The organism is Streptomyces sp. NPDC087428, assembly GCF_044744085.1.
Lineage (GTDB): Bacteria > Actinomycetota > Actinomycetes > Streptomycetales > Streptomycetaceae > Streptomyces.
In genome coordinates, this window is sequence record NZ_JBIUXR010000007.1 from 1 (window position 1) to 444,934 (window position 444,934).

General features: G+C 70.8%; 405 protein-coding genes, 1 tRNA gene, 5 pseudogenes and 1 riboswitch. Of the genes and pseudogenes, 212 read left to right on the forward strand and 199 right to left on the reverse strand.

The window, feature by feature from the left end; genetic code table 11:
- Nucleotides 1-180: 180 nt before the first annotated feature.
- Complete coding sequence (locus ACIO3R_RS15945) at nucleotides 181-738, forward strand: GNAT family N-acetyltransferase (RefSeq protein WP_402106071.1); 558 nt, start codon at nucleotides 181-183, stop codon at nucleotides 736-738.
- A 28-nt stretch (nucleotides 739-766) separates the two neighbouring features.
- On the opposite strand, the gene ACIO3R_RS15950 is transcribed toward ACIO3R_RS15945, so the two are convergent.
- The 7 genes from ACIO3R_RS15950 to ACIO3R_RS15980 all read right to left on the reverse strand — a co-directional run bounded on the left by ACIO3R_RS15950 (nucleotide 767) and on the right by ACIO3R_RS15980 (nucleotide 9,040).
- Nucleotides 767-2,329, reverse strand: a complete 1,563-nt coding sequence (locus ACIO3R_RS15950) for a type VI secretion protein (RefSeq protein WP_402106073.1) — start codon at nucleotides 2,327-2,329, stop codon at nucleotides 767-769.
- A 1-nt stretch (nucleotide 2,330) separates the two neighbouring features.
- A complete protein-coding gene (locus tag ACIO3R_RS15955) occupies nucleotides 2,331-3,749 on the reverse strand; it encodes an ATP-binding protein (RefSeq protein WP_402106075.1) in 1,419 nt (472 codons plus the stop codon).
- Nucleotides 3,750-3,800: 51 nt separating this feature from the next.
- Nucleotides 3,801-5,351 carry an SCO6880 family protein gene (locus ACIO3R_RS15960; RefSeq protein WP_306088729.1) on the reverse strand — a complete coding sequence of 517 codons (1,551 nt, stop codon included), beginning with the start codon at nucleotides 5,349-5,351 and terminating at the stop codon, nucleotides 3,801-3,803.
- Entirely contained in the window at nucleotides 5,348-6,715 is a 1,368-nt protein-coding gene (locus ACIO3R_RS15965; RefSeq protein ID WP_402106079.1) for a hypothetical protein, read from the reverse strand. Before ACIO3R_RS15965 ends, ACIO3R_RS15960 begins: the two co-directional genes overlap by 4 nt.
- Nucleotides 6,705-7,580, reverse strand: a complete 876-nt coding sequence (locus ACIO3R_RS15970; protein WP_402106082.1) for a hypothetical protein — start codon at nucleotides 7,578-7,580, stop codon at nucleotides 6,705-6,707. Before ACIO3R_RS15970 ends, ACIO3R_RS15965 begins: the two co-directional genes overlap by 11 nt.
- Nucleotides 7,581-7,762: 182 nt before the next feature.
- Nucleotides 7,763-8,071, reverse strand: a complete 309-nt coding sequence (locus tag ACIO3R_RS15975; RefSeq protein WP_024493027.1) for a hypothetical protein — start codon at nucleotides 8,069-8,071, stop codon at nucleotides 7,763-7,765.
- 315 nt (nucleotides 8,072-8,386) lie between these two features.
- Entirely contained in the window at nucleotides 8,387-9,040 is a 654-nt protein-coding gene (locus ACIO3R_RS15980; protein WP_385036328.1) for a DUF402 domain-containing protein, read from the reverse strand.
- Between the two features lie 310 nt (nucleotides 9,041-9,350).
- Here ACIO3R_RS15980 and ACIO3R_RS15985 point away from each other — a divergent pair, with 310 nt between their 5' ends.
- The gene (locus ACIO3R_RS15985) at nucleotides 9,351-12,500 is read left to right on the forward strand and encodes a glycoside hydrolase family 2 TIM barrel-domain containing protein (RefSeq protein WP_402106084.1); all 3,150 of its coding nucleotides are present in this window, start codon (nucleotides 9,351-9,353) and stop codon (nucleotides 12,498-12,500) included.
- A 58-nt stretch (nucleotides 12,501-12,558) separates the two neighbouring features.
- Here the strand turns inward: ACIO3R_RS15985 and ACIO3R_RS15990 are convergent, their stop codons facing one another.
- Nucleotides 12,559-13,083 carry a hypothetical protein gene (locus tag ACIO3R_RS15990; RefSeq protein ID WP_385035632.1) on the reverse strand — a complete coding sequence of 175 codons (525 nt, stop codon included), beginning with the start codon at nucleotides 13,081-13,083 and terminating at the stop codon, nucleotides 12,559-12,561.
- A gap of 376 nt (nucleotides 13,084-13,459) precedes the next feature.
- Between ACIO3R_RS15990 and ACIO3R_RS15995 the strand changes: the two genes are divergently transcribed.
- Nucleotides 13,460-14,632, forward strand: coding sequence for a hypothetical protein (locus tag ACIO3R_RS15995; protein WP_402106086.1), 1,173 nt, complete (start codon nucleotides 13,460-13,462; stop codon nucleotides 14,630-14,632).
- Between the two features lie 17 nt (nucleotides 14,633-14,649).
- On the opposite strand, the gene ACIO3R_RS16000 is transcribed toward ACIO3R_RS15995, so the two are convergent.
- On the reverse strand, nucleotides 14,650-15,195 hold the full coding sequence (locus ACIO3R_RS16000; protein WP_402106089.1) for a kinase: 546 nt from the start codon (nucleotides 15,193-15,195) through the stop codon (nucleotides 14,650-14,652).
- Between the two features lie 60 nt (nucleotides 15,196-15,255).
- A complete protein-coding gene (locus tag ACIO3R_RS16005; protein ID WP_402106093.1) occupies nucleotides 15,256-16,449 on the reverse strand; it encodes a low temperature requirement protein A in 1,194 nt (397 codons plus the stop codon).
- A 338-nt stretch (nucleotides 16,450-16,787) separates the two neighbouring features.
- On the opposite strand from ACIO3R_RS16005, the gene ACIO3R_RS16010 reads away from it, so the two are divergent.
- From ACIO3R_RS16010 to ACIO3R_RS16030, 5 genes are all read left to right on the forward strand, one after another.
- The gene (locus ACIO3R_RS16010) at nucleotides 16,788-17,207 is read left to right on the forward strand and encodes a hypothetical protein (RefSeq protein ID WP_402106094.1); all 420 of its coding nucleotides are present in this window, start codon (nucleotides 16,788-16,790) and stop codon (nucleotides 17,205-17,207) included.
- The gene (locus ACIO3R_RS16015; protein WP_385035622.1) at nucleotides 17,204-19,012 is read left to right on the forward strand and encodes an alpha/beta hydrolase; all 1,809 of its coding nucleotides are present in this window, start codon (nucleotides 17,204-17,206) and stop codon (nucleotides 19,010-19,012) included. Before ACIO3R_RS16010 ends, ACIO3R_RS16015 begins: the two co-directional genes overlap by 4 nt.
- Nucleotides 19,012-19,566 (forward strand): hypothetical protein, encoded by a 555-nt coding sequence (locus ACIO3R_RS16020; protein ID WP_385035620.1) that lies wholly within the window; start codon nucleotides 19,012-19,014, stop codon nucleotides 19,564-19,566. The genes ACIO3R_RS16015 and ACIO3R_RS16020 overlap by 1 nt, the downstream gene beginning before the upstream one ends.
- Before the next feature lie 96 nt (nucleotides 19,567-19,662).
- Nucleotides 19,663-20,655 carry a bifunctional lytic transglycosylase/C40 family peptidase gene (locus ACIO3R_RS16025; protein WP_363026782.1) on the forward strand — a complete coding sequence of 331 codons (993 nt, stop codon included), beginning with the start codon at nucleotides 19,663-19,665 and terminating at the stop codon, nucleotides 20,653-20,655.
- A 269-nt stretch (nucleotides 20,656-20,924) separates the two neighbouring features.
- Nucleotides 20,925-21,659 carry a phosphatase PAP2 family protein gene (locus tag ACIO3R_RS16030; RefSeq protein ID WP_363026781.1) on the forward strand — a complete coding sequence of 245 codons (735 nt, stop codon included), beginning with the start codon at nucleotides 20,925-20,927 and terminating at the stop codon, nucleotides 21,657-21,659.
- A 311-nt stretch (nucleotides 21,660-21,970) separates the two neighbouring features.
- Here the strand turns inward: ACIO3R_RS16030 and ACIO3R_RS16035 are convergent, their stop codons facing one another.
- Nucleotides 21,971-23,575: an FAD-binding protein gene (locus ACIO3R_RS16035; RefSeq protein ID WP_402106098.1), complete on the reverse strand. Its 1,605-nt coding sequence runs from the start codon at nucleotides 23,573-23,575 to the stop codon at nucleotides 21,971-21,973.
- Nucleotides 23,576-23,626: 51 nt separating this feature from the next.
- Nucleotides 23,627-23,812: a hypothetical protein gene (locus ACIO3R_RS16040; protein ID WP_363026777.1), complete on the reverse strand. Its 186-nt coding sequence runs from the start codon at nucleotides 23,810-23,812 to the stop codon at nucleotides 23,627-23,629.
- Nucleotides 23,813-23,945: 133 nt separating this feature from the next.
- Between ACIO3R_RS16040 and ACIO3R_RS16045 the strand changes: the two genes are divergently transcribed.
- Together ACIO3R_RS16045 and ACIO3R_RS16050 are read left to right on the forward strand one after the other, a co-directional pair.
- A complete protein-coding gene (locus ACIO3R_RS16045; RefSeq protein WP_402106102.1) occupies nucleotides 23,946-24,872 on the forward strand; it encodes a hypothetical protein in 927 nt (308 codons plus the stop codon).
- 156 nt (nucleotides 24,873-25,028) lie between these two features.
- Complete coding sequence (locus ACIO3R_RS16050; protein WP_123527661.1) at nucleotides 25,029-25,223, forward strand: hypothetical protein; 195 nt, start codon at nucleotides 25,029-25,031, stop codon at nucleotides 25,221-25,223.
- Nucleotides 25,224-25,298: 75 nt separating this feature from the next.
- On the opposite strand, the gene ACIO3R_RS16055 is transcribed toward ACIO3R_RS16050, so the two are convergent.
- Nucleotides 25,299-25,694, reverse strand: a complete 396-nt coding sequence (locus ACIO3R_RS16055; protein ID WP_385035611.1) for a metal-sensitive transcriptional regulator — start codon at nucleotides 25,692-25,694, stop codon at nucleotides 25,299-25,301.
- Nucleotides 25,695-25,894: 200 nt separating this feature from the next.
- On the opposite strand from ACIO3R_RS16055, the gene ACIO3R_RS16060 reads away from it, so the two are divergent.
- Nucleotides 25,895-26,515, forward strand: coding sequence for a DUF47 domain-containing protein (locus ACIO3R_RS16060; protein ID WP_024493297.1), 621 nt, complete (start codon nucleotides 25,895-25,897; stop codon nucleotides 26,513-26,515).
- Between the two features lie 5 nt (nucleotides 26,516-26,520).
- Nucleotides 26,521-27,519 carry an inorganic phosphate transporter gene (locus ACIO3R_RS16065; RefSeq protein ID WP_363026771.1) on the forward strand — a complete coding sequence of 333 codons (999 nt, stop codon included), beginning with the start codon at nucleotides 26,521-26,523 and terminating at the stop codon, nucleotides 27,517-27,519.
- 129 nt (nucleotides 27,520-27,648) lie between these two features.
- Here ACIO3R_RS16065 and pstB read toward each other — a convergent pair whose 3' ends face one another.
- The 12 genes from pstB to ACIO3R_RS16125 form a co-directional block, all read right to left on the reverse strand.
- Nucleotides 27,649-28,425, reverse strand: a complete 777-nt coding sequence (pstB, locus tag ACIO3R_RS16070) for a phosphate ABC transporter ATP-binding protein PstB (RefSeq protein ID WP_385035609.1) — start codon at nucleotides 28,423-28,425, stop codon at nucleotides 27,649-27,651.
- Between the two features lie 59 nt (nucleotides 28,426-28,484).
- Nucleotides 28,485-29,561: a phosphate ABC transporter permease PstA gene (pstA, locus tag ACIO3R_RS16075; protein WP_385035607.1), complete on the reverse strand. Its 1,077-nt coding sequence runs from the start codon at nucleotides 29,559-29,561 to the stop codon at nucleotides 28,485-28,487.
- The gene (pstC, locus tag ACIO3R_RS16080) at nucleotides 29,558-30,550 is read right to left on the reverse strand and encodes a phosphate ABC transporter permease subunit PstC (protein WP_385035605.1); all 993 of its coding nucleotides are present in this window, start codon (nucleotides 30,548-30,550) and stop codon (nucleotides 29,558-29,560) included. Before pstC ends, pstA begins: the two co-directional genes overlap by 4 nt.
- 156 nt (nucleotides 30,551-30,706) lie before the next feature.
- Nucleotides 30,707-31,843, reverse strand: a complete 1,137-nt coding sequence (gene pstS, locus ACIO3R_RS16085) for a phosphate ABC transporter substrate-binding protein PstS (RefSeq protein WP_385035603.1) — start codon at nucleotides 31,841-31,843, stop codon at nucleotides 30,707-30,709.
- A 318-nt stretch (nucleotides 31,844-32,161) separates the two neighbouring features.
- Nucleotides 32,162-32,593 (reverse strand): NUDIX hydrolase, encoded by a 432-nt coding sequence (locus ACIO3R_RS16090; protein WP_385350201.1) that lies wholly within the window; start codon nucleotides 32,591-32,593, stop codon nucleotides 32,162-32,164.
- Nucleotides 32,590-33,576, reverse strand: coding sequence for a CHAD domain-containing protein (locus tag ACIO3R_RS16095; RefSeq protein ID WP_402106108.1), 987 nt, complete (start codon nucleotides 33,574-33,576; stop codon nucleotides 32,590-32,592). Before ACIO3R_RS16095 ends, ACIO3R_RS16090 begins: the two co-directional genes overlap by 4 nt.
- The gene (locus ACIO3R_RS16100) at nucleotides 33,563-35,818 is read right to left on the reverse strand and encodes an RNA degradosome polyphosphate kinase (RefSeq protein WP_385350207.1); all 2,256 of its coding nucleotides are present in this window, start codon (nucleotides 35,816-35,818) and stop codon (nucleotides 33,563-33,565) included. Before ACIO3R_RS16100 ends, ACIO3R_RS16095 begins: the two co-directional genes overlap by 14 nt.
- A 245-nt stretch (nucleotides 35,819-36,063) precedes the next feature.
- Nucleotides 36,064-37,032, reverse strand: a complete 969-nt coding sequence (locus tag ACIO3R_RS16105) for a hypothetical protein (protein WP_402106111.1) — start codon at nucleotides 37,030-37,032, stop codon at nucleotides 36,064-36,066.
- A complete protein-coding gene (locus ACIO3R_RS16110) occupies nucleotides 37,029-37,934 on the reverse strand; it encodes an ABC transporter ATP-binding protein (RefSeq protein WP_402106113.1) in 906 nt (301 codons plus the stop codon). Before ACIO3R_RS16110 ends, ACIO3R_RS16105 begins: the two co-directional genes overlap by 4 nt.
- Nucleotides 37,931-38,341 carry a GntR family transcriptional regulator gene (locus ACIO3R_RS16115; RefSeq protein ID WP_385035591.1) on the reverse strand — a complete coding sequence of 137 codons (411 nt, stop codon included), beginning with the start codon at nucleotides 38,339-38,341 and terminating at the stop codon, nucleotides 37,931-37,933. Before ACIO3R_RS16115 ends, ACIO3R_RS16110 begins: the two co-directional genes overlap by 4 nt.
- 91 nt (nucleotides 38,342-38,432) lie before the next feature.
- Nucleotides 38,433-39,371 (reverse strand): mycothiol synthase, encoded by a 939-nt coding sequence (mshD, locus tag ACIO3R_RS16120; protein WP_402106117.1) that lies wholly within the window; start codon nucleotides 39,369-39,371, stop codon nucleotides 38,433-38,435.
- Between the two features lie 79 nt (nucleotides 39,372-39,450).
- Nucleotides 39,451-40,530 carry a YhcG family protein gene (locus tag ACIO3R_RS16125; protein ID WP_402106120.1) on the reverse strand — a complete coding sequence of 360 codons (1,080 nt, stop codon included), beginning with the start codon at nucleotides 40,528-40,530 and terminating at the stop codon, nucleotides 39,451-39,453.
- Between the two features lie 210 nt (nucleotides 40,531-40,740).
- Between ACIO3R_RS16125 and ACIO3R_RS16130 the strand changes: the two genes are divergently transcribed.
- A complete protein-coding gene (locus ACIO3R_RS16130) occupies nucleotides 40,741-42,621 on the forward strand; it encodes a bifunctional metallophosphatase/5'-nucleotidase (RefSeq protein WP_402106122.1) in 1,881 nt (626 codons plus the stop codon).
- A gap of 449 nt (nucleotides 42,622-43,070) precedes the next feature.
- Here the strand turns inward: ACIO3R_RS16130 and ACIO3R_RS16135 are convergent, their stop codons facing one another.
- Entirely contained in the window at nucleotides 43,071-43,355 is a 285-nt protein-coding gene (locus ACIO3R_RS16135; RefSeq protein WP_385029903.1) for an AbrB/MazE/SpoVT family DNA-binding domain-containing protein, read from the reverse strand.
- Between the two features lie 254 nt (nucleotides 43,356-43,609).
- Here ACIO3R_RS16135 and ACIO3R_RS16140 point away from each other — a divergent pair, with 254 nt between their 5' ends.
- Nucleotides 43,610-44,503, forward strand: coding sequence for a phosphatidylinositol-specific phospholipase C (locus ACIO3R_RS16140; RefSeq protein WP_402106126.1), 894 nt, complete (start codon nucleotides 43,610-43,612; stop codon nucleotides 44,501-44,503).
- Between the two features lie 14 nt (nucleotides 44,504-44,517).
- Here ACIO3R_RS16140 and ACIO3R_RS16145 read toward each other — a convergent pair whose 3' ends face one another.
- Nucleotides 44,518-45,603, reverse strand: a complete 1,086-nt coding sequence (locus tag ACIO3R_RS16145) for a cell wall protein (RefSeq protein ID WP_402106128.1) — start codon at nucleotides 45,601-45,603, stop codon at nucleotides 44,518-44,520.
- 229 nt (nucleotides 45,604-45,832) lie between these two features.
- Nucleotides 45,833-46,294, reverse strand: coding sequence for an ATP-binding protein (locus ACIO3R_RS16150; protein WP_402106131.1), 462 nt, complete (start codon nucleotides 46,292-46,294; stop codon nucleotides 45,833-45,835).
- Nucleotides 46,295-46,532: 238 nt separating this feature from the next.
- On the opposite strand from ACIO3R_RS16150, the gene ACIO3R_RS16155 reads away from it, so the two are divergent.
- The 6 genes and pseudogenes from ACIO3R_RS16155 to ACIO3R_RS16180 all read left to right on the forward strand — a co-directional run bounded on the left by ACIO3R_RS16155 (nucleotide 46,533) and on the right by ACIO3R_RS16180 (nucleotide 50,565).
- Nucleotides 46,533-47,384 carry a helix-turn-helix domain-containing protein gene (locus ACIO3R_RS16155; protein WP_385029891.1) on the forward strand — a complete coding sequence of 284 codons (852 nt, stop codon included), beginning with the start codon at nucleotides 46,533-46,535 and terminating at the stop codon, nucleotides 47,382-47,384.
- A 13-nt stretch (nucleotides 47,385-47,397) separates the two neighbouring features.
- Nucleotides 47,398-47,592, forward strand: coding sequence for a DUF397 domain-containing protein (locus ACIO3R_RS16160; RefSeq protein WP_306088653.1), 195 nt, complete (start codon nucleotides 47,398-47,400; stop codon nucleotides 47,590-47,592).
- Nucleotides 47,593-48,502: 910 nt separating this feature from the next.
- A complete protein-coding gene (locus ACIO3R_RS16165) occupies nucleotides 48,503-48,880 on the forward strand; it encodes a nuclear transport factor 2 family protein (RefSeq protein WP_385029888.1) in 378 nt (125 codons plus the stop codon).
- Nucleotides 48,877-49,347 (forward strand): annotated as a pseudogene (locus ACIO3R_RS16170) (hypothetical protein). The gene ACIO3R_RS16165 and the pseudogene ACIO3R_RS16170 overlap by 4 nt, the downstream one beginning before the upstream one ends.
- A gap of 196 nt (nucleotides 49,348-49,543) precedes the next feature.
- Nucleotides 49,544-49,990 (forward strand): helix-turn-helix domain-containing protein, encoded by a 447-nt coding sequence (locus ACIO3R_RS16175; RefSeq protein ID WP_402106136.1) that lies wholly within the window; start codon nucleotides 49,544-49,546, stop codon nucleotides 49,988-49,990.
- Nucleotides 49,991-50,031: 41 nt separating this feature from the next.
- Nucleotides 50,032-50,565: a putative toxin-antitoxin system toxin component, PIN family gene (locus ACIO3R_RS16180; RefSeq protein ID WP_385029882.1), complete on the forward strand. Its 534-nt coding sequence runs from the start codon at nucleotides 50,032-50,034 to the stop codon at nucleotides 50,563-50,565.
- 10 nt (nucleotides 50,566-50,575) lie between these two features.
- Here ACIO3R_RS16180 and ACIO3R_RS16185 read toward each other — a convergent pair whose 3' ends face one another.
- The 5 genes from ACIO3R_RS16185 to ACIO3R_RS16205 form a co-directional block, all read right to left on the reverse strand.
- Entirely contained in the window at nucleotides 50,576-52,018 is a 1,443-nt protein-coding gene (locus ACIO3R_RS16185; RefSeq protein ID WP_385350236.1) for a sensor histidine kinase, read from the reverse strand.
- Nucleotides 52,015-52,743, reverse strand: coding sequence for a response regulator transcription factor (locus ACIO3R_RS16190; RefSeq protein WP_385029876.1), 729 nt, complete (start codon nucleotides 52,741-52,743; stop codon nucleotides 52,015-52,017). The genes ACIO3R_RS16185 and ACIO3R_RS16190 overlap by 4 nt, the downstream gene beginning before the upstream one ends.
- Before the next feature lie 89 nt (nucleotides 52,744-52,832).
- On the reverse strand, nucleotides 52,833-53,927 hold the full coding sequence (locus ACIO3R_RS16195; RefSeq protein ID WP_385029873.1) for a S1C family serine protease: 1,095 nt from the start codon (nucleotides 53,925-53,927) through the stop codon (nucleotides 52,833-52,835).
- A 122-nt stretch (nucleotides 53,928-54,049) separates the two neighbouring features.
- Nucleotides 54,050-55,099 (reverse strand): LacI family DNA-binding transcriptional regulator, encoded by a 1,050-nt coding sequence (locus tag ACIO3R_RS16200; protein ID WP_385029870.1) that lies wholly within the window; start codon nucleotides 55,097-55,099, stop codon nucleotides 54,050-54,052.
- Between the two features lie 24 nt (nucleotides 55,100-55,123).
- Nucleotides 55,124-55,927: a response regulator transcription factor gene (locus ACIO3R_RS16205; protein WP_363026725.1), complete on the reverse strand. Its 804-nt coding sequence runs from the start codon at nucleotides 55,925-55,927 to the stop codon at nucleotides 55,124-55,126.
- Between the two features lie 301 nt (nucleotides 55,928-56,228).
- Between ACIO3R_RS16205 and ACIO3R_RS16210 the strand changes: the two genes are divergently transcribed.
- The 8 genes from ACIO3R_RS16210 (at nucleotide 56,229) to ACIO3R_RS16245 (ending at nucleotide 62,136) form a co-directional block, all read left to right on the forward strand.
- Nucleotides 56,229-57,125, forward strand: a complete 897-nt coding sequence (locus tag ACIO3R_RS16210; protein ID WP_402106141.1) for an alpha/beta hydrolase family protein — start codon at nucleotides 56,229-56,231, stop codon at nucleotides 57,123-57,125.
- Nucleotides 57,126-57,186: 61 nt separating this feature from the next.
- Nucleotides 57,187-57,441 carry a MoaD/ThiS family protein gene (locus tag ACIO3R_RS16215; protein ID WP_385029864.1) on the forward strand — a complete coding sequence of 85 codons (255 nt, stop codon included), beginning with the start codon at nucleotides 57,187-57,189 and terminating at the stop codon, nucleotides 57,439-57,441.
- Between the two features lie 10 nt (nucleotides 57,442-57,451).
- The gene (locus ACIO3R_RS16220) at nucleotides 57,452-59,026 is read left to right on the forward strand and encodes a hypothetical protein (protein ID WP_402106143.1); all 1,575 of its coding nucleotides are present in this window, start codon (nucleotides 57,452-57,454) and stop codon (nucleotides 59,024-59,026) included.
- Nucleotides 59,027-59,233: 207 nt separating this feature from the next.
- On the forward strand, nucleotides 59,234-59,923 hold the full coding sequence (locus ACIO3R_RS16225) for a DUF2993 domain-containing protein (protein WP_402106146.1): 690 nt from the start codon (nucleotides 59,234-59,236) through the stop codon (nucleotides 59,921-59,923).
- Between the two features lie 217 nt (nucleotides 59,924-60,140).
- A complete protein-coding gene (locus ACIO3R_RS16230) occupies nucleotides 60,141-60,248 on the forward strand; it encodes a putative leader peptide (RefSeq protein WP_353962123.1) in 108 nt (35 codons plus the stop codon).
- Between the two features lie 153 nt (nucleotides 60,249-60,401).
- Nucleotides 60,402-61,247 carry a sulfurtransferase gene (locus ACIO3R_RS16235; protein WP_385029855.1) on the forward strand — a complete coding sequence of 282 codons (846 nt, stop codon included), beginning with the start codon at nucleotides 60,402-60,404 and terminating at the stop codon, nucleotides 61,245-61,247.
- Between the two features lie 112 nt (nucleotides 61,248-61,359).
- Nucleotides 61,360-61,647: a DUF1416 domain-containing protein gene (locus tag ACIO3R_RS16240; protein WP_018490348.1), complete on the forward strand. Its 288-nt coding sequence runs from the start codon at nucleotides 61,360-61,362 to the stop codon at nucleotides 61,645-61,647.
- Nucleotides 61,648-61,836: 189 nt separating this feature from the next.
- The gene (locus ACIO3R_RS16245) at nucleotides 61,837-62,136 is read left to right on the forward strand and encodes a DUF3099 domain-containing protein (RefSeq protein ID WP_385029852.1); all 300 of its coding nucleotides are present in this window, start codon (nucleotides 61,837-61,839) and stop codon (nucleotides 62,134-62,136) included.
- Nucleotides 62,137-62,163: 27 nt separating this feature from the next.
- Here the strand turns inward: ACIO3R_RS16245 and ACIO3R_RS16250 are convergent, their stop codons facing one another.
- Nucleotides 62,164-62,526, reverse strand: a complete 363-nt coding sequence (locus ACIO3R_RS16250) for a DsrE family protein (protein WP_385029849.1) — start codon at nucleotides 62,524-62,526, stop codon at nucleotides 62,164-62,166.
- A 316-nt stretch (nucleotides 62,527-62,842) separates the two neighbouring features.
- Here ACIO3R_RS16250 and ACIO3R_RS16255 point away from each other — a divergent pair, with 316 nt between their 5' ends.
- The 3 genes from ACIO3R_RS16255 (at nucleotide 62,843) to ACIO3R_RS16265 (ending at nucleotide 64,948) form a co-directional block, all read left to right on the forward strand.
- Nucleotides 62,843-63,415 (forward strand): FABP family protein, encoded by a 573-nt coding sequence (locus ACIO3R_RS16255; RefSeq protein WP_385029845.1) that lies wholly within the window; start codon nucleotides 62,843-62,845, stop codon nucleotides 63,413-63,415.
- A gap of 76 nt (nucleotides 63,416-63,491) precedes the next feature.
- Nucleotides 63,492-63,935 (forward strand): Fur family transcriptional regulator, encoded by a 444-nt coding sequence (locus ACIO3R_RS16260; RefSeq protein WP_385029842.1) that lies wholly within the window; start codon nucleotides 63,492-63,494, stop codon nucleotides 63,933-63,935.
- A gap of 44 nt (nucleotides 63,936-63,979) precedes the next feature.
- The gene (locus tag ACIO3R_RS16265; protein WP_363026709.1) at nucleotides 63,980-64,948 is read left to right on the forward strand and encodes a glycine cleavage T C-terminal barrel domain-containing protein; all 969 of its coding nucleotides are present in this window, start codon (nucleotides 63,980-63,982) and stop codon (nucleotides 64,946-64,948) included.
- A gap of 30 nt (nucleotides 64,949-64,978) precedes the next feature.
- On the opposite strand, the gene dtd is transcribed toward ACIO3R_RS16265, so the two are convergent.
- Complete coding sequence (gene dtd / locus ACIO3R_RS16270) at nucleotides 64,979-65,428, reverse strand: D-aminoacyl-tRNA deacylase (protein WP_402106151.1); 450 nt, start codon at nucleotides 65,426-65,428, stop codon at nucleotides 64,979-64,981.
- 116 nt (nucleotides 65,429-65,544) lie between these two features.
- On the opposite strand from dtd, the gene ACIO3R_RS16275 reads away from it, so the two are divergent.
- The 5 genes from ACIO3R_RS16275 to ACIO3R_RS16295 all read left to right on the forward strand — a co-directional run bounded on the left by ACIO3R_RS16275 (nucleotide 65,545) and on the right by ACIO3R_RS16295 (nucleotide 70,194).
- Complete coding sequence (locus tag ACIO3R_RS16275; RefSeq protein WP_385029836.1) at nucleotides 65,545-66,168, forward strand: ABC transporter substrate-binding protein; 624 nt, start codon at nucleotides 65,545-65,547, stop codon at nucleotides 66,166-66,168.
- 46 nt (nucleotides 66,169-66,214) lie between these two features.
- Entirely contained in the window at nucleotides 66,215-67,210 is a 996-nt protein-coding gene (locus ACIO3R_RS16280; RefSeq protein WP_402106153.1) for an asparaginase, read from the forward strand.
- An 82-nt stretch (nucleotides 67,211-67,292) separates the two neighbouring features.
- A complete protein-coding gene (locus ACIO3R_RS16285; protein WP_402106155.1) occupies nucleotides 67,293-68,546 on the forward strand; it encodes a GNAT family N-acetyltransferase in 1,254 nt (417 codons plus the stop codon).
- A 121-nt stretch (nucleotides 68,547-68,667) separates the two neighbouring features.
- On the forward strand, nucleotides 68,668-69,435 hold the full coding sequence (locus tag ACIO3R_RS16290; RefSeq protein ID WP_385029827.1) for a TetR/AcrR family transcriptional regulator: 768 nt from the start codon (nucleotides 68,668-68,670) through the stop codon (nucleotides 69,433-69,435).
- A gap of 90 nt (nucleotides 69,436-69,525) precedes the next feature.
- Entirely contained in the window at nucleotides 69,526-70,194 is a 669-nt protein-coding gene (locus ACIO3R_RS16295; protein ID WP_402106158.1) for a TetR family transcriptional regulator, read from the forward strand.
- 41 nt (nucleotides 70,195-70,235) lie between these two features.
- Here the strand turns inward: ACIO3R_RS16295 and ACIO3R_RS16300 are convergent, their stop codons facing one another.
- The 4 genes from ACIO3R_RS16300 to ACIO3R_RS16315 all read right to left on the reverse strand — a co-directional run bounded on the left by ACIO3R_RS16300 (nucleotide 70,236) and on the right by ACIO3R_RS16315 (nucleotide 73,646).
- Nucleotides 70,236-70,697: a DUF2199 domain-containing protein gene (locus tag ACIO3R_RS16300; RefSeq protein WP_402106598.1), complete on the reverse strand. Its 462-nt coding sequence runs from the start codon at nucleotides 70,695-70,697 to the stop codon at nucleotides 70,236-70,238.
- Between the two features lie 165 nt (nucleotides 70,698-70,862).
- A complete protein-coding gene (locus ACIO3R_RS16305) occupies nucleotides 70,863-71,399 on the reverse strand; it encodes a pyridoxamine 5'-phosphate oxidase family protein (RefSeq protein WP_402106161.1) in 537 nt (178 codons plus the stop codon).
- A gap of 76 nt (nucleotides 71,400-71,475) precedes the next feature.
- Entirely contained in the window at nucleotides 71,476-73,005 is a 1,530-nt protein-coding gene (locus ACIO3R_RS16310) for an MFS transporter (protein ID WP_402106162.1), read from the reverse strand.
- Between the two features lie 152 nt (nucleotides 73,006-73,157).
- Nucleotides 73,158-73,646 carry a MarR family winged helix-turn-helix transcriptional regulator gene (locus tag ACIO3R_RS16315; protein WP_385350274.1) on the reverse strand — a complete coding sequence of 163 codons (489 nt, stop codon included), beginning with the start codon at nucleotides 73,644-73,646 and terminating at the stop codon, nucleotides 73,158-73,160.
- A 197-nt stretch (nucleotides 73,647-73,843) separates the two neighbouring features.
- On the opposite strand from ACIO3R_RS16315, the gene ACIO3R_RS16320 reads away from it, so the two are divergent.
- Both ACIO3R_RS16320 and ACIO3R_RS16325 read left to right on the forward strand, forming a co-directional pair.
- Nucleotides 73,844-74,971, forward strand: a complete 1,128-nt coding sequence (locus tag ACIO3R_RS16320; protein WP_402106165.1) for a DUF4037 domain-containing protein — start codon at nucleotides 73,844-73,846, stop codon at nucleotides 74,969-74,971.
- Nucleotides 74,972-75,325: 354 nt separating this feature from the next.
- Nucleotides 75,326-76,285, forward strand: coding sequence for a nitronate monooxygenase (locus tag ACIO3R_RS16325; RefSeq protein ID WP_385029804.1), 960 nt, complete (start codon nucleotides 75,326-75,328; stop codon nucleotides 76,283-76,285).
- 45 nt (nucleotides 76,286-76,330) lie between these two features.
- Here ACIO3R_RS16325 and ACIO3R_RS16330 read toward each other — a convergent pair whose 3' ends face one another.
- On the reverse strand, nucleotides 76,331-76,816 hold the full coding sequence (locus ACIO3R_RS16330; protein WP_385029801.1) for a winged helix-turn-helix transcriptional regulator: 486 nt from the start codon (nucleotides 76,814-76,816) through the stop codon (nucleotides 76,331-76,333).
- A 90-nt stretch (nucleotides 76,817-76,906) separates the two neighbouring features.
- Between ACIO3R_RS16330 and ACIO3R_RS16335 the strand changes: the two genes are divergently transcribed.
- From ACIO3R_RS16335 to ACIO3R_RS16350, 4 genes are all read left to right on the forward strand, one after another.
- The gene (locus ACIO3R_RS16335; protein ID WP_385029798.1) at nucleotides 76,907-78,097 is read left to right on the forward strand and encodes an MFS transporter; all 1,191 of its coding nucleotides are present in this window, start codon (nucleotides 76,907-76,909) and stop codon (nucleotides 78,095-78,097) included.
- A 218-nt stretch (nucleotides 78,098-78,315) separates the two neighbouring features.
- Nucleotides 78,316-79,074, forward strand: a complete 759-nt coding sequence (locus ACIO3R_RS16340; protein WP_402106169.1) for a GntR family transcriptional regulator — start codon at nucleotides 78,316-78,318, stop codon at nucleotides 79,072-79,074.
- Nucleotides 79,075-79,110: 36 nt separating this feature from the next.
- A complete protein-coding gene (locus ACIO3R_RS16345) occupies nucleotides 79,111-80,412 on the forward strand; it encodes an MFS transporter (RefSeq protein WP_385029792.1) in 1,302 nt (433 codons plus the stop codon).
- A gap of 19 nt (nucleotides 80,413-80,431) precedes the next feature.
- The gene (locus ACIO3R_RS16350) at nucleotides 80,432-80,908 is read left to right on the forward strand and encodes a hypothetical protein (protein ID WP_385029789.1); all 477 of its coding nucleotides are present in this window, start codon (nucleotides 80,432-80,434) and stop codon (nucleotides 80,906-80,908) included.
- A 600-nt stretch (nucleotides 80,909-81,508) separates the two neighbouring features.
- Here ACIO3R_RS16350 and ACIO3R_RS16355 read toward each other — a convergent pair.
- The gene (locus tag ACIO3R_RS16355; RefSeq protein WP_385029786.1) at nucleotides 81,509-81,943 is read right to left on the reverse strand and encodes a MarR family winged helix-turn-helix transcriptional regulator; all 435 of its coding nucleotides are present in this window, start codon (nucleotides 81,941-81,943) and stop codon (nucleotides 81,509-81,511) included.
- 107 nt (nucleotides 81,944-82,050) lie between these two features.
- Between ACIO3R_RS16355 and ACIO3R_RS16360 the strand changes: the two genes are divergently transcribed.
- A complete protein-coding gene (locus ACIO3R_RS16360) occupies nucleotides 82,051-82,965 on the forward strand; it encodes an alpha/beta hydrolase (RefSeq protein WP_402106173.1) in 915 nt (304 codons plus the stop codon).
- A 228-nt stretch (nucleotides 82,966-83,193) separates the two neighbouring features.
- The gene (locus ACIO3R_RS16365; RefSeq protein ID WP_402106176.1) at nucleotides 83,194-83,565 is read left to right on the forward strand and encodes a VOC family protein; all 372 of its coding nucleotides are present in this window, start codon (nucleotides 83,194-83,196) and stop codon (nucleotides 83,563-83,565) included.
- A gap of 189 nt (nucleotides 83,566-83,754) precedes the next feature.
- Here the strand turns inward: ACIO3R_RS16365 and ACIO3R_RS16370 are convergent, their stop codons facing one another.
- Both ACIO3R_RS16370 and ACIO3R_RS16375 read right to left on the reverse strand, forming a co-directional pair.
- Nucleotides 83,755-84,480: an SMI1/KNR4 family protein gene (locus ACIO3R_RS16370; RefSeq protein WP_402106178.1), complete on the reverse strand. Its 726-nt coding sequence runs from the start codon at nucleotides 84,478-84,480 to the stop codon at nucleotides 83,755-83,757.
- A 252-nt stretch (nucleotides 84,481-84,732) separates the two neighbouring features.
- Nucleotides 84,733-85,236, reverse strand: coding sequence for an NUDIX domain-containing protein (locus ACIO3R_RS16375; RefSeq protein ID WP_402106181.1), 504 nt, complete (start codon nucleotides 85,234-85,236; stop codon nucleotides 84,733-84,735).
- A 221-nt stretch (nucleotides 85,237-85,457) separates the two neighbouring features.
- Here ACIO3R_RS16375 and ACIO3R_RS16380 point away from each other — a divergent pair, with 221 nt between their 5' ends.
- The 3 genes from ACIO3R_RS16380 to ACIO3R_RS16390 all read left to right on the forward strand — a co-directional run bounded on the left by ACIO3R_RS16380 (nucleotide 85,458) and on the right by ACIO3R_RS16390 (nucleotide 87,020).
- The gene (locus ACIO3R_RS16380; RefSeq protein WP_402106183.1) at nucleotides 85,458-85,913 is read left to right on the forward strand and encodes a helix-turn-helix domain-containing protein; all 456 of its coding nucleotides are present in this window, start codon (nucleotides 85,458-85,460) and stop codon (nucleotides 85,911-85,913) included.
- A 27-nt stretch (nucleotides 85,914-85,940) separates the two neighbouring features.
- Entirely contained in the window at nucleotides 85,941-86,570 is a 630-nt protein-coding gene (locus ACIO3R_RS16385) for a hypothetical protein (protein WP_402106185.1), read from the forward strand.
- A 114-nt stretch (nucleotides 86,571-86,684) separates the two neighbouring features.
- The gene (locus ACIO3R_RS16390; protein ID WP_363026661.1) at nucleotides 86,685-87,020 is read left to right on the forward strand and encodes a DUF2516 family protein; all 336 of its coding nucleotides are present in this window, start codon (nucleotides 86,685-86,687) and stop codon (nucleotides 87,018-87,020) included.
- Here ACIO3R_RS16390 and ACIO3R_RS16395 read toward each other — a convergent pair.
- From ACIO3R_RS16395 to ACIO3R_RS16405, 3 genes are all read right to left on the reverse strand, one after another.
- A complete protein-coding gene (locus ACIO3R_RS16395) occupies nucleotides 87,002-88,345 on the reverse strand; it encodes a PP2C family protein-serine/threonine phosphatase (RefSeq protein WP_385029767.1) in 1,344 nt (447 codons plus the stop codon). The genes ACIO3R_RS16390 and ACIO3R_RS16395 overlap by 19 nt on opposite strands.
- Before the next feature lie 454 nt (nucleotides 88,346-88,799).
- Nucleotides 88,800-89,861, reverse strand: a complete 1,062-nt coding sequence (locus tag ACIO3R_RS16400; protein WP_385029764.1) for a C40 family peptidase — start codon at nucleotides 89,859-89,861, stop codon at nucleotides 88,800-88,802.
- Nucleotides 89,862-90,102: 241 nt separating this feature from the next.
- Entirely contained in the window at nucleotides 90,103-90,879 is a 777-nt protein-coding gene (locus ACIO3R_RS16405) for a class I SAM-dependent methyltransferase (protein ID WP_402106189.1), read from the reverse strand.
- A 272-nt stretch (nucleotides 90,880-91,151) separates the two neighbouring features.
- Here ACIO3R_RS16405 and mshA point away from each other — a divergent pair, with 272 nt between their 5' ends.
- The 3 genes from mshA to ACIO3R_RS16420 all read left to right on the forward strand — a co-directional run bounded on the left by mshA (nucleotide 91,152) and on the right by ACIO3R_RS16420 (nucleotide 95,133).
- Nucleotides 91,152-92,516 (forward strand): D-inositol-3-phosphate glycosyltransferase, encoded by a 1,365-nt coding sequence (gene mshA, locus ACIO3R_RS16410; protein ID WP_385029758.1) that lies wholly within the window; start codon nucleotides 91,152-91,154, stop codon nucleotides 92,514-92,516.
- Between the two features lie 137 nt (nucleotides 92,517-92,653).
- On the forward strand, nucleotides 92,654-93,226 hold the full coding sequence (locus tag ACIO3R_RS16415) for a YbjN domain-containing protein (protein ID WP_402106191.1): 573 nt from the start codon (nucleotides 92,654-92,656) through the stop codon (nucleotides 93,224-93,226).
- A 182-nt stretch (nucleotides 93,227-93,408) separates the two neighbouring features.
- Nucleotides 93,409-95,133 carry a glycosyl hydrolase family 28-related protein gene (locus ACIO3R_RS16420; RefSeq protein WP_402106194.1) on the forward strand — a complete coding sequence of 575 codons (1,725 nt, stop codon included), beginning with the start codon at nucleotides 93,409-93,411 and terminating at the stop codon, nucleotides 95,131-95,133.
- A 33-nt stretch (nucleotides 95,134-95,166) separates the two neighbouring features.
- Here ACIO3R_RS16420 and ACIO3R_RS16425 read toward each other — a convergent pair whose 3' ends face one another.
- Nucleotides 95,167-96,183 (reverse strand): phosphotransferase family protein, encoded by a 1,017-nt coding sequence (locus ACIO3R_RS16425; RefSeq protein WP_402106197.1) that lies wholly within the window; start codon nucleotides 96,181-96,183, stop codon nucleotides 95,167-95,169.
- Nucleotides 96,184-96,429: 246 nt separating this feature from the next.
- Here ACIO3R_RS16425 and ACIO3R_RS16430 point away from each other — a divergent pair, with 246 nt between their 5' ends.
- The gene (locus tag ACIO3R_RS16430) at nucleotides 96,430-97,212 is read left to right on the forward strand and encodes a hypothetical protein (RefSeq protein WP_402106199.1); all 783 of its coding nucleotides are present in this window, start codon (nucleotides 96,430-96,432) and stop codon (nucleotides 97,210-97,212) included.
- A gap of 41 nt (nucleotides 97,213-97,253) precedes the next feature.
- Here ACIO3R_RS16430 and ACIO3R_RS16435 read toward each other — a convergent pair whose 3' ends face one another.
- The 4 genes from ACIO3R_RS16435 to ACIO3R_RS16450 form a co-directional block, all read right to left on the reverse strand.
- Nucleotides 97,254-97,496, reverse strand: a complete 243-nt coding sequence (locus ACIO3R_RS16435) for a hypothetical protein (protein WP_385029744.1) — start codon at nucleotides 97,494-97,496, stop codon at nucleotides 97,254-97,256.
- Entirely contained in the window at nucleotides 97,493-97,741 is a 249-nt protein-coding gene (locus ACIO3R_RS16440; RefSeq protein ID WP_362959612.1) for a hypothetical protein, read from the reverse strand. Before ACIO3R_RS16440 ends, ACIO3R_RS16435 begins: the two co-directional genes overlap by 4 nt.
- Nucleotides 97,742-97,798: 57 nt before the next feature.
- The gene (locus ACIO3R_RS16445) at nucleotides 97,799-98,608 is read right to left on the reverse strand and encodes a hypothetical protein (RefSeq protein ID WP_402106201.1); all 810 of its coding nucleotides are present in this window, start codon (nucleotides 98,606-98,608) and stop codon (nucleotides 97,799-97,801) included.
- A gap of 121 nt (nucleotides 98,609-98,729) precedes the next feature.
- Complete coding sequence (locus ACIO3R_RS16450; RefSeq protein WP_363026646.1) at nucleotides 98,730-99,491, reverse strand: phosphoglyceromutase; 762 nt, start codon at nucleotides 99,489-99,491, stop codon at nucleotides 98,730-98,732.
- A gap of 223 nt (nucleotides 99,492-99,714) precedes the next feature.
- Between ACIO3R_RS16450 and ACIO3R_RS16455 the strand changes: the two genes are divergently transcribed.
- A complete protein-coding gene (locus ACIO3R_RS16455) occupies nucleotides 99,715-101,073 on the forward strand; it encodes an MDR family MFS transporter (protein WP_402106204.1) in 1,359 nt (452 codons plus the stop codon).
- Nucleotides 101,074-101,149: 76 nt separating this feature from the next.
- Here ACIO3R_RS16455 and ACIO3R_RS16460 read toward each other — a convergent pair whose 3' ends face one another.
- Entirely contained in the window at nucleotides 101,150-101,299 is a 150-nt protein-coding gene (locus ACIO3R_RS16460; protein ID WP_385350339.1) for a hypothetical protein, read from the reverse strand.
- Nucleotides 101,300-101,548: 249 nt separating this feature from the next.
- Nucleotides 101,549-102,226, reverse strand: a complete 678-nt coding sequence (gene phoU, locus ACIO3R_RS16465) for a phosphate signaling complex protein PhoU (protein ID WP_311304103.1) — start codon at nucleotides 102,224-102,226, stop codon at nucleotides 101,549-101,551.
- Between the two features lie 198 nt (nucleotides 102,227-102,424).
- Here phoU and ACIO3R_RS16470 point away from each other — a divergent pair, with 198 nt between their 5' ends.
- Complete coding sequence (locus ACIO3R_RS16470) at nucleotides 102,425-103,699, forward strand: sensor histidine kinase (protein WP_385029732.1); 1,275 nt, start codon at nucleotides 102,425-102,427, stop codon at nucleotides 103,697-103,699.
- A complete protein-coding gene (locus ACIO3R_RS16475; RefSeq protein ID WP_123524569.1) occupies nucleotides 103,696-104,376 on the forward strand; it encodes a response regulator transcription factor in 681 nt (226 codons plus the stop codon). The genes ACIO3R_RS16470 and ACIO3R_RS16475 overlap by 4 nt, the downstream gene beginning before the upstream one ends.
- Nucleotides 104,377-104,499: 123 nt before the next feature.
- On the opposite strand, the gene ACIO3R_RS16480 is transcribed toward ACIO3R_RS16475, so the two are convergent.
- The gene (locus ACIO3R_RS16480) at nucleotides 104,500-105,195 is read right to left on the reverse strand and encodes a DUF461 domain-containing protein (RefSeq protein ID WP_402106208.1); all 696 of its coding nucleotides are present in this window, start codon (nucleotides 105,193-105,195) and stop codon (nucleotides 104,500-104,502) included.
- A gap of 657 nt (nucleotides 105,196-105,852) precedes the next feature.
- Here ACIO3R_RS16480 and ACIO3R_RS16485 point away from each other — a divergent pair.
- The 10 genes from ACIO3R_RS16485 to ACIO3R_RS16530 all read left to right on the forward strand — a co-directional run bounded on the left by ACIO3R_RS16485 (nucleotide 105,853) and on the right by ACIO3R_RS16530 (nucleotide 117,962).
- Nucleotides 105,853-106,335 (forward strand): CarD family transcriptional regulator, encoded by a 483-nt coding sequence (locus ACIO3R_RS16485; protein ID WP_006380568.1) that lies wholly within the window; start codon nucleotides 105,853-105,855, stop codon nucleotides 106,333-106,335.
- Between the two features lie 543 nt (nucleotides 106,336-106,878).
- Nucleotides 106,879-107,625, forward strand: a complete 747-nt coding sequence (ispD, locus tag ACIO3R_RS16490) for a 2-C-methyl-D-erythritol 4-phosphate cytidylyltransferase (protein WP_402106210.1) — start codon at nucleotides 106,879-106,881, stop codon at nucleotides 107,623-107,625.
- Nucleotides 107,615-108,154 carry a 2-C-methyl-D-erythritol 2,4-cyclodiphosphate synthase gene (gene ispF, locus ACIO3R_RS16495; protein ID WP_402106212.1) on the forward strand — a complete coding sequence of 180 codons (540 nt, stop codon included), beginning with the start codon at nucleotides 107,615-107,617 and terminating at the stop codon, nucleotides 108,152-108,154. Before ispD ends, ispF begins: the two co-directional genes overlap by 11 nt.
- Before the next feature lie 120 nt (nucleotides 108,155-108,274).
- The gene (locus ACIO3R_RS16500; protein WP_402106215.1) at nucleotides 108,275-108,847 is read left to right on the forward strand and encodes a GNAT family N-acetyltransferase; all 573 of its coding nucleotides are present in this window, start codon (nucleotides 108,275-108,277) and stop codon (nucleotides 108,845-108,847) included.
- 90 nt (nucleotides 108,848-108,937) lie between these two features.
- Nucleotides 108,938-110,461, forward strand: coding sequence for an ABC transporter substrate-binding protein (locus ACIO3R_RS16505; protein ID WP_402106219.1), 1,524 nt, complete (start codon nucleotides 108,938-108,940; stop codon nucleotides 110,459-110,461).
- A 4-nt stretch (nucleotides 110,462-110,465) separates the two neighbouring features.
- Nucleotides 110,466-112,190, forward strand: a complete 1,725-nt coding sequence (locus ACIO3R_RS16510; RefSeq protein WP_402106222.1) for an ABC transporter permease subunit — start codon at nucleotides 110,466-110,468, stop codon at nucleotides 112,188-112,190.
- Entirely contained in the window at nucleotides 112,187-113,521 is a 1,335-nt protein-coding gene (locus tag ACIO3R_RS16515) for an MFS transporter (RefSeq protein WP_402106225.1), read from the forward strand. The genes ACIO3R_RS16510 and ACIO3R_RS16515 overlap by 4 nt, the downstream gene beginning before the upstream one ends.
- Before the next feature lie 64 nt (nucleotides 113,522-113,585).
- Nucleotides 113,586-114,989 (forward strand): cysteine--tRNA ligase, encoded by a 1,404-nt coding sequence (gene cysS / locus ACIO3R_RS16520; protein ID WP_385039790.1) that lies wholly within the window; start codon nucleotides 113,586-113,588, stop codon nucleotides 114,987-114,989.
- An 87-nt stretch (nucleotides 114,990-115,076) separates the two neighbouring features.
- Entirely contained in the window at nucleotides 115,077-116,033 is a 957-nt protein-coding gene (rlmB, locus tag ACIO3R_RS16525; protein WP_363026621.1) for a 23S rRNA (guanosine(2251)-2'-O)-methyltransferase RlmB, read from the forward strand.
- 231 nt (nucleotides 116,034-116,264) lie between these two features.
- Nucleotides 116,265-117,962, forward strand: a complete 1,698-nt coding sequence (locus tag ACIO3R_RS16530; protein ID WP_385039787.1) for a DoxX family membrane protein — start codon at nucleotides 116,265-116,267, stop codon at nucleotides 117,960-117,962.
- A gap of 141 nt (nucleotides 117,963-118,103) precedes the next feature.
- Here the strand turns inward: ACIO3R_RS16530 and ACIO3R_RS16535 are convergent, their stop codons facing one another.
- The 4 genes from ACIO3R_RS16535 to ACIO3R_RS16550 form a co-directional block, all read right to left on the reverse strand.
- The gene (locus tag ACIO3R_RS16535) at nucleotides 118,104-118,814 is read right to left on the reverse strand and encodes an NDP-sugar synthase (RefSeq protein ID WP_385039866.1); all 711 of its coding nucleotides are present in this window, start codon (nucleotides 118,812-118,814) and stop codon (nucleotides 118,104-118,106) included.
- A 35-nt stretch (nucleotides 118,815-118,849) separates the two neighbouring features.
- A complete protein-coding gene (locus ACIO3R_RS16540; protein WP_363026617.1) occupies nucleotides 118,850-119,263 on the reverse strand; it encodes a hypothetical protein in 414 nt (137 codons plus the stop codon).
- A 214-nt stretch (nucleotides 119,264-119,477) separates the two neighbouring features.
- Nucleotides 119,478-120,614 carry an ABC transporter ATP-binding protein gene (locus ACIO3R_RS16545; protein WP_385039863.1) on the reverse strand — a complete coding sequence of 379 codons (1,137 nt, stop codon included), beginning with the start codon at nucleotides 120,612-120,614 and terminating at the stop codon, nucleotides 119,478-119,480.
- Between the two features lie 187 nt (nucleotides 120,615-120,801).
- Nucleotides 120,802-121,539 (reverse strand): SDR family oxidoreductase, encoded by a 738-nt coding sequence (locus ACIO3R_RS16550; RefSeq protein WP_402106231.1) that lies wholly within the window; start codon nucleotides 121,537-121,539, stop codon nucleotides 120,802-120,804.
- A gap of 156 nt (nucleotides 121,540-121,695) precedes the next feature.
- On the opposite strand from ACIO3R_RS16550, the gene ACIO3R_RS16555 reads away from it, so the two are divergent.
- The gene (locus tag ACIO3R_RS16555) at nucleotides 121,696-122,280 is read left to right on the forward strand and encodes a TetR/AcrR family transcriptional regulator (RefSeq protein WP_402106234.1); all 585 of its coding nucleotides are present in this window, start codon (nucleotides 121,696-121,698) and stop codon (nucleotides 122,278-122,280) included.
- A gap of 71 nt (nucleotides 122,281-122,351) precedes the next feature.
- A tRNA-Thr gene (locus tag ACIO3R_RS16560) sits at nucleotides 122,352-122,425 on the forward strand.
- A gap of 910 nt (nucleotides 122,426-123,335) precedes the next feature.
- On the opposite strand, the gene ACIO3R_RS16565 is transcribed toward ACIO3R_RS16560, so the two are convergent.
- From ACIO3R_RS16565 to ACIO3R_RS16580, 4 genes are all read right to left on the reverse strand, one after another.
- A complete protein-coding gene (locus ACIO3R_RS16565; RefSeq protein ID WP_385039854.1) occupies nucleotides 123,336-123,725 on the reverse strand; it encodes an XRE family transcriptional regulator in 390 nt (129 codons plus the stop codon).
- Between the two features lie 489 nt (nucleotides 123,726-124,214).
- Nucleotides 124,215-124,898 carry an RES domain-containing protein gene (locus ACIO3R_RS16570; protein WP_402106237.1) on the reverse strand — a complete coding sequence of 228 codons (684 nt, stop codon included), beginning with the start codon at nucleotides 124,896-124,898 and terminating at the stop codon, nucleotides 124,215-124,217.
- Between the two features lie 259 nt (nucleotides 124,899-125,157).
- A complete protein-coding gene (locus ACIO3R_RS16575) occupies nucleotides 125,158-127,455 on the reverse strand; it encodes a WD40 repeat domain-containing protein (protein WP_402106239.1) in 2,298 nt (765 codons plus the stop codon).
- A complete protein-coding gene (locus tag ACIO3R_RS16580; RefSeq protein WP_402106242.1) occupies nucleotides 127,448-129,478 on the reverse strand; it encodes an AAA family ATPase in 2,031 nt (676 codons plus the stop codon). Before ACIO3R_RS16580 ends, ACIO3R_RS16575 begins: the two co-directional genes overlap by 8 nt.
- A 162-nt stretch (nucleotides 129,479-129,640) precedes the next feature.
- On the opposite strand from ACIO3R_RS16580, the gene ACIO3R_RS16585 reads away from it, so the two are divergent.
- Nucleotides 129,641-131,074 carry an esterase/lipase family protein gene (locus tag ACIO3R_RS16585; protein WP_402106245.1) on the forward strand — a complete coding sequence of 478 codons (1,434 nt, stop codon included), beginning with the start codon at nucleotides 129,641-129,643 and terminating at the stop codon, nucleotides 131,072-131,074.
- A gap of 362 nt (nucleotides 131,075-131,436) precedes the next feature.
- Here the strand turns inward: ACIO3R_RS16585 and ACIO3R_RS16590 are convergent, their stop codons facing one another.
- From ACIO3R_RS16590 to ACIO3R_RS16605, 4 genes are all read right to left on the reverse strand, one after another.
- Nucleotides 131,437-132,639, reverse strand: coding sequence for an ABC transporter permease (locus tag ACIO3R_RS16590; RefSeq protein ID WP_402106247.1), 1,203 nt, complete (start codon nucleotides 132,637-132,639; stop codon nucleotides 131,437-131,439).
- Between the two features lie 77 nt (nucleotides 132,640-132,716).
- On the reverse strand, nucleotides 132,717-133,484 hold the full coding sequence (locus tag ACIO3R_RS16595; protein ID WP_402106250.1) for an ABC transporter ATP-binding protein: 768 nt from the start codon (nucleotides 133,482-133,484) through the stop codon (nucleotides 132,717-132,719).
- Nucleotides 133,481-134,938: a peptidoglycan-binding protein gene (locus ACIO3R_RS16600; protein WP_402106252.1), complete on the reverse strand. Its 1,458-nt coding sequence runs from the start codon at nucleotides 134,936-134,938 to the stop codon at nucleotides 133,481-133,483. The genes ACIO3R_RS16595 and ACIO3R_RS16600 overlap by 4 nt, the downstream gene beginning before the upstream one ends.
- Entirely contained in the window at nucleotides 134,935-135,843 is a 909-nt protein-coding gene (locus tag ACIO3R_RS16605) for a hypothetical protein (RefSeq protein ID WP_402106255.1), read from the reverse strand. The genes ACIO3R_RS16600 and ACIO3R_RS16605 overlap by 4 nt, the downstream gene beginning before the upstream one ends.
- Before the next feature lie 245 nt (nucleotides 135,844-136,088).
- Here ACIO3R_RS16605 and ACIO3R_RS16610 point away from each other — a divergent pair, with 245 nt between their 5' ends.
- From ACIO3R_RS16610 to ACIO3R_RS16620, 3 genes are read left to right on the forward strand one after another with little or no spacing between them, the layout of a single operon-like run.
- Nucleotides 136,089-136,781: a response regulator transcription factor gene (locus ACIO3R_RS16610; RefSeq protein WP_402106258.1), complete on the forward strand. Its 693-nt coding sequence runs from the start codon at nucleotides 136,089-136,091 to the stop codon at nucleotides 136,779-136,781.
- 38 nt (nucleotides 136,782-136,819) lie between these two features.
- The gene (locus ACIO3R_RS16615) at nucleotides 136,820-138,271 is read left to right on the forward strand and encodes a sensor histidine kinase (protein WP_402106601.1); all 1,452 of its coding nucleotides are present in this window, start codon (nucleotides 136,820-136,822) and stop codon (nucleotides 138,269-138,271) included.
- The gene (locus ACIO3R_RS16620; RefSeq protein ID WP_385037984.1) at nucleotides 138,268-138,846 is read left to right on the forward strand and encodes a hypothetical protein; all 579 of its coding nucleotides are present in this window, start codon (nucleotides 138,268-138,270) and stop codon (nucleotides 138,844-138,846) included. Before ACIO3R_RS16615 ends, ACIO3R_RS16620 begins: the two co-directional genes overlap by 4 nt.
- Before the next feature lie 194 nt (nucleotides 138,847-139,040).
- Here the strand turns inward: ACIO3R_RS16620 and ACIO3R_RS16625 are convergent, their stop codons facing one another.
- The 5 genes from ACIO3R_RS16625 to ACIO3R_RS16645 form a co-directional block, all read right to left on the reverse strand.
- Nucleotides 139,041-139,853, reverse strand: a complete 813-nt coding sequence (locus ACIO3R_RS16625) for an LLM class F420-dependent oxidoreductase (protein ID WP_385037987.1) — start codon at nucleotides 139,851-139,853, stop codon at nucleotides 139,041-139,043.
- Nucleotide 139,854: 1 nt separating this feature from the next.
- Nucleotides 139,855-140,925 (reverse strand): methyltransferase, encoded by a 1,071-nt coding sequence (locus ACIO3R_RS16630; RefSeq protein ID WP_385037990.1) that lies wholly within the window; start codon nucleotides 140,923-140,925, stop codon nucleotides 139,855-139,857.
- 43 nt (nucleotides 140,926-140,968) lie between these two features.
- Nucleotides 140,969-141,379, reverse strand: a complete 411-nt coding sequence (locus ACIO3R_RS16635; protein ID WP_385037993.1) for an antibiotic biosynthesis monooxygenase family protein — start codon at nucleotides 141,377-141,379, stop codon at nucleotides 140,969-140,971.
- 194 nt (nucleotides 141,380-141,573) lie between these two features.
- A complete protein-coding gene (locus ACIO3R_RS16640) occupies nucleotides 141,574-142,755 on the reverse strand; it encodes an acyltransferase family protein (RefSeq protein WP_402106263.1) in 1,182 nt (393 codons plus the stop codon).
- Between the two features lie 8 nt (nucleotides 142,756-142,763).
- Nucleotides 142,764-143,219, reverse strand: a complete 456-nt coding sequence (locus tag ACIO3R_RS16645; protein WP_402106265.1) for a nuclear transport factor 2 family protein — start codon at nucleotides 143,217-143,219, stop codon at nucleotides 142,764-142,766.
- Between the two features lie 99 nt (nucleotides 143,220-143,318).
- Between ACIO3R_RS16645 and ACIO3R_RS16650 the strand changes: the two genes are divergently transcribed.
- A complete protein-coding gene (locus ACIO3R_RS16650) occupies nucleotides 143,319-144,314 on the forward strand; it encodes an aldo/keto reductase (protein ID WP_402106267.1) in 996 nt (331 codons plus the stop codon).
- A 58-nt stretch (nucleotides 144,315-144,372) separates the two neighbouring features.
- Here the strand turns inward: ACIO3R_RS16650 and ACIO3R_RS16655 are convergent, their stop codons facing one another.
- A complete protein-coding gene (locus ACIO3R_RS16655; protein WP_385038005.1) occupies nucleotides 144,373-144,816 on the reverse strand; it encodes a MerR family transcriptional regulator in 444 nt (147 codons plus the stop codon).
- A gap of 84 nt (nucleotides 144,817-144,900) precedes the next feature.
- On the opposite strand from ACIO3R_RS16655, the gene ACIO3R_RS16660 reads away from it, so the two are divergent.
- Nucleotides 144,901-146,331 (forward strand): DHA2 family efflux MFS transporter permease subunit, encoded by a 1,431-nt coding sequence (locus ACIO3R_RS16660; protein WP_385038008.1) that lies wholly within the window; start codon nucleotides 144,901-144,903, stop codon nucleotides 146,329-146,331.
- Nucleotides 146,332-146,436: 105 nt separating this feature from the next.
- Here ACIO3R_RS16660 and ACIO3R_RS16665 read toward each other — a convergent pair whose 3' ends face one another.
- The 4 genes from ACIO3R_RS16665 to ACIO3R_RS16680 all read right to left on the reverse strand — a co-directional run bounded on the left by ACIO3R_RS16665 (nucleotide 146,437) and on the right by ACIO3R_RS16680 (nucleotide 151,260).
- Nucleotides 146,437-147,165 carry a phosphopantetheine-binding protein gene (locus ACIO3R_RS16665; protein WP_385038011.1) on the reverse strand — a complete coding sequence of 243 codons (729 nt, stop codon included), beginning with the start codon at nucleotides 147,163-147,165 and terminating at the stop codon, nucleotides 146,437-146,439.
- On the reverse strand, nucleotides 147,162-148,385 hold the full coding sequence (locus tag ACIO3R_RS16670; RefSeq protein ID WP_402106272.1) for a ketosynthase chain-length factor: 1,224 nt from the start codon (nucleotides 148,383-148,385) through the stop codon (nucleotides 147,162-147,164). The genes ACIO3R_RS16665 and ACIO3R_RS16670 overlap by 4 nt, the downstream gene beginning before the upstream one ends.
- Nucleotides 148,382-149,650, reverse strand: a complete 1,269-nt coding sequence (locus ACIO3R_RS16675) for a beta-ketoacyl-[acyl-carrier-protein] synthase family protein (protein WP_385038016.1) — start codon at nucleotides 149,648-149,650, stop codon at nucleotides 148,382-148,384. Before ACIO3R_RS16675 ends, ACIO3R_RS16670 begins: the two co-directional genes overlap by 4 nt.
- 305 nt (nucleotides 149,651-149,955) lie before the next feature.
- The gene (locus ACIO3R_RS16680; RefSeq protein WP_385041041.1) at nucleotides 149,956-151,260 is read right to left on the reverse strand and encodes an amidohydrolase family protein; all 1,305 of its coding nucleotides are present in this window, start codon (nucleotides 151,258-151,260) and stop codon (nucleotides 149,956-149,958) included.
- Between the two features lie 282 nt (nucleotides 151,261-151,542).
- Between ACIO3R_RS16680 and ACIO3R_RS16685 the strand changes: the two genes are divergently transcribed.
- The 5 genes from ACIO3R_RS16685 (at nucleotide 151,543) to ACIO3R_RS16705 (ending at nucleotide 156,460) form a co-directional block, all read left to right on the forward strand.
- Nucleotides 151,543-152,583 (forward strand): methyltransferase, encoded by a 1,041-nt coding sequence (locus ACIO3R_RS16685; protein ID WP_402106274.1) that lies wholly within the window; start codon nucleotides 151,543-151,545, stop codon nucleotides 152,581-152,583.
- A 16-nt stretch (nucleotides 152,584-152,599) separates the two neighbouring features.
- Complete coding sequence (locus tag ACIO3R_RS16690) at nucleotides 152,600-154,264, forward strand: cytochrome P450 (protein ID WP_385041035.1); 1,665 nt, start codon at nucleotides 152,600-152,602, stop codon at nucleotides 154,262-154,264.
- Nucleotides 154,258-154,578 (forward strand): hypothetical protein, encoded by a 321-nt coding sequence (locus ACIO3R_RS16695; protein WP_385041033.1) that lies wholly within the window; start codon nucleotides 154,258-154,260, stop codon nucleotides 154,576-154,578. Before ACIO3R_RS16690 ends, ACIO3R_RS16695 begins: the two co-directional genes overlap by 7 nt.
- 139 nt (nucleotides 154,579-154,717) lie before the next feature.
- Nucleotides 154,718-156,043 carry an alpha/beta hydrolase gene (locus tag ACIO3R_RS16700; RefSeq protein ID WP_385041031.1) on the forward strand — a complete coding sequence of 442 codons (1,326 nt, stop codon included), beginning with the start codon at nucleotides 154,718-154,720 and terminating at the stop codon, nucleotides 156,041-156,043.
- Nucleotides 156,044-156,109: 66 nt separating this feature from the next.
- On the forward strand, nucleotides 156,110-156,460 hold the full coding sequence (locus tag ACIO3R_RS16705) for a DoxX family protein (protein ID WP_385041028.1): 351 nt from the start codon (nucleotides 156,110-156,112) through the stop codon (nucleotides 156,458-156,460).
- 70 nt (nucleotides 156,461-156,530) lie between these two features.
- Here the strand turns inward: ACIO3R_RS16705 and ACIO3R_RS16710 are convergent, their stop codons facing one another.
- A complete protein-coding gene (locus ACIO3R_RS16710) occupies nucleotides 156,531-157,586 on the reverse strand; it encodes an aldo/keto reductase (protein WP_385041025.1) in 1,056 nt (351 codons plus the stop codon).
- Nucleotides 157,587-157,936: 350 nt separating this feature from the next.
- Here ACIO3R_RS16710 and ACIO3R_RS16715 point away from each other — a divergent pair, with 350 nt between their 5' ends.
- From ACIO3R_RS16715 to metK, 3 genes are read left to right on the forward strand one after another with little or no spacing between them, the layout of a single operon-like run.
- The gene (locus tag ACIO3R_RS16715) at nucleotides 157,937-159,490 is read left to right on the forward strand and encodes an acyl-CoA carboxylase subunit beta (protein WP_385350410.1); all 1,554 of its coding nucleotides are present in this window, start codon (nucleotides 157,937-157,939) and stop codon (nucleotides 159,488-159,490) included.
- 34 nt (nucleotides 159,491-159,524) lie between these two features.
- Nucleotides 159,525-159,749, forward strand: coding sequence for an acyl-CoA carboxylase epsilon subunit (locus ACIO3R_RS16720; protein ID WP_385042001.1), 225 nt, complete (start codon nucleotides 159,525-159,527; stop codon nucleotides 159,747-159,749).
- A gap of 35 nt (nucleotides 159,750-159,784) precedes the next feature.
- Nucleotides 159,785-160,993: a methionine adenosyltransferase gene (gene metK / locus ACIO3R_RS16725; protein ID WP_402106281.1), complete on the forward strand. Its 1,209-nt coding sequence runs from the start codon at nucleotides 159,785-159,787 to the stop codon at nucleotides 160,991-160,993.
- Nucleotides 160,994-161,136: 143 nt separating this feature from the next.
- On the opposite strand, the gene ACIO3R_RS16730 is transcribed toward metK, so the two are convergent.
- Nucleotides 161,137-161,862 (reverse strand): BTAD domain-containing putative transcriptional regulator, encoded by a 726-nt coding sequence (locus ACIO3R_RS16730; RefSeq protein ID WP_385029235.1) that lies wholly within the window; start codon nucleotides 161,860-161,862, stop codon nucleotides 161,137-161,139.
- A 565-nt stretch (nucleotides 161,863-162,427) separates the two neighbouring features.
- Nucleotides 162,428-162,838, reverse strand: coding sequence for a lipocalin-like domain-containing protein (locus ACIO3R_RS16735; protein ID WP_402106284.1), 411 nt, complete (start codon nucleotides 162,836-162,838; stop codon nucleotides 162,428-162,430).
- Nucleotides 162,839-163,096: 258 nt separating this feature from the next.
- Between ACIO3R_RS16735 and ACIO3R_RS16740 the strand changes: the two genes are divergently transcribed.
- The 3 genes from ACIO3R_RS16740 (at nucleotide 163,097) to ACIO3R_RS16750 (ending at nucleotide 165,823) form a co-directional block, all read left to right on the forward strand.
- On the forward strand, nucleotides 163,097-163,981 hold the full coding sequence (locus tag ACIO3R_RS16740) for an NAD(P)H-binding protein (RefSeq protein WP_402106287.1): 885 nt from the start codon (nucleotides 163,097-163,099) through the stop codon (nucleotides 163,979-163,981).
- Between the two features lie 268 nt (nucleotides 163,982-164,249).
- A complete protein-coding gene (locus ACIO3R_RS16745) occupies nucleotides 164,250-165,071 on the forward strand; it encodes an aromatase/cyclase (protein WP_385029226.1) in 822 nt (273 codons plus the stop codon).
- Complete coding sequence (locus tag ACIO3R_RS16750; protein ID WP_402106289.1) at nucleotides 165,068-165,823, forward strand: cyclase family protein; 756 nt, start codon at nucleotides 165,068-165,070, stop codon at nucleotides 165,821-165,823. Before ACIO3R_RS16745 ends, ACIO3R_RS16750 begins: the two co-directional genes overlap by 4 nt.
- Before the next feature lie 415 nt (nucleotides 165,824-166,238).
- Here ACIO3R_RS16750 and ACIO3R_RS16755 read toward each other — a convergent pair whose 3' ends face one another.
- Both ACIO3R_RS16755 and ACIO3R_RS16760 read right to left on the reverse strand, forming a co-directional pair.
- Nucleotides 166,239-167,198 (reverse strand): zinc-binding alcohol dehydrogenase family protein, encoded by a 960-nt coding sequence (locus ACIO3R_RS16755; RefSeq protein WP_385346663.1) that lies wholly within the window; start codon nucleotides 167,196-167,198, stop codon nucleotides 166,239-166,241.
- 288 nt (nucleotides 167,199-167,486) lie between these two features.
- Complete coding sequence (locus ACIO3R_RS16760; protein ID WP_402106291.1) at nucleotides 167,487-168,494, reverse strand: DUF3533 domain-containing protein; 1,008 nt, start codon at nucleotides 168,492-168,494, stop codon at nucleotides 167,487-167,489.
- 286 nt (nucleotides 168,495-168,780) lie between these two features.
- Between ACIO3R_RS16760 and ACIO3R_RS16765 the strand changes: the two genes are divergently transcribed.
- Both ACIO3R_RS16765 and ACIO3R_RS16770 read left to right on the forward strand, forming a co-directional pair.
- Nucleotides 168,781-169,443 (forward strand): histone deacetylase, encoded by a 663-nt coding sequence (locus ACIO3R_RS16765; RefSeq protein WP_402106293.1) that lies wholly within the window; start codon nucleotides 168,781-168,783, stop codon nucleotides 169,441-169,443.
- Between the two features lie 331 nt (nucleotides 169,444-169,774).
- Complete coding sequence (locus ACIO3R_RS16770) at nucleotides 169,775-170,602, forward strand: arylamine N-acetyltransferase (RefSeq protein ID WP_402106295.1); 828 nt, start codon at nucleotides 169,775-169,777, stop codon at nucleotides 170,600-170,602.
- An 8-nt stretch (nucleotides 170,603-170,610) separates the two neighbouring features.
- On the opposite strand, the gene ACIO3R_RS16775 is transcribed toward ACIO3R_RS16770, so the two are convergent.
- On the reverse strand, nucleotides 170,611-172,011 hold the full coding sequence (locus ACIO3R_RS16775; RefSeq protein WP_385029209.1) for an NAD(P)/FAD-dependent oxidoreductase: 1,401 nt from the start codon (nucleotides 172,009-172,011) through the stop codon (nucleotides 170,611-170,613).
- Between the two features lie 70 nt (nucleotides 172,012-172,081).
- Complete coding sequence (locus ACIO3R_RS16780) at nucleotides 172,082-172,798, reverse strand: rhomboid-like protein (protein WP_402106298.1); 717 nt, start codon at nucleotides 172,796-172,798, stop codon at nucleotides 172,082-172,084.
- Nucleotides 172,799-172,831: 33 nt separating this feature from the next.
- Here ACIO3R_RS16780 and ACIO3R_RS16785 point away from each other — a divergent pair, with 33 nt between their 5' ends.
- Both ACIO3R_RS16785 and ACIO3R_RS16790 read left to right on the forward strand, forming a co-directional pair.
- The gene (locus ACIO3R_RS16785) at nucleotides 172,832-173,746 is read left to right on the forward strand and encodes an aminoglycoside phosphotransferase family protein (RefSeq protein WP_402106300.1); all 915 of its coding nucleotides are present in this window, start codon (nucleotides 172,832-172,834) and stop codon (nucleotides 173,744-173,746) included.
- Between the two features lie 31 nt (nucleotides 173,747-173,777).
- On the forward strand, nucleotides 173,778-174,260 hold the full coding sequence (locus ACIO3R_RS16790) for a GNAT family N-acetyltransferase (protein WP_385029201.1): 483 nt from the start codon (nucleotides 173,778-173,780) through the stop codon (nucleotides 174,258-174,260).
- A gap of 124 nt (nucleotides 174,261-174,384) precedes the next feature.
- Here the strand turns inward: ACIO3R_RS16790 and ACIO3R_RS16795 are convergent, their stop codons facing one another.
- Complete coding sequence (locus tag ACIO3R_RS16795) at nucleotides 174,385-175,587, reverse strand: NAD(P)-binding protein (RefSeq protein WP_402106302.1); 1,203 nt, start codon at nucleotides 175,585-175,587, stop codon at nucleotides 174,385-174,387.
- A 109-nt stretch (nucleotides 175,588-175,696) separates the two neighbouring features.
- Between ACIO3R_RS16795 and ACIO3R_RS16800 the strand changes: the two genes are divergently transcribed.
- The gene (locus ACIO3R_RS16800; RefSeq protein ID WP_385029195.1) at nucleotides 175,697-176,404 is read left to right on the forward strand and encodes a pentapeptide repeat-containing protein; all 708 of its coding nucleotides are present in this window, start codon (nucleotides 175,697-175,699) and stop codon (nucleotides 176,402-176,404) included.
- Between the two features lie 28 nt (nucleotides 176,405-176,432).
- On the opposite strand, the gene ACIO3R_RS16805 is transcribed toward ACIO3R_RS16800, so the two are convergent.
- A complete protein-coding gene (locus tag ACIO3R_RS16805) occupies nucleotides 176,433-176,930 on the reverse strand; it encodes a hypothetical protein (RefSeq protein ID WP_363030049.1) in 498 nt (165 codons plus the stop codon).
- 418 nt (nucleotides 176,931-177,348) lie between these two features.
- On the opposite strand from ACIO3R_RS16805, the gene ACIO3R_RS16810 reads away from it, so the two are divergent.
- From ACIO3R_RS16810 to ACIO3R_RS16820, 3 genes are all read left to right on the forward strand, one after another.
- Entirely contained in the window at nucleotides 177,349-179,364 is a 2,016-nt protein-coding gene (locus tag ACIO3R_RS16810; RefSeq protein WP_385029192.1) for a PrsW family glutamic-type intramembrane protease, read from the forward strand.
- Nucleotides 179,365-179,411: 47 nt separating this feature from the next.
- Nucleotides 179,412-179,747, forward strand: a complete 336-nt coding sequence (locus ACIO3R_RS16815) for a hypothetical protein (RefSeq protein WP_385029189.1) — start codon at nucleotides 179,412-179,414, stop codon at nucleotides 179,745-179,747.
- A 514-nt stretch (nucleotides 179,748-180,261) separates the two neighbouring features.
- Nucleotides 180,262-181,701 carry a M1 family metallopeptidase gene (locus ACIO3R_RS16820; RefSeq protein WP_385029186.1) on the forward strand — a complete coding sequence of 480 codons (1,440 nt, stop codon included), beginning with the start codon at nucleotides 180,262-180,264 and terminating at the stop codon, nucleotides 181,699-181,701.
- Nucleotides 181,702-181,728: 27 nt separating this feature from the next.
- On the opposite strand, the gene ACIO3R_RS16825 is transcribed toward ACIO3R_RS16820, so the two are convergent.
- Nucleotides 181,729-183,312, reverse strand: a complete 1,584-nt coding sequence (locus ACIO3R_RS16825) for a M4 family metallopeptidase (RefSeq protein WP_402106305.1) — start codon at nucleotides 183,310-183,312, stop codon at nucleotides 181,729-181,731.
- Nucleotides 183,313-183,598: 286 nt separating this feature from the next.
- The gene (locus tag ACIO3R_RS16830; RefSeq protein WP_123460746.1) at nucleotides 183,599-184,174 is read right to left on the reverse strand and encodes a TerD family protein; all 576 of its coding nucleotides are present in this window, start codon (nucleotides 184,172-184,174) and stop codon (nucleotides 183,599-183,601) included.
- 203 nt (nucleotides 184,175-184,377) lie between these two features.
- Here ACIO3R_RS16830 and arfB point away from each other — a divergent pair, with 203 nt between their 5' ends.
- A complete protein-coding gene (gene arfB, locus ACIO3R_RS16835) occupies nucleotides 184,378-184,812 on the forward strand; it encodes an alternative ribosome rescue aminoacyl-tRNA hydrolase ArfB (RefSeq protein WP_145764821.1) in 435 nt (144 codons plus the stop codon).
- A 105-nt stretch (nucleotides 184,813-184,917) separates the two neighbouring features.
- On the opposite strand, the gene ACIO3R_RS16840 is transcribed toward arfB, so the two are convergent.
- Nucleotides 184,918-185,424, reverse strand: a complete 507-nt coding sequence (locus ACIO3R_RS16840; RefSeq protein WP_363030063.1) for a flavin reductase family protein — start codon at nucleotides 185,422-185,424, stop codon at nucleotides 184,918-184,920.
- Between the two features lie 330 nt (nucleotides 185,425-185,754).
- Here ACIO3R_RS16840 and cdgB point away from each other — a divergent pair, with 330 nt between their 5' ends.
- Nucleotides 185,755-187,404: a diguanylate cyclase CdgB gene (gene cdgB, locus ACIO3R_RS16845; RefSeq protein WP_385029180.1), complete on the forward strand. Its 1,650-nt coding sequence runs from the start codon at nucleotides 185,755-185,757 to the stop codon at nucleotides 187,402-187,404.
- 152 nt (nucleotides 187,405-187,556) lie between these two features.
- The gene (locus tag ACIO3R_RS16850; RefSeq protein WP_402106309.1) at nucleotides 187,557-188,558 is read left to right on the forward strand and encodes a CBM35 domain-containing protein; all 1,002 of its coding nucleotides are present in this window, start codon (nucleotides 187,557-187,559) and stop codon (nucleotides 188,556-188,558) included.
- A 173-nt stretch (nucleotides 188,559-188,731) separates the two neighbouring features.
- Here ACIO3R_RS16850 and ACIO3R_RS16855 read toward each other — a convergent pair whose 3' ends face one another.
- The 5 genes from ACIO3R_RS16855 to ACIO3R_RS16875 all read right to left on the reverse strand — a co-directional run bounded on the left by ACIO3R_RS16855 (nucleotide 188,732) and on the right by ACIO3R_RS16875 (nucleotide 193,878).
- Nucleotides 188,732-189,583, reverse strand: a complete 852-nt coding sequence (locus ACIO3R_RS16855) for a ketose-bisphosphate aldolase (protein ID WP_402106312.1) — start codon at nucleotides 189,581-189,583, stop codon at nucleotides 188,732-188,734.
- 61 nt (nucleotides 189,584-189,644) lie between these two features.
- On the reverse strand, nucleotides 189,645-190,586 hold the full coding sequence (locus ACIO3R_RS16860; protein ID WP_402106603.1) for a 1-phosphofructokinase family hexose kinase: 942 nt from the start codon (nucleotides 190,584-190,586) through the stop codon (nucleotides 189,645-189,647).
- Between the two features lie 167 nt (nucleotides 190,587-190,753).
- Nucleotides 190,754-191,914: an N-acetylglucosamine-6-phosphate deacetylase gene (gene nagA / locus ACIO3R_RS16865; protein WP_385029171.1), complete on the reverse strand. Its 1,161-nt coding sequence runs from the start codon at nucleotides 191,912-191,914 to the stop codon at nucleotides 190,754-190,756.
- A complete protein-coding gene (locus ACIO3R_RS16870; RefSeq protein ID WP_385346914.1) occupies nucleotides 191,914-192,807 on the reverse strand; it encodes an ROK family protein in 894 nt (297 codons plus the stop codon). The genes nagA and ACIO3R_RS16870 overlap by 1 nt, the downstream gene beginning before the upstream one ends.
- A 162-nt stretch (nucleotides 192,808-192,969) precedes the next feature.
- A complete protein-coding gene (locus ACIO3R_RS16875) occupies nucleotides 192,970-193,878 on the reverse strand; it encodes an SIS domain-containing protein (protein ID WP_385029168.1) in 909 nt (302 codons plus the stop codon).
- 344 nt (nucleotides 193,879-194,222) lie between these two features.
- On the opposite strand from ACIO3R_RS16875, the gene ACIO3R_RS16880 reads away from it, so the two are divergent.
- The 3 genes from ACIO3R_RS16880 to otsB all read left to right on the forward strand — a co-directional run bounded on the left by ACIO3R_RS16880 (nucleotide 194,223) and on the right by otsB (nucleotide 196,686).
- On the forward strand, nucleotides 194,223-195,440 hold the full coding sequence (locus ACIO3R_RS16880; protein ID WP_402106316.1) for an extracellular solute-binding protein: 1,218 nt from the start codon (nucleotides 194,223-194,225) through the stop codon (nucleotides 195,438-195,440).
- 32 nt (nucleotides 195,441-195,472) lie between these two features.
- Nucleotides 195,473-195,745 (forward strand): DUF3263 domain-containing protein, encoded by a 273-nt coding sequence (locus ACIO3R_RS16885; RefSeq protein ID WP_402106319.1) that lies wholly within the window; start codon nucleotides 195,473-195,475, stop codon nucleotides 195,743-195,745.
- Nucleotides 195,746-195,828: 83 nt separating this feature from the next.
- A complete protein-coding gene (gene otsB / locus ACIO3R_RS16890; RefSeq protein ID WP_385029159.1) occupies nucleotides 195,829-196,686 on the forward strand; it encodes a trehalose-phosphatase in 858 nt (285 codons plus the stop codon).
- Here otsB and ACIO3R_RS16895 read toward each other — a convergent pair.
- Nucleotides 196,663-198,057, reverse strand: coding sequence for a trehalose-6-phosphate synthase (locus ACIO3R_RS16895; RefSeq protein WP_385029156.1), 1,395 nt, complete (start codon nucleotides 198,055-198,057; stop codon nucleotides 196,663-196,665). The two genes, otsB and ACIO3R_RS16895, sit on opposite strands and share 24 nt — an antisense overlap.
- Before the next feature lie 57 nt (nucleotides 198,058-198,114).
- Nucleotides 198,115-199,065, reverse strand: coding sequence for a glucosyl-3-phosphoglycerate synthase (locus ACIO3R_RS16900; protein ID WP_385029283.1), 951 nt, complete (start codon nucleotides 199,063-199,065; stop codon nucleotides 198,115-198,117).
- Nucleotides 199,066-199,218: 153 nt separating this feature from the next.
- Nucleotides 199,219-199,345, forward strand: a riboswitch (SAM riboswitch).
- 17 nt (nucleotides 199,346-199,362) lie between these two features.
- Between ACIO3R_RS16900 and thrC the strand changes: the two genes are divergently transcribed.
- The 4 genes from thrC (at nucleotide 199,363) to groL (ending at nucleotide 203,547) form a co-directional block, all read left to right on the forward strand.
- Nucleotides 199,363-200,658 (forward strand): threonine synthase, encoded by a 1,296-nt coding sequence (thrC, locus tag ACIO3R_RS16905; protein ID WP_363030088.1) that lies wholly within the window; start codon nucleotides 199,363-199,365, stop codon nucleotides 200,656-200,658.
- A 32-nt stretch (nucleotides 200,659-200,690) separates the two neighbouring features.
- Complete coding sequence (locus ACIO3R_RS16910; protein WP_362965434.1) at nucleotides 200,691-200,969, forward strand: MoaD/ThiS family protein; 279 nt, start codon at nucleotides 200,691-200,693, stop codon at nucleotides 200,967-200,969.
- A 432-nt stretch (nucleotides 200,970-201,401) separates the two neighbouring features.
- Nucleotides 201,402-201,608, forward strand: a complete 207-nt coding sequence (locus ACIO3R_RS16915) for a cold-shock protein (protein ID WP_003967346.1) — start codon at nucleotides 201,402-201,404, stop codon at nucleotides 201,606-201,608.
- Between the two features lie 316 nt (nucleotides 201,609-201,924).
- On the forward strand, nucleotides 201,925-203,547 hold the full coding sequence (groL, locus tag ACIO3R_RS16920; protein WP_385040723.1) for a chaperonin GroEL: 1,623 nt from the start codon (nucleotides 201,925-201,927) through the stop codon (nucleotides 203,545-203,547).
- Nucleotides 203,548-203,658: 111 nt separating this feature from the next.
- On the opposite strand, the gene ACIO3R_RS16925 is transcribed toward groL, so the two are convergent.
- From ACIO3R_RS16925 to ACIO3R_RS16940, 4 genes are all read right to left on the reverse strand, one after another.
- Nucleotides 203,659-204,741: a CU044_5270 family protein gene (locus ACIO3R_RS16925; RefSeq protein ID WP_402106323.1), complete on the reverse strand. Its 1,083-nt coding sequence runs from the start codon at nucleotides 204,739-204,741 to the stop codon at nucleotides 203,659-203,661.
- The gene (locus ACIO3R_RS16930; protein WP_402106326.1) at nucleotides 204,738-205,475 is read right to left on the reverse strand and encodes an RNA polymerase sigma factor; all 738 of its coding nucleotides are present in this window, start codon (nucleotides 205,473-205,475) and stop codon (nucleotides 204,738-204,740) included. Before ACIO3R_RS16930 ends, ACIO3R_RS16925 begins: the two co-directional genes overlap by 4 nt.
- Nucleotides 205,476-205,624: 149 nt before the next feature.
- Complete coding sequence (locus tag ACIO3R_RS16935; protein ID WP_402106328.1) at nucleotides 205,625-206,404, reverse strand: sulfite exporter TauE/SafE family protein; 780 nt, start codon at nucleotides 206,402-206,404, stop codon at nucleotides 205,625-205,627.
- Between the two features lie 53 nt (nucleotides 206,405-206,457).
- Nucleotides 206,458-207,231, reverse strand: coding sequence for a GntR family transcriptional regulator (locus ACIO3R_RS16940; RefSeq protein ID WP_402106330.1), 774 nt, complete (start codon nucleotides 207,229-207,231; stop codon nucleotides 206,458-206,460).
- Between the two features lie 605 nt (nucleotides 207,232-207,836).
- Here ACIO3R_RS16940 and ACIO3R_RS16945 point away from each other — a divergent pair.
- Nucleotides 207,837-209,846: a glycosyl hydrolase family 28-related protein gene (locus tag ACIO3R_RS16945; protein WP_402106332.1), complete on the forward strand. Its 2,010-nt coding sequence runs from the start codon at nucleotides 207,837-207,839 to the stop codon at nucleotides 209,844-209,846.
- Nucleotides 209,847-209,953: 107 nt separating this feature from the next.
- On the opposite strand, the gene ACIO3R_RS16950 is transcribed toward ACIO3R_RS16945, so the two are convergent.
- The 3 genes from ACIO3R_RS16950 to ACIO3R_RS16960 all read right to left on the reverse strand — a co-directional run bounded on the left by ACIO3R_RS16950 (nucleotide 209,954) and on the right by ACIO3R_RS16960 (nucleotide 212,530).
- Nucleotides 209,954-210,514, reverse strand: coding sequence for a DinB family protein (locus tag ACIO3R_RS16950; protein WP_385037424.1), 561 nt, complete (start codon nucleotides 210,512-210,514; stop codon nucleotides 209,954-209,956).
- Nucleotides 210,515-210,600: 86 nt separating this feature from the next.
- The gene (locus ACIO3R_RS16955) at nucleotides 210,601-211,422 is read right to left on the reverse strand and encodes a hypothetical protein (protein WP_402106607.1); all 822 of its coding nucleotides are present in this window, start codon (nucleotides 211,420-211,422) and stop codon (nucleotides 210,601-210,603) included.
- Nucleotides 211,423-211,816: 394 nt separating this feature from the next.
- Nucleotides 211,817-212,530, reverse strand: a complete 714-nt coding sequence (locus ACIO3R_RS16960) for a TetR/AcrR family transcriptional regulator (RefSeq protein WP_402106335.1) — start codon at nucleotides 212,528-212,530, stop codon at nucleotides 211,817-211,819.
- Between the two features lie 176 nt (nucleotides 212,531-212,706).
- On the opposite strand from ACIO3R_RS16960, the gene ACIO3R_RS16965 reads away from it, so the two are divergent.
- Both ACIO3R_RS16965 and ACIO3R_RS16970 read left to right on the forward strand, forming a co-directional pair.
- The gene (locus ACIO3R_RS16965) at nucleotides 212,707-214,182 is read left to right on the forward strand and encodes an MFS transporter (RefSeq protein WP_402106338.1); all 1,476 of its coding nucleotides are present in this window, start codon (nucleotides 212,707-212,709) and stop codon (nucleotides 214,180-214,182) included.
- Nucleotides 214,183-214,339: 157 nt separating this feature from the next.
- Nucleotides 214,340-214,834: a hypothetical protein gene (locus tag ACIO3R_RS16970; protein ID WP_402106341.1), complete on the forward strand. Its 495-nt coding sequence runs from the start codon at nucleotides 214,340-214,342 to the stop codon at nucleotides 214,832-214,834.
- A 181-nt stretch (nucleotides 214,835-215,015) separates the two neighbouring features.
- On the opposite strand, the gene ACIO3R_RS16975 is transcribed toward ACIO3R_RS16970, so the two are convergent.
- The gene (locus ACIO3R_RS16975; protein WP_402106343.1) at nucleotides 215,016-215,999 is read right to left on the reverse strand and encodes a helix-turn-helix domain-containing protein; all 984 of its coding nucleotides are present in this window, start codon (nucleotides 215,997-215,999) and stop codon (nucleotides 215,016-215,018) included.
- A 409-nt stretch (nucleotides 216,000-216,408) separates the two neighbouring features.
- On the opposite strand from ACIO3R_RS16975, the gene ACIO3R_RS16980 reads away from it, so the two are divergent.
- From ACIO3R_RS16980 to ACIO3R_RS17005, 6 genes and pseudogenes are all read left to right on the forward strand, one after another.
- The gene (locus ACIO3R_RS16980) at nucleotides 216,409-216,762 is read left to right on the forward strand and encodes a beta/gamma crystallin domain-containing protein (RefSeq protein WP_385037436.1); all 354 of its coding nucleotides are present in this window, start codon (nucleotides 216,409-216,411) and stop codon (nucleotides 216,760-216,762) included.
- 712 nt (nucleotides 216,763-217,474) lie between these two features.
- Nucleotides 217,475-217,717: a hypothetical protein gene (locus ACIO3R_RS16985; protein WP_385037439.1), complete on the forward strand. Its 243-nt coding sequence runs from the start codon at nucleotides 217,475-217,477 to the stop codon at nucleotides 217,715-217,717.
- Nucleotides 217,707-217,949, forward strand: a complete 243-nt coding sequence (locus tag ACIO3R_RS16990; protein WP_385037442.1) for a hypothetical protein — start codon at nucleotides 217,707-217,709, stop codon at nucleotides 217,947-217,949. The genes ACIO3R_RS16985 and ACIO3R_RS16990 overlap by 11 nt, the downstream gene beginning before the upstream one ends.
- Nucleotides 217,950-218,003: 54 nt before the next feature.
- Nucleotides 218,004-218,819, forward strand: a complete 816-nt coding sequence (locus ACIO3R_RS16995) for an inositol monophosphatase family protein (RefSeq protein WP_402106348.1) — start codon at nucleotides 218,004-218,006, stop codon at nucleotides 218,817-218,819.
- A gap of 220 nt (nucleotides 218,820-219,039) precedes the next feature.
- Nucleotides 219,040-219,921, forward strand: a complete 882-nt coding sequence (locus tag ACIO3R_RS17000) for an EamA family transporter (RefSeq protein ID WP_402106349.1) — start codon at nucleotides 219,040-219,042, stop codon at nucleotides 219,919-219,921.
- A 146-nt stretch (nucleotides 219,922-220,067) separates the two neighbouring features.
- Nucleotides 220,068-220,217 (forward strand): annotated as a pseudogene (locus tag ACIO3R_RS17005) (Uma2 family endonuclease); the annotation flags it as partial.
- Between the two features lie 72 nt (nucleotides 220,218-220,289).
- Here the strand turns inward: ACIO3R_RS17005 and ACIO3R_RS17010 are convergent.
- The 3 genes from ACIO3R_RS17010 to ACIO3R_RS17020 all read right to left on the reverse strand — a co-directional run bounded on the left by ACIO3R_RS17010 (nucleotide 220,290) and on the right by ACIO3R_RS17020 (nucleotide 223,842).
- Nucleotides 220,290-221,825, reverse strand: coding sequence for a PTS transporter subunit EIIC (locus tag ACIO3R_RS17010; protein WP_402106352.1), 1,536 nt, complete (start codon nucleotides 221,823-221,825; stop codon nucleotides 220,290-220,292).
- 41 nt (nucleotides 221,826-221,866) lie between these two features.
- Nucleotides 221,867-222,832 (reverse strand): N-acetylmuramic acid 6-phosphate etherase, encoded by a 966-nt coding sequence (murQ, locus tag ACIO3R_RS17015; protein ID WP_385037454.1) that lies wholly within the window; start codon nucleotides 222,830-222,832, stop codon nucleotides 221,867-221,869.
- Nucleotides 222,833-222,924: 92 nt separating this feature from the next.
- Nucleotides 222,925-223,842: a MurR/RpiR family transcriptional regulator gene (locus tag ACIO3R_RS17020; protein WP_073732940.1), complete on the reverse strand. Its 918-nt coding sequence runs from the start codon at nucleotides 223,840-223,842 to the stop codon at nucleotides 222,925-222,927.
- Between the two features lie 100 nt (nucleotides 223,843-223,942).
- Between ACIO3R_RS17020 and ACIO3R_RS17025 the strand changes: the two genes are divergently transcribed.
- Nucleotides 223,943-224,311: a hypothetical protein gene (locus ACIO3R_RS17025; protein ID WP_385037458.1), complete on the forward strand. Its 369-nt coding sequence runs from the start codon at nucleotides 223,943-223,945 to the stop codon at nucleotides 224,309-224,311.
- The gene (locus ACIO3R_RS17030; protein ID WP_402106356.1) at nucleotides 224,308-224,580 is read left to right on the forward strand and encodes a DUF4031 domain-containing protein; all 273 of its coding nucleotides are present in this window, start codon (nucleotides 224,308-224,310) and stop codon (nucleotides 224,578-224,580) included. Before ACIO3R_RS17025 ends, ACIO3R_RS17030 begins: the two co-directional genes overlap by 4 nt.
- A gap of 6 nt (nucleotides 224,581-224,586) precedes the next feature.
- On the opposite strand, the gene ACIO3R_RS17035 is transcribed toward ACIO3R_RS17030, so the two are convergent.
- Both ACIO3R_RS17035 and ACIO3R_RS17040 read right to left on the reverse strand, forming a co-directional pair.
- Complete coding sequence (locus ACIO3R_RS17035; RefSeq protein ID WP_402106610.1) at nucleotides 224,587-225,825, reverse strand: Cmx/CmrA family chloramphenicol efflux MFS transporter; 1,239 nt, start codon at nucleotides 225,823-225,825, stop codon at nucleotides 224,587-224,589.
- Nucleotides 225,826-225,951: 126 nt separating this feature from the next.
- Nucleotides 225,952-226,626, reverse strand: a complete 675-nt coding sequence (locus ACIO3R_RS17040; protein WP_402106357.1) for a hypothetical protein — start codon at nucleotides 226,624-226,626, stop codon at nucleotides 225,952-225,954.
- A gap of 116 nt (nucleotides 226,627-226,742) precedes the next feature.
- On the opposite strand from ACIO3R_RS17040, the gene ACIO3R_RS17045 reads away from it, so the two are divergent.
- The 4 genes from ACIO3R_RS17045 (at nucleotide 226,743) to ACIO3R_RS17060 (ending at nucleotide 229,857) form a co-directional block, all read left to right on the forward strand.
- The gene (locus ACIO3R_RS17045) at nucleotides 226,743-227,396 is read left to right on the forward strand and encodes a maleylpyruvate isomerase family mycothiol-dependent enzyme (RefSeq protein ID WP_402106360.1); all 654 of its coding nucleotides are present in this window, start codon (nucleotides 226,743-226,745) and stop codon (nucleotides 227,394-227,396) included.
- 162 nt (nucleotides 227,397-227,558) lie between these two features.
- Nucleotides 227,559-228,308 (forward strand): LamB/YcsF family protein, encoded by a 750-nt coding sequence (locus ACIO3R_RS17050; RefSeq protein WP_402106613.1) that lies wholly within the window; start codon nucleotides 227,559-227,561, stop codon nucleotides 228,306-228,308.
- Complete coding sequence (gene pxpB / locus ACIO3R_RS17055; RefSeq protein ID WP_402106362.1) at nucleotides 228,305-228,985, forward strand: 5-oxoprolinase subunit PxpB; 681 nt, start codon at nucleotides 228,305-228,307, stop codon at nucleotides 228,983-228,985. Before ACIO3R_RS17050 ends, pxpB begins: the two co-directional genes overlap by 4 nt.
- Nucleotides 228,982-229,857: a biotin-dependent carboxyltransferase family protein gene (locus ACIO3R_RS17060; protein WP_402106364.1), complete on the forward strand. Its 876-nt coding sequence runs from the start codon at nucleotides 228,982-228,984 to the stop codon at nucleotides 229,855-229,857. Before pxpB ends, ACIO3R_RS17060 begins: the two co-directional genes overlap by 4 nt.
- 215 nt (nucleotides 229,858-230,072) lie before the next feature.
- Here ACIO3R_RS17060 and ACIO3R_RS17065 read toward each other — a convergent pair whose 3' ends face one another.
- Entirely contained in the window at nucleotides 230,073-232,352 is a 2,280-nt protein-coding gene (locus ACIO3R_RS17065) for a heavy metal translocating P-type ATPase (RefSeq protein WP_402106366.1), read from the reverse strand.
- A gap of 247 nt (nucleotides 232,353-232,599) precedes the next feature.
- Here ACIO3R_RS17065 and ACIO3R_RS17070 point away from each other — a divergent pair, with 247 nt between their 5' ends.
- On the forward strand, nucleotides 232,600-233,289 hold the full coding sequence (locus ACIO3R_RS17070) for a copper homeostasis protein CutC (RefSeq protein WP_402106368.1): 690 nt from the start codon (nucleotides 232,600-232,602) through the stop codon (nucleotides 233,287-233,289).
- A gap of 170 nt (nucleotides 233,290-233,459) precedes the next feature.
- On the opposite strand, the gene ACIO3R_RS17075 is transcribed toward ACIO3R_RS17070, so the two are convergent.
- Complete coding sequence (locus ACIO3R_RS17075; RefSeq protein WP_402106371.1) at nucleotides 233,460-235,541, reverse strand: HelD family protein; 2,082 nt, start codon at nucleotides 235,539-235,541, stop codon at nucleotides 233,460-233,462.
- Between the two features lie 382 nt (nucleotides 235,542-235,923).
- Here ACIO3R_RS17075 and ACIO3R_RS17080 point away from each other — a divergent pair, with 382 nt between their 5' ends.
- Nucleotides 235,924-236,112 carry a hypothetical protein gene (locus ACIO3R_RS17080; protein ID WP_402106373.1) on the forward strand — a complete coding sequence of 63 codons (189 nt, stop codon included), beginning with the start codon at nucleotides 235,924-235,926 and terminating at the stop codon, nucleotides 236,110-236,112.
- Nucleotides 236,113-236,124: 12 nt separating this feature from the next.
- On the opposite strand, the gene ACIO3R_RS17085 is transcribed toward ACIO3R_RS17080, so the two are convergent.
- Nucleotides 236,125-237,768 carry a DNA repair helicase XPB gene (locus ACIO3R_RS17085; protein WP_402106375.1) on the reverse strand — a complete coding sequence of 548 codons (1,644 nt, stop codon included), beginning with the start codon at nucleotides 237,766-237,768 and terminating at the stop codon, nucleotides 236,125-236,127.
- A 564-nt stretch (nucleotides 237,769-238,332) separates the two neighbouring features.
- A complete protein-coding gene (locus ACIO3R_RS17090) occupies nucleotides 238,333-240,783 on the reverse strand; it encodes a helicase-associated domain-containing protein (RefSeq protein ID WP_385040688.1) in 2,451 nt (816 codons plus the stop codon).
- Nucleotides 240,784-240,858: 75 nt separating this feature from the next.
- Here ACIO3R_RS17090 and ACIO3R_RS17095 point away from each other — a divergent pair, with 75 nt between their 5' ends.
- Nucleotides 240,859-241,929, forward strand: a complete 1,071-nt coding sequence (locus tag ACIO3R_RS17095) for a hypothetical protein (RefSeq protein ID WP_385040685.1) — start codon at nucleotides 240,859-240,861, stop codon at nucleotides 241,927-241,929.
- A gap of 268 nt (nucleotides 241,930-242,197) precedes the next feature.
- Here the strand turns inward: ACIO3R_RS17095 and ACIO3R_RS17100 are convergent, their stop codons facing one another.
- Genes ACIO3R_RS17100 through ACIO3R_RS17115 form a run of 4 tightly spaced genes read right to left on the reverse strand, consistent with a single transcriptional unit; the run spans nucleotide 242,198 to nucleotide 246,131 of the window.
- Nucleotides 242,198-243,175 carry an ABC transporter substrate-binding protein gene (locus tag ACIO3R_RS17100; RefSeq protein ID WP_402106378.1) on the reverse strand — a complete coding sequence of 326 codons (978 nt, stop codon included), beginning with the start codon at nucleotides 243,173-243,175 and terminating at the stop codon, nucleotides 242,198-242,200.
- Between the two features lie 36 nt (nucleotides 243,176-243,211).
- Nucleotides 243,212-244,057 (reverse strand): ABC transporter ATP-binding protein, encoded by an 846-nt coding sequence (locus ACIO3R_RS17105; protein ID WP_402106381.1) that lies wholly within the window; start codon nucleotides 244,055-244,057, stop codon nucleotides 243,212-243,214.
- Nucleotides 244,054-245,124, reverse strand: a complete 1,071-nt coding sequence (locus tag ACIO3R_RS17110) for a FecCD family ABC transporter permease (RefSeq protein WP_402106385.1) — start codon at nucleotides 245,122-245,124, stop codon at nucleotides 244,054-244,056. The genes ACIO3R_RS17105 and ACIO3R_RS17110 overlap by 4 nt, the downstream gene beginning before the upstream one ends.
- Nucleotides 245,121-246,131, reverse strand: coding sequence for a FecCD family ABC transporter permease (locus tag ACIO3R_RS17115; protein ID WP_385040673.1), 1,011 nt, complete (start codon nucleotides 246,129-246,131; stop codon nucleotides 245,121-245,123). Before ACIO3R_RS17115 ends, ACIO3R_RS17110 begins: the two co-directional genes overlap by 4 nt.
- 113 nt (nucleotides 246,132-246,244) lie before the next feature.
- On the opposite strand from ACIO3R_RS17115, the gene ACIO3R_RS17120 reads away from it, so the two are divergent.
- On the forward strand, nucleotides 246,245-246,859 hold the full coding sequence (locus tag ACIO3R_RS17120; protein ID WP_385346722.1) for an HAD family hydrolase: 615 nt from the start codon (nucleotides 246,245-246,247) through the stop codon (nucleotides 246,857-246,859).
- 9 nt (nucleotides 246,860-246,868) lie between these two features.
- On the opposite strand, the gene ACIO3R_RS17125 is transcribed toward ACIO3R_RS17120, so the two are convergent.
- A complete protein-coding gene (locus ACIO3R_RS17125) occupies nucleotides 246,869-247,093 on the reverse strand; it encodes a hypothetical protein (RefSeq protein ID WP_402106389.1) in 225 nt (74 codons plus the stop codon).
- Between the two features lie 161 nt (nucleotides 247,094-247,254).
- Here ACIO3R_RS17125 and ACIO3R_RS17130 point away from each other — a divergent pair, with 161 nt between their 5' ends.
- Nucleotides 247,255-247,638 (forward strand): cold-shock protein, encoded by a 384-nt coding sequence (locus ACIO3R_RS17130; protein WP_123460814.1) that lies wholly within the window; start codon nucleotides 247,255-247,257, stop codon nucleotides 247,636-247,638.
- A 67-nt stretch (nucleotides 247,639-247,705) separates the two neighbouring features.
- Here the strand turns inward: ACIO3R_RS17130 and rph are convergent, their stop codons facing one another.
- The 5 genes from rph to ACIO3R_RS17155 form a co-directional block, all read right to left on the reverse strand.
- Nucleotides 247,706-250,342, reverse strand: a complete 2,637-nt coding sequence (gene rph / locus ACIO3R_RS17135; protein ID WP_402106394.1) for a rifamycin-inactivating phosphotransferase — start codon at nucleotides 250,340-250,342, stop codon at nucleotides 247,706-247,708.
- 184 nt (nucleotides 250,343-250,526) lie between these two features.
- Complete coding sequence (locus ACIO3R_RS17140; protein ID WP_402106396.1) at nucleotides 250,527-251,384, reverse strand: 1,4-dihydroxy-6-naphthoate synthase; 858 nt, start codon at nucleotides 251,382-251,384, stop codon at nucleotides 250,527-250,529.
- Nucleotides 251,365-252,072, reverse strand: coding sequence for a futalosine hydrolase (locus ACIO3R_RS17145; protein WP_402106397.1), 708 nt, complete (start codon nucleotides 252,070-252,072; stop codon nucleotides 251,365-251,367). The genes ACIO3R_RS17140 and ACIO3R_RS17145 overlap by 20 nt, the downstream gene beginning before the upstream one ends.
- A 39-nt stretch (nucleotides 252,073-252,111) precedes the next feature.
- Complete coding sequence (locus tag ACIO3R_RS17150; RefSeq protein ID WP_385036228.1) at nucleotides 252,112-252,594, reverse strand: DUF2771 domain-containing protein; 483 nt, start codon at nucleotides 252,592-252,594, stop codon at nucleotides 252,112-252,114.
- Nucleotides 252,595-252,621: 27 nt separating this feature from the next.
- Complete coding sequence (locus ACIO3R_RS17155) at nucleotides 252,622-254,076, reverse strand: MFS transporter (protein ID WP_402106398.1); 1,455 nt, start codon at nucleotides 254,074-254,076, stop codon at nucleotides 252,622-252,624.
- 420 nt (nucleotides 254,077-254,496) lie between these two features.
- On the opposite strand from ACIO3R_RS17155, the gene ACIO3R_RS17160 reads away from it, so the two are divergent.
- From ACIO3R_RS17160 to ACIO3R_RS17170, 3 genes are all read left to right on the forward strand, one after another.
- A complete protein-coding gene (locus tag ACIO3R_RS17160; RefSeq protein ID WP_385036226.1) occupies nucleotides 254,497-255,423 on the forward strand; it encodes a DUF3027 domain-containing protein in 927 nt (308 codons plus the stop codon).
- 279 nt (nucleotides 255,424-255,702) lie between these two features.
- Complete coding sequence (locus ACIO3R_RS17165) at nucleotides 255,703-258,909, forward strand: sacsin N-terminal ATP-binding-like domain-containing protein (protein ID WP_402106616.1); 3,207 nt, start codon at nucleotides 255,703-255,705, stop codon at nucleotides 258,907-258,909.
- A gap of 243 nt (nucleotides 258,910-259,152) precedes the next feature.
- Nucleotides 259,153-260,097 carry a hypothetical protein gene (locus ACIO3R_RS17170; RefSeq protein ID WP_402106400.1) on the forward strand — a complete coding sequence of 315 codons (945 nt, stop codon included), beginning with the start codon at nucleotides 259,153-259,155 and terminating at the stop codon, nucleotides 260,095-260,097.
- A gap of 43 nt (nucleotides 260,098-260,140) precedes the next feature.
- Here the strand turns inward: ACIO3R_RS17170 and ACIO3R_RS17175 are convergent, their stop codons facing one another.
- Complete coding sequence (locus ACIO3R_RS17175) at nucleotides 260,141-262,624, reverse strand: HAD-IC family P-type ATPase (RefSeq protein ID WP_402106403.1); 2,484 nt, start codon at nucleotides 262,622-262,624, stop codon at nucleotides 260,141-260,143.
- 158 nt (nucleotides 262,625-262,782) lie between these two features.
- A complete protein-coding gene (locus ACIO3R_RS17180; protein ID WP_402106405.1) occupies nucleotides 262,783-263,079 on the reverse strand; it encodes a DUF2530 domain-containing protein in 297 nt (98 codons plus the stop codon).
- A 197-nt stretch (nucleotides 263,080-263,276) separates the two neighbouring features.
- Here ACIO3R_RS17180 and ACIO3R_RS17185 point away from each other — a divergent pair, with 197 nt between their 5' ends.
- A complete protein-coding gene (locus ACIO3R_RS17185; protein WP_385036222.1) occupies nucleotides 263,277-264,731 on the forward strand; it encodes an NCS2 family permease in 1,455 nt (484 codons plus the stop codon).
- 28 nt (nucleotides 264,732-264,759) lie between these two features.
- On the opposite strand, the gene ACIO3R_RS17190 is transcribed toward ACIO3R_RS17185, so the two are convergent.
- A complete protein-coding gene (locus ACIO3R_RS17190; RefSeq protein WP_385036221.1) occupies nucleotides 264,760-264,972 on the reverse strand; it encodes a hypothetical protein in 213 nt (70 codons plus the stop codon).
- Nucleotides 264,973-265,117: 145 nt separating this feature from the next.
- Here ACIO3R_RS17190 and ACIO3R_RS17195 point away from each other — a divergent pair, with 145 nt between their 5' ends.
- Both ACIO3R_RS17195 and ACIO3R_RS17200 read left to right on the forward strand, forming a co-directional pair.
- A complete protein-coding gene (locus tag ACIO3R_RS17195; protein WP_219573152.1) occupies nucleotides 265,118-265,558 on the forward strand; it encodes a MarR family winged helix-turn-helix transcriptional regulator in 441 nt (146 codons plus the stop codon).
- 95 nt (nucleotides 265,559-265,653) lie between these two features.
- On the forward strand, nucleotides 265,654-266,988 hold the full coding sequence (locus ACIO3R_RS17200) for an MFS transporter (protein ID WP_385036220.1): 1,335 nt from the start codon (nucleotides 265,654-265,656) through the stop codon (nucleotides 266,986-266,988).
- Between the two features lie 237 nt (nucleotides 266,989-267,225).
- On the opposite strand, the gene ACIO3R_RS17205 is transcribed toward ACIO3R_RS17200, so the two are convergent.
- Together ACIO3R_RS17205 and pip are read right to left on the reverse strand one after the other, a co-directional pair.
- Nucleotides 267,226-268,221: an aldo/keto reductase gene (locus tag ACIO3R_RS17205; protein ID WP_385036219.1), complete on the reverse strand. Its 996-nt coding sequence runs from the start codon at nucleotides 268,219-268,221 to the stop codon at nucleotides 267,226-267,228.
- Nucleotides 268,222-268,309: 88 nt separating this feature from the next.
- A complete protein-coding gene (gene pip, locus ACIO3R_RS17210; protein WP_402106409.1) occupies nucleotides 268,310-269,287 on the reverse strand; it encodes a prolyl aminopeptidase in 978 nt (325 codons plus the stop codon).
- 426 nt (nucleotides 269,288-269,713) lie between these two features.
- Here pip and ACIO3R_RS17215 point away from each other — a divergent pair, with 426 nt between their 5' ends.
- The gene (locus ACIO3R_RS17215) at nucleotides 269,714-270,205 is read left to right on the forward strand and encodes a hypothetical protein (RefSeq protein WP_385036217.1); all 492 of its coding nucleotides are present in this window, start codon (nucleotides 269,714-269,716) and stop codon (nucleotides 270,203-270,205) included.
- Nucleotides 270,206-270,252: 47 nt separating this feature from the next.
- Here the strand turns inward: ACIO3R_RS17215 and ACIO3R_RS17220 are convergent, their stop codons facing one another.
- A complete protein-coding gene (locus ACIO3R_RS17220) occupies nucleotides 270,253-271,200 on the reverse strand; it encodes an aldo/keto reductase (RefSeq protein WP_402106412.1) in 948 nt (315 codons plus the stop codon).
- Nucleotides 271,201-271,287: 87 nt separating this feature from the next.
- On the opposite strand from ACIO3R_RS17220, the gene ACIO3R_RS17225 reads away from it, so the two are divergent.
- Nucleotides 271,288-271,965, forward strand: a complete 678-nt coding sequence (locus ACIO3R_RS17225) for a TetR/AcrR family transcriptional regulator (RefSeq protein ID WP_402106414.1) — start codon at nucleotides 271,288-271,290, stop codon at nucleotides 271,963-271,965.
- A 97-nt stretch (nucleotides 271,966-272,062) separates the two neighbouring features.
- A pseudogene (locus tag ACIO3R_RS17230) lies at nucleotides 272,063-272,194 on the forward strand (DUF4157 domain-containing protein); the annotation flags it as partial.
- Between the two features lie 71 nt (nucleotides 272,195-272,265).
- On the opposite strand, the gene ACIO3R_RS17235 reads toward ACIO3R_RS17230, so the two are convergent.
- The 3 genes from ACIO3R_RS17235 to ACIO3R_RS17245 all read right to left on the reverse strand — a co-directional run bounded on the left by ACIO3R_RS17235 (nucleotide 272,266) and on the right by ACIO3R_RS17245 (nucleotide 275,641).
- Complete coding sequence (locus ACIO3R_RS17235; RefSeq protein WP_402106417.1) at nucleotides 272,266-273,411, reverse strand: methyltransferase domain-containing protein; 1,146 nt, start codon at nucleotides 273,409-273,411, stop codon at nucleotides 272,266-272,268.
- Nucleotides 273,412-273,431: 20 nt separating this feature from the next.
- On the reverse strand, nucleotides 273,432-274,298 hold the full coding sequence (locus tag ACIO3R_RS17240; RefSeq protein WP_402106419.1) for a radical SAM protein: 867 nt from the start codon (nucleotides 274,296-274,298) through the stop codon (nucleotides 273,432-273,434).
- Between the two features lie 1,088 nt (nucleotides 274,299-275,386).
- Complete coding sequence (locus tag ACIO3R_RS17245) at nucleotides 275,387-275,641, reverse strand: hypothetical protein (RefSeq protein WP_401289638.1); 255 nt, start codon at nucleotides 275,639-275,641, stop codon at nucleotides 275,387-275,389.
- A 114-nt stretch (nucleotides 275,642-275,755) separates the two neighbouring features.
- On the opposite strand from ACIO3R_RS17245, the gene ACIO3R_RS17250 reads away from it, so the two are divergent.
- Both ACIO3R_RS17250 and ACIO3R_RS17255 read left to right on the forward strand, forming a co-directional pair.
- Nucleotides 275,756-277,102 carry a tetratricopeptide repeat protein gene (locus ACIO3R_RS17250; RefSeq protein WP_402106423.1) on the forward strand — a complete coding sequence of 449 codons (1,347 nt, stop codon included), beginning with the start codon at nucleotides 275,756-275,758 and terminating at the stop codon, nucleotides 277,100-277,102.
- A 433-nt stretch (nucleotides 277,103-277,535) separates the two neighbouring features.
- Complete coding sequence (locus ACIO3R_RS17255; RefSeq protein ID WP_402106425.1) at nucleotides 277,536-277,967, forward strand: hypothetical protein; 432 nt, start codon at nucleotides 277,536-277,538, stop codon at nucleotides 277,965-277,967.
- A gap of 163 nt (nucleotides 277,968-278,130) precedes the next feature.
- On the opposite strand, the gene ACIO3R_RS17260 is transcribed toward ACIO3R_RS17255, so the two are convergent.
- Nucleotides 278,131-278,721 (reverse strand): TetR/AcrR family transcriptional regulator, encoded by a 591-nt coding sequence (locus ACIO3R_RS17260; RefSeq protein WP_402106428.1) that lies wholly within the window; start codon nucleotides 278,719-278,721, stop codon nucleotides 278,131-278,133.
- 116 nt (nucleotides 278,722-278,837) lie between these two features.
- Here ACIO3R_RS17260 and ACIO3R_RS17265 point away from each other — a divergent pair, with 116 nt between their 5' ends.
- Complete coding sequence (locus ACIO3R_RS17265) at nucleotides 278,838-279,962, forward strand: ABC transporter permease (protein ID WP_402106430.1); 1,125 nt, start codon at nucleotides 278,838-278,840, stop codon at nucleotides 279,960-279,962.
- Entirely contained in the window at nucleotides 279,959-280,642 is a 684-nt protein-coding gene (locus ACIO3R_RS17270; RefSeq protein WP_385040247.1) for an ABC transporter ATP-binding protein, read from the forward strand. Before ACIO3R_RS17265 ends, ACIO3R_RS17270 begins: the two co-directional genes overlap by 4 nt.
- Nucleotides 280,643-280,725: 83 nt before the next feature.
- Here the strand turns inward: ACIO3R_RS17270 and ACIO3R_RS17275 are convergent, their stop codons facing one another.
- The gene (locus ACIO3R_RS17275) at nucleotides 280,726-281,715 is read right to left on the reverse strand and encodes a helix-turn-helix transcriptional regulator (protein WP_402106433.1); all 990 of its coding nucleotides are present in this window, start codon (nucleotides 281,713-281,715) and stop codon (nucleotides 280,726-280,728) included.
- A 152-nt stretch (nucleotides 281,716-281,867) separates the two neighbouring features.
- Between ACIO3R_RS17275 and ACIO3R_RS17280 the strand changes: the two genes are divergently transcribed.
- The 3 genes from ACIO3R_RS17280 (at nucleotide 281,868) to ACIO3R_RS17290 (ending at nucleotide 284,339) form a co-directional block, all read left to right on the forward strand.
- Nucleotides 281,868-282,278 (forward strand): VOC family protein, encoded by a 411-nt coding sequence (locus tag ACIO3R_RS17280; RefSeq protein ID WP_402106435.1) that lies wholly within the window; start codon nucleotides 281,868-281,870, stop codon nucleotides 282,276-282,278.
- A gap of 731 nt (nucleotides 282,279-283,009) precedes the next feature.
- Nucleotides 283,010-283,666 carry a TetR/AcrR family transcriptional regulator gene (locus tag ACIO3R_RS17285; RefSeq protein WP_385040241.1) on the forward strand — a complete coding sequence of 219 codons (657 nt, stop codon included), beginning with the start codon at nucleotides 283,010-283,012 and terminating at the stop codon, nucleotides 283,664-283,666.
- Between the two features lie 43 nt (nucleotides 283,667-283,709).
- Entirely contained in the window at nucleotides 283,710-284,339 is a 630-nt protein-coding gene (locus ACIO3R_RS17290) for a helix-turn-helix domain-containing protein (protein WP_385040239.1), read from the forward strand.
- Here ACIO3R_RS17290 and ACIO3R_RS17295 read toward each other — a convergent pair.
- Complete coding sequence (locus ACIO3R_RS17295) at nucleotides 284,275-285,033, reverse strand: GDSL-type esterase/lipase family protein (RefSeq protein WP_402106437.1); 759 nt, start codon at nucleotides 285,031-285,033, stop codon at nucleotides 284,275-284,277. The two genes, ACIO3R_RS17290 and ACIO3R_RS17295, sit on opposite strands and share 65 nt — an antisense overlap.
- A gap of 58 nt (nucleotides 285,034-285,091) precedes the next feature.
- Here ACIO3R_RS17295 and ACIO3R_RS17300 point away from each other — a divergent pair, with 58 nt between their 5' ends.
- Together ACIO3R_RS17300 and ACIO3R_RS17305 are read left to right on the forward strand one after the other, a co-directional pair.
- The gene (locus tag ACIO3R_RS17300) at nucleotides 285,092-286,078 is read left to right on the forward strand and encodes a WD40 repeat domain-containing protein (protein WP_385040234.1); all 987 of its coding nucleotides are present in this window, start codon (nucleotides 285,092-285,094) and stop codon (nucleotides 286,076-286,078) included.
- A 68-nt stretch (nucleotides 286,079-286,146) separates the two neighbouring features.
- Nucleotides 286,147-286,662 (forward strand): GNAT family N-acetyltransferase, encoded by a 516-nt coding sequence (locus ACIO3R_RS17305; RefSeq protein ID WP_402106439.1) that lies wholly within the window; start codon nucleotides 286,147-286,149, stop codon nucleotides 286,660-286,662.
- A 10-nt stretch (nucleotides 286,663-286,672) separates the two neighbouring features.
- Here ACIO3R_RS17305 and ACIO3R_RS17310 read toward each other — a convergent pair whose 3' ends face one another.
- From ACIO3R_RS17310 to ACIO3R_RS17350, 9 genes and pseudogenes are all read right to left on the reverse strand, one after another.
- Nucleotides 286,673-287,182, reverse strand: coding sequence for a DinB family protein (locus tag ACIO3R_RS17310; protein ID WP_402106442.1), 510 nt, complete (start codon nucleotides 287,180-287,182; stop codon nucleotides 286,673-286,675).
- A gap of 167 nt (nucleotides 287,183-287,349) precedes the next feature.
- A pseudogene (locus ACIO3R_RS17315) lies at nucleotides 287,350-287,985 on the reverse strand (Uma2 family endonuclease); the annotation flags it as partial.
- Between the two features lie 159 nt (nucleotides 287,986-288,144).
- Nucleotides 288,145-289,263, reverse strand: a complete 1,119-nt coding sequence (gene serC / locus ACIO3R_RS17320) for a phosphoserine transaminase (RefSeq protein WP_363027937.1) — start codon at nucleotides 289,261-289,263, stop codon at nucleotides 288,145-288,147.
- Nucleotides 289,264-289,369: 106 nt separating this feature from the next.
- Nucleotides 289,370-290,578 (reverse strand): cytochrome P450, encoded by a 1,209-nt coding sequence (locus ACIO3R_RS17325; RefSeq protein ID WP_402106445.1) that lies wholly within the window; start codon nucleotides 290,576-290,578, stop codon nucleotides 289,370-289,372.
- Complete coding sequence (locus tag ACIO3R_RS17330) at nucleotides 290,575-291,840, reverse strand: cytochrome P450 (RefSeq protein ID WP_385041753.1); 1,266 nt, start codon at nucleotides 291,838-291,840, stop codon at nucleotides 290,575-290,577. Before ACIO3R_RS17330 ends, ACIO3R_RS17325 begins: the two co-directional genes overlap by 4 nt.
- Nucleotides 291,837-292,487 (reverse strand): ATP/GTP-binding protein, encoded by a 651-nt coding sequence (locus tag ACIO3R_RS17335; RefSeq protein ID WP_363027941.1) that lies wholly within the window; start codon nucleotides 292,485-292,487, stop codon nucleotides 291,837-291,839. Before ACIO3R_RS17335 ends, ACIO3R_RS17330 begins: the two co-directional genes overlap by 4 nt.
- The gene (locus ACIO3R_RS17340; protein WP_385041755.1) at nucleotides 292,468-292,833 is read right to left on the reverse strand and encodes a DUF742 domain-containing protein; all 366 of its coding nucleotides are present in this window, start codon (nucleotides 292,831-292,833) and stop codon (nucleotides 292,468-292,470) included. Before ACIO3R_RS17340 ends, ACIO3R_RS17335 begins: the two co-directional genes overlap by 20 nt.
- Entirely contained in the window at nucleotides 292,830-293,267 is a 438-nt protein-coding gene (locus tag ACIO3R_RS17345; RefSeq protein WP_207319687.1) for a roadblock/LC7 domain-containing protein, read from the reverse strand. Before ACIO3R_RS17345 ends, ACIO3R_RS17340 begins: the two co-directional genes overlap by 4 nt.
- Nucleotides 293,264-294,820 carry a sensor histidine kinase gene (locus ACIO3R_RS17350; RefSeq protein WP_402106448.1) on the reverse strand — a complete coding sequence of 519 codons (1,557 nt, stop codon included), beginning with the start codon at nucleotides 294,818-294,820 and terminating at the stop codon, nucleotides 293,264-293,266. The genes ACIO3R_RS17345 and ACIO3R_RS17350 overlap by 4 nt, the downstream gene beginning before the upstream one ends.
- A 266-nt stretch (nucleotides 294,821-295,086) precedes the next feature.
- Here ACIO3R_RS17350 and ACIO3R_RS17355 point away from each other — a divergent pair, with 266 nt between their 5' ends.
- Complete coding sequence (locus ACIO3R_RS17355; RefSeq protein WP_402106450.1) at nucleotides 295,087-297,948, forward strand: FAD-binding and (Fe-S)-binding domain-containing protein; 2,862 nt, start codon at nucleotides 295,087-295,089, stop codon at nucleotides 297,946-297,948.
- Here the strand turns inward: ACIO3R_RS17355 and ACIO3R_RS17360 are convergent.
- The 3 genes from ACIO3R_RS17360 to ACIO3R_RS17370 all read right to left on the reverse strand — a co-directional run bounded on the left by ACIO3R_RS17360 (nucleotide 297,945) and on the right by ACIO3R_RS17370 (nucleotide 299,734).
- Entirely contained in the window at nucleotides 297,945-298,349 is a 405-nt protein-coding gene (locus ACIO3R_RS17360) for a type II toxin-antitoxin system VapC family toxin (RefSeq protein WP_402106453.1), read from the reverse strand. The two genes, ACIO3R_RS17355 and ACIO3R_RS17360, sit on opposite strands and share 4 nt — an antisense overlap.
- A complete protein-coding gene (locus ACIO3R_RS17365; protein WP_362955933.1) occupies nucleotides 298,346-298,627 on the reverse strand; it encodes a prevent-host-death family protein in 282 nt (93 codons plus the stop codon). Before ACIO3R_RS17365 ends, ACIO3R_RS17360 begins: the two co-directional genes overlap by 4 nt.
- A gap of 138 nt (nucleotides 298,628-298,765) precedes the next feature.
- Nucleotides 298,766-299,734 (reverse strand): LysR family transcriptional regulator, encoded by a 969-nt coding sequence (locus tag ACIO3R_RS17370; RefSeq protein WP_402106456.1) that lies wholly within the window; start codon nucleotides 299,732-299,734, stop codon nucleotides 298,766-298,768.
- Nucleotides 299,735-299,904: 170 nt separating this feature from the next.
- Between ACIO3R_RS17370 and ACIO3R_RS17375 the strand changes: the two genes are divergently transcribed.
- A complete protein-coding gene (locus ACIO3R_RS17375) occupies nucleotides 299,905-300,867 on the forward strand; it encodes a DMT family transporter (protein WP_385029301.1) in 963 nt (320 codons plus the stop codon).
- A 25-nt stretch (nucleotides 300,868-300,892) separates the two neighbouring features.
- On the opposite strand, the gene ACIO3R_RS17380 is transcribed toward ACIO3R_RS17375, so the two are convergent.
- The gene (locus tag ACIO3R_RS17380; protein ID WP_402106459.1) at nucleotides 300,893-301,798 is read right to left on the reverse strand and encodes an alpha/beta fold hydrolase; all 906 of its coding nucleotides are present in this window, start codon (nucleotides 301,796-301,798) and stop codon (nucleotides 300,893-300,895) included.
- Nucleotides 301,799-302,123: 325 nt separating this feature from the next.
- On the opposite strand from ACIO3R_RS17380, the gene ACIO3R_RS17385 reads away from it, so the two are divergent.
- Nucleotides 302,124-303,278, forward strand: a complete 1,155-nt coding sequence (locus ACIO3R_RS17385) for a DUF3103 family protein (protein WP_402106461.1) — start codon at nucleotides 302,124-302,126, stop codon at nucleotides 303,276-303,278.
- 360 nt (nucleotides 303,279-303,638) lie between these two features.
- Nucleotides 303,639-304,136: a phospholipase gene (locus tag ACIO3R_RS17390; RefSeq protein ID WP_385029310.1), complete on the forward strand. Its 498-nt coding sequence runs from the start codon at nucleotides 303,639-303,641 to the stop codon at nucleotides 304,134-304,136.
- Nucleotides 304,137-304,232: 96 nt separating this feature from the next.
- Here the strand turns inward: ACIO3R_RS17390 and ACIO3R_RS17395 are convergent, their stop codons facing one another.
- On the reverse strand, nucleotides 304,233-305,186 hold the full coding sequence (locus tag ACIO3R_RS17395; protein ID WP_402106463.1) for an alpha/beta fold hydrolase: 954 nt from the start codon (nucleotides 305,184-305,186) through the stop codon (nucleotides 304,233-304,235).
- 376 nt (nucleotides 305,187-305,562) lie between these two features.
- Between ACIO3R_RS17395 and ACIO3R_RS17400 the strand changes: the two genes are divergently transcribed.
- The 6 genes from ACIO3R_RS17400 to ACIO3R_RS17425 all read left to right on the forward strand — a co-directional run bounded on the left by ACIO3R_RS17400 (nucleotide 305,563) and on the right by ACIO3R_RS17425 (nucleotide 314,646).
- Nucleotides 305,563-306,363 carry a TIGR03084 family metal-binding protein gene (locus ACIO3R_RS17400; RefSeq protein ID WP_402106466.1) on the forward strand — a complete coding sequence of 267 codons (801 nt, stop codon included), beginning with the start codon at nucleotides 305,563-305,565 and terminating at the stop codon, nucleotides 306,361-306,363.
- Nucleotides 306,364-306,470: 107 nt separating this feature from the next.
- Nucleotides 306,471-308,186 carry an acyclic terpene utilization AtuA family protein gene (locus tag ACIO3R_RS17405; protein ID WP_402106618.1) on the forward strand — a complete coding sequence of 572 codons (1,716 nt, stop codon included), beginning with the start codon at nucleotides 306,471-306,473 and terminating at the stop codon, nucleotides 308,184-308,186.
- Nucleotides 308,183-309,781 carry an acyl-CoA carboxylase subunit beta gene (locus ACIO3R_RS17410; protein WP_402106468.1) on the forward strand — a complete coding sequence of 533 codons (1,599 nt, stop codon included), beginning with the start codon at nucleotides 308,183-308,185 and terminating at the stop codon, nucleotides 309,779-309,781. Before ACIO3R_RS17405 ends, ACIO3R_RS17410 begins: the two co-directional genes overlap by 4 nt.
- Nucleotides 309,782-309,789: 8 nt before the next feature.
- Nucleotides 309,790-311,745 carry an acetyl/propionyl/methylcrotonyl-CoA carboxylase subunit alpha gene (locus ACIO3R_RS17415; RefSeq protein ID WP_402106471.1) on the forward strand — a complete coding sequence of 652 codons (1,956 nt, stop codon included), beginning with the start codon at nucleotides 309,790-309,792 and terminating at the stop codon, nucleotides 311,743-311,745.
- On the forward strand, nucleotides 311,742-312,902 hold the full coding sequence (locus tag ACIO3R_RS17420; protein ID WP_402106472.1) for an acyl-CoA dehydrogenase family protein: 1,161 nt from the start codon (nucleotides 311,742-311,744) through the stop codon (nucleotides 312,900-312,902). The genes ACIO3R_RS17415 and ACIO3R_RS17420 overlap by 4 nt, the downstream gene beginning before the upstream one ends.
- A gap of 148 nt (nucleotides 312,903-313,050) precedes the next feature.
- Nucleotides 313,051-314,646: a 4-coumarate--CoA ligase family protein gene (locus ACIO3R_RS17425; protein ID WP_402106474.1), complete on the forward strand. Its 1,596-nt coding sequence runs from the start codon at nucleotides 313,051-313,053 to the stop codon at nucleotides 314,644-314,646.
- Nucleotides 314,647-314,706: 60 nt separating this feature from the next.
- On the opposite strand, the gene ACIO3R_RS17430 is transcribed toward ACIO3R_RS17425, so the two are convergent.
- From ACIO3R_RS17430 to ACIO3R_RS17440, 3 genes are read right to left on the reverse strand one after another with little or no spacing between them, the layout of a single operon-like run.
- A complete protein-coding gene (locus tag ACIO3R_RS17430) occupies nucleotides 314,707-316,107 on the reverse strand; it encodes a caspase domain-containing protein (protein WP_402106475.1) in 1,401 nt (466 codons plus the stop codon).
- A 47-nt stretch (nucleotides 316,108-316,154) separates the two neighbouring features.
- The gene (locus ACIO3R_RS17435; RefSeq protein WP_402106477.1) at nucleotides 316,155-317,546 is read right to left on the reverse strand and encodes a caspase family protein; all 1,392 of its coding nucleotides are present in this window, start codon (nucleotides 317,544-317,546) and stop codon (nucleotides 316,155-316,157) included.
- Nucleotides 317,547-317,550: 4 nt separating this feature from the next.
- Nucleotides 317,551-317,931, reverse strand: coding sequence for a hypothetical protein (locus ACIO3R_RS17440; RefSeq protein ID WP_402106479.1), 381 nt, complete (start codon nucleotides 317,929-317,931; stop codon nucleotides 317,551-317,553).
- 332 nt (nucleotides 317,932-318,263) lie between these two features.
- Here ACIO3R_RS17440 and ACIO3R_RS17445 point away from each other — a divergent pair, with 332 nt between their 5' ends.
- The 4 genes from ACIO3R_RS17445 (at nucleotide 318,264) to ACIO3R_RS17460 (ending at nucleotide 320,637) form a co-directional block, all read left to right on the forward strand.
- Nucleotides 318,264-319,001 carry an enoyl-CoA hydratase family protein gene (locus ACIO3R_RS17445; protein WP_402106482.1) on the forward strand — a complete coding sequence of 246 codons (738 nt, stop codon included), beginning with the start codon at nucleotides 318,264-318,266 and terminating at the stop codon, nucleotides 318,999-319,001.
- Nucleotides 318,989-319,570: a TetR/AcrR family transcriptional regulator gene (locus ACIO3R_RS17450; protein WP_385029334.1), complete on the forward strand. Its 582-nt coding sequence runs from the start codon at nucleotides 318,989-318,991 to the stop codon at nucleotides 319,568-319,570. The genes ACIO3R_RS17445 and ACIO3R_RS17450 overlap by 13 nt, the downstream gene beginning before the upstream one ends.
- A gap of 114 nt (nucleotides 319,571-319,684) precedes the next feature.
- Entirely contained in the window at nucleotides 319,685-320,041 is a 357-nt protein-coding gene (locus ACIO3R_RS17455; RefSeq protein ID WP_385029336.1) for a DoxX family protein, read from the forward strand.
- A gap of 53 nt (nucleotides 320,042-320,094) precedes the next feature.
- A complete protein-coding gene (locus ACIO3R_RS17460; protein ID WP_385346774.1) occupies nucleotides 320,095-320,637 on the forward strand; it encodes a GNAT family N-acetyltransferase in 543 nt (180 codons plus the stop codon).
- Nucleotides 320,638-320,654: 17 nt separating this feature from the next.
- Here the strand turns inward: ACIO3R_RS17460 and ACIO3R_RS17465 are convergent, their stop codons facing one another.
- Nucleotides 320,655-321,932, reverse strand: coding sequence for an ATP/GTP-binding protein (locus tag ACIO3R_RS17465; RefSeq protein WP_402106485.1), 1,278 nt, complete (start codon nucleotides 321,930-321,932; stop codon nucleotides 320,655-320,657).
- A 51-nt stretch (nucleotides 321,933-321,983) separates the two neighbouring features.
- Nucleotides 321,984-322,910, reverse strand: a complete 927-nt coding sequence (locus tag ACIO3R_RS17470; protein WP_402106487.1) for a MarR family transcriptional regulator — start codon at nucleotides 322,908-322,910, stop codon at nucleotides 321,984-321,986.
- Nucleotides 322,911-323,400: 490 nt separating this feature from the next.
- Here ACIO3R_RS17470 and ACIO3R_RS17475 point away from each other — a divergent pair, with 490 nt between their 5' ends.
- Nucleotides 323,401-324,186 (forward strand): Scr1 family TA system antitoxin-like transcriptional regulator, encoded by a 786-nt coding sequence (locus ACIO3R_RS17475; protein WP_385029435.1) that lies wholly within the window; start codon nucleotides 323,401-323,403, stop codon nucleotides 324,184-324,186.
- Nucleotides 324,183-324,482: a DUF397 domain-containing protein gene (locus ACIO3R_RS17480; protein ID WP_385029347.1), complete on the forward strand. Its 300-nt coding sequence runs from the start codon at nucleotides 324,183-324,185 to the stop codon at nucleotides 324,480-324,482. Before ACIO3R_RS17475 ends, ACIO3R_RS17480 begins: the two co-directional genes overlap by 4 nt.
- 48 nt (nucleotides 324,483-324,530) lie before the next feature.
- On the opposite strand, the gene ACIO3R_RS17485 is transcribed toward ACIO3R_RS17480, so the two are convergent.
- From ACIO3R_RS17485 to ACIO3R_RS17500, 4 genes are read right to left on the reverse strand one after another with little or no spacing between them, the layout of a single operon-like run.
- Nucleotides 324,531-328,406, reverse strand: coding sequence for an NACHT and WD repeat domain-containing protein (locus tag ACIO3R_RS17485; protein WP_402106490.1), 3,876 nt, complete (start codon nucleotides 328,404-328,406; stop codon nucleotides 324,531-324,533).
- On the reverse strand, nucleotides 328,403-328,834 hold the full coding sequence (locus ACIO3R_RS17490; protein WP_402106493.1) for a hypothetical protein: 432 nt from the start codon (nucleotides 328,832-328,834) through the stop codon (nucleotides 328,403-328,405). The genes ACIO3R_RS17485 and ACIO3R_RS17490 overlap by 4 nt, the downstream gene beginning before the upstream one ends.
- Before the next feature lie 16 nt (nucleotides 328,835-328,850).
- Nucleotides 328,851-331,064, reverse strand: a complete 2,214-nt coding sequence (locus ACIO3R_RS17495) for a PQQ-binding-like beta-propeller repeat protein (protein WP_402106496.1) — start codon at nucleotides 331,062-331,064, stop codon at nucleotides 328,851-328,853.
- Between the two features lie 10 nt (nucleotides 331,065-331,074).
- On the reverse strand, nucleotides 331,075-331,671 hold the full coding sequence (locus tag ACIO3R_RS17500; protein WP_402106498.1) for a toll/interleukin-1 receptor domain-containing protein: 597 nt from the start codon (nucleotides 331,669-331,671) through the stop codon (nucleotides 331,075-331,077).
- A 123-nt stretch (nucleotides 331,672-331,794) separates the two neighbouring features.
- On the opposite strand from ACIO3R_RS17500, the gene ACIO3R_RS17505 reads away from it, so the two are divergent.
- Together ACIO3R_RS17505 and ACIO3R_RS17510 are read left to right on the forward strand one after the other, a co-directional pair.
- On the forward strand, nucleotides 331,795-332,982 hold the full coding sequence (locus ACIO3R_RS17505; RefSeq protein ID WP_402106501.1) for a helix-turn-helix domain-containing protein: 1,188 nt from the start codon (nucleotides 331,795-331,797) through the stop codon (nucleotides 332,980-332,982).
- 171 nt (nucleotides 332,983-333,153) lie between these two features.
- The gene (locus tag ACIO3R_RS17510) at nucleotides 333,154-333,564 is read left to right on the forward strand and encodes a VOC family protein (RefSeq protein WP_402106503.1); all 411 of its coding nucleotides are present in this window, start codon (nucleotides 333,154-333,156) and stop codon (nucleotides 333,562-333,564) included.
- Nucleotides 333,565-333,669: 105 nt separating this feature from the next.
- Here the strand turns inward: ACIO3R_RS17510 and ACIO3R_RS17515 are convergent, their stop codons facing one another.
- The 3 genes from ACIO3R_RS17515 to ACIO3R_RS17525 all read right to left on the reverse strand — a co-directional run bounded on the left by ACIO3R_RS17515 (nucleotide 333,670) and on the right by ACIO3R_RS17525 (nucleotide 336,825).
- Complete coding sequence (locus tag ACIO3R_RS17515) at nucleotides 333,670-334,392, reverse strand: sulfite exporter TauE/SafE family protein (protein WP_402106506.1); 723 nt, start codon at nucleotides 334,390-334,392, stop codon at nucleotides 333,670-333,672.
- Between the two features lie 341 nt (nucleotides 334,393-334,733).
- Nucleotides 334,734-335,381 carry a hypothetical protein gene (locus ACIO3R_RS17520; RefSeq protein WP_385029392.1) on the reverse strand — a complete coding sequence of 216 codons (648 nt, stop codon included), beginning with the start codon at nucleotides 335,379-335,381 and terminating at the stop codon, nucleotides 334,734-334,736.
- A gap of 334 nt (nucleotides 335,382-335,715) precedes the next feature.
- Complete coding sequence (locus ACIO3R_RS17525) at nucleotides 335,716-336,825, reverse strand: citrate synthase 2 (RefSeq protein ID WP_385029395.1); 1,110 nt, start codon at nucleotides 336,823-336,825, stop codon at nucleotides 335,716-335,718.
- Between the two features lie 225 nt (nucleotides 336,826-337,050).
- On the opposite strand from ACIO3R_RS17525, the gene pdxH reads away from it, so the two are divergent.
- Nucleotides 337,051-337,707, forward strand: coding sequence for a pyridoxamine 5'-phosphate oxidase (pdxH, locus tag ACIO3R_RS17530; protein ID WP_402106621.1), 657 nt, complete (start codon nucleotides 337,051-337,053; stop codon nucleotides 337,705-337,707).
- Between the two features lie 385 nt (nucleotides 337,708-338,092).
- On the forward strand, nucleotides 338,093-339,535 hold the full coding sequence (locus tag ACIO3R_RS17535) for a PAS domain-containing protein (protein ID WP_402106508.1): 1,443 nt from the start codon (nucleotides 338,093-338,095) through the stop codon (nucleotides 339,533-339,535).
- A 51-nt stretch (nucleotides 339,536-339,586) separates the two neighbouring features.
- Here the strand turns inward: ACIO3R_RS17535 and ACIO3R_RS17540 are convergent, their stop codons facing one another.
- On the reverse strand, nucleotides 339,587-340,342 hold the full coding sequence (locus ACIO3R_RS17540; RefSeq protein ID WP_385029401.1) for an SIS domain-containing protein: 756 nt from the start codon (nucleotides 340,340-340,342) through the stop codon (nucleotides 339,587-339,589).
- Between the two features lie 207 nt (nucleotides 340,343-340,549).
- Here ACIO3R_RS17540 and ACIO3R_RS17545 point away from each other — a divergent pair, with 207 nt between their 5' ends.
- Both ACIO3R_RS17545 and ACIO3R_RS17550 read left to right on the forward strand, forming a co-directional pair.
- The gene (locus ACIO3R_RS17545) at nucleotides 340,550-341,242 is read left to right on the forward strand and encodes a metal-dependent transcriptional regulator (protein ID WP_123524341.1); all 693 of its coding nucleotides are present in this window, start codon (nucleotides 340,550-340,552) and stop codon (nucleotides 341,240-341,242) included.
- A gap of 605 nt (nucleotides 341,243-341,847) precedes the next feature.
- Nucleotides 341,848-342,741 carry an alpha/beta fold hydrolase gene (locus ACIO3R_RS17550; protein WP_385029404.1) on the forward strand — a complete coding sequence of 298 codons (894 nt, stop codon included), beginning with the start codon at nucleotides 341,848-341,850 and terminating at the stop codon, nucleotides 342,739-342,741.
- Nucleotides 342,742-342,775: 34 nt separating this feature from the next.
- On the opposite strand, the gene ACIO3R_RS17555 is transcribed toward ACIO3R_RS17550, so the two are convergent.
- The 3 genes from ACIO3R_RS17555 to ACIO3R_RS17565 are packed head-to-tail and all read right to left on the reverse strand — an operon-like array spanning nucleotide 342,776 to nucleotide 345,978.
- On the reverse strand, nucleotides 342,776-344,425 hold the full coding sequence (locus ACIO3R_RS17555) for a transporter (protein WP_402106511.1): 1,650 nt from the start codon (nucleotides 344,423-344,425) through the stop codon (nucleotides 342,776-342,778).
- Nucleotides 344,422-345,252: an ABC transporter ATP-binding protein gene (locus ACIO3R_RS17560; protein WP_402106514.1), complete on the reverse strand. Its 831-nt coding sequence runs from the start codon at nucleotides 345,250-345,252 to the stop codon at nucleotides 344,422-344,424. Before ACIO3R_RS17560 ends, ACIO3R_RS17555 begins: the two co-directional genes overlap by 4 nt.
- Before the next feature lie 39 nt (nucleotides 345,253-345,291).
- Complete coding sequence (locus tag ACIO3R_RS17565) at nucleotides 345,292-345,978, reverse strand: bifunctional DNA primase/polymerase (RefSeq protein ID WP_385029441.1); 687 nt, start codon at nucleotides 345,976-345,978, stop codon at nucleotides 345,292-345,294.
- Nucleotides 345,979-346,272: 294 nt separating this feature from the next.
- On the opposite strand from ACIO3R_RS17565, the gene ACIO3R_RS17570 reads away from it, so the two are divergent.
- Both ACIO3R_RS17570 and ACIO3R_RS17575 read left to right on the forward strand, forming a co-directional pair.
- A complete protein-coding gene (locus tag ACIO3R_RS17570; protein ID WP_385029413.1) occupies nucleotides 346,273-347,655 on the forward strand; it encodes a transcriptional regulator in 1,383 nt (460 codons plus the stop codon).
- Between the two features lie 266 nt (nucleotides 347,656-347,921).
- The gene (locus ACIO3R_RS17575; RefSeq protein WP_402106624.1) at nucleotides 347,922-349,427 is read left to right on the forward strand and encodes a hypothetical protein; all 1,506 of its coding nucleotides are present in this window, start codon (nucleotides 347,922-347,924) and stop codon (nucleotides 349,425-349,427) included.
- 43 nt (nucleotides 349,428-349,470) lie between these two features.
- Here the strand turns inward: ACIO3R_RS17575 and ACIO3R_RS17580 are convergent, their stop codons facing one another.
- Nucleotides 349,471-350,751 (reverse strand): ABC transporter substrate-binding protein, encoded by a 1,281-nt coding sequence (locus ACIO3R_RS17580; RefSeq protein WP_385029416.1) that lies wholly within the window; start codon nucleotides 350,749-350,751, stop codon nucleotides 349,471-349,473.
- Nucleotides 350,752-350,925: 174 nt separating this feature from the next.
- Between ACIO3R_RS17580 and ACIO3R_RS17585 the strand changes: the two genes are divergently transcribed.
- Together ACIO3R_RS17585 and purU are read left to right on the forward strand one after the other, a co-directional pair.
- Entirely contained in the window at nucleotides 350,926-351,372 is a 447-nt protein-coding gene (locus ACIO3R_RS17585) for a hypothetical protein (protein ID WP_024494606.1), read from the forward strand.
- A gap of 28 nt (nucleotides 351,373-351,400) precedes the next feature.
- Nucleotides 351,401-352,303 (forward strand): formyltetrahydrofolate deformylase, encoded by a 903-nt coding sequence (gene purU / locus ACIO3R_RS17590; RefSeq protein WP_385029419.1) that lies wholly within the window; start codon nucleotides 351,401-351,403, stop codon nucleotides 352,301-352,303.
- A gap of 25 nt (nucleotides 352,304-352,328) precedes the next feature.
- On the opposite strand, the gene ACIO3R_RS17595 is transcribed toward purU, so the two are convergent.
- On the reverse strand, nucleotides 352,329-353,672 hold the full coding sequence (locus ACIO3R_RS17595) for a zf-HC2 domain-containing protein (RefSeq protein ID WP_385029422.1): 1,344 nt from the start codon (nucleotides 353,670-353,672) through the stop codon (nucleotides 352,329-352,331).
- Nucleotides 353,669-354,262 (reverse strand): RNA polymerase sigma factor, encoded by a 594-nt coding sequence (locus tag ACIO3R_RS17600; RefSeq protein WP_385029425.1) that lies wholly within the window; start codon nucleotides 354,260-354,262, stop codon nucleotides 353,669-353,671. The genes ACIO3R_RS17595 and ACIO3R_RS17600 overlap by 4 nt, the downstream gene beginning before the upstream one ends.
- A gap of 387 nt (nucleotides 354,263-354,649) precedes the next feature.
- Between ACIO3R_RS17600 and ACIO3R_RS17605 the strand changes: the two genes are divergently transcribed.
- Entirely contained in the window at nucleotides 354,650-355,018 is a 369-nt protein-coding gene (locus ACIO3R_RS17605; protein ID WP_363024469.1) for an STAS domain-containing protein, read from the forward strand.
- A gap of 73 nt (nucleotides 355,019-355,091) precedes the next feature.
- Nucleotides 355,092-355,613 carry an EF-hand domain-containing protein gene (locus ACIO3R_RS17610; RefSeq protein ID WP_385346801.1) on the forward strand — a complete coding sequence of 174 codons (522 nt, stop codon included), beginning with the start codon at nucleotides 355,092-355,094 and terminating at the stop codon, nucleotides 355,611-355,613.
- A 521-nt stretch (nucleotides 355,614-356,134) separates the two neighbouring features.
- On the opposite strand, the gene ACIO3R_RS17615 is transcribed toward ACIO3R_RS17610, so the two are convergent.
- The gene (locus ACIO3R_RS17615; RefSeq protein WP_402106518.1) at nucleotides 356,135-357,676 is read right to left on the reverse strand and encodes a class I adenylate-forming enzyme family protein; all 1,542 of its coding nucleotides are present in this window, start codon (nucleotides 357,674-357,676) and stop codon (nucleotides 356,135-356,137) included.
- A gap of 144 nt (nucleotides 357,677-357,820) precedes the next feature.
- On the opposite strand from ACIO3R_RS17615, the gene ACIO3R_RS17620 reads away from it, so the two are divergent.
- The 4 genes from ACIO3R_RS17620 (at nucleotide 357,821) to ACIO3R_RS17635 (ending at nucleotide 362,196) form a co-directional block, all read left to right on the forward strand.
- Complete coding sequence (locus ACIO3R_RS17620) at nucleotides 357,821-359,014, forward strand: amidohydrolase family protein (protein ID WP_385041079.1); 1,194 nt, start codon at nucleotides 357,821-357,823, stop codon at nucleotides 359,012-359,014.
- A 7-nt stretch (nucleotides 359,015-359,021) separates the two neighbouring features.
- Nucleotides 359,022-360,179, forward strand: a complete 1,158-nt coding sequence (locus ACIO3R_RS17625; RefSeq protein ID WP_385346805.1) for an acyl-CoA dehydrogenase — start codon at nucleotides 359,022-359,024, stop codon at nucleotides 360,177-360,179.
- A gap of 7 nt (nucleotides 360,180-360,186) precedes the next feature.
- Complete coding sequence (locus tag ACIO3R_RS17630) at nucleotides 360,187-361,134, forward strand: acyl-CoA dehydrogenase family protein (RefSeq protein WP_402106522.1); 948 nt, start codon at nucleotides 360,187-360,189, stop codon at nucleotides 361,132-361,134.
- Nucleotides 361,135-361,629: 495 nt separating this feature from the next.
- Nucleotides 361,630-362,196: an ATP-binding protein gene (locus ACIO3R_RS17635; protein WP_385346809.1), complete on the forward strand. Its 567-nt coding sequence runs from the start codon at nucleotides 361,630-361,632 to the stop codon at nucleotides 362,194-362,196.
- Between the two features lie 96 nt (nucleotides 362,197-362,292).
- On the opposite strand, the gene ACIO3R_RS17640 is transcribed toward ACIO3R_RS17635, so the two are convergent.
- The gene (locus ACIO3R_RS17640) at nucleotides 362,293-363,219 is read right to left on the reverse strand and encodes a cyclase family protein (RefSeq protein WP_385346811.1); all 927 of its coding nucleotides are present in this window, start codon (nucleotides 363,217-363,219) and stop codon (nucleotides 362,293-362,295) included.
- A gap of 83 nt (nucleotides 363,220-363,302) precedes the next feature.
- On the opposite strand from ACIO3R_RS17640, the gene ACIO3R_RS17645 reads away from it, so the two are divergent.
- Together ACIO3R_RS17645 and ACIO3R_RS17650 are read left to right on the forward strand one after the other, a co-directional pair.
- Entirely contained in the window at nucleotides 363,303-364,229 is a 927-nt protein-coding gene (locus tag ACIO3R_RS17645; protein ID WP_385041065.1) for an SDR family oxidoreductase, read from the forward strand.
- Between the two features lie 444 nt (nucleotides 364,230-364,673).
- Nucleotides 364,674-365,723, forward strand: coding sequence for a Zn-dependent alcohol dehydrogenase (locus ACIO3R_RS17650; RefSeq protein ID WP_363024215.1), 1,050 nt, complete (start codon nucleotides 364,674-364,676; stop codon nucleotides 365,721-365,723).
- Between the two features lie 15 nt (nucleotides 365,724-365,738).
- On the opposite strand, the gene ACIO3R_RS17655 is transcribed toward ACIO3R_RS17650, so the two are convergent.
- Nucleotides 365,739-366,731, reverse strand: coding sequence for a GlxA family transcriptional regulator (locus ACIO3R_RS17655; protein WP_385346813.1), 993 nt, complete (start codon nucleotides 366,729-366,731; stop codon nucleotides 365,739-365,741).
- A 114-nt stretch (nucleotides 366,732-366,845) separates the two neighbouring features.
- Here ACIO3R_RS17655 and ACIO3R_RS17660 point away from each other — a divergent pair, with 114 nt between their 5' ends.
- The 3 genes from ACIO3R_RS17660 to ACIO3R_RS17670 all read left to right on the forward strand — a co-directional run bounded on the left by ACIO3R_RS17660 (nucleotide 366,846) and on the right by ACIO3R_RS17670 (nucleotide 369,954).
- On the forward strand, nucleotides 366,846-368,123 hold the full coding sequence (locus ACIO3R_RS17660; protein ID WP_402106524.1) for an MFS transporter: 1,278 nt from the start codon (nucleotides 366,846-366,848) through the stop codon (nucleotides 368,121-368,123).
- 2 nt (nucleotides 368,124-368,125) lie between these two features.
- Entirely contained in the window at nucleotides 368,126-368,542 is a 417-nt protein-coding gene (locus ACIO3R_RS17665) for a DUF2809 domain-containing protein (RefSeq protein ID WP_402106526.1), read from the forward strand.
- A gap of 83 nt (nucleotides 368,543-368,625) precedes the next feature.
- A complete protein-coding gene (locus ACIO3R_RS17670) occupies nucleotides 368,626-369,954 on the forward strand; it encodes an MFS transporter (protein WP_402106529.1) in 1,329 nt (442 codons plus the stop codon).
- 10 nt (nucleotides 369,955-369,964) lie between these two features.
- Here the strand turns inward: ACIO3R_RS17670 and ACIO3R_RS17675 are convergent, their stop codons facing one another.
- Nucleotides 369,965-370,597, reverse strand: a complete 633-nt coding sequence (locus ACIO3R_RS17675) for a flavin reductase family protein (protein ID WP_402106531.1) — start codon at nucleotides 370,595-370,597, stop codon at nucleotides 369,965-369,967.
- A gap of 241 nt (nucleotides 370,598-370,838) precedes the next feature.
- Between ACIO3R_RS17675 and ACIO3R_RS17680 the strand changes: the two genes are divergently transcribed.
- Entirely contained in the window at nucleotides 370,839-371,402 is a 564-nt protein-coding gene (locus ACIO3R_RS17680) for a Uma2 family endonuclease (protein ID WP_385031156.1), read from the forward strand.
- A gap of 38 nt (nucleotides 371,403-371,440) precedes the next feature.
- On the opposite strand, the gene ACIO3R_RS17685 is transcribed toward ACIO3R_RS17680, so the two are convergent.
- From ACIO3R_RS17685 to ACIO3R_RS17695, 3 genes are all read right to left on the reverse strand, one after another.
- Nucleotides 371,441-372,280, reverse strand: coding sequence for an enoyl-CoA hydratase/isomerase family protein (locus ACIO3R_RS17685; protein ID WP_402106533.1), 840 nt, complete (start codon nucleotides 372,278-372,280; stop codon nucleotides 371,441-371,443).
- A 55-nt stretch (nucleotides 372,281-372,335) separates the two neighbouring features.
- Nucleotides 372,336-374,564 (reverse strand): acetate--CoA ligase family protein, encoded by a 2,229-nt coding sequence (locus ACIO3R_RS17690; protein WP_385031149.1) that lies wholly within the window; start codon nucleotides 374,562-374,564, stop codon nucleotides 372,336-372,338.
- 274 nt (nucleotides 374,565-374,838) lie between these two features.
- Complete coding sequence (locus tag ACIO3R_RS17695) at nucleotides 374,839-376,026, reverse strand: flavin-containing monooxygenase (RefSeq protein WP_402106536.1); 1,188 nt, start codon at nucleotides 376,024-376,026, stop codon at nucleotides 374,839-374,841.
- A 173-nt stretch (nucleotides 376,027-376,199) separates the two neighbouring features.
- Between ACIO3R_RS17695 and ACIO3R_RS17700 the strand changes: the two genes are divergently transcribed.
- A complete protein-coding gene (locus tag ACIO3R_RS17700; protein WP_402106539.1) occupies nucleotides 376,200-376,652 on the forward strand; it encodes a DoxX family protein in 453 nt (150 codons plus the stop codon).
- 101 nt (nucleotides 376,653-376,753) lie between these two features.
- Entirely contained in the window at nucleotides 376,754-377,140 is a 387-nt protein-coding gene (locus tag ACIO3R_RS17705; protein WP_385031181.1) for a Zn-ribbon domain-containing OB-fold protein, read from the forward strand.
- Between the two features lie 63 nt (nucleotides 377,141-377,203).
- On the opposite strand, the gene ACIO3R_RS17710 is transcribed toward ACIO3R_RS17705, so the two are convergent.
- A complete protein-coding gene (locus ACIO3R_RS17710; protein ID WP_385031140.1) occupies nucleotides 377,204-377,653 on the reverse strand; it encodes a DUF5707 domain-containing protein in 450 nt (149 codons plus the stop codon).
- Nucleotides 377,654-377,957: 304 nt separating this feature from the next.
- Between ACIO3R_RS17710 and ACIO3R_RS17715 the strand changes: the two genes are divergently transcribed.
- From ACIO3R_RS17715 to ACIO3R_RS17730, 4 genes are all read left to right on the forward strand, one after another.
- Nucleotides 377,958-380,339 (forward strand): histidine kinase, encoded by a 2,382-nt coding sequence (locus ACIO3R_RS17715; protein ID WP_385031137.1) that lies wholly within the window; start codon nucleotides 377,958-377,960, stop codon nucleotides 380,337-380,339.
- Nucleotides 380,336-381,016, forward strand: coding sequence for a response regulator (locus ACIO3R_RS17720; protein ID WP_385031134.1), 681 nt, complete (start codon nucleotides 380,336-380,338; stop codon nucleotides 381,014-381,016). Before ACIO3R_RS17715 ends, ACIO3R_RS17720 begins: the two co-directional genes overlap by 4 nt.
- Nucleotides 381,017-381,047: 31 nt before the next feature.
- Nucleotides 381,048-381,368, forward strand: a complete 321-nt coding sequence (locus tag ACIO3R_RS17725; RefSeq protein WP_402106543.1) for an SCO4225 family membrane protein — start codon at nucleotides 381,048-381,050, stop codon at nucleotides 381,366-381,368.
- Nucleotides 381,369-381,480: 112 nt separating this feature from the next.
- Nucleotides 381,481-382,263: a thioesterase family protein gene (locus tag ACIO3R_RS17730; RefSeq protein WP_402106545.1), complete on the forward strand. Its 783-nt coding sequence runs from the start codon at nucleotides 381,481-381,483 to the stop codon at nucleotides 382,261-382,263.
- A gap of 20 nt (nucleotides 382,264-382,283) precedes the next feature.
- Here ACIO3R_RS17730 and ACIO3R_RS17735 read toward each other — a convergent pair whose 3' ends face one another.
- Both ACIO3R_RS17735 and ACIO3R_RS17740 read right to left on the reverse strand, forming a co-directional pair.
- Nucleotides 382,284-382,874, reverse strand: coding sequence for a DUF1707 domain-containing protein (locus tag ACIO3R_RS17735; RefSeq protein WP_385031125.1), 591 nt, complete (start codon nucleotides 382,872-382,874; stop codon nucleotides 382,284-382,286).
- Between the two features lie 55 nt (nucleotides 382,875-382,929).
- Entirely contained in the window at nucleotides 382,930-383,334 is a 405-nt protein-coding gene (locus tag ACIO3R_RS17740; RefSeq protein ID WP_385031122.1) for a hypothetical protein, read from the reverse strand.
- A gap of 123 nt (nucleotides 383,335-383,457) precedes the next feature.
- Between ACIO3R_RS17740 and ACIO3R_RS17745 the strand changes: the two genes are divergently transcribed.
- The 4 genes from ACIO3R_RS17745 (at nucleotide 383,458) to ACIO3R_RS17760 (ending at nucleotide 385,822) form a co-directional block, all read left to right on the forward strand.
- The gene (locus tag ACIO3R_RS17745; RefSeq protein WP_402106547.1) at nucleotides 383,458-384,234 is read left to right on the forward strand and encodes a Scr1 family TA system antitoxin-like transcriptional regulator; all 777 of its coding nucleotides are present in this window, start codon (nucleotides 383,458-383,460) and stop codon (nucleotides 384,232-384,234) included.
- On the forward strand, nucleotides 384,231-384,482 hold the full coding sequence (locus ACIO3R_RS17750; protein ID WP_402106549.1) for a DUF397 domain-containing protein: 252 nt from the start codon (nucleotides 384,231-384,233) through the stop codon (nucleotides 384,480-384,482). Before ACIO3R_RS17745 ends, ACIO3R_RS17750 begins: the two co-directional genes overlap by 4 nt.
- A gap of 73 nt (nucleotides 384,483-384,555) precedes the next feature.
- On the forward strand, nucleotides 384,556-385,323 hold the full coding sequence (locus ACIO3R_RS17755; RefSeq protein ID WP_402106551.1) for a GNAT family N-acetyltransferase: 768 nt from the start codon (nucleotides 384,556-384,558) through the stop codon (nucleotides 385,321-385,323).
- A gap of 16 nt (nucleotides 385,324-385,339) precedes the next feature.
- Nucleotides 385,340-385,822, forward strand: coding sequence for a GNAT family N-acetyltransferase (locus ACIO3R_RS17760; protein WP_402106552.1), 483 nt, complete (start codon nucleotides 385,340-385,342; stop codon nucleotides 385,820-385,822).
- Nucleotides 385,823-385,856: 34 nt separating this feature from the next.
- Here ACIO3R_RS17760 and ACIO3R_RS17765 read toward each other — a convergent pair whose 3' ends face one another.
- Nucleotides 385,857-386,438 (reverse strand): hypothetical protein, encoded by a 582-nt coding sequence (locus ACIO3R_RS17765; RefSeq protein ID WP_385031092.1) that lies wholly within the window; start codon nucleotides 386,436-386,438, stop codon nucleotides 385,857-385,859.
- Between the two features lie 9 nt (nucleotides 386,439-386,447).
- Nucleotides 386,448-387,359, reverse strand: a complete 912-nt coding sequence (gene htpX, locus ACIO3R_RS17770; RefSeq protein WP_385031089.1) for a zinc metalloprotease HtpX — start codon at nucleotides 387,357-387,359, stop codon at nucleotides 386,448-386,450.
- 305 nt (nucleotides 387,360-387,664) lie between these two features.
- Here htpX and ACIO3R_RS17775 point away from each other — a divergent pair, with 305 nt between their 5' ends.
- Together ACIO3R_RS17775 and ACIO3R_RS17780 are read left to right on the forward strand one after the other, a co-directional pair.
- Nucleotides 387,665-388,891, forward strand: a complete 1,227-nt coding sequence (locus ACIO3R_RS17775) for a cytochrome P450 (RefSeq protein ID WP_402106555.1) — start codon at nucleotides 387,665-387,667, stop codon at nucleotides 388,889-388,891.
- Between the two features lie 35 nt (nucleotides 388,892-388,926).
- Nucleotides 388,927-389,115 carry a ferredoxin gene (locus ACIO3R_RS17780; protein WP_123462335.1) on the forward strand — a complete coding sequence of 63 codons (189 nt, stop codon included), beginning with the start codon at nucleotides 388,927-388,929 and terminating at the stop codon, nucleotides 389,113-389,115.
- 62 nt (nucleotides 389,116-389,177) lie between these two features.
- Here the strand turns inward: ACIO3R_RS17780 and ACIO3R_RS17785 are convergent, their stop codons facing one another.
- Together ACIO3R_RS17785 and ACIO3R_RS17790 are read right to left on the reverse strand one after the other, a co-directional pair.
- On the reverse strand, nucleotides 389,178-389,894 hold the full coding sequence (locus ACIO3R_RS17785; protein ID WP_402106558.1) for a pyridoxal 5'-phosphate synthase: 717 nt from the start codon (nucleotides 389,892-389,894) through the stop codon (nucleotides 389,178-389,180).
- Nucleotides 389,895-390,003: 109 nt separating this feature from the next.
- Nucleotides 390,004-391,173, reverse strand: a complete 1,170-nt coding sequence (locus ACIO3R_RS17790; RefSeq protein WP_385346855.1) for a thiolase C-terminal domain-containing protein — start codon at nucleotides 391,171-391,173, stop codon at nucleotides 390,004-390,006.
- 164 nt (nucleotides 391,174-391,337) lie between these two features.
- Here ACIO3R_RS17790 and ACIO3R_RS17795 point away from each other — a divergent pair, with 164 nt between their 5' ends.
- Both ACIO3R_RS17795 and ACIO3R_RS17800 read left to right on the forward strand, forming a co-directional pair.
- On the forward strand, nucleotides 391,338-392,588 hold the full coding sequence (locus ACIO3R_RS17795) for an acyl-CoA dehydrogenase family protein (protein WP_402106561.1): 1,251 nt from the start codon (nucleotides 391,338-391,340) through the stop codon (nucleotides 392,586-392,588).
- Nucleotides 392,588-393,145, forward strand: a complete 558-nt coding sequence (locus ACIO3R_RS17800; protein ID WP_385031073.1) for a nitroreductase family deazaflavin-dependent oxidoreductase — start codon at nucleotides 392,588-392,590, stop codon at nucleotides 393,143-393,145. Before ACIO3R_RS17795 ends, ACIO3R_RS17800 begins: the two co-directional genes overlap by 1 nt.
- Nucleotides 393,146-393,278: 133 nt before the next feature.
- Here ACIO3R_RS17800 and ACIO3R_RS17805 read toward each other — a convergent pair whose 3' ends face one another.
- The gene (locus ACIO3R_RS17805; protein WP_363024278.1) at nucleotides 393,279-393,926 is read right to left on the reverse strand and encodes a TetR family transcriptional regulator; all 648 of its coding nucleotides are present in this window, start codon (nucleotides 393,924-393,926) and stop codon (nucleotides 393,279-393,281) included.
- 322 nt (nucleotides 393,927-394,248) lie between these two features.
- On the opposite strand from ACIO3R_RS17805, the gene ACIO3R_RS17810 reads away from it, so the two are divergent.
- Both ACIO3R_RS17810 and ACIO3R_RS17815 read left to right on the forward strand, forming a co-directional pair.
- A complete protein-coding gene (locus tag ACIO3R_RS17810) occupies nucleotides 394,249-395,049 on the forward strand; it encodes a VOC family protein (RefSeq protein ID WP_385031068.1) in 801 nt (266 codons plus the stop codon).
- A gap of 179 nt (nucleotides 395,050-395,228) precedes the next feature.
- A complete protein-coding gene (locus ACIO3R_RS17815) occupies nucleotides 395,229-397,652 on the forward strand; it encodes a PQQ-binding-like beta-propeller repeat protein (protein WP_385346861.1) in 2,424 nt (807 codons plus the stop codon).
- A 43-nt stretch (nucleotides 397,653-397,695) separates the two neighbouring features.
- Here ACIO3R_RS17815 and ACIO3R_RS17820 read toward each other — a convergent pair whose 3' ends face one another.
- Nucleotides 397,696-398,304 (reverse strand): hypothetical protein, encoded by a 609-nt coding sequence (locus ACIO3R_RS17820; RefSeq protein WP_385031062.1) that lies wholly within the window; start codon nucleotides 398,302-398,304, stop codon nucleotides 397,696-397,698.
- 253 nt (nucleotides 398,305-398,557) lie between these two features.
- On the opposite strand from ACIO3R_RS17820, the gene ACIO3R_RS17825 reads away from it, so the two are divergent.
- Complete coding sequence (locus ACIO3R_RS17825) at nucleotides 398,558-399,103, forward strand: hypothetical protein (RefSeq protein ID WP_402106565.1); 546 nt, start codon at nucleotides 398,558-398,560, stop codon at nucleotides 399,101-399,103.
- Nucleotides 399,104-399,139: 36 nt separating this feature from the next.
- On the opposite strand, the gene ACIO3R_RS17830 is transcribed toward ACIO3R_RS17825, so the two are convergent.
- The 3 genes from ACIO3R_RS17830 to ACIO3R_RS17840 are packed head-to-tail and all read right to left on the reverse strand — an operon-like array spanning nucleotide 399,140 to nucleotide 401,523.
- A complete protein-coding gene (locus tag ACIO3R_RS17830; RefSeq protein ID WP_402106568.1) occupies nucleotides 399,140-399,922 on the reverse strand; it encodes an enoyl-CoA hydratase/isomerase family protein in 783 nt (260 codons plus the stop codon).
- Nucleotides 399,923-399,928: 6 nt separating this feature from the next.
- A complete protein-coding gene (locus tag ACIO3R_RS17835; protein ID WP_402106570.1) occupies nucleotides 399,929-400,369 on the reverse strand; it encodes a Zn-ribbon domain-containing OB-fold protein in 441 nt (146 codons plus the stop codon).
- Nucleotides 400,370-400,374: 5 nt separating this feature from the next.
- Nucleotides 400,375-401,523: a lipid-transfer protein gene (locus ACIO3R_RS17840; protein ID WP_402106629.1), complete on the reverse strand. Its 1,149-nt coding sequence runs from the start codon at nucleotides 401,521-401,523 to the stop codon at nucleotides 400,375-400,377.
- 115 nt (nucleotides 401,524-401,638) lie between these two features.
- Between ACIO3R_RS17840 and ACIO3R_RS17845 the strand changes: the two genes are divergently transcribed.
- Nucleotides 401,639-403,204, forward strand: coding sequence for a FadD3 family acyl-CoA ligase (locus tag ACIO3R_RS17845; protein ID WP_402106572.1), 1,566 nt, complete (start codon nucleotides 401,639-401,641; stop codon nucleotides 403,202-403,204).
- Between the two features lie 242 nt (nucleotides 403,205-403,446).
- On the opposite strand, the gene ACIO3R_RS17850 is transcribed toward ACIO3R_RS17845, so the two are convergent.
- On the reverse strand, nucleotides 403,447-403,659 hold the full coding sequence (locus ACIO3R_RS17850; RefSeq protein WP_123524285.1) for a hypothetical protein: 213 nt from the start codon (nucleotides 403,657-403,659) through the stop codon (nucleotides 403,447-403,449).
- Nucleotides 403,660-403,875: 216 nt separating this feature from the next.
- Nucleotides 403,876-406,830 (reverse strand): BTAD domain-containing putative transcriptional regulator, encoded by a 2,955-nt coding sequence (locus tag ACIO3R_RS17855; protein WP_385031045.1) that lies wholly within the window; start codon nucleotides 406,828-406,830, stop codon nucleotides 403,876-403,878.
- A 237-nt stretch (nucleotides 406,831-407,067) separates the two neighbouring features.
- Between ACIO3R_RS17855 and ACIO3R_RS17860 the strand changes: the two genes are divergently transcribed.
- Entirely contained in the window at nucleotides 407,068-408,300 is a 1,233-nt protein-coding gene (locus ACIO3R_RS17860) for an amidohydrolase family protein (protein ID WP_402106574.1), read from the forward strand.
- Nucleotides 408,301-408,357: 57 nt separating this feature from the next.
- On the opposite strand, the gene ACIO3R_RS17865 is transcribed toward ACIO3R_RS17860, so the two are convergent.
- Nucleotides 408,358-409,185 (reverse strand): MerR family transcriptional regulator, encoded by an 828-nt coding sequence (locus ACIO3R_RS17865; protein ID WP_385031039.1) that lies wholly within the window; start codon nucleotides 409,183-409,185, stop codon nucleotides 408,358-408,360.
- Nucleotides 409,186-409,298: 113 nt separating this feature from the next.
- On the opposite strand from ACIO3R_RS17865, the gene ACIO3R_RS17870 reads away from it, so the two are divergent.
- Complete coding sequence (locus ACIO3R_RS17870) at nucleotides 409,299-409,949, forward strand: RNA polymerase sigma factor (RefSeq protein WP_385031036.1); 651 nt, start codon at nucleotides 409,299-409,301, stop codon at nucleotides 409,947-409,949.
- On the forward strand, nucleotides 409,946-410,968 hold the full coding sequence (locus tag ACIO3R_RS17875) for a CU044_5270 family protein (RefSeq protein ID WP_385031033.1): 1,023 nt from the start codon (nucleotides 409,946-409,948) through the stop codon (nucleotides 410,966-410,968). The genes ACIO3R_RS17870 and ACIO3R_RS17875 overlap by 4 nt, the downstream gene beginning before the upstream one ends.
- A gap of 139 nt (nucleotides 410,969-411,107) precedes the next feature.
- Here ACIO3R_RS17875 and ACIO3R_RS17880 read toward each other — a convergent pair whose 3' ends face one another.
- Nucleotides 411,108-411,311, reverse strand: coding sequence for a cold-shock protein (locus ACIO3R_RS17880; protein WP_003967102.1), 204 nt, complete (start codon nucleotides 411,309-411,311; stop codon nucleotides 411,108-411,110).
- A gap of 353 nt (nucleotides 411,312-411,664) precedes the next feature.
- Here ACIO3R_RS17880 and ACIO3R_RS17885 point away from each other — a divergent pair, with 353 nt between their 5' ends.
- The 4 genes from ACIO3R_RS17885 to ACIO3R_RS17900 all read left to right on the forward strand — a co-directional run bounded on the left by ACIO3R_RS17885 (nucleotide 411,665) and on the right by ACIO3R_RS17900 (nucleotide 416,540).
- On the forward strand, nucleotides 411,665-412,543 hold the full coding sequence (locus ACIO3R_RS17885; protein ID WP_306088148.1) for a menaquinone biosynthetic enzyme MqnA/MqnD family protein: 879 nt from the start codon (nucleotides 411,665-411,667) through the stop codon (nucleotides 412,541-412,543).
- A 351-nt stretch (nucleotides 412,544-412,894) separates the two neighbouring features.
- Nucleotides 412,895-414,607 carry a serine/threonine-protein kinase gene (locus tag ACIO3R_RS17890; RefSeq protein ID WP_402106577.1) on the forward strand — a complete coding sequence of 571 codons (1,713 nt, stop codon included), beginning with the start codon at nucleotides 412,895-412,897 and terminating at the stop codon, nucleotides 414,605-414,607.
- A gap of 72 nt (nucleotides 414,608-414,679) precedes the next feature.
- Nucleotides 414,680-415,879 carry a cyclic dehypoxanthinyl futalosine synthase gene (mqnC, locus tag ACIO3R_RS17895; RefSeq protein WP_385041817.1) on the forward strand — a complete coding sequence of 400 codons (1,200 nt, stop codon included), beginning with the start codon at nucleotides 414,680-414,682 and terminating at the stop codon, nucleotides 415,877-415,879.
- 7 nt (nucleotides 415,880-415,886) lie between these two features.
- The gene (locus ACIO3R_RS17900; protein ID WP_402106579.1) at nucleotides 415,887-416,540 is read left to right on the forward strand and encodes an imidazolonepropionase-like domain-containing protein; all 654 of its coding nucleotides are present in this window, start codon (nucleotides 415,887-415,889) and stop codon (nucleotides 416,538-416,540) included.
- 53 nt (nucleotides 416,541-416,593) lie between these two features.
- Here ACIO3R_RS17900 and ACIO3R_RS17905 read toward each other — a convergent pair whose 3' ends face one another.
- The 4 genes from ACIO3R_RS17905 to ACIO3R_RS17920 all read right to left on the reverse strand — a co-directional run bounded on the left by ACIO3R_RS17905 (nucleotide 416,594) and on the right by ACIO3R_RS17920 (nucleotide 419,836).
- Entirely contained in the window at nucleotides 416,594-417,241 is a 648-nt protein-coding gene (locus ACIO3R_RS17905) for a DUF3152 domain-containing protein (RefSeq protein WP_402106582.1), read from the reverse strand.
- A gap of 180 nt (nucleotides 417,242-417,421) precedes the next feature.
- Complete coding sequence (locus tag ACIO3R_RS17910; protein ID WP_402106585.1) at nucleotides 417,422-418,354, reverse strand: DUF3152 domain-containing protein; 933 nt, start codon at nucleotides 418,352-418,354, stop codon at nucleotides 417,422-417,424.
- Entirely contained in the window at nucleotides 418,344-419,309 is a 966-nt protein-coding gene (locus tag ACIO3R_RS17915; RefSeq protein WP_402106631.1) for a hypothetical protein, read from the reverse strand. The genes ACIO3R_RS17910 and ACIO3R_RS17915 overlap by 11 nt, the downstream gene beginning before the upstream one ends.
- 17 nt (nucleotides 419,310-419,326) lie before the next feature.
- A complete protein-coding gene (locus ACIO3R_RS17920) occupies nucleotides 419,327-419,836 on the reverse strand; it encodes a SigE family RNA polymerase sigma factor (RefSeq protein WP_385035767.1) in 510 nt (169 codons plus the stop codon).
- A 154-nt stretch (nucleotides 419,837-419,990) separates the two neighbouring features.
- Here ACIO3R_RS17920 and ACIO3R_RS17925 point away from each other — a divergent pair, with 154 nt between their 5' ends.
- Nucleotides 419,991-420,683, forward strand: coding sequence for a demethylmenaquinone methyltransferase (locus ACIO3R_RS17925; protein ID WP_306088139.1), 693 nt, complete (start codon nucleotides 419,991-419,993; stop codon nucleotides 420,681-420,683).
- Nucleotides 420,684-420,707: 24 nt separating this feature from the next.
- On the opposite strand, the gene ACIO3R_RS17930 is transcribed toward ACIO3R_RS17925, so the two are convergent.
- Nucleotides 420,708-421,232, reverse strand: coding sequence for a GNAT family N-acetyltransferase (locus ACIO3R_RS17930; protein ID WP_385346897.1), 525 nt, complete (start codon nucleotides 421,230-421,232; stop codon nucleotides 420,708-420,710).
- Nucleotides 421,233-421,329: 97 nt separating this feature from the next.
- Here ACIO3R_RS17930 and ACIO3R_RS17935 point away from each other — a divergent pair, with 97 nt between their 5' ends.
- Nucleotides 421,330-422,613, forward strand: coding sequence for a geranylgeranyl reductase family protein (locus ACIO3R_RS17935; RefSeq protein ID WP_362962108.1), 1,284 nt, complete (start codon nucleotides 421,330-421,332; stop codon nucleotides 422,611-422,613).
- 126 nt (nucleotides 422,614-422,739) lie between these two features.
- Here ACIO3R_RS17935 and ACIO3R_RS17940 read toward each other — a convergent pair whose 3' ends face one another.
- Nucleotides 422,740-425,253: an ATP-dependent Clp protease ATP-binding subunit gene (locus ACIO3R_RS17940; protein WP_385035769.1), complete on the reverse strand. Its 2,514-nt coding sequence runs from the start codon at nucleotides 425,251-425,253 to the stop codon at nucleotides 422,740-422,742.
- A gap of 238 nt (nucleotides 425,254-425,491) precedes the next feature.
- On the opposite strand from ACIO3R_RS17940, the gene ACIO3R_RS17945 reads away from it, so the two are divergent.
- The gene (locus tag ACIO3R_RS17945) at nucleotides 425,492-426,937 is read left to right on the forward strand and encodes an LLM class flavin-dependent oxidoreductase (RefSeq protein ID WP_402106589.1); all 1,446 of its coding nucleotides are present in this window, start codon (nucleotides 425,492-425,494) and stop codon (nucleotides 426,935-426,937) included.
- A 148-nt stretch (nucleotides 426,938-427,085) separates the two neighbouring features.
- Here ACIO3R_RS17945 and ACIO3R_RS17950 read toward each other — a convergent pair whose 3' ends face one another.
- Nucleotides 427,086-429,956 carry an FG-GAP-like repeat-containing protein gene (locus ACIO3R_RS17950; protein ID WP_385035771.1) on the reverse strand — a complete coding sequence of 957 codons (2,871 nt, stop codon included), beginning with the start codon at nucleotides 429,954-429,956 and terminating at the stop codon, nucleotides 427,086-427,088.
- 546 nt (nucleotides 429,957-430,502) lie between these two features.
- On the opposite strand from ACIO3R_RS17950, the gene ACIO3R_RS17955 reads away from it, so the two are divergent.
- Nucleotides 430,503-436,802 (forward strand): RHS repeat domain-containing protein, encoded by a 6,300-nt coding sequence (locus tag ACIO3R_RS17955; RefSeq protein WP_402106592.1) that lies wholly within the window; start codon nucleotides 430,503-430,505, stop codon nucleotides 436,800-436,802.
- Nucleotides 436,803-437,216: 414 nt separating this feature from the next.
- On the opposite strand, the gene ACIO3R_RS17960 is transcribed toward ACIO3R_RS17955, so the two are convergent.
- Nucleotides 437,217-437,978, reverse strand: a complete 762-nt coding sequence (locus tag ACIO3R_RS17960; RefSeq protein WP_402106594.1) for a transposase — start codon at nucleotides 437,976-437,978, stop codon at nucleotides 437,217-437,219.
- A 50-nt stretch (nucleotides 437,979-438,028) separates the two neighbouring features.
- On the opposite strand from ACIO3R_RS17960, the gene ACIO3R_RS17965 reads away from it, so the two are divergent.
- The 6 genes and pseudogenes from ACIO3R_RS17965 to ACIO3R_RS17990 all read left to right on the forward strand — a co-directional run bounded on the left by ACIO3R_RS17965 (nucleotide 438,029) and on the right by ACIO3R_RS17990 (nucleotide 443,716).
- Complete coding sequence (locus tag ACIO3R_RS17965) at nucleotides 438,029-439,090, forward strand: RHS repeat-associated core domain-containing protein (RefSeq protein WP_385346904.1); 1,062 nt, start codon at nucleotides 438,029-438,031, stop codon at nucleotides 439,088-439,090.
- A 21-nt stretch (nucleotides 439,091-439,111) separates the two neighbouring features.
- Nucleotides 439,112-439,747, forward strand: coding sequence for a hypothetical protein (locus tag ACIO3R_RS17970; RefSeq protein WP_385035775.1), 636 nt, complete (start codon nucleotides 439,112-439,114; stop codon nucleotides 439,745-439,747).
- Between the two features lie 847 nt (nucleotides 439,748-440,594).
- The gene (locus ACIO3R_RS17975) at nucleotides 440,595-441,194 is read left to right on the forward strand and encodes a hypothetical protein (RefSeq protein WP_385035776.1); all 600 of its coding nucleotides are present in this window, start codon (nucleotides 440,595-440,597) and stop codon (nucleotides 441,192-441,194) included.
- A gap of 200 nt (nucleotides 441,195-441,394) precedes the next feature.
- Nucleotides 441,395-441,721: pseudogene (locus ACIO3R_RS17980) on the forward strand (hydroxymethylbilane synthase); the annotation flags it as partial.
- 484 nt (nucleotides 441,722-442,205) lie between these two features.
- Nucleotides 442,206-442,631, forward strand: a complete 426-nt coding sequence (locus ACIO3R_RS17985; RefSeq protein ID WP_385035777.1) for a hypothetical protein — start codon at nucleotides 442,206-442,208, stop codon at nucleotides 442,629-442,631.
- Between the two features lie 218 nt (nucleotides 442,632-442,849).
- Nucleotides 442,850-443,716: a hypothetical protein gene (locus ACIO3R_RS17990; RefSeq protein ID WP_385035778.1), complete on the forward strand. Its 867-nt coding sequence runs from the start codon at nucleotides 442,850-442,852 to the stop codon at nucleotides 443,714-443,716.
- A 403-nt stretch (nucleotides 443,717-444,119) separates the two neighbouring features.
- On the opposite strand, the gene ACIO3R_RS17995 is transcribed toward ACIO3R_RS17990, so the two are convergent.
- Nucleotides 444,120-444,536 (reverse strand): spore-associated protein A, encoded by a 417-nt coding sequence (locus tag ACIO3R_RS17995; RefSeq protein WP_385035779.1) that lies wholly within the window; start codon nucleotides 444,534-444,536, stop codon nucleotides 444,120-444,122.
- Nucleotides 444,537-444,934: the final 398 nt, after the last annotated feature.

Below are 444,934 nucleotides of genomic sequence, written 5' to 3' on the forward strand. Positions count from 1 at the left end.
GACCCTGTGGGAGAGTAGGACGCCGCCGAACTCCTTTTATAGTTAAGCCCCGTGCCCTTGTGGCACGGGGCTTTTCTGCGTTCCCGACCAGAAAGACGGACTGCGGGATGCGCGCTGCGGACTGCGGGACGCCGCCGGAATCTGTTTGCACGGTGCGGGGCGGCGGGTCAGGATCGGTGCATGGACTACGTGATACGCCCGGTGCGTGCCGGGGAATGGCAGCTGGTGAAGGGACTCCGGCTGGCCGCGTTGCAGGATCCGGTGGCGCCGGTGGCGTTCCTGGAGACGTACGAGGACGCCGTGGAGCGGTCCGACGACTTCTGGCGGGAGTGGACTGCCGCTGCGTCCGAGGCGGGGGACGGCGAGGTGCGACAGTTCGTCGCGGAGGCGCCGGACGGAAGCTGGGCCGGCTCGGTGACCGTGCTGATCGAGCGGCCGGACGGGGAGAACGTGTTCGGTACGGCGGCCGATGTCCACCAGGCGCATGTGGTGGGGGTGTTCGTACGCCCCGAGGCGCGGGGCGGGGGCGTGGCCGCGGAACTGTTCCGGGCCGGCCTGGATTGGGCGTGGTCGCTGGGCGAGCCGCGGATCGAGCGCGTACGGCTGTATGTGCACGAGAACAACCCGCGGGCCTCGGCGTTCTACCGCCGGATCGGGTTCGTGCCCACCGGGGAGACCGTGCCGATGCAGGGGGACCCCACGGCCCGTGAACTGGAGTACGCGGTGGCCCGGCCGTAACCGTCCTGGTGCGGGCGCTGGCGGGGGCTCAGGGGATGCTCGGCGTGCGGAGCTGCTGGGTCCAGCGGGCGCGGCCCTGTTCGGGCGAGCGGAGCAGGGCGACGGTGGGCAGGCCCTGGTTCATGCCGGTCGCCAGCAGCTCCGGCAGCCGGGGCAGGGGCGCCACGGCTGCGACGTCGTCGAGGACCAGCGTCATTGGTGGGTCGAGCCGACCGTCGGATGACCGTGCGGCCATGCGGCGGCCGTGCTCGACCACGTCTGAGGCGAGCGCCGTGAGCAGCGGCATGGCTCCGGGGCCCGAGCGGGGGTTCTCGATGGGTTCACCCACCACATAGAGGGTGCCCCCCTCGTCCGCGAAGGAATCCAGCGCGAGCGCATCCGCCCGATTGGGGGTGCAGGCGTCGCGGATGTGGACCGCGGAGAGTGCGCCGAACGCCCGAACGGTGAGTTCCTGGGCCATCTCGCGGCGTTCGGGGTGAGCGGTGAGCGCGGACTCCAGCAGCCCGGCGAGTCCGGACGCGGCCTTGGGGTGGGTACGGAGCAGCCGCACCGGTTCGTGGGCGGTGCCGCCCTGTGCCCAGCGGTGTACCTGGCGGAAGGGGCGGCCGTCGATGGCGGCGGCGTGCAGCCAGCACTGGAGGAGCGTTTCGGCGGTGTCGGCCGTCGCCGCGTCTGTACGGGCCTGCGGCCGGACCGGGGCGAGGAGGGCCGCGGCGCGCGCGGCAGCCCGCTCCGGTAGCTCGCAGCCGGCGGTGGGGGCCCAGTGGAGCCGGGCCGGGGTGTCGCAGAGGTGGCCGGGATCGTAGATGAGGACCGGGCCCAGCTTGGCGCGGGCGTCCTTGGTCTCGGCCCAGACGCTGGGGTCGGAGGTGACGACGAGCACGCGTCCGTCGGCTTCGCTGATGGCCTGGACGACGGTGGGCCGGCGAGTGGCGGCGGGTCCGTAGACGACGAGGGGCGCGCGGGGGGAGGGCACGGCGAGCGGCGGTGCGGTCGCGAGGAGTTCGGCGGTGTCTGCGGTGGTGGCGGTGGTGGCAGTGGTGTCGGCCAGCGGTGTGGCCTGTGGCTGTTGCTGCGGCGGTGGTGCGGTGAGGAGGGCCGTGGGCTCCTGGGCCGGGACCTCGTGCGCGTACTCCTGCCGCTTCCTCAGGTCGGGCCGCTGCGGGGTGTGTTCCTGCTGGGGGTGCTCCAGTTGGTCCAGCCGTTGGGCGCGTTGCCGTGACCGTACGCCGCGCCAGCGCGCGACCACGCCCATGACGAAGATGGTCAGCACCACCAGCACCATCAGTTCGCCGATGAACAGGCCCCAGAACAGGCCGTACCCGGAGAACTCCCCCGCGGGTGTGGCCGGCCAGGCGGCCGGCAGGTCGTGCGGGGCCTCCACCAGCCGGCGCATCGCCAGCGGGGTCTCGGCGAGGGTGACGCCGTGCGGCCAGGCGCCGTGCGCGAGGAGTCCGGACAGGCCGGTGGCCGTCCAGGCCAGCAGGGTCAGCCCGAGCAAAAAGGCCAGCAGGCCGATCAGCAGCCCGTCGGGGATACCGCCGCCGCCTTCCTCGTTGCCACCGGGCCGTGCCTCGCCGCGCCGTGCCATGTCATGCCACCGTTGACTCGGACGACTCGTTGAGCCGCTGCTGGTTCTCGATCCGGGCCGCGCGCTGTTCCGCCTCCAGTTCGGCGGCCCGTACGTCCTCCGGGAGCAGGTCGACGACGGAGGACTCGGTCATCGCGCGGTCGGTGAAGACGAGGGGGCGTTCGGCCTCGGTGATCAGGTGTTTGACGACCTGGACATTGCCGTTGACGTCCCAGACGGCGATGCCAGGGGTGAGCGTGGGGATGATCTCGACCGCCCATCGGGGCAGCCCGAGCACCCGGCCGGTCGCTCTGGCCTCGTCGGCCTTCTGGGCGTAGATCGTGCGGGTCGACGCCATCTTGAGGATGGCCGCCGCTTCCCGTGCCGCGGCTCCGTCGACCACGTCGCTGAGGTGGTGGACGACGGCGACGAAGGACAGTCCGAGCCGTCGGCCGAACTTCAGGAGGCGTTGGAAGAGCTGCGCCACGAAGGGGGAGTTGATGATGTGCCAGGCCTCCTCCACCAGGAAGATGCGTTTCTTCCGGTCGGGCCTGATCCAGGTGTGCTCCAGCCAGACACCCACGATCGCCATCAGGATCGGCATGGCGATCGAGTTGCGGTCGATGTGGGAGAGGTCGAAGACGATCAGCGGGGCGTCCAGGTCGATGTCGGCGGACGTCGGCCCGTCGAACATGCCGCGCAGGTCGCCGTCGACGAGCCGGTCCAGGACGAGGGCGACGTCCAGGCCCCAGGCCCGTACGTCGTCTATGTCGACGTTCATCGCCGCGGCGGACTCGGGCTCCGGGTGGCGCAGCTGGTCGACGATGTCCATCAGGACGGGCTGGCGGTCGGCCTTCGTCTCGTTCACGAAGGCGTGCGCGACCTTGAGCGCGAAGCCGGACCGCTCGTCGAGGCCGTGGCCCATGGCGACTTCGATGATCGTGCGGAGCAGGGCGAGCTGTCCGGTGGTGGTGATCGCGGGATCGAGCGGGTTGAGTCGGATGCCGCCGTTGAGCGCGGAGGTGGGGTCGAGGCGGATGGGGGTCAGGCCCAGCTCCTGGGCGATGAGGTTCCATTCGCCGACGCCGTCCTCGCCCTGGGCGTCCAGGACGACGACCTGTCGGTCGCGGAAGCGGAGCTGGCGGAGCACGTACGTCTTCTCCAGCGCGGACTTGCCGTTCCCGGACTCGCCGAGCACCAGCCAGTGCGGGGCGGGGAGCTGCTGTCCGTACAGCTGGAAGGGGTCGTAGATGTAGCCCTTGCCGGAGTACACCTCGCGGCCGATGATCACGCCGGAGTCGCCGAGGCCGGGGGCCGCGGTGGGCAGGTAGACCGCCTGGGCCTGTCCGGTCGAGGTGCGGACGGGCAGCCGGGTCGTCTCCACCTTCCCGAAGAGGAAGGCGGTAAAGGCGTCCGACATCGCGGACAGCGGATCTCGCATGGCGTGACCGACCTCCCTCTCGTCTCTCTCGGTTCTCTCGGTCGTGTGCGGCTAGCGGCGGATGCCGGTGGCGAACGGCAGGGTGTTGACGAACGCGCGGTGGTGCTCGCGGTCGCACCACTCCAGCTTCAGGTACGACTTGCCGGCCGAGGCCCGGATCGTCCGCTTGTCACGGGCGAGGGACTCGGGCGAACGCGACGACACGGTGATGTACCCCACCAGGTTCACCCCGGCCGCGCCGCTCGCGAGATCTTCACCCCGCTGGTCGAGCCTGCCGTGGGCGGCGATGTCGCGGGGGTCGACGGTGCGGTTCATCTTGGCCTGGCGGCTGGCCTCGGCCTCGTCGTTGGTCTTCTCGGTGAGCATCCGCTCGATGGCGATCTCGGTGGGTTCGAGGTCCATGCAGACCGCGACCGTACGGATCACATCGGGGGTGTGGACGAGGAGCGGGGCCAGGAAGTTGACGCCGACGGGTGTCATCGGCCACTCCTTCACCCAGGCCGTGGAGTGGCACCAGGGCGCGCGGGTGGACGACTCACGGGTCTTGGCCTGGAGGAACGTCGGCTCGACCGCGTCCAGTTCGGCCGGCCAGGCGTTGCGCTTCGTCATGGCCTGGATGTGGTCGATGGGGTGGTCGGGGTCGTACATCGAGTGGACGAGGGAGGCCAGGCGGCTCTGGCCGAGCGGCTGGCGTACCCGGATGTCGGCCTCGGCGAGGCGGGCGCAGATGTCGGTGAGCTCGCGCGCCATGACGACGGCGAGTCCGGCGTCCCGGTCGAGCTTGCGGCCGCCGTGCGGACGGGCGGCGCGGGCCATGGCGTTGGCCTCTGCGGCGAGCTCGCGGTCGAACTCCATGCAGGCGACGAGGTAGGCGCGGTGCTGCTCGCTGGAGGTGGAAACCATGGACTGGAGCTGGTCGTAGGACTCCTGGAGCCAGCCGGGGGAGGCCTTGTCGCCGCGCTGGGCGACGTCCTTGGCGTGTGCGTCGGGGTCGGCGGGGAGGGTGCGGGCCAGCATCTGGATGCGGGTCACGAACCCGTCGCCGTTGGCGACGTGCTTGAGCAGCGTGCCGAACCGGTCGACGAGTGCTTCCTGGTCCTCGCTGTCGCGCAGCCCGACGCCGGGGCCCTCGATCTCGATCGCGGCGGTGACGGTGCGCCGGTCGGCGTGCAGGAGTACGGCGATCTCGTCCGGTCCGAAGGGTGCGGCCAGCCAGTTGATCCGGCCGATGCCGGGGGGCGGGCCGATCTCGACCTCACGCCCGTCGGCGCTCACGCCGGCCTCCATGGCGGCGGACTTGTACGCGGTGCCGCGGCGCAGGGAGCGCTTGTAGCTGCGGTTGATCTCGAACCACTTGTAGAAGGTCCGGTGCTTGTACGGGACGTAGACGATCGCCAGGGCGAGCAGCGGGAAGCCGGTGAGCAGCACGATCCGCATGGAGAGGACCGGGACGAGCAGCCCGCTCATCATGCCGAGGAACGCCCCGCCGATGATCAGGGCGATCTCGCCGGTCTCGCGGTTCTTGCCGACCATCGCGTTGGGCCTGGCCCGGCCGATGAGATACGTACGGCGGGGCGCGATCGGATGGGACTGCGTGCTCAACGCCCGCCACCTCCTGTGCTGTTGTTACCTGAACCGCCTGATCCGCGGCGTGGGCCGCGGCTGCTGTGGGGGGTGCCGGAGGTGGGACCCGATCCGCTGCGGGGCGGAGGTGCGGCGGAGGGGACAGATCCGCCGCCGACTCCGCTCCCGGAATTGCGGGAGCTGTGGGCGGCGACTCCGCCGCTGACCGGATTGGCGGGGCGTCCGCCGCCGCTGTTGTTGCCTCCGCCGCTGTCCTGGCCGCCGCCGCCGCGGCTGCTGTGGGTCTTGATGCCCTGGGAGACGAGTGCCGCGGGCGAGCTGATCATCGCGGCGGCCTGGGAGCCGTCGGTGGCCTGCTTGCGGTTGGTGCGGGCGCCCTGGATCTCGTCGCCGAAACCGGGGACGAAGCGGTAGATCATGCCGGAGGCGAAGATCGCGAGCAGGATGATGGCCAGCCCGGAGACGACGGCGGAGAACGCGTTGGGCCCGTCGTCCGACGACAGTGCGCCGGCCAGGCCGAGCACGATGACGATGACCGGTTTCACCATGATCACCGCGATCATGATGCCTGCCCAGCGGCGTACGTGTCCCCACATGTTCTTGTCGACGAGTCCCGCGTACACGGCGGTTCCGAGCAGGGCGCCGACGTAGAGCAGGGCGGCCCGGATCACGAGCTCCAGCCAGAGGATGCCCGCGGCGAGGATCGACACCAGCGAGACGACGATCAGCATGATCGGCCCGCCGCCGATGTCGGAGTCCTTCTTGAGGGCCTTGGCGAACGACCCGAAGAAGACGTCCGTCTGCCCGCCGGAGGACGAGGCGATGACCTCGGTGACGGCGTCGGTCGCGGAGACGATCGTGTACAGGATCAGCGGTGTGAACGCGGAGGCGAGGACGGTCAGCCACAGGAAGCCGATGGCCTCGGAGATGGCGGTGGTGAGCGGCACACCCCGGATCGCGCGCTTGGCGACGGCGAGCAGCCACAGGATGAGCGTGAGCACGGTGGAGGCGGCGAAGACGATCGCGTACTGCTGGAGGAAGCGGGTGTTCGTGAAGTCGACGTTGGCGGTGCTTTTGACGGCGTCGCTGAGCTTGCCGACGATCCAGGCGGCGGCGTCGGCGCAGCCGCGGCCCAGGGAGGTGAGAGGGTCCAGGGCGGGGTCGGTGCTTTTGGGTGCGTTGGACTTGCTGGTGCCTGCGCCGCCTTCGCAGTAGTCCTTGGCGGGGCCGCGGATCAGGTCACAGGCGTTACTGCCCTTGCTGGGCGTTGGGCTCGGCGAGGGTGCTGCGAATACGCGACTGGCCAGCAGCACCAGAGAGACCTGCGCAGTGCCCACAAGGGCTGTCAACGAGAGGGCGCGCCTCTGTCGTTTACCGGGCATACGTGAACCCTCCGAACTGTTCCACGGCATCGGCCATCTCTCCGGCGGGGGAGGCAGCCTGGTCACGGCCGACCGGAGCGGGGCCGTCCTTCTGCGTGAAGTCGGTGACCTTCCAGTCGCCGTCGATCCACGTGAGATCGAAGGTGTTGGTGAACCAGCTCTCGGAAACCGGGTTCTTTGAGCCCTCGCCGGCCAGACCGAACAATGCTGAGTACCAGACAGAGACGCTGGCGGCGTCGCCGTTGAACTTCACTACCTTGGTTCCGACAGGATTGGAACGTGAGATGAAGGTCTGCCCGGCAGGGGCGGTGCCGTCGGCGTTCAGGCCGATGTTCGCCAGGAAAGCTTCGCCGGAGTACACCTTGTCGAGGGCGTCTTGGCGGGCGGTAGCCACTGCCGGCGCGTATACAGCGGTTGCGATCGCACGTCGACGGTCTTTGTCGAACATCTCCGCGGACCCGAGCGCCACGGAATAGTTCGCCGCCGCGCTCTGCGCCCCCTGCTCGTCATGCGCGAACCCCGAGGGAATCGAGCCGTTCTTCCCCGTCACCGGCTTCGTCCCCGTAGCCGCGGTAGGCGCTGAGCCGGCCTTCTTGCCCTCGCTTCCCGGTGTGCCGTCGCCGCCGCCCCCGTCGCCGCCACCGCCCATGTTCGCGAAGGCGATAGCGGCCAATAGCAGGACCACCACGCCGATGACCGTGAGGAGGGAGCGGGATGTGCGGGCCGGGCGGCGGGGGCCGTAGCCGTCGCCTCCTTGGCCGTCGGGTAGGCGGGTACGGGTCTGGCGCGTACCGCCGAGGGTGCTGTAGCCGTCGTGCGAACGGCCGGAGTCGTTGCCGTAGCCGTCGTCGTCGCCGGGACTCATGCCGCGTACGCCCCCTCAACCGTTGCCTGAACCGCGTCGTGGTACGACGGTAGCCGTGCTGGTTCCCGCGCGGGCGCGGTGTGGTGACTCGACATCAGGGAGACGCAACCTCTGCCGGTGGGCACGACGGACGGATGGTGGGGACGGGGCGGGAGTGCCCCCGGACGCGGGCTGACGGCTGGTTAGACGGCCATCCCGTAGACGATGGTGAACAGGGTTCCCAGCGATCCGATGATGAACACACCGGTCAGCCCGGCAACGATCAGCCCCTTGCCCTGCTCCGCGCTGAACGTGTCGCGCAGCGCCGTCGCGCCGATCCGCTGTTTCGCCGCTCCCCAGATCGCGATGCCGAGGCAGAGAAGGATGGCGATCGCCATCACGACCTCGATCATTACGCGGGCCTCGTTGCCCAAGGTCCCGAACGGGCCCCAGTTCGGGGCGATTCCGCCGATGATGGTGGTGATGTCGCCCTTTTCAGCTGCCAGGATCATGTAAGTCACCGCCCCTGTTGGGTAGTTCGGTGCCCGTACCGCTCGGCACGAGTCACCCTCTATCTTCGCTGATGAAACTGCCTTCGCACGACGACTTGGCGGCTCTCTTTACCCGGATCTCGCACATTTGACCGGTCTGACCGCCCTGACCTGCGGATCGAATCGGTGTGTGAGTGAATTACGTATCGTTACTCTGTGTATCACGGAGCGTGACGTCGGGCAATGATTGCCATCACGCCACCTTGGCCGATCCCTGTGTCGAGGCCGGAACCGCACCCATCGGGGCAGAGGTGGCGAGGTGGGGGTGCGCATCGTTCAGAGGAGCGAGCGGCGGGGGTTGGGCGGTCGAGGGGGTGTCGTCCAGGCCGATGGTGGCCGGAAATCGCACCAGGAGCCGTCGAAGGGAAACGTTCCGGCCTCGGCGAGCCGTGCCACCGTGTCGCCCTCGGTCCGGATGGCGGCGGCTTCTTCGGCCGTCCAGTACGCGGGGTGGCCGGTCTTCTCGGCGAAGGACTGCTCGTCCTTCCAGCGCCAGGTGCGGTCCGGCGCCACGTTGAGGTCGAGTTCGTGGTCGGCGATGTCGATGTCGTCACCGTGGTGGACCCGGCGTTCCAGATTGACGTACCAGCCGCGGAACTTCTGTCTGCGCCCGAAGAGCCACAGGACGGAGTGGGCCGCGCCGGCCGGCTGGTAGAAGAGGGCGTTGCCCATCGGCCACCGGTCGGGGGCCACGGGGTAGCCCTCGGCGGGGCGGTCGTGCGGGGCGATGTCCCGCAGGTGGGTGGCGCCGCGCGGGAGGACGGTCCGCCACATCGGGGTGCCGGTCTCCATCCACACCAGCTGGCCCGCGGTCGTGCGTTCGACGAGGCGCACGGGTACGGAGGCGCTCAGGTGGCCGCCTATGAAGAAGTTCCAGTGCAGGATCTGCCCCGGCTTGTCGCTCGCGTCCTCGCCCGTGCCCGCGTCCATGCCGATGATCATGCCCGCGGCGGGGTGTCGGGACACGTGGCCGGCGGTATCCGTCGGGAGCCGGCCGCGCTCCGCCCCCGGCTGGCGCCCGCCCGCGCTGCCGCACCGCCGCCGCGGGGCGCGCGGAACCCGGCCGGCGCATACTTCCGGCCACCTTCGGCGGTACCGCTTCGCTCTTTGATGTGGTCAGGCCTCTGATGCCCGGGTGGCCTCGGCCGCGACGTCGTGGTGATCCCGCGCGGAGTCTTGCGTGTTGAGTGATTCCGTCTGATGGTGATGGTTCTTGTTGTCTTCCGTTCGGAGTCGCTTCATGAGCGCATACCGTCCGAGCCGTCGTTCCGTCCTTTCGACCGGTGCGGCCCTCGCGGGCTGGGCCGTCTTCTCAGCCCAGAGACAGGCCTTCGCCGCGGACGGTCCCGCCCCCGAGTGGTTCCAGGTCGGCAGAGAGGCGGCGCGGTCCCGGCTGGTGCCGTACGCGAGCGGCTCGGAGGCACTGCGCGGAGACATGGACAAGTCGCCCTACTTCCGTTCCCTGAACGGGACCTGGCGCTTCACGTGGTCCAGGAACCCCGACGCCCGGCCGACCGGTTTCGAGGCCCCCGGCTACGACGACGGCGGCTGGGACCGGATCCCCGTACCGTCGAACTGGGAGATCGAGGGCTACCCGGAACCGATCTATCTCAACATCCGCTACCCGTGGATCGGCTACGAGACCCCCGAGCCGCCCGCGGTTCCGCACGACTTCAACCCGGTCGGCTCCTACCGCCGCACCTTCACCGTGCCGCGCGACTGGTCGGGCCGGCGCACCCTGATCTCCTTCCAGGGCGTGAAGTCGGCGTTCTTCCTCTGGGTCAACGGCGAGCGGGTCGGCTACAGCGAGGACAGCTACACCCCCGCCGAGTTCGACATCACCGATCACGTACGGCCGGGCGACAACACCCTGGCCGTCGAGGTCTACCGCTGGTCCGACGGCAGCTGGCTGGAGGACCAGGACATGATCGACCTGTCCGGGATCTTCCGGGACGTCTATCTGTACGCGGTCGCGCCGGTCCACGTGCAGGACCTGTTCGTGCGGACCGCGCTGGACGACGCGTACCGCGACGCGGTCCTCACGGTCACCACGACCGTGCGCAACCGGGGCGGCGCCGCCGCGGGCCGCCACCGGGTCGAGGCGGTGCTGTACGACGGCCGGGGGCGCCGGGTCGGCCGTCCCCTCACCGGAGACGTCGACCCGAAGGGCTCGGGCGACGCCGAGGTGACGCTGACGGCGGACGTCGCAGCGCCCGCGCTCTGGTCGGCCGAGGACCCGAACCTCTACACCGTGGTCCTCACGCTCACCGACGGCTCGGGGCGGACGGTCGACGTCCAGCGGACGCGTACCGGCTTCCGCGAGGTCGAGTACGGGCCCGGGAAGTTCACCGTGAACGGCAAGCCCGTCATGTTCCGCGGCACCAACCGCCACGAGTCCGACCCCGACCACGGCCAGGCGATCCGCGAGCCGCGGATGCTCCAGGACATCCTGCTGATGAAGCAGCACAACATCAACGCCGTGCGCACCTCGCACTACCCGAACAGTCCGCGCTGGCTGGAGCTGTGCGACGAGTACGGCCTGTACGTCGTCGACGAGACGAACCTGGAGACGCACGGGGTGCGCGACACCGTGCCGGCCTCCCTGCCGGAGTGGACCGACGCCTGTGTCGACCGGATCCGCTCCATGGTCGAGCGCGACAAGAACCACCCGAGCGTCGTGGTCTGGTCGCTGGGCAACGAGGCCGGTGGGGGCTCCAACTTCCGGGCGATGGCCGACTGGGTGCACGCCAGGGACGCCTCCAGGCCCGTGCACTACGAGGGCATGAACGAGGTCGCCGACCTGCACAGCGAGATGTACACCAAGCCGGCGGACGTGGAGGCGTACGGCAGGTCGGGCAAGGAGACGCCCTTCATGCTCTGCGAGTACGCGCACGCCATGGGCAACAGCAGCGGCAACCTGAAGGAGTACTGGGACATCTTCGACCGCTACCCGAATCTGCACGGCGCGTTCGTGTGGGACTGGGTGGACCAGGCGATCCGGCTCCCGGTGCCGGGCGACGCGAGGCACACGTACCTGTCGTACGGCGGGGACTGGCACGACGGATATCCCACCGACGCCAACTTCTGCTGCAACGGCCTGGTCGCGGCCGACCGCACGCCGCACCCCGGTCTGCTGGAGCTCAAGAAGGTCTACCAGCCGGTCGCCGTCGACGCCGCGGACCTCGCGGCCGGGACGGTCACGGTGCGGAACAAGCACCTGTTCAGCGGCCTGGACGCGTACGAGCTGCGCTGGGACGTGACCTGCGACGGCCGCAGCGTCCAGCACGGCAGGCTCGCGGCGCCGAAGGTGGCCCCGGGCGGCGAGGGGACCGTGCGCATCCCCTACCGGAAGCCGCGGCAGCCCGAGCCGGGTGCCGAGTACTGGCTGAACGTCTCCTTCGTACTGAAGACGAAGGCCAGTTGGGCGGATGCCGGGCACACCGTGGCCGCCGAACAGCTCGGCCTCGACTGGCACACCCCGGCCCCCGCCGACCCGGCCCCCGGCACACTGCCCGCCCTCGACCTCGACGAGACCGACGCGCGGGTGCGGATCAGCGGGCGCGACATGGACGTGGTCCTGGACAAGTCCACCGGCACGCTGGCGTCGTACCGGGTGAAGGGGCGGCTGCTGCTGGCCGGCGGTCCGGTGCCGAACTTCTGGCGCGGACCCACCGACAACGACATCGGCCGCGGCGCCCAGAACTCCCTGCGTACCTGGCGGGACGCCGGCACCGACCGCGAGGTCACCTCCGTCACGACCGGCCGCCCCTCGCCCGGAGTGGTCACCGTCGAGGTGGAGTGCACCCTGCCCACCGCTCCCACGCCCTCCACCTGGACCACGGTGTTCACCGTGCGCGGGGACGGCGAGATCCGGGTCCGGCACACCCTGGAGGCTGCCGACGGGCTGCCCGATCTGCCCATGGTGGGCGCGCTGCTGACGGTCCCGAAGGGCTTCGAGCAGATCGACTGGTACGGGCGCGGCCCGCAGGAGAACTACTGGGACCGGCACACCGGCGCGTTCGTGGGCCGCTACCGCTCCACGGTCGACCAGCAGGTCGCGCCGTACGTCAGGCCCGAGCAGACCGGCAACATGACCGACGTGCGCCATCTGTCGGTCACGGACCGGTCGGGGACCGGACTTCTGGTGCGGGCCGATCCGGACGAGGGCGGACCCATGCTGGAGACGAGCGTGCTGCACCACTCGCCGTTCGACCTGGACGGGCCCAAGCACCCCCACGAGGTGAAGCGGCGCGACGAGACGATCCTGGGCGTCAACCACCGGCAGATGGGGGTCGGCGGCAACGACTCCTGGGGAGCTCCGCCGCTCGCGGAGTACCTGCTGCACGCGGGGCGCACCTACACGTACGCCTACCGGCTGCGGTCCGCGTAGCCCAGCCGGTGCCCGAGCCCGCGGGGGGCGTACCGACCCCGCGGGCCGGGCACAGCCCTCAGGCGATCGCCCCGCCCGTGCCGGTCGCTCCGCCGATGTAGTCGGTCATGCCCGCCCCGTCGTACACCGTGATGTCCACGTACGCGCCTTCGGGGATGTCGAAGTCCCAGACGCCGCGGTCCACCACGGCCGAGGTCCCCGGAGCCGAGTGCGTGCCGAGGTTGTGCGTACTGCCCTTGTACGAGTACTGGACGTGTACGTAGAACGTGTCGCCGTCGTTCCTGGTGTCGTAGACGTAGAGCTTCTCGTCGTTCGGATGGAACTCCACCTTGCCGATGAACCAATCGCCCGCGGAGAGTTCCATCTTGACGGCGTAACCTCCGGGATCGCGCTGGAAGTACGTACCGTCGAACGGGTCGCTGAGCGTGCCGCCGCTGCACGGGCATTTACCCGTGTCGCGGTAGTACGTCTTGACCGTCGGGTTCGGGCTGTAGGCCTGAGCCGGAGCGGCCGTTGCGGCCAACGCCCCTGCCAGCAGGGCCATTCCGGTGAACAGCCCGGCAACGCGTTGTTTGTTCCTCATCTCGTTTCTTCCCCCGTTCGGACGGGCGCCGTTCGGCGTCCGTCGGTCAACTCTTGCCACTGTGGCAGAGAGGGAAGAGACGGGATAGCCCACGAATGGGTAGAAGAATGAGCCGAGTTGAGGAAGAGGAACGTCCGGGTCGGATATTCCGTAAGGATGTGCGATTCAATCGAGGAAGGGGCCGGGAAAGCTTCGGGAAGGATTCGTGAATTCCCCTTCTCCTGGGCCGGATCCCGACCGGTGGCCGCCGCCCCGGCTGTGGCCGGCCGCCCGGCCGTTGACCGTCTTCGCGTCTCATTAGGGTGGTCGGGTGCGGGATTTCGTCCGGGTGCGGCCCTGCCCGTGACCTCGACGGCCGAACCGCGTTAGGAGAGATGTGCCCAAGACTGTCATCTCGCAAGAGACCGCCGCCTCGCCGTCCGTGAAGCCCGTCCCGCAGCCCTTCCTGCTGACCACACGTCAAGGGGAGGCGGCCCGCGCGCTCCTCTCGTACGTGGCAGAACTGCCGCTCGGGTCCGTCGACGCGCAGTTCCTCGCCGTCGTCGTGGCCATCCGCGCCGCGCGGGGCGGCGTGGGCAACCTCACCGGTACCGACCTGCGCTCGCTGAGGCTGGAGGACCCGCGCCGGGCCGTGGCCGATCTGGAGGCCGTCGGATGGCAGGTGCCCGGTCCGCTGGTCGACGGGGACCAGGACGTCCCGGTGGGGATCAGGGTGCCGGACATGAGCAGTGAGACGGACCACCCGCTGCCCCTGGGCAAGGGAACGCGGTCGCGGGTGTCGGGCTGGGCCATGCGCGCGCGGATCGCGAAACCGGTCAAGAAGACGTCACCGGCCACCCGGCTGGCCGCCCTGTTCCTGGCGGCCCAGAGCACCTCCGAGCTCCACGGCCGGATCCCCGACCGGCTGCCGGAGGCCTGCCGCGCCGCCGTGCCCGAACTCGCCGTCAAGGGCTTCCTCGCCGATCTCTCCGGCGACACGTACCGGCTCGACCCGGCGGTGCGCCACCTCGCGGGCCGGTTCCGTACCCCCGCCGAGATCGCGGAGGAGGCGCGCGTCGAAGCGAGCCGGACGCACTCCGCCCCCGAACCGGAGCGGATCGGCCCGGCCGAGTGGGACGCGTGGAAGTCCGGCGCCAGTCCTGCTCTGCGGCGGCACGTCGAGGCGGTCGAGCACTGCTCGCTGTGCCGGTTCTCCACCGGGCGGGTCGCGAAGGCGTTCATGTACCCCCCCGCCGACGTCCCCGCCCCCCGGTCCGTGCTCACCGCCTACGACGCCTGGGAGGACGGGCATCCCGACCGCGGTCCGCAGGCCGCGGGCTTCGCGGCGGCGTTCCGCGCCGAACACGGTCACGGCCCCTCCTACGGCCAGCTGTGCAAGGGCCTCGGCTGGAAGCTGCCGCGGTCGCTGCGCGGCTTCGTCGTGCACCGGATCGTCGCCGAGGACTGGCTGACCGACACCTCACCGGTGCCGTGGACCCTGCGTCCGGGGAGGGTCGCCCAGGCCCATGGCATCGCCCTGCCGGGGCAGGCGGCCCGCAGCGCCCGCTGACCGCGCCGCGGGGCCGGTCAGCGATCGAGCGGGGGAAGGCCGGCCAGGCCGGTCTCGGTCATGATGCGGGCCGTCGTGGCGGTCAGGCCGCTGTCCGGACCGATCACGGATTCCGTGCCGCCGGGGAGCAGGTCGCGGGGCCGGTACCAGTCGCGCAGCTCCGCCTCCCCGTACTCGTCCGCCTGCGGCTTCGTGGCGTGCCGCCGCAGTGTCTCGTCGAAGTCGATGTCCAGGTAGTAGCAGTGGGTGCGGCCGCGGTGGTCCTCGCACAGCCGCATGAGCATCGGTCCGTAGTGGTCGGCGTACAGGATGCCTTCGAGGACCACGTGGTACCCGGCGTCGAGCGAGTAGCGGACGACGGCGTCGATCAGGCCGATGTTCGCGGCGCCGGGGCGGTCGCGCTCGCGCAGGACCGTCCGGCGCAGGTTGTCCTGGCCGGCCAGTGCCAGACCGCGGCCGAACCGCTCCCGGAGGCCGGACGCGATGCTCGACTTGCCCGAGGCGGAGTTGCCCCGCAGCAGAACGAGCCGGGTCTCGGCGGTTCCCACCTTCACCCGGGCCACGCTACCGCCGGGCGCGGGAGCCGGGTGCGGGGGCGGTGCGATGGCGGGGGCGAGGGGGCATCAGACGGTTGACGACGCCCTCGTGGCACCGCGTGCGGAGAGGGTCAGCTTCGCGGCGATGAGGAGCGCGGCGAGGATGCCCGTGACGAGGACGGGCGAGGGTGTGAACGTTGCGGCGAGAACGGCGGCGACCGCGACCGGGTGCACGAGGTCGGCTGCTCCGCGCCCCACCGGGGTGGAGCGGTGCAGCAGCCACACGAGGGCGATGAAGACCGCGACCGGAACGGTGTAGGCCGCTGCCGCCGCGTGGTCGGAGAGGTGGCCGTGTCCCGCGGTGTGCGCCACGTTGAGCGCGAGGCCGGCGCCGACGGCGGCCGCGGAGGCGAAGACGAAGTAGTGCCCGTAGCCCCAGAGGAGCGCGACGCGGAGGGTGGTGAGCCGCCGGGGCGCGCTCTGCGCGAAGTACAGCCACCACAGGGCGAAGACGGTCAGGATTCCCCCGACGACGAGCGCCGCGAGGTCACCGAGAGCCGCGTGGGTGTCGAGGGAGGCGCGTACGGCACCGGTGGCGGCGGTGATCGACTCGCCGAGCACGATCAGCGTGAACAGGCCGTACCGCTCCGCGATGTGATGCGGGTGCCAGGTGGTGACGGCCGCCCGTTCGGCCAGGACGGGGACGGCGATCTCGGCGAGCACGAGGACCGCGAAGGTCGCGAGTCCACTTCCTTCGGGCAACGCGAGACGGACGACCCAGCCGGCCTGCACCACGAGGATCCCCACGGCGTAGCGCAGGCAGCTGCGGCGCCGTTCGGGATCGGCGCGGGCGGCGCGCAGCCACTGGGCGGCCATGGCGAGCCGCATGATGACGTAGCCCCAGGTGATGACCGTGAAGTCCTCGTGCCGAACCGCCTCGGTCGCGCCGGCGGCCAGGACGAGCGCGCCGGTGATCTGTACGAGGGTGAGCAGCCGGTAGGGCACGTCGTCGGTGTCGTACGCGGAGGCGAACCAGGTGAAGTTCATCCAGGCCCACCAGATCGCGAAGAACACCATCGCGTAGCCGAGCACCCCGTGGCCGATGCGCCCCTCGGCGAGTTCGTGCTCGAACGCGGTCGCCGCCTGTGCCACGGCGCTGACGAAGCAGAGGTCGAAGAAGAGTTCCAGCATGGTCGCGGTGCGGTGCTGCTCGTCGGCCAAGCGGGCGACCATCGGCCGGTGCCACGCGGACTCGTTGCGGGCGGGCTGTGAATGGCTCATGGGCGCGCATTCTTCCTGCCGGGCGGGCCGGGGCGCGGTTGATCGCGCCGGGTGGTGAAGGAGGCGCCGTTGCGGCCGCCCCGGCGATCCGGCGATCCGGCGCCCCGGCGATCCGGCGCGAGGTGCGGGGGTCCGGTTCTGGAGGACGGCACCGCGCCGGAGGAGCGTGCGGCGCGTAGGGAGAGGCGCCCCGGTCCACCGTTCGGGTGATCCGGTGGCGGTGGCGCTCCGTTGGGGGGCCAGGCGAGCAGGGGGGCTGCCCGCCTCGTGACGCAGGGAGTGCGGCGTGTCGTGGCTGCCCGGTTTGGCACAGTGCCGCTCCACGATCAAGGAGCGGGGTGAGCGGTGTGGCCGTTGTGGGGCAGCCCGGGGGGCGGCAGAGGCTGAGCGACCTGGGGGCCGGTGGTGGTGGTGGTGGTGGCGGTGGCGGTGGCGGGGACGAGCTGAGGCACAGCGACGGGGTGTGGGTGCGGGCCGCCGGTGGCGCGGAGGGGATGGCCGTGCACCTCGGGCCGGTGAGGACGGAGCTGGAGGTGGCGCACGAGGGCCTGCTCGCCGGCACTGCGGGGCTGAGTGCGCTTGCGGAGCTGGGGGCCGTACGGGAGTCGTGGGAGCGGCGCTTCGAGTCCGCGCGCCGGGAGTGCGGGTCCCTGGCCGGGAGCCTGCGGACCGTCGCACGTACCCAGGGCGAGACGGACGAGACCGTGAAGTCGTCCTTCACCGCCGTGGCGAGCCGCACGCACGGAGTCGAGCGTTGACGCCGCAGGCCGCCCCGCTGACCTGGGGCCAGTTACGGGACCTGAAGTGCGCCGAGCTGGAGGGCGCGGCCGACGGATGGGGGAAGGCGAGCAACCGCGCCGACGCCGGACGTGACCGGATCGAGAAGCAGCTGCTGAACGGCTTGCGCGAGACCCAGCAGGGCGCGGCCGCGGACGCGGCGGTGGGCAGGCTGCGGCAACTGGGCCGGAACCTGCAGTACGTGTACACGGAATGCGGCCTGGTCCGTACGGCCCTGAACAGCCTCGCCCACGAGATGAGGGCCCAGCAACGGGTGTTGCGGGACGCGTTGGACGATGCGGAGGCGCTGAGGTTCACCGTGCACGCGGACGGCTCGGTGACCTACCCGGCGGCCGGAGAAGGCCTGATCGACGGGAAGCCGTTGGCGGGCGGCACGGCGTCGGTGGGGGCGGCGCCGGGACTGCTGCCGCCGTCGGGGCTGGTGGCCCCGAACCCGAACGCGGCCAAGGCGCAGGACATCGCGGACCGGGTGACGAAGGCCGTACGGACGGCGGCCGAGATCGACTGGCGGTTCGCCGGAATCCTGCGAGAGCTGAAGGCCGAGGAGGGCCTGAAGGTCCCGGACCGGACGTGGACGGACGCGGCGCGCGACGCCGCATCGGTACGGGACGCGGCGCGCGGCTACCTGAAGGCGGGCATCCCGCTCGACGCGAGTCCGGCGGCGCGCCGGGCGTGGTGGGCGGGCCTGACGGACGAACAGCGCGAGGAGTACCTCGCGGTGTACCCGGACCAGATCGGCAACCTGGACGGCATCCCGGCCCTGGTCCGCGACGCGGCGAACCGCGACAACCTCCAACTGCTGATCGGCAAGCTGGAGGGGCGGGGCGATGCGGGGGCGGAGACGCAGTTGGCGGGGCTGCGGGAGATCGATCGGCAACTACGAGCAGGCCGTAAGCCTGGAGAGCCGCCCATGTACTTGCTTGGCATCGGAGATGAGGGGAATGGTCGCGCGATTGTTTCGTTCGGAAATCCAGACGCGTCTAGGAATATTGCTGCGTACGTTCCAGGTTTGAACACTTCCCTCGACAAGGAGTTTGCAGATAGTGATCTGAAGCGGGCGCGTGATACGGCGATCGGTGCACGGTATTACGATCCATCGAGTGCGGCAATTGTGTGGCTTGGTTACGACGCGCCGCAGTCACCAGATGGGATTAATAGTCTCGATGTAATGGGCGACGAGCGGGCCGAAAGAGGCGGCGCCGCTTTCGATCGCTTCATGGCTGGTGTTTCTGTCACGAATGAGAACCAGGATCCTCACGTGACGGCGATTGGTCACTCTTACGGTTCGCGAACAGTTGGCGCGGCGACACAGTATGAGGGAGGTATTCCAGGAGTGGATGACATTGTTCTGGTTGGAAGCCCGGGGGTGGGCGTTGACCGCGCTGAGGACCTTGGAGTGGGCAAGGATCATGTATTCGTCGGTGCGGCAGAGAATGACATCGTGACCAAACTTCCATCGAAGAAGCAGGTCGCCCTCGGTGCCGTTGGCTGGGCTGCCGCTGGCCCTGTTGGCGCGCATCTTCTCGGAGAGGTAGCGGATCAGGGAGATGATGATCTTTGGTTCGGTAGAGACCCGGCAAGTAGGGCTTTCGGTGCTCGACGTTTCCAAGTGGACGACGGGCCCAAGTTGGTAAGTGCCGAAGGTCTTTCAATTGATGCGCACTCTCGCTATTTCGATCCAAATAGAGATGCGGTGTCCGCGAACAATATTGCCCTTGTGGCAGCAGGGCGGCCGGACAAGTTGAAGACCGAGGAGTATCGGTGATGCGTGGTGCCGTCGGTTTGGTTATGGTGCTGGCTTCGTGTGCGTTGATCTCTTCTTGTGTGAGTGATGTTCGAAAGAATGGCGACGAGGGGGGCAGCATGGATATGCAAGAAGCAGCCGAGCGCGCTGACGGGCTGCTTGATGACGTCCTGAAAGAGGTTCGTCCAGAAGTCCAGTGGATGCATGGTCCGACCACCACGGGGAGTTGTGATGTGACCCGCAGAAGGGTGATCATGACCACTATCTCTACTGAGCGTCGCGGAAGCTTCTTGGGTCTGGTTGATCGGTTCTGGAGGAAGAGTGACTACAGGATCAAGGCCGTCAATAATGATGTTGATGTGCCAGCAATTTTTGCGCAAACGAGGGATGGTTTCGGGGTTAGCTTGATCGTTGGGGGCAAGGGGCAGATCTTTTTCGAGGTCGACAGCCCGTGTGTCCGAGAATCGGAGGTTGCTGAGCCCACGACTGAGCCGAACGGGCCGAGCTACGCGGATGCTGAGGTCATCCCTCGCCCCAACGTCCACTCGGACTTCTGGTCCGCCGGAGCGTCCTGATGGGCCATCAGTGACCCCGATGACTCGTACACACCGTCGAAAACGCCCATGAACCCGTCCCCGATGGGGGATGGTTGAGGGGTGCGGAAATTCTGGATGGTGGGTGGGATCGGTGTCGGGGCCGCCATGTGCTTCGTGGCGTTGCTCGTCGTCGGTACGTACTCCGCCGCGGCCGGCCTCGGGGGCGGCGGCGGTGGGGCTGTTGGGCTGGCCAAGGGGGCCGTGCCGGCCAAGTACCAGCCGCTGGTGGAGAAGTGGGGCAACCTCTGTCCGGCCATCAACCCCGCCCTCCTGGCCGCCCAGCTGTACCAGGAGAGCGGCTGGGACCCGGGCGCCGAGAGTCCGGCCGCCGCGCAGGGCATCGCGCAGTTCATCCCCGGGACCTGGGCCGGGCACGGGATCGACGGGAACAACGACGGCACCCGGGACGTCTGGGATCCCGCCGACGCGATTCCCTCCGCCGCGTCGTACGACTGTGAACTGGCCGGGTACGTGAAGAAGGTGCCGGGGGACGCGACGGACAACATGCTGGCCGCCTACAACGCCGGCGCGTACCGGGTGATCAAGTCGGGCGGGGTCCCGCGCATCGCGGAGACGGAGAACTACGTCAAGATCATCCGCTCCCTGGAGAAGAGCTTCGCCAAGCCCGTGGGCCGGGTGCAGCCCTCGCAGCAGGCCGCGGGCGCGATCTACTTCGCGCAGAAGAAGCTCGGCACGAAGTACCTGTGGGGCGGCAACGGCACGGCTGAGCAGGGCGGGCGGTTCGACTGTTCGGGGCTGACGCAGGCCGCGTACCGGACGGTGGACATCGAGCTGCCGCGGGTGGCGAACGACCAGTACAACGCCGGGCCGCACCCCTCGCGCGACGAGCTGCTCCCCGGCGACCTGGTGTTCTTCTCCGACGACCTGAACAACTCACGGGCCATTCACCACGTCGGCCTGTACGTCGGCGGCGGATACATGATCAACGCTCCGTACACTGGTGCCGTCATCAGGTTCGACAAGATCGACTCGCCCGACTACTTCGGTGCGACACGCGTCACCAAGGACGGTGCCGCAGCTCTTCCGACCACGCAGCCGGCGGCCTGACCGATGGACGTCGGTGGCCGGAACTCTCTGTGAAGCCTGGGCCCTGAGCTGCGACGATGAGTCACTCTTCGATAACGTCATGGTGATCATTCGGTGGAGAGTGGAACGTACGCACGGAACGCGTCGTTCTCTGGTTGGACCGGGGCCGCAGCCACTGACCGAGCGTCGTCCCACGTACGTGATCGAAGCGAACACGGGGGTTCGTCAAAGCGGTGCACATGGGTGTGTGCCGCAGTACCAACAGCAGACAAGGCAAGGGGCCGCGGCAGATGGCTGGACTCGCACTGGATGGGTCGAACCCCGACGTCAGCCTGCTCTACGACATCAACGGGCTCGCCAAGTCCGCTCCCACCTGGTTCGACCGGGTCATGGAGTTCATCGGCGAGTACGGGATCATGCTCGGCATGGTCCTGGTGGTCCTGTGGTGCTGGTGGAGTGTCCGCAGGCGCGGCACCCTCGAGGATTCGGTGACGGCTGTCTCCGGCATCGTCTGGGCGCCGCTCGCCGCGGGGATCGCACTGCTCATCAACATCCCGATCCGCGGATTCGTTGAACGGCCGCGGCCGTTCAAGGACCACCAGGGGCTTGACGTCCTGGTGGACGGGAAGAACGACTTCTCCTTCGTGAGCGACCACGCCACGATGGCGATGGCCCTCGGCGTCGGACTCTTCGTGGCGAACCGCAAGTTCGGTATCGCGGCGATCGGGCTCGCGCTGCTGGAGGGGTTCTGCCGGATCTACATGGGCGTTCACTACCCGACCGACGTCATCGGCGGTTTCGCCCTCGGCACGGCTGCCGCGCTGCTTCTCGCGCCGCTCGCGATGATGCTGCTCACGCCCCTGGTGGGCGCCGTCTCGCGGTCTCCCCGGCTGGGCCGGCTCGTACGGTCACGCCGGCCGCTGTCGACGGCAGGGGCGGGAAGCGGGGGCGAGGCCCTCGGGATTCCCGAGCCGCGGCCCGGATCGGGCGGCAGCGGTGACGGCGAGAAAGGTCTCGCGGCGTAAGGGCGCGGACGCTTGACGACGACGCAGGTGCCTGACGGCTCAGCCCCCTGATGGCTCAGGTGCTTGACGGCTCAGCCCCCTGATGGCTCAGGTGCTTGACGGCTCAGCCCCCTGATGGCTCAGCCCCCTGATGGCTCAGCCCCCTGATGGCTCAGCCCCCCGACGGCTCAGCTGCCCGAAGCCGCTGGGCCGCTGGGCTGCTTGGCCGCCGGCGGTGTTCCTCAGCCGCCGCTTCCCCCCCCCACCAGTTCACCGCGAAAGCGGTCCGGTGCCGGGAGAAGCGGCGGCTGTTCGGGTTGGCCGCCCCGTACTCAGAGCGACTGCGGGAACGTGAAGAGGCCGTCCGGGTCGTACGCCTTCTTCACGTCGCCGAGACGGGCGGCCGCCGTGCCGTAGTAGGCGTTCCGCCAGTTCGTCAGCGCCGGGTCCACGTAGTTCTGGTACGCCGCTCCGGAGGCGTGACGGCGTAGCGCGGAATGGGTGTCTTTCAGCCACTTCTGTTGTGCGCCGCCCGAGGTGCCGGGGCGCCAGGCGCCGATGTACTGGGCGAGCATCCGCGAGCGCCGGTGGACGAACGCCGTGGCCTGCGGGGCGACCCGGTTGATGGCCCCGCCCAGCGCGGTGAGCGCGATCGAACCCCCGCCGCCCTGGTCCGCGTCGAGCCGGGTGAAGGCCTCCGTCCGGTCCAGGAGGGCCTGGACGCCGGCCGGGGACAGCGAGTGGTCGAAGAAGTCGGAGGCGGCCGCGTACGTCTCGCGCTGGAGGGTGCCCCGCGAGGTGCGGCCGGGTGTGGTGCCCGGCAGGTGGCACTGGGCGTCGGTGATGCCCGAGCAGCCGGCGTACACGAGCATCGCCTCCTGGTAGCTGCGGCGGCGCAGGGAGACGGAGGAGGCGGGGGCGCCGATCCGGTCGGCGAGGCGGTCGACGGCGTTCTGCAGGTCGCCGTACGTGCCGAGGCTGAACGCCGCGACGGACACCGTCGGGTTGCCGCCGCCGGGGCCCGCCGCGAGGTGGGCGGAGGACCAGATCTCGTCCGGCTGGTCCGGGCCCCACTGCTGCCAGGCGGTGACGACGGAGCGGGCCCGCGACCAGGGCCAGGACATGTACGCGGTGACGGTCTGCGGGGCGGGGCGGGTGCGGAAGCGGAGTTCGGTGACGACGCCGAAGTTGCCGTTGCCGGCGCCGCGCAGTGCCCAGAAGAGGTCCGCGTGGTGGGTGGCGTCGGCGGTGAGGGTCTTGCCGTCGGCGGTGACGATCGTCGCGGCGGTGAGGCTGTCGCAGGTCAGGCCGTAGGCGCGGGCTGCGACGCCGTGGCCGCCGCCGAGGGTGAGGCCGGAGATGGCGACCGTGGGGCAGGAGCCGCCGGGGATGGTCACGCCGTGCGCGGCGAGGCCCTGGTAGACGTCGAGGAGGCGGGCTCCCGCGCCGATCGTGCCGTTCCCGTCGACGCGGGAGAGTGACGAGACGTCAACGACGAGCCTGCCGTTGCCGCTCGACCAGCCGCCGTAGGAGTGGCCGCCGCTGCGGATGGCGACGGGTGTGGAGCTGCGCCGGGCGAAGGCCAGGCACTCGCGGATGTCGGCCTCGTGCCTGACGTAGGCGACGGCGGCCGGCTTCTGGTTGTCGTACCGGGTGTTGTAGAGCTGACGGGCGGTCCGGTAGGCCGCGTCGCCTGGGCGTACGAGGGATCCGTCGAGGCTCTTGGCCAGCGCGGACCAGTCGGCCGGGCCGGAGGGCGCGGTCGTCGACGGGGCCGCGGACGTGCCGGTGGCCGTCGGTGTGGCGGACGGCCTGGCCGGGGTCGAGCCGCCGGTGGGGGTGCTGGATCCGGTGTCGTCGCAGGCGGTGGCAGTGGTTCCGGTGAGTACGGCTGCGGCGCCCGCGGTCAGGACGGTGCGTCGGTTCGGCAGGGTCATCGGACCTCCGGGGTGGGGGACGGGTCCTCGTGGGGCATGGGGGCGGTCCGGTCAGGGGGCCGCGCGGTGCGCGTCGGCGTCGGCGCGGGCCCGGTCGCGGGATCTGCGGGCCGGTCCGGACCAGCCGCAGCCGCACCGGGCGGTGCAGAACGAGCCGCGTTCGACGGTGGTGGGTTCGTGGGCGGACCGGGCCGGTGGGACGGCCGGCGGAACCTCGGCGGTGTGTTGGTCATACACGCGTCCACGGTACTGGGCGGGGCCGTCCGGCGGTGAGGGGTGGGAGAGCGGCGTTACGGGGGACAGGGGCCGTCGTTATCCGGAACGGGTGGGGGGCTCGGGCAAGCGGTACGGCGTTGGGGGTTGGCAGGCGATGGTGGTGCGGCAGCACAGATCCGGAGGCGGGGCGCGCGCTGTGTGTGCCCTCGCCGCGATGGGCGTGATGGCGGCGGCCGCCGGTTGCTCGGGCGGTGGCGGGGGCCGGGCCGCGGCCGACGACCGGGCCGGTGCCGGGGCCGTCGAGGCGGTGCGCCGGGCGGCGGTGGTGCTCAGCGGGACGGGGCCCGGCAGCGCGTCGCCCACGGGGAACCCGGGCGCGGAGAACCGGTCCGGGGCCGGAACCGCCAAGGTGAGTACGTCGATGGAGACGGCGGCGGGCGGCACCCGGGTGACGATCAGGGGCAAGGGGACGTACGACTTCCGTACCCGGTCCGGCCGGCTCAGGGTCGTACTGCCGCAGGACGCCGCGGGTGAGGAGGAGCACCTGCCCATCACGGAACTGCTGGCCCCCGGCGCGCTCTACATGATGAACCGCGGCGCCGGGGTGCCGAAGGACAAGTGGGTCAGGATCGACACGGAGGCACTGGCGGACGGCAACCTGGTGACCGGTGGGGCGACCGATCCGATGGCGGCGGCGGAGCTGCTGCGCGGGACGCGTGCGGTGACGTACGTGGGCGAGACCGATCTGGCCGGGGTGACGGTGCGGCACTACCGGGGCACCACGGACATCGCGCGGGCCGCGCGGCAGGCCTCGGCCCCCTCGCGGGGTGCGCTGACGGCGGCGGCCGAGGGGTTCCGCACCCACACGGTGCCGTTCGACGCCTATCTGGACGAGCAGGGGCGGCTGCGCAAGGTGCGCCACCGGTTCACCTTCGCCAACGAGGGGCCCGCGGTGGAGGTGGTGTCGACGACGCTGCTGTACGGGTTCGGGGTGGCGGTCTCCGCACCGATCCCGGCCGAGCGCGACATCTACACCGGTGCGATCGAGACCGGTGAGATCGAGCGGGGGCGGCAGCCGTGACCGCCCCGGTCGCCCCCGGTCCCCGCGAGCCCGAGGTGGTACGAGTGGCTGGTCCTAGGCATCTGGCCGAGGCGAAATGGTCCGTCCGTGCCATGCGCGGCGTGTGGTGCGCTCCCTACCCTAGGAAGTCGGCGACGGCAGTGAGAGGTGAGTGACGTGGTGACGCTCAGCGCACGGACCGTATCGGACCATGTGGCACTCGCCGAGATCGAGCTGTGCGGGGAGCTGATGATCGCGGCGTCGGCGGCGATCGGGGAACGCCTCAGCGCGGACCGCATCGACGAGGTGCTCGACGTCAAGGTGATCACCGAACGCACCACCGTCCCCCGGCAGGGAGAGCACCGGGGGTGACGGGGGCGGGGTGACGGGCGCGACAGGCCCGGCGCCGCGGCAGCGCGTGCCCGTGTCCCGGGTACGCGGCGGCTCTCAGGTACGCAGCAGCCGGGCGATGGCCTTCGTGGCCTCCTCGACCTTCGCGTCGATCTCCTCGCCGCCCTTGACCGCCGCATCGGCCACGCAGTGGCGCAGGTGCTCCTCCAGCAACTGGAGTGCGAAGGACTGGAGCGCCTTGGTGGACGCCGACACCTGGGTGAGTATGTCGATGCAGTAGACGTCCTCGTCGACCATGCGCTGCAGGCCGCGGATCTGGCCCTCGATGCGCCGCAGGCGCTTGAGGTGCTCCGCCTTCTGGTGGTGGTATCCGTGTATGCCCCGGTCGTGATCGGTGACGATCGCGTCCGCGGGAGCCGTGGCGTCCGCCGGGGTCGTGACGACCGCAGCGTCCGGCGACTGGGCCGCCCCGGTGGCCTCGGTGGTGCTCATTACTGCCTCCCGTTTTCCCTTTACCCTGCCGTTTATATACCCCTGGTGGGTATATCCTAACGAATTCAGCTGAAACGTGACCGGGGCCCCGTGCTGATCACTGTGCCTGATGCGCGACACTGAAGAATGCCGGTTAGCCGTGGCCGGATGATGCGCCTAGCATCAGCCTGACCGAATCCAAAGCACCCCGAGGACCCCACGTGCGCTTTCGTCTGACCCCCAGGGAGACGAGCTTCTACGACATGTTCTCCGCGTCTGCGGACAACATCGTCACGGGCTCGAAACTCCTGATGGAACTGCTCGGGGCGGATTCTGCCTCCCGAGTCGAGATCGCGGAGCGTATGCGGGCAGCGGAGCACGCGGGGGACGATGCCACCCACGCGATCTTCCACCAGCTGAACTCCTCCTTCATTACGCCGTTCGACCGCGAGGACATTTACAATCTCGCGTCGTCGCTCGACGACATCATGGACTTCATGGAGGAGGCAGTCGACCTCGTCGTGCTGTACCAGGTCGATGAGCTCCCCAAGGGTGTCGAGCAGCAGGTCGAGGTTCTGGCACGGGCGGCGGAACTGACCGCCGCGGCCATGCCGAACCTGCGGACCATGGACAACCTCACCGAGTACTGGATCGAGGTCAACCGCCTGGAGAACCAGGCCGACCAGATCCACCGCAAGCTGCTCGCCCAGCTCTTCAACGGCAAGTACGACGCCATGGAGGTGCTGAAGCTGAAGCAGATCGTGGATGTGCTGGAAGAGGCTGCCGACGCGTTCGAGCACGTCGCCAACACGGTGGAGACCATCGCGGTCAAGGAGTCCTGAACCACGTGGACACCTTTGTACTGATCGTGACCATCGGCGTCGCGCTCGGTTTCACGTATACGAACGGCTTCCACGACTCGGCGAACGCCATCGCCACGTCGGTCTCCACCCGGGCGCTCACCCCGCGTGCGGCACTGGCCATGGCGGCGGTGATGAACCTCGCCGGCGCGTTCCTCGGCAGCGGGGTCGCCAAGACCGTCAGCGAGGGCCTGATCGCGACTCCCGTGGGCGACAAGGGGATGGGCATCCTCTTCGCCGCGCTGGTCGGCGCGATCATCTGGAACCTGGTCACCTGGTACTTCGGCCTGCCGTCGTCGTCCTCCCATGCCCTGTTCGGCGGCATGGTCGGTGCCGCGCTCGCGGGCGGGACGCTGGTGCACTGGAGCGGGGTGCTCGACAAGGTCGTCATCCCGATGTTCATCTCGCCGGTGATCGGCCTGGTGGTGGGCTATCTGGTGATGGTCGCCATCATGTGGATGTTCCGGAAGTCCAACCCGCACAAGGCCAAGCGCGGTTTCCGGATCGCGCAGACGGTCTCGGCCGCGGGCATGGCGCTCGGTCACGGTCTCCAGGACGCGCAGAAGACGATGGGCATCGTGGTGATGGCCCTGGTCATCTCCGGCCACGAGACGTACAGCGACCCGATCCCGGTCTGGGTGAAGCTCGTCTGCGCGCTGATGCTGTCGCTGGGTACGTACGCGGGTGGCTGGCGCATCATGCGGACGCTCGGCCGCAAGATCATCGAGCTGGACCCGCCGCAGGGTTTCGCCGCGGAGACGACGGGGGCGTCGATCATGTTCGGCTCGGCGTTCCTGTTCCACGCGCCGATCTCGACGACGCACGTCATCACCTCGGCGATCATGGGTGTGGGCGCCACGAAGCGGGTGAACGCGGTGCGGTGGGGTGTCGCGAAGAACATCATCCTGGGGTGGTTCATCACCATGCCGGCAGCGGCGCTGGTCGCCGCTGCGAGCTACGGGATCGTCGTGCTGCTGTTCGGCTGACGCCGGCCCGGTCACCAGGGGCTTGATGTGGGTCCGCCCCGCTCTCTTGTGGAGAGCGGGGCGGACCCTTCGCCTTGCGGTGGCACCGCCATGCAGCACCTCAAGGCCGTCTGGGGGAGGGGTTCCGGCTCAGCCGAAGCGGCCGGAGATGTAGTCCTCCGTGGCCTGGACCGACGGGTTGGAGAAGATGCGTTCCGTCTCGTCTATCTCCACGAGCTTGCCGGGCATGCCGACCGCCGCGAGGTTGAAGAACGCCGTGCGGTCGGAGACGCGGGCCGCCTGCTGCATGTTGTGCGTCACGATGACGATCGTGAAGCGTTCCTTCAGCTCGCCGATCAGGTCCTCGATGGCGAGGGTGGAGATCGGGTCGAGGGCGGAGCACGGCTCGTCCATCAGCAGCACGTCCGGCTCGACCGCGATGGCGCGGGCGATGCACAGCCGCTGCTGCTGGCCGCCGGAGAGGCCGGAGCCGGGCTTGTTCAGCCGGTCCTTGACCTCGTTCCAGAGGTTCGCGCCGCGCAGCGACTTCTCCACGATGTCGTTCAGGGCGCTCTTGCGGTAGTTGCCGTTCAGCCGCAGGCCGGCCGCGACGTTGTCGAAGATCGACATGGTCGGGAACGGGTTCGGGCGCTGGAAGACCATGCCGACCGTGCGGCGCACGGTGACCGGGTCGACGCCGGAGCCGTACAGGTCCTCGTCGTCCAGCAGCACCTTGCCCTCGACGCGGCCGCCGGGGGTGACCTCGTGCATCCGGTTCAGGGTGCGCAGGAAGGTGGACTTGCCGCAGCCGGACGGGCCGATGAAGGCGGTCACGGAGCGGGGTTCCACGGTCATGGAGATGTCGTCGATCGCCTTGTGGGCGCCGTAGTAGGCCGACAGGCCGCTGATGTCTATGCGCTTGGCCATCTGAATCACTGCTTTCTCTTGGCCGCCTCAGCGGCCGGCCACGCGGCGGAGCCGCATATTCAGTGCTGTGGGGCCTTCCAGCGGGCGATGCCGCGGGCCACCAGATTGAGGATCATGACGAAGGCGATCAGGACCAGGGCGGCGGCCCAGGCGCGGTCGTAGGACGCGGTCTCGCCGATCTTGTACTGCTCGTAGATGTAGAACGGCAGTGAGGACTGGGCGCCTTCGAAGGGGTTCGGGTTGATCAGCTGACTGCCGAAGACCAGCAGGATGATCGGTGCGGTCTCTCCGGCGATGCGCGCGATGGCGAGCATGACGCCGGTGGCGATGCCGCCGATCGCGGTCGGCAGGACCACCTTCAGGATGGTCCGCCACTTCGGGATGCCGAGGGCGAGGGAGGCCTCGCGGAGCTCGTTCGGTACGAGCTTCAGCATCTCCTCGGTGGAGCGGACCACGACCGGGATCATCAGGATCGTCAGGGCCAGCGCGCCCATCAGGCCGGAGGGTTCGAGACCCGCGATCAGCATGATCGAGAGGATGAACAGGCCGGCCACGATGGACGGGATGCCGGTCATCACGTCGACGAAGAAGGTGACGGCCTTGGCGAGCGAGCCCTTGCCGTACTCCACCAGGTAGACCGCGGTGAGCAGGCCGAGCGGGGCGGAGATCACCGTGGCGATGCCGACCTGTTCCAGCGTGCCGATCAGCGCGTGGTAGACACCGCCGCTGTCCTCGGACCCCAGGACACCGGCCATCGAGTGCGTCAGGAAGTAGAGGTCCAGGCGGCCCGAGCCGCGGCTGACGGTCGTCCACAGGAGCGAGGCCAGCGGGACGATCGCGATCAGGAAGCACACCCACACCAGGCTGGTGGCGAGGCGGTCCTTGGCCTGCCGGCGGTTCTCCACGACGCTGGTCGCGACGTACGAGATCACCAGGAAGAGCAGGGCGGAGACCAGGCCCCACTGGACCCGGCTGTGCCAGCCGGCGGCCGCACCGGTGCCGACGCCGAGGGCGATCGACAGGGCGGCGAAGCCGAGCGGGGCCAGGCGGGGGAGCGTCCGGCTGCTGAGGCTGTTGCCCGGTGCGGGCGGTATCGGGGCCCGGCGGTCCTGGACGCTGGTGGATGAGTGGCTCATGCGTTGGCCCCCGAGTACTCCTTGCGGCGGGCGATGATGAGCCGCGCGGCGCCGTTGACCAGCAGGGTGAGGACGAAGAGGACCAGGCCGGAGGCGATCAGGGCGTCACGCCCGAACGCGTCGGCCTCGCCGAACTTCGCGGCGATGTTCTGGGCGAACGTCCCGCCGCCCGGGTTGAGCACGTGCAGCGAGATGAGGAAGCTCGGCGACAGGACCGTGGCGACGGCCATCGTCTCGCCGAGCGCGCGTCCCAGGCCGAGCATCGAGGCGGAGATCACACCGGAGCGCCCGAACGGCAGCACCGAGAGGCGGATGACCTCCCAGCGGGTGGCGCCGAGCGCGAGCGCGGCTTCCTCGTTCATCTTCGGGACCTGGAGGAAGACCTCGCGGCTGACGCTGGTCACGATCGGCAGGATCATGATCGCGAGCAGGATGCCGACGGTGAAGAGGGAGCGGGCGACGCCGACCTCGGTCTTCTCGAAGATGTACGTCCAGCCGAAGAACTGGTCGAGCCAGAGGTTGAGGCCTTCGAGGTACGGCACGAGGACGAGCGCGCCCCAGATGCCGTAGACGATGCTGGGCACCGCGGCGAGGAGATCGACGACGTACGCGATCGGGGCGGCCAGTCGGCGCGGTGCGTAGTGCGAGATGAAGAGGGCGATGCCGACAGCGATCGGAACCGCGATGACCATCGCGATGATCGAGCTGACGACGGTCCCGAAGAGCAGGACCGCGATGCCGAAGACAGGGGGGCTGCCCGCCGGGTTCCAGTCGAAGGTGGTGAAGAAGTTGCCTTCGTCCTTCGAGAGGGCGATGCCGGCGCGGTAGCTGAGGAACACGGCGATCGACGCCATGAGCACGAGCAGCAGGATGCCGGAGCCCTGGGACAGGCCCAGAAATATCTTGTCGCCGAGGCGACCGGTCGGCCTGGGGCGGGTGCGCCCGCCCGGCCGGGCCGGTGGTGTCTCTGTCTGTGTGGTGGAAGCCATGGTCTTTCCGGTCTGTGTGGGGGAGCGGAGGGCTCCCCTGGCGGCGGTGCACCGGATGGGGGTGGTGGGGGCCGGCCGGTCCGGAGGGGTGTACCGGACCGGCCCGCCTGTTGCGTCTGCGTGCGTTACCGCGGTGGTGCCTGTGGTGCGGTTCGGTTACGAGAGGGAGGCGACCGTCTCGCGGACCTTGGTGTTGATCGCCTCGGGGATCGGGGCGTAGCCGGCCTCGGTGAGGAGCTGCTGGCCCTCGGTGGAGGCGGTGTAGCCCAGGAAGGACTTCACGGTGCCGAGGGTGTCGGCCTTGTTGCCGGTGTCGCAGACGACCTCGTACGTCACCAGGACCAGCGGGTAGGCGCCCTCGGCCTTGGTGGTGTAGTCGAGGTCGAGCGCCAGGTCCTTGCCGGTGCCCTTGACCTTGGCGGCGGCGATGGCCTTGGAGGCGTTCTCCGAGGAGGCCTTGACCGGGGCTGCGCCGCCGGTGTTGATGTCGACGGTGGTGATCTTCTGCGACGAGGCGTAGGAGAGCTCGAAGTAGCCGATCGAACCGTCGACCGCCTTCACCTGGGAGGCGACGCCGGAGGAGCCGGACGCGGCCTGGCCACCGGGGGCCGGCCACTTCTTCTCGGCCTCGTACTTCCAGTCGCTCGGGGCGGTGGCGGCGAGGTACTTGCCCAGGTTCTGGGTGGTGCCGGAGTCCTCGGAGCGGTGGAAGGGCTGGATCGGCTTGTCCGGGAGCTTGGCGCCGGGGTTGAGCTTGGTGATCGCCTCGTCGTTCCACTTCTTGATCTTGGTGTCGAAGATCTTGGCGAGCGTCGGGGCGTCCAGCGTCAGGCTGTCGACGCCGTCGAGGTGGAAGCCGACCGCGATCGGGCCGCCGACCATCGGGAGGTTGATGCCCTGGCCGGTCTTGCAGATCTTCTTCGAGTCGGCGACCTCTTCGGGCTTCAGCGCCGAGTCGGAGCCGGCGAAGCCGACGGTGCCCTGGTTGAAGGCGACGATGCCCTCGCCGGACGAGGAGGAGTTGTAGTTGATCTCCACGCCGGAACAGGCGGCCATGTAGTCCTTGACCCACAGGTCCATGGCGTTCTTCTGGGCGCTGGAGCCGGAGGCGCGCAGCTGGCCCTTGGCGCCGTCGCACTTGACGTTCGAGGCGGCCTTGGTCTTGCCGCCGCTCCCGCCGGTGTCGCCGCCGCTGTTGTTGTCCGAACCGCACGCCGTGAGGACCAGGGCGCCGGAGACGGCGAGGGCACCGAGCGCGGTGGCACGAAGCCGGTTCTTGCGCTGAAGCTTCACTTTCGGGTGTTCCTTCCAGGAGCCGCCGAGGTTGTTTTCGTTCTACGACGGCGTGCGAGGTGATGGGTGGTACGGATGTTCTGCGCGGTGCGGGAAGTTTTTTTGGGTGGTGCGGTGGTTCGCCGCGCACCGTGTACTGCCGAAATTAGGCAGAAGAGGTGAAGCGGTTTGCGGGGGTGAGTGAACGGAAGGTGAACCGTGTCGGGCGGCCTGGTTCCGGGGCGCGGATCGGGTTCCGGGCAGCGGTTTTCCCGGCCCGGGACCGGACGGGGGTCGCGGCATCGGAACGCCGGCCGGACCGGAGCGGGCCGGGAGGGGCTACGGCTGCGGCAGCGCCGGGCGGGCCGTGTCCAGCAGGGCGCGGTCGCGCGGGTGGGTCAGGCGGGCGCGGGCGGCCTCCGGCGGGAGCCACACCACCTCGTCCACCTCGCGGTTCGGGACGAAGGCGCCCGCCGTGGCCTCGGCGGACCAGTACGTGACCTCCTTCGGGCGTCCGTTCGCCAGGTACCGGACCATGGGGAGCACGGCGCCCGGCACGCAGTGGTGGCCCGTCTCCTCCAGGACCTCGCGCAGAGCCGCGTCCCGCGGGGACTCGCCGCGTTTCAGCTTGCCCTTGGGGAACGACCAGTCGTCGTAACGCGGCCGGTGCACCAGGCAGATCTCCACGCCGGCGGCGCCGCCCGCGCCGGGCGCGCCGTGCGGCGGGCGGCGCCAGAGCACGCACCCCGCCGCCCGCACCGTGGTGCTCATCGCGCGGTCACGGCCGCCGCGTACGGCCAGGTCTCCCGGAACACCGCGCGCGCCGCCCCCACCTCGTGGCGCTGGTCGGCGTGGAGCACCCCCAGGGCGTACGCGGTCGCCGGTGCGATCCGCGGTGTGCGGGCCGCGGACGCCGCGGCGGCGGCGGCCTCCGACGCGTCCCGGTGCAGGTCGAGCGCGTGAACCGGGCCGGCCAGGACCGGGTCGGGGGCGCCGCGCACCACCTCGTGGGCGTACCGGTGCAGCCGCAGCAGCAGCCGGGTCTGGTGCCAGGGCGCGTCCTGCGCCTCGTTGTACGGCTCGGCCGTCCCGTCAGCGGAGAGGGCCGCCACCGCGCCGAGCAGCCGCTGTTCGGCCCGGTCCGCGGGCTCGCCCAGCAGTTCGGCGGCGGGTTCGGTGGCCACCGGGGCGAGCGGGACCTCTGAGGCGAGCAGCGCGACCGCGTCGGCCACCGCGTGGAAGCGGGAGGAGCCGAGCGCCTGGAGCGCCGCGGAGTGGGCGCGGGTCCGGGCGAGGGTCAGCTGGCGTTCCAGCAGTGCGCCGGCGCGCGCCGCGCCGACGCCGAGACCGGCGCGGTCCTTGGCGGCGCTGTCACCGGAAGAGGAGCGGGCCGCGGGCAGCGGTGTCCCCGAGAGCCCGTGCAGCGCGTCCAGGAGCCGGATCAGCCGGTCCGCGTAGGCGTGCTCGCGGGCGAGCGTGCCGGAAAGCCAGGCCAGTTCGGTGCGCAGTTGTTCGGCCCAGAGCGGGTCGAGCGCGCTCCGGAAGGTGTGCAGGGTGCCGCTGATCCGGCGGGACGAGCGCCGGAGTGCTCCGGCGGCCTGTTCGGCGGCCTGCGGACCGGCGTCCGTGGGGGCACTGTTCTCGCGGTGCAGGCGCAGGCTCCGCAGGAAGTCCGCCGCCTGTGCCCGGAGGTACGGTGCGAGCACCGCCCCCGCGGTCACGTCCGTCTGGGTCTGGTGGTCAGGGCGTCGCACGCCGGCGCCTCCGCGCGTCAATGAGCATTTCCTGTACGTGCCGCAGCGGCCGGCCCTCCGCGTCCGTGGCGTGCCGGGTCCAGTTCCCGTCGGGGCCCAGGTGCCAGGAGGAGGTGGTGTCGGCCATGCCCGTCTCCAGGAGGCGGCTGAGCGCGGCCCGGTGGGCGGGGTCGGTGACCCTGACCAGGGCCTCGATGCGGCGGTCGAGGTTGCGGTGCATCATGTCAGCGCTGCCGAACCAGACCTCTGGCTCGCCGCCGTTGCCGAACGAGAACACCCGGGAGTGTTCGAGGAAGCGGCCGAGTACGGAGCGGACCCGGATGTTCTCGGAGAGGCCGGTGACGCCGGGGCGGATCGCGCAGATGCCGCGCACCCAGATGTCGACCGGGACACCCGCCTGCGCGGCCCGGTAGCAGGCGTCGATGATCGCTTCGTCGACCATCGAGTTGACCTTGATGCGCACGTAGGCGGTGCGGCCGGCCCGCTGGTGCGCGATCTCCTTGTTTATCCGGGCGATCAGACCGTCCCGCAGCGACTTCGGGGCGACCAGCAGACGGCGGTAGGTCTCGCGGCGCGAGTAGCCGGAGAGCCGGTTGAAGAGGTCGGAGAGGTCCGCGCCGACCTGCGGGTCGGCGGTGAGCAGGCCGAGGTCCTCGTACAGCCGGGCCGTCTTGGGGTGGTAGTTGCCGGTGCCGACGTGCGAGTAGCGGCGCAGGGTGTCGCTCTCCTGGCGGACGACGAGCGAGAGCTTGCAGTGCGTCTTCAGGCCGACGAGCCCGTAGACGACGTGGCAGCCCGCCTCCTCCAGCTTGCGCGCCCACTTGATGTTGGCCTGTTCGTCGAAGCGGGCCTTGATCTCGACGAGTACGAGGACCTGCTTGCCGGACTCGGCGGCGTCGATGAGGGCGTCCACTATCGGGGAGTCGCCCGAGGTCCGGTACAGGGTCTGCTTGATGGCGAGGACGTCCGGGTCGCCCGCAGCCTGTTCCAGGAAGGCCTGGACGGAGGTGGAGAAGGAGTCGTAGGGGTGGTGCAGCAGCACGTCGCGTTCGCGCAGGGCGGCGAAGATGTCGGGCGCGGAGGCGGACTCGACCTCGGCGAGGTCGCGGTGGGTGCCGGCGATGAACTTGGGGAACTTCAGCTCCGGCCGGTCCAGCGACGCTATGCCGAACAGCCCGGTGAGATCGAGCGGTCCGGGCAGCGGGTAGACCTCGGCGTCGGACACCTTCAGCTCGCGGACCAGCAGGTCCAGCACGTACGGGTCGATGGACTCCTCGACCTCCAGGCGGACCGGCGGCCCGAAGCGGCGCCGCATCAGCTCCTTCTCCAGGGCCTGGAGGAGATTCTCGGCGTCGTCCTCCTCGACCTCCAGGTCCTCGTTCCTGGTGACCCGGAACATGTGGTGCGCGAGGACCTCCATGCCCGGGAAGAGCTCCTCCAGGTGGGCGGCGATGATGTCCTCGATGGGGACGTAGCGCTGCGGGGAGGCCTCCAGGAAGCGGGTCAGCAGCGGCGGGACCTTGACCCGGGCGAAGTGGCGGTGGCCGCTGACCGGGTTGCGCACGACGACGGCGAGGTTGAGCGAGAGGCCGGAGATGTAAGGGAAGGGGTGCGCCGGGTCGACGGCCAGCGGGGTCAGTACGGGGAAGACGCGCTGGCGGAAGAAGGTGAACAGGCGGGCCTGCTCCTTCTCGGTCAGCTCGGGCCAGCGGATCAGCTGGATGCCCTCGTCGGACAGGGCGGGGGCGACGTCCTGCTGGTAGCAGGCGGCGTGCCGGGCCATGAGTTCGCGCGAGCGGGTCCAGATCAGGTCGAGGACCTCGCGGGGCTGGAGTCCGGAGGCGGAACGGGTGGCGACACCGGTCGCGATCCGGCGTTTCAGGCCCGCCACCCGGACCATGAAGAACTCGTCCAGGTTCGAGGCGAAGATGGCGAGGAAATTAGCCCGTTCGAGGAGGGGGGTCGAGGGGTCCTCCGCCAGTTCCAGAACACGTTCGTTGAACGCGAGCCAACTGCGTTCCCGGTCCAGGAACCGGCCCTGCGGCAGCTCGTCCCCGTCGACATCGGGCTCGTACGCGTCGGCGTCGGCGTCGATGTCGGGGTCCAGATCGGCCGCCGTGGACAGGGCGGCGCTGCCGGAGGACGGGGCGGAGACGGCGTGCGGCCGGTGTGCGGCGAGGGAACCGACGGACGGCTGAGCGGCGGGCTGGACCGGGACCTCGGAGCTGGGCTGCTGGCTCATGGACCCATTCTTCCGCGCGGAGCGCTCCGGGGGCGCGTCGGAGGGGTGCGAGATCGCGGAGATCGCACGCTCGGCGCGTTCTCTGCCGGGAGTTCTCCCGTTGCGGGGGGACGGCACAGCTGGCTGCATTGTGTGAGGGTCCCAAGGGCGTCTGAATGCCCGGTAACGGCGACATGACATGCAGGAAGCGGTGTGGACGTGTCCGGGGGCGGCTGCGGCCCCCGGACACGGCTTCCGGTGGCTCCTCAGCCGTGGCTGCGGCGCAGCACCCGGAAGGCGAGGGCGACGGCGACGGCGGTGAGGACGAGGACGATGCCCGTCCCGACCAGCTGGAGGGGCCAGAAGTGCGAGGCGGGGTGGTAGTCGACGTAGGTGCCGGTGACGTGGTGGTCCGCCAGGCAGCGGTCCGTGTCGGCTACGGGGCCCGGGTCGCAGATGTCACGGGGCAGCCGCTGTTCCCCTGCCACCAGGCCCGCCCCGACCCACAGGGAGTCCCGGGGCTGGCCACCCGTGGCGTTCAGCGGCGTGACCACGGTACTGACCGCCCACAGGCTGTCGCGTACGGCGCCGAGCGTGAGCGCCACCGCCCCGTAGGCCAGGGCTGTGATGCCCATGGCGAGGAGCGTGCGGCGCACCAGCAGCGCGGCGAGCGCGCCGAGGGCGATGGCGAGCAGGGCCGAGGCCGTGGGCAGTGTGCCCGTCGCGGCGTACGCGCTCGTGTCGTACCAGGCTTCGCGGTCGGTGTCGGGGGACGTCCGGCCCCAGGCGTAGACGGCCGAGAGCACCGGCACCGCCACCACCGTGATCGCCGCCGGAACGGCGAGCTTGGCGAGGAGCCAGCGGGTGGGGGAGACGGACTGGGACCAGGCCAGCCGGTAGGTGCCGCTCTCCAGCTCCCGGCCGATCATCGGACCGGCGACGAACAGGCCGATGGCCGCGGGCAGGATCATCATGGCGATACCCGCGTAGCGCAGCACGTCCCTGAGCCACGCCTGGTGGTTGAGCATGTCCTGGAATGCCGTGACGCAGCGTGGGGAGGTGTCCATGAACGAGCACCCGGTGTCCGCGTACGTGTCCGCCGTGCCGGAGTTCCACCACATGGATGCGGTCACCAGGACGATCCCCGCGAGCGCGAGCGCCCCCGTGATCCACAGGACGCGGCGGTGCTGGAGTACGACGACGCGGGCCGGGCCGCGCAGGGCGAGGGCGCTCATGCCGCGTTCACCGACTCACGGGTCAGGGCGTCCGCGCTCGGCGTGAGCAGCGCGGGTGCGCCGGGGGAGCGGAGGTGGGCGAGCAGCAGCTCCTCCAGGGACGGTTCCGCGGTCTCCCAGTCGGTGCCCACCGGGCCCTCCTTACGGACGAGTGCGGTCAGCAGCCGTCCCGTGGTGCGGGACTCGACGACGGTGTGCGGGGCGAGGTCCCGTACCGGGCCGGTGAGCAGGGTGTGCGCGGTGAGCAGGTCGTCCGTCTCGCCGCCGAGGCGGATGCGGCCGCCGTCGACGAGCAGGAGGTAGTCGCAGGCGCCCTCCAGCTCGGCGAGGATGTGCGAGGACATCACGATGGTGGTGGAGCGCTCGGCGGCCTCGGCCATCAGGGCGCCCATCAGCTGGTGCCGGCCGAGCGGGTCGAGGTCGGCCATCGGCTCGTCCAGCAGCAGCAGTTCGGGCCGCTTGCCGAGGGCGAGGGCCAGTGCGAGCCGGGTGCGCTGCCCGCCGGACAGGGTGCGGACCCTGGCGTCCCGGGGGAGCGGCTCGACGATGCGCTCCGCGGCGTCCTGGTCCCAGGTGTCGGGGTTCAGCTCGGCGCCCGCCCAGAGGGTCTCGGTGACCGTCAACTGCGGGTACAGCGGCTTGTCCTGGGCCACGAAGGCCATGCGGCGGCGGGCGTCGCCGGGCGCCGAGCCCAGCACCCGTACCGTCCCCTCGGCCGGCCGGAGGAATCCCGCGGCCAGGCTCAGGAGCGTCGACTTCCCCGCCCCGTTGGGCCCGACGAGGGCGCACACGCGCCCGGCGGGCAGCCGGAACGAGCAGTCGCGCAGCGCCCAGCCCCCGCCCCTGCCCCTGCCCCGATACCTCATGCCGAGGCCCTCGGCCTCGATCGCAGCGCCTGTCATCCGGCCTGGTCCCCCTCGAAGGTCTTGGTCAGTACAGCGGTGAAGAGCGCGCTCACGTCGTCCCTGTCCAGGCCGGCCGCGCGGGCGCGGGCGGCCCAGTCGGCGAGTTCGGCGCGCAGCGGGGCGTCGTCGGCCGCCGCCGCGCCGCCCAGCGTCCGGGTGACGAAGGTGCCGAGACCGCGCCGGGCCTCGACGAGGCCTTCGCGCTCCAGCTCCCGGTAGGCCTTGAGCACGGTGTTCGGGTTGATGGCGGTGGCCTCCACGACCTCGCGTGCGGTGGGCAGCCGGTCGCCGGGCTCCAGCAGGTTCAGCCGCAGGGCCTGTTTGGTCTGCTGGACGATCTGGAGGTACGTGGCGACGCCGCTGCGCCGGTCGATGCGGAACTCGACCGCTGCGGACTGTGCCATGTTCACCCCTTTCACTAATTGAGTAGTGAAAGGGTGGCGTAAGGAAGGGGCGGCGTCAAGAGGCGCCGCCCCTGAAGTGGTTGAGGGAAGCTCAGGACTCCGTGCGGTACATCAGGTCCACCTCGTGCGTGGTGAAGCCCATCCGCTCGTAGACCGCCACGGCCGCGGTGTTGTCCGCGTCGACGTAGAGCATCGCGGTCGGCAGCCCCTCGGCGGCGAGGTGGCGCAGTCCGATCGCGGTGAGCGCCTTGCCCAGGCCGCCGCCCTGCGCGTCGGGCCGGACGCCGACCACGTACACCTCGCCGAGCTGCTCCTCGGCGTGCACCTTCGTCCAGTGGAAGCCGACCAGCTCGGCGGCGCCGTCATCGGTGGTGCGCTCGGCGAGGAAGAAGCCCTTCGGGTCGAACCAGGGCTCGGCCTTGCGGTCGTCGAGGTCGCGCTGCGTCAGCGAGCCCTGCTCGGGGTGGTGGGCGAAGGCGGCGCGGTTCACGGCCAGCCAGGCGGCGTCGTCCTGGCCGGGGACGAACTCCCGGACGGTGACACCCGGCGGCAGCACCGGCTCCGCGATGTTCAACGGGCTCAACGGCCGCCGCAACTGGCGCAGTTCGCGGAAGAGCGAGAGGCCGAGCACCTGCGCGAGATGGCGCGCCGCGGACCTGCCGCCGTGCGCCCACACCCGCAGCCGCTTACCGGTGGCGGCCAGCAGCGCCGCCCCGAGCGCCCGCCCGTGCCCGTGCCCGCGGTGCGAGGGGTGCACGACCAGCTCGGCGGCCGGCGCCTCCACCGGGTCGGTGTCCTCCAGCTGCGCGTACCCGACCAGCACGCCCCCGGCGGTCAGCAGGAAATGCCGCACGCCTTCCCGGTGCCCGCCCCGGAGCTGAAGCCGCCCCTGCTCGGACACGGCCTGCCTGCCGTCGGACCCGGCCGCCTCGGCGAGGAGCCCGGAGACGGCCTCCGCCTGCTCGGGGGAGAGGGCGTCGAGCGTCTGGATCTCGCGTCCGGGGGCGGGGAGGGGTACATCAGTCGTCATGCCTACGAGCCTACGGGGGCGGGGGTGCGGAACGGCGGGTGGCGCCGGGCCCGGACCCCGGACCGCCCGGAAGCCCGGCTCAGCCTGCGTCCGGCGGGGTGTGCAGCACCTTGTCCGCGATGCGGGAGAGGTCCTCGGCGCTGGGGAGCAGGGCGCGGACCCCGTCGGGCAGCGCCGCGTACGTACTGACGGCCAGGGGCTGGTTGTGTCCCCGCAGCGCGTACTCGACCATCGCCCGGTCGCGGCTCTCGGCGATGAGGATGCCGAGGGTGGGCCCGTCGTGCTCCTTGTCGCGGACCAGGTCGTCGACGACCGAGACGTAGAAGCCGAGCTGCCCGAAGTGTCCGGGACTGGCCTTGCGGGTCTTGAGCTCCAGCACGACGTAGCAGTGCAGCTTGCAGTGGTAGAAGAGCAGATCGATGCGGTATTCGCTGTCGCCGACCACGACGGGGTACTGGCGGCCGACGAAGGCGAAGCCGACGCCCAGTTCGGTCAGGAAGCGGACCAGGTTGGTGACGAGGGCGTCCTCCAGGTCCCGTTCGGCGGGCCGCCCCTCCAGCTCGGTGAAGTCGAGGCGGTACGGGTCCTTGAAGATCTGCCGCACCGCGTCGGAACCGGCGGGGAGCGTGACGTCGAAGTTGTTGGCCGCGGCACCTTCGGCGAGGTGCAGTTGGTTGTGGATCATCGAGCCCAGGTGGTCGCGGGACCAGCCGTGATGAACGGCGTGCTGGGCGTAGAAGTCCCGCTCGAAGCGGGTCTTGCACTTGTCCATGAGGAGCTGGAGGTGCCCCCACGGCATTTGCGCAGCAGCTTGCTGCGCAAACCGCTCATCCCAGATCCGGGCCAGCTGCTGCATGTACTGAAGGTTGCGGGTACTGAACCCCCGCTGGTTCGGGAACTCCGTCCGCAGCTCGGTGGCGATCCGGTCGACGACCTTCGTGCCCCACTTCTCTCCGCGCTGCCGCTCCAGGATCGTCCGTCCGATCGCCCAGTACATCTGGAGCATTTCGGTGTTGACCTTGAGCTGTGCGCGCACATGTGCGCCCCGCACGATCGCCTTCAGGTCGTCGATCATCTCGTGGAAGCCCGGCGGCAGTCCTGACCCTTCTGATCCCTGCTGAGCAGGGACGACGGTCTTCGGTGTGGTGTTGCTGTCCATGGGGTACACATTTGCGGCCTTGATGCGGGCGGTGACGTTTCTGCTTGCATATGTACGCCATATGGGTGAACGACCCTGTTCCGCTCAGTCGGCAACCAGTTCGTAACCCCGCACATCTGTCGCGCTACGCGCGTTGACTCTAGGCTGCGGCTCGCAGGCTCCAGACTCGTCACCACTCTCAAACCTCCCGCTGAACTCACAAGGGGACCGATGTCAGCGACACCGCAGAAGAACCGTGCGTCCCGGCGGGTGCTCGCCGCCGCGGCCGGTCTTGCCACCGTCGGAGCGCTCGTCGCGGCCATGCCGGCCGGGGCGCAGGAGCGCGGCCACGGACCCGGCAAGGACCACGGGCACCACAAGCCGGCCCGGACCGTTGATGTGCAACTGCTGTCCTTCAACGACCTGCACGGCAACCTGGAGCCGCCGGCCGGCTCGGCCGGTACGGTCAACGAGACGCAGGCCGACGGCACGACCAAGGCCGTTCCGGCCGGGGGCGTCGAGTACCTCGCCTCCTCGCTGCGCACCGCGCGCAAGGGCCACCCGTACTCGATCACCGCGGCCGGTGGCGACATGGTCGGCGCGAGCCCGCTGCTGTCGGGGCTCTTCCACGACGAGCCGACCATCGAGGCGCTCAACAAGATCGACCTCGATGTGACGAGCGTCGGCAACCACGAGTTCGACGAGGGCGCGACCGAGCTGGCCCGCCTCCAGAACGGCGGCTGCCACCCGGTCGAGGGGTGCTACGAGAAGGGCAAGAAGTTCAAGGGCGCCGACTTCCCTTACCTCGCCGCCAATGTGACGAGTGAGAAGACCGGCAAGCCGATCCTCAAGCCGTACACGGTGTGGAAGAAGAACGGCGTCAAGATCGGCTTCATCGGGGTGACCCTGGAGGGCACGCCGAACATCGTGACCGCCAACGGCGTCAAGGGCCTGAAGTTCCACGACGAGATCGAGACGGTCAACAAGTACGCCAAGGAGCTGGACCGGCAGGGCGTCAAGTCCATCGTCGCCCTGATCCACGAGGGGGGCGCCCCCGCCTCGTCGTCGTACAACTACGACTGCGACAGCCCGGCTGCCGGTGACGGCATCTCCGGGCCGATCACGGACATCGCCAAGGGCATCTCGCCGAAGGTCGACGCGCTGGTGACGGGCCACACCCACCAGGCGTACGTGTGCACCATCCCGGACCCGGCGGGCAACCCGCGCCTGGTCACCTCGGCCTCGTCGTTCGGCAAGCTGTACACGGACACGACGCTGACCTACGACCGCCGCACCAACGACATCGTGCGCACCGCGGTGAAGGCGCCGAAGGCCAAGGGGTCGAAGCACCACCCGCAGCCCAAGCCCGCGAACCCGGTCTCGGCGAACCACATCGTCGACAGGAACCAGGCCCCGGCCAACGACCTGACGGCCCTCATCGCGCGCTGGAACACCCTCGCGGCGCCGATCGCGAACCGGCCGCAGGGCTACATCTCGGCCGACATCAACGGCCGCGGCTCCACGGCCCCGGAGAAGCCGCTCGGCAACCTGATCGCGGACGCGCAGCTGGAGGGCCTCGCGCCGGCGGACAAGGGCGGGGCGGTCGTCGCCTTCATGAACCCGGGCGGCATCCGATCCGACCTGGTGTACAAGGCGTCGGGCAGTGAGGGCGACGGCGTGGTGACGTACGGCGAGTCGTTCACCGTGCAGCCGTTCACCAACATGATGAACGTCCTCGACCTGACCGGCGCGCAGCTCGTCAGCGCGCTCCAGCAGCAGGTCAGCGGTGCGAACCAGGCCAGCCCGAAGATCCTTCAGGTGTCGAAGGGCCTCACGTACACGCTGGACATGACGAAGTCGGGCGCCGACCGGGTGGTCGCCGGAACGATCAAGCTGAACGGCGAGGCGATCGACCCCGCCAAGACGTACCGCGTCGCGATGAACGAGTTCCTGGCGGGCGGCGGCGACGGCTTCGCGGCGCTCGGTGAGGGCACCAACAAGCTGGTCGGCGCCTCCGACCTGGACCTGTTCAACGAGTACCTGGCCGCGCACTCCACGGCCGCCGCGCCGCTGGCACCGCCGGCGACGGACCGGATCACGGTCGTTCAGTAGCACCGGCTACGAGGGATTGCCCCTGCGGCCGAGCGCATACCCGCTCGGCCGCAGGGACCGAGTTCGAAAACCGACGGCCCGCCACGGGAAGTGGCGGGCCGTCGGCCTATCAGGCCGGTCCGGGGACGAAGATCTCGTGTCCCCCGACTCGGCGCCACAGGACATGCGTCTCACCTGGACGGAGCTCGTCTCCGTACTGCCAGGTGGCACGGCCGTCGGGCGCCCATGTCATCTCCATGACGGGGCGTGCGCCCTGTCGCACGGAGATGCCCTGAACCGGCTTGACCCGGAGCCCGGGTCGGAACTGCCCTCGCTCCACATCCGGGACGAACTTCTTCCGGATGACGTCTTCGAAGCGCCTTCGCTCTTCAGGCTTCAGAGACTTGAAATCGCGCTTGAAGTGGGCAGTCGTCTCAAAAGTCGGCAATCGGGCCTCCCGGTGTCAGACGTCATTCCTCGTCGAGGTGCGCGAACATGCTGTCCGCGTCCTCATGGACGGCAGTGCGCCCGGCCGCGATGTCCTCGCTGGCCCTGCGCTCGCCGTCCTGCCACTCCGGAGTCCAGAACCAGGCCTGGTCGGAGCGGATCTTGGTGAGCCCGTGCACCGTGACTTCACCGGCGCTGGTGATCTCGAACTCAAGCTCGTCACCCTGATCCACCCCGAGGGCGGTGCGAATCGCCTTGGGCAGGGTGACCTGCCCGTTCGTGCGCAGTGTGGCTGTGGCTGTAGTCAAAGTGATGACCTCCTACCTCTGTCGCCATCCCCGCCAATCTATCACGCAGAATAAAAAATTCGAACTCTGCGAAATTCGCAATATGACAAAATCTCTTCGGGTGACCGGATGGACCGGCCCGGACGTCGTCCCGCGGACCTCCCGGTGACCCGGTCCGGGCTGGTGGGATCGCGGCCACTGTCATCTGTTCTCCATGACGTGCACCGGTCATAATCTGACGGCTGACCCCACACGGCACACGGAGGCCCTCCCGCATGAGCCCGTACACCGCCACCCGCCGGAACTTCCTGGCCGGCGCCCTGGCCGTATCCGCCACCGCCCTCCTGGGCGCGGCCCCCGCCCATGCCTCGGCCCGCAAGGCGCTCACCACCCAGGACTGGATGAGCGGCATCGCGGACGCCACCGCGTTGCAGCGGCTCACCATCCCGGGCTCGCACGACTCCGGTGCCCGCTACGGCGGACCCTGGACCGAGTGCCAGAACACCACGATCGCGGAGCAGCTGAACAGCGGGCTGCGCTTCCTCGACGTGCGGTGCCGGATCACCGGCGGCTCCTTCGCGATCCATCACGGGGCGTCGTACCAGAACCTGATGTTCGGCGATGTCCTGGGCGCCTGCTGGGACTTCCTGGCCGCACACCCCACCGAGACCGTGCTGATGCGGGTCAAGCAGGAGTACTCGGAGGAGAGCGACGCGGCGTTCCGGGCGGTCTTCGACGACTACCTCGACGTCAGGGGCTGGCGGCCGCTGTTCCGCATCGATCCGGCACTGCCCTCGCTGGGCGGCGCGCGCGGCAAGGTCGTGCTGCTTGCCGACAATGGTGGTCTGCCCGGGGTGCGGTACGCCGATCCGGGGCTCTTCGACATCCAGGACGACTACATGGCCGAGCCGTTCGCCAAGTATCCCAAGATCGAGGCCCAGTTCCGCAAGGCGGCCGAGCAGCCGGGCAAGCTCTTCATGAACTACGTCTCGACGGCCGCCCTGCTGCCGCCCCGTGGGAACGCGGACCGGCTCAACCCGCAGGTCCAGTCGTTCCTCGACGGCTCGGGGACGGCCGGCTGGACCGGTCTCGGCATCGTCCCGCTGGACTTCCCGGCGACCCGGTCCGGACTGGTGGAGTCGCTGATCCGGCACAATCCGGGGGCCTGAGACGCCGTTCCGGGTCACGACGGGGAGCCGGTGGCCCGTGCGGCCCGTTTGACGGCGTAGGCGCACAGCCGGGTTCCGTAGAGGTCCAGGGCGTCGTCGGGATCGTCGTCGTAGTGGGTGGCCACTTCGTACCACCGGTCCCAGGCGTAGAGCCGGGCGTGGCGGCGGTCGGTGTCCGTGCGGGCCGGTTCGTCGGTCCGGCGGCTGTTCAGCCACCGCCGCCACTCCTGGTGGGTGGCGGGGTCGGCTGAGGGCTCGCCTTCCGGTGCGGCGGGCCGGTCGCGGGCGAGAGCGGCGGCGATGTACGCGGCCGAGCGTGCGGGGCGCCATCCGACGGCCATTCCGATGAGTTCGGCGGCGATGTCGTGGGCCTCCAGGCCCCGGTCGATCAGCGGGCGCAGCGCGAAGGCCAGACGGCGCAGCCCCTCCGGCTGGGCCCAGCCGACGAGCGGCCGGACCTGCCGGGCGATGCGGACGTCCCGGGCGACCTGCCACGGGCTCCGGACCGGCGAACTTCCACTGCCCCTGGCCCTGTTGCGCGCGGTGGCCCTCGCGCGTCGCGCGCACGTGCGCGAGGTGTAGTTGAAGCCCCCGTCCAGATCAGCAGTCGGTACGTCGTGGTGCCGCCCAGGAGAATGGGGTGCAGCCTGTGCACAACCGCGCCTGCGAGCCCGCCCGTTGCCCACAGGGTGTGGAAGCGGGCGGACGACGGTCTTCGCCGCGAGCGCCCGTCCCTTGTCCGTCACTCCGGCGATCCGCGCCCGGTACCCGGCACCGTTGAGCCGGTGCCCCATCGCCTCGTCATACGCGGCCGGGACCGTCGCCGCGTAGATCGTCGCGGTCGCCGTGTACGGGCGGCCCGGGAGCCGAAGGTTCTTCTTCGTGCCGTGCCGGTGCCAGGCCAGCGCGCCCAGCTCCCGCAGCACCCGGACGTGACGTTTCACGGTGGCCGTTGACACTCCGCACCGGGCGGCTGTGCCTTCGAGGTCGTACAGGACGAGACCCTGCCGGTAGTCCATCCTGGCCGCCAGGTCCCGGGCCACGGTCAGCGTCGTCTGTGTCGCGCGCGGGTGCAGACGGGCGCCGACCAGCCACGTCACGGCAGGCAGCCACGCCCGGGGCTGGGCTTGCCGGGCGAGCGTCGAATCGACCTCTTGCATGGCGCGGGGAACGGGGGCCCATGCCGGAGCCGGAACCGGGCATGGCGAAGGAGCGCGGCGCGAAGCCGCGCCGTTGGTGGGGCGCATGACGGTCCGTCGGGGTAGGTGCAGACCGGGGGCGGCGGGCCGGATGACCTGCCGCCCCCGCTTGTGTGGTGTGCCGGGACGGTTACGCCCGTCCGTCGTCCGTGTCGGGCCGCCCGAGCGTGAACCAGACGACCTTGCGGCCGGGGTGCTGCTCGCCTGCGGTGTTCGCTCCCCAGGCGAGGGCGAGGCTCTCCACGATCATGAGCCCCCGCCCGCGCTCCTGTTCGGGTCCCACGCACAGTGCGCGCAGGAGTGGCGGAGCGGCGGGACCGTCGTCCGTGACGGCGACGGTGACCCGCTTGCGGTTGACCGCGACGTGGACGCGGATCAGGGGCGTCCGGGTGTGGCGGTGGGCGTTGGTGACCACCTCGGTGACGCAGATCTGCGCGTCCTCGACCAGGTCGTGGTGTCTGCTGAGGCTCAGCAGAGAGGTGACGAAGTCACGCGCGAGTTTGGCCGCGCCGGCGGTGTTCGGCAGGGTGAGCCGGTAGGTCTCGCCGCCGAGCGGATTGCGGGGCCGGGGAGTTGCAGTGGCCTGGCTCATGTCGTTCTCCCAACGCGCTGCGGTCTGAACGGGTGTGTCGCTCGTTGAACGGTGGCAGTCGCCGTACGGGGCAACGCAGCTCTGTACGACCGCTCTTCGGCTTTTCCTGCGTGCCGACCGGTGCAGGTACTACCGTAGTGATGTGTATCAAGTGTTGTGGATCTATTCATAACTAGAGCGAGAAATAGACCCCTTCGAGGGATGCGGACACACTGGGATTCGACAAGAGGAGAGGCTGATGCCACCGAGGAAGCCCCCTACCGCGCGGCAGTGCCGGCTGGGTGCGGAACTGCGCAGGATGCGTGAGCGGGCCGGCTTGCTGCCGACCGAAGCCGCCGCCCTGCTGGGTACGGACCGCACCACGATCAGCAACACCGAGTCGGGGAGGTTCGGGGTCAGCGGCACGCGCGTGCGCACCTGGGCCGCCGCCTACGCCTGCCCCGACGCCGCCTATGTGGAAGCGCTGGTCGGTATGGCCGAGGAGCGGATAAAGGGGTGGTGGGAGGACTACCGCGGTGAACTCTCGGTGAGCGCGCTCGACCTGGCGGAACTGGAGCACCACGCGGCGGGGTTCCGGTCCGTGCAGATCATGCATATGCCCGGGTTGCTCCAGACGGAGGACTACGCACGTGCCGTCTACGCGGAAGCGCTGCCCGCGCCGACCCCGGCCGGTCTGCGGCGGAGGCTGTCGCACCGGCTCAGGCGGCGGGACGTTCTGGACCGCCCGGACCCGCCCATGTGTGTCTTCCTGATCCATGAGGCGGCCCTGCGGATGCGGTACGGAGGGCGGAAGGTCGCGGCCGGTCAGCTCGACCACCTGTTGAAGGAGTCGGAGCGGGACAACGTCACGGTGCGAGTGATCCCGTTCTCGGCGGGCGGCTTCCCGAACTCCGGCAGTTCCACTCACTATGTCTACGGTCCGGTCGCGCAGCTCGACACGGTGCAGACGGACACGCCGACTGGTTCCGGCTTCGTGGATGCCGAGGCGCGTCTTCTGACCTTCCGTGCGGTGCTTGACCGGACGGAAGGCCGATCGCTCGATCCGCAGAGTTCAAGAGACTTCATCAAGGAAGTCTCAGAGCAAGTATGAAGGCGTGAGAAGCATGGATATTCAGTGGCGAAAGTCGTCCAAGTCCGCCGATGCCGAAGGCGACAACTGCCTGGAACTCGCCGAGAGCGGAGGGGAGATCCTCATGCGGGAAAGTGACAACCCGGACGTGATCGTCCGGACGACCCGCGTGAAGCTCCAGGCGTTCCTGAGTGGCGCGAAGGCCGGCGAGTTCGATGATCTTGTGTAGCTGACCGCGTCTCGGGTGGTCCCACACCGGCGCAGGGTGGGGGACCACCCGTTCTGCTGCCTTCTGCGTGTGGCGGGTTGTTCGTCTCACTCGTTAGAAGTCAAACGCTTGATACGGATCTGCATCACGCGCTAGCTTCGTGACGTGGCGCCGCGGGCTGACCCGGTGGCGATCAACACCCCTGGCCTCTGCGCGGTTTGGGGGTTCCGACGGGCCTCCTTGCCCGCCGCTCGTCACGCCGGTTGCGGGCAAGGAGGTCCCTCAGGTGAGCCTCAGGAGGCGACGTGGTGAGTAATCCCGAACCCGCGGCCCCCGTCGCACAAGCGTTCTGGTGCGAGCGGGTCACGTTCCGGACGATAGAGGCGGACGAGATCGCCGAGGTCCGCCGCTCTTCCACCCCGAGGCCGACGGACGCGATCCGGCAGATCCGGGTGGACGTGCGTTCGCTCGCACCCGAACTCCCGCCCCTGGAGCGGCACCGGGCTCTGAGCTGGGTCGACGGCGGAGGCTGTATCGGCGCTCTCGGGTCCCTGCACCGGGGTGAGCCCTGCGGGTTCTCGCTCAGCTATCGCGGTACGTGGATCGAGTGGACCGTGCGTCCCCACGCGGTCCTCCACGTCGGCGGCAGGACGCGGCTCCCCGTTCTACGTGACTCGCCTCGGGTTTTCACGGGGTGGGCTTGTCCGATGCTCGATCAAGCGTCGACTTCACCCCGCCGCGCGAGCAGAACCTGACCGTTGCCGGCCTCGGCCATGCTGCTTGATCTGGTGCGGCAGTTCGGTGTGCCGAGCCCGCGCTCCGTCGAAGCCACCGCCGCGCCGGCCGGCGCTGTGACCGGGATGGTTCACCGTGGCCAGGAGACGGCTCGCGGGGCGAGCGCGGTCCGCAAGACGACTGGTATTACTGATGCATGCAGGAAGAAGCCGCGCGCTCGGCGATCGACACGTTCATCTCCGCGTTCAACGCCTCGGACGACAGCTATGTGACGGAGCTGCTCTCCCAGGCCCTGACCTCGGACGTGGTCTTCTGGGGGCCGTTGGGCCGCAGTGAGGGGATCGTGGCGGTCGAGCGGTTCGTGCTGGACATCCGGCGCCACCCTGCGGGGACCGGCACGATGGTGCGCTGTTCGGCGGTGGACATGCCGGACGAGTGGGCCCGGTACCAGTGGGTCTTCACGACGCCGGACGGAGGCCCCCGCCTGGCGGGAACGGACGTCGTCCATCTGCGGCGGAGCCTCATCGACCAGATCATCGTCTTCGCGGGGGAGATCGAGCCGCCCGCCTCCTGAGTCATTTTCCTCACGCCGCGCACGCCGGCCTCCCGGTGTCCGAGGGACCGCACCTGGCCCTGTGGCACGCCGCGACGCTTCTGCGCGAGCACCGGGTGACGGTCTCCTCGCCGCCTTGGCGGTCGCCGGCCTGTCTGGCATCGAGGCGCTGGTCCTGCACAACGCCATCGGCACGGCACCGACATCGGCACTGTTAAATGCGGACCCGCCGGTGGTCCGCGTAGCAATGGGGCACCGCCCGGCACCAATTGTGCGAGCGCGGCCTGCTGAACGGGGCAGGGGATCTCACGGAGTCGGGCACGACCCTGCGTGGCGAGACCGAGGCGCTCACCGACCGCCTCGACGCCGCCCCGTACGACCACCTTGGCCCGGTCGCCACCGCACGTCTCACCGGACTGGCCGGCGGCTTCTCCGGAACCCTCAGGGCGGCGGGCTTCTTCTCAGCGGTGCGCTTCGGCAAGGACTGAGAGCCGGGACCGGGGCCCTGTGCCCTCGTAGTGGCTGCACGGTCAGGTGGCGTGCAGTGCGACGCAGAGCATGGGAAACCGTGAGGATCTGCTGGCATGGGCCAGACGCTTCGTGGATCGGCTGGAGGGCGGCACAGCCGGTTGCGTTTCTTTCGAATTGTGCCATGCTGGGCTTATCCTCGAAGGAGAAGAAGCCATGCACGGCACCGCTGAAGACCGAACTCTGCTACCTGAGCACCGCGCGGAGATCGCGGAGCTCTGCGCCTTCCTGGATCAGACCCCGCAGGCGGTGGAACCCGCTCTGCTACGGGGTCCGGACGGTTCTACCCGGGCGCTGCCACCCGAGGTCTACGAGGCGCTGATGGTGGTCGTCCGCGCATTGTCGGAGGGCAAGGCGGTCACGGTCGCCCCGGTGAACACGACGCTGACCACACAGGAAGCCGCAGACCTGCTGGGTGTCAGCCGACCGACGTTCGTCAAGATCCTTGATGAGGCCGAGGTGCCCTATTCCCGCCCGGGACGTCATCGCAGAGTGCTGCTGGCCGACGTGCTCGAGTACAAGGAGAAGCGCCGCACCCGAAGGAGCCGGGGACTCGACGAACTGGTCGAGCTGACCGAGGACTCCGGCCTCTACGACAGCTGAACCGTTATGACGTCCGAGTTACCTGGAGCGATGTGCAGCGCGTGGTTCTGGACACCTGCGTCCTCTTTCCCAACTACCTCAGGGACACCCTGCTGAGGCTGGCGGAGGCGGAGCTGTACGAGCCGCTGTGGTCGGCTGACATCCTGGAGGAACTGAGGCGGAATATCGCCGAGAAGGTATCCGCAGGGAGGGCCAAGGGGCTGGTCGAGACGATGGCAGGGGCTTTTCCCGACAGTCTCGTCACGGGCTACGCGAAGCTCGTATCAGCGATGACGAACGATCCGAAGGACCGGCATGTGCTGGCGGCGGCAGTCCGGGGACAGGCGCACGCGGTAGTCACGCTGAACGTGCGGGATTTTCCGGCGGGCACGGCGGAGCCGTACGAGATCGAGGTGCTCAGGCCGGACGACTTTCTGCTGGACCTGCTCGACCTCACTCCGGTGGACGTGTTCGCGGTACTGCGGACTCAGGCGGAGAGCTACCGGCGCGATCCGCGTGATGTGCATGGACTGCTCGACCGACTGGCTGCCGGAGGGGCTCCGCAGTTCGCGGCGGAGTTCCGGCGCCGCCTCTGAGCACCCGCCCTCACCCCGCCGGCGCGTCCGGCGGTGGCTGCGGTGCCCCCGGCAGGCGGATCGTGGCCACCGTGCCGTCGCCGTCGTCCGCCGGGAGCAGGGCGATCTCGCCGCCCGCCTGGTGGACCGTGCGCGCGACGATCGACAGGCCCAGGCCGGAGCCGGGGAGCTGGCGGGCGGACGGGGAGCGCCAGAAGCGTTCGAAGACGTGGGGGAGTTCGTCCTCGGGGATACCCGGGCCGTGGTCGCGGACCGTGAGTTCTCCCCGGTGCAGGACCACGTCGATCGTGCCGCCGGACGGGCTGAACTTCACGGCGTTGTCCAGGACGTTGACGACCGCCCGTTCCAGCGCGGCCGGTTCGGCGCGTACGTACCAGGGGGCCAGTTCCGCCGTGATGGTCAGCTCGGGGCCGCGCAGCCGGGCCCGTTGCAGGGCGGTGCGGGCGATGTCGTGCAGGGCGACCACCTGGAGCGGGCCGGGCTGGGCGGCGTCCGGGCGGGCCAGTTCCTGGAGGTCGCCGATGAGCGAGGCCAGCTCGGTCATCTGGGCCTTGACCGAGGACATCAGCGCCTTGCGGTCGTCCGGCGGGATCGCCCGGCCCGTCTCGTCGCTGCGGGCGAGCAGCTCCACGTTGGTGCGGAGGGAGGTGAGGGGGGTGCGCAGTTCGTGGCCCGCGTCCGCGATCAGCTGGGCCTGGCGGTCGCGGGAGGTGGCGAGGGAGGCCGTCATCGAGTTGAAGGAGCGGGAGAGCCGGGCGATCTCGTCCTCGCCCTCGACCGGGATGCGGACGGTGAGGTCCTCGGTGCGGGCGACGTGCTCGACCGCCTCGGTCAGTTCGTCGACCGGGCGCAGTCCGGACCGGGCGACCCAGAGGCCTGCCGCGCCCGCGCCGACGACGCCGATGCCGGAGACGAGGAGGAGGACCCAGGCCAGGGTGGAGAGGGGTTTGTCGATCTCGCTCAGCGGGCGGGCGACGGACACGCCGAGGGTGAGGTCGGCGGGCGGCAGACCGGGCCCGCGCGACACCGTCACCGGCACCGCGTAGGTGAAGACGCGCATCTTCACCCCGACGGCATCGGTCTCGGAGTGAAGTGTCCCGCTCCGCCGGCCGTCGACGACCGCGAGGTCGGCCGCGGTCACCGGGAGCGCGGCCGAGTCCGGGGCGGTGCAGGCCGTCCCCTGGGCGTCGATGAGCTGGACGGTGAAGCCGGTGTAGGGCTGGGGCTGCAGCTTGCTGGCGCGGGTGCAGTACTGGTAGAGGCCCTTCAGATATTCGTTGTCGACCTTCGTGGAACGCAGCGTCGTGTCCCGCTGCTGCTCCAGCTGCGCCTTCGTCACGAACCAGCAGGCCGCCGCGACCGCCGCCACCGCCACGGCCACCGCCACGGTGACCAGCAGCGCGAGCCGGGAGCGGAGCGGCAGGGCGCGGAAGCGGTGCAGGGGCCCGGTCACCCCTCGCCCCCGCCCGGCCGCAGCGCGTATCCCACACCCCGCACCGTGTGGACGAGGCGCGGTTCGCCGCCCGCCTCGGTCTTGCGGCGCAGGTACATCACGTACACGTCCAGGGAGTTGGAGCTCGGTTCGAAGTCGAAGCCCCAGACCGCCTTGAGGATCTGCTCGCGGGTCAGCACCTGGCGCGGGTGCGCGAGGAACATCTCCAGCAGGGTGAACTCGGTGCGGGTCAGCTCGACGCGGCGGGTGCCGCGGCTGACCTCGCGGGTGGAGAGGTCCATCCGGAGGTCGGCGAAGGCCAGCACGTTGTTGTCGGGGAGCTCGCCCGCCGCGGCCGCGTACGAGCTGCGGCGCAGCAGGGCCCTGATCCGGGCGAACAGCTCGTCCAGCTCGAAGGGCTTGACCAGGTAGTCGTCGGCGCCCGCGTCGAGCCCGGTGACGCGGTCGCCGACGGTGTCGCGGGCGGTGAGCATCAGGATGGGCGTGGTGGTGCCCGTGGCGCGGATGCGGCGGGCGGCGGTCAGCCCGTCCATCCGCGGCATCTGGATGTCGAGGACGATGAGGTCGGGGGCGTACGACTCCGCCTTGGTGAGGGCGTCGAGACCGTCGACGGCGACCTCGGTGCCGTAGCCCTCGAACGCGAGACTGCGTTGCAGGGCCTCGCGCACGGCGGGCTCGTCGTCGACGATCAGGATGCGCTGCGGATCGTCTTCGGCGGGGCTCATCGCTGCTTCGTCCTCTTCTCGGTCCGTACGGGCTGCGGCGCTGCCCTCCAGTTTCTCAGCCTCGCACGGTCCGGGTGCGGTGGCGCGGATCAGGAGCTGTCGCCGGCCCGCAGGGTGTCCAGGTCGGCCTTGAGGGTGTTGACCGGGATGGCGAAGCCGAGGCCGACGCTGCCCGCGGAGCTGCCCGAGCTTTCGGACGAACTCGCCGAGTACATCGCGGAGTTGATGCCGATGATCTCGCCGTTCATGTTGATCAGCGCACCACCGGAGTTGCCCGGGTTGAGCGAGGCGTCGGTCTGGAGTGCCTTGTACGTGGTGGTGGAGTCGCCGGTGTCGCCGTTGAACTGCTTCCCGCCGAACTCGAACGGCCACTGCTGTCCGCCGCCCTGGCCGCCCTCGCTCTGACCCTGTCCCTGGCTCTGGCTCTGGCCGCTGTCGCCCTCCTTGGCGACCGTGACGTCCCGGTCGAGAGCGGACACGATGCCGCTGGTGACCGTGCCGGTCAGGCCCTCGGGCGAGCCGATCGCGACGACCTGGTCGCCGACGGCGACCTTGGAGGAGTCGCCGAGCGTGGCCGTCTTCAGCCCGCTCGCACCCTGGAGCTTGATCAGCGCGAGGTCCTTGTCGGGGTCGGTGCCGACGACGTCGGCGGTGTACGTCTTGCCGGTGCTGAGCGTCACCTTGACGGTGGAGGAGCCCGCGACGACGTGGTTGTTGGTGACGATCTCGCCGTCGGACGTGATGATCACGCCGGAGCCGGTGGACTGGCCCGCGGACGAGGTCGCGCTGATCTCGACGATCGTCGGCGACAGCGCCGCGGCCACACCGGAGACGGTGCCCTTGCTGCTCTGCGAGACGGTGGTGCCCGGGATGACGCCGCTGCCGGTGCTGTTGGTGCCGTGGTCGGTGAGCTGCCCGATCACGGTGGCGGTGCCGCCGCCGACGATCGCCGCCGCGATGGCCACCGCCGCGAGGAGTGCGACCGGGCGGCGGACCCGGCGCCGGGAGGCGGGCGGCTCCGGCGCGGGCTGCGGCAGTCCGGGGGCGGGCCACACGGGGTCACCGCCGCCCGATCCCGCCGGCTGCGCGGGCTGGTATGACGGCGGCGGCGGGTAGGCCGCGTCGCCGTTGCCGTACGAGGGGTACATCGGGTACTCGCCGCTCGGGCGCTGGCTCTCAGTCATGTCTACGAGAGTGTCCAGCGAAGATGAGAGGAGCGTGAGGACGCCCTGAGAAGCCCGGCAGAACCTCGTATGCCCGATATAAGGACCTGTCGGAGCGGGTCCTTGTATCGGGCATACAGGGTTCAGGACAGGACTCGGGCCGCCGGGGGCTCGCCGCAGCCGCAGGAGCGCCGGACGACCAGCGCCGAGGGGAACTGCTTCAGCCGCTCCCGCCGCGAGCCCGACACCCGGAGCGAGTCGTCGAGCACCAGGTCCACGGCCGCCCGCGCCATCGCCGGGCGGTCCGAGAAGACCGTCGTGAGCGGCGGATCGGTCAGTCCGGCTTCCTTCACGTCGTCGAAGCCCGCCACCGCGAGCTCGCCCGGCACATCGATCCGCAGCTCGCGCGCGGCCCGCAGCACGCCGATGGCCTGGTCGTCCGTCGCACAGAAGATCGCCGGGGGACGGTCGGGCCCCGCGAGGAGCTCCAGCGCCACCCGGTAGGCGTCGTAACGGTTGTAAGGGGCCTGGAAGAGCCGGCCCTGGGTCGACCGCCCCGACTCGTGCATCGCCCGGCGCCAGCCCTCGACGTGGTCGGCGACCGGGTCGCCGACCGCCGGGGTCGACTCCACGCCGCCGAGGCACGCCACGTACTCGTTGCCGTGCTCCAGCAGGTGACGGGTGGCGAGCTGGGCGCCGCCGACATCGTCCGTGACGACCGCGACGTCGTCGATCGCCTCGGGCCGCTCGTGCAGCAGCACGACCCGGGCGTCCCACGCCTCGATCTCGGCGGCGGCCCGCTCGCTGGGGCCCTGGCTGACCAGGATCAGCCCGGAGACCCGCATGCCGAGGAAGGCCCGCAGATAGTGGACCTCGCGCTCGTCGCGGTAGTCGGAGTTGCCGACGAGCACCATTTTCCCGCGCTCGGCGGCGGCCTGTTCGACCGCGTGCGCCATCTCCGCGAAGAACGGCTGCCGCGCGTCCGGCACGATCATCCCTATGAGGTCGGTCCGCCGCGAGGCCATCGCCTGGGCGACCCGGTCGGGCCGGTAGCCCAGCTCCTTGATCGCGGCGAGCACCCGCTCGCGCGTGGCCGGGGCAACCGGCCTGGGTCCGTTGTTGATGACGTAGCTGACGACCGCGGTCGACGTCCCCGCCAGTCTCGCCACATCGTCCCGCGTCACCTTGGCCACGCGCGGCAGTCTACGCGGATGGACCTACCTCTTGGCAGGCCGGACCGGGGCTTCTTCCGAGACCTCGGTTACCTCCGGCTGCTCCGAACGGGTGAGGGTTTCCGCGGCTGCCTTCGCGGCGGCCGCCTTGGCCTCCTCGGCGGCGGCCCGCTCCACCTTCTCCGGTGCCACGAAGCGGTAGCCCACGTTGCGGACGGTGCCGATCAGCGACTCGTGCTCGGGGCCGAGCTTGGCGCGCAGCCGCCGGACGTGTACGTCGACCGTCCGCGTGCCGCCGAAGTAGTCGTAGCCCCAGACCTCCTGGAGCAGCTGGGCGCGGGTGAAGACCCGGCCCGGGTGCTGCGCCAGATACTTGATCAGTTCGAATTCCTTGAAGGTCAGGTCCAGGACCCGGCCCTTGAGCTTGGCGCTGTACGTCGCCTCGTCGACCGAGAGGTCGCCGTTGCGGATCTCCATCGGGGAGTCGTCGGAGGTGATCTGCTGCCGGCCGGTGGCCAGCCGCAGCCGCGCCTCGACCTCGGCGGGACCCGCCGTGTCCAGCAGGACGTCGTCGATCCCCCAGTCCGCGGTGACGGCCGCGAGACCGCCCTCCGTGACGACGAGGATGAGCGGACAGCCGGGTCCGGTGGACCGCAGCAGCTGACAGAGCGAGCGGACCTGAGGCAGGTCGCGCCGTCCGTCGATGAGAATGACGTCGGCACCCGGGGTGTCGACGAGAGCGGGGCCTTCGGCGGGCGCCACCCGCACGCTGTGCAGCAGGAGGCCGAGGGCGGGAAGCACCTCCGTCGACGGTTGGAGGGCATTCGTCAGGAGCAGCAGTGAACTCATCGCCGCCCACCTGCCTGGGTCGTCGGTCGATGTTGGTGCACGGTTGGCTCGCCCATTACGTCGGTCCTCCTCGTTCCCTGCGAGAGGGGCACTCCCGGGCGGGGCCCGGGGGAGTATGCGGCACTGCTTCGTACGCTTATTCGTCTGTGCCGTACGACGTTTCGTCATACGGGATTTACGGGTGTGGCCCCGCGCCCGGGGCCGCTGAGCTTGTCGAAACGTTTCCGTAACAACGCGCGGAAAGCACAAAAGGACCCGGGGGCTGCATTGCCCGGATCCTCTTCCCAGCAGAATAGCCCACATGAGTTCTGTGTCCGAGGGGCGATTTCGGAGTTCCTCTGTTCCCTTGATCACGCGCGGGCCGTCGCGGACCACATTGCGGGCCGATGACGGGGTCCGGATCGAGGCGGTGTACGACCCGTGTACGGCGGATGGCGGCGCCTGCGCGGAGACCGGTGACGCCGGTACGGCGATCGTCGTCGCGCACGGTTTCACTGGCTCGGCGGACCGCCCGGCGGTGCGGCGCGCCGTGGAGGTGTTCGCCCAGCGTGCGGCCGTGATCACGTTCTCCTTCCGGGGGCACGGCGGATCCGGTGGACGGTCCACGGTGGGGGACCGCGAGGTGCTGGATCTGGCGGCCGCGGTGGCCTGGGCGCGGTCGCTCGGGCACCGGCGCGTCGTTACGGTCGGGTTCTCCATGGGCGGTTCCGTGGTGCTCCGGCACGGGGCGCTGTATACGGATCCCGCGACGGAGGGCGAGGGTGGCCGATCCGTTCCGGTGCGCAGGGGGCGCATGGAAGCGTGTGAGGGGGCGTATGCCGATGCGGTGGTGGCCGTGAGCGCCCCGGCGCGTTGGTACTACCGGGGTACGGCCCCGATGCGTCGCCTGCACTGGGTGGTCACCCGTCCCGCCGGCCGGCTGGTCGGGCGGTACGGTTTCCGGACCCGGATCGACCGCAACGACTGGGACCCGGTCCCGCTCTCCCCGGTCGCGGCGGTCCCGCGGATCGCCCCGGCGCCGCTGCTGATCGTGCACGGCGACCAGGACCCGTACTTCCCGCTCGACCACCCGCGGATGCTCGCCGACGCGGCGGGCGGGGCCGCTGAGCTGTGGCTGGAGCGCGGCATGGGGCACGCGGAGAACGCGGCGGACGAGGCCCTGCTGACCCGCATCGCCGACTGGGCGACGGGCCGATGACGCCGTGAACGATGATGGACAGCCGATGCGTGAGCCGACGCGGGACGAGAGGAGCTCCACCATGCCTGCGGGAACGATCCGTTACTGGGCGGCGGCCAAGGCCGCTGCCGGAACGGCGGAGGAGCCGTACACCGCTGCGACGCTCAAGGAGGCGCTCGACGAGGTGCGCGACCAGCACCCCGGCGAGCTGCCCCGAGTGCTGCAGAGGTGTTCGTTCCTCATCGACGGCGACCCCGTCGGAACCCGGAGCCATGAGACCGTACGCCTTGCCGAGGGCGGCACGGTCGAGGTGCTCCCGCCGTTCGCAGGAGGGTGAACCGCAGAACATGAGCAGCAGCGATCAGCAGCATCCGTACCCGAATCAGCCGCAGCAGCCGAATCAGCCGTACGGCCAGGAGCCGCGGCCGTACGGGGATCAGGCGTACGGGGACCGGGCCCACCCGGATCCCGCGTACGGGCAGCAGCAGTCCTACGGCGGCCAGCCGCACAACGGCCAGCCGCACAACGGTCAGCCCTACGGCGGTCAGCCGTACGGCGACCCGTCCTACGGGCAGCAGGCGCCCTACGCGGGCGGCGCGGCGCCGTACGGGCAGCAGGCACCGCAGGGCACCTACGAGCCGCAGCAGGCACCGCAGGGCACCTACGAGCCGCAGCAGGCACCGCAGGGCATGTACGAGCCGCAGCAGCCGTCACAGGGCACATACGAGCCGCAGCAGCCGCCGGGTACGTACGAGCCGCAGCAGGCCGTGCACCAGCCCTACCGGGTCGCGCAGCCCACCCACCCCCAGCAGGCCGCCCAGCAGCCGCAGCAGGCTCATGAGCCGCAGCCGGCCCCTCAGCCCTTCCAGGCTCCGGCGGCCGGGGACGACTGGCCGGCCGAGGAGCAGGGCGTCGCGCAGACCTGGGAGGGCCAGACCTGGGACACCCAGTACCAGCCCACCCTCCAGCCGAGCCAGCAGCCCGTGCAGCCGGTGCGGGCCGCCGAGCCCGCCCACCAGCCGCCGACGGGCGCGTCCGGCGCGTATCCGCTGCCCCCGGAGGTCCGGGCGGCCCCGCCCGAGGCGCCCGCGCCGGTGCCCGCAGCCGCCGGAGCCGCTCAGAACGAGGACGGGTACAGCGCGCCCACCACGCTGGGCAACAGCCGCATCACGGACGCCCAGCGCGCACGCGCAGAGGGCCGTTCGCCGATCATCGCGCCCGGTATGCAGCCGGCCGCGATCACCGCGGGGCTCGGGCTGCTGCTCGCGCTCGGTGCGGCCGTCGGCTCGTACGCCCTGCTCGTCCCGCTGGTGCTCCTCCAGGCGGTGACCGCGGCCGGGTGGTTCCGGCTCAACGGCATGTGGCCGGCCCGGCAGGGCATCGCGCTCGCGTTCGCCGGTGGTCTCGTCGCCGATGTGGTGCTGCTGGCCGCGGGCCGGGAGAACGGGCCGGCCGCGATCCTCGGCACCCTCGGTGTCTGGGTGCTGCTCACCGTCGTCCTCCAGCTGCGCAGCCGGGCGGGTGCCGACGAGCGGATGCAGGGGCTGATGGCCACCGTCGCCTCTGCCGCGCTCGCGGTCCTGGCCGCCGGGCACCTCGCGGCGGTCCCGGACGCGGTGACGGTCGGCGGGGTCGCCGTCGCCCTCGCGGTCCTCGCACGGGCGCTTCCGCTGCCCGGACCGGCCTCCGTCGTGGCGGCGCTGGTCGTCGCCGCGGGCGCCGGTGCCGCGGCGGGTGCCGTGACCGATCTGGGGTCGAAGGGTGCGCTGCTCGGCCTCGCCGCCGGTGTCTGCGCGCTGATCGGGCTGCGGGTGGCCAGCTATGACTACCCGTCACGCTTCGTGCACATGACCGCCGGAGTGGCGCTGCCGCTCACCGCGGCCGCGCCCGCCGTGTACCTGATCGGCCGCGCGCTCTCGTAACCGGCACCCGAGCCCGTCACGCGAGACTCGTCACGTCTCACGTCTCACGTCTCACGCGTCATGTCTCACGCGTCACAGAGATGCCGAAGCCCCCCACCGGGAACCGATGGGGGGCTTCCGCTCGTCGCTCACCCGGGGCGTGGTGTGCGGCCGCAGTAGGCTCACGGGCGCCAGGGGTCCGAACGGACGCGGGTGGGGAGGACAGTCATGCGTGCACTGCGAATACTGCTGGTCATAGTGGTGGTTCTGGCCGGCGTGTTCATCGCCGTCGACCGCGCGGCGGTGTATTTCGCCGAGTCCGAGGTCGCGGACCGGGTGCAGGTCTCCGGGGCGGAGATCGGTTCGACGGACGTCGACATCAAGGGCTTCCCGTTCCTGACCCAGGTCGCCGGATCGGAGCTCGACGAGGTCGACGTGAAGATCACCGGCGTCGAGACCAGCGCGAACGGCCACACGCTCCGGATCAGCCGGATGAACGCAGAACTGCACCAGGTCCGGCTGACCGACGGCTTCTCCGGCGCCACCGCCGCCCGCGCGACCGGGACGGCCGTGATCTCGTACGCGGACCTCACCAAGGCGGCCAGCGCGGACGTCGCCGTCGAGTACGGCGGCAAGGGCAAGGTGAAGGTGACCGGCGCGGTCGACATCCTCGGCCGCACGATCTCGCGCAGCGTCCTGTCCACCGTCTCCCTGGTCGACGGCCACACCGTCCGGGTGCACGCCGACGAGGTGCCGGGCGAGGGAATCCCCGGGCTCGAGGGCTTGGTGCGCAAGAAGACCGACTTCGAGCGCGAGGTCGGCGGACTGCCGAACGGGCTGAAGCTGGAGAAGATCCAGCCGACCGCCGCGGGCCTGGAGATCTCGGTGACCGGCACCGACGTCTCGCTCGCCGGCTGACCCCGCCGCGGCCGACCGGAGCTGCCGCCGCCGCAGCCGGCCGCGCCACATACTGAGACGGCCGCGTCCGTTCCATAGATGCCCGACGGGCACGATGCTCCGGGGATCGGCCCGGGAGAGCACGCGACAGCCCTCCTGTCCCGCATGGTGGACGATCGTGTCTCAATAGGCGACACAACGGTGACATCTCCGCCCGTACGTCCCTACGATCGGTCCCATGCAGTGCTCTATTAGCGGTCTCCCACAGCGGGGACGGGCGGATCTCACGAAGCGGCGGGCAGTGGACCTGTGCCGCGTCGCCGCCATGCTCTGTCGCACTGTCTGAGCGGGATCCGTCGATTTCCCGCGTTCCCGGCCCTCCGACCGTTCGTCGGGGCCATCCCGATGCCTCTGTGCACGCGCCGAACCGGCTCCCGTACATCCGCATCCCGTAGCAACTCGCACCATCTCGCCGCAGACTGCCCCGGAGGAGAACACAATGAGCCGCAGTGACGTCCTGGTAGACGCCGACTGGGTCGAGGCCCACATCGACGACCCGAAGGTCGCCCTCGTCGAGGTCGACGAGGACACCTCCGCGTACGAGAAGAACCACATCAAGAACGCGATCCGGATCGACTGGACCAAGGACCTCCAGGACCCGGTCCGCCGTGACTTCATCGACCAGGCGGGCTTCGAGGAGCTGCTGTCCGGCAAGGGCATCGGCAACGACACCACGGTCGTCCTGTACGGCGGCAACAACAACTGGTTCGCGTCCTACGCGTTCTGGTACTTCAAGCTCTACGGCCACCAGGACGTGCGCCTGCTCGACGGCGGCCGCAAGAAGTGGGAGCTCGACTCCCGCGACCTGGTCGACGGCGACCAGATCCCGTCCCGCCCGGCCACCCAGTACAAGGCCAAGCCGCAGGACGAGTCGATCCGCGCCTACCGCGACGACGTCGTCGCCGCCATCGGCAACCAGAACATCGTCGACGTGCGCTCGCCCGACGAGTTCAGCGGCAAGCTGCTCGCCCCGGCCCACCTGCCGCAGGAGCAGTCGCAGCGCCCCGGCCACGTGCCGAGCTCGCGCAACATCCCGTGGTCGAAGAACGCCAACGACGACGGCACCTTCAAGTCGGACGACGAGCTCAAGGCCCTCTACGAGGACGAGCAGGTCGACCTGGCGAAGGACACCATCGCGCTCTGCCGCATCGGTGAGCGTTCGGCCCTGACCTGGTTCGTGCTGCACGAGCTGCTCGGCGTCGACAACGTCAGGAACTACGACGGCTCGTGGACCGAGTACGGCTCCCTCGTCGGCGTGCCGATCGAGCTCGGCGCCAACAAGTAGTTCCTCGCGCGACCCGGTAAGTCCCCGGAATGCAGGCGGACTTGCCGACCGGCACGACCACGACCGGCACGAACCGGACCGGCACGACCCCCGATCAGAAGGACAGAACACCATGTGTGGAGCAAAGGCCGGCGGCCCCGACGCTTCGACGATCAAGCCCGGTGAGACCACCATCCAGGGCAGCGTGACCCGCGACGGCGAGCCCGTCACCGGCTACGTCCGCCTGCTGGACTCGACCGGTGAGTTCACCGCGGAGGTCCCGACCTCGGCGACCGGGCAGTTCCGCTTCTACGCGGCCGAGGGCACCTGGACGCTGCGCGCCCTCGTCCCGGGCGGCAGCGCCGACCGCACGGTCGTGGCACAGACGGGCGGCCTCTCCGAGGTGGCCATCGCCGTCTAGGAGCTGCCACTCGCAGCCACCGGCTGCCACCGCTCCGCGGATGAGAACCGGCCGAAGGGCCGTACCCCAGGGGGTTGGACGCCCGCTGGACCGGGGTACGGCCCTTCGGGCCGTTCGGGCGTGGTCCCGTGCTGTCGCCCGTGCTTTCCAGGAGCGGCTGGGCGGGCGGATCGGGCCTACGCTGGATGCATGTACGCCCGACGTCGTCGCGCATATTTCCTGATGATGGGCGGTTGTCTCGCCCTCTTCGTCTCGGCCTGGGCCTTCGTGAGGCTCTGGTCGGTTCCGGCCGCCATCATCATGTGTGTGATCGCCATGGTCATCCCGCCCGTCGCGGCGATCGTGGCCAACCGGAAGGGCCCGGAGGACCGCTGGTGGGACGATCCGCCGCCCGGCCCCCGGGACCGGCCGGACAAAGTGAACCCCACCGGCGACCCGGAGTCCGACGCGTGGTGGGACGAACTCGACGGCAGGAAGCGCCGCCGGTGAGGGAAGGGCGCCGTGAGTGGACGAGGGTCAGTAGACGAGGGCCTGCACGCCGTCGGCCATGATCTCGCTGACGAAGACCTGCGCGCCGGCGATCCGTACGCCCTCCAGAACGTCCTGCTCGGTGATGTCGCGGCGGGCCGCGCACTGGGTGCAGAGCGTGACGAGGCCGCCCGCCTGGATCGACTCGATCAGATCCGGCAGCGGCGCCGAATGCGGCAGTTCGAATTCGGCGGCCCGCCCCGGCAGCGCGAACCAGGCGGATTCCCCGGTCAGCCAGAGCGAGACCTCCACGCCGCTGGCGACGGCGACCGCCGCCACCGTGAACGCCTGCGAGCAGCGCTCGGCGGAGTCGGCACCTGCGGTCACCTTGATCACGAGCTTCTTCGGCATGTGCCGAACTGTAATCCTCGGCCGCGGCGCCCCGCGGAGCCGGCCGCCGGGACGACCGCCCCGCGGCAAACCCCGAACCGGCGGGCCGGGCCCCCACCCATTAGGCTGGGACCCGGCCCGTACTGCTGCCATACCGCTCGTTCAAGGAGCTCCCGTGCTTGAGGCATTCTTCACCACCCTGCTGGTCCTGGTCTGTGTCGGCACCCTCGCCTTCGCCGGCCTGACCGTGAAGAAGCTCTACGAGGGTCAGCGCTGATCCCTCAGCTCCCCGCGCGCCCTCCCCGTCCCTCCGCCTCACAGATCGTCTGAGCCGCTCATGATCGAGATTCCGTCCGACCTCCACCCGGACCTCGTCCCGCTGGCCTTCCTCCTGGGCAACTGGGCGGGCGCGGGTGTGTCCGACTTCCCCGGCGCCGAGAAGTGCAACTTCGGCCAGGAGGTCTCCTTCAGCCACGACGGCCGGGACTTCCTGGAGTACGTCTCGCACTCCTGGGTGCTCGACGCCGAGGGCGAGAAGGTCCGGCCCCTGGAGTCCGAGTCCGGCTACTGGCGCATCGACAAGGACCGCAAGGTCGAGGTCGTGATGGTCCGCGACCAGGGCGTCATCGAGATCTGGTACGGCGAGCTGGCCCACCAGAAGCCGCAGATCGACCTGGTCACCGACGCGGTGGCCCGGACCGCGGCCTCCGGCCCGTACAACGGTGGCAAGCGGCTCTACGGCTATGTGAAGAGCGACCTGATGTGGGTCGGCGAGAAGTCCACGCCCGAGGTGGAGCTGCGCCCCTACATGTCCGCGCACCTGAAGAAGGTCGTCACCCCCGAAGAGGTCGCCGCGATGGCGAAGAGCCTCGGTGACCTGCCGGACGACGGGATCGCGTTCTTCAAGTAGCCGGTGAACGGTCCCCCGTAGCGCGGACTCCGCACGCCGCTGGGTACGGCGGCCGCCCCCGCCTACACTGGGGGCTGTGGTGAGCACCGACTGGAAGACCGATCTTCGGCAGCGCGGCTACCGGCTGACGCCGCAGCGGCAGCTTGTCCTGGAAGCCGTCGACGCGCTGGAACACGCGACGCCCGACGACATCCTGTCCGAGGTGCGCCGGACCGCGTCCGGGGTGAACATCTCGACGGTGTACCGGACCCTGGAGCTCCTGGAGGAGCTGGGCCTGGTCAGCCACGCCCATCTGGGCCACGGGTCCCCGACGTACCACCTGGCCGACCGGCATCACCACATCCATCTGGTCTGCCGGGACTGCACGAACGTCATCGAGGCCGACGTCGGCGTCGTCGCCGAGTTCACCGAGAAGCTGCGCGGCACCTTCGGCTTCGAGACGGACATGAAGCACTTCGCGATCTTCGGCCGCTGCGCGGACTGCGCGGCGAAGGCGGAGCGGTCCGCGAAGCCGGCCTGAGGTCACCCGGCGGCCTCCGCGGGCCGGAGTCGTACGCTGGTCGCATGAAGAGCCCCCTGCTGTCCCTGCCCGGCGCCGTCCCCGCCGAGGGCTGCGACGAAGGCGTCGCCGCGCACTACGGCGACCTGTTCCGCGAGCAGCGTGCCCTCGCCGACGGCTCCGGCCTCGTCGACCTCTCGCACCGCGGCGTCATCACCGTCACCGGGAGCGACCGGCTGGCGTGGCTGCACCTCCTGATCACCCAGCACGTCACCGACCTCGCACCGGGTCAGGCCACCGAGTCGCTGATCCTCACCGCGAACGGGCACATCGAGCACGCCATGTACCTCGTCGACGACGGCGAGACCGTGTGGATGCACGTCGAGCCGGACACCCAGGGCGAGCTGATCGCCTATCTGGAGTCGATGAAGTTCTTCTACCGGGTCGAGGTCGCCGACCGCACCGAGGACTTCGCGGTCGTGTACCTGCCGGCCGGTTCCATCGCCGCGGTGCCGGACGGGGCCGCGGTACGGGAGACGCCGTACGGCCGTGACCTGTTCCTGCCGCGCGCCGGTCTTGAGGCGTACGCGGCGGAGCACGGGCCCGCCGCCGGGGTCCTCGCCTACGAGGCGCTGCGCATCGAGGGCCACCGCCCGCGCCTCGGCTTCGAGACCGACCACCGCACCATCCCGCACGAGCTGGGCTGGATCGGCACCGCCGTCCACCTCCAGAAGGGCTGCTACCGGGGCCAGGAGACCGTGGCCCGGGTGCAGAACCTGGGCAAGCCGCCCCGCCGCCTGGTCTTCCTGCACCTGGACGGCTCCGAGGTGCTGCTGCCCGGGCACGGCACCCCGATCCGGCTCGCCGCGGACGGGGCCGAGGGCCGTCAGCTCGGCTTCATCACCAGCTCCGCCCGCCACCACGAGCTGGGGCCGATCGCCCTGGCCCTGGTGAAGCGGAACGTGGCGGTGGACGCGGAACTGCTGGCGGGGGAGAACACGGCGGCGGCCCAGGAGACGGTCGTCGAGCCGTAGCGCCTCCGCCGCCGCCCTCCGGCCGCCGGATCAGACCTCGATGACGACGGTGAACGGGCCGTGGTTCGTGAGCGAGACCCGCATGTCCGCCCCGAACCGGCCCGTCTCCACCCGCGCGCCCAGCGCCCGCAGCCGGGCGACCACCTCGTCGACCAGCGGTTCGGCGGTCTCGCCGGGCGCGGCGGCGTTCCAGGTGGGCCGGCGGCCCTTCCGGGCGTCCCCGTAGAGAGTGAACTGCGAAATCACCAGAAGCGGCGCATTCGCATCGGAGCAGGACTTCTCGCCCTCCAGGATGCGGACCGACCAGAGCTTGCGGGCGAGCTGCGCCGCCTTCTCCGGGGTGTCGTCATGGGTGACTCCGACCAGCACACACAGGCCCTCGCCGATGATTTCGCCGACCACCGCCGGGCCGCCGCCCTCGCCGTCGGCGTCGGCCACCGTGACGCTCGCGCCGTCCACCCTCTGTACCACTGCACGCATACAGACCAACCTATCTTGGGCTGAACGGGTACAGAGCATCTCCACCGGCACCCTCGGAGTGGCACCATGCTCGGAGGCGGTGCGCCGACGCACCGGTCGAGGGGATGGACACAAGCATGAGCACCCATGGAACCGGGCAGTCCCCGGGCACCGTGCCGGTCACGCGTGCCGGCGTCAACAGCAGCGCAGGTACGAGTACGAGCACCATGCGCCCACCCGTGCAGCGGACCGGGCAGGGCTCCGACGACGGTCCGGCCGCGCCCCCGCCCGAACTGGTCGCCCTGCGGCTGCCGGAGCTGCGCACACTGCGCCGTGACGCGCAGCGCGACGAGGCCGACCTCAGCTATGTGCGGCGGCTGGTCCAGGGGCGCATCGACATCCTGCGGGCCGAGCTGGCCCGGCGGCGTGACCCCGAGTCGCCGGTGGTGGACCGGCTCTCCGAGATCCTCGCCGACACCCCCTCGCTGCACCGCTCCTCCGCCCGGCACGTCACGCTGAGCACCCCGCGCAGCGACGAGTACCGGCAGCTGGCCGCCGAGACGCTCGCCGAGGTCGAGCTCTCCGACCTCGACGCCCGTACGGACGAAGAGCTGCACACCGCGATGGGACGCCTCGTCCGCTACGAGCAGCAGGTCTCCCGGCGCCGTCACCGGCTCCAGCGGACCGCGGACGGATGCAGTGCGGAGATCGCCCGCAGGTACCGTGACGGGGAAGCACAAGTAGACGACCTGCTCGCCTGAGGCAATCCCTCCGGGGGCGGGTCCCGCCCGTCCCCGGAAGGCCACCATGACCTCCAGCGCAGCCCCGTCCGCCCCGTCCGGCGCCATATCCGGTCCGGCACCCGCCCCGCCGGTGCTGGCCGAGGTCGTACGGTCCGGATTCGTCGAGGGCCACCATCGCGGCTCCCTGGTCGTCCTGGCCGCCGACGGCGGTGTCGAGCTGGCCCTCGGTGATCCGGCGGCCCCGGTCTTCCCCCGGTCGTCCAACAAACCGATGCAGGCGGCGGCCGTGCTGCGGGCCGGGCTCGACCTGTCCGGGGAGCGGCTGGCGCTGGCCGCCGCGAGCCACGCGGGGGAGGGCTTCCACCTCGATCTCGTACGCAAGATGCTCGCCGAGCACGGGCTGTCGCCCGACGACCTGCAGACCCCGCCCGACCTCCCGCTGGACCCGGCGGAGGCGGAGACGTACCTCGCCGCGGGCCACGTCCGGGAGCGGATCACGATGAACTGCTCGGGCAAGCACGCGGCGATGCTCGCGGTGTGCGTGCGCAACGGCTGGGACCCGGCCACCTATCTCGACCCGGCGCATCCGCTCCAGCGGGTGGTCCACCAGGTGGTCGAGGAGGCGGCGGGCGAACCGGTCGCCGCGGTCGGCACGGACGGCTGCGGGGCGCCGCTGATGGCGATCTCCCTGGTGGGTCTCGCACGGGCGTTCCGTACGTTCGTCACGGCGGCACCGGACACGGCGGAGCGCCGGGTGGCGGACGCGATGCGGGCCCACCCCGAGTACGTGGCGGGCACCCGCCGCCCCGACACCTGGCTGATGCGCGAGGTGCCCGGCGCGCTGTCCAAGATGGGCGCGGAGGCGGTCCAGGCGGTGGCGCTCGCGGACGGCAGGGCCCTGGCCTTCAAGATCGACGACGGCTCGGCCCGTGCGCTCGGCCCGGTCCTGGCCCGTGCGCTGGGGCTGCTCGGAGTGGACGCCCCCGTGGTGTCGCGGATCGGCCGGGCGCCGCTGCTGGGCGGCGCCGCGGAGGTGGGGGAGATCCGGGCGGCGTTCTGACCCGGCGCACGGGACCGGGCCCGGTCCCGTGCACCGGGAAAAGCGGGCGACATCCCGCACCGTCGTGTCTAGCGTGGAGCGCATGAACAGCCTTGAGGCCCGCCCTGTCACCGAGTCCGAGTTCGCCGACTGGCTGCGCGCCTTGAACACCGGCTTCCTGCGCCCGCCGACCCCCTCGGACGAGGAGGTGGCCGGACGGCTGCCGCATATGGATCTGGCCCGCGTCCAGGGGGTGTTCGACGCCGGCCGGTGCGTGGCGACGTTCCGCTCGTTCGCGCAGGAGCTGACCGTCGTCGGCGGGGCGACGGTCCCGACCGACGCGGTCACCAACGTCACGGTGACCCCCACCCACCGCCGTCGCGGGCTGCTCACCCGGCTGATGGCCAACGACCTGGCGGCGGCCAAGGAGCGCGGCGACGTGGCCGCCACCCTGATCGCCGCCGAGTACCCGATCTACGGGCGCTACGGCTTCGGTCCCGCGGCCTGGACAACGGAGTGGGAGATCGACATACCCCGGGCGGGGCTCGACCCCCGGCTGTCCGGGACGTCCGCGCTCGACGGCGGCCGGATCGACCTGGTGGACGGCGCGGAGGTGCGCAAGCTGGGCCCGGCCCTCCACGACCGGCTGCGGGCCCGGCAGCACGGGGTGGTGAGCCGCGGCGACCGCTGGTGGGACCTCACCACCGGCAACGCGCTCTTCCCGAACGACCGGTGGACCGAGCCGTTCCACGCCGTCCACCGTGACGCGGAGGGCACGGTGGACGGTCTCCTCGTCTACCGCGCCGACGACCACTGGGGCGACGCCAAGCAGCCGCTGAACCGGGCGACGGTGCGCAGCATGATCGCGACGACCCCGGCGGCGGAGCGGGCGCTGTGGCACTTCCTGTGCTCGGTCGACTGGGTCACCACGGTCCGTACCGGCAACCGCGCCCCCGACGACCTGCTCCCGCTGCTCCTCCCGGACCCGCGCGCCGCCCGGGTGGTGACGCAGGCGGACTTCCTGTGGGTGCGCGTCCTGGATGTCGTACGCGCACTGGAGGCCCGCACCTACGCGGTCCCCGGCTCCCTGGTCCTGGACATCCACGACGCCACCGGCCTCACCGCCGGCCGCTTCCACCTGGACGCCTCCCCGGCCGGCGCCACCTGCGCCCCGACGACGCGCGGCGCGGATCTCGCGCTGGACATCCGGGAGCTGGGGACGCTCTACCTGGGCGACGAGTCGGCCCTGCGGCTGGCGGCCCTGGACCGTGTCGAGGAGCTGACCCCGGGCGCGGCGGCGCTGGCGGACGTCCTGTTCCGGGCGGGGCGGCGGGCCTGGTGCCCGGACGTGTTCTGATCCCGCTGCGTGCTGAGGGGGTGTGCTGAGGGGTGCGTGCCCGGGTGCGGCGGCACCGGGTCCGCACCCTGAACAAGGGTTACGCATACCTAGGATGGCCTTCGAGGGAAGGCGGGTTCAGGTGACGGACGAGAACGGTTCGCCGGGCGGTACGGGCCTGCCGGTCAGCATCGAGGCCGCCTGGGGGCTGAGGGCGCGCCCGGTGAAGGGACCCAAGCCGGGGCTCACGCTGGAGCGCATCGTGGACGCCGCGGTGGCGGTGGCGGCGTCCGAAGGGCTCGGCGGGGTGTCCATGGGCCGGGTCGCCAAGGACCTCGGCGCCTCGACGATGTCGCTCTACCGGTACGTGGCCGCCAAGGACGAGCTCTACGTGCTCATGCAGGAGGCGGCCATGGGCCCGCCGCCCCCGCTGCCCGCCCTGGAGGAGGGGGCAGGCTGGCGGGAGGCGCTCGCGCAGTGGGCCTGGGCGCAGCGCCGCGTCTTCCACCGCAACCTGTGGATGCTCCGCATCCCGATCGCGGGCCCCCCGGCGAGCCCGCACTCCGTCGCCTGGTGGGAACAGGGCCTCCAGGCCCTCGAAGGCAGCGGTCTCGGGCCGGGCGACGCGGTTTCCGTCATCCTGCTGGTCAGTGGTTTCGTGCGGAACGAGGCGCTGCTCACGGGCGATCTGGACGCGGCCGTCGAGGCGCGCGGCGTACCGGCGCGGGAGGTGATGGAGGGCTACGCCCGCACCCTGGACCGGCTGGTCGACCCCGAGCGCCACCCCGCGCTCTCCCGGCTGATGGCGTCCGGTGTGACGCTGGGCCCGGAGGAGCCCGGCCACGAGTTCCGCTTCGGCCTCGAACGGGTGCTGGACGGCATCGAGGTGCTGGTCCGCGAGCGGGGGTAGCGCGGGCGCCCGTACGGGGCCGGCCGGTGCGCGGCGGCCGGGCGGTGGACGTCAAGTCCGGTTGAGGTCAAAGGCGTACGCTTCACGGTCATGAGCGCAGAGAAGCCCAGGTCCGGCGCGGCGGCGGCCGAGGACGCGTCCCGTGGGCCGAACGCGCCCATGAGCCTGCGCGAGCGGAAGAAGCAGCTGACGTACCAGGCCGTCTCCGACGCCGCGATCACCATGTTCCTGGAGCGCGGCTTCGACAGGGTCTCGGTGGCGGAGGTCGCGGCCGCCGCGGACATCTCCAAGCCGACGCTGTTCCGGTACTTCCCGTCCAAGGAGGACCTGGCCCTGCACCGGTTCGCCGATCACGTGGACGAGTCGGCCCGGGTGGTCGCCGCCCGCGCGGACGGCGAAACCCCGCTGGACGCGCTGCGGCGCCACTTCCTGGACGGTCTGGAGCGGCGCGACCCGGTCACCGGCCTCTGCGACGTGCCCGAGGTGCTGGCGTTCCACCGGCTGCTGTACGGCACGCCGTCCCTGGTGGCCAGGCTCTACGCGTACCAGGGCCGCTCCGAGGCCGCCCTCGCCCGCGCTCTGGGCGACCGGGTGCCCGACCGGCTGGCCGCGGGCCAGATCGTCGCGGTCCTGCGCATCCTGGCCCTGGACAACTGGCGGCGGATCAGCGAGGGGCAGAGCGCGGACCAGGTGCACGGGGACGCGGTCGAGGCGGCGGAGCTGGGGTTCGCCCAGCTCCGCTCCGGCCTGGGACGGTAGACGGGGCTGTCCGGCGGCGGGCCCGCTCGTGATCAGTACATCTAGGACCTGTCGTCCTCGGCGTGCTGCACCGCCTCGGCTATCTCCCGTACCCGGTCGAACGTGATCCCGGTCCGCTGCTCCACGGCCAGCGGATGGTCGGTGGGCTCCAGCTCGATGAGCGGGCGCCGGCCGATCGGACGGGTGTGCGCGTTCGTCCTGAGGTTGGTCGTACGGGGGGAGTAGAGCCCCAGTTCGGTGGTCAGCCAGCCGAAGTACGGCTTCTCCGACTCCCGGCCCGGGGTCTCCCACACATCGAGGGCGCGGCCGAAGTTCTCCCGGCTCAGGGACACCCAGACGCCCCAGGAGAACGGTTCCCGGCTGCCCGCCACCGGCACCTCGATGAGGCCCTTGATGAAGTAGTGCTCGTGCCTGACGATGCACTGGTCCGTCGAGAGCATGCTGTCGGGATCGCTCTCCAGGCTCGCGTCCCAGACATCGGGTGCCATGGTCGAGTACCCCATCGGGAGTTCCGTGTGGTGTCCGCCGCAGCGGGAGCAGGTGTAGCCGGGGTCGGGTGCCATGGGCGGGATCCTAGAGCCTCCCCGTCGCGTGCCGGTGCCGCACGGGCCCGTCCCGGCGGCGACGGACGGCGCACGCGAGGCCGCGGTGAGGGCCCCGCGTGCGGGTCACTCCGCCGCCGGCACGTCCAGCGCCGTCCCGTACAGCCGGGAGACGCGGAGCCGGATCACCACGCGCCGGTCGGCGACCACCCGGGCCAGGAAGGCCGCCTCCTCGGCCGGGTCCTCGAAACCGGGGGTCATGGCGAGCAGTTCGCGGCTCACCGCGTCACCGGGGACGGCGGCCGGCTCCGACACCTCGGCCGCGCCCTCCGCGACCGCGAACGAGAACACGTCAGGGCCGCCGACATGCAGTGCGGCGTGCGGATCGGCGCGCAGGTGGCGGGGCTTGAGACGGTCGGCGGTGCTGGAGACGCGTACCACGCGCTCGTCGGCGTCCCAGGTGTAGAGCACGGTCGTCAGGTGGGGGTGTCCGGTGCGCCGGACGCTCGCCAGGGCCCCGAACCGCTGCTCCCCGAGCAGCCGGGACAGTTCGGCGTCGGTGAGTACGCGCGGGGCGGGGCCGGCGCCGGGGCCGGACTGCGGCTCGTTCCCGTCGGGTGCGGTCTGCTGGGTGGGGGTGGGAGTGGGCCGCTGTTCGGTCATGGGGTCAGGTCCTCAGCTGGTCGTGGTGGACGCGTGCATGGGGCGGACGGGCCGTGGGCGGCGGGCCGCGCCCCGGTCAGGCCGCGGGAGCGGCGTCGGTGCGGTGCGCGGTCTCGGATTCGGGCCCGCGCGCTCGGTCTGCGGACGGCGAACGGGTGCCGGGCTCCGGCCGCCCGAGCACCGTGAGCGCGACGAGGAATGCGGCCGTGAGCAGTCCGCCGCCGACCGCGAACGCCAGGTGGTAGCCGCCGGTCAGCGCCTCCGCCCGGTCGCGCCCCTCGGCGAGGAGGGTGTCGGTGCGTGAGGCCGCCAGGGTGGAGAGGACGGCGACGCCGGTCGCCATGCCGATCTGCTGTGTGGTGTTGAACAGCCCCGAGGCCAGCCCGGCGTTCTCCTCGCCCGCCCCCGACATGCCGAGCGCGGTGAGCGCCGGGAGCGCGAGGCCGAAGCCCGCGGCCAGGAACATCAGCGGCAGCAGATCGGTGGCGTAGTGACCGTGGGCAGGCACCCGAGTGAGGAGGCCGAGCAGGGCGATCAGCAGGGCGAGCCCCAGAAGCAGGACGTTCCGGTCGCCGAACCGCGCACTCAGCCGGGCCGAGACGCCGAGCGACACGGCACCGATGACGGCGGCCGCGGGCAGCATCGCGAGACCGGTGGCGGCGGCGCCGTGGCCGAGCACCCGCTGGAGGTAGAGCGCGACCAGGATCTGGAACGAGAACAGCGCGGCCACCATGAGCATCTGCACCAGATTGGCGCCGGAGACGCTCCGCGACCGCAGGATGCCCAGCGGCAGCAGCGGGGCCGGTGCGGTGCCCTGCCGGACGACGAACGCGGCGAGCAGGACCAGCGAGAGTGCGCCGAGGCCGAGCGTGTGCGCCGACAGCCAGCCGTACGAACCCACTTCGACGACGGAGTAGATGCCGAGCATCAGCCCCGACGTGACCAGGACGGCGCCCAGGACGTCGGCGCCCGCGGCGAGGCCGGGCCCGCGGTCGGCGGGGAGCACGCGCACGGCGACGAGAAGGGCCGCGATCCCGATCGGCAGGTTGATGAGGAAGATCCAGTGCCAGCCGGCGGCGTCGGTGAGCACCCCGCCGAGCACCTGGCCGATCGACGCCCCCGCGGCTCCGGTGAAGCTGAACACGGCGATGGCCCTGGAGCGTTCGCGGCTCTCGGTGAACAGGGTGACGAGGATGCCCAGGCCCACCGCGGACGCCATGGCGCTGCCGGCGCCCTGGAGGAAGCGAGCGGTGATCAGCAGGCCGGGTGAGCCCGCCGCGCCCGCCAGTACCGAGGCGGCGGTGAAGACGGCGGTGCCGGCCAGGAACATCCGCTTGCGGCCGATGAGGTCGCCGAGCCGGCCGGCGAGCAGCAGCAGACCGGCGAAGGCGAGCAGGTAGGCGTTCACGACCCAGCTCAGACCGGCGGGCGAGAACCCGAGGTCGTTCTGGATGGCGGGCATGGCCACGGTCACGATCGAGCCGTCGAGCACGGTCATCAGCAGGCCGGTGGCGATCACGCCGAGCGCGAGCCGGCGCGAACGGGCAGTGGCAGGTGCCTTGGCCGGCGTCATGACAGGCGTGTGGGCAGGGAACGGAGCGGACATCTGACTCTCCTGTCGGTCGGGTCGACAAGAGAGACGCTAACAGATGGTTTTGTTGCGGACTATTTCTTTCGGTCTGTTTTCTGCGATCGGCTCTGCGATCGGCTCTGCGATCGGCTCTGTGGACGCCTCTGCGGAGGTGTCTGCGGAGGTGTCTACTTCCGGCTCTGGCGGGCCCGGCGGGCCGGTCCGGGGGTCTCGGCCGGGGTGGACAGGCGGTCGCCGGTCAGCTGCTCCAGGGCGCGCAGGAGCACCTCCCGGTCACCGCGCTCCAGGCCGGCCAGGGCGTCCGCGTGCACCCGGTCCACGATCTTCTGGCTCCGCGCGGCGACCTCGGCGCCCTTCTCGGTGACGGCGATGATCCGCGCCCGCCGGTCCCGGCTCGAAGGGCGGCGCTCCGCGAGGCCCGCGCCCTCCAGGGCGTCCACCGTCACCACCATCGTGGTCTTGTCCATGTCGCCGATCTCGGCGAGCTGGATCTGGGTGCGCTCCTCCTCCAGGGCGTGGACCAGGACGCAGTGCATCCGTGCCGTGAGCCCGATCTCGGCGAGCGCCGCCGACATCTGGGTCCTCAGGACGTGGCTGGTGTGGTCCAGGAGGTAGGAGAGGTCCGGTGCGGTGCGCGTGGGTGCCATGGCGGTCATGTCTGCCAGGGTAACCATTCGGTCTGTGGTGGATCGTCCGCAAGCGAACCGTTCCCGCGTGGTCCGGCCACCCCGGGACCGTCTCGCTCCGGCCGGCCCGGGACCGGTCCGCTCCGGCCGGCCCTGGACCGTCTCGCTCCGGCCGGGCCGGGACTATTTCGCTGGCCGATCCGATTCCGTCCCCGCACAGTGGCCGTATGACCCACGCCGAAGCCGCCTTCCTGCCCGGTCTGGAGCTCTCCCGCATCCTTTACGAGGAGGGGGTGCGGCCGGTCCTGGACGACGCCTTCCCCGGACTGCCGTACGCCGCCGCGCGGATCGGGCCGGGCTCGGAGGTGCTCGGCTTCGACACGGCCAGGTCGGCCGACCACGACTGGGGCCCGCGGCTGGACCTCTTCCTCGCCGCGGACGACGTGGCGGCACACGGCGAGGCGATCCGGCGGCTCCTGGCGGACCGGCTGCCGAAGGAGATCCGCGGCTGGCCCACCCACTTCCGCCCCGCCGATGACCCGCTCGACCCGGTCGGGCACCTGGAGAGGACCGAAGGCCCGGTCAACCACCGCGTGTCCACGTACGACCTCGGCGGCTGGCTGACCCGGGAAGCCGGCTTCGACGCGTCGACCGCGGAACCGGCCGTCCGGGACTGGCTCGCGATGCCGCAGCAGCGGCTCGCCGGGATCACCGGCGGTGCGGTGTTCCACGACGGCCCCGGCCTCCTCACCGCCGCACGGCGGCGGCTGGCCCGGTATCCCGAACAGGTCTGGCGCTACCTGCTGGCCTGCCAGTGGCAGCGGATCTCCCAGGAGGAGGCCTTCGTCGGGCGCTGCGCGGAGGTCGGGGACGAACTCGGCTCGGCCGTGGTCGCGGCCCGGCTGGTGCGCGACCTCATGCGCCTCGGCCTGCTCCTGGAGCGGCGGTACTGGCCGTACAGCAAATGGCTGGGCAGCGCGTTCGCGCAACTGGACGCGGCCGAGCGGCTGTTGCCGTCCCTGCGCGGCGCGCTGGCGGCCACGGACCTGCCGGAACGGGAACGGCACCTCTGCGCCGCTTACGAGGCGGTGGCGATCCGCCAGAACGCGAGCGGACTCGTCGACCCGGTGGACCCGTCGCCCCGCCCGTACCACGGCAGGCCGTTCCTGGTCCTGCACGCGGAGCGCTTCGCCCGCCCGCTGGCCGCCTCGCTCACGGACCCGGAGCTGCGCGGCCGGCCACTCACCGGGGCCGTGGACCAATGGGCGGACAGCACCGACCTGTTGACGGGCGCGGGCGGGGACGCGCTTCGGGCGGCGGCGGAGGCGGCGGGGGCGGCGACGGCCCGCCGGTGACGCGGAGCGGACGCCCTTCCGCGCACCCCGGGCGCCCCGAAAAGCCGTGGCTGGCCGTTGGGCCGCCCGCATAGCTTTGACGCCCGTGACCCATGATCCGAAAGCGCTGCCCGACGGGTTGGTACGTGTCCTCCGCACCCGGCCGGCCGCCGTTACCGCGACGGGCGGACGGGGATGACCGAGTGTGCTCAGGCGAAGCCGGAGACCGCCGTCGAGGAGCGCCTGTTCTCCCGTGAGTACGCGGCCGCGAACCTGAGTTCGGTTCCCGCAGCACGTGGGCAGGCTCGCCCTGATCACCCCGAGCACCCGGGTCGCCGCTTTACCGGCGCACGGGCGAGGGCGATGCTTGCGGTCATGGAACTGTCGACGGCGTTCACGGAACTGCTCGGTGTGCGGCACCCGATCGTGCTGGCGCCGATGGGCGGATCGGCCGGGGGCGCGCTGGCGGCGGCCGTCTCCCGCGGCGGCGGACTCGGCATGCTGGGCGCCGGGATGGGGGACCGGGACTGGCTGGCCCGCGAACTGCCGCTGATGGCGGGGGTGGAGGAGCCCTGGGGCGTCGGGTTCCTGAGCTGGGCGGCCGATGCCGGTGCGGTCGGGAAGGCGCTGGAGTACGGGCCCCGGGCGGTGATGCTGTCCTTCGGGGACCCGGCCCCGTTCGTCGAACGCGTCCGCGCGGCCGGTGCGGTGCTGATCATCCAGGTCACCGATCCGGAGGAGGCCCGGCAGGCCGTGGACCTGGGCGCGGACGTCATCGTGGCGCAGGGCACGGAGAGCGGCGGGCACGGTGCCCGGCACGGGCGGTCCACGCTTCCGTTCGTGCCGGTCGTGGTGGACCTCGCGGAGCCCGTACCGGTGCTGGCGGCCGGCGGGATCGCCGACGGCCGCGGCGTGGCCGCCGCCCTGGCCCTGGGCGCCGCGGGGGCGCTCATCGGCACCCGGTTCCAGGCCACGGCGGAGGCGCTCGTCGATGCCTCGGTGGCCGAGGCGCTCGTGCGGGGGCGCGGGCAGGACACGGAGCGCAGCCGCGTTCTCGACATCGTCCGGGGGTCCCGGTGGCCGGCGAAGTACACGGCCCGCACCCTCGGCCATCCCTACCTCGACCGATGGCGGGGCCGGGAGGAGGAACTCGCGGCGTCCGCCGGGGCGCGGCAGGACTATCGGGCCGATGTGGCCGGCGGCGCCGTGCCGCCCCTGCCGGTGTGGGCGGGCGAGGCCGTCGACCTCGTCACCGACCTGCCGCCCGCGGCCGGTCTGGTCGCCGCGCTGGCGGCTCAGGCCGTCGAGGCCCTGGCGCGGGCGGGGCGGCGCTGACCGGGCCTGGGCGGGTACGCGCGCGGGCCCGGGTGCCGGGCCGCGTCAGCCGGCGACCTTGCGCACGTGTGACGTCGACGCCGTGACGGGCCGGCCGCTCCGGTCGAGAACGCCGACGCGGGGCACGTCCCGACCGTCGTGGCCGATCAGGACGGAGTGGTCCTCGCCGGGAGCGAAGGCGTGCCGCTCTCCCCACTGCCTGAGCGCGACGACGGCGGTGAACAGTTCCTGGCCGGCGTCGGTGAGCCGGTAGGTGTGGCGCTTGGCCCCGGGGGGAGTGGTGGTGGCCAGGATGCCGTGCGCGGTGAGCTTCCGGAGCCGGTCGCTGAGGATGTTGCGGGCGACGCCGAGGCTGTTCCGGAAGTCGGTGAACGACGCCGCGCCGTCCATGGCGTCACGGACGATCAGCAGGCTCCACCGGTCGCCGACGAGATCGACCGTGCGCGCGACCGGGCACGTCGGATCGGTCCACTGCTGATCCGCCCACTGCTGATCGGTCCACTGCTCGTCGGTCGGCACCGCGTCCGGCATGGGGCTCCTTCCGTATGAGTTGCATATCGAAACCATTGTGCCCTAGCCTTGAACGGTTTCATATTGAAACCAATGAAGGGGTGGGCAGAGATGTCGTCGACGATCACGAGCGGTCAGCGCCTCGTCCTGGCGTCGGTGTGCGCGGTGGCGGTGTCCACGATCTACGCGATCCAGCCGGTGCTGGCGGCCGCGGGCAGCGATCTCGGCCTGGCCGGGAAGACGCTGGGGTGGCTGGTCGCCGTCGGCCAGCTCGGGTACTTCGCCGGTCTCGTCCTGCTGGTGCCCCTCGGGGACGTCCTCGACCGGCGGACGCTGATCGTCGGGCACCTGATCCTCACCGGCGCGGGCGCGGCGATCACGTCCCTCGCACCCGGTGGGCTGATCGCCGGGGCCGGTCTGGCGGTCGCGGGCCTGTTCGCGGTGGTCGTGCAGATCACCGTCGCCTACGTCGCGGCCACCTCACCGGCGGGCGAGCGCGGCCGCAACATCGGCACGGTCACCTCGGGCGTGGTGCTCGGCATCCTCGGCGTCCGGGTGCTCGCGGGCGCGCTGGGGGACAGCCTCGGCTGGCGGGCCGTCTACGCCGTACTCGCCGCGCTCTGCCTCGCTCTCGCGCTGATCGCCCGCCTGACCCTCCACCCCGACACCCGGCCCGCGCGGGCCCGTTACCGGGACGTCCTCGCCACCGGGGGACGTCTCGTCGTCACCGACCGGCTCTTCCTAGGCCGCGGGCTGATCGCGTTCTTCCTGTTCGCGTCCTTCGGCACCCTGTGGAGCGGGCTGGCCCTGCCGCTGGGGGCCGCGCCGTGGCACTTCGGCACGACGGCCGTCGGACTGTTCGGACTGGCCGGCCTCGTCGGCGCCGTGGCCGCCGCACGCGCGGGCGTCTGGGCCGACGCGGGGCGCGCCCAGGCCGTCACCGGCTGGTCGCTGGCGCTTCTGGCCGTGTCCTGGACGCTCACCGCGCGGACGGCACCGACCCTGTGGCCGCTCATCGCGGGCGTCGTCCTGCTCGACTTCGCCGTCCAGGCCGTCCACGTGAGCAATCAGCACCTCCTCACCGCCGCGCACCCCGAACACTCCAGCAGCGTCATCGGCGCCTACATGGCGTTCTACTCGCTCGGCTCCGCCCTCGGCGCCGTCACCACGGCATGGGCGTACGCCGCCGCGGGGTGGCGGGCGTCCTGCCTGCTCGGCGCCGCCTACGCGGTGGCCGCGCTGACTGTGTGGCTACGCGCACGGCGTGCGGCGGTCGCCTCGCCGGCGCGGTGCCCGGCATGACGTCCTGGCTCGGCGAGAGCGGCGCGACGAAGGTGCGGCCGAAGCCCGAGCGGCGGCGGCCGGGCGCGAACCAGGAGCACCGGCCACGATGCCGCCCTCCGCAGGCGCGCGGGTGCCGAGCGTATTTCTACTCCAGCAGCTTTCGTCCGGTCCCGTAGCTTGCCACTGCCGCCCGGAATCACCCGCTGGCGCGTATCAGACCGACCGGAGAGTCGCCCATGCCCCGAGAGGCGCCCTACCTTGCCGTGGCCGAGGTGCTGCGCGGACGGATTCTTGCGGGGGAGTGGGGTGTTGGGGAGCGTCTGCCGTCCCGGGCGCGGCTCGCGCAGGAGTACGGGGTCGGGCGCAACGTCCTGCAGAGGGCCATGGATCTCCTGATCATCGGCGGCCTCCTCGAAGGGCGCGCGGGCTCGGGGACCTACGTGCGAATGCCCCGCGAGCGTCTGCGGCTGGTCCGTTCGCGGCACCGCGAACGCCGGGGCGGCTCCACCTCCCGCTCCGCCACGAAGGAGCGAGGCAGGGCCGACGCCTGGGACTCGCACAGCCAGGTGCGGGTCCCCGCTCCTGAAGCGATCGCCGAGCGGCTCGACATCAGTTCCGGGGATCTCTGCGTCAGGACGCGGTACGAGTTCCTCGCCGGCGGGTATCCCGTCCAGCTCTCCGAGTCCTGGGAGCCGATGGCCATCACGGAGGAAACGCCCGTCGTGCTGCCCGAGACGGGCCCCCTGGCGGGGAAGGGCGTGGTCGAACGCATGCGGTCCATCGGTGTGGTCATCGAGACCGTCGTCGAGGTGCCGCGCCCCGCTCGTGCCACCCAGGCGCAGGCGAACCTGCTGGGGATCAGCGTGGGGGACCTCGTGCTCCGGATCGAGCGCACCATCTACGACACCGACGGGCGGCCGGTGGAAACCGCCGACATCGTCATTCCGGACGTGCGCCGGGAAGTGGTCTACGAGTTCGGGGCCGACCGGCCGTAGCCGCCGAGTCCCGCGCAACCGAAATAGGAGATTCCTGTGTCAACGTCTTCTCGGCCCGGACTCCTGCGTGACCCGGACTTCGGGCGCCTGTCCGCCGCCACCGCGCTCGGTCAGCTGGGTGACCGCATCATCTTCCTGGCGCTGCCGCTGGTCGCGATCACGGCGCTGAACACCGATGAGTTCCAGGTCGGACTGCTGACCGCGATGACCACGGCAGGTTCGCTCCTCATCGGACTTCCGGCCGGCGCGTGGGTGGACCGTATGCGGAAGAGATCGGTGATGATCAGCACCGATCTCCTGCGGGCACTGAACCTTCTGACGGTACCCGTCGTGTGGTGGGCGGGATCCCTGACGATCTGGTGGCTCTACGCGGTCGCGTCGGCTCACGGACTGCTGACCGTCTTCTTCGATGTCGCCCACGTCAGTTACCTGCCGCACCTGGTGGGGCGTGACCGTCTCATCGAAGGCAACTCGAAGCTCTCGGCGATACGGTCGGTGACCAGTATCAGCGGGCCGGCGATGGCAGGACCTCTGGTGGGCTGGACCGGAGCGCCTGCGGCACTTCTCGCGAGTTCGGCCGGGATGGCCGCATCGGGTCTGCTCGCGCTCGGTATCCGTACACGCGAAAGAAGGCCGGAGCCGAGTGGCGACCCCAAGATGCTTCGAGACATCAAGGAGGGTCTGAGGTTCGTCCTCGGGAGCCCCGTCCTGCGCGCCGTCATGCTGGGCGACGCGATCTTCAACCTGTTCCTGGTCATGTACCAGACCATGTTGCTGTTCTTCCTGGAGCGGGAGATCGGACTCCAGTCCTTCGGTATCGGCCTCCTTCTGTCCGGAATGGGCTGCGGTGCCCTGCTGGGCGCGCTGGTGGCCACCACGGTCTCGAAACGGTTCGGGCAGGGGACGGTCATCTGGCTCGCCCCACTGGTCACGTGCCCGCTGACCGCCCTGATGCCGCTGGCCCGGCCGGGCTGGAGCGTGTACGTGGCCGCGGTCGGCCTCGCGGCACTCTCACTGGGCGGAGTCGTCCGCGTTGTCGCTCAGTCGAGCTTCCAGCAGGCCCTCACACCGGATCGGCTTCTGGGCCGGATGAGCGCGACATCCCGTTTCGTGTCCTGGGGCGGCATTCCCCTGGGCGGGCTCCTGGGGGGAGCCTCGGGTTCCGTACTCGGGGCCACACCCACGCTGTGGATCGGCGCAACCGGTATGACGCTGAGCATTCTCCCCAATGTCCGGATCCGGGGCCGAGACGGCTGTGGTGAGGACCGTGACGACGGCCGGCGGCGGCCGTCCGGGAGCCCGCTGCGGCTCAACGACCTCCCCGGCGACGGCACGTGAAGATCGGCAGCGTGGAACGATGGCCGCCATGTCCGGTCAAGTGTGGGTGTCACTCATATCGTTGGGCGGTTTCGCACTCGGTGGCGCGCTGTCCTTCCTCGTCCAGTTCGCGACGCAGCGGTCGGCTGAGCGGACGGAACAGCGGCGGCAGCAGACCGCGTTGTCGGAGGCCCGGCGAGTGGAGCGGCTCACGCTGCTGGAGCGGTTCGTCGAAGCGGGGGCCGCGGCGGAGCGCGCGGCCTTGAGCCAGCCGGACGAGTGGGACGACACGACGCCTTGGTTCCTGGAGACCCGGGAATCCATGAACAGACTCTGGGTCGTGGAACGGCTGATCCGTATCCAGTTTCCGCTGCCCGTGCACGACGCCGCACGCGAGTACTTCCTCGACCTCAACCGCACCGTGTGGGAGGGCCTGCCCGACGGCGAGAGCGTGCGCGACTACCTGGAGGACAACAGACTGGCCTTTCTCGACGCGGCCCGAGCGGTCATGGGATAGCCGGCCAAGGTTTCGAAGGCCCTGCGCGGGGACGGCCCTCAGCGGTCCGGCCACGCGAGAAATGCGGATGCCCGTCCCGGGACGCACCAGCGGACTGCCGAGCGTGCGCATGGACCGGATGCCGTCCCCTGAGCGAAAAGGCCAGGGCCCAGTCGGGACTGCGCTATCGACTGTCCGCTCTCGTTGCTGACGCGTACGCGCGTGACGGGTGGACCGCGATCGTCCAGGACATCATCCTGCGCGCGGGCCTGTCGCGGTACGTCACCGGCCTGCGCACACATCCCGTATACGTTGTCGTTCCGGCCCCCTCCCCGACTGCTGTGCGCGGCAGGGAGGCGGGGCGCTCGAAGACCGGGTACGGGATCCGGACGGTCGAGGCCCTCGACCGGTCCTTGCGCGAGGAGACTCCGCGTATCGGACTCCGGCTGGACACCTCGGAACAGACACCGGTGCAGACCGTCGCGACGATTCTCGACAACCTCCCACGGCACGCGTCGAGACCGACCGACCGGCCGACCGTGTCAGTGAGGAGTCCTGCCGGCCCGGCCGCCGCGACGAGGCCCGAACGTGCGGCAGCGCACCACGCACCAGACAGACGAATCACTCGGGCGTAGGGCCTGACGCGGGCGAGGCGAGCATCGTCCCGAGGATGCGTTGCAGCTCGACGCGGTCCTGGGGGGTGACTCTCGCCAGCCTGCGGTCGTACTCCGCCGCGAGAGCTGCAAGTGCTCGATCGCGTGCTTGCGTGCCATCGGCGGTCAGTACGAGCCGATGGCGCCGCAGGTCCGCCTCGTCGATCTCGCGGCGGACGAAGCCCTTGGCGACGAGGTTGCGCACGTAGACCGTCACGCTCGCCCTGGGCAGCAGCAGCGCAGTCGCGATCTCGGCCGGATACGGCGATGCCTCCACCTCGGCCAGGACGAAGAACTCCTTCGTCTCCAACCCGAGCTCGGCCAGCTCCCCCGTACAGGCATCCATCACGACGCCCAGCAGCCGCTGGTTCAGCGTCCACAGCTGCGCCCCGTCGACCGACATGCGGCCCTCCATCCCAGTGGTACTGTTTCGTATTAGTTCCATATTGTATCAGTCACTGTTCTGTACTGGATTCCTGTGGAACAACGACCTGACGAAGGAAACCACGCATGCTTCAGCACCTCACGATCCCGCGCGGTCCCGTCGAACTGGCCGCCGATCTCCATCTGCCCGACAACGCCGACAGCGGCGCACCGCTGCGCGCCGTGGTGCTCTCCACCCCGGGCAGCAGCGTGAAGGAGCAGATCGGCGCCAACTACGCCTCCCGGCTCGCCGCCCGCGGCATCGCGGCGCTCGTCTTCGACCCCGCCCATCAGGGCCGGAGCGGAGGCGAGCCCCGCGACCTCGAAGACCCCTACCGCCGGGGCGAGGACATCTCCTACGCCATCGACGTGCTCACGACGACCCCCGGCATCGACCCGCAGCGCATCGGCGTCCTCGGCATCTGCGCCGGTGGGGGCTACGCCGTGCACACCGCCCGCACGGACCACCGCGTCAAGGCGGTCGGCACGGTCGTCCCCATCGACATGGGCACCTCGTTCCGCGGCTTCCGGCCCGACGGCCCGGCCGCCGCACTCAACGCCCTCGCGGACGCGCGCATCGAAGAGGCCCGCTCCGGCGGGACGACCCGTGTGAACTGGCTGCCCGACACCCTTCAGGACGCCACGGCAGCGGGCCTGACCGACATCGACACCTTGCAGGCCATCACCTACTACCGCACCGAGCGCGGCGGCAACGAACACTCCACGAATCGGCGCCTCTCGCGCGGTGACTCCCTCCTGCTGGGCTATGACGCGTTCCACCTGGCCGATCAGCTCATGACCCAGCCGCTCCAGGTCGTCCTCGCCGGACGCATCGGCAACACCGGCTCCTACGACACCGGCATGAGGCTGTGGAAGCTGGCCCCCAACCCCGTCGACCTCATGGTGATCGAGGGCGCCGGCCACTACGAGATGTACGACGAGCCCGAATACGTCGACGCCGCCGTCGAACGACTCACCAGCTTCTACGTGAGCAACCTGTAGGCATCCGAAACAACCTGTAGGCATCCGAACCGGCCAACCCATGCGGTCACCGGGCAGTACCGCTGGGCCTCTTCCACCGACACTTGAACCGGGCTGTGTCCGGTGACGCATTCCTGAACCCGGTACCGCCGGTGGGGCCGACGGCACAGAAGATCAAGCCAGCCGCACGCTATTAACCTGCCTCTAGGGTGTTCATCGCGGAAATCCGCCGATCGGCAAGGAGAAGCCATGCCCCCGCAGATGAAGTTGGTCGCGATAACGCTCGATTGCCCGGATCCGCCGGCTCTGGCGCTGTTCTACCAGCAGGCCACCGGCCATGAACCGCACCCGAAGTCGGACGCCGACTTCGCGGGCCTCAACGGTGAACACGGACTTCTCATCGGCTTTCAACGGGTCGACGACTACCGGGCGCCGAGCTGGCCCGACCCAAACGCCCCCCAGCAGCTTCACATCTGCTTCAAGCTCGATGAGGACCTGGACGTGGCAGAGGCCCGGCTGCTGGAGCTGGGTGCGGGCAAGCCGGACCACCAGCCGCATGGCGACAAGGCGCGGGTCCTCACCGATCCGGCCGGGCATCCCTTCTGCATCGTCAGAGGCTGAGTGAGGGGCCTGTCCCATCTGGCTGGGGCCAGGACGAGGGGCGCACAACCACCACGTGCACGGTCAGTTGTTCGATGCGGCCGGGCGCGTCCGCGGCATTGAGGACGATCACCGCGCTCATCACCGGTGAGCATCGGGTGTGGAGAAAGGTGTACAGAAAGGCAGTTCGTCGGCTTGGGACGGCTCCGACTACCCACCTACCCAGCGGCCGGGGAGGGTGGCGCAGAGCGACTCCAGGTCGGCGAACGTATGTCCCCGGACGTGCAGCCAGCTGCGGTCACGCAGTCCGTCGAGCCGCAAGAGCTTCCCCGGCGCGGAAAACCAGCACACGGGTGACTCCTCCTTCCCCGTCCACATCGGGTACTCGGGAAACTCCACCGGCGCGAACCGATTCGGCAGCTCGCGAATCAGGCCGGCGGGAAGTTCGCAGGCGTTGTAGAGCCGTCCTTCGCCGGCCAGCAGCGTCTCGCTGAGCACGAGCTCGACACAGGCCAGGGAGACCCGCTCCAGGAAGCGGACCCAGCCATCCCGTGACTGGACGAACACCGGCGGATCGTCCTGACCGAGGTCCCGCAGCCGTACTCCCCAGAGGGCGCATCCCTGGTTCTCGCTGCGGAAGACGAGCACTCCACCGAACTCGTCGTGCACGAACAGCTCGGAAGGGCTCAGCAGCGGGTCCTGGTTGCCGGTGAGGTCGTGGCGCGTACCGAGAAGCGAGTACGCCTCGCGCAACGCGGTCGGCAGCGTGAGCCCCAGCGTCTCCTCGGCTCGCTCCAGCTCCTCCGCTCGCGTACCCGCGCCGTCGGCGAGCGGCTCCGCCCACGCTGCGGCGAAGCCCCTGACGAAGGCCCAGGCTCGCGCCCTGTCGGGTATCCCACCGCGCAGAGCTTGAGCCACATCGAACGCGTCAACCATGCGGTGGACCGTACAGGCCGGCCGGATTCGCCGGGAGTCCGCCAGGCCGTTCGCCAGAAGCGCTGGGACTCGCGGTGTCCGCTGGGAACGGACAGACGGACAGCGGCGCACAGTCTGAGACGGAGCGAGCTGGTTGTCGTCAACCCGGCACCCTGGCCAGGGGGTTTCTGGACCGTTGAGCACGACAACTGTTGTCGGGTTCGCATCGTTCTTGGCGTGTACCGCGCTTATCACCAGCAAAGGCGGACAAGGTCAGGACTGCGCGGTCCGGAACACGAGATACCGGCTGAAGGCCTCGTGGCTGTCGGGGGTGAAGCGCCACTCCAGCAGGGCCGACCGCAGCTCCGACTCGGTCAGCCAGCCATGCCAGGCGACCTCATCGGGATCGGCGGCCACGGCGTCCGGCACCAAGACTTCGTGCACGCCGAGCCAGTGAGGGCTCAGACCGCCGCGGTTGAGGAACGTGAACAGCAAGCGCGGCAGCACCCGAATGCCCAGCTCTTCGGCCAGCTCCCGCGAGGCGGCCTGTTCATAGGACTCACCGACATCCACGGCGCCACCGACCACGACCTCATGGAGCCCGGGGAAGCGTGACAGCTGCTCCGACCGCCGGTGGACGAGGATCCGCCCTCGCTCATCACGACACACCGTCACGGCGACCCGGTGCAGCCAACTCTCCCGAATGGCCTGCCGGCGGCTGACCACCACCCCCAGCACACGATCTTGATCGTCGACACGCTCCACCAGTTCATCCACGACGCACACCCTGGCAGAGCCCACCGACAACGTCGCTTCCCGGAGCCCCGTGGAGGCCGGCCCAAGAGAACCTGCACCAGGAGGCCGGACGCGGATGGCGACAGATGTCGTGCACATACGACACCTGTCGCGCTCGGGCTCACAGGCCCGTCCGAGTGGTTCGGAACACTTTTGCAAGCGTCTGCTTGCAAAAGTTAGCACCGAGGGTCCACCATCGAGGCATGGCATCACTCAACGTCGGCAACCTCGGCGAGTACCTGCGCGAGCAGCGGCGTACCGCGCAGCTGTCGCTGCGGCAGCTCGCCGATGCCGCCGGCGTGTCCAATCCCTATCTCAGCCAGATCGAGCGCGGGCTGCGCAAGCCCAGCGCCGAGGTGCTGCAGCAGGTCGCCAAGGCGCTGCGGATCTCCGCCGAGACCCTTTACGTACGGGCCGGGATCCTGGACGAGCGGGAGCGGGACGAGCTGGAGACGCGGGCGGTGATTCTGGCCGATCCGTCGATCAACGAGCGGCAGAAGAGCGTGCTGCTGCAGATCTACGCCTCCTTCCGCAAGGAGAACGGGTTCGAGGACGAGCCCGGGGGTGAGGAGGGCAGTGCGTCCGGTGCGGACGTGCCCTTCAATGCCGACGGCAGTGCTGCCGATACAGCTTCAAAGCCTTCAAAACCCTCACACTGACTCTGATGATCCGGGAGGACCACAGTCATGGCCATCACCGATGACCTGCGCAAGACCCTCACCGACCCGACCCCCCTCTACTTCGCCGCCGGTACGGCCGACCTCGCCGTGCGGCAGGCGCGCAAGGTGCCGGCGCTGATCGAGCAGCTGCGGGCCGAGGCGCCGGAGCGTATCGAGGCCGTGCGCAACACCGACCCCAAGGTCGTCCAGGAGAAGGTGACCGGGCAGGCCAAGGAGGCGCAGGCCACCTTCCAGGCCAAGGTCACCGAGGTGATCGGGGCGTTCGACACCGATCTGAAGAAGCTGGGCGAGAGCGCCCAGGACCTGGCGCTGCGCAGCGTGGGTGTGGCCGCCGAGTACGCGGTCAGGGCCCGGGAGACGTACGAGAAGGTCGCCGAGCGCGGCGAGCAGACCGTGCGGACGTGGCGGGGCGAGACCGCCGAGGAGATCGTCGAGATCGCCGTCGTCGTCGAGCCGCGCAAGGAGTCCGAGCCGGACGCCAAGGCCGGCCCCAAGCCGGAGACCCCGCAGGTAAAGGCGGAGACCAAGGCCGCGCCGAAGCCGGTCGCCAAGCCCGCGCCCGCGTCCGCGTCCGCCAAGAAGGCGCCCGCGCGCAAGCCCGCCGCCAAGAAGACCACGCCGCCCACCGCCAAGTAGCGCGGTGGCCGGCAGGGGTGCCGGGAGGCGGGCGGGCACCTTTCGGGGTGCTCCGGTCGTTGTCCCGGTACCTTGGCCGCGAGGCGCTCACCCACGTACTAGGCGGTGCACATCATGTTGCTCGAAAGCTTCAACTCGGTCCTCGGGCTGATCTACACGGCAATGCTCATCCTCGCCGTGGTCGCCCTGATCATGGCCGCGGTCGCCCGCGAGGATGCCTACCGGGCCGCCAGTAAGCAGACCAAGCCCTTCTGGCTGATCATTCTCGGCATCACGGTGGTGGTGAACCTCTGGGTGCCCCTGCTCTTCGTGCAGCTCGCCGGGCTGGTCGCGACCATCGTGTTCTTCGTGGATGTGCGGCCCGCGCTCAAGGCCGTCACGGGCGGCGGCAACCGCCGCGGGGGATCGAGCAGCGACGGGCCGTACGGGCCCTACAACGGCGGGCGTTGAGCGCCTGCGGGTGACACCTGACCGGGGCGGGGGCGCGGAATGCTCCGGCCCCGGTCGCCGTTGTGCGCCCTGCGGCGCACGACGTCCTCGTCGCGGTCGAGCAGCAGGACCGCGACATCGTCGGTCAGCTCGCCGCCGTTCAGCTCGCGGACGTGGGTGACGGCCGCCTCCAGCAGGTCCTCGCCGGTCAGCCCCTCGGCCAGCTGGCGGTTGATCATCGCGACCATGCCGTCCTGTCCGAGGCGCTGCGTACCCATTCCGGTCCGGCCCTCGATCAGCCCGTCCGTGTACATCATCAGGCTCCAGGAGCCGCCCAGTTCCACCTGCCGGCGCGGCCACCGGGCGCGCGGCAGCAGCCCGAGCGCCGGGCCGCCGTCCTGGTACGGAAGCAGGTGCGCCGCCCGCCCCTGGCGGGCGATCAGCGGTGCGGGGTGGCCCGCCAGGCAGAGGCCCGCGCGGCGGCCGTCGGGGGCGATGTCGACCGTGCAGAGGGTCGCGAAGATCTCCTCGCTCTCCCGTTCGTGCTCCAGGACCTGCTGGAGCGTGGAGAGCAGTTCGTCGCCGCAGAGCCCGGCCAGGGTCAGCGCCCGCCACGCGATGCGCAGCTCCACGCCGAGCGCCGCCTCGTCCGGGCCGTGCCCGCAGACGTCGCCGATCATCACGTGGACCGTGCCGTCGGGCGTACGGACCGTGTCGTAGAAGTCCCCGCCGAGCAGCGCACGGCTGCGGCCGGGGCGGTAGCGGGCGGCGAAGCGCAGGTCGGAGCCGTCGAGCAGCGGCGTGGGGAGCAGACCGCGCTCCAGGCGGGCGTTCTCCTGGGCCCGCAGCCGGGACTCGGTGAGCTGGTGCTGCGCGATGTCGGCGCGCTTGCGTTCGACGGCGTAGCGGATGGCGCGGCTGAGCAGCCTGCCGTCGAGCTCGTCGCGGAAGAGGTAGTCCTGTGCCCCCACCCGTACCGCTTCGGCGGCCAGCTCGGCGTCCTCCTGCGCCGTGAGGGCGAGTACGGCGTGCCGGGGCGCGATCCGCAGGACGTGCTTGAGGGTGGCCAGCCCGTCCGCCTCCTGTCCCGGCGCGGTACGTGCCTCGCCGCCGGACGGCAGGGCCAGGTCCAGCAGGATGCAGTCCACGTCGTCGGTGAGGAGCCGGCCCGCCTCGGTCAGATTGCGGGCGGTACGGATACGGACCCGGGTGCCGGCCGCGGCCGGCAGTTCCGGGACGGTGAGGGTGCCCGCCGGGTCGTCCTCGATCACCAGGAGGGTGAGGTCGGCGCCATAGCTGGTCTCCGCAGCGGGAACGGAACGCTGCTGCGGTACGGGTACGGGCATCGAAATCGGGTTTCCTTCCCTCCCCCCGAGGGCGCGGCGGAGCGACGATCGACGACCCGCCAGACGGGGACGATAGCGGTACGGGATGTGGGAACGGAATGGCGCTCGATACGTGCCGGCCGTTCCGGAGAGGGCGTAAAGCCGCGGAAGGGCGCAGATCCGGCGGGATGCGCCGGGGCTGCGGCCCTTTCCGGCACATGACAAAGGTCACGTGCCGCGCCGGGCCCCGGGTGGCGCGGGTCACGGCTGCGGGGCGGAGGCGGATCGGAGCCCGGCGGCGGGGACGGAAACCGCACCGTTTCGGGCCCCCGCCCGCTCTCCGGTAGCTCCACGGCTGCTCTCCGCCGGTTCTCCGACCGGCCTTAAGGGTCCCTTGAGGCTCTCTTAAGGTCGGCCGTCAGCTCGGCCGTCAGCTCGGACGCCACTTGCCCGTCCCTCGCCCGTCCCTCGCCCGTCACTTGTCCGGGCGGACGACTCCGAGGATCTCCATCGAGCCCGCCCCCGCGAGGGTGATGTTGCGGCCGGGGCGCGGGGCGTGCACGATCGCGCCGTCACCGACGTACATCCCGACGTGCGTGGCGTCACCGAAGTAGATGATCAGGTCGCCGGGGCGCATGTCCTTGATGGCGATGTGCGGCAGTTGCCGCCACTGCTCCTGCGAGGTGCGCGGGACCGGCCGACCGGCCGCCGCCCACGCCTGGGACGTCAGCCCCGAGCAGTCGTACGACGAGGGGCCCACGGCGCCCCACTTGTACGGCTTGCCGATCTGCGAGGTCGCGAAGGCCACCGCCTTCTTGCCGCTCGCGCTCGCCCCGCGGTTGATCTCCTTCAGGGCGCCGGAACTCAGCCAGGCCGTCTGCGACTTGTACTCCGCCTGCTGTTCCAGTTCGAGGAGCCGGGCCCGCTCCTTCTTCTCCAGCCGGGACTCCAGCTTCTTGGCCGCCGCGATCTGCGCGTTGATCTTCTTCTTGGCCTTGGCCTGCTTGACGCGATTGGCTTCGAGCTTGGTCCAGTTGGTGCTCGCGTCCTGGGTGTACGTCTCCAGGTCCTCCTGGGTCCTGTTCAGTTCGCCCAGGACCCCCTTGGCGGCCTGCTGGCCCTGGCGGGCCCGGCTGACTCCGTCCAGGAAGAGCTGCGGGTCGCCGCTGAGCATCAGCTGGGCGCCGGCCGGCATTCCGGCGTTGCGGTACTGCTCGCGGGCCTGGGCGCCCGCTCTGCTCTTGAGGTCGGCGATCTTCGCCTGGCCCTCGACTATGGCCTGCGCCAGCTTGACGATCTCGCCCGACTGCTTCTTGGACCGCTCCTCGGCGAGGTTGTACGCGTCCGTCGCCGTGCCCGCCTTGCGGTAGAGGGCCTCGATCTCCTCGCGCACCTCTTCGAGGCTCTTCTTCCCGGGCTTCACCGGCTGTTCCGGCGCGGGGGGCACCGGGGCGGCGAACGCCTGGACCGGTGCGGCCAGTACGGCCAGCGCGCAGACCAGCGTGATCGCCGCGGCGGCACTGTGGCGTCGGTTCACGAGCTCCCCCTCCGGACAGACCCGAACGGATCTGATTTACCGTCAGTAACTTATGGCACCGACGAGATCGTGCCATGCCGTACCGAAAAGCAACAGAGGCTCACACGTCTCCGGCAATTCCGGCCGGTCGCCGGTGCCGCAGACACGCTCCCCCCCGTACCGCTCCCCGTATCTGGGACGAACGGTGCCCGGCCGACGTTCCCGGCGCAGGGGAGTTCCTCCCCGTTCCCGGCGTGTCGCTCTACTGGCGGGGTTTCAGCGCCTCCCAGTTCACCGTGACTTCACCCTGGCGCCACCGCCGCACCCCGTCCGTCACCGGCCAGTCGCCGGACAGTGCCCGTACCGCCGTGATCCAGCGCTGCCGGGCGCCCAGCGAGGCGTACGGTGCCGCGGCGGCCCAGGCCCGGTCGAAGTCGCGCAGGAACGCGTGGACGGGCTCGCCCGGGACATTGCGGTGGATGAGCGCCTTGGGCAGCCGCTCCGCGAGGTCGGAGGGCCGGTCCAGGGAGCCGAGCCGGGTCGCGAACGTCACCGTGCGCGGTCCTTCCGGGCCCAGCGCCACCCAGACGTGGCGGCGCCCGATCTCGTCGCAGGTGCCCTCCACCAGCATCCCGCCCGGCGCGAGCCGCTCGCACAGCCGCTGCCAGACCGCGGCGACCTCGCCCTCGTCGTACTGGCGCAGCACGTTCGCCGCCCGGATCAGCGCGGGCCGCTCGGGCAGCGGGATCTCGAAGCCGCCGTGCCGGAACGTGAGGCCCTCGCGCTCGTACGGCTTCGCCGCCGCGACCCGGTCCGGGGAGATCTCGATGCCGACCACCGCGGTGCGCGGCTCGGCGCCGCGCAGCCGCTCCAGCAGTTCCACGGCGGTCCAGGGCGCGGCGCCGTACCCGAGGTCGACCGCGACGGGGGCGTCGGCGCGGCGCAGGGCGGGGCCGTGGGTGGCGGCGATCCAGCGGTCCATGCGGCGCAGCCGGTTCGGGTTGGTGGTCCCGCGGGTCGCGGTGCCGATGGGGCGCATGACACAGAGCGTAACGAGCGTCGTGGAGCGGACGCCGCGGAGGCGTCGTGGCGACGCGCCGAAAACATACGGTAATGATTTGGCAAAGCGGAAATGAAAGGAGGAGTTCCGCTGTTCCAGCCCTTCGAAGGGACCGTGTGCCCCTTCGGTGCCATGCCCGAACGAGCCGGTATCAAGTGTCTGAACGAGCCGGTATCAGTGCCCTGAACGAGCCGGTATCAGTGCCCTGAACGAGTCGGTACCAGTGCCCTGAACGAGGAGGACCGGACGACGTGAGTCAGTACGTCTCTCGGCTCGGCAGCAGCCGCGTCGCACCGCGTCTCAGGTTCCCCGCCGGTTTCTCCGGCTCCTTCGCGGGCGGCCCCCGCAGGCCCCGCCGGATCGCGATGCTCTCCGTGCACACCTCCCCGCTGCACCAGCCGGGGACGGGCGACGCGGGCGGCATGAACGTCTACATCGTGGAACTGGCCGAACGCCTCGCCGCGCTCAACATCGAGGTCGAGATCTTCACCCGCTCCACCACCGGCGCACTGCCGCCCGAGGTCGAGCTGTCGCCCGGCGTCCTGGTCCGCCACGTCGACGCGGGGCCGTACGAGGGCCTGGCCAAGGAGGAGCTGCCCGCCCAGCTCTGCGCCTTCACGCACGGCGTGATGCAGGCGTGGGCCGGCCAGCGCCCCGGCTACTACGACCTGGTGCACTCCCACTACTGGCTCTCCGGCCATGTCGGCTGGCTCGCCGCCCAGCGCTGGGGCGTCCCGCTCGTCCACGCCATGCACACGATGGCGAAGGTCAAGAACGCCTCGCTCGCCGAGGGCGACACCCCCGAGCCCGCCGCCCGGGTCATCGGCGAGACCCAGATCGTCAGCGCGGCCGACCGGCTGATCGCGAACACCGCGGAGGAGGCCGACGAGCTCGTCCGCTTCTACGAGGCCGATCCCCGGGCCGTGGCGGTCGTCCACCCCGGCGTCAACCTGGACCGCTTCCGCCCGGCCGACGGGCGGGCCGCGGCACGGGCCCGGCTGGGGCTGCCGCAGGACGCCCTGGTCCCGCTCTTCGCGGGCCGCATCCAGCCGCTGAAGGCCCCTGACGTGCTGCTGCGCGCCGTCGCCGTCCTGCTGGACCGCGACCCCTCGCTGCGCTCGCGCATCGTCGTGCCGGTCGTCGGCGGCCCGAGCGGCAGCGGCCTCGCCAAGCCGGAGGGGCTGCACAAGCTGGCCGCCCGGCTGGGTATCGCGGACGTCGTACGGTTCCACCCGCCGGTCGGGCAGGACCAGCTCGCCGACTGGTTCCGGGCCGCGTCCGTGCTGGTCATGCCCTCGTACAGCGAGTCCTTCGGCCTGGTCGCCATAGAGGCCCAGGCGGCGGGCACCCCGGTCGTCGCGGCGGCCGTGGGCGGCCTCCCGGTGGCGGTACGGGACGGGGTCAGCGGCTTCCTGATCCCCGGCCACGACCCGGAGGCGTACGCCGAGGCGCTGGCGCGCTTCGCGGCCGCGCCGGAGCTGGTCGCCCGGATGGGCGGCGCGGCCGCCGCGCACGCCCGGCGGTTCGGCTGGGACACGGCGGCGGCGGCGACCGCGGACGTGTACACGGAGGCGATGCAGGAACACCGGCGACGGGTGCGGTCGCGCCACGTGTGAGACCGGGCCGGGTGCGGGGCCGCGCCGTGCGTGAGGCCGGGCCGGGTGCGGGGCCGCGCCACGTGTGAGGCCGGGCCATGAGGTACGCGGCGGCCGGCGGATGTGGCGCCGCCCGTGGGGCGTCGTACGCTCGGACTATGGCTGACGCACCCGATGAAGCGGCAACGACGCAGGTCAAGCAGATCGCGCAGATCGCGCAGATCACGCAGGTCACGCAGGTCACGCAGGTCACGCAGGTCATCGAGGCGGCGCTCGACGATGCCGGGCTCGACTGGGAGAGCCCCGAGCCCGGGAGCTACGTCGTCCAGCTGCCCGGCACCCGCAAGCTCTCCACCACCTGCTCGCTGCTCGTCGGCAAGCACTCGCTCTCCCTCAACGCCTTCGTCATCCGGCACCCCGACGAGAACGACGCGGCGGTGCACCGCTGGCTGCTGGAGCGCAACCTCCGCCTCTTCGGCGTGAGTTACGCCATCGACTCGCTCGGGGACGTCTACCTGGTCGGCAAGCTGCCGCTCTCCGTGGTCACGCCCGAGGAGCTGGACCGGCTGCTGGGCGTGGTCCTGGAGGCCGCCGACGGCGCCTTCAACCCCCTCCTGGAACTCGGTTTCGCGAGCGCGATCCGCAAGGAGTACGCATGGCGGGTCTCGCGCGGCGAGTCCACGCGGAACCTGGACGCGTTCACTCACCTGACCCAGCGCCCCACCGGCTGACGCGCACCAACTGAGCCTCACCGCCCGCCGGTTCCGCGCCGCAGGGCTTCACGGTCATGTCGGAGCCGTTACCCGGCGATTCCCCGATGCACGCCCCTTTCGCTGCCCCGGGGGGCCGTGGCATGCTCACCGCCGACGCAGATATGAACGTCGTTCACATCCATGAAAGGCAGGTCGGGCTCATGGCGATCATGGGGAACATCAGCAGGCGTGGACTGCTCGGCAGCGCGGTGGCCGTCGCGGCGGCCGCGGCCACCGGACCGGCCGGCGGCGGGACGGCGTTCGCGGCGGGCCGGGGCGACACCGCCGCCCGCGCCGCGGCCGGAGCGGGCGGCAGGCCACGGACCACCCCGCTCTGGCGGGAGTTCGCCGCAGCGCCCCTCACCCATCCGCAGGTCCCGTTCATCGGCAGGGCCGGCTACCGGGGCGGAGCGGACCTGCCCCGCCGCACCGGCCACGGCTTCACCGCCAACGTCCTGCACTACGGCGCCGAGCCCGGCGGCTCCGCCGACGCCGCCCCCGCGATCAACCGTGCCATCGCCGCTGCCGGAGAGCGCGGCGGTGGCACGGTGATCATTCCCGCGGGCGCGTACCGCATCGACGACATCATCCGCATCGGCCACAGCGATGTCGTGGTGCGCGGCGCGGGCAGCGGCCGCACCACGCTGCACGCGACCCGGAACCTCACCGAACTGATCGGCGTCTACGGCAGCCGGTACGGCGGCGACAAGTCCAGCTGGTCCTGGGCCGGCGGCCTCATCTGGCTCTGCCCCGAAGCCCGTTGGACCTCCCTCACCGACGCCATCAAGGCGAAGGACTGGCCCTTCGAGGGCTGGACCGGCAACAAGCGCGACGCGTGGCGGACCCTGACCACCGTCGCCCCCGCCCGCCTCGGTGACCGTACGATCACCGTCGACGACACCCGCGGGCTGAAGCGCGGCGCGCTCGTGCTGCTCCGCCTCGCCGACGACTCCGCGCACACCCTCCTGGAGCACATGGCGGGCGGCGGTCCGGGCCCCGAGGCGTACTACTGGGACGACAAGACGAAGCTGACCTCGTACGTCCCCTACGAGTGGCCGGTCCGCATCACCGCCGTGCACGGCCGCAGGGTCACCCTGGAACGCCCCCTCCCGCTCGACATCCGCCCCGAGTGGGACCCCCGCCTCACCACCCTCGCCGCCCCGCTCACCGGTTCGGGCGTCGAGGGGCTCACGCTCGAAGCGGTCGAGACCCCGCAGTCGCAGCACCTGCTCGACAAGGGGTACAACGGCGTCGCGTTCCAGTGCGCGTACGACTGCTGGGCCGACGACATCACCGTGCGTCACGTCGACAACGGCTTCGGCCTCATCGGCGCGTCCGCCTGCACCCTGCGGCGCACGAAGGTCGCGGGCCGCGGCTCGCACCACCCGTACTACTGCCGCGAGGGATCGCACGACAACCTGGTCGAGGACTTCACCATCGAGCAGCGCACCGTCCCGGCGCCCGCCGGGACCCAGCTGCACGGCATCAACGTCGAGGGACTGTCCAGCCACAACGTCTGGTCGCGCGGCGTCATGGAGATGGGCACGTTCGACTCGCACCGGGGGATGCCGTTCGCCAACGTCCGTACCGACATTACCGTCAACAACAACGGGCGGCACGGCGGCGACGCGAGCGCCGGACCGCTCTTCGGCGCCCGCTTCACCCACTGGAACATCCGGGTCACCAACGGCCGGGCCGGCCTGATGCGGATCGACGGCCTCGCCCCCTGCAGCGCGACCGTCGGGGTCAGTGAGGTGACGGAGTTCGACCAGATCGACGTCCCCGACTTCACCGGCGACCTGCACACCCGCCTGGAGGCGTACGGCACCCCCGGGGCCGTACGTCCGCAGAACCTCCACGACGCCCAACGGGCCCTGCGGTACTGACGCGGCGCACGCCCGGACCGTCGGGCGCTGCGGTCACCCCCCTGCCCGCAGCGCCGACTCCACCTCGCCGAGGGCCGCTTCGAGCCGAGGCGCGACCTCGTTCCACGTCCACTCCAGGTCCTCCCCGGCCGTCTTCCGCGGCACGGTCTCCACCAGCATGATCAGGTAGAGGTACGAGCGGTAGAGCGCCAGCCGCAGCCGCAGCGAGTCACCGAACTCCACCGGCCCGCCCGCGGCCGCGGCATAGCCGTCGAGGAAGTCCTTGTCCTCCTCGATGTTCCCGAAGAGGGCGAGCGAGACGAAGTCGGCGGCGGGGTCGCCCCAGAACATCCGCTCCCCGTCGATGATCCCGCCGATCCGCCGCGCCCCCGGCCGCCCGGCGACCAGGATGTTGCCCTGCCACAGGTCGAAGTGGACCAGGGCGGGGCGCGTGACGTCGTCCAGTACGTACGAGGCCGCGCCGAGCAGTCCGCGGATGTCCGGCGCCGCCCGCGGCAGCCTCGCCGCGTAGCCCAGCGCGTCCGCCAGCACGGCGTCCGTCATCGTGGTGAACGCCTGCCGCCAGGTGGGCGCCAACGGGGCGAGCGCCGCCGACGGGTAGCCGAACCCGCCGGGTGCCGGGACGGTGTGCAGCCGGCCGACGGCCCGGCCGAGGTCGCCGCGCAACCGCTGCTCCTCGCCGTCGGCCATCGTGCCGGTGGCCTCGTGCCAGGGCTGCCCGGGGCACGCCGTCATGATCACGTACGCGCCCTCGGGGGCGGCCGGGTCGAGCCCGCTGTGCACGACGCGGGGGACCGGGGTCTCCTCGGCGAGGTCGGCGGCCGCGGTGTAGAAGGCGACCTCGTTCACCAACAGATCGCGCTCGTAGCCGAGATGGGTCCCGGCGACGGCGGGCGGCGGGGTCTTCGCCACCCACTCCCGGCCGTCGGTGAGCCGGACCCGGGTGACGGCGTTGTACGTGCCGCCGGTCAGCGGGTCGCACGAGGCGATCAGCTCCGGTGGCACCCCCACGGACCCGAGTACGGCGCAGAGAGCGGAATCGATCGGCATCAGCGGACCCCCTTCGGGTGGTCGCCCCGGGACGAGCTGCCGGCGGCCGGGGCGAATACCCAGCTCAGAGCGTTTCCGGAGTGATCACGACGTAGTCACGATCAGGGGCGATGCCCGGTCTGACGGATTGCCAAACCACATACAACTCATAGAGTTGGCCCACCCCCACGATCCTCCCCGGCCGCGCCGAACCCGGCGCCGGCCGCTCTCGTGCGGGCGAGAAGACCTGATACAGAAGGATGGGCCATGCGACCCACTGCCATACGCCGTACCGCTGTTGCCGCCACCGTGATGTCCCTGGCCCTGCTCACCGCGGCCTGCGGTTCGGACGCGGCGGACAAGGACGGCGGCAACAAGGGCAAGGCGGACGAGTCCCCTTCGGCCAAGCCCGCTGCCGCCAAGGCGCTGACCGCCGCCGAACTGGAGAAGGCCTCGCTCGCCCAGGGCGACGTCAAAGGCCACAAGATCTCCAAGGCCGGTCCCGCCGACGCCGTCTCCGCCGGTGACGTCACCGCGGACAAGGCCGCCTGCGATGTCTTCGCCGACACCCTGATGGGCGCCAAGGCCGGTTCGCCCGCCGCGTCCACCCAGCGCAAGGTGATCAGCGAGCCGAAGAAGGGCGCCGACCAGGACAGCGCGGACCCCGAGGAGGCGTTCGAGGCCGCCTTCGACATCACGACGACGCTCACCACGCTCTCCTCCTACGAGGGCAAGGGCGCCGAGGAGACGGTGGCCGCCCTGCGGACCGCCGCGACCGGGTGCGCGTCCGGCTTCACGATGAAGGCGGCCGGGACCAAGCAGAAGGTCGTCAAGATCACGGAGGAGCAGGTCAAGGCCGGCGAGGACGCCGCCGCCTGGACGGTGACCATCGAGTCGGACGGCGAGAAGAGTGCCATGAAGCTCGTGCAGGTCCGCCAGGGCGCCACGGTCGCCTCGTTCAGCGCGCTCAACCTGGCCGCGGCCTCCTCCGGCGGCGACTTCGAGCTGCCGAAGGCCGTGATCGACGCCCAGGTGGCCAAGCTGGCCTGACGGTTGACACGGGCGCGGCCCGGCGCCGGCCTGACCGCTGGTCAGGGCAGCGGTACGAGCCGCACCACGGTGACGGTCAGGACCGACCCGGAGACGTAATAGAGCACGATCGCCCCGGCGACGGTGGCCTCGCGGCGGTCGTGCTCCTCCTTGACGGCCGACGACCCGTGCCCGTACGGCTCGTGTCCCAGGGAACGCGCCATCCGGTCCCTGAAGATGTCGCCGTCCGGCATCTTGGCCAGGGTGTCGTCGGCAGGTGGCGCATAGGAGATCCGGAAGCTCAAGCGACGCTCCGCCTCTCGGCCTCGTCCCGCGCCAGCCGGTCCAGAATCCGTTCCGCCTCAGGATCGGGCACGGCCTCCAGCATCCAGTGCCGCATCACGGCCTGGATGTCGTGCACCCCGGCCTCGTTGATGGCACGGTCGAACTCCTCGCGTCTCGCCTCGGGCAGGGCGGCGCGGATGGCCGGGATGCTGTTGGGCACCTCGACCTCGGCACCGCCGACAAAGGTCTTCAGAGGCTCACCCATGGCTGCTCTCCCGATCTCCCCGCATGCGCCACAGGGTACGACGACGGGTACGGGCCGTCACCTCCGCCCGCGCCACCACCGCGACTTGGCGGCCGGCGCGGTGCCGGTCCCGGCGGCCGACTGTCCGGCCTGTCCGGCCTGTCCGGGCAGTTCCCGTACAGCGGCCCGTATGCGGTCAAAGGTGGCGACGGGGTGCCCCGGCCCCTCGCTCGGCAGCAGGACACCGAGGCAGACGAGCTTGAACCGGTCCTCCTCCAGGTGGAGTCCGACGAAGACCGGCGCCCCGGCGCAGCCCTTCGGAGCGAGGCCGTCCCACACGAACCCCTGACCATCGCCGTCGCGCACGATCTCCCCGACGACGACGGCCTGTTCGCGCTGGGTGCGGTCCGGCCCCACATCGTGTCCGAGCACGTACGCCGGTACCGGGGCGTCACCCAGCCGGGCGATGTCCTCGGCGGTCGCGGCCGTCCCGTCGGTGATCTCGTCGGTCGCCCAGGCCCACTTCTTCCGGCGCGCCAGAGCGTGCAGCACGGCGGTGGGCAACACCGAGACCCCGGAGTCACCGAGGGGGATCCAGCCCTCCTGGAACCGCAGCATCATCAGTCCGCCGGCACTCATGGCGGTCTCGGACAGACCGGGCCGCAGCCGTATCTCGGCAACGTCGTACCGGGTCAGCGCTCCCGCGGTCAGGAGGTACTGCCGGTACGTCGCGTTCCCGTCGGCGTCCTCGGCGAGGAGATCGTTGAACCAGAACGCCGTCCCGAAGGCGTCGCCGCGGTGGGCCTGTTGGTACGGCAGCGTGCAGCGGCCGCTGCTGCTGACGATGGCATCGATGATGGAGCCGTGATCGGCCGTCTGTGCGGGCATGGAAGCAGAACTTAGCGGAGACCGGCCGATTGAACGGCCGGGGCGGCGCCTCGGGTGCTGACGCAGCGGGGCCCCGCCCGTGGACGAACCACGAGCGGGGCCCCATGTGAGCGGCGGAGGGCTACTTCTTCTTGCCCTGGTTCTTCACGGCCTCGATGGCCGCCTTCGCCGCGTCCGGGTCGAGGTACGTGCCGCCCGGCTTCAACGGGCGGAAGTCCGCGTCCAGTTCGTACGCGAGCGGGATGCCGGTCGGGATGTTCAGGCCCGCGATGTCGGCGTCGGAGACGCCGTCGAGGTGCTTGACCAGGGCGCGGAGGCTGTTGCCGTGGGCGGCGACCAGGACCGTGTGGCCGTCCAGCAGGTCCGGGACGATGCCGTCGTACCAGTACGGCAGCATGCGGACGACGACGTCCTTGAGGCACTCGGTGCGCGGGCGCAGCTCCGGCGGGATCGTCGCGTAGCGCGGGTCGCCGCTCTGCGAGTACTCGGCGCCGTCCGGGAGCTCCGGCGGCGGGGTGTCGTACGAGCGGCGCCAGAGCATGAACTGCTCCTCGCCGAACTCGGCGAGCGTCTGCGCCTTGTCCTTGCCCTGGAGGGCGCCGTAGTGGCGCTCGTTCAGCCGCCAGGAGCGGTGCACGGGGATCCAGTGGCGGTCCGCCGCTTCCAGCGAGAGCTGGGCGGTGCGGATCGCGCGCTTCTGGAGCGAGGTGTGTACGACATCGGGAAGCAGGCCGGCCTCCGTGAGCAGCTCACCGCCGCGGACCGCCTCCTTCTCGCCCTTCTGGGTCAGGTTGACGTCCACCCAACCGGTGAACTGATTCGTCGCGTTCCATTCGCTCTCGCCGTGGCGGAGGAGGATCAGCTTGTACGGTGCGTCGGCCATGAGTCCGAGCGTAATCGAACCCGTGCGGCCCGCGCGCGCCCGGCCACGGAGCGGACAGCGGGACGGGGGACGGGGAAGGGAGACGGGCTGGAGTGTGCGGCTTCGATTGACGGCAGGCGTCAATCGGGTGGCAGGGCGGATTCCGTGGTTCGTAATGTTCGGATCGGTGGCGGGCCTCTTACCCGCGCCGATCCGATTCCTTACGTCCCCGGGGGGAACCCGCATGTCTGTCGCCGGTCTCAGGCGGGCCACCCGTGACACCGTCTCCGGTCTCCCCAGGGAGTTCTGGTGGCTGTGGACCAGCACCCTGGTCAACCGGCTCGGGGCCTTCGTCGCCACGTTCATGGCCCTCTACCTGACCCTGGACCGGGGCTACTCCGCCTCGTACGCCGGTCTGGTCGCCGCCGTCCACGGGCTCGGCGGGGTCGTCTCCTCGATCGGGGCCGGGGTGATGACCGACCGGTTCGGGCGGCGGCCCACGATGCTGGTGGCGCAGGTCTCGACGGCCGTCTCCGTGGCGGTGCTCGGCTTCATGGTCCATCCGGTGGCCATCGCCGGTGTCGCCTTCTTCGTCGGCATGTCGAGCAACGCCTCCCGGCCCGCCGTGCAGGCGATGATCGCCGACATCGTCCCGGCCGAGGACCGGGCCCGCGCCTTCTCGCTCAACTTCTGGGCGATCAACCTGGGCTTCGCGGTCTCCTCGGCGGGTGCCGGGTTCGTCGCCGAGTACAGCTACCTCGCCGGCTTCGTCGGCGAGGCGGCGATGACCCTGGTCTGCGCCGTCCTCGTCTTCATGAAGATCCCGGAGTCCCGCCCGGAGCGGCCCGCCGCGCCCACCGCCGCAGGAGCGCCGGGCGCCTCGGGCGCCTCGGGCGCCGATGAGGTGCGGCTCGGCACGGTGCTGCGCGACGGGCGGTTCATGGGCGTCGTCGGGCTGTCCTTCGTCATCGCCCTGATCTTCCAGCAGGGGTACGTGGGGCTGCCGGTGGCCATGGGGACGGACGGGTTCAGCAGCTCCGACTTCGGTACCGCCATCGCCGTCAACGGCGTGATGATCGTGGTGCTCCAGATCCCCGTCACCCGCCTCATCCAGCACCGCGACCCGCGCCGGCTGCTCATCGTGTCGTCGCTGCTGGCGGGGTACGGGTTCGGGCTGACCGTGTTCGCCGGGTCGGTCGCCGTGTACGCGCTGACGATCTGCGTGTGGACCGTCGCCGAGATCATCAACGCGCCCGTGCAGAACGGCCTGGTCGTCCAGCTCTCCCCGGCCCACGGCCGGGGACGCTACCAGGGCATGTACACGCTCTCCTGGGCCGCCGCCGCGCTCGTCGCCCCGCTGCTGTCCGGTCTGGTCATCGACCACTTCGGGGCCGGGTGGCTCTGGGGGACGTGCGCGGTCCTGGGCACCGTCGCGGCGTTCGGGTACTGGCTGCTGATGCGGAACCTGCCGCGGGCCGGTGTGACGGTGGAGTCCGGTGTGACGGTGGAGAGCAGCGGGCCCGACGCCCGTACCGCCGTCGGTGCCGACGCCGGCGTCGAGGCCGGTACCGGCCAGGAGCCCGCCGTGGAGCGGACCTCCTGACCCGGACGTCCTGACCCGAACGGCGTACGCGGCGGGCCCCCGCGCGGGGGCCCGCCGCTGCTCCGCTCCGCGTCCGTCAGCCCGAGCAGCCGCCGCACTGGCACGGTGCTCCGGACTGGCATCCGCACCCGCAGCCCGAGCCGCAGCCGCAGGCGCCGAGGACGGCTCCGTGCGACACGTCGGCGGGTGTCTCCTGCTGGGGTTCGGTCGTGGGGGAATCGGCCATGGTTCCTCCTCAAGGCGTACGGCAGGGCCGTACGCCCGCACGGGGCCCACGACCGGGGCGTACGGACAAGTCGTGTCGCCCCGCCCCATTGCATGCCCACCCGGGCAGGCGCATCAACGGCGCACATGTGCAGGAACGCATGTGCGAGGCGACGCGCCGTCGTACGCCCGTCGCCTCCCGGCTGTACGCCGTCGTACGCCTGTCACCCTCCCCCTTACGGAAGGCGTACGCCCGTCGCCTTCCTCCCGGCTACGCGCCCTCCACCGGCGCCGCCTGCTGGATCTCGTCCGCGTGCTCGCCCGTCACCAGGTACACCACGCGCTTGGCCACCGACACGGCGTGGTCGGCGAACCGCTCGTAGTAGCGGCCGAGCAGCGTCACGTCGACGGCCGTCTCGATGCCGTGCTTCCACCGGTCGTCCATCAGGTGCTGGAACAGCGTGCGGTGCAGCAGGTCCATCTCGTCGTCGTCCTGCTCCAGCTGGAGCGCCAGGTCGACGTCCTTGGTGATGATCACCTCGGCGGCCTTGGCCATCAGGCGCTGCGCCAGCTGTCCCATCTCCAGGATGGTGGCGTGCAGGTCGTGCGGCACCGCCGACTGCGGGAAGCGCAGCCGGGCCAGCTTGGCGACGTGCTGGGCGAGGTCGCCCGAACGCTCCAGGTCGGCGCTCATCCGGAGCGAGGTGACCACGATCCGCAGATCGGTCGCCACCGGCTGCTGGCGTGCCAGCAGGGCGATGGCCCTGGCCTCCAGGTCGTGCTGGAGGTCGTCGACCTTCTGGTCCGCGGCGATCACCGTCTCCGCGAGCTTGAGATCGGCGTCGAGCATGGACGTCGTCGCCCGGCCGATCGCCGACCCGACGAGCCGGGCCATCTCGACCAGCCCCTCGCCGATCGAGTCGAGTTCCTCGTGGTACGCGTCACGCATGGGAAGTCCCTCTCCAGTCCTTAACCGAGGCCGGGGCCAGCTCTGAACCCCACGCTCCTACGGTGACGTGGGTACGCGTCCGGATCCGACCGGCCAAGTGAACCGGCGCTTGCTCCTCGGTGAACTCTGGGCGACGAGTGTTCGAGTAGGCACTCGGATGGCTGGGAGAGTGTCCGCCGGGCCGCATAACCTGGAGCTATGGACGTGAACGCGGCGGTCGCCGCAGCTGCAGCGATCGCCGGGGTGTGTACCGGTGTGATCGCCATGCTGGCGTTCCGCTGGAGCGAGCGCGACCAGAAGAAGCCGACGCGTACCTCCCTGCGGCCCGACAGCAATGCCCCCCTGCCCCCCGGGGTCGACACGGTCCTGTCCGTGCTCAGCTCCTCCGCGGTCGTGCTCGACGAGAGCGACAGCGTCGTCAAGGCCAGCTCCGCCGCGTACGCGCTGGGGCTGGTCAGGGGCGGGCGGCTCGCCGTCGAACCGATGCTGAACATGGCCAGGGACACCCGCCGTGACGGTGAGATACGCCAGGTGGAGCTGGATCTCCCGCGCCGCGGCACCGGCCGGGGCGAGGCCCTCGCGGTCTCCGCCCGGGTCGCCCCGCTGGGCTCCCGGCTGGTGCTGCTGCTGGTCGAGGACCTCACGGAGGCCCGCCGTATCGAAGCGGTTCGGCGCGACTTCGTCGCCAACGTCAGCCATGAGCTCAAGACCCCGACCGGAGCGCTGTCCCTGCTCTCGGAGGCCGTCATGGACGCCTCCGACGACCCGGAGGCGGTGGAACGGTTCGCGGGCCGGATGCAGATCGAGGCGACCCGGCTCACCAACCTCGTACAGGAGCTCATCGACCTCTCCCGGGTGCAGAACGACGACCCGCTGGAGGACGCGGAGCCGGTCCGGGTGGACGAGCTGGTCGCCGAGGCCATCGACCGCTGCCGGCAGCAGGCCGGGTCCAAACAGATCACCATGGCCGCGGGCGGCACCGCCGAGCTCCGCATCTGGGGCAACCGCGGCCAGCTCGCCGCCGCTCTCGGCAACCTCGTCGAGAACGCCGTCAACTACAGCCCCGCCCGTACCCGCGTCGGCATCGCCGTCCGCCGGGTGACCATGTCCGGCGGGGACGAGATCGAGATAGCCGTGACCGACCAGGGCTTCGGCATCTCGGAGAAGGACCGCGAGCGGGTCTTCGAACGCTTCTACCGCGTCGACCCGGCCCGCTCACGGGCCACCGGTGGCACGGGCCTCGGCCTCGCCATCGTCAAGCACGTGGCCGCCTCGCACGGCGGGGAGGTCACCGTCTGGAGCTCGGAGGGACAGGGCTCCACCTTCACCCTGCGGCTGCCAGAAGCGGGCGCCGTACGGGAACGGGACCGCACATCAGGCGGACCGCTCATCGTCAACGGCGACGAGGGGCCCTACCCGGCCGCCGCCCCCGACACTCTTGATTCATCCCCTGCCCCGGAGGCTCTTCCGTGACCCGAGTGCTTGTCGTCGAGGATGAGGAATCCTTCAGCGACGCCCTGTCCTACATGCTCCGTAAGGAAGGCTTCGAGGTCGCCATCGCGGCCACGGGTCCCGACGGCCTGGACGAGTTCGAGCGCAACGGCGCCGACCTCGTACTCCTCGATCTGATGCTGCCCGGACTGCCCGGCACCGAGGTGTGCCGGCAACTGCGCAGCAAGTCCAACGTCCCCGTGATCATGGTCACGGCCAAGGACAGCGAGATCGACAAGGTCGTCGGCCTGGAAATAGGAGCCGACGACTATGTGACCAAGCCCTTCTCCTCGCGCGAGCTCGTCGCCCGCATCCGCGCGGTGCTGCGCCGCCGCGGGGAGCCGGAGGAGGTCACACCGGCCGCTCTGGAGGCGGGCCCGGTCCGGATGGACGTGGACCGCCACGTCGTCACGGTCTCCGGCGGCAAGGTCGACCTCCCGCTCAAGGAGTTCGACCTGCTGGAGATGCTGCTGCGCAACGCCGGCCGGGTGCTGACCCGGATGCAGCTGATCGACCGGGTCTGGGGCGCCGACTACGTGGGCGACACCAAGACGCTCGACGTCCATGTGAAGCGGCTGCGCGCCAAGATCGAGCCCGACCCGGGCGCGCCGCGGTTCCTGGTGACGGTGCGGGGCCTCGGGTACAAGTTCGAGCCGTAAACCAGCCCGCTGCCCCCTGGGCCTGGGGCGTGACGCGCATACGGCTGAGGCGCCTCCCGGACCGGGAGGCGCCTCAGCCGTATGCCTGCGTGCGCGAGAGCCGCGCGTGCGAGGAGCGCGCGGTCAGCCGTTCGGCTGGGCCGAGTCGGACGCCGCGTCGGTCGGCGTGGTCGTGTCGCTCGACGAGGCCGCCCCGGAGGGGGTGCCGGACGAGGCGCCGGGGGTCTCGGACGCGGAGCCGGAGGGCGTGGCGTCGGCCGAGGCCGTGGCGTCGGCGGAGGCCGTCGCGGTCGGCAGCTTCGGGAGCGCGCTGGGGCCGAAGCCCTTGAAGTAGCTGGTGGCCGGGACGACGAGGGCACCGAGCGGGATGTCGCCGGACTCGCTGAACTTGAAGACCAGGTTCTGCACGTTGCCGTCCTGCGTGGCCTCGCTGCCGTTCTCGATCACGGCGGCGGCGTTGCCCTGGCCGCCGAGCACCACCCGGCCGCCGGCCGGGACGACGACCGGGCCCGAGCCCTTGGCGGCGTGCAGCTGCACGGACGCGCTGGTGCCGGTCAGGGCGATGCCGTCGAGGGTCTCCGCCTTGCTGCTGTTGTTGAACAGCGTGGCGGTCACGACGGCCGGGCCCTTGGCGCCGCGGTCCGGCTGGGTCACCACGTTGGCGTTCTGGATCTTGATGGCGCCGACCGAGGTGGCGGCGTTGTCAGGCCTGACTTCGAGCGTCTGCGCGTTCTTTCCCGCACCACATGCGGAGAGCGCGGCGATCGAGAACGCGATGGCGGTGGCGGCGAGGGCGCCGTGTCGAAGGCTGCGGCTCACGGCGGTGGCAACTCCTTGAACGAGCGGATTTACGGACGAGGTCGGGCGGGTCCTTCGAGCGAGTGGTGCCGAAGTCGCCCCAAGGGTGTGACAGCCGTCAGGTTACCGAGCCGTCGTCCCGGCCCCGCACCCGACCCGCCCCCTGGTGCCCCGGGGATCGAGGGCCGGCTCGCGGTGCGGGTCGTGTCGTGGCCCGGGGCGATGATTCGCAAGCCGTTCACATAACACGCTTGATCAATTCCTCCGGACGTTCGGCCCGCGCTTCCTGTGGATGTTCCACCTGCCTTGGCGTGCCCCGGCGCATTCATTGCGGATAATCCACGCGACGGCCGAACGTTGATCAATTTCATTGGTCATCGGCACTTACCGCCGTACGGGTGATCGATCCTCGAACGGAGTACGGAAAGTTCACCATCCTGAACCCGGCAAACCGGGACGTTAGGTCTCTTCCGAGCAGGTTCCGGGAGGCGTAACGTCCGCGTTTCTCCTCGCCCGTACAGCCGCTCCGACCTGCGAATACCGTCTCCTGTGAGCCTTCCGCAGCACGTACGTGTTGCAGTTGTCAAGCCCTGAGATATGCCCTGACCTGCGAAAACGCCATTCAGGAGAAGCTGTTCTCGTGTTACTCTGGATAGCCACGGAAGGGGTACCTGTCACATGACGTTCAAGGTTGGCGACACCGTGGTCTATCCCCATCACGGGGCCGCGCTGATCGAGGCTATCGAAACTCGCCAGATCAAAGGCGTGGACAAGACCTACTTGGTGCTCAAGGTCGCTCAGGGCGACTTGACGGTGCGTGTACCGGCGGACAATGCGGAGTTCGTGGGTGTGCGCGACGTAGTCGGGCAGGAAGGGCTGGACCGGGTCTTCGAGGTGCTTCGCGCGCCGTACGCCGAAGAGCCGACGAACTGGTCCCGGCGCTACAAGGCAAATCTCGAGAAGCTCGCCTCCGGCGATGTCATCAAGGTCGCGGAAGTGGTTCGTGACCTGTGGCGTCGTGAGCGCGAGCGTGGACTCTCCGCAGGTGAGAAGCGCATGCTCGCCAAGGCTCGCCAGATCCTGGTGAGCGAGCTCGCTCTCGCGGAGAACACCAACGAGGACAAGGCCGAGGCTCTGCTCGACGAGGTCCTCGCGTCCTGAACCGGATCGCACCGGTCTAAGGCGTAAATAACGTGCCGCGGTGCCCGCTGACCAGCCGTATGAACGGCGTGTCGTCGGGCGCTGCGGCATGTCCGGATCTGGATTCCGACGCCCGGCCGAATTCTGACGCCCGGCCGATGGGGCCGGTGACCGTCCGGCCGATGGCCTGATCGGTTCGGTGGCCTGGCCAGTGGTCCGAACTGGCTGGATTCCGACGGTCCGACTGCGGATTTCGGACAGACGGATTCCAGACACATTCCGGATTCCGGGCATAGGGACGCAGGCGGGCGGTGAGGCCCGAGCATCCCGGATGTCGTTCTCGATGCGCCGACGCATTGGCCTCGTCGACGATCCCCCGGTACTTTGCTCGCGATCCTGTGAAGTCGACGTGTCAGGCCGATCCCGAGCGGCCGGGGCGGTCCTCGTCTCGCCCGGGGTCACGGAAAGGGTCCCGGTCGAGTCATGGCGTTGCGCCCGGCTCGATTGAGGCCATACCCACGTCGGCCGTGGAGACAAACATGCCGATGCTTCGGAGTGCAACCGATGTCTGATCAATCGCGTCCCTGCCGCACCGCCGCCGTGATTCCCGCGGCCGGCCGCGGCGTACGGCTCGGCCCCGGCGCCCCCAAGGCGCTCCGTGCGCTGGGCGGAACGCCCATGCTCGTCCATGCGGTACGGGCCATGGCAGCCTCCCGTCAGGTGTCCCTGGTCGTGGTCGTCGCACCGCCGGACGGTGCCCCCGAGGTCAGGAATCTGCTCGACGAGCACGCGCTGCCCGAACGCACCGAGTTCCTCGTCGTGCCGGGCGGCGACACCCGCCAGGAGTCGGTGAAGCTCGGCCTGGACGCGCTGCCCGCCGATGTCACCGCCGTCCTCGTCCACGACGCGGCCCGCCCCCTGGTGCCCGTCGACACGGTGGACGCGGTGGTCGAGGCGGTACGGGACGGGGCGCCGGCCGTCGTCCCGGCGCTGCCGCTGGCGGACACCGTCAAGGAGGTCGAGCCGGGTGCGCCGGGGGAGCCGGAACCGGTGCTCTCCACGCCGGCGCGGTCCAGGCTGCGGGCGGTCCAGACGCCGCAGGGCTTCGACCGCGACACGCTGGTGCGGGCCCACGAACGGGTCGCCGTCACCGGCGAGGGCGCGACCGACGACGCGGGCCTGGTCGAGCAGCTCGGGGTGGCCGTCGTGGTCGTACCCGGCCACGAGGAGGCGTTCAAGGTGACCCGTCCGCTGGACCTGGTCCTGGCCGAAGCGGTACTCGCACGCAGGAGGGCGAACGATGGCTTCTGAGGAACACGCCGTACTGGTGGAGCACGCCGTACCGGTGGAACGCGCCGCGCCGGTGATCCCGCTCGTCGGGATCGGCACCGACATCCACGCCTTCGAGGAGGGCCGCGAACTGTGGTGCGCGGGTCTCCTGTGGGAGGGCGAGGGCCCCGGGCTCGCCGGGCACTCCGACGCGGACGTCGTCGCGCACGCCGCCTGCAACGCGCTGTTCTCGGCCGCCGGGCTCGGCGACCTCGGGCAGCACTTCGGCACCGGGCGCCCCGAGTGGTCCGGCGCCGCGGGCGTCACGCTGCTGACCGAGGCGGCCCGGATCGTGCGGTCAGAGGGGTTCGAGATCGGCAACGTCGCCGTCCAGGTCGTCGGCGTACGGCCGAAGATCGGCAAGCGGCGCGACGAGGCGCAGAAGGTCCTGTCCGCCGCCGTGGGCGCGCCCGTCTCGCTCTCCGCCGCCACCTCCGACGGGCTCGGCTTCACCGGCCGCGCGGAGGGCATCGCCGGGATCGCCACCGCACTGGTCTACCGCCCGTCCTGACCTGCCCCGGAGCCGTACTGCGGGCCCGGCCGGCCGTCGGGCCCGCAGCCTTCTTGCACATCAGTTGCACGTACCCTGGTACAGCAATGAGGTGACACGAGGGACTGGAGAGGCAGCGGGATGAGTACGACGACGATGGCCGCGGTACGGGCCGATGCCGACGGATACGTCCTGCGCACCGCCACCCCCCGTGACATCGGCGGCGCGCGGGCCGTGATGCTCGACACCGTCTACCGCGACCTGAGGTCCGGGTACGTGCCGCGCTGGCACGCCGACATCATCGACCCCGAGGCCGGCTATCTGCGGCCCGAGCGCTGCACGCTGCTGGTGGTCGAGCGCGACGGCGAGATCGTCGCGACGGGCGCCGTGCGCGACCGGGGGCCGCAGGCGCCGCCCAATCCGCAGTGGGTCGCGGACCGCTTCCCGTCCGGCACCACCGCCCAGCTGTGCCGGATCTACGTGACGCCGGAGCACCGCAGGCGCGGGCTGGCGCGGCGGCTGGTGCGCGAGCTCCGCGACTTCGTCGCGCGGGCCGGCGGGTACGAGGCGGTCTATCTGCACACCGACCCCGCCGTGCCGGGTGCCGAGCCGTTCTGGCGGTCGCTCGCGCGGGAGGTGTGCGACGAACGCACCCTGCCCGGCGGCGGCCAGGGCATCGTCCACTTCGAGCTGCCGATGTCCGACGCCCGTTGAGGCGCCCCGTGAGGCGCCCGTCGAGCTGCCCCGTGAGGCGCTCGCCGCACCACTTTCAAATGACAATCGTTTTCATATAAGGTCGTTGCCATGTCCCCGTCCCGACTCCGTCGCGCCGCGCTGCCGCTGACCGCGGCCGCCCTCCTCGTCCCGCTCGCCACCGCCTGCTCCGGCGGCGCGAACGACACCACAGGCGCGTCGGACGGCGGCGGACAACGTCTCAGGGTCGTCATGGCCTTCCCGCCCGCCCAGGCGATGTCCCCCTACGGCGACGACGCCGTGACCCTCAGCCGCCTCGCGGTCGTCGAGGGCCTCACCTCCCTCGACCGCGAAGGTGCCGCGAAGCCCGCACTCGCCGCGTCCTGGAAGCGCGAGAGCCCGAAGGCATGGACCTTCACCCTGCGCGAGGCGTCCTTCCAGGACGGCACGAAGGTCGGCCCGGCCGCCGTCGTCCGCTCCCTGAACGCCGCTCAGAAGGCCTCGCCCAAGCCGCGCGTCCTGTCCGACACCGGCATCACCGCGACCGCCCTGGGCGCCGGCACCGTACGGATCGTCACCACAGAGGCCGACCCGCTGCTGCCCCAGCGCCTGGCCAACCCCTCCCTCACGATCCTGTCCGCCGCCGCCTACCGGGACGGCAGGGTGAACCCGGCCGGACACGCCACCGGACCCTTCACCCTCGCCTCCGTCAAGGGCGCCGTCAGCGCCACTCTGGAGCGCAACGACCGCTACTGGGGCGGCAGGGCCAAGGCCCCCGGTGCCGACGTGACCTTCGTGGCCGACGGCACCGCCCGCGCCAACGCCCTGCGCACCGGGGCCGTCGACGTCGCCGAGTACGTACCGATCTCGCAGGCCTCCCTCCTCGGCGACGGGCTCGTCCACGAGTTCCCCTCCGCCCGCACCAACGGGCTCTCCCTCAACACCGGGCGCGGCGTCTTCGCCGACCCCGCGATGCGTGCGGCGGCCCGCGAGGCGATCGACTCCGAGGCTCTCGTCAAGGCCGTCTACGAGGGCCGCGCCGACAGCGCGCAGGGCCTCATCGGCCCCGGCGTGCCGTGGGCCGCCGACGCCCGCCGGGCACCGGTCGACCGGGTGAAGGCCGCCGGCCGGGCGCAGGTCGCGAAGACGGAGCGGATCGTCCTCGCCACGTACACCAACCGGCCCGAACTCCCCGAGGTCGCCACCGTCGTCCAGCAGCAGCTCCAGAAGCGCGGCTTCACCGTCAAGCAGGTCGTCCGCGACTACGCCCAGCTGGAGGCCGACGCCCTCGCCGGCACGTACGACGCCTTCATCCAGGCCCGCAACACCCTCCTGGACACCGCGGACCCCGTCTCCTACCTCGCGTCCGACTTCACCTGCGACGGCAGCTTCAACATCTCGCAGCTCTGCGACAAGCGCGTCGACACCGACGTGAACAAGGCCGCCGCGGTCGCCGGAACCGAAGCCCGCCACCGTGCCGCGATGACCGCGGAGGCCGACATCCTCGGCACCGACGCCCTCGTACCGCTGCTCCACGAGCGCTTCGTCCAGGGGTACGACGACAGCCGCGTCCGCGGTGTCTCGCTCGACCCGATGGAGCGCACCCTCATCACCGCAGACACCCGCGTCGGATGACCGGGTGAAGTACCTCGCCGGACGGTTCGCCGCGCTCCTCGCGGTCCTCGCCGTCATCGGCCTGCTGCCCCGGCTGACCCGCACCGACCCCGCGCTCACGATCCTGCGCGCCCGGTACGCCGACCGGCCGCCCACCCCCGAGACCCTCGACGCCATCCGCGCGGAGACCGGACTCGACGGCGGCCCCCTCCACCTCCTCGGCGGCCGGCTCGGCGGACTCCTCCACGGTGACCTCGGCACCTCCTGGGTCTCCGGGCAGCCCGTCGCCCCCGACGCGATATCCGCCCTGGGCGTCTCGCTCACCCTCATGGGCGTCTCCCTCGCCGTCGCCCTGCTCCTCGCCGCGGCGCTCGCCGCCGGAACCCTGCGGCGCGGGGCGGCGCGCCGCATCGTCACCACCCGCGCGGGCGTCGGCGCGGCCGTCCTCGCCGCCTTCCCCGAGTTCCTGATCGCCGCCGTGCTCGCCGCCCTCGTCGCCGTCCGGCTCGGCTGGCTCCCCGCGCTCGGCTGGGGAACCCCCGCGCAGGCGGTGCTGCCCGCCCTCGCCATGGGCATCCCCGCCGGCGCGCTGCTCGGCCGGCTGCTGGACGACGCACTGCCCGCCGCGTTCGCCGAACCCTGGGCGCGCGCCGCCACCGCCGGCGGACTGCCCGGCACCCGCATCGCCCGCCACGCCCTGCGCCGCACCCTGCCAGGACTGCTGCCCCAGCTCGGCCTGATCGTCGTCGGGCTCACCGGCGGAGCCGTCGCCGTCGAGACCCTCTACGCGATCCCCGGCCTCGGCGGCAGCGCCCTGGCCGCCGCACTCGCCCAGGACATCCCGGTCCTCCAGGCCTGCGTCCTGATGCTGCTGCTCCTCGGTGTGGCCGCGGGACTGGCCGCCCGCCTCGCCTCCCGCGCGCTGCTCGGCCCCGCCCTGCGCGACGGCGCCCTGCCCGCGCTCCTGCCGCCCGCCCTCCCGGCCCGCCGGCTGCTGACCGCGGCCGCCGTCGTCCTGGCCGCGCTCTTCGCCGCCGTCACCGTCGCCGGACTCCTGCGCGACCCGCTCCAGATCGACGCCGCGGCCCGCCTCGCCGGACCGTCCGCCGCCCACCCCTTCGGCACCGACTCCCTCGGCCGCGACATCCTCGCCCGGCTCGGGCACGGCGCCGCCCGCACCGTCCTCACCGCCGTCGCCGTGTCCGCGGCCACCCTGCTGATCGGCCTCGCACTGGGCGCCGTACGCGCCGGAGCGCTCACCGAGACCGCCAACGCGCTGCCCGCGATCCTCACCGGCCTCGTCGTCGCCGGTGTCGCCGGACCCGGCCCCTGGAGCGCCGCCGCAGCCGTCACCGCCGTCGCCTGGGCCCCCCTCGCCGCACACACCAGCGCCCTGTACGCCCAGGAGCGGGCCGCCCCGCACATCGCCGCGTCCCGCGCACTCGGCGCCGGACGCGCACACCTGCTGCGCCGTCACTTCCTGCCCGGCGTACTGCCCCCCGTCGTCCGGCACACCGCCCTGCGCGTCCCCGCCCTCGCACTGGCCCTCGCCTCCCTGGGCTTCCTAGGCCTCGGCACCGCGCCCCCGTCACCCGAATGGGGCCGGATGCTCTCGGAGAACCTCCCCTACGCCGAACGCGCCCCCTGGGCCGTACTCGCCCCCGCCGCCGCCCTCGCCGTCCTCGGCGCGACGGCCGTCCTCGCCGCCGCGGCCGTCCGGGGAGTGCGACACCGCAAGGGCGCCGCGTGAGCGCCGCCCCGGCCCCGGGCCTCGCCCCGGACCGCTACCTGCGCCTCCTCACCACCACCCAGTTCGCGTTCAACATCGGCTTCTACGCGGTCCTGCCCTACCTCGCCACACACCTCGGCACCGGCCTCGGCATGGCCGGCTGGCTCGTCGGTCTCGTCCTCGGCCTGCGCACCTTCAGCCAGCAGGGCCTCTTCGTCATCGGCGGCGCACTCACCGACCGGTACGGGCCCCGCCCCGTCGTCCTCGCCGGCTGCGTCCTGCGCATCGCCGGATTCGGCTGGCTCGCCTTCGCCGGGTCCACCGCGACCGTGATCGGCGCCGTCCTGCTGACCGGACTCGCCGCCGCGCTCTTCTCGCCGGCGGTCGAGTCCGAGACCGCCCGCGAGGCCGTCCGGCACGAGAAGGAGACCGGCACGCCGCGCGCCCGGGTGCTCGCCCGGTTCTCCGCCGCCGGACAGGCCGGGGCGTTCCTCGGACCGCTCCTCGGCTCGGCCCTCCTGCTCCTGGGCGGCGGGTTCCGGGCCGCCGCCCTCGCCGGGGTCCTCGTCTTCGTCGCGGTCCTCGCCGGACACGCCCGGCTGATGCCGCGCCGCGCCCCCGTGGCCCGGACGACCCGGTACCGGGGTTCCGTGCGCGAGGTCTTCGGCAACCGCCCGTTCCTGCTGCTCTGCCTCACCTACAGCAGCTACCTCGTCGCGTACAACCAGCTCTACCTCTCGCTCCCGGCCGAGGTGCGGCGAGCCACCGGCTCGCAGGCGGCCCTCGGCTCGCTGTTCGCGCTCTCCTCGCTGCTGGTCGTCTGCGCCCAGCTGCCGGTGACCGGCTGGGCCGCCCGCCGCCTCGCACCGCGTACCGCTCTCGTCGCGGGGCTCGTCACCGTCGCCGCCGGATTCGCCGCCGTGCCCCTGGCCCCCGGCGGGCCCGCCGGACTGCTGCCCGCGGCCTCGCTCGTCGTCCTGCTCACCCTCGGGCAGATGCTGCTGGTGCCGGCCGCCCGCGGTCTCGTACCGGATCTCGTCGCCGACCGGCACCTCGGACTGGCCACCGGAGCACTGTCCTCTGTCTCCGGAGTGGCCGTACTCGCGGGCAGCGCCGCCACGGGAGCGCTGCTCGGTGTCCCCGCACCCGTCCGGTGGGCGGTGCTCGCCGCCGTCCCGCTCGCGGGCGCCGCCCTCGCGCTGACCCTTCCGGCGGGCACGAACGCGGGCACGAACGCGGGTGCGTACGGGAGCGCGGGCGGGAAGCCGGCCGGGCAACCGGTGAGCTCAGGAGGGCGTCCGCCCCGACCGCCGGGCTCAACGCGCTTGCGGCCGGGCGAACCAGGGCCATAACAACTGTCATCGCAATCCTCCAAGGGGTCGCGGGGCACTGGTGCGCGCCCACTACCCTTGAGGCGTGACTATTCGCCTGTACGACACCAGCGCCCGGCAGATCCGTGACTTCGTCCCGCTCACAGCGGGCTGTGTCTCGATCTACCTCTGTGGCGCCACTGTCCAGGCCGCCCCGCACATCGGGCACATCAGGTCCGGACTGAACTTCGACATCATGCGCCGCTGGTTCGAGCACCGCGGGTACGACGTGACGTTCGTCCGGAACGTCACCGACATCGACGACAAGATCATCACGAAGTCGGCCGAGCAGGGCCGCCCGTGGTGGGCCATCGGCTACGAGAACGAGCGCGCGTTCAACGCCGGCTACGACGCGCTGGGCTGCCTCCCGCCCACGTACGAGCCGCGTGCCACCGGCCACATCACCGAGATGATCGAGATGATGCGGGGCCTCATCGAGCGCGGCCACGCCTACGCCTCCGACGGCAACGTCTACTTCGACGTGCGCTCGTTCCCCGGTTACCTGTCCCTCTCCAACCAGGACCTCGACGATCTGCGCCAGCCCTCCGGCGACGGCGAGACCGGCAAGCGCGACCAGCGCGACTTCGCCATGTGGAAGGCGTCCAAGCCCGGCGAGCCCAGCTGGGAGACGCCCTGGGGCCGCGGCCGCCCCGGCTGGCACCTGGAGTGCTCCGCCATGGCGCACAAGTACCTCGGCACCGCCTTCGACATCCACGGCGGCGGCATCGACCTGATCTTCCCGCACCACGAGAACGAGATCGCCCAGGCCAAGGGCTTCGGCGACGCGTTCGCGAAGTACTGGGTGCACAACGGCTGGGTCACCATGTCCGGCGAGAAGATGTCGAAGTCGCTCGGCAACTCCGTGCTCGTCAGCGAGATGGTCAAGGCCTGGCGCCCCATCGTGCTGCGCTACTACCTCGGCACCCCGCACTACCGGTCCATGATCGAGTACAGCGAGGAGGCCCTGCGCGAGGCCGAGTCCGCGTTCGCCCGGATCGAGGGCTTCGTCCAGCGCGTCACCGAGAAGGCCGGCGAGACGGTCGCCCCGGCCACCGAGGTGCCGCCCGCCTTCGCCGAGGCGATGGACGACGACCTGGGCGTCCCGCAGGCCCTCGCGATCGTCCACACCACGGTCCGCCAGGGCAACTCGGCCCTCGCCGCCGACGACAAGGAAGCCGCGGTCGCACGCCTGGCCGAGGTCCGTGCCATGCTCGGGGTACTCGGCCTCGACCCGCTCGACGACCACTGGGCCGGTGAGAGCGACCGCGGCGACGACCTCCACGGCGTCGTCGACACCCTCGTACGGCTCGTCCTCGACCAGCGCCAGTCCGCACGCGAGCGCAAGGACTGGACGGCGGCCGACGCCATCCGCGACCAGCTCAACCAGTCCGGGCTCGTCATCGAGGACAGCCCGGCCGGACCACGGTGGACACTCGGCCCGCGCCAGTAGTCCTCCCGAGTGCCGCCCGGCCCGCCGGGCGGCACACTTTCACTTACGTACACGTACGCACGTCTGAAGCAACGAAACAGGTAGGTCATGGCCGGGAACAGCCAGCGCAGGAACCGCCGCACGTCCAACAAGAAGGGCATGCAGGTCGGCAGCGGTGGTCAGCGACGCCGTGGTCTCGAAGGCAGGGGACCGACGCCGCCCGCCGAGGACCGCAAGAAGCACAAGAAGAACCGCATCGCGACCGCCAAGGCCAAGCAGGCCGCCAACCGCCGACCCGCGCCCCGGCGCGGCGGCGTCAAGGGCACCTCCGAGATGGTCGTCGGCCGCAACCCGGTCTTCGAGGCGCTGCGCGACGGCGTCCCCGCCACCACCCTGTACGTCCAGCAGTACATCGACAACGACGAGCGGGTCCGCGAGGCCCTCCAGCTCGCCGGCCAGCGCGGCAACATCAACCTGATGGAGGCCCCGCGCCCCGAGCTCGACCGGATGACGAACGGCCTGAACCACCAGGGCCTCGTCCTCCAGGTCCCGCCGTACCAGTACGCGGAACCGCAGGACCTCACCGCCGCCGCGTACGACAACGGCGAGGACCCGCTGATCGTCGCCCTCGACGGCGTCACCGACCCGCGCAACCTCGGTGCCATCGTCCGCTCCGTCTCCGCGTTCGGCGGCCACGGTGTGGTCGTGCCCGAGCGCCGTGCCGCCGGAATGACCGCCGGAGCCTGGAAGTCCTCCGCCGGGACCGCCGCCCGCACCCCGGTCTCCAGGGTCACCAACCTGACCCGTGCGCTGGAGGCGTACAAGAAGGAAGGCATCACCGTCGTCGGCCTGGCCGCCGACGGCGAGCACACCGTCGAGGACCTCGAAGCGCTCGGCGGCCCCGTCGTCATCGTCATCGGCAGCGAGGGCAAGGGCCTCGGCCGCCTCGTCGGCGAGACCTGCGACTACCGGGTCCGCATCTCGATGCCCGGTGGCGCCGAGTCCCTGAACGCCGGTGTCGCGGCCGGCATCGTGATGTACGAGGTCGCCCGCCGCCGCGCCTGAGTCCGCCGGTGCCCGAGGGGCCGCCGGGTGGCCCTCGGGCGCCCGGCAGGACCACCCGCACGGGCGGCGGCCGACGGAGGAGACGCCCGGCGCCCGCTGCCCCGGACGGCCCTCTCGGGGGGCGCGTCCGGCTGCGCGTACGCCCCTGCGCACCCCGCCACTACCGGTTGACGGGCCTCGGACACTTCGACACGGTCAAGGCAGTGTCCTAAACACACATCACTCGGTTAGATGAGTGTGGACACCAGAACGCCTCGGTTCGACGAACAACCCGCCCTGAGCATGACCAAGGTGGACTGCGACCCTGCGCAGGTCATCGTCAACCACGCCAGCTTCCGGGTGCAGCTCGCACCCGGTCAGCGCGCACGGCTGCGCGGTGTGACCCCCGCCGGTGCGCCCAGGATCCCTGTCATGAGCGGCCCCGGAGCGGGGCGCGGCCGACGCGCCCCCGTCGTGTGGAGCGGCAGGTCCGCCCCCGGCGACCCCGGCGCCACCGGACTGCTCCAGGCCGTACGGAACTCCACCGCGGGCCGTCCCGGTGTCACGGGCCACCCCGACACCGCGTACGACCCCTACGAGCCGTACGCCTCGTACGAGCACGGAGGCGGCACCCAGGTCATCCCCCGTCTCGAAGAGACCCAGCCCACCCCCGTCATCGGCGGCTCCCGGCCCGGCGGGCCGCTGCTGCCGCCGATGCGGCAGGCGGTCGGCGCCTTCGACCCCGTCGAGAGCGGACCCGGACGGTACGCCGCGGACGGGTACGGCCCGGACGGACACGGACGGGACGGTGCGGGCGAATACGACCCGGACGGTGACGACGCGTTCGACGTCACCGACACCCGCGACCGCGGCCAGGCCACCGAATCGGTCCGGCACGCGTACTACCCCGACCGCCGGATGAATCTCGGCGTCGTCCTCCTGCCCATGCGGGTCTTCCTCGGCTTCATCTCGATCTACGCCGGCATGGGCAAGCTCTGCGACCCCGTCTACTTCGACGGCGGCGACCGCGGCTCCATGGTCAAGTGGCTGACCTCGCTGCACCCCTGGGCCCTCGCGGAGCCGCTGCGCGACTTCGCGCTCTCCCACCCGGTCGGCGCCGGACTCAGCATCGCCTTCCTCCAGGTCGTCGTCGGGGTCCTCACCGTCCTCGGCCTCTGGCAGCGCGTCGCCGCCTCGGTCGGCGCACTCCTCTCCGCCGCGCTCCTGGTCACCGTCAGCTGGCGCACCGTCCCCGTCTACGACGCGCCGGACATCATCTACCTCGCCGCCTGGAGCCCCCTGGTCATCGCGGGCGCCCCCGTCTACTCCGCCGACGGACGCCTCGCCGGAGAGGCCTGGCGCAAGCTGGGCCCCCGCTCCGAGATCTGGGACCTCCGCCGCCGCGTGCTGCGCCGCGGCGCGGTCGTCGCCGCGGTCGTCGTCGGCCTCACCCTGCTCATCGGCTCCGTGCTCGGCGGCGCCGTCCGCTCCTCCGGGGTCGTCACCGTCCCCGGGCCCAACGGGGTCCCGACCAACCAGCTCCCCGGCTCCCCGCTCCCCGAGAAGTCCCGCAGCGGCGGCAAGGCCTCGCAGACCCCGGCCGGACAGCAGCCCGCCCCGTCCCGCAGCACCGCCCCCCGTACCCCGTCCGCCCCGGCCTCCGCGCCTGCCACGGGCACCGTCCGGGAGTCGGGCCAGGCAACGGCCGGCACGGGCCGGCCCAGCGCCACCCAGGGCACGGGCCAGCAGCCCCCGCGGCAGACGACGCCCCAGCAGCCCCCGTCCACCAGTGCCGGCCCCAGCTCCTCCGGCCCCGCCGGAAGCCCCGGGGGCAGCTCCGGAGGAGGCTCCACGGCGGGCGGCTCCGACCCCGGCGCCGGCTCCACCGGCTCCACGGACGGCTCCGGCGGCGGAAGCGGCAAGAACCCCATCGGCGGCCTCCTGGGCTGACCGGGCCCACCGCACACACACGCGAGAGGGGCGAGCGCCGGAGAGTGATCCGGTGCCCGCCCCTTTCGCGTGTGTGCGGTGGGCGAATCCGTTGTGCGGGGGAGGAGGGAGGAGAAGGGCAGGCGGGCGGCCCCCGGCGGCTTACCGCCCGTTCAGCTCCTTCGCCGCCTCCGTCAGGTCCTTGGCGGTGTCGATGGCCCGCCAGTACGCCCCGTGCGGCAACGGGTACCCGGCCAGCCTGCGCTCCCGGGCCAGGCGGGGGAACGTCGTCCGCTCGTGATCACCGCGGTCCGGCAGCATCGCCGTGAACGCCGGGGAGAACACGTACACCCCCGCATTGATCAGATACGGCGACGGCGGCGACTCGATGAAGTCGGTGATGTGCCCGAACGCGTCCGTCTCCACTGCGCCCCACGGAATCCGGGGACGGGCCAGCGCCAGCGTCGCGGTCGCATCACGCTCCGCGTGGAACGCGGCCATCTCACGCAACGAGAAGCGCGTCCAGATATCACCATTGGTGGCGTACCAGGGCTGCTCCGGATCGGGCAGCCGGGCCGCCGCGTACTTCAGCCCGCCGCCGCGGCCCAGCGGTTCGGACTCCACCACCGTCGTGACGCGCAGCGGCAGCACCGCCGCGTCCAGCCACTCCTGGAGCACCTCGGCCAGATGCCCGCACGACACCACGGCATCGGTCACGCCCTCGGCGGCCAGCCAGGAAAGCTGATGGCCGATGATCGGAGTCCCGGTACCCGGGATCTCGACCATCGGCTTGGGGCGGTCATCGGTGTACGGGCGCAGCCGCGATCCCTGGCCACCTGCCAGGATCACGGCCTGCGTCGGAAACGTATGCATGTCAGGCACGATATGCCGTGCCTGTGCGGGACCGGTCAGCTGAACTGCGCGACACCCGAGGCGAACGACGTGTCGCAGACGGGGCGCGAGAACCGGTGTGCGCGGGTCGGGCCGTACTGCTCGACCGCTGCCTTGCCCAGGGCCTTCGCGATCGACATGCAGTGCCTCGCGAGCGACGGACGCCCCTCGACGGCGCGCTGGAGGTCCGTCAACGCGACGGCGGGGTCCTTCTCCCGGAGCTCCAGGAGAAGCCTGTCGCGCAGGATGTCCTGCGAGGTGCGCGGCTTGGCACGCTTGGAGACGGCATGGGCGGATGCGGTCAGCACCTGCGAATCGGAGTTGTGAGCTGCCCACGGCACGCGGGTGACCGCGAGGGTCCCGGACAGGACCATGACGACAGGCAGTACGAGAGCGAGGGTTCGGCCGATGCGGCGCGCGGAGTGGGTCACGCAGTGAGCGTAGCGGGCAGTGATGAATCGACGACATTACGTCACTCTCGCGAGGGATGGTTCGAGAGTGTTTTTCGAATCCCGCGTTGACGAACCGGAGCGAAATGACCGTTGTGCCGGGGAATTTGGCGTCCGCTGGCCAAACCCCCGGAACGCGCGTCGGCCCCGCACGGAGAACGTGCGGGGCCGACGTCGTACAGCGGGCGGTGCGAAATCAGTCGGTGAGACGCTCGCCGGTCGAGCTCGCGAAGACGTGCAGCTCGTCCGGGCGGGGCACGACGTGCAGCTTGGTGCCCTTCTCCGGGACCGCGCGGCCGCCGACGCGGACGACGAGGTCCTTGTCCTGCTCGCCGACCTGGGCGGAGCCGTAGACGAAGCCGTCGGCGCCGAGCTCCTCGACGACGTTGACCGAGACGGCCAGGCCGGCCGGGGCGTCGGCGGAGTCCTTGGTGAGGGACTTCGCGGCGGCGCCGCCGTGCTCGACGATGTCGAAGTGCTCGGGGCGGATGCCGACCGTGACGGTCGTGTCGCCGCGGTCGGCGGCGGCGGTGAGCGCGGCACGGGAGACCGGGACGACGCTGTTGCCGAACTTCACGCCACCGTCGGTGATCGGGACCTCGATCAGGTTCATCGCCGGGGAGCCGATGAAGCCGGCCACGAAGAGGTTCGCCGGCTTGTCGTACATGTTGCGCGGCGAGTCGACCTGCTGGAGCAGACCGTCCTTGAGGACCGCGACGCGGTCACCCATGGTCAGGGCCTCGACCTGGTCGTGGGTGACGTAGACGGTCGTGATGCCCAGGCGGCGCTGGAGCGAGGCGATCTGCGTACGGGTGGAGACACGGAGCTTGGCGTCGAGGTTCGACAGCGGCTCGTCCATGAGGAAGACCTGCGGCTCACGGACGATGGCGCGGCCCATCGCGACACGCTGACGCTGACCACCGGAGAGCGCCTTCGGCTTGCGGTCCAGGTAGTCGGTGAGGTCCAGCATCTTGGCGGCCTCTTCGACCTTCGCCCGGATCTCGGTCTTGTTGATACCGGCGATCTTCAGCGCGAAGCCCATGTTGTCCGCGACGGACATGTGCGGGTAGAGCGCGTAGTTCTGGAACACCATCGCGATGTCCCGGTCCTTCGGCGGCAGGTGCGTGACGTCGCGGTCACCGATGCGGATCGCGCCGCCGTTGACGTCCTCAAGACCCGCGAGCATGCGCAGGGAGGTCGACTTGCCACAACCGGAGGGACCGACGAGGACGAGGAACTCGCCGTCCTCGATGTCGATCTCGAGCTGGTCAACCGCGGGCTTCGTGGAGCCGGGGTATACGCGGGACGCCTTGTCGAACGTGACACTGGCCATGCTGATGCTTCTCCTTCACCGGCAGGAACGTGCCGGACGATCCGTTGTAAGGGAGTGGTCTGGTCCACTTGAGTGAACCTTCAGCGACGCTACCTGGCCATTTCGAATCTGTCAGTAGTTCTTGGGCCATGAATATCCCCCGGCAAGATCAGGCGGGATCGGGGCGACGGGCCCCTGCGGACAGCCCTTAGTCCTGCGCGGTGGGGCGGACGACGATGTCGCCGACGTCGACGCCGTCCGGCTGCTCGACGGCGAAGGCGATCGCACGGGCCACCGCCTCCGGCGGGATCGCGATCTTCTCCATCCGGTCGGCGACCTGGGCCCGGATCCCGGGGTCCGTCAGGGAGTCCGCGAACTCCGTACGGACGAAGCCCGGCGAGACGACGGTGACGCGCAGACTGTCGCCGGCCTCCTGGCGCAGCCCCTCGGAGATGGTGCGGACGGCGTTCTTCGTGCCGGCGTAGACCGCCTGGAGGGGGACGATGCGCAGCCCGGCGGTGGAGACCGTGTTGACGAAGTGGCCGAAGCCCTGCTCCCGGAACACGGGCAGTGCGGCGGCGATCCCGTACAGCACGCCCTTGAGGTTGACGTCGATCATCTCCTCCCATTCCTCGACGCGGAGGTCGTCGAGAGGGGAGATCGGGCCGATGCCGGCATTGCTGACGAGGACGTCGAGCTTGCCGAACCGTTCGCGGGCCAGGGTGACGAGGCCGGTCAGATCCGCGCGCTTCTTCACATCCGTACAAGCCCAGGCCGCTTCTCCGCCGGCTTCCTCGATACGGGCGGCCAGGGCCGCCAGGCGCTCCGGACGGCGTGCTCCTAGGACGACCTTCGCGCCGCGCGAGGCGAGCAGGAGTGCTGTCGCTTCACCGATGCCGCTGCTGGCGCCGGTGATGGCCACGACCTTGCCTTCGATTCCCGACATGATCGGCAGTCCTTCCAGAAGGGGGCTAGGGCAGGCCGGGGCCGTTGCCCCGGTGCGTTGCCCTAGAGTGAAAGTGGAGGCGCCGCCACTTCCATCACAGTAAGTGGAGTCGTCTCCACTTAGCAAACGAAGAGCGAGAGTGAGGGAGCGCCGTTGATGTCCCCAGCCGCAGAACGCCCGCTGAGGGCCGACGCACAACGCAACCGGGACAAGATCCTGGCCGCGGCGGTCCGCGTGTTCACCGAGGAGGGGCTGGACGCGCACTTCGAGCGCGTGGCCCGGGAGGCGGGCGTGGGCACCGGCACCCTCTACCGCAACTTCCCCACCCGGGAGGCCCTGATCGAGGCGGCGTACCGCAACGAGGTGTCCCGCCTGTGCGACTCCGTCCCCACGCTCCTGGCGGCCATGGACCCCGGCGAGGCGCTGCACGCCTGGACGCGCGGCTTCATCGACTACGCCACCGCCAAACGCGGCATGGCCGAGGCGCTCCGCGCGGTCGTCGCCTCCGGTGCCAACCCCTACGCCGACAGCCACCGGATGATCCAGGACGCCCTGTCGTCCCTCATGGACGCCGCCACCGCGGCCGGTGTGATCCGGACCGACATCAGCGCGACCGACATGTTCGCCGCCCTCGCCGGAATCGCCCTCTCCTCGGGCGGCCCCGAGCAGCGTGAACAGGCCGAACGCCTCCTTGACCTCACCCTGGACGGATTGCGATCCGTGCCCCGTGAGCAGGGGTGAAACTTCGTGGATGGGCGAGAGGGGCGCTGTGTAGAGTGAGGGCTCGCGCGCGTGCCTTCGGCGTGCGCGGTGCCTCCTTAGCTCAGTTGGCCAGAGCAACGCACTTGTAATGCGTAGGTCATCGGTTCGAATCCGATAGGGGGCTCTGTGGAACCGCGGGTCGCATGGCATGTGACCCGCGGTTTTCCATTTTTGTGATCTTCGTCCTGCTGGTGCGTGTCAGCCCAGAGGACTCGTCGGGCGGCCACTGGTGGCCGAACGTGCAAACGGCGTGCAGCGTTGGTGGCCGAGTGCGTAGACGGGGGTGGGTCGTCGGCGGTCTGGTCGTTGTTCCATCACGTCGTCGGCAAGCTCGCCGCCGATGAGGGCCAGTACCTCTGAAGTCGTGCGCCAAGGAGACAGGCTGCGCGTCTCCGCATCGCTGCCAGGGGTTCTTCCACGTGCTCAGGCATATGGATGCAGGATCTCACTCGACCGCGGCGGCAGCGTCCGGAGCACGAAGCGGTGTCTCGGCAAGCCAGCGCCTGCAGGAGATCGTGTGTATGGCCCGCCCGAGGCTGGCTCGGAGGCCGCCGGGGAGCCGCGTTCCGTACCGGCGGCGCACGTTAGGGCTGCTTTGTAGTCCTGGCCCGGACACCAGCAATGACATCTGTCGTACCCCGCACGTCCAGGCACTCCCATGGATCGCGGTATGCAGCAGGAAGAGGATGCTGCACAACGCCTGCCGGCCCAGCACTTTCGGCCGATCGGTCACCAACTTCGGCCCTGGCCCAGGCACAACAGTTGGTTCACGAACACAGTTCATCTGAAAGGATCCAAGTACGTGACCCTCTCTTTCCCCCGATCAAGTCACCGATCAACCAGGCTGGCAGCCGAATTCGCACGCGTCTGTTAGGACCCTGCTCGTCACAGGCGTTAGTGGCAGGTGGCTGGGGGTATGGGCCCCGCCCCAGGGGTATGGCGACGGTGGCATTCGCGTCTGCGGCCTGAGATGGGTACCGAACGGCGTGGAGTTGCCGGATGGCGAGGCAGGGGCGGCGCTTGTCAGGAAGGGCTCACAGGTCACCGCGCTGGAAGGAACGTGCCGCGCCCATGACTTCCTTGAAGCGCCCCTCGGCGATTGCCTCGATGGGGGAGTCGTCCTCAAGCTGCGGATTCATGCCCATCATCCAGGCGCGGGCGATGTGCTCGTTCTCACAGCGGGCGATAAAGGCGAAGATTTGGCAGGCGGCAAGCATCCGGTTCTCGGAATCGATGCGCGGCGTGTTTTGCTGGCGGACCCACCGACCTACTTGCTTGGGGTCGTCCACGCCTGCGATGAGGGCGGCAACCCGCTGGCTGAACGTGTCCTGAAGGAAGCCGGCCATCTGGGCCGGTGTTCGCTTGGTGGCCTCGCGAAGTGCGTGGGCTTCGGCCTCTGCGGCTGTCTCTCGCTGAGTTTTCATGGTCTCCTCGGTTCCTCGCTGGCCCGTGGGTGGCAGCGAAGGGTGCAGCACGCTCTAGCGCGCTAATGCCTGGGGTGTGGCGGCGGCGGGTCGTTGGCTGCGGCTGCAAGTGATGCCGCGCATGACCTGATCTGGTTGGCCGGCCAGGGGTGCACACCACGTCGGCTGGGAGGAGACGATCGTGTTCGGGTACGTCAGCTGTGCGGCCAGGCGGGGCCGCTGTGGCGACGCCGATAAAAGCCGATCTGTGGACGAACGAAACATCAACATGACTACTCCTCAGTTGAGTTGACTACAGCGTACCCGTTTAAGGGTTCCTTACTCCATACTTTTCCCACCTTGAAACACCCCTAATTCCCACCTGTGGTCATGGTTTGGGCCCCTGAGCAGGATGTTCTTTCAAGTGCAGCAGGTGGTAGAACCGTGACGGCTGCTCGTGTAAGAACCCCGAACGAGCGACCTCACGTACGGCTGGACGACGCAACGCGCTCACCGGATGGTCAGCTCGTACTCGTTGGCGACCTCTCGCAGATCCCGATCCTCCAGCTTGATCGGTCGCCGCTCCTCTTCCTTCAGCTCGGTGTCGCGCAGAATCGCCCAGCACTGGTAGCCGGCGTAGCCGGAGCGGTAGGTGATGCCCTGCATCAGCTGATGTCCCTCGTCGTTACGCTGAGCCACTGCCCAGGCTGCGACCTGGCGGGTGATCCGCCGATCTGTGCCCCGCAGGTGCTTGTCCGTCAAGGACCCCTCTACACCGAAAGCCCGAAGGTCGTCGCCCAGAGCGTCGAGGAGCACCTCGCGTGTCGCGTCGGCTTCCAGGTCCAGGAACTGGGCCTGGGGCGAAGCGGTCAGCCTGACCAGGATCCGGTTGCGCCGCCAGCTGGAGGCGATATGGCCCACCGCCATGTGGCCGGTGTTGGGCGGTGTGTTTTCCTGCATCAGGGCGCGCATGCGCGGAGCGACACGGAACTGCTCCAGGGCTTCCGCGTAGCAGCCGGCCGGGGTCGAAGCACAGTACAGAGTTCCGTAGGAGAACAGACTGAACCTGCCGGCAGATGACCCGTCGAAGGTCTCGGGCTCCACCTGGTTGTACTTGACCGCGTCTTGCGACCACCCCAAGCGCCATACACCCTGGTCGGGAGCCCGCGAAAAAGTGACGGGCGGGACTGTCATCGCGTCCGCCTTCCCAGCAGGGCGGGCACATGGGCCCTGAGAGTCGTATGTCCTGCGGCGGCCACACGACGCACTGCCGAACGGCGGTGTCCTAACTCAGCGGTCATCGATCCTCACTCGTGGCTGACGATAGCCAGGAGCCTGTCCTGGCACGGTGAACTAGGAATTCTCTTGCGGCGGCCGGTGTGCTGTCTTGCGGCTCGCGGCAACGGGCGGGGCGCAAGGAGCGGAGTGCTGCCTCACACTTGGCGCTCAGCAGTCAGAGCAGGCGGTGATGCAGCCGCAACGCCATTGATCCCGCCTCTCCGGAGGCCAGCAGGATGGAGGAGGCGACCTGGTGCGGATCCTGCACCGTTTTCAGGTTCACGATCGGGGAGCCGGTGACGATCTGCAGCAGTGGTCGTTCTGTCGTAGTCGTGTCCCATACGTGAATACTCGTCCTTCCCGCGGCGGCAAGAGCGGTGCGTCCAAACGGCAGCCGCACTGAGGTAACCGCGCTGAGCTCGCCGTCGCTGCAGCTCAGCGCGCGTACCGTGTGATGCGTCCGGAGGTTCCACAGTTTCAAGGTGCCGTCCTGTCCGGCGGCCGCGATGAGAGGATCACCGTCATCAGGTGTGACGAAGGCCAGATCATTGATGATGTTCTGATCGCATTTGATGGTGGAGCCGTGCTGCTGAAGGGCGTCGGCGTCCCAGATTCTGATGTTGCCGTCGCTGCCGCCGGAGGCCAGCAAACGGTGCTGGTTGCTCTGGTAGGTGGCTAGACAGCGCACCGAGATTTCGTGGTCGCCGAAGCAGGCTAGTCGTTCACCAGTGGATGGCTGCCAGACACAGACCCTGCCGTCGGATCCGGCGCTCGCGAGAAGATCGCCGTCTGCCGACGGGACGGCCACCAGGGCCCTGATGGGTAGTAGATGACCGGCCATTTCCGGGCTGGTCTGCAGATTGGTCTCGGGGTCGATGCAGATGATGCTGGAGCCGACGGCGGCCGCCAGTACGCGACGCCTGCCGACGAGTGGCCAGGCGAGGGCCGTGACGCGCCGTCCTTTGAGGCGGGTGATCTCCGTACTTGTTGCCAAGTCCTTGATGATGATCCGCGACGCGCGGGCCAGGGCCAACAGGTGCGGGGGTGTGGGAGATACGGCGCTGGCCGTGACCCGGTTCCACGCCTTGGGTTCCTGGCCGAAGGTGGCCTCATCGACGGTCCAACTGCGCACGACGCGGTCCGCACCACCGGACAGTAAGCGACCGGGTCCGCGCTCCGGCAGGTACGTCATGGCGTTCACCGGCGCGGTGTGAGCCTGAAGCATTCCCGGGACCGCCAGCAGGTTCGGCAGCTTCCACAGGCGCAAGGTGCCGTCGCCGGCTGCCGACACGAGAGCAGGCCCGCGCGCGAGGGACACGAGCTGCATGGAAATCACCGGCGTGGGGGCTCCTCCCGCCGAGGCAGCGTCATGACGCGCCGATCGGACGGTGCCTGCGACTTTGAGGTCACACAGTGAGACGGTGCTGTTCTCGTCGCCGACGGCGTAATGGCCAGGTTCCGGCAGGGCCAGCAGAGCGCGGACCCGGCCGCTGTGACGGGAGTGAGGAACTGTGGAGTTGCCATCGAAGCGGTAGACCGTGTCGTCCATGCTCACCAGCAGCTGCGGCCCTGCGTCGGGCGTGTTGATGCTGCATAACAGCGTTGATGAATCAGTGAGTTGACCGATGGGCAGGATCCGTGGCTGAAATGTGCCGACATCGAAGGCTTCGAGGGTGCGGTCGCTGAATGCCGCAACCGCCAACCGGGGATGTCCCTCAGGGTGGTACGTGGTCAGTGAACTGACCCAGGTCTGTTTCCTGTGAGTGATGACTTGATGTGTGAGCTGTCCGTTCTCCTCGCCCACGGCCACCACGCGACCATCAGCGCCCGCGGTGATGAGGAGGCCGCCGTCCAGCGGCAGCAGATGGGTGATGGCCCCTGAGTGAAGGCTGAGCGGTACGTGAACGAGCCGGCCGTCAAAACGCAGTATGCGGAGGGTGCCGACATTGTCGCCTGCCGCCACTGCCGCCGTCCGTGAACGATGTCTGTTGAGGACGGCAAGAGACGTCACTTCGGTAGAGCTCGCGGTCCAGGCGGGGGTGGGCACTGCCCGGTCGCTCCAGAGCGGAGTGATCGGGATGGAGGTGAACGACGGTGCAACTGTTGTCTCCTCCCGCGTCTGTGAGGGCAGGGCCGCCGCATAGCGCGCCAGGCGAAGGCTGGATAGCCGTGACACCGGGCCGATGCCCTGGGTGAAGGGTTCCAGCGTCGCCCAGGCCTGCAGCCAACGGCTTCCCTCGGATTTGTCACCCCCCGCGGCCAGCAGACGCCGAACCTGCGCGCTGCTCTCCCAGGCAAGCAGCGCCAACGGCACGTGATCGTCGTTCAAGACGTGACCCTGCGCCGCGTGTTCCGCCAGATGGCGACGTAGGTAGGGATGCGGCGGCAGAGCCGGATCACCGGGGACCAGCTCGGCTAGTTTCGCGGCGATCTGGCGGTGAATGGCCGCCTGGCCCTCATCAGCGTCAGACACCGCTATCACCGGGATCCAGCAAGCCCGTGTCAGGGCGCAGAAGTTCAGCCGCCAACTCCTCGTGCGCAGGGCGATAGACGCGCCGCTCATCTTCGATGGCCTGAGCGAGATAGCCGCTGAGCCGGCCTCTGAGCAGCTTGGCGATCATCTGATCCCATTCGTCGGGTTCTAGCTGCGCAGGCAGAAGGAACACACCCGCGATGGCCGGCCAGACCTCCCCCCAAGGCACTCCCTGTCCCTTGGCGTAGGCGGAGGCCTTGAGCAGCGCCAGCGCGACGGAAGGAGGAAGACCGTCCTCCTCCACCATCTTCAGGTCCCTTTTCAGAAGCCCACGGATGCCCTGTGTCAGCGTCGCGCGATGCCATTCCTTGTCGCGTGCCAGTGCTACAGGATCTCTCGCGTTGCGCAGTTGGTAACCGGCCAACCGGGCATCGATGAAGGAGGGCCACACCGCGTCGGCTACGAGCGGAAGTTCCTTCACGAGCGCGTCCGCGACGTGGGTCTCTGCGATCAAAGCACTCAGATAGAGCTCCATGTCCTTCTTGCTGACCAAGTTGTCCGTGCGCTCGATCCGCGCAGCCGGAAAGACACGGCGAAGGGCCTGGAGCAGGCTTGCGTCCTCGTCCGTTGTATGGAGCGAGGACGCGTCGGCGGGTTGGCTGGAACGAACGCCGATCAGTAGCCTCACCGCGGGCACCACACCGTTCTCAGGCCGACTGTGACGTGAGACGGGAACCAGAGAACCGCAGAACGGCACGAGGGGAGTCAACACGTCGCTGATGATCCGTTCCTGTTCCTGTGCCTCATCCAGTGCATCCAGCACGATCGTCACTGGATCGCTGGAAGCCTGTACGAAATCTTGGATCTGCTGAGACCACACTGCTACTGGATCGTCAGTGGACGTGACGGGTGCTGGGGCTTCTCCCAAGGCCTCGACCAGGGAGGCAGCGACCTGCTCGGCATCCAGGTTCCGGGCCAGTACGGCTGCGCTGATCGCATTCTCTGGGGGAATGGTGCCCCCGGCAGAGGCGGCCTCGGCAGCTTTGTACAGCGGGTCACGGCGGAACATAGGGTCCGAGAGCGTCACGGCGCGGGCGAGCACCGCCGATTTGCCGCTTCCGGCGCACCCGGTCACCAGTAGGACGCCGCGCTGTGCGTCTGGCCCCAAGAACTGGGCGATCGTCCGGTTGAGGCTTTCGCGTCCGCGGAAGTACCAGCCCGCGTCGCCCTCCGTGGGCCGCCCGGTGGCCCGGTCCAACCAGTACTCCGCGGCCCACGAACCGCGGTGATGCAGGGTGCCTGTCAGCTCCGGCAGCTGCACAAATCCAGGGTTGGGCAGACAGGGAGAGGGCTGATAATTGCCGCCCTGCACCAGGTGGAAAAGCTTGAACTTCTTCTCATCCTGCGGGCTCAGCCCTTGGACGTACTGCGCCATGAATTCCGGGATGCTCAAATGAGGGGACGTGATGCCAGCCGTCCGACGCAGGCGCTCAAGGGCCGACTGTAACAGCGCGGGGAACTGTAAGACCTCGATCTTGGTCGCCAACCCGCAGGTCACCAGCACATCTAACCGAGAAGACACCCGACGGCTGGGCCCGATTTCCTTGTGCACGGCATGCAGATCGTTCTCCATGTTGCCTGCGAAGCACGTGTTGACGATGACCAGGACGTTCTTCGCATGCGAGTCCAAGGCCGCGGCCACCACGTCCGCCGTGCGCACTGCTGTAGCCAGGGGACGGCTCGTCGCCGAGTCGGGGAGCCGCAGGAAGTGAGTGTCAGATCTGCCAGGGATGCCGTGTCCGCTGATGAACACGACCAGTGCCTCCGCCTGCAGTTCGCGTACTTTCTCCTGCCGCAGGAAATCCTCGACGTGCTCCCGGTTCCTGAGCTCTTCGGCAGGGCCCACCTGACGGAACGGCTGCCCCGTTCCCGGCGTCTGCCACCACTCGCTGACTACTCGCACCTGTTGATCGATCCCAGCCGCGAACTGTTCACAGTTGTCGTCGTCCGCGTAGTCGCGCACGGCAAGCGTCAGGAGTACCCGCTGGGCTGACGGGTCACCCCCCTGCGCCGGTGTACGCCGGACTTCACTCCCCGTGCGTTGCATGTCACTAGTCTGACAGTCATGAAGCACTCTCGGGGGGAAGTCCGACCCGTTCCCACTCCGCACACCCAACCAGGCCTGATGCCCCGCATCACCCACGACGCCATCGTCATCGTTCCCGGCATCATGGGCAGCGAGCTCTACGACACCGGCGCCCGCACAGTGATCTGGGGCATCGGGACCATGCGCTGGCTCACCGAGGCGTGGCTGCGCCCCAAAGGGCTCGCGTCCCTGCACGTCACACCCGATGAACGCATGGGCGACTACAGCCGTGTTCAGCCTCGTCGTCTGCTGCAGACACCCGTCTGGAGTCCCTTCTTACGTGGCATCGAGCCCTACACCAAGCTTGTTGCCCTCGCCGAGAACACAGCGGCTCACCGTGACGCAGTCATGACCTTCCCTTACGACTGGCGTCTGCCCATCACCGTCAACGCTCGACGTCTCGCCGAAGAGTCCCGCTCACACCTGCAGAACTGGCTCGCTCACCCGGCGCAGACCGCCGCCCGACGGGAGGCCATCGAAGAGAGACCCGCCCGACTCGTCTTCATCGCCCATTCCATGGGCGGACTGGTCACCAACGCGGCACTCACGCTCGGTGGTGACAGCGACTTGGCCTCCGACACTCGCGGCATCCTCACCCTCGGCACGCCCTTCCAGGGTTCCGTCGTCGCCGCCAACATCCTTAACGGGCTCCAAGGTGCACCTCTGCCAATGCCCCACAGTCGGCTGGCTGCCGCCGCGGCCACCATGCCGGCCGTGCACGAACTCCTGCCCCGCTTCCTGTGTCTCGAAGACGGCCAGGACGTACGCCGCCTGGCTCCCGCAGACGTGCAGGAAATCGGCGGTGACAAGGAGCTGTTCACGCGGGCACAGGACTTCTACACAGCTCTCTATGCCCAGCCGCTTCCCAATCAGCAGCCCGTTGTCGGGGTGCGCCAGGACACCGCCCAGTCCCTGACGATTACCCAAGGCGTCGTGCGCGCTTCGGACTACTGCTTCGTCACCAATGCAGACCGTGAGCTCATACGCGACTCCGCGGGAGCGCCACGGCGCATGCCCCTGTGGGGAGACGGTACGGTCCACCGTCTGTCCGCAGCCGTAAGCACCCCCACCATCCCCGTGCCCGCTCAACACGGAGCTCTCGCCAACAACAAAAGAGCACTCCTCCTCGTCGAAGACTTCCTTCTCGACCACGACGCGTTGATCCGTGGACCGGAGCAGGGCGACGACGGCATAGGCCTGAACGTTCCCGACTTCGTGACCCCCAATTCCACTTGGGAATGCGTTATCACTGGAACCGACGATCCTGCTGCGGTGGAGTGCAGCATCGCCGCAGCTGACGGAAGCTGGACCCGCGAGCAGTTCTCGTTCGACGTTGACTGCGACGAACGTCTCAGCACTCGGATCAGCCTGCCTGACGTCGGGTTGTACAGAGTTACCGTCAAAGCTGACTACGGCCCCGAAGTGACTCAGCTCATTTTTGCCGGGCCAGATGATCTGTCTCCTGAAAGCTAACCTGGCTCTCTTTGGTGACGGCTCGTCAGAACGACTCCGTCTCCGGGGCCAGGCCGATGCCGAACGCGGTCACCCCACGAGACCGAAGGTGTGCTGTCCGCCGTGAGCTGGGCGCACGGTGCGGGGCTCCTTAGTCGGACGCAGTGGCGCGCGGTCCGGGCCGCGCACGTCTGATCAGGCACGACATCACCCGCTGGCACTACACGGCAGTCGGCGGCATGGTCGCTCACGGTCCTGTAATGCGTAGGTCATCGGTTCGAATCCGATAGGGGGCTCCGGCGAAGTCCAGGTCACCCAGCCCGTGACCTGGACTTTTTCCTGTGCCGGGGGCGTAGCGCGGAAGAGCCGTCCTCCGGCTCCCCTCAGGAGGGTGCGCGCAGTGCGTCGACCGGTTCCATGCGGGCGGCGCGCAGTGACGGGTAGAGGCCGGCGAGCAGGCCGACGAGGGCTCCGGCCACGGGGGCGCCGAAGGCGAGGCTCAGGTCGAGTACCGGGGTCCACTGTTTGAAGACGGCGACGCACACCACGACGGCGATGCCCAGGGCCGCGCCCACGATGCCGCCGAGCAGACCGATCGTCGTCGACTCGAGGAGGAACTGGCCGGCCACCTGTCGTCTGGACGCGCCCAGCGCGCGGCGCAGGCCGATTTCGCCGACCCGTTCCATCACCGTCACCAGGGTGACGTTGGCGATGCCGATCGCGCCGACCACGAGGGAGACCAGGCCGAGGACGAGGAAGAGGCCGTTGACGTCGCTCTGGACGCCGTCGCGGGCCTTGGACAGGTCGGCCGGGGCGGTGACGGTGAGGGATTTCTCCTGCCCGGGGGACAGGGCGATCGGCGTCTGGCGTGCCACCTGCCGGGCCGCTCCCATCTCGGTGTTGACGAGTACGCGGGTGACGTCGCGCAGGCCGAGGCGGTCCGCGGCGGTGGTGGGCGGGAGCATCACGGCGGTGGACAGGCGCTGCTCACGCTTGATGCCGCCGAGGATGCCGATGACGGTGTACGACTGGCCCTGGAAGAAGATCGCCGGGGAGTCCTGCACCCGGCTGATGCCCAGCAGCCGTGCCGCCTGGTCGCCCAGGACCGCCACCTGGGCGTGCCGGCCGATGTCGCCGGAGTCGTAGAACCGCCCCCCGGCCATCGCGCCGCGTACCCCGGTGGGAAGGTCCGCGGAGGCGGCGACCACGGCCAGGGTCTGGCCGGAGACGTCGCCGGGTGCTTTGACGTCGTTGGACCGTACTTGGATGCTGTTGGTCGCGACGGAGTCGGCGAGGGCGGCGACCGATTCCACCCCGGTCAGCCGTCGGACCGCGTCGGTGCCCGACCAGTCCACCAGGGGTTTGCCGTCCGAACCGTCGGGCGGGGGTGGCACTGTCACGGTCACGGAGGTCGCGGTGAGTGCGTCGAACCGGCCGACGATCTGGTTGCCCGCGGTGGAGGCGACTCCGATGGTGATGACGAGGGTGGCGATGCCGAGCACGGTGCCGAGTGTGGTCAGTGCGGACCGGACCGGGCGGGCGAGGACGCCGGCGAGGGCTTCTGTCCACAGGTCTCTGGGGTCCATCCAGGGGCGTTCGATACGGGCCCCGGCGGCCGGTGCCGGGACCGGGGCCGGGGTCGTCCTCGGTCTGGCCGTGCGTTTCATTCGGCCTCCGGGGTGAGGTGGCCGTCGGTGATGCGGACGCGCTGTCCTGCTCGGCGGCTGACCGTTTCGTCGTGGGTGATCAGGACCAGGGTCATGCCCTGGGCGCACAGGTCGTCGAAGAGTTCCAGTACGGAGAGGGTGTTCTCGCTGTCCAGGTTGCCGGTGGGTTCGTCGCAGAGCAGGAGTGCGGGGTCGCCGATCAAGGCCCTTGCGATGGCGACGCGTTGGCGTTCGCCGCCGGACAGCCGGTCCGGCCGGAAGCCCGACCGGTGTCCGAGGCCCACGCGTTCCAGTGCCTGGCGGGCGCGGGTGAGGCGGGTGCCGCGTGCGCGCCCGGGGCGCGGTTTGCGGTACGCCTCCGCGAGCATGACGTTCTCGTCCACCGTCCGGTAGGGCAGGAGGTGGAAGGACTGGAAGACGAATCCGATCCGGCTGCCGCGCAGCGCGGTGCGTTCGAGGTCACCGAGTCCTGTGGTCTCCACCCCGTCGAGACGGTAGGAGCCCGTGGTGGGCCGGTCGAGCAGCCCGAGGGTGTTGAGCAGGGTCGACTTCCCGGAACCGGACGGTCCGACGATGGACAGGTGCTCGCCGCGCCGCACGGTCAGGTTCACCCCGCGCAGGGCGTGAACGGGCGGGTCGGAGTCGAAGGTCCGCTTCACGTCGGTGAGTTCGATGACGGTGTCCGGGCCGCCGGAGCCGTCCTGCGGTGCGGCACCGACGGTGGGCGTGGCCGTGGTGGTGGCCGGGTCGGGTACGGGGGTCACTCGCCGACCACCACTTGGTCGTCCTGCTTGAGCGTGCTGCCGGATGGCTTCACCTCGACGAGACCCGCTGCGGAGAGTCCTACGGTGACGTGGACGTCACTCACCTTGCCGTCGCGCTCGACCTGCACCCGGGCCTTTCCGTCCGACGAGGTCCGGATCGCGGCGAGCGGCACGACCAGTACCTTGCCGTCCGAGGCGCCGATCTTGATGGTCACCTTCACGGCGGTCTCCGCCTCGTCGGCCAGTTCGCCGGGGTCGGTCACGGAGATCCGCAGCTGGACCGGGGCCGATGTGCCGGTGGCGGAGGCGGTGTCGGTGCCGGTGGCGTCGGCGGCTCCGGTCCCGGTGCTCTGCGAAGTCGTCCCGGCGCTCCCCTCGCTGTCGTCCGTCGTCGTCGAGGGCGCGGCGCCGGCGCCGAGCGCGGACACCGTGCCCTGTGCCTTCTTGCCGTCCGTCGTCGTCAGCTCGACGGCCATGCCTTTCCTCAGCAGTTCGGCGTCCGTGCCGGGGACGGTGGCCTGCACCTCCAGATCGGAGCTGGTGACCGTGCCGATCGGGCCGGACACGGTGTCCCCCGTCTTCACGGTCACCTTGTTCAGCCGTACGGGCAGCTTCGGGAAGAAGACGACCTCGCCGGCCGGGACCTTCGTCCCGTAGGAGGCCTGGAAGGTGCTGAGGGCGGCGTTGGCCAGGTCCAGCGTCTTGCGCGCGGAGCCGAGCTGCAGTTGGTGGACCTGCGCGTCGGTGCTGGACTGCGGGTGCGGTGAACCGGAGCTGCCCTGCGTGCCCGTCTCCGTTCCGCTGTCGCCGGTGGCGGTGAGGAGCGCCTCCTGGGCGGCGGACACCGCCTGTTGCAGCTGGCCCAGTTGCTGCTGGTCGTCCGCGCTCGGCTTCTGTGCTTCGTACCCCGTGCTCGTGTACCAGTTGGTGACTGCCGCCGCGGTGCCCTGGCGGTAGTCGCCGCTGATCGCTCCGGGGTCGAACCCGAGCCGCCGCAACGCACTCTGGAGCTGCTTCACATCGCCGCCGGAGGCGCCCGGTCCCAAGGCGCGGTACATCGGTACGGAACCGCTCAGCGCGAGTACCGGACGGCCGCTGACCGTCATCAGTACGTCGCCCTCCTCGACCTTGGTCCCGGCGACCGGTGCCTTGGTGATCCGCTGCTCCCCCTCGCCGCTCGCGCCGTCGCCCGCCGTCGCCCCGGTGCCCACGGAGCCGGCCAGCGAGAGCGGACGTGGCGAGGCGAACTCGACGGACCCCGTCGCCACCACGGTCGCGGTGAGGGACTGCTGCCGCACCGCTACGGTCACCGGGCCGGCTTTCGGGGCCTGGTGCGCGGCGGCGGCGTCGGCGGGGGAGTGCACCTGTGAACCGGCGAACCAGCCGCCCGCCCCGATCAGGACGACCCCGGCGACCAGGGCGCCCAGTTGTTCACGGCTGCTGAACCGGCTCATGCGCCCTCGCCCCAGTACGGGTGGAGCTTCTCCTTGGGGAAGTACGCGGCCCGGAACTTCTTCCCGCACTCCAGGTCCTTCAGGGAGATGTCGATCTCCTTGGTGAGCAGCGGCAGAGCGGCTTCCTTGCCCATGGTGAAGTGGTTCTCCGGCACGACCTGGGCCAGCCGGACCATGTCGACGATGCCGGTCGGCTGGGTGGTGGCGACCGCGATGCCCTGCCCCTTCAGGCAAGTGGCGAACTCCTGTGCAAGTGCCACCAGTTGGGTGTCCCCGTTGAGCTCAAGACCGTTGGCGCGGTTCTCTTCCTGCCTGTCCTTCCACGCCTTCTCCTCCTCGGCCGCGCTGAGCGCCGGTCCGTTCGCCGCTTCCGACCCCTCGAGTTCGCAGCCGGCGATCTTTTCTTCCGCCTTGGTCTTCGCCGGGGGCCCTGACAGCGCCTCCGAGTACGCCTTCCGCTGGGAGGCGGTGAGCCCCTTCTGGTCCTCGTCGTGCGTGAGCGCCTTTCCCGCCCCTCTTCCCGCCACGTCGGCGTGGGGGGCGTCGGAGCTGTTCGGGTAGACGGCGGTCGAGTAGTTGCCGTACCCGTACTTCTGCCGGGACTTCTTCGCCAGCGCGTAGTCCTCGCCGTCGATCCAGCTTGTACTGGCGCTCTCCGCCGCCACGTGCGGGGTGAAGGTGAATCCCTGCTTCTTCATGCAGGCCGAGATGGCGTTCTGCTCGATGTACTTCTTCTTGGTCGCGTCATCCGCGTCGCCCGGGACGGTGAGCTGTACGGCCCCGTCGGCGTTCTTGGTGCTGCTGTCCGCGGCGTTCGAGGAGGCCGGGTCCGCGCCGGCCTTGTCGCTCGAACCGCCGCAGGCGGCGAGGAGCGGCAGGAGACCCACTGCCAGGGTGGTGGCCACGGAAATACGGACTTTATGCATGATCAGGCCTTTTCTCTTGCCGCGCCGGGACAACGGGAACGGGGACTCGAAGCCGTCGCGTGGTGTGCGGTCATGGCGGTTGATCCTGAGCGCACGGTGTGATGGGAGCCGGTCCGGAGTGTGATGAAACGGCAACAGCCGCTCCGCCGAAGGCGCGGCCCGCGAGTATGTGATCATCTGGTAACAGCCGCTGACCTGGGCGTTCTCGTGCGGATACTGGACACATGCCACGTGTCCTGCTCATAGAAGACGACCGCGCCGTCCGTGAGGGCGTCCAGCTCGCCCTGCGCCGTCAGGGGCATGACGTCGTCTGTGCCGCGACGGGCGAGGACGGGCTGGAGCAGCTGCGCTCGTTCCTGCCGGATGTCGTGGTGCTCGATCTGATGCTGCCCGGCATGCCCGGACTGGAGGTGTGCCGCCGCATCCGCGCCGCCGGCGACCAGGTCCCGGTCATCATGGCGACCGCCCGGGGCGACGACGTGGACATCGTCATCGGACTCGAGGCGGGCGCGGACGACTACGTCGTCAAACCCGTACAGGCCAGGGTGCTGGAGGCCCGCATCCGTGCCGTTCTGCGGCGGGTCGGCGGCCCACCCGCCGACGGCGGCGTACCGAGGATCGAGACCCACGGAGAACTGGCCATCGACCGGGCCTCACTGACCGTCACCCACCGGGGCGTGCCGGTCGCGCTGGCCCCGTCCGAACTACGGCTCCTGCTGGCCCTGTCCGCCTCGCCCGGCCAGGTCTTCAGCCGGCAGCAGCTCCTCGAAGCGGTGTGGGAGCACAGCTACCACGGTGACTCACGGCTGGTGGACGCCTGCGTCAAGCGGCTGCGCACCAAGATGGGCGAGCCCCCGGGGCAGCCGTACTACATCCGGACCGTGCGCGGTTTCGGCTATCGGTTCATGTCCCGGTGAGGGCTCCACGGCTGCTGCGCGGCCTGCGCGGCCGGCTGATGGTGGCCTTCTTGCTGGTCGCCTGCGTCGCCACCCTGACCACCGGCGCCCTGACCTTCCGGGAAGCACGCACGGGGGTGCTCCAACAGAGCCAGGACACCGTGATCCAGCAGTTCCGCGACCATGTCAACGGCCTCGCCGCTTCCCTCGCCTATCCCCCGAGCCAGGTCGAACTGGATGTGTTCGCGATGAACCTGGCCGACTCCGAACCGTCGGGAAACTGGCGCGTATTGGCCACCTACGGCAAGCTCAGCGCCACCTCCGCACGGCAGGACCGGTTCAGCGAGCTGACACCCGACCTGCGCGAGGCCGTGAGCTCCCGCGGGAGCACCGTCTTCCAGCGGGTGACGACGCGCGGCCGGCCCGCACTGGTCGTCGGCCTGCCGGTCACCTTCGGCACCAGGCAGCAGCCCACCTCCGCCGCCTCCGGCCTCGATGTCTTCCTGACGGTGCCGCAGACCAACGAACGGGACTACGTGCAGGCCCTGGTCCCAGCCGTGGAGCGGGCCACCGTCCCCGCGCTGATCCTCGCTGTGCTGCTCGCCCTGCTGGCCGCCCGCGGCGTGCTGCGGCCGGTACGCGAGCTGAGCCGCGCCACCCGCAGCGTCGCCGAGGGGCACCTGGACACCCGGCTCGCCGTCAACGGCACCGACGAACTCGCCGACCTCTCCCACACCTTCAACGAGACGGCGGCGGCCCTGGAGGAGTCGGTGGCCGAGCTGCGCCGCATGGAGGCACGTGCCCGCCGCTTCGCCGCCGACGTATCGCATGAACTGCGCACCCCGCTGGCCGCCATGTCGGCGGTCACCGACATCCTCGACGAGGACGCGGCCCAGCTCGCCCCCGACACCGCCACCGCGGTTCGGCTCATCAGCGAGGAGACCGTCAAGCTGGCCCGCCTGGTGGAGGACCTGATGGAGATCTCCCGCTTCGACGCGGGTGCGGCCGGACTGCACCTGGACGAGATCGACGTCGCCGACTCCATCCGCCGCACCCTCGCCTCCCGTGCCTGGCTGGAGACGGTGGACACCCAGCTGCCCGGACCCGGCGAGATCCGCGGCCGTCTCGACCCGCGCCGCCTCGACGTGGTCGTCGCGAACCTGGTCGGAAACGCGCTGCGCCACGGAGCGCGCCCCGTACGGCTGCGGCTGTACGCGCGCGAACACCCGGACACGGGACGGCGGGCGGTCATCGAGGTGCTGGACAGCGGACCGGGCATCCCCGAAAGCGTCCTGCCCCACGTCTTCGACCGCTTCTACAAATCGGACGCCGCCCGCACCAGGACCGAGGGCAGCGGTCTCGGTCTCGCCATCACCTCGGAGAACGTCCACCTGCACGGCGGCACCGTCGACGCGGCGAACGGTCCGCACGGCGGCGCCGTCTTCACCGTCGAACTCCCGCTGTGGCCCGACGAGAAACCGTCCGAACCCCGGCAGGGGAGCCACTCATGAGGCCCGCCCACCGGGTCGCCCGGCCCGTGCTGCTGGTCGCGGCAGCGTTCCTGCTCTGCGCCTGCGGCATTCCCACGACCGGTGTGGTGGATTCGGGGGAGCCCGCCACCGGCATCCGGTCGACCACAACGGTCTACTTCCTCAAGAACCGTGTCCTGACCGCGGTCCCCCGCAAGGTCGCCGGGCGGACCGATGTCGAGGCGGCCGTGGCAGCCGTGTTCCACGGTCCGGACAGTGCGGAACGGCTTGAGGGCCTGGCCACCGGGCTTCCGGCTCCGGCGAACGGTCCGACGGTCCGGACCGAGGGCGCCGGGGTGCGGATCGAACTGGACTTTGCCACCAGGCCACAGTTCGCGGCGGCCATCAAACTTCTCTCCAGACGCTTCTCCCTCAGCCAACTGGTCTGCACGGCCGCCGGAGCCCGCCAGGCCGAAGAGCCGGACATCGGAACCGTGTCGGTGATCGTGACGGCCTCCGTGGGGGGTGCGGAGCCCCTCTGGAGCGCCGACGGGGACAGCAGTACGAGGTGCTCCCGCACAGGCCGGATGCCCGACACCGCCTCTCGGACCGGATGAAGGAGAGCGGGCGCGCGAGCCGTGGGAGTGCTCGCGCGGGCGGAGCGGCTCAGCGACCCGCTTGTCGGGCTGCTTGCCCTTTCTGCCGGCGGCCGGTCACGCCGCGGGCCATCCGGGCGCGGCCGGTCCGGCCCGCACACGGCCGTACTGCCGGCAAGCGGCGAGGCGCGTCGTCGCAGACCGCGGTTGTGGTGTCAGGCGTGGGAATCCCGCCAGGCCAGTGCCTCCCGCAGGGGCGTGAGGTCGTAGCCCGTGCCGGTGGGTTTGACCTCCGCGATGTACAGGGTGACGCCCTCTGCGAGCAGTTCGTCCGCGCGGGTGGCACCCGTCCAGGTACAGGCCCGCTCGATGGCCCCTTCATCGCGGCCCGAGGCCCGCGCGTACTCCTTGACCAGGTCGTTCTTGCGGCGGAAGGTCCCCACGTCCAGGGTGCTGTGCCAGATGTCGGCGTACCGCCCGACGAGCGGCAGGGTGCGGCGCTCCCCGGCGCCGCCGACGAGGACGGGGATCGGGCGCAGCGGCTGTGGCACCAGGTGCTCCAGCCGGTGTTCGATCCGCCGCAGCCCGTCGGCGAACAGGTCCATCCGGGAACGGACGGTCCCGTAGTCCCAGCCGTAGACCGAGTAGTCCTTCTCGTAGTAGCCCGCGCCGACGCCGAGGATGACCCGGCCCCCGCTGATGTGGTCCACGGTGCGGGCCATGTCGGCGAGGAGGTCGGGGTTGCGGTAGCCGATTCCGGTGACGAGCAGGCCGAGTTCGGTCCTGGTCGTGATTTCCGCCCAGGACGCGAGGGCGGTCCAGCCTTCGAAATGGACGACATCCGGCTGTACCGGCTCCAGCACGACACCGGTCGGCACGCGCCGGACGGCGGGGAGATGGAAGTGGTCGTATCCGAAGACGGCGTCGGCGCCGAGATCCTCGGCCCGCAGGACCGCCGCGCGCCAAGCGGCGTAGTCCGGCGCCCCTCCGGGCCACAGATGGACCCCCACCCGGACCGGCCGGGTCATGTCAGGCGACCTTCTTCGCACTCAGGATGCCGTGCACGACGAAGGTGCCCGGCAGGAGCTTGGCGGGATCCTGGGCGACCGTCCTGGTGACCTCGAAGCCGCACTCCTCGAGCCAGCTCCGGTAGGCCGACATCTTCTGCGGCCCTCCCTGGCCCATCGTGCAGCCGAGGAAGAAGGCGGGGAAGAAGTCGATGTCGACGGCGCTGGACTCCCGCGGGGCCTCGGGGTACACGGGCACCAGGATGTTGACCTGGCCGCCGACCTCCAGCGAACGGTGCACCCCCTTCAGGATCCTGAACACCTCCGCCTTGTCGAACATGTCCAGGAAGTGCTTGATCTGTACGACGTCGAAGCCCTTGGGGACGCTGGTGAAGACGTCACCTCCGATGAAGGAGCAGTGTTCCTCCACCCCGTGGGCCTTGAAGTTCTCCAGGCACTCTGTCTCCTTCTCGGGGAGGTCGAAGGTGGCCACGTGGAGACCTGGCGAGGTCTTCGAACGGTAGGTCAGGACCGCTCCCAGGCCGGTGTTGCCGGCCAGGTCGAGCACCCGCGCGCCCGAAGGGATGTCTACGTTGTCGAAGAACCAGGGGTCTATGTGCGCGGTGACGTTGTCCATCAGCGTCGCCCAGGACTCGCGCAGATCCTTGTGCTCGGCCACGGCCTCGTACAGGTTGCCGTCGAATCCGTAGAGCTCCTTGAGCCCGACGAGCGAGCCGGTCCGGACGCTGTCGCTGAGGTAGAACACCTGCCGGAGCATGACGACCTTGATCATGTTCATGAGGGTGAAGACGCGCTGGAGGTCGTTCTCGGGGACGTCCGCGAGCCGGTCCAGGGTGTAGCCGCCCGATGCCTCGTCGTATCCGACCAAGCTCTCCTTGACGGGCAGGAGCAGGAGCTGTTCGACGGCGTCCGGGGTGCCACCGATGACGCCTGCGAGCTGGGCCGCGGTCATGCCGGGGGTCTCCCGGAGTGCGGAGATGAGACCGAGTTCGTGCAGGCTCACGATGTTCATGAACCGTGCGGGCCCCGCCATGTACTCGGTGAATCGTGCGAGCGTGGATTCTGCGGTCATTGCACCGGTTCCTCTCTGAGTGTTGGCTTTCCGGGACATTCGGTTACAGCTCGTCACCGGCGTTGACGACCAGGGCGGGGACGTACACCATCGGCCGGGGGGTGACCTGGAGGTTTTCGTCGTCCAGCATGCGCTGGACGGCTGCCCGCCATTCCTCGTTCTTCCGCGCCTCGTGCAACGCCTCTCCGCTGCCCCACTGCACGAAATTAATGAAACTCACCATGGCGCCGGGGTCGAGCGCCCGGTACATGCGCGAACGGATGAATCCCGGCTGCTTGGCCATGGCCCGGACGTTGTCCTTCCAGCGCGTCAGGAAGGTTTCCCCCTGACCGTCCGGAACGGTGAAGCAATTGATCATGAAGATCGGTTCCTTCACCATGGCATCCGTCAGCACGACGGATTCCTCGGGCCGATTCCCGATCGACGAATGGCTCAGCGGGACTTCCTCGCTCATGACTGCTCCTCGCTCACTGTTGGTCCGCGGTCTCACTGGTCCTGAGTCCTGAGTTCTGAGTTCTGAGTTCCGAGTTCCGAGTTCTGAGTCCTGCGGACCGGCGGAAAATCCGATTCCGATGGTGCGGTCCGGGCTTGGAGCGGTGCTCAAACTCGGCTAAACCGTGGTGCGGGAGGGCTGTGACCGCGCCCGGTTCAGCTCCGGAGCAGAGCGAAGGCCGCCAAGCAGACCGCGGCCATCCCGGCCGCCATGCAGACGAAGGTCAGCCGGACGCTGCCGACGAGGCGGGGCCAGGTGCGGACCGGATCCTCGACCAGCCGCTTCGACAGGTACGCGAGCACCAGCGACGCCGCCACGATGCTCAGGCGCGCCGAGAGGGTGAGTACACCGCCGGGCATGGCGAACGGCACGATGACGACCATCGGCCAGTGCCACAGATACAGCGAGTAGCTGATGTCGCCCAGCAGTTGCACGGGTGGCAGTGAGGTCAGTGGGGTGTGCCACCGCCGGCCCGGACCGACGCCGGCCGCGATGACCAGGCCGGTTCCCAGGGTCGGGAGCAACGCGATGACGCCGGGGAACTCGGTCGTTCCGCTGAAGAACACCGCCGAGCCCAGGATCGCGGCGAAGCCGAGCAGCGAGGCCGTCTCGGCCGCGGCCTTCGGCAGCGCGAGCCGTGTCCCGCCCAGCGCGATCAGCGTGCCGATCACGAACTCCCACACCCTGATCGGCGTGACGTAGTACGCCGGATCCTTGGCGACCGCGGTGAGGTAGACGCAGCCGGCCAGCGAGGCCAGCCCCACGGCCGCGACGCTCGTGAACCGCGCACGGGGCGAGCGCAATTTGAACAGCAGGAGCAGCAGCAGGGGCCAGCACAGGTAGAACTGTTCCTCGACCGAGAGCGACCAGTAGCTGGTCACCGCGGTGAAGTGGGTGAAGTCCACGGGATGCGACCAGAACTCCGCGGTGAGCAGCCAGTTCTCCCAGTACAGGGCGCCGGCTATCACCTCGTGGCCGTAGGCCGCCCAGCGCGCGTGCGGGACGATGAGGAAGGTGGCGGCGACGACGGCGGCCAGCACCAGGAAGGCGTTGGGCAGCAGGCGGCGCACCCGCCGCGCGTAGAAGCGCGCGATCCGGATACGTCCGGTCCCGTCGATCTCGCGGATCAGGTGGCTGCTGATGAGGTATCCGGAGATGACGAAGAAGACGTCGACGCCGATGTAGCCGCCGGTGACACGGGTCGGCCACAGGTGGTTGAGGACGACCAGGCCCACGGCCAGGGCACGCAGTGCCTGGATGTCGGGGCGGAAGCCGCCCGGCCCGGAACGGTGGGCGGTGTGAGGTGGACTGTCGAGCGCTGCCTGTCGGTTCGCCATCGATGCTCCTACGCGCACTCGTCGTGGGTGATGGTGCGGGAGCTGACCAGGAGCTCTCCGTTCTCGCCGCGTACCAGTACGTCGTGCGTGGGGCAGCTCACCTCGGGCGCGGGCTTCTGGCCCGGCCTGATCCTGAAGACCAGCGAGTAGTAGCTCGCCTCGACCGTCGCGTCGTCCCGCGGTTCGACCGTGAGCATGGTGTACAGATGCCGCTGCTGGATCCCGGCGTCGGTGAGCTTCTTGTGGAGGCCCCGCATGGTGCTCAGCAGTTCGGCCCGGCCTCGGAACACCCCCTTGCCGACGCGGTGGACCACCGCGTTCTCCGGTTCGTGGACGAGTCGGCCGTCCTCCGTGAAGGTGGCGGCCCATTCCTGTGTGTGTCCGTCGTTCTGCAGGCGGACCTGCCGGGCGTAGAAGTTCTGTACCTCTGCGTACAGTTCCGCGTGCGTCATCGTTTTCGGCATGGGCGCCACGATTTCCCGTGCCGCTCAATCGCCGCTCGAGCGGCGATTGAGAAATCTTCTAACCCCGCTGCCTAGCTTCGAAGCCCTAAGGAGGCTGACATGGAGTCACGACGGTTGGGTACGAACGGCCCCCAGGTCTCGGAGCTGGGCCTGGGCTGTCTCGGCATGTCCGACAACTACGGTCCGGCGGACGAGGCGGAGAGCGTCGCCACCATCCGCGCCGCGCTGGACGGCGGGGTCACCCTGCTGGACACCGGCGATGTCTACGGCATGGGGCACAACGAACTGCTCATCCACGAGGCGCTGCGCGGTCGCAGGCGTGAGGACGTACAGATCAGCGTGAAGTTCGGCGGGCTGCGCAGGCCCGACGGGCACTGGAGCGGTTTCGACTGCCGGCCCGATGCCGCCTGGAACTTCCTCTCCTACACGTTGAAGCGGCTCCGCACGGACTACGTCGACGTGTACCGGCCCGCACGTGTGGACCCGAACGTGCCGATCGAGGAGACCGTCGGGGCGCTGTCGGAGATGGTGCAGGCGGGCTATGTGCGGCACATCGGCCTGTCCGAAGTCGGGGTGGAGACGCTGCGGCGCGCGCACGCGGTGCACCCGGTCGCCGACCTCCAGATCGAGTACTCGCTGATCTCCCGCGGCATCGAGGACGCCATCCTGCCGACCTGCCGGGAACTCGGCGTGGGGATCACGGCGTACGGGGTGCTGTCGCGCGGCCTGCTGTCCGGGCACTGGACCCAGCAGCGGGAAACCACCGACCGCGACTTCCGCAGCCACGCGCCCCGCTTCCAGGGCGAGAACCTGCAACGGAATCTGGCCCTGGTGGAGAAGCTGCGCGCCCTCGCCGGGGAACGCGGCGCCACCGTGACCCAGGCCGCGATCGCCTGGGTGGCCGCGCAGGGGCAGGACATCGTGCCGGTCGTCGGTGCCCGGACGCGTGCCCAGCTCACCGAGTCGCTGGCTGCCGCCGACCTGAAGCTCAGTGCGGATGACCTGGCGGCCCTGGAGCGGATCGCACCTCCCGAAGCCGTCTCCGGGACGCGTTACGCGGAGTGGCAGATGGCCTACCTGGACAGCGAGCGCTGAGGGGAACAGCGGCGCGGGACCCCGGTGCGGCGAGGCTCGCCACCGGGGTTCCGCGCTGTCATCGGCCGGCCAGGCGATTGGGGGCCCACAGCTGGTCGGCGTCGCCGGCGGCGAGTCTGCCCCGGTAGACGCCGATCTTGTGGTCGACGATCTTGAGGTTGTCCTGGAGCTCGGCGATCCGGGTGGCCACGTCGGCGTGGTGCGACTCCAGCAGCGCGAGCCGTTCCTGCTCGTTGCCGGGGCCCGCGGTGACGAGCTCGGCGTAGAGCCGGATGGTCCTGATGGGCATGTCGGTGGCCCGTAGCCTGGTGCAGACGTTGATCCAGTCGAGGTCGAGCTGGTGATAGCGCCGTCGGCCGCCCGAGGTGCGGTCGATGGCGGAGACGACCAGGCCCACCCGTTCGTAGTAGCGCAGGGTGTGCACGCTGACGCCGGTGCGGCGAGCGGCCTCCCCGATCGTCAGGCCTGTTTCCGGGATGTGTTCCGCCTTGACTTCGAGCATGGTCTAGATCGTAGCGTTGCCTGTATGACAACAACAACCTTTTCCGATCCTCCCGCTGCTCCTGAACTGAGCCGCAGGAGAAGGATGTTGGTACTCGCGGTGTGCTGCGCCAGCGTGATCGTCGTGGTCATGGACATCTCCATCGTCAACGTCGCGCTGCCGAGCATCCGCACCGATCTGAAGACCTCGGTGTCCGGTCTGCAGTGGACGGTCGACGCCTATACCCTCGTGCTGGCCAGCTTCCTGGTCCTCGCCGGATCGACCGCCGACCGGGTGGGCCGGCGGCGGTCCTTCCAGTTCGGTCTGGCCGTCTTCGGGCTCGGCTCGCTGCTGTGCGGCCTGGCGCCGAGCATCGACTGGCTCATCGCGGCGCGCGCGCTTCAGGGCCTCGGCGGCACGATGCTCAACCCGGTCGCGCTGGCGATCGTCGCCACCGTCTTCACCGATCCGGCCGAGCGGGCCAAGGCCATCGGTGTCTTCGGCTCCATCACCGGACTGTCGCTCGCGCTGGGACCGATCATCGGCGGCGCCCTGGTCGACAGCTTCGGCTGGACGTCCATCTTCTGGATCAACGTGCCGATCGTGGCCGCGGCGATCGTCCTCACCGCGCTGTTCGTACCCGAGTCCCGTACGCCCCGGGTGCGCCGGTTCGACCCGGTGGGGCAGATCCTGATGGTCCTGCTGCTCGGCAGCGTGGTCTTCGCGACCATCGAGTCAGGGCGGCTGGGCTGGTCCTCGCCGGTCATCCTCGGGCTGCTCGCCGTCGCGGTGCTCAGCGTGGTGGGCCTCGTGGCCTACGAGCTGCGGCGCGCCGATCCGCTCCTCGAACTGAGGCTGTTCCGCAGCGTGCCCTTCAGCTCGGCGATCCTGATGGCGATGTTCGCCCTGTGCGGGTTCAGCGCGTTCCTGTTCGTGACCACCCAGTATCTGCAGAGCGTCCGCGGGATGTCGGCGCTGACGGCCGGCCTGAGCCTGCTCCCGGTCGGCGGGCTGATCGCCTTCCTGTCCCCGTACACCGGTCGCCTCGTCGCCGCGTCCGGGCCCAGGATTCCGCTGCTGGTCTCCGGCTCCGCGCTGGCTCTGGGCGGTCTGGCCTCGCTCTGGCTGGCGCCGGGCACACCGATGCCGGTGGTGCTTGCGGTCTTCCTCCTCTTCGGCCTCTTCCTGGGCACCGGAAACCCGCCGATCACCAACACGGCCGTCTCCGGGATGCCCCGCTCGATGGCCGGAGTGGCCACCTCGCTGATCTCCGCGGCACGGCAGACCGGCACGACCATCGGCGTCGGTATCTCCGGAACGATCGTGGGGGCGGCCGTGGCCCACGGCGGATCGGCGTACACCGACGCGGAGCAGGGCGTGTGGTGGCTCGCGATCGGGCTCGGCGTCGCGATGCTCGCCCTGTGCCTGCTCAGCACCGGACGCTGGGCCAAGGGCACCGCCACGCGGGCCGCGGCACTGTTCGAGGAGGTGGACCGGGGCCAGGCCGTTCCCGAAGCGGCTCCCGCCCCCCGCTGACCGTGTCCCGGACACGGCACGCGAAGGACATACGGAGACCGGCCACCGACCGCCCTCGCGGGCCGGCGGTGGCCGGTGAGCGCTGGTCTCAGGCCCTCGCGGATGTCATGCGCCTTGGGCAACGGCCCGCTGGCGCTCCTCCGACGCGGCGTCGAGCACCATGTCCCGGTAGCTGTCGATGATGGCCATGTACTCCTTGCTCTCCTGCTCGGGGACCCCGCAGAAACTCAGCGTGGCGGCGATCTCCAGCGCCACCACGTCCCAGTCGCGTTCGGTCGCGACCATGTTGGCGTGGGCCGCCCACATGTCCTTGCCCGGGTAGATCTTGGGACCGCCCGTTTCCTCGACGGACCATGCGGTGACCATGAACTTGAAACCCGCGCGGCTCACCTTGTCGTGCATCTTCACCACGTCGGCGTTCTGGTTGGCCGATACGTTGTCGAAGAGCCGTTCCACGAGGACGTCCATCACGCGGGCGATTCCATTGGCGCCCCCGAGGCGCTCGTAGAGCGAAGGGGCGGATGCCGGGTTCGTCAACTCTTCTCCTTGCGGTGCGTCTGCGCTCCGAGAGCCATGGCCGGTTCCCGCGATGCGTTCGTTGACCAGGCCGAGGAGCTCGCCGAGGGTGCTCACGTCGCTGAGGTGCTCGTCGGGTATGACCACGCCGTGGTCGACCTTGAGCCTGGTAGCCGTCTCGATGAGGGCCAGCGAGTCGTAGCCGAGGTCGTCGAGCGAGGCGTCGGCGATCTCGGCGTGCGAGGCGGCGGTCTCCGCACCGCCGGCGCAGGAGATGAGGATGCCGTGCAGTTCGCCGATGGTCATCAACTTGGTCATGGTTGGCTCCTGTTCTGGGTGGGACGGATGACGGTGGCGGCGTTGAACCCCCAGCGGCCCCGGGCCAGGACCAGGGCGGTCCGCACCGGCGCCGACCGGGGCTCCGCGACGACGAGGTCCAGGCCGTAGTCGTCCGGCACCGATGTGGTCCCGGAAGTCGGGGGGATCACGTCGTGGCGCATGCTCATCAGGGCCGCGACGACGTCGAGGGCGCCGCCGCCGGAGAAGAGACGGCCGGTCAGGGCTTTGGGGGCGGTGACCGGGACTCCGCGGACGCCGAAGAGCTCCCGCAGCGCCTGCGCCTCGGCGCGGTCCAGGTACGGCAGGCCCGCCGCGTCGGCGAACACCACGTCCACCGCCTCCGGGCCCAGTCCCGCGTCGGCCAGGGCGAGCCGCGCGGCCCGTCCGAGACCCGGCGGGCGCCCGGAGCCGGGGGGCGGGTCGAAGGTGGCCGCGTAACCGGCGATCTCCCCGTAGCCGCGGGCCCCTCGTGTGCGGGCCGCCTCGGCGTCCTCCAGCACGCAGATCGCGCCGCCCTCGCCGGGCACGTGTCCGGTGGCGCGGCGGTCGAAGGGCCGGTACGCGGTGGCCGGGTCCGGGTCGGTACTGACCCGCCCGCCCGAGAGATGGGATGCCCAGCCCCACGGGTCGAGTGCGGAGTCGACCCCGCCGCAGACCACGAGCGGCGTGCCGGCCCGGACGGTCCGCCGGGCCTGCCCCAAGGCGTCGAGGCCGCCCGCCTGTTCGGCGACCAGCGCCATGGACGGCCCGCGCATCCCGTGCCTGATGGAGATCTGGCCGGTGTTCACCGCGTAGAACCAGGCGAACGACTCGTACACGCTGACGTGCTCAGGGCCCCTGCTCCACAGCTTCTTGAACTCGCGGTGGGTGAAGTCGAATCCGCCCGAGGCATTCGCCGTGACGACACCCATGTCGTAGTCGGTCATGGCCGAGGTGTCCACTCCGGCGTCCTCGATGGCGCTCCGGGCGGCGATCAGGGCGAGACGGGTGGACACATCCGTCTGCGAGAGCAGCCTGCTGGGCAGGTGGTGCGCCGGATCGAGGTTGTTCACGAGACCGGCGAGGCGGGCCGGACAGCCCGAGGTGTCGAAGCGGTCCAGCTCGCCGATGCCGCTGCGGCCCGCCAGGGTGGCCGCCCAGAACTCCTCGACGCCCACGCCGTTCGGCGCGACCACGCCCAGGCCGGTGATCACGCTCATGCGGCCCCCCGGTCCGGCCGGTTCAGGATCATCGCGCTCTGGAAGCCGCCGAAGCCACTGCCGACCGTGAGGACGGTGTCGGTCCGGTGCTCGCGCGCCGTGTTCGGGACGTAGTCCAGATCGCACTGAGGATCACTCACGTGCAGGTTCGCCGTCGGCGGCACGGCGTGGTGTGCCATGGCGAGGAGCGAGGCGGCGATCTCGATCGAGCCGACGGCGCCGAGCGAGTGCCCCACCATCGACTTGATCGAACTGACCGGCGTCTTGTAGGCGTACTCGCCCAGGCTCCGCTTGAACGCCGCCGTTTCGTGCCGGTCGTTCTGCTTGGTGCCCGAACCGTGCGCGTTGACGTAGTCCACCTCGGAGGCGGGCACCCGCGCCTGGGCGAGCGCCGCCCGTATCGCCTCCGCCATCTCCCGGCCGTCGGCCTTCAGACCGGTCATGTGGTAGGCGTTGCAGCGGGTGGCGAAGCCGCCGACCTCGGCGTAGACATGCGCGCCGCGTCGCCGGGCGGCGGCCAGTTCCTCCAGGACGAAGACGGCCGAGCCCTCGGCGAGCACGAAGCCGTTACGGGTGCCGTCGAACGGCTTCGACGCGTGGGCGGGATCGTCGTTGTAGGTGGTGGTGGCCTTGATCGCGTCGAAGCAGGCGACCACGATCGGGGTGATCGGGGTGTCGGTGGCCCCCGCGATCATGACGTCGGCGCTGCCCTCGCGGATCAGCGAGACGGCGTGCCCGACGGAATCGAGCCCGGAGGTGCAGCCGTCCGAGACCATCGCGACCGGCCCCTCCGCACCGAACTCCCAGGCGATCTCGGCCGGCATGACGCTGGGGACCATGTGGTCGAACATGTGCGGCGACAGGTGGTCGGTCGACATTTCCCAGTTCCGGCCCGAGTCGGACAGCACCAGGTACTCCTGCTCCAGGCTGGTCGCCGCCGCCACCGCACTGCCCAGGCTCACGCCCACCCGGTACGGCGACACGGCGTCCAGATCGATGCCGCTGTCCGCCACCGCCTCACGGGCAGCCACCACCGCGAGCTGCGTGGCCCGGTCCATCCGCCGTATCTGACGAGGGGAAAGGCCCTCTGCCGCGGGGTCGAAATCCACTTCCGCCGCGACCTGCGACCGGTACGGCGAGGGGTCGAAGAACGAGATGCGCCGGGTTGCCGTACGGCCGGAGGAAAGCAGATCCCAGAACCCGTCCTTTCCCCGCGATCCCGGTGCCCGCACTCCCATTCCGGTGATGACGACGCGACGATTCATGAGGTGCCACCGGGCAGGTGTGTGCCATTCATTTGCGTGGCCTCCGCGCTGTGATGAATTCTTCGGACGGTGTTCCTGTTCATGCGAAATGTAGGGTTCACGGCTCAACGGACGTGATGCTCGCGGCTCAAGCGCCGCTCAATTGCCGGCATGTGCCTGAAGCCCGGGAATTTCCGTCAGGACCTCCGGGACAAGGAATACGGTCCGCAGCGGCCGTCCGGACGGCGCGGCCCGGTCACCCGGGACCGGCCGTCCGGACGGCGCGGACATGCCGGGGACGCGGGGTGCCGCGTCCCGGAGGAAGGTCAGGAGGCGAGGGACTGACCGCCGGTGACGTGGTCCGCGGCCGCCCGGCCCTGCGCGCGCACGGCGTCGAGGTCGTGGTGGAGCAGCACGCCGTTCTGCTTCACGACCCGGCCGGCCACCAGGACGGTGTCCACGTTGCCGGGGTGTGCGGAGCTGACGACCGCACCGATCGGGTCGTGCGCGCCGGCCAGATTCACGTCGTCGGCCCGCAACAGCATGATGTCCGCCTGCTTGCCCACCCGCAGGGAACCGACCTGGTCGCCGAGGCCGAGCGCCCTGGCGCCGTCGAGGGTCGCGATCCGCAGCAGGTCGGCCGGGCTCAGGTGCGGGCCGGGAACCAGATAGCTGGTCAGCAGACCGGCGCGCATCACGGAGAAGAAGTCGCCGCCCACCGTGGTCACCACGTCCACGCCGAGCCCCGTGGTGGTGCCCGCGGCACGCAGCCGGCCGATGAGCGGACCGCCGTGGCCGAGGCGGGCCTCCACCGCCGGGGTGATCGAGACGGCGCCCCCGGAGTCCGCGATCATCGACAGCTCGTCGTCGGCCAGCGAGTTGCCGTGCACGAAGAGAGTGTCCGGACGGAGCAGACCGTTGTCCCGCAGCAGTTCGATCGGCCGCTCGTTGACCGGTCCGCTGGCCACATGCGTGACGATCGGCAGGCCGAGTTCGTCGGCGAGCTTCCAGTCCGCGCTGACCGCGTCCAGCTCCTGGTTCGACGGGCCGAGCGAGGCGGCCGCCATCGTGAGCAGCGACTCACCGGGCCGGATGAGCTCGCGGGCTCGGTGCACCTCCGCCTGGTGCTGCGGGGTGAGCAGGTAGGCGAATACGGCACGCATGCCGGCCGCACGCAATCCGTCCAGCGCGGCCTCGGCGTAGTCGAGGTCGAACCCCGGCACGAAGCCGTCGCTGTCCACGCGGTCCGCACGGGCGTAGGCGAAGTCCTGCACCGTGGTGACGCCCGAGTCCAGGCACTCCAGCGCGCCGAGCAGATTGGCCGCCCGCACGTCCTGGGGCCGGAACCGCGGGCCGAGCTGCTGGCGTACCAGCTGGAAATAGTCGGGCAGGTCGACGTCCACCGCGATGGAGCGCAGCACGGACTGCCAGACGTGGCGGTGGGTGTCCACGAACCCGGGGAGCACGATCCGGTCGGTGGCGTCGATCACGCTCGCCCCCTCGGGGGCGGCCAGGTCCGGGCCGACCGCGGCGATCCGGCCGTCCTCGATCAGGACGTCCCAGCCGGGATGGGCGACCGGCTCCGGCTCCGTGTCGATGACGAGACCATTGCGCAACAGTTTGGATTCCACGGCACACCTTCCACTCTCGTGAGAATTCGCTTCCCGAAATATCTAACGGAATTATTGGTGCCGGGCAAGAGCGAGTGCTTTCCGCCTTGCCGCCTTATTAGTGAGAATCGAGCCCTCCTCTAACGAGCGGCTCCATCCTGTGACCTGTGCGGCAGTGGACTGCCTTTCATCATGTGCGGCGCGAAGAATTCCGTCACACATGGGGTGGGAGTCCGTCATCGCCGTCGATGCCTGCTTTCTACGGAAAGAAACCGAGCGTTCGAACAGGAATAGTGAATGCCCATGATCAGGAGTACTCCGCCCGCCGACGGCGGCGGCACCTCGCCCGTCACAGCACTGCGTGACCTGTCGCTGGCCTCCGCCGCGCCGGCGGCGCTGCGTGCCGCCGTTCGGACCGGCGTCGCCGACGCGCTCGGCGAGATCCCAGTCCCGGTCGGCGAGCTCGCCCGGACGCTCCAGGTCGACGACGCGGTGCTGCTGCGCCTGCTGCGCACCCTGCGGTGCTACGGCGTCTTCGACGAAACCGCCGACGGCATCGTGCACACGCCGACCTCCAGGCTGTTGCGCGAGGACCACCCGCAACGGCTGAAGTACTGGGTCCAGTGGGTCACGGAGCCGTGGGTGTGGGAGCTGTGGCCCGACCTGGAAGCCGCGGTGCGCACCGGACGCGGCCACTTCGAGGAGCGGTACGGCGAGGAGTTCTTCGCGCATCTGCACAAGAAGTGGCAGGACTCGACCGAGGTCTTCAACAAGTCGCAGACGGAGCTCTCCACGCTGACCTCCGCGGCCATCGCCGAGTCGCTCGACCTGAGCGACGTCAAGACGTTCGCCGATGTCGGCGGCGGGCGCGGATACACCCTTGCGACCATCCTGGAGGCCAACCCGCACCTGCACGGCACGCTGGTCGACCTGCCCGCCGCCATCGCCGATCCCGATCCGCGGCTGCGGCCCGACGGGGCGCTCGCCGGACGCTCCCGGGTGGTCGCCGGCGACTGCCTGCGGGACATCCCCGCCGAGGCGGACGTCTACCAGTTCAAGAGCATCCTGGAGTGGGACGACGACCGGACCGTGACCGCGCTGCGCAACGCCGCTCGGGCCGGGCGGCCCGGCAGCCGCGTCCTCATCGTCACGAACCTCATCGACGACAGCCCCGAGGTCCGCTATGCCACCGGCATCGATCTGCTCTTCCTGCTCAACACCAACGGCAGGAGGCACACCAGGCAGGGTGTGGCCGGACTCGTCGAGCGGGCCGGGCTGAAGCTGGAGGGCATCGCCCCGGCGGGGCAGCTCCTGCACGTGGTTGAGACGTCCATCCCCGAATGAGCATCGAGGTTCTACGATGACGACCGACATGGCCCGGCCGGACGCCACGGCCGAACACGCCGCCAACGAAGCCTTCGCCGAGCTGCTGTTCTCCCCGGAAGGCCTGGCCGACCCCTTCTCGCGCTACCGCAGACTGCGGGAAGCCGCGCCCGTCCACCACAGCACCATGGGCACCTGGGTGCTCACCCGCTACGACGACGTCGACGAGTTCCTGCGCAACAAGCGTGTGAACAAGGACATCCACACCTTCATGGCCGGCCGCTTCACCGGCGACTGGGAGCAGCACCAGGCGCTGCGCAAGCTCGCCGCCAACATGCTGTGGACGAACCCGCCCGAGCACACCAGGCTGCGCCGGATCACCAACCGGGCGTTCACCGAGAAGCGGGTGAACGAGCACCGGGCCTTCATCGAGCGCCGTTTCGACGAGCTCATCGAGCCGCTGGCGGCGGCGGGCGGCGGCGACGTCTGCAACGACGTGTTCTTCCCGCTCGCGCTCAGCGTCGTGGCCAACCTCATCGGCGTCCCGCAGGACGAGGCACCGCTGCTGCGCGACAGGATCCGCGATTTCCAGCGGACCTTCGAGCCGGGCATGACCGCCACCGAACTGCGCAAGGCCGACGAAGCGGCGAAGTTCCTCGACGACTACTTCGCCGACCACGTACGCAGCAAGCAGCGGGAGCGCGGCGACGATCTGGTCTCGGCGCTGATCGACACCGAGGACGAGGGAGAGCGCCTCTCCTTCGACGAGCTGGTGCAGATGTGCCACATGATCATCGCCGCGGGCAGCGAGACCACCACGTTCTTCATGACCAACGGCATCCGGCTGTTCGCGGACCATCCCGACCAGGCCGACCTGGTGCGCGCCGATCCCTCGCTGCTCCCGCAGGCGACGGAGGAGGTGCTGCGCTACATGCCGTCGGCCCACATGATCCCCCGCACGACGGCCGAGGCGGTACGGGTGGGCGGAGCGGAGATTCCGGCCGGCTCCAGGGTCATGGTCTGGATCGCGGCGGCCAACCGCGACCCGGAGCGTTACACCGACCCGGAGAAGTTCGACATCCTCCGCAAGGGGCCCGCGCCCATGGCGTACGGGCTGGGCACGCACTTCTGCCTCGGCTGGCGCCTGGCGAACCTACAGGCGCACATCGTCTTCGGGCAGCTGCTCACCCGCTACGCCCGTCTGGAGATCACCGAACCCGTCCGTCACCGGGCCCGCGTGGCCTTTCCTCAGGTGGAGTCCTTGCGCGTGCGGTTCCACGCGCATCCGGCGCCCCGCCCGCAATCGCACGGACCTGCCGTGCGATTCCTGTCCGAGGAGTACCTGGCGGAACTGGAGGCGCTGGCCCCGGCCAGCCAGCCCGAGATCCCGCACGTCAACGTCCGGGTGCAGTTCCACGTCACGGACACCCCGGAGGGGCCGGTGGACTACCACCTGCTGATCGAACGGGGCGTCATCGTCAAGGCGGGACGCGGCCTGATCGACGCCGACCTGGCGATCACCGTTACCTATCGGGACCTCGTCGACTTCCAGTCCGGCGAGCTGCACGCCGCGGCCGCCTTCGTCGCCGGGCAGTTCGAGGTGAGCGGTGACAAGGCGAAGCTGCTGGAGCTGATGCTGGTGCTCCAGTCCGGCTACTACCACCAGTTCGTCGCCGACCTGTGGGAGAAGACCACATGGTGACGCACACGCTCGTCTTCGGCTTTCCCGACGCGATGTCCGAGGCGGACCGGGCGCGGTTCTTCCGCGAGGGCTCCGCGCTGGTCATCGGCTCGGGGTTCGCGGACTCCTATCTGCACTGGCCGAACGTGCCGCTCACGGACGACGTCGGTGCCGCTCTGGCCCCGGTCTTCGTTCCTTCCGCGATGGCACAGATCAAGTGCGCCGACCTGGACGCGATGCGCAGGCTCTTCGCCCATCCGCCGCTGCTGGACTTCGTGCGGCGGTGGCAGGCGCGCTTCCCCTACCGGGCGGTCTCCGTGAACACCGAGGACTGAGCCCGGTACGCACCGCGGGAGGCCGGCCGGGTGCCCCCGGCCGGCAGCCGAGCCGCGTCGGCCGCTCCTTCGCTCCGTCCCCGCTGTCCGCGCCCCTGCCGTCCCGCCCCTCGATCCTCAACCACCGGAGTGTCAGACCATGCCGGTCAATCCTCATACCCTGGGCAACCGCGACCCCCGCTTCGCCGACCAGCGGTGGCTGCTGGACCTGGCCATCGAGCAGTTCGGCCCGGAGTGGGACCAGGACCGCCTGCACTATCTGTCGGCCCCCGTCAGCGCCGACCACAAGGGCGCGATCCTCGGGCTGCGGAACTCGATCCGCAAACTCGACGACTTCACCCGGGAAATGGCCTCTCTCGCACGCCACTTCGAGCTCCGCGGCGACGGCCAGCGGCGGGCCGGGCATACCGCGTCCGCGAGTGACGACCACTTCGCCGCCGCCGTTCTCTACGGCGGGGCCCAGTGGCCGATCTTCGCCAACACCGAACTCAACGTCGTCCTTGAGCAGAAGAAGACCGACTGCTACTCCGCCTACGCCGTCGGCGCGGACCACCACGTCGAACCCGTCGAGGTACCCCACGAGGGCCGAACACTGGCGGGCTGGTTCCATCTGCCGCCCGGCCACACGGCTGCCGACGGCCCCCTGCCCTGCGTGGTCATGCTCTCCGGGATGGACGGCTTCAAGGAGATGAGCGTCTTCGCGAGCGCCGACCGCCATCTGCGCCGCGGCATGGCTGTGCTCGCCCTCGACGGTCCCGGCCAGGGCACCTCGCTGGTCCGTGAGGTCTGGTACGACCCTGACCGCTACGGGCAGGTCGGCACCGCGGCGTACGAGGCTGCCGCGGCCCGCCCGGAGATCGACCCGGCCAGGATCATGCTGTGCGGGGTGAGCCAGGGTTCGTTCTGGGTGACCCAGATGGCCGCGGCCGAGCCCCGGTACGCCGCCTGCGCCACGATGTTCACCTGCTTCGACCCGGGCAACACCCTCATGTTCGGTACGACATCGCCGACCTTCCGCCAGCGATTCATGTACATGACGGGGACCTCCGGCGTCGGGGAACTGGAGGCCCGGCTCACCAACATGACCACTACGGGGCTCAGCAAGCTGATCCACATGCCCTACCTGGCGGCCATGGGCGAGGACGACCCCCTCTGCGACCCGGCGGACACCTACCGCCACCTCAACGACGTCGCCGGGCCCAAGGAGTTGCTCTTCTACGTGGGCGAGCACCACGCCCCGGTCACCCGTACCGCGGGACGGCTCGGCCCCGCCGTCTTCGTCGCCGTCGCCGACTGGCTCGCCGAACGCGCGGCGGGCATCCCGCTCGCCTCGCGGCACACCACCGTCGACTCCCGCGGGCGCAGCCACACCGAACCCTGGGGCGGCGAACGGCACTACACCTACGGTGCGCCCCTCGACCCGCGCACCCTCCTCGGGGACGGCCCCGGCACCGGGCTGTCCTGACCCCGGCCACACCGCGCCGAGCCCCGCCCCCGACCCGTCCGCCCCCGACTCCGCCCTGGAGCAAGCATGTCCACCGCCTCGGCCATCGTTTCGGTCGCGCTCTCCCTGGCCCTGTTCTTCACCTCTTACGCCACCTTCACCGGCAAGGAAGCCGTCCGGCGAGGCATCGTCGAGGTGGGCTTCCCGGTCTCGCTGCTCTGGCTCCTGGGCCTGGCCCAGTGCGCCGGCGCACTGGGCCTGCTCGTGGGCCTGTACTGGTCACCGCTGGCCTTCGCCGCGGCCGCGGGACTCGTGCTGTACTTTCTCGGCGCCGTCGGCTCGCACATCAGGGTCGGGCACCCGCGGCGGGCCGGCCTGTCGGCGGTCATCCTGCTGGCCTGCGTCGCGGCTCTCGTCCTGGTGACGCTGAGCGCATGAGCGCATGAGCGCATGAGCGCGGGGCCGGGGACCGGACGAGCACGTCCGGTCCCCGGCCCCGTTCCCGCTTCTAGCGGCGTATGTGGGGGCCGAGCAGGGTCAGGTCCGCCGGGCTCAGCCGGTCGGACGCGATCTTCGCCTGGTGCCAGTACGGGTAGAGCAGCGGCGGGGCGCTCACCTCGTCCAGGCGGGCCCGCTCGGCAGGGTCCAGGACCAGATCGGCCGCCGCCAGATTCTCGGCCAGCTGCTCCTCGGTCCGGGCCCCGATCACCAGCGTGGTCACGGCCGGCCGGGAGCGCAGCCAGGCCAGCGCTGCCTGGGCCGGAGTCGCGCCCCGCTCCCGCGCGATGTCGGTCAGTGCCTCGACGATGGCGTACAGACGGTCCTCGTCACGCACCGGAGGCTCGTCCCAGCCCTGTAGACGCCGTGAACCGGCGGGCGCCTCCAGGCCCCTCCGGTACTTTCCGGACAGCAGGCCGCCGGCCAGCGGGCTCCACACCAGTACTCCGACGCCCTGGTCGACGGAGATGGGGAGCAGTTCGGACTCGGCGTCGCGGGTGTGCAGGGAGTAGTGGATCTGCTGGCTGACAAAGCGTGCGGTGCCGGCCCGGTCGGACACCCCCAACGCCTTCATCAGGTGCCAGCCGGAGTAGTTGGAGCACCCGACATAGCGGATCTTGCCGGCCCGCAGCAGGTGGTCGAGGGCCGACAACGTCTCGTCGAGCGGTGTCAGGCCGTCCCACGCGTGCATCTGGTAGAGGTCAATGTGATCGGTGCCGAGGCGGCGCAGGCTCGATTCGCACGCCTCTATCAGGTGGTGCCGGGACAGACCCGCGCCGTTCACGCCGGGGCCGGTGGGCATACGGGCCTTCGTAGCGATCAGCACGCGGTCACGGCGTCCCTTGACCGCCTGGCCGAGGATCTCCTCCGACAGGCCGCCGGAGTAGGAGTCAGCGGTGTCGATCAGGTTGACGCCCGCGTCCAGTGCGCGATCGATCTGCCGCGCCGCCTCGTCCACGTTCGCCTGGCCCACCTTGGCGAACACCCCGCGTCCACCGAATGTCATCGTGCCCAGGGTCAGAGTCGAGACCCGAAGGCCGGAATTGCCGAGCTGACGATATTCCATGGCGGCGATGCTAGCCGCGCGTACCACCTCTCAATTAAAGAGCTCCTTGAATTACGGCAAAGCCATTCCTGCCCCACCCGTTACCCGCCCACGCCGCCTGCATCACGAGCAGAGCCTGGCTATAGCGTGCATCGTTACCTTCGTACCGTCGCTCAACGGGAAAGAGGACAGGCGTGCCGTATTCACCGAAGACCATGGCCCTCGGCTGTCTGCGCTATCTCTGGGGTGTCCTGGCGACGTACGGAAACATTTGGTACGCCATCCCGGATGTCTCCGATCCGGATAAAGCACCCACAGAGAGAGGATGAACCGTGGCACACCCGAAGACCCCGCTCGATGAGCCGCCTCCGGTGAGCACCACGCGTGCGAGGGCGGCCGAGCTCGGCGTCATCCGTGCGGAGGCGGAACGCGGCCCCAGTGAGAAGGCGACCGAGGTACAGCGCGCCAAGGGGAAGCTGACGGCACGCGAGCGGATCGACGTTCTCCTGGACGAGGGCTCCTTCCACGAGGTGGAACCGTTGCGGCGGCATCGGGCGACGGGCTTCGGCCTTGAGGCGAAGCGCCCGTACACCGACGGGGTGATCACCGGGTGGGGAACGGTGCACGGCCGGATGGTGTTCGTGTACGCCCACGACTTCAGGATCTTCGGCGGCGCGCTGGGAGAGGCGCACGCCACGAAGATCCACAAAATCATGGACATGGCCATCGCGGCGGGCGCACCGCTGGTGTCCCTGAACGACGGCGCCGGGGCGCGAATCCAGGAGGGCGTGTCGGCGCTGTCCGGCTATGGGGGCATCTTCCGGCGGAACACCCGGGCGTCGGGGGTGATCCCGCAGATCTCGGTGATGCTCGGGCCCTGCGCCGGTGGGGCGGCGTACGCGCCGGCGCTGACGGACTTCGTCTTCATGGTCCGCGGGACGTCCCAGATGTTCATCACCGGTCCCGACGTCGTGCAGGCGGTGACGGGGGAGCAGATCACCCAGAACGGCCTGGGGGGCGCGGACGTACATGCCGAGGTGTCGGGTGTGGCGCACTTCGCCTACGACGACGAGCAGACCTGCCTGGGCGAGGTGCGGTACCTGCTGGCACTGCTGCCGCAGAACAACCGGGAGACCCCGCCGGCCGTCGTCCCGGACAGCCGGGCGGACCGGAGCGGGGCGGCGTTGCTGGACCTGGTCCCCGCAGACGGCAATCGCTCCTACGACATGCACGAGGTGATCAAGGAACTGGTCGACGAGGGGGAGTGCCTGGAAGTCCACGAGCTGTGGGCCACCAACATCATCTGCGTGCTCGCCCGGCTCGGCGGGCAGGTGGTGGGGATCGTCGCCAACCAGCCCGCGTCACTGGCCGGGGTGCTGGACATCCGGGCCTCTCAGAAGGCCGCGCGCTTTGTGCAGATGTGCGATGCGTTCAACATCCCGATCGTGACGCTGGTGGACGTCCCGGGATTCCTGCCGGGGGTGGCACAGGAACACGGCGGGATCATCCGGCACGGCGCCCAGCTTCTTTACGCGTACTGCAATGCGACCGTTCCGCGAATCTCGGTGATTCTGCGCAAGGCCTACGGCGGCGCCTACATCGTGCTGGATTCGCAGTCCATCGGCGCGGATCTGACGTATGCGTGGCCGACGAACGAGATCGCCGTCATGGGCGCGGAGGGCGCGGCGAATGTGATTTTCCGTCGGCAGATCGCGGAGGCCGACGACCCGGAGGCGATGCGCGCCCGGATGGTGAAGGAGTACAGGGCCGAGCTGATGCATCCGTACTACGCGGCCGAACGCGGTCTGGTCGACGATGTGATCGATCCGGCGGAAACGCGGCAGGTGCTGGTCTCGGCCCTGGCGATGCTGCGCACCAAGCACGCTGACCTGCCTGCCCGCAAGCACGGGAACCCGCCCATGTGACCCCGCCCCGCGCGAACCCGGCCTGGAGACCTTTGTGCCTTTGCCGCGGAACCACCGAGAGATCCCTGCGGGGGCCGTCCCGCTGCTGCGCGTCGAGAAGGGCCATGCCGAGCCGGACGAACTGGCCGCGGTCGTGGTGGCCCTGCTCGCCCTGGCCGCCGGCCCCCGGCCCGTCGAGACCGTTCTGCTGCCCGCTGCCGCCGGCTGGAAGGCCGCCCGCGGGTCGGTCTCCCCGCACAGCTGGCAGACCGTCGCCTGAAGACCGTCATTCCTTCTTACGCCCTGGAGGCATCGATGCCCCGTCGTCTGTTCACCTCGGAGTCCGTTACCGAGGGTCACCCCGACAAGATCGCTGACCAGATCAGCGACACCGTTCTCGACGCACTTCTCCGCGAGGACCCGACGTCACGTGTCGCCGTCGAGACCTTGATCACCACAGGTCAGGTACATGTTGCGGGTGAGGTCACGACCAGGGCCTACGCCCCGATCGCCCAGCTGGTGCGCGACAAGATCCTCGAAATCGGTTACGACTCCTCCAGGAAGGGCTTCGACGGCGCCTCCTGCGGCGTCTCGGTGTCCATCGGCGCGCAGTCGCCCGACATCGCGCAGGGAGTCGACACCGCCTACGAGAAGCGGGTCGAGGGCGACGAGGACGAACTCGACAAGCAGGGCGCCGGCGACCAGGGCCTGATGTTCGGGTACGCCTGCGACGAGACGCCCGAGCTGATGCCGCTGCCGATCCACCTCGCGCACCGGCTGTCCCGCCGGCTGTCGGAGGTCCGCAAGAACGGGACCGTCCCGTACCTGCGTCCCGACGGCAAGACCCAGGTGACCATCGAGTACGACGGCGACAAGGCCGTCCGTCTCGACACGGTCGTCGTCTCCTCGCAGCACGCCAGCGACATCGACCTCGACTCGCTCCTCGCGCCCGACATCCGCGAGTTCGTCGTCGAGCACGTCCTCGCCCAGCTGATCGAGGACGGCATCAAGCTGGACACCGAGGGCTACCGCCTGCTGGTCAACCCGACCGGGCGGTTCGAGATCGGCGGCCCGATGGGCGACGCCGGTCTGACCGGCCGCAAGATCATCATCGACACCTACGGCGGCATGGCCCGGCACGGCGGCGGTGCCTTCTCCGGCAAGGACCCGTCGAAGGTGGACCGCTCGGCCGCGTACGCGATGCGCTGGGTTGCCAAGAACGTCGTCGCCGCGGGCCTCGCGGCCCGTTGCGAGGTCCAGGTCGCCTACGCGATCGGCAAGGCCGAGCCCGTGGGCCTGTTCGTCGAGACCTTCGGCACCGCGGTGATCGAGACCGAGAAGATCGAGCACGCCATCGGCGTGGTCTTCGACCTCCGCCCGGCCGCGATCATCCGGGACCTCGACCTGCTCCGTCCGATCTACGCCCGGACCGCCGCGTACGGCCACTTCGGCCGCGAGCTTCCCGACTTCACGTGGGAACGCACGGACCGGGTGGACGCACTGCGCAGGGCCGCGGGGATCTGACCGGACTCCAGTCGGACGCTCTGCCGGCCGGCTCCCGGCGGACCGCCCGGACAAGGTCTCGCTCTCCTTCTGCTCGCCGACGTCCTGGAGATCCGCCGTGGCGGCGTGGGTACCGGCCATCGCCTATGGCACGGACCGGGCCCTCAGTTGTTGACCAGTATGTTGTGCTGGATCTGCCTCGCCTCGGGCGAAGGGCGCAGTCCCAGTTCCTGGTCGAGGATGCAGCGCAGTTCGCGGTAGACGGTCAGGGCCTCGCTGCGGCGGCCCGACCGGTGCAGCGCCTCCATGAGCTTGATGTAGAACGACTCGTGCAGGCGGTGCGTAGCGATCAGCGACTTGAGTTCACCCACGATCTCCCGGTGCCGGTTGTCCGCCAGATCGGCCTCGATCCGCAGCGACACGGCTTCCAGCCTGAGCTCCTCCAGCAGGACCGACAGGCCGTACAGGGCGGGACCGGAGGTGATGTCGGTGGAAATGGGGCCGTGGTAGAGGCTCAGTGCCTCGCGGAGCAGTTTCGCGGCACGGGACGGCTCCTGGCGGTGCACTTCGCTTCGGCTGCGGTCGATGAGGCTCTGGAACCGGAAGACGTCGACGTTGTCGCACGGGACGTTCAATACGTATCCGTCCGGCCGGGTGCTGATCACTTCGGCGCCACAGTCCGAGCGGAAACTCGTGGCGAAGAGTTTACGCAGCTGGTGGACGTAGGTCTGCACGATGGTCTTGACCGTGTTCGGCGGACCGCCGGGCCACAGTTCGTCGATCACGCGCTCCACGCTCACCGTCGACCCGGCGTTGACGGCCAGCAGCGCCAGGACCTGCCGGAGCTTGGTGGCGGTGATCTTGATCGGTGGGAGAAGGCTCCTGTCCATCCCCGTGCGACCCACTTCGAATGGGCCTAAGAGGTCGACCCGGACGGATTCCCCAGGCATTTCAAGCATTTCGATCTCCCCTGTGACGTCGACGCGCTTGCGGTGTCGCTTTCGATGTAATGCTTTCAAGCCATCGTGCATATTTTTCGGACAGGACGATTCGCGGGCTCCCTCCGCTCCTCATTCCCGTCCACTGCATCCTCGGCGGAATGCTTGCTTGGTACACAAATCGATTGCAAAAATCTTCTCAAAGCTGCAACGTCAAATAATTGACGAGTACTTTGAGTTCGCTCGCGATCTATCCGGGGTCGTTGAGTTCATCCTCCCGAAATCACAAAGAAGTGACCACGAGAAGGCAATGGCTGAAAGTTGCCGATGTCAGCCGGCCGGGATTTCGGCAACGAGGATTCACTCCGGACCCGAGTGGGGTGAAATATCGATCTTTTGCCGTTCGCCTGCGGCAGGTCGGGCCGGCCGGAGGGAGGGGACGCGGTGCGTTCGCGAGGGGCTTCTCGCCACATCGCGTGGCCACGCGCGGGTTTGCGGCCTCCGGTCGCCGCCCGGCTCAGGCCCGGCGCCAGTCCATGACGACGTAGCCGTGCGGACCGTCGAGGCGGCGCTGCAGGCGCAGCACGTCCTCGTGGAAGCGGATCTCCCGGACCTGTTCGGTGTTCACCACGCGCCGGTGGGATCCGATGGTGACCTGGTGGACGACCGTGTCACCCCGTAGCTGCCAACGCCCCGAATACCCCAGGTAGTCGTCGGCCGAGCCGAGGTAGGCCTCCGGCGTCGAGCCGTCCTGGCCGCTCAGTGGCTCCGTGCGCATCAGGCCGGCCGTCATGTATCCGTCCGCGTGATAGATCAACAGGCCGTCCGCGCGGTCGCCCAGCGGGCCTTCGCTGGTGGAGCCGTCGTCCTCGAGGTAGAAGTGGGCCTTGAGTTTCCAGACTCCTATGAGTTCGTTCTCAGACAGCATGCGCGCTCCTGGTGCCCGATTAGAGGTCAGCACCCTCATCGGAGAACGGGTCCCGACCGGTGGCCGATGGGGCGATCAAGCCATGGCCAACACTTTGGCTCGATGACCTAGAGAACCGCTCAAGGACCGGCCTGGGGTGACCCCTCCCAAGTCCCTTTCAAATCAAGCAAGTTGACCTCACTGGCTGCTACGGTGAGCCGGACTTCCGACCGCGTGCGGTACGCCCCTCTCCCATCAGTAGTCAACGAGGAGCACCGCATGATCGTTGTGACCACACCCACCGGCACCCTGGGCAGCCAGGTACTGGCCGCCCTGCTCACGGCTGGCGAACCCGTCCGCGTGATCGTCCGTGATCCCTCTCGTCTTCCGGCTCCCGTGCGGGCGCGCGTCGAAGTGGTGGCGGGTTCGCACGGCGACCCGAGCGCCGTCGACCGGGCCTTCACCGGCGCCGACACGGTGTTCTGGGTGGTTCCGCCCGCCCCGGGGGCCGTCAGCCTCGACGCGGCCTTCGTGGACTTCACCCGGCCGGCCTGCGACGCCCTTGTCCGGCACGGGGTCCGGCGGGTGGTCGGCGTCTCCGCCCTCGGCCGGGGTTTCGTCGGGGAGGCAGGACTTGCCACCGCCTCCTTGGCCATGGACGACCTCATCGCGGGTACGGGCATCGCCTACCGGGCCCTGGCCATGCCCGCGTTCATGGAGAACCTGCTCGCCTTCGTCCCGGTGATCAGGTCGCAGGGCATGTTCTTCTCGCTCGTCGACGGGGACCGCAGACTTCCGACCGTGGCATCCCGTGACATCGCGGCCGTAGCGGCGCGCTTCCTGCTGGACCGCTCATGGACCGGCCAGGACAGCGTGCCGGTCCCGGGCCCGCAGGACCTTTCCTTCGACGAGATCGCGCGGATCGTCTCCGATGTGCTCGGCAGGCCGGTGCGCTACCGGCGGCTGCCGCCGGACGAGTTCAGGGCGGCGATGAGTGCGGCCGGGATGTCCGACGCCATGGTGCAGGGCATGGTCGACATGCTGCTTGCCAAGAACCGGGGCCTCGACACCGTCGGGCCGCGCACCGCCCGCTCCGCCACGCCCACCGATTTCCGCAGCTGGTGCGAGGAGGTCCTGGCCCCCGCGGTGTCCGCCGCGGCCTGACCGTACGGCCGCCCGGACCGTGACCGGTGTCCAAGCACTGGTTGAGGGATCTTCTAGGCCGTCCTCCTAGCGTGGTCGCTGTTGGGGGTGCCGCACGCGGTCGGCGGTCCGAGCAGCAGCGGACGGCACCACCTCCCGGTGGCCTCGGGCGGCCACATTTCGCCTTCCCGCACGTGGTCGCCGGTCGCCGGGCCGGCCATGGCACTCCGTTCTGTCGGCGTGCCACCTCCTGCGCGCCCGCCATTCAGCTCACTTCTCGGAGGACAGCATGATCGTGCACACCCTGATCTACCGGTTCCCGCCGGAGGCCGACGCGGAGGACATCCGTCAGTTCTTCGACGGACTGCGCGACCTGGCGGTCGGCTCCGGACTGGTCGAGGCCTTCGGCTGGAAGCCACACGTCCTGCTCCCTGTCGACGGGAAGAGCAAGGGGATGACGGCGACCCACGTCGCGCAGTTCTCCTGCGACGAGGTCCGGACTCTGCAGAAGTTCTCCGAGCAGCCCGCCGTGCACTCATTCATCGCGAAATGGCGCCAGAAGCTCAACTACGAAGCCGCGTACGCCAACCACGAGCAGATGCTGCCGTCGGGCATCGGAGACGGACCTTCCTTGTTCCACACCGAGCACACCATGACCGTCGAGGCGCACGCGGACGTCGTCTACGCCGTCCTCGCCGACATCGAGGGCTACGCCAGGCTGTTCCCGCCCACCGAGTCCTCGACGCTGCTGGAGGAGACGGACACCCACCAGATCGCCCGCCTCGTGGTCGACGTCAGCGGCCAGGTCCAGAGCTGGGTGACCCGCCGCGACCTCGACCGCGAGCGCCGCACCATCGCCTACCGTCAGCTGGAGAACGCCCCGATGATCGAGTTCATGGGCGGCGAATGGCGTGCCCTGCCGCTCGGCGAGAACCGCACCCAGCTGGTCATCACCCACGACTTCGCCGCCCGCGCCACCGACGCCGTGCCGAGCCGGGAGAAGGCGTCCGCGCTGCTGGAGGCGGCCGTCGACCGCAACAGCCATGCCGACCTCGATGCTGTCCGCAAGGAGGCCGAGCGGCGAGCGCAGGCCGTGGGGACCCCTGCGTGAGCCCGCGCCTGATCGATCTCAGCGTGCCGGTCGTCGACGGCCCGAGCGAGGCGACGCCGGTCGAGGTGGACCTCCTCGACCATGCTGCCGCGCCGGCCGCTCTCGGCCTGCGCCCCGAGGACTTCCCCGAGGGCGAGTCGATCTCCAACGAGACGGTCACCCTGACCACCCACACCGGCACCCACATGGACGCGCCCCTGCACTACGGGCTCACCAGCGGCGGCCGGCCCGCCGCCGCCATAGACGAGATCCCACTGGAGTGGTGCCATGCGCCGGGGGTCCGCCTCGATCTCCGGCACGTCCCGCCGGGTGCCGCCATTACCGCTGCCGACCTCGAGGACGCGTTGGCGAAGGTCAGCCATGAACTCAGGCCCGGCGACATCGTGTTGCTCTGGACCGGTGCGGACCGGCTCTGGGGTACGGACGCCTACCGGAGCCAGCACCCCGGGATGACAAGGGAGTCCACGGCCTGGCTGGTCGAGCGCGGGGTGAGGGTGATCGGCATCGACGCATGGGGTTTCGACCGGCCCTTCGGATCGATGATCGGTGACTACCGGGAGACCGGTGACAACGGCTTCCTCTGGCCGGCTCACCTGTACGGGCGCGAACACGCCTACTGCCAGCTGGAGAAGCTCGCCCACCTCGACAAGCTGCCCGACGCCACTGGCTTCACCGTGGTCTGTTTCCCCGTCAAGCTCACGGGTCTCGGAGCCGGTTGGACACGGGTGGTGGCCGTCGTCGGGGACCAGTGATCGACGCCGGAAAAGGATGCGGGGCGCGGCCGCTGCGGGCCGCGCCCCGCTGTCGTGTGCGCGAGAGGCGGGCCGGGCCGCCGCGCGTCTTCCCGCCTTGATCTAGACCGCACTCGAAATTGTAGTGTCGAGGACATGCGCACTTCGAAGCGGCCGGGACGCCATTCCGGCAGGCCGGCGCGGACCGTGCCCCCTTTGATCACCCGATGGGGACCCGGACGGGGACGCGCGATGTCCCTGGACGACACCGCGGCGTCTGCCCGGTGCGAGGGTCCCCGACGGGGTGCTGGTGCGGTGTCACGGCGTCGAGCCCCTGCGACGCCCGGTGGCCCGTCAGCCAGTGGAATCGCGCCCCGTCGGTCCCGGGACCGACGGGGCGCGACTGCGGTTGTGCCCTTCCGCCACCGGCCCGCTGTCAGGGGATGAGCACCGTCCTGCGTCCCTGCTGGTCGAGATTCCAGACGTGCCGTACCCGGGCGAGCGGAACCCGCTCGATCTCCATGCGCAGCCTGCCCTCGCTCAACAGGGCCAGAGTCTGGCCGAGTTCGTGGGCGAGCACCTCGGCGGGCGGAGCGTTGCCCGTGCCGCTGCCCATGATCTCCAGACCACTGCTGCGCAGCGTCTGGGCGGAGAGGCGCAGAGCGGGTGCGGCCATGGCGCCGATCTGGACGAGGCGGGTGCGGGAGAATCGCAGTTCCATGTCGGCGAAGCCGAGCGTGCTGATGAAGACCTCGGTGGCGCGTCCCCACAGATAGTCGAGCACCACGTCGAAGTCCTCGTCGCCGGCCGCGTCGCGCAGGTCCTTGCGCAGCGCGTCGTCGGACTGGTCGAGCCGGACGGTCGCGTCGGCGCCCAGCGCGGGCAGCCCGGCCAGCGCACGTGGATTCCGCCCGGCCGCCACCACCTTCCCGGCGCCGAGGTGCTTGGCCAGCTGAACCGCGATCCGGCCGGCCACTCCGGTCGCACCGAGCACCAGTACGGATTCGCCGGGCCGCAGCTTCGCCCGCCACTTCAGCGCGTTCCAGGCCGCGACTCCGGGGTTCTGTACCGCTGCGGCCAGGGCGTCGTCCAGCCCGTCCGGGATGGGCAGGCACCATGCGCGCCGGGTCGCCGCCCGCTCGGCCATGGTGCCACCCGGCGAACGGAACAGCACCCGGGTGCCGTCCGGCAGCCTGCCCGCGGCCAGCGCGGAGCCGCACACCGCCGGCAGGACGGCAGGCGCCGCGAAGTGCGTGCCCGCGGCTCGGTCCCGGTCCAGATTGGTCAACGGGCAGGCCGTCACCTGGACGACTTCCTCGCCCTCGCCCAGGAGTGGTTCCCGGACCTCCTCGTAGCGCGGCCGTTCGCCCAATGCGCGCAGTACCGCCGCCCTCATGACCGCCCCTGCCGCGCCGTGCGGGTCGGCGTATCCTTCGGGGGCTCGGTGATCGGCATGGTGAATCCCTCCCGACGAGTACTGGGTCTCTCCCGGGGCAAGGGTGCCGTGCGGCGCTAACGAGACGCTCTACCTGCTCAAAGGTCCGCCACTGAGCTGCGGTTCCGGTGGACGCCGGCGTGCCCGAAGCCCGGCCGGGGTGCTGGTCCGGCCGGGCTGGGCGGTCCCTCCGGTCGCTCCTGTCCACCCACCGCCATCGGCGGTCGCGGTTGCCGCGGGCGGAGCCGCTCAGTGCCCCGCTTCTTGGGCGACCGGCTTGCGGCGACGGCCGCGCAGGGCCGCGGACAGGACTGCTGCGACGATTCCGCCGAAGGCCCAGGCGCCGAGGATCCACAGGGCGCCGGTGGTGGCGTTGCCGTCGAAGTACACGGTGTTGCGCACCACGGTCGTGCCGGCGCCGGGCGGCAGGGCCTGGCCGATCGCGCGCCAGAACGGCGGCAGCAACGAGGCGGGATACACCCCGCCCGAGCTGGGGTTGCCGAGGATGGTGAAGATGAGGATGGTGAGGCCCAGGCCGACCGTGCCCGCCAACGACTGAAGGGCCACGCCCACGGCTCCGGAGGCGAACACCACCAGCGTGCCGATGCCGACGAGGTCCCAGAAGGCGCCCGGCAGGCAGTTCAGCACGGGTCCGACGATGATCGCTCCGCCGATACCGGAGACGAAGGCGTAGGGCACCATCGCCGCCAGGCGCACGAGCGTGCGGCGGAGGGTGGGGCGTTTGGAACCGGCCGCCATGTTCAGGGCCGACGCGGCGAGGTAGCCGCCGATCGTCCAGCTGAGGACCAGGTAGAAGGACGAGAGCCCTCGCGAGTCGCCCGCCGCGGGCGGACGGATGTCGCGCACGACGATCTCGCGGTCCTGGGCCCGTTCGACCACCTGCACCACCTTGGCGGCGGCCTCGGCTGCCGAAGTGCCACCCGCCGAGGCGACCAGCAGGGTGTCCGTACGCCCGGCCGCGTCGACGACGAGGGCCGCGTCCGTGCGCCGGTCAAGAAGGCGGGACCTGGCCTGGATCCGGTCCGGGACGGAGCTGACGAGCAACGGGTCGCCCGGCAGCGCGTTGAGCCGGGCCACCAGGTCCTCCTCCACGGCCTGCGGTGCGACCACCACGATCGGGATCCGATGAGGTTTCGGGGCGTGGAAGGCCCCCATGTAGGAGAGGGCGAAGCCCAGTTGGAGCAGGAGCACCCCCACCATGACGAGCACGGCCCGGGTCGAGATCGCATCGCGCAACTCCGCCCACGCGCCGCCTCTGCCGGCTGCTGACCGATCCACCGCACTCGCCACATGAACTCCCGCACTCGGCCGTTGTTGCTCGGTTCAAACCGCAACCACCACATCCTCGGCCGCACCCCGTGCCAGACCGGGAGCCCACGCCTCCCCCGGGCGCCCCCTCCCCCATTCGGCTGAATGGCGTCGGCGGATTGACGGCCGTGTGTGATGGGGGAGAAAACGCCCCACTGCCCGCTCCGGGTGATGATCACGATGCTGCCGAAGCAGAGACAGGAAGGAAGACGCCATGGTTGGCGCGCAGGCAATCGAGCCCGGAGCCGTGGAGACGACCGCGCCTGAGCGCGTCTGGTACACCTCGTACGGCTCGAACATGCATCTCGGGCGGCTTGCCTCTTACATCGAGGGCGGTCGGTCGCCCGGCGCCGGCAAGGTGTACCCGGGGTGCAGGGACCGGCGTATGCCGAGGCGATCGGTGCCAGTGGAACTGCGCGGCGCTCTCTACTTCGCCACGGAGTCGCCCGTCTGGGGCGGCGGGCGGGCCTTCTACGATCCGGAACAAGAGGGGCGGGTCTGTGCGCGCGCCCACCTTGTCTCGGCATCGCAGTTCGCGGACATCGCCGCCCAGGAGATGTACAGGAGCCCCGGCGAGGACCTTGATCTCCGTGCGGTGCTCACGTCAGGCGTCGCACGGCTGGGGGACGGGCGGTACGAGACGCTGGTGTGCGCGGGACAGATGGACGGACTGCCTGTCCTCACCTTCACCGCCCCCTGGCACGCCGACGAAGTGACGTTGGTGCCTCCCTCTCGGGCGTACGTGCACGTCCTCGCCTCCGGCCTGCTCGCGGCGGGTGCGTGGGACGCGGACACCGTGGCGGCCTACGTCGCCTCGTCGCCGGGGGCCGCCGGCCACTGGTCGGAACAGGCGATCCGGGCCCTGATCACGACATGACCCGCAGCTCGGCCGGCGGTGAGCGCCGAGGCCGGCCGGTCCGCGCATCGCGGAATACGCGTATTCATCGCCGCGGCCGCCCCGGCTCCCGGCGGGAACGACGCGGAAGCCAGGGCGTCGAGCCATCCGCCAACGCTTTCGTCTCGTACGCAAATCTCCCTCGGGAGGACGGTGTGTGTCTCGGGCAGGCGACGCGGCGCCACCGCGCGGCCGGGCGACGACGACGGCACCGGGCCGCAAGTGGCCGGATATCGGCGCTTGTGGCGAAGATGTCAACAACGGCCACACTGTGCGTCATATCCACCGATACGGCTGGGTATTCATGCCGCTCATGACGACACCGGACATCGACTCGCTTCTGAGGCGCATTGGCTGCCCCCGGCCGCTCCAGCCGGACATCCCCGCGCTGCGCGGGCTGTACCGGGCATGGCAGCGCCACGTCCCTTACGAGAACATCGACACCCAACTCGGCCGCCTCATCACGCTGGAAGCCGGCGATCTGATCGGCAAGTTCGGACGCCGGCGCCGCGGCGGCCAGTGCTTCGAGGCCAACGCCGCCTTCGCCCTGCTGCTGCGCGACATCGGCTTCGAGGTGGCGCTCGTCGACGGGGCGGCGGACCGCGAGACCTACGGTGACGAGCGATGGGGCGGGCACAACGCGCTGCTCGTACGCTGTCAGGACGAGACCTGGCTGGTGGACGTGGGCCTGGCCGATCCGTTCCTCGATCCGCTTCCCCTGCGCGAGGGCCGTTATCCGCACGGTGAGTTCGAGTACGCGTTGGAACGGTTGGACGGGGAAGTGTGGCGGGCCCATCGCCACCCCGCCGCCCTGCTGTCCTCCGTCGACTTCCGTACCGTCGCCCGCCCGTTCTCGCGGTACGTCGCACGAGCCAACAGCCAGCGCGGGCAGTTGATGGTGCACCTGCACAAGGACGGCTACAAGCAGGCTCTGCGCTCCCGCACCGTGCGACGTGTCACTCGCGCGGGCGGCACCCACATACACACGCTGACCAGCGTCGACGAGTTCGCCCGGACGCTCGCCGAGGTGTTCGGTGTGCCGCTGGACGAACTCGGATCCAGCGGCCTGCACACCCTGTGGGACGTCACCGGCGACCAGCACGCGCGATGGCTGACCAACCGGATCAAGGCCTGTTCATAGGGGCCGGTTCAGTGCCGCCCCGCCAGCCGGTCCGCGAGCTTCGCGATCGGGTCGGTCTCCGCGCGGGGTGAGGTGAGTTCGCGGCGGTCGGCGGCCCGGTAGGCGGCGTACATGCCGTGGACGCCGAGCCAGCGCAGCGGTTCCGGCTCCCAGCGGCGGACCTTGTGGTTGACCCAGGGCAGGGCGGTCAGTTCGGTGGGGCCGGACTGGCCGGAGTCCTGCTGGATCAGGTCGCGCAGGGTGCGGGCGGCGAGGTTGGTGGTGGCGACGCCGGAGCCGACGTAGCCGCCCGCCCAGCCCAGGCCGGTGGAGCGGTCCAGGGTGACGGTGGCGCACCAGTCGCGGGGGACGCCGAGGACGCCGGACCAGGCGTGGGCGATGCGGGTGCCGGCGGTGGTGGGGAAGAGGCGGACGAGCAGGTCGCGCAGGGCCTCGACGGTGGCGGGCCGGGTGCGGCCGTTGTTGTCGGTGGCCGAGCCGTAGCGGTAGGGGATGCCGCGGCCGCCCAGCGCGATGCGGTCGTCGGCGGTGCGCTGGGCGTACAGGTAGGCGTGGGCCATGTCGCCGAGCGTTTCGCGGCCGTTCCAGCCGATGGTGTCCCAGAGGGATTCGGGGAGGGGCTCGGTGACGATCATGGAGGAGTTCATCGGGAGCCAGGTGCGCTTCTGGCCCTTGATGCCCGCCGTGAACCCTTCGGTGCAGCGCAGTACGTAGGGGGCGCGGACCGTGCCGTATGGGGTGATGGCGTGCTTGGGCTTGATCTCGGTGACCGGGGTCGACTCGTGGATCGTGACGCCGAGGGCCTCCACGGCGTCGGCGAGGCCCGTGACGAGTTTGGCGGGGTGCAGGCGGGCGCCGTGCGGGGTCCAGGTGGAGCCGACGGCTCCGGTGACGCGGACGCGCTCGGCGGTCTCGCGGGCGCCGTGCAGGGTGCGGTCGGTCTCGCCGAAGGCGATCTCGACGGAGTGGAAGGCCTTCAGCCGGGCGAGCTGGGCCGGGGTGCAGGCGACTTCGAGGACGCCGCCCCGGTGGATGTCGGCGTCGATCCCCTCCTCGTCGGCGACGCGGATGACCTCGGCGACGGTGTCGTTCATCGACTGCTGGAGGCGGACGGCCGCCTCGTGGCCGTGGAGCTTCGCGTAGCGGTCGCGGCCCGCGATGCCGTTGTAGAGCCAGCCACCGTTGCGCCCGGAGGCGCCGTAGCCGCAGAACTTGGCTTCCAGAACGGTGATGTTGAGGAAGGGGACGGCCTTCTTCAGGTAGTACGCCGTCCAGAGTCCGGTGTATCCGCCTCCGACGATGCAGACGTCGGCGGTGGCGTCGCCGGGCAGGGGTTCGCGGGGGGTGGGGGTGCCCTGGTCCGCGTACCAGAAGGATATGCCGCCGTTGACTGTGCTGACGGTGCTCATGTTGCCCCTGCTGTCCGTGTGACTGGCTGTCTGGCCGACTGCGAAGTGCGGTGTTCTGCTCGGCTGGACGTTACTGGGCAGAGGGCGGTTTCGTCTCGTGGCGGTGAGGTCGGCGCTGAAGTCGGCGGTCCAGCCGGCGGTGGTGGTGGCGGGTCAGGGGGTAGCAGGCGAGGCCGATGAGGGCGGCGGTGACGTGGCCGATGTCGGTGAACGTGGCGCCGGTGACGAGGGGGACGCCGTAGACGACGAGGACGGCGAAGAGGTACACGTACCGCCAGGGGCGCGGGACGTAGTAGGTGAGGACGGCGACGACACCGGCGAGCGCGTAACTGACGCCGACATCGAGGGTGTTGGCGGCGGTCTCGGGTGCGTGGCCGTGCCGGATGGCCCAGGCCAGGACGCCTTCGCTGACGAGGGTGGCGAGGATGTGGGCGGCCGCGACGACGGCGAGCCAGCGCAGGGTGCCGAGACGGCGCTCGGCGGGGGCGTGGAAGACGGTGTAGAGGACGGCGTAGGGGAGCCACTCGCCGCCGTCGATCCAGAAGGCGCTGCTGATCAGGACGCGTACGGGGTTCTGCGACAGTTCATGGATGTTGGTGGAGCGCTGGCGGAGGAAGTCCTCCTCGAAGTCCGGTGACATCTGGTGGACGATGACGGTGGTGACGAACAGGGCCGTCAGCCAGACGTAGGTGCCGGGGGCGCTGCGTATCCACGAGCCGGCGCCGCGGAGCCACGTGACGGGTGCGGGGCGGGGCCGCGTGGGCGGGGCGGGGTGGCTCGGGGTCATAGCCGATTGACGCACGCTCCTACGATCGGGGGCGTGATTGACATTCCGGATGCGCTGATCGCCACTCAGTCCAAGTACAACGGTGAGGCCGGGCGGGCCTTTCTCGCCGCGTTGCCCGGGATGGCGGCGGACTTCCTGGAGCGCTGGGGGCTGCGCGGGGACGGCGAGGCGCTGTACGGGGTGTGTGCGCTGGTCCTACCCGTGGTGCGCGTGGCGGACGGGCGCCCGGCCGCGCTGAAGCTGCAGGCGGTGGACGCGGAGACGGTGGGGGAGCCGCTCGCGCTGCGGGTGTGGGGCGAGGCGTCGGCGGGCGCGGTGGAGCTGTTGGACCACGATCCGGCGACGGGGACGATGCTGCTGGAGCGGCTGGACGGACACCGCCCGCTGTCGGGTACGGCCGATGTGCGGGAAGCGGTGCGGGTCGTCGCCGAGTTGCTGGCGGGGCTGACCGCGGTGCGGGCTCCGGCGGGGTGCGGCCTGCGGGGGCTGGGCGAGGTGTCGGCGCGGATGCTGGCGGCGGCGCCGGGGGCGGCGGGGCTGCTGGCGGACGAGGGGGAGCGGCGGCTGCTGGCGGACTGCGCCGCGGCGGTCCGGGAGGTCGCGGGCGAGCCGGGGGACCGGCTGCTGCACTGGGACCTGCACTTCGGCAATGTGCTGGCCCGGGGCGACGGGGGTGGACCCGTGGGGTGGGTGGCGATCGATCCGAAGCCGCTGGCCGGTGATCCGGGGTTCGAGCTGCTGCCGGCGCTGACGGACCGGTTCGACGCGGACACGGTGGGGTGGCGGTTCGATCTGCTGACGGAGGCGCTGGGTCTTGACCGGGGGCGCGCGCGGGCGTGGACGCTGGGGCGGGTGCTGCAGAACGCGTGCTGGGGCGCCGAGGACGGTGCGCGGCGGCTGGCGCCGGAGCAGGCCCGGGTCGCGCGGTGGTTGCTGGGCCGGGAGTAGGACGCGGCACGGCGCTGCTTACGCTGCCCTCATGATTCGTACCGCTACCGCTGATGACGTCCCCGCCGTTCACGCGATGATCCGTGAACTGGCCGATTACGAGAAGGCGCTGCACGAGGCGAAGGCCACAGAGGAGCAGTTGCGTGAGGCGCTGTTCGGCGAGCGGCCCGCGGCGTTCGCGCACATCGCCGAGTCCGACGAGGACGGTGAGGTGGTGGGCTTCGCGTTGTGGTTCCTGAACTTCTCCACCTGGCGCGGGGTGCACGGCATCTACCTGGAGGACCTGTACGTCCGCCCGGAGCGGCGTGGCGGCGGGCACGGGAAGGCGCTGCTGGGGGAGCTGGCCCGGATCTGCGTGGAACGCGGCTACGAGCGGCTGGAGTGGTCGGTGCTGAACTGGAACGCTCCGTCGATCGCGTTCTACGAGGCGCTGGGTGCCCGGCCGCAGGACGAGTGGACGGTGTACCGGCTGACGGACGGGGCGCTGGCGGAGCTGGGCGGCGGGATCTCCTAGGCCGGGGACGGGGCGTCGGTGCGTTCGTGGCTGAGGTTCGCCGCGGGGCCGAAGGCGTGGAGGCGGACGGCGTGCAGGGTGGGCTCCCCGGGGTGTCGGTCTCGGTGGTCCCCGCCCTCCGGCCTCAGGTGCGTTTGAGGTCAAGCGGTGTGCCGCCGGGCGCGGAGTGGTTCTCGGCGGCCTTGAGGGCGAGGAGGGCGGCTTCGATGCCGCTGGTGAAGGAGACCTCGCTGAGCAGGCCGGGTGCGGCGACCTGGTCGCCCGCGAGGTAGATGCCGTTGCCGCGGTCGATGGCGGGCCGGTCGCGCCAGGTGGTGCCGGGGTGGTCGACCGCGCCGGTGCGGCCGGTGGCGAGGGCGTCACGACGCCATACGGTGCGCTCGCGCCAGCCGGGGCAGCCGAGGTCGAGGAGTTCTTCGGCGCGGGCGGTCCCGGTGGCCCGGGACGCGTCGGGGGCGAGGGGGAACTGTCCCTGGAGGAGCTGTTCCCCGTGCGGGGCGAGGGTGCGGTCCTGTGCGGTGAACCGCTCGATCCAGCCGGGGGCGTCCAGGTCGGACACGGCGAACGCGTCGCCGCGGCGGGTGCGCAGGGCGAGGTCGATGAGGGCCGTGCGGCCGGAGGCCCAGGTGAGGGAGGGGTCGCCGAGGAGGGTGCGGGCGGCGTCGAGGGAGGTGGCGACGACGACCGGGCCGGTGCGGGCGAGGGTGTCGAGGGCGGCGGCGTCGATCCGGCTCGCGGTCTCGATGCGGACGCTGAGGTTCCAGGCGCGCGACGCCATCCGGTCGATGATCTGAGCCCAGCCGCCGACGGGGTAGCGGGCTTCGGGCGGCAGTGCGCCGGCGCGGTGCAGCCGTTCCTGGACGAACGCGGCGGAGAGGCTGCCGGGGTCGTGGTGGAAGAGGGCGACGGCGGTGTAGTGCGCGGCGACGCGGGCGCCCTCCTCGCCGATCCGCGCGGTGGCCCAGGTGCGGAAGTCGGTGTCGACGGGGGCCTGTGCGGCGCCGACGCGGCTGAGCCGGAGCAGGGCGAGGGGCGGGGTGCGGCGCAGGGCGGAGCGGTGCCGGAAGCGGAGCCGGGCGGCTTCGAGGGGCGGGACGGCGGTGGTGGGGCCGAGGAGGTCGCGCCGTTCGAGCCAGCTCCAGTGGGGGCCGCGGCGGTAGAGGGCGTGCGGTCCCTCGTTGGTGCGGTACGGGCCCTCTGCGGTCCTGGCGCGTCCGCCGAGGGTGCGGTGGGCCTCGTGGACGGTCACCAGGGCGCCGGATTCGGCTGCGGTGATGGCTGCGGTGAACCCGGCGAGGCCGCCGCCGATGACGTGGATGCGCTGCATGGTCCCGGTCTCCTTCGCTGGAGGTGGCTTTGGGTACATGACGGGCGGCGGGGGCCGGGTGTGACATCGGCGGCGGGGCGTTGTCAGTGGGGTGCGTCACGATGGGGGGATGGTGCGCAGCGGCGGTAGTGGTCAGGGCAGCGGCAGGAGCAGGGCCGGCAAGGACGGTGTCGCGGCGGCGCGGCGTCCGGAGGTGCGGCTGCCACCGCTTGAGCCGTACGGCGGCGAGGGCCTGGAGCCGGACGGGGATTACGACGGGGTGCGCTTCGAGGCGCTGGATCTGGCGGACGAGTCGGGTCCGGGGGCCCGCTTCATGGACTGCGCGCTGGACGGCTGCGCCCTGGACCGTACGGAGCTGGTCAGGGCCCGTTTCATCGATTCGGTGCTGACGGGCGTACGGGGAGTGGGCACGGATCTCGCCGGGGCGTCCCTGCGGGACGTGGAGATCGTGGACGCGCGCCTGGGCGGGGTGCAGATGCACGGTGCGGTGCTGGAACGGGTGCTGGTGCGGGGCGGGAAGATCGACTACCTGAATCTGCGGAAGGCGCGGCTGAAGGACGTGGTGTTCGAGAACTGTGTGCTGTCCGAGCCGGATTTCGGGGGTGCGCAGCTGGACCGGGTGGAGTTCCGGGACTGCGTGCTGAAGCGGGCCGATTTCAGTGCGGTGCGGATGGAGTCGGTGGACCTGCGGACTGTCGCGGAGCTGGACATCGCCCGCGGGGTGGAGCGGCTGGCGGGTGCGGTGATCAGCCCGTCGCAGCTGATGGAGCTGGCTCCGGCGTTCGCGGCGCAGATCGGGGTGCGGGTGGAGGCGTGAACACGCCCTGAGGCCGGAAGGGGCCCGCTCAGAGCCGGGGGAAGCGGGCCTGGAGGTCCCAGACCACGGGGTTGTCCGCGAGGCCCTCGTGCATGTCGGCGAGGTCGGCGATCAGGTCGTGCAGGAAATCGCGGGCCTCGCGGCGCAGCAGGGAGTGGCTGAAGGTGAGCGGCGCTTCCTCCGCGGGCATCCAGTCGGCCTCGACGTCGACCCAGCCGAACCGGCGCTCGAAGAGCATCCGGTCGGACGACTCGGTGAAGTCGAGCTCGGCGAACTGGCGGCGGTGCGAGCGGTTGCCCCGGGGGTCGCGGTCGATCTGCTCGACGATGTCGCACAGGGCCCACGCGAAGTCGAGCACCGGCACCCATCCCCAGCCTGTGGATACTTCGCGGTCCTCCTTGGTGTCCGCGAGGTAGACGTCCCCGGAGAACAGATCGTGGCGCAGGGCGTGGACGTCCGCTCGGCGGTAGTCGGTCTGCGGGGGATCGGGGAAGCGTCGGGAGAGGGAGTAGCCGATGTCGAGCACGGTTCGATGGTGTCATGCCCGGCGTGTCGCGCTCGCACCAGTGGGATGGGGGCTGGTGCGGTCCCGTTGTGGAGCCCCGTCGTCGAGGACGGTCCCCGCGGCGAGGGGTAGGGCCTCATGGCTTCCTCCGCGGGAAGCCATGAGCCGGAGAGTTCTTGGATCTCCCATGAATGACCTGGCGCGTGCTCCGGGCCGGTCTACTGCAGAGCACCCCGTGGCGGCCTTCCACCGATGGGAATCACTTCCGATCATGTCCGATACATAGATCCACATGTATGCATATGCGCACATCGAACCGTCATCTCCTGCGAGGTTGCCTCATTCTCCTCTTGTTCAGCCGGATGTCGCATGCCTAGCATGATGTTCGCTTTTGCGAATTTCACTCGTTCGGGCGTGGGGGCTGTGCATGACGTTGGTAATGGCAGTCGCTGCTGTCTGGGGTGTGCTGCAGCTGTTCGCGCTGTCGTGGCCGGCGCGTTCGGTACGGCTGTCGACGGTGCTGCTGTCGGTCGCGGTGGGGGTGTACGGGTGCGGTGTGGCGACGGCGCTGCTTCAGCTCGCGTACACCCGTCTGTATGCGGACCAGTCCGGGCAGCCGTTGTCCGAGGTGGTGGGCACCTCCAGCTACACGGTCGCCCCCTGGGTGGAGGAACTGGTCAAGGTTTCCCCTCTGTTGCTGGCCGGGCTGTACGCCAAGGTCCGCCGGCAGTGGGGGCTCACCGACTTCGTCGTACTGGGCGCGGGGCTGGGTGCCGGGTTCGGGCTGCTGGAGGCGGTACTCCGCTACGGTCTGGACGCGGGCCGGGCGATCCCGCGGGACGGCGGCGGGTGGGTCATCCCGGACAGCCTCTTCCCGCCGTACATCCCAGGCCTGAAACAGGTTTTCGCCGCCTGGCTTCCCGGCCCCACCGGCCAGTCGAGCATCGTCGGGCCACAGGCCGCCGAAACTTTCTCCCATCTGGTGTGGACGGCACTGGCGGGGCTGGGCGTCGGCTTGCTGTGGCGAACCCGGGGCTGGGTGCGCGTGCTGGCGGTCGTTCCGGTGGCGGCCGCGTCCGCGCATCATGCGGTGAACAACTACGCGGCCGAGAAGTCCACGGAACAGGCCGAACAGTGGCTGGAGACGCTGAACGAGAAGGCCTGGGCCGTTCCGCTGGTCTGCCTGGCCATCGCCATGGCAATCGACCTGTACCAACTGCACCGCGGCAAACGCACAGTGCCGGGAGTGCTGCTGGCCACCGAGCGCACCGACGGCGACACGGCGGCCGCAATGCTCCGCTACGCCTCCTGGCGTCCGCGATGGACTCTGCTCATCGCGCTGCGCCACATCCGGCTGCGCCGCTCCCTGCTGTACGCCACCGCCCTCTCGCCTCCGCGTGAGACCGAGCCACTGCGCCGGGCGGTCGCCCGGATCACCGCACAGATGGACGCCACCGACCAGCAAGGCCCCTGGCGCCCTGACGAGATACGGGCCCGCCTCAGGGCCGTCAGAGCCGGGGCTTCCACACGTAGACGGCTGCTGCTCATCCCCTGCGTACTCATGCTCCCCGGGCTGCTCTTCCTGGGCGTCGGCTCATTCAAGTCCACCGCCGAACTCCAGGAGTACTTCACCACAGGCAACGGCCCGAAGATCCTGATGGGCTTCGGCATCGCGGCCCTGGCCTGGATCGCCTGGCAACTGATCACCCTGCTCCGCACCTGGCAGCCGACATCCGTCCAGCCCCACGGCGAACCGCTGGCCGCCCACCGCTTCCGCATCGCCACCGCCCTGGGAGGCGCCACCACCGGACTCCTGCTCCTCTACCGAGGACTCGGTGACGCCGGCCCCGACGGCAAGGCGGTCCCCACCCTCCACCTGCTCGACGCCCTCGACAACTTCCTCGTCTACCTCGGCTTCGCCCTCCTCCTGCTCTCCCTCCTCGCCCTGTTCCCGCCCGGCGGACTCGCACTCGCCGGCGTCGGAGTGGTCGGCACGGCCACAGCCGAAGCGGCGACGAGCGCGGCACTCATCGGCACCGCCGGCGTTGTCCTCATGGCGGCAGCAGGCGGCAGGGGCGCGGAGGACGGGCACTCGTCTGGAGGTGCGTCGGGCAACGAGGCTGGCCAGAAGAAGCCGTCAGAGGCCACCAAGGGAAAGCGGAAGTTCGAGGCTTCGCCAAAGCATGGCCGAACCCAGCGGGGCAACGCGGCACCCGAACCCACCCATCCGCAGAAGACCCTGGACGACTCTCTGACGTTCAACCCCAACACGACGCGCAGGGTCGGAGTTGACAGTGAAACTGGCGAGTTCGCTCTCTTCGATGAAACACACAATGGGACCGGGATCTACCATGGGCACGTGCGCAAATGGGGCGAGCTGACTCAGGAGATGCAAAGCGCGCTACGCAAGTCCGGTCTCGTGACAGGGAAGGGGAAGCTCAAAGTTTCGGACTAGATCACTCCTCGTCGTAAATGTAAAACCTATTGCAAAAAGGAAAATGCATGCAATATGAAGAACCGCGCCGACTGTCGATGGAAGACGCTGCGGAAATATTTGAGAACGGTAATCCGTATGATATTGCAGAGTCTCTTATTTCGGCAGCCCTCTATCTTCCTGACAGAGGATGGGTGGAGCAATGGTTGATCCATTTCACGAACCACTCCAGCCCCGATGTGCGGAGGGCCTCCGCTCTGGCACTCGGACACCTGGCCCGGCTGCACGGTGCTGTTTCACCGCAAGCAGTGGCGGCGGTGACTTCCCTCCGGGCGGACGTGGGGCTGCACGGTGCGGCAAATGATGCCCTGGAGGACGTCGAGATATTCACTCGCGGTAATTGAGCGTCCCGCTGTAGTTCCAGAATGGGCCGAGGGGATTTCGGGGCGGCATCTGTCCGTAGTTTCTTTCCGGTGTGTGAACGTTGTCGCGCAACTGGTCGAAGGCCAGGGCCTGTGCAGCAGTCGCGCCTGCATCGCTGGTTTCACGTCGCGGTGACCTCCGCCGCGTATTTATTTGCCATTCACACGGCGTGATTCCCGGCCGGCGCTGCACCGCACCTTGCAACGATTCGTCTGCCGTGTGCATGAACGCCGCAGACTCGGCCCCTTCGGTAATGTGTGCGGCAATCGCAGTGTCCAGTCCTCAGGAGCAGCGCGTGGGTGCCAGGGCCTGACGCAACGCGGTCCAACCTGGTGGACAGCCCGCTCGACCGCTGTTGCGAGGTGAGCGCGTCCACGATGTGCGGGCCGCGAGGACCGGCTTCGGGAACGGAACGGCAAGGCACGGACCGGTTCCCGGAAACGGCACGGTCCCGGCATCCCCGTAGTCCGACAATCCGCACATAGGATCATCGGCGTGGACCCACGTATCCCGGCACGCGGCACCGCACGCACCTCCCGCAGGGGCAGGACCGCCGTCCTGCTGCTCGCCCTGGCGGTCCTCGCCCCCGGCTGCGGCGCGAGTGCCGGTGGGGTGCACGGCGCCCCGGGCGCCTCCGGGGTGCGCGATCCGTACTTCCCCAAGCTAGGCAACGGCGGCTACGACGTCACGCACTACGACCTCACGCTCGATGTCGGCCAGGACGCGAAGACGCTGCGCGGCACCGCCGGGATCACCGCGCGGGCCACCCAGGACCTCAGCTCGTTCAACCTCGACCTGGCCGGGCTGACCGTGGAGTCGGCCACCGTGGAGGGGCGGCCCGCTGCCGTCAGCCGGGCGGGCGACGAGCTGACGCTGCGTCCGGACATCAAGGTCCAGGACCGGCTGCGCAGGGGCCGGACCTTCCGCACGGTCGTGCGCTACTCCGGCTCCCCGAAGACGATCACGGACCCGGACGACTCCGAGGAGGGCTGGCTGCCGACCGCCGACGGGGCAGTGGCGCTGGGGGAGCCGACCGGCGCGATGGCCTGGTTCCCGGGCAACAACCACCCCAGCGACAAGGCCGCCTACGATCTGGCGGTCACCGTGCCCAAGGGGCTGACGGCGGTCTCCAACGGAGTGCTCGCCGGTCCGCCCAGGACGGCCGGGGACCGCACCACGTTCCGCTGGCACACCGCCGAACCGATGGCGAGCTATCTCGCGACGCTGGCCGTCGGCCGGTTCGAGACGAAGACGTCGACCATGGCGGGCGGCATCACGGTGTTCACCGCGGTGGACCCGGTGTCGGCGAAGGCGAGCGCGCGGACGGTGGCCCGGGTTCCCGAGGTGGTGGAGTGGGAGGCCGCGCACTTCGGCCCGTACCCGTTCTCCGCCACGGGCGCGATCGTCGAGCGCAAGGGGGACGCCGGGTACGCGCTGGAGACGCAGAACCGGCCGTTCTTCCCCGGGCCGCCGAGCGTCGGGCTGCTCGTCCACGAGATGGCGCACCAGTGGTTCGGTGACTCGGTCACGCCCGCGAGCTGGCAGGACATGTGGCTCAACGAGGGTCTGGCGACCTACGCGGAGTGGCTGTGGGAGGAGGAGAAGGAGGACACCCCGGCCCAGGACTCGTTCGACGACGCCTACGAGAACGAGGACAACTGGGCCTTCCCGCCCGCCGATCCGCCGGCCGCCGCCAACATCTCCGACCCGCCGGTGTACGGGCGGGGCGCCATGGTGATCCACAAGATCCGCGAGGCGGTGGACGACGACGAGCGGTTCTTCGCGCTGCTCAAGGGCTGGACGAAGGCCCACCGGCACGCCAACGCCACGACGGCGGACTTCACCGCCTACGTGGAGAAGGCGACCGGGCAGGATCTGACGGAGCTGTGGAAGACCTGGCTGTACGGCAGGAGCCGGCCCGCCGCGGACGGCTGACCGGCTCCCGGAGTGACGCGGTGGGTGTTACTTCACGTTGACACCGCTCCAGGCGGCGTCGACCTGGGCCAGCTCGGCGCTGTCCGCGCCGTACAGGTCGGTCGCCGCCTTCTCGGTCGCCGTACGGGCGTCCGCGTAGTCGGTGGACGAGGTCATGTACTCGGAGAGGGCCTTGTACCAGATCTGGATGGCCTTGTCCCGGCCGATGCCGGTGACGGTGGAGCCGTCGGAGGTCGGGGAGTCGTAGGCGACGCCGTTGATGGTCTTCGCGCCGCTGCCCTCGGCCAGCAGGTAGAAGAAGTGGTTGGCGACACCGGACGAGTAGTGCACGTCCAGGCCACCGACGCTGCTGTCCCAGTAGTCGGCCGAGCCGCCGTCCTTGCTCGGCTGGTCCATGTAGCGCAGCGGGCTGCCGTCGCCGTTGATGTCGATCTTCTCGCCGATGAGGTAGTCGCCGACGTCGGTGGTGTTGTCGGCGAAGAACTCCACCGCGGTGCCGAAGATGTCGCTGGTCGCCTCGTTGAGGCCGCCGGACTCGCCGACGTAGTCGAGGTTGGCGGTCGACGCGGTCAGCCCGTGGCTCATCTCGTGGCCGGCGACGTCGAGGCCGGTGAGGGCGCTCTTGTTGTCGGCGCCGTCGCCGTACGTCATGCAGAAGCAGCTGTCGTCCCAGAACGCGTTGACGTACGCGTCGCCGTAGTGGACCCGGGAGTACGCGGCCTTGCCGTCGCCCGCGATGCCGTCGCGGCCGAGCGTCGACTTGTAGAAGTCCCAGGTCTGCGCGGCGCCGTAGTGGGCGTCGACCGCGGCGGTCTGGCGGTCGTTGCCGGTGCCGTCGCCCCAGGTGTCGTCGTCGTCGGTGACCAGGTCGCCGGTGCCGCTCTCGCCCTGGTTCAGGTCGTACGTCTTGTGGCCGCCGCGGTCGCCGTCGGTCAGCTCGAAGCCGGAACCGGAGGCGGTGGTGGACAGGTCGACCTTGCCGCTGTACTGGCTGTTGCCGACGCCGGCCGTCTCGATGGCCTCGTAGCTGTGCAGCGTCTTGCCGGTGGTGGCGTCCGTGATGATGTGGCGGCGGCTCGGCGTGCCGTCCTTCTGCACCCCGGTCTTCACGGACTCGAGGGCCAGGACGGGCTTGCCGCTGCCCGCCCAGATCACCTTGCGGGCACTCGCCACGGTCTTGATCTTCGCCGTCGTGGACGGCACGGATATCTTGGCGCCAGTCGCCTTGGTGACGCTCTTGAGCTTGCCGTTGCTCGCGGTGTGGGTGACGAGGTCGCCGCCGATGACGGGCAGTCCGGCGTAGGTGCGCTCGTAGCGGGTGTGGACCGTGCCCTTGGCGTCCTTGATCACGTCACGGGCGATCAGCTTCTCCTTGGCGCCGAGCTTGAGCGTGGCGGCGGTCGAGGAGACGTCGGTCTGGGCCGACTTGATGGCCGCCGTGCGCGCGGAGGCGCTGCTGAAGGCGGGCGAGGAGGTGCGGGGAGAGGCGGAGGAACCGTCGTCGGGGGCGGCCGGCCTGGCGTTCGCCGTACCGGTCTGCACTCCGACGACGACCATCGCGGCCACGGCGGCCAGGGCTGCGGCGCGACGGGTGTTCATGTGGGGGGTCATGGGTTCTCCGTTGCTCGTTCCGTGGGGGGTTACGAGCGGAGAGCGTGCCACTGAATGACCGACATTGACGGTGTACTAACAATTACCTCACAATTCTTTGACCAGTTCTTGTCCGACTGGGATGCGTCTGTGTCCGCTATCCGGCGGACTTCCGTCACTTGCGCAACACCGCGTGTCGTTCGCCCCGTTGGAGGTGATCGGTGGTACGCGGACACGCGGGAGCCCCCGGCCGCAGGACGTTCGGCCGGGGGCTCCGCTGGAGCGGGTGAAGCGGGTGGACGGAGCGTCAGAGAGTGACGCCGAAGTCCTGGGCGATGCCGCGCAGACCGGAGGCGTAGCCCTGGCCGACGGCACGGAACTTCCACTCGGCACCGTTGCGGTACAGCTCGCCGAAGACCATGGCGGTCTCGGTGGCGGCGTCCTCGCTCAGGTCGTAGCGGGCGATCTCGGCGCCGCCGGCCTGGTTGAGGATGCGGATGTACGCGTTGCGCACCTGGCCGAAGTTCTGGCTGCGGGTCTCGGCGTCGTAGATCGACACCGGGAAGACGATCTTGTCGATGTCGGCCGGCAGGCCTGCCAGGTTGACGTTGATCTGCTCGTCGTCACCCTCGCCCTCGCCCGTGACGTTGTCACCGGTGTGCACGATGGTCTGGTCCGGCGTCGCCTTGTTGTTGAAGAAGACGAAGTGACCGTCGGAGAAGACCTTCCCGGCGGCGTTGACCGCGATCGCGGAGGCGTCGAGGTCGAAGTCCGTGCCGGTGGTGGTCCGGACGTCCCAGCCGAGGCCGACCGTGACGGCGGTGAGGCCGGGGGCCTCCTTGGTGAGGGAGACGTTGCCGCCCTTGGACAGGCTTACTGCCATGGGAAGTCCCTTTCATCTGTCGTCTGCGGGCTCCGTGTCGTCACGAAGCTACCGTCACCCTCCATAACGCAGGCAGGGGACCGGGAGGTTCCTTCCGGCTTTGCTTTCTTTACCGAACTGACGGCCGTCCCGGCCGGGGGCCGTCACGGAAGAACCAGGGCCGCGACTAAAGAAGGTGACGAACACCCGGTGGGCCGGGGAACATGGGTGTCATGTCCGGGCCCTATGTCATCCGCGGTGCGGTCTCCCTGCCGGAGGCCGAGCTCATGTGGCGTTTCTCGCGGTCCTCGGGGCCAGGCGGGCAGCACGTCAACACCAGCGACTCCCAGGTGGAGCTGCGCTTCGACCTCGCGGCGACCGAGTCGCTGCCCGAGGTGTGGAAGGAACGCGCGCTGGAGCGGCTGGCGAACCGGCTGGTCAACGGCGTGGTGTCGGTACGGTCCTCGGAGCACCGCTCGCAGTGGCGCAACCGCGAGACGGCCGCCGTACGGCTCACCGCCCTGCTGGCGGAGGCCACGGCGCCGCCCCCCAAGCCGCGCCGCAAGCGCAAGATCCCGCGCGGCATCAACGAGCGCAGGCTGCGCGAGAAGAAGCAGCGCGGCGACACCAAGCGCGGCCGCTCGGGCCGCGACTGGTGAACGGACCCGCCGCGGCCGGCCCTGTGCGGTACGAGGCCGTCACAAACCCTTGTCGCCGCCGGCCCAATCGCCGTCGGCCCGGTCGTCGTCGGTCCGCGGCTCCCGTCAGCCCAGCTGCCGGTAGCGCCCGCGGAAGTACGCCAGCGGGCTGCCGTCCCCGCTCGGCAGCTGCGCGCCGAGCACCCGTCCGATCACCAGCGTGTGGTCACCCGCCACGACGCGCTGCTCCGTGCGGCACTCCAGGGTGGCGAGCGCGCCCCCGACCAGCGGGGCTCCGGTGACCTCCCCGCGTACATAGGGGATGTCCTCGAACAGCAGCCGGTCGCTGATCCGGCCCTTCATGGCGAACCGTCCGGCGATGTGCCGCTGGCTCTCCGACAGGACGGAGACGGCCCACAGCGGCTGCTCCGCCAGCAGGTCGTCCATCCGGGAGTCGTTGCGCAGGCTCACCATGACCAGCGGCGGGTCCAGCGAGACCGACATGAACGCGGTCGCGGTCATGCCGACGTCCTCGCCGCGCCCGTGCTCGTCGAGCGGCGGCTCCTGCGCGGTGATCAGCACCACACCGGCGGCCAGTCGGGCCAGGGCGCCGCGGAACTCGTCGTTGCTCACCCCCTCAGCATGGGGGATGGGCCGGGGACGCGGGGCGGGGGGCTTCGTCTGCAACACACCGGGCACGCTAGCCGTGCGCGGGCCGTCGGCGCATCGGGCCAGGGGACCAGCCGGGTCCTAGGACCAGCCGGGTCCTCGGACCTGTTCGTGGGGCCGGGCCGGAATCCTTTACCATCTGTTGTGACTTGGCTCACAGAGCGCGATATTTGTTGACCCTGTGTACCGGGTGCACAGCTCACTGTGATTCAGTGGCCGTGACACTGCAGTAAGTACGTCAAGTACGCCGATATGAAACCTGGAGTGCTGTCGAGGTCTCGGGGAGTGCGAGCGATGGAGGCCGAGTCGGAGCCGTACGTCCGTCTTGCGACGATGCGGCAGCTGCACCAGGCCGTGGCCGATCTCAACACGGCACGGAGCCTGGCAGACACGCTGCAGACCGTGGCCGACGGAATCGTCGCCGGTCTCGGGTACGAGCTTGCCTGCGTCAACCTCGTCCGTCCCGACGGTGACCTCGTGGTCGCGGCCTTCGCGGGCAACAGCGCCGCCGAGGCACTGATCACCGGCCGCGTCGGCTCCCGCACCTCCTGGGAGCGCCGGCTCGCCATGGGCGAGCCGTGGGACGAGCTCCGCTTCATACCGCACACCGACGGCTGGGTCCTCCTCGACGACGACGTCCCGCAGTGGCACACCGAGGGCCCCGAGCCCCGCTTCGAGGACGAGTGGCACCCGCAGGACCGGCTCTACGCCCCGATGTACGCCTCGGGCGGCGGGCTCGACCTCCTCGGCGTCATATCCGTCGACCGCCCCCGCAACGGCCGCCACCCCGGCGCCTGGGGCCGCGAGGCCCTCCAGATGTACGCCTCCCAGGCGGCCATCGCCATCAGCAACGCCCGGCTCCGCGCCAACATGCAGCGCGCCCTGGTCCGCCTGGAGCGGGAACAGCAGGCGCTGCGGGCCAGCGAGGAATCCTTCCGCCAGGCCTTCGAGTACGCCCCCAGCGGCATGGCCATCGCGGAGATGGGCGGCGACCAGCACGGCCGGCTGCTGCGCACCAACGACGCCCTGTGCCGGCTGCTCGGCCGCCCCGCCTCCGTGCTGCGCCGCTACTCCTTCGCCGACCTGGTCCACCCCGAGGACATCGGCACCCTGCTCCGCACCTCCGCGGAGGGCGGCCGCGCCGAACTGCGGCTGGGCCGCCGGGACGGCACCTACCTCTGGGTCTCGCTGCGCAACTCCGTCGTCGCGGACACCGCGGACGGGCCGCGCTTCCTGCTCACCCATGTCGAGGACATAGAGGAGCGCAAGCGCCACGAGCTGAACCTCGCGCACCGCGCCTCGCACGACGCCCTCACCGGTCTGCCCAACAGCGCGGAGCTGCGCTCCCGGCTCAGCGCCCGGCTCTGCGAGCGCCCGAACGCGGTGGCGTCCACGGACGTGCAGGCGCTGGACGCGGCGTACGGCGACGTGGACGAGGCCCGGGTGCACGGCTTCCCCGTCGACGGCTTCGACGCGGGGGCGGGCGTCGGCCCGTACGACCACCATGTGCATTCCGTCGCACCCGACAACGGGAAGGACGACGGGTCGAAGGGGCTCGCGGTCCTCTTCTGCGACCTGGACGGCTTCAAGTCGATCAACGACCGCTTCGGTCACCACACGGGTGACGAGGTTCTCATCGAGGTCGCCCGCCGGCTCACCACCTGTGTCCGCGACGGTGACACCGTCGCCCGGCTCGGGGGTGACGAATTCGTCGTCCTCGCGGACGGGCTGGGGTCCGCGGACGCCGCGGACCTGGCGGTACGCCTGCGTAACGCCATCATTCCGCCCATTCGGGTCGACGGCCGGGCGGTGCGCGTCGGGGCCAGTTTCGGCATCGGCTGGGCCGCGTGCGGCATGACCGCCGAAGAGGTGCTGCGCTCCGCCGACCAGCGGATGTACATCGAGAAGCGGTCCAGATCGAAGGTTCACCGCAGGGCCGGCTGACGTTTGCCGACGTGTTGTGCGCTTACCCCGCCCCGGTTCCCGCAGCACCTCCGGCAATTCTTGACGTGGTGCGTTCGGGGTAGGCTCGGCCGGTCGGCGAGGGCTGACGGCATACGGCGAGGGCCGACGACATGGTGAGGAGTGACCCAGGGATGGCCGGGAACAACGGCGCGAGCACGCCCGAGGACGACGACCCGTTCGGCTACCTCTACGAGGACGGGCGAGCGGCCGGCGCACAGCCGCCGGGTCAGGGTGGCTACGGCTACCCGGGTCCCGCCTCGCAGCCCGGTGTGCCGCGTACCTCGTACAACCAGGTGCGGACCGTCGGCGAGCGCCAGTACGGGCAGCAGGTGCCGCAGCAGGGGGCCTACGGCTACCCGCCGCAGGGGCAGAACGCCCAGTACGGACAGCCCCAGGGCCAGTACGGGCAGCAGAACGCGCAGTACGCGGCCCCGGAGACGTACCCCGGTGCCTCCACCTCGCAGGTGCCGCACCAGGGCGGCCGCGGCAACGGCGGCCCCGGCAAGGGCGGCCCCAACACCAAGGGCCTGCTGATCGGCGCGGTCGCGGTCGTCGCGGTCGTGCTCATCGGCATCGGCGCCGCCCTGATGACGGGCGACGGCGACAAGGACAAGAAGAACGACGACGCGGCGTCCTCCTCCTCCGGTACGGCCGGTCAGGTCGAGGAGTCGCCGAAGCCGAAGGACTCCCCGAGCGCCTCGGCCCCCGTCGAGCTCCCGAAGCAGGACGCGGCGTCGCTGAAGCTCGGTGGCACGGCGACCGTGGAGAAGGGCGTCAAGGGTGCCGAGGGCCCCGACGGCTCCTACGTTTCCGGTTTCAACGCCGTCGGATCCTCCGTGACGTGGCAGGCGGCGATGGAGGAGGCCGGTTCGTACCGTCTGACGGTGCGCTACGCGATCCCCGGCAAGGACGCCAACGCCACGTTGACGGTCAACGGGAAGCCGAACTCGCAGCCGATCGGGCTCAAGGACTTCGTCCATTCCTCGGACCCGGACTGGGAGAAGAATTGGCAGACCACCTGGGCGCCCGTCGACCTGGTCAAGGGTGAGAACGAGATCGGTATTTCTTGCCAGGACGGCAATCAGTGCGACGTGATCCTGGATTGGCTGGAAGTCACCCCTGCGAAGGGCTAGCCCAGGAGGGCGAACCGCTTGTGGCCTCTCCCGGTGTCCGAACCCGGAAGAGGCCACACGTGCGTTCTCTGCGCTGAGTCATCAGGCGGGTGTTGTGCACATACCCGCGCCACACACATCCTTGGCTGATTCCCCACACGCGGCTACCCGCCGTAGGGGTGATGGGGGAGGTGTCAGCCCATCAGGGCCAGGAACCCCGCCACCGTCGCGGCCATCGCCTCGCGGCCCGGGGCGATGTACTTGCGCGGGTCCACGCCCGTGGTGTGCTCGGCCAGGTGGGCCCGGACGGCTCCGGTGAACGCGGTGTTGAGGGCCGTGCCCACGTTGATCTTGACCATGCCGGAGGAGGCGACGGCCTGGCGGATCTCCTCGTCCGGGACGCCGCTGGAGCCGTGCAGCACCAGCGGGACGGGGACGGCGGCGCGCAGCCGGCCGATCAGGGCGTGGTCCAGGGCGGCCGTGCGCTCCGTCATGGCGTGCGAGGAGCCGACCGCGACGGCCAGCGCGTCGACGCCGGTGGCGGTGACGTACGCGGCGGCCTCGGCCGGGTCGGTGCGGACGCCGGGGGCGTGGGCGTCGAGCGGGGCCTGGCCCTCCTTGCCGCCGACCTTGCCGAGCTCCGCCTCGATCCAGATGCCGCGCTCGTGGCCCCACGCGACGGCTTCGGCGGTGGCCCGCACGTTCTCCTCGTAGCTCAGCTTGGAGGCGTCGAACATCACCGAGCCGAAGCCCTCGTCCGCCGCCTGGTGCAGCAGCTCGACGGACTCGACGTGGTCGAGGTGGAGGGCGAGCGGGGCGGCGGAGGTGCGCGCGACGGCGGCGGCCGCGGCCGCGACGGCGGAGAGCCGGCCGCCGTGGAACTTCACGGCGTTCTCGGAGATCTGGAGGATGGCGGGGGCCCCGGCGCGCTCCGCACCGGTGGCGATGGCCTCCGCGTGTTCCAGCGTGATGACGTTGAAGGCGGCGATTCCGCGTCCCTCGGCCTGGGCGGCGGAGACGAGTTCACCGGTGCTGACGAGCGGCATGCTGACCTCTGTTGCTTCCTCGGACCCGCCGTCGTGCGGCGTGTCCGGTGCGGGTGCGGCCTCAGGCCGCGGGTGCGTGTTCCTCGATGGCGACGCGCGGCAGCAGCTCCTCGTAGGCCGCGCGGTCGAAGTCACCGGCGGTGGGGGCCAGCACGGTCGCCGTCGACAGTGCCACCGCCCGTCGCAGCCGGTCAGGCCAGCTCAGGTCCTCGACGAGGCCGGACAGCAGTCCGGCCACCGCGGAGTCGCCCGCCCCGGTCGGGTTGCCCTTCACGGGGGCCGGTGGGGACGCCTGCCAGCTGCCGTCGGGGGTGACCGCCAGCATGCCGTCCGGGCCCAGTGAGGCGATCACCGCGTGCGCGCCGCGGCGGCGGGCGTCCCGGGTGGCGCGCAGGGGTTCGCGGGAGCCGGTGAGCTGGGCGAGCTCGTCGGCGTTCGGCTTGACGAGGTCGGGGCGGGCGGCGATGCCGCGGCGCAGCGGTTCGCCGCTGGTGTCCAGGAGTACGGGGACGCCCGCGGCGCGGGCCGGCCGGATCAGTTCGGCGTAGGCGCCGACGTGGATGCCGGGGGGCAGGCTGCCGCAGAGGGCGACGGCGTCGGCGCCGGTGAGCAGCTCCTCGTACGAGCGGAGGAAGGCGGTCCACTCGGCGGCGGTGATGTGGGGGCCGGGTTCGTTGAACTGGGTGGTGTCGCCGGTGGCCCGGTCCGCGACGGCCAGGGTGCGGCGGGTGTCGCCGGCCACCGGGACGAGTGCGTCGGTGAGGCGCGCCCGGCCGGGCGGGAGGGCCGCGAGCAGTTCCCGCAGTACGGAGCCGGTGGCGCCTCCGGCGAAGCCGGTGACGACGGTGTCGTGGCCGAGGGCGGTGAGGACCCGGGCGACGTTGATGCCCTTGCCGCCGGGGCGCTCGGAGAGTTCGGTGACCCGGTGGCTGGAGTGCGGGACGAGGGCCGTGACGCCGTACGTCAGGTCGAGTGCCGTGTTCAGCGTGACCGTGAGGATCACCTCGGCCGCCACCTCGATCCGTGCTGAGCGCGGATCCCTTGGCAGAACGCGCTTTCCCTGGCTGTTTCGCGGACGATCATGCCAAAGAGCCGGCGGCCGGCCCAGCCCTCGGGTGCAACCGCCGTCTCTTCGTTACGTATCCGTCCCACCGTTCGGGCCCGCCGCCCTCACACCGCCGCGGGCACCGGCTGGGTGATCCACTCGCCCTTGCGCATGACGCCCTTGAGCGTGAAGTCGGCGTCCAGGATCACCAGGTCGGCGTCCTTGCCCGGTTCCAGCGAGCCGACCCGGTCGTACACGCCGAGCAGCCGGGCCGGGTTGGCGGAGATGGACTGCACCACGTCGCCGACCGGGATGCGGTCGATGGTGACGGCCCGGTGGAAGGCGGTGTCCAGGGTGAGCGTGGAGCCGGCGATGGAGTTGCCCTCGACGAGCCGGGCGACACCGTCCTTGACCTCGACGGCGAGCGGGCCCAGCTGGTACTGGCCGTCGCCGAACCCCGCCGCGTCCATGGCGTCGGTGATCAGGGCGACGCGGTGGGCGCCCGCGTGGTGGTAGGCCAGCTGGAGGGCGGCCGGGTGCAGATGGGTGCCGTCGTTGATCAGCTCGACCGTGATCCGCTCGTCCTCCAGGAGGGCGGCGATCGGGCCGGGCGCGCGGTGGCCCAGGGGCGGCATGGCGTTGAAGAGGTGCGTGGCGACGGTGGCGCCCGCGTCGATCGCCTCGACGGTCTGCTCGTACGTGGCGTCGGTGTGCCCGATCGCGGCGATGACGCCGTGCTCGGCGAGCAGCCGTACGGACTCGATGCCGCCGGGCAGTTCGGTGGCGAGCGTGAACATCTTCGCGGTGCCGCGGGCGGCGTCCATCAGCTTGCGGACCTCGGCCGGGTCCGGGTGGCGCAGCAGGCCCTCGCTGTGCGCGCCCTTGCGGCACGGCGAGATGAAGGGGCCCTCGAAGTGGATGCCGGCCAGGTCGCCCTGTTCGACCAGCTCGGAGAGGATGCCGGCCCGTTCGGCGAGGAAGTCCATCTCGCCGGTGACGGTGGAGGCGACCAGGGTGGTGGTGCCGTGCTCGCGGTGGGTGCGGACGCCGGTGAGGACGTCGTCCACGGTGCCGGAGGTGAAGGAGGCGCCGCCTCCGCCGTGGTTGTGCATGTCCACGAAGCCGGGAACGATCCAGTGGCCGGACAGGTCGACGGTCCGGGCGTCCTCCGCCGGACTGCCGGCGATGCGGGTGCCCTCGATGATCACCCGGCCGTTCTCGACGGTGCCGGTGGGGAGTACCACCCGGGCACCTGCGAGAACTGTGCTGTCTGCGCGTCCGGCCATCAGGCGGATACCTCCGTGGAGAGTAGATCCCAGGCGAGCAGCCCTGCGCCCAGGCATCCGGCGGTGTCCCCGAGGGCCGCCGGGACGATGTGGGGCAGCTTCTGGAACGTGACGCGTTCCTCGACGGCCGCACGGAGTGGTGTGAACAAGGTTTCTCCCGCCTCGGCGAGACCGCCACCGATGATGAGCGTGCGGGGGTCCAGCAGGGTGAGCGCGGTGACCAGTCCGGCGGCGAGGGCGTCGACGGCGTTCAGCCAGACCGCCACGGCCGCCGGGTCGCCCGACTCCACGGCCTTGGCGCAGTCCGCCGCGTCGGCCTTCGGGTCGCCGGAGGCGGCGGCCCAGGCCCGGCTGACGGCGGCCGCGGAGGCCAGCGTCTCCAGGCAGCCGCGCTGGCCGCAGCTGCACTCCGGGCCGTCCGGCCGGATCACGATGTGGCCGATCTCGCCCGCGGAGCCGTGGGCGCCCGCCTCGATGGTGCCCGCGATCCCGATGGCCCCGGCGATCCCGGTGCCCAGGGGGATGAACACGAAGCGGTCCGCGCCCCGGCCCGCCCCGATCCGGCCCTCGGCGAGCCCGCCGGTCCTGACGTCGTGGCCGAGGGCGACGGGGACGCCGCCGAGCCGTTCGCCGAGCAGCCGGCGCATCGGGACGTTGCTCCAGCCCAGGTTGGCCGCGTAGAGCGCGATCCCGTTCGCGGCGTCGACGATGCCGGGCACGGCGACACCGGCGGCGAGAGCGCTCTCGCCGAAGTGCTCCTCGCCGTACGCGCGCAGATCCGCCGCGAAGGCGAGGATCGACTCCACGACGGCGTCGGGGCCGCGCTCTCTTCCGGTCGCGCGCCGTGCCTCGTAGAGCAGGGCGCCATCGGCCCCGACCAGTGCGGCCTTCATTCCGGTGCCGCCCACATCGAGGGCGATGACGTGTTTCACGGGAAACAGTTTCGCCCGACGAACCCCAAAAGGTCTAGTCCACTATCGTTGTTTGTTGCGCATCCATACAAAATCGGGTCCGCAATCGGGCGACAACGCGCCGGCAACGCGCCCCGCGAGCCCTCAGCCCGGCAGGATCACGCTGCGCGACAGGTTGCGCGGGTGGTCCGGGTCGTACCCCTTCGACTCCGCGAGCGTCACCGCGAGCCGCTGGGCCCGGATCAGGTCGGCCATCGGGTCGGCGGTGGCGTGTGCCACCAGCGTTCCGCCGACCCCCGCGACCTCGCCCGCCAGGCCCTCGGGCAGTGCGCCGAACACCCACGCCACCCGGTTCGGTCCGGTGATCGCGATCGGGCCGTGGCGGTACTCCATCGCGGGGTACGACTCCGTCCAGGCGCCCGCCGCCTCGCGCATCTTCAGCCCGGCCTCCTGCGCCAGGCCGTACGTCCAGCCGCGCCCCAGGAACGTCCACTGCTCGGCCGAGACCACCGCCTCGTCCAGCGGCTCGGTCACCGCCAGCTCCGCGTCGACGGCGGCCTCCGCGACCGTCTTCACACCCGCCGGGAGCGGGCCGGCCGCTTCGAGACCGGCCCGCAGGAAGGCGAGCGCGGTGGTGGCGAACCGGGTCTGCACGACGGACTCCTCGTCGGCCCAGTCCAGTACCGCCACCGTGTCGGCGGCGTCCATCACCGGCGTCTTCGGGTCGGCCGTCAGCGCGACCGTGGGGGTCCTGCCGCGCAGTTCGCCCAGCAGCGCCAGCACCTCGCTCGTGGTGCCGGAGCGGGTGATCGCCACGACCCGGTCGTAGGACCGCCCGGCCGGGAACTCCGACGAGGCGTACGCGTCCGTCTCGCCCTGCCCGGCCGCCTCGCGCAGGGCCGCGTAGGCGATGGCCATGAACCAGGAGGTGCCGCACCCGGTGACGGCGACCCGCTCGCCCGGACGCGGCAGCCCCTCGGCCACCGCGCCCGCCTCGGCGGCACGGCGCCAGCAACTGGGCTGGGTGGCAATTTCTGTTGCGGTACGGGACATGCGGTACGGCTCCTTGCGGCATGGGCGGTGGCGGGCGGCAACGGGGCGGCGCGGCGGCACCGCACGGGTGCGGGTATAAAGGTCCGGACCATTAAGGGCCTTGTGTCCGGCCCTGGTTGACCGAGACCTACTTAGCAGTCACCGCGCGTCCCGTGCAATGCGGCCGCGTTGCCGAAGCGATACCGCAGTGGTGTAGACCTCATCGGACGCGGTGGGGGAAGATCGCAGCTCATTCGGAGTGCCCCACGCAGACGTGGACGCCGCGGATGGCGCGACCGACGAGGACGGACTGGGCTGTGCAGCGGCACTACTTGGGACTGACGGCGGCTGTGGCCGCTCTGGGGATGACCGCAGTGCTGTCGGGCTGCGGCGGCGGCAGCGGCGGGGGCGACGTCACGCTGAAGCTCGTCGCGGCCGACTACGGCACCGGCGAGGCGGACAAGTCCGACAAGTACTGGGACGGGGTCGCCAGGAGCTTCGAGGCGTCCCACCCCGGCATCAAGGTCGAGGTGACCGTCCTCCCGTGGACGGACATCGACCGCGAGGTCGCCGAGATGGTGAAGGCCGGAAAGGCCCCCGACATCGCGCAGATCGGCGCGTACGCGGACTACGCCAAGGCCGGCAAGCTCTACTCCGCCGACCAGATGCTCAGCGTCCGCACCCAGGCGAACTTCCTGCCGGTCCTCGCGGACGCGGGCCGGGTCAGCCAGGTCCAGTACGGCCTGCCGTTCGTGGCCAGCACCCGGCTGCTCTTCTACAACAAGAAGCTCTTCAGCCAGTCGGGTCTCGACGCCCCGAAGACCTGGAGCGACATCGCCGGCGACGCCGCCGCGCTCAAGCAGCACGGCGTGAAGTACCCGTTCGCGCTGCCGCTGGGCCAGGAGGAGTCCCAGGCCGAGACGCTGATGTGGCTGCTCAGCGGCGGTGGCGGCTACACCGACGACGTCGGCTCGTACGACATCGACTCGGACGAGAACATCAAGACGTTCGACTGGCTGAAGTCGAACCTCGTCGACAAGGGGCTCGTCGGGCCCGTCGCCCCCGGCGATCTCAACCGGGCGAAGGCCTTCGCGGCGTTCACCACGGGTGACGTCGGGATGCTCAACGGCCATCCGACGCTGATGCGGGAGGCCAAGAAGCGGGGCGTCGACGTCGGCATGGTGCCGCTGCCCGCCGTCTCCGGGCCCACCAGCAGCTCGATGGGCGTCGCCGACTGGATCATGGGCTTCAAGCAGAACAAGCACCGGGTCGAGATGGGCAAGTTCTTCGACTTCATGTTCAGCGACAAGAACGTCATCGACTTCGCGGACACGTACGACATGCTGCCGGTCACCGACAGCGCCTCGGCCTCGATGGAGAACGATCCCAAGTACAAGCCGCTGTACAAGTTCCTGGACGCGCTGCCGAACGCGCAGTTCTACCCGTTCGGCAAGACGTCCTGGGCCCAGGCCAGCGAGTCGATCAAGAAGAACATCGGTGAGGCGGTCGAGCCGGGCGCGAACCCCGAGAGCGTGCTCGGACGCATAGCGCAGGAGTCCACGACGGCGGAGAACGCGGAGTAGCGCTCCGCGGGCCGCGCCATATATTGGCTGATATGACCGCCTCTCCTCCGAACGGCCCCGACGAGCCCGCCGCCCCGCCCCTCGGGCTCTCCGACCGGGACCGGGCGGTGCTGGCGGTCGAGCGGCAGTCGTGGGCGGGACCCGGGGCCAAGGAGCGGGAGATCAGGGAACGGCTCGGCATCTCCCCGACCCGCTACTACCAGCTGCTGAACGCGCTGCTCGACGACCGGCGGGCCCTGGAGGCCGACCCGGTCACGGTGAACCGGCTCCGGCGCGTGCGGGAGGCGCGGCGGGGACGCCGCTGATCCCCGGGCGCGCGGCGACGGTCCCACCGGCCGCGCCAAGGGGCGGAGCCCCCGTCGGGCCTCACCGGCTATAGGCTCGGGACATGGGCAGCCACCCGCACACCCCATCCCTGCCGACACCGACGACCCCCGCCGGCCGGGAGGGCCTCGCCGCCCTCCTCGCCCGCCCCGACCGCGCCGTCGTCGCGCTCGATTTCGACGGCACCCTCGCCGACATCGTCCCGGACCCCGAGCAGGCCCGCGCGCACCCCGGCACCGTCGAGGCGCTCGCCGCACTCGCCCCCCGGGTCGCGTCGGTCGCCGTGATCACCGGCCGCCCGGCCGGCGTCGCGGTCCGCTACGGCGGCTTCGCCGGAGTCGCCGGACTGGACCACCTCGTCGTCCTCGGCCACTACGGCGCCGAACGCTGGGACGCCGTCTCCGGCACCGTCCGCGCCCCCGCCCCGCACCCCGGCGTCGCCGCCGTACGGGCCGAACTCCCCGGCGTACTCGACACGTTCGACTCCTGGCGCGGCACCTGGATAGAGGAGAAGGGGCAGGCGCTCGCCGTCCACACCCGCCGCGCCGAGGACCCGCAGGCCGCCTTCGAGGCCCTGCGCGGCCCCCTCGGCGAGCTGGCCGCCCGGCACGGACTGATCGTCGAACCGGGCCGTCTGGTCCTGGAGTTGCGCCCCGCGGGCATGGACAAGGGCGTCGCCCTCACGCGGTACGTGCGGGAGACGGGCGCCGAGTCCGTGCTGTACGCGGGCGACGACCTGGGCGACCTGGCCGCCTACGCCGCCGTGGAGAAGCTCCGCGCAGAGGGCCCCGACGGCACCCCCGGCCTGCTGGTCTGCAGCGGCGAGGCGGAGGTGCCCGAACTGGCCGAGCGCGCGGACCTGTTGCTGCCGGGACCGGGAGCCGTCGTCGACTTCCTGTCAGCCCTGGCGCAGCGCCTCTAGCTGGTCCAGGAACCACTGCTGCGGCGGCAGCGCGGTGGCCGCCGCGGCCAGCCGCTCCGTGCGCGCCGCGCGCTCGTCGTCGTCCATCGTCAGCGCCTCGTGCAGCGCGTCGGCGGTGGCGGAGACGTCGTACGGGTTCACCGTGATCGCGTCGTCGCCCAGCTCCTCGTACGCCCCCGCCTCCCGCGACAGCACCAGCGCGCAGCCGTGGTCGGAGACGACCGGGACCTCCTTGGCGACCAGGTTCATCCCGTCCCGGATGGGGTTGACGAGCGCCACGTCGGCCAGCCGGTACGCCGCGAGCGAGCGCGCGAAGTCGTCCTTGACGTGGAGCACGACCGGGGTCCAGTCCGCCGTGCCGTGCGCCGCGTTGACGGCGTCGGCGACGCGCTGCACCTCGGCCGTGTACTCCCGGTACACCGCGAGGTCCTGCCGCGAGGGGTAGGCGAACGCGATGTGGACGACCCGGCCGTGCCACTCGGGCCGCTCGTCGAGCAGGGCGCGGTAGGCGAGCATCCCGCGGACGATGTTCTTGGACAGCTCCGTACGGTCCACCCGCACGATCGTCTTCCGGCCGGGGCCCACCTGCTCGCGCAGCGCCGCCATCCGCTCGTCCACGTCCGCCTCGTGCGCGCGGCGGCGCAGGAAGTCCGCGTCGGCGCCGAGCCCGTGCACGCCGATGCGGGTGCGGCCGGTGCCGCCCAGGATCTCCGTGCAGCAGCCGATGAAGGCGTCCGCCCAGCGGCGGGTCAGGAAGGCGGCCCGGTCGGCGCCGAGGATGCCGCGCAGCACCTGCTCGGAGATGTCGTCGGGCAGCATCCGGAAGTAGTCGACGGGCGCCCACGGGGTGTGCGAGAAGTGGCCGATCCGCAGGTCGGGGCGGAGCTCGCGGAGCATCCCGGGCACCAGCACCAGGTGGTAGTCCTGCACCAGGACCGCCGCGCCCTCGCCCGCCTCCTCGGCGAGCGCCTGGGCGAAGGCCCGGTTGTAGGTCTCGAAGGAGGCCCACCGCCGGCGGAACTCCGCGTCGAAGACGGGTTCCACGGGGGTCTGGTAGAGCAGGTGGTGGACGAACCAGAGCACCGAGTTCGCGATCCCGTTGTACGCGTCGGCGTGCACGTCCGCGTCGATGTCGAGCATCCGTACGCCCGGCTCGCCGACCCCGCGGCGCACCGCCTCGCGGTCGCCGTCACCGAGTGCGGCGCAGACCCACATCTTGTCGTCCACGGCGCTCAGCCCGGAGACGAGCCCGCCCCCGCCCCGTTTCGCGTCGAGCGAGCCGTCCTCGCGGAGCGCGTACGAGACCGGACCGCGGTTGGACGCGACGAGTACCTGGGCGGCGGCGGGCTGAGGGGCGTGCTCGGAGACCATGCTGCGGAATCTAGCCCGATCCCGAACCGTCCAAACGTGCGTGCGGCCGTGCCCCGGTCACGCCGCGCGGCGTGAGACGTACTCCTCGATCTCGCGCATCGGCGGCCGCTCCTCGGTGTCCACCGGGTACGTGTGCGGGACGAAACCGTGTTCGCCGCGCTCGAACTGGGTCAGCGAGGGGCGGACCAGGTGCCCCCGGGAGAGCCGCAGCTGAGCGGTCCGGTAGATGGCCGCCGCCATCCGGCCGAGCGCCTGGCCGTCCTGGTGGCGGTGTTTCCTGACGCCGACGTCCACCTGGCCGAGCGCGTCCAGGCCGACGGTGTGCAGGGCGTCGACGAGCAGCCCCAGCTCCACTCCGTAACCGACCGGGAACGGGAGCTGTTCGAGCAGGGAGCGGCGCACGGCGTACTCGCCGCCCAGCGGCTGGACGAAGCCGGCCAGCCGCGGCCAGTGCAGATTGAGCAGCGGCCGCGCCACCAGCTCGGTGACCCGCCCGCCCTGGCCTGCGGTGTCCCCGAGGGGGCGGTCGTACATCGCCTTGACGAACTGCATCGAGGGGTCGGTCAGCAGCGGGCCGACGATGCCGGAGACGAAGTCGGCGGAGAAGTCCTTGAGGTCCGCGTCGATGAAGCAGACGATGTCACCGCCGGTCACCAGGAGTGACCGCCAGAGCACCTCTCCCTTGCCGGGGACGGCCGGGACCCGCGGCAGGATCGCGTCCCGGTGGATCACCCGGGCGCCGGCCCTGCGGGCGATCTCGGCGGTGGCGTCCGTGGAGCCGGAGTCGATCACCACGAGTTCGTCGACCAGCCGGACCTTCTCCATGAGCTCGCGCCGGATCACCCGGACGATGTCCCCGACCGTCGCCGCCTCGTTGAGCGCGGGCAGGACGACACTCACGCTCCCGCGGCGCGGGTCGCGGTCCCTGGCGGCCAGGAGCTGCTCCAGCGGGCGGTCGGCGGAGGACCAGGAACGCCTGGTCAGCCAGCCTTCGACCTCTTCCAGCACGGTCGATACTCCCTGTATGTGATCCATCTCGCGGTTCGGACGACTATCTCAACAGTCCAGTGCTTCGGTTACAGTCTTGAACAACGCAGATGGCCGTGGCATGCCGGGGTCCATCCGCTGATAAACGCCTGGATCCATGGTCCAGTGCCACAGCGCTCATCCAGAGGGACAGAGGGAACGGCCCGTTGAAGTCCCGGCAACCATCCAGCCGACCGCGAGGTCAGGTGGGGAAGGTGCCAATTCCGTCTTGTGGCGAAATGCGTCACGAGGAAGATGAGGAGAAAGGGCCTCGCCATCATGGCTGTGCAGACTGTTGCAGCAAACACCGAGTCTTCTGTGGATCTTGGTCCCGCCGCGGCGCTTTCCTGCCGCGAGTGCGGAGAGCGATTCGAGCTCGGCCCCCTTTTCGCCTGTGCGACCTGTTTCGGGCCGCTCGAAGTGGCGTACGACCTGCCGAGCGGCTCCCCGGACGAGCTGAAGAAGCGCATCGAGGCCGGCCCCGACAACATCTGGCGCTACGCGCCGCTGCTGCCGGTCCCCTCCGATGTCGCGGACAAGCCCAACCTCAACCCCGGCTTCACCAAGCTGGTCAAGGCCGACAACCTCGCCCGTGAGCTGGGCGTCACCGGCGGTCTGTACGTCAAGGACGACTCCGGCAACCCGACGCACTCCTTCAAGGACCGCGTCGTCGCGATCGCCGTCGAGGCCGCCCGCGCCTTCGGTTTCACCACGCTCTCCTGCTCCTCCACCGGCAACCTCGCCGGTGCGGTGGGCGCCGCCGCGGCCCGCGCCGGTCTGCGGTCCTGCGTGTTCATCCCGCACGACCTGGAGCAGGGCAAGGTCGTCATGGCCGCGGTGTACGGCGGTGAGCTGGTCGGCATCGAGGGCAACTACGACGACGTCAACCGCTTCTGCTCGGAGCTCATCGGCGACCCGCTCGGCGAGGGCTGGGGCTTCGTCAACGTCAACCTCCGGCCGTACTACGGCGAGGGTTCCAAGACGCTCGCGTACGAGATCTGCGAGCAGCTCGGCTGGCGGCTGCCCGACCAGATCGTCATCCCGATCGCGTCCGGCTCGCAGCTCACGAAGATCGACAAGGGTCTCCAGGAGCTGATCAAGCTCGGTCTGGTCGAGGACAAGCCGTACCGGATCTTCGGTGCCCAGGCCGAGGGCTGTTCCCCGGTCTCCACCGCCTTCAAGGCCGGTCACGACGTCGTGCGGCCGCAGAAGCCGAACACGATCGCCAAGTCCCTGGCGATCGGCAACCCGGCCGACGGCCCGTACGTCCTGGACATCGCCCGCCGTACCGGCGGCGCCGTCGAGGATGTCAACGACGAGCAGGTCGTCGACGCGATCAAGCTGCTGGCGCGCACCGAGGGCATCTTCGCCGAGACCGCTGGCGGGGTGACGGTCGGCGTGACGAAGAAGCTGATCGAGGCAGGCCTCCTCGACCCGTCGCTCACCACCGTCGTCCTGAACACCGGCGACGGCCTCAAGACGCTGGACGCCGTGGCCGCCACCTCGCAGGCGACGGCGACGATCAGGCCGAGCCTGGACGCCTTCCGCGCCGCGGGCCTCGGCACCGCCGGCTGACCCCACCCGAGACTCCAGGAAGGGCACCCACCATGAGCGTCAAGGTCCGTATCCCCACCATCCTCCGCACCTACACGGGCGGCCAGGCCGAGGTCCCGGCCGAGGGCGCGACCCTCTCCCAGGTCATCGAGTCCCTGGAGAAGAACCACCCGGGCATCGCCGCCCGCGTCCTGGACGACCAGGGCAAGCTCCGCCGCTTCGTGAACGTGTACGTCAACGACGACGACGTGCGCTTCGAGGGCGGCCTGGAAGCGGTCACCCCTGACGGCGCGGGTGTCTCGATCATCCCGGCCGTCGCCGGCGGCTGCTGACCCCCGGGACCCGAGCGGTCCCGCTCCACGCGTCACCGGAATTGCCCTCTCTGCGACAGAAGCGGAGGGGGCAATTCTGCATGGTTGAACGCGGTAGAGTGTGGGAAGTCCCCTCCGCTGCCCGTGCCCCCCGCATATGAGAATGCGCCCGGCCACGACAAGATGCAGCCAAAGTAACTGAGCCTCTTGCGCCATAAGTCGCCTTTGCCTGGCCCGACTTGCCCTGGAATCTTATGAGTTACTCATATTCGGGCGATCGGCGCTGCCCAGAATTCTCGTCCGATTGACCTGTTGCAGAGGGCAGTTGGGCAGATACATTCGGCCGCGGTCGACGCGTTCCGGCGCACGCACCCTCTCCTGTCGGAGGGTGAGTTCTGACCCGGGCCCGCGAAGTGCGGTCCTGTGCAAGGGCCAGTAATAGGGGAGTTAGGCATGGCTCAGGGCACCGTCAAGTGGTTCAACGCGGAGAAGGGGTACGGCTTCATCGCGGTCGACGGTGGTGCGGATGTTTTCGTCCACTACAGCGCGATCCAGATGGACGGATACCGCACCCTCGAAGAGGGTCAGCGAGTTGAATTCGAAATCTCGCAGGGCCAGAAGGGGCCGCAGGCGGACATGGTCAAGCTCGCTGTCGGCTGAGCTCGGCACGGTCGGCCAACGACACTACTCACGCACGGAGGGCCCGTACCCCTGGGGTACGGGCCCTCCGTGCGTCCCGAACCCCTCCGCACGCGCGCTCCGGTTGTCCACACTCCGGAGGGGGACGCTTGCACTCTCGGGGGTCGAGTGCTAATCATTGGGCTTAGCACTCTCCGGGTGAGAGTGACAGAAACTTGGACCGGGCCGGTGAGGCCCGCAGGTCTGTCGGGGCAAGGAACCGGCAGGCGGCAGGCCGTCCGTCGCGGGCGCCACTCGGTCCGGAGAAATCCACCCCTGTCCGGGAGGACCACTTCATATGGCCAAGATCATCGCGTTCGACGAGGAGGCCCGGCGCGGTCTTGAGCGCGGCATGAACCAGCTCGCCGACGCCGTCAAGGTCACCCTCGGCCCCAAGGGCCGCAACGTCGTCCTTGAGAAGAAGTGGGGCGCCCCCACGATCACCAACGATGGTGTTTCCATCGCCAAGGAGATCGAGCTGGAGGACCCGTACGAGAAGATCGGTGCGGAGCTGGTCAAGGAGGTCGCCAAGAAGACGGACGACGTCGCCGGCGACGGTACGACCACCGCCACCGTTCTCGCTCAGGCGCTCGTCCGCGAGGGCCTTCGCAACGTGGCCGCGGGTGCGAACCCGATGGCTCTCAAGCGGGGCATCGAGAAGGCCGTCGAGGCCGTCTCCGCCGCCCTCCTGGAGCAGGCCAAGGACGTGGAGACCAAGGAGCAGATCGCTTCGACCGCCTCCATCTCCGCCGCTGACACCCAGATCGGCGAGCTCATCGCCGAGGCCATGGACAAGGTCGGCAAGGAAGGCGTCATCACCGTCGAGGAGTCCCAGACCTTCGGGCTGGAGCTCGAGCTCACCGAGGGTATGCGCTTCGACAAGGGCTACATCTCGGCGTACTTCGCCACGGACATGGAGCGCATGGAGTCGTCCCTGGACGACCCGTACATCCTGATCGTGAACTCGAAGATCAGCAACGTGAAGGACCTCCTTCCGCTGCTGGAGAAGGTCATGCAGTCCGGCAAGCCGCTGCTGATCATCGCCGAGGACGTCGAGGGCGAGGCCCTGTCGACCCTGGTCGTCAACAAGATCCGTGGCACCTTCAAGTCCGTCGCCGTCAAGGCTCCGGGCTTCGGTGACCGCCGCAAGGCCATGCTCGGCGACATCGCCATCCTCACCGGTGGCACCGTCATCTCCGAGGAGGTCGGCCTCAAGCTGGAGAACGCCGGTCTCGACCTGCTCGGCCGTGCCCGCAAGGTCGTCATCACCAAGGACGAGACGACGATCGTCGACGGCTCCGGTGACAGCGACCAGGTTCAGGGTCGCGTCAACCAGATCCGTGCCGAGATCGAGAACTCCGACTCGGACTACGACCGCGAGAAGCTCCAGGAGCGCCTCGCGAAGCTGGCCGGCGGCGTGGCCGTCATCAAGGCCGGTGCCGCGACCGAGGTCGAGCTCAAGGAGCGCAAGCACCGCATCGAGGACGCGGTGCGCAACGCCAAGGCCGCCGTCGAGGAGGGCATCGTCGCCGGTGGTGGCGTGGCTCTGCTCCAGGCCTCGGCCGTCTTCGAGAAGCTGGAGCTCTCGGGTGACGAGGCGACCGGCGCCAACGCCGTCAAGCTGGCGCTGGAGGCCCCGCTCAAGCAGATCGCCGTCAACGGTGGTCTTGAGGGTGGAGTCGTCGTCGAGAAGGTGCGCAACCTGCCGATCGGTCACGGCCTCAACGCCGCGACCGGCGAGTACGTCGACATGATCGCCGAGGGCATTCTCGACCCGGCGAAGGTCACGCGCTCCGCTCTGCAGAACGCCGCGTCCATCGCCGCGCTCTTCCTCACCACCGAGGCCGTCATCGCCGACAAGCCGGAGAAGGCCTCCGCGGCCGCTCCGGGCGGCATGCCGGGCGGAGACATGGACTTCTGATCCTGACGGATCGGTAGTTCCGCACAGCTGTACGACGCCGGCCCCCGGGGAGTGATCCCCGGGGGCCGGCGCCGTTCGTGTGCCCGCGGTCCCAGCGGGCGGCTCCGGGGATCAGGCCGTCGTCGACGGCTTCTCGCGCAGGGCGTCGACGACCGCGCGCTCCAGGACCGCCGACTTGCTGATCAGGGTGCCCTTCTTGCCCATGGAGGTGTCCCTGATGAGGTAGCTCCGTTCGCCCAGGTACTCCAGGGTGGCCGAGTCGAAGATCCAGGCGGTGCGCCAACCGGCCCGGGTGTTGTCACGGGCCACACCGATCCCGTGCCGGCCGGCCGCGTCCACCGCGTCCGGGTCCACGCTCACGCCGGGGATCCTCGCCGCGGCCTTGTAGAGGGCGGCCGCGGTCCTCGGCGGCATCAGCGTCTCGCGCAGCAGCTCACCGATGGCGTCGAAGGTGTCCTGGTCCTTGTTCCGGTCCCCGGCCGGGGTGTCGCGCGCGTCCTGGTCCCGGGTGATCTCGGTGCCGAGCCGCCGGAGCAGGGCGTCGGGGCCGGTGGGCAGCGAGGCCAGCCACGTGTACGTCGGCCGGCTGAGGCCCGCCGGGCTGCCGACGGGGGTCTCGCCGTCCGGGACCCCGACGACGATCGGGAGGTACGAGCCGTCCTGGTGGATCAGGCCCTCCTTGAGCACCGGCCCCGCCTTCTGCGCCATCCAGACCTCACGCTCGCTGGGCCCGGTCAGCTTCACCGGGCCGCCGAACTTGCCCTCGTTGCCGCTCTGCAACGACCTGACGTACACGAACTGGTCGCCGCGGACCTTCTGTTCGTCACTCTTCCCGGCGACCGAGGCGATCCGGTCGAGGAGCACGGCCGCGCCGCGCGGGGACGCGGCCGGGGAACCCGTGCTCGCGGCGGCCGGTGCCGGAGCGCTGTCCCGGCCGGTCACGGCGAGGGTGGTCAGCAGTACTCCGCCCAGAGCCAGTCCGGCGGCGGGCAGCAGGACGGCGGGGCGCAGGAGGCGGGGACGCGGGCGGGGGCGGGCGGTGGCGCGGTCGCTGGCCTGGTCGATCAGACGCATCAGGGTGTCCTTGTGGTGGAGATGTCGGCCCGGGGGCAGGTCCCGTTCGGCCGGGGCCGGCAACAGCCGGGCCAATTCCTCGTGTTCGGCCCGCTCGGGGCCGGAGGTGCGGTCGTTCATCGGGCTTCCTCCTGGATGGGCAGGGCCACGAACGCGGCCCTGCTCCCTACCTCTCCGCGGCCGGGGCGGGGTTCCCGGCCGGACCGGGCGGCGTCCCCGGGCCGTGCTTCCCGGCCGGACCGGGCGGCGTCCCCGGGCCGTGCTTCCCGCGTGGGGCCGGCCGCTTCCCGCGCGGGGCCCGCCGCTTCCCCTTCCGGCGCCCGGCGGTGTTCCTCGTCGGTGAGCCGTCGCAGCCGGGTGCGGGCGCGGGAGAGCCGCGACCGCACGGTGCCCACCGGGACGCCCAGCGCCTCGGCCGCCTCTGCGTAGTCCAGCCCGGACCAGACGCAGAGGACCAGCACCTCGCGTTCCTGGCGGCGGAGCCCGCCCAGTGCCCGGCGGACCTCGGCGAGCCGCCGTGCGTCGTCGACGCGTCCGGCCGTGGCGTCCGCGATGTCCGCCACCGGTTCCGGGGCGGGGCGGCGCGCCAGGAAGGCCAGGCGCCGCCCGGCACCGCGGCCGGCGTTGCGGGCCTTGTTCGTGGCGATCCCGAGCAGCCACGGCCGCAGCGAGTCGCCCTCCGGCTCGACGGAGTGACGGTTGCGCCAGGCGGCCAGGAACGTCTCGGACAACACCTCCTCGGCCGTCGACCAGTCGCCCGACAGCCGATAGGCATGGTTGTAGACCAACCGCGCGTATTCCTCGTAGAGCGCGGCGAACGCGTCGTGGTCGCCCGCCCTGATCCGTGCGCGCATGCGCTCCCGATCTCCCTGTTCATCACATCTCACACCACCTACCTCTCCGGTCCGGCCGAGGGGTTCCGGTGACCCGCGCCACACCGCCCGAAGGCGCGTGCACCGTCCCGATCGCCCCGGCCCGGCCGCCGTCCGGCTCCGCCCGCGCCTCAGGAGTGGAACGCGAGGTAGGGGGCCAGCGCCAGGAGCATGCCGACGAGGGCGTACTTGAGACGGCGGTCCGGGACCGACCGGGCGATGCGCCAGCCCACGATCACCCCCACCAGTTCCGGCACGCCGACCACGGCGGCCAGGGTCCAGTCGACGGAGCCGTGCTGCACGTAGCCGATGGTGCCCACGCTCGCGATCACCACGGACTGGGCCTGCGCGGCGGCCAGCGCGGACAGCACCGGGAGCCCGCAGACGACCAGGAGGGGCACGCTCAGCATCGGTCCGCCCAGGCCGAGGAGTCCCGCCGCGACGGCCACCGTCACCCCCACCGCGACGGTCAGCGGGAGCGGTACGCGCACCGGGGCCCCGGCCGCCCGCGAGGGTGCCGTGCGGCGCTCGCGGAGCCACACCAGCAGGCCGGTCACGGTGACCGCGCAGGCCAGCAGGATGCCGAACCACCGCCCCGGGACGAGGGTGTTGAGCAGTACGCCGACGGGTGTGCCGACGAGGGCACTCGCGGCGAGGACGACGGCGGTGCGGCGCGTGGCCGGGTCCCGCAGCTGTCCCGACCGGGTGTACGCGGCGGTGCCGAGGACGCCCGTCGCCACATGGGTGACGATGGCGGTGCCCGCGACGCCGGCCGGGCTGAGCCCGGTCAGCAGGAACATGCCGATGGTGGGCAGCACCCCGCCCGGCCCGATCGCGGTGATCCCGATGCCTCCCGCGAGGCCGAACAGGGCGAGCAGAACCATCGTGAGGGCGTCGGGGGTCCAGGACATGAGGGTGCCTCCGCCGGCGGTGCCGGAAGTGGGGAGCGGGGGAAACGCGCTGGTCAGGCGGTGCGGGGCGGTACGGCGCCGCGGTGCAGCAGCGTGTGCAGGGCGAACCGGTCGGCGCGTACCCGCAGGGACTCGCTGTCCACGGGGCGCCCGTCGGCCAGCCGGGTGAGGCGGTCGATCACGAACAGGGCCGCTCCGGTGGGGATGCCGAGGAGGCGTGCGGTGTCCGGTTCGGCGGTGACGGCGTGCACGGTGATCTCGGCGCTGCCGAGCCGGTTCCCGGTGGTCTCCTCGATGAGGGTGAAGACGTCCCGGTGGGCGAGGTCGCAGTCGAGGAGGGGCCGCCCGATGTCGGGGGCGAGCCAGGTCGAGTCGACGGAGAGCGGCCGGCCGTCCAGGCTGCGCAGCCGTTCCAGGTACACGGCGTCGGAGCCGTCGGCCAGGTGGAGCCGCTCGGTGACGGCTTTCGGCGCGTGCGGCACGATCCGGGCCGCGCGCACCGTGTTCGTCACGGCGCCGTAGCCGACGAGGGTCTCCGCCAGCCCGGTGAGGCGGTCGAGGCCGTGCCCGTACTTCGCCGTCACGATCTGGGTGCCGATGCCGCGCCTGCGGGTGATCAGCCCTTCGTCGCGCAGCAGTCCGAGGGCTTCCCTGACGGTGTTGCGGGTGGTGCCGAGCACGTGGCCGAGGGCGCGTTCGTCGGGCAGCATGCCGTCCTCGTAGAGACCGGAGGTGATCCGCTGGCGCAGCGTGTCCGCGATCCGTCGCGCTCGTTCGGCGCGGGTCAGCGGCTGCCTCTCCCGGCGCGGGGGGTGTTCGTCACGCATGGGGTGTTTTCATCACTTCCTCTCGGCCCTCACGCTAACCCGCCATCACGCCCCAGGACGTTACGCCGAAGTTACGCCACCCAATCTGACCTGCGAAAACGTCTGAGCTGCGCGTTTGTCCGGCACGCGGGGCGCTCCGCCAGGGACTCCCCGCCCCGCAGGCGCCCCGGGGGCCGATTTGCCGCTGACCTCGACGGTCTCGGCGTCGAAGCCGAGGCGGCGGTGGAACGTGATCGAGCCGGTGTTCCCGGGTGGCGATGAGGTGGACGTAGCCGGTGCCGTCCGGGGAGTGCGCCAGGGACGCCGCGCGGCAGCACGCGAGATCTCGCAACGAAACGCCCTCGCCACGCAAAAATCCGACGAACATGTGCAGTTGAACAGCAATCTGACGGAACCTTCTGGCAGAAGTCTTGTGGACCGGGACGTACGGGTCCTACTGTCGCCTCACCTCCACGGCGGCCGCCCCTCCCCGAACTCCAGGTCGTCCCCAGTTGCGCACTCCGCCTCAGAGAAACGGGCATGCGATGTCACGGAAGATCACCGGTACCGAAGTGAGGTCGCGAAGACCGCGGCGAACAGCCTTGTGCGCGGCCGCGGTTGCCTCGATGACCGCGGCTGCCGTCGGCCTCGGCGTACTGGCGGGCACGCCCGCGCTGGCCGGTCAGCAGGGCCCCGCCGCATCCCCCGCCGCATCCCCCGCCGCATCCCCCGCCACGGCCTCCGCCGTGACCCGGGCCGCCCTCGATCCGGCGCTCGTGGCCGGGCGGGGCGCGGACGTGGCCTTCGTCGAGCAGGAGGCCGAGAACGCCGCGACGAACGGCACGGTCATCGGCCCCGACCGCACCGCGTACACGCTCCCCGCCGAGGCGTCCGGCCGCAAGGCGGTCAGCCTGGAGCCGGGCGAGCACGTCGAGTTCACGCTGCCGCGCGCCGCCAACGCGATCACCGTGCGCTACAGCATTCCGGACGCCCCGAACGGCGGCGGGATCACCGCACCGCTGGACGTCGCGGTGAACGGCAAGAAGCGCTCCACGATGACGCTCACCTCGCAGTACGCCTGGCTGTACAACCAGTACCCCTTCTCCAACGACCCGGGCGCCGGGCTGCTCCACCCCGACTGGTGGATCACCGAGTGCTCCTGCGTACCCAGTGAGACGACCCCGGCCCCGGTCATCGCGAAGCCGTACCGGCCCAGCCACTTCTACGACGAGCAGCGCCTCCTGCTCGGCCGTACGTACCGCGCGGGCGACACCGTACGGCTCACCGTCCCGGCCGGCAGCCGGGCCGCGCGGACGGCCATCGACCTGCTGGACTCGGAGCTCGTCGGCCTCCCGCGCGTCGAGCTGCTCGCGGCCAACGTCCTTGCGTTCGGGGCCGATCCGACCGGCCGGCGCGACTCGGCGACCGCGATCGACAAGGCCGTCGCCTTCGCGAGGCGCACCCACCTCAAGGTGTACATCCCGCCGGGCACGTACCAGGTCAACCGGCACATCGTCGTCGACGACGTCACCATTGTCGGCGCGGGCAACTGGTACACGAAGATCAAGGGCCGCGAGGTCGCGCTCGACCGCCCGGCCCCCGACGGCTCGGTCCACACCGGCGTCGGCTTCTACGGCAAGGACGCGGCGGACGGCGGCAGCCGCAACGTCCACCTGTCCGGCTTCGCCATCGAGGGCGACGTACGCGAACGCATCGACACCGACCAGGTCAACGGGATCGGCGGCGCGCTCAGTGACTCGACCATCGAGGGCCTGCACATCAGCCACACCAAGGTCGGCATGTGGTTCGACGGCCCGATGTCGAACCTGCGGATCACCGGCAACATCATCGTCGACCAGATCGCCGACGCCCTCAACTTCCACACGGGCGTGACCGATTCACGCGTGGCCCACACCTTCGTGCGCAACTCCGGCGACGACGGCCTCGCCATGTGGTCGGAGAAGACCGCGAACGCCCGCAACACCTTCGACCACAACACCGTCCAGACCCCGGTCCTCGCCAACGGCATCGCGATCTACGGCGGCACCGACAACAGGGTCTCGAACAACCTGGTCGCGGACCCGATCCGCGAGGGCAGCGCCCTGCACATCGGCTCCCGCTTCGGCGCCGAGGCCTTCGCCGGAAAGCTGAACCTCACGGCCAACACCACGGTCCGCTCCGGTACGTACGAACTCAACTGGAACATCGGCCTCGGCGCCCTCTGGATCTTCGCCCTCGACAAGAGCATCGACGCGGACATCCGGGTCACCGGCAACAACTTCCTCGACAGCACCTACAACGCGATCATGCTGGTCTCCGACTGGGGTGTGAAGGACCAGTACGTCATCAAGGGCGTCCACTTCAAGGACATCAAGGTCGACGGCACCGGTACGTCCGTGCTGAGCGCCCGCGCGGCGGGCGGCGCCACGTTCGAGAACGTGGACGCGCGCCATGTGGGCGCGGTCGGCGTCAACAACTGCGGCTCGTTCAACTTCCCCGCGACCGGCTCGGAGTTCGCCCTCACGGACCTCGGCGGCAACGACGGCGGCTGGCTGGCCCCCTGGCTGCTCCCCAACACGATCACCTGCGACGACCGCCCGGAGGTCGTCCCGCCCCCGGCGCCGGGAGCGTGGTAACGCCGGACGGCAGGAACATCCCGGCGGCGGTACGTCCTGGCGTGCCGCACCGAAAGCCGGCCGGGCCGCCCGAGGGGGGCGGTCCGGCCGGCTGTCGGCTCATCCGGTCACTGCCCCACCCGCCCGTCGATGCACTCGCGCAGCAGGTCGGCATGGCCGCAGTGACGGGCGTACTCCTCGATCCGGTGCACCAGCAGCTCCCGTACCGCGATGCCGTCCTTGCCCAGGCGCGTGCCCAGGTCCGGGTGCGCGGCCAGGGCGGCATCGGTCGCGGCCTGTTCGCGGGCCAGGTCGGCGTAGGCGGCGTCGACCACGGCCCGGTCCGCGACAGCCCCGTCGAAGTCCGCGTCCCGCTCGCCGTACAGCTTCGGCCGCGGTTCACCGTCGGTGATCCAGTTGAGCCAGTCCCGCTCCACCTCCGCGAGGTGCCGGACCAGACCGAGCAGTGACATCGTCGACGGCGGAACCGGCCGGCGGGCGAGCTGCTCCGCGTCCAGGCCCTCGCACTTCATCCGCAGGGTGTGGCGGTAGTCCGTCAGGAACTCCTGGAGGGTGGGGAGTTCGCCGTCCGGGCTGGTCCCGTCGCTGTTGCGGGGGTCGTCGTCGGGGTCGGCCCACATGTCGGGGTAGACGGTTGCCTGGCTCCATCGTGCGGGTTGGTCGCTCATGGGGCCATGGTCGTCCGTGAGGGCCCGCACCCGCCAGTGGTTTGCGGCGTGCGCGGGCGCTCCATCCACCGGCAGGGGGCCGCCGACTACCGGTGGGTGCGCTCCGCCCGGGGTACCAGCCCCGCCCGTACCGCGCTCATCCTGGCCCGTACGCCCTGGACGGGTACGGCGTCCGCGGGGCCGGTGGGGGCGGGGATGGTGCCCCGGCAGGTGCGGCAGAGGCCGCCCCGCATCGCTTCCGGGCCGCCGGGTGCGCGGCACCGGCCGCACTCCAGGGTGCGCAGAACGACGTGGTGGGCGGGGGACGCCACGCGTACGGGTGGCAGTTTGTCCCGCAGGCGGCGGCGGACGAGTGCGGCAGCGTGGTGGACCGGTGTCGGCAGGCCTTCGGTCAGGGCGTGCAGGATCTCCGCCTCGGTGGCGCCGCGCTCGAACCATTCGCCGATCTGTGGTTCCAGTGCGACGCAGTCCGCCTGCGACAGCGACAGCGCGGGCGCCTTGCGCCCGAGGGCGGCGAGCAAGATGAACGACCGTGAGCGGGTGGGGCGTTGGGATGGCTGCTCCTGCGGTACGTCGCCCCGGGTGAAGGCGTCCCACCACTCGTCCCCGCGCGAGGTGCGGGAGAAGAACGTCCGCGTGACCCAGAGCAGTACCTCGTCGGTCGCGACGCACTCGCTGCCCCGGCGCAGGTGGCCCGCTTCCTGGAGCCGGTTCAGCGTGGTCCGCAGGGCGCACTGTCCGTACGGGAGCGCCTTGGCGAGGGTCTTCACGGAGATGTCGGCGCCGTCACAGAGCCCGTCGATGTACGCGGCGACGGCCGCGTCACGGGGGAGGAGGTGAGCGAAGTCGTGTCCGGTGCGCGGGCGTTGAGCCGGGGCCGAACGCTTGCCGTACCCGGGGTTGGCCATCGGGTGGTCGAACGTGGGCGGAGGTACCGGCGCGGGGGGAAGGGCGGCACTAAGCTGGCTGACAGCCATGAGATCGGTCCTGACGATCGAAGTGGTCAGGCCCCCGTTAGGTGTTTCTGCACCGACGGGGGCCGTCTTGGTTCGGCTGACGCTAGAGCGTCGCTACCACCGGTCGCAAGTCGGTCACAAACGGTCAACTTGCCGGTCAGGGTGGGCGGGTGGGTATTCAATCCCTCCACCCATTCCGCTGAAAGAGCGCTCGGGGCTCGACGCTTGAGCTCCGGGGTGTGACGGGGAGCTGACCTGGAGCCGGGCCGGGGGCCGGGCCGGGAGCCGGGCCAGGAGCCGGGCCGGAACCGGGTCTGGAGCCGGGCCTGGCGTCGGCCCGGAACTGTCAGATCTGTGCGCCCTCGGCCGAGACGTCCTCTGCGGGCAGGGGAGTGGCGCTGATGCCGTTGAGCAGGGTCGCGATGCCCCACGCCATGCGCTGCTCCGCCGTGCCGGAGACCAGCTGCGCGGCTAGGCCCGCGATGTGCGGGTGGGTGCGCTCCGACGTTCCGTGCAGGGCGCCCGTGAGGGAGTCCCACTCGGCCTGCGTGTCGGTGGACTGGTCCCGTGTCGCCTGCTCGGCCGCTGTCGCGGTCGCGTACTGAAGCAGTACGTCCACGCCCCAGGCCGCCTGACCGGGCGGGATGCCGCCCTCGTCGAGCAGGGCGAGCAGTGACTCGACCAGCCGGAGGTAGTGCGGGCCGCTGGGGCGGATCACCAGTGCGGCACGCGACAGGCCGGGGTGCGTGAAAAGGGTGCCCGTGTACGAGGTGAGCAGCCCCTCCAGCCGCCGGCGCCAGTCGCCGCCGTCCTCGACGCGCAGCGTGCCGAGCAGCTCGTCGAGGATCGCCGCGTGCAGCTCGGCCGTGTTGGCGACGTACACGTAGAGCGAGGCCGGGCCCGTGTCCAGCTCCTGCGCCAGGCGGCGCATGGTCACCTTGCCCAGCCCTTCGGACCGCATGATCCCGACCGCCGTGGCCACGATCCCGTCCCGCGACAGTGCGGGTTTGGCCGGGCGCTCCCGGCGGCTGCGTCGTGGCTGGTCGGTCTCGGATCCCATGCGGCCCACCGTAACGAACGGGCAGGAGGCGAACAAGTTCGGACCAAACGCGTTCGTGACGAACTTGTTCGTCACGAACATGTTCGTTACGGTGATGAGGTGCCGGGGCGTCCTGAAGCCCACTCCACCCCGTGCCACCCCGCACCCCTCGACTCCGTACGAAGGAGATGGCCGCCATGTCCGTACCCGCACCCACGCCCACGCCAACGCCGCTGTCAGCACCCGCGTCGGCATCCGCGCCAACGCCCGCGTCGACCGGTACGTCCCCGACCCGGTTCGCGCTGTGGCTGATCCTCGCGCTGGTTCTCGTCGCCGACGCGCTCGACATGATCGACTCCACCGTCACCAACATCGCCGCCCCCACGATCGAGCACGACATCGGAGGCGGAGAGTCCCTGATCAAGTGGCTCGGCTCGTCCTACGCCCTGGCCATGGGCGTCCTGCTCGTCATCGGCGGACGCCTCGGTGACAAGTTCGGCCAGCGGCGGCTGTTCCTGATCGGCATGACGGGCTTCACGCTCGCCTCCGCCGTCTGCGGCCTCTCGCCCGATCCGGCGCTCATGATCGTCGCCCGTGTCGTGCAGGGGGCGTTCGGTGCCCTGCTCATCCCGCAGGGCATGGCGATCATGACGAAGACCTTCCCGCGCGACATGCTCCGCAAGGCGTTCAGCCTCTTCGGGCCCCTGCTCGGTCTGGCGACGGTCGGCGGCCCGATCCTGGCCGGATTCATCATCGACGCGGACGTCGCGGGGCTGTCCTGGCGCCCGATCTTCCTGATCAACATCCTGCTGGGCACCGTCGGCACGTTCGTGGCCGCGCGGATGCTGCCCCGCAGCGACCGCGACGCGTCGGTCACGGTCGACGGCACCGGCGCCGCCCTGCTCGCCCTGACGATGTTCGGCCTGCTCTTCGGCCTCATCGAGGGCTCCGGCAGTGGCTGGGGCGTGGTGCCCGTCGGCAGTCTGATCGCGGGCGCCGTGTTCTTCGTCCTGTTCGCCGGCCGCCAGAAGTCGGCCACCAACCCGCTGATCAAGCCGTCACTGCTGAGGAACCGGGGCTTCACGTCCGGCCTGGCCGTCGGCCTGCTGTACTTCGCCGTCACCAGCGGACTGGTCTACGTCATGTCGCTGTTCATGCAGCAGGCACTGCACGCGTCGCCCGGCGACACCGCCCTCGGGCTGCTGCCCCTGACCATCGGCATCATCATCTCCGCAGGCGCGGGGATGGTCCTCATCAAGCGGCTGGGCCGCACCCTCATCCTCATCGGCATGCTGATCACCCTCGCCGGCGGCGGCTGGCTGCTCGCCCTCGTCCTCACCCAGGGCACCGACCTCACCCTGTGGACGCTCACCCCGGCCGTCCTCCTCACCGGCATGGGCATGGGCGCCTGCTTCGGGACCATCTTCGACATCGCCCTCGGCGGCATCGACCCCGACGAGGCGGGCAGCGCCAGCGGCTCCCTCAGCGCCGTCCAGCAACTCGCCGCGGGCATCGGCTCCGCCACCGTCACCACGGTCTACTTCCACTCCGGCGCCCCCGCCCACGCCATGACGGTCAGCCTCGTCACGGTCCTCGCCGTCACCGCGGCCTGCCTCCCCGCCCTGCGCCTCCTGCCCCGGCACGCCCCGGCGCAGGAGCACGAGGAGGCGTAGCGGGTCCGGACCGGCGTAGAGGGTCCGGGACCGGCGTAGAGGTCCGGGACCGGCGTAGCGGGTCCGGTCGGCGTAGCGGGTCCGGAACCAAGGCACTTGGTCCCAAGTGCCTGGCACGGAGAACCAACGCCTCGCGGTGCGGCCCCTGGCATCGTCCGTGAGTGAGCGGTCCGACTGGCGATATGTCGGTCTGTGTCCCCCCGTATGCCGACTGGTCCACGGGGACGCGCACGAGCAACAGGAGGAAGTCATCATCACCACGAACAGGCGTGTCGCGGCGACGCTGATCAGCGCTGCCGCGGTCCTCACGGCCCTCACCGTTCCTGCCCAGGCCGCCAGTACCCACAGCAGCGGCGCGGCGGTCTCCTGCTACGGCAGTGCCCGCTCGTACTCGGCCGAGGCGGGCAACGGCGACAACGCGCACTGGCCCAAGCGCGGTCAGTGGACCAAGGTCAGGGGCAACTGCGACGACATCAACATCAAGACCAACTCCCGCCGGTCCGTGCGGGTCTGTACGCACAGCAAGTGCCACGGCTGGGTCGACGCCAAGGCGGGGGTGTGGACGGTCATCTTCAAGAAGTCGACCAAGAACGCCGAGTACTACCTCCAGTTCAACGGCGCGAGCACCAACAGCGGGACCATCGCCGACTGATCGGTTCGGGCATCGGCGAAACCGCATCGGTGAATCCGCATCGGTGAATCCGCATCGGTGAAGCCGAGGAGTGGGGCGGTCCCTCATCCGTGGCAAGGGTGAGGGGCCACTCGCGTATGCCCGGATCGGCCGCGGGCCCTGCCTTGCCGCCCTGCGCCGCCCCGCCCCGCCCCCGCCTCGTCTATGAACGGATCTCGTGTCCGCCGGGCGTGGCGGTGTGACGGTATTCGCTGGGCGGCATGCCGTACGTGGCGCGGAAGAGGTGGGTGAAGTCGGCGGCGCGGGGGAAGCCCCACGTGGTCGCGATGGCGTGGATGGGGCGCGCGGCCAGCGCGGGGTTGGTGAGGTCGCGCCGGGCGCCGTCGAGTCGCTGCTGACGGATCCAGGCGGTGACCGTGGCGCCCTGGCGCTGGAAGACCCGGTGCAGGGTGCGCAGCGAGATGTGGTGGGCAGCGGCGATCTGGCGGGGGGTCAGCTGGGGATCGCGCAGGTTCTGACGGACGAAGCCGCGGATACGTGTCGCGAGGGCCTCGGGGTGGGCCTCGGGCGGGGTCGTGTCGTCGAGGTGGTGGGCGAGCATCGCCGCCGCCAGGTCGATGGTCACCGCCCCGAGCCGCTCGGCGTCGGCCGGCCCGTACGAGGCGGATTCGGCGGTCAGCCGGGTGAGGAACTCGGCGAGGAGAACGCCGAGACCCGTCTGCCCGGAGAACGGCAGCGTGAGCAGCCGGTCCGCGGCCCCTCTGGGCAGGGGCAGCAGGGTCTGGGGGAAGAGCACGTCGATCATGGCCACCGACGAGTGGTCGGTGGCCATCCTGGTGCGCAGGGGCAGCGAGGTGCTGGACAGCATCAGATCGCCCGCGCCCAGCTGGATCTCCCGGTCGGCGTGGACGGCGCCGGCGCTCCCGCGCTGGGTGAGGGTGAGGTTGTACAGCTCCGGATCGGACTGCCGGATCAGCCTCGGGGTGCGGTCCGAGCGGAGCGGCGGGCAGTCGAGGGCGGAGACACTCACCGGACCCAGGCCCAGCACCCGTAACGTCGCCCGGAAGTCGTGGGCCTGCTCGGAATCGACCTCGTTGGGTGCGTGGCTGTCACATGCCATGTCCCGCCAGCGCGGGAACCGTTCCTCCTCGGGTAACTCCTCCCAACAGAACACCGACTCGGCCATCTGTCCCCCTTCGGCATGGTGTGCGTCCCCACAGTGCAGGACAAATAACAGCAAACCCTCGACAGGCTGTGAACACAAGGGAGCAAAAGCGCACGCGCGGCCGACGGGTCTCACGCGGGCGCACCGCGGCCGGCTGCCCCGGGATGCTGTCGGCTGCCGGGAGAAGGAAAGGTGCGAAACCCTCCTACCGTCTCGATCTAGACATTTATGGCTGCATTCCGGACCCAGGGGTCGTGGGCGATTGCCATGTGCAGTCGCCTTGCTGGATCTTCGTGGAGCACGAGAAATAAGCGGGGCGACGGAAGAGCCGTTGCGTCGTGCGGAGATAGGCAAATATGTTTTCGGCGCCTCTTCATTCGCCCGGCTGCGACATGGCAATTCTGTTCGAGCATCGAATGAAGGAGCACTTGTGATCTCAAGGACGAAGAGGATCGCCCGTTCCGTGGGTGTGGCGATCGCCGCCACCGCGGCGGTCACGATCGTCATGCCCACGGGCAACGCCTTCGCCATCAACCACGTCGAGTGCCGGGGTGGCGAGAACTTCCTGAAGGTCTGGTCCCACCTGGACGGTCGCACCAGCGTGGACTGCTACGCCAACAAGGGGCGGACGTCCTTCGGCAGCTGGTGGGTCGACCGTATTTCGACGGGCAACAACGACCTCATCTACTACGACGCGAACGGCGACTCGGTGCGCATCAACCGGTGGACCGACATCACGTTCCCGAACAACCCCCCACGGGTCAAGGACATTGAAATCCTTTAACCGATGAGCGGGGCCGGTACCCGGGGAAGGCCGTACCGACCCGCGATTCTTCAGGGTTTCAATCATCTTCCGGGGCAGTTGAATTCTGGCTGGGGCTGAATTCACCTGTGCCGGATCGCCGATGCAAGCTGTGCGATTTCCGCGCGGCTTGTATCGGCATGTTCCGTACAGGTTCCGGGTTCTGGGCTCCTGATGCACCCCGACTCCTCCCTGCTCACCCTCGCCAGGAGGACGACTCATGCCCGTCAAGGAGACAGGCGCGTCACGGCGCACCGCCGTGCGGAGCACGGCCGTGCCCGAGGGGACCGCCCTCGCCGCCCCCGCCCTGCGGTGGACGCCCTGCGCCGACCCGGACCACCCGGGTGCCGCGGCAGCAGTCCGGTGGCGTGCTCCGGCGACCTGCTCGCCCGGCGGCCGGCGGCGGACATGGCGAGCCAGGCGGACTTCGACGCCACCCTCGCGTACAACGAGCGGCTCCGCGCCGACTGCCGCGCCCGCACCGGCCCGGTGTTCGATCACCTCGACACGGCCCGGACCGTCCAGGACCTGGACGCGCTGCGGGCCGCCCTCGGCGAGACCCGGCTCACCATCCACGGAAGCTCGTACGGCTCGCTGCTCGGGGGATGCCTGACCCGTCGAGAACTTCGAGGCCAACGAGAGAAAGAGCACGCTGGGTATGCATTGACACTACTCAGCGTGGAAGGAATGGATCATGACCACTACGGAACGGCGCAGGGTGACGGCGGGCAGAGTGCGGGAGGCGGAAGAGGCGGTGGAGAGGCTGCGGGAGGGATTCGCGGGGGTCGGGATCACGTTGCCGTCGCTGCGGGTCGACCCGGTCTCGTGCGCGGGCAGCGGGCCGGCCGTGCTCGTCGATCTGGGGCGCTGCAACCTCGACACGGTGCGACGGCTGAGCAGTGTGCTGGACGGGAAGGCGGCCGGTCATGGTGGGTGACGACGGTGAGCCCGAGGCGTGTACACCGGAACCGGGGTCCTTCGCCGTGGATGTGCGGGACGGGCGGGTGGGCCGGGTGACCGGGTGCGTCGGGCCCTATGTGCGGCTGCGGCCGCCCGGCGGGGGCCCGGAGTGGGACTGCCCGCCCGACGCCGTCCGCCCGGCCCCGCCGGGGCTGGTGCTGCGGGCCCGCGTGACGGAGGTCAACCGGGAGGGGCAGCTGCCGAGATGAGGGTGCGAGGGGGTGTCCGGCCGCGGCGGGAACGGGCGCGGATAGCCTGCACTCATGCTGAGCATGAACACGGAAAGCGACGCACAACTGGCTGTCAGGGCGGCGCAGTCGGGAGCGGCGGTGGTCCGGGACATGTACGGGACATCGCCGGAGCGCTTCGAGAAGTCCGGCGGTGACTTCGCGACGGCCGCCGACCTCGCGGCCGAGAAGACCATCCTCGACATCCTGCGCACCGCCCGGCCCGATGACGCGGTGACGGGTGAGGAGAGCGGCCGCACCGGGTCGGAGGCTGCTGAACGCCGCTGGCTGGTCGACCCCTTGTGCGGCACGCTGAACTACGCCGTGAACACCATGGTGGTCGCGGTGAACGTCGCCCTGCGCGACGGGTCCGCCATCACGGCGGCAGCGGCGGCCGACCCGTTCGCCGACGAGGTGTTCTGGACCGACGGCGCGCTCGCCCGGCTTCGAAGGGGCGGTGCGGACGAGGAGTTGGCGCCCTCGTCCGGGTCCCGGCTGGTGGACGTCAACCTCGACCCGCCGTTCCCCAACGCACCGGACTTCCGGGCGGTCGGCCTGCTGGCCGCACCGGAGTTCGCGGAGCACTTCCGGCCGCGCGTCGTCTCCAGCACGCTGGCGGTGGCCTGGGTGGCGGCAGGGCGCAGGGCCGCGTACGTCACGGACGGCCGGCTGCGCGACAGTGTGCACTTCGCCGCCGGGATCGCCCTGTGCGAAGCGGCGGGCTGCGTGGTGACCGGCATTCACGGCCAGCCGCCGCACACCGGCGCGGGCGGCCTGGTGGTGGCGGCCGACCGGGAGACGCACGCCCTGCTGCTGGAGATGATCAGGAACCAGGCCCCGTCCGGCCGCTGAGCGGTCACGCGTCGGGCGCCTCCGTGGCCGGTGCCTCGCACCTCGGACGAGGTGTCGCCTGAGGGGCGGCTGCCGTAGCGTTCGGGCGGCCCCTCGGCCATGAGAGGCCACCCGCGATCCTCGCCCGGGGCCCTCACGCGCGATCCTCGTCCGCGGTTCTCATCCGTGGTTCTCGTCCGTGGTTCTCGTTCTTGGTCCTCGCTCGTGGAAAGGATGCTTGATGCCGGCCGTTCTGGTCCTGCTGCTCTCCGGCACCTGGCTGCTCTCCGGAGCCCTCGTCACCGGGACCGATCCGCTGATCGTCGCGGTGGGCCGTACCGCCGTGTGCTGCCTGGTGCTCACCGTTGTCGCCGCGTCGAGCACCAGCGGCCGGGCGGACCTGCGGCGGGCCGCCGCCCGGCCGGGGACCGTCTGGCTGCTGGGCCTGCTCGGCTTCGCCGGGTACGCGGCGGGCACCCTGCTCGCCATCCCCCGTATCGGCACCTCCCTGACGAACCTCGTCGTCGCACTGATGCCGTGCGCCTCGGTGGCCGTCGGCGCGCTGTTCTTCGGCGAACGGTCCGGGCCCCGCAGGGCGGCGGGCGCCGCCCTGGCCTGCGCGGCGGCCGCCGGATACGCCGCGCTGGGCGCGGACGCCGGGGACCTGGACGCGATGGGGCTGCTGCTGGTGGCGGCCGCGACGGTGGCGTTCGCGGTGTACGGGTTCCTGTACCGGGACCGGCTGTCCGGGCTGCCGCCGCTGGCCGTGCTGCCCGTGCTGCTCGCGGCGGCCACGTGTCTGCTGCTCCCGATGTCGCTGCCCGCGCTGATCGCCCACCCTCCGACGCTCGCCGCGACGGGCGGGATCGTGGTGCTCGGCGCGGTCGTCTACGCCCCCGCCTACCTCGTGCAGCACCGCCTCATCCTGCTCCGCGGCCCGGTCTTCACGGCCGCCGTCCAACTGGCGGTGCCCTTCACGGTCCGGCTCGGCGACTGGGCCCTGGACACCGCGCCCGCGCCCTCGCCCGCCGAACTGCTGTTGCTGGCGGTGTGCTGTGCGGGGATCGCCCTCGTCACCGTCCAGCCGGCCCGGTCGTCCGAGCCGGTCGCCTCCGAACGCTGAATCGAGCGGGGCGGGTTCAGCGCGCCCGTCACACGATCGTGGGACGCGGAGGGAAGCGGCCCTGCGCCGCGGAACCGTCGATCCACGCTCCCGCGACAGGCTTCGGGAGAAGGGACCGCGATGACCGCCGCGATGGTCGAGCAACCGACCGGTTCGACACGCGTGGGGCGATGAGCACGCTGTTCACCGAGCCGAACGAGGACGGCACGTACAAGCGCTCCGAGGCGGTGCCGTTCGGCAAGCCGCTCGGCCTGCCCGCGCCCTTCGACGTCACGCCGGCCACGGACGCCTTCCCCGTCCGAGGCGGAACGCGAATGCGGCGGCACCGTGTGGGTGCCGCCGCATTCAGGTGTTCCGGGGCAGGGCCGTCAGACCCCGGCAGGGGCCTTCGCCAGGGAATCCGGACCGCCGGACGCGGCGGTCGCCGTGGCCGGGGAGCCGGCGGTCGCCGGGGAGTCGGCCGCCGGTTCCTGCGACACGTTGAACTCCGTCAGCAGGTCCTTGCTGAAGCCGAAGAAGTACGTGGCGACGAAGCCGGCCAGGTAGCCGACCAGCAGACCGCCCGCGTAGATCGCGATCGTCGCGCCCAGGCCGTGGTTGCCGTCCAGCAGCGGGAACAGGGCCCAGCCGGACGGGCCGATCGCGGTGGAGCCGACCGCGTCGCCGAGCTGGTTGAAGAAGCCGACGAACGCGCCGCCGAACGCACCGCCCACGCACGCCGTGATGAACGGGCGGCCCAGCGGCAGCGACACCCCGTAGATCAGGGGTTCGCCGACGCCCAGGAAGCCCGCGGGCAGGGCGGACTTGATGGTCTTGCGGATCGACTCGTTGCGGGGGAGGCGGAAGTACACAGCGATGGCCGCACCGACCTGGCCGGCGCCTGCCATGGCGAGGATCGGGAGCAGGACCGTGTAGCCCTGCTGCTCGATCAGCGTCGTGTGGATCGGGATCAGCGCCTGGTGCAGGCCCAGCATGACCAGCGGCAGGAAGAACCCGCCGAGGACCAGGCCCGCGCCCGCGCCGCCGTTGGACAGCAGCCAGTCCGCGAACGTACCGATCGCGGTGGAGACCTCACCCGCCACGTACATCAGGCCGAAGATCGTCACCAGGCCGGAGATCAGGACCGTCAGGGTCGGGGTGACCAGGACGTCCAGCGCCTCCGGGACCCAGCGGCGGCACCACTTCTCCACGTACACCGCGAGCACCGCAGCGCCCAGGGCGCCGAGTACGCCGCCCTGGCCGGGGGAGAGCTTCTGGCCGAACGCCTCGATGTTCGCGACGCCCGGGAAGACGATGATGGCCGCGACCGCACCGCCGAGGATCGGCGTACCGCCGAACTCCTTCGCCGTGTTGTAGCCGACGAAGACCGCGATCAGGGCCATGAAGCCGGACGCCATCGCCGCCAGGGCGGGGGTGACGGACGGCAGCCAGCCGAGGTTCACCAGCAGGCCGTTCAGCCCCGCGATGATGCCGCAGCCGATCAGGGCCGGGATCAGCGGGACGAAGATGTTGGCGATCCTGCGCAGGAAGAGCTTGAACGGGGTGGCGTTCTTCGCCTTCCGTGCCGCCTTCATCCCGGCGCCCTGCGCGGCGAGCTCATCGGCCGTGACCGGCACGGCGGCGGGCTCCGGCGCGGACGCCCGGCCCTCCTCGACGAGCTTCTCGAACTCCGGCGTGACGCGGGCGACCGTACCGGGACCGAGAACGATCTGGTACGTGTCGTCGTCGACCACGCCCATGACGGCGGGGACGGCCTTCAGCGCGTCGTCCTGGACGAGCGAGCGATCGTGCAGACCGAGCCGGAGCCGGGTCATGCAGTGGGCGATGGAGCTGACGTTCGCGGCGCCACCGACGAGCGGAAGGATCGCGGCGGCAGTGGCGCGGTTCTTGTCTTCTGTAGCCATGGTGCGTGGTGCCTTGCTGTGCGGGGGGTGGGGCAGAAGGGTCAGGTGGTGCGGGGGGCGGCGGCGAGCGCGGCGCGGAGGTGGCCGTCCGACGCGGACAGGAGCGTGGCGGCGGTGGGGCCGTCGACCTGGCCGAGGATCGTGAGGATGGCGTTCTTCACCTCACCGTCGGTGGCGGCGAGCGCGGCCTCGATCTCGGCGTCCGACGCCCCGGTGGCCAGCGAGACGATCCGCCGGGAGCGGGCGCGCAGCTTCTCGTTGGAGGCGCGGACGTCGACCATGAGGTTTCCGTACGTCTTGCCGAGCCGGATCATCGTGATCGTCGAGAGCATGTTGAGGACGAGCTTCTGGGCGGTGCCCGCCTTGAGCCGGGTGGAGCCGGTGAGCAGCTCCGGGCCGACGACGACCTCAAGGGGGTGCTCGGCGGCGCCGCCCAGCGCGGAGTCCGCGTTGCAGGACAGGCCGATCGTCAGCGCGCCCTTGGTACGGGCGTGCTCGACGGCACCGATCGCGTACGGCGTACGGCCGGAGGCGGAGATACCGACCACCGTGTCGTCGGCGGTGAGGCCCAGCGCGTCGAGGTCGGCGGCGGCCAGCTCCTTGCTGTCCTCGGCGCCCTCGACGGCGGTGACCATCGCGGACGGGCCGCCCGCGATGAGGCCGACGACGTCCGCCGGGTCGGTGTTGAAGGTGGGCGGGCACTCGCTGGCGTCCAGCACACCGAGGCGGCCCGCGGTGCCGGCGCCCGCGTAGATCAGCCGGCCGCCGCGGGACATGCGCGCCGCGGTGGCGTCGATCGCGGCGGATATCTCGGGCAGCCGGGCGGCGACGGCGGCGGGGACGGTCTGGTCCTCGCCGTTCATGATCCGGGCGATTTCCGCGGTGGCCAGCTGGTCGATGTCGGCGAGCTCGGGGCGGAAGGCCTCGGTGGTGAGCGTCGCGAGCTGGGCGCGCAGCTCCCCGTATCCGTCGGGGGCGGTGGCGTCGGCGTCGGTGGTGGAGGTCATGGAGAGCGGCTCTGCTTTCTTGAACTCGTACGGCTCTGCGGGTGCGGGTGCGGAGATGGACTGGGCGGGGTTCCTTATGCGGAACCCGGAGGTCAGCGGGTGCGTGGGTTGTGGCGGTGGGCCAGCGCCTCGTAGGAGGCGGCGAGGGCCGGGGCCGCCGTCTCGTACGTACGCTGCGCGACGCCGATGAACAGGCAGTCGACGACCAGGAGCTGGCTCGTGCGGCTCGACATGGCGGCGGGGCGCAGCTCGCTCTCGCGTGCCGTGGACGTGGTCAGTACGTGGTCGGCGTACTGGGTGACCGGCCCGTCGGGGCGTCCGGTGATCGCGATCGTCGTCGCGCCGCGGTCGAAGGCGACCCGCAGCGGCTCGATGACGTCACCGGTCGAACCGGAGTGGGTGATCGCGATGGCCACGTCACCGGCGCGGAGCTGCACGGCGTTGGTGACCGCGAGGTGCGGGTCCATGTTGGCGTGCGCGATCAGGCCGATCCGGGCCAGCTTCTGCGCCAGGTCCTGGCCGACGAGCGAGGAGGCGCCGACCCCGTAGATGTCGATCCGGCGAGCGGTGGCGGCGGCGGCCACGGCGGCACCGAGCTGCACGGTGTCGAGCCCGGCGGCGGTGTCGGCGAGGGTCTGCTGCTCGTCGTAGGCGAGCTTGGCGACCACGTCGGCGATCGGGTCGTCGACCGCTATGTCGGCGGTGACGGCGGGGGCCCGGCCGGACTGCTGGTGGGCGGCGAGACCGGCGAGCGCGAGGCGCAGGTCGCGGTAGCCGGGGTAGCCGAGGAGGCGGGCGGTGCGGACCACGGTGGCCTCGCTGGTGCCGGTGAGCTCGGCGAGACCGGTGACCGTCAGAGCGGCGCAGCCCGCCGGATCGCCCGCGACCGCCTCGGCGACCCGCTGCATGGAGCGGGTCATGGACGGCGCGAGCGTGCGCACCTTGGCGGCGAGGGCTGCCGGGGCGGGCGGCGAATCAGCGCTGAAACTTTCCTTCAGGTCATTGGTCACATTTGAAAGATATTTTCAACGCGCAGGTCCGTCAACCCCCCTTTGGTCCTGACCTCTGGCGGCGGCGGGGCGGTCCCGCGCACAGGTGGACAATGGCGGTATGGAGCTGAATCCCCTGGAGCAGGCGCTGCACACCGCCCGCGCACGTGTCATGGCCGACCTCGCCGCCGGAGACGTCGCGCAGGCGCAGATCGTCTCGATGGTCGAGGACGCGGTGACGCACCGGCGCTGGTGGGTCGAGCAGTGGCCGGAAGGGGCGGAGTTCGTGGTCGGCCTCGTCGCCCAGGACGTCCAGGACGCGCTGCTGGAGGAGTACGGCCGCTGGCCGCTGTGCCCGGTCTGCGACGCGGGCGACCCGCACGCCCTCGACGTCGAACCGGAACTGGGCCCCGACCCGCACTGGGTCTGCACGAAGGCCGCCGTGGCGGTCGCCCCGGTCGGCTCGCTCGGCGGGACAGCGCGCCCGTGACCCTCTACATCGATCCGCCGGACTGGCCGGGGCACGGGCGGTTCTGGTCGCACCTGGTCAGCGACGAGTCGTTCGACGAACTGCACGGCTTCGCCGCGTCCATCGGCTGCCCGGAGCGGGCCTTCGAGCGGGACCACTACGACGTACCGGAGGCCCGGTACGCGGACGCGGTACGGGCCGGGGCCCGGCAGATCGGGTCCAAGGAACTGGTCCGCCGGATCACCGAAGCCGGGCTGCGCCGCCCGAAGGGCCGCCCGGCACCGGGCTGAGCGCGCTCAGGCGGTCGTCGAGGGCGCGCACTCCGGCGCCGCACTCTCCGGCGCCGACCTGGCGGCCGGCGCGCCCGCCACCAGCAGGGAGGACGCGTTGCGGCTGCGCTGGAGCCGCAACGAGAACACCACAGCCACCAGCGCCAGCACGGTCATCGCCGCCCCCGCCCACGCGGTCGCCGCGTACCCGAAGTCCGCGTCGATCACCGTGCCGCCCAGCCAGGGGCCACCGGTGTTGCCGCTGTTGAACGCGGCGGTGGTCGTCGCACCGGCCAGGGTGGGGGCGGCGCCCGCGACGTTGAACATCCGGGCGTTCAGCGCCGGGGCCGTGTAGAACGCCGACAGGCCCAGCAGGAACGAGAGCACGATCACGGCGACCTGGTTGGAGGCGAACAGCGCCAGCGCGGCCAGGAAGACCGTCGACGCCGTGATCCCGCTCAGCAGCACCCCGAACAGGTGCGCGTCCGCGACCCGACCGCCGATCGTCGTACCGATCAGCGCACCGGCCCCGAACAGGGCGAGCACGGCCGGTACCCAGCCGGAGTCCAGCCCGGCGACGTCCGTCAGCACCGGCGCGAGATAGCTGAACGCGCAGAACACACCACCGGCCGCGAGCGCGGTGATCACGATGGACAGCCACACCTGCCGGTCGCGGTAGATGCCCATCTCCCGCTTCAGCTGCGGCTTCTCGTCCGGGACGGGGATGCGGGGGATCAGCGTCGCCACCCCGACGAGGGCGATCGCGGAGGCCACGCCGACCGCCCAGAACGCCGACCGCCAGCCGAGGTTCTCTCCGAGGAAGGCGCCCAGCGGCACCCCCAGCACGTTGGCGATGGACAGCCCGCCGATCATCACGGCCATGGCGCGGGCCCGCTGGTCCACCCGGACCATCGCGATGGCGACCGCGGAACCCACGGCCCAGAACCCGGCGCACGCGAAGGCGCTGATCACCCGGGAGGCGAAGAGGATCTCGTACGTCGGAGCGAGCGCGCCCGCGACCTGGCCGAGGCCGAAGACCGAGATCAGCGCGATGAGCGTGGTGCGGCGCGGCAGCCGGAGCGTCGCGACGGCGAGCAGCGGGGCGCCCACCACCATGCCGATCGCGAACGCGGATATGAGGAGCCCGGCGCGCGGGATCGACACGTTCATGTCGTCGGCTATGGGCGGCAGCAGTCCGGAGAGCATGAACTCGCTGGTGCCGAGGGCGAAGACGGAGAGGCCGAGAATGTATACGGCCAGGGGCATACGCGAGCGGCGCGCGGCAGAGTCGGGCATGACAGGTGCCAACAGCACGATTGCCTGTTACATTCCCGCGCCGCGCGGCCACCCGGACCGGGAGGGACCGGGCCGGGTGTGGCCCGTCGGCTCGGCTCAGCGCGCGAGCAGCTCCAGCTCCGTCAGCAGGTTGTGCCGGGCCCTCGGCTCCCACTCGGCCGCCCCGTGCGGCGTACGGAACAGCCGCGGCAGCTCCAGAAGCTGCCGCAGCACGGCCGCCCGGCCCTCCCGGAACGCCTCGTCGGGGACGAAGCCGTACTCCTCGCGGACCTGGGCCGCGTACTGCGCGTACTCCTTCGGGGGCGACGCCAGGACCGCCAGGTCCGCGTCGCACAGCACCTCGCCGTTGCTGTCGCCGTCGGCCGGGTCGTGCGTGACCGTGAGCCGGACCAGCCGGGCGACCTCGGCGGTGGTCCCGGCGGGCACCCCGGCCTCGGGCAGCGCGCGCTCGGCGAGGACGGCGCTGCGCTCCTCGTTCTCGGACCGGTCGGGGCGGTAGACCGCGTCGTGGAACCAGGCGGCGAGCCGTACGGCGTCCGCGTCCGCGGCATGGCCGGCCAGGGTGTCCACGCGGTCCAGGACCGCCGCCAGGTGGGCGGTGGTGTGGTACTTGCGCTGGGGTTCGGCCCAGCGCGCCAGGAGGTTGTCGGCGTACGGCAGCGGGTCGGGGCCTTCGGCGCCGCGCCGGGCCGCGACCAGGCAGTCGTGCCACCGGCCGCGGAGCGCGTCGTCGGTGTCCTGGCGGTGCGGCCGGGCGGTGTCGTCGTCCATGCCTCCGAGGTTACGACCTTCCCCGCGCCTCCGACCGCCGCCTCCGCACCGGGTTTTCGTTCGCGTGTTCGCCCAATTCCCGAGCCCGCCGGGGAGCGGGATGGTTGGCTTGGGGCATGGCTGACGAACGCGATCCCGAACTGCCCGGTCTCCTCCTGCGTACCGAGCGAGACGACCTCCTCCCGCTGCTGCGGGCCGCCGCCGTAAGCGATTTCGGCCTGCGCACCGCGTGTCCCGGCTGGACGGTGCGGCATGTCCTCGCGCACTGCGGTTCGGTGCTGAACCGGGTGGTGGAGAGCCGGTTCGGGCCGGATGTGTTCAGCCCCGAGTGCAACGACCGCGACATCGCCGAACGCGCCGACTGGACGGACGCGCAGGTGGTGGACGAACTGGAGCGGGGGATGGCCGAGGCCGGTGCCGCCATCGCGAAGGCGGGCGGGGTGCTGGACGGCGTGGCGCTGGGGGAGTGGATCCACGCGGGGGACGTACGCGAGGCATGGGGGCTCGAAGGGGCGTACCAGGGACCGGGCCTGGCGCACGCGCTCCGGCTCCTGGCCCCCTTCGCCCGGAGCCGGAAGACGCCGCTGCTGGTCGCGCGGCTGGAGGACACCGGCGAGGAACTGACCATCGGGACCGAGCACGAGGGCCGGGCCCCCGGACGCTACTGGGGGGACGGGGCCACACTGATCCGGCTGTACGCGGACCGGCCGCTGGTCGGGACGCGGTACGAGCTGGAGGGCGTGAAGGAGAGCGAGCTGTTCGTATTCTGAGCACGCGTCCTGACCAAGCCTTCTGAGCACGCGTCCTGAGCACGTGTTCTGAGCAAGCCTTCTGAGCACGCGTCCTGAGCGGGCGGAGGCGCTAACGTGCGCTTCGTGACGAATCTGATGAATCCGGCGGGCCGGGGGGACGAGCCGGCCGCGGCAGCCCCCATGGACCTCAACGCGGATCTCGGCGAGGGGTTCGGGCGCTGGTCGCTCACCGACGACGAGGCCCTCCTCGCGTGCGTGACCAGCGCCAACGTGGCGTGTGGCTTCCACGCGGGGGACCCCTCGGTGATGCGGCGGGTCTGCGACCTCGCGGCCGCCCGAGGCGTGCGGATCGGCGCGCAGGTCTCCTACCGCGACCTCGCGGGCTTCGGGCGCCGCTCCATGGACATGCCGGCCGACGAGCTGACCGCCGAAGTGGCGTACCAGATCGGTGCGTTGCGGGTGTTCGCGGCGGCGGCCGGCACCACCGTCTCGTACGTCAAACCGCATGGCGCCCTCTACAACCGCGCGGTCCACGACGACGAGCAGGCGGCCGCGGTGATCGAGGGCGTCCGGCTGGCGGGCGGGAACCCGGCCGTCCTCGGGCTGCCCGGCTCCCGGCTGCTCGCACGGGCCGTGGAGGCGGGGCTGCCCGCGGTCGAGGAGGCCTTCGCCGACCGCGCGTACACCCCGCAGGGGACGCTCGTACCGCGCACCGAGCCGGACGCGGTCGTGCACGACGCGGACGAGGTCGTGCGCCGCAGCGTCGGTCTCGCGGTGGACCGGAGCGTGATCGCGGCCGACGGCGGACGGATCGCGGTCGCGGCCCGGTCCCTGTGCGTCCACGGCGACACCCCGGGAGCGGCGGCCATCGCCCGGCGGGTGCGGGCGGCGCTGGAGGAAGCGGGCGTCGTGGTGCGGGCGTTCACGTGAGCACGCCACCGGCGGACGGGGAGAACCGGGGTCCGGCGCCGGACGTGCTGACCGCGGGGGCGGACGCGCTGCTGGTCGAACTGGGCTCCGGCGAGCAGACGGAGGCCTTCCACGCGGAGGTACTGCGGCGCCGCGCGGCCGGTGAACTGCCCGGCGTGCGCGAGGTCGTGCCCGGGGCGCGGACGGTCCTGCTCGACGGCATCACGCGGGACACGGCCGGGCTCGCCCGTGAGCTGGTGTCCTGGCGGGTACCGCCGCTGCGACGTGCCACGGGGAAACCGGTGGAGATCCCGGTCGTCTACGACGGCCCCGACCTGGCCGAGGTCGCCGAGGCATGGGGCGTCGCCGCCGCCGAGGTCGCCGCCCTCCACTCCGGCACCGAATTCCGGGTCGCCTTCTGCGGGTTCGCCCCGGGCTTCGGCTATCTGACGGGCCTGCCCGACCACCTCCACCTGCCGCGCCGGGCGACTCCGCGGACCCGGGTCCCGGCCGGCGCGGTGGCCTTGGCGGGCCCCTACACCGGGGTGTACCCGCGCCCGTCCCCCGGCGGCTGGCAGCTGATCGGCCGGACACCGGACCCGGCCGCCCTGTGGAACCCGGACCGCGAACCACCCGCGCTGCTGACGCCCGGCGCCCGCGTCCGCTTCGTCGAGGCGGGGGCGGGGGCGGGGGCGTGAGCGCGGGAATCGAGGTGATCGAGGTCGTCCGCGCCGGGGCCCTGACCACCGTGCAGGACGAGGGGCGCTTCGGCCACGCGCACCTGGGGGTGGGGCGGGCGGGAGCCCTGGACGCGCCGTCCGCCCGGCTCGCCAACCGGCTGGCCGGCAACCCCGTGGGCGCCGCGCTGCTGGAGACGACCGCCACCGGCTGCGCGGTCCGCCCGAGCCGTGCGGTGCGGGTGGTCGTCGGCGGTGCGCCCTGCCGGGTGACGGTGGACGGGCGGCCGGTGGCGTGGGGCGCCGCGGTGCACGTACCGGCGGGCGCGGTGCTGGACGCCGGTCCCGCGGCGTACGGGCTGCGCGGCTACCTGGCGTTCGCGGGCGGCCTGGAACCGGAGCCGGTGCTCGGCAGCCGGTCCGCCGACCTGCTCTCCGGGCTGGGCCCGCCGCCCCTGAGCGACGGCGACGTCCTGCCACTGGGGCCGCCCCCGCAGACCGGCGCCCCGCCCGTCGCGGCGGTGCCGTGGCCGGGGGTGCCCGCCGAACTGGTGCTCCCGGTCCTCTTCGGCCCCCGCCACACCTGGTTCACGTCCGCCGCCCTGCGCACGCTCACCACGGCCGCGTACCGCGTCTCGCCGCAGAGCAACCGCATCGGCCTGCGCACCGAGGGCCCCGCGCTCGCCCGCGCCCGGCAGGGCGAACTGTCCAGCGAGGGGATGGTGCTGGGCGCGATCCAGGTCCCGCCGGACGGCCGCCCGGTGGTGTTCCTGAACGACCATCCGACGACGGGCGGCTACCCGGTGGTGGGCGTCGTCCCGGAACCGGCGCTGGCGGCGGCGGCGCGGGTCACGCCGGGGACGGCGGTGCGGTTCGTGCTCACCGGCAGGTGAGCCGAGGCGATCCGGTCGCCGGTTGAGCGGCCTCCCGCCGCCACCGCGCACGGGGAACCGCGGTATTGGCTGGACACGCTGAGCGCGACCGGGGCCGGGTTCACCTGGCTCGGTGTGTCCGCCCGGGGCACGCGGACACGCCCGCGGGCGGCCGGAGGCCCGGCTCCCCGGAGGGAACCGGGTCCGGCCGCCCGGGGGCGGGGACGCGCGGTCGGTCACACCCCGGCGCGGAACCCCCGCAGCCGCAGCGAGTTGCCGACCACGAACACCGACGAGAACGCCATCGCCGCACCCGCGATCATCGGGTTCAGCAGACCCGCCGCGGCCAGCGGCAGGGCGGCCACGTTGTAGGCGAAGGCCCAGAACAGGTTCGTCCGGATGGTGCCGAGGGTCTTCCGCGACAGCCGGATCGCGTCGGCGGCGGCCCGCAGGTCCCCCCGGACCAGGGTCAGGTCCCCCGCCTCGATCGCCGCGTCCGTGCCGGTGCCCATCGCGAGGCCCAGATCGGCCTGGGCGAGGGCGGCCGCGTCGTTCACCCCGTCACCGACCATCGCGACGGAACGCCCTTCCGCCTGGAGGCGCTTGACGACGTCGACCTTGTCCTCCGGCATGACCTCCGCGTACACCTGCTCGATGCCGACCTCGGCCGCGACCGACTCCGCCACGGCGCGGTTGTCGCCGGTGAGGAGGATGGGGGTGAGGCCGAGTGCGCGGAGCTTCTTGATGGCTTCGGCGCTGGTGTCCTTGACGGCGTCGGCGACTTCGAGGACGGCGCGTGCCTCGCCGTCCCAGGCGACGGTGATCGCTGTGCGGCCCGCGGCCTCGGCCTTCTTGCGCGCCAGCTCCGCGGGGAGGTGGATCTCCCACTCGGCGAGCAGCTTCTCGCGGCCGACGAGGACGGCGTGGCCCTCGACGATGCCCTGGACGCCGAGTCCGGGGACGTTGGCGAAGTCCTCGGGGGTGGGGAGGGGGCCGGTGGTGCGTTCGGCGGCTCCGGTGGCGACGGCCTGGGCGATGGGGTGTTCGGAGGCGTGTTCCAGGGCGCCGGCGAGGCGCAGTACGTCGGTTTCGGTGGTGCCGGGGGCGGTGTGGACGGCCTGGAGGGTCATCTTGCCGGTGGTGACGGTGCCGGTCTTGTCGAGGACGATGGTGTCGACGCGGCGGGTGGTCTCCAGGACTTCGGGGCCCTTGATCAGGATGCCGAGCTGGGCGCCGCGTCCGGTGCCGACCATGAGGGCGGTGGGTGTGGCGAGGCCGAGGGCGCAGGGGCAGGCGATGATCAGTACGGCGACGGCGGCCGTGAACGCGGCCGTCAGCCCCGATCCGTTGCCGAGCCAGAAGCCGAGCGTGCCGAGCGCGAGCGCGATCACGACGGGGACGAACACCGCCGAGATCCGGTCGGCGAGGCGCTGGGCCGCCGCCTTGCCGTTCTGCGCGTCCTCGACCAGCTTGGCCATCCGGGCCAGCTGGGTGTCGGCGCCGATCCGGGTCGCCTCGACGACGAGCCGGCCGCCCGCGTTGAGCGTGGCACCGGTCACCGGGTCGCCGACGCCGACCTCGACCGGGACGGACTCACCGGTGAGCATGGACGCGTCCACCGCCGAGTTCCCCTCGACGACGGTGCCGTCCGTGGCGATCTTCTCGCCGGGCCGGACCAGGAAGCGGTCCCCGACCTGGAGGTCCGCCGTGTCCACGGTCACCTCGCGGCCGTCACGCAGGACGGTGACCTCCTTGGCGCCCAGTTCGAGCAGGGCCTTCAGCGCCGCGCCCGCCTTCCGCTTGGAACGGGCCTCGAAGTAGCGCCCGGCCAGGATGAAAGCGGTGACTCCGGCGGCGGCCTCGAGGTAGATGTTGCCCGCGCCGTCGCTGCGGCCGATGGTCAGCTCGAAGGGGTGCGTCATGCCGGTCATCCCGGCGGTGCCGAAGAACAGCGCCCACACCGACCACAGGAACGCGGCCGAGGTGCCGACCGAGATCAGCGTGTCCATGGTGGCCGCGCCGTGCCGGGCGTTGGTCCACGCGGCGCGGTGGAAGGGCCAGGCGGCATACGTGACGACGGGCGCCGCGAGCGTCAGCGAGAGCCACTGCCAGTTGTCGAACTGGAGCGCCGGGATCATCGCCATCGCGATCACCGGCACCGCGAGCAGGACCGCGGTGATCAGCCGCTGCCGCAGCGGGCGCAGCTCGTCCGCCTCCGCCTCCGCCGCGTCGGCGGGTGCGTCGGCCGTACGGACACGGGGAGCGGGCTCGTGCGCGCTGTAGCCGGTCTTCTCGACGGTGGCGATCAGGTCCTGTACGGAGATGTCCTCGCCCCGGTAGCTGACGCGGGCCTTCTCGGTGGCGTAGTTGACGGTGGCCTCGACCCCGTCCATCCGGTTGAGCTTCTTCTCGATACGGGCCGCGCACGAGGCGCAGGTCATGCCGCCGATGGCGAGCTCGACCTCTGCGGCGCCGGTACCGGTGGTGCCGGTGGTGGCTGCGGTCTGCGCGGACACGGGGCCTCCTCGGTAGTGGTTGATACCCCTAGGGGGTATGTGGTTCTGATTCAGGTATACCCCCTACCCCTATGAATCCGCAAGGGCGGCCCACGGCGGACGCGCGGATTCCGGGCGTCCGGTTGCCTGGCACGCGTCTGACCTCGCGTATCTTCACGTGCGCGGTGAGGCTGCGCCCTCGGCCGCCCGGCCCGTAGGCTGGCCATTGGACTAGACCTATAGCTGCTTCCTGGAGGATTGGGTTCCCATGAGCAACCGTGCAGTCCTGGAGGTGATCGCTCTCGACGCGGAGGACGCGGTCGCTGCCCAGGCGGGTGGTGCGGACCGGCTTGAGCTGGTCACCGACATGGCGGCGGACGGTCTCACCCCGTCCTGTGCGACCTTCGCGGCGATCCGTGCCGCGGTGGACATCCCCCTGCGGGTGATGCTCAGAGTGGCGGACGGCTTCGCGGCCGGTGACATCGATGTACTCGTACGCAAGGCACACGAGCTGCGGGCGGAGGGCGCGGACGAATTCGTGTTCGGCTTCCTGGACGCGGACGGCCGCCCGGATCTCGTCGCGGTCGAGCGGATCATCGCCGAGCTGGACGGCTGCCACTGGACGTTCCACCGCGCGATCGACCGCGCCTGTGACCGGGACGCGCTGCGCAAGGCCCTCGCGGACCTGCCGGGCCTGGACACGTATCTCACCGCGGGATCGGCCGCCGGGGTGGACGACGGCATCCCCACGTTGCTCGTCGAGGCGGCGCGCAAGGGCGAGCCGGGGTACGAGCCGCAGATCCTGGTCGGTGGCGGGCTGCGCCTCGACCACCTGCCGGAACTGCTCGACGCGGGGATCGACGCCGTCCACATCGGCGGCGCGGCACGGCCCGGCGGCTGGGCGGGGCCGGTGGACGCGGGGGCGGTACGGGAGTGGCGGGCGGTGCTCGACGCGTAGGGGGGGCGGAGCCCCCGGGGTTCGGGTGCCGGGGGTTCGGGTGCCGGGGGTCCGGGGTCCGGGGCGTCCGGGAACCCCGGGGGCTCCGCCCCCGGACCCCCGCCCCTCAATCGCCGGAGGGGCTTGAGGAGCGGGGGCCCGGAGGGGCTTGAGCGGCCGTCCTCAGGGGCTCAAGCGGCCGCCCGGAGCTGGTCCGGGAGGTTGGCGGAGTGCGCGACGATCAGGCCCGATACCGCTCGGGTCAGGGCCACGTACAGGCGGCGCAGGCCCGTTCGTTCGTCCGGTTCGCCGTCGACCACCGCCGCCGGTTCGTCCAGCACCACGTAGTCGTACTCAAGACCCTTCGCCAGGGACGCCGGGACCAGGGTCAGCCGGGACTCGGCGGTCGTCTCCATGCCGGGCGACAGATAGGCGTGGCCCGCCGCCGTCAGGGCGGCCGCCAGCGCCGGGACGCGGGCGTCGGCGGCGATCAGACCGGTCGAACCCTCCTGCTTCAGCGACTCCTCGCACGCCGCGACCACCGCCGCGTCCAGCGCGGTCACGTCCGCCACCTCCCGCACCGACAGCGAGCCGGGCGACTCACGCACCGACTCGACCGCCGCCAGGCCCGGTGAGATCACCGGCAGCAGCCTGGACGCGTACGCGATCACCTCGCGCGGCACGCGGAAGCCCGCCGTCAGCTCCTCCACCACCGCGTCCGACTTGCCCAGGTGGTGCAGCGCCTGGGCCCAGCTCTGCGTCGACCACGGTGTCGTGCCCTGCGCCAGATCGCCGAGGACCGTGGCCGAACCGGTCGAGCAGCGTCGGCCCACCGCCCGGTACTGCATGGGGGAGAGGTCCTGCGCCTCGTCGATCACGACATGGCCCAGCGAGTGCGTGCGCGCCACCAGGTCGTTCGCCTCGTCGATCAGTACCGCGTCCGCCGCCGACCACTTCGCGGACTTCACACTGCGGGCCGGCTTGGTCCACAGGATCGTCTTCTGCTCGTCCTCGGTCAGCAGCCCGTCCGCCTGGGCGGCCAGGAACTCCGGGTCGGACAGCAGCCGCAGCACCAGCTTCGACGGCTCGACCGCCGGCCAGACCGCCTTCACCGCCGCCTTCACCGCGGGATTGCGCGCCACCGCGTTCTGCACCCGGTCGTCCGGCGCCTCGCCCGCCTCCTCCATCCGTACGAGCACGGCATGGGCGATGCGCTGCGGAAGGGCCTCGTGCGCCGCCCCGTACCGCATGTCGCGGGCCAGCAGCTCGTCGACCATCTCCTCGATCTCGTACGCGGGCACCCGCCAGCGCCGGGAACCGCGCACCACCATCACCGGCTCCGTCGGCGGCTTCACGTGCGAACGGATCGCCCGCCGCAGCACCTCCGCCATCCGGGCGTCGCCCTTCACGACGGCGGCCGGCGCCTCGTCCGTGCCCCGGACCTCGACGTGCGCCGTCACCAGGTCGTCGACGGTCGCCTGCTTCACCTCCAGCTCGCCGAGGGCCGGCAGCACCTGCTCGATGTAGTGCAGGAAGGACCGGTTCGGCCCGATGACCAGCGTCCCGGTGCGGGCCAGCCGGTCCCGGTGCGCGTACAGCAGATACGCGACCCGGTGCAGGCCGACCGCGGTCTTCCCGGTACCGGGACCGCCCTGCACACAGACGGAGCCGCCCAGCTCGCTGCGGACGATCTCGTCCTGCTCCGGCTGGATCGTCGCGACGATGTCGCGCATCGGGCCGACACGCGGCCGCTCGATCTCCGCCTGGAGCAGCTTGCTGGTCCGCGCGGTCTCGGTCGGGTCGGTGAGGTGCTCGTCCTCGTACGCGGTCAGCTCGCCGCCGGTGTAGCCGAAGCGGCGCCGCTGGCCGACGTCGAGCGGATCGTTGCGGGACGCCCGGTAGAACGGCTGGGAGACCGGCGCCCGCCAGTCGATCACCATCGGGTCGCCGTCGGCGTCGTGGACGTGGCGGCGCCCGATGTAGAACTGCTCGCCCTCCGCGCCCTCGGCCTTCTCCGCGCCGACCACGTGGAGATAGTCCAGCCGTCCGAAGAAGAGCGGGGTGTGGGAGAGGTCCGCGAGCGACTTGATGCGGTCGGTGATCTGGGCCCGCAGCACTGCGGCGTTCACCCAGTTCGCCGTGACATCACGGATGTTCAGGGCCTGGGCGTCCTCACGCATGGCGCGCAGCGCGGCGCGCGAGGCGGCGAGATGGGCGCGCTCATGAGCGAGGGGGTCGGTGGTGGTGTCGCTTTCGTGTTCGTGCGCGGGCACGGTGTTGCCTCCGGCATTCAACGCAGGACGGCGGACCGCACCCCGTCCCCGGCCGGTGACCGGGGGCGATGCGGTCCGCTCGGGGATCGATCACTGGTACGCACGAGGGCGTGCGTACGGCTGTCGGCCGGTTTCCGTCCGGTCGGCGGCGCTCCCCCGGCTGCCGGCGCGAGCCCTTCCGGGCTGCCGGTACCACGGTGCGGGAGGCGGGCAGACCGGCGATTGTATCGACGGGCCGGGCCGGGCGCGAACGAATACCGGAGGACGACCGCGGGGTCCACCCCGTAGGGGACGGCATGAGACCACAGGGGTAGGCGCGGCGCCGTCGCCTTCCCCCTGCGGGCCGACGCGGTCACCGGCCGGGCGGAGCACCATGGAATACATGAGCACCGTCACCCTGAACCCGCGAAAGACCGGCCCCGCGCACGGCGCGACCGCGGCCACCGGTCACCCCCACAGTCACCGCGCCGGTGACCTCCTGCGCGCCGCCGGGATCTTCGTACGGACCGCGTTCGGCGTCGTCGTCCTCGGCGAGTACGCGGAGGAGGCGGGCGTCCGCCGCACGCGCTGACCGCCCGTTCCCTCAGCTGTCCGTCAGCAGCTCGTCGGCGTCCACGATCCGGTATGCGTAGCCCTGCTCGGCCAGGAACCGCTGGCGGTGGGCCGCGAAGTCCTGGTCGATCGTGTCGCGGGCGACCACCGAGTAGAACCGCGCCTCGTGCCCGTCCGCCTTCGGGCGCAGCACCCGGCCCAGCCGCTGGGCCTCCTCCTGGCGCGAACCGAACGTGCCGGACACCTGGATCGCGACGGTGGCCTCCGGCAGGTCGATGGAGAAGTTCGCCACCTTCGACACGACCAGAACGCTCAGCTCGCCCTGGCGGAAGGCCTCGAAGAGCTTCTCCCGCTGGGCGTTGCTCGTCTCGCCCTTGATCACCGGGGCGTTCAGATGCTCACCCAGCTCGTCGAGCTGGTCGATGTACTGCCCGATGACCAGCGTCTGCTCGCCCTTGTGCTTGCGCACCAGCGCCTCGGTGACCTTCCGCTTGGTCGCGGTCGTGGCGCAGTACCGGTACTTCTCCTCGGCCTCCGCGGTCGCGTACGCGAGCCGCTCGCTGTCCGTCAGGTTGACCCGTACCTCGACGCAGTCGGCGGGCGCGATGTAGCCCTGCGCCTCGATCTCCTTCCACGGGGCGTCGAACCGCTTGGGCCCGATCAGCGAGAAGACGTCCGACTCGCGCCCGTCCTCCCTGACCAGTGTGGCCGTGAGCCCCAGCCGGCGCCGCGCCTGGAGGTCGGCGGTGAACTTGAAGACCGGTGCGGGCAGCAGATGCACCTCGTCGTAGATCACCAGACCCCAGTCGCGGGAGTCGAACAGCTCCAGGTGCGCGTAGACGCCCTTCCGGCGGGTCGTGAGCACCTGGTACGTGGCGATGGTGACCGGCCGGATCTCCTTGCGGGTACCGCTGTACTCGCCGATCTCCTCCTCGGTCAGCGAGGTCCGCTTCACCAGCTCGTGCTTCCACTGCCGGGCGGACACGGTGTTGGTGACCAGGATCAGCGTGGTCGCCTTGGCCTGCGCCATGGCCCCGGCGCCGACCAGCGTCTTGCCCGCGCCGCAGGGCAGCACGACGACTCCGGAGCCGCCGTGCCAGAACCCCTCGACGGCCTGCTGCTGGTAGGGCCGCAGCGCCCAGCCGCTCTCGTCCAGCTCGATCGGGTGCGCCTCGCCGTCCACGTAACCGGCGAGGTCCTCGGCGGGCCAGCCCAGCTTCAGCAGCGTCTGCTTGACCTGCCCGCGCTCGGAGGGGTGCACGGCCACCGTGTCGGGGTCGATCCTGGCGCCGACCAGCGGCTGGACCTTCTTCGACCGGAGGATCTCCTCCAGCACGGGACGGTCGGTGGAGGTCAGCACCAGTCCGTGGACCGGGTGCTTGGAGAGCGTGAGGCGGCCGTACCGGCCCATCGTCTCGGCGATGTCGACGAGCAGCGCGTGCGGTACGGGGTAGCGCGAGTACTTCACGAGCGCGTCGACGACCTGCTCGGCGTCGTGTCCCGCGGCCCGCGCGTTCCACAGCCCGAGCGGGGTCAGGCGGTAGGTGTGGATGTGCTCGGGCGCGCGCTCCAGTTCCGCGAAGGGCGCGATCACACGGCGGCAGGCGTCGGCCTGCTCGTGGTCGACCTCCAGGAGCAGTGTCTTGTCGCTCTGGACGATGAGGGGTCCGGTCACGCGCTTCGGCCCTTTCTACTGCGGGGTGGCCGTGTACCGGCCAAACGTCCAGTGTGCCGCATGTGGTGCCGGTACGGGGGGCGGGCTTTGTGGGGGTGGGGGGTTCCTTGGTGTGGGGTTCCGTCCTCAATCGCCGGACGGGCTGGTTTGTGCGGGTGCCCCCGCGGGGTGCGCCTGCGGTGCGGGTGGGGGGGTTCGGTGCCCCTCCGGGGCGTCTCCTCGGACGCCGAACGTGCGGCGGGTACGCGAAGGGGCCCGGGTATCTGTTCGTCGTCCTGCGGGGACTCCCCTGCACGGCCCCGAACCCGGCCGTCCCGCGTCTGCGGCAGTCGCAAAGCCGGCGTGCAGACGCGAGCGATGCAGGGGTGGGGACGTGCAGGGGAGTCCCCGCAGGAAATGGCGTACGACCCGGGTCCCCCACGTACCCGGGTGAACACGCCATTTCTGAGGAGACGCCCCGGAGGGGCACCACCCCCCGCCCACCGGGTAGAGCGCCCCTGCGGGGCACCCGCACAATCAAGCCCGTCCGGCGATTGAGGACAAAAACCCACACCCCAGGGCCCGTCAGGGCCCCTCGTCCGCCAGTTCCGCCACCCCCGTGATGCGGTGCAGCGGGTACGTGCGGACCTCGTCGGCCGTGTGGTCGTACGCCGTGACGTAGCCGCCCTCGACGCGGACCGGGGCGATCACGCGCTGGCTGGCGGCGCCCTCCGCGTTCACGTAGCCGATCCAGATCGCGGAGCCCGTCATCGCCGCGGCCTGGACGGTGACCAGGGTCTCGGCCGAGGTCGTACGGGGCAGCGCGTCGCCGGGCGCAGAGGGGCCGCTGTCCTTGTGGACGACCGTGGCGGCCGTGTCACCCGCCCGGATCGCCCGGACCGCCGCGCCCAGCAGGGCGGGGTCGGGGAGCGGCGGGCCCTCGGGGACGGGGACGGGGGCAGAGCGGGGCGGGGTGCGGCGGGCGCCCGCGCGGGTGATCAGGACGTCGCCGTCGGCGGACTCCGCGGCGGGCGCGTAGCCCATTTCGCGCAGGCCGTCGAGCAGGGACGCCGGGTCGATCTGGGCGGCCAGGGCCGTGGGGGCGAGCCGGCGCAGCCGCAGGGTCGCCGAGCGCTTGTCGGCGAGGATCTCGTTGAGGACGGCCTCGTCGTCGCAGCGCACGTAAGCGGACGCGGCGCCGATCCGCAGATGGCCGTGGCGGCGGGCGACGTCGTCGATGAGGTAGCTCAGCGGCTGGGGCACCGGCGTACGGCTGTGCGCGGCGAGGAAGGCGTGCAGGTCGGCGGCGGACTGCCCGGCGTCCAGGGCCCGCCGTACGGACCCGGGGGTGAACCGGTAGACCGTCGCGCCGCCCTTCGACTCGATGTCCGCGACCGCGGCGAGCATGTCCGCGAGCGGGCGTTCCAGGGGGCCCGGCGCGACGGCGGTCAGGTCGGCCTGGAGCAGGACGTGGTCGAGCGGCTCCGGGATGAGGGGGGCGAGCCGGGCCGCGGCCTCCGCGGGACCGGTGGTCAGCAGGGCGCGGGACTGCGAGGCGAGGGCGCCGCGGCCGGTGATGCCGAGGAGCTCGGACTCGTTCAGCGTCCACAGGGCGATCCGGGACCGCAGGTCGGTGGTGTCCCCGGCGGACGCGGAGGCGCCGCGCAGCGGGCGCTCCCAGCGGAGCCGGGCGAGCAGGGTCTCCGGGTCCGGGGCGGTGCCCGGGGGCAGCGCGGCGAGCAGGGCCAGCACGCGGTGGCGGACCTCGGGGGCGGCGGAGCGGTCCAGGTCGGGGCCGAGGGCGGACAGGGCGCGGCCCTTGGCGTCCTGGCCGCCCACCAGCCCCGGGGTGCGGGTGGCGGCGAGCCAGGCGGCGGCGAGGCGCACCCAGCGGTCCTCCGCGGGGAGTTCGGTCCAGTCGTCGTACGCGGGGGTCGGGGCGTACCGCTCGTCGGCCTCGCCGTCGGAGGCCAGCAGCCCCGCCGCGTGGGCGAGTTCGATCCAGAACGCGGCGACGGGCTCCGACACGTCGAGGACCGTCGCGGTCTTCTTCAGCTCGCGGACGCTGAGGCCGCCGGCCCGCAGTATGGCGGGGCCGCCGCCGTTCCAGCTCTTCAGGAGTTCCTCGACGGTGGACACCGCCAGGAACGCCTGGCCGGCCGCCGCGCTGTCCACAGCCTGTGGATCGCGTTCCGCGGCCGCGGTGACGGCGGGCGGCCGCGGCTCGGGCACCCGGTGGGCGCGCCCGGCCCGCAGGTGGAGCGCGGCCTCGCGCGGCAGCACGACGGTGCGGGTCGACACGGGCAGCAGCAGCCCGCGGTCGCGCAGCCACTTCACGGGCGGGGTGGGATTCGGGGTGACCTCGCCGTACGGCGGGCCCCAGACCAGCCGGTCCAGCACCGACAGCGCCTCCACGGGGGCGGTGTCGAGGAGTTCGCCCATCCGGGCCCGGTCGGTGAAGAGCCCGGCCAGCGCGGTCACCGCGGAGACCGGGTCGTAGGTGGCGGGCAGCCCGGCCGCGGTGAGGATCTCCTGGAGCCGGCCCGGCGACATGCCGGCGGTGGCCTCCGCGACGGTCGGGCCGAGGCCGGTGGGGGAGGGGTGCTGCGGCGAGGGCGCGAGGAGTTCTCGGGCGGTCCGCACCAGGTGCAGCCGCTCGTCCTCGCCCCAGACGAGGGCCTGTTCGCGCAGGGTGGTGAGGGCCCCGGGCAGTGCGTCGGTGATGGCGGCGCCCGCGTCACCGTGATGCTCGCCGTCGTCCCGGCCGTCGCCGGTGAGCAGGGCGAGCAGCGTGTCGTACGGGGCGGGATCGGGCGCCACCGCGAGTGCTTCGGCGGTCTGCAGGGCGAACCGGTCGAGGTGTTCCAGCGCGCGGACGACGGAGGCACGGGTGCCGGCCCGCGTCGCGAGCTGGGTGATGTCGTTGGGCACGGGGTTGAGAAGGTCGGGCCGGGCACGCAGCAGCCCGGCCAACGACTCGTCGTCCCGGGCGCGCAGAGCCTCGGCCAGCGTCCGCGGTGGTGTGGTCATCCCCATCCGTCCCACGGTAGTCGCTCCGGACGGGCCCGAGGGCGCTACCGTCGGTGCAGGGCGGTAGAGGGGAACCATCGCGTGGGGATCGAGAGCGATCAGCTGGTCTACGACTACCTGAGCCGGGTCGGGGACATGGCACAGCAGCAACAGCTGTCCTCGGGCACCCGGATGAGGCTGGTGTCGGCGCTGCGGGGCGAGATCGACCGGCAGCGCGTGAAACAGGCCGCGGACACGCCTGCGGCGGTGCGCCGCATCATCGGGAAGCTCGGCAGCCCCGACGAACTGGTCGCCGCGGCGGCCTCGTCGGCCGACGGATCGGTGCCGCTTCCGCAGACACCGGAGCCCGAGCCGGGACCCGCGAAGGCGTCCGGGATTCCCCGGCCGCGCAGGACGAAGCTCCGTAAGGACAGCAGCGGGGACGGCCGGAAAGACAGCCGGAAAGACAGTTCGGGCCAGGGCGCGTCGGAGGTGCCGGCCGCGGCTTGGCCCGACGGCGGGCAGTCCTCACCGCACCGGGCGGGCACGGACGAACTCGGTCCGTCCGGGAGCGAGACGGACTGGTGGCGCGTCGAGCCGGGCCCGTTCGGCGAGTTCGGCGAGGGAACCGCGGTGCCGGGCTTCCGGGGCGGCGTGGAGATCCCGGCGGTGCTGCGCCCGCCGGTGCCGGAGGAGGACGAGGAGTCCGAGGAGCCGTCGCAGGAGTGGGAGGACGGCGACGGCGAGGAGGAGTACGAGGAGACGGCGGCTCCGCGCCGGCGGTGGCGGCCCAGGCTGCGCCGCGCCCGGGACGGCGAGGGCGCGGCACCCCGCGGCTTCTCGCACCCCCTGCTGCTGCTCGCCGCCGCTCTGCTGGTGACCGGCGCGGTGATGGGCTCCCTGCTCGCCCTGGGGGGTGGCTGGCTCATCGCGTACAGCTCTCGCAAGCTGACCCGCGCGGAGGCGAAATGGGTGGCGATGGGGCTGCCCGGGACGGTCGCGGCGGGCGCCCTCGTCTGGCTGTGGGGCCGGATGGACGGCCGTTGGGGGACGCCGATTCCCGAACACGGGATGGCGGACGCGCTGAGTGGCGTGTGGCCGGTGGTGATCCGGGTGGCGGCGGTGGCATCGGCGCTGTTCCTGGTGTGGCGGGCGCGAAAGCCACGTGCGTGACGGCTGAGTTGCGACGGCCGGGTGGGTGACGGCTGAGTCGTGACGGCCGGGTGGGTGACGGCCGCGCTGCGACGGAAGGGCGCGTGACGGCCGAGCTGCAACGCCACGTGCGTGACGGCCGAGTCGCAACGCCGCCGAGCCGTCGCAACGCCGCCGAGCCGTCGCAACGCCGCCGAGCCGTCGCAACGCCGCCGAGCCGTCGCAACGCCGCCGAGCCGTCGCGGCCCGGCCGGGGCAAGCCCGGCCGGGCCGTGGCCGTAAGGCCTCGTCAGCCGGTCATCTTTGTCTGGAACTCGTCGAGGATCTGGTCCGCGGCGGTGTAGCCGATGCCCGCGATCCACAGCCGGTCGTCGACCTTGAAGACCTTGCCGTTCCTGGCGGCCTTCAGCCCCTTCCACAGCCCGCTCTTCATCGTGCGGGTCGTGCCCGCCTTGTCCGGGTCGCCGTACGTCGAGGTGAAGACGGCGTCCGCGTCCGCGAGGTCGATCTTCTCGGGCGACACGTCGTACGAGAAGCCGTCCTTGGCCTTGTCCGTGATGGCGGGGCGGCCCATGCCGAGGTCGGCGAGGATCGAGCCGATGTAGTTCTGCTTGCCGTAGATGCGGATGTCCGCGCCCTCGACGAAGCGTACGAAGTTGACGTCGGTGGCCGCCGCCTTCTTCTTGCCGCCGATCGCCTCGGTCACCTTCGCGACGTGGGCGTCGTACGCGGCGATGACCTTCTTCGCCTCGGCCTGCTTGCCGAGCGCCTCCGCGTGGACGTGGAAGTTCTCCTTCCAGGCCGATCCGGTGGACTCCGTCATCACGGTCGGGGCGATCGCGCTGAGCTGCTTGTAGCGGTCGCCGTCGCGGACCTTGCTGGTGAGGATCAGGTCCGGCTTCAGGGAGGCGACGGTCTCCATGTTGGGGTTGGCGATCTCGCCGACCTCCTTGATGTTCTTCGTCCTCTCCGCCGGCAGATAGGCGGGGAAGCCGTCCTCGGTCGCCGAGTGCGTCCCGCCGACGGGCCGCACGCCGAGGGTGAGCGCGGAGTCCAGTTCGCCGGTGTCCAGGACCACGACACGCTGGGGGTGTGCGGGGACCTTCACGTCACCCATGGCCGTCCTGACGGTGCGGGTGCCGTCGGCCGAGGAGGCGCCGTCGCTCTTGCCGCCGGAGTCGGAGGAGCCGCAGGCGGAGAGTGCGAGTGCACCGGTCAGGGCGAGCGCGCCGAGGGTGAGGCCACGGCGGCGGACGGAGGTGGCCATGGGTTGCCTTTCGTAGGTGGTGTGCGGAATTCCGGTTCAGGACGCCCGCGCGGGCTGCCAGGGCGCCCCCGGCACGACGAGCGGTGAACCCGTTACCGGGTCCGGGACGATCACCGCGTCCAGGCCGAAGACCTCCCGGACGAGTTCGGCGGTGACGACGTCCTCGGGGCGGCCCTCCGCGACGATCCGGCCCGCCTTCATGGCGACCAGGTGGTCGGCGTACCGGGCGGCCTGGTTGAGGTCGTGCAGCACCGTCACCACGGTCCGGCCCCGGCTGCCGTCCGCCGCCGGGGCGGCGAGCCGGCGCACCAGGTCGAGGACCTCCACCTGGTGGGCGATGTCGAGGTACGTGGTCGGCTCGTCGAGGAGCAGCAGATCGGTCTCCTGGGCGAGCGCCATCGCGATCCACACCCGCTGGCGCTGCCCGCCGGAGAGCTCGTCCACCGAGCGGGAGCCGAGCGCGGTGATGTCGGTGCGCTCCATCGCGTCCGTCACCGCCCGCTCGTCCTCCTGGGACCACTGCTGCCACCAGTGCTGGTGGGGCTGGCGGCCGCGGGCCACCAGGTCGGAGACGGTGATCGCCTCGGGGGCCACCGGGGTCTGCGGGAGCAGCCCGATCGACTGGGCGATCTTCTTCGTGGGGATCCTCGACAACTCGGTGCCGTCCAGCAGCACCGCCCCGCCGCGCGGCTTGAGGAGGCGGCCCAGCGCGCGCAGGGTCGTCGACTTGCCGCAGGCGTTCGGCCCGACGATGACCGTCACCCGGCCGTCGGGGACGGCGAGGTCCAGCTCGTGGACGACGGTGCGGTCCTCGTACGCGAGAGTCAGCTCGCGCACCGTCAGCCGGCTGGTCACGGCGTCCTGCTGCCGGGTCTCGGTCATGCGTTGCCTCCCCTGCGGCCACCGTGACCGCGGATGATCAGCCAGATGAGGTACGGGGCGCCGACCGCCGCCGTCAGGACGCCCACCGGGAGTTCGGTGGGGGAGAAGAGCCTGCGGGCCAGCAGGTCCGCGAAGACGACGATCACCGCGCCGAGCAGTGCGGAGCAGAGCAGCGGGATCTGCGCGGTCCGGGTCATCCGGCGGGCGATCTGCGGGGCCAGCAGGGCGACGAAGTCGACCGGCCCGGCCGTCCCCGTGGCCACCGACGCCAGGACCACGCCGAGTGCGACGAGCCCCAGCCGTACCCGGCCCAGCCGGACGCCGAGCGCGGTCGCCGTGTCGTCGTCCATGGTCACGGTGCGCTGGGCGCGGGCGGCCCACAGGACGGCGGGCAGCAGGATCAGCAGGGTCCAGGCGAGGGGCGCGGCCTCGTCGTAGCCGCGGCCGTTGAGCGAGCCGGTCATCCAGATCTGCGCCTGCTGGGCGACGAGGTAGTCGCCCTTGGTCAGGAACAGGGTGGTCACCGAGCGCAGGGCGATGGCGAAGCCGATGCCGATGAGGACGAAGCGGGTGGCGTGCAGCCCGCCGCGCCAGGCGAAGAGGTAGACGAGCGCGGCGGCGGCGACCCCGCCGATCACCGACAGGTAGGGCAGGACGGTGTACGAGGTGACGCCGAACGTCATCGCGCCGACCGTGAGCGCGCTCGCGCCCTGGCTGATGCCGATGATGTCCGGGCTGGCGAGCGGGTTGCGGGCCACGGTCTGGATCAGTGCGCCGGCGATGCCGAAGGCGAGGCCGACGAGCACCCCGACGACCATGCGCGGCAGCCGCAGCGTGCCGACGACGAGTTCGTCGGCGGACGGCCGGCCCAGGACCACCTTCAGGACCTCGCCGGGCGCGACGAAACTCTCGCCGACACAGAGGTACGCGACGCAGACGACGGCCAGCACCGCGACGAGCACGGTGGCGGAGACCGCGGCCCGGCGGTGCAGCAGGAACCGGCCGCGCGCCCCGACCTTCAGGACGCTGTACCCGGCGGGCCGCACCGCGGCCGTGGTGGCGCTCATGCGGGCACCGCCTTCCGGCGTACCAGCGTGACCAGGAACGGCACGCCGATCAGTGCCGTCATCACCCCGGCCGGGATCTCGCTCGGCGGGAAGACGATCCGGCCGATCACATCGGAGACGAGCAGCATCACGGGTCCGATCAGGGCGGCCATCGGGAGCACCCAGCGGTGGTCGCTGCCGACGACTCCGCGGGCGATGTGCGGGACGGCGAGGCCGATGAACGCGATCGGTCCGGCCGCCGCGACGCCGACGCCGGTGAGCACGGTGGCGCCGATGCCGCCGACGATCCGTACCGTCGCGATCTTCTGCCCGAGCCCCCTGGCCATGTCCTCACCGAGCGCCAGGGCATCGAGCCCGCGGGCGACCGAGAGCACCAGAACCGCCCCCACCAGCAGGAACGGCCATATCTGCTGGGCGACCTGGGCCTCGCGTCCGGCGATCGAGCCGACCTGCCAGAACCGGAACTCGTCCAGCGCGGACGCCTTCGTCGTCAGTACGGCCATGGTCACCGACACCAGCAGCGCGTTGATCGCGGCGCCGCCGAGGGCGAGTTTCACCGGGGTCGCACCGCCGCGTCCGCTGGAGGCGATGGCGTACACCGCGACGGAGGCGATCGCCGCGCCCGCGAAGGCGAACCAGACGTACCCGGTGAGCGTGTGGACGCCCGCGTACGCGATGGCCAGCACCACCCCGACCGAGGCGCCCTGGCTGATGCCGAGGATGCCGGGGTCGGCGATGGGGTTACGGGTGATGCCCTGGAGCACCGTGCCGGCGAGGGCGAGCGCGGCGCCGACCATGAGCCCGATCAGCGTGCGGGGCACCCGCATGTTCCGGATGACCTCGGCGTCGTCGGAGTGCCCGCCGTGCAGCAGGGCGTCCAGGACGGCCGACGGGGCGATGGAGCGCGCCCCCACGGCGAGGCTGAGCAGTACGGCGAACAGCAGCGCCAGGACGGCCGCCGCCGTCAGGAGAGCGCGTCTGGAGCGGCGTGGTGCGGCGGCTGGCATCGGACCCAATCGAAAAGCGAAGCAAAGTAAGGCTTGGCTAAGTCTAAGCACCGCCCGGGTGCGGGCTCACGGGGGTGTGCCGGGTTCTGCGGGCGCTCGGCACAATGGCAGTCATGGCTTCGCACACACTGACGGTCGGCTTCGACCTGGACATGACGCTCATCGACTCCCGGCCCGGCATCAGGGCCGCCTACGTGGTGCTCGCCGCGGAGACGGGGGCCGCGATCGACGTCGACCTGGTGGTGAGCCGGCTGGGCCCGCCGCTGGAGGACGAGCTGGCGAACTGGTTCCCGGCCGCGGAGGTGCCCGCGGTCGCCGAGCGCTACCGCGAGATCTATCCCACACACGCGATCGTCCCGTCGCTCGCCATGCCCGGCGCCCGGGAGTCGGTCGAGGCGATACGCGCGCTGGGCGGCCGGACGATGGTGGTCACCGCCAAGTACGAGCCGAGCGCGAAGCTGCACCTGGACCACCTGGGGATCCGGCCCGACGTGCTCGTGGGCGGCCTGTGGGCCGAGGCGAAGGCGGAGGCGCTGCGGGAGTACCGGGCGGGCGTCTACGTGGGCGACCACACCGGCGACGTACGCGGCGCACGGGCCGCGGACGCGCTGTCGGTGGGCGTGACGACGGGCCCGTGCGCCGCGGCCGAACTGCGGGAGGCGGGAGCGGACGTGGTGCTGTCGTCGCTGACGGAGTTCCCCGACTGGCTCAACGGGTACGCGCCGTAGGACCCCGCCCTACGGCTTCGGGGCGGCTGCGCGGGCCGACCGGACGACGCCCGCCACGGCGATCAGGAACCCCACTCCCATCAGCATGCAGACCGCGTACGCGAGGGACGGGAACGGCTCGGTGCCGAGGAACAACGGGGCCATGGTGACCAGCGTCGCCACCGCGCCGACGAAGAAGACGATCGCGCCGAGCCGGACCAGCAGGTCGCCTGCGCCAGAAGGAGAAGTACTCACACGGCCAGAGTAGTTCTTTCAGGACACCAGTCCGGATGACCAGGCTTGACGAGGGGTACTTCACCTGTGGAGGCTTCTGCCAGCAGGGGGAGCACGACCACAGGACGGCCTGACCTGCTGAGGCTTTGTTCCGGCATACGGGTTGAGATGGGGTGCGTGCTTTGCCGACTGGCAAGGTCAAGTGGTTCAACAGCGAGAAGGGCTTCGGCTTCCTCTCCCGCGACGACGGCAGTGACGTCTTCGTGCACTCGTCGGTGCTCCCCACCGGAGTCGACGCACTCAAGCCCGGCCAGCGCGTGGAGTTCGGCGTGGTCGCCGGACAACGCGGTGACCAGGCACTGTCCGTGGCAATCCTCGACCCCACCCCGTCCGTCGCGGCCGCCCAGCGCCGCAAACCGGACGAGCTGGCGTCGATCGTCCAGGACCTGACGACCGTGCTGGAGAACATCACGCCGCTGCTGGAGCGCGGCCGCTACCCCGACAAGGCGGCGGGCGCCAAGATCGCCGGCCTGCTGCGCGCGGTCGCGGACCAGCTGGACGTGTAGTCCGACGTGCGGGACGTCCCTGTCCGGCTGTCCCGCACGTGCGGAACACCCGGACAGGGACACCCGGTCAGGGCAGGATCTCGATGTACCCGTCGGTCCCGTGCACACGGATCCGCTGCCCGTCCCTGATCAGCCGGGTCGCCCGCTCCACGCCCACGACGGCCGGCAGCCCGTACTCGCGGGCGATCACCGCGCCGTGGGTCATCAGGCCGCCCACCTCCGTCACCAGGCCCGCGATCCCCACGAACAGCGGCGACCAGCTGGGGTCCGTGAAGGTCGTGACCAGGATGTCGCCCGCTTCGAGATCGGCCTCGGCCATGTCGAGGACGACGCGGGCCCGTCCCTCGACGGTCCCGGCGGAGACCGGCAGACCGGCCAGGGCGCCGGCCGGCACGTCGTCGCGCCGGTACGAGCCGTTGAGGGCCTCACCGTCAGAGGTGAGCACCCGGGACGGTGTCAGCGCGTGGTACGAGCGGAACGCGTCCTTGCGCCGCTGGACGAGCCGGGCGTCCACCCGGTTCGCGCGCACGGCGTCGTTGAACTCCTGGAACGTGAGGTAGAAGACGTCCTCCCGCTCAGGGAGCACGCCCGCCCGCACGAGGCGCCCGGCCTCCGCCAGCAGGGCCCGCTTGTAGACGAAGCAGCGGCTGACGATGCCGTACTTCGGGTACTCCCGGTACCCGATGAAGGTTCTGACCCGGGCGATCATCCGCTCGGTCCCGTCGGCCTTCCGGTCCCCGTCCGGCAGGGCCCGCAAGCGGGACAGCACGTCCTGCTCCTTCTCCCGCGCCTTCTGCCGCCCCTGCTCGAAGCGTCGCTCTGCCGCGCCCGGCCCGAAGATCCTGACGTTGTCGAGGATCACCGGCACGAGCGTGCTGGGCCGCTCGCGCCAGCGCGGCCTGGTGATGTCGATCTCGCCGACGCAGCGCATCCCGTACCGGTCGAGGTAGGACTCGATGGCGTCGCGCGCCCCGGCCCCGCCCGCGAGCTTCGCCAGCTCGTCCAGGAAGCCGTCGTCCCCGGCGCGCTCGACGCCCCGGAGGAACGCCACCACCTCCGGATGCGGGCGGACCGCGTCCGCGACGTCGAGCAGCGCCAGCCCCATCTCCGAGGTGATGTTGCCGGGGGCGGACAGTGTGAGCGTGTCCGCCGCGTTCTTCTCGCCCAGCCACTCCAGCAGCCTGTCGTTGAGCCACCAGGTGGCCTCCATCCCCGCCATGATCGCCTGGAGGTTCAGCGGATCGCCGAGGACCCGCTTGTGCTCCGCGAAGGCTTCCCGCAGGAAGTCGAACAGCGCCGGTCCGGTCTTCGTCCGGATGTCGCGCTCCAGGGCGGCGACGGACGCCCGGCTGCGCTCGATCAGCTCGGTGACGATCGCCGGATCGGGCTCTGCCGGGGCGGACGCACCGGCGGCCGGCCGGCCGCCGGGAGCCGCGTCCGGGAGCGACGGGACGAAGTCGTCGCGGTCCAGGACGGTCTCCAGCGCGTCCCTGACCAGCGGATCGCCCCTCCCCATGACGTCCAGGAGGGCGGCCCGGCCCGCGGGTGAGACCAGGCGCCCGGTGACGTCGACGAACAGCCTCCCGCCCGCCTCGTGCATCGGCACCATGGCCGTCAGCTGCCACATGGACAGCCCCAGGGGCCTCATGGGGTCGGTCATCATCTGCTGATGGCCGACGGAGACGTAGACGTGGTTCTCCTGGCCACCGGTCCCGGAGGCGCTCCCGGGGGCGGTCTCCGTCTCGGGGACCGGGAACAGCGTGGTGATCGGGCGGCTCTGCACGATCTGGAAGCCGTCGTCGTCCAGGCACCATTCGATGTCCTGCGGGCTGCCGAAGTGCCCCTCGATCCGCCGCCCGAGCTCCACGAGCCGTACGGCCTGCGCATCCGTCAGCGCCGGCTGCTCCTGCCGCCGCGGGTCGACCGCCACCTCCCGCGTGCCGCCGCCCGGCAGCGCGTGCAGGGCACGCCGCTTGGCGGCGATCACCTTGTCGACGACCTCGCCGTGCCGCACCTTGAAGACGTCCGGGTTCACCAGGCCGGACACCATGGCCTCGCCGAGGCCGAAGCCGGCGTCCACGGTGGCGACCTTCCGGTTGCCCGTGACGGGGTCGGCCGTGAACAGGATGCCGGCGGCGTGCGGGAGGACCATCTGCTGCACGACCACGGCCATGTGGACCGTGCGGTGGTCGATGCCGTTGCGCCGGCGGTAGACCACGGCCCGCTCGGTGAACAGCGAGGCCCAGCACCGGCTGATGTGCCGGAGGACCGCCGCAGGCCCCACGACGTTCAGGTACGTGTCCTGCTGGCCGGCGAACGAGGCCGTCGGCAGGTCCTCCGCCGTGGCACTGGACCGGACGGCGCAGGCGGTCCCGTCGCCCAGCCCGCCGAGCGCGTGGGTGATCGCCGCCGCGAGGTCGTCCGGGACGGCGATCTCCTCGACGGTCCGGCGAATCCGCGCGCTGAGCGTGCGGACCGCCTCCCGGTCGTCCGGGTCCAGGCGGGACAGCCGGTCGAGCTGACCGTCGATCGACGGCGCCTGCGCCATGATCCGCCGGAAGGCGTCCGTCGTCACGCAGAAGCCACCCGGCACGCGGATGTCCTCGATCCGCGACAGCTCGCCCAGGTGCGCGGCCTTGCCGCCGACGGCCGCGATCCGCGTCCCGTCGATCTCTTGAAGATCCCGCACGTACTGCTCGGTCATCGCGGTACCCCCGCCCCCATAGGAAAGCCACAAGTTGTGGCACAGGCCGACGATTCTGCGCCGTTATGGGGGGCTTGCGGCAAGTCCCCCAGGGCGCTATAACTTAAAAAAGGCAAGGAGAGCGTTCCCTCCTTGCCTTTGTCGTTTCCCGCCCCGCCGGGTGGGAGGTGCCGTCCCGTCGCGCTCAGACGAACGCGAGCGCGTCCGGTCCGAGTGCCGGTACCAGTCCCTCGGCCGCGGCGCGGGTCAGCAGGCCGCGGATCGCCGCGTAGCCGTCCTCGCCGAGGTCGGCGGTGAACTCGTTCACGTACAGGCCGATGTGCTGGTCGGCGACGGACGGGTCCATCTCCTGGGCGTGCTCCAGCACGTAGGGGCGCGAGGCCAGCGGGTCGTCCCACGCCATCCGTACGGACGTGCGCACCGACTCGGCGAGCCGCTTCAGGGTGTCCGCGCCCAGCGAGCGCTTCGCGATGATCGCGCCGAGCGGGATCGGGAGGCCGGTCGTGTCCTCCCAGTGGCGGCCCATGTCGGCCAGGTTGTGCAGACCGTAGTTCTGGTACGTGAAGCGCGCCTCGTGGATGACGAGTCCGGCGTCGACCTTGCCGTCCCGCACCGCCGGCATGATCTCGTCGAACGGCATGACGACGATCTCCCCGACACCGCCAGGGACCGTCTCCGCGGCCCAGAGCCGGAACAGCAGGTAGGCGGTGGAGCGCTCGCTCGGTACGGCGACGGTCCGGCCCGTCAGGTCCGTGCCCGGTTCCCGGGTGAGGACCAGCGGCCCGCAGCCCCGCCCCAGCGCCCCGCCGCAGGGGAGCAGCGCGTACTCGTCGAGGACCCACGGCAGCACCGCGTAGGAGACCTTGAGGACGTCCAGCTCGCCGCGCTCGGCCATGCCGTTGGTGATGTCGATGTCCGCGAAGGTGACATCGAGGGCGGGCGCGTCGGGGACCCGGCCGTGCGCCCAGGCGTCGAAGACGAACGTGTCGTTCGGGCACGGCGAGAAGGCGATCCGCAGCGGGTCAGGAGTGGTCTCGGTCATGGTGGGTCGTCCAGCCTTCCAGTACGGGTATGAGCTTCCCGAACGCGTCGGTGAGCGCGGCCAGCGCGTCGCCGATGCGCCAGGCGTCGCGGTCGCGGGGGCCGACGGCGTTCGAGACGGCCCTGATCTCCAGGGCGGGCAGGCCGAGCCGGTCGGCCGCCTCCGCGACCCCGAACCCCTCCATGGCCTCGGCGACGGCACCGGGGTGCCCGGCGAGGAGGGCGGCGGCGCGCTCGGCGCTGCCGGTCACGGTGGAGACGGTGAGGATGTCGCCGGTCACCGCGCCGGTCGCGGCGGCCACCGCGCTGACCAGGGAGCCGGGCGGGAAGTGCCAGACCCGGCCGAAGCCGAGATCGGTGACGGGCACGAAGCCCGCGGGGGTCTCCGCGCCCAGGTCCGCCGCTCCGATGCGGCCGGCCACGACGAGCGAGCCGACCGGGGCGGCCCCGGCGAAGCCGCCGCCGATGCCCGCCGAGATCACCAGGTCATAGCGGTCGGAGGCCAGGGCGAACGCGGCGGAGGCCGCGGCGGAAGCCGGTCCCGCGCCGCCGGCGAGGACGTCGAAGGGGCCGGTGCGGTGGATCTCCGCGCCCGGCACCGGGCGTACCGACACCTCGGTGCCGTTCCCGAACGCACGCGTGACCGCGTCCCGTTCCACCGGGACAGCGGTCACGACGAGCACACGCACGGGGGAGCCTCCGAGGAAGCGACAGGAGGGAGGTGTGGGTCAGCTGGTCTTCTTGAGCTCGAAGTGCCAGATGCCCAGCAACTCCTTGCCCTTGGTCTCCACGATGCTGACCTGCGTCTTGTCCGCGGTGGCCTCGCCGGTCTGGCTGGCGAAGAAGGCGCTGCCCGGGATGGACCGGTAGGTCTTCTTGAACGGCTCCTGCTCGGCCTGCTGGCCGTTGATGAAGAGCGTCCAGCCGTTGTCCGAGACCGACGGGTCCACACCGAAGTGGACCTTGTCGTCCATGGCGACCTTGACGGTCTTGTCGGCCTTCTTGTTGAGGCAGCCCTTGATGTCGGCTTCCTTGAGGGCCTTGCCGTCGTTGTAGCAGGACGCCTCGGTGTTCACCGAGTTGTCGCCGACCGTCACGGTGGCGAGCGGCGTCGGCTTGTCGCAGGCGGAGAGGACAAGGAGTCCCGCGGACACGGCACCAAGAGCGACGCCGATTCGACGGCCCTTACCGGAGAAGAACGCAACGGTCATGGGCCGAAGGCTATCGGTCGCTCCGGCTCATGCCACGCGGGGGTGCGGCGAGCCGCGCCGCGCGGCGCCCAGCAGCCCCCGTACGGAGGCCGTCGCACCGAGCGCGAGGATGCCCGCGGCGACCGCCATGCCCAGTACGCCGTTGAGGGGGAGGGAGATCCCGATCGCGCCGCCGACCACCCACGCCATCTGGAGCAGTGTCTCGGAGCGTGCGAACGCGGACGTGCGCACCTCCTCCGGCACGTCGCGCTGGATCATCGCGTCGAGCGACAGCTTCGACAGGGCCTGGGTGAAGCCCGCCGTGGCCGCGAGCGCGGCGACCATGACCGTGCTGAAGAACGCCGAGGCCAGCACCGCGACACCGAGCGCCAGGCCCAGCACGGAGGCGATGATGATCTCAGGGCCGCGGGCCCTGAGCCAGGAGCCGACCGCCGTGCCCAGCGCGTTGCCCGTCCCGGCCGCCACGCCGACGATGCCGAGCGAGATCGCGGCGCTCCGGCCGGAGAGCGGCTGTTCGCGCAGCAGGAACGCCAGGAAGAAGATCAGGAAGCCGGAGAGCGCGCGGTGCGCGGCGTTGGCCTGGAGCCCGTGCAGGACGGACGGGCCGACCGACCGCAGCCCCGGCCGCTTCTCACCGTTCCTCTCCTTGGACCTGGCCGGCTTCTTCCCGGTGCCGGCCCCGGTCTCGGCACCGGGCGTGGCGGTCTTGCGGAGCGGGTCTGGCCGGACGGCGTCGTCCTCCTGCGGGTGCACGAGGTGTGCCTTGCGTTCGCCCTTCGCCGAGTCCACCTTGGGCGGCAGGGTGAACGCGAGGATCGCGCCGCCGACGAAGATCGCGCACGCCCCGTAGAGCGGCCACGGCGGACCGATCGTCTGGAGCCCCGCCCCGATCGGAGCAGCCGCGCCGGTGGCGAGGAGACCGGCGAGGGTGACCCGTGAGTTCGCCTTCACCAGGGAGAACCGGGGTGGCAGCAGCCGCGGTACGACGGCGCTGCGCACCACCCCGTACGCCTTCGAGCAGACCAGGACGCCCAGGGCCGCCGGGTACAGCTCCAGGCCGCCGGTGGCGACCGCGCCCGACATGGTGAGCGCCAGCACCGCACGGGCCAGCATGGAGCCCGCCATCGCGGCGCGGCGGCCGTGCGGCAGGCGGTCCAGGAGCGGGCCGATGACCGGGGCCAGGACGATGAACGGCGCCATGGTGACGGCGAGGTACAGCGCGACCCGGCCACGGGCCTGGTCCGTCGGTACGGAGAAGAACACCGTGGACGCCAGCGCGATCGTGATCATCACGTCACCCGCGCCGTTCACCGCGTGCAGCTCGATCAGCTTTCCGAGACCGGACTCACCCGCGCCGTGGGCGTGGGTCGCCTTCCGGATGCCCCGGGCGGTCCCGGTGAACGGGCTGCGCAGGGCATGGCCCACCGTCCGGCCCGTCCTGCGGAGCGGGCCGGATCCGTCGTGCGACCTGGCAGAAGCCACTTGGTCATACTGCCCCAGGACCGGTCCTCCCGAACCGGGACAGGCGCGGGACGCGGTGCCTTCCGCCCTGTCGGGTCAGCGATCGGGCAGGTCGCAGCGGGTGTCGGACCGGTGGAACCCGATGGCCGGAGCGCGCTCTTTACAGGGGACACGGCACCGGATACGGCGTCGTTTGGGACGGGCAGGTGGGCGGGAAGCGGCGGAGAGGGTAGCGTGCGTAGCGCGCCACCGGCGGTTGTTCTTGGCCGCGCGCCTCTCGGCGATCCCGCAGAATGGGTTGCAGAAGGTGCGCCCGAGGCAGGCACAACGGGTGTGGACGTCGACGCGGCCCCCAGGTCCGCTCCGCCCGCAACCGAATGGCTGAAATCGATGGATGTGCTGGCGCGCTCGTGAGACTGGCGTAGGAGAGAAGCGAGACCTGTGAGTGCTGCGACGACGAGAAGCCGTACGGCCCGTACCCCTGTTCCCGACCGTCTGTGTGCCGAGGCGGTAGACCTCGCGCGCGCGGCGGCCGAGGAGGCAGCCGCGCCAGGGGTCGTGGGTGAGCATGTGGACGTGGTCCCCGAGGGGGACCGGGTCGTCACGCACTACTTCGAGTGCAAGGACCCGGCCTACCGGGGCTGGCGCTGGGCGGTGACGGTCGCCAGGGCCTCCCGGGCGAAGAACGTCACGCTGGACGAAACGGTGCTGCTGCCGGGCGGCGACGCGCTGCTCGCGCCGGAGTGGGTGCCGTGGAGCGAGCGGCTGCGGCCGGGCGACATGGGGCCGGGCGATCTGCTGCCCACCGAGGCGGACGATCTGCGTCTGGAGCCGGGTTACACCGGCGACGACGAGCCGCCGCCCAACTCCCCGGTCTCCGGTGAGCTGGCCGACCTCGTCGAGTCGGAGGACGCGGAGCTGACGACGCGCCCGGAGCCCCCGCGCCGCGGTTCGATCGCGGCGGTCGCGGACGAGCTCGGGATGCGGCGTGCGCGGGTGCTGTCGCGGTACGGGCTGTACGCGGCGGCCGACCGCTGGGACGAGGGGTTCGGCGCGAAGACGCCGATGGCCCAGGCGGCTCCGGCCACCTGTGTGTCCTGTGCGTTCCTGGTGCCGCTGGCGGGTTCGCTGAAGCAGGCCTTCGGGGTGTGCGCGAACGAGTTCGGTCCGGCGGACGGGCACGTGGTGTCCCTGTCGTACGGCTGCGGCGGGCACTCGGAGGCCGCGGTGATGCCGAAGCCGCCGAAGCCGGCGCCGCACGCGCTGGACACGATGCAGGTGGACGAGTACCCGCTGCGTCCGGCGCGGGATTCCGGTTCGGTACCGGTGGAGCCGGACGCGCCGACGGAGGACCTCGGCCACTCGTAGGCGGTGGCCGGGCGGGGTTCCGGGGCGCGACCGGGGTGCGGGCTGCTCCGGCGTGCCGGTTCCGTCCCCGATCGCCGTACGGGCTCGAAGCGGTGTGCTCGCTCCGGGGCACAGCCCTGTCCTCAATCGCCGTACGGGCTTGATTTCTTTCGCCCGCCCCGCCCCCGGCCCGTCCGGTGTTCGAGGACGGCGCGGGCACGGGTCCGGACCCGGTAGCTTCGGGGCGCACACTTGGCGGCACGGGTAGGCGTCACCGGAAGAGGGAGTCACAGCGTGAGCATGAATGCGACCGAGGGGGCCGACCCATTCGGCACCGCACGGCTGCGGCGCCGCGTGCTCGACGCCTGGGGCGCCGGCCCCGCCCGCTTCCGTGAGGACGCCAACGCCGAGGAGGACCTCGCGCTCGGCGGCTACCGCGACCGCCTCGTCGTCGAGCTGGCCCAGAACGCCGCCGACGCCGCCGCCCGTGCCCGGGTGCCCGGCCGGCTCCGGCTCACCCTGCACCCGGCGACCGACGACGCCCCCGCCGTCCTGGCCGCCGCGAACACCGGCGCGCCGCTGGACGCCACCGGGGTGGAGTCGCTGTCCACCCTGCGCGCCTCCGCCAAGCGGGAGGGGCACGACTCCGCCGTGGGCAGGTTCGGCGTCGGGTTCGCCGCCGTGCTCGCGGTGAGCGACGAACCCGCCGTCATCGGCCGGCACGGCGGGGTGCGCTGGTCCCTCGCCGAGGCCCGCGACCTCGCCGGGGCAGCCGCCGTAGGCAGCCCCGGACTGGGCGACGAGCTGCGCCGCCGCGACGGCCACGTGCCCCTGCTGCGGCTCCCGCTGCCCGCGGAGGGCACCGCCCCGGACGGCTACGACACCGTCGTCGTCCTGCCGCTGCGCGACGGCACCGCGCAGGACCTGGTCGGCCGGCTGCTCGGGGCCGTCGACGACGCGCTGCTGCTCACCCTGAGCGGACTCGACGAGGTCGTCATCGAGACCCCGGACACCGTACGGACGTTGACCCGGTCGCAGCACGGCCCGTACACCCACGTCGCCGACTCCGCGCACGGGACGAACCGCTGGCGCACCGTCTCCCGGCACGGCCCCGTCGAGCCCGCCCTGCTCGCCGACCGCCCGCTGGAGGAACGGCTGCGCCCGCACTGGTCGGTGACCTGGGCCGTCCCGGTGGACGCGGAGGGCGCCCCGGTGCACCCCCGTACCGCCCCCGTCGTGCACGCGCCGACGCCCACCGACGAACCGCTCGGCGTACCCGCGCTGCTCATCGCGTCGCTGCCGCTGGACACCACCCGCCGCCACCCCGCGCCCGGCCCGCTCACCGACTTCCTGGTGCAGCGCGCGGCCGACGCGTACGCCGAACTGCTCGCCGACTGGCAGCCGGTGTCCGTCGCCACCATCGCTCTGGTGCCCGGACCGCTCGGTAAGGGCGTGCTGGACGGCGCGCTGCGCGGCGCGATCCTGGAACGGCTGCCGCGCGTCGCGTTCCTGGAGCCCGCCGCCCCGCGCGACCCCGCCGCAGAGCCCGACCGGTGGGACAGCTGGGACGCCGCGGCCGACGACGGCCGCAAGGCCACCACCGCCCTGCGGCCCATCGAGGCCGAGGTGCTGGAGGGGGTCGGCGCGGAGACGGTCGCCGTGCTGGCCGAGGTGCTGCCCTGTCTGCTGCCCGCGGGCCTGGAGCGCCGGGCCGAGCTCCGTACGCTCGGCGTCGCCCGGGTGCCGCTGACCGAGGCGATCGACCGGCTCGCCGGACTGGAGCGCGCCCCGGGCTGGTGGCGGCGGCTGTACGACAGCCTGGCCGGCGTCGACCCGGACCGGCTCTCCGGGCTGCCGGTGCCGCTCGCCGGGACGACGTCCCAGGGCTCTGACCCGCAGGCCCCGGCCGTCCCCCGCACCACCATCGGCCCCCGGCAGATCCTGCTCCCGTTCCCCGACGCGCTGACCGGGCCGGTCCTGGAACGGCTCGCCCGGCTCGGGCTGAAGGTCGCCCACCCGGACGCCGCGCACCCGCTCCTGGAGAAGCTGGGCGCCCTGCCCGCCACCCCGCACGCCGTGCTGACGACCCCGCAGGTGCGGGCCGCCGTCGCCGGTTCGCTGGACGCGGGCGAGATCTGGGACGAGGACGCGCTCGACGGCGACGAACTGGTGGAGACCGTCCTCACCCTGGTCAGGGACGCCGACCTGGCGCCCGGCGACGAGCCCTGGCTCGGTGCGCTCGCGCTGCCCGACGAAGACGGCGAGCCCGCTCCGGCCGGTGAACTCGTGCTGCCCGGAAGCCCGTTCGCCGCGATCATGCGCGAGGGCGAACTCGCCCTGTGCGACGAGGAGCTGGCCGCCCGCTGGGGCGAACAGCCGCTCACCGCCTGCGGGGTGCTGGCCACGTTCGCCCTGGTGCGGGCCACCGATGTGGTCCTGGATCCGGACGAACTGGAGCCCCGCGACGGCGACTTCGCCGAATCGGACGACGCCGGGCTGCTCGACGCCGTCGACGTGTGGTGCGAGGACATCCTCGACCAGCTCCCGGACACCCCGGTGCCGCCGGTCGCCACCGAACTCGTCGCCGTCCGCGACCTCGACCTGGTCGACGACGACGCCTGGCCCCAGGCGCTCGCGCTCCTCGCCCGGCCGCCGCTGCGCGACGCGCTGACCCAGCCGGTACGGGTGCTGCTCCCGGACGGCACGACGCAGTCGGTGCGCCCGTACACCGCCTGGTGGCTGCGCGACCACCCGGTGCTGGACGGCCGCCGCCCGGCGGGCCTGCGCGCCGACGGTGGCGATTCCCGGCTGGCGGGCCTGTACGACTCCGCCGACGCGACCGGCTTCGACGACGCCCAGGTGCTGCGCGCCCTCGGGGTCCGGACCTCGGTCGCCGCCCTGCTGGACGAGCCCGGCGGTGCGGCCGAGCTCCTCGGCCGGCTCGCGGACGAGGACCGCCCGGTCGGTCCCGTACAACTGCACTCCCTGTACACGGCCCTGGCCGAGCTGGACCCGGAGCAGGTCACGCTGCCGGACGAGCTGCGGGCCGTGGTCGACGGCGAGGTGCGGGTCGTGGACGCGGCGGACGCGGTGATCGCGGACGCCCCCGACCTGCTGCCGCTGACCGCGGGGCTGCCGCTCCTGCCGGTCGCCCCGGCGAACGCGGCGGAGCTGGCCGAGCTGTTCCAGGTGCGGCGGCTAGGCGAGAGCGTCGAGGCGGAGGTCACGAGCGAGGGCGAGGAGCACCGGGTCCCGGAGTCCGTCCGCATCCTGCTCGGCGCGGGCACCCCGGACACGTATGTCGAGCACGGCGAACTGCGCGCGGGCGGCGTCGAGCTGGACTGGCGCCGCACCCCGGACGGCATCGTGCACGCCGCGACCCTGGAGGGCGTCGCGGCGGGTCTGGCCTGGGCGGCGGGTCAGTGGCCGCGCCGCTTCGAGGTCGCGGCCCTGCTGGAGGACCCGTCACGCACCGAGGAGCTGGCCCGGGACCGCTGGTTCGACTGAGCGCGGGCCGCTCCGGTCCCGTCCGGTCCGGAGGCGGCAGCGGTGCGGGACGGCCTGGGCCACCGAGTCCCAGCACGTGGCCGCTCCGGCCGTTTCGGCATCCGCAAGAAATCCTCAAGTCCCACACAACCCTTCACGGTTGGTGATCGTCTTGTCTGTGAGGCCACCAGGCTTCACCGACGATCTTGGGTCCGCGCTCCACCAGATGCGGCGGACCCCCTTCTCCACCTTGGGGAACGAAACATGCGTACTCGTGCCACCGTTGCCACCGTGACCGGCGCCCTGGCCCTTTCCGCCCTCGTCCTTCCTTCGGCCGCCCAGGCCGACGGCGCGCACGGTCCGGCCGGCTCGGCCGCCGCCGTCGCGCGCGCGGCCCAGTCCGCCGCCGCCGGGCAGTCCGCCGCGAAGACCGGCGCGCGCTCGGCCGCGCCCGCGGCCGCGTCCGAGCCCGGCGAGATGGACCTCACCTTCTCCAAGCTCGTCGTCAACGGCGGCAAGCCGATCGTCGTGGGGACCACGTACACGAAGCGGGTGGCGACCACCTTCACCGTGACGCACGCCGCCGACGTGAACATCTTCGCCTCGGACTTCCTGCTCGACGTCAACCTCTACCGCGGTTCGTACGACTCCCCGTCGAACGAGCTGTACAGCGATGACTTCCCCGTCTGCAAGAAGGTGTCCACCAAGGTCGCCACCTGCAAGGGCAACATCACCGTCACGCCCGAATACGACCTGCTCGGCAACGCCGACGCCACGAAGTGGAAGGCGATGGGCTTCGCCGTCGACTTCCGGGGCGAGGACCCGGAGAACCCCGACTTCAGCAAGATGGGCTTCGCGCTTCAGGACAAGCTGGGCAACGCCACGGTCCAGCGCGCGTCGAAGCAGTCCGTCAAGACCTCCGCGAAGTCGGTGAAGAAGGGCAAGACCCTCACGTTCACCGGATGGCTGTCGCGGGCCAACTTCGACGACCTGAAGTACCACGGCTACACCGCCCAGCCGGTGAAGCTCCAGTTCCGCAAGAAGGGCAGCAGCACCTACACCACGGTGAAGACCGTGAAGACGAACAACAAGGGTGACCTGAAGACCACGGCCAAGGTCTCGGCCAACGGCTACTGGCGCTACAGCTTCGCCGGTACGTCCACCACCCCGGCCGCCACCGCGACGGGTTCCTACGTCAGCGTGAAGTAGCCCGCACGCCCGGCAACTGCCGGCTGGGGCCGCCGCTTCCCCGCTACACCGGGAAGCGGCGGCTCACCAGGCGCCAGGCGTACTCCAGGGCGGCGGAGGCGATCACGGCGACGCCCACCGCCGTCCACGGCATCTGCGCACCCACCAGCTTCAGCGCGAAGAAGTTCTGGAGCCACGGCACCACGAGCACCACCAGGAACGCCAGGCCCATCGCCGCCACCAGGCAGATCCGCCACCAGGTGTAGGGGCGGGCGATGATCGCCAGGACCCACATCGAGACCAGGAACAGCGTGAGTGTGGCCGCGCTGGTCTCCGCGTCCAGCGAGCCGGGGCCGGTGTAGTGGTGCCGGGCGAGCAGGTACGTCACGAAGGTGGCGACGGCCGCGATGGTGCCGGACGGGATCGCGTACCGCATGACGCGGCGCACGAAGTGGGGGTGCGCGCGCTCCTTGTTGGGGGCCAGGGCGAGGAAGAACGCCGGGATGCCGATCGTCAGCGTCGACAGCAGCGTCAGGTGCCGCGGCAGGAACGGGTACTCGACCTGGAAGCAGACCACCAGGACGGCCAGCAGCACCGAGTAGACGGTCTTCGTCAGGAACAGGGTCGCGACCCGGGTGATGTTGCCGATGACCCGGCGGCCCTCGGCGACGACGGACGGCAGCGTCGCGAAGCTGTTGTTGAGCAGCACGATCTGGGCGACGGCCCTGGTCGCCTCGGAGCCGGAGCCCATCGAGACGCCGATGTCGGCGTCCTTGAGGGCCAGGACGTCATTGACCCCGTCGCCCGTCATCGCGACGGTGTGGCCGCGGGACTGGAGGGCGGCGACCATCTCCCGCTTCTGCTGCGGGGTGACGCGGCCGAAGACCGTGTTCTCCTCCATGGCCGTGGCCATCTCGTCCGGGTCGGTGGGCAGCCGGCGCGCGTCCAGGGTGTGTTCGGCGCCCGGCAGCCCGAGCTTCGCGGCGACGGCGCCGACCGAGACGGCGTTGTCGCCGGAGATCACCTTCGTGGCGACCCGCTGGTCGGCGAAGTAGGCGAGCGTCTCCCGGGCGTCGGGCCGCAGCCGCTGCTCCAGCACGATCAGCGCGCACGGTTCGGCCCCGGTCGCGGTCGCGGGGTCGTCGAGCGGGCCCTGCGCACGGGCCAGCAGCAGGACCCGCAGGCCCTGCTGGTTGAGCTGTTCGATCTCGGCGAGCGCCGGGTCGTCCTCGGACAGCAGTACGTCGGGGGCGCCGAGCAGCCAGCCGGAGGCCCGCCCGCCGTCCTCGTCGAAGGCGGCGCCGCTGTACTTGCGGGCCGAGGAGAAGGGCAGCGCCTGGGTGACGGCCCAGGCCTCGCCGTCCGGGACCGGGTAGGCGTCGATGATCGCCTGGAGGCTGGCGTTGGGCCGCGGGTCGGAGGCGCCGAAGGCGGCCAGTACGCGGCGCAGGTACGGCTCGTCCGTGCCGTTCAGCGCGCGGACCTCGGTGACGTCCATGCCGCCCTCGGTGAGGGTGCCGGTCTTGTCCAGGCAGACGATGTCGACCCGGGCCAGGCCCTCGATGGCGGGGAGCTCCTGGACCAGGCACTGCTTGCGGCCCAGCCGTACGACGCCGATCGCGAAGGCGACCGAGGTGAGCAGGACCAGGCCCTCCGGGATCATCGGGACGATGCCGCCGACGGTCCGGGCGACGGAGTCCTTGAAGTTGTGGTCCTTCACCACCAGCTGGCTGAGGATCAGACCGATGGCGGTCGGGATCATCATCCAGGTGACGTACTTGAGGATGGTGGAGATGCCGGTGCGCAGCTCGGACTGGACGAGCGTGAAGCGGGAGGCCTCCTCGGCGAGCTGCGCGGCGTAGGCCTCGCGGCCGACCTTGGTCGCGGCGAAGGCCCCGCCGCCCGCGACGACGAAGCTGCCGGACATGACCGGGTCGCCGGCGTGCTTGAGCACCGGGTCGGCCTCGCCGGTGAGCAGTGATTCGTCGATCTCCAGGCTGTCGGCCTCCGCGACGGTGCCGTCGACGACGACCTTGTCGCCGGGGCCGAGTTCGACGAGGTCGCCCAGGACGATCTCTGAGGTGGAGATCTCGGCTGCGATCCCGTCCCGTCGCACGGTGGGTTTCGCCTCGCCGATGACCGCGAGGCTGTCCAGGGTCTTCTTGGCCCGCCACTCCTGCACGATGCCGATACCGGTGTTGGCGATGATCACGAAGCCGAAGAGGCTGTCCTGGATCGGCGCGACGAACAGCATGATCACCCAGAGCACGCCGATGATCAGGTTGAACCGGGTGAAGACGTTGGCGCGGACGATCTCGCGCACGGACCGCGAGGAGCGGACCGGGACGTCGTTGATCTCGCCGCGGGCGATCCGCTCGGCGACCTCGGCCGCGGTCAGCCCGCGACCGCCGCCCGGAGCCGGGAGCTCGACCGGGTGCACCGGATCGAGCTCGGTACCGGCGTCGATCATCACCGGCCGGTCGGTGCCGGAAGGTACGGAGGATCTGTTCGGCTCATCCCCGGAGGGGTCGAGTGCCCGCTGAGTCATGGTTCAGACGGTACGGGTGCAACGTCCGGTTCACCCACCGGGTGGTCCGAAGATCAGACCGGGGGAGGACGGGAATCGTCCCGTGGTGGTACGGCGCGCGGAGTGGCCTGTGACCTGCGGCAGTGGCGCCGGGCCGTGAGGTGTGATCCCGGTCCGCGTCAGGCGGTGGTGCCGGAGGTGTCCCCGGAGCCGCCCTGCGGGACGGCGGCCGCCGCGGCGGCCCGCTTGAGCGCCGCGTCGCGTCCTCGTACGTACCAGATGCCGATCAGGCCGAGGCCCGCACCGGCCAGACACGTCCACACCCACCACAGGTGCCCGTGGTCGTCGAACCAGCCGTAGAACGGGAGCTGGACGAGGAAGAGGACGAACCAGAGGATCGTGCCGCCGGTGATGGTCGCGACGACGGGCCCCTCCAGGGGCTCGGGTGCCTCGTGCTTCGGTGTCCACTTCGCCATGCGGTCAGTGTATGCGGCGCGTGCACAAAGGCCGCCCGACCAGTCGGCCCAAGGGTCTACGCGCGGAGATAGCGATCTTCGCCTTATGTATTCATACTGAATCTGCTTACGGCTGTCTCGAATTATTCGTGTGAAAGTCCAAAGCTGACCAGTTTTAGTCCTCTTTTAGTCCCCTCTACGTATGACTGAGGTCCTCCATGCCCCCCTCGGCCACCGCTCCGGTCGATTCCGAACAGCCCCCGGCTCCCCAGCCTTCCGGCGGCCTGGACCGTTACTTCAAGATCTCCGAGCGGGGGTCGTCGGTCGCCCGTGAGATCCGTGGCGGATTCGCCACCTTCTTCGCGATGGCGTACATCATCGTGCTGAACCCGATCATCCTGGGCAGCGCGAAGGACATGTACGGGCACCAGCTCGACGGCGGCCAGCTGGTCACCGCGACCGTGCTGGTCGCGGCCTTCTCCACGCTCCTCATGGGCGTCATCGGCAACGTGCCGATCGCCCTGGCCGCGGGCCTCGGCGTCAACACGGTCGTCGCCCTCCAGCTCGCCCCGCGGATGAGCTGGCCCGACGCGATGGGCATGGTCGTCCTCGCGGGCATCGTGGTCATGCTGCTGGTCGCGACCGGGCTGCGGGAACGCGTGATGAACGCCGTACCGACCTCGCTCCGCAAGGGCATCGCGATCGGCATCGGCCTCTTCATCCTGCTGATCGGCCTGGTCGACTCGGGCTTCGTCTCCCGCATCCCGGACGCCGCGCACACCACCGTCCCGCTCCAGCTCGGCAACGACGGCCACCTCAACGGCTGGCCGGTCCTGGTCTTCGTGCTGGGCGCGCTGCTCACCCTCGCGCTGATCGTCCGCAAGGTGCCGGGCGCGATCCTGATCTCCATCGTCACGATGACGGTGGTCGCGCTGATCATCGACGCGATCGCGGACCTGCCGGGCGAGGCCTGGGGCCTGACCGTCCCGCAGTGGCCGGGCAATCCGGTCGCCACCCCGGACTTCGGGCTGATCGGCGAGGTCAGCCTGTTCGGCGGCTTCGGCAAGGTCGGGGTGCTCACCGGCATCCTGTTCGTCTTCACCGTGCTGCTGTCCTGCTTCTTCGACGCGATGGGCACCATCCTCGGCGTCGGCGACGAGGCCAAGCTGATGGACAAGGACGGCAACTTCCCCGGCATCAACAAGGTGCTGTTCGTCGACGGCATCGCGGTCGCCGCGGGCGGCGCGGGCTCCGCCTCCGCAGGCACCTGCTTCGTGGAGTCCACGGCGGGTGTCGGCGAGGGGGCCCGCACCGGCTTCGCGAGCATCGTCACGGGTCTGCTGTTCACCGCGGCGCTGTTCCTGACACCGCTGGCGACGATGGTCCCCTCGCAGGCGGCCACTCCGGCCCTGCTGGCGGTGGGCTTCCTGATCATCGCGGGCTCGGTGCGGGACATCGACTGGAGCGACTACACGCTCTCGATGCCGGCCTTCCTCGCCATGGTGATGATGCCGTTCACGTACTCGATCACCAACGGCATCGGCATCGGCTTCATCGCGTTCTGCGTACTGCGGCTGGCCGCCGGGCGCGGGCGCTCGGTGCCGGTGGCCATGTACGCGGTGTCGGCGGTCTTCGTCTTCTACTACGCGATGCCGGCGCTCGGCCTCACGTGATCCCTCGCGGGGGGCGCGGCCGGCGGGGTCAGGTGACCTCTTCGGCCGCGACGCCCTCCGCCTCCGCCCCGTAGAACTTCTCTGTCTCGTCGACGGCCGCCTGGAAGCGCTCGTCGAAGTCATCGCGAATGAGCGTCCGGACCACATAGTCCTGGACGCTCATTCCGCGTCTGGCGGCGTGCTGCTTGAGCCGGTCGAGCAGCTCACCGTCTATCCGCAGGCTGAGCACTGTCGATCCCATGCCATGCAGGGTTACGTCCTCCGGGCCCGACACGCGTGACTTTCCGGAACGGACTCACTCGTTTGGGTGATCGATTGGTGATTCGGCTCTCGCGCGTGTACCACCGAGTGGTCTTTAGGGTAGGTAATGAGTTACGCTAACAAACATGCCTGACCTGATCCACGACAGCGACAGTGCCGCCGCCGTGAGCTCCCTTCGTTCCGCCGTCATGCTGCTCGGCCGGCGCCTCAAGCACCAGCGCGTCGACGAGTCGCTGAGCCCCACCGAGATGTCGGTGCTCGGCACCCTCGCGCGTTGCGGTTCGGCCACTCCCGGCGAGCTGGCCCGCAAGGAGCATGTGCAGCCGCCGTCGATGACCCGCATCGTCGCGCTGCTGGAAGCCAAGGGACTTGTCAGACTGGAACCGCACCCCGATGACCGTCGTCAGAAGATGGTCAGCCAGACCGAGCAGGCCGAGGCCATGCTCGCCGAGAGCCGCTCCAAGCGGAACGCCTGGCTGACCACCCTCGCCGAAGGCCTGGACGAGGACGAGTGGGAGACGCTGCGCAACGCGGCGCCCGTGCTGGAGAAGCTCGCCCACCTGTAGCGGAGCGGGCCGCGCCGCACCACAGCCGGCGCACCGCCCCACCGCCGCATCCCCGTCAGCCCGCGCAATGTCCACGCCCGAGGAGGCGAACCCTTTTGAGTACGGGATCCGGAGCAGACTCCGCCCCCGCACCGACTTCCACCCACGAGAGCAAGCCCGGCGGGACCTTCTCGTCGCTGAAGATCCGTAACTACCGCCTGTTCGCCACGGGCGCCGTGATCTCCAACACCGGTACCTGGATGTCCCGCATCACGCAGGACTGGCTCGTTCTGAGCCTCACCGGGTCCGCTGCCGCCGTCGGCATCACCACGGCACTCCAGTTCCTCCCCATGCTGCTCTTCGGCCTGTACGGCGGCGTCATCGCCGACCGCCTGCCCAAGCGCAAGCTCCTCCTCTTCAGCCAGGCCGCGCTCGGCCTGTGCGGTGTCGCCCTCGCCGTGCTCACCCTCTCCGGTGTGGTCCAGGTGTGGCACGTCTACCTGATCGCCTTCCTGCTCGGCATGGTCACGGTCGTGGACAACCCGGCCCGCCAGTCGTTCGTCTCCGAGATGGTCGGCCCCGCCCAGCTGCGGAACGCGGTCAGCCTGAACTCGGCGAACTTCCAGTCCGCCCGGCTCATCGGCCCCGCCGTCGCGGGTGTGCTGATCACCTCGGTCGGCAGCGGCTGGGCCTTCATGTTCAACGGCCTGTCGTTCCTCGCGCCGCTCGTCGGCCTGATGATGATGCGCACGAGCGAGCTGCACAAGGCCGTCGTCGTGCCGCGCGCGAAGGGGCAGCTCCGCGAGGGGCTGCGTTACGTCTCCGGCCGGCCGGAGCTGATCTGGCCGATCGTCCTCGTCGGCTTCGTCGGCACGTTCGGATTCAACTTCCCGATCTGGCTGACGGCCTTCGCCGACGAGGTCTTCGACGGCGGCGCCGGGATGTACTCGTTCTTCAACATCCTGATGGCGGCCGGTTCCCTCGCGGGCGCCCTCCTCGCCGCCCGCCGCCGCTCCTCGCGGCTGCGGATGCTGGTGGCCGCGGGTACGTTGTTCGGCCTGCTGGAGATCGTCGCCTCCATGTCGCCGTCCGTCTGGCTGTTCTCGATCCTGCTCGTCCCGATCGGCATGATCGGTCTGACGACCAACATCAGCGCGAACACCAGCGTCCAGATGGCGGCCGACCCGGCCATGCGCGGCCGGGTGATGAGCCTGTACATGATGGTCTTCGCCGGTGGCACGCCGGTGGGCGCCCCGATCGTCGGCTGGATCAGCGATGTGTACGGCGTCCGGACCGGCATGGCGGTCGGCGGGGCGTTCTCGCTGGTGGCCGCGCTCGGCGTCGGCTTCATGCTGGCCCGCGTCGGCGGCCTGCGCCTCAAGGTCGACCTGCGCCCCGGCCACCCGCATGTGCGCTTCGTCCCACGCGAGCAGCTGGCCACGGCGGCCTGAGAGCCGCCCGACCCCACGATCACGGCCCCGACCGGGTATCCGGTACGGGGCCGTATCGCTTTTCGGCGCGGGCCTGGCCGCCGGGGTGGCGGGGTGGGCGGTTACGCTCGTCGGGTGGACCCCAAGACAAGAAACCGCATTATGGCGGCCGTGCTCGTGCTGATGTTCGTCGTCGTCGCAGCGGCGGCCGCCCTCGGCTGACCTGCCTGCCGGGGGCGGCCGCACGCGGGCCCGTTCCTACCAGGCGAAGTTCTCCGGCGAGGGACCCGGACCGGGGAAGATCTCGTCCAGGGCCGCCAGCACCTCGTCCGACAGCTCCAGCTCCACCGCCCGCAGCGCGGAGTCGAGCTGCTCGCGCGTACGCGGGCCCGAGATCGGGCCGGTGACGCCGGGCCGGGTCAGCAGCCAGGCCAGACCGGCCTCGCCGGGCTCCAGCCCGTGCTTCCCCAGCAGGTCCTCGTACGCCTGGATCTGCGCCCTCACCTTGGGGTCGGCGAGTGCCTCGCCGGAGCGGCCCGAGGTGGAGCGGGCGCCGCCGCCCTCGCGCTCCTTGCGGAGTGCCCCGCCGAGCAGCCCGCCGTGCAGCGGCGACCACGGGATGACTCCGAGGCCGTACTCCTGGGCGGCCGGGATGACCTCCATCTCGGCCCCCCGCTGCATCAGGTTGTAGATGCACTGCTCGCTGACCAGTCCGTAGCTGCCGCGCTGCCTGGCGACCTCGTTGGCCTGCGCGATCTTGTAGCCCGCGAAGTTGGACGAACCCGCGTAGAGGATCTTGCCCTGCTGGATCAGTACGTCGATGGCCTGCCAGATCTCCTCGACCGGGGTGGACCGGTCGACGTGGTGGAACTGGTAGAGGTCGATGTGGTCCGTCTGCAGCCGCTTCAGGCTGGCGTCCACGGCCCGGCGGATGTTGAACGCGGACAGTTTGTCGTGGTTGGGCCAGGCCTCGCTGCCGGCGGCCATGTTGCCGTAGACCTTGGTGGCGAGGACGACCTTGTCGCGGCGGTCGCCGCCCTGGGCGAACCAGGTGCCGAGGATCTCCTCGGTGCGGCCCTTGTTCTCGCCCCAGCCGTAGACGTTCGCGGTGTCGAAGAAGTTGACACCCGCGTCCAGGGCGGCGTCCATGAGTGCGTGGCTGTCGCTCTCGTTGGTCTCTGGGCCGAAGTTCATCGTCCCCAGAACGAGGCGGCTGACTTTGAGTCCGGTGCGTCCGAGCTGCGTGTACTTCATGGGTCAACCCAACGCCTTGGAGTCCGCTCGAAGCAAGGGCGGAGTTCCGCGGCGCGGCGCTCTCACCCGGTCCGCCGAACCGGGCCCGCTACCGGTCCGCGAACCGGTCCAGCGCCGCCAGCACCGCGCGGCTCGTCGCCGCGCCGCCGAGATGGCCCGCGTCGTCGATCACGGTCAGCTCCGCGTCCGGCCACGCCTTCGCCAGCTCCCACGCGGTGATCAGCGGGCCGCCCAGGTCGAAGCGCCCGTGCACCAGCACGCCCGGGATTCCCGCCAGCCGCCCGGCGTCCCGGATCAGCTGCCCCTCCTCCAGCCAGGCGCCGTGCGAGAAGTAGTGCGCGCAGATCCGCACCAGTGCCTGCCGCGCCCGTGCGGGCCGGCCGCTGTACGGCGGCGGTCCGGTGTACGCCTCCTGGGAGAGCACCGCGTCCTCCCACGCGCACCAGTCGGCCGTCGCCCGCGCCCGTACCTCCGGGTCGGGGCTCTCGGTCCGCCGGGCGTACGCGGCGAGCACGTCCGGGGTCGCGTCGCTCGCGGCCTCCGGGACCCCGGCCCGGAACAGTTCCCGCGCCTCGGGGAAGATCTGCCCGGCGGCCCGGTACAGCCAGTCGATCTCGGAGCGGCGGGTCGTGGTGACGGCCGGGATCACGATCTCGCTGACCCGCTCCGGGTACCGCTCGGCGTACGCGAGGATCAGCGTCGAGCCCCAGGAACCCCCGTACAGCAGCCAGGTGTCGATGCCCAGCCGGACGCGCAGCCGCTCCATGTCGGCGATCAGCCGGTCCGTCGTGTTGAACCGCATGTCGGTGGCCGGGTCGCTCGCGTGCGGGGTGGAGCGGCCGCAGCCCCGCTGGTCGAAGAGGATCACCCGGTAGCGGTCCGGGTCGAAGTACTGCCGGGGCCGCTCCGTGCACCCCGAGCCCGGTCCGCCGTGCACGACGAGGGCGGCTTTGCCGGCCGGGTTGCCGCACGCCTCCCAGTACACGAGGTTGCCCTCGCCGACGTCGAGCATCCCCTGCTCGTACGGCTCGACCGGCGGGTACTTCTCGTCCGGGCTGCGTTCCACGGCGGTGTCTCCTCGGCTCGGTGGCGTGCGACATGGGTATCTGAGCGGGACGGCAAGAAGGAAACCACCGATTGGCTTGACCTGCGCGGGATTATCGGGCCGGGGCGGAATTCGGGGAGTCGGACAAATTCCGGGACCTGATCGGGGGAAGGGTCCTCAGGGCCGGCCGGGTTCGTCCTCGGGTTCGTCCTCGGGTGCGCAGGCGGTGCGGGGAGGGGCTGGTGACGGTGATTCAGCCCTTCACGGGCACGTGGCGGGACGAACCCGGGCCTGCCCGAGGCGTTGGACGCCGAGATCACCGCGAAGACGGCGGCCACCTCGACGACGTTCCGGAAAGGCGGGAGATTCGGCAGGCAGGAGATTCGGCAGGGGGTGGCCCCAGCCGGCCTGATCCGGCGCCGCGTCCGGCGGCGTAGCGTGGGAGCCGTGAACGCGACTCCCGAGGTACTGGCCGTACTCGACGACCTGCTCGCCGCCGCAGCCCCCGACGCCCGCGGCGCGCTCTGGCAACTGGACCGGCAGGGAAGGGAGTTGGACGCCAACCTGGTGCGCCTTCCGCCGGGCGCGGAGGTCGGTGAGCACCAGGAGGACGTACTCGACGTGCTCCTGGTCGTGCTCGCGGGCGGCGGCCGCCTCATCCCGGCGGGTGGTGGCGCGCCCCTGGAGCTGACCCCGACGACGGTCACCTGGCTGCCCCGCACCTCCCGGCGCGCGGTGACCGCGGGGCCGGACGGCCTCGCCTACCTCACGGTCCACCGCCGCCGTCCCGGCCTCACCATCGAACCGGCGGCGTTCGCGCGGGAGGGCGGCGAGGCGCCGTGCTCGCTGGACCGGGTGTGCCCGGAGTGTGGCCGCATGTCCCGGGAGCCGGTGCCGAAGTACTGCGCCGAGTGCGGGGAGCGGTTCCCGGAGCGCTGAGCGTCCGGGCCGGCCGGCGCCGGGGCCCCGCGGCGGCCGCGTGTCCGTCAGCCGAGGGTGATATCGGCGAGGGGCCGTGACTCGACGGCGTCCAGCGCGGCCAGTGTGTCGTCGTCGAGCGCGACCGTTCCGGTGGCGACGTTCGCCTCCAGGTGGCCGGTGTCCGCGGTGCCCGGGATGAGCAGCGTGTTCGGCGCGTGGTGGAGCAGCCAGGCGAGGCCGACCTGCGCGGGGGTGTGGCCGAGGGACTTCGCGGCGGCGGTGACGGCCGGTTCGGCGGTCACCTTCGGCAGCCCGGGGAAGGCGCCGCCGAGCGGGAAGAACGGCACCCAGGCGATCTGTTCCTCGGCGCAGAGCCGCAGCATCTCCTCGTCGCCGCGCGTGACCAGGCTGTAGAGATTCTGGACGCAGACGATCCCGGCGGGCAGCGCCCGGCGCACCCCGTCCAGCGTGACGGCGCTCAGCCCGATGGCGCCGATCTTGCCCTCGTCCCGCAGCGCGGTCATCACGGCGAGCTGGTCGTCGAGGTCGACCACCTGGTCGCCCTCGGCGTGCAGGCCCGGCCCGGTGTCCAGACGGCGCAGGTTCACCACGGGGATGCAGTCGAGGCCGAGGGATTCGAGGTTGTCCTCGACGCCGGCCCGCAGTTGCTCGGGCCGCTGGGCGGGGCGCAGCGGAATGGCGGCGCCCGGGTCGGGGTCGGCGCCGACCTTGCTGACGATCACGACGCCGTCCTCGGGGCGGAAGGCGTCGCGGATGAGCCCGTTGACGAAGCCGTCACCGTAGAACTGGGCGGTGTCGACGTGGTCGACGCCGAGCTCGACCACGCGGCGCAGGAGTGCGATGGCCGCGTCGCGGTCGTCGCGCAGGCGTTCCAGTTGCATCGCGCCGAAGCCGATGCGGGAAACGGTGAGGTCCCCGAGCGTTCCGGCGCCTCCGGCGCGCGGGGCGCCGGTGGCCGTGAGCTGAGGGGAGGGGGAGCTGTTCGCAGGCATGGGAGATTCCGTCCTCATGAGAAGATGGAGAAGCGGAGGAGCCTCCGCTCAATCGACTGTAGCACTTTTATCGGAGGGTCCTCCGTTTTGAAGTCCGCCGATCCGACACCCCCCGACCCGACACCCCCCGACCCGACACCCCCCGACCCGGCGCCCGGCGCGACGTCCCCGGGAACCGGTCCCGGGAAGAAGCCGCGCGCCCCCCGCGTCGACGCCCTGCGCAACCGGGACAAGCTCGTCCAGGTCGCCGGGGCCGCTTTCGCGGCGGCCGACGGCACCGTCTCCCTCGAAGGCATCGCCCGCGAGGCCGGTGTCGGCATCGGCACGCTGTACCGCCACTTCCCGACCCGCGAGGCCCTGGTGGAGGCGGTGTACGCCGCCGAACTCGACGACGTCGCCGCCGGTGCCCCCGCCCTGCTCCAGGAACTTCCGCCGGACGCGGCGCTCCGGGCCTGGATCGAGCGCTACGCGGGGTTCGTCGCGACGAAGCGCGGCATGGCGGACACGCTCCGTGCGGGCTGGGCCTCTGGGCGCATCGCCGCCCCCGCCACCCGGGAGCGCATCACCACCGCCATCGCCACGATCCTTGCCGCCGGGGCCGAGACCGGTTCGCTCCGCGCCGACGTCGAGCCGGACGACGTCACCGTGATGCTGCTGGGGATCTTCCTGGCGGGCACCGCCGCCACCGGCGGCACCGCCTCCGAGCAGATCGGGCGGCTGATCGATCTCGTCATGGACGCGCTGCGGCCGGCGACGGCCGGCTGACCCCGGCCGACAACGGCACGGGGCGCCCCCTCATGACGGAAGAGACGCGGAGAACGACACAGACGGAACAGACTGCCCTCGGGGACCTGGCCCGACCGCCCGCGTCTGCACCTCCGGCAACCACGTTGTCCTCGGCGGCGGCACGGACAGGTACACCCCCGCCCATGAGCTGACCCACGTCATCCAGCAGCGCCAACGGCCGGTCGCGGGTACGGAGAACGGCAGCGGGCCTTGGAGGCCGGGCGGGGCTCGGGACCTTCTGCCTGTCCGAAACCCTCGGGCCGGACAGGCAGAAGGTGGTTAGCGGTCCCCGACAGACGCGCGCCACTTCCCGCGGGACAGGCGGCAGACCCCATCGGGCGTGATGCGGACCCGTGCGCCGAGTAGCGGCAACGAGCCCTCGGCGTTCAGACGGTTGCGGATGCGCTCCAAAGCCGTCCAGAGCCGTTGCGGTCCGCCCTGGTGGACTTCCGGCGGGTCGGTCCACTCGGCGGACGCTCGTGCCCATGAGCCGTCCGGGTGGACCAGGAAGGCGGTACGGGCCCGGTCGTGAGTCTCGTATCCGAGTTCCGCACCCGGTGCCGTGATCTCCAGCATGGACCGGAGTTCCCACGCTTCGGCCACGTCCACCACGGGGTAGCGGCCCGTGCTGCGCTCGTCGCCTTCCGCGCTTCGGGCGAGGGCGAACAGCCCGGCGAGGGGCGGCGGGTAGTCGTTGCCGGAACGGGTGAGCATGAACCCCGCCATGTCTCTTTCCACCTGCCCGTACACGTCGCCGTCCCCGTGCTTCCACCCCGTGATGATCAGGCACGTGCGCCCGATGGTTGTCGCGATCCTCCCGCCGGGTGCGAGTGCGGAGAGGACGGGGCGGAGCCCTGGTCCGGCAGGGAGGCCCACCGTGGAAACGATGCGGTCGTACGCACCGGGAACGTGTTCGGTCGCGTCAGCCGTGATCATCTCCGGGTGATGCCCCATGCGCGAGAGCCGGTCCTCCGCAGCACTGACCAGATACGGGTCCACGTCCAGGCTCGTCACATGCTCGGCCCCGATGAGATGGGACGCGTACGCGGTGAGCCCGCCGGCTCCGGTGCCCAGGTCGAGCAATGGCAGTCCCGGCCCGAGCCGTGCATGTCGCAGCATCCGAACCACCAGACTCGGCAGCGTGGCGGAGGACGTGGGCAGCCCCTCGGGGTGGTCATCGGGCTTCGCGTGGTCGGCGTGCAGTCTGCCGACCTTGGTCACCAACGACCGGTCCGCATAGGCGGCTTCGGCCCATGCCTCCGGATTGCTTGCCCCGTCGCGGAGAACCCACGTGCCCGAGCTGTCCATGTCCCACCAGCGCGGGACCAGCTGGTGCCGGGGCACCCGTGCTACCGGGGCGAGCCACCGGGAATCCGGGTCCGTCACCCGGTCGGCGAGCCTGCCCGCTGTCTTTTCCCAATCCATGGTGCCGAGCCTTCCAGTCATCAGTACGCGGGGTCACACGCTTCGGTGTTCGCGGGGTCGCAGTCCCCGGAATCGTCCGGCGGGCACGCATTGCGGGCGGGCATGGGGATGCGGGCGGAGAGCTGTTGCCATGCCGTCCCGCCGAGCAGATCGGCGAGCCGGGTTTCCCGCACGTTGCCCGCCGGGAAGTCCCGCGAGAGCACGCAGCCAGCGAGGTCACCGTTCGGCAGTACGGCAGCCCGCCCGCGCGTGCACCGTCCGCACATCTCGGCGAGGGTGGGCGACTGTCCCGGCAGTGCGGCCCGCCCCACGGCTCGCGCCCGGTCGGTGTTGATGTGCTTCACGCCCATGGATCGCAGTTCGACGCGGGCTTCGGCGACGCGTTGCTCCGGCAGGATGTCCACGATTCCGGCCCGGACCGTGATCCCTCGGTTCACGGCTTCGCGGATGTTGCACCGGGTGCGGACGTAGCTGCCGGTCCTGCCCGTGATCCGGTCGTGTTCCTCGGGGTCGTCGCTGTAGTAGCTCGTCCCGAGGGTGAGCCCGTCCCGCTGGAACAGCTCCCACCACGCGGGCTTGACCACGTACAGGTTCGAGTACACCTCCACGTGCAGCCCGAGCGAGAGCCCGAGTTCGGCGAACTCTCGCCACTGCGGGTGAACGGTCGGCTCGCCCCCGATGAGCTGGACGGTACGGATGCCGAGCCCGGCAGCATCCACGATGACCCCCCGCCAGTCCTCGGGGGTCATGGTGCCGTGCGTTGCCTGGGGGCTGGACTCCGACAGACAGTGCGTGCACGTGAGCTGACACTTACCGGTGATCTCCAGTTCAAGCGACTGGATACCGGCGAGGGGTTCGCGGGTCGGGGGCTCGATGAGCGTGGTCATGCTGTGTTCCTCCCGTGTCGTCATGTGTGCGGGAATCGGCCGACTGCACCACGATCATTGGCAGTTGACCAGGGCGAGGCCCCACTCCGCCGCAGAGCGAGTCGCGGCCCCCTACGCACGGGACCTATGCGGCGAGGCGGAAGCCTTAGAGGCGGAAGGGCGAAATGCGGGAGCCGCGAACAAGGGCAACCTCGGAGAGGTCACGGCGGGGCTCGCCCCACGCTTCGAACTGAGCGGTGAGCCACCTGGAATCCACCTCCCAGGTACGACAGATGTTCTGCATGGATGCCCCCGCCCGGTACGCCTCCACCACGTCAGCCCGGTGGATGCTCAGTTGACGCCGTGCGGAGTGGACTTCGGATCTTGAACGACGGCGCACGCGGCTTCCTTGGCTTAGGGGGCGGGCATTGATCGGGCGCTGGTCGCCTACGGCACGGGCAGACCGGACAGGCCAGCCGGCGAGCGTCACCAGCAGGCCGGCGGCGGGATCGAGCACGGTGAGCACATCCGGACAGCCGGATTCCAGCAGCCTTATTGCCTCCTCCTGTTGGTCCGGGTCCTCAGCCCACGCGCGGAGCCCGTTCGGAACGGCGGGGCCCCGAAAGCTGATCGGCCGGACGTCCCTTGCGCCGGTCGGCGGGGGCTCGGAGGCTCCAGAGTCATCTGCAAGTCGAAGTGCTCGCCGCCGCAGCCACCGGAGCGCGAGCCGACGATTCGCCATGGTGGCCCCGCCGAGCGAAACAGCTTTGCGGCCAGTTGTTGCGGTGATCTCCGCTATGTAAGAGAAGCCGGTCATGTGGCACGCTGCCCGGCGCGAGGCTCGATCACGGCCTCTATTGCCGCGGCTGCCGCTTCCATGAACGCGGTCAAGTGGGCAGTGTCCGCGCGGTACTCGGCAATCGCACGGTCCAGCTCGGCGCGGAACAGCGCGCGGGTCTCTGGGTCCGATGCGACGCAGTCCAACTCTGCGGCTAAGCCGTCCGGCCGGTGCCGGTGCGGGGTGATCGCGTCCAGGAACCGCGGAAGCCGGTTCCGTAGTCGGATCTCCGCGGCACCCGCAGCAAGAAAGAGCCGGACACGTAAGCGGGTCACAGGGCTTCCCCCCGACTCTGCCTGTTCGCGAGGGCAGTCCTTGCGCTAAGGCGTTCTATGGCGTCCGCAGGGCGTACGCGCTGGGGATCGGCTTCCCACTCGACTCCGCCACGAATCGGCCGAAGCGACCAGTGCGAGCCGGCGAGCCCCCGGAACTCCCCAACTCGGTCCGCGTGTCCCATGTCCACCAGGAGTGCCCCCACGGCGGGTACTAGCGGGTCTGTCACCACTGTCCTTGATCCCTTCCGCATCGGCTGTTCGCTCTAGGCAACAGCCTGGTTACGCACGGCGGTACTGTTGGGAAGCGCACAAGGATTAAGAGCGTTAAGCGCTTAGAGCCACCGTGCATGGGGAGTTGAACGAGCGTGGGGACCAGCGAGCCAAATACGGCCTTGGAGCGGCTGTTCCGTGAGACGGGTTGGTCGTTGCGGCAGTGCGCGCAAGCGATCAACCGCATCGGGACCGAGCAAGGCACTCCGAAGCAGTACCGTGCGCCTTCCATTCACCAGTGGCTGAGCGGGAGCGTGCCGCGTGAGGGAGTGCGACCACTCATCCTGGAAGCGTTCGCACGCAAGCTCGGGCGTCCCGTCACGCACCTTGAAGCGGGCCTTCCCGCATGCAATGAAGGTGAGGAGGCGGAGCCCCATGGCACAGTTGACGGGATCATTGATCTTGGAAGGCTGGACATGGACCCTTCCCGCCGAAGCGTGGTCAGTGCCGCTCTCTTCTCTGTTGCCCTCACCGTGCCGAATTGGCCGGATGTGGTGGGGCGCATGGAATCTTCCCGGCATGGAACCCGGAAGCGCCTGGGAATGTCCGACGTAGCAACGGTCTCCGCAATGACCGAGCAGCTTTCTTCCATGGATGACCAGTTCGGAGGCCGAACTGCCAGGCCGCTCGCTGCGGCATTCCTGGTGAACACCGTTGCGCCGTTCCTCCGAACCGATGGGTCGGAGGACGTACGTAAAGCGATGATGTCTGCGGCGTCCGATCTTTGCTACCTCACTGGATACATGGCCGTGGATGAAGGCTTGCACGGACTCGCCCAGCGCTACTACCTGAAGGCGTTGGAACTTGCCGGGGCTTCGGAAGATCACCTGACGTTCTGCACCACTCTTCGGGGCATGAGCGTGCAGGCCGTAGACCTCAACCAGGGCCCGATTGCCATGCGGCTAGCCGATGCCGCCGCAGCGTCATCCCTGCAAGCCGGACCCCGGATGCGCGCCTTCCTGGCTGGTCAACAAGCCCATGCAGCCGCGCAAATCGGCGACCACCGATCAGCGCGGAAGTACCTTTCAGAAGCCGAAGTTGCAATGGACCGGGCGGAGTCTCGCGGAAAGGCTTTCGGCTCATATGATCCTGCCTCGCTCAACTATCACACGAGCCAGGTGCGTTTTGAAATGGGAGACTTGACGGGGGCTGTAGCCGCCATGCAGGAATCAGACAAGTTGCGGCACAGCATCTATCGACGGACGCGCGTCAAGGAGCGGGCGATTCTTGCAGAGAGGCAACTGACCGTCGGGCATCTTGAAGCCGCGTGCTCTACATGGGGTATGGCTCTGGACGACTACCCGCAAGTCAACTCCGGCCGAATCGACAAGCGGATTGCGAGCATGTTCAATCTCATCAGCCCGCACCTCAAGAACCACGATGCGCAAGCGCTGTATGAGCGCGCACGGACGATTGTCCGTCCCCAGCTGATCTCTGTATGACGAAAGTCCCGTCGTGCACCCGAGTTGGAGAGACAGCCGGGCTCGCCTCGATCGTTCGTCAGTCCTCGTCGGATCGCTGACAGGACCCCGTGCTTGCGAGGTGCGGAATTGCGTGGCTGGGTCAGGTTGGCGGCCCGGCTGTCGCGTCGGGCGGGCGCCGGGCTCCGCGGCCCCGGGGTGTCGCCATGGCTCGTCGGGACGCTCGGAGTTGTTGGTCAGCCGGGGTTCGGAAGGGCTGCGAGTCGCTGGATCGCGCGGGTGATCACGTCTGTCCAGGGTCATCGGGCGGTGAAGCGGAGCTGGCGGCGGCGGGCGTTGGTCGCGAAACTCTCCGGCCCCGATCCACCGCCGAAAAGATCGTTGCTCTGCTTCGGCGCCGCATTCCATACTGAGTGCCGCCGCCGGAGATCCTGGCGGTGTTCAAGGGGGAATCATGCGTATTGCTCGTAAGGCAGGCGTCGCGTTGGCCGGTCTCGTGATGGTTGGGGGCCTCGCCACCGCGACATCCGGCTCGGCTTCCGCCGCGGCGGACGAGATCTGCGGGTACCCGGCCGTCGATGTCTTCAACGACGCCGGCAAGTGGGCCGGTTCCGCCCAGTGGAGTGCGAACCCCGGCTGTGGCGTGACGGGGGACACCCTCGGCGCCTTCGACGCCACCGCCGACGGATACGGCGTCGTCGCCCATCTGAGCGCGCCCGACGGCAGTATCGCCGAACGCGTGGTCAGCACCTCCGGCCACAATTCGCCGTACACCGCGTGGAAGAGCGGCAACCTGCCCGAAGGCCATCAGTACGTCATGTGGGCCTGCCTGACGAAGGGCGGCGTCGTGTCCCACTGTTCGAAGACCAAGACCGTGACCTCCTGACGCTCGCGTCCGATGACGGGTCGCGTCTGACGGCCCGCGTCTCCTTCGCCGGGTGAGCCCGGCCGCCGCGGTGGATTCCGCGGCGGCCGGGCTTCGGCCGGGACACCGCCGGTATCGCCCCTCGCGGGCCGGCCGCCGTCCGGCGTCAGGCCGCCGGATCTTCTCACTGCCCCGGGAGCGTCCCGGTGATCGCGGTGACGGTCATGCGTACCGCCCGGTCCGTCACCGCGACCGGGTCGTCGCCGCTCTCGACCGCCGTCGTCGCCGCGTTGACGATTCCCTGCAGAAGCAGCGCGGTGCGCCGCGGGTCCTCCTCGCCCAGCTCCGTCAGTGCGCCGATCAGCGGGGTGAGCAGCTCCCGGTGGGCCCGCACCGCGCTCTCCCGCACCACCGCCGCGTCCCGGACCCCGGCCAGCGCCTGGGCGATCCGGTGCTCCCCGTCGCGCACCAGGGCCAGCTGCGACGACACGTAGGCGGCGATCTTCTCCTCGGGCGTACCGGCCGCCGACATGCCGGCCCGGATGGCTTCCGTCCAGCGCGGCATCGCGTCCTCGACGACCGCGGCGAGCAGCTCGGGGCGGCCGGGGAAGTACTTGTACACGCTGTTGCGGGCGAGACCCGTGGCCTTCGCGATCGCGGTGAAGGTCACGGCGTCGGCGTCACCGCTCTCCAGAAGCTCGCGTGCCGCCCGCACCAGGGCCAGCCGCTGCTGGGCATGGTGCTCGGCGACCGTGGCGGCTCTGATCCTGGGCACCGTCCCAGTCTAGAAGCCCGGACGGCCGTGACGACCCCCACTTAGGGACGCGGCGTCGCTATCCACTAAGTTAGCGACACACCGTCCCTAACATCGATCCATCGAAGGGAACCGCCGTGTTCCTCGCTCTGTTGGAGCTGCGCGCCGCCCGAGGGCGCTTCCTGCTCATGGGATCCGTCGTGGTACTCGTCGCCGCACTCGTCGGCATCGTCTCCGGCTTCACCACCGGCCTGGGCGACGACACGATCTCCCCGCTGCGCCGCCTGCCCGCCTCACAGCTGGTCTTCTCCTCCGACGCCCGGTCCGACCAGTTCGCCCGCAGTCTCCTCGACGAGAAGACCGCCGCCGCCTGGAGCAAGGACGCGGACACCGAGACGACTCCGCTGGGGGTCTCCATCACCCGCGGCACGACGAACCGCGGCGCGGAGGTCGACCTCGCCGCGTTCGGCGTCGAACCCGGCTCCTTCCTGGCGCCCTCCGTCACCGAGGGCGACGGCCTCGCCGGTGCGGCGGCGGACAGCATGGTGATGTCCGCCAAACTCGCCGACGAGGGCGTCCGCGTCGGCGACACCCTCGTCATCGACCGGCTCGGCATCGAACTCCGTGTCGTCGGACGCACCGAGCGCTCCAGCTACGGGCATGTGCCCGTCGCCTACGTCCCGTTGAAGACCTGGCAGCGCATCCGCTTCAGCACCCCCGGCGCCCCGGCCTCCCGGACCACCGCGATCCCCGGCCAGTTCAGCGCCCTCGCCCTGCGCACCCCGCCCGGCGGGACCTCCGTCACCGACCTCGACGCGCGGTACTCCACCACCACGCTCAGCAAGGAGAAGGCGTACGAGGCGGCTCCCGGCTACACCGGGGAACGCGTCACCATGAACTCGATCCAGGTCTTCCTCTACCTGATCGCCCCGCTCGTGGTCGGCGCCTTCTTCGCTGTGTGGACCGTGCAACGGCAACCCGAACTCGCCCTGCTGCGCGCCATGGGCGCCTCCCGCAGAAGGCTCCTCGCCCACACCGTCCTCCAGGCGGCCCTCGTCGTCGTCCTGGGTACCGCGGCGGGCGCCGTGCTCGCCGCGGCGGTCGGGCTGCTGGTCGGCGAACAGGTGCCGTTCAGCCTGCCCGCCACGACCCTCGTCGTCACCATGTGCACCGTCGCGGCCGTGGGCCTCGTGGGCACCGCCCTGACCCTGCGCCGGGTCACCCGAGCCGACCCGCTGACCATGCTGGGAGCCAACCGATGAGCCTCGAACTGACCGGTGTCACCGTCACGTTCGGCCGCACCGACGCCCTTACCACCGTCTTCGACAGCCTCGACGTCACCTTCGCACCCGGCCGCATGACGGCCCTCGTCGGCCCGTCCGGCTCGGGCAAGTCCACGCTGCTCGCCGTCGCGGGCGCGCTGTTGCGGCCCACCTCCGGGCAGGTCCTGCTGGACGGCGAGGACCTCGCCGTGCTCTCCGACGCCCGGCGCGCCAAGGCACGCCGGGAACGGATCGGCTACATGTTCCAGAGCGGCAACCTGCTCTCCGGCCTCACCGCCACCGATCAGCTGCTCGCCGCCGTGTACATCAGCGGCGAACGCCCGCGCGCCCATCGCTCCCGCGCCGAGGAGGCCCTGACCCGGGTGGGGCTCGGCCACCGGCTGCGTCACCGACCCGAACAGCTCTCCGGCGGCGAACGCCAGCGTGTGGCCCTGGCCCGTGCGCTCTTCCTCTCGCCGAAGCTGCTGCTGATCGACGAACCGACGGCGGCCGTCGACCGTTCCCAGGCCGGTGACCTGGCCATGCTCCTCGCCGAACGGGCCCACCAGGACAACTGCGTCACGGTCGTGGCGACACACGACCCGGCCGTGGCGGAGGCCGCCGACCGGGTCGTGGACATGGCCGCACTGACCGCCGGCGCGGCCCCGGCCGGTCTCTGAGACGCTCCACTGCGTGCGAGAGTCGCAGAGACCGGCCGCCCTCAGCCGGTCCCGGCCTGGCGAAAGTTCCTGCTCCACCCCTGTCAGGTCTGCCGGGCGCAGGACGTCAAGCGGCCCGCGAGCGCGAGGACGAGGTCGCGCAGTTCAGCGGGCCGCTCGATGACGAACGGCCGGTCCAGCGACGCGAGTACCGGCGGGAGCCAGTCGAGCTCCTCCACGCGCAGCCCGACGCGCATCCAGGGCCCGTCCGCCGGATCCGCGCCCGCCACGGGGGCGACCTCTTCCAGGGTCGCCACGCTCTCCGGGAGCCGGGCGCGGATCTGCTCGGCCGTTCCGTGGATCCGCAGGGTCACCTCGTAGCGGTACTCGGCCGTGGCGAACCCCGACAGCACGCGCTGTGCGGGATCGGGTCCGGCGGGCACCTCGAACGAGCCGGGCAGGGTCCTCGCGCCCGCGATGCGGTCGAGCCGGAAGGTCCGGTCCTCGCCGATCGCGGGGTCCGCGCCCGTGACGTACCACCGGCCCGCATGGGCGACGATCCCGTAGGCGTGCAGCGGGCGTTCGCTGTGTCGGCCGTCGCGGTCGGTGTATCTGATCGAGAGCGGCCGGCGGTGACGCACGGCGTCGGCGACCGTGAGCAGCACCTCGGCATCCGGATGGGCGAACTCGCCGGGCGCGGACGTGAACGCGAGGGATTCCAGGACGGTGTCGAGCCTGCGGGCCACCCGCTCGGGCAGCACCCTGCGGATCTTGGCCGCCGCCGTCTCGCTCGCCGTGTCCGCCGTCGTCATCAGCCCCGTCCGGCGGCCCGCGACCAGACCGAGCAGCGCGGCCAGTGCCTCGTCGTCGCTGAGCATGAGCGGGGGCAGGCGGAATCCGGGGGCGAGCCGGTACCCGCCGTAGCGGCCCCGCACCGCTTCCACCGGCACGTCGAGGTCGATCAGCTGGTCCACGTACCGCCGTACGGTCCGGCCGTCGACGCCGAGCCGGTCGGCGAGTTCGGCCACCGTCCGGATGCCGCCCGACTGAAGCAGCTCCAGGAGGGTCAGCACGCGCACGGTGGGTCGGGACATGTACAGAGTTTAATGCGCGTGCCGGACGGATACCGGGCGGATTCTGTCCACTATTCGTCCTAGCCTGTGGAGCACAAGGGCTCCACCCACGTCGGCGCCGCCGCCGACACCGGACCGGGACTGGCGCCGACCTTCCGACCTGGGAGAACACCATGGACTTCGTCTCGATCCGCATCATCACCGACGACATCGCGCGCCTCGTCGAGTTCTACGAGAAGGCCACCGGGGTGACCGCGGCCTGGTCCACCGAGGACTTCGCCGAGATCGTCACTCCCGGCGCCGCACTCGCGATCGGCAGCACCCGCACCGTCCCGATGTTCGCTCCGGGCTCCGCCCGCCCGGCGGACAACCACAGCGTGATCCTTGAGTTCCTCGTCGACGACGTGGACCGGGTGTACGAGAACCTGACCGGACTCGTCACCGACTTCGTCAACGAGCCCACGACGATGCCCTGGGGAAACCGGGCACTGCTCTTCCGTGACCCCGACGGCAACCTCGTCAACTTCTTCACCCCGGTCACTCCTGCCGCCATCGAGAAGTTCGCCCCGCGGGCCCGTCGCTGACTCCGGTGGGAGAAGGCCTCGTCGAGTGTGGACAGCGAGAGGGCCGGTCGTCGGCACGTCCGGAATGTCGTCGAGGTGCAGGCGGCGGCCTTGACGGACCGCCGGTGTGACGTTGCCGATCGTGGAAACTTCACCCGACCTGATGCCCGTGCGATCCCCGGTCGTCGCGGCGGGGGAGCGGCCTGCGCTGACGTGTCCGCCGGACTGGCGTTCGTCACCCGCCGCCCAAGTCCGTTTCGTGGATACGGAACTGCTTTCGGGCTGCTGTCGGGTGTGGTGGACCGGGAGGCGTGTGCTGTACCGTGATCGCGTCATTACGCTCTGTGTGTTTCTGCGCATAGGGCGGCCCCCGGGCCGCGTGGGCAAGTCGCTCAGTGAGGGAGGCCAGTGGGTGACCGATCAACTCTTCGCCCCACCCTCCGGAGAACCGGCCGAAGCGGCAGCCGAACTGGTCATGGACGAGCGGGCGGTTGAGGCGAGACTGACGCCGCCGACGAGCTCGCGGAGGTCTCCGATCCCGAAGTCTCCGAGGCCGAACGCGTCCGGCCCTCCCTCCGGCGCGCGCACCCGCAGCTCCGCCCCGGCGTCCGCGAGACCCGCGGTCCTCGCGGAGGATGCGGCCGGCGTTGTCGACTGAGACGTACGGCCGTTCGCTGGTGTGGCGGTTCCACCGCTGACGCGGTGGAGCGAGGAGAGTGGGCCCGGGGGCCTGGACGGACTGAGGAGGACCGGTGGTGGATGCCATGGTTGACCGATGGGACGGAGTTCGGGCGACGAGGGACCCGGTGCGGTGCCGTGAGCAACTGATGGCGGCCGCGCGTACCTTGTTCGCCGTGTACGGGTACGCCCGTACCTCCGTCGAGGATCTCTGCGCCGCGGCGCACGCACAACCACGCGATTTTTACCGCGAGTTCGAATCGCGTGAGGCGCTGCTCGTCGACCTGTACGACGAGGTGGCGATCGGCGGGATGCGGGCCGTCGAGGTGGAGCTCTCGGCCGAGGGCATGGAGACCTGTTCGACGGAGGAACGGATCCGCAGACTCTTCGGCGCCTATGTGCGGGTCGTCACCCGGGACGCGCAGGCGGCGAGGGTGGCGTTCGTCGAGGTGCTCGGGGTGAGCCGGGCGATGGACGACCACCTCGCGATGTGGCGGTCGGTGTGGGTGGAGTTCCTGACCCGCGAGGCCGAGCGCGCCGCGGAGCGGGGCCATGGGGCGGACGGCGATCTCACGGTCGTCGTGAAGGTGCTGACGCGCTCCGTCGACGAGCTCCTCGCCCACCACGGGCGCCGCCCGCGCCAGGTGCCGGGCGACTGGCTGGCCAGTGAGCTGACCAGGATGTCGCTGGCCATGATGGATCCGGACGTCGTCCCCGAGGCCTCCGCATGACAGAGCCGGTTGCCGGACCGGCAACCGGCGGCATGATGGAGGGATGGCAGCACATGAGCACGCGGCGGAGGACGACGGCACGGCGGACGGCGACTTCTCGTCCGTCCTGACGGGTGTGGGGCCGCGGCTGCGCGCGCTGCGGACGGAGCGCGGTACGACGCTGGCCCAGCTGAGCGAGACCACCGGGATCTCGCTCAGCACGCTGTCCCGGCTGGAGTCCGGCGGCCGCAAGCCGACCCTGGAGCTGCTGCTCCCGCTGGCGAAGGCGTACGGGGTGCAGCTGGACGAACTCGTCGGCGCGCCGGACACCGGCGATCCGCGGGTCACGTTCCGCCCGTTCAACCGGCACGGCATGACGTTCGTGCCGCTGACCCGGCACATCGGCGGGGTGAACGCGTACAAGCAGGTCATGCCCGGTCTGACGGGCCCCCCGGGTCCCGTCGAGCAGCGGGTGCACGAGGGGTACGAGTGGCTCTACGTGCTGTCGGGGCGGCTGCGGCTGGTGCTGGGTGAACACGACCTGGTGCTGAAGGCGGGAGAGGTGGCCGAGTTCGACACGCGTACACCGCACTGGTGGGGCAACGTCGGGCCGGAACCGGTGGAGTTCCTCAGCCTGTTCGGACCGCAGGGGGAGCGGATGCACGTACGGGCGAAGCCGGCGGCGAAGCAGTGACGGGCCGGTCCGCCGCCGGGACGTACGGGCCGCCCAGCCCCCACGCCTGGTGCATCGCGTCGGCGTAGGCGGCCGCGAGCCGGTGCTCCCCGGACGGTCCGGGGTGCGTGCCGTCGTAGGTGTCCGTGTGGATGTCGTAGCCCGGCGGGCGGGACGCCAGCAGGATCGGCGACATCGGTGCGTCGAGGTCGGCCACGGCCTTGGCGAGGAGTTCGTTGAACCGGTCGCACTCGGCGGCGAAGGGGGCGTCGGACTCGGCCCGGATGTTCGGGATGACGGGGAGCAGCACGCACCTGACGTGCGGGTTCGCTGTGCGGGCCGCCGCGAGGAACGTGCGGGCGTTGCGGGCGGTCTGCTCGCTGTCCGTGTAGAAGCCGAGGTCTATCAGGCCGAGCGAGACGAGCAGGATGTCCGCGCGGTGCGCGGCGACCGTGTCCGCGATCACCGGGGCCATGTGCAGCCAGCCCTCGCCCCAGCCCGCCAGGTGGTGGCGGGCGGCGGCGGGGAAGGCCGGGGCGCCGTACGCGTACGAGGCGGGGGTGCCCGTGCCGGTGTCGTGGAGCGCGGTGCGCGGGCCGACGATCGCGTACGGTCCGCCGAGGGACGCTTCGAGGTGCTGCCACATGCGGTAGCGCCAGGTGAAGTCGCCGGCGCGCCCGATGGTCATGGAATCGCCGACGAACATGAAACGCATGGCGCCATCATGGCCGATCATGGCTCCGGCCTGCGACGTGACGATGGACACTTGTGCCATGCGCTCGTATCGACTGACTGCCTCCGGCGCCGCCGCGCTCCTGTCCCTCGCGGCGGCGGTGCCCGCCGTGGCCGACGACGGCGGGGCCGACCGGAGCTTCACGATCAAGGACCCGCGGATCACCGAGTCCAGCGGACTGGCCGCCAGCCGGGCCCACCCGGGGATCTACTGGACGCACAACGACAGCGACGACGGCCCGTACGTCTTCGCCGTCGACTCCCGGACCGGGAAGACCGTCGCGACGATCACCATGAAGGGCGTCGGGGAGCCGCGCGACGTGGAGGCGATCTCGCTCGGACCGGACGGGAACCTGTACGTAGGTGACATCGGCGACAACCTGAACGGCAGCTGGGACCACGTCTGGATCTACCGCTTCCCCGAGCCGAAGGTGCTGCGGGACGCGACGGTCCGCGCGACGCAGTTCGACGTGAAGTACGCGGACGGGCCGCGCAACGCGGAGTCGCTGATGGTCCACCCGAAGACCGGGCGCGTGTACATCGCCTCGAAGAAGGAGGGCGGCGGCGGGCTCTACGAGGGCCCCGCGAAGCTCACGGCCGGCTCGGACAACATCTTCCGGCGGGTCGGCGAGGTGCCGTGGGTGACGGACGGGGCGTTCTCGCCGGACGGCAAGGAACTGGTGCTGCGCTCGTACTTCAGCGCGCGCGGCTACGCGTTCGCGAACGGCAGGCTCGGGAAGGACTACCCGGTCGAGTCCCCGCTGCTGGGGCAGGCCGAGTCGGTCACGTACACGGCCGACGGCTCGGCACTGATGTACGGCTCCGAGGGCGAGCGGAGCGATGTGGTGCGGGTGGACCTGAAGAACGGCGGCGAATCGGGCCGTACCGGGGTGAAGTCGCCGTCGTCCGCCGGGGCGGGGAGCGACGGCGACGGCGCGCCGGTGAAGGGCACCACACTGACCGGGATCGCGGTGCTCGCCGGAATCGGGCTGCTGTTTCTCCTGGGCAGGCGGCGCAGGAAGGGCTGACAGCCGCGCGGACGCCCGCCGCGTCCGGAGCACGGCTCGGCCCGGCCCGTAAGTAGGATCATCCGATCATGACGACTGAAATCGGGCCTGTGCCCTTCTCCACCCCCCGCCTGGACGCCGAGCCCCTGCGGGTGGCGCACGCCGACGAGATGGCGTCCGTACTCGCCGACCCGGCCCTGCACACCTTCACCGGCGGCGCCCCCGAGGACGCGGACGCCCTGCGGGCCCGCTACGCCCGCCAGTCCGCCGGCTCCCCGGACCCGGCCGAGCGGTGGTGGAACTGGGTACTCAGGGTGCGCGACGACGACTGCCTGGCCGGCTACGCGCAGGCGACGGTGAACCTGACCGACGCGCAGGCCGAGATCGCCTGGGTGATCGGGTCCGGACGGCAGGGCCGGGGCTACGCCAAGGAAGCGGCCGCGGGCCTCGTGGCGCACCTGCTGGACGGGGGAGCGGTGCGTACGGTCGTCGCCCACATCCACCCCGACCACACGGCCTCCGCCGCGGTGGCCGCCGCGGCGGGGCTGGTACGGACCGAGGAGTGGGAGGACGGCGAGGTGCGGTGGCGGCTGGACGCCGGATGAGCCCTCGTCCTCAGGCCCCGGACGGGGCCGGGCGCGGGTGGTCGCCCGTCGATCCGTCGATCAGTTCGCGGACGATGTCCATGTGCCCGGCGTGCCGTACGACGTCCTCCAGCATGTGGATGAGCACCCACCGCATCGACACCGTCCGCCCGTTCCACGACGTGCCCGTCACATCCAGGTCCGTCTTCTCGATGGCCCGGTCGGCGGCGGTGCGGGCGCGGTCGTAGAACGCCAGGATGCCGGCGGTCGTCTCGTCCGGGGCGACCGTCATGTCCTCGGTGGCCGGGTCGAACCAGAGCTTCTCGACGTCGTACCCGAACGATGCGCAGAACCAGCCGTACTCCACGGCCGCCAGGTGCTTCACCAGCCCCAGCAGGTTCGTCCCCGTCGGCGTCATCGGGCGGCGCACCTGCTCGTCGTCCAGCCCTTCGAGCTTCCACAGCACCACGTCGCGGTGCCGGTCGAGGGCGGCGTGCAGGGATTCCTTCTCGCTGCCGGTGTACGGCACAGGGGAGTTCATACGCGGAAGCTAGCAAGCGGCACTGACAACGCGGCGGGGCGAAGACCGGTCCTCGGGTCTCAGTCCTCGGACGGTTCCCGCGGCGCCTCCTGCTCCGTCTCCGTCTCCTGCTCCTGGGATGGCTCGGGCTCCTCCGGCGGCTTGGGCCTGGGCTTCGCCTTCGGGCTGGGGCGGCCTGCCGTCACCAGGGCGGTGACGTCGAGCGTGACCTCGGCGCCGATGGAGTCGGGCAGCGTGACCTTGTGGCCGGGCGCGTACACCTCGTGGTTGTCGTACCCGCCGGGGAGGGGTTCCGTGAGGACGTGGATGCGGCCGTGCCTGCGGTCCAGGATGACGTACACGGGGATCTTGGCGGCGGCGTAGGCGGTCACCTTGTTCCGCAGGTCGTTCTGGTAGTTGCCCGAGGTGACCTCAAGGACGAGGCGGAAGGCACCGGGGTCGTAGCAGTTGTTGTCGTTCGGGTGCTCGTCGAAATCGGCGTCGACGACGGCCAGGTCCGGGATGGCGTAGTCGGAGGGGCCGCCGGGCAGCCAGACGCCGACAGCCTGAAGGACCTTGGACTCCCCACTGTGGAGGCCTGCCGCCAGGAAGGGGACCATGAGCGAGGTCAGCGCATTCGCGTGCGCGCCGTCCGGCGATGGGGCCACGGTGATGACGCCTCCGATGATCTCGACGCGGTGACCCGGGAGCTGCTCCGAGAGCCGGTTGGCGCTTTCGAGCAGTGATTCCGGCTCCTGCCGCTCCTGCAACTTCGGCCGCTCCGGCTCACCGTCACAGGGGTGCTCGACTGCTGCTGCAGACATTGAGGGCCTCCTGAAAGGGCTGATGTCGAGAACATCATCGTAGGACTGTGTGCCCGTTCGCGGCGTGTACGCCCCGCGTCACCCCGGCGAGTGAAGCAGAAACGGCCCTGCATACGTGATCACGTATGCAGGGCCGTTCCGGCGCGTCAGCGGTGAGCGCTACAGCTTCTCGATCACGTAGTCGATGCACGCCGTCAGCGCCTGGACGTCCGACGGGTCGATCGCCGGGAACATCGCCACGCGCAGCTGGTTGCGGCCCAGCTTGCGGTACGGCTCCGTGTCGACGATGCCGTTGGCGCGCAGCACCTTGGCGACCGCGGCGGCGTCGATCTCGTCCGCGAAGTCGATGGTGCCGATGACCTGCGAGCGCTTGGCCGCGTCGGTGACGAACGGGGTCGCGTACTTGGAGTCCTCGGCCCAGCCGTACAGGTGGCCGGAGGAGGCGGCCGTGCGGCCGGTGGTGAAGTCCAGGCCGCCCTGGGTGTTCATCCAGGTCAGCTGCTCGTTCAGGAGGAACAGCGTGGCCAGGGCCGGGGTGTTGTACGTCTGGTTCTTCAGGGAGTTGTCGATCGCCGTGGGCAGCGAGAAGAACTCCGGGATGTGGCGGCCGGAGGCGTGGACGCGGGACGCGCGCTCCAGGGCCGCCGGGGAGAAGACGCCGATCCAGAGGCCGCCGTCGGAGGCGAAGGACTTCTGCGGGGCGAAGTAGTAGACGTCCGTCTCGGTGATGTCGACCGGCAGGCCGCCCGCGCCGGAGGTGGCGTCCACCAGGACCAGGGAGCCCTCGTCGGCGCCCGCGACGCGCTTGACCGGGGCCGCGACACCGGTCGAGGTCTCGTTGTGGGTGAACGCGTAGACGTCGACGCCCGCCTCGGCCTTCGGATCCGGGTGGGTGCCAGGGTCGGAGGCGATGACGGTCGGGTCGGCCAGCCACGGGGCGAGCTTGGCGGCCTTCGCGAACTTCGAGGAGAACTCACCGAAGTTGAGGTGCTGGGACTTCGACTCGATCAGACCGTGCGTCGCGATGTCCCAGAAGGCGGTGGAGCCGCCGTTGCCCAGGATCACCTCGTATCCCTCGGGGAGGGAGAAGAGGTCGCGCACTCCGTCACGTACCGCGCCGACCAGGTTCTTCACCGGAGCCTGGCGATGCGACGTACCGAGCAGGGACGTTCCGGTGGCGGCCAGCGCGTCGAGCGCCTCCGTCCGCACCTTGGAAGGACCGGCGCCGAAGCGCCCGTCGGCGGGCTTGATGTCAGCGGGAATCTGGATGTCGGCCACGACTCGGAGCGTAGCCGTTCGGTACGGCACCTACGCATCCTGTCCGTCGGATGAGACGCGCGATCCGGTTCGTGGAACCCGGAGCGCGCGTCCCGGACGGGCCGGCTCAGCCCAGTTCGACCGGGAGGTCGAACAGGTCGTTCTGGGTGACGATCGGCTTGTTGCGCAGCTCGGCGGCCGGTACCGCGAGGTTCAGCTCCGGGAAGCGCTCGTAGAGCGCGGGGAGTGCGACCCCCGCCTCCAGCCGGGACAGTGCCGCACCCGGGCATACGTGCGGGCCGTGGCCGAAGGCGATGTGGCGGTTGGGGGAGCGGGACGCGTCGAACTCGCCCGCGGTCGGCCCGTACTGCTGCTCGTCCCGGCCCAGTGCGCCGAAGGAGACGATCAGCGCCTCGCCCTTGGGGAGGACCTTGTCACCGACCGCCACGTCCTCGGTCGCGAAGCGGATCAGGACGTGTGACGTCGGGGTGTTCCAGCGCAGGGTCTCCTCGATCACGTTCTCCCACGGCACCTCGCCGCTCAGTACCTGCTCGCGCTGCTCGGGGTGGGTCTCAAGGGCGACGACGGCGTTCACGATCAGGCTGATCGTCGTCTCGTGGCCGGCCGCGATGATCAGCTGGAGGGTGTTGACGATCTCCTCGTTGCTGAGGTGGTCGCCGTCCTCCGAGGCCGCGATCAGGGCGCTGGTCAGGTCGTCGCCCGGCTCGGCCCGCTTGCCGTCGACGATCTTCGTGAAGAGCGTGCCGAGGTCCGCCATCATCTGCGGGACCTCCTCCGGCGGCGTCTGCGTCGAGAAGAACTTCTCGAACAGCTCCTTGAGGCGGGGGTGGTCGGCCCCGTCCACGCCCATCAGTTCGCTGATGACGTTCATCGGCAGCGGGTACGCGAACTCCGCCTTCAGGTCGACCTTCTCGCCCTTGGGCAGCGCCGCGAGGCGGTCCAGGCTCGCGGTCGTGAGCGCCTCGATGCCCGCGCGCAGCCGCTCCACCCGCTTCACCGTCAGGGCCTGCGCCACCAGCGTGCGCAGCCGGCGGTGGTCGGCGCCGTCGACGGTCAGCATGGAGCGCCCCGGGTTGGCGAGGCCGATCAGCGGCCAGTCCAGGGGTATCTCGCCGCGCTGCCAGGCGCCCCAGACGTTGATGTCCTTCACGATCCGGGCGTCGGTCAGCAGTTGCCGCGCCTCCGCGTGGTGCGTCACCGCGTAGCAGTGCACCCCGCCGGGCAGCTCCACCTCGGCGAGCGGCCCCGCGGCTCGCAGTGCGGAGCTCTCGCCGTCGAGGTCGGCGACGAAGGGGTCGAGGACGATCCGGGTCATTGCTGGCCTCCGTTGGCGGGTCCTGCGGCGGGGGTGGGCGTGAAGGCGACGGGGAGGTCCGTCAGCCCCCGCAGCCAGGGGGACGGGCGCCGGGTGAGCTGTCCGGCGGGGACGGCGAGGTCGATGTCCGGGAGGCGGTCGAGGAGTACCTCGATGCCGGTACGGGCGATGACCTCCGCGGTCTCCTGGGCCGGGAAGGGGCAGCGGTGCTCGCCGTGGCCGAAGGAGAGGAACGCGTTGTTGCCGCCGGTCAGCGCGGAGCCGTCGGTGCGGACCTGCGGGTCGGAGTTGGCCGCGGCGATGCCCAGCAGCAGCAGGTCGCCCGCCTGGATGTGGCGGCCCCCGAGGTGGGTGTCGCGCGAGGCCCAGCGGCCCGCGACGTTCTGCGTCGGGGTGTCCTCCCAGAGGACTTCGTTCATGGCCTCGGCGACGCTGTGCCGGCCGCCGGAGAGCGAGGCGGCGAACCGGTCGTCGGTGAGCATCAGCCGCAGCGAGTTGCCCATCCAGTCCGCGGTCGGCTGGTGACCGGCGGCCATCATGACCATCAGGTCCTGGGCGATCTCCTCGTCCGTGAAGCCGCCGGGGTCGGCCAGCATCCGGGTGGCGACGTCGTCGCCGGGCTCGGTGCGCTTGTCGGCCAGCAGCTGGAACATCGAGGTGGCGAGGTGTGTCTGCCCGGCGAGCGCGCGCTCCCGGCCGTCGATCATGTCGTTGATCGAGCCGACGAGCGCGTCGCCGACCTCGTCGCTGAAGCCGTAGATCCGGGCGAGGACGCGGGCGGGGAGCAGCATCGCGTACTCGGCGATGATGTCGGTCCCGCCCGTGGAGCAGAACCGGTCGATCAGCTCGTCGGCGAACTCCTCCGCGTACCGCTTCAGCGAGAAGGGGTCGACCGCCTCCAGGGCGTCGCTGATCATCCGGGCGCGCTCGACGTGCCGGGGGCCGACCGTGTAGAGGATCGACGGCTGCTTGCGGCCGATCATCGGGAGCAGCGGCCAGTCGTCGGGGATGTGCTCCCACTGGCTCCACAGGTCGGAGTCGCGGCTGAACAGCACCGGGTCGCTGGTGAGCTGGTGCAGTTCGCGGTAGCCGAGGACCAGCCAGGCCGGGACGTCGCCGTCCAGGACGACGGGTGCCACGGCACCGTGGTCGCGGCGCATCTCCCGGTACAGCTGGGTGGGTTCGGTCTGGAACCGTGGTCCGGACAGTGGCGCGCGGCCGTGCGCCGGGCAGCCCGGGGGCGGTTCGGTGGGCTGGGTCACGTGGTGTGCTCCGGGGTCTTCTCCGGCGTGGTCTCCGGACGGGTGGCGGCGGAGGAGCTGGCCGTGCCCCTGGAGAGGGCGTACAGGTGCTCCACCAGCGTGATCAGTACGTACTTGCTGGAGGACCGGTCCCGGGCGTCGCACTCCACGAGCGGTACGTCCTCGGAGAGGTCGAGCGCCTCCCGGATCTGCTGCTCGGTGTGGAAGCTGCCGCCGAAGTCGTTGCACGCCACGATGAACGGCGTGCCGTGGTGCTCCAGCCGGTCGATGGCGTACCAGGAGTCGGCGAGGCGCCGGGTGTCGACGAGCACGACGGCACCGAGCGTGCCGGAGAACAGCCGGTCCCACAGGAACCAGAAGCGCTCCTGGCCGGGCGCGCCGAACAGGTACAGCACCGAGCGTTCGTCGAGGGTGATCCGGCCGAAGTCGAAGGCGACGGTGGTGGACGTCTTGGAGTGCACGCCGTCCAGGTGGTCGACCGCCTCGCCCGCGCGGGTCATCGTCTCCTCCGTGTTGAGCGGACGGATCTCGCTCACGGATCGGACCATGGTGGTCTTGCCTACCCCGAAGCCACCGACGACGACGATCTTCAGTCCGTTGTCGGCCGTGGCCTGCAGGGCGGCACGGTCAGAGGTTGCGGAGTCCAACGAGCACCTGTTCCAGGATGTCGGGGTCGGGGAGCCGGTCCGCGACGCGTGCGGTACGAGGGTGGCGGGCGCTGATCCGGCTGGTGTCGAGCAGGTCGCACAGCAGGATGCGCACGATGCTGACGGGCAGTTTCAGGCTCGCGGCGATCTCGACGACCGCGGTGGGCCGTTCGCACATTCGCAGGATCGCGACGTGCTCCGACTGCATACCGGGGGCCGGTTCGCATTCCGAGACGACGAGTGTCACCAGGTCGAAGGCGGCCGAGTCGGAGCGGCTGCGGCCACCGGTGAGGGTGTAGAGCCGGTCCGGGTCGTCGTCCCGGCCGGGACGGGGGCGCGGCGTCATACGGCCGCGTTCTCGGAGGCCCCGGGGGCCTCGGAGGGCTCGCGCGGCGGGGCGACGAGGTGTTCGCCGAGCTGCTCGACGAGCTCGCTCATGTTGTGCCCGACGAGGCCGACGTCGGCGTCCTCCGAGGCGACGACGGCGAGGTGGGCGCCCGCACCCGCCTCCACGATGAACAGCACGCCACCGTAGAACTCGGCCATCGCGGACCGTACGCCGCCGGTGCCGTCGCCGAACTCGACGGACGCGCCGTGCGACAGGCTCTGGATGCCGGCCGAGATCGCGGCCAGCTGGTCAGCCTGGTCGACGGAGAGCTCGGGGGTACGGCACAGCTTGAGGCCGTCCCTGGACAGCACGAGGGCGTGGCGGGCGCCGGGGGTGCGCTCAAGGAGCCCCTCCAGCAGCCAGTTGAGCTTCTCGTCCGTGGTCGCGGTCATCGGGTGTTGCCTTCCGGGTGCGGTGAGGTGGGCCGTACGGCCTGGCGGAAGCTGCTGAAGCGGGCTGCCTGGGCCTTGGGGTCGGACGTACGGGCCCGGGGGTTCGTTCCGTCGGTTGCGTCGGCGTCGGCGTCGGCCGAGGCCTTGGCGCGGGACTCTGCGGCGGCCAGGGTGCGGCCGCGGGAGCGCTTGGGAAGGCCGCTGTCGCCGAACCGGGGGAGGCTGCCGGTGGTGTCCGAGCCGGCGCCGGAGTCGGAGCGCGGGATCTCCTGGGTGCGGGAGCCGTCCCGGGTGCCGTCGGCCGGATCGGTGGCGTCGGTCCGGACCGCTGCTCCGGTCCTGTCGGGCCCGTCCGTCCCGTCGCTCCCGTCGGCTCCGGAGGCGTGGACCGGCTCGGGCTCACGCGGGGCAGCGGCCGCCGGGCGGGCGGCGGGTTCGGGCGCCGGCGTCGAGGCCGGTGCCGGGGTTCTGGTGATGATCTCCTGCGGCAGCATCATCAGCGCGCCGGTGCCTCCGCGCGCGGAGGGCCGGAAGGAGACCGTCAGTCCGTGCTTGCGGGCCAGTCGGCCGACGACGGCGAGGCCGAGCCGGGTGCCGGAGAGACCGGTCAGGTCCTGGTTGGCCGCGGAGACGGCGCGCTCGGCGCGGCGCAGCTGCACATCGCTCATGACCAGGCCGCTGTCCTCGACGGTCAGCACGATGCCGGCCGGTACCTCCTCCACGTACACGTGGACCTCGGCGGTGGGCGGCGAGAAGTTCGCGGCGTTGTCGAGGAGTTCGGCCAGCGCGTGCATGACGCCCTCGGCGGCGTGCCCGGCGATGGCGACGTCGCTGGTGGAGTGGAGGCGAATGCGCTGGTACCCGCTGATCCGGCCCATCGCGCCGCGCAGGATGGACTCCATGACGATGGGCTTCGCCCAGCGGCGTCCGGAGCGCGCGCCGGTCAGCACGGCGATGGAGTCGGCCAGCCGGCCCGCCTGGGCGGTGCGGTGGTCCAGGTGCAGCAGGTCGCCCAGGACGTCCTCGGAGGCGTGCCGGTTCTCCATGTCGCGGAGGTCGGCGAGCATGCTCGTGGCGAGGGCCTGCATCCGGCCCGCGGCGTTGGCGCACGCGGCGACGGCGGCGGAGCGCTCGGTCTCGCTGCGCGAGACGCGGGCCTTGAGCTTGGCGTTCTCGGCGGTGAGGCGCTCCGCGGCGGCCGCGGCCTGGGCGGTGAGCCGGTCCCGCTCTGCGGCGGCGGCCGATTTCATCCTTGCCGTCTCGGCGGTGAAGCGCTGGGCGTCGTAGGCGGAGGCCGAGACCATCCGGGAGGTCTCCGCGGTGAACCGGCTGCTCTCGGCCGCGTGCATCTCGCGCAGCCGGCGCACGGTGGCGCGGGCGTTGACGGAGGTGGCGACGGCGGCGGACAGCAGCACGGCTGCGGCACCCGCCCCCCACGCCACTGCGGTCCTGGCCGAGTCGGGGGCGGCGACGGCTGCCCAGAGGCACAGGGATCCGGTGATGGCCACCGTGACCAGCAGGGCCAGTGCGGTCGGCTTGGTTGAGGGGCGCAAGCGGAGTCCTTGGGACGCGGACGGTGACGGACGGGACGGTTCGGGCAAGTCGGTACGGTGGGGATCAAATGTGACAACTGGAACAGATGATTCCCAGACAAGTCTGAGTCACTATATGAGAATTGACGATCTGTTTGGGAAGAACTTGTGGTGCTCTCTGTTGCGTATATGTTCGAGCGCCCGACGGATTCAGACGTATTGACGTATTCGGCGGAAACGCGGAGGCCCGGAGGGCCGGCGGCCCCGGCCGGCGGCATCCTGGCCGGATGGCACCTCGTGAGTCAACAACAGGCCCCGACGCGGGCCCCGAAGCCGGTCCCGACCGCACCGCGCTCGCCGGTGAGCTGCGGTCGGCCGTCCGCGGTGACGTCGCGTTCGACGCCACCGCGCGGGCCCTGACGACGATGGACGCGTCCAACTACCGCCGGGTGCCGCTCGGCGTCGTCGCCCCGCGCGACGCCGACGACATCGCCGCCGCGCTCGCCGTCTGCCGCGCGCACGGGGTGCCCGTCGTGCCGCGCGGCGGCGGTACGTCCATCGCCGGGCAGGCCACCGGTACCGGCGTCGTCCTCGACCTCACCCGCCACCTGCGGTCGGTCGTCGAGCTGGACGCCGGGTCCCGTACGGCCGTGGTCCAGCCGGGCGTCGTCCTGGACGACCTGCGGGCCGCCGCCGCCCCGCACGGGCTCACCTTCGGCCCGGACCCCTCCACGCACAGCCGCTGCACGATCGGCGGCATGATCGGCAACAACTCCTGCGGCTCGCACTCGGTCGCCTGGGGCACCACCGCCGACAACGTCCACGCCCTGACCGTCGCCCGCTACGGCGGCGACACCCTCCGCCTGGAACGGGGCGCGGCCGGCCCCGCCGGGCTCCCGGAGCTGGTCGCCGGCCACCTCGCCCTCCTGCGCACCGGATTCCCCGAACTCCCGCGCCGCATCTCCGGGTACGCCCTGGACGCGCTGCTGCCCGAACGGGGCCCCGACCCCGTCCGCGCGTTCTGCGGCAGCGAGGGCACGCTCGGCGTGGTGACGGAGGCGACACTGCGGCTCGTCGAGGCGCCCGCCGCCCGCGCGCTCGCCGTACTCGGCTACACCGACGAGCCCGCCGCCGCGGAGGCCGCCCCCGGCCTCCTCCGGCACCACCCGCTGACCGTCGAGGGCATGGCCGCCGACCTCGTACGCGAACCGGCCGGGCTGCCGCGCGGCGCGGCCTGGCTCTTCGTCGAGACGGGCGGCGCCACCCCGGCGCAGGCGCGGGCGCACGCCGAACGGATCGCCCGGACCGCGTCCGCCGACGCGGTGGACACCGCCGTCGTCACCGACCCGGCCGGGCAGCGGGCGCTGTGGCGCATCAGGGAGGACGCCGCCGGCACCGCCACCCGGACGCCCGGGGGCGGTGAGGCGTGGCCCGGCTGGGAGGACTGCGCCGTACCGCCCGCCCGGCTCGGCCCCTACCTCCGCGACTTCCGCGCCCTGCTCACCGAACACGGGCTGCGCGGCACCCCGTACGGGCACTTCGGTGACGGCTGCATCCACGTCCGGATCGACTTCGACCTGCTGAGCGGCGAAGGCGTGGCCCGCTTCCGCCGCTTCTCCGAGGAACTCGCCTCACTCGTCGTCGCACACGGCGGATCGCTCTCCGGCGAACACGGCGACGGTCAGGCCCGCGCCGAACTCCTGCCGAAGATGTACGGAAGCGAACTGGTGGCCCTCTTCTCCCGGTTCAAGGACCTCTGGGACCCGGACGGCGGCATGAACCCCGGCATCCTCGCCCGCCCCGCCCGGCTGGACGAGAACCTCCGCTTCGACGTGCTGCCCCGCGAGCCGGTCGACGTGGCCTTCGGCTACCCGCACGACGGCGGCGACTTCTCGGCCGCGGTACGCAGATGCGTCGGCGTCGCCAAGTGCCGTACGCGGGAGGCCCCGGGCCCGGACGTGATGTGCCCGTCCTTCCGCGCGACCGGCGAGGAGGCCCACTCGACCCGCGGCCGGGCCCGGCTGCTGCACGAGATGCTGGCCGGCCCCGCGGGCGGGGTGATCACGGACGGCTGGCGCTCGACGGAGGTACGGGACGCGCTCGACCTGTGCCTGTCCTGCAAGGGCTGCCGCAGCGACTGCCCGGTGGGCGTCGACATGGCCACGTACAAGGCGGAGTTCCTGCACCACCACTACCGGCACCGGCTGCGCCCCGCCGCCCACTACACGATGGGACGGCTCCCGGCGTGGCTGCGCCTGGCGTCGCCCTTCGCGGGCGCGCTGAACGCGCTGGCCCGGGTGCGGCCGCTCGCCGCCCTCGCCAAACGGCTGGCCGGGATCGCACCGGAGCGCGGCATCCCGGTCCTGGCGCGCGAGACGTTCACCCGGTGGCTGGGCGGGCGCTGGGGCAAGGGCACGTTCCTCTTCTCCCACGACGAGGTGGCCACCGTCTGGCCCGACACCTTCACCGAACACCTCTCGCCCGAGGTGGGCCGGGCGGCGGTGAAGGTCGTGGAGGCGGCGACGGGCCGCCGGGTGATCCCGGCCGGACGCGGACTGTGCTGCGGCCTCACATACGTCTCGACGGGCCAGCTGGACCGGGCCCGTTCGGTGATGCGCCGCACCCTGGACCGGCTGGCCGGCACGCACGGCTCCCCCGTGATCGTCCTCGAACCGAGCTGCGCGGCCACCCTCCGCGTCGACCTCCCGGAACTCCTCCCCGACGACCCCCGCGCCGCCGAACTGGCCGCCTCGGTCCACACCCTGGCCGAGTACCTGGAGAAGTACGCCCCCGACTGGCAGCCCCCGTACCTGGACCGCCCGGTCACCGGCCAGACGCACTGCCACCAGCACGCGGTCCTGGGCGACGGACCGGACCGCCGGCTGCGCGAACGGGCGGGCCTGACCGGCGAACTGACCGGCGGCTGCTGCGGACTGGCCGGCAACTTCGGCTTCGAACGCGGCCACTGGGAGGTCTCCACGGCCTGCGCGCAGGACGCGCTGCTGCCGGCGGTGCGGGAGGCGGCGCCGGGTACGGAGATCCTGGCGGACGGGTTCTCCTGCCGCACCCAGCTGGACCAGCTGGGCGGGGTACGGGCACGGCACCTGGCGGAGGTGCTGGCGGAGGGGCTGGAATCAGGGAGGCCCTAAGCCGGTGCGTGCACCGGCAGCCCGAAGTCCGTTGCGGCTCGGGCCAGTTCACCGTCATACGTGACGAAGGCGGTGAGGCCGACCCGGAACGGATCGGCGGTGGCGAGATGGATGGAGTCCAGGGTGCCCAGCCTGCGCGCCTGGTAGGCGGTGGCGCGCGCCAGTACGGTGCTGGTGAGGTCGATGAGATAGACGCCCCGGACGGCCTGTGCCGTGAAGTAGGCGATGCGCTGAGGATCGGCTCCGGCCCGGTGCAGTGTGCGGGTGATCTCCAGACGGGCCAGATCGCTCGTGAGTAGCTCGGTGCCCTCGGGCAGCCCTGCGCGCCATGCGCGCAGGGCTGCGGATTCCGGCTCCGGCTTGATGAATTTCATCAGTGCGCATGAGTCGAGGTAGATCAACGTCGACGCTCCTCGTCACGCTCCGAGAGGAGCAGGCCGGAGAGGCTCGGCAGCTCCGGTGCGAGGTCGGGCGCCAGGTCCGGCATGCCCTGCTCGGCGGGGGGAGTGGCATCCCCGGACTCGATCATGCGGCGGAGCGGATCGGGTGTCTCGGTCTCGGGCACCATGCGCAGGACCGGTACGCCGCGGTCGGTGACGAGTATGGGCACGCCCGAGCGCACCAGGGCCACGGCCCTGGACGGGTTCTGGTTGAGTTCGCGAAGCCCGATCGTTTCCATGCTTCGAATGTAGCTACATTATGTAGCTACAGCAACAGGCGGCCACCCGGTCCAGCCGGCCCGTACCGCCGCCGCAGTGGCCGAAGTCGTCCATCTCGCCGGCCCACGGATCGACGATCCGCCGGCCGGGAGATTGCCTCACCCCGTGACGTCCCGCCCCACGATCTCGCGGGCCAGCGCCGCGAGATCGGCGAGCGCCGGATGGCCGGGGGCGTCGCGGCGGGCGAGCAGGACCGGCACGGTCGGGGCGTCGGTGAGCGGCCGGTAGACGACACCGGCGTGCGGGTGCATGGCGGCGGTCGAGGCGGTGGAGACCCCGGCGCCCCGGCCCGCCGCGATGGCGGTCAGCCAGTCGTCGGTGTTGGCGACGGTGAGGGTGGCGGCGGGCCGCGCGGACGGCGGCCACAGGTCGGGGGTCGTGGTGCCGGAGACGGTGTTCAGGACGACGGTGCCGGTCGCCAGATCGGCGAGCCGGAGTGCGGCGCGGGCCGCCAGTGGGCCGTCCGCCGCCACGGCCGCGACCCGTTCCTCGTCGAACAGCACCTCGGTGAGGAGGCCGGGCGCCTCGACCGGCCCGCGCAGCAGTGCGGCGTCGACCTCGCCGCGGGTCAGCCCGGCCGTGCGGTCGTCGATCCGCAGGAGTTCGAGCGGGGTCTGCGGATACCGCTCCTGCCAGCTGCGGAGCAGCGGTGTGGTGTACCGGCCGAACGCGGACCAGGCGTGCCCGAGCCGCAGCGGCCACCGCCGCAGCCCGCCGGGGTCGAGCGCCTCGTCGAACGCGGCCACCGCGGCGGCGGCCTTGTCGCGGAATTCGACGCCCTCGGGGGTGAGGGCCAGGTGGTGGGTGGAGCGGTCGACGAGCCGGATGCCGAGGTGCCGCTCCAGGGCGGCCAGGGTCCGTGAGACGGCGGGCTGGGTGAGCCGGAGCCGGGCGGCGGCCCGGGTGACGCTGTACTCGTCGGCCACGGCGAGGAACGCCCGCAGATGACGGATCTCGACCCCGCGCCCGGCGCTCCGGCCGGTGTCCGGGTCCGCGTCCCGGTCCGTGTTCCCGCCGGTGTCCCGGCCCGTCTCCGCGCTCCGGTCCGCGCCCTGTCCTGTACTCATGCGCGGGAAGCATAACGGGAGCCCAGTCGGCATTTCACGCGCCGCGCGGAGGTGCCTACGGTAGGGGGACGAGCCGCACGGGATGAGTGCAGCATCTTCAATTGGGCAGTTCAGTGTGTTGCACTGGATGGTCTCTGCCGTATTCGTGAACTCAGGAAGTCAGGCCACAGGTGAACGACCAGGGCACCGCCGCAGAATCGGCCGCAGCAGTCGCCGTCCCCGAGGCCGTCACCGCCCTCGGTGAACAGGGCGGGCCGGGCCGGGCCGGCGGGCGCGGAGCCGCGCTCGCCCCGGTCGCGCTCGTGGTGGCGGGCGGCCTCTCCGTCCAGTTCGGAGCGGCGGTCGCGGTCCTGCTGATGCCGAAGGCCGGCGCCCTCGGTGTCGTCACACTGCGGCTGGCCGCCGCCGCCCTGGTGCTGCTCGTGGTGTGCCGTCCCAGGCTGCGCGGGCACTCGCGCGCCGACTGGGGCACGGTGCTCGCGTTCGGCGTCGCGATGGGCGGCATGAACACGCTCTTCTATCAGGCCGCCGACCGCATCCCGCTCGGCGCGGCCGTCACCCTGGAGGTGCTGGGCCCGCTCGCCCTCTCGGTCTTCGCCTCGCGCCGTCTGGTCAACGTGGTCTGGGCGGGCCTCGCGCTGGGCGGGGTCCTGCTGCTGAGCGGCGGCGGCTTCGACCGCCTCGATCCGGTGGGCGCCGCGTACGCCCTCGGCGCGGGAGCCATGTGGGCGGCGTACATCATCTTCAGCGCCCGCACCGGCCGCCGCTTCCCGCAGGCCGACGGACTGGCCATGGCGATGGTGGTGGCGGCGCTGCTCTCGCTGCCGCTCGGCATCATGGAGTCGGGCTCGAAGCTCCTGGTGCCCAGCACGCTCGCACTGGGCGCGGCCGTCGCGGTGCTGAGCTCGGTACTCCCGTACACCCTCGAACTGATGGCGCTGCGCCGGCTGCCCGCACCCACCTTCGCGATCATGATGAGCCTGGAACCCGCGATCGCGGCCACGGCCGGCTTCCTCATCCTCGACCAGGCGCTCTCCACCACGGACGCCCTGGCCATCGCCCTGGTGATCGGGGCGAGCATGGGCGCGGTACGCAGCCAGGTGAGGGGCCTGCGGAAGCCGCGCGGCGGCTGAGCGGCCGGGCGGGCTGGGCGGGGGGCTACTCCGCGGCCTGCGCGGCGACGCTCCGGACGGCCTTGACGGCGAGTTCGGTCCGGTCGACGTAGATGTAGTGACCGCTGTCGGCGGCGGTGCTGAGCTTGCTGCGGCTGGAGACCGCGGTCCACTTGCGCTGCCCTTCCGACCACACCTTCTCCAGGCCGTCCCCGTACACGGGGAACGCGCCGAGGTACTTGGTTCCGTGCTGGATGACCTCCACCGGGATGTCTCCGGCCGAGCGGACCGCGGCGTCGGGGAAGACGAGCTTCTCCCGGTTCTGCCCCTCGCCGGCCGCGGCGGTCTGCGCGCGGAGGTCCGCGCTGTCGCCGGTGGCGGACTCGGGGATCACCTTCTTGATGTCCCCGTTCGACGTGGGAGACGTGGCGTCCATCAGCACCAGCCCCTTGACCCGGTCCTGGTGGTCGGGGGCGTACCGGGCGGCGAGCAGCCCGCCCAGCGAGTGCCCGGCCAGGACGACGGGTGCGTCACCGGCGACCTGGTTGAGCACGCCGGTGAGGATCTTCCCGCTGGCGGCGATGGTCTGCGGGCCGGCCGGCGCGTCGCTCGCGCCTTCCCCGAGCCGGTCGTAGGAGCAGACCCGGTCCTTCTCGCTCAGGGTCTTCCGGAAGGCGGCGGTCTTCTTCAGCCCGTCATCCAGCCCGGCCAGGACGACGACGACCGGCTTGCCGTCGACCGGGCTGCCGGAGCAGGAGACGTTCACCGAATGGCCCTCGACGCTGATCTTCTTCGTTCCGGAGAGCCCGTCCAGGGCGGGCTTCGACAGCGAAGGGTTGCCGTCCAGTCCTTCCAGGAAGCCCTCGTCGTCGTCGTCGCACGCCACGAGTCCCGCACAGGCCGCGGTGATGCACAGTGCGGCCAGGGCGGTCTTCCTGATGATGCGCGCCATTTCGTCCTCCGAACAGGAAAAGGGGTAGGGGGTCCGCATCGGTTGCTGTGATGCGTCGTCGGCCCTGACGCTACGGAGACGGCGGCCTCGAATCATCACGCTGCGGAGCGCACCTGCGGGTAGCTCGCACGGGGGACAGGGGACAGGAGACGGGGGCAGGGGCCAGTGGTCGAACCTGAAGATCTTGGCGCTCAGGAGTTTGCTTTTGTCATGTTCGGTACATCTTTTCCTGGGGGGCTATGCGGGTAGACCTTCAGATCTACTCGCATAGACAGACCCGCTGTCACCCCCTGAATTGCCACGACTCATTCAGCAGGAGACCGCCTTGACCACATCAACACCCCTGCGCACCACCCTGATCGGGGTCGCGCTGGCCGCAACCGCCCTGTTACCCCTCCAGGGCACCGCGTTCGCCGGACAGAACGACCGGGTCGATTCCGCCGCCACGCCGGTGTCGTCGGTCGCCGGTATCGAGGACGCGACTGCGCGTTCGCTCGCGGTGGCCCTCACCGATCCGGCCTGGGGGAGACAGGTCCGGGACGCGGCGCTGGCCGCCGACTCGGTGGACCTGCGAGCGCTGACCCGCACGTCCACCACCGTCGCCGGTGCACGCCTCGCGCCGCAGGTGGCGGCGGCCGACCGGGGCGTCCGTGCCGCGAAGGGGCTGGGCGGACGGGTCGGTTCGCTGCTGCGGGTCGGCCTGGCGGACGCGTCGATGAAGGCCTCGCTCAAGGGGGGCGTGGCCCCCTTGGTGGCCGCCGCGCCGTCCGACGACGACGCGTCGACGTTCACCGCGTACGACAGTGCGGGCACCGCCCACGAGCTGTCCCTCGCCGCCGCCCCGGACCGGCCCGTCTACCTCGTCGACGTCGACGGCGCCAAGGCCGTCACCGAGGGCCTGAAGGTCGTCAACGAGGCACTGGAGGCGAAGGGCCTCCAGGTGCCGGTCCCGGCCGCCCGGCTGAACGTCGCCGCTCCGGCGGCCGCCGAGGGAATCGACACCACGCTGATCAACTCGGTTCGGCTCTCCGACGACAAGGAGCCGTGGATCAAGGGTGACGCCGAGATCTTCACCCTGGTGACCGGCTTCGGCAAGGACGGCACGCCGCGCGTCGACACCGTCGAGATGCCGTACCTGAACAACGACGACACCACGTACTACCCGAACCAGATCCTCGTGAACTGGTCGAACTACAAGTACGAGATGGCCGACGCGGTCATGATGGAGGACGACGGCGACACCAACTACCAGGCGCTCGCCAAGGCCATCGTCACTGCCCTGCTGACCATCACCGACCAGGGGGTGTACATCCCCCTGGCCGACGCGCTCCTGGACGCCATTCCCACGTCCTGGTGGACCGACGACCCCGACTACGTCGACTCCTGGTACACCCTGGCCAAGGCCACCACGGGTACGCGCAACGGCGCGGCGGCCAACGGATGGATGAACGTGTCGCCCTACCACGTGGCGGCTCTCTGACCGCTGGTGTCTGTCCCCCCTCGTGCCCGGAGCGGCTCTCCTCCTGGAGGGGCCGTTCCGGGCTCGGCCGTGCTCCGCGCTCTCAACTCCCGGACGGACCGGAGACTTTCGTTGGCGACTACCCGCGGACGGAAGCTTCTGCTGCTCGACGTACTCCTTCGACAAGGTTCAACGTCCCGGCTCAGAAGGCATTTTTCGTCATTCCTCCCCCGCTTCCGGCTCCATCTCGACCGAAACGGCGAGGCCGATTGACGAAAGCGCCGCACTAGTCATGTACATGACGGCATCCTGGAGCCGCCTCATGAGACCCACGAGGCGATCAGCTTCCACAACTCCCCCCACATCAACCGGAGGTTGTCCATGCGTCGCCGCTTCGCCACCTTGCTCGCCACGGCCGCCCTGTCGCTCCCCCTCGCCCTGCTGCCCGCCGTATCCGCTTCCGCCGCCCCGGCGGACAAGCCCCAGGTCCTCAGCTCCTGGACCCAGACGAGCGCGTCCAGTTACAACGCCTGGAACGCCGCCCGCAACAACCAGGGCGCCTGGGGTGCGTACGGCTTCGACTGGTCCACGGACTACTGCAGCTCCTCGCCCGACAACCCGTTCGGCTTCCCCTTCCAAACGGCCTGCGCCCGCCATGACTTCGGCTACCGCAACTACAAGGCCGCCGGCACGTTCTCCGCGAACAAGGCCCGCGTCGACTCCGCCCTCTACGAGGACCTCAAGCGCGTCTGCTCCGCCTACTCCGGCGCGACGCTGACCTCGTGCAACGCCACGGCCTGGACGTACTACCACGCGGTGGACATCTTCGGCATCGCACCGGCGAAGGCCGGCGCCGGCAGAGTGGCCCAGTCCGCCTGACCCGCACCACGGCACGGAGGCTCGGGCCGGCCCGATCGCGGCCCGAGCCTCCCCGTGCCACGCCCGGATCGGTGAAGCCACCGTCACCGCTCACGGTCAGCCCGCCGCCTTCAGCATCCGCCCCACCGCGGTGACAACGACGTCCGGGCGGTCGTGGGCGATGTCGTGCGAGCTCTTCGCGGCGGTCACGAGGTCGCGGTTCGGGGCGCCCTTCACGAACTCCTGCTGGGCGTCGCGCCAGAGCCGCGCGTCGTCCGGGGTCTCGAACGGGGTCTTCTCCGAGACGATGGCCGTCGCCGGTACGCCCTGCGGCCAGGACACCTGGTGGTACGCGCGGTGCATCGGGCCGTAGCCGTCCGCGGTGGCGAGCAGTTGGCGGGTCTGCTGCGTCGAGGGCTGGTCCTTGAGAGCCTCCACCTGGGCCTTGTTCGCGGCTTCGATCCTCGCCGTCTCCTCGTCCGTATAGAACTCGGGAAGACTTCCGTCGACGAGGACGGCACCCGTGAGCCAATTCGGGTTCTCCTTGGCGAAATACGTGGCGACCTCGCCCGCCTGGGAATGCGAGACCAGGATCACGTCATGGGTGATTCCCAGCTTCGTCAGCCCGGCCTTCAGATCGGATACCGCGTTCTCGACTTTCCATGCCCCGGGAACCTCGTCGCTCTTCCCCATTCCGGCCCGGTCGTACGTGACCACCATGGAACCGGTCTTCTTCGCCAGCTCGGGCGCCATCTTCTTCCAGTACGACGAGTCCTCACCGCCCCCCGCGTCCAGGACCAGAGCCGGCAGACGGCCGGGCGTGACGTGGAAGGCCAGGCTGTGGTCACCGTTCTCGACCATGCGGAGGGACGCCGCCGCGGCGGGCGTCGACGGCTTCGCGGCGGCCGGGGCACCGGAATTCTGCCGGGACGACTGGCCGGGGCTCTTCGAATTGCCGGAATCGGACGGAGTCGAATCCGCACAGGCGGAGATTCCCGTCAATGCGGCGGCCAGGCACATACCCACGAGGGCGGGGCGCAGGCGGCGGTTCTTCCGTACGGTCTCAGTCATGGCTATTTCATTCCTGGGAGTCATGTGAACAGCTGGGGACGGTTACTTTTTTTGCCGTGTCCGGCGGGCCCGGTGGGGCTCCCTTTCGGACATCACTAATCCTGGTCGGAACCGCATTTCCGGTCGATGGGGCTGCCCGCCCGGTACATGACTGTCTGAGGCCCCGGGTGACAGTGGGGGTACCCCCCGGTGCCGGGTGCCTGCCGGATGCTTGCTGGGTGCCTGCCGGGTATGTGCTGGGTATCTGCCGGGTGGGCAGCCCGGGGGAGGTGCTCCGGAGGAATCGCGCGGCAAAAATAATGCAAGCACGCTTGATTGTTTTCCGTCCCGCTGGCAGGCTCCGGGGCACACCGCCACGCCCCGAGGGGAGCGCACCGTGTCCGATGCCTCAGCCGTGCTCGACGACCTGCGCAGCGAGAGCGAGGAACTCGACCTGCTGGTGGCCGGGTTGAGCGCCCCGCAATGGGCCGGGGCCACCCCCGCGGCCGGGTGGACCGTCGCCCACCAGGTGGCCCATCTGAGCTGGACCGACGAGGTGGCGCTGCTCTCCGTCACCGACCCCGGGCAGTTCGCGGACGAGGTCGCGAAGGCGATGCGGGACCCCGAGGGCTTCGTCGACGAGGCCGCCGGTGAGGTCGTCGCGGCGTACGCCCCCGGCGCCCTGCTCACCCACTGGCGCGCCGGGCGCGAGCGCCTCCAGGAGGCCCTGCGGGCGGCCCCGGCCGGGACCCGGTTCCCCTGGTACGGGCCGCCCATGAGCGTCGCCTCCATGGCGACCGGGCGGCTCATGGAGACCTGGGCGCACGGCCAGGACGTGGCCGACGCGCTCGGTGTCACCCGCACCCCCACCGCCCGGCTGCGGCACGTCGCACGGATCGGGGTACGGGCCAGGGACTACGCCTTCCTCGTCCGGGGGATCGAGGCGCCCGGAGAGGAGTTCCGGGTGGAACTGGAGGGACCCGGCGGTGAGTTGATCGCCTACGGGCCCGAGGGCGCCGCCCAGCGGGTCACCGGGCCGCTGCACGACTTCTGCCTGCTCGTCACCCAGCGCGCCCACCGCGACGACCTCGCCGTCCGGGCCGAGGGGGCCGACGCCGAGGTGTGGCTGGGCATCGCGCAGGCCTTCGCCGGGCCCGCCGGACCCGGACGCGCCCCGCGGCAGGAGACCGGGAAGTGACGGACACACCCGCGCCCGTACCCGCGCCCGTACCCGTGTCCGCGTCGCACGTGACGGACGTGTCCGCGTCGCACGTGACGGACGTGTCCGCGTCGCACGTGACGGACGTGCCCGCGCCGCTGCGGATCGGCAACGCCTCCGGGTTCTACGGCGACCGCTTCGACGCCGTGCGCGAGATGCTCACCGGCGGCCCCCTCGACGTCCTCACCGGCGACTACCTCGCCGAGCTGACCATGCTGATCCTCGGCCGCGGCCGGCTCAAGGACCCCTCGCGCGGCTACGCCACCACCTTCCTGCGCCAGTTGGAGGAGGGCCTCGGGCTCGCCCGGGAGCGCGGGGTGCGGATCGTCACCAACGCCGGCGGGCTCAACCCGGCCGGACTCGCGGACGCCGTACGGGAGTTGGCCGACAAGGTGGGCGTGCCCGTGCGCGTCGCCCATGTCGAGGGCGACAGCCTCCCCGTACCCGACGGCTACCTCACCGCCAACGCCTACCTCGGCGGCGACGGCATCGCCGCCTGCCTGCGGGACGGGGCCGACGTCGTCGTCACCGGCCGGGTCACCGACGCCGCGCTCGTCACCGGGCCCGCCGCCGCCCACTTCGGCTGGGGACCCGGGGACCACGACGCGCTCGCCGGGGCCGTCGTCGCCGGGCACGTCCTGGAGTGCGGCACCCAGGCCACCGGCGGGAACTACTCCTTCTTCCGCGGCCACGACCTGCGGCGGCCCGGCTTCCCCGTCGCCGAGATCCACGCCGACGGCACGTCCGTCATCACCAAGCACGACGGCACGGGCGGCGTCGTCGACATCGGTACGGTCACCGCCCAACTGCTCTACGAGACCGGCGGCGCCCGGTACGCCGGACCCGACGTCACCGCCCGCCTCGACACCGTACGGCTGGCACAGGAAGCCCCGGACAGGGTCAGGATCTCCGGGGTGCGGGGTGAGGCCCCGCCGCCCACCCTCAAGGCCGGACTCACCCGGCTCGGCGGCTGGCGGAACGAGGTCGTCTTCGTCCTCACCGGACTCGATGTCGAGGCCAAGGCGCAGCTCGTCCGGGACCAGGTCGCGGACGCCTTCGACCGTGCCGGGCGCCGGCCGGAAGAGGTGCGGTGGGAGCTTGCCCGTACCGACCGGGCCGACGCCGCGAGCGAGGAGACCGCGAGCGCGCTGCTCCGGCTCGTCGTCCGCGACCAGGACCCGGACGCCGTCGGGCGGGCCCTGTCCGGTGCCGCGATCGAGCTGGCCCTCGGCAGCTACCCGGGCTTCCACGTCACCGCCCCGCCCGGGAAGGGCGCGCCCTACGGGGTGTTCGAGGCCCGGTACGTACCGGCGAAGGAGGTGACGCAGGTCGCCGTGCTCCCGGACGGGCGGCGCGAGACGCAGGAACCGCCCGCACGGACGCAGGTCCTCGCGGACGTCGAACAGCCCTCACTGCCCGAGCCGTTGGCCGCCGGGCTGCCCACCCGCAGCGCACCGCTCGGGCGGCTCGCGGGCGCCCGCAGCGGCGACAAGGGCGGGGACGCCAACGTCGGGGTGTGGGTGCGGAGCGACGAGGCCTGGCGGTGGCTGGCCCACGAGCTGACCGTCGAGCGCTTCCGCCAACTGCTCCCGGAGACCGCCCCGCTCACCGTCGTACGCCATGTCCTGCCCCACCTGCGCGCCCTGAACTTCACCGTCCACGGGCTGCTCGGCGAGGGCGTCGCCGCCCAGCACCGCTTCGACCCGCAGGCCAAGGCGGTGGGGGAGTGGCTGCGCTCGCGCCACCTGGAGATACCCGTGGCCCTTCTGGGCGGCGCCGACGCACCGGAGGTGCACGCATGACCGTCCTGCCCACCGGGCTCGACACCGCGAGCCCCGAATACAGCGCGAACCGCGCGGCCATGCTCGACAAGCTCACCGAACTCGACGCCGCGCACACCAAGGCGCTGGAGGGCGGCGGTGAGAAGTACGTCGAGCGGCACCGCTCGCGCGGCAAGCTGCCGGCCCGCGAGCGCATCGAGCTCCTGGTCGATGAGGACACCCCGTTCCTGGAGCTGTCGCCGCTCGCCGCCTGGGGCAGTGACTATGCGGTGGGGGCCTCGCTCGTCACCGGGATCGGGGTGGTCGAGGGAGTGGAGTGCCTGATCACCGCCAACGACCCGACCGTACGCGGCGGCGCCTCCAACCCCTGGACGCTGAAGAAGGCCCTGCGCGCCAACGAGATCGCCTTCGCCAACCGGCTGCCCACCATCAGCCTCGTCGAGTCGGGCGGTGCCGACCTCCCCTCGCAGAAGGAGATCTTCATCCCCGGCGGGGCGCTGTTCCGCGACCTCACGCGGCTGTCGGCGGCCGGCATCCCGACCGTGGCGGTCGTCTTCGGCAACTCCACGGCCGGCGGGGCGTACGTCCCCGGCATGTCCGACCACACCGTGATGATCAAGGACCGGTCCAAGGTGTTCCTCGGCGGTCCGCCGCTGGTGAAGATGGCGACCGGTGAGGAGAGCGACGACGAGTCGCTCGGCGGCGCCGAGATGCACGCCCGCACCTCGGGTCTCGCCGACCACTTCGCCGTCGACGAGCAGGACGCCCTGCGGCAGGCCCGCCGTATCGTCGCCCGTCTCAACTGGCGCAAGGCGCACGGAGATCCGGGCCCGGCCGAGCCGCCGAAGTACGACGAGGACGAGCTGATCGGGATCGTGCCCGGCGACCTGAAGGTGCCCTTCGACCCGCGCGAGGTCATCGCCCGGCTGGTCGACGGCTCGGACTTCGACGCGTTCAAACCGCTCTACGGGACCAGCCTGGTCACCGGCTGGGCGCGGCTGCACGGCTACCCGGTCGGCGTCCTCGCCAACGCGCAGGGCGTGCTGTTCAGCGAGGAGTCGCAGAAGGCCGCCCAGTTCATCCAGCTCGCCAACCAGCGCGACATCCCGCTGCTCTTCCTCCACAACACCACCGGCTACATGGTCGGCAAGGAGTACGAGCAGGGCGGCATCATCAAGCACGGCGCGATGATGATCAACGCGGTGTCGAACTCGAAGGTCCCGCACCTGTCCGTGCTGATGGGCGCCTCCTACGGCGCGGGGCACTACGGCATGTGCGGCCGGGCGTACGACCCGCGCTTCCTGTTCGCCTGGCCCAGCAGCAAGTCCGCCGTCATGGGCCCGCAGCAACTGGCCGGGGTGCTCTCCATCGTCGCCCGCGCCTCCGCCGCCGCGAAGGGACGCCCGTACGACGACGAGTCGGACGCCGCACTGCGCGCCATGGTGGAGCAGCAGATCGAGGCCGAGTCCCTGCCGATGTTCCTGTCCGGGCGGCTGTACGACGACGGGGTCATCGACCCGCGCGACACCAGGACCGTCCTCGGGATGTGCCTGTCGGCCATCCACACCGCACCGGTCGAGGGCGCCCGCGGCGGCTTCGGCATCTTCCGGATGTGAGGACACACATGATCACCACTCTGCTTGTCGCCAACCGCGGCGAGATCGCCTGCCGCATCTTCCACACCTGCCGCGCACTCGGCATCGCGACCGTCGCCGTGTACTCCGACGCGGACGCCGGCGCGCTCCACGTACGGGAGGCCGACACCGCCGTACGGCTGCCGGGGGCCGCACCCGGTGACACGTATCTGCGCGGTGACCTCGTCGTCGCCGCCGCCCTCGCGGCGGGCGCCGACGCCGTCCACCCCGGGTACGGCTTCCTCTCCGAGAACGCCGGGTTCGCCGCCGTCGTGCGGGACGCGGGGCTGGTCTGGGTCGGCCCGCCGGTCAGGGCCATCGAGCTGATGGCGTCCAAGACCCGCGCCAAGGAGCTGATGGCCGCCGCCGGGGTCCCGCTCCTCGCCCCCGTCGACCCGGCCGCGGCCCGCGCGCAGGACCTGCCGCTGCTCCTCAAGGCGGCCTCGGGCGGCGGCGGCCGGGGCATGCGGATCGTCCGCGAACTCGACGCTCTGAAAGACGAGTTGACGGCAGCGTCAGCCGAGGCGCTGTCCGCCTTCGGGGACGGCGAGGTCTTCGCCGAGCCCTACGTGGAGCGCGGCCGGCACGTCGAGGTCCAGATCATGGCCGACGCGCACGACGGCGTCTGGGCGCTCGGCACCCGCGACTGCTCCCTCCAGCGCCGCCACCAGAAGGTCATCGAGGAGGCCCCCGCACCCGGTCTCGACGACGGGCTGCGCGACCGGCTGCACGACGCCGCCGTCGCCGCCGCACGGGCCGTCGGCTACCGGGGCGCGGGCACCGTCGAATTCCTCGTCACCGACGACGGGCGGCCGTACTTCCTGGAGATGAACACCCGCCTCCAGGTCGAACACCCCGTCACCGAGGCCGTGTTCGGCCTCGATCTCGTCGCGCTCCAGTTGCGCACCGCCGAGGGCGAACCCCTGCCGTCCGCCGCACCCCCGCACCCCGCCGGGCACGCCGTCGAGGCCCGGCTCTACGCGGAGGACCCGGCCCGCGACTGGCAGCCACAGACCGGAGCACTGCTCTCGCTCGACGTACCGGACGAACCCGGCGTGCGCCTGGACACCGGATACACCGGCGGCGACACCATCGGCGTGCACTACGACCCGATGATCGCCAAGGTCATCGCCCACGCCCCCACCCGCACCGAAGCCGTACGCCTCCTGGCCCGCACCCTGGAGCGCGCCCGCGTCCACGGCCCGGTCACCAACCGCGACCTGCTCGTACGCTCCCTGCGCCACCCGGACTTCGTGGCGGCCCGCCTGGACACCGGCTTCTACGAACGCCACCTGAAGGCGCTGACCCCCGCACCCGAAGAGGCGGCCGTCCGGCTCGCCGCGACCGCCGCCGCCCTCGCGGAGGCGGCCCGCAACACCGCCACCCCAGGCGTCACCCGCTTCGGCGCCTGGCGCAACCTCCCCTCGCAGCCCCGCCTCAGGCGCTACCGCAGCGAACCGGACGGCGGCGAGCACGAGATCACCTACCGCACCACCCGCGACGGGTTCGCCGCCCCCGCGGAGGGCGTCCGCGTCGTCTCCGCGAGTCCCGGCCGCGTCACGCTCGAAACGGACGGCGTCACCCGGCACTTCGACGTCCACGGCCACGACGACCGGCGGTACGTGGACACCGCCACCGGCTCGTACGCCTTCACCGCCCTGCCCCGCTTCACCGACCCCGCCGAACGGACCGAACCCGGCTCCCTGCTCGCCCCGATGCCCGGCACGGTGGTCCGTCTGGCCGAGGGGCTGGCGGCCGGGTCCGCCGTCGAGGCCGGGCAGCCGCTGATCTGGCTGGAGGCGATGAAGATGGAGCACCGCGTCCTCGCCCCCGCCACCGGCACCCTCACCGCGCTCCACGCCGCACCCGGCCTCCAGGTGGAGGTCGGCGCACTGCTCGCAGTCGTCACGGACGACGCATCCGCACCCGTTGAGGAGACCGCATGAGCACCGTCCTCGAAAGCGAAGAGCACCAGGCCCTGCGCGCCGCCGTCGCCGCCCTCGGCAAGCGGTACGGACGCGACTACATGACCGCCGTCGTCCGCGACGGCGCCCACCCCCACGAGCTGTGGGCGGAGGCCGCCAAGCTCGGCTATCTCGGCGTGAACCTTCCCGAGGAGCACGGCGGCGGAGGCTGCGGCATGGCCGAACTCTCCATCGTGCTGGAGGAGCTGGGGGCGGCCGGCTCGCCGCTCCTCATGATGGTCGTCTCGCCCGCCATCTGCGGCACCGTCATAGCCCGCTTCGGGACCGACGAACAACAGCGGCAGTGGCTGCCCGGCCTCGCGGACGGCAGCCTCACCATGGCCTTCGGGATCACCGAGCCGGACGCCGGTTCCAACTCGCACCGCATCACCACCACCGCCCGCCGCGACGGCGAGGAGTGGCTGCTCACCGGCCGCAAGGTCTTCGTCTCCGGCGTCGACATCGCCGACGCCACGCTCATCGTCGGCCGCACCGAGGACGCCAGGTCCGGCAAGCTGAAGCCCTGCCTCTTCATCGTCCCGCGCGACGCCCCCGGCTTCCGGCGCTCGCAGATCGACATGGAACTCCAGGCGCCGGAGAAGCAGTTCGAGCTGGTCCTCGACGAGGTGCGGCTGCCCGCCGACGCGCTCGTCGGCGACGAGGACGCGGGCCTCCTCCAGCTCTTCGCCGGGCTCAACCCGGAACGCATCATGACCGCGGCCTTCGGCATCGGGATGGGCCGCTACGCGCTGGGCCGCGCCGTCGAGTACGCGAAGACCCGCCAGGTGTGGAAGGAGCCCATCGGCGCCCACCAGGCCATCGCACACCCCCTCGCCCAGGCGCACATCGAACTCGAACTGGCCCGGCTGATGATGCAGAAGGCCGCCCGGCTCTACGACGACGGGGACGACGTCGGCGCGGGCGAGGCCGCGAACATGGCGAAGTACGCGGCCGGGGAGGCATGCGTGAAGGCCGTCGACCAGGCGGTGCACACCCTCGGTGGCAACGGCCTCACCCGCGAGTACGGCCTCGGCTCCCTCATCACCGCGTCCCGGGTCGCCCGGATCGCACCGGTCAGCCGGGAAATGATCCTGAACTACGTGTCCCATCAGTCCCTGGGTCTCCCCAAGTCGTACTGACAGCAGCCATCCTGTCCCTCCACGCCGTACGGGACCCGCCCCGGGTTTTCGCGGATCCCGGCCCCGGCGCCGCACGCCACCCACGCGTCGTACGGAGCGGCCCGTTCCCGCCGCCGCCCCGCCATTCCGCATCGAAGGGACTCCCGCCATGGTGCACGTGTTCCGGAGCGACTACCCCGACGTCCAGCCACTCGACACGGCCATCCACGACGCGGTGCTGGGCCAGGCCGCCGCGGAGTACGGCGACACGGTCGCCCTGATCGACGGTACGGACGACAGCAGCCGGCTCACCTACCGGCAGCTCGACTCCTTCCACCGGAAGATCGCCGCGGGGCTGGCCGCCGCCGGTCTCGTCAAGGGCGACGTACTCGCCCTGCACAGCCCGAACACCATCGCCTACCCCGCCGTCTTCTTCGGCGCCACCCGGGCCGGAGCCACCGTCACCACCGCCCACCCGCTCGCCACGGCCGAGGAGTTCGCCAAACAGCTCCGCGACTCCTCCGCGCGCTGGATCGTCACCGTCTCCCCGCTCCTGGACACGGCCCGCCGCGCGGCCGAACTCGTCGGCGGCATCGAGGAGATCTTCGTCTGCGACCGGGCCGAAGGGCACACCTCGGTCCTCGACATGCTCACCACCACCGCACCCGAACCGATGATCACCATCGACCCCGCCCAGGACATCGCCGCGCTGCCGTACTCCTCCGGCACCACGGGCATCCCCAAGGGCGTCATGCTCACCCACCGCTCCATGGCCACCAACCTGGAACAGCTGCGCCCCTTCGTCCCCATGGGCGCCGGCGCCCGCATCCTGGCCGTGCTCCCCTTCTTCCACATCTACGGGCTGACCGCCCTGATGAACGCGCCGCTGCGGACCGGCGCCACCGTCGTCGTCCTGCCGCGCTTCGACCTCCCCCAGTTCCTGACCGCGATCGAGAAGCACCGCATCACCGGCCTGTACGTGGCCCCGCCGATCGTGCTGGCCCTCGCGAAGCACCCGGTCGTCGACCGCTACGACCTGTCCTCGCTGGAGTACATCGTCAGCTCCGCCGCCCCGCTCGACGCCGAACTCGCCGCCGCCTGCTCGGCCCGCCTCGGACTGCCTCCCGTGCGCCAGGCGTACGGGATGACGGAGCTCTCGCCCGGCACCCATGTCGTCCCGCTGGCCGCCGAGAACCCGCCGCCCGGAGCCGTCGGCACCCTGCTGCCCAACACCGAGATGCGCATCGTCTCCCTCGACGCCTCCGGCGAGGACGCCGGAACCCACACCGACGGCGAGATCCTGATCCGCGGCCCGCAGGTGATGAAGGGCTACCTCGGCCGCCCCGACGCCACCGCCGCCATGATCGACGCCGACGGCTGGGTGCACACCGGCGACATCGGCCGCGTGGACGACGACGGCTGGCTGTTCGTCGTCGACCGGGTCAAGGAACTCATCAAGTACAAGGGCTACCAGGTCGCCCCCGCCGAACTGGAGGCACTGCTGCTCGGCCACGCGTCCATAGCCGACGCCGCCGTCATCGGCGTGTACGACGCCGACGGCAACGAGGTCCCCAAGGCCTGCCTGGTCCGCCACCCGTCCGTCGCCCCCGTGGACCTCACGGCGGACGACGTCATGGCGTGGGTCGCCGAGCGCGTCGCCCCGTACAAGAAGATCCGGCGGGTCGAGTTCATCGACGCCGTACCCCGCGCCGTGTCCGGCAAGATCCTGCGCCGCGAACTGCGGGACCGGGAGAAGCCGCACTGAGGGAGCCGCAACCTGTGACCACGCGGACCGCGGCCACCGGCCGGACCATGTGCGGGGCGTCTACATCCACGGCACCGTGGTACGGAGCCGTGGGTCGAGCTCGCCGAGTTCCAGATCGGATCGGTACGGCCGGTCGCTGAGGCGTTCGACTGCCTGGCGGAGTTGCGTCGGGTCCGCATTGAAGTCCTGAATCGGGAAACCGACGTACCTGATTCTGTTGAGAGAATGGGGAACCTCGTTCCCCTTCGCCGGAGCGAACCAGGTTCCCTTGATGCGAGGGCTGCTCTGCTGTAGCCGGACAACCAAAACCTTCTCCGCTTTCAGGACGCCGTGGTTTTTCGTACTGAAGACGTAGTTATCTAGAACTCCGAGGTGGGAGACGTGCTCCCAGGGAATTCGAAACGAGGGCCATCCGGGCTTGTCCACCGACAGGCTGGTGCCGTCGATGGACAAGCTTGCGTATTTTGCCCGAACATTCCTCGTGGAGACTCGCATGGCGAGCAGCACGGGCAGGCTCATCAGAAGGAGAACCGCCCCTTTGAAAGTGAACCCCGCGCCGATCGACGCACCGAAGAGTAGAAGCAAAAAGAGTGGGAGGCAGAACATGAGCAATGGGTTCGGGAGGCGCTTGCGCCAGCTGACTTTTGCCCTGAATCGTACTTCTGGTGGGCCGGGTGGGTGTGTGGGTGTGGGTGTGTGGGTGGTGGGGGGTTTTGTTTTGACTGGTCCGCGGGTGAGGACGAGGTTGCTGGCTGCGTTGACCGATCGGGCTTGGGGGCGGGGCAGGCCGGTGCTGTTCAGTTTTTGGTCGATGTGTTGGTAGATGTCGTCGAGGGTGTGTGCTTCGGGTTGGGTGAGGGCGCTCAGGAGGGCTTCGGTGAAGGCGGTGTGGTGGGCGCCGGGTGGGGCGTGTGAGGGGGCGGTTGCTGTGGTGGAGGTGAGTGTGTAGGTGCCGTTCAGGTCGAGTTGGCCGGCGAGGAGGGTGTGCTGGGGGCTCATGGCGGCTACGGCTCGGCCGGAGAAGCAGCAGTCGAGCACGAGGACCCTTGCCTTGGCGCGGGATTGTGCCAGTTCACGCTTGAGGAGCTGGAAGGGCAGAGCGGTGAAGCCGGTGCTCTTGTCGGGATCGGGGTCGGTGCCTGTGACGGCCAGGTGGAGAAGGCCGTTGTTGTCGAGCAGACCGTGGCCGGCGTAGTAGACGAGCAGCAGGTCTTCGGCCTCACGCCGGGCGGAGGAGAGCTCCCTGCCGATCGCACCTCGGTCGACCGGGGTGCCGTTTGCGCCGAGGACGCGGATGTGGTCCGGGGGGAGCAGGCCGCGTTCGCCGGAGAGGGCGTCCTTGAGTGCGTCGAGGTTGTTCCGTACGGCGGGAATCTGCTCCAGGCCGGGGGACTTGTAGTCCGATACGCCGATCAGCAGCGCACGGGAGGAAGCCCCGTCGGGCGTCCAGGGCTTGGACATTGCTTCAACTCTCCAACTGGTTCAGCGAGGTGCGCACCTTGTTGAATCTATGAACTCGGCGCTGTGGGCTTGAGTCGCGGGTCGAGGGCGTAGAGCTCCAGGTCAGATTTGCACGGCAGTCCGCTAAGGCGTTCGATTGCCTCCCGAAGCCACATCGGGTCGGCTTCGACATTCGCGACTTCGCAGCCGATGTGATCGATACGTTGAAGAGAAAGAGAAATTTTTCGGAATGGGCCCGCATGGAGGGAGGTGCTTCCAGGGGGAGGCGTGGCGGGCTGTCGTAGCCGGATGACCAGGAGAGCCTGCTCATTCCCCGCCCGGATTACCTTATTTTTGCCCTCGTAGGTGTAGTGGCGCAGTATGCCGACGTAGGAGACATGCTGCCAGGAGATCTCGCTCGGGGAAGTTTTGTGATATCCGATCTTCAGGCCGGAATCATTGATTTCCAAATATGTGCGCTTACTGAAAGCGCTCCAGAATGACAGCAGCGCGACCGGAAGGAGGAATACCATGAAGAGGAGAATTGTGAGGTCGTGCTTGTAGGCTCCGTAAGCACTTAATCCGCTGAGGAGGAGAAGTGCGGTGCCGATAATTGCGGGTACGATACGGGCTCTCAGGGTTCCGTTTCGGCTGAATCGTACTTCTGGTGGGCCGGGTGGGTGTGTGGGTGTGGGTGTGTGGGTGGTGGGGGGTTTTGTTTTGACTGGTCCGCGGGTGAGGACGAGGTTGCTGGCTGCGTTGACCGATCGGGCTTGGGGGCGGGGCAGGCCGGTGCTGTTCAGTTTTTGGTCGATGTGTTGGTAGATGTCGTCGAGGGTGTGTGCTTCGGGTTGGGTGAGGGCGCTCAGGAGGGCTTCGGTGAAGGCGGTGTGGTGGGCGCCGGGTGGGGCGTGTGAGGGGGCGGTTGCTGTGGTGGAGGTGAGTGTGTAGGTGCCGTTCAGGTCGAGTTGGCCGGCGAGGAGGGTGTGCTGGGGGCTCATGGCGGCTACGGCTCGGCCGGAGAAGCAGCAGTCGAGCACGAGGACCCTTGCCTTGGCGCGGGATTGTGCCAGTTCCTGTTTGAGGAGCTGGAAGGGGAGAGCGGTGTAGCCGGCGTGGCCGGGGTCGGGGTCGGTGTCCGTGACGGCCAGGTGGAGAAGGCCGTCGTCGTCGAGCAGACCGTGGCCGGCGTAGTAGATGAGCAGCAGGTCTTCGGCCTCGCGTCGGGCGGAGGCGAGTTCCCCGCCGATCAAGGCTTCGTCGACCGGGGTGCCGTTTGCGCCGAGGACGCGGATGTGTCCCGGGGGGAGCAGGCCGCGTTCGCCGGAGAGGGCGTCCTTGAGTGCGTCGAGGTTGTTCCGTACGGCGGGAATCTGCTCCAGGCCGGGGGACTTGTAGTCCGATACGCCGATCAGCAGCGCACGGGAGGAAGCCCCGTCGGGCGTCCAGGGCTTGGACATTGCTTCAACTCTCCAACTGGCCCAGCAGTGTGTGCACCTCCGCGATCACCCGTGCTGGATCCGCGGCCCGTTTGACGTCCACTTCGACGTGCCCCCCGTCCGGCGCCCGCACCGTGACCTTGATGTCGGAGCGCCGCTGGACCAGCCAGGTTGTCAGGGAGCGCGCCAGTACGGCGCCGGCGCCGCCCGATCCGAGAGCCACCATCAGAACGTCCATGGACGTGCCCATGTGGCCCGGTTCCGGAGCCTCGCCGTGCAGCGTCAGCCGCCCACGGAGTGCTTCCTCAAGGGTCAGCCATTCGCGTAGGGCGCGGAGGTGTTCCAGGGCCTCTGTTCCGGAGACTGTCAGCCTCAGCTCGGTGGACGTCGCATTCGTCTCAGACATGGGAATCATCCTTGCAGAACCCGTACTTCCCGTGGGCGGCTTCTGAAACGTTCGCGGCGTATGGGTCTCTCTACGCATCTTGCTTCTGCGCATCTTGTTCTGTGCACCTTGGGGGAGCTGCCGAGCTGGTCGAGCCGGCTTCCGGCCGATGCCCGGTGCGGCCGGGCGAAGCCCGGTGGAGCGTTCGGTCGAGGGCGCGCGCCGGATGAGGTCCGGCGCGGGGCTGCCCGGACATCGCGCTCGCACAAATCATGCAAGCGCGCTTGATTGTTCTTGTCCGTGGTGCCACGCTCGACGCTCCGGCCGGGCAGAAGCAGAGGGAGACCCATCGGATGAGTTGGCTCGCCCCACCCGCCCACGAGCGCGGCATCACCACCCTCACCCTCGACTCCCCGGCCAACCGCAACGCGCTGAGCGCCCCGCTCGTGGCCGCACTGACCGAGGCCCTCGACGCCTGCGCGACCGACCGGAGCGTCCGGGCGGTGGTCCTCACCCACACCGGCAACACGTTCTGCGCGGGCGCCGACCTGAAGGCACCGGCCGACCCGCATGCCTTCGTCGCCCTCATGCGACGCGTCGTCACCCTGCCCAAACCGGTCGTCGCCCGGGTCACCGGACACGTCCGGGCGGGCGGGCTCGGCCTGCTCGGCGCCTGCGACATCTCGGTCGCCGGACCCGACTCCTCCTTCGCCCTCACCGAATCACGCCTCGGGCTCGCCCCCGCCGTCATCTCCCTGCCCCTGCTGCCCCGCCTGGACCCCCGCGCCGCAGCCCGCTACTACCTCACCGGCGAACGCTTCGACGCGACCGAAGCCGCCAGGACCGGCCTCGTCACCCTCGCCGCCGAGGACGTGGACAAGGCGCTCGTACCGGTACTCGATGGACTGCGCAGGGCCTCGCCCCAGGGGCTGGCCGCATCGAAGGAGCTGGTCACGGCTACTGTGCTGGAGACTTTCGACCAGGACGCCGAAGACCTGATCGCACGCTCCGCCGCACTCTTCGCCTCCGACGGGGCACGGGAGGGGATGACGGCCTTCCTCGAACGACGGGACCCTGCATGGCGGCTCTGACACCCCCCAAACAGGACCGCAGCCGCGCCACCCGCCGCGGCCTCCTGGAGGCCGCGGTCTCCTGCCTGGCCGAACACGGCTGGGCAGGCTCCACCGTCTCCGTCGTCGCCGAACGCGCCGGGGTCTCGCGCGGCGCCGCCCAGCACCACTTCCCCACCCGCGAGGACCTGTTCACCGCCGCCGTCGAGTACGTCGCGGAGGAACGCTCCGCCGCCCTGCGCGCCCTCCCCGACCAGGATCGCGCCGAGGTCGTCGCCGCCCTCGTCGACCTCTACACCGGCCCGCTGTTCCGCGCCGCCCTCCAGCTCTGGGTCGCCGCCTCCAACGAGGAACAGCTCCGCCCCCGCGTCACCGAACTCGAAGCCCGCGTCGGCCGCGAGACCCACCGCATCGCCGTCGGCCTCCTGCACGCCGACGAGGACCGCCCCGGCGTACGCGAAACGGTCCAGGGCCTCCTGGACATGGCCCGCGGCCTGGGCCTGGCCAACGTCCTCACCGACGACACGGCCCGCCGCCGCCGCGTGGTGGCGCAGTGGGCCGCGATGATCGAGGACGCGCTGGGCGGCTGAGAGGGGGCGATGTCACAAGCCGGGCCACCGGTTCCGTCGTTCAGGGAAACGGCCTCCCGCAAGGGAGCACCGGGCACCACCGTTCCCCACCGAACCGAACGAATCGGAGACATCGTGTACGCCGCCTACCTCACGGTCACCATCCTCGGCGCCGTCTTCAACGGAGCCGCCGCCGTCACCTACCTGATCGGCCACGAATACCCCAAGACCCAGGCGGACATGAAGGGCATCCACCGCAGATGGGTGCCGGTGCTCGGGTCGCTGCTCGCGGCGGGCACCGTGGGCCTGCTCGCGGGACTCGCCGTCCCGCTCCTGGGCACCCTCGCCGCCGCCGGCCTCATCCTCTACTTCATCGGCGCGATCATCGCCCACCTGCGGGTGGGCTCCCGCGACATCGTGGGCGGCATCGTGTTCCTCGCCACGGCGGCGGCCGTCCTGGTGCTGGGGCTGCTCGACCACGGGGCCCGGTAGCCGCGGTACGGATATCCTGATCCGTCCTGAACACGCCAGGGAGGCCCCGCACCATGAGCAGCACCACGTCACCCTTTCCCGACCGGATCGAGCTCACGGGGGAGGGCCTCGTCCTGCGCGACTGGACGGAGACCGATCTGGCCGCGATGCCGGACCTGTTCGACCACGCCGACGTCGCGCACTGGACCCCGATCGTCTCGCCCTTCGACGCGGAGGCCGCCCGGGACCGCCTGGACAAGGCCCGGCGCCTGCGGGAGGAGGGCTCGACCATCCTGCTCGCGATCACCGTGGACGGCGGCGCCCCGCTCGGCGAGGTGATGCTGCGACGCGCCCCCGAGGGCACGGAACTCGGCTATGCGGTCGGCCCGGCCCACCGGGGCCACGGTCTGGCCGCACGGGCGGTACGGGTGATGGCCGCGTACGCCTTCGAGGAGCTGGGGGCGGAACAGGTGATCCTGGAGCTTGAGGCCGACAACGCCGCCAGCGTCGGGGCAGCCACGAGGGCGGGCTTCAGCCTGCTCGACGTCCCGCTGATCGAGGGCGAGGAGAAGGGGCGGCCCTACGTTCTACAGACGTGGGGCCTGGACCGTCCCTGAGGGTGCGGGGCGCGGCCCTATTGCGGCCCGCCGACGGCGAGCGCGAGCTTCCACAGGTTCTCGTCGATGAACGGCACTCCGCCGTAGCTGCCTCCCAGGTAGCGGCGCTCGTGGTTCTCGCCGGCGCGTGGTTTGAACTCGGACAGGGCGAACAGTCTCGTCTCCCCGTACCGGCCCTTCTCCACGAACCACACCTGGTCCCGCTTGAGGATGTCCTCGCCGTCGACACGGCAGAGCAGGCTGGCGTCGTGGGAGGTGAAGACGAGTTGTGCGCCGCGCGGGTTGGTCCTCGGCTCCTGGAAGAGCTTGATGAGCTGGGTGGTGAGCAGTGGGTGAAGGCTGGAGTCGATCTCGTCGACGACGAGCGTGCCACCTCGGCGCAGTACGGACAGAAATCGCGGGGCCAGCTCCAGCAGCGCCTTGGTGCCCGCGGACTGCTCGTGGAGTTCCATGCGGACTACGCCGGTGCGCCCGCGGTGGCCGATCCACGGTCGCACGGTCTCCCGCGGTCCTCGTTCCGCCAGCCTGGCGAGCTCACGCTGGGGTACCCGTCCGCCGTACAGCCGACGCAGGGCTTCCTCGTCCAGGACCTGACGTTCGGTGCCGTACGTCTCGATACCCAGGTCGGCGGAGCGCAGGAGAGCCAGGAGGCCAGGAGTGTCCCAGGCCGGTCCCGGCGTCCCCGGAGCGATTCCCAGTGGCGGGCGCATGCGGCCCTCGCTGAACTTCAGGCCTGTCGCGAACCAGTCGTAGACGGGGCGGAAGTCCTGCTGCTTGGAGCGTGCGGCCATGGTCAGGAACAGCACATTCGATTCGGTGATGTTCTCGACCAGTTCCAGTTCACGTCTGGCCTGTGTGTCACCCGGATTCACTTCGCCCTCGGAGCGCTCGAAGACCTTGCGCTTCTTACCGAGCGGGTAGCTGTAGAGCCATTCGTCGAGGACTTGCTCGTCGTCGATGCTGAAGCCGTAGGTGTAGCGCACCCCGTCCAGCGAGAGATCCACCACGTACCAGGACGGCTCGTCGGCAGCCGAGGCGTCCAGGCGGAACGCGCTGCGGGCGATGCCCCCACCGGGCTCCGCGTCGCGATGCGAGTTCAGGACCATCCCGGCCATGTACCCCAGTGCGCCCACGAGGTTCGATTTCCCTGCGGCGTTGGCACCGAAGAGGCCCGCCACGGGGACTGCGGCCCAGTCCGTACCCGTAGGACGGTCCGCGTCGTAGGCGGGATGAAGCTGGAGTTCTTGTTCCTCGCGGATCGAGCGATGGTTCGACATTCTGAAGTTCAGCAGCATCTGGACCCTCCCTTCACGGCAGTGGGGCGAGACCGGGCGAGAGCGTTCGACTCAGGGCGCCTTGAGGAGGTCGCGGAGTCCGGCGACGCGTTGGGTGACGTCGCGTTCGGCTTCGGCGGGCGGGGTGGCCTGGGTGTGGGTGGTGTCGGGTTCGGGGTGTCGGCAGGGGTGGCAGAGGCCGTCGGGGAGTGCTTCGGGGTGGCCGGGGGTGCCGCATTCGGTGCACTCCATCATCACGCGCCGGACGGGGGTTCCGGCGGGCGGCGGTGTGGGGAGTGCGGGCGGGATTTTGTCGTGGAGGCGGCGGCGGACGAAGCCGACGGGTGAGTCGACGCGGGCGGGGAGTCCGGTGGTGAGGGCGCGGGTGAGGTAGTCGGCGTTCACGCCGCGTGCGAACCAGCGCTCGGCCAGGGCTTCCAGGGCCGTGCAGTCGGCGGCGGAGAGCGCGAGGCGCGCGTCGGCCCGCCCGATCCCGGCCAGCGCGAGGTACGCGGGAGTGTGGGCGGGGACCGTGTCCCGCGCGGGCTGGTGCGCCGGTTCCCGTACGGGCACGGGGACCGGCTCGGGAGCGGGAGCGGGTTCGGGGGTCAGGTGGTTCGTCCACCATTCGTTGTCGTGGGCGGTCCGTGACCAGTAGGTCCGGAACACCCACCGCACCTGGTCTCCGGCGCCGACCGCGCACCGTACGCGCCGCAGGTGTCCGGCCACCGACAGCGCGGTCAGGGCGGAGCTGACGGCCTGCTGCCCGTACAGCGGGATCTGTTTGGCGAGGGCCTTCACGCTCATCGTGGCGCCCTCGGGCAGCCGCTCGATGAACGCGGCGACATACCGCTCCCGCAAGGGCAGCGAGTCGAAGTCAGCCGCGCTGGAGGAGAGTTGCTCCGGAACGGATCGCTTGCCGTAACCGGGACGGGCCATCGGGTACGGGGGCGACACTGCGGACGCGGACACGGCGGGACTAAAGTGCTCAACAGCCACGAGATCGGGTCTCTTTCGATCTTGGAGGTCAGACCCCGGCCGGTGTGGGAACACCGCGTCGGGGTCGTTCAGTTCTCGCACCGTAGACAGTCGCCACGCACCGTCGCAAGCTGTCACCATTAGTCATACTTGCTGGCCGTGACGGGTCAGGGAGGTCAGGAGGGTCTTCCCAACCACCCTTCTTTCCCCGCCGGTTAAAAGAAGACGCTCGAACCTCGCAGCTCGAATCTCGCAGCTCGAATCCCAAGCCCCAAGACCCGGGCCGACCTGCCCCTCCGTACGCTCGAACGAGTGAACCGCCCCTCCCGAAGCCCGGGACCCGAGCCCCGAGCTGCGAGTTTCGAGCCACGAGCCTCGTGGCCGGGACGCCCGGCGGCAGGGCACCCGTACAGATTTCCTGTACGAGTGCGCCGAGGCGTGAACCACGGACAAGGGTGGGAGTGGGGACCGTATGCACCCCAGTAATCGGCAGCGCAAGAACGCCTCGGCCATGAAACTCGTGGGCAAGCTGCTCGGCCTGTTCCGCGTGGCGGCGGGGCTGACGCAGGCCCAACTCGCTGATGCGGTGGGAGTGCAGGTGGAGACGATCGCCTCCATCGAGCAGGGCCGCCGCTCGCTCCTCCCGGATCTGGCGAGCCGGCTGGACCAGTTGCTGGAGACGAAGGGCGCGCTGGCCACGGCGGTGGAGAACATGCCGGAGATCGACCTCGTACCGGCATGGGCCGAGCAGTACATGGACCTGGAGCGGACGGCGCTGGCCCTCTCCTGGTACGACAACCAGGTCCTGCCCGGACTCCTCCAGACCGAGGCCTACGCTCGGGCGGTCTTCCGCAACCGGGTCCCCGTGTTCAGCGAGGAGAAGATCGCGATCCAGACCGCTTCCCGGCTGGAACGCCAGGAGATCCTGCACCGCAGCGAACCGCCGACGATCAGCTTCGTCATCTGGGAGCCGGTAGTGAGGCTTCAACTCGTTGACGAAGAACCGCATGTGGAGCAGCTCCGCCATCTGCGTAGGTGTGGAACGCTGCCAGGGGTCAGCCTTCAGATTCTCCCGCTGAGCCACCGGACCCATGCCGCGCTTGCCGGCCCCTTCATCCTGTTGGAGACACCCGACTTTCAACAGGTCGCCTACTCCGAGACCCAGCGCGGCAGCCTGCTCGTCGCTGACCCTGATGAGATCAGCATCCTGGCCCAGAAATATGCGATGCTGCGAGCTCAGGCCCTCAGCCCCGCCGACACCCTGGGCCTGTTGGACCGTCTGCTGGGAGAGCAATGAGCACTGCACGCGCGTGGTTCAAGTCCAGCTACAGCAGCGACGAGGGAGGCGCCTGCCTCGAAGTCGCCTACGAGTGGCGGAAGTCCAGCTACAGCGGCGACGAGGGCGGCCAGTGCCTCGAAGTCGGCTACGCCTGGAAGAAGTCCAGGCACAGTGGCAGCGAGGGCGGCGCCTGCGTCGAAGTCGCCGCGCACCCCGCCGCCGTACACGTCCGCGACTCCAAGCACCCCGAGGGCCCGGAACTCGCCCTCCCGCCCGCCGCCTGGGCCGCGTTCACCGCACACGTGGGCCGCTGAGCACTGGGGGCGCCGTGGGGGACTGCTTCAGTCGATCGTTGTCCCTTGTCAGGTGGTCGCACACGGTGGGTCGTAGGGCAGTTCGGGAACGTACCGGCTCCACTGCTGTCGGCTCAGGGCGCCGGAACTCGCTGCGCAGATGCGGTTGATGGCGGACTTGGCTCGTAGGTCCCAGAGCGTGGCCACACCGTCGTCCGTGGTGGCGGCCAGGGTGTGACCGTCCGGGCTGAACGCCAGAACGGCGACGGCTCCGGTCTCCACGGTCAGCGGCCGGCCGATGGTGGTGGGGCGGTCGGGATCGGTGACGTTCCACAGGTTGATGGTGCCGCTGTCGGTGGCGCCTGCCGCTGCGAGCGTGTGCCCGTCCGGGCTGAACGCCACCGACCACATGCTGCCGTCGGGCACGGTCAGGGGGCTTCCCCTGCGCGTGAGGTGGTTGGGGTCGGTGGCATTCCACAGCGTGATGGTGCCGCGGCTGTTCCCGGTGGCGAGCGTGCGGCCGTCCGGGCTGAACGCCACCCAGGTGCTGGTGCCGGTCGGCTGCTTGATCGGCTCCCCGATGCGGGTGCCGAGGTCCGTCGTGCTCCACAGTCCGACGGTGCCGTTGCTGCCGTCGCCGCCGGCCGCCAGCATCGTGCCGTCGCGGCTGAACGCCAGGGACTGGACGGACGCGGTGCCCGAATTGGAGATGTTGGACGGGTAGGCGGGGTTTGCGGGGTCGCTGATGTCCCACAGGGCGATGTGGCCGAGCTCGTTGTCGCCGGCCGCAGCCAGGGTATGGCCGTCGGGGCTGAACGCCAGGGAGAAGATGAGCCCGTCCGCCCCGGTGAGGGTCTTGGGGATGCGCACGGGATGGCTGGGGTCGGTGGTGTTCCACAACGTGACGGTGCCGCCGCCGTCGCCTGCGGCCAGGGTGTGCCCGTCCGGGCTGAACGCCACCGCGTCGACCGGGTGCTTGGGGCCGGTGAGCGGATCACCTTGGGGAGCGGGGTTGTTCGGGTCGGTGGTGTTCCACAGCGAGACGGTGGCGTTCTGGTTTCCGGCGGCCAGGGTGTGCCCGTCGGGGCTGAACGCCACGGATGCCACATTGCCGCCGGCGCCGATGATCCGGGTCGGCGGCAGATGCCACAGATCGACGTTGCCGTCGGTGTTCCCGGCGGCGAGGGTGCGGCTGTCCGGGCTGAACACCACGCTGGTCACCGAGTCACCGGGACCGGTCAGCGGCCGGCCCAGAGGGCCGATGGTCCTGGGGTGGGTGACGTTCCACAGATGGATGGTGTGGTCGGCGCTTCCGGCGGCCAGGGTGTGGCCGTCGGGGCTGAACGCCACCGACATGACAGGCCGGTCGGGACCCGTCAGCGGCTTGCCCAGGGGGGTGAGGTGGCCGGTGTCGGATACCTTCCACAGACGGACCTTGCTGTCGCCGGTGCCGGCGGCCAGGGTGCGGCCCCCTGGGCTGAACGCCAGGGAGTCGACGCGCTGCCCGACCTTCAGGGTCTTGCCGATCTGGCCGGGTTGGGCCGGGTCCGTGGTGTTCCACAGGCTGATGGTGCCGGCCTTGTCGTTGCATGCGGCGGCCAGGGTGTGCCCGGTGGGGCTGAACGTGATGCGATCTGAGTAGACATCTGGGCACTTCAGGTTCAGGGGCGCCTTCGCGGGATCGACGTGGTCGGGGCGGGTGACGTTCCAGAAGCTGATGAGTCCGGCGTGCCATTCGGCGGCCAGGGTACGGCCGTCGGGACTGAACACCAGCGACTCGACGGCGCCCATGGCGTCCAGGCCCTGGATAGCGGGACTCTTCAGCCGGCCGAGCCCCACCGGGTGACTGGGGCTGGTCAGGCTCCACAGGTCGACGAATCCGCCGGAACCGTTGTCGCCGTTGTGGTTGGTGTGGCCACCTACTGCCAGCACTCGGCCGTCCGGGCTGAACGCGAGCGACAGGATCGAATCGACGGAACCGTCCATGGGTACGGGTCGGCCCAGCGACACCGGACGGCCGGGATCGGAGACGTCCCACAGCCGGACGAGGTTCTGGTAGACGTTCCCGGCAGCCAGCATGTGCCCGTCGGGGCTGTAGGCCACGGTGTACACCGCGCCGCGCGGGCCGGGAAGCCGGGTGGCCAGCGGGATGTTCTCGGTCGAGATGAGCCGGGACGCCGCCTCCGGGGTCGGGTCCATGCGGTGCGCGGTCAGCGCGAGTTGAGCGGACAGTGAGGGATCGCTCTGTGCCAGTTGGACGGACGTGGAGGCGACGGCGGCGTTGACGGCCTTGTCGCGGGAGCGCAGGGCATCGGTGGCGGAATCCCGGGCGTGGGACTCCTGCCGGAAGGCGAACACGGCTGCCATCGAGGCGAGCACGGCCAGGGTGGTGATGGTGGCGACCGCGGCGCGCCGGAGCTGTTGCCCGCGCCGCTGGTGGTGGCGGGCGGCCGCCAGGAAGGCCCGGTCGACGGCACTGAGCTCCGGCCCGTGCGTGTCCGCCCAGGCGAGGGCGGTCTCCAGGCGGATGCCGCGGTACAGCGCGGCTGCCTCCCGGCCCGCCTGCTCCCAGAGCGCGGCCGCCTCCTCCAGATCCTGTCGTACGAGGTTCCCGCTGCGGTCGTGCTGGATCCAGTCCTGCAACAGGGGCCAGGCGCGGATGAGCACCTCGTGTGTCATCACCACCGTGTCCTGGTCCCGGGTCAGCAGCCGGCCACGGGTGAAGTCGTCCAGCACTCTGACGGCCGCGTCCCGGTCCGGCGCGTGACGCAGCAGCTCCTCGTACCGGACGCGCCGTCGGCTGTCGTCGGCGTCGCGTCCCACGATGACCAGCCGCAGGAACACCCACCGCGCGGCCTCGTGGCAGGGCAGCGGCAGAGTGTCGTAGAGCCGGTCCGCCGTGTTGGCGATGGCGCCCTGTATGCCGCCGGTGACGCGGTATCCGTCCACCGTGAGCGTGTGGCCGTGGCGCTGCTGCCAGGTGGCCCGCAGTGCGTGTGCGAGCAGCGGCAGCCGGCCCGTGGCGTTCCTGCCGAGCGGTCTGCCGACCGCGCCCAGGTCCGCCAGCAGCACCTCGACCAGGCCCTCTTCGACCGTGAGCCCCACGTTGCCGGCCGGGCGGCGGATCGCGTCCTTGAGTTCGTCCTCCGTCATCGGCTCCAGCAGGACCGGTCCGGCCCGGAGCGCCGCCATGAGCTGCGGATGGGCCGTGCACGCGGCATAGAAGTCCGCGCGCACTCCCAGCACCACGACCGCACCGCCCGTGGGGCGGGCCAGACGGTCGAGCACGTCGATGAGCCACTTCCGTTCGGCCTCGTCGTTGCAGGCCGTGAAGATCTCCTCGAACTGGTCGACCACGACGACCAGGCCCGCCGAGGGGGACTCCCCGGCCTTGGTGATCTCGCGCAGCTCGGCAAGGCACCGTGCGGGATCGGCCCGCCACTCCGGTGCCGTGCGCAGGGCGGTCTCGGCGTCGAGCCCGGCAGCCGTCGCCAGCGCCAGGGCCGGGGTCGCCGTCGGGGTCAGCAGCAGCCGTGGCCAGGCGCTCGAACCCGCCACCGGGAGCCGGCCGGCGTCCAGGGCCGGCAGTACCCCGGCCGACAGCAGGGACGACTTCCCGGCGCCCGAGGGGCCGATCAGCACTAGGGGGCCGCCCTCACGCAGCCGGGCGTCCATCCGCTCGCACACGAGGTGAACCATGCGCTCACGGCCGTAGAACCACTGCTTGTACTGCCCGCCGAACGGGGCCAAGCCCGGGTACGGGCACAGCACTTGGTCGGAGCCGGGGCCGGGCACGGTTCTGCGCCCCTCGTCGCGGTGATGAAAGTGGAGGTCGCGGCCGACCTGGTAGATGTCGCCGCCGTCGGTCGTGCTCGCCTCCAGGTGTTTCGGCTGCCAGAGGGGTGGCCCGTCCGGGGTCGGGGCCCCGGTGCCGCGCTCCGTCATGCCTCTCCGCCCCTGGTGACGGTCATGTCCCGGCCGGCCAGGAACGCGTCGCCGTCGGAGACGTGTGCCTCCAGCGTCATCGAGCCCGTGATCTGCTGTTCCGGGGTTCCGGCGGCGCTCAGTTCCTCGCCGAGCAGCGCGCGCAGCTCGGCGACGGCGTCCGGCCGCGTGGCCAGGAGCCGGATGATGCGGGCCTGCCACTCGGCGACCAGGAGCCCCTGGAGTTCCTCGCCGCCCCCCGTCCGCCGCGCCTCCAGCAACTCGCCGCGCGCGTCCGTGAGTTCGTCATCGACCCGCTCCGGGTGCGCGGACCGCCACAGCGACAGGACCGAGGACCTGACCGCGGCCCAGCCGTCCGTCGTCAGCAGATCGATCAGGCGCGCCGCGGCCGCCGATGCCAGGCCGGCGAGTTCCACACTCGTCTCCATGTCTTCTCCTTGTCCCCTACCGTGCGTGGGCCGCGATCGCGGTCATGGTCAGGTGGGAGGCGATGAACACGTGGTCGCCGCCCACTGCCCACATGAACCCGACGTCCGGCTGTCCGGGGTCGTTGTATTTCCACCGGGCCCTGCCGGTGGCCGCGTCGATGGCCCACAGCGTCTTGGCGCCGTCGGTGGCGAAGACGGTGTCGGCCGAACACTGCGCGCCCTTGCCGCCCAACCCGGAGGAGGCGGTGAATGTGTTGGCGCCGCCCATGTCGTTGGCCCCTTCGAGCGTCGCGACCCACTGGATCGTGCCGTCGGCCGTGGCCAGGGCGGCCAGGTCACTGCCGACCGGTACGAAGACGGTCGCGCCGTCCGGGCTGGAGAACGGGATGCCGATACGGACCTCGTCCCCGTTCTTCGCGTCGAAGCGCTGATGCCACTTCTCGCTGCCCGTGGCCGCGTCGACGGCGAACAGTTTGTTGCCGTTGCCGCCGGCGAAGAGGAACAGCCCGTCGGCGTAGCACGTCAGCGGCCACCCGGGGGAGAAGTAGTACGCGTCGCGCTGCACGGAGACGTTCCAGCCGCGCGCGCCCTTCCGGCCGGCGTCGATCATCTGGACGCGGCCGGGCTTCTCGCCCGGAACGGCCGAGGTGGCCAGCAGGCGGGAACCGGAGGGCGGCACGAGCACGTTGTTGATGTCGGTGCCCTTGACCCGCCACAGTCCCTTCCCCGTCGCGGCGTCGAACGCACGGATATATCCGGTGCTCGGATCCTTGTCCGAGGACGACTTCGATATGTCCGTCACATTCCCGCACACGTACACGGTGTTCCCCGCGGCCGCCACATAGTGGCTGGAGTACATCGTCAGATGCTTGCCGCCGCCGGGCTCGGCGTCGGCCATCTTGGTCGCCCACTTCACCTTCCCGCTGCCGGCGTCGAACGCCGCCAGCAGGCCTGACTTACTCGGTGTGTCGCAGAGCAGGTAGAACACTCCGTCCGCGTACGCCGTCGGGTACGTGAACATGCTCGTGCCGTACTGGTTGGTCGTGTTCAGCTTCTGGAACACGGAGTCCCCGGTCTCGGCGTCCAGGAAGGACGTGGCGGCGTCCGTGACCACCATGACCACCTTGTCGGACGCCTCCAGGCAGGTGGGAGCGTTCTTTCCGGTGCCTGACCAGGCCTTGGTGGCGTCGGGGCCGTCCAGGACGATCTGCGCCGGCCCGTCCGTCGAGGACGGTGACGCGGAGGAGGCCGACGGGGAGCGGACGCCTGACGGAGAGGGCGGCCGCGAAGTAGAGCCGGCCCGGCCGTCGGGCGCCGGTGACGAGTCGCCCGAGAAGGCGAGTGCCGCCGCTCCTCCGCCGAGTACGGCCACGCCTCCGGCCAGAGCGATGATCAGCTTCCGGCGGCTGACACCCGGGCCGGCGGTCGCCGCCGGCGGAGGAACCGGGTCCCGGGCGCCGCCCCCGGCGGACACCGACCCCACGGCCGCGGCCGCGGCGGCCATGTCGGCGGTCACCGCCGGCGGCAGCCAACTGCCCTGTAGGGCAGGCAGGTTCTGATGCCGCAGGTAGTCGACGAGCTGTTCGGCGGTGGGACGGTCCGGCGGGTCCGGGTACAGGCAGCCGCCGATCACGTCGCGCAGCGACACCGGGAGGGCGCCCGTGTCCGGCTCGTCGCCGCAAGCCGCGAACAGCACGGTCGACCCGAGGTCGAACATGTCGTCCGTCGGCGCGGGCGCCGGGCTCGCGGTGGCTCCCGCCATGCCCAGGGCGGTGATGCGGGGCCCGTCCATGGTCAGCAGTACCGAGTCCGGGGTCACGCCGCCGTGGACCGTCCCGGCCGCGTGGAGCACGGCCAGGGCCTGGGCGAGGCCGTCGGCGAGCATCCGCAGAGTCGGTTCGGACAGCGAGCCGTGCCGGTCCACCGCCTGCCGGAGCGGCACTCCGGCGGTGAACCGGGTCGCCAGCCACGGAACCGGCGCGTCGGCGTCGGCATCCACCACCGGTACGAGGAAGGCACCGGACAGCGCCCGTGCCGCCTCGACGGCGGCCCCGAACCGGTCCCGGAACCCCGGGTCCGCGGCGAGTGCGGGCCCCACGACCGTGACCGTGACGAGCAGCCCCTCGTCCGTGCGGGCCGAAAAGACCTCGTTCCCGCCGACCGCGCCCTGTCGTGCGAGCAGCGTGTACGGCCCGATCCGGTGAGCACCGTCCGCTCCGGGATGATTCATCGTCCGCCCCTCACGCCGGCCTGATCGTCTGGTCACGGGCCGCCTGGTAGGCGTTGCCGCCGCCGGACACATGGGCCGTCATGGTCATGGACGGCTCCGCGGCCGGTGCCGCGCCGCGCCCGGGTCCGGTCGCGGCATCGGTACGGGGCAGGAGATCGGTCACCGCGTCGCCCAAGTGGTCCAGCCCGTCCGGCAGATGGGTCTCCGGAACGCGGAGGAACTGCAGGCGCGCCAGTTGCGCGATCTCGGCCGGCAGCGCCGAGGCGTCGGGCAGCGTCGTCGCGTCACCCAGAAGGACCGGGACGACGCGGTTTCCCGCCCGCAGAGCTGTCGCGATCTCCAGCCGGACCCAGTCGTGAGCCCGGTCCAGGAGCCGCACACCGTCCTCGCCCCGTGCGTCGAGCCACCCCGGCCCGATCAGTACGCACATGAGCTCGCACTCGGCGGCCTGCCGCCGCAGGATCTCGGCGTAATCGGCCCCGGGCGGGATCGACTGGCCCGACTTGAAGATCTCGGCGGCACCCAAACGGTCGGACAGCGTGCGGTAGACGCGGTCCCGCATCCACCGGGAGTCCGCTTTGCGAAAGCTGAGGAAGATGCGCGGCACAATTGCCCCCTCTCTGACGAGCCTTGACGTCAGGATCGTGCTCACCCCGGGTGCGGAGTACACGCTCGGCGCCTATTCGCCGGGGATTGAATAGCGGCCGCGAGGCTCCGTACGCTGGCGGGTATGGATCCGGCGGACAGCGCGGCAGGGACGGTCCCGGCAGGGAGGCCGGCCGGCACGCCGCTGCCGCCGGGCGACTTCGGGGTCGTCCTGGCCACACTCCGTGCACGTCAGGGGTGGAGCGTGCGCGAGTTCGCCCGCCGCGCGAACGTGTCCGAAGGGCAGATCTGCAACCTGGAGAGCGGGCTGCGCAACCCGACGCCCGCTGTGGCGGCGGCCTGCGACGCGGCCTTCGGCACCGGCGGGGAACTCGTCGAGCTGGCCGGGTCCGGCCGCCGCGCCGCCCGGGTCGAGGACGTCGTCGAGGCCGGTCCCGTGGTCGCCGGATACGAGCGGGTCCTGTGGGACCTCAAGGACATCGGCAGATCCACCGGCCCGAGGTTCGTCACCGCCTCGATGAAGTCGATCACGCACATCCTGACGGACGCCGGACCGCACGCCGTCGGCGAGCAGCGGGCCGAGATCTGGCTGCTGGCATCGAGGTTCGCCGAGTACACGGGGTGGATGGCACAGGAGGCGGGGAATCCCGCGGAGGCGTTGCGCTGGACGAACCTCGCCGTCCGCTGGGGCGCACAGGGCGGGGACGAAACGGTGGCCGCGTACGCCCTGGTCCGCAAGGCGTTCATCGCCCAGCACCGCGGTGACACCGATGCGGCGATCGGATTCGCCGACCGGGCGGCCGGGCACCCGGCGGCCACCCCGGTGATCCGCGCGCACGCCGCGCGCCGCGCGGCCCAGGGGCACGCGCGCCGTGGCGACGCGGTGGCCTGCCGGGAGGCGCTGGAGCGGTTCAGCAGCCACGCCGCCGAGGTCATCGGCCACCGGACCCCTCACTGGGGCCCGCGCGTCGAGAACGGCAACCCCCGGCTCGTCGAGGCGTCCTGCATGCTCAGCCTCCGCCGCTTCGAGCTGGCCGCCGACCTCTTCGCCGCCGAGCACCGGCCGGCCGCCCCGGCGGACAGCAACTCCCAGGCCCGCTTCGCGGTCCGGCAGGCGACAGCCCTGGCCGGGGCCGGCCGCCTCGACGGCGCCTGTCAGATCGTCGAGGCCACGCTGCCCGTGATCAAGCGCATCGACTCGGCCACCGTCCGCGCGGAGCTGGGCCGTTTCGTGGAACAGGCCCGGACCCGCAGAGCCAGCACGGGCCAACTCGCCCTCATCGAAGCGTCGGCGGACCTCGCGAGCGGCTGACCGCCGAGGGCGACCGGCCGCCGAGGGCGACCGGCCGCCGAGGGCGACCGGCCGCGCATTCCGGCGTCCTGGGCCGAACGGCCGATGCGCGCACGGGCGCCCGCTCGTTAGGATCCGTCGCCGAGCACCGGCCGGCCCACGGCCGGTCCGCGCCCGTCAGGAGGCCGTCCCATGCCCGCCAACGCCGCGGCGCACGTACGCATCGCCCGTCCGTCACGCGATCTCCGGGCCGCAGAACGCTTCTGGGTCTCCGGGCTCGGGCTCGACATCCTGTACCGGCACGAGGCCGACGGCACGCCGGGCCGGCACGCGTTGCTGATGGTCGGCTGGCCGGACGCGGCCTGGCACCTGGAACTCGTACACGACCCCGCCGCCCCCACCGAACCGCGCCCCACCCCCGAGGACCTGCTGGTCGTCTACCTCGGTGAACCGGTGCCGGACACCCTCGTGGAGCGGCTCGAACTGCACGGCGGCAAGCGGGTACCCGCGCACAATCCGTACTGGGACACCTGGGGCGTGACGGTCCGGGACCCGGACGGATATCTCCTGGTGCTCTCCACCAGGAACTGGTCCAACTCCTAGGCTCCGGACGGGTGGAGCCGCTCACGCCCAGGAGGTGGGATTCGCCTCTCGGGGCGGGCATCGGCGTCCGGGCGAGGCGGCCGTCAGCGAGGGCGGGCCCCCGGGTCAGGAGCCGCCCGCCAGCATGATCAGCGCGATGACGCCGAGGCCACCGAGCACGATCGGCCGGAAGCGTTGCGCCGGGACCCGCCGGAAGACACGGTCACCCATGGCCCAGCCCAGCGGCAGGCCCAGTACACCTGCCGCGGTCAGGAGCAGCGCGGTGGGGGAGACGTGTCCCAGCGCGACGAAGATGGCGACCGCGACCACGTCCTGGCCGCAGAAGACGGCCTGCAACGTCGCCCGGTAGCGGCGGGGTTCGAGCCCCTGCAACGCCAGCACCAGTGGAGGGCCGTTCATGCCGGTCGAGGTGAGGAGTCCACCGCTGAGGAAACCGGCTGTCCACGTCGTGACGTTTCCCTCGGGAAGCCGCACGCCGAACGACAGCAGCCCGACCAGCACCAGCAGCGCGACACCGATGAGCAGCGAGAGGGTGTGCTCGTCGGAGAGGGCGAGTGCGATCAGGCCGAGCGGCATGCCGAGGACTCCGGCGAGCGTGAGGCGCCTGGCCTGCCCGGTATCCACGTGGAGGCGCTCGCGCCGCCAGGAGCCGGCGGTGAGGACGAGGCTGACCGTGGTGGCCGCGACGACCGCGGTCACCGGGTCGACCACGAGCGTGAGGAGGGGGACGGCGACCAGGGCGGCGCCGAAGCCCGTCACGGCCTGGGCGAGCGCGGCCAGCAGGAAGACGCCGACGGCGGTGACGGCGAGGGGCAGGAGGTCAGTCATCGGTCGCCGGAGCCATTCGCTGCTCGTCGTCACGGACGACGCCGTCGAGGAGCTGAACGTGCGGGCGCACGGGGACTCCCCTCTCCGCCGGGCGGACGGCAGTGCGGTGGGCTTCGGAGCGTTCACCACAGGGGCGGGTGCACGGTGAACGCATCTGAGGGTATCCCCGTCAATCGGTCGGCACGGCTGCGCGGACGGTCCCCGGAGGAGTCACTGCGTGCGGGGCGCGGATCACGGAGTCACGCCCTACGACCCGCACACCGGCGCCCGAAGGCGGCCGGCCACCGGCCGGGCATGTCGTCGAAGACGAGATGCCCGGCGCACGGGCGCGGAAGCGATGGTCAGTTGGTCCAGAGGACCGGGCTGTCGCTGTACGCGTCACCCTCGTCGAACGAGGCGGCCGTGATGGGCGTGGTCTTCGTGGCGCTGAGCGAGCAGGTCTCGTACGAGGCGCCCTTGGTGGTGAAGTCGCGGGGTGCCGTCTCGTTGTCGCACTTGCCCGGGAGGTCGCCGATCAGGACGATGCCCGTGGGGCCGCGGTCCTCCAGCTCGCCGCGCAGCTTCAGCGACGCGTACGCCAGGTCGGTGCCGCCGACGTTCTCGACCTTCATCCGGATGTAGTAGGGCGTCATGCCCTTCGCCTTCGCGCCGAATCCGGCCATGTCGGCCTCTGCGCCCTTCTCGATCGCCGTGACGGTCACGGCGATGGTGCCCTTCTTCTCGGTCCCGTACGTGAACGGCAGAACCGCCTTGTCGCCGATCTTGAGCTTCGTGCCCGGCGCGGTGGTGTCGCCCCCGGCCGGCGCCGCACCGTCGTCGCCGGTGCTCGCGGAGGGGCTCTCGCTGCCCGGGCCGGACGATGTCGGGGCGGACGCCGAGGGCGAGTCCTGCGCCGACGACGACGAGTCCTCGTCGTCATTGCAGGCCGTGAGCCCGAGCGCCATGGTGCTGAGAGCGACCGCGAAGAGGATGCGTCCCTTGTGCGTCAATGTGACCTCACTGGCAGTGAGGGCTGCCCGAGAGGACAGCCCGTACGTTCAACGACTGGACGGCGCGACGACGGCAAACCGTCACCGAAGCGCGCCGCGACGCATCCCAGAGTGCGGCGGCAATGACACAGGCATGACACAGGCGTGCGACGGGTGCGGCACGGCGACGCCCGGACGCCCGCGGCGGACACGTCGCCGGACGCCCGCGCTGCCGGCGGAGCGGCGGGCGCCCGACTGGTCGCTGAACCGGTTCCGGCCGAGGCCCGGCGCAGAGAGGCCCGGCGCAAAGGGGCCCGGCGCAGAGAGGCCCGGCGCAAAGGGGGCCTCGACGTCCTCAGTTGCCCAGGTCCGCCAGCTGGTCGAAGCCCGGGATCTCCCGCGGGCTGCGCGTCCCCGGCCCGATGTACGTGGCCGAGGGCCGCACCAGGCGGCCCGTCCGCTTCTGCTCCAGGATGTGCGCCGACCAGCCCGCCGTACGGGCACACGTGAACATCGACGTGAACATGTGCGCCGGGACCTCCGCGAAGTCCAGCATGATCGCCGCCCAGAACTCCACGTTCGTCGCCAGCACCCGGTCCGGGCGGCGCGCGTGCAGCTCCTCCAGCGCGGCCTTCTCCAGGGCCCGCGCCACCTCGAAGCGCGGTGCGCCCAGCTCCTCGGCCGTGCGGCGCAGCACCCGGGCGCGGGGGTCCTCGGCGCGGTAGACGCGGTGTCCGAACCCCATCAGGCGCTCGCCCTTGTCGAGGGCCTTGCGCACATACGCGGCGGCGTCCCCGGTCCGCTCGATCTCCTCGATCATGCCGAGCACCCGGGACGGTGCGCCGCCGTGCAGCGGGCCCGACATGGCGCCCACCGCGCCGGAGAGCGCGGCGGCCACGTCGGCGCCGGTCGAGGCGATGACGCGGGCGGTGAACGTCGAGGCGTTCATGCCGTGCTCCGCGGCCGACGTCCAGTACGCGTCCACGGCCTTCACATGGCGGGGGTCCGGTTCGCCGCGCCAGCGGATCATGAACCGTTCCACGACGGACCCCGCCTTGTCGATCTCGCTCTGCGGGACCATCGGCACCCCCTGCCCGCGCGCCGACTGGGCGACGTACGAGAGCGCCATGACGGCTGCCCGCGCGAGGTTGTTGCGCGCGGTCTCCTCGTCGATGTCCAGCAGGGGTTTCAGCCCCCACACGGGGGCGAGCATCGCCAGCGCGGACTGCACGTCGACCCGGATGTCACCGGAGTGGACCGGGATCGGGAACGGCTCGGCCGGCGGCAGGCCGGGGTTGAACGCCCCGTCGACCAGCAGCCCCCAGACGTTGCCGAACGACACATGGCCGACGAGATCCTCGATGTCGACCCCGCGGTAGCGGAGCGAACCGCCTTCCTTGTCGGGTTCGGCGATCTCCGTTTCGAACGCGACGACTCCTTCGAGTCCGGGTACGAAGTCGGACATCAGGCGGCTCCCTCGGATCGGCGGCTCGGGGCGGGCCCCGAAGGGCCTGCCCCTCGATACTGGCGGGTTCCGACGTGACCGGGAAGCGTGACATCCGGCACAGCTCCCCGTTCTCTCCCGGAACGGTTGGTGACCCTCCTCGCCGGGCAGACTCGGCCCCTGCGGCAGGATGAGCGTGTGTCCACCGCAGATTCCTCCTTCGATTCCACCACCGATCCGGCCGCGATGCGCGAGCAGTACCGTTCCGAGAGCTTCACCGAGGACAGCCTGGCCGCCGACCCCATGCAGCAGTTCGCCCGCTGGTTCCGGCAGGTCGCCGCGGGCGGGATGCTCCACGAGCCCAATGCCATGGTCGTGTCCACGGCGACGCCCGAGGGCGTGCCGTCCTCCCGCACGGTGCTGCTGAAGATGTACGACGAGCGCGGCTTCGTCTTCTTCACCAACTACGAGTCCCGCAAGGGCCGCGAGCTGGCCGCGAATCCTCGGGTGTCGCTGCTCTTCCCCTGGCACCCGCTGGCCCGCCAGGTCATCGTCACCGGCACCGCGGCCCGGGTGGGCCGCGAGGAGACGGCCGCCTACTTCCGCACCCGCCCCCACGGCTCCCAGCTCGGCGCCTGGGCGAGCGCGCAGTCCACGGTGATCGGCTCCCGCGACGAGCTGGTGCGGCGTTACGAGGAGCTGGCGGCCCGCTACCCGGAGGGCGAGCAGATCCCGGCGCCCCCGCACTGGGGCGGCTTCCGGGTCGTTCCGCGCACGATCGAGTTCTGGCAGGGCCACGAGAACCGGCTGCACGACCGGCTGCGCTACGTACGGGAGGCCGGGGCCGGGGCCGAGAGCGGCGACGGCTCCGGGGCCTGGCGCGTCGAGCGGCTGTGCCCGTAAGGCGTTTCCGCCTCCGGACGCGTCTTCGCTTCCGCCTCCGGACACGCAGAAACCCGCAGGCTCTGGTCCCTCCTTGCGGAGGAGCCGGCCGGACTTACCGGCGAGCCTGCGGGTCGGTGACTGCTTGGGATTGGCCGGCGACCGGCCTGCACTGCAAAGAGCGCGACGACGGGCGTCAGCCCGCAGTCACCTCACGAGTCCGAAAAGAAATCACTTCCGGAGCACCTCCCTTCATGTGTACCCGCAGCCTAGAAACCTCCCCCGGGGCCGCACAACCGAATTATCCGTGCCATCGATTTCGGTGAAGTCGCTGTGTGCTGGGTCACGTTCGAGTTCAATGGTCTGACGTGCAGCAATGCCGGACACGTCCTGCGAGGGGTACGGGATGAGTGCTTCCAGGAGCAGCGGAACCACCGACGCCCTCGGGCCCGAGGAAGGCCCGGAGGGCCGGCCCGACGGGACGCCGGACGGAGTGCCGGACGGAGTGCCGGAGGCCGGTCCGGGGGCGGTCCCGGGCTCGGAGCTGCTGGCGGCCCTGCTCGACGGGATGGACGCCGCGCTCTGTGCCTTCGACGCGGACGGCACCGTCACCCACTGGAACCGCGAGGCCGAGCGCATTCTCGGCTGGTCCGCGCAGGAGGCCGTCGGACGGCCCGGGTTCGCCGGATGGGCCGTGCGGCGGGCGGACGCGGACGAGGTGCAGGCGCGGCTGATGGCCGTCATGGACGGGCCGGGGCGGCAGGTGCACGAGTTCGCGCTGCTGCGCAAGGACGGCGGGCGGGTGCTGGTGCGGACCCAGTCGGCCGGGGTGCGGGGCGCGTGCGGGAAGCCCGCCGGGGTGTACTGCGCGTTCAGCGAGGTCCATGCGCAGATCGACCTGGAGCGGGCCATCGCGCTGAGCGAGGCGCTGTTCGAGGACGCGTCATGGGGTGTCGTCCTCGTCGATGTGGACCTGCGGCCGACCGTCGTCAACGCCCATGCCGCCCGCGCGCTCGGAGGCGGCCGCACGACGCTGCTGGGGCGGCCGCTGGGCGAGCTGATCGTGCAGGGCGTCGAGGACCTGGAGGGGGCGCTCCAGCACGTGCTGGCCGCCGGCGCCCCGCCCGCCCCCGCCGAGCTGTGGGTGACGCTGCGGACGGCCGAGGGCAACCGGCGCCGCTGCTGGCGCTGCGGCTTCCTGCGGCTGGCCTCACCGCTCGCGGAGGAGCCGGTGCCGCTGGGTGTCGGCTGGCTGTTCCAGGACATCACGGACACGAAGCTGGCCGCCCAGGACGCGGACCGGGTGCGCTTCCGGTCCAATCAGCTGCACCGGGCCTCGCGGTCGGCGGCCGAGTGCGAGGACCCCATGGAGGCGGCGACCACCTCGCTCGACTACGCACTCGCGGGCTTCGCGGACCACGCGCTGGTCGACCTGGTGGCGGGGGAGCGGCTGGTCCGCGCGGCGGCGACGCCGTCCGACGCGCCGGGCCCGTGCCTGCCGGTGGCCGGCGGCGGCATCCCGCTGCGCTACGCGACGGGCCACCCGGCCCTCCAGGCGGTGGACCGCACGGGCTCGGTACGGGCCACGGCGGGGGCGGAGCGGGCCGCCGGGGAGTGGGCGGCCGAGCGCCAGTGGCCGGGCGACTCGGTGCACGCCCTGTGCGCGGTGCTGCGGAGCCGGGGGAGGACGCTCGGCGTGGTGACGTTCCTGCGCTCGGCGAACCGCGCCGCCTTCGAGCGCCCGGACGCGGTGTACGCGGAGAGCGTGGCGGACCGCGTCGCGGCCTCGGTGGACCTGTGCCGGTCGCTGGGGGAGGGGCCCGGAGGTATCGGCCCGTCCGGCGGCTGAGGACGGAACCCTCGCGCCGGAGGCGCCCCCCCCCGGGACCCGGTCGGGCCCTCAGTGCCGGTAGAAGATCCGGTCCGCGTACTGCGTCATCACGCGGCCGTTCCACTCGTGGCCCCCGTCGACGTTCCCCGACCGCAGCAGCGGCGGCTCCACGCCCCGCTCCAGCAGCCGTTCCGCCGCCGCCGCCATCATCGCCTGCATCACCGCACTGGTGACCACGGTCGACGCGGGCGCGAACGGTGCCTCGATGCCGTCGACGTTCAGCTCCGCGTCACCGATCGCGATCTTGCTGTCGAGGACGATGTCGCAGTGGTCCCGCAGGAAGCCGCCCGAGCTGTGCCGGGACCGGGTGCCGTCCGCGTACGCGACCGAGGTGACGCCGATGACCTTCACGCCCAGCGCACGCGCGTTCATCGCCATCTCCACCGGCAGCGCGTTGCGCCCGGACAGCGAGATGATCACGAGGATGTCGCCCGCCCGCGCGGGGCTGGAGTCGAGGACCGCGCCCGCGAGGCCGTCGACCCGCTCCAGCGCCGAGCCCAGGGTCGCCGGCATGACGTCGACCCCGAGCGCGCCGGGGACGGCCAGGAGGTTCATCAGGGCGAGCCCGCCCGCGCGGTAGACGACGTCCTGGGCGGCGAGCGAGGAGTGCCCGGCGCCGAAGGCGAAGAGCCTGCCACCGGCCTCGACGGTGTCGGCGATCGCGCTGCCGGCTGCCGCGATGTTGCCGGACTCCTCGTCGCGCACCCGCTCCAGCAGGCCGATCGCTGCGTCGAAGAACTGACCGGCCAGCTTGCTTTCGCTCATCTGAGGAGGGCCTTTCCGGCGGGATGGGGGTGACCTGGGGCGTCCGTACCGCCGATCACGTTGCGGTCTGGACCAGTGACATGTCAATACCGCGAGGGGCGCTCGGGCCCACTCCGATGCACCGCATCGGACCGACGAGGCACGGTTGTCGGTGGTATGCGTCAGAATTGGGTCAGGGCCAGCGCACGATTGCATCGAGGGGCACGAATGTCCGGACTGATCGACACAACGGAGATGTATCTCCGCACCATCCTCGAACTCGAAGAGGAAGGCGTGGTCCCCATGCGCGCCCGGATCGCGGAACGGCTGGACCAGAGCGGTCCGACGGTCAGCCAGACGGTGGCGCGCATGGAGCGCGACGGCCTGGTTCAGGTCGCGGGCGACCGGCATCTGGAGCTGACGGAGGAAGGCCGCCGGCTGGCGACCCGCGTGATGCGCAAGCACCGGCTCGCCGAGTGCCTGCTCGTCGACGTGATCGGCCTGGAGTGGGAACAGGTCCACGCCGAGGCATGCCGCTGGGAACACGTGATGAGCGAAGCCGTGGAGCGGCGGGTGCTGGAGCTGCTGCGCCACCCGACGGAGTCCCCGTACGGGAATCCGATCCCGGGCCTGGAGGAGCTGGGCGAGAAGGCCGAGGCCGATCCGTTCCTCGACGAGGGCATGGTCAGCCTGTCGGATCTCGACCCGGGCGCCGAGGGCAAGACCGTGGTGGTCCGCCGGATCGGTGAGCCGATCCAGACGGACGCCCAGCTGATGTACACGCTGCGGCGGGCGGGCGTGCAGCCCGGTTCCGTGGTCAGCGTGACGGAGTCGCCCGGCGGAGTGCTGGTCGGCAGCAGCGGGGAGGCGGCGGAGCTGGACTCCGAGGTGGCGTCGCACGTCTTCGTCGCCAAGCGCTGAAGACGCGCCACGTACGGATTCACCGCCGCGCGCCCATGCGCCGGCAGGCACCGAGCGGCCGGCGGCCGGTGTCCGGTTCACGCCCCCGGGGCGGTGCCGGGCGCCGGCCGCCGTCGTCTCCTCCCCGTAATTTCCGGCCGGAATTGCAGCGCTCGGACGGATCGCGTGCCAGGCTGTGGCTGAGGGATACCTGAGAGTGTCGGCCACCTGGCCGCGCGGTCGGGGAGGGGAGCAGGGTATGCGCCCGTCGTGCCGGCAGGTCCGGCCTGCGCACCGGACGAGACACGCGTCCACGCCCGCGCCCGGCCCCGGTCCAGGGCCCCGTGAACGATGGATGGCCCCGGCGCCTCACAGCGCCGGGGCCTGTCCTCCCCTGTTCCGACCTGGAGCCCCGAGCTCTTCAGGTCGGTCCCTGCGGGCCCTCATCCCCGAGTGGCCCGCCTCCCGGAGAAGATCTCCCCGCAGGGGCCGACGTCAATCCTTGGAAGCGGTCACTCGAACGAGCGGTGTTGTGTGCCGGAGTCCAGTTTTCGAATAAGAGTTCGATACTCTGGCGGAACGCGACCACGTGGTGATCGAGGGACCAGAAGGGGGTGCCAGAACATATGGTGCGGCGCATCGATGTGACCGGAAGCGACGGCGTACGCCTCGCGGCCTGGGAGTTCGCCGATCCGCCCAAGGAGCGCGCGGAGAGCGAACGCGCCCCCGGCGTCTTAATGCTGCACGGCCTCATGGGCCGGGCCTCGCACTGGGCCTCCACGACCCGCTGGCTCGCCGAGCGGCACCGCGCGGTCGGCCTCGACCAGCGCGGCCACGGCCGCAGCGACAAGCCGGCCGACGGCCCCTACACGCGCGACGTGTACGTGGCCGACGCCGAGGCCGCGATCGAACAGCTCGACCTCGGCCCCGTGACCCTCGTCGGGCACGCCATGGGAGCACTCACCGCCTGGCAGCTCGCCGCCAAGCGCCCCGACCTCGTCCGCGGGCTGGTCATCTGCGACATGCGGGCCTCCGCGCTCGGGGCGGCCTCGCAGCGGGAGTGGGAGGACTGGTTCACGTCCTGGCCGGTGCCGTTCGCGACACTGTCCGACGTACGGAAGTGGTTCGGCGAGGACGACCCGTGGGTGGAGCGGCCCAACCCGTCGCGCGGCGAGTTCTTCGCCGAGGTGATGGCCGAGCGCGCCGACGGCTGGCGGCCCGTCTTCTCTCGCCGGCAGATGCTCCAGACCCGCGCCACCTGGGTCCTGGAGGCGCACTGGGAGGAGCTGGCCCAGGTCGGCTGCCCGACCCTGGTGCTCCGGGGCCTCGACGGCGAGCTGGGCCGGGCGGAGGCCCAGGAGATGGTCCGGGTGCTGCCGCGCGGGCAGTACGCGGAGGTGGCCGACGCCGGCCACCTCGTCCACTACGACCAGCCGGAGGGCTGGCGCGCCGCGGTCGAACCCTTCCTGGAGCAGCTGGCCGAGGACAACCGCGACGACCGGGAACCGGTGGCTCCGTAACGCTCCGGAGCACAGGAACCCGGAGCCCCGTCCGTCACCCCTTGCTGACCGCCGCCAGGATCTCCGGCAGCCGGTCCGCCGTACGGGGCGCCGCCAGCCGCAGCCCGGCCCAGGCGATCAGCGCCCCGTACGCGCCACCCACCGGCAACAGCAGCCACAGCCACCCCTCCGCACCGGCGAGATGCAGCCAGATCGTCGCGCCGATCACCGGCGCGCACAGCAGCGCGGCCGAGACCATGCCGCCGAAGATCGAGATCCAGGCGAGCCCGGCCTGACCGGGCGCCACGTTCTTGAACGCGCCGTCCTGCGGGATCGAGTACGGGAAGTTCGCCGAGGCCACCGCGCCCGTCGCCAGCATCGCGCCCAGCAGCGCGAACGACAGCCCCATGACCCCCGGCAGCGTCCCCCAGTCCCCGAGCACCGCGCACGTCAGCACCGTCACCAGCACCGTGTAGGGAAGGGTGATCAACAGCAACGCCAGTGCGCGCGCCCGCAGCTCCAGGTACGCGTCCCGGGTCGAGGAGATCGCCGCGGCCACCATCCAGAACGCGGAGGTGTCCTGCCCGAACTGGTTGTACATCTGGATGCCGAGCATCCCGGCGGCGAAGCAGGCGAAGTAGACGGAGCCGGTGCCCTGCACGGCGTTGAGCAGCGGCACGATCAGCCCGATCGCCAGCGCGGTCACCCACGCGGCCTTGGTCTTCGGGTCCCGGGCGACGTACCGCAGGCTGCGCTGCATCACCGTGCCGGTGCGCCCCTCCGGGAACAGCGCCCACAGGCCGGAGCCGCGCGAACCGGACTTCGCGCGGTTCGGCTCCGCGGCGGCGAGCGTCGAGCCGTCCGGCGCCGTCATCAGCTTCACCAGGCTGCGTTGCCACAGCCACACCAGCAGGGCCAGCGCCGCCACGGAGAGCAGCAGCTGAAGGGCGGCCCGGCCGTACGAGCCCTGGGACGCGGACTCCACGGAGCCGATCGCCGAGGCGGGCGGCAGCCAGCGCACCACGTCCGCGGCCGGGTCCAGCGCGGAGAGGCCGCCCGCCCGGCCGAGCCGCTGGGCACCGAAGTTGACGGCCTGGATGCCCACCGCGATCACCAGCCCGCTGAGCACCGCCAGATCGCGGCCCTTGCGCGAGGTCAGCAGCCGGCTGTTGGCCGTGGCGACGGTCCGCGCCAGCGCCACGCAGACCAGCAGGGTCAGCGGCGCGGCCACGACCGCGAACACCGCCGCGCCCGCCCCATGGGCCAGCGCGATCACCGAACCGGCCGCCAGACAGAGCGTGAACAGCGGGCCGATCCCGACCAGCGAGGCCATCAGCAGCGCGGCGATCAGCGGCCGCGGCCGCAGCGGCAGCATCACCAGCCGGCTCGGGTCGAGGGTCTCGTCCCCGGCGGCGAAGAACAGCGGCATCACGGCCCAGCCGAGCGCCAGTACCGCGGCCAGCAGCACGACGAGTGACTCCGCGTGGGCGTTGCCGCGCAGCGCGATCAGCCCGATCAGCTGGCCCGCGGCGATCAGCAGGGTCACGACGACGGACGCGATGTACGCGGCCCGCCGCCCGGCCGACTGCCGCAGCCCGTTGCGCAGCAGGGCGAGCTTGAGCCGTACGAAGACGGGGACCAGGGCCGTACCGTCCATGCCGCCCGTCCGGGGCCCGGATCCCGCCGGGGCGTCGAGGACGCTCATCGGGTGCCGCCCAGCCAGTCCAGGGTGTCACCGTTGTCGCGGCCGCCCGCGCCGACCAGCTCCAGGAAGGCGTCCTGGAGCGAGGGCGCGTCGCCGCGCACCTGCGCCAGCGTGCCCTGGGACCGGATGCGGCCGGCCGCCATGACGGCCACCCAGTCGCAGAGCGACTCGACGAGCTCCATCACGTGGCTGGAGAAGATGACGGTCGCCCCGGAGCGGGTGTAGCGCTCCAGCACCCCGCGGATGGTCTGCGCGGAGACCGGGTCGACGCCCTCGAACGGCTCGTCCAGGAAGAGCACTTCGGGGTTGTGCAGCAGCGCCGCCGCCAGCCCGATCTTCTTCCTCATGCCGGTCGAGTAGTCGACGACCAGCTTGTGCTGGGCGCCCGCCAGATCCAGGACGTCCAGGAGCTGGGTGGCCCTGCTGTCCGTCTCCGGCCCCGGCAGCCCGCGCAACCGGCCGGTGTAGCCGAGCAGTTCGCGTCCGGAGAGGCGCTCGAAGAGCCGCAGGCCCTCGGGCAGGACACCGATCCGGGACTTCACCTCGACCGGATCGCGCCAGACGTCCCGTCCGCCGACCTCGATCCGGCCCATGTCCGGGCGGAGCAGCCCGGTGACCATGGACAGGGTGGTGGTCTTGCCCGCGCCGTTGGGACCCACCAGACCGATGAACTTGCCCGCCGGCAGCTCCAGATCGATCCCGGCCACCGCGGTCTGCTCGCCGAACCGTTTCCAGAGCCCCTCCACGCGCACCGCGGGGGGCGTCACCCGCGGCGCGTCCGCCTCGGAGGCCTGCTCTGCTCTGTCGGTCTCGCGCCGGTCCGGCATCGTGCACGCCCTTCGAAGTCCCCGTCTGTGGGGGCCACCCTACGAAAGGCGGGTCCGCGCGTCGGCTGCTTCCCTGCCGCAGGCGTAGGCGAGCGGGCTGATGAGCTCCTCCACCTCGGGCAGCCAGCGGTTGGCGGTGGTGGGGCGGCGGGCCCACTGCACGGCGCCGCTGCCGCCGACCCGGGTCGGCGGTGCCGTCACGTAGTGGCCCTCGCCCCGGCCGCGCAGATCGATCGCGGTGGCGCTCCAGCCCAGCCGCCGCACCAGCCCGTCCGCCTTGGCGGCGGCGCCCGGCAGGACGAAGAACTGCATCCGGCGGTCGGGGGTGCGGGTGACGGGCCCGAGCGGCAGGCTCAGCCGCTCCATCCGGGCCAGCGCCAGGAAGCCGGCCGACTCCGGTACGTCGATCGCGTCGAAGGCGCGTCCGGTCGGCAACAGGACCGCCGCACCGGGGTGTTGGGACCACATCCGGTGGGCCGCCGCGCCGCTGCCGGTGGCCTGGCCCGCCCAGTCGGCCCGGGTGGGATGGGCGCCGGGAGCGGTGCAGGCGGCCTCGCCGCACGAGCACCACTCCGTCCCGTCGGCCGGTTCCAGCCAGGTGCCGGGGCACACGTCCCAGTGCCGCTCCTCCGTGTACCGCACGGCGGCGTCGAGCGGCGGCTCGGCTCGCTGCTGGGGGACCTGCGCGGCTTCCTTGACTCCGATGGGCTCTTCCACGCACAGCACAACTGCCGCCACCACCTGGGGTTACGGGCGGGAGCATGCGCGGTTGAGGGCGCTTCGCGGCCGTCATGCGGGGCGCATCGAGGCATGGGCGGGGGCGCGCGGTAGGCGTCACGGCGAAGGAGGGGTAACCAGATACGGGAATTCCGGCACAGTTCGTCTCTCATCCTAGGGCGCTTGCTGTGACGAAAGATGCAAGACGCCGTGAAAGTGACCAACACGATGAATCGGTGCATTTCTCAGTCATATGTCGGGCAGTGATCCCGCAATGATCACTGCGGCCTCAGGGGGACAAACATGGCAGCCAGGCCTCTCGTCGCACGCCAGCCGAACGAACGGCTCCAGGCGCTTATCCAGGAAGCCGGATGCTCCAACGCGGGCCTAGCCCGGCGCGTCAACATGGTCGGGGCCGAACGCGGGCTCGACCTCCGCTACGACAAGACGTCGGTGGCCCGCTGGCTGCGCGGACAGCAGCCGCGCGGCAGGGCGCCGGGCATCATCGCCGAGGCGCTCGGCCGCAAGCTCGGCCGTACGGTCACGATCGACGAGATCGGGATGGCCAACGGCAAGAACCTCGCCTCCGGTGTGGGGCTGCAGTTCGCCCCGACGGTGATCGGGGCGATCGAGCAGGTCTGCGAGCTGTGGCGCAGCGACGTCGGCCGCCGCGACTTCCTCACCGGCTCCGCGGTGGCCTCCTCCGCGCTGGTCGAACCCAGCAGGGACTGGCTGATCAGCGGCGCGGACCCGCAGGTCGCGCGGACGGCCGGGGCCCGGGTCGGGATGCCGGACGTGGAGGCGGTGCGGGCGATGACGGCCGCGCTGGTCGATCTGGACCACCGCTTCGGCAGCGGCCATGTGCGGCCGGTCCTGGTGCACTACCTGAACAGCGTGGTCTCCGGGCTGCTTTCGGGGTCGTACCGTGAATCGACCGGGCGGCAGCTGTTCGCCGCGGTCGCCCGACTCACCGAGCTCGCCGGGTACATGGCGATCGACACGGGCCAGCCGGGGCTGGCCCAGCGCTACTACATCCAGGCGCTGCGGCTGGCGCAGGCGGCGGGCGACCGCGCCTACGGCGGCTATGTGCTGGCCGCGTCGATGAGCCATCTCGCGGCCCAGCTCGGCAATCCGCGCGAGATCGCCCAACTGGCCAGGGCCGCGCAGGAGGGTGCGCGCGGACGGGTCACACCGAGGGCGGAGGCGATGTTCTACGCCGCGGAGGCGCGCGGCCACGCCCTCCTCGGCGACGCCGGCACCTGTCAGTCGGTGGCGGGCCTGGCGCAGGCGGCCCTGGAGCGCGCCGACCCGGACAGCGGTGACGATCCCGACTGGATCGCGCACTTCGACCACGCCTATCTTGCGGACGAACTGGCGCACTGCCACCGTGACCTCGGCCAGGCGGAGGCGGCCGCGCGCCGGGCGAAGGAGTCCCTGGACGGCCACCCGGAGTCCCGCGCCCGCCGGCGCGGCATCGGCCTGGCGCTGCTGGCCTCTGCGCAGGTGCAGTTGCGCGACGTGGAGCAGGCCTGCCACACGGGAACGCGGGCGATGGAGCTGCTGGGCTCGGTGCGCTCCAGCCGGGGCGCGGAGTATCTGGAGGATCTGCAACAGCGAATGCTGCCGTACGGGGACGAGCCCGCGGTACGGGAGTTCGGTGCCCGTCTGGAGCTCCAGGCGGCCTGATCCGAGGAGGTGCAGCCGGGTCCCGTACCGGCCGCCCGAGCGGCGGGTGGTGTCCGGCTGCCCCATAACTGCGTCCTGAGGCCGCTGGGTGTTACAGCCGGCGCGAAGGGGAGGTGAGTGACCTCACGCGCTTGGCGAACGGCGGCAACCACCCGATAGCGTGAGCCGACGATTCCATAGGTACACACGTAGGAGTCCCGGTGACACAGAGCGGACAGGGCGACGAGCAGCAGCTCCCTGCTGTACGACCCGCGCACGAGGGTGTCGTGCTGCCCGCGGGGGGTGGCGAGCCCTGGACACCGGGGGGACCCGCGGACCAGTCGGCCCCGGCGGAAGGGCAGCCGTGGGGCCGGCCCTGGGGCCCGCAGGCGCCGCAGGGCCAGGCACCGGGACAAGGGCAGGGCCCGTACGGGCAGGACCAGCAGGCGCCCGCGTACGGCCAGGGCCAGCAGCCCTCGCCCGGGTACGGGCAGCAGCAGGGGCCGTACGACCAGGGGCAGTACGGGCAGGACCAGCAGGCGCAGGCACCGGCGTACGGCCAGGAGCAGCAGCACGGGCCGCAAGGGCACCAGCAGGGTTACCAGGGACCGGCGTACGGCCAGCCGCCGCAGCCGCTGCCGCCCGCCCAGTCGCAGGGCCCGTACGCCCAGCCGCTGCCCCCCGAGGCGGTGCCCGGCATGAGCATGGGCGGGGACGCGGACGCCACGCAGTACATCGCGCCGGTGCCCTCCGGCCCGGCGCCGGGCGGGCTGCCGCCGGAGAACCCCGCGGAGTCGACCCGGTACCTGGGCCGAGGACAGCAGCAGGGGTACCAGCAGCCGCCGGCCGGCGGTCACGCCGCACCGCCCGCGCCGGGCGGCCAGGACTCCGACGCGACCCAGTTCATACCCCCGGTGCCCGGTGGCGCGCCCTACGGCATCAGGCCCGGGACGCCCGGTGAGCGGCCGCCGCCCGCCGAGTTCGACAACCTCTTCCGGAGCGACGAGCCCGCCGGCGCCACGCAGCAGATGCCCCGCTTCGACCCCGCGCAGCAGATGCCCCCGCAGCACCAGGGCTCCCAGCAGCCCCCGCAGGCGTACCAGCAGCCGCCCGCGTACGGCGGTCCCGAGGACGGGGTGCCGCAGGAGGGGCGTGACGAGCGGCGCAAGCGGCCCGCGCACGTCCCGCTGATCGCCGCGGTCGTCGTCGGCTGTGCCGTGATCGGGCTCGGCGCGGGGGCGCTGCTGAGCGGCGGGGACGACGACAAGGACAGCAAGCAGCCGGTGGCCTCCGCGAGTTCACCCGCCGTGGAGTCCTCCGCCGAGGCCCCGGCCGATCCGGCGAAGCCGCAGGCCGAGGAGCTGGACAAGCTCCTCGCGGACAGCAACAACAGCCGGGCCGCGGTGATCAGCGCGGTGGAGAAGACCAAGACCTGCACCGACCTGGACCAGGCCGTGGCGGATCTGAAGGGCGCCGCCCAGCAGCGCCGCGACCTGGTCACCCGGCTCAAGGACCTGTCGGTCGACAAGCTGCCGGACAACGGCCGGCTGACCGCCTCGCTCACCAGGGCCTGGCAGGCGTCCGCGTCCGCCGACGACCACTACGCGGCCTGGGCCGAGCAGGCCAAGAGCAAGAAGGTCTGCAAGCACGGCACGGCCCGTTCGACCCCGCAGAAGGAGCAGGCCAACGTGCGGAGCGGCGAGGCGAGCAAGGCCAAGAGCGAGGCGTCCGGGCTGTGGAACACCATCGCGAAGAAGTACGGCCTGACCGAGCGCGAGGCCACCGCGCTCTGAGCACGGCGGTGAGAGGGGGCGGGCCGGGTCCGCCCACCCCCTCTCAGCCGGTCGCGCTCGCGTCCGACAGGGTCTTCGTCACGTCCACGAAGCCCTTCTTGTCGGCGACCAGCTTGCCGTCGCGCACGATCTGGAACGTCACCTTGCTGTTCACGATGCGCGGGTACGAGTCCGAGCCGAGCATGTCCTCGTAGCGCCAGCGGAGTTCGGGGGTGAGGCCCCCGGTGTCGACCCGGATTCCCTTGTTGAGGGCCTTGGTGACCTTCCAGGCGGTGATCCCCGGCTCGTGCAGGGACTCGACGATCGACTTCAGGGCGGTGTAGGCGATCCAGGTGGTCTGCACGCCCGTGTCGTCCGGGTCGATCCGGTTGTCGCCGAAGGCGTGCTCGCGGATCACCTGCCGCATCCGGTTCCAGCGCGCGTCGCCCGAGTCCGGGTACCAGCCGGTGACGTACGCGCCCTCGAACGGGCTGTCGCGGCCACCGGTGCGGTCGATGAGCGGCTGGCCCACGCTGCCGAGCACCGAGGAGATCCTGACCGCCGCGTCCGGCGGCTCCAGCCGCCGGAAGGAGTCGAAGAAGGTCTCCGTGCGGTCGCCGAGCACGGCCGTCACACACCCTCCGGCCGTGCCCGCCGCGTCCAGCGCCCGGCCGGCCGCGGCGTCGTAGGAAGTGGCCGTCTCCGCCGCCCGGATGTCGACCGGCGCGGGCCGCCGCGCCTCGGTGAGACCGGTGTTCAGGAGCCAGGACTGCCCGTCGCCGCCCAGCGTGTCCGGCCGCACCAGCGAGACCCGGTCGCACCTGCGGGCCAGCTGCTTGGCGTTGCCCGCCAGCAGCGCGGACTGGCCGCCGGTCACGGGGTAGGACATATAGCTGCGGAACTCCTCCTCGGAGGCGCCGTACCCGCCGATGTACGGAATCCCGGCCACCTCCAGCGGCGCCATGAACGACCGCCCGTGGCGGCTGTACGAGCCGACGACCGCGACGGCCTTCTCCTCGACGGCCCGCCGGGCGCAGTTCCCCGCGCCGGCCGAGGTGTCCTCCTCGTCGCAGGTGACCACGCGCAGCCTGTGCCCGTCGAGCCCGCCGCCGCCGTTGACCCAGCGGGCGTACGTCTGCGCCATCGCGGTCATTCCCGCCCTGTTGGCCGCGTCCGGGCCGGAGGCGCCGCTGGGCGCCCAGGTGACGACGGTGACGGGCTCCCTGGAGTCCCCCGAGGCCCCAGGGAGCGCACCGCAGCCGGACGTCAGCAGGCCCCCGGCCGCCACTGCGCCGATGAGCAGCCTCGAAGGGCGGGAAGCGAGGGGGCGTTGCCGTCCGGTCATGCGCACAGACGATCCCCGCCCCCGGGTAACGCCGCAGTGTGGCGCGTTCAACGCTCGGTGACATCCGGGTGAATTGCAGGGGGCCGCACGGGAGGCCGGAAAGGGAACGTACGATCGACAGCTGTGCAGCAAGGTTCCGAGAACACTTCCCGTCGCGGCCGTCGCTCCTCCACCATGGGCGGCATGCCGCTCAACGACATTCCGTGGTGGCGCTGGCGCAGCAACGTGCGCTCGGCGCTGCACATGCTCTCCGACCCCGTCTTCCATCACGAGTGCTGGCTGGCCGGCCGGGAGGGATACGGCGACGTCACCGACGCCGTGTACCGCCTGGTCGAGGACACCTGGCTCGACAACTGGTCCGCCGAGAAGTACGTCGGCACGGTCTTCCGGGACTCCGGCGAGGCCGCCCTCGTCGACGTCGCCGTGCTGCGGGTGCTGCGCATCATGCACCAGGTCGGCGCGGACGCCCCGGTGTCCGCCTATCTGGAGCACCACGGCTGGCCGGAGGCCGTCCGGGCCGCCCGCGAGGCCCATGTGCTGCTCGCCTCGAACGACGGCGAGGACCCCGATGTGCCCCCGCGCTCGCTGGACGTGCTCCGCATCATGACCAGAACGGCCTGAGATCCGGGCGGTGTGGCACCCTACGGGGATGACCGCGCCGCAGCCCGCCGATTCCGTTGTCTCCGCTGCCCCGGACGCCGCGTCCGAGCAGTATGTCCTCACGCTCTCCTGCCCGGACAAAAAGGGCATCGTGCACGCCGTGTCGAGCTATCTCTTCATGACCGGCTGCAATATCGAGGACAGTCAGCAGTTCGGGGACCACGACACGGGTCTGTTCTTCATGCGCGTCCACTTCTCGGCGGACAACCCGGTGACGGCGGAGAAGCTGCGGGCGAGCTTCGCCGCGATCGGTGACTCCTTCCGGATGGACTGGCAGATCCACCGGTCCTCCGACCGGATGCGGATCGTGCTGATGGTCAGCAAGTTCGGCCACTGCCTGAACGACCTGCTGTTCCGCTCCCGGAGCGGGGCGCTGCCCGTCGAGATCGCCGCGGTCGTCTCCAACCACACGGACTTCGCCGAGCTCGTCGCCTCGTACGGCGTGCCCTTCCGGCACATCCCGGTGACCAGGGACAACAAGGCGGACGCGGAGGCGCGGCTGCTGGAGCTGGTCCGCGAGGAGGACGTGGAGCTGGTCGTCCTGGCCCGCTACATGCAGGTCCTCTCGGACGATCTGTGCAAGCAGTTGAGCGGCCGGATCATCAACATCCACCACTCGTTCCTGCCGAGCTTCAAGGGCGCCAAGCCGTACCACCAGGCGCACGCCCGCGGCGTGAAGCTGATCGGTGCGACGGCGCACTACGTGACGGCCGACCTCGACGAGGGGCCGATCATCGAGCAGGAGGTGGAGCGGGTGGGCCACGGTGTGACGCCGGACCAACTGGTCGCCGTCGGGCGCGATGTCGAGTGCCAGGCGCTGGCGCGCGCGGTGAAGTGGCACGCCGAGCGGCGCATCCTGCTGAACGGCCGCCGCACCGTCGTCTTCCCGTAGACCGGGCCGCTCGGACGGCCCGGTCTCACAGCCTGCTGAGCGAGGCCGCCGCGAGCAGCACGTCCTGGATCGCCTCGCGGTCCCCGCGCTGGCCGGCCGCCGCCTCCACGGGCAGCACATGACCCGCCACCAACTGGCAGAACTCGGTGCCGTCCAGCGCGACCTGCGCCACCGCGTGGTCCGGGGAGCCGATCGCGGCCGGTGAGTCCAGTGCGATGTACCAGTCGCCACCGCCCAGGCCCTCGACCTCCAGATGGAGCGAGCGGCCCGGGGAACCGGCCGTCACCAGATGGCGGGCCGGACCGGCGAGCCCCGACCGCCGCCGCTCCGCCAGGGCGGCGGGCAGCATCCGGGCGGCCAGGTCGATCATCCGGTGGAGATGGGCCGCGGAGGGCGCCTCGTACGGATAGTCCACCGCCTCCGCGATGTCACCGCCGTGCATCCAGCACTCGAAGGCCCGGTCCAGCAGGGCGTCCTGCAACGGCAGCGCGAAATCGCCGTAGGAGACGGAGAGGCCCGAGACGCCGCGGCCCGCGAAGGACACGGTACGGATGAGGGTGTGGCTCTGGTCCCGCCACGGCTCGCGGACCGCGCGGGTCGGCGGCCGCCGGGCGGCCGACCAGTAACTCTCGGTCCGCGCGGTGGGCGCGAGCACCGGCCCCGGGCCACGGCGCGGAATGCCGGGAACGCTGTCGGCGAGCGGGTCGTCGAGGCCGAGGGCGGTACTGACCAGGCCGTCGACGGTCATCAGGTGGCCGATGACCCCGGCGACCGTCGTCTTGCGGTTGGCCGCGCGCTCGCCCTCGAACCACTTCAGCCGCACCGGGGCATGCCACTCCGAGGCGCCGATGTCACGCAGCAGCGCATCGAGTCGGGCGGTTTCCGCGTCGTACGGGGCCACCCAGCCGGGCACCGGGATCTTGGCCGGCCGCCGGCTCAGGCAGTTCTCCAGGACCCGCGACCGGAGCAGCGGATCGAGGTCCAGGCTGGCGTCGGTGTGCAGCAGCCCGACCGCGTCACGCAGCCGCAGCGCCTCGTCCGCGCAGGGGGCGCACTCCGTGAGGTGCGCCTCGACGGCCTCGGTCTCCTCCGCGGAGCAGGCGGCCAGCGCCCACGCACCGAGGAGGGCTTTCAGCACACGGTGCGGGAGCACCAGGGACGGCGGACCCGGCGGGCCCGCTTGCGGCTGCGGCGGTACGGATTCCGGCTGGGACGCGGGTGGTGGCGATGGCGGTGGCGTTGCGTGCCCCAAGTCGAAGTCGTCCGCGGCTGCCCGAGGGCCCGGTATGCGACGGGCGCCCCGCACCTCGTCGTCCTGACCGTTCCACTCGCGGCCGTCGCCGTCGAGCCCTTCCGCGTCGTCGGTCACAGCCGCCGCCCGTATCCGGGCGGTGAGGAACCCTCCAGCGGCCGGGTGTGGGCGGTGGACAGTAACTGGAGCCCGAGCCGCAGCCGGCGCCGGGCCTCGTCCTCGGTGACGCCGAGGTCGGCCGCCGTCTGCCGGTAGTCCCGCCGCTGTATGTACGCGAGCTCCAGCGCGGCCCGCAGTGGTGCGGGCATGGACGCGACGATGTAGTCGGCGCGGGCGGCGGCCGTGGCCCGGTGCACCCGTTCCTCCAGATCGGCAGGATCGGCGCGGTCCCCGCCGTCCTCCGCGTCCTCGTACGTCTCGGCGGCGGTGCTGCGCAGCCGCCGCACGGACTGGCGGTGGGTGAGCCGGGCCACCCAGGACCGCATCGAGCCCTGCTTGGGGTCGTAGTCGCCGGGGTTCTCCCACACGTACCCGAAGACCTCCCGGGTCACCACGTCCGCGGCGCTCTCGTCGTCGAGCATCCGGTGGGCCTGGCTGTGCACGAGCGAGGCGAACCGGTCGTAGAGCTCCCCGAGGGCGGCCGCCTCTCCGCGTGCCAGCCGCTGCTGCATCATGCGGTCCCAGCGGGGTGGTGCGTTATTGGCCATGAGACCCCCAGCCCTGTGCCCGTCTCCGTGTACGCCTCGTCACACCGAATGTAGTCGGCGGTACTGACAAGGCACGCTCTTTGTGACAAGTACGTCCGCGCGGGCGCCCTGGATGATAGGGAATGCGGCCCCCACCGTGCCGGAACCAGACCTGAAGTGATCATTTCTGCCTGAAACCCTTCTGTGCCTTCCGGGGGGAGGCGGTGTTTCATGGAGGGTGCCCCGGGGCAGCCGCGAGGAGGAACGCAAACTTCCGGATCGCGAATTCCCCGGAATCCCCGGAACGAGAGGCCCAGTCGCGTGACAAAGCCATCCCCTCCTGGAAACCACCCCACGGCTGCCGCCGCGCACGCCGTCCGGCCGGCCCATGAGCGTTCCCGGAAGCCACTGAGCGTCGCCGAGAGCGAGCAGGGCGGATGGACCGTGCTCCACATTCGCGGTGAGCTGGATCTGGTGACCTCACCGGCGGTCCGCCAGTCCGTCCACGACGCGGTCGCCGTCGGCCGCCACGATGTCGTGCTCGACCTCTCCGAGGTCTTCTTCTGCGACTCCAGCGGCGTCGGCGTGCTGATCGCCTCCCGCCGTCTGATGCGCTCCTGCGGCGGCCGGCTGCGGCTCATCCTGCCCGCCCGGGGCGCGGAGGACGGGTCCCACGTCAACCGGGTGCTCGCGGCGCTCGGCGTGCGCCGGCTGTTCGAGGTGTACCCCGACTGGGACTCGGCCGTCGACGACGCGGCCCAGCCGCTCTCGGCCTGAATTCGAATCACCTGTCGCGGTACTGAAACCGCTAAGTGACACGTGAACGCCGTGGGCGTCGTACGCTCCCCGCATGGACAGCGCAGAGTATGAGCGCAAGATCGCATTCCGCTTCGCCGCCTTCGACCAGGACGGCAACGGGTACATCGATCGCGCGGACTTCAACGCCGCAGCGGCCCGTCTGCTCGCCGAGTTCGGCACGGCGGCCCGCTGCGACAAGGGCCAGGCGCTCTACAGCGGGGCCGAGGCGTTCTGGCAGGGCATGGCGGGCATCGCGGACGTGGACGGGGACCAGCGCGTCAACCGCGCGGAGTTCGTCGGCGGTGCGGTGAAACGGCTCCGGGACAGCCCCGAGCGGTTCGCGGAGATCGCCCGCCCCTTCCTGCGCGCGGCGCTCGCCGTGGCCGCCCAGGACAGCGGCCTTCCGGCCGCGGTGCCCGCCGTGGAGCGGGCGCTGCGCGTGCTGGGCGCGAGCCCGGACGCGGCGGCGTTCGCCGCGCAGAGCCTGGACGCGGACCGGGACGGGCGGGTCGCGGAGGCGGACGCGGTGGCGGCGTTCGCCGCGTACTTCACGGTGATCGAGCCCGACGCGTAGCCCTCGGCCGGGCGGGCGCGCGGGTCCTCGGTGTGCGCTGCTCCGGGGCGCGGGTTTTTGTCCTCAATCGCCGGACGGGCTGGTTTGTGCGGGTGCCCCCGCAGGGGTGCGCTTTCCCGGTGGGTGGGGGTTCGGTGCCCCTCCGGGGCGTCTCCTCGAACGACGAACGTGCGGCGGGTACGCGGACGGACCCGGGTCTGTGTTCGTCGTCCTGCGGGGACTCCCCTGCACGGCCCCGAACCCGGCCGTCCCGCGTCTGCGGCAGCAGTTTCGCCGGTGTGCAGACGCGAGTGATGCAAGGGGTGGGGACGTGCAGGGGAGTCCCCGCAGGAAATGGCGTACGACCCGGGCCCCCCTCGGACCGGGGTGAACACGCCATTTCTGAGGAGACGCCCCGGAGGGGCACCACCCCCCACCCACCGGGTAGAGCGCCCCCGCGGGGCACCCGCACCCAAGCCCGTCCGGCGATTGAGGACGGAACCCCGCACCAAGGAACCCCGCACCAAGGACCCCCGCACCCGTCACCGCGTCGTGAACCGCTCCCGCAGCCGGTACTTCAGTACCTTCCGCAGCGTCTCGTTGCGGGGGAGGGCGTCCACCACCTCCAGTTGTTCCGGGAGCTTGTGGACGGACAGGCCCTCGCCGCGCAGGTAGGCCGTCAGCTCGGGGAGGGTGAGCGCGGCGGCGTCCGGCGGCTGTTCGATCACCGCGCAGACGCGTTCGCCGCGTTCCTCGTCCGGGAGGCCTATCACCGCCGCGTCGCCCACGCCGGGGTGGCGGGCGAGGAGGTCCTCCACCTCCTTCGCCGAGATGTTCTCGCCCTTGCGGATGATGATGTCCTTCAGCCGACCCGTGAGCACCAGGTGCCCGCTCGGCCCGACGTGGCCGACATCGCCCGTGCGCAGGAAGCCCTCGGCGTCGAAGGGGCTGGGGGAGGCCAGGTAGCCCTTGCAGACCGCCTCGCCCCGCAGCCGTACCTCGCCGTCCGTGTCGTACGGCAGCGGCTTGCCGTCCTCGTCGGTGATCCGGATCTCCATGCCCTCGGGCGGCCGTCCCTCCGTCTCCGCGAGGTGCTCCACGGTGTCGTCCGGGGCGCCCATCGTGATCATGGGGACCTCGGTCATGCCGTACCCGTGGGTGAGCTGGATTCCCATCTCGCGGACCACCGCGTGGTAGATCTCCGGGGGCTTCGGGGCACCTCCGCCCGCCAGCAGGCGGAGCGTGGGGACCAGCGGGCGGGACGGGTCCTTGCGCTGTTCCGTCAGGAACATCGAGTAGAACGCGGTGGAGCCGCCCGCGACCGTCACCCCGTGACGCCGGTAGCCCGACAGCGCGTCCGGCATCGCGAAGTGCTCGAACAGCACCGCCGGGAAGCCGTACAGCAGCAGCATGACCGAGTAGTCAGGGCCGGCGACATGGGCGAACGGGAAGGCCATCGAGCCGATGTCGGCCGCCGTCAGGCGCAGCGCGTGGGCCAGGCAGGAGCCGGCCGCGATCAGGCTGCGGTCGGTGTGCAGGACGCCCTTCGGGTCGGAGGTGGTGCCCGAGGTCCAGTAGATCCAGCGCACCGACGTGCCCTCCGCGGGCGGCGGGGGCAGGAGCGCCGGATCGCCGTCCGGGAGGGACTCGTACGCCTCGAAGACCTGCGGCGGGCGGTCGAGGTCCGCTGACAGGCGGCCGGCCATCGCGGTGTGGTCGAAGCCGCGCCAGGTGCCGGGCACGGCGAGGAAACCGGCCTTCGACTCGCGCAGCGCGAAGCCGACCTCGCGGTCGCGGTAGAAGGGGATGAGGGGCGTCTGCACCGCCCCGATCCGGGCCAGCGCGAAGGACAGCAGCGCCGTCTCCAGCCGGGTCGGCAGCTGCCAGGCGACGACGGTGCCGGGGCGTATCCCCATGGCGTACAGCCCGGCGGCCACCCGCTCGCCGCGGTCCCTCAGCTCGCCGAAGGTGAGCGTGCGGTCGTCCTGGATCAGGAAGGGCAGGTCGGGCGTCAGGGCGGCCCGGCGTTCGATGAGCTCCCAGAAGGTGCCCGATGATCCCAGGGCATGTGCGGTCTCGTTCACGGCGAACCCCTCACAGCTGACGGGTAGTCAGATCGTGCGGAGAGCGTAGAGCGCTGTGCCTTGTCGGTCCAGGGGTGCGGGGCTAGCCTGAGGGCGAAGTAAATCTGACGGGTCATCAGAAAAGCGTGCGCCGAAGGGGACACCATGACGGAACTGCCTCGGATCGTCAGCGTCGACGACCATGTGATCGAGCCGCCGCACCTGTTCTCGACCTGGCTGCCGGCCAAGTACCGGGAGCGCGGCCCGCAGCCGCTGACCGCGGGCATCGGCGAGCTGGCCTACACCGGCGGCAAGTACGTCATCACGATGGATCCCGACGGCCCGCCCACCGACTGGTGGATCTACGAGGACCTCAAGTTCCCGTACAAGCGGAACATCGCCGCCGTGGGGTTCGACCGCGACGACATGACGCTGGAGGGGATCACCCGGGCGGAGATGCGGCGCGGCTGCTGGGACCCGGCAGAGCGGCTGAAGGACATGGACCTCAACCACGTGGAGGCGAGCCTCTGCTTCCCCACCTTCCCGCGGTTCTGCGGGCAGACCTTCGCGGAGGCGCACGACAAGGAGGTCGCGCTCGCGTGCGTCCGCGCCTACAACGACTGGATGGTGGAGGAGTGGTGCGGTGACAGCGGTGGCCGGCTGATCCCGCTCTGCATCATCCCGCTCTGGGACATCGACCTGGCGGTCGCGGAGATCAGGCGGAACGCGGCGCGCGGGGTGCGGGCGGTGACCTTCTCGGAGATCCCGACCTATCTGGGGCTGCCGTCCATCCACACCGGTTACTGGGACCCGTTCTTCGCGGTCTGCCAGGAGACCGGCACGGTCGTGAACATGCACATCGGGTCCAGTTCGCAGATGCCCGCCGCGTCCCCCGACGCCCCGCCCGCCGTGCAGGCCTCGCTCTCCTTCAACAACGCCATGGCCTCGATGATGGACTTCCTGTTCAGCGGCGTGCTGGTGAAGTTCCCGACGCTCAAGCTCGCCTACAGCGAGGGCCAGATGGGCTGGATCCCGTACGCCCTGGAGCGCGCCGACGACGTCTGGGAGGAGCACCGGGCCTGGGGCGGGGTGCGCGATCTGATCCCCGAGCCGCCGTCGTCGTACTACTACCGGCAGATGTTCTGCTGCTTCTTCCGCGACAAGCACGGCGTCGCCTCGCTCGACGTCGTCGGCCGGGACAACGCCACCTTCGAGACCGACTACCCGCACGTCGACTCGACCTTCCCGCACACCAAGGAGGTCGCCCTCGACCACGTCAAGGGACTGGACGACGAGACCGTCTACAAACTGATGCGCGGGAACGCGATCCGGATGCTCGGCCTGGACCTCGACAAGTAGGCGCGCGGTGGACCTCTCGTACACGGATGAGGAGGAGGAGTTCCGGGCCCGGCTGCGGGAGTGGCTGGCCTCGGTGCTCCCCGGGCTGCCGGGGAAACCCGACCCCGGCGACTGGCCGGGACGGCGTGCGTACGACACCGGCTGGCAGCGGCTGCTGCACGACGCCGGCTACGCGGGCCTGCACTGGCCCGCCGACGCGGGCGGCCGGGGCGCCACCCCGACCCAGCACCTGATCTTCCTGGAGGAGACGGAGCGGGCCGGTGCGCCCTACGTCGGGGCGAACTTCGTCGGGCTGCTGCACGCCGGGCCCACCGTCGCCGCCGAGGGCACCCCCGCCCAGCGGGCCCGCTGGCTGCCGCCGGTGCTGCGCGGCGACGAGATCTGGTGCCAGGGCTTCAGTGAACCGGACGCGGGCTCCGACCTGGCCTCGCTGCGGACCCGTGCGGTGCGCGACGGCGACGACTACGTGGTCAGCGGGCAGAAGATCTGGACCTCGCACGCGGAGGTCGCGGACTGGTGCGAGCTGCTCGTGCGGACGGACCCGGCGGCACCCAGGCACCGGGGCATCAGCTGGCTGGCGATGCGGATGGACGCCCCCGGTGTCACCGTCCGGCCGCTGCGCACACTCGCCGGATCGACGGAGTTCGCCGAGATGTTCCTCGACGAGGTGCGGGTGCCCGTCTCGCACCGCGTCGGCGAGGAGAACGACGGCTGGCGGGTCACGATGGTCACGCTCTCCTTCGAGCGCGGCACGGCCTTCGTCGGCGAGGTCGTCGCCTGCCGCCGCACCCTGGACGCCCTGGCGGCAGAGGCGCGGCGCAGCGGGCGGTGGGACGACGCGGTGCTCCGCCGGAGGCTGGGCAGGCTGAACGCCGAGTTCCGGGCGCTGTGGCGGCTCACCCAGTGGAACGTCAGCGAGGCGCAGAGCACCGGCGGCGTGCCCGGCACCGGCGGCTCGGTCTTCAAGCTGCGCTACTCGCACGCCCGCCAGGAGCTGTACGAGGCGGCGGCCGAGGTGCTCGGCGCGGGCGACGCCCTCGACCTGGACCGGGAATGGGTACTGGACCGGCTCTCCTCGCTCTCGTACACGATCGCGGCCGGTACCTCGCAGATCCAGCGGAACATCGTCGCCGAGCGGATTCTCGGCCTGCCGAAGGGGCGGTGAGCGGACAGTGGACTTCCGGCTCTCGGAGGACCAGCGGGCCCTGCGGACGGGGATACGGGAACTGCTCGCCGGCCGGTTCGGCCGGGAGCGGATGCGGACCGCGCTCGACGGCGGCGGGGGTGTCGGCCGTGAGCTGTGGCGGGAGCTCGGCGCGGCCGGTCTCTTCGCGCTGCGGCTGCCGGGGACGGCGGGCGGTGTCGGGCTCGGTCTCCCCGAATCCGTACTGATGTTCGATGAGATCGGGCGGGCCCTGCTGCCGGGCCCGCTGGCCGCCACCCAGCTGGCCGCGGGCGCGGTGAAGGGGGCGGCCGAGGGCGAGGCCGTGGTGGCGCTGGCGGAGGCCGGGCGGCCGGTGGGCCACCTCGCCGACGCCGACGCGCTGCTGGTCCTGGACGGGGACCGGGCACGGGTGCTGACCGGCGGGGTGTTCCGGCAGGTCGTACGGGAGGCCCGCCCCGTACGGTCGCTGGACCCCGGCACCCCCCTGTGGCGGGTGCCCGACCTGGCCGCGCACGACGGCGAACCGCTGCCGGACGGGGCGCGGCTGCGCCGCGAGGGCGCCCTGCTGACCGCCGCCGAACAGCTCGGCAGCGCCGCCCGGAGCCTGGAGTCGGCGGTTCAACACGCCGGTGAACGTGAACAGTTCGGAGCGCCGATCGGGTCCTTCCAGGCGGTCAAGCATCTGTGCGCCGGAATGCTGGTGCGCGCCGAGACGGCCCGTACCGCCGTCTACGCGGCCGCCGTGACGGCCGACCCGGTGGAGATCGCCGGGGCCAAACTGCTCGCCGACGAGGCCGCCGTCGGCAACGCCCGCGACTGCCTCCAGGTGCACGGCGGTATGGGCTTCACCTGGGAGGCGGACGTCCATCTGCACCTCAAACGGGCCTGGCTGCGGTCCGGCCAGTGGCTGACGGCGGCGGACGCGGAGGAGGCTCTGGCCGCCGATCTGGCCTGAACCGGAGTGAGCGGGCGGCCGGTGCGTGCGCGGGACGCTACGAACCCCTGAGGTTCACGCTGCGGAGTGACGCAGTGCAGTCGGTACGCACCGATACCGGCTTGTGTCCTTTGCGTGATTCGTCACGGGGTGGAGTCGGCGCCGGGCTCGGGTACGCTCCGTTGGATGCGAGTGGTTCTGGAACCTGGCGATCCGGATGTGGCCTGTACGGCTGCTCCGGTCCGCGAGAGGTGCCCTGCTCGTGGACCACACGGAGGGGCCGGGCCTGCCGGGGAAGCGATTCCCGGGGTTCTCATGGTCTCCGGACGCCTCTGTTCGACTCTCCGCAACGTGCGTCGCACAGTATGCACTATGCGTACTCCTTCGCGCTGGAATATGCCCGAAGCGCTTGTTGCGGTGACTGTACGTCAACCATGCTGTCTCGTAGGGGAATCACGTTCCGTGACCCTGAGGAGGCGCGAGGCGATGTGTCCGCCGGTTCGGATGGTGTGAGCGGTGCAGGTGCTTCAGGTTCAGCTGGAGGTCGGGGCCGACCCCGCAGAGGTCGGGCGAGCCCGCAGATGGGCGCGTTCGCGGCTGGTCGGGTCCGGGATACGGGACGACGAGCCACTGGCGGAGACGCTCATCCTGCTGATCTCGGAGCTGGTCACCAACGCGGTCGTGCACACCGGCTGTCCGGCCGTGCTGCGCATGCTGTTCGGCTCGACGGGAGCGCCGGGCAGCGCCGGGACCGTACGGGTCGAGGTGGCCGACACCAGTTGCCGCCCGCCGCAGCAGCGGCACGCGGAGGGCGAGGACACCGGCGGCCGGGGCCTGGAGCTGGTCGACGGCCTGGCCGACCGCTGGGGCTGGCAGCCGGAGGGCGCCGGCAAGCGCATCTGGTGCGAGGTGGACCGGGGCATCCCGCTGATCCAGGTGCAGATGCAGTCCTGCGCCCAGGGCGCGGGCGCGCAGGGCCCCGTGCAGAGCCCCGTGCAGTGCGACACCGGCGGCTGTGACGCCGTCGCGCGCGAGGTGGGCGCCGCGCACGAGGCGTCGCACGCGGTCACCCATCGCGCGTAGGTCCGTCAGGAGCGCCGATTCCGTCGGTGCGGGGCCCGGCCCCGCACCGGCCCGGCCCGGCACCGCGTTGGTCCGGCCCCGCGCCGGCCCGGCTCCTCAGAGGACCGCGACCGGGGCGACCGGTGTGCCGGTGGCGCCGACGAAGGGCTCCGGCATGGCGGAGAGCAGGAAGCCGTAGCGGCCCGACTCCGCGCAGGCCGTGGACAACGCCTCCAGATTCCAGTTCTGGCCCTGGAGCATCCCCATCTCGACCAGATCCAGGGCGTGCACCCCCAGCCACAGGTCCTCGATCTCCGGCGGGAAGATCTCGAAGGTCAGCGTGTCATTGGCGACCGCGGCCACGTCCCGGGCGCGGAACCACTCGGGCGTCCGGATCGACAGACCCGGTGACGGGTAGCCGTACCCGTTCTTGTCCCCGGCCAGATAGACCTGCACCTGCCCGGTCCGTACGAGCACGATGTCGCCGGCCCGCACCCGGACCCCGGCCAGCTCCTCGGCCGCGTCCAGGTCCTCGGGGGTGACGGCGTGGCCGCCGGGCAGCCGGTCCACCCCGTGGGCGCGGGCCACGTCGAGCAGCACCCCGCGCGAGACGATGTGCGTGGCCTTGTCGATGCCGCTGAACCGCGCGCCGCCGTGCGCGGTGATGGTGTCGGCCGGGCGGCCGTTGTAGATCTTCCCCGAGTGCGAGACATGGGTGAGGGCGTCCCAGTGGGTGGCGGTCTGGAGGCTCAGGACCGCGCTGTCGTCGCTGGTGGCGACGGTGCCGGGGCCGAACAGCTCCTGGTTGATCTGGACCATGGTGTGCAGCGGATTGATCCGCCCCTGGATCAGCCCGCTCTGCACGCCGTCCTGCTGGAGCGGGAGCGCGAGCGGGATCCGCAGCCCGGTACGGACGGTGGCCGCCGCCTCCCGTACGACCTCGTCGGTGATGAGGTTGAGCGTCCCGATCTCGTCGTCCGCGCCCCAGCGGCCCCAGTTGTTCACGCGCTTGGCGATGTCGTGGAACTCGTCCGGCAGGGACATGGAGCCTCCTGGGGCTTGTGCCGGTGGACCTGATGACCCATAGAATCTAACGGTCCGTCAGAAACCGCGGGAAGGGGCCGGGCATGGGGAACTTCTTGGCAGGCAAAGTGGTGGCCGTCACGGGTGCCGGGCGTGGCATCGGGCGGGCCGTCGCGCTCGCCGCGGCGGCCGAGGGGGCGAGAGTCGTGGTCAACGACTACGGCGTCTCCATCGAGGGCGGCGAACCCGCCAGTGAGATAGCCGAGTCCGTCGTCAAGGAGATCGTGGCGGCGGGCGGCGAGGCGGTCGCGGTGGCGGACGACATCTCCACCATGGCCGGCGGGCAGCGGGTCGTGGACACCGCGCTGGCGCGGTTCGGGCGCCTCGACGGGGTGGTGTGCGTGGCCGGCATCCTGCGCGAACGGATGCTGTTCAACATGTCCGAGGAGGAGTGGGATCCCGTGATCGCCACCCACCTCAAGGGCACGTTCACCGTCTTCCGGGCCGCGTCCGCGGTGATGCGCAAGCAGGAGGGCGCGGGCACGCTGATCGGCTTCACCAGCGGCAACCACCAGGGGAGCGTGGCGCAGGCGAACTACAGCGCGGCGAAGGGCGGGATCATCTCGCTGGTCCGCAGCGCGGCGCTGGGCCTCAACAAGTACGGCGTCACGGCGAACGCGGTCGCGCCGGTGGCGCGTACCCGGATGTCCGCCAACGTCCCCATGGAACTCAAGGAGATCGGCGAGCCGGAGGACGTGGCGGCGCTCGTCGTCTACCTGCTCTCCGAGCGGGCCCGCGCGGAGAAGATCACCGGGCAGGTGTACACGATCGCGGGCCCGAAGATCGCGGTCTGGGCCCAGCCGAGGGAACTGCGCGCGGGGTACGCGGAGGGGGCGGCCTGGACCCCGGAACGCATCGCGGACTTCCTGCCGGGGACGGTGGGAACGGACCCGATGCCGATGCTGGCGCAGTTGGAGGCGATGGCGGAGGCGGCGCGGGCCGCGGCAGCGGGGGCCCGCCCGAACGCCTGACCGGGCCCCGGGCCCGGAAGCCGTGTTGGGGGGCCGCACTCAGCCCCTCCGGCGATTGAGGAGCGGGGGTTCGGGGGCGGAGCCCCCGGTTGCCGGGCGCGGGTGCGTTGCCGGGGCGCTGCCCCGGACCCCGGTCCTCAATCGCCGGACGGGCTGGATATGGGCCCCGAACCCCGGACGGGGCCGGGTGTGGGCCCCGAACCCCGGGCGGGGCTGGATATGGGCCCCGAACCCCGGGCGGGGCTGGATATGGGCCCCGAACCCCGGGCGGGGCTGGATATGGGGCCCGAACTCCGGACGGGGCCGGGTGTGGGGCCCCGAACCCCGGGCGGGGCCGGGTGTGGGCACCGAACCCCGGGCGGGGCCGGAGGCGGAACCCGCTCCCCGCACAACGCAGCGCTACATCATCGCCGAGCGCGTGCTCGGCCTACCGAGGGAGCCGAGATGAGAGGTGTCGTCTTCGACGGCAAGCGGACCGAGGTCGTCGATGATCTGGAGATACGTGATCCGGGTCCCGGCGAGGTGCTGGTCGCGGTGGCCGCGGCAGGCCTCTGCCACAGTGATCTGTCGGTGATCGACGGGACGATTCCGTTCCCGCTGCCGGTGGTGCTCGGGCACGAGGGCGCGGGCGTGGTGGAGGCGGTCGGCGCGGGCGTGAGCCATGTGGCGCCCGGTGACCACGTGTCGCTGTCCACGCTGGCCAGCTGCGGGGCCTGCGCGCAGTGCGACCGGGGCCGGCCGACGATGTGCCGCAAGGCGATCGGGATGCCGGGGCAGCCGTTCTCGCGGGGCGGGAAGCCGCTGTACCAGTTCGCGTCCAACTCGGCGTTCGCCGAACGGACCCTGGTCAAGGCCGTGCAGGCGGTGAAGATCCCCGCGGACCTGCCCCTCACCTCGGCGGCCCTGATCGGCTGCGGGGTGCTGACGGGAGTCGGAGCCGTACTGAACCGGGCCAGGGTCGACCGCGGCGAGAGCGTCGTCGTGATCGGCACCGGTGGCATCGGGCTCAACGTGATCCAGGGCGCGCGGATCGCCGGTGCGCTGACGATCGTCGCGGTCGACTCCAACCCGGAGAAGGAGGCGGTGGCCCGGCAGTTCGGCGCCACCCACTTCCTGACCTCGGCCGACGGCGTCAAGGAGATCCTGCCGCACGGCGCCGACCACGCCTTCGAGTGCGTGGGCCGCACCGAGCTGATCCGTACCGCGATCGACCTGCTGGACCGGCACGGCCAGGCGATCCTGCTGGGTGTGCCGGCGGCGACGGCCGAGGCGTCGTTCCTCGTCTCGTCGATGTACCTGGACAAGTCGATCCTGGGCTGCCGCTACGGCTCCTCGCGCCCGCAGCGCGACATCGCCCTGTACGCGGACCTGTACCGGGAGGGCCGGCTGCTGCTGGACGAACTCGTCACCGAGACCTACCCGGTGGAGGACTTCGCCAAGGCGGCGGACGACGCGCACCACGGGCGGGTGGCCCGGGGGGTACTGGTGTTCTGAGGGCGGGGAGGCCGCTCAGCAGCGGTCTCCCACCGTCGACCGGAACGTCCGGCGGTACATCGTCGGCGACACCCCCAGCGCCGCCTGGAGATGCTGCCGCAGCGAGGTGGGCGTGCCGAAGCCGGCGTCGCGGGCGACCTGGTCGATCGACAGGTCGGTGGACTCCAGCAGCTGACGGGCCCGTTCCACCCGCTGCTGGGTCAGCCACTGCACGGGGCTGATCCCGACCTCCTCGCGGAACCGCCGGGTGAAAGTCCGCACGCTCATCGACTCCTGCTGCGCCATGTCGCGCAGCAGGATCGGCCGTTCCAGCCGCCCGAGCGCCCAGGCCCGTGCGGTGGTCGTGCCGGCGATCTGGGCATCGGGGACCGGGCGCTTGATGTACTGCGCCTGGCCGCCGTCGCGGTGCGGCGGTACGACGATGCGCCGGGCGACGTCGTTGGCGACGGTGGTGCCGTGGTCCCGGCGCACGATGTGCAGGCAGAGGTCGATCCCGGCGGCGACCCCGGCGGACGTCAGGACGTCCCCGTCGTCGATGAACAGGACGTCGGGGTCGACCCGGACCGCCGGGAACAGCTTCTGGAAGTGGTCGGCGGACGACCAGTGCGTGGTGGCGGGGCGGCCGTCGAGGTATCCGGCGGCGGCGAGCACGTAGCCGCCGGTGCAGATGGAGACCATCCGGGTGCCGGGCCTGATGTACGCGAGCGCGGCGGCGAGTTCCTCGGTGAGCCGGCCCTCGGTGTGGACGGGGCCGAGTTCGTAGCTGGCGGGGATCACCACCGTGTCGGCGGTGGCGAGGGCCTCCGGGCCGTGCTCGACCGTGATCGTGAAGTCCGCGTCGGTGTGGACCCGGCCGGGCGGGCGGATCGAACACGTGACGACTTCGTAGAGTTTGTGGCCCAGGTTGAACGGCTCCATTCCGAAGGAACGGCCGAATATCCTTTGGGGGATGCCCAGTTCGAAGGGGATCAGCCCATCGAGGGCGAGGACGACGACTCGGTGTGGCACGGCGGACTCCCTTCACCACTAGCTGGTATAGACCATAAGCTGATACATGTCATCGGTGTGAAGGAAAAGTCAGCAGACCACGCATGCATTCCCGCCGCGGACAGTGAGAGCGCTTTGCGTGATTCGCCCCCCTTGGTGCCGTTGGCCGGGCTCTCGTCCCTGCCGCCCGAGTCGCCCCTGCCGCCCTTGCCCGTCGGGCCCGACCGGCTCTGGAACCGCAACTTCCGGCTCTTCTTCGTCGCCCGTACCGCGGCGCTCTTCGGCGACGGGATGATCCCGGTGGCCCTCACCGCGGGGCTGCTGGGGGCCGGGCGCCCGCACTCCTCCGTGGGGTACGCGCTGGCGGCCTGGATGGGACCGCTGGCGCTGTTCGTCCTCTTCGGCGGCGTGCTGGCGGACCGGTTCACCCCGCGCCGGATGATGATCATCGCCGACGCGCTGCGGCTGATCGGCGCCTCCGCGCTCGCGGTCTCCTTCGCGGTCGGCAACCCGCCGCTGTGGGCGGTGTACTCGCTGAGCGCGGTGGCCGGCGTGGGGGCGGCGCTCTTCCAGCCGGGGGTCGCCTCGACCGTGCCCCGGGTGTCCTCCGACGTACAGCGCGCCAACGCGGTGCTCCGCGTGTCCGAGGCGCTGATGACCATGGCGGGCCCGGCGTTCGCCGGTGTGCTCGTCGGGCTGGCCAGCGCCGGCGCGGTCTACGCGGCGAACGCCTCGACGTTCCTGGTCTCCGGCATCTGCCTCTTCCTGCTGCGGCTGGCCCCGGCCCCGTCGGACGACGCGAAGCGCGGCACGTTCGTCGCCGAGCTGGTCGACGGCTGGCACGAGTTCCGGGCGCGCAGCTGGCTCTGGGGCGTGATCGCGATCTGGACGGTGTACGGGTTCAGCGTGCTCGGCCCGATGCTCCCGCTGACCGCCGTCGAGGTCACCGAGGCGCACGGCTCGGGGGCGTACGGCGCGATGATGGCGGTGAACGGCGCGGGCAGCGTCGTCGGCGGCCTGCTCGCCCTGCGGCTGCGGCCGCGCCGTCCGCTGGCGGCGGGGGCCGTGGCGCTGACCGGGGTGTGCGTGAACCTTTTGGCGCTGGGGCTCGGGATGCCCGTGTTCGCGCTGGGGGTCGGTCAGTTCATCGCGGGCTCGGCGTTCGCGTTCTGGCTGGTGATGTGGTCGACGACCGTTCAGACACAGGTGCCGCCGGAGGCCCTGAACCGGCTGCACGCGTACGACGTGGCCGGATCGCTGCTGATGCTGGCGGCGGGCCGGGCGCTCGCGGGGCCGGTCGCCGACCGGGTGGGCGCACCGCAGGTGCTGCTGGCCGGAGCGGTCATCAACATTCTGGCGGTGGGCGTGCTGCTGGCGGCCCGGCCGATCCGCCGGCTGGAGCGGATCAGGTGACGGTGCGCGGACGACGTGCGTACCGGACCCGGTTCTTGGCGGCGGGGGCGGCCGTGGTGACGGTCGCGGCCGGGCTCGGCGTCCGTACCGTCGCGGACGGCGCTCTCGCCAAGTACGCCGGGGACGCGCTCTACACGGTGCTGATCTGCGCCCTCGTCGCGCTGTGCGCGCCCCGTGCCCGGCCGCTCACCGTGGCCGGTACGGGGCTGGTGCTCAGCTGGGCGGTCGAGCTGAGCCAGCTGACCGGGGTGCCCGCGGAACTGTCCCGGCACAGCGCGGTGGCGCGGCTGGTCCTGGGCTCGACGTTCAACGCGCCCGATCTGCTCTGGTACGCGGTGGGCGCGGCGGCGGCCTGGGGCGTGCACACCGCGGCGCCGGCTTCCCGCGCCCCCGGTCCCCGGACGTCCGCGTCCCGATGACCACCTGAGCCCGGCTCCCCGCGTGGCCCGATTCCTGCGAACAGTGTCCCTCCGGCCACTCGTGAGGGGGCCGCGGTGACGGGATGCTGACTGACGTGACCCAGACAACCGAAAGTGCCGCCCGGGATGCCCGCCGGCGGATCTCCCCCGAGGTGCGGCGCCGGCCGCGTATCCACCGGGCGTGGATCGTCGCCGCCGTCACCTTCGTGACCATCATCGGCGGCGCGGCCTTCAACTCCCTTCCCGGGCTGCTCATCGACCCGCTCCACACGGAGTTCGACTGGTCGCGCGGGGAGATCGGTCTCGCGGTCTCCATCGACATGGCGCTGTACGGGCTCACCGCGCCGTTCGCCGCGGCGCTGATGGACCGGTTCGGTATCCGCCGGGTCGTGGTCGTCGCGCTCGGCGCGGTCGCCGCCGGGGCGCTGGCCAGTGTCTGGATGACGGCGGCCTGGCAGCTGATGGTCTATTGGGGTGTGCTCGTCGGCCTCGGCAGCGGCTCGATGGCGATGGCCTTCTCCGCGACGGTCACCCACCGCTGGTTCGTCGCCCGGCGCGGCCTGGTCACCGGCATCCTCACCGCGGCGGGCGCCTCCGGTCAGCTGGTGTTCCTGCCGCTCTGCGCCTGGATCATCGACGCGCACGGCTGGCGCCCGGCCTCGGTGACCGTCGCCCTCGCGGCCCTGGTCGTCGTCCCGTTCGTCTGGCTCCTGATGCGCGACCACCCGGCGGACGTGGGCCTGGCCCCGTACGGCGGGGAGTACGTGGAGAAGCCCGCACCCGCGCGGGGCGCGGCGAGCCGGACCGTACGGGTGCTGTTCGACGCCGCCCGCACGGGACCGTTCTGGCTGCTGGCCGGCACCTTCGCGATCTGCGGCGCCTCGACCAACGGCCTGATCCGTACGCACTTCGTGCCCTCGGCGCACGACCACGGCATGCCCATCACCGCCGCGGCGTCACTCCTCGCGGTCATCGGGATCTTCGACATCATCGGCACGGTCTTCTCGGGCTGGCTCACCGACCGCTTCGACGCCCGGCGGCTGCTGGCCGTCTACTACGCCCTGCGCGGGATCTCGCTGCTGTTCCTGCCGATGCTGATGGCGCCGACCGTGCATCCGCCGATGGTCTTCTTCATCGTGTTCTACGGCCTGGACTGGGTCGCCACGGTCCCGCCGACCCTGGCCCTGTGCCGGGAGCAGTACGGCGAGGACAGCGCGATCGTCTTCGGCTGGGTCCTGGCCTCCCACCAGGTGGGTGCGGCGGTGGTGGCGTTCCTCGGCGGCGTGGCGCGGGACCGGTTCGGCTCGTACGACGTGGTCTGGTACGCGTCCGGGGCGCTGTGCGCGGTGGCGGCGCTGATGGCGCTGGTGATCCAGCGGGTCCGGCAGCCGTCGGACTCCGTCGTCCTGTGACCGGGGCCGCTCAGCGGCTGAAGCGGCCGAACGCCCCCTGGTGGAACAGCAGCGGACCGTCCCCGTCCCCGTCCCCGTTCCCGTCCGCCGCCCCCAGCGCCTCCACCCGCCCGACCACGATCAGGTGGTCGCCGCCGGTGTGGACGGCCTGGATGCGGCAGTCGACCCAGGCGGGCACGTTGTCCAGCAGCGGCGAACCCGTCGCGGGTGCGGGGGAGTGGGTCACCCCGGCGAACTTGTCGGCCCCGCTGACCGCGAAGGACCGGCACAGCGCGCCCTGTTCCGCCCCCAGGATGTTGACGCAGAAGGCCCCGGCGCGGGCGATGCGCGGCCAGGTCGTCGACGTACGGGCGACCATGAACGTGACCAGCGGCGGGTCCAGCGAGAGCGAGGCGAACGACTGGCAGGCGAAGCCGGCCGGACCGGCTGCGCCGTCGGTGGCGCTCGGATCGTGCGCGGTGACGATGGTGACCCCGCTCGCGAAGTGCCCGAGCACCCGCCGGAACTCGCCCGGATCGACGGGCAGCCGCTCGTCGTCCGCGACGGCTCGCAGGGACGGGCGCGGCAGCGGATCGACCGGCACCGGAGCGGCGGCCGTCGCGGCGCCGACGGACCTGAGGTAGCGGACTGCGGTCGCGGCCATTCCTGCGTGTCCCATCACCCCTCGATTAGACCTGACGGCATGTCAGATGGGAAGGGGTGCGGGATCGGCTCCCCACCTCGTCCGGGGCCGGCCGTACGCGCGGCCGTACACGGCCGGAGGGCGGCCCGGCACTGCGGAAGGCCGGATCTCCGGCACTTCGGCGCCCGGCGTCACGACGACACCTGGTTCCTCGATGGATACGCTGAGTTGCCGGATCCGGTGGAGCGGGAGGAGGCGTGAGATGACCAGTGCGCCCGGCTACGGCCAGGACATTGACTCCGAGCGTGCCCTGAAGTTCGCCGTGCAGCGGATCCGCGGGGACCGTGTGCAGATCATCGAGGGGATCATCGAGCACGGGGCACCGGCCTGGGACCACGAACGCGCCGCCCGAGTGGTTCGCCGGCAGATCGAGGAACGCGTCGACGGGCTGGGGTGCGTCGAAGGCTCCGGGAACCTGGACCTGCCCGGGTCCTCCAACTGGTACGTCCCCGACATCGCGGTGGTCCCCGAGGCACTCGCCCAAGGGGGCGGCGCTCTGCTCCCCGACCAGACGCTCCTGGTCGTGGAGGTCACGTCGGAGTCGAACGCGGAAACCGACCGGGTCGTGAAGCGCCGCCGGTACGCGGAGTACCGAGCGCCGCTGTACCTCCTCGTCGACCGGATCGAGGGCAGCGTGACCCTGTTCTCCGAGCCGGGTCACCTGGGCTACACCCGGGTGGACGGTCCGCACCCGTTCGGCGCGGTTCTGCGCCTTCCGGACCCGTTCGGCCTGGACCTGGACACCAGCGGGCTGTCACCCGCGTGAACCAGGCCCAGCGAGCCCAGCACCACCCAGTACAGGCCCTAGATCCCCCGGTACTTCGGTGCCCGCCGCTCCACGAAGCTCGCCACGCCCTCGTTGGCGTCCCGCGTCGTCATGTTGATCTCCTGCGCCATGGCCTCGGCGGCGAACGCCGTGGCCCGGTCGGAGTCCAGCGAGGCGTTGACCAACTGCTTGGTGAGGGCGATCGAACGGGTGGGTCCCTCCGCCAGCCGCTGGGCCCACGCCCGCGCCGTCGCCGCCAGCTCCTCGTCCGGAACGGTCCGGTTGACGAGCCCCAGGCGCTCCGCGTCCCTCGCCGGGAGCGAGTCGCCGAAGAACATCAGCTCCTTGGCGCGCTGCGGCCCGATCAGCCGGGGCAGCAGGTACGCGCCACCGCCGTCCGGTACGAGGCCGCGGCGCACGAACACCTCGATGAACTTCGCCGATTCGGCGGCCAGCACCAGGTCGCAGGCGAACGCGAGATGGGCCCCGATGCCGGCCGCGGTGCCGTTGACGGCCGCGATGACGGGCTTCTCGCAGTCCAGGACCGCGGCGATCAGACGCTGCGCGCCGAGCCGGATCGTGCGGGCGACGTCGCCCGGCACCCGGTCACCGGTCGCCCGTGCGCCCCGCAGATCGGCTCCGGCGCAGAAGCCGCGGCCGGTGGCGGTCAGGACGACGGCCCGGACCCCGGGGTCGGCGGAGGCCTCCGCGAGCAGCGCGATGACGCGTTCGCGCTGGTCCCAGGTGACGGCGTTCATCGCCTCCGGGCGGTTGAGGGTGATCCACGAGACGCCGTTGTCAGTGGTGTGGAGTATCAATGATTCAGGCGATCCGGACGGGTCGTGGTGGTCGGTGGTGTCTTCGGGGGAGGACGGCATGAGGCAGCTCCTGAGCAGGTGGTGGGCCCGATGGCGGGTGCGGCGGCGGGGCCGGTCAGCGGCAGACGGCGAGGGCGTCCAGCGCCACCGCGCCCTGTCCGCGCCCCAGCACCATGAGCGGGTTGATGTCCAGTTCGCAGAGGTCGTCGCCCAGTTCCAGCGCCATCCGCTGTACCCGCAGCACCACTTCGACGAGCGCGTCCACGTCCACCGGCGGTCCGCCGCGCACCCCTTCCAGCAGGGCCCGGCCGCGCAGCTCGCCGAGCATCGCCCGCGCCTGGTCCTCGCCGAACGGCGGGACCCGCACCGCCGCGTCGTGCAGCACCTCGACCAGTACGCCGCCGAGCCCGACGGTCACGGTCGGGCCGAACAGGGCATCCTGCGTGACGCCGACCATCATCTCGACGCCGCGCTCGACCATCTGGCAGACCAGGATGCCGTCCAGCTCGATGTCCTCGTAGCGTGCGATGTCGGTCAGTTCGCGGTAGGCGTCCCGCACCTGGCTGGCGGAGGTGAGGCCGACCTTGACCAGGCCCAGTTCGGTCTTGTGGGCCAGCCGTGCGCCGGAGGCCTTCATGACGACGGGGTAGCCGACCAGTCCCGCCGCCCGGACGGCCGCCGCGGCGCTGGTCACCAACTGCTCGCGGGGCACCCGGATTCCGTATGCCCGCAGCAGCTGCTTCGCCGCGTGCTCGCTCAGCTGGTGGCCCGGACGCATCAGTGCCTGCGCCTTGCGGAAGGAGGGCGACGGCGTGCGCGGCGCCTCGTCGAAGGGGGAGCGGTAGGAGGCGGCGAACCGGTGGTGGTCCAGATAGGCCTTCACCGCGGTGATGCAGTTGCCGAACGTGCGGAAGGTGGCGACGCGGGAGGAGCCGAGCAGCGTCGTGCGGTAGGCGTCCTCGGTGCCGACGGGCGAGCCCCACACCACGCACACCAGCTTGTCCGTGGCCTCCGCCGCGTCCACCAGGTCCTGCGCGAGTTTGTCGCTCATCGGCGGGAAGGGGCCGGTGATCGGACAGATCAGCACCCCGACGGCGGGGTCCGCGAGAATCGCGTCGATGATCTTCCGGCCGCGCCAGTCACCGACCGGGTGCCCGCCGTTGTCGACCGGGTTCGCCACGTTCAGGTAGCCGGGTATCCAGGTGTGCAGCTCGGCCTGCTTCTCCTCGGACAGGACGGGGATGTCCAGGCCCGCCGCGGTCGCCAGGTCCGAGAAGTGCGCGCCCGTGCCGCCCGAGATCGAATAGACCACGACCCCGTCGGCCAGCGGCTTGCGCGCCCGTGCCAGGAGGGCCGCGGTGTCCTGGAGTTCGTCGAGGCCGTCCACCCGGATCACGCCGAACTGCCGCATCGCCGCGTCGACGACCTGGTCGGCGCCGGTCAGCTTGCCGGTGTGTGACGCGGCCATCCTGGCCCCCGTCTCCGTCCGTCCGACCTTGACCGCCACCACCGGGACCCCGGCCCGTGCCGCCCGGTCGGCGGCGAGCAGGAAGGAGCGCCCGTCCTTGAGCCCCTCCACGTAGCAGGCGATGGCCCCGACCTCGGGGCGCTGGGAGAAGTACGCGATGAAGTCGGCGGTCTCCAGATCCGCCTCGTTGCCCGTGGGCGCCCAGTGCGAGAGCCGCACGCCCAGCTCCTGGAGGGTGTAGACGGGGCGCCCCTGGTGGCCGGACTGGGTGATCAGCGCGATCGCCGGCCCGTCCAGGTCGTCCCGGAACTCCTCGAAGGCGTTGAGGTTGGTGTTCGGTCCGAGCAGCCGCAGCCCCGACCGCTCCACCGCGGCGGCCAGCCGGGCCTGTGCGGCGGCGCCCTTCGCCCCGGTCTCCGCGAAACCGGAGGCGAAGGCGACGGCGAACTTCACCTTGGCGTGCGCGAGTTCCTCGATCACCGGGAGCGGGTCGCCGACCAGCAGCACCGCCAGGTCCACCTGCTCCGGCAGATCGGCCACGGAAGGAGAGCAGGCCCGCCCGAAGACGGACTCCCGCGTGGGGTGCACCGGATACAGCCGCGCCCCGACCCGCTCGGCCCAGGCGATCAGCTGCCGGGTGATCCCGGTATTGGGCCGGCCGTCGGTGTCGGAGGCGCCGATGACGGCCACGGACTCCGGCCGGAAGAACCGGTCCAGGTCCGGTACGGCCGCGTGCAGCGGACGGCCGCTGACGTCGAGATCGCCTTCCGCGGCGGCGGCCGTCATGCTGTGGACGGCGGCGTGCGGCTCCTCGCCACAGGCCACCACCCTGGCGCGGAAGTCGGTGGTGAGGGTGCCGTGAGTCGATCCAAGCATCGTTCCGCCCACTCCTGCTCGAAGTTCCCCGGCGCTCGTGCCGCCCGGCCGGCGTCATAAGCTGACGCTCTGTCAGGTTACTGAACTGACGGCCCGTCAGGAATGGTTGTGCAGGCAAAGGCTGAGAGTGACGGTTCGGAGCGGGATCGCCGCAGCCCCCGCGGAGGCGTCCGGCGGGGGCTGAAGGCGGAGGTCGGAGGTGGGGGCGAGGAGTGAGGGGGCGGCGGTCGAGGGTGTGCGGGGTGGAGGGTGATGGGGTGCGGGCGGTGGTGGATCAGCGGGTGCGGGCGAGCTTCCTGGCGATCTTCTCGGCGTCCAGGGCCAGTTCGCGGAGCATGCCGCTGATCGGGTTGGTGAACCCGGTGAAGTAGAGACCGGGTGCCTGCTTCGGTGTGCGGCCGCCGTGCACCACCGGCCGCCCCCGGGCGTCCAGCACCCCGAGGTGGCCGACCAGCCCCTCCAGGGAGCGCAGATAGCCGGTGGCCGCGATGACCGCGTCCGGGGTGATCCGGGTCCCGTCGGCCAGCACCACCGCGTCCTTGTCGAAGGACTCGACGGCCGCCACCGGGACCACCCGGCCGCCCTTCACCGCGTCGATCAGCCCCACGTCCTGGACCGGGATGGCACCGTCCTTGACCCGTGAGTACAGGCCGGTGTCCGGGCGGGGGAGTCCCTGTTCGGCGAGGTCGGGCATGGAGACGCGGGTCAGCAGGCCCCCGGCCCGGTCGACGAGCGCGACCGGCAGCCGGCGCACCAGGATGCCGGTGCCCTGGGCGGGCCAGCCCAGCGTGGAGCGGCGCAGGATGTGCGGGACGGTGCGCACCGCGAGCCGTACCCGTGACGCGCCGCCCTCCACCAGGTCGACGGCGATCTCCGCCCCCGTGTTGCCGACGCCCACGACGAGGACGTCCTTGCCCGCGTAGGGGGCGGGGTCGCGGTAGTCGGCGGCGTGCACCAGTTCGCCGGTGAAGGTGTCGCGCCCGGACCAGTCGGGGATGCGCGGGGTGTGGTTGAAGCCGGTGGCCACGACCACGGCGCGGCCGGTCAGCTCCCGGCCGCCGGTCGCGGTCAGCCGCCACCCGGCGCCGTCCGGCGCCCGGTCGATGCGGGAGACCTCGACGCCCGTCACCACTTCCAGCTCGTGGTGCTCGGCGTACTTCTCCAGGTAGCGCACCACGTTGTCGCGCGACACCCAGCGGCCGAACCGGCGGGGCATGGGCAGCCCGGGGAGGGCGGACCAGCGCCGGGTGGTGTGCAGGTGCAGCCGGTCGTAGTGGCGCCGCCAGGACGCGCCGACGTCCGCCGACTTCTCCAGTACGACGGCCCGTTGCCCCTGCGCGCGCAGGGCCGCGGCGGCGGCGAGCCCGCCCGGACCGCCGCCGATGACGTACACGGGGCGGCCTTCGGTGAGGTCCGTGGGGGCCGGAATGGGGCTACCGGGGGTAGATGTGCTGTCGGGCATGGTTTGGAGCGTAATCGCGCGCCCTCTTGATGGGTCTCGGTCAAGACCGGAATCGATTGCGAATTGGTCACGGGTGCGCACTCATGCGCATCCCCTTGCGCGGCCCGCCGCTATCGGGTGAACTGACGCACCTGACCTGACGTACCGTCAGATTGCGCGAACGGGAGGGCCCCATGCGGACGATCTGGCTCGACGGAGCCGAGTGGCTCGCCGTGCTCCGAATAGGCCTCGGCCTGTGGTGGCTGGAGAGCTGGCGGCACAAGGACAAGAAGGGCTGGTTCGAGCGCGGCACCGGCATCGCCTGGGCGACGGGCGTGGCGGAGAAGCACCGCTGGCCGGTGGTGCGCGGCGGCTTCCAGAAGATCGTCGCACCGCGCCCGAAGGCGATGGCGTACGTCGTCGTCTACGCGGAACTCGCCCTGGGTCTGGGCCTGGTCACCGGCTTCCTTACCCCGGTCGCCCTGGTCGCGGGACTGCTGCTCAATCTGCTCTATCTGGTGCTGATGATCCACGACTGGGCCGAGCAGGGGCAGAACGCGATGATGGCGCTGATCTCCCTCGTCGCCCTGTTCGCCATGTCCTGGCAGACCTGGTCCCTCGACCACGCGATCGGACTCTTCCTGTGACGGCGACCCCACCGGCCCCCCGGGCCTCCACCCCACCGGCCCCCCGGGCCTCCACCCCACCGGCCCTCCGGGCCGCCGCCGCCCCGGCCCCCCGCCACGACCTGCCGGAGCCGGACGCCTCCACCCGCCCCTACTGGGACGCCGCCGCCGAGGGCCACCTGCTGCTGCGCCGCTGCCGGGCCTGCGACCAACCGCACCACTACCCGCGCGAGTTCTGCCCGCACTGCTGGAGCGAGGACGTCGGCTGGGAGCGGGCGAGCGGCCGGGCCACGCTCTACACCTGGTCCGTCGTCCACCGCAACGACCTGCCGCCGTTCGGCACCCGTGTGCCGTATGTCGCGGCCGTCGTCGACCTCGCGGAGGGGCCGCGGATGATGACGGAGGTCGTGGAGTGCGAGGAGTCCGCGCTCGCCATCGGCATGGAGCTCCGGGTGACGTTCCGGGAGGAGGAGGGGCGCGAGGCGGTGGCGGTGTTCCGGCCCTGCTGATCGTCGCGGAATGTGGTGCTGAGCCGGCGCGAGCGGATGGTGCCGCGGGCGGGCCACAGGACGTCAGCCCGTGACGTCGAACGTGGTGGCGCGGGGCGCGAAGGCCGTGCCCCCGTCCTTGGCCGTGGCCAGTGCGGAGACGTACCAGGTGCCCTTGTCCAGGTCGGCCGCCTCCCGCTTCGTGATCTTAGGCGTGTAGGTGCAGCGGCTGGTCTCGTCCGAGGTGCTCCTGCACGTGGCGCTCTCCACCGAGCGCAGCTCCGCCTCGGTCGGGTCGAGCTTCGAACTCGCGGGCCAGACAACGACCTTCAGGCCCCGGATGCCCGAGTCGTCGCTCACGTCCACGGTGTAGGTGAACGAGCCCGCGCTGTCGCCGGACGGAGCCGTGTAGCGAGCCGATCCGTGCTCCAGGGTCGGCTCCGTGGGGGTCGAGGCCAGGGCGAGGCCGCCGGCCGCCGCTCCGCAGAGGGCGACGGCGCCGATGAGCGAGGAGAAGACGATGCGCTTGGACATGGGAGGTCCTCCTGAGTTCGTTGGAAAGCTGGGTGGGAAACGCGCAAGAGCGTGAGAGAACCGCTGATGGAGCCGGTCCCTGGAAGCGGTCCTGGAAGTGGTCGTGGAAGTGGTCGTGGAAGCGGTGGCCGACCGCGTTCTCGATGTGATCGAGCCTAGGACCGGGGGCATGGCGCCGTCCTCGCCCCACGGGACGATTGGCACCTCGAACCACAGGCAGAGACTCTGCAACCCAGGTAAGAGACCGGGCTCCGCCTCCAGCCGGACTCGGGCCGCTCACCTGCGGCCCTAGCCTTGATCCGACATGAATCGAACCGACGACCGGCTGTTGCCGGTCCTGCTGATCTGCGCCCAGGCCGCGGTGTGGCCGGGGGCGCCGCTGGTGCGCGGGGCCGTCCCGCCCGCGTCCGCCCTTCTCGTGGCGGCCCTGGTCGCCGGAGTGGTGACGGCCGCGCTCGCCCTGCGCCGCACTCGCCCGGTGACCACCCTGGTCGTGGTCGCCGCCGCCTGCGCGCTGGGTGCCGGGCCGCTGCCCGCCGGGGCGACGGCGGTGCTCGGGACCGCGGGTGTCGCGCTCGCCCTGTTCACCGTGGCGACCGAAGATGACACCTTCACCGCCGTGCTGTGCGTGGTGGCGCTTGCCGCCTGGCAGCTCCTTCAGGGCATCGGCCTGCACGGGCTCAGTGACCGCGACGGGCTCGACCTCGTCCTGACCGCTCTGCTGTACGCGGCCGCGTGCGGCGCCGGCCTGTTCGTACGGCGAACCCGTCGCACCCGGCGGGCGGCCGAACAACTGCTGGAGCGGGCCGAGTCCGAGCGCCACCGGCTCCCGGCGTTCGAACGGCGGCGGATGGAGAGGGAGCTGCACGACGTCAGCGCCCACCATCTGACGGCCGTGGTGGTCACGGCGGGAGCGGCCCTCGGACTGCGCGAGCGCCGCCCCGAACTGGCCGAGGAGGCTCTGGAGTTCGCGGTCGAGACCGGCCGCGACGTCACCCGCGCGCTCGGCGCGGTACGAGCGCCGGCGCCCTCCCGGGGGAGTGAGCCGTCACCGGAGGAACGACTGCTGGACCTGGTCGCCGGGTTCCGGCGCCTGGACCAGCGGGTGGACTGCGAGATCACCCCCTTGCCGGACGGCGCCGTCGCGGACGCGGCGTACGGCATCGTGCGCGAGGCGCTGACCAACGTGGCACGGTACGCCCCCGGCGCCCACACGACGGTGCGGTGCCGGTACGGCGACACCCGCACCGATGTCGTCGTCACGAGCACGTCCCCGCAGGCCGGTGCGGTGGCGCACGGCGCGGGACTCGGCGGCGGTCGCGGGCAGGGCTTCCTCCAGTCCCGGGCCCGGGAGGCGGGCGGCAGCGTGCACAGCGGCCCGACGGCGGAGGGCGGCTGGGAGGTACGGGCGGTACTGCCGGGCCGGACGGCCACGACGGTGGAGCCGTCGGCGCCGAGGAACTACCGCGTGGCACAGGTGGTGGCAGCGGCGGGCCTGGTCCTGCAACCACTGCTCCCCGCCCTGGTCATCCGGGCCGAGGACACGTCGAGCGGGACGACGGTATCCGCGGGCGTCCTCTTCGCCCTGCTGGCGGCGGGCCAGGCGGTGGCCCTGCTGTGGCTGCGCAGGGCGCCGCGCACGGCGTACGGGATGCTGCTCGGGCTGGCGCTCCTGTGGCCGGTGGCGATGGCGGTGGGGAACTACGGCGGCCCGGTCCTCCTCCCGCCCGCACTGAGCCTGTCGGCCACGTGCGTGGCCCTCGCGGTGGGAGCGACCCGCACCGCAACGCCCGGAAAGGGGCGCGGAGCTGTCCGGAAGGGCGGCTCCGCCGCGAGGAAGGCTTCCCAGGAGTGGGGGAGCGGCCGGCCCTCACCGGCGCGCGGCCACGTCACGGCCGTGCTCCTCATGGTGCTGGTGCACGCCGCGGCCGCCACCACCGCGGTTCTGGACCGAGGGACGGCCGCTCCCGTCTGGATGGTCATCGCGGGAACCACGGCCGGCGCAACCCTTGCAGGCACCGCGGCTCACCTGACCGGACGCCGCCGCTCCCGGCGCCGACAAGCCGACCGCCGCGCACACGACGAGCGCCTCGCCGCCTGGACCGAGGAGGCCGTCCGCGACGCCTGGACCGAGCGCCGCCGCATCGCCGCCGGTCTCGAGACCACGGTTCTGGCCCGCACCGCCGACATGGTCACCGAGGCGGAGGCAGGCCGGCTCGACGCGACAGCGACCCGCGCCCGCGAGGCCCTGGCCGCGATGCGCGCCCTGCTCGACACCGTCCGGGACGGCGAGACGGAGATCGGGCTGCGGCCGCAGCCCACCCTCCAGGCGCTCGACCTGCTCGCCCACCAACTCCGGTCCACCGGCCGTGACATCGAGATACGGCTGACCGACCGGGTACCGGAACGACTGCCCACCGCCATCGACCTGGCCGCCTACCGCGCCGCGGAAACGGTCCTCGCGGCCGGCGGCGACGAGCCCGCGGTGCTCGCACTCGACGTGGAGAACGATACGTTGACGCTCACGGCCACCGGGGTGCCCGGCGCCGCCGACTCCGCCGTACGGGAGCGGCTGACCACGCGGGTCGCCGCGGTCGGCGGCACCCTGACCACCGGCCCGCCGGGGACGGTCCGCCTCCGGCTGCCACTCGCCGCCGCGCCGGACAACGAGGAGAGAGAGCGATGAGCCTCAACGTGCTGGTCGTCGACGACCAGGGCATCGTGCGGGCGGGGTTCGCCGCCGTGATCGACGCCGAGGAGGACATGACGGTCGTCGGCGAGGCCGCCGACGGCGCCGCCGCGGTGCGGCTGGCCGAAGAGCTGGCGCCCGACGTGGTCGTCATGGACGTACGCATGCCCGAACTGGACGGCATCGCCGCCACCCGCATCATCACCGGACGGGAGAACGCGCCCCGCGTCCTCGTCCTGACCACCTTCGACCTCGACGCGTACGTCTTCGACGCGCTGCGCGCCGGCGCCTCCGGCTTCCTCCTCAAGGACGTGGAACCCTCCCGACTGCTCCAGGGCATCCGGGAGGTGGCGGCCGGCGAGAGCGTACTCGCCCCGTCCGCGACCCGCCGCCTCATCGGCCACTACGCGTCCGGACCACCCGCCGCGGTCCCGGTCGGGAGCTCCCCCGAGCTGGACAGCCTGACCGGCAGCCAGCGGGGCGTCCTCACCCTGGTCGCGGCCGGACTCACCAACGCGGAGATCGCCGGGCGACTCGGCATCACCGTGGGCACCGTGAAGTCCCACGTGAACGCGCTGCTCCGCAAGCTCGGCCTGCGCGACCGCGTACAGGCGACGATCCTCGCGTACGACCTCGGCCTCGCCCGCCCGAACCCGCCCGGTACCCACCTCTGACCCCCGAGGCGCAACGAAGGAGTCCACCCCCATGACCGGTACCGATTCCGCATCCGGCCGATCCGTTCCCCGCCGGCTGCGCCACCATGTCGGCGTCATCGGCCTCGTCTACCTCGGCGTCTGTGCCGCCCTGCTCGGGTGGGCCCTGGTGGTGACCGCCGTCGACAGCTCGGGCGAGTCCATGGCCGGTGTCATCCCGGTCCTTGCCACCGCCCCCGGCAGCCTCGTGTTCCTCGTGTTGCCGGACAGCGCCGCCGTGTTCGTCATCGCCATCGTTCTCGGGGCAGGGGCCAACGCGGCGATCATCGGCTGGTGCACCCGCGCACTGCGCCGCGGCGGCCGCACGTCCTGAGGGCCTGCGCGGAGTCGTCCCGCGGCGCTGCGGGGGACCCGGGCGCCGGGTGGCGTGCGGGCGGTGTCAGGCTGAGGTTCCTTGATCCGTACGGCCGCGAGGGACGCACCCGATGAACACCGGCAGCTACTACGAGCGCATCGACGCACACCGCTACAAGCCCACCGCCCACGCGAGCGGTGCGTGGAGCACGGACGAAGTGCACTTCAGCCCGCTCGGCGGCCTCGTCGTCCACGCCATCGACCGGCACCTGGCCGACCGGCCGGGAACCGGCCTGCTGCTGTCCCGGATCAGCTTCGACATCCTCGGCCGCCTCGCCCTCGACGAGTGCGAGATCCGGGTCGAGACCATCCGGCCCGGCCGCACCATCGAACTGGTCGAAGCCGTCGCCCTCATCGCCGACCGCCCCGTCGTACGCGCCAGGGCCTGGTGCCTCGCCTCCGGCGACACCGCCGCGGTCGCCGGGGGCGCTGCCGACCGGCTCACGGCACCCGACGCCCTCGCGCCCTGGGCCATGGCCGATGTCTGGCCCGGCGGCTACATCGCGTCCATCGACGTCCGCCCGCTCGCGCCGCCCCGGCCGGGCCGCACGACCGCCTGGATCTCCACGCCCCTCGACCTCGTCGCGGGTGAGCCCGTCAGCGCGCTGGCGTCCTACGTCGCGCTCGTCGACACGGCCAACGGCATCGCCGTACGCCGGCAGCCCACCGACTGGACGTTCCCCAACGTCGATCTGACCATCCACCTGCACCGGCAGCCCGAAGGCCGCTGGACCGGGCTCGACACCACGGTCGTCTTCGGTCCGACGGGTCAGGGCATCACCAGCACCGTCCTGCACGACATCAACGGACCCGTCGGCCGGGCCGAGCAGATCCTCACCGTCCGGCCCGCTTAGTACCGGCCCGGCCCGCCGGCTCAGCGCGCCTGGTCCTTGCGCTGCCTGCGGCGCTCCAGGAGGTTGGGGTGGCGGATGAGCACGCCGCCCATGCCGCACGTGCCCGTGAGCCGGACCAGCGGCGCGCCCGGCAGCCGCTGGCCGGAGGTCTTGTCCTTGAGGCCGCCGAGCGAGGGATTCAGCCCGTCGGTGTCCGCCTGCCAGCCGACCGGGATCACGATCCGCACCCCGGCCATCTGCGCGTCCACCTCCACCTCGATCTCCCGCAGCCGGCACTCCGCCCGCGTGAAGTCGAGCCGCACGCCACCCATGCCGCCCTTCGCGTGAATCCGCGGCGGCACCTTCCAGCGCCCGGTCCGCTCCACGCCGTGGATACCGCCCCGCAGGACCAGCGGCTCACCCGGGTCGAACACGGCCGGCCCGAGGTCGTCGGTGAGCGGCGCGAGTTCGCCGCGCGTCTTGGCCATGAGCGCCTGCCCCAGCCGGGTGTCCAGCTCGTCGAGGTCGATCCGGCCCTCGGCCGCCGCCTCCCGCAACTGGTCCACGACCGCCTCGCGGTCGGCGTCGGAGGCACGCATACGGCCGGCGGATCGCGAGGGCTCTGCAGTCATGAACCTGATGATACGGACGCCCCCGCACCCGGCGGCAGCTCCCGCCCCGGCCGGTTCACTCCTCGGGTACGAGCTGCGCCGTCACCACTCCGTACAGCAACTCCGCGTCCACGAAGTCCCCTTCCTCCGGCGCCCCGCACCGCCAGCTCAGCGGATACGTGTTGCCGTGCGCCGCCGGAATCCCCACGTACTGGTCGCGGGCGGCCGGGCCGAAGCACGTCGCGCCGGGCGGCCAGCCGAAGTCCTGGCTCGCACCGGGCGCCAGCAGGAAGTACGTCCACCGCGCCCCCGCGATCTCCCGCACGACGGGCCCCGGATCGCCGTCGGTGAGGGTGGCCAGATGGTGCACCACCGCCTCGCCCCGTACGCCGCGCAGCCGGATCGCGTCGAAGTGAATGCCGGACAGGTGGAGTTGGAAACCCGAGGCGGGTACCCATTCGGGGAGTTTCTCGCTCGTCATGGCTACGAGCATTCCGCCGGTTGCGTAGCGTGACCAGGAGGACACGGTCCACATCAAGGTGATGTGGGAAGGGTGGTGGTGGCTGTGGGGACGAGCAACGAGCCGTCGCAGGTGCGGAGGCTGGTGGGGGACCTGATTCGCATCCATCGGGTGCGCGCGGGGCTGACGCAGAAGGACGCGTCGGAGAAGCTGTTGGTGTCGGAGTCCCTGCTGGGGGCGTACGAGCGGGCTGAGCGTATTCCGGCCCTGGAATTCCTGCGCGACGCGGACAAGGTGTTCGACGCGGGCGGGGCGTTGAAGGCGTGCTGTGAGCTGGTGGACGAGGAGAAGTACTCGCCGAGGTTCCTGGACTGGGCGAAGTTGGAGCGGACGGCGCGAGTCATCAGCGCGTACGAGACCATGCTGATCCCTGGCCTGCTCCAGACGGAGGAGTACGCGTACGCGCTGCACCGCTCCCGCGTACCGGCGTACTCCGAGGCCGAGATCATCCGGCACGTCGAAGCGAGGCTGGAGCGGCAGGCGGTGCTCTCGCGCACGTCTCCGCCGCGCATCGGCTACGTCATCGAGGAATCGGTCCTGGACCGGACCCTCGGCGGACCCGAGGTGCTGAAGGGACAACTGCGGCACTTGCTCGACTGCGTTGAGCGGTTCAACCACCTGACGGTGCAGGTGATGCCGTCGGCCCAGCACACGCACGGAGGCTTGAACGGGCCCATGCAGTTGATGTCCACTGCGGAAGGCCGCACTTTGCTGTTCGCGGAGGGGCAGGGCGGCGATAGGTTGATCTCGAAGCCGGAGCAGGTGGGCGATCTGTTCGACCTCTTCGGGATCCTGCGGGCGCAGGCGCTCAACCCTTGGAAGTCCGCGGAGGTCATCGAGACGAAGGTGGGACAACTGTGAACCACGGACCCGGACTGACCTGGTTCAAGTCCAGCTACAGCAACAACGAGGGCGGGGCCTGCATCGAAGTCGCCTACGTCTGGCACAAGTCCAGCTACAGCAACAACGAGGGTGAAGCCTGCGTAGAGGTCGCCGCCTGCCCGCACACCGTCCACGTCCGCGACTCCAAGGTCACCGACGGGCCGACCTTCGCGGTCGCCCCCGCCGCCTGGACCGCGTTCCTGGGGCACGCGGCCGGCAACGGCTGACCGGTGCGCCGGGGTCGGTCGAGTGGGGGCAAACGTCATCGCACCGAGGGGTGTTGATCCTTAGACTGCCCGGATGCCAGTAACGGATCTCCAGCGCATCGCGGCCTTTCGCCTGTCCTTCGCCCGGCGGCAGGCCGCGGTCGTGACCGAGGTTCCCGGTGGCGTGGTGGTCCTGGACCCGGAGTACGGGGAGTCGTACGAGCACAACCAGCTCGTCATTGACGGATCACCGGATCCCGCCGGACTCCCGGCCCTGGCCGAGACGGCTCTCGGACACCTGCGCCACCGCCAGATCACCGTGCTCGACGACCGCACCGGTATCGACTGCGCACCCGCCCTCACCGCAGACGGCTACACCCACGTGACCGAACTCGTCATGACGTACGCCGGCTCCGTCGCCGTCCCGGACCCGCCCGCGCAGACCGTGGCCATCGACGACCTGCGCCCCGCCCTGGTCGGCCAACTGCGCAGGTGGATGCCCGAGGCGGAGGACGCTGTGGTCAGCCAGCTGGCCGACCGCCGGACGACCCGGCTCCGGGGCGCAGAACAGGTCCGCTTCCTCGCCGTCCGCGACGAGGAGGGAACGGTCGGCTCCTGGGCCGACGTCTACTGCGACGTCCCCCAGGGGATCGCCCAGATCGAGGACGTCGTCACCGCCGACACCCACGTCCGGCGCGGCTACGCGGACACTCTTCTCGCCACCGCTCTGCAGCACGCGTCGGACTGCGGCCTGGTCTTCCTCCTGGCCGACCCCGACGACTGGCCGCACACCTGGTACACCCGCCGGGGGTTCACGCCGATCGGGCGCTTCCACGTGTTCACCCGCGCTCAGGATCAGTAGGCGAGGGACGGACAGCATGGCCCGCAGGAGCGCCACGGGTGCAGAGGAGCCCGGGAAGTTCGTCGTGCGGCGCGCGAGCGGGTCGGATGCGGACGCGCTGGTCCGGATCGACTCGGTCGCGGCGGAAGGCGACGAGGGGCGGCGTACGAACATCGGGCGGTGGTGCGGTCAGGGCCTCGCGATCATGGCCGAGGACGCGTCCGGACCGCTTGGCTACTGCGTGGTGGAGTACACGTTCTTCGAGCAGGGCTTCGTCACGATGCTGATGGTGGCGCCCACCGCCCGTGGCCGGGGTGTGGGCGGGCGGCTGCTGGCGGAGGCCGTGACTTCGTGCGTCACCCCGAAGCTGTTCACCTCGACGAACGTCTCCAACCAGCCGATGCAGCGGCTGTTGCGGCGAGCGGGATGGGCGCCGGCCGGTCTGCTCCACGGCCTGGACGAGGGCGACCCGGAGCTGTTCTACCTCGGTCCGCGGGATACGGCCGCTGTTCGCCCATGACGCGGACCCGCCGCACCTGCTGAGACGCGCACCCTCACAGCCCCGGCGCCCCCCACACCGGGAACCACCGGGCCAGGTCCTTCTCCACGCGGAGGTCGTCGCCGAGGGCGGCGCGGACCTGGAGTTCGAGTTCGTTGTCGCGCTTCTCGCCGCCCGGCAGCGGGGCGAAGGGGTAGAACGTGCCGCGCTTGTAGAGGTACACCAGCGCCAGTGGCCGTTCCCGGTCGTCCCGGAAGCTGATCAGTGAGCAGAGGAGCTGTGGGCCGAAGCCGCCGTCCTGGAGGAGCGTGTTCACCGCGTGCAGGTCGTTGACGAGCGAGGCGGTGTCCTCGGCGGGCTGCCGGGCGAGCAGCCAGGTGTAGCCGTAGGAGTCCCGGCTGAACTCCACCGGGATGCCGCCGCTCGCGGTGTCCGCGTCCAGCAGCTCCTGTACGTCCTGCCGGATACGGGCGAACGTGCCGCCCTCCACGCCCGCGAAGCACACCGAGCCGAGGCCGGTCGGGACGAAGCCCGTCGCCGCCTGGAGGGTGAGGGCGGCGGACGGGACGGCGAAGAGCTGGTCGAGGTCGGGGCGGACCGGCTTGCTGCGGCCCAGGATGGTGTCGAGCAGGCCCATGGGCGCTCCTTACGGGTGGGCGAGGTCGGCGGAGATACGGGCCAGCTGGTCCAGGCGCTGTTCCAGCGTCGGGTGCGAGGAGAGCAGTCGGCTCAGGCTCTCCTTGGAGGAGAAGGCCGGGACGAAGTAGAAGGCGTTGTACGGCTCCGCCTTCCGCAGGTCCTCCGTAGGGATGCGGGCCATCTGGCCGCTCACCTTGGTGAGGGCGGAGGCGAGGGCCGAGGGGCGGCCGGTGAGCAGTGCGGCGGTGCGGTCGGCGGACAGCTCGCGGTAGCGCGACAGCAAGCGGGTCAGCAGGAAGCTCAGCGCATAGACCACCGCGCTGACCAGCGGAATCAGCATGATCGCGATGCCGATGGGGTCGTTGCTCCGGCTGGAACGGGAAAGTCCGCCCCATAGGGCGACACGGGTGATGATGCCGGCGAGTACGCCGAGGAACGAGGCGATCGTCATGACGGCGACGTCACGGTGTGCGACGTGCGACATCTCGTGGGCGAGCACGCCCTCCAGTTCCTCGGGCTCCAGTCTGCGCAGCAGACCGGTGGTCGCGCAGACGAGGGCGGTCTTCTCCGAGCGGCCGGTGGCGAAGGCGTTCGGCACGTCGCTCTGGGCGATGGCCACCCGCGGTTTGGGCATGTCGGCGAGGGCGCAGATCCGGTCGATGGCGCCGTGCAGTTCCGGCGCCTGCTCGGGGGTGACCTCGCGGGCGCCCATGCTGAAGGCCGCGATGCGGTCGCTGAACCAGAACTGGGCGATGAACATGCCGCCGACGACGATCAGGATGATCGGCCAGGCGCCGCGCAGCACGGCGAGCAGGACGCCGACCAGTACCACGTACAGCAGACCGATCAGGAACATGGTGGAGACCATGCGTGTGGTCAGGCCGCGGTCCGGGGCGTACCGGCTACGGGTTCGGGTCATGGGTGACCTCCAGTCCTCATCTGCTTCCCATAGTGCTCCTCGGCGGTTCGAAGCGGATAAGTACGACCGGTGGACAGACGGGTAAACGGACCGCTGGGGCGAGTAGTGGGGCGAGTGGTGGGGCGAGCGGTGGGGCGACCGTGGGGTGGCCGTGGGGTGGCCGGAAAGCGGTGGGTGCGGTTCCGGCCGTTGCCCGATGGGCGGATACGGGGGATTTGGCCGAACTACGCCTAGCCCATCTAGGTGCCTGGGGCATCTAGTGGGGGTGATCGGCAGGACTCCCCCATCTCTTTGCGAGGTCCTCCATGGCAGAGACCGAGACCGTCACCTTTCCCCAGAACCGCACCTGCCCCTACCACCCGCCGACGGGATATCCGAGTGAGAGCCGGGGGCAGCAGTCGGTGACCCCCGTCCGCATCTACACCGGCCGGACGGTGTGGCTGGTGACCGGTCACGCCGAGGCGCGGTCGCTCCTGGCGGACCCCAGGCTGTCGTCCGACCGGGAACACCCCGAGTTCCCGCTGTTCGCCAAGCGGCAGGCCGAGATCACCCAGCGGCGGGTGGAACTGATCGGCGTCGACGATCCGGAGCACAACGTCCAGCGCCGGATGCTGATCCCGAGCTTCACGGTCAGGCGGACGGCGGCCCTGCGGCCGCAGATCCGGGCGACCGTGGACACCCTGCTGGACGCGATGATCGAGCAGGGTCCGTCGGCCGACCTGGTCAACGCCTTCGCGCTGCCGGTGCCCTCCATGGTCATCTGCGCGCTGCTCGGGGTGCCCTACGAGGACCACGAGTTCTTCGAGGCGCAGTCGCGCAAGCTGCTCCGCGGCCCCGAGGCCTCCGACGTCGAGGCCGCGCGGGACGCGCTCGACGAGTACTTCCGGGCACTGATCGAGCGCAAGCGGCGCGCTCCCGGCGACGGACTGCTCGACGAGCTGATCGCCAAGCAGCTGGAGACCGGGGCGGTGGACCGCGAGGAGCTGGTGCGGCTGGCCGAGATCCTGCTCGTCGCGGGCCACGAGACGACCGCGAACATGATCTCGCTCGGCACCTTCACCCTTCTCCAGCACCCGGAACAGCTGGCCCTGCTGCGCGCCGCCGGTGCCGCTGCCGCTGCCGGCGACGACTCCGGTCCCGGGATGCCCGCCGCGGTGGAGGAGCTGCTGCGGTTCCTGTCCATCGCGGACGGGCTGTCGCGGGTGGCCGTCGAGGACATCGAGGTGGGCGGGGTGACCGTCCGGGCGGGTGACGGCGTCCTCCTGTCCACGGCGGTGATCAACCGGGACGAGTCCGTGTACCCGTCGGCCGATGAGCTGGACCTCGGCCGCAACGCGCGCAATCACGTGGCGTTCGGGTTCGGCATCCATCAGTGCCTGGGCCAGAACCTGGCGCGCGCCGAATTGGAGATCGCGCTGCCCGCCCTCTTCGAGCGTCTGCCCGGTCTGCGGCTGGCGGTGCCCGCCGAGGACATTCCGTTCAAGCCGGGGGACACGATCCAGGGGCTCCTGGAACTGCCCGTGACGTGGTGACCGACATCCGACCGGAAGGCCCTGCTGGGATGCAGATCAAGATCGATATCGACCGGGACGTGTGCATCGGCGCGGGGCAGTGCGCGCTCGCCGCGCCGAAGGTGTTCACCCAGGACGACGACGGGTTCAGTGAGCTGCTGCCCGAACCGGGAGACGCCCTCGCCGGCCCCCTGGTCGGTGAGGCGGCCCGCGCCTGTCCCGTGCAGGCGATCACGGTGAACTGAGCGGCCGGACGGCTGCCCCGCACGCCGCGGGGCAGCCGTCCGCCGGTCGGTCGGCCCGCCGGTCAGGGCCAGAGCAGCTCCCGCTGCCAGGACCCGGCGGGCTCCGAGGCTTCTGTGGTTCCCGCCGCCCCGGCCTCCCGGTGGTAGCGCAGCCGGATGTGCCGCCGCCGCGGGTCGCCCTGGAAGAACTCGACCTCGTACGGCTCGACCACGTACCGCGTCCAGCTCGCCACCTCCGCCTCCGGCTCCTCCCGGGCCCGGTCCCAGGCGGCGTCGGAGGCGCGGTCCAGCTCGGCGGACGAGCCCAGCACCTCGCTCTGCCGCCCCACCAGCGCCGAGGCCAGCGCCCCGGTGGAGCGGGCGTGCAGATCGGCTCCGCTCTCCGCGGCGGAGCACGCGGTGACCGGTCCCCGCACCCGTACCTGCCGCCCTCGCGCGGGCCAGTAGAAGCCCAGCGCGGCATGGGGGCGACCGGCGAGCTGGCGGCCCTTCGCGCTGGTGGCGTGCGTGGCGAAGTGCCAGCCGCGCTCGTCCGCGTCGTGCAGCATCAGCGTGCGCACATCGGGCCGGCCCTCCGCGTCGGCCGTGGCCAGGGTCATGGTGTGCGGCTCCACCTGCCCGGCGGCCACCGCCTCGGCGAACCAGGAGTGGAAGAGGGGGAGCGGGGCCCGCGGCGCGGCGGCCGGGTCGAAGGCGGGCAGCTCGATGTCCCACACACGCTGGGCGTGGAGCAGATCACGGAAGGCGCGCTGTGCGGCGGAGGCGGATGCGTCGGTCATGCGGCCATTGGACCTCACGGACCGGTCGGCACGGAGCCGGCGGCCCGGCGACGCCCGGGTCCGGGAGCCCGGCTCCCGGCCACCCCACCTCCCTCGCCCCCTCGCCCCCTCACCCTCGCCCCAGCACCACCGTCCCCGACGAGCAGAACCAGCCGCCCGTCCCCGACGCCACCGCCAGTTCCGGCAGCCGCCCGCCCGCCTTGCGGACCTGGCGGGCCCCCGCCTCGCCGCGTAGCTGGCGTACCGCCTCCACCAGCAGGAACAGGCCGCGCATTCCGGGGTGGCAGGCGGAGAGGCCGCCGCCGTCCGTGTTCACCGGGAACTCGCCGGTCAGCCCGGTGCGGCCCTTCTCGACGAACGCGCCGCCCTCGCCCTTGGCACAGAAGCCCAGGTCCTCCAGCGTCACCAGCGTCATGTAGGTGAACGCGTCGTAGATTTCGGCCAGATCGATGTCGGCGGGCCGCACCCCCGCCCGCTCGAAGGCCAGCCGGCCCGACACGGCGGCGGGGGAGACCGTGAAGTCGTCCCACTCGGACATGGCGGAGTGCGAGACGTGCTCGCCGGTGCCGAGGATCCAGACCGGGTCCTTCGCCGTGTCCGGTACGTACTCCTCGGCCGCCAGCAGCACCGCGCAGCCGCCGTCGCTGCGGATGCAGCAGTGCAGCTTGGTGAACGGGTCGGCGATCATCGGGCCCGACAGCACCTCGTCCACGGTGACCGGGTCGCGGAACATCGCGTCCGGGTTGGCGGCCGCGTTGGCGCGGGCCTGCACCGCCACCTCCGCGAGCTGCTCCAGGGTGGTGCCGTACTCGTGCATGTGGCGGCGCGCGGCCATCGCGTACTTGGCGATCAGCGAGTGCCCGTACGGCACCTCGAACTGGAGCGGGCCGCGGGCGCCGAAGGAGAGGTTGGACGTGCGGCGGCCCGCCTTGATGTCCGCGCGTGCCGTCGATCCGTACACCAGCAGTACGGCGTTGGCGCGGCCCGCCGCGATGGCGTCCGCCGCATGGGCCGCCATCACCTCCCAGGTCGAGCCGCCCACCGAGGTGGAGTCCACCCAGGTGGGTTTCAGCCCCAGGTACTCCGCGACCTCGACCGGGGCGAGCGTGCCGAGTCCGGCGGAGGCGAATCCGTCGACGACCGACCGGTCCAGGCCCGAGTCGGCGAGTGCCCGGCGGGCGGCCTGGGCGTGCAGGGCGTACGGCGTGGCGGTGTCGACACGTCCGCAGTCGGCGAGGGATATGCCGACGACAGCGACCTTGCGGTGGGAAGAGGGCATGAATCTGACGGTACATCAGATCAGCTTCGGGTGAACCGGATCGCGGCAGCCGGATCTTGTGGGCCGTCGCGGTGCGCGGCTCTGGGAATCTCGTACCATCCGTCCTAGCATGACGGCCCGTCAGATCAGAGGCTGTTCGGCCTCTGAGGGGAAGGAGTCCGACGATGGATGCCGCCTTCACCGCGGAACAGGACGAGATCCGCCGCACCTTGCGCGAACTGCTGGCCAGACACGGCGGAGCCGACGACGTCGGGAGCGCGGTGGGCACGCGGGACGGATACGACGCCGAGCTGTGGCGCCGGCTCGCCGGGGAGCTCGGGCTGCCCGGACTCGCCCTCCCGCAGGAGTACGGGGGTGCCGGCCGCGGCCCCGCCGAGCTCGCCGTCGTCTGCGAGGAGACGGGCCGCGCGCTGCTGCCGTCCCCGCTGCTCGCCACCGCCGTACTCACCGCGCCCCTGATCGCCGCCCTCGGCACAGGGGCGCAGCGCACCGCCCTGCTGCCGGCCGTCGCGGCGGGCGAGCTCACCGCGGCGCTGGCCGTCCCCGGCGGCTCGCTCTCCACCGCACTCGGCCTCACCGGCGACCTGACCGGCGGAAGCTGGGCGGGCGGCGGCCGGGCGGGCGGCGTCCAGGCCCGGCCGGCCGGTGACGCCGGGGGGTGGCGGCTGTACGGGGAGGCCGATCAGGTGCTGGACGGGCACACGGCGGGACTGCTCCTGGTCGCCGGGCACACGGGTGGCTTCCCGCGCAGCCGCACCCTGCTGTTCCTGGTCCGGACGGACGGGCCGCAGGCGCCCGCCGGACTCGTCCGCACCCCGCAGGCCGCACTCGACGAGACCCGGCCGCTCGCCCGCGTCCAACTGCGTGACACGGAGGCCGAACTCCTCGGCGCCGACGACGCGGTGGACGCCTCGGCGGCCCTCGCCGTGGCGGGCCGGGCCGCGGCCGCCGCGCTCGCCGCCGAGGCGGTGGGGACGGCGGCGGGCGCGCTGGAGCGGACGGTCGCCCACATCGCGGAGCGCGAGCGGCTCGGCCGTGCGACCGGCTCCTTCCAGGCGGTGAAGCACCGCCTCGCGGATCTGTACGTACAGGTGCAGTCGGCCCGCTCCGCGGCGTACTACGCGGCCCGGGACCCGGAGGCCGGCGGGCTCGCCCTCGCCCAGGCGCTGGAGGTCCTGCACGTCACCACCTCGGAGACCGCGCAACTGCACGGAGGCGTCGGCCTCACCCGGGAGCACGAGGCGCGTCGGTACTTCGAGCGGGCCGCCGCCGGTGAACTGCTCCTCGGCCCGGTGCACCGGCTCCGCGACCACGCGGCCCGGCGGGCGGGCCTCTTCGGCCCCGGTCCGCAGGCGGCCGGTCAGGGCGCGCCGGGACCCGCCGGGCAGGGACCGGCCGAACGGGTGGCGGTCTGATGGCGCCCGGCGTCCGCCTCGTCCAGAAGGTCTCCTCGACCCGGGCCTTCGCCCGGATCGCGCCCCATCTCGTACCGGCCATGGACCGCACGGTCCACCGGCTCACCCGCGGCCGGGTGCTGCTCAGCGCGCAGATGCTGCCGGGGGTCGTCCTGACGGTGCCGGGGGCGCGGAGCGGGCAGCTCAGGACCACTCCGCTGGCCTGCATGCCGGAGCACGGAGACGGCGATCCGGACCGGGCGGGCCAGGGCCGGGGCGGAAGGGGCAAGGGGGACCGGGGCGCCGGTGAACCGGGCAGCTGGATCCTGGTCGGCAGCAACTTCGGCCGTACCGGGCACCCGGCCTGGACGGCGAACCTGCTGGCGCATCCGGACGCGGCCGTCATCAGCTGGAAGGGCCGCGACATCCCGGTACGGGCCGGGCTGCTGGCGGGTGCCGAGCGGGCGGCGGTGTGGGAGACGGCGCTGAGGTTCTGGCCGCCCTACGCGGCGTACCAGGCGCGGATCGACCGCGAGATCCGGCTGTTCCGGCTGGAGCGGCGCGACGGTCCGGGGTGAGGGCGGGCGGCCTCACGGCGGTGTCCGGATACACCGACGGCGGACCACGTGCGTGGTCCGCCGTCGGTGAGACAGGACCTGGGGCGCCCGGGATCACCGTGCGTCACCCAGTACGGGGAATCCGGCGCGGGCGCTACTTCGTCGGCTTCTTGCCGGTGATGCCCAGATGCACCAACAGCGCGAGGTTCGGACGGAGTTCGGCCTGCTTCACACCCCAGGTGGTGAAGCCCTTCTGGTGCGAGGCGACCGCCGCCAGCATCGCGACCAGCGAACCGGCCATCGCCGCGGGGCTGATGTCCTTGTCCACCTTGCCCTTGGCCTGGAGCTCCTTCACCGAATCCGTGAGGGAGTTGGTGACGGAGTTGAGGATCTTCATACGGATCTTGTAGAAGCGCTTGTCGCCCTCGGCCGCGCCGAGGTCGACCACGCGCAGGATCGCGTCGTTGCGCCGCCAGAAGTCGAGGAATCCCTCGACGAGTTCTTCGGCGGTCTGCCAGCCCGACTTGCCGACCCAGGAGCGCCCGGCGACCAGTTCGGTCAGTCCGGCACCCTCCTTGGCCATCTCTTCGGCGATCTCGAGGACGGCGCCCTCGACGTCGGGGAAGTACTGGTAGAAGGTCGCGGGTGAAGTCCCCGCCTTCCGGGCGACGTCGATGACTTTGACGTCCCGGTACGGCGAGGAGCTGAGCATCTCGCTGAGGCAGTCGAGCAGCTTCTGCCGCGTCGCCTGTCCGCGTCGACCGGCCACGCGGCCGTCGACGGTGCGTACTTGTCCTGTCATGCCGTCAGCTTACCGACGGGTGATCGGAGCGCGATTCGGCCGACTGCAAATGGGGAGGGCGCCAGGCGTGGTGGGGGGAGTGCGGGGATTTCCGATGATGTGCCCCTCGGTTCCGCACGCCTTTCCGTGCGCCGGTCCCCACAATCTGATTAATGTTATCAACAGCCTGTGGATAACTTCCGTGGATAACTTTCCGTGACGACGGCATTCGAGGGTCTGGCATCGAATGTATGTTCGTATGGAAGGGGCTGAGGCGCGCACCGGGCGCCCCGCGGTTACGTTGGCTGTGACGAGCGTCACCGCGACGGAAGGATCCGGGCCCATGGCCGCATTCGCGCAGTCCGCGCCGTGCTGGGTGGATGTGCAGCTGCCTGACCTCGAAGCGGGCAAGCGCTTCTACGGTGCGCTCTTCGGCTGGACCTTCCGGGCGGGCGACGGGCCCTTCGCCGACGCCCTCAGCGACGGGGCCCTGGTCGCCGCGCTCGCCGCCAAGAAGGACGGCCGGATGCCGACCGCCTGGGGCGTCTACTTCGCGACCGACGACATCACCGCCTCCGTCGCCCGCATCCGGGAGGCGGGCGGGCAGGTGATCACCGAACCGGTCCGGGCCGGCCGGTCGGGGGTCCTCGCCCAGGCGGCCGACCCCGGCGGTGCGGTCTTCGGGCTGTGGCAGGCGGGTGAACGCAAGGGCTTCCAGAAGCAGAACGAGCCGGGCTCCTTCTGCTGGACCGAGGTCTACACCCGGCAGAAGGAACGCGTGGACCCCTTCTACGAGCGGGTCTTCGGCTTCCGCTCCGTCGATCCGGACGCGGCCGGCGCCGGTGCTCCGGGCACGGACGAGGCCGGCGTCGACTTCCGCATGTGGTCACCGGCCGGCACGGAGCCCGGCCCGGACACCGCCGTCGGCGGGCGCGGCGTCATCACCGACGCGTTCCCCGCCGTGATGCCGAGCTACTTCCTCACCTACTTCGCCGTGGCGGACTGCGACGAGTCGGCCGCGACCGTCGTCCGGCTCGGCGGCCGGGTCTCCGCACCGCCCTTCGACATCCGGTACGGGCGGATGGCGGTACTCCAGGACGACCAGGGCGCCGTCTTCGCCGTACTTCAGCCACCGGTGTCCTGATACCGCCCGGAGTGATCCACGACACCCGGTTCTGCCCCCGGGTTCGCAACCGGCGCCTCGGCCAGGAACAATCGGGGTGCGCACCGTCGGGTGGTGCCCAGTGGTGAGACGCTGCACAGGGCGGTTTTTCGCGGGCCTCTGTCGACTGAGGACCGTACGGGGAGGGTGGCAGGCAAGTGATGGAGCAGCTGACGCAGCACGACCCGAGGCGGATCGGCCCGTTCGAGGTGCTGGGACGGCTCGGGGCCGGCGGCATGGGGCTGGTCTATCTCGCCCGCTCGGCGTCGGGCCGGCGGGTGGCGATCAAGACGGTACGCACGGAACTGGCCGAGGACCAGCTGTTCCGGGTCCGCTTCACGCGTGAGGTGGAGGCCGCCCGCGCGGTCAGCGGCTTCTACACGGCCGCCGTGGTGGACGCCGACCCGCGCGCCGCCGTGCCCTGGCTCGCCACCGCCTACGTGCCCGCGCCCTCGCTCGAGGAAATAGTGAATGAGTGCGGGCCGATGCCGACCCAGGCGGTGCGCTGGCTGGCCGCGGGCATCGCGGAGGCCCTCCAGTCGATCCACGGTGCGAAGCTCGTCCACCGCGACATGAAGCCGTCGAACGTGCTCGTCGTGGAGGACGGCCCCCGGGTCATCGACTTCGGGATCGCGTCCGGCGTCTCCAACACCCGGCTGACCATGACGAACGTCGCCGTGGGCACGCCCGCGTACATGTCGCCCGAGCAGGCGCGGGACTCGCGCAGCGTCACGGGCGCCAGCGACATCTTCTCGCTCGGCTCGACGCTCGTCTTCGCCGCGACGGGCCATGCGCCGTTCCACGGGGCCAACCCCGTCGAGACGGTGTTCATGCTGTTGCGCGAGGGCCCCGACGTCACCGGTCTGCCCGACGACCTGCGGCCGCTGATCGAGTCCTGCATGCAGATGGACGCCTCGCGCCGGCCCACCCCGGCCGAGCTCCAGTCGCAGCTCGCCCCGCACCTCTTCGCCTCCGGCGGCGACGACAGCGGTACGGCGTCGGCCTGGCTGCCGGCCTCCGCCACCGAGATGATCGAGCTGCGCCGCGGCGGCGGACGCGTGGTCGCCGCCGCACCCGCCCCGGCCCCTGCCCCGGTTCCCGCCCCGGCACCCGTGCCGCCGCCGCCCGCCAGGCCGCCGGGCGCCGACTGGGACACCGCCTGGCGCAGCGGCGCCGACCTGCGTCCCCCGCACTCCTCGCCCACCCCGGCCACCTCGCCGCTGGAGGCCCCCGACGGCGGCCCCGTGCGGCTGTCCGGTGCGCGGGCACCGATCGGCCCCGGTCCGCGCGCCCAGGACGTCCACGCCTCCGCGGCCGCCGCCGACGCGGCTCCGGCGACCGGCTGGGTGCGCCCGCCCGCCGGAGTGAACGGCGCGCCCCCGGCGCCGCCCGTCCCTGTCCCCGTGCCCGCTCCGGCGCACGCGCCGGACAGCGGCCCCTCCGGTCCGGAACGCTGGCGGCCCTGGCGGTTCCGGATGTCGAACGACGTGTGGGGCACGCCGGTCGTCGTCGGCGGCCTGCTGTACGTCACCTCCTTCGAGGTCCACGCGCTGGACACCGGCAACGGGCGGCGCCAGTTCAAGACCCGTGACGTGGCCTGGGCGATGGCCGTGAACGGCGGCCGCATCCACGCCTCCGACGGCCCGTCGCTCTACGCCCTGGACGCGGTCACCGGCGCCGAGCGGTGGCGGCTCCAGACCGACGCGTGGGTGTACTCGCTCAAGGCCGACCGCGGCACGGTCGTCACCGGCACCCGGGGCGGCGGCGTCCAGGCGTGGGAGGCGTCCACCGGGGAGAAGCTCTGGGAGACCACCGGCGCGCAGACGGACTTCGAGACGGCGGAGGCCGGACCGGCCGTGCACGACGGCACGGTCTACCTCTGGCAGGACGCCCGGCTGCGGGCCGTCGACGCCCGGACGGGCGTCGAGCGCTGGTCCTACCCGGTCGGCGACGCGGCCTCCTGCGGCGGGGTGCCGATCCGGGTGACCCCGGCGCCGGACGGCTGCGCGTACGTCTGCGCGGGCACCCGGGTCCTCGCGCTGGACATCGCCTCCGGCCGGGTGCGCTGGCACTTCGAGTCACCGGCGGTCTTCCTCTCGCCGCCCGCGTTCGCGCCCGGCCCGGCGGTCACCGGCGGCGGGGTGTACCTCGCGGACTACCTCGGCACCGTGTACGCGCTGGACGCCTCGACCGGCAAGGACCGCTGGCGCATCGCCACGGAGTCCCGCCAGTCGACCGAACCGGTGCTGGTGACGACGGGGAACGTCCATGTCGGCAGCGGCAGCGCGCTGTACACGCTGGACGCGGTCACCGGCACCCCGAAGTGGCGGTTCGCCGCAGGCGGCGAGGTGGTCGGCGCACCGGTCGTCGCCGACGGGCGGGTCCACTTCGGCTCGGCCGACCACGTCCTGTACACCCTGGACGCGGCGGGCGGCCAGCTCCGCTGGAAGCTCGCCACGGGCGGCGAGATCACGGGCTCGCCGGTGGCGCAGGGCGGGGTGGTGTACGCGTGCAGCAAGGACCGCTGCGTGTACGCGCTGGACGCGGTGAAGGGCACCGGCACGGGCAACAGGCCCCGCACGTAGCCGGACGCGGGCCGGAGAGGGCCGGTCCGGGCTCGGGTGGGGGTCAGGGCCGTGGGGGACGGTCGCCCGGCGGACGGCCGTCGTCCGGTGGACCCACGTACGGATCGGCCTCCGGCTCCGGCCAGGGGCTCGTCTGCATCGACGGGCCGGGCTCCCGGGTGGGCGGCCAGGTGTCGGGGTCCTCTGACCCCGGCGCGTCGTACGGCCGGCTCCGGTCCGCCCGCGTCCCGAGCCGCGTACGACCGCGCCCCGACATCAGTGCCGCGCCCAGCAGGAGCAGCACCCCGCCGCCCGCCGCGCACGCCACCCCCGACTGGAGCCCGGAACCGTCGCCGGAGACCGTCAGCTCTCCGGCCGCCTGGCCCTGACGGACCATCCACAGCACCGTGAACCCGAGGACCACCACGCCCGCGAGGGCGACCAGCAGCCGGGACCGCAGCACCACGCCGACGACCGTCACGACCGCGGCGAAGAGAAAGGGCAGCAGGATCGAACCGAACACGCCGGGGTGCGCCCCGGTCACCCCGGTGAAGAGGTCACCGATCCGGTAATGCCGCCCGAGGCGGCCGTCGTACCAGTCACGGAAGGGGCTCAGCACGGCGGCCGCCGCTCCTGCGAGAGCGGCGATCGAGCCGAGGACGTTACGGACCATCTCCGGCCTCCAGCGGGTGTGCGAGGCGCCACCGGCCGGTGACGCGGATCAGCACCGCTCTCGCCTCGACGCTACGCCGGGCGCATGTCCCTCGCCACCAGACGGCGGCGCGCGGACGATGACGAGACCGTGACAGGGTCATGACCGGGAGGCCGAACGAAACCGGCCATGCTGTGCGCTACGGTGTCGCGCGGCTGTCCGGCAGCAGTGCCGAACACCGCACAGTTGAGCCAACACAAGGGGGGCGGCATCGATGATGCGGCAGCACATGAAACTGACAGTGGTCCTGGTCGCGGTGGTGCTCGCGCTCACCGGCTTCTCCAGCTCCGGCCACGGCAGCAAGAGCGGCAAGAGCAGGAAGTCCAGCAGCAGCAGTAGCGGCGGCGGGTGCTCCAACTCCAAGAAGAGCAACGGCACCTACCACGACACCGACTACAACGACGACGACTACGGCTCGTCGGGCAGCTCGTCCAGCGGCTCCGCCTACGACACCGCCACCCCCAGCGCCACCGCGACGGACGCGCCCCGGGTGTACGTCTTCCGCTGCGCGACGCCCCGCAAGGGCAAGCGCAAGGCCGTCACCTCCTCCACCGTGCGGCTCAGCGCGAGCGCGCCCGGCAGCCACACCTACGAGGTCGACGTGACGTTCCTCGACTCGCGCGGCAACACCGTCGACACGGGCGAGGCGAGCGTGGCCGCGGACGGCGGCGAGACGAAGACCCTCTCCGTCCGGATGGACAGCCCGAGCAAGGTCTCCCGGGTGAGGAAGTGCTCGGTCACCGCCGAGCTCACCTACTGACCGGCGGCGAAGCCGGTACCGGCAGCGGCTCCGTACTCACCGCAGCCGGTACCCGCCGCCGGCCCCCCTGCCCCGCCCCTCGAACAGCTCCGCCTGCCGTTCCGGCGTCAGGTTGCCGAGCGCGATCAGGTGCGGGGCATGGGCCAGCGCCTGCGTCCTCGCCGCCTCCTTCGCGGACCAGACGGCCCGCACCGTTCCCTGCACCGCCCCGGTCGGGTACGAGGCGATGACCGCCGCCGCCCGCAGCGCCGCCAGCACCGCGCCACCGGTCTCGGTGACCTCGCTGACCAGCCCCGTCTCGTACGCGCGCCGGGCCGTGACCCGTTCGGCCGTCCCCATCAGGGACATCCGGGCCACCTCGCCGAACGGCATCCGCTGCGCCATCGAGATCGCCTCGTAGGCGCTGACCATGCCGTACGTGGTGTGCGGGTCGAAGAACGTCGCGTCCTCGGACGCGATGACGAACTCCGACTCGCCCAGCAGGTAGAACGCCCCACCGCAGGCCATCCCCTCCACGGCCGCGATCACCGGCTTCCACAGGTCGTTCGCCTTCGGCCCGATCGCGATCAGCGGATCGTCGATCGTGTACGGGGACGAGGGCTGCGGGACGTCCACGCCCCGGTCGATCCCGGTACAGAACGCCCGGCCGCCCGCGCCCGTCACGACGACGACCCGCACCTCGTCGTCGTACCGCAACGCCCGCCAGGCTGCCTTCAGCTCTGCGGCCGTCGCGAGATCGATCGCGTTGTGTCTCTCCGGCCGGTCCAGGGTGAGCAGCGCGACCCCGGTCTCCTTGTCCGTCTCCGTGCGCAGCGCCATCGCCGGTCACCGCTCCAGCAGCCAGCGGACCAGGGTCACCCCGGGGGAGACGGGGCAGAAGACCGCCCTCACCGCCGCCCCGATCCGCAGCCGCGACGGATCGACCGAGTTCAGCGGCGCGTCCGGCCCGGTCACCACGTTGCCGACCAGCCGGATCTCCGGTGCGTCGGCCAGTTCGACCACCACCGCGTTGTACGGGGCCTGGGCCGCGTAGGCGGGCAGCAGCGGCGGATGCGGCAGCACGTACGACCAGACGCGGCCGCGCCCGCTCATCGCCCGCCACTCGCTGTCGAACGACTGGCAGTGCGGGCAGCACGGCCGGGGCGGGAAGCGGAGCCGGCCGCAGTCCGGGGCGGCGCACGCCTGGACGCGCAGTTCACCGCGGGCCGCGTACTCCCAGAAGGGCGCGCCGTCCTCGTCCACGGCGGGCAGCAGCATGGCATCCATCTCGGTCAGCTCCTCAGCAGTACGGCGGATGTGGGCACGCCCTCCCCGGCGGTGACCAGGCAGGTCGAGGCGTCGGGGACCTGGGCGGTGGAGATGCCGCGCAACTGCTTCACGCCCTCGTTGATCAGGTTGAAGCCGTGCACGTACCCCTCGCTGAGCCCGCCGCCGCCCGTGTTGATCGGCAGCCGGCCTCCGCTCTCCAGGGCGCCGCCCTCGGTGAACGCGGCGCCCTCGCCGCGCCCGCAGAACCCGTACCCCTCCAGGGAGAGCGGGATGAGCGGGGTGAACGCGTCGTAGATCTGGGCGACATCGACGTCGTCCGGCCCGAAGTCGGCCTGCTTCCAGAGCTGTCGGCCGGCGGCCCAGGCCGGACCGGTGAGCGGGTCGTCGTTCCAGTAGTTGACCATCCCGTGGTGCTGGGCGGGCAGGCCCTGGGCGACGGAGTGCAGGTAGACGGGCTTCTGCCGGCAGTCGCGGGCCCGTTCGGCGGAGACGACGACACAGGCCAGCGCCCCGTCCGTCTCCAGGCAGTTGTCGAAGAGGCAGAGCGGCTCGCTGATCCAGCGCGAGGTCATATACATGTCGCGGGTCAGCGGCCGTTCGTACATCACGGCGGCGGGGTTCTGGTTGGCCCGGTTGCGGCAGGCCAGCGCCACGTTGAAGAGGTGGTCGCGGGTCGCCCCGTACTCGTGCATGTACCGCCGGGCCAGCATCCCGATCTCGTCGGCGGGCCGCAGCAGGCCGTAGGGCCGGGTCCACTGGGCGGGGGTGGGCAGTTGCACCGCGGTGTTCTTCCACGGCCGGGGCCCCGAACCCCGCTTCCGCGAGCGCCAGGCGACCCCCACGCTCGCCTGCCCGGTCGCCACGGCGGCGGCCAGGTGCGCGAGCGTCGCGCAGGAGCCGCCGCCCCCGAAGCCCACCTTGCTGAAGAAGGTGACATCGCCGGCCCCGATGGCCTTGGCGACCTCGACCTCGTCGGTCTCCTCCATCGTGTACGAGGCGAACGCGTCCACCTCAGACGCGGCGATGCCCGCGTCGTCGAGTGCCGCGACGATGGCCCGGCAGGCCAGGGTCTTCTCCGACTCGGGCAGATGTTTCGCGAACCGGGTCTGCCCTATGCCGGCTATCGCTGCCTTGTCCTTGAGCGTCGTCACCGCCACCTCCGAAGCCGTCATGACTGCTGACAGCGGAGGAGGCTACAGCTAATCTGACGGATAGTCAGCTACTGCGGTAAGCAGGGCTGTCCGGACTGAGACGGGAGGGCACGAGATGCGCGGCGACGAGGAATGGTCCACCGTCCCGAACCTGGTACGGGAGGCGGCGCTGCGGTACGGCGACCGCGAGGCGGTGGTCGAGGGCCGCACCAGGATCACGTACACGGAACTCGGCGAACGCGTGGAGCGGGCCGCCGCCGCGTGCATGGCGTCCGGGGTGGAGCCGGGGGACCGGGTGGCGGTCTGGGCGCCCAACACCCTGGACTGGATCGTCTCCGCGCTGGGCGCGGTGACGGCGGGCGCGGTCCTGGTCCCGCTCAACACCCGCTTCAAGGGCACGGAGGCGGCGTACGTACTGGAGCGGAGCCGGGCGAAGCTGCTCTTCGTCACGGGCACCTTCCTCGGTACGTCGTACGTGGCGTCCCTGCGCCGCGCCGACGTCGAACTCCCGCACCTGGAAACGGTGGTGGTCCTCGCGGACACCGCCCCCGCCGACTACGTCACCTGGAAGGACTTCCTGGCCGCGGGGGAGCGGATCTCTCCCGAGCGGGTACGGGAACGGGCGGACGCGGTCCCCGCGTCCGCCCCCTCCGACATCATCTACACCTCGGGCACCACGGGACGCCCCAAGGGCGCGGTCATCAGCCACGCCCAGACCCTGCGCTGCTACGAGATCTGGAGCGAGCTGGCCGGTCTGCGCGAGGGCGACCGCTACCTCATCGTGAACCCGTTCTTCCACACCTTCGGCTACAAGGCGGGCGTCATCGCGTGCCTGATGCGGGGCGCGACGATGATCCCGCAGCCGGTCTTCAACGTGGACACGGTCCTCGCCAACATCGCCGCGGAGCGCATCTCGGTCCTCCCCGGCCCACCCACCCTCCACCAGTCGCTCCTGGACCACCCGGCCCGCTCCAGCCACGACCTCTCGGCACTCCGCCTGGTCGTGACGGGCGCGGCGGTGGTCCCGCTCCAGCTGGTGGAGCGCCTGCGCACCGAACTCGGCATCGCCACGGTCCTGACCGCCTACGGCCTCTCCGAGGCGAGCGGCATCGTCTCGATGTGCCGCCGCGGCGACCCGGCGGACGTCATCGCCTCCACCTCCGGCCGGGCGATCCCCGGCACGGAGATCCGCGTCCTGGCGGCCCCCGGCACCCCGGGCGAGGTCCTGGTCCGCGGCTTCAACGTGATGCGGGGCTACTTCGAGGACCCGGAGACCACGGCCGCCACGATCACCTCGGACGGCTGGCTGCACACCGGCGACGTGGGCGTCCTCGACGAGGACGGCAGCCTGCGGATCACGGACCGGATCAAGGACATGTTCATCGTCGGCGGCTTCAACGCCTACCCGGCGGAGATCGAACAGCTCCTGGGCCTGCACCCGGACGTGGCGGACGTCGCGGTCATCGGCATCCCCGACCCCCGCCTCGGCGAGGTCGGCAAGGCGTACGCGGTGCGCCGCCCGGGTGCGACGGTCACGGCCGACGACCTCATCGCCTGGTCGCGGCGCGAGATGGCGAACTACAAGGTGCCGAGGGCGGTGGAGTTCGTCAGCGACCTCCCGCGCAACGCGAGCGGCAAGGTGCTGAAGGGGGAGCTGCGGGGGGAGGGCGGCCCCTCCTGAGGTGAGCCGATCACCCTATGCGGCGAATCGGGCTGTTCGGCCGAAAGCGGTGATCGCGGGCCGGCAGCCCGGCCGGGCGGTGGTCTTCACCTCGGACGAGGACGCCCTGGGAAACTGCGCGGCGCGGGAGCGCTGGTGCGGGGGGTGCAGGGCCCCGCGCGGGCGGGCCCGGACGTGCGGCGGCCGCGACGGCTCCCCCTCCGCGCCGCCGCGGCCGTTCCCCCACCCCGTCACTCTGGTCTTCAGGCCTTCTCGGAGCCCGCGTGGTTCTCCTGCGGCTTGAGAAGGTCCTTCGGCGTGCCGCCCGCGTGGTTCTCCAGGGTGGCGACACCCTCGGTGACGCTGCCCGCGTGGTTCTCCAGCGGAGTGACCGTGCCGCCGTCGGCGGCCGGGCTGCCCGCGTGGTTCTCCTGCGTGGTGGCGTTGCCGGCCTTGGGCTTGATTGCGTCGCTCATGCCTGTCTCCCAGAGGTGTTACGTGCGCGGTCGGCGATGCCCGTCCGGCTGCTCCCCCGTGGGCTGCCGGACGGGCGTACAAGGACCGTTCACCCTAGCGGTGTGGTCCCCCGTGCGATCCGCCTGCCCCCCGACGCGACGGATCGATGTGCAACAGACTGCCGAGCGGCGATAAACAATCGATGAACGCCGACGGCAATCGTCGACAATGCTCCCTCAGGCGGCGGCCGGGGCGAGGAGCGCGCGGACCGCGGCCGCTTCCGCGGCACCGGTTTGCTCGTAGATGGACAACGCCTCCTGCCAGCACGCCCGCGCCCGGTCGATCTGCCCCAGGTCCAGGAGGGCGCGGCCCAGCGTCGTCAGGACGTTGCCACGCATCCACTCGCCCCCGATGACGCGCAGCGCAAGGGCCTGCTCCGCGTGCTGGGCGGCGAGCGCCGTCTGCTGTGACGCCAAGTAGGCCTCGGCGATACGGAAGTGGGTCGACCCCTCCCACAGGCGCTGGCGCGTGCTCTGGAACAGGCTCATCGCCTTGGCCAGTTGCTTCAGTGCCTCAGTGGTGCGCCCCGCCCGGGTGAGCGCGATACCCAGGGCGAAACGGCCGTTGGCGGTACGCAGGCTGAGCCCCATGCCGTCGAAGATGGCCGTGCCCTGCTGAGCGAGTTCGACCGCGCTTGTCGTGCGACCCATGTCCACGTGGATCCGCGAGAGGTTGCACAACGCCGATGCCTCGCCCACGAGGTTCCTGTCCGCGCGGTAGTTGTCGATCGCCTCCTGCAGGAACCTCTCGCCGTCCGAGTGGCGCCCCTGGTAGAAGGCGATGATCCCCCGGTCGTTCGGGGCCCAGCAGGCGGGGATCGGGTCACCGGAGTCCCTGGCGAGCTCCATCGCGTGCATCGCCTCCTCGTCGGCCAGCGCGAACCGGCCGGACACGAGGTAGACCGTGGACAACGAGGCGCGGGCGCGCGCCTCCGCGCGGGAGTCGTTCTCCGCCTGCGCCGCGTTGCGCAGAGCTGTTCCGGTCGTCTCGTACTGGCGGGAGTTCGCACCCGACTCGGCCAGGTCCTTCGAGGCGCACAGCAGGTCGACGGCGCGCCGGAGCATCCCGCTGCCGGCGCTCTGGTGAGCGCAGGCGAGCAGCGCACTGGCCTCGCTGTAGAGCCAGTCCACAGCGGTGTGGCCGTCGCTGAACCGGAGACCGGGGTTGTCCGGCGCCACCAGGTGATCCACCGCCCGGTCCCCCGGCCGCTCCAGCGCGTACACCCCCGCCGCCGTCGCCAGGTAGAAGTCCAGCAGCCGCGACAGGGCCGACTCCCGCTCCTGCGGCGACTTCTCGTCCCGCTCCGCGCACGAACGCGCGTAGAGGCGCACCAGGTCGTGGTAGCGGTAACGGCCCGGGGCCGCCGATTCCAGGAGGGACGTGTCGACCAGGGCCTCCAGGAGGTCCTCCGCCGCGTGCACCTCCAGGTTCAGCAGGGCGGCCGCGGCGGCGAGGGAGATGTCGGGGCCGTCCGCCAGGCCCAGGAGGCGGAAGGCGCGGGCCTGGGCGGGCTCCAGCTGGCCGTAGCCGAGTTCGAAGGTGGCCTTCACCGCGAGGTCGCCCGCCTGGAGCTCGTCCAGCCGGCGGCGCTCGTCCGCGAGCTTCGCGGCCAGGACCGAGACCGTCCAGGTGCGGCGGGCGGCCAGCCGGGAGGCGGCGATGCGGATGGCGAGGGGGAGGAATCCGCAGGCGGCGACCACGTCGAGGGCGGCCTTGCGCTCGGAGTTGATGCGCTCCTCGCCCACGATGCGGGTGAAGAGCTGGAGCGCCTCCTCGGGCGACATCACGTCCAGGTCGACCAGGTGCGCGCCGGCCAGGTCGACCATCCGGACCCGGCTGGTGACCAGCGCCGCGCAGCCCGCCGTGCCCGGGAGCAGGGGGCGGATCTGGGCCGCGTCGTGGGCGTTGTCCAGGAGGATCAGGATGCGGCGGCCGTCGAGCGTGGAGCGGTAGAGCGCGGCGCGTTCGTCGAGGGAGTCGGGGATCGCGGAGTCCGCCGTGCCCAGGGCGCGCAGGAACGAGCCGAGCACCGTCTCCGGTTCCGCGGTGCGGGAGCCCGCGCCCTGGAGGTCGACGTACAGCTGTCCGTCCGGGAAGTGCGGGCGGGCCTGGTGGGCGACGTGCACGGCCAGGGTCGTCTTGCCGACGCCGCCGATGCCCGCGAGGGCGGAGACGGCCATCACGGAGCCCTCCGCGATGGCGAGCCGGTCGCCCAGCTCGCGGACGAAGGAGGCGCGGCCGGTGAAGTCCGGCACGGTGGCCGGGAGCTGGGCCGGGCGGACCGGGGCGGCGGCCTGCACGGGCTCGTCGGCCGGGCGGGCCAGCTCCTCGTCGGCCTGGAGGATGCGCTGCTGGAGCTGGGCCAGCTCGGGGCGCGGGTCGACGCCCAGTTCCTCGGCGAGCAGCCGGCGGGTGTCGGCGTACACCGCGAGGGCCTCGGCCTGGCGGCCGCTGCGGTAGAGGGCCACCATCAGCAGCTCGCGCAGCCGTTCACGCAGCGGGTGCGCGGCGGTGAGCGCGGTCAGTTCGGAGACCGCCTCTGCGTGGCAGCCCACCTCCAGGTCCAGGTCGAGCCGGGTCTCGGTCAGCTGGAGGCGCCACTCCTCCAGCCGGGTGCGCTGGTTCTCCGCGTACGGTCCGGGCACCGAGGCCAGCGCCTCGCCGTCCCACAGGGCGAGCGCCTTGTTCAGCAGCACCCTGGCCCGGGAGCGGTCGCCCGCCGCGCGGGCCTTGTCCGCGTCGGCGGCCAGTTCCTCGGCCACGGTCACATCGAGCGCGTCGGGCCCGGTGCGCATCGCGTACCCGCCGGAATCGCTCGCCAGGGTCTGCGGACCCAGGATCTTGCGGAGCCGGGAGGCGTACGTGCGTACGGCGGCCAGCGCCTGTGAGGGCGGCTCGTCGCCCCAGATGGCGTCGATGAGTTCACCGGCCGTCGCGGTGTGACCGCCCCGCAGCAGCAGGGCGGAGAGCAGGGCGCGCTGCTGCGGCGAACCGGACGGCAGCGTCTCGTCGCCCCGCCGGGCCCGTACCGGTCCGAGCACGGAGAAGCGCAGCTCTGTGCCGTCCGTCGGCTGCCGCTCCGGAGCTCGTTGTTCCGGAACACGCACCCGTGACCCGTCGTCACGGCCCATTGCCGCCTCCTGTCCTGCTCTCTGCGCACTGCCCGGTGCCGCACCGAACATGTCGGGACACCGCCGAGGAGATCCGGATTGCTCCATACCGTTCGTATCGCCGTCAACAGTCTGCCTTGTGAGGGGCGGACACGTCAGCAGTGGGTGACTGTCTGCACGAGCCCTCGACAACGATTGTGGAACGGAGCCTCGCACAGATTGCTGACGGTTCGTCAGATCAGCGCTACCGTTGTACGCATGGAGACCTTCCCGAAGATCATCTCGGTGGACGACCACACGGTGGAGCCCCCTCATGTCTGGCGGGACCGGCTCCCGTCCAAGTACGCGGACTCCGGCCCGCGCATCGTCCGGGCGCCGCTCAAGGAAATGACGTTCATGGGCGGGAAGTTCGCGCCCGTGATGGGAGCCAAGGGGGACGACGGCCCGATCGGCGACTGGTGGGTGTACGAGGACCTGCACCGGCCGCTCACCCGCCTCGACACCTCCGTCGGCTACGACAGGGACGAGATCAAGCTCGAAGTCATCACTTACGAGCAGATGCGCCCCGGTTCGTTCTCGGTGCCCGAGCGGCTCGCCGACATGGACATCAACCACGTGCAGTCCGCCCTCTGCTTCCCGACCTTCCCCCGCTTCTGCGGCCAGACCTTCACCGAAGCGAAGGACCGCGAACTCGGCCTGCTCGGGGTCCGGGCGTACAACGACTGGATGGTCGACGAGTGGTGCGGCCCGGCGGCGCACGGCCGGCTCATACCGCTCACCCTGGTCCCGCTCTGGGACGCACAGCTGGCCGCCGACGAGGTCAGGCGCAACGCGGCGCGCGGAGTGCGTGCCGTGGCGTTCTCCGAAATACCTCCACATCTCGGGCTGCCGTCCATTCATACGGACGAGTGGGATCCGTTCCTCCGGGCCTGCGACGAGACGGGGACGGTGATCGCCATGCACATCGGCTCGTCCTCGAAGATGCCGTCCACCTCGGCCGACGCCCCGCCCGCCGTCGGCTCCACCATCACCTTCGCCAACTGCTGCTTCTCGATGGTCGACTGGCTGATGAGCGGCAAGTTCGAGCGCTTCCCGAACCTGCGGATCATGTACGCGGAGGGGCAGATCGGCTGGATTCCGTACATCCTGGAACGCGCCGACGTGGTCTGGGAGGAGAACCGCGGCTGGGGCGGGGTCGCGGACAAGGTCCACCGGCCGCCGTCGGAGCTGTTCACCGAGCACGTCTACGGCTGCTTCTTCGACGACGCCTTCGGGCTGAAGAACCTGGACGCGATCGGCGTCGGCAACGTGCTGTACGAGACGGACTACCCGCACTCCGACTCGACCTGGCCCAAGTCCCGCGAGGTCGGCGAGGAACAGATGGGGCACCTGGACGCGGACGTGGTGGACCGCATCGTGCGCCGCAACGCGATCGAGCTCCTCGGGCTGACCCCGGACGGACTGTGGGCGGGCCCCGGCACCGGGGCGTGAAACGGGCGGGTGCCGGGGCCGTCCGCCCGGACGGCCCCGGCACCCACCCCTCCCGCGTCAGTCCCCGACGACCGGCTCCTGGAGCTCCGTCACCCACTTCGCCTCGTCCTCGGGGCACTCGAGACTGACCTCGCGGGCGTACCCCGCCGACCGGTATCCGGAGGCCTCGATCCAGCGGGCCAGGGCCTGGGCCGTCGGCAGGACGCCGTCCATCGGGCCCCGGTGGATGACGGTCGCCGCCTCGAACGGGGGCAGCTCGACCACCGTGACCCCGGTGTCGCCCAGCGGCCCCACCGGCGCGGAGACCGTCACCCCGGCATGGACGACGACCGCACCGCCCCCCTCGGGCGCGTCCTCGTAACGCGCGATCCCGGGGCCCGTCGGGGCGACCCCGGCCCGCCCCAGCAGCGGGAACAACTGCTCGTACAGCGGGCGGATCACCGGAGTGATGTCCCCCGGCCCGTAGCCGCCGGCCACCCCGGTCAGCTCCGCGACCCGTACCGCCGGCACGTGCCTGACCACCACATCGTCCGCGGACATGTGTCCCTCGCTCTCGATCGACCGGAGCCTCGCCTCGACCTGGGCCAGCCGTGCCGCCGCCGCGGTCATCGCCGCCTCCAGCTCCGACCGCCGCAGCCGGAGCATCCCGCGCAGCTCGTCGGGACCCACCTCCTCGTCCAGGACGGCCCGCACCTGCTGGAGTGTGAAGCCGAGATCCTTGAGGGCGATGATCCGGTTGAGCCGGGCGAGCTGGCCGCCGCCGTAGTGGCGGTAGCCGGTGGCGGGGTCGGTACTGTCGGGGTGCAGGAGCCCGATCGCGTCGTAGTGACGCAGCATCCGGGCCGACACCCGCCCGTACCGGGCGAAGTCTCCGATGGTGAACATGACGTCTCCCAGTGCACGGCCTCACACGGTGTCAAGGTCAAGGATCGCAGCGCCCCGGCCCGGGTGTGACGCGGGCCACTGGAACCTGCTGTCCGTCGCGGACAGGACATGACGTGGAGCATTCCCTGAGAGCCCGGATACGGGCGGGTGAACCGGACGCGTTCGGTGACCTCTTCGACGACTACGCGCAGACGGTATTCCGGTACGCGGTCCGCTCGACCGGCGACTGGGCCGGCGCGGAGGACATCGTGTCGCTGACCTTCCTGGAGGCGTGGCGGCTGCGCGCGACCCTGCGGGACTCGGACGAGGAGCTGAAGCCCTGGCTGCTCGGCATCGCGACCAACGTCCTGCGCAACACCCGCCGCGCCGCCCGCAGACATGACGCGGCACTGACCCGGATACCGGTGAGACCGGCCGTGCCGGACTTCGCCGACGAGCTGGTGGGCCGCATCCATGACGCGGAACAGCTCGACGCCGCGCGGGCCGCGCTGCGACGGCTCAGACCCAAGGAGCGCGAGGTGTTCCTGCTCTGCGTCTGGGACGGCCTGGAGTACCGGGACGCCGCACGGGCGCTCGGGGTCCCCGTCGGCACCGTCCGCTCCAGGCTCTCCCGGGCCCGGAAGCGGCTGAGACAGCTCACCGAGGACGAAATAAATAAAATCGCAGGAACCGCAATAAACAGGGAACTACCCGGAGCGGACGGACAGTACCGGAGTGACCGCGCCACTGCGGTCCGGTCGAACGAGAGGGAGGGAAACCGATGAGTGCCGACACCGACAAGGTCGCGGGGGAGCTCAGGGCGCAGCTGCCCGAGCCGCACGGACCGGTCCTGCCGGACGACCGTCACCGGCTGCTCAGGGAGCATGTGATGAACGAGATCCACCAGGTCCGGGCCGAGAAGGCGCCGAAGGCGGTACGGCCGCGCCGCAACCGCGTCTGGTACGCGGTGCCCGTCGGCATGGTCGCCGCCGGTGCGCTCGCCTTTACCTTCCTGGCGGGCCCCGGGCAGAGCGGCGACACGGGTTTCCACCTGAGCGCGGCCCCCGTGGTCAAGGTCGAGGTGGCCTCGGCGGACGGCGTCGGCGCACTGATGGAGAACGTCGCCCGGCACGCCTCCGAGGGTCCCGCGACCCGCGTCGGCAAGAACCAGTTCGTCTACGTGCGCTCGCACTACTCGAACATGCAGGCCGACGTCGGCAACCCCCTCAAGCTGAAGACGTACTACCGCGAGTCGTGGACGTCCCAGGACCCCGCGAAGGTGCAGAGCCGGCTCAAGCAGCCGGGCGACGACCTCATCTGGTCGGCGCCGCGCGCCGGTGAGGACGACCGCCTGAAGGACCAGCGGAACCAGACCTACGCCGCGCTCCGGGCGCTGCCCACCGACCCCGACGCGCTGCTGAAGAAGCTCCGTGAGGACGCCGCGTACTCGGGCTCGTCCGACCAGTGGCTCTTCGAGTACGTGGGCGGCCTGATCCGCGAGTCGATCCTGCCGCCCGAGACGGGCGCGGCGCTCTACCGCGCCGCGGCGAAGATCCCCGGCGTCGTCGTGGTGGAGAAGGCGCAGGACGGCGACGGCCGCCCCGGTGTGGCACTGGCCCGTACGGACGAGAAGAACCACGAGCGCAGGGAGCTGGTCTTCGACGCCAACAGCTACGACTACCTGGGCATGCGCTCCTACCTCGTCCAGGACACCGAGCTGGGCAGGAAGGGCACCGTCACCGAGCTTCAGGCCGTGCTCGACCGCGGCGTCGTCGACAGCCGCGACGAGACACCCGAGAAGTAGCCGAAAGCCCCAAGGGCCACAGGCCCTTGGGGCTTTCGGTTTCTCGGGGCACAGGCAGGAGCCCCGCACCTCCGCCGAGGCGGGGGAGCGGGGCTCCTTGGGTACTGCGTTACCGGCCGCGATCGGCCGACCCGGGCAACTAGGCCGGGGTGACGTTCTCAGCCTGCGGACCCTTGGGTCCCTGAGTGACGTCGAAGTTCACGACCTGGTTCTCCTCAAGGGAGCGGAACCCGGACGCGTTGATCGCGGAGTAATGGACGAAGACATCCGGGCCGCCGCCGTCCTGGGCGATGAAGCCGAAGCCCTTTTCAGCGTTGAACCACTTGACGGTTCCGGTAGCCATAAGCCCTCCTTGGGCCAAAGGGTTGCCCTGCTCCAGAACCTGCAAAGAAGTCTGAAAACTACAAAAGCCTGCGGGTTACATGCTCCGCAGGCTCTGTACTGCAAGGGAAACCAAACTGCAACTTGGCGTTGAGCCTAGCACGCAGCCTGTGCCGAAGGGTAGAGGGAAAGATCACTTCACTCGAATGTTTGATTGCCGTGTGCGCGCACGGTCCGAGAGGCCCTTCCGGCGGCTCGGGGAGCCCTTGCGGAGAGGGGCTCCGGCAGCATTCCGGAGACCCCCGTGAGGGGGATCGTGCGGCGCCGCGCGCCCCCGGTGGGGCCGTCGGGGGGCGACAGGTCTAGCCTCGCGATGTGGACAATTCAACCGTCACAACCGTCGCAGGCGACGACCGTCGCAACCGGCCGCGCGTCGGCCACATCCAGTTCCTCAACTGCCTCCCCCTCTACTGGGGACTGGCACGGACCGGGACCCTGCTCGACCTGGAGCTCTCGAAGGACACCCCGGAGAAGCTCAGCGAGCAGCTGATCAGGGGCGATCTGGACATCGGCCCCGTCACCCTCGTGGAGTTCCTGCGCAACGCCGACGACCTGGTCGCCTTCCCCGACATCGCGGTCGGCTGCGACGGGCCCGTCATGTCGTGCGTGATCGTGTCGCAGCGCCCCCTGGAGGACCTCGACCGGGCCCGGGTGGCGCTCGGTTCGACCTCCCGCACCTCCGTACGGCTGGCGCAGCTGCTGCTCGCCGAGCGCTACGGGGTCACCCCCGAGTACTACACCTGCCCGCCCGACCTCGGCGTGATGATGCAGGAGGCGGACGCCGCCGTCCTCATCGGTGACGCCGCGCTCCGCGCCAATCTGCACGACGCACCCAGGCTCGGGCTCCAGGTCCACGACCTGGGCGCGATGTGGAAGGAGTGGACGGGGCTGCCGTTCGTCTTCGCCGTCTGGGCCGCCCGCAAGGACTACCTGGCGGCCGAGCCCACCGCGGTCAAGAAGGTGCACGAGGCGTTCCTGGCCTCGCGGGACGTCTCCCTGGAGGAGGTCACCAAGGTCGCGGAACAGGCGGCACGCTGGGAGGCCTTCGACGCCGAGGTCCTGGAGCGCTACTTCACGACCCTCGACTTCCGCTTCGGACCCGCGCAGCTCGCGGGCGTCCAGGAGTTCGCGCGCCGGACCGGGCCGACGACGGGTTTCGCCGCGGACGTGAACGTGGAGCTGCTCGGCGGCTGAGCGCACACACCGGACCCGCGCGCCCGGCGGGTGGAATGCGCACCATTCCGTCCGCCTCCCTTTCCGTCCTGCCGCCCCGGCCTTCGTTCCCCGGGGAGATCCCGGTGAGATATCGATTCGGGTAATACGCGTTGAATGGCCGATTGGCGGGAAGCGTCGGAAGTATGTCCCCGGCGTCTCCCGTCAATCGTTCTGTCACCTGGAACGGCACATTCACGCCCTTTTCTGGTGATGAATGGCGTTGTTCGTTCCCTTGGAGACGAAATCGGCGGATGGTTTGCGTGTGACCCGATGACCTTCGCCTCTAGGCTGCGGTCGGAGGTCCGGCCGGTCCACAGGGGGAGTCCGCATATGCAGCCGCTGGAAGCCGGCGAACCGCTGAGCATCGGTGCCTACCGACTGCTCGGCAGACTCGGTGCCGGTGGCATGGGGCGCGTCTATCTGGGACGCAGCGCCGGCGGCCGCACCGTGGCGGTCAAGGTCGTCCACCCGCACTTCGCGCTCGACGAGCAGTTCCGCGCCCGGTTCAGGCGCGAGGTGGACGCGGCACGGCGGATCGGCGCCCAGTGGACCGCGCCCGTCCTGGACGCCGACCCGGACGCCCCGGTCCCGTGGGTGGCCACCGGGTACGTGGCCGGACCCCCGCTCTCCGCCGCGATCACCGAACACGGCCCGCTGCCCGAACAAGCGGTACGCACCCTGGGCGCCGGTCTCGCGGAGGCGCTCACCGCGGTCCACGAACAGGGCCTGATCCACCGGGACGTGAAGCCCTCCAACGTCCTGCTCGCCCTCGACGGCCCCCGCCTGATCGACTTCGGCATCGCCAGGGCGATCGACGCCACCGCCTCGCTCACCTCCACCGGGGTCTCGGTCGGCTCGCCCGGCTACATGGCGCCGGAGCAGATCCGGGGCCAGGAGATCTCGGGCGCGGCCGACGTCTTCTCGCTGGGCGCGGTCCTCGCGTACGCGGCCACCGGCGCCGCCCCCTTCCTCGGCGACTCGTCCGCCGTACTGCTCTACAAAGTGGTGCACGAGGAACCCGAACTGGGGGATCTGGAAGGTGCGCTGCGCGAGGTCGTCGCCTCCTGCCTGGCGAAGAACCCGGCGCACCGGCCCACCCCGGCGGAGCTCGCGGGGCAACTGGCGCCCGGCGGCGCGGCGGCCCGGGTGGCGGCGGGCTGGCTGCCCGGCCCCCTGGTCCGCGAGGTCAGCCGGTCGGCGGTCGCGCTCCTGGACCTGGAACCGCAGGAGGCTCCGGTGCAGTCGGGGCCGGTGCCGTTCACCAACGCCTCGTACGGGTTCAACGGGGGCGCCGGGCCCGGGGTGTTCGGCCCGCCGGTCGAACCTGCCCGCATGACGGGCCCGACCCCGCCGCCGTACCCGCCCGGCACGGGGACGGACGGAGTGCCGGGGCAGCGCACCCCCGACCCCCGGTTCGCGATCGGCGTGAGCGCCGACCGCGAACCGGGCGGGAGCCGGGGGCGCAGGCTGAGCTGCACCGTCGCCCTCGCGGTGGCCGGTGCGCTCGCCGCGGTGACGGTGGGCAGCGCCTACCTCTTCGACCTGATGCCGGGCGGTGGCGGCGGCAACACCGCCGATCACGGGGGCACCGGCCGGACCCCGGGCGCCACCACCTCGGCCGAACCGTCCGCACCGGCGGACGCCGCCACCCCGGGCGGCCCGGTCACCGAGGTGCCGAAGAGCTTCATCGGCACCTGGGAGGGACCGATCACCGAGAAGACGACCGGCCAGTCGCACGGCAGGCTCAGCGTGGTGATCAGGAAGGGGAAGAAGGGCGACGACGTGGTCCGTACGAGCACGACGGTCTCCAGCCTCGGCATCGAGGTCAGCTGCCACAGCATCGCGTCCCTCACCTCCGGCACCGGCAAGGAACTGAAGCTCCGGGAGCGCGCCGATCCGGACCGCCCCGGCACCGCGGGCCTGTGCACGACCACCACCACGGACATCCACCTCACCCGCGCCGCCGGCGACACCCTGCTCTTCCGGTCCGACGAGCGGGGCGCCGGGCTCCCGTACGGCACGCTCAACCGGTCCGGCGGCTGACCCGGAGCGGGGCTGGCGTACGCTGAACCGGTCCGTAGATCCGTTGAAAAACCGCCGAAAGGTGACAGCCCGGTGACCGAGAAGGCCGACCTCCAGCCCATCCTCGACCGAGCCGCCGAAGGCGGCCGGATCAGTCCGGCGGAGGCGCTCGACCTCTACCGCTCCGCGCCCCTGCACGCGCTGGGCGCGGCCGCCGACGCCGCACGCCGACGCCGGTACGCAGGTACGGAGCACATCGCGACGTACATCATCGAGCGCAACATCAACTACACGAACGTGTGCGTCACGGCGTGCAAGTTCTGCGCCTTCTACGCCGCGCCCAAGGACACCGACAAGGGCTGGTCCCGCGACCTCGAAGACATCCTGCGCCGCTGCGCGGAGACGGTCGAGCTCGGCGGCACCCAGATCATGTTCCAGGGCGGGCACCACCCGGACTACGGCGTGGAGTACTACGAGGAGCACTTCTCCGCGATCAAGAAGGCGTACCCGCAGCTGGTCATCCACTCGCTCGGCGCCTCCGAGATCGAGCACATGGCCCGTATCTCCAAGGTCTCCGCCGAGGAGGCCATCAGCCGTATCCACGCCGCCGGCCTCGACTCCTTCGCGGGCGCCGGCGCCGAGCTGCTGCCGGCCCGGCCGCGCACCGCGATCGCCCCGCTCAAGGAGTCCGGCGAGCGCTGGCTGGAGATCATGGAGATCGCCCACCGCCTCGGTGTCGAGTCCACCTCCACCATGCTGATGGGCACCGGCGAGACGAACGCCGAGCGCATCGAGCACCTGAGCATGATCCGCGACGTACAGGACCGCACCGGCGGCTTCCGCGCCTTCATCCCGTACACGTACCAGCCGGAGAACAACAAGCTGAAGGGCCAGACGCAGGCCACGCTCTTCGAGTACCTGCGGATCATCGCCATCGCCCGGCTCTTCCTGGACAACGTCGCCCACATCCAGGGCTCCTGGCTCACCACCGGCAAGGAGGTCGGCCAGCTGTCGCTGCACTACGGAGCGGACGACCTCGGCTCGATCATGCTGGAGGAGAACGTCGTCTCCTCCGCCGGGGCCAAGCACCGCTCCAACCGCCTGGAGATCATCGACCTGATCCGCAAGGCGGACCGGGTCCCCGCCCAGCGCGCCACCACCTACGAGCACCTCGTCGTCCACGACGACCCGGCGAACGACCCGGTCGACGAGCGCGTCGTCTCGCACATCTCGTCCACCGCCATCGAGGGCGGCACGGCCCACCCGGAGCTCAAGCTCCTGAGCGCCAACTGACGCCGTCATGCTGACCGTTCACGCCGCGCCGCTGGTCCTTCCGGTCGGCGCGGCTGCCGTTGAGCGGGCTGCGGTGGCCGTGGAGGGCGACCGGATCACCGCCCTCGGTCCCTACGACGAGGTCGTCGCCGCCCATCCCTCGGCGCGCGTACGGCAGTGGCCGGGCGTCATCGCCCCGGGTCTGCACCAGCGGCACGCCGCGTGGCTGCTCACCCGCTGCTACCACCCCGACCCGCGCGAGGCGGACGTACTCGGGACCGATCCGCTGTCGGGCGAGGCGTTCGCCCGGCTGGCGGGGGAGCTGGACGCGACCCGGTGGGCCGGCAGCGTACGGCGGGGTCTCCAGCTGCTGCTGCGGTACGGCACGACGCACCTCACCGGCCCGTTCCGCGATCCGGCCGTGCGCACCGCGGTGTCCCGCTCGGGCCTGGTGGAGGTGCCGGGCGCGCAGAGCCCCGTCGCTCCGGAGGGCGGACCGGCCCTGGACCCGTTGGCGGAGGGTCTCGGTCTGCCGGGCTCCGTGCGTGCCCCGCTCGTCACCGGCGCCCGCGCCGACTTCGCGGTCTTCGACGCGCCCGACGAGGCCGCGCTCGTCGCGGCGGGGGCGGCGTCCTGCGTGGTCACCGTCCTGGCGGGACGACTGGTGTACCGCCGCCGCTGAACGCGTGGGCGGCGTGCACCCGTTCCCACGCACCCGCTCTCACGCAACCCCTCTTACGGAACCGATGGTCCGCCCAGGTAGTGGCCCTTGGTGTCGTAGGGCCAGGCGTTGGCGACGCATCCTTTGAGGCCGTATATCTGTTGCATCATGGCGGGGGCGGGGCGGCCTTTGCCGGGGCAGGTCTCGTGGCCGTGGCCGAGCCAGTGGCCGACTTCGTGGTTGATGATGAGGGCGCGGTAGTCGGCGAGGGGTCCGTCGAATTCGGGTGATCCGGTCTGCCAGCGTTTGAGGTTGACCATGACGTCGACGCCGACGCGGCAGTTGACCTCGCCGTGGGTGTCGAGGCCGCTCTTCCCGCAGATCCTGTCGGTGGTCCGGGGCGACGCGATGCGTATGACCAGTCCCGCGGGGCCCTCGGCGACCTGGCGGAAGGTGTTCTCGCCGTGGTGCGACCAGCCCCGTGGTGCGGCCAGGATGCGGGCGACCTCGGCGGCTGCCTTGTCCGGGTCCAGGCCCGAGCCGTCCTCCACCTCGACCCGGTAGGCGTTGGCGTTGGCACTGGCCTTGTCCTCGCCGGTGTCCGATGCCGCCGCGCGGGCGACGGCGAACGAGGAGGTGGCGTGGTGACCGCCCGCCTTCTCGCTCTTCCACCGGAGCCCCGCCACGGCGCCCGCCACCAGTACGACCGGAACGACGGCCATCACGAACAGCCGGTTCCGGCCCCGTCCCCGCTGCCCCTGCCGACGCACGCCTGATCCCGACATCCGCGCCCCTCCCCAGTACTCCGGTGTCCCGTACTCCCCTCAGTAATGACTGCTGTCGGCGCGGATTGGTTCAGTCCACTCGCACACGAAGCGAGCGGGGGCGGGTGCGTACGGGGCTCAGGGAACCGATGGTCCGCCCAGGTAGTGGCCCTTGGTGTCGTAGGGCCAGGCGTTGGCGACGCATCCTTTGAGTCCGTAGATCTGTTGCATCATGGCGGGGGCGGGGCGGCCTTTGCCGGGGCAGGTCTCGTGGCCGTGGCCGAGCCAGTGGCCGACTTCGTGGTTGATGATGAGGGCGCGGTAGTCGGCGAGGGGTCCGTCGAATTCGGGTGATCCGGTCTGCCAGCGTTTGAGGTTGACCATGACGTCGACGCCGACGCGGCAGTTGACCTCGCCGTGGGTGTCGAGACCGCTCCTCCCGCAGATCCTGTCGGTGGTCGCCGCCGTGGCGATACGGACGACCAGCCCCGCAGGCCCCTCCGCGACCTGGTGGAACGTGTGCTCACCGCCGTGCGCCCAGCCGCGTGGCGCGGCCAGGAACCCGGCGATCCGGGTGGCGGCCTCGTCCGGGTCGACGCCGGTACCGTCCTCCACCTCGACCCGGTAGGCGTTGCCCTTGCCGGTCTCCGACGCGCCCGCGCGGGCGACCGTGAAGGTGCCGGGCCCGGACGGGGGAATGACCGGATGGCCCCCGGCCCCGGAACTGGGGCTTGGGCCGGGGCTGGAGCCGGAACTCGGCTTGGCCCTCGTGGGGGGCTTGGCTCGCGCCGTGGGCCCGGTGCCCGTCCCGGCCGAGGCACCGGGACCGGACGCCGAGTCGGCCGAGTCCTTGACGGGACCGGACGACGCGGACGCGGCAGCCGCGGCCGACGGATCGTCCCCATCGGTCCACAGCGGCGCGGCCGCGACCGCGATGCAGATCACCGCCGTCGGCACGAGAACCGCGACCAGCAACCGTATCCGGCTGCGGCGGCGACGCTCCCGCCGCGAGCGCCGCCGGATCCCCCCGCCCCGTCGCCGCGTCTGCTCTCTCCCTGCCTCAGCCGACACGAGCCGCGTACTCCTTCGTTTCCATGGGGTTTTCCGCCGCGTACTTCACGAGGTCCAGGAACCGGGGATTCCCTGCGACGGCGAGCAAATGACCGGCGGTGACGGGGGGCGGTTCCCCCGTGTCCTCGTCACTCCCGACCGAGAGCGCGACGGCCCTGCCGCCGTACGTGAAGCGGACGACGGTGCTCGTCGAGGCCGGTGACCCGTCCGGGCCGGCGATCACCGTCACGGCACGGGCCTTGATGCCGCCGGGAAGCATCGCCGACCGGCAACGCAGCTTCCTGTCGGCGTAGTCGCGGCAGGGCGCTTCCTGCGGGGCGACGCTCCGCTCGCTCTCGGCGCGTACCGAGAGGACGACGGGGAAGACGTTGCCGCCCGTCCCGGCCCGGTACCGGCTGACGGTGAGGTCCACCGGGCGGACCGGGCCGAGCTGGGGCAGCAGCTTCCCGAGCAGCAGTGCGACTTGCCGCTGGAACCCTTCCTGCCGGGCCCGTTCGGCGGCCGGCAGGTCGGCCATGGACGACTCGCCGGGGGACGGCTCGACATGTACGCGAGACGGTTCCGCCGTGTCCGTGGCCGTGGGCACCGGGGACGGCACGCTCGTGGGCTCCGGTGACGGCACGCTCGTGGGCCCCGGTGACGGCGCGATGCTCGTACGCTGCGAGGCCGCGGACCACGTCCGGGCGGGTTCCGTGCCGCCAATGCCGCCCCGCATCGGCAGGAGCGCGCCGAGCGCGCCGAGCGCCACCACACCCGTCGCCACCGCCCCGATGGCCGCGCGGGCCCGGGTGCGGCGCCGACGGCCCTGGACCAGGGCGGCGGGCACCAGGTCGGGCAGGGGCGGCGCACCGTCGGTCGCCTGCTCCATGGCCGCCCTGATCAGCAGGACCTCGGCCTCCGCGGCTTCCGGGGCCCCCTTGTCCGGTGCCCGGCCGGGAAAGCGGTCAGAAGACATGTCCACGACGGTTCTCCTCAGCTTCGGGTGGTGTAGAGGTGCGGATCGCCCAGCCGTGCACGCAGCGTGGCGAGCGCCCGCGAGCACTGGCTCTTCACGGTGGACGGGCTGCACCGCAGCAGCTCGGCGACCGTCTCCACGCTCAGGTCCTCCCAGTAGCGCAGGACGACCATGGCCCGTGCGCGGGGCGGCAGGTCGGCCAGCGCGGCCAGCAGGGTGACCGTCAGCTCGGGGCCGACCGCGGGCGCGTGTGCGGCGATCGGCGTATGGGCACGGAAGTCGCGCAGCCGCCGGCGGCGCTCGGCGATGTAGGTGCGGGTCAGCACGGTCCTGGCGTAGGCGTCCGGATGGTCGGCGGCGCTCACCCGGTGCCAGTGCTGGAACAGCTTCGCCAGCGTCGTCTGGGTCAGGTCACGGGCCGCCTCGGCTTCACCGCACAGCAGGTACGCGGTGCGGTACAGCCGGCGCTGGCTCGCCCGCGCGAACTCCTCGAAGCTGTCGGCGTCCCGGCTGGGCCCCGCGCTCATCCGGCCCCCTTCACGGTCCGTGGGTGGTCTCTCCTCCTGTTACTGAGAGTTGACGGGCCGGAAAGGTTGAAGCCGAATTCAGATCGGTGTCACCGGGTCCCCGGACAGCGGGCCTGCCCCGCCGCCGACGGACCGGGCTGCTTGAATGGGAGACGTGACCCGAGCCTCCCTGGACAAGCAGCCGCACGAAGTCGCCTCGATGTTCGACGACGTGGCGGAGAACTACGACCTCACCAACGACGTGCTCTCGCTCGGCCAGGCCCGGCTGTGGCGCAAGGAGGTCGCCAAGGCGGTGCACGCGCGGCCCGCGGAGAAGGTCCTCGACCTGGCCGCCGGTACCGCGACGTCCTCACTGCCGTTCGCCGCGACCGGTGCGTACGTCGTGCCGTGCGACTTCTCCATCGGCATGCTCCAGGAGGGCAAGAGGCGCAACTCCTGGCTGCCGTTCACCGCGGGCGACGCGACGCGGCTGCCGTTCCGCGACGAGACGTTCGACGCGGTGACGATCTCCTTCGGGCTACGGAACGTCCAGGACACGGACGCGGCGCTGCGCGAGCTGTACCGGGTGACGAAGCCGGGCGGCCGGGTCGTCATCTGCGAGTTCTCCCAGCCGGTCTGGACGCCGTTCCGGACCGTCTACACCGAGTACCTGATGCGGGCGCTGCCGCCGGTCGCGCGCGCGGTGTCGTCCAACCCCGACGCGTACGTCTACCTCGCCGAGTCGATCCGCGCCTGGCCCGACCAGGCCGGGCTCGCCGCCCTGCTCCAGGAGGCCGGCTGGTCGAAGGTCGCCTGGCGCAACCTCACCGGTGGCGTGGTGGCGCTGCACCGGGGCGTACGCGCCTGACGGGCGGCCGGTGCCGCCGGGCCGTCACCGGCCCAGCTCCAGCCGGAAGCACCGCACCTCCCGCCCCGACCGGGGCTCCGTGAAGCTCTCCGCCCGCTCCATGCCGAGGCGCAGGGCCACCGCGACCGAACGCTCGTTGCGCTCGTCGACCGCCGCCACCACCCGCTCCACCCCGGCCGCGCGCACCCGCTCCAGGGCCGGGCGCGCGGCCGCGGTCACGTAGCCGCGGCCCCAGGCCGGGCGGGCCAGCCGCCAGCCGATCTCGATCTCGCCCACCGGGCCGTACGCGGTCTGCGGCCACGGCTGCGCCCCGGTGAAGCCGACGACCCCGCCGCCCGCGTCGAGCACGGTCCACAGGCAGAAGCCGCGCTCCGCGTCGAGCCTGCGCTGCCGGGCGGTCCACTCCTCGTACAGGGACACCTCGGACGGGCGGCCGCCGAGGAACTCCATCACCGCCGGGTCGGCGAAGGCCCGGTGCCAGGCCACCGCGTCCTCGTCGGTCGGGACACGCAGCTGTACGACAGGGAGGGTACGAGGCGCGGTCGACATGGGGGAGCCCTTCGGAAAGTTGGTCGGCAGGCCCCCATAGACTGCCCTGGCCATGTGCCGCGCGGCACTCGATTTCGAGTCTTCGGGAGATCCGACCGTGACCGAGCCCCTGTCCGAACACAGCGCGGACGTGATCGTCGTCGGGGCAGGCCCAGCCGGCTCCACGACCGCGTACTACCTCGCCAAGGCGGGCCTCGACGTCCTCCTCCTGGAGAAGACCGCCTTCCCCCGCGAGAAGGTCTGCGGTGACGGCCTCACCCCGCGCGCCACCAAGCAGCTCGTCTCCATGGGCATCGACATCTCCGAAGAGGCCGGCTGGCTCCGGAACAAGGGCCTGCGCATCATCGGCGGCGGCGTCCGGCTCCAGCTGGACTGGCCGGATCTGGCCTCCTACCCGGACTACGGGCTGGTCCGCAAGCGCGACGACTTCGACGAGCAGCTGGCCCGCCAGGCACAGAAGGGCGGCGCGCGGCTGTACGAGCGCTGCAACGTCGGCGCCCCGATCACCGACCCCCGCACCGGCCGGATCACCGGCGTGCACGCGAAGCTCGGCGAGGAGAAGACCCCGGTCACCTTCCACGCCCCCCTCGTGGTCGCCGCCGACGGCAACTCCACCCGGCTCTCCGTCGGAATGGGCCTGCACCGCCGCGAGGACCGCCCGATGGGCGTCGCCGTCCGTACGTACTTCACCTCGCCCCGCCACGACGACGACTACCTGGAGTCCTGGCTGGAACTCTGGGACCGCCGGGGCGTCGAGGACCGGCTGCTGCCCGGCTACGGCTGGATCTTCGGCATGGGCGACGGCACCTCCAACGTCGGCCTCGGCATCCTCAACTCCTCCTCCGCCTTCAAGGAGCTGGACTGGCGCGAGGTCCTCAAGGCGTGGTGCGCGTCCATGCCGGAGGACTGGGGCTACACCCCCGAGAACATGACGATGCCGATCCGCGGCGCCGCCCTCCCGATGGCCTTCAACCGCCAGCCGCACTACACCAAGGGCCTGCTGCTCGTCGGCGACGCGGGCGGCATGGTCAACCCGTTCAACGGCGAAGGCATCGCGTACGCCATGGAGTCGGGCCAGATCGCGGCCGACGTCATCGTCCAGGCCCACGCCCGCTCGACCCCGGCCCAGCGCGAACTGGCCCTGAACAACTACCCGAAGGTGCTCAAGGAGACCTACGGCGGCTACTACACGATGGGCCGCGCCTTCGTGAAGCTGATCGGCAACCCGAAGGTCATGAAGGTCGCCACCCAGCGCGGCCTGACGCACCCGCTGCTGATGAAGTTCACCCTGAAGATGCTCGCCAACCTCACCGACCCGACGGGCGGCGACGCGATGGACCGCATCATCAACGGCCTGACGAAGGTGGCGCCGCGTTCGTGACCGGAGGCTTCGCCTGTCTCCCGGAACCGCGTCCGACGACCGGTCTCCGAGCCACTCGCTGATCAGCGGGGCCGTGCACGTCGACGAGAAGTGACGGCCCCGCTGACGGGCAAGGGACCGGCGCCGTCAGGAAGCTTCCTCCGCCTCCGCTTCCTCCACGGGCGGCGCGGCTCCCTTGCGGACCGTGCACTGGAGCGAGTCGTCCCGCACATCGGCGACGATCGTGTCGCCGGGGTCGCTCTCGCCGCTCAGCAGCAGTGAGGCGATCCGGTTGTCGAGCTCCGTCTGGATGGTGCGGCGCAGCGGGCGGGCGCCGAACTCCGGCTGGTAGCCGTGGGCGACCAGCAACTTCTTCGCCGCTTCGGTCACCTCCAGCGTCATGCCCTGCGCGTGGACGCGGTGCTTGCTCCGGTCCAGGAGGTGATCGACGATCTCCGACAGGTCTTCCTCGGTGAGGCTGTGGAAGATGATGATGTCGTCGATCCGGTTGAGGAACTCGGGCAGGAACCGTCCCCGCAGGTCGTCCATCAGCTCGTCCTTGAGCTCGGCGGCATCGCCCTTGTGGGCGAGGATGCGATGGGCGCCGATGTTGGACGTCATGATGACCACGCAGTGGCGGAAGTCGACCGTGCGCCCCTGCGCGTCCGTCAGACGGCCGTCGTCCAGGATCTGCAACAGCGTGTTGAACACGTCGGGGTGCGCCTTCTCCACCTCGTCGAACAGCACCACGCTGTACGGCTTGCGGCGAACCTTCTCGGTGAGCTGACCGGCCTCGTCGTAGCCGACGTACCCGGGAGGCGCGCCGACGAGCCGGGCGACCGTGTGCTTCTCCTGGAACTCGCTCATGTCGAACCGGATCATCCGGTCCGCGTCGCCGAAGAGCAGTTCGGCGAGCGTCTTGGCGAGTTCGGTCTTGCCCACGCCGGTGGGGCCCAGGAAGAGGAACGAGCCCACGGGCCGGTTCGGGTCGCCCATGCCCGCGCGATTGCGGCGCACGGCTTCGGAGACCGCGGTGACCGCCTCGTTCTGGCCGACGATCCTGTCGTGCATCTGCTCCTCCAGCCCGAGGAGCTTCTCCTTCTCGCTGGCGGTGAGCTGGGAGACCGGAATCCCCGTGCTGCGGGAGACGATGTCCGCGATGTCGGAGGCGGTGACGGAGACGACGCCCTCGCGGCGCTCCTCGACGCCCGCGAGCTCGCCCTCCACCTCGGCGATCTGCCGCTTCAGGTCGGAGGCCCTGTCGAACTCCTCACCGGCGACGGCCTGGTCCTTCTCGCGTCGCAGCTTCGCGAGGCGGTCCTCCCGGCTGACGACCTCGGTGGAACGGCCGGCGCTGCGCAGCCGTACCCGGGCACCCGCCTGGTCCATCAGGTCGATCGCCTTGTCCGGCAGGAACCGGTCGCTGATGTAGCGGTCGGACAGTTCCGCCGCCGCCGTCAGGGCTCCGTCGGCGAAGCGGACCTGGTGGTGCGCCTCGTACGCGTCGCGCAGCCCTTCGAGGATCTGCACCGTCTCCTCGACACTCGGTTCGGGGATGAGGACTGGCTGGAAGCGGCGCTCCAGAGCGGCGTCCTTCTCGATGTGCTTGCGGTACTCGTCGATCGTCGTCGCTCCCACCACGTGGAGCTCGCCGCGTGCGAGTGCGGGCTTGAGCATGTTGCCCGCGTCCATCGCCCCCTCGCCCGTCGCGCCCGCGCCGACGACCGTGTGCAGTTCGTCGATGAAGAGGATGATGTCGCCGCCGGCCTCCTGGACGTCCTCGATGACCTTCTTCAGCCGCTCCTCGAACTGGCCCCGGTACTGCGCACCGGCCACCATGCCGGACATGTCGAGGGAGACGACCCTCTTGCCCTTCAGCGATTCGGGCACTTCGCCGGCCACGATGCTCTGGGCCAGCCCCTCCACGATGGCGGTCTTCCCGACTCCCGGCTCACCGATGAGCACCGGGTTGTTCTTGGAGCGCCGCGAGAGGATCTCGATGGTCTGCTCGATCTCCTCGGCCCGGCCGACGACCGGGTCGAGCCGCCCCGCCTTCGCCTCCTCCGTGAGATCCCGGCCGAATTCGTCCAGGGTCGTCGAGGGCTGCTTCCCGGCAGCGGGAGCGCCGTCCGCCCGGTCCGCGTGACCCCGCAGCTTCTGGGTGTCCACGTCCTGTGCGCGCAGGAACCGGTTGGCACCCGAGTCCGGGTCCTCCAGGAGCGCGGCGAGGATGTGCTCGGGGCCGATGTAGGACACGCCCGCCGCCTGCGATCCGGCGTAGGCGGCGGCGAGGGTGCGCTTCGCCGCCGGGGTGAGCCCGGGTGTCGCGGACGGTTCGCCCGCCTCCCGGGGCAGCACCTCGGCGATCCGGGCCGCGAGCGTGTCGACGTCGACACCGGCCTGGGCGAGGAGGCTCCGCGCGGGGTCGACCTGGGTGGCCGCCCACAGGAGGTGTTCCGTGTCGAGGTCGGACGTCCCGTTCTCGGCGGCCTTCTGCGTGGCCAGGCCGAGAAGTTCGTGCGACGACTCCGTGAGGAGGCGGCCGATGGGCACCCGCTGCACGGCCGGTGGCGACGAGGCCGGTGACGTACCGAAGAAGCGGTCGAGCATCTCGCTGAAAGGGTCGGACGACCCGAAAGGTGAACCGAACCCCATCGACATGGCGACTCCTAGTGCGGTGACGGTGCCTCCCACTCAAACCCGGTGCCGTTGCCTCCGCAACCCGAGGAAATGCCCCCTGAGCGGGGCACGGCCAGGGGCTGTCTCCCGGGTCTCCGTGAGATCGCCGGTGGCGGCGGGCGGTGTCACGGCGGGCGGTGTCACGGCGGCCGGCGTGCGGGAGGACGTGACCTGGGTGAGGCTGGGAGCCTGTGCCGCCCGCGGACCGGAGGAGCACCCGATGCCCGACCTCGGCCACGACCTCCTCTTCGGCTGCTTCGCGCCGCCGGAGGCCGCCCGCCACCGTGCCTTCGTACGACTCGCCCAAGAGGCGGACCAGGCCGGACTCGACCTCCTCGGGGTGCAGGACCATCCGTACCAGCCGGCCTTCCTGGACACCTGGACGCTGCTGTCGCACCTGTCGTCGGTGACCCGCCGCATCAAGCTGGTTCCGGCGGTGGCGAACCTGCCGCTACGGCCCCCGGCCGTGCTGGCCAGGAGCGTGGCGACACTGGACCTCCTCAGCGACGGCCGGGTGGAACTCGGCCTGGGCGCGGGCGCGTTCTGGGACGCCATCGAGGCGATGGGCGGCACGCGCCGTACGCCCGGGGAGTCCGTGGCCGCGTTGGAGGAAGCCATCGGCGTGCTGCGCGCCCTGTGGACGGACGGTCCGGGCGTACGTGTGGAGGGCACCCACTACCGGCTCGCGGGCGCTGAACCCGGACCGCTGCCCGCCCACCCGGTCGGCATCTGGCTCGGCGTCTACGGCCCGCGCATGCTACGGCTGACGGGGCGGCTCGCGGACGGCTGGCTCGGCAGCGCCTCCTACGCCCAGCCCGAGAAGCTCGCCGGTCTGATGCGCACCGTGGACGAGGGGGCGCGGACGGTGGGACGGGAGCCGTCCGCCGTGCGCCGCCTCTACATCGTCGACCCCTCCTTCACCACCGCCCAGCTGACGGAACTCGCTCTCACCCACGGCCTCAGCGGCTTCCTCCTCAGCGTGAACGCGGACGGCGCCGGCCCCCTGATGCGCTTCGCCGCGGAGGTGGCCCCAGCCGTACGCGAAGCGGTCGCCCAGGAACGCGGCACACCCGCCGCCCCCGCCGCACTCCCGCACGACGCCCTGGTCGAGCACCGACAGCTCGACCCCTCGGCACGCCCCGTCGCACCGCCGCCGCACCCGGACCGTCCCGCCCCCAGTGCCGCCGGTGAGCGCGCCGCCCAGACCCTGGTGCTGGTCCACGACAGCCTCCGCGACGAACTGGCCCAGCTCCAGCACGCGGTCGGCGAGGTCCTGGCCGGCCGCGACAGCCCGGCCGCCGCCCGGTCGTTCCTCAACGCCATGACCATGCGCCAGAACTACTGGTCACTGGGCGCCTTCTGCGCCACGTACTGCCGGGTCGTCACCCAGCACCATCTGCTGGAGGACGAGGTGATGTTCGGCAAGCTGCGCGACGCCCAGGAGGATCTCACGCCGGTGCTGACCCGCCTGGAGGAGGAACACAAGCTGATCGCCTCGTTGATCGCGCGCCTGGACGAGGTGCTGGTCGCGATGGTCGAGGACCCGTCCCGCCTGGAAGAGGTCCGCACCGTCCTCGACAGGCTCGCCGACTGTCTCCTCTCCCACCTCACCTACGAGGAGGAACAACTCCTGGACCCGATCGCCCGCCACAACGTGGTCGTCTGACCTCTTGCACGGGGTGGTGATCCCGGCGACGTGCGTCGGGGGCGCCGCGCCCGCCTCTCGGCCTGGCACGAACGAGACGAGGCTGCGGGCCGCAGCGGGAGGGCGCGGCCCGCAGCTCGTCATGAGGCTGGTTCCGGCTCAGACCGGATCAGCTCAGTGCTTGGAAGTTGAGCCAGCCGGTGGTGCCGACCGTGGTGGGTGTGCCGATGCCGGTGAGGGTGATGGAGGGGTAGAAGGAGAGTCCCTTGTCGGTGTCGTGACTGGTGGCGAAGAGGTCGGGTTTGCCGTCCCCGTTGCTGTCGCCCTCAGAAGTGATCAGCGGGTGGGTGTTGGTGTCCCAGCCGCTCGCCTTGAGGTCGATGGTGGTGTGGCCGAGTCCCTCTCCGGCCGGTCCGGTGCCGGTGTAGAGGCGGAGCCTTCCGTCCGACTTCTGTCTGGCGACCATGTCGACCTGGCCGTCGCCGTTGACGTCGCCGGGAGCGACCATCTCGTAGTTGGCCCAGGCCCCGTCACCGATGAGGATGGGGTCGGTGACCTCATCGAGATAGAAGCTGTCCGAGCCGTAGTAGAGCCACAGATGGTCGCCTTCCTTGACCAGGAGGTCGGTGTGGCCGGGCACGTCGACCGTGCCGTCGCCGTCGACGTCGAGCGGACCGTCGACGTCACCGATGGCCAGGATCTGGTCAGCGTTCTTCCAACGGTTGTTCTCCGGGCTGTACACGTCGAGGGGCACTCGGTCGAAGTCGCATTCCTGTGAGGCGCCGTCGGCCTCCTCGCCTCGTGCGGTGCACGCATAGCCGAGGCCGTTGTTGGGGTAGACGTACAGGTGCTTCTGGCCGTCCGCACCGGGCTGGGCGGCGACGAGGTCTTCGTAGCCGTCGGTGGTCCAGTCACCCCGATGGGTGATGGAGGCGCCGTTGAAGTTCGTGCCACCGGCCACGGTGTAGGGGGCGTGCTGGCCGTTGCCCTGGCCCGGGTAGAGCCACAGGGTCCCGTCGGTGCGGACGCCGTACATGTCGGTGTTGCCGTCCCCGTTGAGATCACCGGGTTTGTCGGTGATGCCGAGGCTGTTGGCGTAGAAGATGTACGCGCTGCGGTCGGAGACGTTGCCGGCTCTGTCGATGCTGTGCACGTAGAGCGTGTGGTTGCCGGCTGCGAGCGGACGGATCTTGACGTTGACGGATCCGCCCTGCACGGAGGGGCTGGCGGGGACCTTTTTACTGTTCCAGTCGGTCCAGTACTCGTACTTGGTGACGTCGGCGACTCCGCCGCTGCTGAGGGTGAAGGTGCCCTCAACGCGGGCGTCGCTGGTGGTGGCGGGCCAGCCGTCGGAGCCGTCAGGGAACTGGACGGAGGTCACGCCGGGTGGGGTGGAGGGCCGGGTGGGGTCGTAGACGAAGCGGCAGCCCGGTATGCCGGTGGCGGGCACCCAGCCGGAGGACAGCGAACTGTCCTGGGTCTGTGCCTTCCAGGAGAAGTTCCCGTTCGCCTTGGACAGGTAGGGGGTGAGCTGGGCTTTCGTGACCTTGAGCTTGGCGACGGTACCGGAGGTCGCGGACACCGTCTTGTTCACGATCAGCACGCCATTGGGATCGTCGACGGGGTGGTGTCCCGTGGCCCAGAGATTGAACTGGACCTTGACCGTGCCACCGTCCCGGTCGGAGCCCTTGGCGGTGAGATACAGGTCGGTGTTGCCGATCAGCCCGTAGGGGGCGGCGCTGCCGCAGCCGGCGCTGTTCTTGGTGGAGGGAATGGTGTCCAGGCCGGTAGGAAGGCTCGGACGGGTGTTGTAGGTGGTCGACAGGAGTGCGGACTTGGCGTCGAACTTCTTCCAGCCGAAGACGTCCGTTTCGCTGCCCGCCTTCAGGGCGACGGTGATGGTGTTCCAGTGGCCCTTGACGGCGTCCTTGGCAGCGGCGGTGGTGTCGAAGGCGAGTTTGGCGGCCGGGCAGGCCGAGCCCCAGCCGTTGGCGTCAGTGACCGTGTCCAGGGTGCGGATCTTCTTGGGCTGGTTGTTCCAGGTGGTGGCCGAGCTCATGTACTCGGTGTGCCACAGCTCGATCGGCTTCTTGGTGCACGACCAGGACCAGGTGTTCTTGATGGTGAACTTGGAGCTGGAGATCACCTTGTCGGTGGACCACAGGTTGCCGGTGTTCATACGGAAGTAGGAGCGGGCCAGGCCGTTGGTCTCGTTTTCGTAGCCGGCGCGAGCGGTCGTGGTGCCGCCGCCGAAGTTCGCCCCGTTGTAGTAGGAACTCGTGGGGTGCGCCTTGTAGGCGATGGTCCAGGCGTACCGGGAACCTGACACCGAGGGATCCAGCAGGACAGGGTACTGGGTGTCCTCACCCGTCAGTAGCTCCTGATTCGGCGTGAGGGTCAGCTTTCCGTTCGCCACGGCCGCTTCCATGGAGGCCTGTTGCGCTCCGTAGCCTGGTTCGAACTCGTCCGCCGGCGGTGGGGGGCCTTCGTCCACGCCTGCGGTGGCCGTTCGGGCCTGGGGAGTGTCGGAGGTTCCGCTGTCCCACATGAGCGGGGTAGGGGCGGTAAAGACCTCCTGACCGGCCGGGTTCACAGCGGTGAGGTTGCCGTACTCATCCGTGCTCGGTTCCACTCCGTCGGTGGCCAGATCGAAGTGGATCTGCTTCAGTGCCGGATCAGCGGCGGCCTGGGCCGTCTTGACGACGAACAGGCTGGTGAATCCGGCGGGACCGGCGCGGAGCTTGAGATCCACATCGGTCAGGACGTTTGCGAAGGTGACGGTGTCCCCGTCGACCTGAGCGCTGGGCAACGCGTGGGGCCAGCTCCACGACATGCTGCGGCCGTCGCGCACGATCGTCGCCAGGGGGCCGTCACCACCGCCGGAGAACCGTACGGCCGTCTCGGTGGCCTTGGGAGACAGCGTTCCGTCGGAGTTCGCCTCCAGGCGCGTGTCGATCGGTACGAGCTTGTTGTCCTGCCGGGCGAACTGGGGCAGTACGTAGGCGTCCTGAGTGAATGACCCATCCGGATTGGCGAACACCTGCGACACCTCGGTGCGTCGCGAAAGCACCTCGGCGGGCCGGCCCGTATCGGCTGCCTCGGCCAGAGCGCTCTCGTCGGCTCCGAGTTGCCGTGCTGTCTGCCCGGCGGTCCGGGTGTCGTTTGCTGGTGCAGCGGCCGATGCCATCTGTTGCGGCAGGAGTACCGCGAGCGTTGCTACCGCTGCCGTAGCGGCGATGGCACCCCTTGATGCCATTCTTTTGGACTTTTGTCCGCAAAGTTCCATTAAAGAAGTCCCCTCCCGGGTCTGATCGATTCGCACACTAGAGCGTGATCGATCGGTGAAGGGTGTGCTTTTTTGATGAGTTCTGGCGAAGGTGCTCGACGAGGCCGAACTTGGCTTAATCGAGCCGCATGGAATCGGGCAATTAGTTTCACAATGCACCAAAATGAATGCGCTGGATTCCTCAAGTTGGCTTGAATCCACCAAAGATGTGCAGACATTGAGTGAGTTACGTGTGTGCGGACTGCTACCTTCCGTGCCCAACTGTGTTTCTTACATCGAACAGTTGGGGGAGTTCAGCGCATGTACTTGGGTGGGGGCGTCGACACGAGACGCATGGGGCGGCGGGTGCGGCTGATAGCCGTCGCGCTGATCGCGTTCCTCTTTGCGAGTTTGCTGGCCGGACCTGTTGTGGCCGCCGCCGAGCTACAGCTGCTGAAGTTGCCGAAGTCCGACCCCGTGCCCACGTCCGAGGTGAAGAAACAGCCGGATCCGAAGCCCGACCGGGCGCTCCAGCATCCTTGGAAGCAGCCTCGGGTCACGTGGCCGAAGGCGGGCACCGCCACCGCAGAGCTTCGCCGGACCGGTTCCCTCAAAGCTGGTTCCCTGCCCGTACGCGTGGGCCCGGCTGCCGGTAAGTCCAACGCGACGACGAAGCCGACGGGACCCGAGCGGGTCCAGGTGCAGGTGCTCGACCGCGCGGCCACCCAGAACCTGGGCGTCGACGGGATCGTGCTCGCGCTGAGGCCCACAGAAGGAGCCCGGGGCGTGGTGGACGTCCAGGTCGACTACTCCGGTTTCCGCAATGCCTACGGCGGGGACTGGGCCTCCCGCCTGACCCTGCGGAAGCTGCCTGACTGCGCTGCGACGACCCCGGGCCAGAAGGGCTGTGCTGTCGGCCGGACGCTGCCCACGAGCAACGACACCAAGGCCGGCTCCCTGACGACGCAGCTGACTCTCCCCACGGCCGCGCCCGTGCTCGCCGCCACGGACAAGGCATCGGTTCCGGCGCCCGTCACCACGCACGGCCAGGAACTCTCGCTGGCCGAGGGGACGGTTCTCCTCGCCGCGACGGCGGCAGAGTCGGGACCGTCCGGCAGCTTCAAGGCGACGTCCCTCGCCCCGTCCGCCTCTTGGGCTGCCGGGGGTTCGAACGGCGCGTTCTCGTGGAACTACCCGATCGGCGTCCCGGATGTGCCCGGTGGGACGGCGCCCGACCTGAAGCTGAGCTACTCCTCGCAGTCGGTGGACGGGCGCACCGCGTCCACGAACAACCAGGCCAACAGCATCGGCGACGGCTGGTCGATGGAGCCGGGGTACATCGAGCGCCAGTACGTCTCGTGCTCGGACGACACCACGAACAGCAACACCACCGCCAAGGTCGGTGACCTGTGCTGGAAGAAGGACAACGCCGTCATCAACCTCGGCGGCCAGTCCAACAGCCTCGTCAAGGACACGGTCTCGGGCGAGTGGCACCTGGAGAGCGACGACGGCACCAAGGCCGTCAAGCTCACCAACACGGACCTGGCCAACGGGGACAACGACGGCGAGTACTGGCGCGTCACCACCCCTGACGGAACCATCTACTACTTCGGCTACAACCGGCCCCAGGGCTGGGCCACGGGCAAGGACGAGACCAACTCCACCTGGACCGTTCCGGTCTACGGCAACCAGACCGGAGAGCCCTGCCACGCCACGGCGTTCAAGGACTCCTGGTGCCAGCAGGCGTGGCGCTGGAATCTGGACGCGGTCATCGACCCGCACGGCGATGCCATGACGTACTACTGGGACAAGGAAACCAACTACTACGGTCGCAACGTCAACCCGTCCACCGGTGACTCCACTGCCACCGTCTACGACCGCGGCGGTTCCCTCAAGCGCATCGAGTACGGCCTGCCCTCCACCAATTTCTACGAGAAGCCGGCGGCCAAGGTCGACTTCACGACCTCCGAGCGTTGCCTGAGCGATTGCGGAACCTTCGACAAGGCTCACGCGAAGAACTGGCCGGACGTCCCCTTCGACCGCTACTGCGCCTCGGGCACCCAGTGCAAGGATCGGTACTCCCCGTCCTTCTGGAGCCGCAAGCGCATCACCAAGATCGATACCTCGGTACGGGTCGGCAGCGCGTACAAGCCGGTCGACACCTGGGCCCTGGCTCAGCAGTTCCCGAGCACCGGCGACGGCAGTGACCCGGCCCTGTGGCTGGCCTCCATCACCCGTACCGGGCACACCGGCACCGGCGACGTCACCCTGCCGGCCGTCGGCTTCAAGGGACTGACGCTTCCCAACCGCGTCGAGGGCGCGACCACCGGCGGCGATCCGGACCCCGTCCCGGCGATGTGGCGCTACCGCGTCTACGGCATCAACACGGAGACCGGGGGAACACTCGGCATCACGTATTCGCCGGCCGACTGCAAGGCCGGCGACGTGCCGTCCCCGACGTCCAACACGCGACGCTGCTATCCCGTGAAGTGGTCACCGCCCGACGCGCCCGCCGCGAACTACGAACCGTATCTGGACTGGTTCCACTCCTACGTCGTCACCCAGATTCTGGAGACGGACAACACCGGTGGAGCCCCGGCCAAGCAGACGAACTACAGCTACCAGGACGGCATGGGCTGGGCCAAGTCCAAGGACGACGAGTTCACCACCGCCAAGCACCTGACCTACAGCGACCGCAAGGGCTACGGCCGCGTACGGGTCCGCACCGGTGCGGCCCCCGACCAGCGGACGCTCAAGGAGTACCGCTACTTCAGGGGCATCGACGGAGCGGCCGTCAAGGACCACGAGGGCACCGCGGTCACCGACAAGGAGGCCTTCGCGGGGATGACCCGGGAAGAGGCCACCTACAACGGTGACGGCGGCAAGCTGGAATCGACGACGAGCTTCGTACCGTGGCTGTCCGCCGCCACCGCCACGGAGACCCGGGCCGAAGGCCTCCCCGCGCTCAAGGCGTATGCCACCGGCGGGGAGAGCGAGCAGACGCGCACGGCTGTGGGGGACGGATGGCGCACCACCCGGGTCCAGCGGACCTTCGACGCCGTGGGCCAGATCCTCACGGAGTCGGAACTCGGGGACACCGCGAAGACGGGCGATGAGCAATGCACCACCACGACCTACGCCCGCAACACCGCGGCCAATATCCTCACCCTCGTCTCCGAGGCCAAGACCGTTGCCCGGGCGTGCGGCACCACCCCCACGCTGCCCGATGACCTGATCTCGGCACAGCGGAACTATTACGACGGTGCGACCAGCCTCACCACCGCACCCGTCAAGGGCGATGTGACCCGCCTGGACGAACAGGACGCCAAGGGCACCGGCTATCTCACCACCGCCACCCACACCTACGACCAGCACGGCCGCGAGAAGACCGTGACCGACGCGCTGAAGAACACCACCACCACCGAATACCTCCCCGTCACCACAGAGGCCCCCACCTCGATCAAGGTGACGAATGCGGCGAAGCACGAATCCACCACGACCTACGAGCCCGCCCGTGGCGTCGCCACGGCGGAGGTGGATGCCAATGGGAAGCGCACCGACGCGGTCCATGACGGCCTCGGCCGCGTGCTGAAGGTGTGGGAGCCGGGATGGACCAAGGCCGATCACGGTGACAAGCCGTCCGCCCAGTACAGCTACACGATCTCCAAGACGGCTGCCAACGCCGTCGCCACCAGCACGTTGAAGCAGAACGGCGACTACCGCACCACCTACGCGCTGTACGACGGGCTGCTGCGCGAACGCCAGACGCAGGCGCCGGCCACCGGCACCCAGGACCGCATCATGACCGAGACGATGTACGACACCCGTGGCTGGGCCTGGCAGTCGTACGCCGCCTACTACGCGGCCGGGCTTCCCTCGGCGAAGCTCGAGTCCACCACGGTGAACAAGGTCCCGGCCGCGACTCAGAACCTGTTCGACGGCATGGGCCGGATCACCGACTCGCTGTCGGTCAAGTACGGGGACGAGCAGTGGCGCACCAAGATGGCTTTCGGCGGTGACCGGACCACGGTGATCCCGCCGAAGGGCGGAACCGCTTCGACCACGGTGACCGACGCGCGTGGCCGCACGACCGACCTGCTCCAGTACACCGACACAGCACGGACCGCCTCACAGAAGACCACGTACACGTACGGAAAGTACGACGAACCGAAGTCGGTCACCGACCCCGACGGCAACGTCTGGAGCTACACCTTCGACAGCCGAGGCCAGAAGACCGTGGTCGACGACCCGGACCAGGGCGAGGTCCACAACACGTACGACGACGCCGGTCGCGTCACGGCTGTGACCAACGACCGTCACATCACCCTGACCACGGAGTACGACAAGCTCGGACGCAAGACCGGAGTCAAGCAGGGCGACACCGTACTGGCGAAGTGGACCTACGACACCCTGGCCAAGGGGCAGCTCACCAGTAGCACGCGTTACGTGGACGGCGCCGCGTACACCACCGCGGCCGGGGCCTTCGACGACCGCTACCAGCCCACTTCCACCATCACCACGGTTCCCTCCGCGGCCGGAGGACTGGCCGGTACGTACACCTGGACCTACGGCTACAAGCCGGAGACCGGGGCTCTGCTCTGGACGTTGAACCCGGCTGTCGGGAACATTCCCGCCGACCGCGTCACCACCAACTACAACAGCGACGACCTGCCCTTCCGGGTCAGCGGAGGACTTGGCGTCCTGGTCTCCAACACGACCTACGACGAGTTCTCCCGCTCCCAGCGACTCGAGTACGGAGCCACGCTGGGCAAGAAGGTCTACAAGTCCCAGATCTACGACGAGCACACCGGCCGCATGACCCGGCAGATCACCGACCGGGACATCGCACCCCAGCGCGTGGACGACACCTCGTACTCCTACGACCCCGCCGGTAACGTCACAGGAGTGACATCGGTCAGCGGCCAGGACGCGCAGAAGTCCACCGACACCCAGTGCTTCAAGAACGATCCCCTGGGCCGGCTCTCCGCGGCATGGACCGCGAAGACGGACTGCGCCGCTGGTCCTTCGACAGCGACGGTTGGCGGGCCCGACGCCTACTGGCAGAGCTACGGCTACGACGCCCTGGGCAACCGCACCGAGCAGACCGACCACGCCGCCACGACCACCGGCACGGACGCGATCACCACTTACACCCACCCCGCGCCCGGAACGGGCCTGCCCCACGGTGTGCAGCAGGCCAAGGTCAACGGCGGCCCGGACAACGGCCGCACCAGCACTTTCGAGTACGACGAGACAGGCAACACCACCAAGCGCACCATCGGCACCACCACCCAGAACCTGACCTGGGACCCGGAGGGCCACCTTGCCACTCTCACCGAGGCCGGCAAGACCAGCAGCTACCTCTACGACGCCGACGGCAACCGGCTCATCACCAAGAACGCCGACGGTTCCAGCACCCTCACCCTGCCCGACGGCGACCAGCTCGACCTGGCCGCGAACGGCACCAAAACCGGTACCCGCTACTACACGCACAACGGAGAAACCGTCGCGGTCCGCACCGGCAGTGCCATCTCCTACCTCATCAGCGACCACCAGGGCACCGCGATGAGCGCCATCGCCGTGGGAACCCTCGCCATCACCCGAAGGAAACAACTCCCCTTCGGCCAGCTCAGATCCTCACAGTCAACGGCCTTCGGCAACCGCGGCTTCGTCGGCGGAACCAACGACCCCACCGGCCTCACCCACCTCGGTGCCCGCGAATACGACCCCACCCTCGGCCGCTTCCTCAGCGTCGACCCCATCATCGACACCGCTGACCCGGCCCAGATGAACGCCTACAGCTACGCCCACAACAGCCCCCTCACCAGGTCCGACCCGGACGGCCTCCGCCCGGACGGCCCGGCCGGCGGCGCCACGTACAACGACGACCGTTGGGCAGAAGACCGTGGAATGAACGCGGGCTACACCTACAAGAGCGGCAAATGGGTCTGGCACCAGACACCCAAGTCCTGGTTCGACCCCCGCTACCAGGCATACAGGGCAAAACCCAGCACCTACAAGGTATTCCACTACAATGCGCAGGCGGTAGCTGCGAAAAGAGCTCAAGCTGTCAAACTGGCGGCCGCCCGAAAAGCTAACGCCGATGCCGAGCGCCGCGAGATGGGCGTCAAAGAGGCCATCTCGGAGATGACCGTCGGAAACCTGAAGAAGTTGTGGAACAGCTACACTTCGGGAGATACTGCGGGGCGCTGCCTTAGCGGTTCAGCGGGATTCATAGTCGGGGGCACTGGGCAAGTCTGCTTGGTCACTACCAAGCGCCCCGACGGAAAGACAGACTATGGGCTGTCTGCCAACTACGGTGCGGAGATGTTGTCGTTCGGGGCCGGTCTGCAGTACGAGATGTATGGCAGCAACGCTGACGATTTCGAACAGCTGCGAGGCGACAGTACCGGAGCTAATGCATCCCTTGGGATGGGCGTGCAAGTCTCCGGCAGTCACGAATACGCCATAAATCGGTCGGGGAATTCGGTTACTGTAGTACGAAATAGTCGCGGAGAGCCTGTCACGGCCACCTCCTTGGCTGCAGGGGCCGGGGTTGGGGTCGAAGTAGGTGTACAGAGCGCATATGGCACTAGGATAGGGCACCTCTTCACCCGGTAACTTTGGCGATCACTTGAGGCGCACGGACCTATCAGTCTGTGCGCCTCCGGAGGTAAGAATGTACGAAATGATCCTTGCGGCTCGAACCTCGCATTCTGTGAACTACGGAGAACTCACCATCGGGGCAATTGTCGCTATATTTGGATCCGTCCTGGCATTGAACACTCGAGGCTGCGCCGAGGCGGCTGCCGACTTCTTGGGAAATAAGGCGTTCCCGGCCCTCTATCACAATGAAATCTTCTTGAGAGTTCCGGCCGCATTCTTTGCAATATTGGGGTCGATATTCGCTTTGATAAACATCAAAATTCTATTCTTTGGGTTCTAGTGCTTCAGTCACGCTTCTTCATTTGTCCTGGCCGCAGGGCCCTTTTGGAGCCTAGTGTTTCGTGATCCCGTTCATGTCAGTTCGAGTTGCTATTGACGAGTTTCTTCACGTTGGTCGCGACGAGTCTGACCTTCGCGAGGACCTCGCCAGCGGTCGCGGTCCAGGTGAACGGGTTCGCGCTCTCGTTCCAGGAGTTGATGTAGTCGCGGACCTGCTTGATCAGGACGTTGACGCTGGAGAAGGTTGCCGCGGCCGATGGACTGCCGGGTCAGGATTCCGAACCAGATCTCGATCAGGTTCAGCCACGAGGACCCGACGGAAGTGAAATGGAAGTGGACGTGCGGGTTGTTGGCCAGCCACTCCTTGACCTCCGGGGTGGTGTGCGTCGAGAGGTTGTCCAGGACGACATGGATGTCCTTCTCGGCGTGCGGTCTGACGCCTTCTTCAAGAAGGCCAGGAAGTCCTTGCCGTTCCGGGTCGGCTTGCACTCGCCGATCACTTCGCCGGCGGTCACGTTCAGGGCGGCGAACAGGTTCGTGGTGCCGTGCCGGACGTAGTCGGCGGTGCGCTTTCTCGCTCGTCGCCTGGATCTGCGTCTTCTCGTCAATCGAGAGGACCACCGCGCCACCAGGTGGAGCGAGGTAGAGGCTGATCACGTCGGCGACCTTCTCCGCGAACGTGGGGGCCTTCGAGATCTTGAAGGTGCCGTTCCGGTGCGGCTTGAGATGCTCCTCGCGCCAGATTCGCGCGATGTAGTGCCAGGACACGGAGATGCCCTCGGTCCGCTTCAGGTATTTTGCCAACTCGCGTGTGGACCAGTGCGAAAGCTCCGTGACATCGACAAACCGCAACCCAGAGCGGCACCGTCTCCTACCTCATCAGCGACCACCAGGGCACCGCGATGAGCGCCATCGCCGTGGGAACCCTCGCCATCACCCGAAGGAAACAACTCCCCTTCGGCCAGCTCAGATCCTCACAGTCAACGGCCTTCGGCAACCGCGGCTTCGTCGGCGGAACCAACGACCCCACCGGCCTCACCCACCTCGGCGCCCGCGAATACGACCCCACCCTCGGCCGCTTCCTCAGCGTCGACCCCATCATCGACACCGCAGACCCGGCCCAGATGAACGCCTACAGCTACGCCCACAACAGCCCCCTCACCAGGTCCGACCCGGACGGCCTCCGCCCGGACGGCCCGGCCGGCGGCGCCACGTACAACGACGACCGTTGGGCAGAAGACCGTGGAATGAACGCGGGCTACACCTACAAGAGCGGCAAATGGGTCTGGCACCAGACACCCAAGTCCTGGTTCGACCCCCGCTACCAGGCATACAGGGCAAACCCGAGTAGCTACAAGGTCCACCACTACAACGCCGCTGAAGCCACCTCGGCCTATAAAAAAGCCGAAGCCGATCGGGTCGAGCGCGAAAAGAAGGCCGCTGCAGCCCAACGAAAGAAGGATGGAATTTGGGGTAGCATCAAGAAGGGTAACTGGGGAAATGCCTGGGATAACACGGTTGACGCGTTCGCGAACCCTCAGGACCACTGGCGCGGCTGGCTCGAGACCGGGGCCTTCGTGGTCTGCGTGGCATCGATGCTTGGCTGTGTGATTGCCAGCGCTGTGGTAGTGGGTGCAAAATATGTTGCTGACTATCGCGAATACGGGTCCCGAGTGGCCGGCGAGAACTTCATAGCGAATGCCACCGGGGCAGTTCTCGGCCTTGGACTCGCCAAGGCCGGAGGGCTGGCCATGAGCAGCTTCGCCAAGGGCGCACGCGTAGGGAAAAACCTCCCGGCAGGGCGCCATGCGGCAACGGGGTCCGGGAGACATGCCGCCCCCAAGGGAGGAAGGCATTCGGCACGTCCGGACCAGTTCGCGAGAGGCGGGCTGATCGGTGGGAACGCGGTACTCGGACAAGCAGGATGCGGCACAACGATGAACGCACCCTCATGGTGCGGATGAAGAATCAGCACTAACTAACGAGTGGGTGGACCCTCCCCCGCCTGGGCGGATCCACCCACTGATCCACGTGAGCGGGCACTTAATATTTTGAATAATTTTACAGCCGTCACCCAAAAAGGCATAAAATTCTACAGCAAGGTGCGCTACCTCGGCCTGGCTGCGACCGTTGCAATGTTCGGGGTAGGGGCGTTCGTTGCACTAGTTCCAGGGAAAGTGGAGGAATCATTGATCAATAGGTCACTCACAGGTGGAACCCTTAGTGTGACGATTGCCTGGATGGCATGGGTACTCGCCGTTCGCCCCCAGATAACACTGTCCGAAAAATCGATCAAAGTGCGAAATTGGGTAACAGAGAGCGTTATCCCCTACGGACAGATAAACAGAGTGAGCGTCAGCAACGGGCTGACCTTCAAACTCAGAGACGGTAGCGAAATCAGGGGACGCGTGGTGGGCACCTCGATGATTGGCCAGCTCGTTGGTTATCCATCAGCCAAGCTGATCAGGCGTGAAATTCTCCCATTTATGAGCAGTGCTGATCCTCACGGAAACGAAAGGATACTTCAGACCTTTTCCTTGTCTCTGAGAGTTCCACTGGTTGTCGCAGCGCTTCACACGCTACTGTACGGATTCTCAAAATATATCTTCCAAATGTCGTGACGAACTGTCATGGCATCCACAGGGTGCGATAAAATACTGCACCGGCGTTCCTGGCCAATTCTTGGCGGAGTATTGGCTGCCGCGTTACAGTAGGCATTGGCATGGCGGCAGCGGTGTACAAGGTTACTTCGGTCAATGGGTTCAGGACCGGCTGGCAATGCATCCCCGTCTACTTGGCACTCGCGGCAGTGTTCGAGTCCGACGGAAGACACCTGGAGGATTGGGCTAGTGGAATCCGGGCGGCGGGCGTGAATGCCCGGTGGCCCTGACAAGCTACCCTCAATCGGTCGTGATGGCCCCGTCGGTTTCTCTGGCGGGCCGTTTCTGCGTTGTGGGCTGGCCGGGCGCCTTTCCCGAGACCGTCGCGGCCTGTAGGCGCGAGATCATTGTCGGCTTAGGGAAAGGCGGATGCCTTCCGTGCTGAGCGGGGCACTGAGTTCCGTGTGCACGCAGGTCTCAATCTGGCGGTGGAGCGTACACTGAACAGAAAATGAAAGGATTCATATGGCGGCTAATGATCCTCTTCGATTTCGCTGGAAAATGGCATTCGGGGGTATGGCGGTGATTGCTGTGTTCATTGCGTCCAGCCCGCTGCCGGGGCCTTTCGATATTGTCGTTCCTGTGACAGTAGGGACGGGCCTGGGGGGCGTTATTGGCAAATCGCGGGCGCGCTAGCGACCACTTCTGCTGACGTCTAGGCATCTCAATCTGAGGCGGCTCGGGTCCTCGGCATTTACGAGGCGTGCAGCGCAAGCCCGAGCAACTACAAGGTGCACCATTACAACGCTGTTCAAGTTGCCGCTGACAGGGATCAAGCACTGATCAGGGGCCGTCGGGGGGAGCCGTCATGAGGGAGCTGCGAGGCAGCTACAGAGTGCACTTCGGGCTGGCGTTGGTGCTCTGCGGGGTCGACCTGCTGTGCATGGCCTCGACTTGGCTGCCCGGTGAAGGCATCGTGCCCAAGTGGCTCGTAGTGGGCTTGTTCGTTTCGTCTCTTCTGGTCTTCGCAGTCGCCCTCATCCGTAGCTTCACCAGCGGAGCCGCGGCCCAGTTGATGGGGCGGGGCAATGCTGATCGGTTGTTTAGCTACGTTCTGCTGCTGCCACTCACCCTCAAGCTCGCGTACGCGTCCATCATCTGCCTGGCCGTGCTTGGCTTTGCCACCGGTGCCGGAACGGCCGAGGATGCACAAGTAGACGCGTCAGGCTATTACTACACCTACTGGGACAGGGCGGCGCATCCTCAGCAAAGTGCCAGGGTCGAGCTCACCGAGTCCGAGTACTACGAGGCGCTGAAGAGCCAACTCCGGATCTTCAGCGCCGGCACGGCTGTGTTCCATGTGGTCGGCAGCTTCCTCGTCCTCGCCTCCGCGTCGGCGGCCGCCGGCCGCACCCTGACGGCTCCGGAGTGTTCGTACGGTTCGGCGGAGCGGCCCCGGTGGTCCTGACGGCCGGACGCGCTCTCGCGGGTTCGGTGAATGCGGTGACGGTGATGGTCGCGGCAGGGCTTCGGCAGGTGCGGGAATGCCGTGATCGCCTACCCCCATCTGTGCAGCGAGCAAGCGGTTCGGCCTTGACGATTGCCGAACCACAGTAGGCCGCGGAACTTGATGTTGAGGTTCTGCACGTGCTGTGGCGTTCGGCGTTCGCCCTGCGGTGCCGCGAGGACGACACCGCGCCGATCGTCGTGATCAGCGAGCTGGGAGACGCGGCCACTCCTCGCGAGGCCAGCGCCGAGTGGATGCTTCTGCGCGTCCTGCAAGGTCACGGCAACAGCCCCATCGCGGTATACGCCCAGTTCGAAGTCGGCGGCGAACTCTCGCTCCGGGATGAGGTGTTCACCCCCAGCGGCAAGACCGTCCTCAGTGCCCACGAGTGGGCGGGTCCCCTGGACCCCGCGATCCTCGGCACGTCCGTCGCCGTCAGCCTGCTGCGTCAGGACGTGCGTGAGCTGATCGAAGGCTTCGCGCACTGAAGCGGCGTTGAGTACGTGGCTCGTGCGGAGTTGGACGCGGATCGCTTCGCGGGGGACGGGCAGGACGCGGAGGTCGACCGGTTCCGGGACGAAGCCGGAGGGTTGGGACTACACCCCGGGCAACAGGAAGACACCGATCCTCGGTGCCGCCTCCGATGGCCTTCAACCGCCGGCCGCAGACCGGGCCAGGGATGCGGGGATCGCCGTGCCCACCGGCCACCAGCACCGGCAGGCCTGTGCGGCCAACGCGCAGACGGGTAACCGCTCAGCGCCATCTTCATCGCTTGATGAGTTCAGACAGTGATTCCGAAACCGAGAGGACGGTGAGACGCAAACCCATGTTCCCGTACCCAAGCTGACGGGCAATCATGGGCAATCAGCGCTAACCGACGCAGAGTTGACACCTTCTCATGATCGACTTCTCGTAGTACGATCCGCCCGGATCAGATTTTCTGATGGACAAAGCCACGAGGAGGAATCAGGGATGCGTGTCAGAAAGGTCCTTGCCGCAGGTTTCGTAGCCTTTGCCGCAGTTGTGGGGACAGCCAGTACGGCGTCGGCGGCCCCCGCTTTTGGGGACTGCCTCTTTGACCAGGTGTGCCTTCACTACAACTCGAGTTCGTACGGGTATGGGGCCTACTACGCACAGGGTGGGAACATTGCGGACTACTCGGGTCGCTATTTTAAGTCCGGTGTGAACGGCAGCGCTGGCACAGGTGTATCGGTGAAGAACAACGCTGCTGCGGTGGACAACCGTGGAACACCGCGAAACTTCTACCTTTACTACAACAGTAATTACGACTGCAGCGTCGCATGTGTCACCGTTTCGCCGGGTCAGGTGATCAACCTGTCCGCGACGATGAAGAATAACAATGCATCGGGCAAACTTGGTCCGTCTCAGGTCGGCTGACGCCTTGCGCATTCCCGCGGTGGGCTCTGTTCGGATCCTTTCGGCAGGGCCCATGGCGGCGCACTTCACTCAGTAACCCTTTCACGCATTGCTGTACCGAAAGAGTCGTCCAGGTGTTTCGTCGCTCATGTTGTACAGCTGCCTCCCTGATCCCGTTGCTGCTGCTGGTTGGCTGCACAGGCACCGGCGGAGAGCGCCACAGGATCAATAGTGCGGCGGTGCGTGAAACCACGCAGACTCCGCCTCCAATGTCTGCCATTCCGAAAATCGATTCCGCAAACGATAAGCCACTGCCACTCGATGCGTATCTGGTGAATCCTGGACAGCTGTCAATGATCAACAAGGCGTATGCGAAGTCCATCTCCCTCTGCATGACGCGCTTTGGATTCACTTATATGCCCTCGGTGGAGTCCCAGGGGCCGCGTGACAGCGATGCTCCTGTCACTCGGACGGACGGCCGGTACGGGCATCAGAGTGCGCGATTGATGGCACGGTGGGGATATCATCCGGAAGGCGGAGCTTCGGTGAGCCCGCCCAGTTCCGAAGAATCCACTCAGAAAACGAGTCCGGACATGGTGATTGCCGGGCGCGGTTCATCCGATCCCAGTAAGGCTTTTGGGCCGGGCGGCCAAATAATTAACGGCAAGGCTGTGCCGTATCACGGCTGCATGGGCGAGGCGGTCAAGAAGTTGACCGGTAGCGTGGACGGCGCCCTGTACGACCCGCAAATTGCTATTGATGTCAAACTGAAGACTCTGGAAGAATCCCAACAAGACAAGCGAACCAAAGCTGTATTCGCCAAGTGGTCGCGGTGCATGAAAATCAGGGGCTTCACTTACGAGGATCCCCTGGCGGCGGGAGGCGATCCGCAGTGGCGGAAGGCTGCTGAGCCCACACCGCATGAGCTGAAGGTGGCGACTGCGGACGCGGCATGCCGGCACGAAAATAACGTGGTGGGTGTTTGGTACGCAGTGGACTTCTCGTACCAGGAAAAAGCCATTGCAGGAAACGCTGTGGCCATGGCCCGCGTAAAAACCGACTTGGAATCCAAAATAAGGATCGCCATTCAGGTGCTGGGAAAATGAAGAGTTTTCCCCGGTCTGCATCCGCGGTCGTGGACTCTTCCGCTACGGAAGTTCAAATCCTGATTTCGTGTCCTTGCTCAGGCGAATCGGATGGATGCCTGCCCGGCTGATGATTCGAAGACGTGTAAAGACGGTTCGAGAGTTCAGGGGCCGACATTCCAAGTGCGCGCAGCATCGTTGCCCGATCCGATCCGATCCGATCCGATCCGATCCGTGACTCGGCCGAATGGCCCGTGTGCCGGCTGTCCGAGCCGCAGCAGAGTGGATCTCTGGCCGAGGGCAACAGTCGTTCTTTTGTGAAGTGTGGGGTGCGGTCATTTCTCGCACCCCACACTTCAGAGAAAAGTCATGGCAGAACGCGTACCGTTGGAAACGTTTCTCTGATATCTGTTCTGCCGTGAATTTAACCGCAGTTGGTATTTTCTCGGTCGATCCTGACGGTTCCGATGTACCCGCTCCAGTTCATGCAGGTTCCTGCGCCGCTGACGTATACCGGTCCTGCGTACGAGGTGTACTGGCCGACGTCATACGTCCACGAGTAGACGTCGTTACTCCGTTCGAGACCGGCCATCATTCGTATTGCTGTACCCGGGCTGTTGCGAACCGTGACGACGCAGTTCTGCTTAGTGGATGAATTGTAGGTCAAGTACACCGTGCCCACTGAACCCAGTGCGGCCGAATTAACCACCGAATATCCAGATCCGCAGGCACCGTTATACGCTGCGGCGGCGGCTGCGCTTGGTGCCACTGCGATGCCGGCGCCGAGCATGGTAAATGCTGCAATTGACCCAACGGCTGCACGAGAAAGCAGTCTTCCCATTTTATTTTCCCACCATTTTGAAGTGCTTGATATTTGGATCACTGTAACGTCCGTGTGGATGTTGTGGCAAGGGTTCTATTGTGATGAGGGAGGCGGGTCCTCGAAGTGGCCTTGATTCCTCGGAGAGAACGGGTCACCGAGTCGCGGTGGCGCATATTTCACCATTTCCGGACTATTGGCGTAATGACTGCGTAGGCGTGCCAGTGCCGGTGGCTGACTCGCGCACAGTGTCGGCAATGACCCCGTCAGGCCGACCGGAGCAGGCGTGTCCGGCGTCCGCGGGTTGTGTGGTGCGTCAACGGACTTACGACCTCGTGCATGGTTGGGGCGAGGGCGTGTTGAGGTTGCGGTCGGCGTTTTGATCATGCGGGTGTGGCGGGCAGTGCGAGTGCCTTCGT

What these genes read in the sequence shown, in the direction of transcription:
- pstC (WP_385035605.1), bottom strand. Translation starts at nt 30,550, where the DNA reads ATGGCTTCCACCACACAGACAGAGACACCACCGGCCCGGCCGGGCGGG.
- ACIO3R_RS15980 (WP_385036328.1), bottom strand. Translation starts at nt 9,040, where the DNA reads ATGGACGCGGGCACGGGCGAGGACGCGAGCGACAAGCCGGGGCAGATC.
- ACIO3R_RS15945 (WP_402106071.1), top strand. Translation starts at nt 181, where the DNA reads ATGGACTACGTGATACGCCCGGTGCGTGCCGGGGAATGGCAGCTGGTG.
- ACIO3R_RS16985 (WP_385037439.1), top strand. Translation starts at nt 217,475, where the DNA reads ATGACCACTACGGAACGGCGCAGGGTGACGGCGGGCAGAGTGCGGGAG.
- ACIO3R_RS17245 (WP_401289638.1), bottom strand. Translation starts at nt 275,641, where the DNA reads ATGCGGAAGGGATCAAGGACAGTGGTGACAGACCCGCTAGTACCCGCC.
- ACIO3R_RS16880 (WP_402106316.1), top strand. Translation starts at nt 194,223, where the DNA reads ATGACCGCAGTGCTGTCGGGCTGCGGCGGCGGCAGCGGCGGGGGCGAC.
- ACIO3R_RS16645 (WP_402106265.1), bottom strand. Translation starts at nt 143,219, where the DNA reads ATGCCGAAAACGATGACGCACGCGGAACTGTACGCAGAGGTACAGAAC.
- ACIO3R_RS17480 (WP_385029347.1), top strand. Translation starts at nt 324,183, where the DNA reads ATGAGCACTGCACGCGCGTGGTTCAAGTCCAGCTACAGCAGCGACGAG.
- ACIO3R_RS17570 (WP_385029413.1), top strand. Translation starts at nt 346,273, where the DNA reads ATGGCAGCCAGGCCTCTCGTCGCACGCCAGCCGAACGAACGGCTCCAG.
- metK (WP_402106281.1), top strand. Translation starts at nt 159,785, where the DNA reads ATGCCCCGTCGTCTGTTCACCTCGGAGTCCGTTACCGAGGGTCACCCC.
- ACIO3R_RS17115 (WP_385040673.1), bottom strand. Translation starts at nt 246,131, where the DNA reads ATGCCAGCCGCCGCACCACGCCGCTCCAGACGCGCTCTCCTGACGGCG.
- ACIO3R_RS16250 (WP_385029849.1), bottom strand. Translation starts at nt 62,526, where the DNA reads ATGCCGAAGAAGCTCGTGATCAAGGTGACCGCAGGTGCCGACTCCGCC.
- ACIO3R_RS16810 (WP_385029192.1), top strand. Translation starts at nt 177,349, where the DNA reads ATGGCAGTCGCTGCTGTCTGGGGTGTGCTGCAGCTGTTCGCGCTGTCG.
- ACIO3R_RS16330 (WP_385029801.1), bottom strand. Translation starts at nt 76,816, where the DNA reads ATGCCGGACGCGGTGCCGACCGACGAGCAGTGGACCGATCAGCAGTGG.
- ACIO3R_RS17380 (WP_402106459.1), bottom strand. Translation starts at nt 301,798, where the DNA reads ATGGCGCGCATCATCAGGAAGACCGCCCTGGCCGCACTGTGCATCACC.
- ACIO3R_RS17235 (WP_402106417.1), bottom strand. Translation starts at nt 273,411, where the DNA reads ATGGATTGGGAAAAGACAGCGGGCAGGCTCGCCGACCGGGTGACGGAC.
- ACIO3R_RS17040 (WP_402106357.1), bottom strand. Translation starts at nt 226,626, where the DNA reads ATGGACGACGACACCGCCCGGCCGCACCGCCAGGACACCGACGACGCG.
- ACIO3R_RS16030 (WP_363026781.1), top strand. Translation starts at nt 20,925, where the DNA reads ATGGCTGGACTCGCACTGGATGGGTCGAACCCCGACGTCAGCCTGCTC.
- ACIO3R_RS17880 (WP_003967102.1), bottom strand. Translation starts at nt 411,311, where the DNA reads ATGGCTACCGGAACCGTCAAGTGGTTCAACGCTGAAAAGGGCTTCGGC.
- pstB (WP_385035609.1), bottom strand. Translation starts at nt 28,425, where the DNA reads ATGGCCAAGCGCATAGACATCAGCGGCCTGTCGGCCTACTACGGCGCC.
- ACIO3R_RS16705 (WP_385041028.1), top strand. Translation starts at nt 156,110, where the DNA reads ATGTCCACCGCCTCGGCCATCGTTTCGGTCGCGCTCTCCCTGGCCCTG.
- ACIO3R_RS17080 (WP_402106373.1), top strand. Translation starts at nt 235,924, where the DNA reads ATGAGCACCGTCACCCTGAACCCGCGAAAGACCGGCCCCGCGCACGGC.
- ACIO3R_RS16950 (WP_385037424.1), bottom strand. Translation starts at nt 210,514, where the DNA reads ATGAGCGACCAACCCGCACGATGGAGCCAGGCAACCGTCTACCCCGAC.
- ACIO3R_RS16780 (WP_402106298.1), bottom strand. Translation starts at nt 172,798, where the DNA reads ATGACCCCGAGCCACCCCGCCCCGCCCACGCGGCCCCGCCCCGCACCC.
- ACIO3R_RS17815 (WP_385346861.1), top strand. Translation starts at nt 395,229, where the DNA reads ATGGAGCAGCTGACGCAGCACGACCCGAGGCGGATCGGCCCGTTCGAG.
- ACIO3R_RS17340 (WP_385041755.1), bottom strand. Translation starts at nt 292,833, where the DNA reads ATGACGCCGCGCCCCCGTCCCGGCCGGGACGACGACCCGGACCGGCTC.
- ACIO3R_RS16245 (WP_385029852.1), top strand. Translation starts at nt 61,837, where the DNA reads ATGTACGCCCGACGTCGTCGCGCATATTTCCTGATGATGGGCGGTTGT.
- ACIO3R_RS16610 (WP_402106258.1), top strand. Translation starts at nt 136,089, where the DNA reads ATGCCACGTGTCCTGCTCATAGAAGACGACCGCGCCGTCCGTGAGGGC.
- ACIO3R_RS17110 (WP_402106385.1), bottom strand. Translation starts at nt 245,124, where the DNA reads ATGAGCGCCACCACGGCCGCGGTGCGGCCCGCCGGGTACAGCGTCCTG.
- thrC (WP_363030088.1), top strand. Translation starts at nt 199,363, where the DNA reads ATGGCTGTGCAGACTGTTGCAGCAAACACCGAGTCTTCTGTGGATCTT.
- ACIO3R_RS16335 (WP_385029798.1), top strand. Translation starts at nt 76,907, where the DNA reads ATGTCGTCGACGATCACGAGCGGTCAGCGCCTCGTCCTGGCGTCGGTG.
- ACIO3R_RS17100 (WP_402106378.1), bottom strand. Translation starts at nt 243,175, where the DNA reads ATGGCCACCTCCGTCCGCCGCCGTGGCCTCACCCTCGGCGCGCTCGCC.
- ACIO3R_RS17435 (WP_402106477.1), bottom strand. Translation starts at nt 317,546, where the DNA reads ATGTCCAAGCCCTGGACGCCCGACGGGGCTTCCTCCCGTGCGCTGCTG.
- ACIO3R_RS17720 (WP_385031134.1), top strand. Translation starts at nt 380,336, where the DNA reads ATGAGCCTCAACGTGCTGGTCGTCGACGACCAGGGCATCGTGCGGGCG.
- ACIO3R_RS16770 (WP_402106295.1), top strand. Translation starts at nt 169,775, where the DNA reads ATGACGACACCGGACATCGACTCGCTTCTGAGGCGCATTGGCTGCCCC.
- ACIO3R_RS16115 (WP_385035591.1), bottom strand. Translation starts at nt 38,341, where the DNA reads ATGGCACAGTCCGCAGCGGTCGAGTTCCGCATCGACCGGCGCAGCGGC.
- phoU (WP_311304103.1), bottom strand. Translation starts at nt 102,226, where the DNA reads ATGCGTGACGCGTACCACGAGGAACTCGACTCGATCGGCGAGGGGCTG.
- ACIO3R_RS16815 (WP_385029189.1), top strand. Translation starts at nt 179,412, where the DNA reads ATGCAATATGAAGAACCGCGCCGACTGTCGATGGAAGACGCTGCGGAA.
- ACIO3R_RS17730 (WP_402106545.1), top strand. Translation starts at nt 381,481, where the DNA reads ATGAACACCGGCAGCTACTACGAGCGCATCGACGCACACCGCTACAAG.
- ACIO3R_RS17035 (WP_402106610.1), bottom strand. Translation starts at nt 225,825, where the DNA reads ATGCCCCTGGCCGTATACATTCTCGGCCTCTCCGTCTTCGCCCTCGGC.
- ACIO3R_RS17420 (WP_402106472.1), top strand. Translation starts at nt 311,742, where the DNA reads ATGAGCACCGTCCTCGAAAGCGAAGAGCACCAGGCCCTGCGCGCCGCC.
- ACIO3R_RS17805 (WP_363024278.1), bottom strand. Translation starts at nt 393,926, where the DNA reads ATGACAGGACAAGTACGCACCGTCGACGGCCGCGTGGCCGGTCGACGC.
- ACIO3R_RS16590 (WP_402106247.1), bottom strand. Translation starts at nt 132,639, where the DNA reads ATGGACCCCAGAGACCTGTGGACAGAAGCCCTCGCCGGCGTCCTCGCC.
- ACIO3R_RS17600 (WP_385029425.1), bottom strand. Translation starts at nt 354,262, where the DNA reads ATGGCCAATAACGCACCACCCCGCTGGGACCGCATGATGCAGCAGCGG.
- ACIO3R_RS17195 (WP_219573152.1), top strand. Translation starts at nt 265,118, where the DNA reads ATGCCTGACCTGATCCACGACAGCGACAGTGCCGCCGCCGTGAGCTCC.
- ACIO3R_RS16535 (WP_385039866.1), bottom strand. Translation starts at nt 118,814, where the DNA reads ATGCATACGTTTCCGACGCAGGCCGTGATCCTGGCAGGTGGCCAGGGA.
- ACIO3R_RS16765 (WP_402106293.1), top strand. Translation starts at nt 168,781, where the DNA reads ATGGTTGGCGCGCAGGCAATCGAGCCCGGAGCCGTGGAGACGACCGCG.
- ACIO3R_RS16990 (WP_385037442.1), top strand. Translation starts at nt 217,707, where the DNA reads ATGGTGGGTGACGACGGTGAGCCCGAGGCGTGTACACCGGAACCGGGG.
- ACIO3R_RS17765 (WP_385031092.1), bottom strand. Translation starts at nt 386,438, where the DNA reads ATGGGCCTGCTCGACACCATCCTGGGCCGCAGCAAGCCGGTCCGCCCC.
- ACIO3R_RS17860 (WP_402106574.1), top strand. Translation starts at nt 407,068, where the DNA reads ATGGAGACCTTCCCGAAGATCATCTCGGTGGACGACCACACGGTGGAG.
- ACIO3R_RS16485 (WP_006380568.1), top strand. Translation starts at nt 105,853, where the DNA reads ATGACGTTCAAGGTTGGCGACACCGTGGTCTATCCCCATCACGGGGCC.
- ACIO3R_RS17105 (WP_402106381.1), bottom strand. Translation starts at nt 244,057, where the DNA reads ATGACCGAGACCCGGCAGCAGGACGCCGTGACCAGCCGGCTGACGGTG.
- ACIO3R_RS16555 (WP_402106234.1), top strand. Translation starts at nt 121,696, where the DNA reads ATGTCCCCAGCCGCAGAACGCCCGCTGAGGGCCGACGCACAACGCAAC.
- ACIO3R_RS17785 (WP_402106558.1), bottom strand. Translation starts at nt 389,894, where the DNA reads ATGACCGACGCATCCGCCTCCGCCGCACAGCGCGCCTTCCGTGATCTG.
- ACIO3R_RS17645 (WP_385041065.1), top strand. Translation starts at nt 363,303, where the DNA reads ATGGGGAACTTCTTGGCAGGCAAAGTGGTGGCCGTCACGGGTGCCGGG.
- ACIO3R_RS16670 (WP_402106272.1), bottom strand. Translation starts at nt 148,385, where the DNA reads ATGAGCGTGATCACCGGCCTGGGCGTGGTCGCGCCGAACGGCGTGGGC.
- rlmB (WP_363026621.1), top strand. Translation starts at nt 115,077, where the DNA reads ATGGCCGGGAACAGCCAGCGCAGGAACCGCCGCACGTCCAACAAGAAG.
- murQ (WP_385037454.1), bottom strand. Translation starts at nt 222,832, where the DNA reads ATGACCTCCACCACCGACGCCGACGCCACCGCCCCCGACGGATACGGG.
- ACIO3R_RS17695 (WP_402106536.1), bottom strand. Translation starts at nt 376,026, where the DNA reads ATGCCCGACAGCACATCTACCCCCGGTAGCCCCATTCCGGCCCCCACG.
- ACIO3R_RS17365 (WP_362955933.1), bottom strand. Translation starts at nt 298,627, where the DNA reads ATGGAAACGATCGGGCTTCGCGAACTCAACCAGAACCCGTCCAGGGCC.
- ACIO3R_RS17920 (WP_385035767.1), bottom strand. Translation starts at nt 419,836, where the DNA reads ATGAGCGCGGGGCCCAGCCGGGACGCCGACAGCTTCGAGGAGTTCGCG.
- ACIO3R_RS16755 (WP_385346663.1), bottom strand. Translation starts at nt 167,198, where the DNA reads ATGAGGGCGGCGGTACTGCGCGCATTGGGCGAACGGCCGCGCTACGAG.
- ACIO3R_RS17170 (WP_402106400.1), top strand. Translation starts at nt 259,153, where the DNA reads ATGCGTACTCGTGCCACCGTTGCCACCGTGACCGGCGCCCTGGCCCTT.
- ACIO3R_RS16310 (WP_402106162.1), bottom strand. Translation starts at nt 73,005, where the DNA reads ATGTCCGCTCCGTTCCCTGCCCACACGCCTGTCATGACGCCGGCCAAG.
- ACIO3R_RS16230 (WP_353962123.1), top strand. Translation starts at nt 60,141, where the DNA reads ATGCAGTGCTCTATTAGCGGTCTCCCACAGCGGGGACGGGCGGATCTC.
- ACIO3R_RS15950 (WP_402106073.1), bottom strand. Translation starts at nt 2,329, where the DNA reads ATGGCACGGCGCGGCGAGGCACGGCCCGGTGGCAACGAGGAAGGCGGC.
- ACIO3R_RS16110 (WP_402106113.1), bottom strand. Translation starts at nt 37,934, where the DNA reads ATGACAGGCGCTGCGATCGAGGCCGAGGGCCTCGGCATGAGGTATCGG.
- ACIO3R_RS17875 (WP_385031033.1), top strand. Translation starts at nt 409,946, where the DNA reads ATGAGTGCCGACACCGACAAGGTCGCGGGGGAGCTCAGGGCGCAGCTG.
- ACIO3R_RS17070 (WP_402106368.1), top strand. Translation starts at nt 232,600, where the DNA reads ATGAGCAACCGTGCAGTCCTGGAGGTGATCGCTCTCGACGCGGAGGAC.
- ACIO3R_RS16910 (WP_362965434.1), top strand. Translation starts at nt 200,691, where the DNA reads ATGAGCGTCAAGGTCCGTATCCCCACCATCCTCCGCACCTACACGGGC.
- ACIO3R_RS17975 (WP_385035776.1), top strand. Translation starts at nt 440,595, where the DNA reads ATGAGGGAGCTGCGAGGCAGCTACAGAGTGCACTTCGGGCTGGCGTTG.
- ACIO3R_RS16220 (WP_402106143.1), top strand. Translation starts at nt 57,452, where the DNA reads ATGAGCAGCAGCGATCAGCAGCATCCGTACCCGAATCAGCCGCAGCAG.
- ACIO3R_RS16935 (WP_402106328.1), bottom strand. Translation starts at nt 206,404, where the DNA reads ATGTCCTGGACCCCCGACGCCCTCACGATGGTTCTGCTCGCCCTGTTC.
- ACIO3R_RS16940 (WP_402106330.1), bottom strand. Translation starts at nt 207,231, where the DNA reads ATGCGTGACGAACACCCCCCGCGCCGGGAGAGGCAGCCGCTGACCCGC.
- ACIO3R_RS17550 (WP_385029404.1), top strand. Translation starts at nt 341,848, where the DNA reads ATGGTGCGGCGCATCGATGTGACCGGAAGCGACGGCGTACGCCTCGCG.
- ACIO3R_RS16545 (WP_385039863.1), bottom strand. Translation starts at nt 120,614, where the DNA reads ATGGCCAGTGTCACGTTCGACAAGGCGTCCCGCGTATACCCCGGCTCC.
- ACIO3R_RS17370 (WP_402106456.1), bottom strand. Translation starts at nt 299,734, where the DNA reads ATGAGTACAGGACAGGGCGCGGACCGGAGCGCGGAGACGGGCCGGGAC.
- ACIO3R_RS17240 (WP_402106419.1), bottom strand. Translation starts at nt 274,298, where the DNA reads ATGACCACGCTCATCGAGCCCCCGACCCGCGAACCCCTCGCCGGTATC.
- ACIO3R_RS16395 (WP_385029767.1), bottom strand. Translation starts at nt 88,345, where the DNA reads ATGCCCGTACCCGTACCGCAGCAGCGTTCCGTTCCCGCTGCGGAGACC.
- ACIO3R_RS16505 (WP_402106219.1), top strand. Translation starts at nt 108,938, where the DNA reads ATGTCCCCGTCCCGACTCCGTCGCGCCGCGCTGCCGCTGACCGCGGCC.
- ACIO3R_RS16215 (WP_385029864.1), top strand. Translation starts at nt 57,187, where the DNA reads ATGCCTGCGGGAACGATCCGTTACTGGGCGGCGGCCAAGGCCGCTGCC.
- ACIO3R_RS16850 (WP_402106309.1), top strand. Translation starts at nt 187,557, where the DNA reads ATGGCCGGGAACAACGGCGCGAGCACGCCCGAGGACGACGACCCGTTC.
- ACIO3R_RS16035 (WP_402106098.1), bottom strand. Translation starts at nt 23,575, where the DNA reads ATGACCCTGCCGAACCGACGCACCGTCCTGACCGCGGGCGCCGCAGCC.
- ACIO3R_RS16800 (WP_385029195.1), top strand. Translation starts at nt 175,697, where the DNA reads ATGGTGCGCAGCGGCGGTAGTGGTCAGGGCAGCGGCAGGAGCAGGGCC.
- ACIO3R_RS17440 (WP_402106479.1), bottom strand. Translation starts at nt 317,931, where the DNA reads ATGTCTGAGACGAATGCGACGTCCACCGAGCTGAGGCTGACAGTCTCC.
- ACIO3R_RS17465 (WP_402106485.1), bottom strand. Translation starts at nt 321,932, where the DNA reads ATGCTGCTGAACTTCAGAATGTCGAACCATCGCTCGATCCGCGAGGAA.
- ACIO3R_RS16365 (WP_402106176.1), top strand. Translation starts at nt 83,194, where the DNA reads ATGCCCCCGCAGATGAAGTTGGTCGCGATAACGCTCGATTGCCCGGAT.
- ACIO3R_RS17580 (WP_385029416.1), bottom strand. Translation starts at nt 350,751, where the DNA reads ATGACCGGACGGCAACGCCCCCTCGCTTCCCGCCCTTCGAGGCTGCTC.
- ACIO3R_RS16340 (WP_402106169.1), top strand. Translation starts at nt 78,316, where the DNA reads ATGCCCCGAGAGGCGCCCTACCTTGCCGTGGCCGAGGTGCTGCGCGGA.
- ACIO3R_RS17510 (WP_402106503.1), top strand. Translation starts at nt 333,154, where the DNA reads ATGCCCGCCAACGCCGCGGCGCACGTACGCATCGCCCGTCCGTCACGC.
- ACIO3R_RS16300 (WP_402106598.1), bottom strand. Translation starts at nt 70,697, where the DNA reads ATGGGGTACTCGACCATGGCACCCGATGTCTGGGACGCGAGCCTGGAG.
- ACIO3R_RS17505 (WP_402106501.1), top strand. Translation starts at nt 331,795, where the DNA reads ATGGATCCGGCGGACAGCGCGGCAGGGACGGTCCCGGCAGGGAGGCCG.
- ACIO3R_RS17640 (WP_385346811.1), bottom strand. Translation starts at nt 363,219, where the DNA reads ATGTCCCTGCCGGACGAGTTCCACGACATCGCCAAGCGCGTGAACAAC.
- ACIO3R_RS17205 (WP_385036219.1), bottom strand. Translation starts at nt 268,221, where the DNA reads ATGAAGTACACGCAGCTCGGACGCACCGGACTCAAAGTCAGCCGCCTC.
- ACIO3R_RS16915 (WP_003967346.1), top strand. Translation starts at nt 201,402, where the DNA reads ATGGCTCAGGGCACCGTCAAGTGGTTCAACGCGGAGAAGGGGTACGGC.
- ACIO3R_RS17545 (WP_123524341.1), top strand. Translation starts at nt 340,550, where the DNA reads ATGTCCGGACTGATCGACACAACGGAGATGTATCTCCGCACCATCCTC.
- ACIO3R_RS16700 (WP_385041031.1), top strand. Translation starts at nt 154,718, where the DNA reads ATGCCGGTCAATCCTCATACCCTGGGCAACCGCGACCCCCGCTTCGCC.
- ACIO3R_RS17355 (WP_402106450.1), top strand. Translation starts at nt 295,087, where the DNA reads ATGGCACCTCGTGAGTCAACAACAGGCCCCGACGCGGGCCCCGAAGCC.
- ACIO3R_RS16455 (WP_402106204.1), top strand. Translation starts at nt 99,715, where the DNA reads ATGTCTGTCGCCGGTCTCAGGCGGGCCACCCGTGACACCGTCTCCGGT.
- ACIO3R_RS16585 (WP_402106245.1), top strand. Translation starts at nt 129,641, where the DNA reads ATGCCCCGCATCACCCACGACGCCATCGTCATCGTTCCCGGCATCATG.
- ACIO3R_RS17855 (WP_385031045.1), bottom strand. Translation starts at nt 406,830, where the DNA reads ATGGGCCGTGACGACGGGTCACGGGTGCGTGTTCCGGAACAACGAGCT.
- ACIO3R_RS16205 (WP_363026725.1), bottom strand. Translation starts at nt 55,927, where the DNA reads ATGAGTTCACTGCTGCTCCTGACGAATGCCCTCCAACCGTCGACGGAG.
- ACIO3R_RS17610 (WP_385346801.1), top strand. Translation starts at nt 355,092, where the DNA reads ATGGACAGCGCAGAGTATGAGCGCAAGATCGCATTCCGCTTCGCCGCC.
- ACIO3R_RS17325 (WP_402106445.1), bottom strand. Translation starts at nt 290,578, where the DNA reads ATGACCCGGATCGTCCTCGACCCCTTCGTCGCCGACCTCGACGGCGAG.
- ACIO3R_RS16380 (WP_402106183.1), top strand. Translation starts at nt 85,458, where the DNA reads ATGGCATCACTCAACGTCGGCAACCTCGGCGAGTACCTGCGCGAGCAG.
- ACIO3R_RS16615 (WP_402106601.1), top strand. Translation starts at nt 136,820, where the DNA reads ATGGTGGCCTTCTTGCTGGTCGCCTGCGTCGCCACCCTGACCACCGGC.
- rph (WP_402106394.1), bottom strand. Translation starts at nt 250,342, where the DNA reads ATGACCGAGCAGTACGTGCGGGATCTTCAAGAGATCGACGGGACGCGG.
- ACIO3R_RS16795 (WP_402106302.1), bottom strand. Translation starts at nt 175,587, where the DNA reads ATGCAGCGCATCCACGTCATCGGCGGCGGCCTCGCCGGGTTCACCGCA.
- ACIO3R_RS15965 (WP_402106079.1), bottom strand. Translation starts at nt 6,715, where the DNA reads ATGCCCGGTAAACGACAGAGGCGCGCCCTCTCGTTGACAGCCCTTGTG.
- ACIO3R_RS17430 (WP_402106475.1), bottom strand. Translation starts at nt 316,107, where the DNA reads ATGTCCAAGCCCTGGACGCCCGACGGGGCTTCCTCCCGTGCGCTGCTG.
- ACIO3R_RS16390 (WP_363026661.1), top strand. Translation starts at nt 86,685, where the DNA reads ATGTTGCTCGAAAGCTTCAACTCGGTCCTCGGGCTGATCTACACGGCA.
- ACIO3R_RS16420 (WP_402106194.1), top strand. Translation starts at nt 93,409, where the DNA reads ATGGCGATCATGGGGAACATCAGCAGGCGTGGACTGCTCGGCAGCGCG.
- ACIO3R_RS17345 (WP_207319687.1), bottom strand. Translation starts at nt 293,267, where the DNA reads ATGACCGCGACCACGGACGAGAAGCTCAACTGGCTGCTGGAGGGGCTC.
- ACIO3R_RS17825 (WP_402106565.1), top strand. Translation starts at nt 398,558, where the DNA reads ATGATGCGGCAGCACATGAAACTGACAGTGGTCCTGGTCGCGGTGGTG.
- ACIO3R_RS17490 (WP_402106493.1), bottom strand. Translation starts at nt 328,834, where the DNA reads ATGGAGACGAGTGTGGAACTCGCCGGCCTGGCATCGGCGGCCGCGGCG.
- ACIO3R_RS16445 (WP_402106201.1), bottom strand. Translation starts at nt 98,608, where the DNA reads ATGCCCGCACAGACGGCCGATCACGGCTCCATCATCGATGCCATCGTC.
- ACIO3R_RS16240 (WP_018490348.1), top strand. Translation starts at nt 61,360, where the DNA reads ATGTGTGGAGCAAAGGCCGGCGGCCCCGACGCTTCGACGATCAAGCCC.
- mshD (WP_402106117.1), bottom strand. Translation starts at nt 39,371, where the DNA reads ATGACGACTGATGTACCCCTCCCCGCCCCCGGACGCGAGATCCAGACG.
- ACIO3R_RS17995 (WP_385035779.1), bottom strand. Translation starts at nt 444,536, where the DNA reads ATGGGAAGACTGCTTTCTCGTGCAGCCGTTGGGTCAATTGCAGCATTT.
- ACIO3R_RS16730 (WP_385029235.1), bottom strand. Translation starts at nt 161,862, where the DNA reads ATGGACAGGAGCCTTCTCCCACCGATCAAGATCACCGCCACCAAGCTC.
- ACIO3R_RS16885 (WP_402106319.1), top strand. Translation starts at nt 195,473, where the DNA reads ATGACCGCCTCTCCTCCGAACGGCCCCGACGAGCCCGCCGCCCCGCCC.
- ACIO3R_RS15955 (WP_402106075.1), bottom strand. Translation starts at nt 3,749, where the DNA reads ATGCGAGATCCGCTGTCCGCGATGTCGGACGCCTTTACCGCCTTCCTC.
- ACIO3R_RS16745 (WP_385029226.1), top strand. Translation starts at nt 164,250, where the DNA reads ATGATCGTGCACACCCTGATCTACCGGTTCCCGCCGGAGGCCGACGCG.
- ACIO3R_RS17985 (WP_385035777.1), top strand. Translation starts at nt 442,206, where the DNA reads ATGCGTGTCAGAAAGGTCCTTGCCGCAGGTTTCGTAGCCTTTGCCGCA.
- ACIO3R_RS17940 (WP_385035769.1), bottom strand. Translation starts at nt 425,253, where the DNA reads ATGTCGATGGGGTTCGGTTCACCTTTCGGGTCGTCCGACCCTTTCAGC.
- ACIO3R_RS16305 (WP_402106161.1), bottom strand. Translation starts at nt 71,399, where the DNA reads ATGACCGAACAGCGGCCCACTCCCACCCCCACCCAGCAGACCGCACCC.
- ACIO3R_RS17535 (WP_402106508.1), top strand. Translation starts at nt 338,093, where the DNA reads ATGAGTGCTTCCAGGAGCAGCGGAACCACCGACGCCCTCGGGCCCGAG.
- ACIO3R_RS16460 (WP_385350339.1), bottom strand. Translation starts at nt 101,299, where the DNA reads ATGGCCGATTCCCCCACGACCGAACCCCAGCAGGAGACACCCGCCGAC.
- ACIO3R_RS17050 (WP_402106613.1), top strand. Translation starts at nt 227,559, where the DNA reads ATGGACCTCAACGCGGATCTCGGCGAGGGGTTCGGGCGCTGGTCGCTC.
- ACIO3R_RS16930 (WP_402106326.1), bottom strand. Translation starts at nt 205,475, where the DNA reads ATGCGCGCACGGATCAGGGCGGGCGACCACGACGCGTTCGCCGCGCTC.
- cdgB (WP_385029180.1), top strand. Translation starts at nt 185,755, where the DNA reads ATGGAGGCCGAGTCGGAGCCGTACGTCCGTCTTGCGACGATGCGGCAG.
- ACIO3R_RS16280 (WP_402106153.1), top strand. Translation starts at nt 66,215, where the DNA reads ATGACCTCCAGCGCAGCCCCGTCCGCCCCGTCCGGCGCCATATCCGGT.
- pdxH (WP_402106621.1), top strand. Translation starts at nt 337,051, where the DNA reads ATGCGCGAGCAGTACCGTTCCGAGAGCTTCACCGAGGACAGCCTGGCC.
- ACIO3R_RS17795 (WP_402106561.1), top strand. Translation starts at nt 391,338, where the DNA reads ATGGATGCCGCCTTCACCGCGGAACAGGACGAGATCCGCCGCACCTTG.
- ACIO3R_RS16600 (WP_402106252.1), bottom strand. Translation starts at nt 134,938, where the DNA reads ATGAGCCGGTTCAGCAGCCGTGAACAACTGGGCGCCCTGGTCGCCGGG.
- ACIO3R_RS17905 (WP_402106582.1), bottom strand. Translation starts at nt 417,241, where the DNA reads ATGGCCGTCGTTCCGGTCGTACTGGTGGCGGGCGCCGTGGCGGGGCTC.
- ACIO3R_RS17180 (WP_402106405.1), bottom strand. Translation starts at nt 263,079, where the DNA reads ATGGCGAAGTGGACACCGAAGCACGAGGCACCCGAGCCCCTGGAGGGG.
- ACIO3R_RS17650 (WP_363024215.1), top strand. Translation starts at nt 364,674, where the DNA reads ATGAGAGGTGTCGTCTTCGACGGCAAGCGGACCGAGGTCGTCGATGAT.
- ACIO3R_RS16415 (WP_402106191.1), top strand. Translation starts at nt 92,654, where the DNA reads ATGGCTGACGCACCCGATGAAGCGGCAACGACGCAGGTCAAGCAGATC.
- ACIO3R_RS17220 (WP_402106412.1), bottom strand. Translation starts at nt 271,200, where the DNA reads ATGCCTGCGAACAGCTCCCCCTCCCCTCAGCTCACGGCCACCGGCGCC.
- nagA (WP_385029171.1), bottom strand. Translation starts at nt 191,914, where the DNA reads ATGGCCGGACGCGCAGACAGCACAGTTCTCGCAGGTGCCCGGGTGGTA.
- ACIO3R_RS16550 (WP_402106231.1), bottom strand. Translation starts at nt 121,539, where the DNA reads ATGTCGGGAATCGAAGGCAAGGTCGTGGCCATCACCGGCGCCAGCAGC.
- ACIO3R_RS16045 (WP_402106102.1), top strand. Translation starts at nt 23,946, where the DNA reads ATGGTGGTGCGGCAGCACAGATCCGGAGGCGGGGCGCGCGCTGTGTGT.
- ACIO3R_RS15975 (WP_024493027.1), bottom strand. Translation starts at nt 8,071, where the DNA reads ATGATCCTGGCAGCTGAAAAGGGCGACATCACCACCATCATCGGCGGA.
- ACIO3R_RS16005 (WP_402106093.1), bottom strand. Translation starts at nt 16,449, where the DNA reads ATGAGCCATTCACAGCCCGCCCGCAACGAGTCCGCGTGGCACCGGCCG.
- arfB (WP_145764821.1), top strand. Translation starts at nt 184,378, where the DNA reads ATGGGTGTCATGTCCGGGCCCTATGTCATCCGCGGTGCGGTCTCCCTG.
- ACIO3R_RS17710 (WP_385031140.1), bottom strand. Translation starts at nt 377,653, where the DNA reads ATGTCCAAGCGCATCGTCTTCTCCTCGCTCATCGGCGCCGTCGCCCTC.
- ACIO3R_RS17820 (WP_385031062.1), bottom strand. Translation starts at nt 398,304, where the DNA reads ATGGTCCGTAACGTCCTCGGCTCGATCGCCGCTCTCGCAGGAGCGGCG.
- ACIO3R_RS17295 (WP_402106437.1), bottom strand. Translation starts at nt 285,033, where the DNA reads ATGCGTTTCATGTTCGTCGGCGATTCCATGACCATCGGGCGCGCCGGC.
- ACIO3R_RS16655 (WP_385038005.1), bottom strand. Translation starts at nt 144,816, where the DNA reads ATGCTCGAAGTCAAGGCGGAACACATCCCGGAAACAGGCCTGACGATC.
- ACIO3R_RS17865 (WP_385031039.1), bottom strand. Translation starts at nt 409,185, where the DNA reads ATGTTCACCATCGGAGACTTCGCCCGGTACGGGCGGGTGTCGGCCCGG.
- ACIO3R_RS16640 (WP_402106263.1), bottom strand. Translation starts at nt 142,755, where the DNA reads ATGGCGAACCGACAGGCAGCGCTCGACAGTCCACCTCACACCGCCCAC.
- ACIO3R_RS16955 (WP_402106607.1), bottom strand. Translation starts at nt 211,422, where the DNA reads ATGGCCAACCCCGGGTACGGCAAGCGTTCGGCCCCGGCTCAACGCCCG.
- ACIO3R_RS17045 (WP_402106360.1), top strand. Translation starts at nt 226,743, where the DNA reads ATGGCTGACGAACGCGATCCCGAACTGCCCGGTCTCCTCCTGCGTACC.
- ACIO3R_RS15985 (WP_402106084.1), top strand. Translation starts at nt 9,351, where the DNA reads ATGAGCGCATACCGTCCGAGCCGTCGTTCCGTCCTTTCGACCGGTGCG.
- ACIO3R_RS17290 (WP_385040239.1), top strand. Translation starts at nt 283,710, where the DNA reads ATGGCAGCACATGAGCACGCGGCGGAGGACGACGGCACGGCGGACGGC.
- ACIO3R_RS17555 (WP_402106511.1), bottom strand. Translation starts at nt 344,425, where the DNA reads ATGAGCGTCCTCGACGCCCCGGCGGGATCCGGGCCCCGGACGGGCGGC.
- ACIO3R_RS17150 (WP_385036228.1), bottom strand. Translation starts at nt 252,594, where the DNA reads ATGACCGTTGCGTTCTTCTCCGGTAAGGGCCGTCGAATCGGCGTCGCT.
- ACIO3R_RS17915 (WP_402106631.1), bottom strand. Translation starts at nt 419,309, where the DNA reads ATGTCTTCTGACCGCTTTCCCGGCCGGGCACCGGACAAGGGGGCCCCG.
- ACIO3R_RS17485 (WP_402106490.1), bottom strand. Translation starts at nt 328,406, where the DNA reads ATGACGGAGCGCGGCACCGGGGCCCCGACCCCGGACGGGCCACCCCTC.
- ACIO3R_RS16620 (WP_385037984.1), top strand. Translation starts at nt 138,268, where the DNA reads ATGAGGCCCGCCCACCGGGTCGCCCGGCCCGTGCTGCTGGTCGCGGCA.
- ACIO3R_RS16105 (WP_402106111.1), bottom strand. Translation starts at nt 37,032, where the DNA reads ATGAGCGCCCTCGCCCTGCGCGGCCCGGCCCGCGTCGTCGTACTCCAG.
- ACIO3R_RS16565 (WP_385039854.1), bottom strand. Translation starts at nt 123,725, where the DNA reads ATGAAAACTCAGCGAGAGACAGCCGCAGAGGCCGAAGCCCACGCACTT.
- groL (WP_385040723.1), top strand. Translation starts at nt 201,925, where the DNA reads ATGGCCAAGATCATCGCGTTCGACGAGGAGGCCCGGCGCGGTCTTGAG.
- ACIO3R_RS17165 (WP_402106616.1), top strand. Translation starts at nt 255,703, where the DNA reads ATGAATGCGACCGAGGGGGCCGACCCATTCGGCACCGCACGGCTGCGG.
- ACIO3R_RS16500 (WP_402106215.1), top strand. Translation starts at nt 108,275, where the DNA reads ATGAGTACGACGACGATGGCCGCGGTACGGGCCGATGCCGACGGATAC.
- ACIO3R_RS17790 (WP_385346855.1), bottom strand. Translation starts at nt 391,173, where the DNA reads ATGCCCTCTTCCCACCGCAAGGTCGCTGTCGTCGGCATATCCCTCGCC.
- ACIO3R_RS17715 (WP_385031137.1), top strand. Translation starts at nt 377,958, where the DNA reads ATGAATCGAACCGACGACCGGCTGTTGCCGGTCCTGCTGATCTGCGCC.
- ACIO3R_RS16430 (WP_402106199.1), top strand. Translation starts at nt 96,430, where the DNA reads ATGCGACCCACTGCCATACGCCGTACCGCTGTTGCCGCCACCGTGATG.
- ACIO3R_RS16965 (WP_402106338.1), top strand. Translation starts at nt 212,707, where the DNA reads ATGTCCGTACCCGCACCCACGCCCACGCCAACGCCGCTGTCAGCACCC.
- ACIO3R_RS17025 (WP_385037458.1), top strand. Translation starts at nt 223,943, where the DNA reads ATGGAGCTGAATCCCCTGGAGCAGGCGCTGCACACCGCCCGCGCACGT.
- ACIO3R_RS17965 (WP_385346904.1), top strand. Translation starts at nt 438,029, where the DNA reads ATGAGCGCCATCGCCGTGGGAACCCTCGCCATCACCCGAAGGAAACAA.
- ACIO3R_RS16870 (WP_385346914.1), bottom strand. Translation starts at nt 192,807, where the DNA reads ATGAAGGCCGCACTGGTCGGGGCCGATGGCGCCCTGCTCTACGAGGCA.
- ACIO3R_RS17845 (WP_402106572.1), top strand. Translation starts at nt 401,639, where the DNA reads ATGCGCGGCGACGAGGAATGGTCCACCGTCCCGAACCTGGTACGGGAG.
- ACIO3R_RS16775 (WP_385029209.1), bottom strand. Translation starts at nt 172,011, where the DNA reads ATGAGCACCGTCAGCACAGTCAACGGCGGCATATCCTTCTGGTACGCG.
- ACIO3R_RS17890 (WP_402106577.1), top strand. Translation starts at nt 412,895, where the DNA reads ATGCAGCCGCTGGAAGCCGGCGAACCGCTGAGCATCGGTGCCTACCGA.
- ACIO3R_RS16635 (WP_385037993.1), bottom strand. Translation starts at nt 141,379, where the DNA reads ATGAGCGAGGAAGTCCCGCTGAGCCATTCGTCGATCGGGAATCGGCCC.
- ACIO3R_RS16440 (WP_362959612.1), bottom strand. Translation starts at nt 97,741, where the DNA reads ATGGGTGAGCCTCTGAAGACCTTTGTCGGCGGTGCCGAGGTCGAGGTG.
- ACIO3R_RS17275 (WP_402106433.1), bottom strand. Translation starts at nt 281,715, where the DNA reads ATGTCCCGACCCACCGTGCGCGTGCTGACCCTCCTGGAGCTGCTTCAG.
- ACIO3R_RS17945 (WP_402106589.1), top strand. Translation starts at nt 425,492, where the DNA reads ATGCCCGACCTCGGCCACGACCTCCTCTTCGGCTGCTTCGCGCCGCCG.
- ACIO3R_RS16995 (WP_402106348.1), top strand. Translation starts at nt 218,004, where the DNA reads ATGCTGAGCATGAACACGGAAAGCGACGCACAACTGGCTGTCAGGGCG.
- otsB (WP_385029159.1), top strand. Translation starts at nt 195,829, where the DNA reads ATGGGCAGCCACCCGCACACCCCATCCCTGCCGACACCGACGACCCCC.
- ACIO3R_RS17305 (WP_402106439.1), top strand. Translation starts at nt 286,147, where the DNA reads ATGACGACTGAAATCGGGCCTGTGCCCTTCTCCACCCCCCGCCTGGAC.
- ACIO3R_RS17390 (WP_385029310.1), top strand. Translation starts at nt 303,639, where the DNA reads ATGCGTCGCCGCTTCGCCACCTTGCTCGCCACGGCCGCCCTGTCGCTC.
- ACIO3R_RS17850 (WP_123524285.1), bottom strand. Translation starts at nt 403,659, where the DNA reads ATGAGCGACGCAATCAAGCCCAAGGCCGGCAACGCCACCACGCAGGAG.
- ACIO3R_RS16160 (WP_306088653.1), top strand. Translation starts at nt 47,398, where the DNA reads ATGGATATTCAGTGGCGAAAGTCGTCCAAGTCCGCCGATGCCGAAGGC.
- ACIO3R_RS17760 (WP_402106552.1), top strand. Translation starts at nt 385,340, where the DNA reads ATGGCCCGCAGGAGCGCCACGGGTGCAGAGGAGCCCGGGAAGTTCGTC.
- ACIO3R_RS17800 (WP_385031073.1), top strand. Translation starts at nt 392,588, where the DNA reads ATGGCGCCCGGCGTCCGCCTCGTCCAGAAGGTCTCCTCGACCCGGGCC.
- ACIO3R_RS17540 (WP_385029401.1), bottom strand. Translation starts at nt 340,342, where the DNA reads ATGAGCGAAAGCAAGCTGGCCGGTCAGTTCTTCGACGCAGCGATCGGC.
- ACIO3R_RS17670 (WP_402106529.1), top strand. Translation starts at nt 368,626, where the DNA reads ATGCTGACTGACGTGACCCAGACAACCGAAAGTGCCGCCCGGGATGCC.
- ACIO3R_RS16130 (WP_402106122.1), top strand. Translation starts at nt 40,741, where the DNA reads ATGTCAGCGACACCGCAGAAGAACCGTGCGTCCCGGCGGGTGCTCGCC.
- ACIO3R_RS16740 (WP_402106287.1), top strand. Translation starts at nt 163,097, where the DNA reads ATGATCGTTGTGACCACACCCACCGGCACCCTGGGCAGCCAGGTACTG.
- ACIO3R_RS17685 (WP_402106533.1), bottom strand. Translation starts at nt 372,280, where the DNA reads ATGCCGTCCTCCCCCGAAGACACCACCGACCACCACGACCCGTCCGGA.
- ACIO3R_RS17830 (WP_402106568.1), bottom strand. Translation starts at nt 399,922, where the DNA reads ATGGCGCTGCGCACGGAGACGGACAAGGAGACCGGGGTCGCGCTGCTC.
- ACIO3R_RS16690 (WP_385041035.1), top strand. Translation starts at nt 152,600, where the DNA reads ATGACGACCGACATGGCCCGGCCGGACGCCACGGCCGAACACGCCGCC.
- ACIO3R_RS16685 (WP_402106274.1), top strand. Translation starts at nt 151,543, where the DNA reads ATGATCAGGAGTACTCCGCCCGCCGACGGCGGCGGCACCTCGCCCGTC.
- ACIO3R_RS17775 (WP_402106555.1), top strand. Translation starts at nt 387,665, where the DNA reads ATGGCAGAGACCGAGACCGTCACCTTTCCCCAGAACCGCACCTGCCCC.
- ACIO3R_RS17000 (WP_402106349.1), top strand. Translation starts at nt 219,040, where the DNA reads ATGCCGGCCGTTCTGGTCCTGCTGCTCTCCGGCACCTGGCTGCTCTCC.
- ACIO3R_RS16425 (WP_402106197.1), bottom strand. Translation starts at nt 96,183, where the DNA reads ATGCCGATCGATTCCGCTCTCTGCGCCGTACTCGGGTCCGTGGGGGTG.
- ACIO3R_RS17140 (WP_402106396.1), bottom strand. Translation starts at nt 251,384, where the DNA reads ATGACCGAGACCACTCCTGACCCGCTGCGGATCGCCTTCTCGCCGTGC.
- ACIO3R_RS16360 (WP_402106173.1), top strand. Translation starts at nt 82,051, where the DNA reads ATGCTTCAGCACCTCACGATCCCGCGCGGTCCCGTCGAACTGGCCGCC.
- ACIO3R_RS16265 (WP_363026709.1), top strand. Translation starts at nt 63,980, where the DNA reads ATGAAGAGCCCCCTGCTGTCCCTGCCCGGCGCCGTCCCCGCCGAGGGC.
- ACIO3R_RS16960 (WP_402106335.1), bottom strand. Translation starts at nt 212,530, where the DNA reads ATGGGATCCGAGACCGACCAGCCACGACGCAGCCGCCGGGAGCGCCCG.
- ACIO3R_RS17900 (WP_402106579.1), top strand. Translation starts at nt 415,887, where the DNA reads ATGCTGACCGTTCACGCCGCGCCGCTGGTCCTTCCGGTCGGCGCGGCT.
- ACIO3R_RS17255 (WP_402106425.1), top strand. Translation starts at nt 277,536, where the DNA reads ATGCGTATTGCTCGTAAGGCAGGCGTCGCGTTGGCCGGTCTCGTGATG.
- ACIO3R_RS16150 (WP_402106131.1), bottom strand. Translation starts at nt 46,294, where the DNA reads ATGAGCCAGGCCACTGCAACTCCCCGGCCCCGCAATCCGCTCGGCGGC.
- ACIO3R_RS16190 (WP_385029876.1), bottom strand. Translation starts at nt 52,743, where the DNA reads ATGAGCCCCGCCGAAGACGATCCGCAGCGCATCCTGATCGTCGACGAC.
- ACIO3R_RS16405 (WP_402106189.1), bottom strand. Translation starts at nt 90,879, where the DNA reads ATGCGCCCCATCGGCACCGCGACCCGCGGGACCACCAACCCGAACCGG.
- ACIO3R_RS16895 (WP_385029156.1), bottom strand. Translation starts at nt 198,057, where the DNA reads ATGGTCTCCGAGCACGCCCCTCAGCCCGCCGCCGCCCAGGTACTCGTC.
- ACIO3R_RS16710 (WP_385041025.1), bottom strand. Translation starts at nt 157,586, where the DNA reads ATGGAATATCGTCAGCTCGGCAATTCCGGCCTTCGGGTCTCGACTCTG.
- ispD (WP_402106210.1), top strand. Translation starts at nt 106,879, where the DNA reads ATGTCTGATCAATCGCGTCCCTGCCGCACCGCCGCCGTGATTCCCGCG.
- ACIO3R_RS16195 (WP_385029873.1), bottom strand. Translation starts at nt 53,927, where the DNA reads ATGACTGAGAGCCAGCGCCCGAGCGGCGAGTACCCGATGTACCCCTCG.
- dtd (WP_402106151.1), bottom strand. Translation starts at nt 65,428, where the DNA reads ATGCGTGCAGTGGTACAGAGGGTGGACGGCGCGAGCGTCACGGTGGCC.
- ACIO3R_RS17395 (WP_402106463.1), bottom strand. Translation starts at nt 305,186, where the DNA reads ATGACTGAGACCGTACGGAAGAACCGCCGCCTGCGCCCCGCCCTCGTG.
- ACIO3R_RS16100 (WP_385350207.1), bottom strand. Translation starts at nt 35,818, where the DNA reads ATGAGCCAGCAGCCCAGCTCCGAGGTCCCGGTCCAGCCCGCCGCTCAG.
- ACIO3R_RS17700 (WP_402106539.1), top strand. Translation starts at nt 376,200, where the DNA reads ATGCGGACGATCTGGCTCGACGGAGCCGAGTGGCTCGCCGTGCTCCGA.
- ACIO3R_RS17300 (WP_385040234.1), top strand. Translation starts at nt 285,092, where the DNA reads ATGCGCTCGTATCGACTGACTGCCTCCGGCGCCGCCGCGCTCCTGTCC.
- ACIO3R_RS17675 (WP_402106531.1), bottom strand. Translation starts at nt 370,597, where the DNA reads ATGGCCGCGACCGCAGTCCGCTACCTCAGGTCCGTCGGCGCCGCGACG.
- ACIO3R_RS16660 (WP_385038008.1), top strand. Translation starts at nt 144,901, where the DNA reads ATGTTGGTACTCGCGGTGTGCTGCGCCAGCGTGATCGTCGTGGTCATG.
- ACIO3R_RS17585 (WP_024494606.1), top strand. Translation starts at nt 350,926, where the DNA reads ATGGGCGGCATGCCGCTCAACGACATTCCGTGGTGGCGCTGGCGCAGC.
- ACIO3R_RS16090 (WP_385350201.1), bottom strand. Translation starts at nt 32,593, where the DNA reads ATGAGCACCACGGTGCGGGCGGCGGGGTGCGTGCTCTGGCGCCGCCCG.
- ACIO3R_RS16025 (WP_363026782.1), top strand. Translation starts at nt 19,663, where the DNA reads ATGGTGGGTGGGATCGGTGTCGGGGCCGCCATGTGCTTCGTGGCGTTG.
- ispF (WP_402106212.1), top strand. Translation starts at nt 107,615, where the DNA reads ATGGCTTCTGAGGAACACGCCGTACTGGTGGAGCACGCCGTACCGGTG.
- ACIO3R_RS17175 (WP_402106403.1), bottom strand. Translation starts at nt 262,624, where the DNA reads ATGACTCAGCGGGCACTCGACCCCTCCGGGGATGAGCCGAACAGATCC.
- ACIO3R_RS17120 (WP_385346722.1), top strand. Translation starts at nt 246,245, where the DNA reads ATGGCTTCGCACACACTGACGGTCGGCTTCGACCTGGACATGACGCTC.
- ACIO3R_RS16470 (WP_385029732.1), top strand. Translation starts at nt 102,425, where the DNA reads ATGGACGTGAACGCGGCGGTCGCCGCAGCTGCAGCGATCGCCGGGGTG.
- ACIO3R_RS17515 (WP_402106506.1), bottom strand. Translation starts at nt 334,392, where the DNA reads ATGACTGACCTCCTGCCCCTCGCCGTCACCGCCGTCGGCGTCTTCCTG.
- ACIO3R_RS16695 (WP_385041033.1), top strand. Translation starts at nt 154,258, where the DNA reads ATGGTGACGCACACGCTCGTCTTCGGCTTTCCCGACGCGATGTCCGAG.
- ACIO3R_RS17735 (WP_385031125.1), bottom strand. Translation starts at nt 382,874, where the DNA reads ATGACTGCAGAGCCCTCGCGATCCGCCGGCCGTATGCGTGCCTCCGAC.
- ACIO3R_RS16675 (WP_385038016.1), bottom strand. Translation starts at nt 149,650, where the DNA reads ATGAATCGTCGCGTCGTCATCACCGGAATGGGAGTGCGGGCACCGGGA.
- pstA (WP_385035607.1), bottom strand. Translation starts at nt 29,561, where the DNA reads ATGAGCCACTCATCCACCAGCGTCCAGGACCGCCGGGCCCCGATACCG.
- ACIO3R_RS17410 (WP_402106468.1), top strand. Translation starts at nt 308,183, where the DNA reads ATGACCGTCCTGCCCACCGGGCTCGACACCGCGAGCCCCGAATACAGC.
- ACIO3R_RS16235 (WP_385029855.1), top strand. Translation starts at nt 60,402, where the DNA reads ATGAGCCGCAGTGACGTCCTGGTAGACGCCGACTGGGTCGAGGCCCAC.
- ACIO3R_RS17810 (WP_385031068.1), top strand. Translation starts at nt 394,249, where the DNA reads ATGGCCGCATTCGCGCAGTCCGCGCCGTGCTGGGTGGATGTGCAGCTG.
- ACIO3R_RS17495 (WP_402106496.1), bottom strand. Translation starts at nt 331,064, where the DNA reads ATGAATCATCCCGGAGCGGACGGTGCTCACCGGATCGGGCCGTACACG.
- ACIO3R_RS17190 (WP_385036221.1), bottom strand. Translation starts at nt 264,972, where the DNA reads ATGGGATCGACAGTGCTCAGCCTGCGGATAGACGGTGAGCTGCTCGAC.
- htpX (WP_385031089.1), bottom strand. Translation starts at nt 387,359, where the DNA reads ATGACCCGAACCCGTAGCCGGTACGCCCCGGACCGCGGCCTGACCACA.
- ACIO3R_RS15990 (WP_385035632.1), bottom strand. Translation starts at nt 13,083, where the DNA reads ATGAGGAACAAACAACGCGTTGCCGGGCTGTTCACCGGAATGGCCCTG.
- ACIO3R_RS17415 (WP_402106471.1), top strand. Translation starts at nt 309,790, where the DNA reads ATGATCACCACTCTGCTTGTCGCCAACCGCGGCGAGATCGCCTGCCGC.
- ACIO3R_RS17525 (WP_385029395.1), bottom strand. Translation starts at nt 336,825, where the DNA reads ATGTCCGACTTCGTACCCGGACTCGAAGGAGTCGTCGCGTTCGAAACG.
- ACIO3R_RS16630 (WP_385037990.1), bottom strand. Translation starts at nt 140,925, where the DNA reads ATGACCGCAGAATCCACGCTCGCACGATTCACCGAGTACATGGCGGGG.
- purU (WP_385029419.1), top strand. Translation starts at nt 351,401, where the DNA reads ATGACCGCGCCGCAGCCCGCCGATTCCGTTGTCTCCGCTGCCCCGGAC.
- ACIO3R_RS16945 (WP_402106332.1), top strand. Translation starts at nt 207,837, where the DNA reads ATGACCGCGGCTGCCGTCGGCCTCGGCGTACTGGCGGGCACGCCCGCG.
- ACIO3R_RS17740 (WP_385031122.1), bottom strand. Translation starts at nt 383,334, where the DNA reads ATGACGAGCGAGAAACTCCCCGAATGGGTACCCGCCTCGGGTTTCCAA.
- ACIO3R_RS16735 (WP_402106284.1), bottom strand. Translation starts at nt 162,838, where the DNA reads ATGCTGTCTGAGAACGAACTCATAGGAGTCTGGAAACTCAAGGCCCAC.
- ACIO3R_RS16975 (WP_402106343.1), bottom strand. Translation starts at nt 215,999, where the DNA reads ATGGCCGAGTCGGTGTTCTGTTGGGAGGAGTTACCCGAGGAGGAACGG.
- ACIO3R_RS17955 (WP_402106592.1), top strand. Translation starts at nt 430,503, where the DNA reads ATGTACTTGGGTGGGGGCGTCGACACGAGACGCATGGGGCGGCGGGTG.
- ACIO3R_RS16350 (WP_385029789.1), top strand. Translation starts at nt 80,432, where the DNA reads ATGGCCGCCATGTCCGGTCAAGTGTGGGTGTCACTCATATCGTTGGGC.
- ACIO3R_RS16225 (WP_402106146.1), top strand. Translation starts at nt 59,234, where the DNA reads ATGCGTGCACTGCGAATACTGCTGGTCATAGTGGTGGTTCTGGCCGGC.
- ACIO3R_RS16530 (WP_385039787.1), top strand. Translation starts at nt 116,265, where the DNA reads ATGAGTGTGGACACCAGAACGCCTCGGTTCGACGAACAACCCGCCCTG.
- ACIO3R_RS17725 (WP_402106543.1), top strand. Translation starts at nt 381,048, where the DNA reads ATGACCGGTACCGATTCCGCATCCGGCCGATCCGTTCCCCGCCGGCTG.
- ACIO3R_RS16320 (WP_402106165.1), top strand. Translation starts at nt 73,844, where the DNA reads ATGACCCACGCCGAAGCCGCCTTCCTGCCCGGTCTGGAGCTCTCCCGC.
- ACIO3R_RS17475 (WP_385029435.1), top strand. Translation starts at nt 323,401, where the DNA reads ATGAAACTCGTGGGCAAGCTGCTCGGCCTGTTCCGCGTGGCGGCGGGG.
- ACIO3R_RS17445 (WP_402106482.1), top strand. Translation starts at nt 318,264, where the DNA reads ATGAGTTGGCTCGCCCCACCCGCCCACGAGCGCGGCATCACCACCCTC.
- ACIO3R_RS16825 (WP_402106305.1), bottom strand. Translation starts at nt 183,312, where the DNA reads ATGACCCCCCACATGAACACCCGTCGCGCCGCAGCCCTGGCCGCCGTG.
- ACIO3R_RS16570 (WP_402106237.1), bottom strand. Translation starts at nt 124,898, where the DNA reads ATGACAGTCCCGCCCGTCACTTTTTCGCGGGCTCCCGACCAGGGTGTA.
- ACIO3R_RS17460 (WP_385346774.1), top strand. Translation starts at nt 320,095, where the DNA reads ATGAGCAGCACCACGTCACCCTTTCCCGACCGGATCGAGCTCACGGGG.
- ACIO3R_RS16875 (WP_385029168.1), bottom strand. Translation starts at nt 193,878, where the DNA reads ATGTCCCGTACCGCAACAGAAATTGCCACCCAGCCCAGTTGCTGGCGC.
- ACIO3R_RS17280 (WP_402106435.1), top strand. Translation starts at nt 281,868, where the DNA reads ATGGACTTCGTCTCGATCCGCATCATCACCGACGACATCGCGCGCCTC.
- ACIO3R_RS16650 (WP_402106267.1), top strand. Translation starts at nt 143,319, where the DNA reads ATGGAGTCACGACGGTTGGGTACGAACGGCCCCCAGGTCTCGGAGCTG.
- ACIO3R_RS16385 (WP_402106185.1), top strand. Translation starts at nt 85,941, where the DNA reads ATGGCCATCACCGATGACCTGCGCAAGACCCTCACCGACCCGACCCCC.
- ACIO3R_RS16020 (WP_385035620.1), top strand. Translation starts at nt 19,012, where the DNA reads ATGCGTGGTGCCGTCGGTTTGGTTATGGTGCTGGCTTCGTGTGCGTTG.
- ACIO3R_RS17450 (WP_385029334.1), top strand. Translation starts at nt 318,989, where the DNA reads ATGGCGGCTCTGACACCCCCCAAACAGGACCGCAGCCGCGCCACCCGC.
- ACIO3R_RS16325 (WP_385029804.1), top strand. Translation starts at nt 75,326, where the DNA reads ATGGAACTGTCGACGGCGTTCACGGAACTGCTCGGTGTGCGGCACCCG.
- ACIO3R_RS16925 (WP_402106323.1), bottom strand. Translation starts at nt 204,741, where the DNA reads ATGAACGACCGCACCTCCGGCCCCGAGCGGGCCGAACACGAGGAATTG.
- ACIO3R_RS16450 (WP_363026646.1), bottom strand. Translation starts at nt 99,491, where the DNA reads ATGGCCGACGCACCGTACAAGCTGATCCTCCTCCGCCACGGCGAGAGC.
- ACIO3R_RS17185 (WP_385036222.1), top strand. Translation starts at nt 263,277, where the DNA reads ATGCCCCCCTCGGCCACCGCTCCGGTCGATTCCGAACAGCCCCCGGCT.
- ACIO3R_RS16055 (WP_385035611.1), bottom strand. Translation starts at nt 25,694, where the DNA reads ATGAGCACCACCGAGGCCACCGGGGCGGCCCAGTCGCCGGACGCTGCG.
- ACIO3R_RS17690 (WP_385031149.1), bottom strand. Translation starts at nt 374,564, where the DNA reads ATGCTTGGATCGACTCACGGCACCCTCACCACCGACTTCCGCGCCAGG.
- ACIO3R_RS16855 (WP_402106312.1), bottom strand. Translation starts at nt 189,583, where the DNA reads ATGCCGCTCGTCAGCACCGGTGAACTCGTCTCCGCCGCCCAGGCCGAG.
- ACIO3R_RS16790 (WP_385029201.1), top strand. Translation starts at nt 173,778, where the DNA reads ATGATTCGTACCGCTACCGCTGATGACGTCCCCGCCGTTCACGCGATG.
- ACIO3R_RS16285 (WP_402106155.1), top strand. Translation starts at nt 67,293, where the DNA reads ATGAACAGCCTTGAGGCCCGCCCTGTCACCGAGTCCGAGTTCGCCGAC.
- ACIO3R_RS17835 (WP_402106570.1), bottom strand. Translation starts at nt 400,369, where the DNA reads ATGGATGCCATGCTGCTGCCCGCCGTGGACGAGGACGGCGCGCCCTTC.
- ACIO3R_RS16295 (WP_402106158.1), top strand. Translation starts at nt 69,526, where the DNA reads ATGAGCGCAGAGAAGCCCAGGTCCGGCGCGGCGGCGGCCGAGGACGCG.
- ACIO3R_RS17930 (WP_385346897.1), bottom strand. Translation starts at nt 421,232, where the DNA reads ATGTCGACCGCGCCTCGTACCCTCCCTGTCGTACAGCTGCGTGTCCCG.
- ACIO3R_RS16125 (WP_402106120.1), bottom strand. Translation starts at nt 40,530, where the DNA reads ATGGACAGCAACACCACACCGAAGACCGTCGTCCCTGCTCAGCAGGGA.
- ACIO3R_RS16175 (WP_402106136.1), top strand. Translation starts at nt 49,544, where the DNA reads ATGCACGGCACCGCTGAAGACCGAACTCTGCTACCTGAGCACCGCGCG.
- ACIO3R_RS16355 (WP_385029786.1), bottom strand. Translation starts at nt 81,943, where the DNA reads ATGTCGGTCGACGGGGCGCAGCTGTGGACGCTGAACCAGCGGCTGCTG.
- ACIO3R_RS16275 (WP_385029836.1), top strand. Translation starts at nt 65,545, where the DNA reads ATGAGCACCCATGGAACCGGGCAGTCCCCGGGCACCGTGCCGGTCACG.
- ACIO3R_RS16155 (WP_385029891.1), top strand. Translation starts at nt 46,533, where the DNA reads ATGCCACCGAGGAAGCCCCCTACCGCGCGGCAGTGCCGGCTGGGTGCG.
- ACIO3R_RS16255 (WP_385029845.1), top strand. Translation starts at nt 62,843, where the DNA reads ATGATCGAGATTCCGTCCGACCTCCACCCGGACCTCGTCCCGCTGGCC.
- ACIO3R_RS17620 (WP_385041079.1), top strand. Translation starts at nt 357,821, where the DNA reads ATGACGGAACTGCCTCGGATCGTCAGCGTCGACGACCATGTGATCGAG.
- ACIO3R_RS17010 (WP_402106352.1), bottom strand. Translation starts at nt 221,825, where the DNA reads ATGGCTACAGAAGACAAGAACCGCGCCACTGCCGCCGCGATCCTTCCG.
- ACIO3R_RS16370 (WP_402106178.1), bottom strand. Translation starts at nt 84,480, where the DNA reads ATGGTTGACGCGTTCGATGTGGCTCAAGCTCTGCGCGGTGGGATACCC.
- ACIO3R_RS16625 (WP_385037987.1), bottom strand. Translation starts at nt 139,853, where the DNA reads ATGACCCGGCCGGTCCGGGTGGGGGTCCATCTGTGGCCCGGAGGGGCG.
- ACIO3R_RS17090 (WP_385040688.1), bottom strand. Translation starts at nt 240,783, where the DNA reads ATGGGGATGACCACACCACCGCGGACGCTGGCCGAGGCTCTGCGCGCC.
- ACIO3R_RS16315 (WP_385350274.1), bottom strand. Translation starts at nt 73,646, where the DNA reads ATGACCGCCATGGCACCCACGCGCACCGCACCGGACCTCTCCTACCTC.
- ACIO3R_RS16140 (WP_402106126.1), top strand. Translation starts at nt 43,610, where the DNA reads ATGAGCCCGTACACCGCCACCCGCCGGAACTTCCTGGCCGGCGCCCTG.
- ACIO3R_RS16165 (WP_385029888.1), top strand. Translation starts at nt 48,503, where the DNA reads ATGCAGGAAGAAGCCGCGCGCTCGGCGATCGACACGTTCATCTCCGCG.
- ACIO3R_RS17755 (WP_402106551.1), top strand. Translation starts at nt 384,556, where the DNA reads ATGCCAGTAACGGATCTCCAGCGCATCGCGGCCTTTCGCCTGTCCTTC.
- ACIO3R_RS16830 (WP_123460746.1), bottom strand. Translation starts at nt 184,174, where the DNA reads ATGGCAGTAAGCCTGTCCAAGGGCGGCAACGTCTCCCTCACCAAGGAG.
- ACIO3R_RS15970 (WP_402106082.1), bottom strand. Translation starts at nt 7,580, where the DNA reads ATGAGTCCCGGCGACGACGACGGCTACGGCAACGACTCCGGCCGTTCG.
- ACIO3R_RS16665 (WP_385038011.1), bottom strand. Translation starts at nt 147,165, where the DNA reads ATGACCAAGTTGATGACCATCGGCGAACTGCACGGCATCCTCATCTCC.
- ACIO3R_RS17425 (WP_402106474.1), top strand. Translation starts at nt 313,051, where the DNA reads ATGGTGCACGTGTTCCGGAGCGACTACCCCGACGTCCAGCCACTCGAC.
- ACIO3R_RS16210 (WP_402106141.1), top strand. Translation starts at nt 56,229, where the DNA reads ATGAGTTCTGTGTCCGAGGGGCGATTTCGGAGTTCCTCTGTTCCCTTG.
- ACIO3R_RS17270 (WP_385040247.1), top strand. Translation starts at nt 279,959, where the DNA reads ATGAGCCTCGAACTGACCGGTGTCACCGTCACGTTCGGCCGCACCGAC.
- ACIO3R_RS17560 (WP_402106514.1), bottom strand. Translation starts at nt 345,252, where the DNA reads ATGCCGGACCGGCGCGAGACCGACAGAGCAGAGCAGGCCTCCGAGGCG.
- ACIO3R_RS17310 (WP_402106442.1), bottom strand. Translation starts at nt 287,182, where the DNA reads ATGAACTCCCCTGTGCCGTACACCGGCAGCGAGAAGGAATCCCTGCAC.
- ACIO3R_RS17680 (WP_385031156.1), top strand. Translation starts at nt 370,839, where the DNA reads ATGACCAGTGCGCCCGGCTACGGCCAGGACATTGACTCCGAGCGTGCC.